General features: G+C 64.9%; 320 protein-coding genes, 5 tRNA genes and 3 pseudogenes. 154 read left to right on the forward strand and 174 right to left on the reverse strand.

The annotated features are described in order from the left end of the window. Positions 1–250: 250 nt before the first annotated feature. A complete protein-coding gene (locus tag KF886_03625; GenBank protein MBX3176427.1) occupies positions 251–1261 on the forward strand; it encodes an N-acetylglucosamine-6-phosphate deacetylase in 1011 nt (336 codons plus the stop codon). Positions 1262–1959: 698 nt separating this feature from the next. Then, positions 1960–4452 carry a DUF4838 domain-containing protein gene (locus tag KF886_03630; GenBank protein ID MBX3176428.1) on the forward strand — a complete coding sequence of 831 codons (2493 nt, stop codon included), beginning with the start codon at positions 1960–1962 and terminating at the stop codon, positions 4450–4452. A 52-nt stretch (positions 4453–4504) separates the two neighbouring features. Here KF886_03630 and KF886_03635 read toward each other — a convergent pair whose 3' ends face one another. Together KF886_03635 and KF886_03640 are read right to left on the reverse strand one after the other, a co-directional pair. Continuing rightward, positions 4505–4795: a hypothetical protein gene (locus tag KF886_03635; GenBank protein ID MBX3176429.1), complete on the reverse strand. Its 291-nt coding sequence runs from the start codon at positions 4793–4795 to the stop codon at positions 4505–4507. Between the two features lie 20 nt (positions 4796–4815). After that, the gene (locus KF886_03640; protein ID MBX3176430.1) at positions 4816–5481 is read right to left on the reverse strand and encodes a hypothetical protein; all 666 of its coding nucleotides are present in this window, start codon (positions 5479–5481) and stop codon (positions 4816–4818) included. Between the two features lie 1183 nt (positions 5482–6664). Here KF886_03640 and KF886_03645 point away from each other — a divergent pair. The 8 genes from KF886_03645 (at position 6665) to mnmE (ending at position 15038) form a co-directional block, all read left to right on the forward strand. Then, complete coding sequence (locus tag KF886_03645) at positions 6665–7927, forward strand: hypothetical protein (protein MBX3176431.1); 1263 nt, start codon at positions 6665–6667, stop codon at positions 7925–7927. A 26-nt stretch (positions 7928–7953) separates the two neighbouring features. Further along, the gene (locus tag KF886_03650) at positions 7954–9177 is read left to right on the forward strand and encodes a CHRD domain-containing protein (GenBank protein MBX3176432.1); all 1224 of its coding nucleotides are present in this window, start codon (positions 7954–7956) and stop codon (positions 9175–9177) included. Between the two features lie 251 nt (positions 9178–9428). Next, entirely contained in the window at positions 9429–9563 is a 135-nt protein-coding gene (gene rpmH / locus KF886_03655) for a 50S ribosomal protein L34 (GenBank protein ID MBX3176433.1), read from the forward strand. A 21-nt stretch (positions 9564–9584) separates the two neighbouring features. After that, complete coding sequence (gene rnpA, locus KF886_03660; protein MBX3176434.1) at positions 9585–10013, forward strand: ribonuclease P protein component; 429 nt, start codon at positions 9585–9587, stop codon at positions 10011–10013. Next, positions 10006–10248, forward strand: a complete 243-nt coding sequence (gene yidD, locus KF886_03665) for a membrane protein insertion efficiency factor YidD (protein ID MBX3176435.1) — start codon at positions 10006–10008, stop codon at positions 10246–10248. Before rnpA ends, yidD begins: the two co-directional genes overlap by 8 nt. Before the next feature lie 62 nt (positions 10249–10310). Then, a complete protein-coding gene (locus KF886_03670; protein ID MBX3176436.1) occupies positions 10311–12290 on the forward strand; it encodes a YidC/Oxa1 family insertase periplasmic-domain containing protein in 1980 nt (659 codons plus the stop codon). 74 nt (positions 12291–12364) lie between these two features. Next, on the forward strand, positions 12365–13669 hold the full coding sequence (locus tag KF886_03675; GenBank protein ID MBX3176437.1) for a Jag N-terminal domain-containing protein: 1305 nt from the start codon (positions 12365–12367) through the stop codon (positions 13667–13669). Continuing rightward, on the forward strand, positions 13662–15038 hold the full coding sequence (mnmE, locus tag KF886_03680; GenBank protein MBX3176438.1) for a tRNA uridine-5-carboxymethylaminomethyl(34) synthesis GTPase MnmE: 1377 nt from the start codon (positions 13662–13664) through the stop codon (positions 15036–15038). Before KF886_03675 ends, mnmE begins: the two co-directional genes overlap by 8 nt. A gap of 240 nt (positions 15039–15278) precedes the next feature. Here mnmE and KF886_03685 read toward each other — a convergent pair whose 3' ends face one another. The 3 genes from KF886_03685 to KF886_03695 form a co-directional block, all read right to left on the reverse strand. Then, on the reverse strand, positions 15279–18440 hold the full coding sequence (locus KF886_03685; protein MBX3176439.1) for an AAA family ATPase: 3162 nt from the start codon (positions 18438–18440) through the stop codon (positions 15279–15281). After that, entirely contained in the window at positions 18437–19594 is a 1158-nt protein-coding gene (locus tag KF886_03690; GenBank protein MBX3176440.1) for a metallophosphoesterase, read from the reverse strand. Before KF886_03690 ends, KF886_03685 begins: the two co-directional genes overlap by 4 nt. 352 nt (positions 19595–19946) lie before the next feature. After that, a complete protein-coding gene (locus KF886_03695; GenBank protein MBX3176441.1) occupies positions 19947–20912 on the reverse strand; it encodes a glycosyltransferase family 2 protein in 966 nt (321 codons plus the stop codon). A 185-nt stretch (positions 20913–21097) separates the two neighbouring features. On the opposite strand from KF886_03695, the gene KF886_03700 reads away from it, so the two are divergent. From KF886_03700 to KF886_03720, 5 genes are all read left to right on the forward strand, one after another. Next, on the forward strand, positions 21098–23449 hold the full coding sequence (locus KF886_03700; GenBank protein ID MBX3176442.1) for a YfhO family protein: 2352 nt from the start codon (positions 21098–21100) through the stop codon (positions 23447–23449). Continuing rightward, a complete protein-coding gene (locus KF886_03705) occupies positions 23446–24429 on the forward strand; it encodes a Gfo/Idh/MocA family oxidoreductase (GenBank protein MBX3176443.1) in 984 nt (327 codons plus the stop codon). The genes KF886_03700 and KF886_03705 overlap by 4 nt, the downstream gene beginning before the upstream one ends. Positions 24430–24670: 241 nt before the next feature. After that, the gene (locus KF886_03710; protein MBX3176444.1) at positions 24671–25834 is read left to right on the forward strand and encodes a sulfatase-like hydrolase/transferase; all 1164 of its coding nucleotides are present in this window, start codon (positions 24671–24673) and stop codon (positions 25832–25834) included. A 41-nt stretch (positions 25835–25875) separates the two neighbouring features. Then, positions 25876–27972: a transglycosylase SLT domain-containing protein gene (locus tag KF886_03715; protein MBX3176445.1), complete on the forward strand. Its 2097-nt coding sequence runs from the start codon at positions 25876–25878 to the stop codon at positions 27970–27972. A gap of 342 nt (positions 27973–28314) precedes the next feature. Further along, on the forward strand, positions 28315–29721 hold the full coding sequence (locus KF886_03720) for a Gfo/Idh/MocA family oxidoreductase (GenBank protein MBX3176446.1): 1407 nt from the start codon (positions 28315–28317) through the stop codon (positions 29719–29721). 7 nt (positions 29722–29728) lie between these two features. Here KF886_03720 and KF886_03725 read toward each other — a convergent pair. Both KF886_03725 and KF886_03730 read right to left on the reverse strand, forming a co-directional pair. Beyond that, positions 29729–30019, reverse strand: a pseudogene (locus KF886_03725) (hypothetical protein). A gap of 20 nt (positions 30020–30039) precedes the next feature. Then, positions 30040–30204 (reverse strand): annotated as a pseudogene (locus tag KF886_03730) (hypothetical protein). Between the two features lie 139 nt (positions 30205–30343). On the opposite strand from KF886_03730, the gene KF886_03735 reads away from it, so the two are divergent. Together KF886_03735 and KF886_03740 are read left to right on the forward strand one after the other, a co-directional pair. Further along, on the forward strand, positions 30344–31441 hold the full coding sequence (locus tag KF886_03735) for a nitronate monooxygenase (protein MBX3176447.1): 1098 nt from the start codon (positions 30344–30346) through the stop codon (positions 31439–31441). A 903-nt stretch (positions 31442–32344) separates the two neighbouring features. Continuing rightward, positions 32345–32620, forward strand: coding sequence for a hypothetical protein (locus KF886_03740; GenBank protein MBX3176448.1), 276 nt, complete (start codon positions 32345–32347; stop codon positions 32618–32620). A gap of 457 nt (positions 32621–33077) precedes the next feature. On the opposite strand, the gene KF886_03745 is transcribed toward KF886_03740, so the two are convergent. The 7 genes from KF886_03745 to KF886_03775 all read right to left on the reverse strand — a co-directional run bounded on the left by KF886_03745 (position 33078) and on the right by KF886_03775 (position 41988). Next, positions 33078–33290 (reverse strand): hypothetical protein, encoded by a 213-nt coding sequence (locus KF886_03745; protein MBX3176449.1) that lies wholly within the window; start codon positions 33288–33290, stop codon positions 33078–33080. A gap of 217 nt (positions 33291–33507) precedes the next feature. Further along, positions 33508–33870, reverse strand: a complete 363-nt coding sequence (locus KF886_03750; protein ID MBX3176450.1) for a hypothetical protein — start codon at positions 33868–33870, stop codon at positions 33508–33510. Positions 33871–33884: 14 nt separating this feature from the next. Further along, entirely contained in the window at positions 33885–35255 is a 1371-nt protein-coding gene (locus KF886_03755; GenBank protein MBX3176451.1) for a hypothetical protein, read from the reverse strand. Positions 35256–35350: 95 nt separating this feature from the next. Continuing rightward, positions 35351–36715: a hypothetical protein gene (locus KF886_03760; GenBank protein ID MBX3176452.1), complete on the reverse strand. Its 1365-nt coding sequence runs from the start codon at positions 36713–36715 to the stop codon at positions 35351–35353. Between the two features lie 381 nt (positions 36716–37096). Next, on the reverse strand, positions 37097–38302 hold the full coding sequence (locus KF886_03765) for an SEL1-like repeat protein (GenBank protein MBX3176453.1): 1206 nt from the start codon (positions 38300–38302) through the stop codon (positions 37097–37099). 479 nt (positions 38303–38781) lie between these two features. After that, complete coding sequence (locus tag KF886_03770) at positions 38782–39513, reverse strand: hypothetical protein (GenBank protein MBX3176454.1); 732 nt, start codon at positions 39511–39513, stop codon at positions 38782–38784. A gap of 234 nt (positions 39514–39747) precedes the next feature. After that, positions 39748–41988, reverse strand: coding sequence for a hypothetical protein (locus tag KF886_03775; GenBank protein MBX3176455.1), 2241 nt, complete (start codon positions 41986–41988; stop codon positions 39748–39750). 144 nt (positions 41989–42132) lie between these two features. Here KF886_03775 and mtnA point away from each other — a divergent pair, with 144 nt between their 5' ends. The 4 genes from mtnA (at position 42133) to recJ (ending at position 47766) form a co-directional block, all read left to right on the forward strand. Then, complete coding sequence (gene mtnA / locus KF886_03780) at positions 42133–43203, forward strand: S-methyl-5-thioribose-1-phosphate isomerase (GenBank protein MBX3176456.1); 1071 nt, start codon at positions 42133–42135, stop codon at positions 43201–43203. Positions 43204–43205: 2 nt separating this feature from the next. After that, a complete protein-coding gene (locus tag KF886_03785; GenBank protein ID MBX3176457.1) occupies positions 43206–45290 on the forward strand; it encodes a hypothetical protein in 2085 nt (694 codons plus the stop codon). Between the two features lie 104 nt (positions 45291–45394). After that, positions 45395–46069 (forward strand): (d)CMP kinase, encoded by a 675-nt coding sequence (cmk, locus tag KF886_03790; protein MBX3176458.1) that lies wholly within the window; start codon positions 45395–45397, stop codon positions 46067–46069. Next, positions 46066–47766 (forward strand): single-stranded-DNA-specific exonuclease RecJ, encoded by a 1701-nt coding sequence (gene recJ / locus KF886_03795; protein ID MBX3176459.1) that lies wholly within the window; start codon positions 46066–46068, stop codon positions 47764–47766. Before cmk ends, recJ begins: the two co-directional genes overlap by 4 nt. On the opposite strand, the gene KF886_03800 is transcribed toward recJ, so the two are convergent. Continuing rightward, the gene (locus KF886_03800) at positions 47727–48197 is read right to left on the reverse strand and encodes a hypothetical protein (GenBank protein ID MBX3176460.1); all 471 of its coding nucleotides are present in this window, start codon (positions 48195–48197) and stop codon (positions 47727–47729) included. The two genes, recJ and KF886_03800, sit on opposite strands and share 40 nt — an antisense overlap. A 218-nt stretch (positions 48198–48415) precedes the next feature. On the opposite strand from KF886_03800, the gene KF886_03805 reads away from it, so the two are divergent. From KF886_03805 to KF886_03820, 4 genes are read left to right on the forward strand one after another with little or no spacing between them, the layout of a single operon-like run. Further along, on the forward strand, positions 48416–49315 hold the full coding sequence (locus KF886_03805) for an ABC transporter ATP-binding protein (GenBank protein MBX3176461.1): 900 nt from the start codon (positions 48416–48418) through the stop codon (positions 49313–49315). A gap of 25 nt (positions 49316–49340) precedes the next feature. Then, on the forward strand, positions 49341–50141 hold the full coding sequence (locus KF886_03810) for an ABC transporter permease (protein ID MBX3176462.1): 801 nt from the start codon (positions 49341–49343) through the stop codon (positions 50139–50141). Beyond that, positions 50135–51628 (forward strand): VCBS repeat-containing protein, encoded by a 1494-nt coding sequence (locus KF886_03815; GenBank protein ID MBX3176463.1) that lies wholly within the window; start codon positions 50135–50137, stop codon positions 51626–51628. The genes KF886_03810 and KF886_03815 overlap by 7 nt, the downstream gene beginning before the upstream one ends. Next, positions 51625–53022: a VCBS repeat-containing protein gene (locus KF886_03820; GenBank protein MBX3176464.1), complete on the forward strand. Its 1398-nt coding sequence runs from the start codon at positions 51625–51627 to the stop codon at positions 53020–53022. The genes KF886_03815 and KF886_03820 overlap by 4 nt, the downstream gene beginning before the upstream one ends. 32 nt (positions 53023–53054) lie before the next feature. Here the strand turns inward: KF886_03820 and KF886_03825 are convergent, their stop codons facing one another. Then, positions 53055–53939: a hypothetical protein gene (locus tag KF886_03825; protein MBX3176465.1), complete on the reverse strand. Its 885-nt coding sequence runs from the start codon at positions 53937–53939 to the stop codon at positions 53055–53057. A gap of 24 nt (positions 53940–53963) precedes the next feature. After that, positions 53964–54893: a BON domain-containing protein gene (locus KF886_03830; GenBank protein MBX3176466.1), complete on the reverse strand. Its 930-nt coding sequence runs from the start codon at positions 54891–54893 to the stop codon at positions 53964–53966. 221 nt (positions 54894–55114) lie between these two features. On the opposite strand from KF886_03830, the gene KF886_03835 reads away from it, so the two are divergent. After that, on the forward strand, positions 55115–55870 hold the full coding sequence (locus tag KF886_03835) for a DUF1080 domain-containing protein (protein ID MBX3176467.1): 756 nt from the start codon (positions 55115–55117) through the stop codon (positions 55868–55870). Here KF886_03835 and KF886_03840 read toward each other — a convergent pair. Then, on the reverse strand, positions 55815–56687 hold the full coding sequence (locus KF886_03840; GenBank protein MBX3176468.1) for an ion transporter: 873 nt from the start codon (positions 56685–56687) through the stop codon (positions 55815–55817). The two genes, KF886_03835 and KF886_03840, sit on opposite strands and share 56 nt — an antisense overlap. 482 nt (positions 56688–57169) lie before the next feature. Here KF886_03840 and KF886_03845 point away from each other — a divergent pair, with 482 nt between their 5' ends. The 3 genes from KF886_03845 (at position 57170) to KF886_03855 (ending at position 62313) form a co-directional block, all read left to right on the forward strand. Further along, the gene (locus KF886_03845) at positions 57170–59464 is read left to right on the forward strand and encodes a DNA polymerase II (GenBank protein ID MBX3176469.1); all 2295 of its coding nucleotides are present in this window, start codon (positions 57170–57172) and stop codon (positions 59462–59464) included. 232 nt (positions 59465–59696) lie between these two features. Next, positions 59697–61490, forward strand: coding sequence for a response regulator (locus KF886_03850; GenBank protein ID MBX3176470.1), 1794 nt, complete (start codon positions 59697–59699; stop codon positions 61488–61490). Next, the gene (locus tag KF886_03855; GenBank protein MBX3176471.1) at positions 61483–62313 is read left to right on the forward strand and encodes a hypothetical protein; all 831 of its coding nucleotides are present in this window, start codon (positions 61483–61485) and stop codon (positions 62311–62313) included. Before KF886_03850 ends, KF886_03855 begins: the two co-directional genes overlap by 8 nt. A 1381-nt stretch (positions 62314–63694) precedes the next feature. On the opposite strand, the gene KF886_03860 is transcribed toward KF886_03855, so the two are convergent. The 5 genes from KF886_03860 to KF886_03880 all read right to left on the reverse strand — a co-directional run bounded on the left by KF886_03860 (position 63695) and on the right by KF886_03880 (position 67531). Continuing rightward, a complete protein-coding gene (locus KF886_03860; protein MBX3176472.1) occupies positions 63695–64465 on the reverse strand; it encodes a UDP-2,3-diacylglucosamine diphosphatase in 771 nt (256 codons plus the stop codon). Positions 64466–64536: 71 nt separating this feature from the next. After that, positions 64537–65202 (reverse strand): signal peptidase I, encoded by a 666-nt coding sequence (gene lepB, locus KF886_03865; protein MBX3176473.1) that lies wholly within the window; start codon positions 65200–65202, stop codon positions 64537–64539. Next, positions 65202–65831, reverse strand: coding sequence for a PHP domain-containing protein (locus tag KF886_03870; GenBank protein MBX3176474.1), 630 nt, complete (start codon positions 65829–65831; stop codon positions 65202–65204). Before KF886_03870 ends, lepB begins: the two co-directional genes overlap by 1 nt. Before the next feature lie 30 nt (positions 65832–65861). After that, positions 65862–66947, reverse strand: coding sequence for a hypothetical protein (locus tag KF886_03875; protein MBX3176475.1), 1086 nt, complete (start codon positions 66945–66947; stop codon positions 65862–65864). After that, positions 66947–67531: a hypothetical protein gene (locus KF886_03880; GenBank protein ID MBX3176476.1), complete on the reverse strand. Its 585-nt coding sequence runs from the start codon at positions 67529–67531 to the stop codon at positions 66947–66949. Before KF886_03880 ends, KF886_03875 begins: the two co-directional genes overlap by 1 nt. Positions 67532–67617: 86 nt before the next feature. Between KF886_03880 and KF886_03885 the strand changes: the two genes are divergently transcribed. From KF886_03885 to KF886_03895, 3 genes are read left to right on the forward strand one after another with little or no spacing between them, the layout of a single operon-like run. Beyond that, positions 67618–68001 carry an ATP-dependent Clp protease adaptor ClpS gene (locus KF886_03885; protein MBX3176477.1) on the forward strand — a complete coding sequence of 128 codons (384 nt, stop codon included), beginning with the start codon at positions 67618–67620 and terminating at the stop codon, positions 67999–68001. A gap of 39 nt (positions 68002–68040) precedes the next feature. After that, positions 68041–70293, forward strand: coding sequence for an ATP-dependent Clp protease ATP-binding subunit ClpA (gene clpA, locus KF886_03890; GenBank protein MBX3176478.1), 2253 nt, complete (start codon positions 68041–68043; stop codon positions 70291–70293). A gap of 43 nt (positions 70294–70336) precedes the next feature. Further along, positions 70337–70786 carry an NUDIX domain-containing protein gene (locus KF886_03895; protein MBX3176479.1) on the forward strand — a complete coding sequence of 150 codons (450 nt, stop codon included), beginning with the start codon at positions 70337–70339 and terminating at the stop codon, positions 70784–70786. A gap of 33 nt (positions 70787–70819) precedes the next feature. On the opposite strand, the gene KF886_03900 is transcribed toward KF886_03895, so the two are convergent. After that, the gene (locus tag KF886_03900; GenBank protein ID MBX3176480.1) at positions 70820–71848 is read right to left on the reverse strand and encodes a restriction endonuclease; all 1029 of its coding nucleotides are present in this window, start codon (positions 71846–71848) and stop codon (positions 70820–70822) included. A gap of 101 nt (positions 71849–71949) precedes the next feature. Further along, complete coding sequence (locus KF886_03905; protein ID MBX3176481.1) at positions 71950–73311, reverse strand: PQQ-binding-like beta-propeller repeat protein; 1362 nt, start codon at positions 73309–73311, stop codon at positions 71950–71952. Between the two features lie 176 nt (positions 73312–73487). Between KF886_03905 and queA the strand changes: the two genes are divergently transcribed. Continuing rightward, positions 73488–74510 (forward strand): tRNA preQ1(34) S-adenosylmethionine ribosyltransferase-isomerase QueA, encoded by a 1023-nt coding sequence (gene queA / locus KF886_03910; protein ID MBX3176482.1) that lies wholly within the window; start codon positions 73488–73490, stop codon positions 74508–74510. 404 nt (positions 74511–74914) lie between these two features. On the opposite strand, the gene KF886_03915 is transcribed toward queA, so the two are convergent. The 6 genes from KF886_03915 to KF886_03940 all read right to left on the reverse strand — a co-directional run bounded on the left by KF886_03915 (position 74915) and on the right by KF886_03940 (position 83696). Continuing rightward, complete coding sequence (locus tag KF886_03915; GenBank protein ID MBX3176483.1) at positions 74915–76189, reverse strand: Gfo/Idh/MocA family oxidoreductase; 1275 nt, start codon at positions 76187–76189, stop codon at positions 74915–74917. Positions 76190–76415: 226 nt separating this feature from the next. Further along, positions 76416–77345 (reverse strand): hypothetical protein, encoded by a 930-nt coding sequence (locus tag KF886_03920; protein MBX3176484.1) that lies wholly within the window; start codon positions 77343–77345, stop codon positions 76416–76418. Between the two features lie 34 nt (positions 77346–77379). Next, complete coding sequence (nadE, locus tag KF886_03925; protein ID MBX3176485.1) at positions 77380–79305, reverse strand: NAD(+) synthase; 1926 nt, start codon at positions 79303–79305, stop codon at positions 77380–77382. A gap of 26 nt (positions 79306–79331) precedes the next feature. After that, positions 79332–79868, reverse strand: coding sequence for a hypothetical protein (locus KF886_03930; protein MBX3176486.1), 537 nt, complete (start codon positions 79866–79868; stop codon positions 79332–79334). A gap of 2079 nt (positions 79869–81947) precedes the next feature. Next, complete coding sequence (locus tag KF886_03935; GenBank protein ID MBX3176487.1) at positions 81948–82070, reverse strand: SDR family NAD(P)-dependent oxidoreductase; 123 nt, start codon at positions 82068–82070, stop codon at positions 81948–81950. Positions 82071–82073: 3 nt separating this feature from the next. Continuing rightward, positions 82074–83696 (reverse strand): YihY family inner membrane protein, encoded by a 1623-nt coding sequence (locus tag KF886_03940; protein ID MBX3176488.1) that lies wholly within the window; start codon positions 83694–83696, stop codon positions 82074–82076. Between the two features lie 224 nt (positions 83697–83920). Between KF886_03940 and KF886_03945 the strand changes: the two genes are divergently transcribed. From KF886_03945 to KF886_03975, 7 genes are all read left to right on the forward strand, one after another. Then, complete coding sequence (locus KF886_03945) at positions 83921–86938, forward strand: c-type cytochrome (protein ID MBX3176489.1); 3018 nt, start codon at positions 83921–83923, stop codon at positions 86936–86938. A gap of 138 nt (positions 86939–87076) precedes the next feature. Then, entirely contained in the window at positions 87077–87427 is a 351-nt protein-coding gene (locus KF886_03950) for a type II toxin-antitoxin system RelE/ParE family toxin (GenBank protein ID MBX3176490.1), read from the forward strand. Between the two features lies 1 nt (position 87428). Beyond that, positions 87429–87761, forward strand: coding sequence for an XRE family transcriptional regulator (locus tag KF886_03955; GenBank protein ID MBX3176491.1), 333 nt, complete (start codon positions 87429–87431; stop codon positions 87759–87761). Positions 87762–87881: 120 nt separating this feature from the next. Then, on the forward strand, positions 87882–88838 hold the full coding sequence (locus tag KF886_03960; GenBank protein ID MBX3176492.1) for an amidohydrolase family protein: 957 nt from the start codon (positions 87882–87884) through the stop codon (positions 88836–88838). 430 nt (positions 88839–89268) lie between these two features. Next, entirely contained in the window at positions 89269–89649 is a 381-nt protein-coding gene (locus KF886_03965) for an HNH endonuclease (GenBank protein ID MBX3176493.1), read from the forward strand. 102 nt (positions 89650–89751) lie between these two features. Then, the gene (locus tag KF886_03970; protein ID MBX3176494.1) at positions 89752–90735 is read left to right on the forward strand and encodes an SPFH domain-containing protein; all 984 of its coding nucleotides are present in this window, start codon (positions 89752–89754) and stop codon (positions 90733–90735) included. Beyond that, the gene (locus tag KF886_03975; GenBank protein ID MBX3176495.1) at positions 90732–91673 is read left to right on the forward strand and encodes an SPFH/Band 7/PHB domain protein; all 942 of its coding nucleotides are present in this window, start codon (positions 90732–90734) and stop codon (positions 91671–91673) included. The genes KF886_03970 and KF886_03975 overlap by 4 nt, the downstream gene beginning before the upstream one ends. Before the next feature lie 384 nt (positions 91674–92057). Here the strand turns inward: KF886_03975 and KF886_03980 are convergent, their stop codons facing one another. Beyond that, positions 92058–93074 (reverse strand): D-alanine--D-alanine ligase, encoded by a 1017-nt coding sequence (locus KF886_03980; GenBank protein ID MBX3176496.1) that lies wholly within the window; start codon positions 93072–93074, stop codon positions 92058–92060. 181 nt (positions 93075–93255) lie between these two features. Here KF886_03980 and KF886_03985 point away from each other — a divergent pair, with 181 nt between their 5' ends. Then, positions 93256–94077: a tetratricopeptide repeat protein gene (locus tag KF886_03985; GenBank protein MBX3176497.1), complete on the forward strand. Its 822-nt coding sequence runs from the start codon at positions 93256–93258 to the stop codon at positions 94075–94077. Positions 94078–94083: 6 nt separating this feature from the next. Here the strand turns inward: KF886_03985 and KF886_03990 are convergent, their stop codons facing one another. The 3 genes from KF886_03990 to KF886_04000 form a co-directional block, all read right to left on the reverse strand. Continuing rightward, positions 94084–95073 carry a hypothetical protein gene (locus KF886_03990; protein ID MBX3176498.1) on the reverse strand — a complete coding sequence of 330 codons (990 nt, stop codon included), beginning with the start codon at positions 95071–95073 and terminating at the stop codon, positions 94084–94086. A 42-nt stretch (positions 95074–95115) separates the two neighbouring features. Further along, entirely contained in the window at positions 95116–95688 is a 573-nt protein-coding gene (locus tag KF886_03995) for an MgtC/SapB family protein (protein ID MBX3176499.1), read from the reverse strand. Between the two features lie 74 nt (positions 95689–95762). Beyond that, positions 95763–96215 (reverse strand): response regulator, encoded by a 453-nt coding sequence (locus tag KF886_04000; protein ID MBX3176500.1) that lies wholly within the window; start codon positions 96213–96215, stop codon positions 95763–95765. Between the two features lie 289 nt (positions 96216–96504). Here KF886_04000 and KF886_04005 point away from each other — a divergent pair, with 289 nt between their 5' ends. After that, the gene (locus KF886_04005) at positions 96505–97623 is read left to right on the forward strand and encodes an AAA family ATPase (protein ID MBX3176501.1); all 1119 of its coding nucleotides are present in this window, start codon (positions 96505–96507) and stop codon (positions 97621–97623) included. Positions 97624–98202: 579 nt separating this feature from the next. Here the strand turns inward: KF886_04005 and KF886_04010 are convergent. Together KF886_04010 and KF886_04015 are read right to left on the reverse strand one after the other, a co-directional pair. Further along, positions 98203–98907, reverse strand: a complete 705-nt coding sequence (locus tag KF886_04010; GenBank protein MBX3176502.1) for a response regulator transcription factor — start codon at positions 98905–98907, stop codon at positions 98203–98205. Positions 98908–98911: 4 nt separating this feature from the next. Continuing rightward, positions 98912–100066 carry a PAS domain-containing protein gene (locus KF886_04015; GenBank protein ID MBX3176503.1) on the reverse strand — a complete coding sequence of 385 codons (1155 nt, stop codon included), beginning with the start codon at positions 100064–100066 and terminating at the stop codon, positions 98912–98914. 152 nt (positions 100067–100218) lie between these two features. On the opposite strand from KF886_04015, the gene KF886_04020 reads away from it, so the two are divergent. The 4 genes from KF886_04020 to KF886_04035 all read left to right on the forward strand — a co-directional run bounded on the left by KF886_04020 (position 100219) and on the right by KF886_04035 (position 104089). Beyond that, positions 100219–100416 carry a hypothetical protein gene (locus KF886_04020; GenBank protein ID MBX3176504.1) on the forward strand — a complete coding sequence of 66 codons (198 nt, stop codon included), beginning with the start codon at positions 100219–100221 and terminating at the stop codon, positions 100414–100416. 105 nt (positions 100417–100521) lie between these two features. Continuing rightward, positions 100522–102453: a methyltransferase domain-containing protein gene (locus tag KF886_04025; protein ID MBX3176505.1), complete on the forward strand. Its 1932-nt coding sequence runs from the start codon at positions 100522–100524 to the stop codon at positions 102451–102453. A 135-nt stretch (positions 102454–102588) separates the two neighbouring features. Beyond that, positions 102589–103035 carry an adenosylmethionine decarboxylase gene (gene speD, locus KF886_04030; protein MBX3176506.1) on the forward strand — a complete coding sequence of 149 codons (447 nt, stop codon included), beginning with the start codon at positions 102589–102591 and terminating at the stop codon, positions 103033–103035. Then, positions 103028–104089, forward strand: a complete 1062-nt coding sequence (locus KF886_04035) for a deoxyhypusine synthase family protein (GenBank protein ID MBX3176507.1) — start codon at positions 103028–103030, stop codon at positions 104087–104089. The genes speD and KF886_04035 overlap by 8 nt, the downstream gene beginning before the upstream one ends. Positions 104090–104179: 90 nt before the next feature. Here the strand turns inward: KF886_04035 and KF886_04040 are convergent, their stop codons facing one another. The 7 genes from KF886_04040 to KF886_04070 form a co-directional block, all read right to left on the reverse strand. Next, on the reverse strand, positions 104180–104926 hold the full coding sequence (locus tag KF886_04040; protein ID MBX3176508.1) for an SDR family oxidoreductase: 747 nt from the start codon (positions 104924–104926) through the stop codon (positions 104180–104182). 42 nt (positions 104927–104968) lie between these two features. Next, entirely contained in the window at positions 104969–105568 is a 600-nt protein-coding gene (gene wrbA / locus KF886_04045; GenBank protein MBX3176509.1) for an NAD(P)H:quinone oxidoreductase, read from the reverse strand. A 398-nt stretch (positions 105569–105966) separates the two neighbouring features. Beyond that, positions 105967–108795 carry a sigma-70 family RNA polymerase sigma factor gene (locus KF886_04050; protein MBX3176510.1) on the reverse strand — a complete coding sequence of 943 codons (2829 nt, stop codon included), beginning with the start codon at positions 108793–108795 and terminating at the stop codon, positions 105967–105969. A gap of 358 nt (positions 108796–109153) precedes the next feature. Continuing rightward, positions 109154–109972 carry a flagellin FliC gene (locus KF886_04055; protein ID MBX3176511.1) on the reverse strand — a complete coding sequence of 273 codons (819 nt, stop codon included), beginning with the start codon at positions 109970–109972 and terminating at the stop codon, positions 109154–109156. 133 nt (positions 109973–110105) lie between these two features. Further along, entirely contained in the window at positions 110106–111233 is a 1128-nt protein-coding gene (locus KF886_04060) for a tetratricopeptide repeat protein (protein ID MBX3176512.1), read from the reverse strand. A 3-nt stretch (positions 111234–111236) separates the two neighbouring features. Beyond that, entirely contained in the window at positions 111237–111554 is a 318-nt protein-coding gene (locus tag KF886_04065) for a hypothetical protein (protein MBX3176513.1), read from the reverse strand. 56 nt (positions 111555–111610) lie between these two features. Beyond that, positions 111611–112492: a HEAT repeat domain-containing protein gene (locus tag KF886_04070; protein MBX3176514.1), complete on the reverse strand. Its 882-nt coding sequence runs from the start codon at positions 112490–112492 to the stop codon at positions 111611–111613. 352 nt (positions 112493–112844) lie between these two features. On the opposite strand from KF886_04070, the gene KF886_04075 reads away from it, so the two are divergent. Next, entirely contained in the window at positions 112845–113363 is a 519-nt protein-coding gene (locus KF886_04075; GenBank protein ID MBX3176515.1) for an ankyrin repeat domain-containing protein, read from the forward strand. Here the strand turns inward: KF886_04075 and mnmA are convergent. The 5 genes from mnmA to trxB form a co-directional block, all read right to left on the reverse strand. After that, on the reverse strand, positions 113335–114471 hold the full coding sequence (mnmA, locus tag KF886_04080; protein MBX3176516.1) for a tRNA 2-thiouridine(34) synthase MnmA: 1137 nt from the start codon (positions 114469–114471) through the stop codon (positions 113335–113337). The genes KF886_04075 and mnmA overlap by 29 nt on opposite strands. Before the next feature lie 74 nt (positions 114472–114545). Then, positions 114546–114959: a polymer-forming cytoskeletal protein gene (locus KF886_04085; GenBank protein ID MBX3176517.1), complete on the reverse strand. Its 414-nt coding sequence runs from the start codon at positions 114957–114959 to the stop codon at positions 114546–114548. A gap of 130 nt (positions 114960–115089) precedes the next feature. After that, on the reverse strand, positions 115090–116097 hold the full coding sequence (locus KF886_04090) for a M23 family metallopeptidase (GenBank protein MBX3176518.1): 1008 nt from the start codon (positions 116095–116097) through the stop codon (positions 115090–115092). A gap of 306 nt (positions 116098–116403) precedes the next feature. Continuing rightward, positions 116404–116952 (reverse strand): YkgJ family cysteine cluster protein, encoded by a 549-nt coding sequence (locus tag KF886_04095; protein MBX3176519.1) that lies wholly within the window; start codon positions 116950–116952, stop codon positions 116404–116406. 877 nt (positions 116953–117829) lie between these two features. Next, positions 117830–118777 (reverse strand): thioredoxin-disulfide reductase, encoded by a 948-nt coding sequence (gene trxB, locus KF886_04100; protein MBX3176520.1) that lies wholly within the window; start codon positions 118775–118777, stop codon positions 117830–117832. 250 nt (positions 118778–119027) lie between these two features. On the opposite strand from trxB, the gene KF886_04105 reads away from it, so the two are divergent. From KF886_04105 to KF886_04135, 7 genes are all read left to right on the forward strand, one after another. Next, positions 119028–119103: transfer RNA gene (locus KF886_04105), tRNA-Ala, on the forward strand. Between the two features lie 653 nt (positions 119104–119756). Beyond that, on the forward strand, positions 119757–120503 hold the full coding sequence (locus KF886_04110; protein MBX3176521.1) for a PEP-CTERM sorting domain-containing protein: 747 nt from the start codon (positions 119757–119759) through the stop codon (positions 120501–120503). A 237-nt stretch (positions 120504–120740) separates the two neighbouring features. Continuing rightward, a complete protein-coding gene (locus tag KF886_04115; GenBank protein MBX3176522.1) occupies positions 120741–124043 on the forward strand; it encodes a SpoIIE family protein phosphatase in 3303 nt (1100 codons plus the stop codon). A gap of 288 nt (positions 124044–124331) precedes the next feature. Then, the gene (locus KF886_04120; protein MBX3176523.1) at positions 124332–125168 is read left to right on the forward strand and encodes a PIG-L family deacetylase; all 837 of its coding nucleotides are present in this window, start codon (positions 124332–124334) and stop codon (positions 125166–125168) included. 68 nt (positions 125169–125236) lie between these two features. Next, the gene (locus KF886_04125) at positions 125237–128761 is read left to right on the forward strand and encodes a PKD domain-containing protein (protein MBX3176524.1); all 3525 of its coding nucleotides are present in this window, start codon (positions 125237–125239) and stop codon (positions 128759–128761) included. A 209-nt stretch (positions 128762–128970) separates the two neighbouring features. Then, positions 128971–129225, forward strand: a complete 255-nt coding sequence (locus KF886_04130; protein ID MBX3176525.1) for a hypothetical protein — start codon at positions 128971–128973, stop codon at positions 129223–129225. Between the two features lie 18 nt (positions 129226–129243). Further along, on the forward strand, positions 129244–129489 hold the full coding sequence (locus KF886_04135) for a type II toxin-antitoxin system RelE/ParE family toxin (protein MBX3176526.1): 246 nt from the start codon (positions 129244–129246) through the stop codon (positions 129487–129489). 110 nt (positions 129490–129599) lie between these two features. On the opposite strand, the gene KF886_04140 is transcribed toward KF886_04135, so the two are convergent. The 4 genes from KF886_04140 to KF886_04155 form a co-directional block, all read right to left on the reverse strand. Next, positions 129600–130403, reverse strand: coding sequence for a PIG-L family deacetylase (locus tag KF886_04140; protein ID MBX3176527.1), 804 nt, complete (start codon positions 130401–130403; stop codon positions 129600–129602). Further along, positions 130403–131236 (reverse strand): hypothetical protein, encoded by an 834-nt coding sequence (locus KF886_04145; protein MBX3176528.1) that lies wholly within the window; start codon positions 131234–131236, stop codon positions 130403–130405. The genes KF886_04140 and KF886_04145 overlap by 1 nt, the downstream gene beginning before the upstream one ends. Before the next feature lie 324 nt (positions 131237–131560). Next, on the reverse strand, positions 131561–131914 hold the full coding sequence (locus KF886_04150) for a hypothetical protein (protein ID MBX3176529.1): 354 nt from the start codon (positions 131912–131914) through the stop codon (positions 131561–131563). 1 nt (position 131915) lies between these two features. Continuing rightward, complete coding sequence (locus KF886_04155) at positions 131916–132287, reverse strand: glycine zipper 2TM domain-containing protein (protein ID MBX3176530.1); 372 nt, start codon at positions 132285–132287, stop codon at positions 131916–131918. A 177-nt stretch (positions 132288–132464) separates the two neighbouring features. Between KF886_04155 and amrB the strand changes: the two genes are divergently transcribed. The 9 genes from amrB (at position 132465) to KF886_04200 (ending at position 150651) form a co-directional block, all read left to right on the forward strand. Further along, positions 132465–133697 carry an AmmeMemoRadiSam system protein B gene (gene amrB / locus KF886_04160; protein MBX3176531.1) on the forward strand — a complete coding sequence of 411 codons (1233 nt, stop codon included), beginning with the start codon at positions 132465–132467 and terminating at the stop codon, positions 133695–133697. Between the two features lie 34 nt (positions 133698–133731). Further along, the gene (locus KF886_04165; protein ID MBX3176532.1) at positions 133732–134856 is read left to right on the forward strand and encodes an SGNH/GDSL hydrolase family protein; all 1125 of its coding nucleotides are present in this window, start codon (positions 133732–133734) and stop codon (positions 134854–134856) included. A gap of 197 nt (positions 134857–135053) precedes the next feature. Next, the gene (gene gyrB, locus KF886_04170) at positions 135054–137477 is read left to right on the forward strand and encodes a DNA topoisomerase (ATP-hydrolyzing) subunit B (GenBank protein MBX3176533.1); all 2424 of its coding nucleotides are present in this window, start codon (positions 135054–135056) and stop codon (positions 137475–137477) included. A 503-nt stretch (positions 137478–137980) separates the two neighbouring features. Continuing rightward, the gene (locus tag KF886_04175) at positions 137981–138223 is read left to right on the forward strand and encodes a hypothetical protein (protein MBX3176534.1); all 243 of its coding nucleotides are present in this window, start codon (positions 137981–137983) and stop codon (positions 138221–138223) included. Then, a complete protein-coding gene (locus KF886_04180) occupies positions 138220–138801 on the forward strand; it encodes a hypothetical protein (GenBank protein MBX3176535.1) in 582 nt (193 codons plus the stop codon). The genes KF886_04175 and KF886_04180 overlap by 4 nt, the downstream gene beginning before the upstream one ends. A gap of 31 nt (positions 138802–138832) precedes the next feature. Beyond that, positions 138833–141370, forward strand: a complete 2538-nt coding sequence (gyrA, locus tag KF886_04185) for a DNA gyrase subunit A (protein MBX3176536.1) — start codon at positions 138833–138835, stop codon at positions 141368–141370. 45 nt (positions 141371–141415) lie between these two features. Then, positions 141416–143785 carry a GH92 family glycosyl hydrolase gene (locus tag KF886_04190; GenBank protein MBX3176537.1) on the forward strand — a complete coding sequence of 790 codons (2370 nt, stop codon included), beginning with the start codon at positions 141416–141418 and terminating at the stop codon, positions 143783–143785. A gap of 1890 nt (positions 143786–145675) precedes the next feature. Further along, positions 145676–149173: a response regulator gene (locus KF886_04195; protein ID MBX3176538.1), complete on the forward strand. Its 3498-nt coding sequence runs from the start codon at positions 145676–145678 to the stop codon at positions 149171–149173. Further along, positions 149173–150651, forward strand: a complete 1479-nt coding sequence (locus KF886_04200) for a glycosyltransferase family 39 protein (protein MBX3176539.1) — start codon at positions 149173–149175, stop codon at positions 150649–150651. Before KF886_04195 ends, KF886_04200 begins: the two co-directional genes overlap by 1 nt. A 13-nt stretch (positions 150652–150664) precedes the next feature. Here KF886_04200 and KF886_04205 read toward each other — a convergent pair whose 3' ends face one another. Both KF886_04205 and KF886_04210 read right to left on the reverse strand, forming a co-directional pair. After that, complete coding sequence (locus KF886_04205) at positions 150665–152086, reverse strand: hypothetical protein (protein ID MBX3176540.1); 1422 nt, start codon at positions 152084–152086, stop codon at positions 150665–150667. After that, on the reverse strand, positions 152083–152754 hold the full coding sequence (locus KF886_04210; GenBank protein ID MBX3176541.1) for a hypothetical protein: 672 nt from the start codon (positions 152752–152754) through the stop codon (positions 152083–152085). Before KF886_04210 ends, KF886_04205 begins: the two co-directional genes overlap by 4 nt. Before the next feature lie 666 nt (positions 152755–153420). On the opposite strand from KF886_04210, the gene KF886_04215 reads away from it, so the two are divergent. After that, positions 153421–155484, forward strand: a complete 2064-nt coding sequence (locus tag KF886_04215; GenBank protein ID MBX3176542.1) for a trypsin-like peptidase domain-containing protein — start codon at positions 153421–153423, stop codon at positions 155482–155484. A gap of 309 nt (positions 155485–155793) precedes the next feature. Here KF886_04215 and KF886_04220 read toward each other — a convergent pair whose 3' ends face one another. Next, positions 155794–157131, reverse strand: a complete 1338-nt coding sequence (locus KF886_04220) for a Gfo/Idh/MocA family oxidoreductase (GenBank protein MBX3176543.1) — start codon at positions 157129–157131, stop codon at positions 155794–155796. A gap of 213 nt (positions 157132–157344) precedes the next feature. Beyond that, positions 157345–158220 (reverse strand): dTDP-4-dehydrorhamnose reductase, encoded by an 876-nt coding sequence (gene rfbD, locus KF886_04225; protein MBX3176544.1) that lies wholly within the window; start codon positions 158218–158220, stop codon positions 157345–157347. Between the two features lie 950 nt (positions 158221–159170). Here rfbD and KF886_04230 point away from each other — a divergent pair. Both KF886_04230 and KF886_04235 read left to right on the forward strand, forming a co-directional pair. Further along, positions 159171–160322, forward strand: coding sequence for a glycosyltransferase family 4 protein (locus KF886_04230; protein MBX3176545.1), 1152 nt, complete (start codon positions 159171–159173; stop codon positions 160320–160322). Further along, positions 160319–161839: an oligosaccharide flippase family protein gene (locus KF886_04235; GenBank protein ID MBX3176546.1), complete on the forward strand. Its 1521-nt coding sequence runs from the start codon at positions 160319–160321 to the stop codon at positions 161837–161839. Before KF886_04230 ends, KF886_04235 begins: the two co-directional genes overlap by 4 nt. 31 nt (positions 161840–161870) lie before the next feature. Here KF886_04235 and KF886_04240 read toward each other — a convergent pair whose 3' ends face one another. The 3 genes from KF886_04240 to KF886_04250 form a co-directional block, all read right to left on the reverse strand. Then, positions 161871–162965, reverse strand: coding sequence for a hypothetical protein (locus KF886_04240; protein ID MBX3176547.1), 1095 nt, complete (start codon positions 162963–162965; stop codon positions 161871–161873). Continuing rightward, positions 162962–164269 carry an iron-containing alcohol dehydrogenase gene (locus KF886_04245; protein ID MBX3176548.1) on the reverse strand — a complete coding sequence of 436 codons (1308 nt, stop codon included), beginning with the start codon at positions 164267–164269 and terminating at the stop codon, positions 162962–162964. The genes KF886_04240 and KF886_04245 overlap by 4 nt, the downstream gene beginning before the upstream one ends. A gap of 95 nt (positions 164270–164364) precedes the next feature. Further along, positions 164365–164877, reverse strand: coding sequence for a hypothetical protein (locus tag KF886_04250; protein ID MBX3176549.1), 513 nt, complete (start codon positions 164875–164877; stop codon positions 164365–164367). A 134-nt stretch (positions 164878–165011) separates the two neighbouring features. Between KF886_04250 and KF886_04255 the strand changes: the two genes are divergently transcribed. After that, positions 165012–165659, forward strand: a complete 648-nt coding sequence (locus tag KF886_04255; protein MBX3176550.1) for a hypothetical protein — start codon at positions 165012–165014, stop codon at positions 165657–165659. Here KF886_04255 and KF886_04260 read toward each other — a convergent pair. After that, complete coding sequence (locus tag KF886_04260; GenBank protein ID MBX3176551.1) at positions 165566–166570, reverse strand: hypothetical protein; 1005 nt, start codon at positions 166568–166570, stop codon at positions 165566–165568. The genes KF886_04255 and KF886_04260 overlap by 94 nt on opposite strands. A gap of 683 nt (positions 166571–167253) precedes the next feature. On the opposite strand from KF886_04260, the gene KF886_04265 reads away from it, so the two are divergent. Next, the gene (locus tag KF886_04265; protein ID MBX3176552.1) at positions 167254–174858 is read left to right on the forward strand and encodes an Ig-like domain-containing protein; all 7605 of its coding nucleotides are present in this window, start codon (positions 167254–167256) and stop codon (positions 174856–174858) included. Positions 174859–175359: 501 nt separating this feature from the next. Here KF886_04265 and KF886_04270 read toward each other — a convergent pair. The 9 genes from KF886_04270 to KF886_04310 all read right to left on the reverse strand — a co-directional run bounded on the left by KF886_04270 (position 175360) and on the right by KF886_04310 (position 187030). Continuing rightward, positions 175360–176541 (reverse strand): glycosyltransferase family 4 protein, encoded by a 1182-nt coding sequence (locus KF886_04270; protein MBX3176553.1) that lies wholly within the window; start codon positions 176539–176541, stop codon positions 175360–175362. A gap of 26 nt (positions 176542–176567) precedes the next feature. Further along, a complete protein-coding gene (locus tag KF886_04275) occupies positions 176568–177515 on the reverse strand; it encodes a glycosyltransferase family 8 protein (GenBank protein MBX3176554.1) in 948 nt (315 codons plus the stop codon). Continuing rightward, entirely contained in the window at positions 177499–178494 is a 996-nt protein-coding gene (locus KF886_04280) for a glycosyltransferase family 2 protein (GenBank protein ID MBX3176555.1), read from the reverse strand. The genes KF886_04275 and KF886_04280 overlap by 17 nt, the downstream gene beginning before the upstream one ends. Positions 178495–178520: 26 nt before the next feature. Then, positions 178521–179738, reverse strand: a complete 1218-nt coding sequence (locus tag KF886_04285; protein ID MBX3176556.1) for a polysaccharide pyruvyl transferase family protein — start codon at positions 179736–179738, stop codon at positions 178521–178523. Positions 179739–179814: 76 nt separating this feature from the next. Beyond that, complete coding sequence (locus KF886_04290) at positions 179815–180792, reverse strand: nitroreductase family protein (protein MBX3176557.1); 978 nt, start codon at positions 180790–180792, stop codon at positions 179815–179817. A 155-nt stretch (positions 180793–180947) separates the two neighbouring features. Continuing rightward, a complete protein-coding gene (locus KF886_04295) occupies positions 180948–182474 on the reverse strand; it encodes a hypothetical protein (protein MBX3176558.1) in 1527 nt (508 codons plus the stop codon). A gap of 37 nt (positions 182475–182511) precedes the next feature. Continuing rightward, entirely contained in the window at positions 182512–183885 is a 1374-nt protein-coding gene (locus tag KF886_04300) for an O-antigen ligase family protein (protein MBX3176559.1), read from the reverse strand. A gap of 65 nt (positions 183886–183950) precedes the next feature. Next, positions 183951–185369: a sigma-54-dependent Fis family transcriptional regulator gene (locus KF886_04305; GenBank protein ID MBX3176560.1), complete on the reverse strand. Its 1419-nt coding sequence runs from the start codon at positions 185367–185369 to the stop codon at positions 183951–183953. A gap of 8 nt (positions 185370–185377) precedes the next feature. Next, positions 185378–187030, reverse strand: coding sequence for a response regulator (locus tag KF886_04310; protein ID MBX3176561.1), 1653 nt, complete (start codon positions 187028–187030; stop codon positions 185378–185380). 238 nt (positions 187031–187268) lie between these two features. On the opposite strand from KF886_04310, the gene KF886_04315 reads away from it, so the two are divergent. Continuing rightward, a complete protein-coding gene (locus KF886_04315; protein MBX3176562.1) occupies positions 187269–190322 on the forward strand; it encodes a PSD1 domain-containing protein in 3054 nt (1017 codons plus the stop codon). Between the two features lie 125 nt (positions 190323–190447). Then, on the forward strand, positions 190448–191923 hold the full coding sequence (locus KF886_04320) for a DUF1501 domain-containing protein (GenBank protein ID MBX3176563.1): 1476 nt from the start codon (positions 190448–190450) through the stop codon (positions 191921–191923). A 41-nt stretch (positions 191924–191964) separates the two neighbouring features. On the opposite strand, the gene KF886_04325 is transcribed toward KF886_04320, so the two are convergent. The 6 genes from KF886_04325 to KF886_04350 form a co-directional block, all read right to left on the reverse strand. Next, complete coding sequence (locus KF886_04325; protein MBX3176564.1) at positions 191965–193359, reverse strand: nicotinate phosphoribosyltransferase; 1395 nt, start codon at positions 193357–193359, stop codon at positions 191965–191967. A 65-nt stretch (positions 193360–193424) separates the two neighbouring features. Next, on the reverse strand, positions 193425–193997 hold the full coding sequence (locus KF886_04330) for a nicotinamidase (GenBank protein MBX3176565.1): 573 nt from the start codon (positions 193995–193997) through the stop codon (positions 193425–193427). Then, positions 193984–194436: an NUDIX hydrolase gene (locus KF886_04335; GenBank protein ID MBX3176566.1), complete on the reverse strand. Its 453-nt coding sequence runs from the start codon at positions 194434–194436 to the stop codon at positions 193984–193986. The genes KF886_04330 and KF886_04335 overlap by 14 nt, the downstream gene beginning before the upstream one ends. Further along, the gene (locus KF886_04340) at positions 194433–195251 is read right to left on the reverse strand and encodes a dienelactone hydrolase family protein (protein MBX3176567.1); all 819 of its coding nucleotides are present in this window, start codon (positions 195249–195251) and stop codon (positions 194433–194435) included. The genes KF886_04335 and KF886_04340 overlap by 4 nt, the downstream gene beginning before the upstream one ends. Before the next feature lie 247 nt (positions 195252–195498). Further along, positions 195499–196164: a hypothetical protein gene (locus tag KF886_04345; GenBank protein MBX3176568.1), complete on the reverse strand. Its 666-nt coding sequence runs from the start codon at positions 196162–196164 to the stop codon at positions 195499–195501. Between the two features lie 1264 nt (positions 196165–197428). After that, positions 197429–198046, reverse strand: a complete 618-nt coding sequence (locus KF886_04350; protein MBX3176569.1) for a DUF1080 domain-containing protein — start codon at positions 198044–198046, stop codon at positions 197429–197431. A gap of 1255 nt (positions 198047–199301) precedes the next feature. Here KF886_04350 and KF886_04355 point away from each other — a divergent pair. From KF886_04355 to KF886_04375, 5 genes are all read left to right on the forward strand, one after another. After that, the gene (locus KF886_04355; protein MBX3176570.1) at positions 199302–200741 is read left to right on the forward strand and encodes a hypothetical protein; all 1440 of its coding nucleotides are present in this window, start codon (positions 199302–199304) and stop codon (positions 200739–200741) included. 147 nt (positions 200742–200888) lie between these two features. After that, entirely contained in the window at positions 200889–201890 is a 1002-nt protein-coding gene (locus KF886_04360; protein ID MBX3176571.1) for a MoxR family ATPase, read from the forward strand. Then, positions 201887–202828 carry a DUF58 domain-containing protein gene (locus KF886_04365; GenBank protein ID MBX3176572.1) on the forward strand — a complete coding sequence of 314 codons (942 nt, stop codon included), beginning with the start codon at positions 201887–201889 and terminating at the stop codon, positions 202826–202828. Before KF886_04360 ends, KF886_04365 begins: the two co-directional genes overlap by 4 nt. A 361-nt stretch (positions 202829–203189) precedes the next feature. After that, positions 203190–205052, forward strand: coding sequence for a VWA domain-containing protein (locus KF886_04370; GenBank protein ID MBX3176573.1), 1863 nt, complete (start codon positions 203190–203192; stop codon positions 205050–205052). 3 nt (positions 205053–205055) lie between these two features. Beyond that, positions 205056–207644, forward strand: a complete 2589-nt coding sequence (locus tag KF886_04375) for a VWA domain-containing protein (protein ID MBX3176574.1) — start codon at positions 205056–205058, stop codon at positions 207642–207644. A gap of 240 nt (positions 207645–207884) precedes the next feature. On the opposite strand, the gene KF886_04380 is transcribed toward KF886_04375, so the two are convergent. Next, on the reverse strand, positions 207885–208658 hold the full coding sequence (locus KF886_04380; protein ID MBX3176575.1) for a hypothetical protein: 774 nt from the start codon (positions 208656–208658) through the stop codon (positions 207885–207887). Between the two features lie 610 nt (positions 208659–209268). Here KF886_04380 and KF886_04385 point away from each other — a divergent pair. After that, positions 209269–209352 (forward strand) — tRNA-Ser (locus KF886_04385). A 126-nt stretch (positions 209353–209478) separates the two neighbouring features. Further along, positions 209479–210969 (forward strand): FkbM family methyltransferase, encoded by a 1491-nt coding sequence (locus KF886_04390; GenBank protein MBX3176576.1) that lies wholly within the window; start codon positions 209479–209481, stop codon positions 210967–210969. Between the two features lie 28 nt (positions 210970–210997). Here KF886_04390 and KF886_04395 read toward each other — a convergent pair whose 3' ends face one another. The 7 genes from KF886_04395 to KF886_04425 all read right to left on the reverse strand — a co-directional run bounded on the left by KF886_04395 (position 210998) and on the right by KF886_04425 (position 221316). Then, positions 210998–211786 (reverse strand): SDR family NAD(P)-dependent oxidoreductase, encoded by a 789-nt coding sequence (locus KF886_04395; GenBank protein ID MBX3176577.1) that lies wholly within the window; start codon positions 211784–211786, stop codon positions 210998–211000. Positions 211787–212360: 574 nt separating this feature from the next. Further along, positions 212361–213236, reverse strand: coding sequence for a hypothetical protein (locus KF886_04400; GenBank protein ID MBX3176578.1), 876 nt, complete (start codon positions 213234–213236; stop codon positions 212361–212363). Between the two features lie 27 nt (positions 213237–213263). Next, complete coding sequence (locus tag KF886_04405; GenBank protein ID MBX3176579.1) at positions 213264–213527, reverse strand: hypothetical protein; 264 nt, start codon at positions 213525–213527, stop codon at positions 213264–213266. Then, positions 213520–214179: a hypothetical protein gene (locus KF886_04410; GenBank protein ID MBX3176580.1), complete on the reverse strand. Its 660-nt coding sequence runs from the start codon at positions 214177–214179 to the stop codon at positions 213520–213522. The genes KF886_04405 and KF886_04410 overlap by 8 nt, the downstream gene beginning before the upstream one ends. Positions 214180–214272: 93 nt before the next feature. Continuing rightward, complete coding sequence (ileS, locus tag KF886_04415; GenBank protein MBX3176581.1) at positions 214273–217656, reverse strand: isoleucine--tRNA ligase; 3384 nt, start codon at positions 217654–217656, stop codon at positions 214273–214275. Between the two features lie 1651 nt (positions 217657–219307). Then, a complete protein-coding gene (locus tag KF886_04420; GenBank protein MBX3176582.1) occupies positions 219308–219883 on the reverse strand; it encodes a carbohydrate-binding protein in 576 nt (191 codons plus the stop codon). Between the two features lie 89 nt (positions 219884–219972). Continuing rightward, positions 219973–221316 carry a hypothetical protein gene (locus KF886_04425; protein MBX3176583.1) on the reverse strand — a complete coding sequence of 448 codons (1344 nt, stop codon included), beginning with the start codon at positions 221314–221316 and terminating at the stop codon, positions 219973–219975. Positions 221317–221610: 294 nt separating this feature from the next. Here KF886_04425 and KF886_04430 point away from each other — a divergent pair, with 294 nt between their 5' ends. Further along, positions 221611–225780 carry a DUF5011 domain-containing protein gene (locus KF886_04430; GenBank protein ID MBX3176584.1) on the forward strand — a complete coding sequence of 1390 codons (4170 nt, stop codon included), beginning with the start codon at positions 221611–221613 and terminating at the stop codon, positions 225778–225780. Positions 225781–225946: 166 nt separating this feature from the next. On the opposite strand, the gene rplL is transcribed toward KF886_04430, so the two are convergent. From rplL to KF886_04455, 5 genes are all read right to left on the reverse strand, one after another. Continuing rightward, entirely contained in the window at positions 225947–226342 is a 396-nt protein-coding gene (rplL, locus tag KF886_04435) for a 50S ribosomal protein L7/L12 (GenBank protein MBX3176585.1), read from the reverse strand. A 65-nt stretch (positions 226343–226407) separates the two neighbouring features. After that, complete coding sequence (gene rplJ, locus KF886_04440) at positions 226408–226944, reverse strand: 50S ribosomal protein L10 (protein ID MBX3176586.1); 537 nt, start codon at positions 226942–226944, stop codon at positions 226408–226410. A gap of 210 nt (positions 226945–227154) precedes the next feature. Beyond that, complete coding sequence (locus KF886_04445) at positions 227155–229212, reverse strand: beta-galactosidase (GenBank protein MBX3176587.1); 2058 nt, start codon at positions 229210–229212, stop codon at positions 227155–227157. Positions 229213–229225: 13 nt separating this feature from the next. Then, positions 229226–230437, reverse strand: coding sequence for a metallophosphoesterase family protein (locus KF886_04450; GenBank protein ID MBX3176588.1), 1212 nt, complete (start codon positions 230435–230437; stop codon positions 229226–229228). Positions 230438–230562: 125 nt separating this feature from the next. Further along, positions 230563–231537 carry an aldo/keto reductase gene (locus KF886_04455; protein MBX3176589.1) on the reverse strand — a complete coding sequence of 325 codons (975 nt, stop codon included), beginning with the start codon at positions 231535–231537 and terminating at the stop codon, positions 230563–230565. Positions 231538–232345: 808 nt separating this feature from the next. Between KF886_04455 and KF886_04460 the strand changes: the two genes are divergently transcribed. After that, positions 232346–233554, forward strand: coding sequence for an exo-alpha-sialidase (locus KF886_04460; protein ID MBX3176590.1), 1209 nt, complete (start codon positions 232346–232348; stop codon positions 233552–233554). Positions 233555–233582: 28 nt separating this feature from the next. Continuing rightward, positions 233583–234635, forward strand: a complete 1053-nt coding sequence (locus KF886_04465; protein ID MBX3176591.1) for an exo-alpha-sialidase — start codon at positions 233583–233585, stop codon at positions 234633–234635. A gap of 507 nt (positions 234636–235142) precedes the next feature. Here the strand turns inward: KF886_04465 and KF886_04470 are convergent. Together KF886_04470 and KF886_04475 are read right to left on the reverse strand one after the other, a co-directional pair. Next, positions 235143–235523 carry a hypothetical protein gene (locus KF886_04470; protein MBX3176592.1) on the reverse strand — a complete coding sequence of 127 codons (381 nt, stop codon included), beginning with the start codon at positions 235521–235523 and terminating at the stop codon, positions 235143–235145. A 29-nt stretch (positions 235524–235552) separates the two neighbouring features. Continuing rightward, the gene (locus KF886_04475; protein MBX3176593.1) at positions 235553–237319 is read right to left on the reverse strand and encodes a hypothetical protein; all 1767 of its coding nucleotides are present in this window, start codon (positions 237317–237319) and stop codon (positions 235553–235555) included. A gap of 730 nt (positions 237320–238049) precedes the next feature. Between KF886_04475 and KF886_04480 the strand changes: the two genes are divergently transcribed. From KF886_04480 to KF886_04495, 4 genes are read left to right on the forward strand one after another with little or no spacing between them, the layout of a single operon-like run. Further along, positions 238050–238688, forward strand: a complete 639-nt coding sequence (locus tag KF886_04480) for a CerR family C-terminal domain-containing protein (protein MBX3176594.1) — start codon at positions 238050–238052, stop codon at positions 238686–238688. 25 nt (positions 238689–238713) lie between these two features. Then, positions 238714–240132 (forward strand): TolC family protein, encoded by a 1419-nt coding sequence (locus tag KF886_04485; protein MBX3176595.1) that lies wholly within the window; start codon positions 238714–238716, stop codon positions 240130–240132. Continuing rightward, on the forward strand, positions 240129–241328 hold the full coding sequence (locus KF886_04490; protein MBX3176596.1) for an efflux RND transporter periplasmic adaptor subunit: 1200 nt from the start codon (positions 240129–240131) through the stop codon (positions 241326–241328). Before KF886_04485 ends, KF886_04490 begins: the two co-directional genes overlap by 4 nt. Further along, positions 241328–244402: an efflux RND transporter permease subunit gene (locus tag KF886_04495; GenBank protein ID MBX3176597.1), complete on the forward strand. Its 3075-nt coding sequence runs from the start codon at positions 241328–241330 to the stop codon at positions 244400–244402. Before KF886_04490 ends, KF886_04495 begins: the two co-directional genes overlap by 1 nt. Positions 244403–244430: 28 nt before the next feature. Here the strand turns inward: KF886_04495 and clcA are convergent, their stop codons facing one another. The 9 genes from clcA to KF886_04540 form a co-directional block, all read right to left on the reverse strand. Next, positions 244431–246020, reverse strand: coding sequence for a H(+)/Cl(-) exchange transporter ClcA (gene clcA, locus KF886_04500; GenBank protein ID MBX3176598.1), 1590 nt, complete (start codon positions 246018–246020; stop codon positions 244431–244433). 711 nt (positions 246021–246731) lie between these two features. Next, a complete protein-coding gene (locus KF886_04505; protein ID MBX3176599.1) occupies positions 246732–247499 on the reverse strand; it encodes a DUF1559 domain-containing protein in 768 nt (255 codons plus the stop codon). Then, positions 247496–247936 carry a hypothetical protein gene (locus tag KF886_04510; protein ID MBX3176600.1) on the reverse strand — a complete coding sequence of 147 codons (441 nt, stop codon included), beginning with the start codon at positions 247934–247936 and terminating at the stop codon, positions 247496–247498. The genes KF886_04505 and KF886_04510 overlap by 4 nt, the downstream gene beginning before the upstream one ends. Continuing rightward, positions 247933–248490 carry a type II secretion system protein gene (locus KF886_04515; GenBank protein ID MBX3176601.1) on the reverse strand — a complete coding sequence of 186 codons (558 nt, stop codon included), beginning with the start codon at positions 248488–248490 and terminating at the stop codon, positions 247933–247935. Before KF886_04515 ends, KF886_04510 begins: the two co-directional genes overlap by 4 nt. Beyond that, positions 248487–248891, reverse strand: a complete 405-nt coding sequence (locus tag KF886_04520) for a type II secretion system protein (GenBank protein ID MBX3176602.1) — start codon at positions 248889–248891, stop codon at positions 248487–248489. The genes KF886_04515 and KF886_04520 overlap by 4 nt, the downstream gene beginning before the upstream one ends. 10 nt (positions 248892–248901) lie before the next feature. Continuing rightward, a complete protein-coding gene (locus KF886_04525) occupies positions 248902–250398 on the reverse strand; it encodes a type II secretion system F family protein (protein ID MBX3176603.1) in 1497 nt (498 codons plus the stop codon). A gap of 2 nt (positions 250399–250400) precedes the next feature. Then, positions 250401–251618, reverse strand: a complete 1218-nt coding sequence (locus KF886_04530; protein ID MBX3176604.1) for a type II secretion system F family protein — start codon at positions 251616–251618, stop codon at positions 250401–250403. A gap of 191 nt (positions 251619–251809) precedes the next feature. Then, positions 251810–253063 carry a type II secretion system F family protein gene (locus tag KF886_04535; protein ID MBX3176605.1) on the reverse strand — a complete coding sequence of 418 codons (1254 nt, stop codon included), beginning with the start codon at positions 253061–253063 and terminating at the stop codon, positions 251810–251812. A 146-nt stretch (positions 253064–253209) separates the two neighbouring features. Beyond that, a complete protein-coding gene (locus KF886_04540; GenBank protein MBX3176606.1) occupies positions 253210–254430 on the reverse strand; it encodes a type II secretion system F family protein in 1221 nt (406 codons plus the stop codon). A 278-nt stretch (positions 254431–254708) separates the two neighbouring features. Here KF886_04540 and folD point away from each other — a divergent pair, with 278 nt between their 5' ends. Continuing rightward, entirely contained in the window at positions 254709–255602 is an 894-nt protein-coding gene (gene folD / locus KF886_04545) for a bifunctional methylenetetrahydrofolate dehydrogenase/methenyltetrahydrofolate cyclohydrolase FolD (protein MBX3176607.1), read from the forward strand. A 471-nt stretch (positions 255603–256073) separates the two neighbouring features. On the opposite strand, the gene KF886_04550 is transcribed toward folD, so the two are convergent. Both KF886_04550 and KF886_04555 read right to left on the reverse strand, forming a co-directional pair. Next, a complete protein-coding gene (locus tag KF886_04550; GenBank protein ID MBX3176608.1) occupies positions 256074–256643 on the reverse strand; it encodes a transposase in 570 nt (189 codons plus the stop codon). A 350-nt stretch (positions 256644–256993) separates the two neighbouring features. Next, on the reverse strand, positions 256994–258805 hold the full coding sequence (locus KF886_04555; GenBank protein ID MBX3176609.1) for a DUF4034 domain-containing protein: 1812 nt from the start codon (positions 258803–258805) through the stop codon (positions 256994–256996). Positions 258806–259213: 408 nt separating this feature from the next. On the opposite strand from KF886_04555, the gene KF886_04560 reads away from it, so the two are divergent. Further along, positions 259214–259801, forward strand: coding sequence for a transposase (locus KF886_04560; GenBank protein ID MBX3176610.1), 588 nt, complete (start codon positions 259214–259216; stop codon positions 259799–259801). 435 nt (positions 259802–260236) lie between these two features. Here KF886_04560 and KF886_04565 read toward each other — a convergent pair whose 3' ends face one another. After that, entirely contained in the window at positions 260237–263860 is a 3624-nt protein-coding gene (locus KF886_04565) for a homocysteine S-methyltransferase family protein (GenBank protein ID MBX3176611.1), read from the reverse strand. A gap of 243 nt (positions 263861–264103) precedes the next feature. On the opposite strand from KF886_04565, the gene metF reads away from it, so the two are divergent. Further along, on the forward strand, positions 264104–264973 hold the full coding sequence (gene metF, locus KF886_04570; protein ID MBX3176612.1) for a methylenetetrahydrofolate reductase [NAD(P)H]: 870 nt from the start codon (positions 264104–264106) through the stop codon (positions 264971–264973). A gap of 44 nt (positions 264974–265017) precedes the next feature. Here metF and KF886_04575 read toward each other — a convergent pair whose 3' ends face one another. Then, positions 265018–265488, reverse strand: a complete 471-nt coding sequence (locus KF886_04575; GenBank protein MBX3176613.1) for a hypothetical protein — start codon at positions 265486–265488, stop codon at positions 265018–265020. A gap of 292 nt (positions 265489–265780) precedes the next feature. Here KF886_04575 and KF886_04580 point away from each other — a divergent pair, with 292 nt between their 5' ends. The 4 genes from KF886_04580 to KF886_04595 all read left to right on the forward strand — a co-directional run bounded on the left by KF886_04580 (position 265781) and on the right by KF886_04595 (position 269018). Further along, positions 265781–266572, forward strand: a complete 792-nt coding sequence (locus tag KF886_04580; GenBank protein MBX3176614.1) for a thiazole synthase — start codon at positions 265781–265783, stop codon at positions 266570–266572. Between the two features lie 126 nt (positions 266573–266698). Continuing rightward, positions 266699–267481 (forward strand): phosphatidylinositol-specific phospholipase C/glycerophosphodiester phosphodiesterase family protein, encoded by a 783-nt coding sequence (locus KF886_04585; GenBank protein MBX3176615.1) that lies wholly within the window; start codon positions 266699–266701, stop codon positions 267479–267481. A gap of 8 nt (positions 267482–267489) precedes the next feature. Then, positions 267490–268209, forward strand: coding sequence for a 5'/3'-nucleotidase SurE (gene surE, locus KF886_04590; GenBank protein MBX3176616.1), 720 nt, complete (start codon positions 267490–267492; stop codon positions 268207–268209). Positions 268210–268301: 92 nt separating this feature from the next. After that, complete coding sequence (locus KF886_04595) at positions 268302–269018, forward strand: hypothetical protein (protein ID MBX3176617.1); 717 nt, start codon at positions 268302–268304, stop codon at positions 269016–269018. A gap of 12 nt (positions 269019–269030) precedes the next feature. On the opposite strand, the gene KF886_04600 is transcribed toward KF886_04595, so the two are convergent. From KF886_04600 to serA, 3 genes are all read right to left on the reverse strand, one after another. Beyond that, positions 269031–269762 carry a HAMP domain-containing histidine kinase gene (locus KF886_04600; GenBank protein MBX3176618.1) on the reverse strand — a complete coding sequence of 244 codons (732 nt, stop codon included), beginning with the start codon at positions 269760–269762 and terminating at the stop codon, positions 269031–269033. A 138-nt stretch (positions 269763–269900) separates the two neighbouring features. After that, complete coding sequence (gene icd / locus KF886_04605; protein MBX3176619.1) at positions 269901–271127, reverse strand: NADP-dependent isocitrate dehydrogenase; 1227 nt, start codon at positions 271125–271127, stop codon at positions 269901–269903. Between the two features lie 71 nt (positions 271128–271198). Then, positions 271199–272791 (reverse strand): phosphoglycerate dehydrogenase, encoded by a 1593-nt coding sequence (serA, locus tag KF886_04610; GenBank protein MBX3176620.1) that lies wholly within the window; start codon positions 272789–272791, stop codon positions 271199–271201. 538 nt (positions 272792–273329) lie between these two features. Here serA and rpsF point away from each other — a divergent pair. The 7 genes from rpsF (at position 273330) to dapA (ending at position 278729) form a co-directional block, all read left to right on the forward strand. Then, positions 273330–273752: a 30S ribosomal protein S6 gene (gene rpsF / locus KF886_04615; GenBank protein ID MBX3176621.1), complete on the forward strand. Its 423-nt coding sequence runs from the start codon at positions 273330–273332 to the stop codon at positions 273750–273752. Positions 273753–273778: 26 nt separating this feature from the next. Continuing rightward, positions 273779–274300 carry a single-stranded DNA-binding protein gene (locus KF886_04620; GenBank protein MBX3176622.1) on the forward strand — a complete coding sequence of 174 codons (522 nt, stop codon included), beginning with the start codon at positions 273779–273781 and terminating at the stop codon, positions 274298–274300. Positions 274301–274328: 28 nt separating this feature from the next. Beyond that, entirely contained in the window at positions 274329–274610 is a 282-nt protein-coding gene (rpsR, locus tag KF886_04625; protein ID MBX3176623.1) for a 30S ribosomal protein S18, read from the forward strand. A gap of 9 nt (positions 274611–274619) precedes the next feature. Beyond that, positions 274620–275594 carry a DUF2232 domain-containing protein gene (locus KF886_04630; protein ID MBX3176624.1) on the forward strand — a complete coding sequence of 325 codons (975 nt, stop codon included), beginning with the start codon at positions 274620–274622 and terminating at the stop codon, positions 275592–275594. Between the two features lie 147 nt (positions 275595–275741). Then, complete coding sequence (rplI, locus tag KF886_04635; GenBank protein ID MBX3176625.1) at positions 275742–276257, forward strand: 50S ribosomal protein L9; 516 nt, start codon at positions 275742–275744, stop codon at positions 276255–276257. Between the two features lie 4 nt (positions 276258–276261). Further along, on the forward strand, positions 276262–277704 hold the full coding sequence (gene dnaB / locus KF886_04640; protein MBX3176626.1) for a replicative DNA helicase: 1443 nt from the start codon (positions 276262–276264) through the stop codon (positions 277702–277704). Between the two features lie 155 nt (positions 277705–277859). Beyond that, the gene (gene dapA / locus KF886_04645) at positions 277860–278729 is read left to right on the forward strand and encodes a 4-hydroxy-tetrahydrodipicolinate synthase (GenBank protein ID MBX3176627.1); all 870 of its coding nucleotides are present in this window, start codon (positions 277860–277862) and stop codon (positions 278727–278729) included. 178 nt (positions 278730–278907) lie between these two features. Here dapA and KF886_04650 read toward each other — a convergent pair whose 3' ends face one another. Continuing rightward, positions 278908–279996, reverse strand: a complete 1089-nt coding sequence (locus KF886_04650; GenBank protein MBX3176628.1) for a type IV pilus twitching motility protein PilT — start codon at positions 279994–279996, stop codon at positions 278908–278910. A gap of 304 nt (positions 279997–280300) precedes the next feature. Between KF886_04650 and KF886_04655 the strand changes: the two genes are divergently transcribed. The 3 genes from KF886_04655 to KF886_04665 are packed head-to-tail and all read left to right on the forward strand — an operon-like array spanning position 280301 to position 283285. After that, entirely contained in the window at positions 280301–281668 is a 1368-nt protein-coding gene (locus tag KF886_04655; protein ID MBX3176629.1) for a sugar transferase, read from the forward strand. Beyond that, positions 281668–282363: a hypothetical protein gene (locus KF886_04660; protein ID MBX3176630.1), complete on the forward strand. Its 696-nt coding sequence runs from the start codon at positions 281668–281670 to the stop codon at positions 282361–282363. The genes KF886_04655 and KF886_04660 overlap by 1 nt, the downstream gene beginning before the upstream one ends. 31 nt (positions 282364–282394) lie before the next feature. After that, a complete protein-coding gene (locus KF886_04665) occupies positions 282395–283285 on the forward strand; it encodes a glycosyltransferase family 2 protein (GenBank protein ID MBX3176631.1) in 891 nt (296 codons plus the stop codon). A gap of 1026 nt (positions 283286–284311) precedes the next feature. Here the strand turns inward: KF886_04665 and KF886_04670 are convergent. Next, positions 284312–284590 carry a hypothetical protein gene (locus tag KF886_04670; GenBank protein MBX3176632.1) on the reverse strand — a complete coding sequence of 93 codons (279 nt, stop codon included), beginning with the start codon at positions 284588–284590 and terminating at the stop codon, positions 284312–284314. Between the two features lie 31 nt (positions 284591–284621). Here KF886_04670 and KF886_04675 point away from each other — a divergent pair, with 31 nt between their 5' ends. Beyond that, on the forward strand, positions 284622–285083 hold the full coding sequence (locus KF886_04675) for a hypothetical protein (GenBank protein ID MBX3176633.1): 462 nt from the start codon (positions 284622–284624) through the stop codon (positions 285081–285083). 693 nt (positions 285084–285776) lie between these two features. Here KF886_04675 and KF886_04680 read toward each other — a convergent pair. The 7 genes from KF886_04680 to KF886_04710 form a co-directional block, all read right to left on the reverse strand. After that, on the reverse strand, positions 285777–288029 hold the full coding sequence (locus tag KF886_04680) for a hypothetical protein (protein ID MBX3176634.1): 2253 nt from the start codon (positions 288027–288029) through the stop codon (positions 285777–285779). Between the two features lie 180 nt (positions 288030–288209). Continuing rightward, the gene (locus tag KF886_04685) at positions 288210–289733 is read right to left on the reverse strand and encodes a cellulase family glycosylhydrolase (protein ID MBX3176635.1); all 1524 of its coding nucleotides are present in this window, start codon (positions 289731–289733) and stop codon (positions 288210–288212) included. Between the two features lie 353 nt (positions 289734–290086). Next, positions 290087–291505, reverse strand: a complete 1419-nt coding sequence (locus tag KF886_04690) for a PepSY domain-containing protein (protein MBX3176636.1) — start codon at positions 291503–291505, stop codon at positions 290087–290089. Positions 291506–291667: 162 nt separating this feature from the next. After that, positions 291668–292645: a DUF1559 domain-containing protein gene (locus KF886_04695; GenBank protein ID MBX3176637.1), complete on the reverse strand. Its 978-nt coding sequence runs from the start codon at positions 292643–292645 to the stop codon at positions 291668–291670. Positions 292646–293725: 1080 nt separating this feature from the next. After that, complete coding sequence (locus KF886_04700) at positions 293726–297682, reverse strand: IPT/TIG domain-containing protein (GenBank protein ID MBX3176638.1); 3957 nt, start codon at positions 297680–297682, stop codon at positions 293726–293728. Between the two features lie 270 nt (positions 297683–297952). Then, positions 297953–298807: a prolipoprotein diacylglyceryl transferase gene (locus KF886_04705; GenBank protein ID MBX3176639.1), complete on the reverse strand. Its 855-nt coding sequence runs from the start codon at positions 298805–298807 to the stop codon at positions 297953–297955. A 57-nt stretch (positions 298808–298864) separates the two neighbouring features. Then, positions 298865–299977, reverse strand: coding sequence for a fibronectin type III domain-containing protein (locus tag KF886_04710; GenBank protein MBX3176640.1), 1113 nt, complete (start codon positions 299975–299977; stop codon positions 298865–298867). Between the two features lie 141 nt (positions 299978–300118). Between KF886_04710 and KF886_04715 the strand changes: the two genes are divergently transcribed. The 3 genes from KF886_04715 to KF886_04725 all read left to right on the forward strand — a co-directional run bounded on the left by KF886_04715 (position 300119) and on the right by KF886_04725 (position 303567). Then, on the forward strand, positions 300119–301753 hold the full coding sequence (locus KF886_04715; protein ID MBX3176641.1) for an SUMF1/EgtB/PvdO family nonheme iron enzyme: 1635 nt from the start codon (positions 300119–300121) through the stop codon (positions 301751–301753). A 153-nt stretch (positions 301754–301906) separates the two neighbouring features. Next, positions 301907–302590 carry an FKBP-type peptidyl-prolyl cis-trans isomerase gene (locus KF886_04720; GenBank protein MBX3176642.1) on the forward strand — a complete coding sequence of 228 codons (684 nt, stop codon included), beginning with the start codon at positions 301907–301909 and terminating at the stop codon, positions 302588–302590. 275 nt (positions 302591–302865) lie between these two features. Continuing rightward, complete coding sequence (locus KF886_04725; protein ID MBX3176643.1) at positions 302866–303567, forward strand: DUF1499 domain-containing protein; 702 nt, start codon at positions 302866–302868, stop codon at positions 303565–303567. Between the two features lie 79 nt (positions 303568–303646). Here KF886_04725 and KF886_04730 read toward each other — a convergent pair whose 3' ends face one another. Then, on the reverse strand, positions 303647–304858 hold the full coding sequence (locus KF886_04730; GenBank protein ID MBX3176644.1) for a PQQ-dependent sugar dehydrogenase: 1212 nt from the start codon (positions 304856–304858) through the stop codon (positions 303647–303649). A gap of 462 nt (positions 304859–305320) precedes the next feature. On the opposite strand from KF886_04730, the gene KF886_04735 reads away from it, so the two are divergent. After that, positions 305321–306571 carry a DUF1015 domain-containing protein gene (locus KF886_04735; protein ID MBX3176645.1) on the forward strand — a complete coding sequence of 417 codons (1251 nt, stop codon included), beginning with the start codon at positions 305321–305323 and terminating at the stop codon, positions 306569–306571. Positions 306572–306650: 79 nt separating this feature from the next. On the opposite strand, the gene KF886_04740 is transcribed toward KF886_04735, so the two are convergent. Beyond that, positions 306651–307553 (reverse strand): MipA/OmpV family protein, encoded by a 903-nt coding sequence (locus KF886_04740; GenBank protein ID MBX3176646.1) that lies wholly within the window; start codon positions 307551–307553, stop codon positions 306651–306653. Positions 307554–307763: 210 nt separating this feature from the next. On the opposite strand from KF886_04740, the gene KF886_04745 reads away from it, so the two are divergent. Then, positions 307764–309131: a sulfatase-like hydrolase/transferase gene (locus tag KF886_04745; GenBank protein ID MBX3176647.1), complete on the forward strand. Its 1368-nt coding sequence runs from the start codon at positions 307764–307766 to the stop codon at positions 309129–309131. A gap of 62 nt (positions 309132–309193) precedes the next feature. On the opposite strand, the gene KF886_04750 is transcribed toward KF886_04745, so the two are convergent. Both KF886_04750 and KF886_04755 read right to left on the reverse strand, forming a co-directional pair. Then, positions 309194–309271 (reverse strand) — tRNA-Glu (locus tag KF886_04750). Positions 309272–309397: 126 nt separating this feature from the next. Beyond that, entirely contained in the window at positions 309398–310603 is a 1206-nt protein-coding gene (locus KF886_04755; GenBank protein ID MBX3176648.1) for an SDR family oxidoreductase, read from the reverse strand. Positions 310604–311062: 459 nt separating this feature from the next. Between KF886_04755 and KF886_04760 the strand changes: the two genes are divergently transcribed. Together KF886_04760 and uvrB are read left to right on the forward strand one after the other, a co-directional pair. Beyond that, positions 311063–313138: a bifunctional (p)ppGpp synthetase/guanosine-3',5'-bis(diphosphate) 3'-pyrophosphohydrolase gene (locus tag KF886_04760; GenBank protein ID MBX3176649.1), complete on the forward strand. Its 2076-nt coding sequence runs from the start codon at positions 311063–311065 to the stop codon at positions 313136–313138. A gap of 1 nt (position 313139) precedes the next feature. Further along, positions 313140–315137 (forward strand): excinuclease ABC subunit UvrB, encoded by a 1998-nt coding sequence (gene uvrB / locus KF886_04765; protein ID MBX3176650.1) that lies wholly within the window; start codon positions 313140–313142, stop codon positions 315135–315137. A 153-nt stretch (positions 315138–315290) separates the two neighbouring features. On the opposite strand, the gene KF886_04770 is transcribed toward uvrB, so the two are convergent. The 3 genes and pseudogenes from KF886_04770 to KF886_04780 form a co-directional block, all read right to left on the reverse strand. Beyond that, positions 315291–316640, reverse strand: coding sequence for an HD domain-containing protein (locus tag KF886_04770; GenBank protein ID MBX3176651.1), 1350 nt, complete (start codon positions 316638–316640; stop codon positions 315291–315293). A gap of 15 nt (positions 316641–316655) precedes the next feature. Then, complete coding sequence (locus KF886_04775; GenBank protein MBX3176652.1) at positions 316656–317168, reverse strand: hypothetical protein; 513 nt, start codon at positions 317166–317168, stop codon at positions 316656–316658. Between the two features lie 103 nt (positions 317169–317271). Next, a pseudogene (locus KF886_04780) lies at positions 317272–317666 on the reverse strand (virulence RhuM family protein). A 472-nt stretch (positions 317667–318138) separates the two neighbouring features. On the opposite strand from KF886_04780, the gene KF886_04785 reads away from it, so the two are divergent. The 3 genes from KF886_04785 (at position 318139) to KF886_04795 (ending at position 323217) form a co-directional block, all read left to right on the forward strand. Then, positions 318139–319152, forward strand: coding sequence for a hypothetical protein (locus tag KF886_04785; protein MBX3176653.1), 1014 nt, complete (start codon positions 318139–318141; stop codon positions 319150–319152). 72 nt (positions 319153–319224) lie between these two features. Then, on the forward strand, positions 319225–321366 hold the full coding sequence (locus tag KF886_04790) for a hypothetical protein (protein MBX3176654.1): 2142 nt from the start codon (positions 319225–319227) through the stop codon (positions 321364–321366). A gap of 690 nt (positions 321367–322056) precedes the next feature. Beyond that, positions 322057–323217: a PilT/PilU family type 4a pilus ATPase gene (locus tag KF886_04795; protein ID MBX3176655.1), complete on the forward strand. Its 1161-nt coding sequence runs from the start codon at positions 322057–322059 to the stop codon at positions 323215–323217. A gap of 563 nt (positions 323218–323780) precedes the next feature. On the opposite strand, the gene KF886_04800 is transcribed toward KF886_04795, so the two are convergent. The 5 genes from KF886_04800 to KF886_04820 all read right to left on the reverse strand — a co-directional run bounded on the left by KF886_04800 (position 323781) and on the right by KF886_04820 (position 328584). Next, on the reverse strand, positions 323781–325223 hold the full coding sequence (locus KF886_04800; protein ID MBX3176656.1) for a cytochrome ubiquinol oxidase subunit I: 1443 nt from the start codon (positions 325221–325223) through the stop codon (positions 323781–323783). 27 nt (positions 325224–325250) lie between these two features. Continuing rightward, a complete protein-coding gene (locus KF886_04805) occupies positions 325251–326375 on the reverse strand; it encodes a cytochrome b N-terminal domain-containing protein (GenBank protein MBX3176657.1) in 1125 nt (374 codons plus the stop codon). Next, complete coding sequence (locus tag KF886_04810) at positions 326347–326838, reverse strand: Rieske 2Fe-2S domain-containing protein (protein ID MBX3176658.1); 492 nt, start codon at positions 326836–326838, stop codon at positions 326347–326349. The genes KF886_04805 and KF886_04810 overlap by 29 nt, the downstream gene beginning before the upstream one ends. Beyond that, the gene (locus KF886_04815; GenBank protein MBX3176659.1) at positions 326831–327937 is read right to left on the reverse strand and encodes a hypothetical protein; all 1107 of its coding nucleotides are present in this window, start codon (positions 327935–327937) and stop codon (positions 326831–326833) included. The genes KF886_04810 and KF886_04815 overlap by 8 nt, the downstream gene beginning before the upstream one ends. Before the next feature lie 404 nt (positions 327938–328341). Next, positions 328342–328584, reverse strand: a complete 243-nt coding sequence (locus tag KF886_04820) for a hypothetical protein (GenBank protein MBX3176660.1) — start codon at positions 328582–328584, stop codon at positions 328342–328344. 175 nt (positions 328585–328759) lie between these two features. On the opposite strand from KF886_04820, the gene KF886_04825 reads away from it, so the two are divergent. Continuing rightward, positions 328760–329911, forward strand: coding sequence for a beta-lactamase family protein (locus tag KF886_04825; protein MBX3176661.1), 1152 nt, complete (start codon positions 328760–328762; stop codon positions 329909–329911). A gap of 31 nt (positions 329912–329942) precedes the next feature. On the opposite strand, the gene KF886_04830 is transcribed toward KF886_04825, so the two are convergent. After that, positions 329943–331598, reverse strand: coding sequence for a metallophosphoesterase family protein (locus KF886_04830; protein MBX3176662.1), 1656 nt, complete (start codon positions 331596–331598; stop codon positions 329943–329945). Between the two features lie 218 nt (positions 331599–331816). On the opposite strand from KF886_04830, the gene KF886_04835 reads away from it, so the two are divergent. Both KF886_04835 and KF886_04840 read left to right on the forward strand, forming a co-directional pair. After that, complete coding sequence (locus tag KF886_04835; protein ID MBX3176663.1) at positions 331817–332020, forward strand: hypothetical protein; 204 nt, start codon at positions 331817–331819, stop codon at positions 332018–332020. 92 nt (positions 332021–332112) lie between these two features. Beyond that, the gene (locus KF886_04840) at positions 332113–334104 is read left to right on the forward strand and encodes an acetylxylan esterase (protein MBX3176664.1); all 1992 of its coding nucleotides are present in this window, start codon (positions 332113–332115) and stop codon (positions 334102–334104) included. 683 nt (positions 334105–334787) lie between these two features. On the opposite strand, the gene KF886_04845 is transcribed toward KF886_04840, so the two are convergent. After that, positions 334788–334864: transfer RNA gene (locus KF886_04845), tRNA-His, on the reverse strand. Between the two features lie 227 nt (positions 334865–335091). Here KF886_04845 and KF886_04850 point away from each other — a divergent pair. Further along, positions 335092–336024: a sugar phosphate isomerase/epimerase gene (locus KF886_04850; GenBank protein ID MBX3176665.1), complete on the forward strand. Its 933-nt coding sequence runs from the start codon at positions 335092–335094 to the stop codon at positions 336022–336024. A gap of 28 nt (positions 336025–336052) precedes the next feature. Beyond that, positions 336053–336667: a CDP-alcohol phosphatidyltransferase family protein gene (locus KF886_04855; GenBank protein MBX3176666.1), complete on the forward strand. Its 615-nt coding sequence runs from the start codon at positions 336053–336055 to the stop codon at positions 336665–336667. Positions 336668–336739: 72 nt separating this feature from the next. Here KF886_04855 and KF886_04860 read toward each other — a convergent pair whose 3' ends face one another. Beyond that, a complete protein-coding gene (locus tag KF886_04860; GenBank protein ID MBX3176667.1) occupies positions 336740–337192 on the reverse strand; it encodes an Hsp20/alpha crystallin family protein in 453 nt (150 codons plus the stop codon). A gap of 421 nt (positions 337193–337613) precedes the next feature. Here KF886_04860 and KF886_04865 point away from each other — a divergent pair, with 421 nt between their 5' ends. The 7 genes from KF886_04865 to KF886_04895 all read left to right on the forward strand — a co-directional run bounded on the left by KF886_04865 (position 337614) and on the right by KF886_04895 (position 343489). Beyond that, complete coding sequence (locus KF886_04865) at positions 337614–338000, forward strand: exosortase system-associated protein, TIGR04073 family (GenBank protein MBX3176668.1); 387 nt, start codon at positions 337614–337616, stop codon at positions 337998–338000. Between the two features lie 117 nt (positions 338001–338117). Next, the gene (locus tag KF886_04870) at positions 338118–338384 is read left to right on the forward strand and encodes a hypothetical protein (protein ID MBX3176669.1); all 267 of its coding nucleotides are present in this window, start codon (positions 338118–338120) and stop codon (positions 338382–338384) included. Further along, a complete protein-coding gene (locus KF886_04875) occupies positions 338384–339241 on the forward strand; it encodes an HDOD domain-containing protein (protein MBX3176670.1) in 858 nt (285 codons plus the stop codon). The genes KF886_04870 and KF886_04875 overlap by 1 nt, the downstream gene beginning before the upstream one ends. Positions 339242–339328: 87 nt before the next feature. Continuing rightward, a complete protein-coding gene (gene recF, locus KF886_04880) occupies positions 339329–340402 on the forward strand; it encodes a DNA replication/repair protein RecF (GenBank protein MBX3176671.1) in 1074 nt (357 codons plus the stop codon). After that, positions 340389–340763 (forward strand): DUF721 domain-containing protein, encoded by a 375-nt coding sequence (locus KF886_04885; GenBank protein ID MBX3176672.1) that lies wholly within the window; start codon positions 340389–340391, stop codon positions 340761–340763. Before recF ends, KF886_04885 begins: the two co-directional genes overlap by 14 nt. Before the next feature lie 536 nt (positions 340764–341299). Then, positions 341300–341902 carry a DUF3365 domain-containing protein gene (locus tag KF886_04890; protein MBX3176673.1) on the forward strand — a complete coding sequence of 201 codons (603 nt, stop codon included), beginning with the start codon at positions 341300–341302 and terminating at the stop codon, positions 341900–341902. 42 nt (positions 341903–341944) lie between these two features. Beyond that, positions 341945–343489: an acyl CoA:acetate/3-ketoacid CoA transferase gene (locus KF886_04895; GenBank protein ID MBX3176674.1), complete on the forward strand. Its 1545-nt coding sequence runs from the start codon at positions 341945–341947 to the stop codon at positions 343487–343489. A 120-nt stretch (positions 343490–343609) separates the two neighbouring features. Here KF886_04895 and KF886_04900 read toward each other — a convergent pair whose 3' ends face one another. From KF886_04900 to KF886_04910, 3 genes are all read right to left on the reverse strand, one after another. Then, positions 343610–344494: a PEP-CTERM sorting domain-containing protein gene (locus KF886_04900; protein MBX3176675.1), complete on the reverse strand. Its 885-nt coding sequence runs from the start codon at positions 344492–344494 to the stop codon at positions 343610–343612. Positions 344495–344978: 484 nt separating this feature from the next. Then, a complete protein-coding gene (locus tag KF886_04905) occupies positions 344979–346670 on the reverse strand; it encodes an FMN-binding protein (protein ID MBX3176676.1) in 1692 nt (563 codons plus the stop codon). A gap of 21 nt (positions 346671–346691) precedes the next feature. Beyond that, complete coding sequence (locus tag KF886_04910) at positions 346692–349076, reverse strand: FAD-dependent oxidoreductase (GenBank protein ID MBX3176677.1); 2385 nt, start codon at positions 349074–349076, stop codon at positions 346692–346694. Between the two features lie 558 nt (positions 349077–349634). On the opposite strand from KF886_04910, the gene KF886_04915 reads away from it, so the two are divergent. Together KF886_04915 and KF886_04920 are read left to right on the forward strand one after the other, a co-directional pair. Next, positions 349635–350369, forward strand: coding sequence for a hypothetical protein (locus KF886_04915; GenBank protein MBX3176678.1), 735 nt, complete (start codon positions 349635–349637; stop codon positions 350367–350369). Between the two features lie 51 nt (positions 350370–350420). Further along, positions 350421–351179: a hypothetical protein gene (locus tag KF886_04920; GenBank protein MBX3176679.1), complete on the forward strand. Its 759-nt coding sequence runs from the start codon at positions 350421–350423 to the stop codon at positions 351177–351179. Between the two features lie 163 nt (positions 351180–351342). Here KF886_04920 and KF886_04925 read toward each other — a convergent pair whose 3' ends face one another. From KF886_04925 to KF886_04965, 9 genes are all read right to left on the reverse strand, one after another. After that, entirely contained in the window at positions 351343–353355 is a 2013-nt protein-coding gene (locus tag KF886_04925; GenBank protein MBX3176680.1) for a protein kinase, read from the reverse strand. 116 nt (positions 353356–353471) lie between these two features. After that, the gene (locus KF886_04930; protein MBX3176681.1) at positions 353472–354812 is read right to left on the reverse strand and encodes a hypothetical protein; all 1341 of its coding nucleotides are present in this window, start codon (positions 354810–354812) and stop codon (positions 353472–353474) included. Positions 354813–355008: 196 nt separating this feature from the next. Beyond that, positions 355009–356022 (reverse strand): formylglycine-generating enzyme family protein, encoded by a 1014-nt coding sequence (locus tag KF886_04935; GenBank protein MBX3176682.1) that lies wholly within the window; start codon positions 356020–356022, stop codon positions 355009–355011. 326 nt (positions 356023–356348) lie between these two features. Next, complete coding sequence (locus KF886_04940) at positions 356349–357398, reverse strand: metallophosphoesterase (GenBank protein MBX3176683.1); 1050 nt, start codon at positions 357396–357398, stop codon at positions 356349–356351. Between the two features lie 350 nt (positions 357399–357748). Further along, complete coding sequence (locus tag KF886_04945) at positions 357749–357967, reverse strand: 2-oxoisovalerate dehydrogenase (GenBank protein ID MBX3176684.1); 219 nt, start codon at positions 357965–357967, stop codon at positions 357749–357751. Positions 357968–358058: 91 nt separating this feature from the next. Beyond that, positions 358059–358637, reverse strand: a complete 579-nt coding sequence (locus KF886_04950) for a hypothetical protein (GenBank protein MBX3176685.1) — start codon at positions 358635–358637, stop codon at positions 358059–358061. 19 nt (positions 358638–358656) lie between these two features. Further along, a complete protein-coding gene (locus tag KF886_04955; GenBank protein ID MBX3176686.1) occupies positions 358657–359025 on the reverse strand; it encodes a hypothetical protein in 369 nt (122 codons plus the stop codon). 11 nt (positions 359026–359036) lie between these two features. Next, complete coding sequence (locus tag KF886_04960; protein ID MBX3176687.1) at positions 359037–360272, reverse strand: DUF3592 domain-containing protein; 1236 nt, start codon at positions 360270–360272, stop codon at positions 359037–359039. Between the two features lie 80 nt (positions 360273–360352). Then, positions 360353–361573 carry a DUF3592 domain-containing protein gene (locus KF886_04965; protein MBX3176688.1) on the reverse strand — a complete coding sequence of 407 codons (1221 nt, stop codon included), beginning with the start codon at positions 361571–361573 and terminating at the stop codon, positions 360353–360355. Positions 361574–361996: 423 nt separating this feature from the next. Here KF886_04965 and KF886_04970 point away from each other — a divergent pair, with 423 nt between their 5' ends. From KF886_04970 to KF886_04980, 3 genes are all read left to right on the forward strand, one after another. Continuing rightward, complete coding sequence (locus KF886_04970) at positions 361997–362803, forward strand: DUF4349 domain-containing protein (GenBank protein MBX3176689.1); 807 nt, start codon at positions 361997–361999, stop codon at positions 362801–362803. 85 nt (positions 362804–362888) lie between these two features. Further along, positions 362889–363941 (forward strand): hypothetical protein, encoded by a 1053-nt coding sequence (locus tag KF886_04975; GenBank protein MBX3176690.1) that lies wholly within the window; start codon positions 362889–362891, stop codon positions 363939–363941. Positions 363942–363977: 36 nt separating this feature from the next. Continuing rightward, positions 363978–366377 (forward strand): FAD-dependent oxidoreductase, encoded by a 2400-nt coding sequence (locus KF886_04980; protein ID MBX3176691.1) that lies wholly within the window; start codon positions 363978–363980, stop codon positions 366375–366377. 378 nt (positions 366378–366755) lie between these two features. Here the strand turns inward: KF886_04980 and KF886_04985 are convergent, their stop codons facing one another. Further along, the gene (locus KF886_04985) at positions 366756–368210 is read right to left on the reverse strand and encodes a hypothetical protein (GenBank protein ID MBX3176692.1); all 1455 of its coding nucleotides are present in this window, start codon (positions 368208–368210) and stop codon (positions 366756–366758) included. Between the two features lie 95 nt (positions 368211–368305). On the opposite strand from KF886_04985, the gene KF886_04990 reads away from it, so the two are divergent. Further along, on the forward strand, positions 368306–369220 hold the full coding sequence (locus KF886_04990; GenBank protein MBX3176693.1) for an alpha/beta fold hydrolase: 915 nt from the start codon (positions 368306–368308) through the stop codon (positions 369218–369220). Here KF886_04990 and KF886_04995 read toward each other — a convergent pair. From KF886_04995 to KF886_05075, 17 genes are all read right to left on the reverse strand, one after another. Continuing rightward, on the reverse strand, positions 369217–369618 hold the full coding sequence (locus tag KF886_04995) for a hypothetical protein (GenBank protein ID MBX3176694.1): 402 nt from the start codon (positions 369616–369618) through the stop codon (positions 369217–369219). The genes KF886_04990 and KF886_04995 overlap by 4 nt on opposite strands. A gap of 60 nt (positions 369619–369678) precedes the next feature. Continuing rightward, positions 369679–370200 (reverse strand): hypothetical protein, encoded by a 522-nt coding sequence (locus KF886_05000; protein MBX3176695.1) that lies wholly within the window; start codon positions 370198–370200, stop codon positions 369679–369681. Between the two features lie 12 nt (positions 370201–370212). Continuing rightward, positions 370213–371952 (reverse strand): hypothetical protein, encoded by a 1740-nt coding sequence (locus KF886_05005; GenBank protein ID MBX3176696.1) that lies wholly within the window; start codon positions 371950–371952, stop codon positions 370213–370215. A 2-nt stretch (positions 371953–371954) separates the two neighbouring features. Then, positions 371955–372638, reverse strand: coding sequence for a phage tail family protein (locus tag KF886_05010; protein ID MBX3176697.1), 684 nt, complete (start codon positions 372636–372638; stop codon positions 371955–371957). 42 nt (positions 372639–372680) lie between these two features. Then, positions 372681–373094 (reverse strand): hypothetical protein, encoded by a 414-nt coding sequence (locus KF886_05015; protein MBX3176698.1) that lies wholly within the window; start codon positions 373092–373094, stop codon positions 372681–372683. Positions 373095–373456: 362 nt separating this feature from the next. Beyond that, positions 373457–374506 (reverse strand): hypothetical protein, encoded by a 1050-nt coding sequence (locus KF886_05020; GenBank protein ID MBX3176699.1) that lies wholly within the window; start codon positions 374504–374506, stop codon positions 373457–373459. Between the two features lie 231 nt (positions 374507–374737). Beyond that, complete coding sequence (locus tag KF886_05025; protein MBX3176700.1) at positions 374738–375118, reverse strand: hypothetical protein; 381 nt, start codon at positions 375116–375118, stop codon at positions 374738–374740. 143 nt (positions 375119–375261) lie between these two features. Further along, entirely contained in the window at positions 375262–375966 is a 705-nt protein-coding gene (locus KF886_05030; GenBank protein MBX3176701.1) for a hypothetical protein, read from the reverse strand. Positions 375967–375984: 18 nt separating this feature from the next. Continuing rightward, entirely contained in the window at positions 375985–376179 is a 195-nt protein-coding gene (locus tag KF886_05035) for a hypothetical protein (GenBank protein ID MBX3176702.1), read from the reverse strand. 54 nt (positions 376180–376233) lie between these two features. Continuing rightward, complete coding sequence (locus tag KF886_05040; protein MBX3176703.1) at positions 376234–376923, reverse strand: hypothetical protein; 690 nt, start codon at positions 376921–376923, stop codon at positions 376234–376236. A 189-nt stretch (positions 376924–377112) separates the two neighbouring features. Beyond that, positions 377113–378360, reverse strand: a complete 1248-nt coding sequence (locus KF886_05045) for a hypothetical protein (protein MBX3176704.1) — start codon at positions 378358–378360, stop codon at positions 377113–377115. A 158-nt stretch (positions 378361–378518) separates the two neighbouring features. Continuing rightward, on the reverse strand, positions 378519–379544 hold the full coding sequence (locus tag KF886_05050; GenBank protein MBX3176705.1) for a hypothetical protein: 1026 nt from the start codon (positions 379542–379544) through the stop codon (positions 378519–378521). After that, on the reverse strand, positions 379523–380734 hold the full coding sequence (locus tag KF886_05055; GenBank protein MBX3176706.1) for a PD40 domain-containing protein: 1212 nt from the start codon (positions 380732–380734) through the stop codon (positions 379523–379525). Before KF886_05055 ends, KF886_05050 begins: the two co-directional genes overlap by 22 nt. Positions 380735–380855: 121 nt before the next feature. Next, positions 380856–384689 carry a M4 family metallopeptidase gene (locus KF886_05060; GenBank protein MBX3176707.1) on the reverse strand — a complete coding sequence of 1278 codons (3834 nt, stop codon included), beginning with the start codon at positions 384687–384689 and terminating at the stop codon, positions 380856–380858. Positions 384690–385134: 445 nt separating this feature from the next. Beyond that, the gene (locus tag KF886_05065; GenBank protein MBX3176708.1) at positions 385135–385983 is read right to left on the reverse strand and encodes a transglutaminase family protein; all 849 of its coding nucleotides are present in this window, start codon (positions 385981–385983) and stop codon (positions 385135–385137) included. An 84-nt stretch (positions 385984–386067) separates the two neighbouring features. Then, positions 386068–386931, reverse strand: a complete 864-nt coding sequence (locus tag KF886_05070; protein MBX3176709.1) for a fructosamine kinase family protein — start codon at positions 386929–386931, stop codon at positions 386068–386070. A gap of 9 nt (positions 386932–386940) precedes the next feature. After that, entirely contained in the window at positions 386941–387420 is a 480-nt protein-coding gene (locus tag KF886_05075) for a low molecular weight phosphotyrosine protein phosphatase (protein ID MBX3176710.1), read from the reverse strand. Positions 387421–387584: 164 nt separating this feature from the next. Between KF886_05075 and KF886_05080 the strand changes: the two genes are divergently transcribed. The 15 genes from KF886_05080 (at position 387585) to KF886_05150 (ending at position 401824) form a co-directional block, all read left to right on the forward strand. Beyond that, on the forward strand, positions 387585–387818 hold the full coding sequence (locus tag KF886_05080; protein MBX3176711.1) for an AtpZ/AtpI family protein: 234 nt from the start codon (positions 387585–387587) through the stop codon (positions 387816–387818). Then, complete coding sequence (locus tag KF886_05085; protein ID MBX3176712.1) at positions 387806–388192, forward strand: ATP synthase subunit I; 387 nt, start codon at positions 387806–387808, stop codon at positions 388190–388192. Before KF886_05080 ends, KF886_05085 begins: the two co-directional genes overlap by 13 nt. Before the next feature lie 5 nt (positions 388193–388197). Then, the gene (locus KF886_05090) at positions 388198–388956 is read left to right on the forward strand and encodes a F0F1 ATP synthase subunit A (GenBank protein MBX3176713.1); all 759 of its coding nucleotides are present in this window, start codon (positions 388198–388200) and stop codon (positions 388954–388956) included. Positions 388957–389016: 60 nt separating this feature from the next. Continuing rightward, positions 389017–390000: an ATP synthase F0 subunit C gene (locus tag KF886_05095; protein MBX3176714.1), complete on the forward strand. Its 984-nt coding sequence runs from the start codon at positions 389017–389019 to the stop codon at positions 389998–390000. Between the two features lie 69 nt (positions 390001–390069). Then, a complete protein-coding gene (gene atpE / locus KF886_05100; GenBank protein ID MBX3176715.1) occupies positions 390070–390387 on the forward strand; it encodes an ATP synthase F0 subunit C in 318 nt (105 codons plus the stop codon). Between the two features lie 19 nt (positions 390388–390406). After that, positions 390407–390826, forward strand: coding sequence for an ATP synthase F0 subunit B (locus tag KF886_05105; GenBank protein ID MBX3176716.1), 420 nt, complete (start codon positions 390407–390409; stop codon positions 390824–390826). 3 nt (positions 390827–390829) lie between these two features. Further along, positions 390830–391597 carry a hypothetical protein gene (locus tag KF886_05110; GenBank protein MBX3176717.1) on the forward strand — a complete coding sequence of 256 codons (768 nt, stop codon included), beginning with the start codon at positions 390830–390832 and terminating at the stop codon, positions 391595–391597. Beyond that, a complete protein-coding gene (gene atpH, locus KF886_05115; GenBank protein MBX3176718.1) occupies positions 391594–392151 on the forward strand; it encodes an ATP synthase F1 subunit delta in 558 nt (185 codons plus the stop codon). The genes KF886_05110 and atpH overlap by 4 nt, the downstream gene beginning before the upstream one ends. Continuing rightward, the gene (atpA, locus tag KF886_05120) at positions 392148–393683 is read left to right on the forward strand and encodes a F0F1 ATP synthase subunit alpha (GenBank protein MBX3176719.1); all 1536 of its coding nucleotides are present in this window, start codon (positions 392148–392150) and stop codon (positions 393681–393683) included. Before atpH ends, atpA begins: the two co-directional genes overlap by 4 nt. A gap of 3 nt (positions 393684–393686) precedes the next feature. Then, a complete protein-coding gene (atpG, locus tag KF886_05125; protein ID MBX3176720.1) occupies positions 393687–394556 on the forward strand; it encodes an ATP synthase F1 subunit gamma in 870 nt (289 codons plus the stop codon). Between the two features lie 114 nt (positions 394557–394670). Further along, positions 394671–396071 carry a F0F1 ATP synthase subunit beta gene (gene atpD / locus KF886_05130; GenBank protein ID MBX3176721.1) on the forward strand — a complete coding sequence of 467 codons (1401 nt, stop codon included), beginning with the start codon at positions 394671–394673 and terminating at the stop codon, positions 396069–396071. 2 nt (positions 396072–396073) lie between these two features. Further along, entirely contained in the window at positions 396074–396493 is a 420-nt protein-coding gene (gene atpC / locus KF886_05135) for an ATP synthase F1 subunit epsilon (GenBank protein MBX3176722.1), read from the forward strand. Between the two features lie 50 nt (positions 396494–396543). Beyond that, a complete protein-coding gene (locus tag KF886_05140; GenBank protein ID MBX3176723.1) occupies positions 396544–397035 on the forward strand; it encodes an NUDIX hydrolase in 492 nt (163 codons plus the stop codon). Between the two features lie 307 nt (positions 397036–397342). After that, positions 397343–400258, forward strand: coding sequence for a penicillin acylase family protein (locus KF886_05145; GenBank protein ID MBX3176724.1), 2916 nt, complete (start codon positions 397343–397345; stop codon positions 400256–400258). Between the two features lie 1077 nt (positions 400259–401335). Next, positions 401336–401824 carry an AraC family transcriptional regulator gene (locus KF886_05150; GenBank protein ID MBX3176725.1) on the forward strand — a complete coding sequence of 163 codons (489 nt, stop codon included), beginning with the start codon at positions 401336–401338 and terminating at the stop codon, positions 401822–401824. A 22-nt stretch (positions 401825–401846) separates the two neighbouring features. Here the strand turns inward: KF886_05150 and KF886_05155 are convergent, their stop codons facing one another. Continuing rightward, positions 401847–402512: a rhomboid family intramembrane serine protease gene (locus KF886_05155; protein ID MBX3176726.1), complete on the reverse strand. Its 666-nt coding sequence runs from the start codon at positions 402510–402512 to the stop codon at positions 401847–401849. A 240-nt stretch (positions 402513–402752) separates the two neighbouring features. On the opposite strand from KF886_05155, the gene KF886_05160 reads away from it, so the two are divergent. The 4 genes from KF886_05160 (at position 402753) to KF886_05175 (ending at position 404814) form a co-directional block, all read left to right on the forward strand. Then, a complete protein-coding gene (locus KF886_05160; GenBank protein ID MBX3176727.1) occupies positions 402753–403313 on the forward strand; it encodes an SRPBCC family protein in 561 nt (186 codons plus the stop codon). A 141-nt stretch (positions 403314–403454) separates the two neighbouring features. Further along, complete coding sequence (locus KF886_05165; GenBank protein ID MBX3176728.1) at positions 403455–403880, forward strand: DoxX family protein; 426 nt, start codon at positions 403455–403457, stop codon at positions 403878–403880. After that, complete coding sequence (locus KF886_05170) at positions 403877–404389, forward strand: SRPBCC family protein (protein ID MBX3176729.1); 513 nt, start codon at positions 403877–403879, stop codon at positions 404387–404389. The genes KF886_05165 and KF886_05170 overlap by 4 nt, the downstream gene beginning before the upstream one ends. Further along, positions 404386–404814, forward strand: coding sequence for a VOC family protein (locus KF886_05175; protein MBX3176730.1), 429 nt, complete (start codon positions 404386–404388; stop codon positions 404812–404814). The genes KF886_05170 and KF886_05175 overlap by 4 nt, the downstream gene beginning before the upstream one ends. A gap of 87 nt (positions 404815–404901) precedes the next feature. On the opposite strand, the gene mnhG is transcribed toward KF886_05175, so the two are convergent. From mnhG to KF886_05215, 8 genes are all read right to left on the reverse strand, one after another. Continuing rightward, positions 404902–405261: a monovalent cation/H(+) antiporter subunit G gene (gene mnhG / locus KF886_05180; protein MBX3176731.1), complete on the reverse strand. Its 360-nt coding sequence runs from the start codon at positions 405259–405261 to the stop codon at positions 404902–404904. After that, positions 405258–405527: a pH regulation protein F gene (locus KF886_05185; GenBank protein ID MBX3176732.1), complete on the reverse strand. Its 270-nt coding sequence runs from the start codon at positions 405525–405527 to the stop codon at positions 405258–405260. Before KF886_05185 ends, mnhG begins: the two co-directional genes overlap by 4 nt. A 13-nt stretch (positions 405528–405540) precedes the next feature. Further along, positions 405541–406014: a Na+/H+ antiporter subunit E gene (locus KF886_05190; protein MBX3176733.1), complete on the reverse strand. Its 474-nt coding sequence runs from the start codon at positions 406012–406014 to the stop codon at positions 405541–405543. Further along, positions 406011–407465, reverse strand: a complete 1455-nt coding sequence (locus KF886_05195) for a Na+/H+ antiporter subunit D (protein ID MBX3176734.1) — start codon at positions 407463–407465, stop codon at positions 406011–406013. Before KF886_05195 ends, KF886_05190 begins: the two co-directional genes overlap by 4 nt. Before the next feature lie 56 nt (positions 407466–407521). Then, the gene (locus KF886_05200; GenBank protein MBX3176735.1) at positions 407522–407869 is read right to left on the reverse strand and encodes a Na+/H+ antiporter subunit C; all 348 of its coding nucleotides are present in this window, start codon (positions 407867–407869) and stop codon (positions 407522–407524) included. Next, positions 407859–408284 (reverse strand): Na+/H+ antiporter subunit B, encoded by a 426-nt coding sequence (locus tag KF886_05205; GenBank protein MBX3176736.1) that lies wholly within the window; start codon positions 408282–408284, stop codon positions 407859–407861. The genes KF886_05200 and KF886_05205 overlap by 11 nt, the downstream gene beginning before the upstream one ends. Continuing rightward, positions 408281–410596, reverse strand: coding sequence for a DUF4040 domain-containing protein (locus KF886_05210; protein ID MBX3176737.1), 2316 nt, complete (start codon positions 410594–410596; stop codon positions 408281–408283). Before KF886_05210 ends, KF886_05205 begins: the two co-directional genes overlap by 4 nt. A 262-nt stretch (positions 410597–410858) precedes the next feature. Next, a tRNA-Lys gene (locus tag KF886_05215) sits at positions 410859–410934 on the reverse strand. A 114-nt stretch (positions 410935–411048) separates the two neighbouring features. On the opposite strand from KF886_05215, the gene KF886_05220 reads away from it, so the two are divergent. From KF886_05220 to KF886_05240, 5 genes are all read left to right on the forward strand, one after another. Further along, positions 411049–413265 (forward strand): hypothetical protein, encoded by a 2217-nt coding sequence (locus tag KF886_05220; protein ID MBX3176738.1) that lies wholly within the window; start codon positions 411049–411051, stop codon positions 413263–413265. 110 nt (positions 413266–413375) lie between these two features. After that, positions 413376–414521 carry an SGNH/GDSL hydrolase family protein gene (locus KF886_05225; GenBank protein ID MBX3176739.1) on the forward strand — a complete coding sequence of 382 codons (1146 nt, stop codon included), beginning with the start codon at positions 413376–413378 and terminating at the stop codon, positions 414519–414521. After that, the gene (locus KF886_05230) at positions 414518–416029 is read left to right on the forward strand and encodes a PAS domain-containing protein (protein ID MBX3176740.1); all 1512 of its coding nucleotides are present in this window, start codon (positions 414518–414520) and stop codon (positions 416027–416029) included. The genes KF886_05225 and KF886_05230 overlap by 4 nt, the downstream gene beginning before the upstream one ends. A 176-nt stretch (positions 416030–416205) precedes the next feature. Continuing rightward, positions 416206–416919, forward strand: a complete 714-nt coding sequence (locus tag KF886_05235) for a response regulator transcription factor (GenBank protein MBX3176741.1) — start codon at positions 416206–416208, stop codon at positions 416917–416919. A gap of 72 nt (positions 416920–416991) precedes the next feature. Then, complete coding sequence (locus KF886_05240) at positions 416992–417411, forward strand: STAS domain-containing protein (protein MBX3176742.1); 420 nt, start codon at positions 416992–416994, stop codon at positions 417409–417411. Here the strand turns inward: KF886_05240 and KF886_05245 are convergent. The 4 genes from KF886_05245 to KF886_05260 all read right to left on the reverse strand — a co-directional run bounded on the left by KF886_05245 (position 417335) and on the right by KF886_05260 (position 425263). After that, a complete protein-coding gene (locus tag KF886_05245; protein MBX3176743.1) occupies positions 417335–418765 on the reverse strand; it encodes a DUF1501 domain-containing protein in 1431 nt (476 codons plus the stop codon). The genes KF886_05240 and KF886_05245 overlap by 77 nt on opposite strands. A 25-nt stretch (positions 418766–418790) precedes the next feature. Next, entirely contained in the window at positions 418791–421982 is a 3192-nt protein-coding gene (locus KF886_05250; protein ID MBX3176744.1) for a PSD1 domain-containing protein, read from the reverse strand. A gap of 107 nt (positions 421983–422089) precedes the next feature. Further along, positions 422090–423820 carry a c-type cytochrome gene (locus KF886_05255; protein MBX3176745.1) on the reverse strand — a complete coding sequence of 577 codons (1731 nt, stop codon included), beginning with the start codon at positions 423818–423820 and terminating at the stop codon, positions 422090–422092. Positions 423821–424012: 192 nt separating this feature from the next. After that, the gene (locus tag KF886_05260) at positions 424013–425263 is read right to left on the reverse strand and encodes a Gfo/Idh/MocA family oxidoreductase (protein MBX3176746.1); all 1251 of its coding nucleotides are present in this window, start codon (positions 425261–425263) and stop codon (positions 424013–424015) included. Between the last annotated feature and the right edge of the window lie 300 nt (positions 425264–425563).

Consider the following 425563-nt stretch of genomic DNA (forward strand, 5'->3'; position numbering starts at 1 on the left):
CTGCCGTCCCTGCCGTCCACCCCGTCCACTCTGTCCACTCTGTCCACTCTGTCCACTCTGTCCACTCTGTCCACTCTGTCCACTCTGTCCACTCTGTCCACCCCGTCCACTCCGTCCACCCCGTCCACCCGCACCCCACTGCTACGCGCACGGACCCACCACGCACGGGTGCATTCTCTGGAATCCTCGGGGCCCTATCCCGCACAATGAGCGGCGAATTGACCCGCACCAAACGGAACCCATCCAACCAATGACCAACGCCCAACTCCCCGCCACCTACACCGGACCCGGCCTCGTCGACCTCCAGGTCAACGGCTACGCCGGCATCGATTTCAACGCCGACGACGGCGTCTTCAACCCTGAAACCTTCCACATGATCCGCGAGAAGATGGCCGCGCGCGGCGTCCTCGTCTCCCTGCCCACCTTCATCACCGCCTCGCCCCAGCGCCTCGAAGCCAACTGCCGCGCCTACGCCAGACTCGTCGAAAACGGCGCCGAACTCGCCGCCGCCTTCCCGCTCCTCCACATAGAAGGCCCCTTCATCTCCGCGGAAGAAGGCCCGCGCGGCGCGCACCCCCTCGAACACGCCATCAACCCCGCCGACGCCCCCGATCTCATGCGGCGCCTCCGCGAAGCCTCCGGCAACCGCCTCGGCATCGTCACGCTCGCCCCGGAACTCCCCGGCGCGCTCGATCTCATCGCCTGGTGCCGCGAAAACAACATCGTCTCCGCCTGCGGCCACTGCAACGCCACCGCCGCGCAGATCCGCGACGCCGTCCAGGCCGGCCTCGTGATGTCCACCCACCTCGGCAACGGCTCGCACCAGACCCTCCCCCGCATGGACAACTACATCCAGGCACAGCTCGCAGAAGACGCCCTCTACGCCAGTTTCATCGCCGACGGCCACCACGTCCCCTTCTACACCCTGAAAAACTTTATCCGCGCCAAGCGCTTCGAGAAGACCGTCCTCGTCTCCGACGCTATCATGGCCGCCGACATGGGGCCGGGGACCTACAAACTCGGCGATTTCGAAGTCGTCGTCTCCGAGACCCTCCGCTGCACCAAGGCCGGCCACGCCGGACTCGCCGGCTCCGCCCTCACCATGGACCTCGGCGTCATCAACACCGCACTCCACACCGACGCTACCTTCGAAGAAGCCTGGACCATGGCCTCCACCCGTCCCGCCGCACTCGTCGGCCTGGACGCGCCGGCGGAGGTGACGGTGGCAGTGAGCGCGGATGGATTTGAGCGGGTAACGTAGGATAGGCGTCCCGCCTGTCCAGCTTTTAGGAATCTACTTTTTGCCGCGGTCCCCCGTGGTAACGGGATCTATGTCCGACCGCGTCATTCCCGCGCAGGGGGCTGTCGGTTTACTTAACGCACCCTACACTATGGAAGGAATGAGCAGATCCGTCATCCCCGCGAACGCGGGGATCCAGCGACGCGAACGAACATACCTCCGAATTCCAGTGGATTCCCGCGTTCGCGGGAATGACGCTGTAAGACAGTAGCACAAACTTGTAGGTTTTGAGCCATCCGCACCAGTTAAACCGACAGCCCCGCAGGCGGGAATCCAGTGGGATTCGGAGGTTTGTGTGATCGCGTTTCTGGATCTCCGCGTTCGCAGAGATGACGGTTTTCTACTCATTACCACGGTTCCCCGTGGTAATGCATACGGCGCCGCTCCCGCGGCACCGGCTATGGATCGTGTGCGTGGCCATTTCAAGGTCATCGAATATAAGTTCGGTTTGCCTTGAAGAACTACGCACGCAAAGCGTACGGGAATTGCGTTACCACGGGGGACCGTGGTAACGAGACCTAAACAAGGATTCCACCGCATCCGGTAGGGCGGCCGTCCCGATGGCCGACCTCCCGGCGCCCCAATTAACTCCGCACGCGCGCAGAAGCCAAAACGGCCACCGCGCGCGGCCTACCTTCACCCACGGAGCCCGTGACACAATGAAACCAGCAACCATCCTCCTCGCGATGCTGGCCGCAACACTCTACTCGACGCATGCCTCCCACGCCGCCGGCATACCCGCAGCCACGTTCAACACCGCGACTATCGCCGTCGCCGACGACGCCATCCCCAGCGAGATGTTCGCCGCCGAAGAGTTCCAGCGTCTCTGGGAAAGCTGTACCGGCCTGAAGCTCCCCATCGCCGCCAGCCCCGCGACCGGTCAGCCCGCCATCCTCATCGGCCCCGGCGCGGCCCCCGACATCGACACCGCCGCCCTCGGCGATGAAGGCCTCCACATCCGCGTGGAGCCGCAAACCATCGCCATCACCGGCGGCCGCCCCCGCGGAACGCTCTACGGCGTCTACGAGTTCTTCGAACGCTACCTCGGTGTCCGCTTCCTCACCGGCGACCACACCCACATCCCCGAAGACGCCGCGTCGCGCGCCCTCGAAACGGGCGATTTCACCTTCACGCCCCCGTTCTCCTTCCGCTGGAGCTACTACGGCGAAATCAACCAGAACCCCCCTTTCGCCGCCATCAAACGCGTCAACACCGTGCCAAAAGCCGAACGCCTCGGCGGCAAGACCCCACAGAACCTCATCAACCACACCTTCTACCGACTCTGCCCCGCCGAGAAATTCGGCCAGGACCACCCGGAGTACTTCGCCCTCGTCGATGGCGAGCGCAAACTCCAGATGCACGGCGGCGGCCCCGAACTCTGCCTCACCAACCCCGGCGTGCTCGATGTCGTGACCGAGGCCGTCCTCGCCGACCTGGAGGCCGCCCCGCACCTCCGCAACTACAGCGTCAGCCAGAACGACAACGACGCCTACTGCCGCTGCGACAACTGCGAAGCGATCAACCAGCGCGAGGGAACCCCCATGGGGACCTACCTCGCCTTCGTAAACGCCGTCGCCGAGCGCATCGAACCCCGCTTCCCCGACACCAAAATCGGCACCCTCGCCTACTGGCACACGCGCAAGCCCCCGAAGACCATCCGCCCCCGCCACAACGTCCAGATCCAGCTCTGCAGCATCGAGTGCTGCACGCTCCACCCGATCAACGACCCGAACTGCCCCAAGAACCGCGAGTTCTGCGATGACCTCGCCAACTGGAAGGCCATCTGCAACGACATCTGGATCTGGAACTACAACACCAACTTCGCAAGCTACGACCTCCCCTTCCCGAACCTCCGCGTTATCGGCCCCAACGTCGACTACTTCCTCAACAACAACGTCCACGGCCTCTTCATGCAGGCCGCCGGCAACTGCATGAGCGCCGAACTCAGCGACCTCCGGAACTACGTCATCACCCACACCATCTGGAATCCCGCCGAAGGCGGCTGGGCGCGCGTCGAAGAGTTCTGCAACCTCCACTACGGCCCCGCCGCGCGGCCCATCCTCGACTACCTGACCTACCTCCACGACAACGCCGAAGCGCGCGGCGTCCACCCCGAGTGCTTCCCCACCGGGCTCGAAGTCGGCCTCGACCAGGACGTCGCCCTGAAGGCCCTCGACTACTTTAAGCGGGCCATGGCCCTCGCCCCCGACGACGCCACCCGCGCCCGCGTCGAGAAGGCCAGCCTCAGCGCCTACAAGGCCCTGGTCGCCACCAGCGGATCCACCCGCTACGAGGACGGCATGTGCTACCTCGATATCCCCGCCGAATACGGGACCCTCATCGACGACTACATCGCCCTGGGCCGAAAGCACGGCCTCACCATGGCCCGCGAAACCGTCACTGCGGAAGACTTCTTCAACGAGATCAAGGGCATGACCCAGGGCTTCCCCGCGGTCCAGCTCGAAAACCCCGTCTGGCGCGTCACCGTCCTCCCCGGCGAAAACGGCAAGCTCGCCGCCATGTTGCATAAGCCCTCCGGGCGCGACGTCGCCTTCCCCCGCGGCCGCATGTTCAACCGCCACCGCGCCATGGAAGAGTGGGGTATCCTCGGCTTCACGGACAAAGACCTCTTCGAATTCCACGCCGAAAAAACCGGGAACGGCGTCACCATGACCGCCGGCATCGACGGGCGCATGGCCATCGAGCGCCGCATAGAGTTCGACCCCGCCAATCCCGATCGCGTCCTCTTTCGCACCCGCATCACCCACCAGGGCGCCGAACCAGCCGATTACCAGGTATGGGTCCACCCCGAATACGACAGCGACAGCACCTCGGACGACGAAAACGTGCTCGCCGCCTACATCAACAACGGCGGCTGGCGGCTCGTCAACACCGAATACAAGATCGACCGCGGATCAAACGACGCCCTGCTCCAGAATCCCGACGGCGGCTTCGCCTTCTACAACCACGAGAAGAACTTCGGCGTCATACAGACCTTCAACCCCGCCCAAATCCAGCGCGCCAAGCTCTTCTGGCATCCCAGCCGCTCCCAGGTAAACCTCGAGCTCTACACCACCGTCAAAAAACTCAATCAGGGCGAATCACTCGAATACGGCTACGAAATAGCCTGCCTCCAGGCCCCACCCCGCTAATCGCAAGGCCAAAGCCCCAACAACAAACCTGCCCTGGACTCCCGGGACGCCGTCAGTCGTCCCCGGTCCGTCGCGCCCAGGCGTCCCAGGCGTCCCTGCTGTCCCTGCTGTCCCTGCTGTCCCTGCTGTCCCTGCTGTCCCTGGCGTCCCTGGCGTCCCTGGCGTCCCTGCCGTCCCTGGCGTCCCGGCGCGCTGCCGTCCCTGCCGTCCCTGGCGTCCCTGCCGTCCCTGGCGTCCCGGCGCGCTGCCGTCCCTGCCGTCCCTGCCGTCCCTGCCGTCCCTGCTGTCCCTGCCGTCCCTGCTGTCCCTGCCGTCCCTGCTGTCCCTGCCGTCCCTGCCGCACCTTTGGCGAAAACCCGCGCCCTACCCCGGATACTGCTCCGCAACACCCTTCCCGTTCAATACACTTCGCCGCACCACATACCACCACACGCCCCGAAAGTGCCAAAACGGTATCGCCCGCACATGCGCCACCTGCCGCGCAATAGCCTCCACGATCTGCGCCGCCGTCGATTCCGCGCGATCAACAATCGTCAGATGAAACCGCTCATGCAGGTGAATAAGGCCCGACTCGTGCCGCTCAAAAATCGCGTCCAGATCGGCCCCGTGAAACGCCTGCACGTAGAAGCCCGGAGGTGAAGGCAAAAAAACCGAGTCCTTCGTGTTCGACGTCGTCAGCCCCGCGCCCTCCTGCAAGTTCGTCACGAACTCCCAGTACGTCACCTTCTCCGCCGTATACGCCACCAGAAACGTCTTCCGGTAGCGGCTCTTCCACACGCGAATCCGCACCGGATTCGGGCCGAGCGCCCCATGAAAATCCGCCGCGAGGTCCGGCTCAAAATCATTCGCCTCCGCCCAGGCCGCCGCCGTCGCCTCGTGCGCGTTGTACGGCAAGGTTTCATGCCCGCCCGGAATCATCTCCAGCAGTTCATCCGCCCGGCGCAATTTCAACACGCTGAGCACCATCGTGAGATTAATAAGCGCGCAGACCGCCAGCAGCGCCGCCAGCCCGTAAAGCACGATTGTCATGAGGAATCTCCCAATCCGATCCCGAACCCACATCCAGCCAACACAACCACCATGGTAATCCAACCCGCCCCCACACACAACACACCATGGGAACTCGCTCCCGCGACACCAACCACCCACGCCGCGAAAGCGCCCCACCCGCCCCAGGATCGCGGGCGCCTGCTCCGAGATTTCAAAGGGAGCCACGGGTGCCACGTTCAAGCTCCGCGGCACCGCCGCGAAGGCTTGAGCGTGCGAGACTCCAGGAGTGCGCCAACAGTCAGGGGCAGTATTTCATCCTTAATGGGTGACGCGAAGCGTCATGAAAGGCTACTCTGAAATTCCAAAAGGAGCCACGGGTGCCACGTTCAAGCTCCGCGGCTCCGCCGCGAAGGCTTGAGCGTGCGAGACTCCAGGAGTGCGCAATCAGTCAGGCGCCGTAATTCATCCTTAATGGGTGACGCGAAGCGTTATGAAAGGCTGTACCCCTATAGGGACTGCGGCGCCCCATTACCTCGGATACGAGCAGCCCGCGCGGGACCGAAAGCGCGCGCATCAAAACCGCTACACCGGCAACCGGCGCGGCTGTCCCGTCGCCCCCCAAAAAGCCCAGGGGGACTGGCTCCCGCGACACCAACCACCCACGCCGCGAAAGCGCCCCAGCCGCCCCAGGATCGCGGGTGCCTGTACCCCCAAAAGCCAAAAGCAAAAGATTAAGCGTTTTTCATGGACAGAAGACGGGATATACTGGATTCGTACCGCGCATGACAAATAGTGACAAAAATCCGTCGCGCCCGCCACCCGGATCCAAAACCGAAAAATTCTCCAAAACCGTTGTAAAATAAGCCGTTTCATGATAACGTATCCGTAAGCAGCGTGGATCGTGCAACCCAACCATGCAGGGAGAGTTATCATGAGATGGTATACCAGTGGTGTTCTATGTTTGCTCGGAGCGGCGGTGTTCATCTGGGGCGGCCAGGCGCAGGCCAACACGGCCTTCACCTACCAGGGGCAATTGCAGCAGATGGGGGAACCCTTCTCGGGCGCAGCGGACCTGACCTTCCGCCTCTTCGACGCCCTTGAAGAGGGCAACCAGGTCGGCGACGACGTCGTACTCGACGGCGTCGAAGTCGCCAGCGGCCTCTTCACCGTCTCGCTCGATTTCGGCGAAGGCGCCTTTAATGGTGACCCCCGCTGGCTCGAAATCGAGGTCGGCGACACCCTCCTGACGCCCCGCCAGGCCATCCAGCCCGCGCCCTACGCGCTCTTCGCGCTCGCGGGGGCCCCGGGCGTACAGGGCCCTCCTGGAGAGCAGGGACCGCAGGGTGAACAGGGCCCGACCGGAGAACAGGGCGCCACGGGCGAGCAAGGGCCGCCCGGAGAACAGGGCGCCACGGGTGAACAAGGGCCTCCTGGAGAACAGGGCGCCACGGGTGAACAAGGGCCTCCCGGAGAGCAAGGCGCCACGGGTGAACAAGGGCCTCCTGGAGAGCAAGGCGCCACGGGTGAACAAGGGCCTCCTGGAGAGCAGGGCGCCACGGGCGAACAGGGCCCGCCCGGGGAACCCTCCGAATTGGAAAACGTGATTCACGTCGCCACCAGCGGCGGGGATTTTACCTCCGTTGCGGCGGCCCTCGCCAGCATCACCGATTCCTCGTCGAGCAACCGCTACCTCGTCTACGTGGCGCCCGGCGTATACACCGAAACCGATCTCTGCGTCGTCGCCCCCTACGTACACCTCCTGGGCGCCGGGCAGAATGTAACCGTGATTACCTCGGCGCGCAGTGGCGCTTCCCCCAACAACGCCTCGGCAACCGTTGAATTGCAGAACAACGGGCGGATCAGCCACTGCACCATCGAGAATACGGGTTCTTCGTCCACCTTCGGCATCGGCGTCTGGACAGCCGATGCGACCCGCGCGGCGGAAATCTTCCAGACCACCATCCAGGTCAATGGCGCGGGCGGCGTGGGCCACTACGCCGTCTACCTGAACGACTCCGAGCCGACAATTAAGTGCTCCAGGCTCACCTCCACCGGCGCCGTCGGATTTGGGACGGCGGTCAATGCCGCGCTCGGCGGCGTAAATGTCGCCGGTGGCTTCCCGCAACCCCTCATCGTCGACAGCTATCTCCTCGGAGGGACCTCCGTGGCCGACAACACCGGCACCGGCTTCGGCATGCAGTTCAATAGCGTCGCCGCCGAAGTGCGAAATTCCGTCATCGAGGCCGGCCACCGGGCCATCGCTCAATACGTCAACGGCATCACCCGCGTTCGCAACAGCCAGGTGCAGGTCAGCTCCACGACCGACGCGTTCCTCCTGGAGACCAGCGGTAGCGGGCAGACCCTGTTCTACCACAGCGGTCTGTTCTATGTCGGCAACAAACTGGCCACCGGCTCGACCAATCAGCCCGCCTGCCTCTTCAGCTACAACGCGAGCAACGCCGCCGTCAACGCCACCTGCGACTAATCGCCGGTAAGAAAGGAACGAATCGTATGTTACGAACTACGATAGTCACGCTCCTGGCGGTCGCGGCGGCCCTCTACCCCCCCGGAAGCGCCGTGGCCCAGTCGGGAGGCGACTTCAGCCTCTCCTGGAGCCGCGCCGGAGCCGGCGCCACCGCGCCGAGCACCGGGGGCGATCTGGACCTCCGGTCCGCCATCGGCACCGCCGAAGCCGAAGGGGCCTCGGGCGGTGAGTTCACCTTCCTGCCCGGTTTCCTCGCCGTGACCGCCGCGGTCGAGGAGGGCGATGAAGTACTGTGCGAATTCGGGCTCGACGCTTCCCAGGAAGTCGCCGATCCCCCCGTCGTTTCCGAAGCCACGGGAACCGCCACCTTTACCCAGCTCCTGAGCGGAAACGTCCTCGTTACCGTGGTGCACACCGTCGCCAACCCCACCGCCGCACACATACACGTCGGCGCGGCGGGCGTCAATGGCGGTGTGATCATCAATCTCGGCGACGCCAACAGCCCTATCCTGGCCGAGTTGACGCCGGAAGAGTACGCCCAGGTGAGCGCCTCGCCGCACTATATCAACGTCCACAGCGTGGAATTCCCGGCCGGCGAGATTCGCGGCCAACTCACCTGTGTTGCGGGCGGCGAAGGTGAAGGTGAAGGTGAAGGCGAGGGTGAAGGTGAAGGCGAGGGTGAAGGCGAAGGCGAGGGCGAGGGCGAGGGCGAGGGTGAAGGCGAGGGCGAGGGCGAGGGCGAGGGCGAAGGCGAGGGTGAAGGCGAGGGTGAAGGTGAAGGCGAGGGCGAGGGCGAGGGCGAAGGCGAAGGCGAGGGTGAAGGCGAGGGTGAAGGCGAGGGTGAAGGCGAGGGTGAAGGCGAGGGTGAAGGCGAGGGTGAAGGCGAAGGCGAAGGTGAAGGCGAAGGTGAAGGCGAGGGCGAAGGTGAAGGTGAAGGCGATGACGAACTGGCGCAAGAACTGTTGGATCGCTTCAATGAAATCGATACCAATGGCGACGGCGTGATTAGCCGGGAGGAATTCCTGGCCGCATTTGCCGATTCCGAAGCCGCATTCGATCGAATAGACACAAACGGCGACGGCATGCTCTCGCGGTCCGAACTGGAAGCCGCGGCGGGCATCGTGCCGCCAGCGGGTTGCCAGTGCAACCAAAACACCGCCAAGGCGCTTCAGCGCTATCTTGGCGACGCGTTCCTGCTTGGCTTGGCGCTGCTGGCGCTGTGCGCCATGCCCCGCTTGCGGGAGCGCTGATACAATCACATAACGCGTAAACCGCGCGGCCGCGGGATGGCCCATCCCGCGGTCGCGCGTTGCTTTATATCCGCCGCCCGGAGCGCGTCGCGCAACGGAAACCCAATTTGACTTTAAACCCCGTAGTTTCGTAAAGTTACGTACTTAGCTCAGCCTGATTACCCCCGGGGCGAACGCTTGCCTTTTCTCTGGGCTGCTCCGGATCTGTATCTTTTCGCCGAATTTACCGTATTTTCTAAGGAGTTTATTCTGTGAAGCGCACGTTTCAGCCTTCAAACATACGCCGCAAACGCACCCACGGGTTTCGCGCGCGCATGGCGACCAAGAATGGCCGCCGTGTAATCAACAATCGCCGTAGAAAAGGCCGTAAAGTCCTTTCCGCCTAATTTGAATGTGACGATCCTGTAGTGCGGGAGCAGACGGAGCAGGGGAGAAACCCCGTCCCGGATCCCGCCGCCTCCTCTGCGGGCAGCGGCCCGCGCGCCGCCCGGCTCAATTTCCCGCCGGAAGCGCGCATCCGGAAGAAATCCGAATACGCGGCCGTTTTCAACAGCAGCCGCAAGGTGGCGGACCGCCATTTCGTCTGTTATCTGGCCACGCAGGAGCAGCAAGGGAAAAAACTGGGCCTGGCCGTCTCGCGCAAGTGCGGCAACGCCGTAACGCGCAACCGCATCAAGCGCCATATCCGCGAATTCTTTCGTACCCGTCAGCACCGCATCAAAGCGCCCTGCCGGATTGTGGTGGTCGCCCGCCCTCCCGCGGCCGGCCTCGGCGGCGCGGCGTGTGGCGCGGCGCTCGAAAGCCTGTTGCGGCGCGCGGAACTGCTCGATGGCTAGGCTGTGCATCGCATTGATTCGCCTGTACCAGCGCCTTATTTCGCCGCTGCTCGGGCAGAACTGCCGGTTCTATCCCTCCTGCTCCCAGTACGCCATTGAAGCGCTGCGAATACATGGCTTCCTCCGGGGAACATGCTACGCCGCGTGGCGCATCCTGCGCTGCAACCCCTACTGCCCGGGCGGGCACGACCCCGTGCCCGATAAGCGCCGCGGCCGGGGGGGGCCGTCCAACTGAACACCGGCTGCGAACGCCGGCGCGCCCCGATGCCGCCGGATACGCCCGGGGAGAACAGTATTTTGCTCGGTGACCAACAACGCGACCGGGATCTCGCGCGGAATCAGATGTTCGCGATTCTGCTCACCACGATCCTGCTCATGGGCTATCTCTATTTCTTCCTCCCCGCCCCGCCGCCCCCGGGGCAGGCCCCGCCGCCCGCGGGGCGGGAAGCCGCCCGCGAAGAGGGCGATCCCGCGCCGCAACCCGAAATAGCGACGCCCGCGCCGGAGGCCCCCGCGATGGATGCCCCCGACACCGAGGCCACCGCGCCCCCCGCGGACCCCGCCGCCGCGGAAAACGCCCTCGCCGCACTGCGCTTCGACCCCGATGGCGAGCCCGCGCGAGAATATCTACTCGAAAACGATCAGCTCCAACTCGTCTTTACCGATATCGGAGCCCGACTCAAACAGAGCACCGTCGTCACCGTGCACGGAGCCAACCAGCCCCTCGTGCCCTCCTGGGGCGACACCCCCGAAAACGAGGCCGTCTACCCGCTCGGGCTCGCCTTCGATCCCGAGGATATGGACGACCTCAATGTCCTGCGCTGGCGGGCCGAACCCGCGCGCGACAACCAGTCACTCACTTTTTCAATCGAACTCCCCGCCCCCTGGTCCGCGCGCGTCACCAAGACCTACCGCCTGTCGGAGGAACATCCCAATGTCCTCGACCTGGAGGTCACCTACACCAACACCGGAACCGATACCCGCCTCCTCGGCCTCGACGACCGCGAGCCCGCCTTCGTCCTCACCTGGGCCCCCAACGTGAACTCCGGCGACGCCGACAACCTCATGGTCTCCCAGGAAATCGTCTGGCGCGCCGAAAACGCCAACGCCCACCTCAGGACCTCGAAACTCCCCGGATTCGTCGCCGGAGAGCGCTTCCACAAAGCCGTCCTCGATCCGGAGTGGGTCGCCATCAAGAGCGCCTACTTCATCGTCGCCATGCGGCCCGAATTCAGCGGATCCCGCGGCTGGGCCCTCGGCGACCCGCGACACTTCCACCTCTCGCTCACCGCGCCACGCATGGAAATCCCGCCCGGATCCACAGAAACCCGCGCGTTCAGGGTCTACCTCGGCCCGCTCCAGGGCGACAGCCTCGCCGGGGCCTGGCCAAGCCTCAAGTCCTCGCTCGAATTCTTCACCATGTTCGGCTTCATGGACGCCTTCGCAAAGGGCATGCTCTTCGTCCTGAACTGGTTCTACAACAACGCCTACGCCAACTACGGCTTCGCCATCATCTTCCTCACCATTCTCGTCCGCACCGCCATGTTCCCATTGACCCTCAAGGGCATGAAGAGCATGAAGAAGATGCAGAAGCTCGCGCCCGAAATGGAAAAAATCAAGGGGGAAGTCGGAGACGACCAGCAGGCTATGCAGCGGCGCATGATGGAGCTCTATCGCGAGCGCGGCGTCAATCCCCTCGGCGGCTGCATGCCCCTGCTCCTCCAGATGCCCGTCTTCATCGCCCTCTACCGGGTCTACGCCACCGCCTACGAATTCCGCGGCGCCCCCTTCATCGGCTGGGTCACCGACCTCTCCGAGCCCGACGCCTTCCTCACCCTGCCGATCTCCATTCCCGTGCCCTTCACCAACGGGATCGATACGTTCAACCTGCTGCCCATCCTCATGGGCCTCTCCATGGTCGCGAGCACCAAACTCATGCCAACCTCCGGCCCCGTGCAGAACCCGCAGCAGAAGATGATCATGACACTCATGCCCATCTTCTTCAGCGCCATCTGCTACAACATGGCCGCCGGGCTCAACCTCTATATCCTCACCAGCACCCTCCTGGGTATCCTGCAGAACTACTTCGTTCACGTCAGTGACGAGGAGGTCCGCTCGAAACCCGGAAAAGAAAAACTGCAAAAACTGAAGCGGCGCAAAAAGCATTTCTACGCCGCCGCCCAGGAAAAAAAGCGGGAAATGGCGCGCGAAGTACGCCGCGAAAAGAAGAAAAAATCGCGCGGAAACAAAGAATCAGGCGGGAACAGGGAACAATAACAACACACTGTCCGGCGGTGGCGCGGCGCCAACGGATCAACGCGGGCCAAAGGCCCCGGAGGAGATAAACGCTTATGAAACAAGTGGAGGCAAGCGCGAAAACCCGCGAAGAAGCCATCCAGAGCGCCCTCAAGGAACTGGGCGTCGAAATGTACGAAGTCGATAAGATCGAAGTCCTCGACGAAGGAAGCAAGGGCCTCTTCGGCCTCGGAGCGCGCCCCGTGCGCGTACGCCTCATCGTCGAAAGCCTGCACGACGAGCCCCGGCGCGACGCCGAATCCGCCGATTCCCGGCCATCCCGGGGCGGACGGGGTAGGGGCGATCGCCCCGCCGGCGAACGCAAGGATCGCGGCGCACAGCGCGAAACACGCAACGGCAAAGGCCCCCGCGCCGAAAAGCCCGCCGAAACGCGCGATGATCGCCCACAGCGCGCTGATCGCGCTGATCGCGCCGATCGCCCGGAAAGGGCCGAACGCGGCGAACGCGGACCGAAAAGCGACCGAGGCGAACGCGGCGGGCGCGGGCGCGGGCGTGACCGCGATCGGGACCGCGACAGCCAGCCCCGGGCCGATCGCGAAGGAGGACGCCCGCGTCAGGAAAAATCCGCCGATCCCCAGGGACGCCGCGAGGATCGCGACGCGCAACGCGGCAACCGACCGGAAAGGCGGCGCGGCAACCGTCCGGATCGCGATGCCGCCCCGGTTGATGGTGCGGAGGTGGATATCCCCGCGTCCGCCGAGCCGGCCCCCGATGAACAGGCCCTGATCGACAACGCCGCCCCCATCACCGACGAGCAGGGGGCCGAGGCCGCCATCGCCCTGCAGGAAATCATCACCCGCATGGGCATCACCGCGACAACCGCCTTTGTACGCTCCGACGACGGCAGCGCCCGCGTCAACGTCTCCTCGGAAGACAGCGCCATCCTCATCGGGCGCAAGGGCCGCAACCTCAACGCCATGCAGTACCTCATAAACCGCATGATTTCCCGCGGCGACACCAGCGAAAACACCGAGCGTATCGTCGTCGATGTCGAGGGCTATGTCGACCGCCGCCGCGAGACCCTCCAGGAAATGGCCCTCGCCATGGCCGCCAAGGCGAAAAACACCCAGCGCAACATGCGCCTAAAGCCCCTCAGCCCCCAGGAACGCCGCATCATCCACCTCGCCCTCCAGGACGACGAGGATATCCGCACCTACAGCCTCGGAGACTCCCTTTTCCGCAGCGTGGTCATCAGCCCGAAAAACGCCGTGCGCCCCGAGCGGCCCCGCGGCGGGCGAAGCGGGCGCGGCGGACGGCGCCGCGGCGGGCGAGGCCGTTCCGGCGACTACAACAACCGCAACGGCGGCCAGGATATCGATGTAGGCGCCTTTGGTGACTAACCCCGAAGATACCATCGTCGCAATCTCCACTCCCCCCGGCGAGGGGGGAGTGGGGATTGTTCGTTTAAGCGGCAAGGACGCCATCCCCATCGCCGCCGCCGCATTCCGCTCCTCCCGCGGACGCCGCATAGAAGACGGGAATCGACAAGTCTACCACGGACACATCGTGGACGCCGCCGGCGCCCCGCTCGACGAAGTCCTCTGCCACGTCATGCGCGCCCCCAACAGCTACACCCGCGAGGATGTCGTCGAGATCAACGGCCACGGCGGCCCCGCCCCGCTCAACGCCATCCTCGAAATCCTGCTCGCACGCGGCGCGCGCCTCGCCGCCCCGGGAGAATTCACGCTCCGCGCCTTCCTGAACGGGCGCATCGATCTCGTCCAGGCCGAAGCCGTCATCGACCAGATCCGCGCACGCACCCGCGCCAACCTCCAGGCCGCCAACGCCGCCGCCAGCGGCGCGCTCTCCCGAAACCTCTACGCCATGAGCGACCGCCTGCGCATCCTGCTCGCACGCGTCGAGGCCGCCGTCGACTTCCCCGAGGACGACCTCGGCGATCTCCTCGATCAGGCCCTACTCGACGACGCCGCAACCATCCTGCGCGACATGGAGGCCCTCCTCGCCACCAGCCACGCCGGACGGCTCTACCGCGAAGGAGCCGCCGCCGCCATCGCCGGTGTGCCCAACGCCGGTAAATCAAGCCTCTTCAACCTGCTCCTGCGCGACGCCCGCGCCATCGTCTCCGAGCGCGCCGGCACCACCCGGGACCGCATCGAGGAATTCATCAACCTCGCCGGACTCCCCCTGAAACTCGTCGACACCGCCGGCGTGCGCCAAACCGAGGACGAAATCGAGCGGATCGGTGTTCAAATCGCCCGCGACGTACTCAAGAGCGCACAGATCGCCCTGCTCGTTGTCGATGGAGCCGCTGGAGCCGGCCCAGACGATTATGCGCTCATGCGGGAATTGAAGCCCCTCGAAATCCCCATCGTGCTCGTTGTCAACAAGTGCGATCTCGTCGACGCCCCGCGTTTCCCCGATTGGCGCGACGAAGCCGACCACTGCGTCGCCCTGTCCGCCCTCACCGGCGAGGGCCTCGAACAGCTCGAAAACACGCTCGCCGAAATTCTCCTGCGCGGTGTCAGCGCGGGAGCCGACGAAGCCCTCATCAACCGCCTCCACCAGCAGGACAGCCTCCGCCGCGCAACCGAGTGTCTCGCGCGCTTCCTTGCCGACACCACCGTCTCTCCGGAGTTCCTCGCCCTCGAACTACAGGAGGCCCTCCACGCCCTCGGAGAAATCACCGGTGAAACAACCCCGGACGATATCCTCGCCAACATCTTCGGCGCGTTCTGCATCGGGAAGTAGCGAAGATCCCCCCGAAAAGACACAAAAAAAGAGGCCTGACACGGGAACCGCACCAGACCTCCGCGGAAGGAGAAACGCCACTTGTGGCGCTGACCAACACAATTTTACCATAGGCCCGGCGATTGGGCAAGTTCTGATTGCAGCACAACACGGCGCCCACGTGACGCAACTTCAATAACCGCCAACAATCGCTTTTTCATTAACAAAGAGAACACAAACAAATAAAAAGCGATCTTCGGCCTACAGCCGAATTATCGGGATCGACAGCGATTCTGACACCGTCACGACGTCCTCCCGGCACGTAAAAAGCAGCACCTGCCCCTGATCTTCCAGCCGGCTCAACAGCGAAAGCGTCGACGAAAGACGCGCATCGTCATAATTCGCAAACGGATCATCCAGCAGCATCGGAACCGACTCTCCGTTTTCGCTGACGCACTGCACGAACGCGAGCCGCAGCGCCAGGTAGATCTGATCCACAGTTCCCTTGCTCAAGGTTTTCTCCGGCGCCTCCTCCAACCGATCCGTGGCGGAAACCCGAATCCGAACCCCCAGGTCCCGCGTCAGGTGTAATTCCGTATAGCGGCCGTCCGTAATCGTCGCCAGGCGATCGCTCGCAATCGCCGCCAGTCGGGGCGCAATCGCCGCATGCCGGCTGCTGGAAAGTTCCTCGATCAGCGCCATCGCATAACTGGCCGCCTCAATCTCGGCCTCCAGCTCCCGGATGCTCGATTCGTTCCGCGCCGCTTCCTCCTCGATCTCCGCAATGGACCGCGCGCGCGCGCCAAGCTGCGTCAGCTGCACGTGGATCGCGTGCTCCTCCTGCACCATCCGCTCGATCGCCTCGGTGGCCTGCGCAAGCTGCTCCTCCAGGCCCTCACGCGACGCCGACGGCCGCGAGCCATCCCCCTGTGTACGCGCCACCCGCTCGCGAAGCTCCACCGTGCTCTGATTCCCGAGAAGCGCCGCCAGGCGATCTTCCAGCGCCGCGCGCTGCGCATCGATGGCGCGGCGATCTCGCGCATCCGCCGCCGCCGCGTTCCACGCCTCCAGCGACTCCACCCCCTGCGCCGCCAGCAGGGAATCCAGGTGCGCCCGGGCCCCCTCAAGCTCGGCGTGGTCGCTCTCAAGCTGGCGTTCCAGCCCCGAAAGGTGCTCCGCAAGCTGGCTGCTGCGCCCCTGGCGCTCGCGCAATTCCCCGATCCACTGCCGGTACGCGCTGATCAATTCCTTGAGCGCGCCAAACTCGTCCGCGCGCGGGAAGCCGCATCGCCGGACAAACGCACGCGCCTCCGTCTCAAGCCCTTCCAGCGCCGTCTCCGCGCCCGCCGCCTCCGTCTCCAGGCGTTTCAGCTCCGCCTCATGCCGCTCCAGCACCGCCCGGTTCGACGTCACCCGCCGCTTCATCTCGCGGTACGCCTGGTAGCGCGCGATCGCGCGGCTCGCCGCCTCCTGCACATCCGCCTCCGTCCGCAAATCCTCACCCGCCTTCGAAAACGTGTCCCGCAACCGCTCGAGAAGCTGCGGGATACGTTCCTCCGCCTCCGAAGCCTTCTCCTGCTGGGCCGCCAGCGCCTCGCGCCGGATCCGCAGCTCCAGCCGCCGCGTCCGGTACGCGTCGTGCAGCGCCTCCAGCTCGCGCACCGTGTCCAGCCCCGATTCGCGCAGCAGGCGCGCGATCACTTCCAGGCCCGCCTCCGCCCGCGCCTTCTCCAGTTTCTTCAGCTCCTGTTCCGCCTGCGCAATGCTCGCCTCCAGCCGCGCAAGCCGGCCCCGCCGCTCCGAACGCATCCCCATGAACACCAGGCCCATCACAAAAGCCACCGCCGCCGGAAAACCCATCGCCGCGTTGTCCTGCGTGAGGTACATCGCGCCCAGCCCCGCCGCCACCAGAAGGCAAACAATACCGATCGGCAGGAAGGCCTGCGTCTCGCCCCGCGCCTCGACATAGGTCACCTGCAGCGAATGCAGTTCACTCGCCTGGCGCTTCTGCTGCTCCTCGTGAACCCGCGCCTGCACCTCGTACTCGCGCGCCAGCTCCGGAAACTCGTCGCAATTCGCAAAAAGGCCCTCGTACGGCGCGTTCGCGTCCTCCAGCGCCTCCACCTCGCCCCGGAGTTCCTCCCGTACCGCGCATTCCTCGTCCCGCGCCCGCAGCGCAAGCGAAAAACTATTCGAAAGCTGGCTCAGCCACTCCACCGGATCCGCCGCGAGCCGGCTGAAATCGGGCAGCTCCGCCAACCGCGCCTGAACTTCCTCCATCCGGCTCCGCGCCGACGCAAGCAGCGACACCGTCTCATCCATCCGCGACGCAACCTGGCTTCGCTTCGCCAGCGCGTCGCTGATCTCCTCCTCAAGCGCCGGCGGGAAATCGCCCGGAAGCGTCCCGCCCGTTTCCACCTCCACGGGTCCGGGGATGTGCTGGGATCGCGCCGACTCCAGCTGGGCGCGGAGCTTCTCCACCTGCTTCTCGCACGTCAGCACCGCCCGGTGCGCCGCCTGCACCTCGCCGTCCCGGTCCAGCGGAAACGCGCCCCCCGCGCCAAGCGCCTCCGCCCGCCGCGCCATCGCCGCGATCTGTGTCTGCAGTTCCTCCGCCTTCTCCAGCCGGTCCCGGTACGTGAAGTGATCCAGCGTCCGCAGCGCGCCCTCGATACCCCGCTTCTCCGCCTGCAAAGACGCCTTCTTGTCCAGCACCGCCCGGCGCGCCAGCGCAAGCGCGCGGACCGACGCCTGCTGCTCCCGCGCGGCCTTCAGTTCCTCCGCAAGCGCCGCGCGGCGCTGCCGGGCCAGGGGCAGCGGGCGGTTCCGCGCGTCCGGCCGCCCGATCGCGGCAATCCGCGCCGAAAGCTGGCTCAACGCGCCCTCCGCCGTGCCCGCGCTGCCGCCCGAATCCGCCAGCGCAAGCATGATCTCCCGGATCCGGTCCAGCGCCTCGCTGTCGCCCAGATCCGTCAGGCTGTCGTGCGAAAGCGTCGCCGTATGCAAAAACACCGGCTTATCCAGCCCCAGATGCCGCACCGCAAAATCCAGTTCCCGGTTCCGGTAGCGCGTGAACGTATCGGTGATGTCCTCATCCGCCGTCCGATCGAATACACGGACGGACTCCCGCTCCCGATCGAAACAGCGTTCCACCGCGATTACCCGGCCATCGTCAAGTTCGTATACCAGCGAACCGCCATAGTGCTCAACGCCCTCCCACGGAGCCCGCAGCGTGTTCGACTCCTCGTAAGTCCGCTCCGATGTGCTGCTCTTCTGCCCGTACAGCATGTCCGTGATGAAACCGCGGATCGTCGACTTGCCCTTCTCGTTCGGGCCAACAATCACCTGAAGCCCCGGCGCGAATTCCAAAGCCGTGTCCGCAAAGCGGCCGTAGCCCGCAATGTGTATCGACCGGATCTTCACAGCCCTTCTCCTCCCAACCCGCGAACCGGCAACGGGATCTCGCGAAAGGCGCACAACCCCAGATCCCGGCTTCGTATTCGCTGCCGCCGCAACGCCTGATCCGGCGCATCGCCGATCTCGGCCCCTATCCGCGCAACGAATGCGCCCAGGCTCGACGGTTCCCGCGCAATCGCGTCATACGCCGCCCCGGCCGCGCACCGCTCCCGCCACTGCAAATAAAGCGCCTCCTCCGAGAGCGTCTCGCGGATGCTGTCCAGTTCCTCAAAAACCGGTAGCGCCAGCGCCCCTTCCAGCGTCAGCCGCACCACCCGCTCCCGGCGGTCCGCCGGCATCGCCGCGCGGGCCGCGTCCAAAAGCGCCTGACCGGATTCAAACCCGCCGCAATCAAGCCGCACCGCCTCAAGCCGCCCCGCCGATGTCTCCACAAGCGCCGCCCTGCCCGGGCCGCCCTCCTCAAGCGAGACCTCCACGCAATAATGCGGCCCCCGCTCGTCAAAAGACCCGCCCTCCGGAGCCCCCGCATACCAGACCGGCGTGGATTCGCCTTCCGAAACGCATACGCTCGTGTGGTGCTCGCCCAGCCCGAGATACGCCAGACCCGAAGGCAGCGTGGGGCGGGGTTCCAATCGCAACGGCGACCCGGCCGCTCCAGATACAAGCTTTCCGGCCAGCCCGTAGCCAATCGCAACATGCGCGCGCCCGTCAAGGGGAATTTCCAGACCCGCGGGAAGCGCCGCTTCCCGGTCCCGGCGGTCCCAGCCGAATCCATGCACCGTCAGCGGAACATCCTCCAGCTGCACCGCACGCCACGCCGGCGTCGTAAAAAGATGGACGTTCGGCGGCCAGTGCTCCGTCAGGTACGGCGAGTCCGCCACCGCCGCATCCACGCGGCCCGCGCAGATAAACACCGGAAGCGGACGCGCCCCCGACAGCGAATCATGCAAAAAATCCACCGTATCCCGCGTTATCCGCTCCCCATCAAACAAATCTCCCGTGATCGCCAGCGCCGCAACCCCGTCCTCGCCCGCCCGCCGAAGGATCTGGCGAAAGACCGACCGCAAATGGTCGCGAAACGCGTTGCCCTGCTCCGGCGGGAGTCCCAATTCCGAAAAAGAGCGGTCCAGGTGAATATCGGCGGTGTGAATCAGTTTCATGAATGGGACGGAATTTCCGGTCAGCTTTAAAAACAGCGTCATGCGTCGCAGTAGTGTGTCAGATTCCACCGCCGGATCCAAGTGGACCGCCAATTCACCCCATGCCAGCGCCGAAGGAGTCCGGGCATCTTCCCCGGCGCAACGCCAGCCCGAGACCCCGCCACGCCGTCCCCCCATTCAACCGCCCAACGGCTGTGCCGCGCGCGATCATGCCGCCAAGGGACGTACCCGCGCACAAACGCCCAACCCGACACGCCCGCCTCCCGTCCAAACCGACACACACGCCCCAGACCCAAAGCCCAACACGCGGGGGTATGTCCCGGCCGGAGTCCATCCCAATCCCCCCAAACCCCTAACGAAACACCCCCTCCGCCACAGGCCCCCCCGCCTCCACCGGTTCCGGCGAACGCCGCGCGCGATCATGCCCCGCGTCGTCATACCCCCGGTTCCGATCATGCGCAAGAACCCGCCGATAAAGCGGCCCCGCAAACGGTAACGATTCCGCCCCCCGCCGGCGGATCGCCCGAATATACCGGGGAACAAGCACCCGCGCCGTCAACGTCTCCAGCCGCGAGTGGCGGACACGAAACCGTTGTAGAATCGCCCGCGAACCCATCAATCGCTCCAGATGATAGGAACTGTACCCGATGTGGTAATGCCGCTCGCGCTCCCGGTCCAGTTGCGCCGCCTGCCACGGGTACGATCGCGCATCCGGCACATACGTCGCGTCAATCCCTTCCCCGTGCAGCCGATACGCCAGTTCGACATGTTCGAGCATCCGATACCGCGGATCCTCCGATATCCCGCCCACCTGCTCCAGAATTCGCCGCGGGATACTCGCATTCGACGGCTGGGCCCCCAGGTACGGCCGCACCCCCTGATCCCGCGCCGGCTCCGGCCCTTCGTCCAGATCCAGCCGCGTCAGGGTCCCCGGGCGCAACTGCGGGTGCGGATGTATCGCGCCCGTAACCACCCCCCGCTCCTCGCGACGCTCCTGCGTCTCCACATGGATCTCGATAAGGCGCGGGCTCGCAAGTTCGTCGTCGGCAACAAACAGTACGATCCGCCCATCCGATTCCGACAGGGCCCGGTTGCATGCCGCCCCGCAATCCGGCCCCTCCAGGCGAATCAGGCGCGTGCGCACCGGCGATCCCGTCGCAAAGCGCGATATGATCGACGCTGTATCGTCCGTGCTCCCCGCGTCCGCCACAATCAGCTCGAATCGAGCCGCCGGGTACGTCTGCTGCTCCAGGTGGGTCAGACACTTCGGAAGCCACGCCGACCGGTTCCGCGTGGGTATGATAACCGATATATCCACGAACTCCTCCGCGCGAAGCATAACGCGGGGAGCGCCCCCCCTGCAACGCCCGCGCCTATGGACACCCCTTCAATGGGGATGCTACCATCGCACCGGCGCGCATGGCGTTCCGATCGCGGTACAGACGCCTGGCCTGCCGATCCGTACCCGCTCAGCAAACGTATTTCAGCACAGGACAGCACCCGTTGGAACTGACCCCACCCAGATTCTCGCCGCTGCCGATGCTCCTGCTGGCCGTCGCCTTTTCCCTGGCCGCGCCGCTGTTCTGGATTCACGTGGAAACCGCCGCGCCGCCCCCCGGCGCCCCCGCCATCGAAAACCCGGAGCTCTACGGGCGCGTCCTGCCATCTCTCCAGTATGGCTATCAACGCATGGCCGGGGGAGAATGGCCACTCTGGGCCCCCGGACAGTTCTGCGGAATGCCATTCTTCGCGAACCCGACCCTCGGCATGCTCGCCCCGCTCAACGCCGTCTTCTACGTCCTCCCGCCCCTTCCCGGGCTCGCCATGCACGCCTTCATCGGCCTGTTTCTCATGGCCCTGTTCGCCGCCCTCTTTCTGCGCGCACTCGGGGCCGGCTGGATTCCCGCCGCCCTCGGCGGGTGCGCCTACGCCTTCTGCGGAACCTCCGCCGCCGCCATGTCGCGCCCCGAGATGCTCGGCGTCCTCGCATTCGCGCCGCTCCTCCACTGGATCGCGTTCGCCTGGGCCGCCCGATCCCGCGGCCCCCTCCTGCCCGCCGGCGGCGCCGTTATCGCCATGATGATCCTCGCCGGCTCGCTCCCCCTCGCGCTTCTCTTCACCGCCAGCGCCTGCGCCTGCGGGACCGTCTCCATTCTCGCCCGCCCGGACACCGCCGGCGCACGCTATTTCCAGCGCCTGCGCGGGCTCGCCATCATGGGCGGGCTCGGGCTCGCCTACGCCGCCGCCGCCTGGATTCCCGCCGCCGCCTGGCTCGCCTCGCTCGAAAGCCCCTGGGCCGCCCTATGGCCCCAATCCTGGAGCGTGCAGTTGCCCGCCGCCGCCGCGGATGTTCCCGCCCATATTCTCGGCGCAACCGCCGGCCCCCGGCCCGGCGTCCTTTACGCCGGCGCCATCGCCCTGATCCTCGCGCCCGCCGCCCTCCTCAACCGGAACCGCCGTCTCGAAGTGCTCTGTTTGCTCGCCCTCGCCGCATTCTGCCTGGCAATCGCCGTACGCGGCGGGGGATCCGCGCAGCCCGCCTCGCCCTGGATGGCCTTCCTGTTTCCGGGCGCCCTCGCCATCGCGCTACTGGCCGGCCTCGGAGCCGACCGCATCCTCCTCACCGGACGCGATCCCCGCTCGCCACTCATCTGGGGGGCCGTGCTCATATGCCTCGCCGCCGCCGGCATCGTACTCGCCGCCGGCGCCCCCGCCGCCCGCGGAGCCGTGGCCCTGGCCCTGCTCGTGCTCCTGCCCTTCTTCATCCTGCGCGTCCGCTGGCTCGGAACCGTCTGCGGGCTGCTCCTCCTCTTCCTCCACTACGCCGACCTCCGCAACGCCGCCGCCAGCGCCTACCTGCATCCCTATGCCGGCAGCCCGAACTGGCTCCAGGACAGCCTCCCCGCCGTGAAGGAGGCGGAGGCCCAGGCCCTCGGCCAACGCGTGCTCGCGCTCCCCTCGGCACGGGAAAGCATCCTCCCGGCCAACATCGGGCTCATGCAGCCCCTCGCCAGCGCCGGTGGGGCCTGGTGGCCCCTTACCCCGGACCAGGCACGCTGGTGGGATCGTATTCGTCCCCATATGCAGCCCGCTGCGCGATTCGCGGCCCCGGGCGCCAGTGGCGCGGGCGACCCCGCCGACATGGCGCTGCTGAATTACATGGCCGTGCGCGTCGTGCTCGGCGAACGCAACCAGCCCTGGATGGATAACGCGGACGGCGGCGTCGACATAAAGCTCCGCTTCCTGCGCACCGTCGGGCGCCTCAGCCTCTGGAAAAACGAAAGCGCCCTCCCGCGCGCGCGCTGGGTCCCCCAGTGGCGGCCCGTGTCCGGGATTGAGGAGGCCATGAACACACTCCTCTCGCCCGACTTCGACGGCGCGTCCAGCGTCACCGTGGAGGCGTCCGGAAAGGCCTGGGAGGCCCTCCGCGACGCCCTGGCCCCCGCCGGCGCCCCCGCCGGTGAGGGCGATCCCGGAGCCAGCGTCCACCTCCGCCACGAATCCCACGAAACCGTCGAAGTCCGCGTCGAATCACCGCGCCCCGGCATCCTCGTGCTCGCCGACAGCTACGACCCCGGCTGGCAGGCCCGCGTCAACGGAAAGCGCGCGCCCATCCTGCGCGTAAACGGCCTCTTCCGCGGCCTGTACCTGCCCGAGGGCGCGCACACCGTCGTCTTCACATACACCCCCGCCAGCGTCACCATCGGGCTGCTCGTGACCGGAGCCAGCCTGCTCATCACGCTGGTATGGGGCGCATTCAGCCTCGCGCGGATCGTCATCGCGATGATCCGCGGAAATCGTGGACCCTCCAGCAAATCGGCGCCCGCAATGGGCGGCGGGGAGCGCATGGTATGAGCAAAAAAGTACGGCTCGGCTTCATCGGAGCCGGTGGCGTCGCCGCCGGCCATTTCAACCGCCTCATGGCCACGGGAAAGGCCGAAATCGCCGCCCTCGCCGACCCCGCGCCCGAAGCCCTGGCGCGATTTCAGAAGCGCTGCCCCGACAGCCGCGGCATCCCCTTTTTCCCGGACTACGAATCCATGATCGGCAGCGTGGACCTCGACGGCGTGCTCGTACTCAGCCCGCACGCATGCCACTTCGAACAGATCATGACCTGCCTGGGCCAGGGCCTCCACGTCCTTTCCGAGAAGCCCTTCGTATGCGGGAGCCGAAACGCCCGCAAAGCCATCGATCGCGCCAGGAAGTCCGGCAAAGTCCTCTCCCTCTCCTTCCAGCGGCACTACGAGCCCGTATTCCGCTACATGCGCGAGACCATTCGGCGCGGCGCCCTCGGCGAAATCCAGTTCGTGCAGGCCATGCAGGCCCAGGAATGGCTCCGCCTCACCGAAGGCACATGGCGCCAGTCCCTCGAAATCTCCGGCGGCGGACAGCTGAACGACTCCGGCAGCCACCTTATCGACATCGTGCTCTGGGTCACCGGCGTGCCCGTGGTCGAAGTCTTCGCCCAGTCCGAATACTTTGGCCGAGAAGTCGACATCAACTCCGCCATCACAATGAAATTCGCAAACGGCGCCCTCGCCAACCTCTCCGTCATCGGAAACGCCCCCGCCTGGCATGAAGACCATACCATCGTCGGCGCGAGCGGCGCCTTCTACCTCCGCCAGGACGGATCCCTGCTCCAGCAAGACGCAAAGGGCAGGACAAAAACCGTGCGCCTCCCCAAACACACCCAAAACCCCGACAGCAACTTCGTCCAATGCATTCTCGGCAGGGCCGTAACCGACACGCCCCCCGAATGTGGCCTCGAAACCCTCCGCGTCACCGAAGCCCTGTGGCAATCCGCCCGCCTCGGCCGCCCCGTCAAGCTGAAGTAAACGCCAAACCTTCAAGCCCAACAAGGGCACAGACACGCTCTGAGAAAAATGTAGGCTCAAAGTCCGCCGCAGGCGGAATAGGCGTCCCGCCTGTCCAGGGCCGAAGGCCCGCTTCATAGCAGCCTGGGCCGGAGGCCCAGGAAGACAAATTCGACAGAATATGAGGGCTGAAAGCCCGCTTCATAACTCCTGTCCAGAACAAACGTAGACAACACAAAACCCACCCCGAAGGCTTTACCCCATGGCCCGCCCCAACATCATCCTCGTCACCCTCGACGGCCTCCGCGCCGACGCCATCGGGTGCGCCGGAGAGTTCGGCGGGCGCACCCCAAACATCGACGCCCTCGCTGCCAGCGGCGTCCGCTTCGAAAACGCCATCACCCCCTTTCCAGAGGAAGATGGCGGGGGATGGGCCTGTCTCTCCGGAGAATCGCCCGAATTTCCACCGACCGAAGGCGCCCGCCCGGCAACCCCCAACGCCCCCTGGATCCTCCCCGATCACCTCCGCGAAACGGGCTACGACACCTGCGCCGCAGTCGCCACGCAACCCGATTCCCGCGCAACGGCCTTTGCCGCCGTGCGCGCGCCAACCGAGGAATCCCACGAGGCCGACCTCGCCGCCTGGATCGGCGATCAGGCGGTGCGCTTCTGCCAGGTGGCGCGCGCGCCCTTCTTCCTGTGGGCGGCGTTCCCCGCGCTGCGCCTTCCGTTCAACGCCGCCGGCTGCGGAAACCCGATCCCGCCCGCGAAAATCAAGATCCCCCCGGATCTCGCCCCGGACGCCGGCGCCCGTCCCCGCCGCGCCGCCCTCTACCGGCGGCGCGCCCTCCTCGCGGGCTACCACGCCGCCATCGCCCACGCCGACCGCCAGCTCGGACGCCTTCTGGCCACCCTCACGGCCCGCGGCCACACCAACAACGTAATTGTCATGACTTCCGGGCACGGCCTCGACCACGCATCGCTGGAACCGGAACACGATCCCCCGGCAACACGCCTTACGGACCCGCGCCTGCGCGCGCCGCTCATCATCGCCGGCCTCGCCGGGCAGCGCAGGAACGCCGTGGAGACCGCCCTCGTATCCGTGGCCGACATCGTCCCCGCGCTACTGGAAATCTCCGGGGTGGACGCAGCCGCCGCACCGCGATCGCGCCCCCTGTTGCCCCTGCTTGCCGGCAAAAAGCACGCGGGCCGTCCCTTCACGACTTTTCAAGGCGCCGGACGCGCTGCCGGTGTGCGTACGCCCCGCTACAAGTGGGTCGTCCTTCCCGGCGGGCTGGGCGAGATGCTGTATGACTTGCAGGTCGATCCCCGGGAAATGCACAATCTGTGGGATAGTCGGCGGGCAACCGCCATCCGGCGCATGCTGCTCGGCATCGTACAGAGAGAAGCTCGGATTCCGCCCTGATATGTTGTAACCGCCCCGTGCGGGCACAGGTCTAATGCCTTATGTGGATTACACCCATTCTTTGCACCCTTTCCGCGCTGACAAGTCTGCCTGCTTCCGACACCTACCTGCAGGGATACGAGGCCTTTCGCGCCAAACGCTATGACGTGGCCATACGCGCCTTCGAAACCGCCGCCCAGGCCGATCCCGATCTGAAGCCCTGGGCCCAGGTGCGTATCGGAATGGCGCTCGCCGCGCAGGGCAAGCCCGGAGACGCCCAGGCCGCCTGGCAGCGCGTCCTCGACGGCCCCGATGGGCCGTGGCGGGCCATGGCCCGCGCCAAGCGCGCACGCCTCGCCGCCGACCAGAAGGACGACGCCTCCGTCGTCGCGCACCTGTCCGGCTTCGACACGATTGCACCCACGCCCTGGTGGATGGACCGCTACCTCTGGCAGTTCAGCGAGTCGGCCATACGCCAGTCCGGCGACGCCTCACTCGCCGGATACGCCGTCCTCCGGAACACCGCCGAAACCACTTGGTTCATCCGCCCTCGCCTGGACGCATCGCGGGTGCTCGTGCGTTCGCCGTCGCCACTCGACCAGGCCACCGCACTCATCGGCATGCTCCGCTCCAGCGCCTACACCGACATCCAGGAGCACTTGCCCCGCGTCCCCGTCGCGCTACCAGATGACACCAACCAGACCCGCCTCGTCGCCGCCCTGGCCGGGCAATTGCTCGACGACGACCCCGCCAACGACGCCGCGGCGCTCGCCGTCCTGCGCCTCCACCGGGATCACCCCGCGGCCCGCTTCGTCCTGGCCTACGCCACGCGCATGCTTGCCACTAAAAGGGATTTCGCGCGCGCCGAAGCGCTGTGCAACGCCCTGATCGACCTCGACCCAACCTCCCGCGAGGCCGGCGAGACCATCTGGTGGCTCGGCGGAGCCCTCGAACGCGCGGAGCGCATCCCCGACGCCGAACGCGTCTACGAATTACTGCCCTCAAAATGCAGCGGCCACTTCCGCGCCGACGACGCCCTGTTCCGGCTCGGCGAGCTCTATCTCTCCCACGGAAACCACGAAAAAGGGCTCGGCTACCTCGCGCGCCTCGGCCGTGAATACCCCGACAGCCGCTTCCGCGCGCAAGCCTTCTACACCTGCGCCCTCCATCCCGCCGTGCGCCAGGATACCGACCTCAAGCGCGTCTACCTCGGCGCCGCCGCGGATGACGCCATCGGCTACTTCTGGGCGCACCGCGCGCTCGCACGCCTCCACGATCTGGAAAAGCCCGACGCCGCCCCGCCCGTGAATCTGCGGGTCGACGGCGTCAACCCCGTGCTCCTCCCCCACGACGGCTATCTCGAACCCCTCCCGCCCATACCGCCCATGATCGCGGAGAGCGCCGAATACCGGCGCCTCGTCTACTTCGCGCGCCACGGCATGGAAGAGAGCGAATGGGAAGTGCTTCGCCTCCTCCAGGGCATGGAGAAGATCGAGTTCAAGGAACCCTACTACCGCGCCTTCGCCGAGGCCGGCCTCGCCCACACCGCCCTCCAGTTCGCCGTCCACGAAGGTTGGGGCGTCGGCGCGGGCGGCAAACGCTCCCTCGCGCGCCTCCGCCTCGAATACCCCCTCGCCTACTGGAACGAAGTCAAGGCCATCGCCGCCGAGGCCGGCCTCGACCCCTACCTCATCCTCGCCGTCGCGAAGCAGGAAAGCACTTTCCGCCCGAACCTCACCTCCAGCGCGGGAGCCAGCGGCGTCATGCAGTTGATGCCTTCCACCGCCAAGTGGATGGCCGATGTCGATCCGAACATCAGCCGCGACCACGTCGCCAACCTCGAATCGCCCGTCAATTCCCTGCGGCTTGGCGCCTACTACCTCGTCCGTATGTTCGGGCGCTCGGACGGCAACCTCGTCGACACCCTCGCCTCCTACAACGGCGGGCCCGGAAACCGAGACAAGTGGCGCAAGCGCTTCCCCAACCACGACCTCGACCAGTTCATCGAGGCCATCCCCTTCTCCGAAACCAAAGACTACGTGCAGAAAGTGCTCGGGAACTACGCGGCCTACCGCTCCCTCTACGAGCCCTTCGACGCCCGCGACGTGCACGCAAGCAGCGAAGCCCAGACGCAAACTGGAGGAGAGGAGGCCGGTTGAGTCGGCAGGGCAATCGCATTTAGACTCGATCTCGGTATATGGGCGTAAACTTGAGTCGATTTGGAACCTTGAATCAACGATAGTGAGCGTTTTGGAGCGCCGGCATCTGTGCCGGCAAGGTCAGGGATTCGCCGCAGGCGAAATGCCAGCGCTCCAACACGCGCCCTTTTGAACATTGAAGGTGGTTGATGTGGCGCTCGGCTCGAGTTGGAAGTTTAAAGGCGATTGCCCTGGTTGATTTCGCCTTTCGCGCCAGGCCCCGCCGCGATCTATACTACGGTATGCTGTGTGCAATTCTGACCCCCGGGCCGTCACGCCCCGGATCCAACAAGGAGAGAACCCATGTCTGACAGCCAGCTGAGCCGGCGCGCATTCCTGGCCGCGACCACAACCACCGCCGCCACCCTCGCCGCCGCCGCACCCAACGACGCACGGGTCGTGCCCGGAAAGATTTCACCCAATCAAAAACTCAACGTCGCAGCCATCGGAGCCGGGGGCAAGGGCTCGTCGGACATCGGCAATTGCGCCAAGGCTGGCGAGAACGTCGTCGCACTCTGCGATGTCGACTGGAAACGCGCCGAGCGCACCTTCGCGGCCTTCCCCGACGTTCCGAAGTTCAAGGACTTCCGGAACATGCTCGAGACTATGCCCGAAATCGACGCCCTCACCATCTCCACGCCGGACCACACCCACGCCCCCGCCGCCTACATGGCCATGAAAATGGGCAAACACGTCTACGTCCAGAAACCCCTCACCCACACCGTCGCCGAAGCCCGCCTCCTCAAGAACACCGCCGCAGAGATGGGCGTCATGACGCAGATGGGCAACCAGGGCCACTGCGGCGACGGCGCCCGCGTGCTCTGCGAAATGATCTGGACCGGAGCCATCGGCAACGTAAAAGAAGCCCACGTCTGGACCCACCGCCCCGTCTGGGCAAACCAGGGTATGGACCAGCCGCTCCCGCCCCTCGTTACCCCCGAAACCCTCGACTGGGACCGCTGGATCGGCGGCGCGCCCTGGCGCCCCTACAACCCCGGCCTCGCCCCCCACGACTGGCGCGCCTGGCAGGACTTCGGCGGCGGCGCACTCGGCGACATGGCCTGCCACATCATGGACCCCATCTACATGTCCCTCAAGCTCGTCGAAGCCGAGAGCTTCACCGTCGAAGTGGTCGAGCAGAAGGGCGCCAACAGCGAAACCTTCCCGATCATGAGCACCATCAAGTACTCGTTCCCGGCACGCGGCGATATGCCGCCCGTGGATGTCTACTGGTACGACGGACACTGGCCGGACCCCGCCACCGGTGAGGAAATCTACAACCGCCCGAAATGGCCCGAAGGCGTCCCGAAAGACGAGCCCCTCGGCGACACCAACGCCAACGGCATCTCCAACGGCTCGTACCTCATCGGTGAAAAAGGCCTCATCACCACCGGCGAATACGGCGGACGCACCCGCCTGCTCCCCGCCTCGAAGATGGATCAGTACACCATGCCCGATCCCTTCATCGAACGCATTCCCGATGAGAACCCCTACACCAACTGGCTCAACGGCATCAAGAACGGCGTCCAGCCCGCGTCCAACTTCGACTACTCCGGACCCTTCACCGAAATGGTGAACTTCGGCAACCTCGTCGTCAAGTCCGGCACGAAACTCAAGTGGGACAACGTCAACGGCAAGGTGACCAACGTCCAGAACCCCGAAGAAATCGTAAGCAAGGAATACCGCAAAGGCTGGGAACTGCCCTGCTAGACGGCATTTAAGCGATTGGCCGGCCCCGGCGCGCACCCAGGCGCCGGGGCCACGCATTTTCCCCGAACGTTCCCCGGAGCCCCAGCCCCCGAGCCAGCCAATGGCAGTCCCAGGCAGTCGAGCAGTCTTTTGGTCCCTTGGGTCCCTGCTGTCCCTGCTGTCCCTGCTGTCCCTGCTGTCCCTGTAGTCCCTGCTGTCCCTGAAGTCCCTGAAGTCCCTGCTGTCCCTGTAGTCCCTGTAGTCCCTGCTGTCCCTGCTGTCCCTGTAGTCCCTGTAGTCCCTGTAGTCCCTGTAGTCCCTGTAGTCCCTAGTCCCTAGTCCCTGTAGTCCCTGTAGTCCCTGTAGTCCCTGTAGTCCCTGTAGTCCCTGTAGTCCCTGTAGTCCCTGTAGTCCCTGTAGTCCCTGCTGTCCCTGTAGTCCCTGTAGTCCCTGCTGTCCCTGTAGTCCCTGTAGTCCCTGCTGTCCCTGTAGTCCCTGCTGTCCCTGTAGTCCCTAGTCCCTGCTGTCCCTGTCGTCCCTGTAGTCCCTGTAGTCCCTGTAGTCCCTGTAGTCCCTGTAGTCCCTGCTGTCCCTGCTGTCCCTGTAGTCCCTAGTCCCGCGGCCAACCTCCGGAGAACCGCCCATGTGGAACCACACCCCCCTCACCCGCCTCCTCAACATCCGCTACCCCATCGTCCAGGGGCCCTTCGGCGGCGGCTCCTCCTCGCCCGAACTCGTCGCCGCCGTCTCCAACGCCGGCGGGCTCGGCTCCTTCGGCGCCATGAACCTCGCCCCACACGAAATCGGGCCCCTCTGCGACGATATCCGCGCCCGCACCGACAAACCCTTCGCCATCAACCTCTGGGTCAGCACCGAAGACCCGGACGCCCGCGACCCCAACCTCCAGGCTCAATTCGATCGCGCCCTGCAGCCGCTCCTCCCGCTCTACCGCGAACTCGGCGTCGAACCGCCCCGGCCCGAACCGTTCGCGCCCCACGACTTCACGGCCCAGGCGCAAGCCCTCCTCGACGCCGCGCCCCCCGTATTCAGTTTCATATACGGCGTGCCCGATCCCGACTTGCTCCGGCAATGCCGTGAACGCAACATCATCACGGTCGGCGGAGCCACTACGGTCGACGAGGCCGTGGCACTCGACCGCGCCGGCGTCGACGCCATCGTCGCATCCGGTTTTGAAGCCGGCGGGCACCGCATGTCCTTCCTGCGATCCGCCGAAGATTCCCTCATGGGGCTCTTCGCGCTTGTGCCCCAGGTCGCCGACGCCGTCCGCGTCCCCGTGATCGCCGCCGGCGGCATCGCCGACGGCCGCGGGATCGTCGCCGCGCTCGCGCTCGGAGCCGCCGGCGTACAAATCGGAACCGCCTTCCTCGCCTGCGAAGAGTCCAACGCCGCCGGGCGCCACCGCCACGCCCTGCGCAGCGAACGCGCCTGGCACACCATCCTCACACGCGCCTTCTCCGGACGCCTCGCCCGCGGCATCCCCAACCGCGTCACCGCCGCCTACCGCGAAAACCCGGAACCCACCTTGCCCTATCCCATCCAGGCCCAGCTCATTCGCCCCCTCCGCGAAATCGCCCAGGCCCACGGCAACGAAGACTGCACCGCCCTCTGGTCCGGCCAATCCGCCCGCCTCATCCGAGACCGCCACGCCGAAACCCTACTCCAACGGCTCGTCGCCGAAGTAGACCGCCATTACGCGGCGCTCCAACAAGAAAGCCAATAAAACAGCATCCTGTCCACAACACGTGACCACCATCTCCCGGCCCGCCCCATCCCCCCTCCGCCCACCATCACCCAGGTGTGCCACAGACAAGCCCCCAAGCCTCGCCCGTGCAATACCACCAGCCCAATCAAGGGACGTACCGCCGCACAAACGCCAAACCCAACCCACAACACCCAACGTCCAAACCACACACCCAACCCCACCCACAAACCCCACCAAGCGGGGGTACGTCCCGGCCAGAGTTATCCCCCGTCCGCCCACCATCACCCCAAGCGTGCCACGGACAAGCCCCCAAGCCTCGCCCGTGCAATACCCGACCCACACGTTCACGCCCACCACCGCAGTCCGGTATAAACTGTCAACTGTCAACTGTCAACTGTCAACTGGCAACTTTCAACTGTCAACTGTCAACTGTCAACTGTCAACTGGCAACGACCACCCCTCCCGTGCCACGCGATGGCGCCCCAGCGCCTTCGTGTGCCAGGAGCAACACCAACCCACCACCTCCATCAACACCCCACACGAGCGGCGCAAAGGAGGCTAAAAGTCCGCCGCAGGCGGGTTGGGCATCCTGCCCGACGCAACAATAGCCCCCGACACCACAACACCCCACCCTTCTCCAACCCTCTCAAACCCCCGTGCCTCGCGATTCCGCCGCAAGCGGACTCGTGTGCCAGGAGCAACACCAACCCAACACCGCCACAACCACCCCACACGGGCGGATCAACTCCCAGAAAGCCGGACATCCTGCATGACCCACCCTTTCACCACCCCTGTGCCAACTGTCAACTGTCAACTGTCAACTGCCAACTGTCACCCGTCTTCACCCTCCGCAGGCGGCCCACGGCCAGCGCGCGGAGGCGGCGGCCGAGTTGGGCTTCCAACCTGCTCGGGAAGCTGGCCGTGCCCAGGGGGCGGCCGGTATGCGTGTTCCGGCGGGAAGGCCTCGGCAAAATCGGGGTCGATTCCCTGCGCCAGCACGTCGCGCCAGCACGTCGCGCCAGCACGTCGCGCCAGCACATCGCGCCAGCGGGCCTCGACGCCGTGGGCGTCGCGCCGGCGGTCGAGGTCGTGCAGGCCGTCGTCCTTTCGCTCCCCCACATGCGCCGACGCGCTGTACCACGGATAGCGCCGCGCATCCGCACCATCTTCGCGCGGTCGGGGTTCTGCTCGACGTAGTGCATCGCCTAGCCGTAGTGCGGCTCGTCCAGCGCGCAGGAGTGGAACCGCCCCAGCCAGAGATGCCCGCTGCGCTTGTGGAATTGGTTGACATACTGGCTGTAGCGCTTGTGCCGTCGCCGAAGGTCCGCCGTAGGCGGATTCCTCATCAGGCAGTGGCCGTGGATACGGATCCGGTACCGCCTCACGGCCGAAGGTCCGCCGGAGGCGGATAGCTGCCACTCTGGGTGATGCGGTGGGGCTGCCCCGCCACCACGATGCGAGCAAGTCTTGGCATGGGGAAGAGTATAGCGCGGATCCGGAGATTCGTTAAGAATAGGTGGCTGTCCCTTATTTCCTAGCCATACTGGAGAACACCACCACGGGGGTAAAGCAGCGTAAGCCTAAGGAATAGAACCTGATACGCTTATGTAAGCGCCATTCGTAGCTGTCCCTATTTCTTCCTACAGTTTTATACCTAATTCTTTTTGCTTTCACACCTTTTCTTTTTGTCAACTCTATGGCTATTAAAATGCATAAAAAACTGATACGCCACTCCGTATAAAAAAGCACCAACGAATGCTGCTGCAACAAGGCCTATTGCGTCCTCATTCAGTTCACCCAACAGCCCACCCGCTAAGACATATCCAGCAAGAAAACTCGCGCATAGCAGCAAAACAGTGCGATTCATCTCGGCCTCCGTCGTGCAGTACGACACAACCACTTTCTTGCACATCAAGTCTGGTCTGATTCAGAATAGAAAAAGAGGACATAATGGGGACAGCCACCCATTTTCTCCGGATGCCCCTTTTCCCTGCCGGACCCCCCCCTTGCCGGACGCACGGCAGAGAGGGCGCGCTGGCGATAGAGCCACCGTCCCCGTAAGCCCGAACGTCTCCTCGCGCCGTTCATAGGTGCTGCCTTTCTCGCAATTTGCGCCGCTTTGCGTAAAACTGCCGCAGGTGCAACATAGCATATGCCGGCCCGCACGTCAAAAGCCCCTGGCCGGTGGCCAGCGCGCGGAGGCGGCGGCCGAGTTGAGCTTCCAACCTGCTCACGAAGCTCTCCGTGCCCAGGACCCGAAAGCCGCCGCCCGAGGATACGCCCACCTCCGCGCCCTCCAGGACCACCGCCAGCGGGGTCAACTTCGAGCCCGACCGGATCCAGATCGTCACCTCCTCCTTCTCCACAAAGCATTCCCGGTTCCGCCCCGCGTTCTTCCATGTATCTTCTCTTGCATTGTCCCTGGAGTCCACGCGTCGGACACGCATCCTTCATCTTTGTTTCAATGCACGCCAGACTCCGTCACATCCTGCAAACGCACACTGTCCATGGCAATGCCATTGGGCTTGAGACCCGTCAATCGCACGCAAATAAAGATTGCGGGTCTCTCCTCATCCAGCTTGATGTCTTTCTGCGGAACAGAGCTCCCGCCCGAGCCGGTTTCGCTGACCACCCACGCGCCCGCGTCGCCGGCGCTATGGTCGGCGCGCCACGTCCTGACGTGCGATGCGCTCGACGCCAGTTCGCTCCAGGCGTCCGCATCCCGGACCCGCGTCGCCTCGTCCAGCTCATAGGAGCGGTCCATTGAAATCGCGCCAACCATGATATCGAAGGACCACTCCCCCGCAAAATCCGCCGCTTCTTCCATCACCCGATAACGAATCGATGGCCGATAGATCTTTCCAGGCGTCTGGGCGATGAACGAGCGGTACAGGCCTCCCTGGCCACCGGTCCTGTCGCTAAGAACCAGCTGCGCGCTACGCCGAACGTTCGCCCTGCCGGAATCAAGCGGCGGCGCCAACCAGTCATCCGAGAACGGCCTTTCGTCAAACGTCACCCCCGCCGGCTCCAAAGACCAGCCGGTCCAGTTTGTCGTGATATTGTTTGTAAACGGGCCGAAGAAACTATCGAGCTGCTCGTGCTGATCGACCATGATATATGACGCATTCGTCGGCATCCCATTCTGAAAAGCGACCACGTAGTACGGTCTGCGAGGAAACTCATCACATTCCCTTTTGGAGGTTGTGTAAAAAGGAATACCATCGTTGATACCGCGAAACTTGGTCGCCGGCCCACCGCGCTGCTTCCCGAACCGGCGGACGTAGACCTCGTCGTAGTCGCTTTTCTCGTGCCACCGAAAACTGTACTCACGGGAGGCTCCATTGTATGCTGCGCTCACGCTACCCACCGGTGGGAGTATCCCCAAGCCCGTTTCCGTACCGCCAAGAACGATTTCGCCCTGATCCCCATAGAGTCTTATCGATCCTGCCGCCTTCCACCGCTCTCGGTAGAAATGACGGTCTATACTTCGAGAACGAGGTGCAGAAGGCATCAGCATGACGTGAATCGGGTTGAGCAGTTCGTCGGCAAGCATATGGCTCACTGCGCTCGACGACAATTCCGGATCAGTCTGAACTTGAACGCGAAGCCGCGCCTCCTCCTCGGTGTCGTTTGATAGATTGACGACGTGCAGTTCACCTCCCGATGCAGAGCTCAGAAAGGTCAGAACTGCGCTATTCTCCAGAATCGTATTGTTGTAGATCTCCGTAATTCGTGCGCTTCCAGTGCCACATAGCGGCATTAGGCAAAATACAAGTATCGCTTTAAACTGTTGACGCCGACCCAGTATAAATCCCACATCCAAACGCTTCATCACTGCTCCTCATCTGACGGTGTCGATCCGGCAGGGCAATTATCTCCCGCATGCTCTGGAGTCCACGCGTCGGACACGCATCCTTCATCTTTGTTTCAATGCACGCCAGACTCCGTCACATCCTGCAAACGCACACTGTCCATGGCAATGCCATTGGGCTTGAGACCCGTCAATCGCACGCAAATAAAGATTGCGGTTCTCTCCTCATCCAGCTTGATGTCTTTCTGCGGAACAGAGCTCCCGCCCGAGCCGGTTTCGCTGACCACCCACGCGCCCGCGTCGCCGGCGCTATGGTCGGCGCGCCACGTCCTGACGTGCGATGCGCTCGACGCCAGTTCGCTCCAGGCGTCCGCATCCCGGACCCGCGTCGCCTCGTCCAGCTCATAGGAGCGGCCCATTGAAATCGCGCCAACCATGATATCGAAGGACCACTCCCCCGCAAAATCCGCCGCTTCTTCCATCACCCGATAACGAATCGATGGCCGATAGATCTTTCCAGGCGTCTGGGCGATGAACGAGCGGTACAGGCCTCCCTGGCCACCGGTCCTGTCGCTAAGAACCAGCTGCGCGCTACGCCGAACGTTCGCCCTGCCGGAATCAAGCGGCGGCGCCAACCAGTCATCCGAGAACGGCTTCTCCAAGAAATTAACGGTATCGGCTTCCGTGGACCAGCCGGTCCAATTTGTCGTGATATTGTTGGTAAACGGACCAATGAAACCATCGACTTGCTCCCGCTGATCGACCACGATGTACGACGCGTTCGTCGGCAACCCATTCCGAAAGCCGACCACGTAGTACGGTCGCCGTCTGAATTCACTATACTCCTTCTCGGTGCTGGTGTGGAATGGAATAACATCGCCGAGGACGCGAGACTTGGCCGCCGGCCCGCCGCGCTGCTTCCCAAGGCGACGGACGTAAACGTGGGTATACTCACTTTTCTCATGCCAACGAAAGTTGTACTCGCGTCGCTGCTCATCATAGAAAGCACTGAGACTTCCCACGGGCGGCAATATGCCCAGGCCCGTCTCAGTACCTCCGATGACCACCTCCCCAGGTCGCCCATAAATTGCGACTGCACCTTCCGTCCGCCATAGTCTTCGCAGAGCTTCGAAATCGTAATCGGGAGGAAAAGCAATTGTTGGCATTAACTTTGAAGTCTCGGTGCCCAACAACTCGTCGGCGATTCTTCCGCCAATTGACTCAGGAGATTCCCCTTCCGACGTCGGAACAATAATTTCTTCAAACACATCGTCTGACAGGTTGACAACCGACAGCATGCCACCCTGTGCAGGTTCTTGGAGATCAAAAACCGCGCTTACATTCACGTCGATTCTGAAATAAGACCTCGTTGGAAATGCCAGAGCCGCGTCACAAGCGAAGAGACTGGTTATTGCAACCATCCAAACCGTAAACGCAAGAGGTCTCTGTAAGAGTCTGGTATTTCTTATTCGCTCGGGCATTTAAACTGCTCCTTACATACTAACAAACCGACGCCTGGATAACCCAATCCCTCGTCTGTTAACCTAGTAGTTATCGATAGATTCACCCTTTCTCGCTGATCCGCCGCTTGCCAAGAACTGCCATACCCGCAACGTAGCACAAGCGCGCCCGCCCGTCAATAGCCCCCCGGTGTACGCGCCCCGCCGATCGGGGCAAGGCATACTTCCCCATCAAAGAATGCCCGTGAACATGGATGCGCTGGACTCCCCCCCCCCTCCCGCTGCACGATAGGGTGCGGCGCCCCCGGCGCCACGATGCGTGCAAGCCTGGGGACGGCGAAAGTGTCGCGTGAAGGCGGGCAGATATAGAGGACATTGTGTGCCGGAATCTCATACTCAAAGCTACTGTGGCTTCACTTCTTCCCACTTCCTCGGCGTAAACTCCGATGCGCGGCGTTTGGCCTCTTCGATTTGGTCTGGGGCCATTTCCATTGCGAGAGAGTCTCGCTCTGACCCCGCGCGTGAAATCTTCGCGGTTGCCAGGTGGTACCACATGAACGCTTCAACAACATTTTTCTCAACGCCCTTCCCGACCCTCAACACGGAGGCAAGATTGAACTGCGCATACGCTTCACCCTGCTCCGCGGCAGCCCTAAACCATCTCGCAGCCTCCGTGGAATCCGTGGCAACACCTTCACCTACCGCGTGCATGTAACCGAGCTTTAGTTGCGCATCCGCGAGGCCGCGCACCGACGCTTCTCTAAACCATATAGCCGCCTCGGCGAGGCTCGGCTCAACACCCTCCCCATCACGCAACATGACGGCGAGAGAGTACTGCGCCTCCCGGACACCCTGCTCCGCCGCGGCTCTAAACCATCTGACCGCCTCGATGGAATCCTTGGCAACCCCCTCCCCATTCCTGTGCATGATGCCAAAATTGAACTGTGCGTTCGCGTTTCCCTTCTCCGCGGCGAGGCCAATCCACCTCGCCGCCTCAGCCGTATCCTTGGAAACACCTTCTCCATAGAAATACATTGAACCAAGAAAAAGTTGCGCCTCCGCAAGCCCCTGATCAGCGGCGGCCCTATACCATCGGACAGCCTGCGCGCTATCCTTCTCAACCCCCTCGCCCTTCGCGTAATAGACACCCACGTTATACTGCGCAGTGACCATACCCTGTTCTGCGGCGCATTTGTACCACTTGACAGCCTGCGCGTGATTCTTCTCGATGCCCTCTCCTGTCCCATATATAACACCCAGATTATACTGCGCACTAACCATACCCTGCTTAGCCGCATGCGTGTACCATTTGATAGCCTCTGCGACATTTTGCTCAACACCGTCCCCAGTGCGATATATGGAGCCGAGCTCAAACTGCGCGTTTTTGTGCCCTTGCTCAGCAGCCGCCCTGTACCATCGGACAGCCTCTGCGAAGTCTTCGGGAACGTCCCACCCATTCTTATAACTGAGGCCAAGTAGAAACTGTGCTTCCACATCGCCCCGCCCAGCAGCTTCAAGCGTTCCCTCAATTCCGCCAAGCTTCGTGCTTTGGCTGTTAGTGTTGGAAACGCAGCCGGTCGCGCACAGTCCCAGCGCAATCAGGCTCACAATCCATGACGACCACTGATACTTCGTGCCAGCACAATAATAGGGACATCCATGCCCTACAAGTTCCCACTTCGCACTTCCTGCCCCCAGGCATCGTCCGCCGCGCACCACAAAACCCGCGTCCCACCGCCACAGGCGTCGCCCTCGACCTTCCGAACGTCTCGTCGCGCCGTCCATGAGCCTCTCCTTTCTCGCCATTCCGCCGCATTCCCGAAAACTGCCATACCCGCAACCTAACACAAGCGCGCCGCCCGTCATTAGCCCGCCCCGGGCACGCGCCCCGCTGAACGCGACAAGGCTTTCATTGCGCCCAGGCGATACCCCTGGATACAGAGCCCCTGCGGTTCCGTCCCGGCCTCACGATAGGGCGCGGCGCTCCCGCCACGACGATACGAGCAACTCTGGTTATCGAGTTAGCCCAACTCAGAGGCAGGTAGTAGTTCGTAATAGATGGCTGTTCCTATTACTCCTCCTTTTGATTAATTGATGTCGAAAAAACCGCCTAACTCCAGTGCATTCAGATATATAGAAACACTAAGCTCTCGCCTGGGAAGCTCCCCTTCCTCGATCATCGCGTGATTTGCTGCCTGCAACTTCGCTAGCTCGTCCCGACTCAGGTTTCTAAGTCCTGGAATCGGAGTCGCGATCTGGCCAACCAGGGTAGGTTTAAGTGGATCGAAATGTTCGCCATTGACACTATCTAATTTGCCCAAAATTCTCTTGCAATAGTCAAAATACAAATCTACCTCCAATCGTAAGCCGGCCAATTCCCAGCTCAAGAGCAGCCCCACTATGTCATTAGGGTCCTTAGCGAGCCGATCGTCCGCTAACGCCGAAATTAAATCGAATTCCCCCCTATTCCACCTCTCGGTCAAATGATCAGATTGTGGCGTGGGCTCGGGGAAACCGCTCTCACTCAACTCGAATAGCCTTTGAAGAGATTCTGCTTTCTCCTCTACACTATAGTCATATTTGGCTAGTAATTTTGATAAATCTGGCGCATCAACAATCGCAATGTTTTGACCGGCCTGCGAATCACGAGGGCCAGAATCTGGTACTGACGTCTCGACTGCGTGGCCAGGCGCCGTTGAATCAGAGCTCGGTACGCGCACATCGGCTGTATCCGACCTGAAATACGGAATTGTTCCGAGCGCGATCAGCAACAAGAGGAACGCCAGCCCGATACCCAACTTCTTGTTTCTTCTATTCATTGTGGAAATTCCTCTGCCCAGTCTAGTAGTTCGCATCCGGGCCATGCTAATGCGATCAAGCGCATCCTACCAAACCATCTCCCGTACGTCATATAAAGAAATTCCGCCAATAACGACACAGAGCAGGGCAAACCCAGAGTCTAACAACAATGCGCGAGCGCCGAACTCTCTGGGCAAAATAGGTCCAGACAACGATTCCATCCTCCCCTTCCGAGCGCCCCCACACACGCCGCACTATTCCGCCCCAATCACCCAGGGCATCGGCGGGCCGTCGTAGGGGGGCGCGCCCTGGCCCGGCTGGATCGCGGGGGGCTCGAGGTGCGCGGGGTCGTCGGTGTCGGGCGGGAGGATCATCCCGTGGCAGCGGGCCATCCAGTAGGCGTCGAGCCAGCCGGAGGGATCGGCGACTTCGCGCCCGCCATGCCCCCCGCGCACGTCGAGCGAGGAGTCCGTCCATCGGATGGCCCCGCGGGAACGCGGCGAGTACGGCCGCCCGCGGCGCGCATAGGGGATGTAGCCGCGCGGCGGGAGGCGATCGGCGCGGTAGGAGTTGTCCCACGCATGGCTGACCAGGTCGAGGGGCCACTCGCGGAGATGCTTGACGGCCTGGGGGATCTCGCAGTCGTTGCCGGTGACGGCGCCGTAGATGAAGTTGAACCAGGGAATCTGCTCGATCCGCTCAATCTCGAAGCTGCGCTCCAGGCTGCGGCGGTAGTAGGATCGCAGGTAGGGGTCGGTCTCATACCGCAGCAGGGGGTAATACGTGAAAAAGGCCAGGCGGTCGTCGGAATCGAAGAGGTACGCCGGCGCCGTCAGCTTCTGGCGGATGACCTCGCGGTGGTAGCCGCGCCCGACCAGCTCCTCCAGCCCCGCCTCGAACTTCGGGTCGCCCGTCAGGTGGATGGCCGTGCGGAGGTAATTGAGCACCTCGAGCCCGTTCAGGCCCCGCGCGTGGCCGCCCCGCTCGCTCGCGAAGTATTCCGGGTCCCACCGCCCCCAGACCGTCGGCTCGCCGTCCAGATCCCGCAGGGACCACCCGCTGTCCATGATGTGCGACATGATCCGGTGGATGTGCTCGCGCACGAGCGCCTTCTCCCGATCATTCGCCACGCGATCGTGGAAGATACTCGCGTAGTAGAAATGCGCGTCGATCTCGTCGCTCGACGTGTCCCCCTTCCAGGCCCACTGGCCGTCCGGCGTCGGGTTCCACTCCGCGGGGAAACCCCCGGACCCGCCCTCGGCGCGGTGACCCGTTTCTCCCGCCGCCCAGAGCGATCGCGCGGGAAAGCCGGGAATCGGCGTGATCTCTTCCGACCACTTCAGCGCGTTGAACCCGGCCACCGCCTCGCGCCGCGCTTGCTCGTCGCCCGTCGCGGCGTATTTGAAGGCCTGCGCCGCCCAGTAATGCGTGCTCCAGCCCACGTCGTTGTCGCTGACTTCCCGGCGCCATTCCCCCGCCGCCTCGTTCCACTCCAGCTTGTGCACAAAGGCCATCCGCTTTTGGCCCCACGCCTCCAGGCGCCGCTCGTAGTAGGCGGCTTTCTTCCGCAGCGTCCACGGCTCATACCGCACGATGCCCAGGCCCTTGTTCGTGGCGATGTATACGGTGTCGTCCGACGCATGGATCGCGTTCACCCGGTCATCCGGCAGCCAGCGCGCCCCGGCGAAGTAGTGGAAGTCATCCTCCAGCACGCGCACCGCCCCGCGCGTCCCCGCCATCCAGAAGTCCCGCGCGAAGCCCGGCGCCAGCGCCACGCTCTCCTCGTAGGGCAGCCCGTCGGACCCGAGGATCTGCGTCGCCGCGCTCCCCCGCAGCACGCCCAGCCCCGCATGCGACGCCACGATCAACCGGCTCCCCACCGCGAGCACGTCCCGCAGGTCCTTCGAGGGAAACGCGCCGAAATCCACCACATCCCCGTGGCTATACGCGCGCCCGTCGAAGGTGAAGAGGCGGTCGTAGGCCAGGCAGTAAATCGTCTCCGCATAACTCGTGATCGCCTGGATCGGCCCCGGGCTTGCCTCCGCGCCCGGGATCGGCGCCAGGCCATCCCCCGCCACCCGGTACAGCGCCCCCGGCGACGCCACCACCAGTTCCCCCGCGTGCCGCACGATACCCACATAGCGCCCTTCCGCGATCCGGGTCCAGCGCGCGCCGTCAAAGCGGTGCAGCCCGGTCTTGGTCAACGTCCACAGCGCCCCGTCGATCACGCGCATCCGCTCGACATACTCCGCCGGCGCGCCCGGCGCCGGCTCGAAGCGATCGCCCGCGCCCACAATCCGAACGCCATCCCCGAAGCCGCCATAGACCGCGCCATCAAGTTCCGCCACCGCCCACACCGGCTTGTCCGACGGGATCTGCCGACCAACTTCCTGGAGGTACACCGAATCGCGCACCGGCGTCCAGTTCGGCGATTCCGCCGGTGCGACCACCGCGATGCAGACGATAAGAGCGCCGAATCCAATCCGTTTCCACATAATTCCCTCTTCTCAACCAGGGTAAGCCCGGCATGCGCAAGCCGTTAAACCTGAAAAGTGATAATTCTCGCAAACCGTCGCTTGTTTGTATTGGCGACCGCGTTAGGGTAGCATAGCCGTAATGCGAGGCAAAGGAGCAGCACCTTGCTTAGACCCGTTGTCTGGGAAAACAGAGCGCTTACCATCATCGAGCAGACCCGGCTGCCGGGCGAGCACCGCTTGGAGACGCTGCATTCGCTTGCCGCCGTGTGGAACGCGATCCAGACCCTCCAGGTGCGCGGTGCGCCCGCCATCGGCATATGCGCGGCGTTCGGCGTGCTCGTCGGCCTGATCGAGCGCGCCCCGGCATCCCTCGCGCCGGCCCGGGCCGCCGTGGAGGAAATCGCGGACTACCTCGCCTCTTCCCGCCCCACCGCGGTGAACCTGTTCTGGGCGCTCGACCGCATGCGCGCGGTAAGCCGCGCCGTGGATCCCGCCGCGACGCCCGCGGCGTTCTTTGATCGCCTGGAAACGGAGGCGGAAGCCATACTCGCCGAAGATCTGGAGACCGGCCGCCGCATCGGGGAAGCGGGCGCGAACCTGGTCCGCGAGGGCGCCGGAATCCTGACCCACTGCAACGCGGGCGCGCTAGCAACCGGCGGCGAGGGAACCGCGCTCGCCCCCCTGTACCACGCGAAAGAAGCGGGCCGTCAATTCCACGTGTACGCGGATGAAACACGCCCCCTCCTCCAGGGCGCGCGGCTGACCGCCTGGGAGCTCCAGCAGAACGGCATCGACGTGACGCTCATCTGCGACAGCATGGCCGCGGTGCTGATGCGGGAAGGCAAGATCGATCTGGTGATCGTGGGGGCCGACCGCGTGGCCATGAACGGCGACGCCGCGAACAAGATCGGGACCTACGGGCTCGCCGTAATCGCGCGCGCACACAACCTCCCCTTCTATGTGGCCATCCCCTCAAGCACGCTCGATCCCGCGCTGGCGGACGGTTCGGGAATCCCCATCGAGCAGCGGGCCCCGGAGGAGATCACGCACTGGCGCGGGGAGCGCCTGGCGCCCGAAGGCGTCGCGGTCTACAATCCCGCGTTTGATGTAACACCCGCCGGCATGATTTCTGGCATCATAACCGAGTACGGCCTGATCCAACCGCCCTACGAAATCAACCTGAAACGGTGTGTGCGGCTGGCGCAACCGGCGCCAGGAACCCCGGCGGCCTGACGATGTACGAACGCCTCGCAAACTATGTGATAGGACTGCCCCCCGATCAGATTGCGGCCCTTTATCTCGAAGATGTCGCCATCTGCGCGGCGTGGTACGAGTCGCATGAGGAAGATCAGGAGATTCAGGAGCGGTTCGCCGGCCTCCGGCAGGCCTTCGACGAATGGGTGAAGAACGTGGAGGCCCCGCGCACCGACACCATGGGCTACCGGCAGCAGCCCCTGGTGCGGAAGCTCATCAAGGAACTCTCCGAAGGCGATATCGCCCGCTTGCAGCGCGACGAGCTCGATCTCCTCTATTTCGCCGCCGGCCTCGCGCGCCGCTCCGGCAAGCTGCACATCTTCCGGCGCGTACTCTCCTGTCTTGCGCCCTTCATGCGCGAGATTGAGCAGGCCCGCCGGAAGAAAGCGCTTGAGCCGGGCTGCCCCGCCCTGGGCCGCCGCCTCGCCGTCATCACCGAAGACGATCTGCGCGCCGCCGAGGCGCGGGACGTCCGCACCTTCGGCGGACTCAGCGTGCCAATCCGCGGCCCGGTATACATGCGCGAAGGCGATATCCGCGTCATGACGGATGTGCCATCGGGATGCACCGTGGTCGTGGATCAGGGCAGTTGCCACGTGCGCGGCAGCGTCCTCGGAAATGTCGCCGCCACCGTGGGCTGTGAAATTCTGGACAACATCGGCGGCGTCGTCGTGGCCCGCCGCGGCAGCGTGTGCGCCAAAGACATCGTGAACCAGGCGATCGTCGTTTCGAAGGAAGCCAGCGTCCGCGCGAAATCCGCCCAGAGCCCGAAGATGATCTTCGCCAGCCGCGAAATCGAGATCGCGGGCGACGTCGTCCAGGGCCGATGCCTGGCCCGCAAGCTGCTCGTCGAAGGCAAGTACGAAGGGGGCGACATCTTCGCGACAGAGTGGGCCGAAGCCCGAAACTTCATCAACTCCGACAACCACCGGCTCCGCATCTGCCTCGTCCGCGGCCTGTCCTGTCAGGATTATGGCGAGGTGCTGTCCCTCGAAGCCGGCAAGCTGCACAACTCGGCCATGAAGCTGCGCCAGCGCCTCACGAGCCTGGAGGAATTGATCGAAATGACGGAGCGGGAGGCCGACGACTTCGCCGGCAACGTGCTCCTCTATATCCTCGGCGAGGGCGATGCGCAGGACCGGATCCAGGAAATCCAGCGCTTGCGGCGCCGCCAGTCGGTCCTCGAACGCCTGATCGCCGGCGGGCGCGCGATCATGGCCGCGGCCGAAGACCGGATCAATCTTATGAGCACCATGAAGCAGGAATTCGTGGACGCCGCCTCCTCCTCCAATGAAGAGCAGGCGACCCTCGACGATCTCCGCCGGGAACTCGCGATGCTCGCCACCGAGGGAAGCATCGACCCGGAACTCGAAAAGGACAAGGAAGAAATCCTCTATCTCGGGCGAAAACTCCAGCGCAAGGGCCTCGAACTTCAGGGGGTGGAACAGGTCCTCACCCGGCTGGTGGAGAAATGCGGCGAACTGGAGGAGAAAAACAAGGAACTTCGCGGCGTCATCAGCCGCGAGGAAGACGCCATCGAGAAGACCGTCGTCCGCGCCGCCCTGATCGAGCGCGCCAAGGCCGAGTGCTCCCGCGTGGAAATGCTCAAGCAACTGCTCGCCGCCGCGCGCAAGCGCCCGAACATGGACGTCTTCCGGCAGCGCTCCAACGATCGCTACGTCCGCCTGTTGCAGCGGGTCATGGAAAACCGCCTCTCCCGCATGGCCGGGTATCTCGTCGCGGCCAAGGAAGTCCAGTTGCGCATCGAGCAGTTGCGGGAAAAGCTCTGGAACGAATACACCGTCTCGCTCCCGGATCATGTCCTGCGCGGCTGGGCCGTGGGCGGCGCAAGAATTCGCGGCTGTTTCTCCCCCGGCGTGCTGATTTGCGCCTGGCGCCACCTCCTCGACGACGATGCCGGAACGCCCCGCGGGCGCATCCTCACCGACAGCGACGCCGAAAACATGCGCAAAACCTACGTGCGAACCGAGCAGAGCACCATCGAGCTCGCGGGACCGCCCGAACCGCACGAATCGCACGATTCCGGCGACGAAATCCGGGTATAGCCGCCGCGCGCCGTTGAGCCGCCCGGCGAACGCGTGATATCATGCGCCCGTTGCGGGGTCCTCCCGCACCGCCATTGTCCATCGGAAAGGGACCCAAGCACACGATGAGTGACGCAACGCAGATCGTGGCCATCGACGGGCCGGCCGGCGCGGGAAAAAGCACCACCGCCAAGGCCGTCGCGCGCATCCTGGGATTCGCCTTTCTGGACACCGGCGCCATGTACCGGGCCGCGACCTGGTGGGCCCTCGATCAAGGCGTCGACCTGGACGACCCCGCCGCGATCGCCGCGCACACCGCCCGCATGAACCTCGAAATGGCGGAGACCGACAACGGACAGATTGTGCGCGTAAATGGCGCGGACGTCAGCGACGCCATCCGCTCCCCCGAGATAACCCGCCTCATCTACAAGCTCGACCAGAACTCGGAAGTGCGGGCCCAGCTGGTGGCGCTGCAGCGGCGCTTCGGCGAACAGCAACCGACCGTCGCCGAGGGCCGCGATATCGGCACCGTCGTCTTTCCCCGGGCGCGCTGCAAGATCTTTCTCGACGCATCGCTCGACACCCGCACCGAACGCCGCGCGCGACAGCTGGAAGAAAAAGGCCTGGCGGCCGACCGGGAAAAACTGCGCGCGGAACTTAATGAGCGCGACGAACAAAGCCGGAATCGCGCTGACTCCCCGTTGCGCCAGGCGGACGACGCAATCCGCGTGGACACCACGTCAATGACCTTCGACGAGGCCGTGGACGCGATCGCGGCGCTCGCGAGAAAGGCCCTGTGAACCCGCTCGGCGTCAGGCGCGTCTGGAATATCGCGCCGCAGGACAACGCGCACGCGCAGGAACTCGCGCGGGCGCTCGAAATCCCGCCCATCGTCGCGCAACTGCTCGCGCAGCGCGGGCTGAGCATGCCCGATGACGCCCGCGGCTTCCTGAGCCCCGCGCTCTCCCAGCTCACCGATCCCATGCGCCTCACCGGCATGCGCGAGGCCGTCGAGCGCATTACGCAGGCCCGGGATCGGGACGAGCAGGTCCTGGTGTTTGGCGACTACGACGTGGACGGGATCAGCGGCGCCGCAATCCTCGTGAACGGCCTGCGCCGTTTCGGCCTGACCCGGGTGCGCTACGGCATGCCCAAGCGACTTACGGAAGGCTACGGCATCGACCTCGATCACGTGGACGAGGCGGCGGCCCAGGGCGTTTCACTGATTGTAACCGTCGACAACGGCATCAGCGCGCACGCCGCCGCGGACCACGCCCGGGCCCGCGGCATCGACCTCATTATCACCGATCACCACGCCATCGAAAACGGGCTGCCGGACGCCCTGGCGGTCATCAACCCGCAGCGCGAGCCGGAAGACTACCCCGGGCGGCACCTGTGCGGCGCGGGCGTCGCCTTCAAGCTCTCCACGGCCCTGAACGGAACGCCGAACGACCTGGACATCGCCGCCCTCGGCACCGTGGCCGATATCGTGCCGCTGGTGGGGGAGAACCGGACCATCGTCGCGCTTGGCCTCAGGCACATGGCCCGCCACCAGCGCAACGGCATCGCGAAGCTCGCCCAGGTCGCCGGCATCGATCTCGCCGGCATCAGCTCCGTGGACATCGGCTTCCAGATCGGGCCGCGGATTAACGCGGCGGGACGCCTCGACGACGGGCTCGCGGCGCTTGAACTCCTGCTCACCGAATGCCCCAACCAGGCCGCCGAAATCGCGCGCATGCTGAACGAGGCGAACGCCGAGCGGCGCTCCATTGAAAAGGACATCTACGACGAAGCCGTCGAAGAGCTGGAAGCCTGTTTCCAGCCGGCGCAACGCGGCATCGTGGTCGCGCGGGAAGGCTGGCACCCCGGCGTCATCGGTATCGTCGCCTCCAAACTCCAGGGCCGCTACCACCGGCCGGTCGTGGTCATTGCCGGAGGCGAAGACGGGACTGGTCGCGGGTCCGCGCGCGCGAATGGCGGCTTCGATATGGTGCGCGCGTTTCGCGGCTGCCAGGATCACCTGGTGAAATTCGGGGGCCACCAGTCGGCGGCCGGTTTCACCATTGCGCTGGAACGCGTCCAGGCCTTCGCGGAGGCCTTCGAGGCCGAAGCGCAGGCCCAGCTTGGAACCGGCGATATCCTGTCCCCCATGGACGTCGATCTCATCGCGGCCTTCAGTGAAATCGACGCGGCGCTCCTCCACGCCCTCGCGAAACTGGAGCCCCTCGGCCACGGCAACCCCGCCCCGGTCTTCTGCACCCTCGGCGTCGAAGCCGTCGCATCATCCGCCCGCATCCTCAAGGATCAGCATCTGAAAATCACGTTCCGGCAGGACGGGCGCAGCTTCCAGGCCATCGGCTTCAACATGGCCGAACGTTTCTACACCGAGGATCTCTCCGGGCCGGTCGACATCGCCTACACGCCGCAGTTCAATTCCTGGCGCGGCGAGACGGCTATTCAGTTGCTCCTGAAGGATATCAGGCCCGCCGCCGTTTGAACGGTGGAGGGGCCGGGCGGGGCAGACGCGGCGCCGGCGGATTCCCGCCCGGAATACAGCGGCCGCGCATCCACCTGCTGAAAGCGCCAGTCGTGCACGCCGCGGCCCAGCCGGACGGGGCCTTCGATCCGCTCTATGGTGTACCCCTCGGCTTCGATCTCGGCGCGCACCCAGTAATTCCCCGGGCGCGAGACAATGGCGGAGTACACCGCCCGGGGCGGCAAGGGTTGCGACAGACGGTTTTCGGCGGTCGCGAGATCGGCTTCCGAAGTGCCGATGGCGAGAAACGTCACAGGCTCCCGAGATTCATTTTCGAGGTGCAGCCGGGTAAAAGTCTGGGGATCCTGCGATGAAGAGCACCCGATAACCAGGGGAAAGACGCCCGACACCAAAAGCAATGCGACAGGACGCCGCAAAGGCTTCAACCACATTCCAAATTCCTCCATGCGCGCTGCCGTGTAAGAAGGTATTATAGCGAAGCCATCCCGAAAAGTATATAGCCAATTCGGCACAGATAGCGCCATAATGGAACCAAATGGCAACTATTGGGAGGCTTTGAACGGATGGACGCCGACACCCGCCGGCGCGAGCCCGCCGTGCTCGTATCGCGGCCTGCATCGCGTCGCGCATTCATGATAGACTTCGGCCCATGCCACCCTGTGTCGTGTTCAACAATGTCTCGAAGTTCTACGGCCCGCACTTCGCGGTCGGCGGCTTTTCGCTGGAAATTGCGCCCGGCGAGACCGTCGGTCTTCTGGGCCCGAACGGCGCGGGAAAAAGCACGATTCTCTATATGCTCACCGGCCTCGTACGGCCAACTTCGGGCACGATTTCTCTTTTCGGGAAGGATATCCGGAGGAACTTTGTCAGCGTGGCCCGCCGCATGGGCGCGCTGGTGGAGCGGCCCGCGTTCTACGAATACCTGACCGTCCGGCGCAACCTGAAGATTCACGCCAGCCTGTGCGGTCGGGAGGTGAACCTCGATCGGGCGCTGGATCTGGCCAACATGCTGGAATACGCGTCGGAAAAGGCCGGGACGCTCTCCCACGGCCTCCGGCAGCGCCTGGGGCTTGCCCTGGCGATGCTCTCCGAGCCGGAACTGCTGATTCTGGACGAGCCGACGTCGGGCCTCGATCCGGAAGCCACCCAGGACATCTTAACGCTGTTGCGCCGGCTGGGGGAGGAATCGCGGGTAACGATTCTCTTCTCGAGCCACCTCATGCACGAGGTGGAGACGCTTTGCAGCCGCGTCGCGATCATCAACAAGGGGCGTCTCGTATCGTGCGAAGAAACGGCGTCGCTCATCTCGTATGATCGCACGCAGGTGGAAGTCCTCGTGGAAGGGGCGGAAAACGCGGCGCGGCGCCTGCAGGATCAGCCATGGGTCGTCTCGGCGGCCTCCCGCCAGGGGCGGCTTCACGTGCACCTGCGGGATGAAAACGTACATCAACTGAACAGCTTTCTGCTCCACGCGGGCTACCAGGTGTCCGGGGTCATCCCCCGGCGGCGAACCCTGCAGGATTACTTCCTGAAGGTGCTCAACTCCTGATGGCGATACCTGGACGGGAGACGACGTGTCCATTGCAGGCCGCATAGCGCTACTGTACCGGCTGGAGATCATGAAAGCCTTCCGGCGCCGCCAGTCCTGGATTGGCCCCGGATTGCTGGTCGCGGTCATCCTGCTTGCGCCGCTGGTGCATCCCATCACGCGAGACGGGACGGGCGACTACAGCTTCATCGCCTATGTTACCCCGCTGAGCCTGAATCTACTCGGTTACCTGATGCTGCTGGCCTTCAGCGCGGCGCTGGTCGTTTCCGAGACCGAGCGGGGCGTGGCCCGGGGCGTCCTCGTGCGGCCGGTGCGCCGGAGCGAGTTCATCGTGGCGAAGCTCCTGACCGCCTTCAGTTACGCGGCCTTGCTGACGGCCCTCACCGGCGCGGCGAGTTGGGGCGTGGCGGCGCTCCGGGGCGACCTTCTCGGGGTGCACCTGGGAGGCGAGTTGGTTTATACCGGCGACGCGATGATCGCCGCCTATGCCGGGGGCGCGCTGCTGTCGCTCTTGCCGCAGTGGGCGGGGGCAAGCCTGGCCATCCTGTTTTCCACCGCCGCCCGGGGGACGGGAACGGCGGTCAGCCTGAGCCTGGGGACCTGGATCGCGATCGACCTCGTCAAGTATCCGCTGGGTATCGCGCCTTTTGTGTTTACGACCTACCTGGACGCCCCCTGGCAGGTCTTCGCGCACCGCGGCGACGCCCTGGAATACCCGTGGTTTCCCATGGCCTGGCAGTGCGCGCTGAGCTCGGCTCCGGTCATCGCGGCCTCCGCGGCCCTCTCTTTGTATATCTTCAACCGGCGGAACCTCGGCTCATGTTGATCGTGTACGCCCTCCTTGCCGCCGGGCCGATCACGTTTCACGATCAGCCGCTCCCGGGGATTCGCATCGGCCCGCCCACCCCGTTCACGGGCCGTCCCGCCACGAACTTCCTGCACGCGGATCTCGATGGCGACGGCGAGGTGGAGATCATTCTCCCGGGCGCCATCTGGTTTCAGGAGCGCGGGCGCTATCCCGAGGAACTCCGGCGCGCGTGGCCCGGCAGCGCGAGCGAGGGCGAAGCCGATGTGGCGGGCCGGGAAGTGTTCCTTCGCACGCCCAACCACCTGTTCGTTTACACGTGGGCGGACGAGGGCTGGCGCGAGTCCATCGACCAGCCCCTGGACTGGCCCGGCGTGCACCCGCCGGCCGCCGGTCCGCCGGGCCCATCCCGGCGGCTCTTCCGGCGCTTCGCGCACGACCTCGACGGGGATGGAATTCCGGAACTCGTGGACCTGGACAGCACGGGGGTGCATGTATTTCAGCGGCGCGGCGATCGCTACGAACCCGCCGGCCTGCTGCCCGTCTTGCCCGCCGCCACGCCCGCGCCCTCCGCCACGCAGGCCATTTGGCCCGAGACGGCGCGCCGCATTGTTTTGCCGGACGAGTCGCTCTCTTGCCGGCTGCTGATTGCCGGCTCCGTTATTGACGTGCTCTCCGCAACACCGGAACGGAGCGGCTACCGGCAGTATCGCCGCGAACGTATCCAGATCGAGCCGGGGCCGGAAGGCGGCTACACCGCCGGCCGGCGCACTTCCTCCACCTCGGGCACGCTGCCCCCGCACGTGCGCCCGTGCTATTTGAACCAGGACACGGTTCCGGATTATGCGGGGGGGCGCTGGGACGTTTCGGGCGGTTCCGCCGTGCCGATCCCCATATACGAGACGTGGGCAAGCACGGACGGCGGGGAAACCTTTCACATTGAGCGGGCCCCGGCGTTTCAACACGCGCGGCCGCTGTGCAGTTTTGTGGATTTCGATGGGGATGGCGCGATGGATCTTGTCACGGAGTCCACGCCCTTCTATGCGCGGGGGGCCCGCGAGACGTTCAACCGCTATCTGACCGAGTCGCGGCTGCAACACCTGGTCCATATTCGCCGCCAGGATGCGGGTTCCTTTTCCGGCGGCCCCGTGTTAACCCACGCGGTCACCATCGAACTTGGGGCCCCCCCGATATCGGGCGGAAAGATGCTCGATCGTTACCGCGCGGGCCAGATTGTGAATATCACCGGCGACTTCAACGGGGACGGCTGTCTCGATCTCGCCGCGCGCACCTCCGCCACGTCGCTGGAGGTGTTTCTGGCGCGGGGTTGGGAGGGCTTTCACACCAACGCGGCCGCCACGATCGCCATCCCGGAGCACGGCGACTTTTCGGTGGCGGATATCAACGGTAACGGGCGAGCCGACGTGCTCGTGTCCTGGGAACCCGATCCGGGATCGGGCGAGGCGCCGGAGGTGGTCGCGTACTTCACCGGGCCGGCGCCGCCATGACGGCCGCGCTGCTGATCTGGGCGGGCCTGGCGAGTTGCGGGCTCTTCGACGTCCAGGCGATCCCCTGGACCCCGGGGGCTTCGCTGTGCTTCCCGGCGGACACCAATCTCGACGGCACCGCCGAGGTGCTTGTGCTCGATGGCCACCGGCTTCGCGCATATCGGGCGGGCCTCGCCGAACCCCTCTTCGAGATCGATCTGCCGCCGGGCGCCGGCCCGATAGACGTGGCCGACATTGACCTGGACGGCGTGGCGGACCTGCTGGCCGTCCGCGGCGACGCCGTGCTGGCCATTGCGCTTGGGGCCGGCGGCGCGGATCCGCCGCGCGAATTGTTTCGCCTGGAGAACCAATACAGCCACTCCGCCGGCGCGCCTTTTCCCAGCGTGCTCGCGGTCGATCTCGAACATGCGCCGCGCATTGCCCTGCCGCGCTCCGGCACACTGGAAATCCGGAGCCCATCCGGGGTGCTGGAAGAGTCGTACCCGATCGATCTGGACCAGCCGCAGCGTTTCGGATTGGGGCGTCCCTTCAGTTACTGGTCCAGCCAGCATGCACAGGCCGGCCCGCCGGACGCACTGGAAATCCGGGTAAGCAGCGCGGTGGCCTTCCGGGCTCCAGAGCGCGGCGACGGGGCCATCCGGGAGTTTGATACGCCGGATATGCGGGTGGGAACGCCACGGCAGGTATCGGAAGCCGGCGCGCGGCCCCCGGAACAGTGGCCGTGGTTTTCCGTGGGAACAGCGGATTCGGGCGACGAGCACCGCGCGCTTTACAGCGGGTCGGGCGTCACCGGGGACACGTCCACCATTCGCATACGCACCGCAAACGCGGCGTCCGGGGAAGTGCGAGTCGGGCCGGCCCGGCGCTACCCGGGAACCCTCTTGATCCGCGAGGACAGCACGGTTGACATCGATGGCGATGGCTTCACGGATATCCTGCTCTGGAAGGCGAAGACACCGGGGATTTCGGCGGATTCCCTGGCGCGTGCCGCCAGCGAGCGCACCTGGCCCATCCGCGTCACGGCCCACCGCTACCTTCCGGAGAAACAGCGCTACTCCCCCACGCCCTCGGGACACATCACGATCGACGCGCCCATCGCCTGGTGGCTGGCGCCGTCGCGATTCGGGCCGCTGCGCGACGTGATCCTGCGCGATTTTGACGGCGACGGCGCCACGGATTTCGGGTGCCTTACGGCGAGCGACACGCTTTCGGTCTGGACGTCGGAAGACGGCGCCTTCCGGGGCGGCCCGCGGTTCAAACGCCGCTTTCCCGCGCCGGTGGAACGGATCCATTTCGAAATCGATCTGGAGGGTTCGGGCCGGAGCACGCTGGCGCTGGAGTGCGGCCGGACGTTGTACCTGTTGCGTCCCCGCGCCGCGCAGGCCGACTTCTGAAAACGATCCGCGGGGGCGCTCTCCCGGGCGCGTTACAGCGGCTCGACCCGGTTGAGACGCCGCTTCAAATCGTTGGTGAGGGCCTCGGCCTCGGCGCCGCGATCCTGCTTTCGGTACAGCGCGGTAAGCCGGAGCGCCGCCAGCCGCACCAGGGCCTCCGCGCTCTCGGCGTCCATATCGCCCGCCTGCCCGCGCACCGCCCCGAGGACATCGTTGAACGTTCGCTCGGCCGCGGCCAGATCCCCGGTGCGCTCCTGAACCTGGCCCAGCAACAGTTGCAGCTTGAGGGCCGCCGCGCCCATCGGTGGCTGGCTGTCCAGCAGATCGGCCAGCCGATCCCGGGCTTCCTCGTCGCGCCCGGCCTGCACGAGCACTTGCGCCGCCGTGACTTTGATCTCGGCGGCCAGGACGGGTTCCGGTGCGAGCGAGGCCGCCCGATCGAGGCTTTCCATTGCGCGCTCGTAGTCCGGTTCGGCGAGCTGCGCGTAGAGCTGCCCCTGCGCCTCGAGGAGTATCGCCTGCTGATCGGGCGTCGCGGGCTCGGCCAGCGCCTGCTCGATCATCGCGAGGCCGGCCTCGGCGGATAGGCTGTTGAGGGCCGCCCGGGCGGTCTCTCCCGCGGGCCCGCCGCGCACGGGGTCACCGTCCGGGCCCGACAGGGATTTCACGTCAAGCGGGCCGCCCGATTCCCGGTCCTCCGCGCGTTGCGCAATGCCACCCTCGGGATCGGCCGTGGTGGGGCGCTTGCTGCTGGTCAGCAGGATGGCGTTTTCGCGGGTCGTTCCGGGTTTCGCGGTGAATCGCTGGCCCTGGTCGAAATCCGTGAATCCGCTGTCCCGCAGATAGGCTACGATCAGGATGACGAGGATCGAGCCGACCAGAATGGAAACAACGATGAGGGTGTTCTTGGACGACATGGCGCTACCCGCCGGCCGGCCGAATCAGGGATCCGCGAGCGGCCGCTTTTCCACGCCAGGCGTGGACCCAGTCAGAAAATCATCCTCAAGCGGCTCCGAACCCACAATCGCGGGCTCCGGCGCGCCCCGGCCGACGGGATCGTCCCAATCGGTTTCCGGCTCCACCACTTCCCCGCCTTCGCGAACAATGATGTTGTTTCGGACTTCGACCACGCCGCGGATGCTGTCCGCAATCTGGCCCGCCAATTCCTTTTTTTCCTCGGAGTTGACACTGCCGTTGAGGAAGCAGATCCCGTCGTCCACCTCCACGCGCAACTCGCGAATGCTCAGATGGCGGTTCAGGCGTATCGTGGTGGCGACCCGGGATTCGATCCACTCGTCGGCGATGTTTCTTCCCGTGCCGCGCACGATATCGTAGGCTTCCTCTTTCTTGTGAACGGTCAGGTTGTTGACTACATCGGCCACGCCGCGTGTTTCCTCGGCAACACGGACCATCGCCTCGGCGTGCGCTTCGGTTGGCACGACGCCGGAGAGGGTAATCACACTGTTGATCGCGGTAATGCCGATCCGCAGGCCCTTGAACTCGCCCTCCAGCAGCATTCTCGATTTCACCGCGGCGGACAGGGCGCGATCGGCCGCCCGCTCGCGCCAGGTCCGCCGTTCCTTTTCGCCGATAACCGTGTTAATCACGACCAGCCGGTTGTCAACGAACACCACGCCGCGGACGCCGAGCGCCAGATCCTCGGCCAGCTGCTTCTGGATCTCGTCGTTCACGCTTCCGCTGAGCATCACGTGGCCGTTGTTCGTCGTGGTGATGATATTGAACGGGTTGAGATGCTCGTTCAGCAGGTACAGCCCGTTAATCTGGGTCGTGATCGCGCTGTCCGTAATGCCGGTTACAATCTGCTCGCCGGGGGCGCCCAGCAAAGACGCCAGAACTACCAGTACCGCCATGAAATTACCATCCTCGGGTTCACGTAGCCGCCGGCGACCGCTTTCCGCCGACGACCTACATTATAGGGCTCCGCGCGATTTCTTACAAGACGGCGTCCGCGAGGCCAAATTCCGCCCGATATTAAAGGCCGAATTCGCCAAGAAGGTTCCAACACACCGGGCTTCCGGGCTGTGCTATCCTTCCGGCTGACGATCTGGACGCGCAGCGGAGGGATATATTCATGAAGCATGACCGCCATCGCGGACGCTGGGCCGCCGCGGCCGCAATAACGGGTTTGGCGCTTGGCGCCCTTTTTCTCTGGCGGGTGCTCCCGTCCGGCGGGCCGGTCCCGGAGGGCGTTCCCACGGCGCCGCCGGCCGGGGAGGGCTGGCTCAATCTCCTGGACGCGGCGCACGCGGGCGGCTGGCGCAATATCACGGATGACGCGACCATTTTTGAGATCCAGGATGGAACGCTGCACATTTTCGGCAAGAGCTTCTACCCGTTGCGTTATGTCGCCTGGGAGACGGAACGCCTCGCCGATTTCGAACTTCACCTCGAATACAGGGTGGCCCGGCGCGCGAACAGCGGGGTGTTTCTGCGCGCGCAGCCCAACGATCCGGTGCATCGCGGTTTTGAGGTCCAGGTGCTGGATGATTTCGGGTCCGCGCCGCACAAACGCGGCGCGGGCGGGATCTACGACGTGGTTACGCCGATGTTCAACCTGGCGCGCCCGGCGGGCGAATGGAACAGCTTCGACATCCGGGTGGCGGGCCCTCATGTGACGGTGCGGCACAACGGGTGGCTTGTGGTGCAGGCCGATCTCTCGCAAATGACCGAGCCGCTGGGCAAATTCGAGATCCCGTTCGCGGAATTGCCGGGCGAGGGGCTTCTCATGCTGCAAGACCACGGCGGGGCCGTCTGGTACCGGAACATCTTTATCAGGAAGCTGCCGGGGGTGGCGTCTGGCTCAGTTTTTCCTCCAGCAGCAGATTAAGCTCCTTGCTCAACCGGGCGATCCGGGCGTCGAGGGATTCGGACTCGCCCTCGCCGCCGTGCCGCTTGAGTTCCTGGTTGTGCACTTCCTGATAGTTGTTCAGGACCGCGCCAACGACGAGGTTGATGAGCAGGAAGGTGCTGAGCATGATCCAGGAAACGTGGTATACGGTGACTATCCAGTAATTGCCGTGCGGAAGCCCGTCGTAGCGCAGGTCGGTCCAGTCTTCGCAGGTGAGCGAACGAAACAGGGAGAAAAATGCTTCGTGCAGGGTGCCGTACTCCATGGGCTGTCCCTTGCCGAAGAGCTCGACGCCGAGGACGGCGTAGAGGTAGAAGCAGATGGACATCAGCACGGCGATATAGAGCATGGAGGAGAGGGAACGGATCAACACCGATACGATGAGGCGCAGTTCCGCGAGGCCGTCCACGAGGCGGAGCACCCGAAATACGCGGAGCACGCGGAGCAGTGTGGCGAAGGTGGAAATATTGGGCAGGAAGGCCGAACCGACGACGATTATGTCGAAAATGTTCCATCCGCTGGTGAAGAATTCTCGCAGGCCCTTACGGGCGTAGAATTTGAGGGCCAGTTCGGCGACAAATATCCAGATACAAACCCATTCGATGGCCTTGAATACCGGCAGCCGGTGGTAGGTGGAGGCCCCGATCAACATCGCGTTCAGCAGGATAACGCCGAGGATGATCCGGCCGAACAGCGGGCTGTTTATGAACGCTTTCAGCCGCGATTGTCCGCCGCTATCCTGGCTGCCGTTGGAACAGGGGTACTCGTCGTTCTGGTTGAGATCGAGGGCGTTCATTCGATTTCTCCGGGGTAATAGGACGGCTATCGGGACTGCTGAACAGGTGGGCGGTATGGCTGCGTCGGGTGGCCTGCAACACCCGATCACGCGGCGCGCGATGCACGACGCGGTAGTGTATCAAAAGTGCTGGAAAACAAAAAAACGCGGCAAAGCCAGAGGCGCGTGGGGGCGAGGTAAGGGGGCGTGATCGTGAGGCGCGCGGTGTTGGGATTGCGCTTTTTTTCGGCCAATGTCCCGGTCGTGTTGGCGTATGGCGGGTGTTGGGTCAGGCAAGGATGCCCAACCTCCTTTGACGCCGCTCGTTTGAGGGGCTGTTGGAGGATTGGGCTTGTGCCGCCGCGGAGTGCCCGGGATCCTTGCGCGCCGTTGGCGCGGTGGACAGCCGGGACGGCTATCCTACATTTGCGCCTTTCGGCGCTGAATACAGCCTGGACACCCGCCGTGGCGGCGGGTGCGGGCGTTGGGGCACAATGTCGCGCATGAGTTCCCCCCCATGTACGGCCTTTATTCTGACGCGCGAGGAGATTGACGCGCCGCGCGGCATCATCTTGCGGTATTGGGCGACGAGCGCGGGCGGGCCGGTGCTGCTGGAGTTTACGGGGCAGGAAGCGGTTTTCTTTGCGCCGCGCGATGTGGAGGTCCCGGGGGGGCGCCGCAGCCCGCTGGCCCTTCGCACCTTGGATGGCCGCCCGGTGGACGGGCTGTATTTTCGGTCGATCCGGGCGTTGCGGCGCGCGCGGGAGGCCTTGCGGGACACGGGCCTGGCGTGCGAAAGTGACATTCGCCCGGCGGACCGGTTTCTCATGGAGCGCTTCATTACGGGGCCGGTTCGGATCACGGGCGAACCCATCGCGCGGACCGGATACCGGCTGTATGTCAATCCCGCGATAGAGGCGGCGCCCCAGGAAACTCCGGCATTCCGGGTGGCGTCGCTGGACATTGAAACCGAAGGTCTGGACGGGGCGCTGTATTCGATTGCGGTTCGCTGCGGGGACGAATCGGCGGTGTTCCTGGTGGGTTCGGGGCCGGATGCGGGCGCGCTCCGATTCCTGCCGGACGAGCGCGCCGCTATCCGGGCGTGGCTCGATTGGATGGCCTGGGCGGATCCGGATTTGATTGCGGGGTGGAATGTGGTGGCGTTCGACCTGCGCTTTCTGGCGGACCGTTGCAAGCGGATTGGATTGGCGTTCGCGCTGGGGCGCGATGGCGCACACGCGCGCGTGTATCCCGGGCAGCGGGCGCGGCAGCCGGCCCGTGCGGACATTCCGGGGCGGGTGGCGATCGACGGGATCCCGGCATTGCGGACCGCGGGCTACCATTTCGAGGACTTCAGCCTGGAGGCGGTTGGGCAGGCGCTGCTGGGCCGCGGCAAGCTCATCGGGCCGGAAACGGACCGGGCGGCGGAGATCACGCGGCTGTATGAATGCGATCCGGCGGCGCTGGCGGCCTACAACCTCGAGGATTGCGACCTGGTGCTTGATCTGTTCGCGCACACGGGGCTGATCCCGTTCCTGGCGACGCGGGCGGCGCTCACGGGGCTGGCGCTGGACCGGATGCCGGGATCGATCGCGGCGTTTGAATACCAGTACCTGCCGCGCCTGCACCGGCGGGGTTATGTGGCGCCGGATGTGCAGCCGCACCCGGAGGCGAATCCGAATCCGGGCGGCTACGTGCTGGATTCGACGCCGGGCCTTTTTGACAACGTGCTGGTGTTCGATTTCAAGAGCCTGTACCCGAGCATCATCCGGACCTTTCACATCGATCCGCTTGCGCTGCGGCAGCCGGGCCCGGATCCGCTTCCGGGCTTCCACGGGGGATCCTTTTCGCGCGAGGAGACGATCCTGGGCGGGCTAATCGAGACGCTCTGGTCGGCGCGGGAGGAGGCGAAGCGCCGGGGCGACCATTCGCTGAACCTGGCGACGAAGATCCTGATGAACGCGTTTTACGGTGTGCTGGGGACGCCGGCCTGCCGCTTCTACGATCCGAAGCTGGCGGCCTCGATTACGCGGCGGAGCCACGAGATTATGCTCCGGACGCGCGATCGCATTGAACAGGAGGGCCACCCGGTGATCTATGGGGATACGGACAGCCTGTTCGTGGCGCTTGGCGGCGGCTACAGCGAGGCGTCGGCACTGGCGCGGGGGCGCGAACTGGCGCCGGCGATTAACGCCTGGTGGCGGGAGATTATCGCGCGGGAGTTTCGGGTTCCGTCGTTCCTGGAGCTGGAATTCGAGACGTGCTACCTGAAATTCCTGATGCCGACGATCCGGGGATCGAGCGAGGGGACGAAGAAGCGGTACGCGGGGCTGCGGCGGGCTTCGGACGGGACGCTGGATGTGACGTTTCGCGGGCTGGAGAGCGTGCGGTCCGACTGGACGCCGCTGGCGCGGAACTTTCAGCGGGCGCTTTACCGGAAGGTGTTTCTCGGGGAGCCGTGGGAGGACTACGTTTACCGGACGGCGCGGGATTTGCTGGCGGGACGTCTGGACGGCGAGCTGGTGTACCGCAAGCGCCTGCGGAAGGGCCTTGAGGAATACACGCGAAACGTCCCGCCGCAGGTGCAGGCGGCGCGGAAGATCCCGGGGTTTTCGGGGAGCGTGGTGCACTATGTGATCACGGTGCACGGTCCGGAGCCTTCGCAATTGCGCGATAGCCCGATCGACTACGCGCACTATCTGGATCACCAGCTTGCTCCGGTGGCCGACGCGATCCTGGGATTTCTCGGGTCGAGCTTCACGCGGGTTGCGGATCCGCAGCTCTGGTTTCCGGAGTAGGGTTTTCGTCTTTCTTGAGGTCGCATCGCGAGTGTCTTACATGGCATACTTGGGCGGGCGATGGATGTATGGGGGGAACGCTCTATCCGCGCCATTCAGATCCGCACCGCCGTGACCACCAGTAATGACGCGCCGGTGGCCCTGTGTACCGTTCAGGGCCGAACCGCGCCCGAGGACCGTTCCGCACCATGCCGTATTTCGCCTCGCCCTCCCGCAGGTTGGGCCCGCCCCGATGAAGCCCCAAGAATCCACGCGCGCGGAGACGCCCGACCTGCCGTCGATCCGGCTTCGCGTACTTGAGCACATTATCTGGGCCTGGGGCGTGATGGGCGGGCTAATTGTGTTTGTTGTGTCGCTGGACGACGCCATGAACGGCCGCTACCGGGCGGCGATTTTTTATGCGGTTTCATACGTGTTTGTGCTGGTCTGCCTGGCTCCACGGTATCTTCCGTACCGATGGCGGTGCAGCGTTGCGCTGGCAATGATGTATGCGGTTGGCACGCACGAGGTTCTGTTTTACGGAATCGAGAGTACGGGCACGGTTTTTTACTATGCGCTCGTAGTGTTCACCGCGATTCTTCTGGGCGCGCGGGCCGCCGCGGGCGTTACGCTTTTCGCCATCGGGAGCCTGTGCGGGATATCGTATTACTATGAGGTCAGCCGCGCCGCGGGGGATGCGTGGCCCAGCTTTCTTACGCATGTCCACCGCGATTGTCTTCCGGATCTGGCCTGCCTGATATTTCTTTCGACCATCTCGATCACCTTCCTCGCGCAACTGCTCCGGAGCCTTGAGGAGAGCCTGGATTCGTCGCGCCATTACCTGGCGGAGATGGCGCGGGACCGAAATCACCTCATCCGCACGATCGAACAGCGGGATCAGGCGGAGCGGCAGCTTCGCCAGGCGCAGAAGATGGAGGCGGTGGGGCAGCTTGCGGGCGGTATCGCGCATAATTTCAACAACCTGCTTCAGGTGATCAGCGCGCATGCGGATCTGCTTCTGAAATCGCTCCCGCCCGATTCGGAGGAGCAGATGCAGGCGGGGGAAGTGCGGCGCGCTTCGGAGCGGGCGGCGATGCTGACGCGGCAGTTGCTGGCCTACAGCCGGCAGCAGGTGATGGCTCCGGAGTACCTCGATTTGAACGCGCTGGCGGGCGATTTTTTGCGGCTGCTTGTGCGGGTGATTCCCGAGAGTGTCCGGATCAAGTTTGAGCCGGGTCCGGAGGTCGGGACCGTCCACGCGGATCCGGGCCAGATCGAGCAGGTGCTGATGAACCTGTGTCTCAACGCGCGGGATGCGATGCCTTCGGGGGGCGACCTGACGATCGCGACGGAGTGTGTGGAGTTGAAGGCGGCGGAACTCGGGGAATACCGGGATCTGGCTCCGGGCCGTTATGTCGTGCTTCGGGTATCGGATACGGGCCGGGGTATTTCGGAGGCGGATCGGGAGCGGATATTTGAGCCGTTCTTCACGACCAAGGAGTTCGGGCAGGGCACGGGGCTGGGGCTGGCGATGGCGGACGGGATTGTCCGGCAGCACCATGGGGCGATCGGGATCGCGAGCGGTGAGGGCGCGGGCAGCACGTTCCGCGTATACCTTCCCCAGGTGGACCACGCGCCGCGCCCGCGCACGGTTGAGCCGCTCCGTTCCAGCGGGATCGGCCGTGAAACGATTCTGATTGCGGAGGACGACGACGCGGTTCGCGAGCTTATTGTGAACGTGGTGCGGGGCGCGGGCTATACGGTTTTTGCGGCGGCGAATGGCCGGGAAGCGGTGTCGCTGTTTGAGGCGCACCGGGAGGCGATTGACCTCCTGCTTTTTGATGTTGTGATGCCGGAGATGGGCGGCCGCGAGGCGTGCGCCGCGATCCGCGCGATGGATCCGGAGATGCGTGTGCTGTACATGAGCGGCTACGCGCCGGATGGCCTGGATGAGCGGCTGGACCTTCGCGGAGGCACGGGGTTTATCCAGAAGCCGTACCGCACGCAGCAATTGCTGGAGCGGATGCGGGAAATGCTCGATGCGTGATGCGCGGGCGGCGGTGCTGTTGCTTGCGGCGGTGATCGGGGGCGCGGCGCGGGCCGGGGAGCCGGTGGTGGCGGTGCATATGGTTGAGGGCCCGCACCAGCCGGGTCCCGTGGCGATCGAGGTGGTCGCGCCGGATGTGCTGGCGCCCGATGTGCGCTATCCGGTGTTGTACCTGCTTCCGGTGGAGCCGGGAACCGGGGAGAAGTATGGCAGCGGCATACGGGAAGCGGCGCGGGGCGATCTGGCGAACCGGCACGGGGTAATTTGCGTGGCTCCGGCGTTTGCGGCAACGCCGTGGTACGGGGATCACCCGAGCGATCCCGGATTGCGGCAGGAGAGCCACTTCATTGAGACGGTTTTGCCGTGGGTGGAAGCCCACTATCCGGCGGAGCCTTCGCGGGGCGGGCGCTATCTTCTGGGGTTCAGCAAATCGGGCAATGGGGCGTTCATGCTGCTGCTCCGACACCCGGATCTTTTTGAGCGGGCGCTGGCGTGGGATGCGCCGGTCGGGAAGATGCGGCCCGATCAGTTTGGGATGCTTGCGGTGTTCGGCACGGATGCGCATTTTGACGGGTATGCGATCCCGCGCCTTCTCGCGCCGCGCGCGGCGATGCTCCGCGAGGGCGGGCCCCGGTTTGTGTTGATGCCGGACCGGCAGGGCGATCATGGGATGGAAATGGTGCGGTATTTGATGGTGGCGCTGGGGATTCCGCACGGGTACGCGGAAACGGATGGCTGCCGGCATCATTGGGAGAGCGGTTGGGTGGCGCGGGCGGTGGAACTGTTGCTGGAAGGTGTGGGGGTGGCGCCGGGGCGGGAGTGATTTTTGGGTTTTTCTGCGGGTACAGTCTTTCATGACGCTGCGCGTCACCCTGAGGTGATGAATTACGGCGCCTGACTGTTGGCGCTCTACTGGAGTCTCGCACGCTCAAGCCTTCGCGGCGAAGCCGCGGAGCTTGAACGTGGCGCCCGTGGCTCCCTTTGAAATCTCGGGGGCGGGTACAGTCCCCCGCGAGTTGAGGGTGGTTTGGGGCGCTTTCGCGGCGTGGGTGGTTTTTGTCGCGGGCTCCAGTCCCCTTGGGGGCGACGGGACAGCCGCGCCGGTTGGCGGTGTTGTGGGTTGGTTGGGCTCGCTTTGGGTCGCGTGTGGGCTGTTGGTACCCGGGGTGATGGGGCGCCGCAGTCCCTGGGGCGGGTGCGCGTGGGACGTTTTTCTGCGGGTACAGGCACCCGCGATTCTGGGGTGGTTTGGGGCGCTTTCGCGGCTGGGGTGGTTTTGATAAAGGGCCAGTCCCCTGGCAGCGCCCACTTGATTTGAAGGAGTGGGGCGCTTTCGCGGCTGGGGTGGTTGGCGTCGCGGGAGCCAGTCCCCCTGGCGGCGCCCGCGATTTGGGGGGGGTGGGGCGCTTTCGCGGCTGGGGTGGTTTGCGTCGCGGGAGCCAGTCCCCCTGGCGGCGCCCGCGATTTGGGGGGGTGGGGCGCTTTCGCGGCTGGGGTGGATTGCGTTGCAATCCGTGGACAGCCGGGACGGCTATCCTACATTGCAGTTGTGGTTATAGAAGGTTGTCCGGCGCCGGACTTATGCGGGTGATTGGCGGTTTTAACCTTGGGTCAGACAATCGACGCGCGGGGGTGTCTGGCAGTATCGTGGTGCGGAATAGCCGGCATACGCCCAGTGGTAATCCGCCAGTACAGAGCCCGCGTCTGAACGTTGTAAGGGGACGAGGTGGCAAACGCGATCGAAGTTCCCCGTCAATCACCTATTAATTGGGATGGGGCGTTGCTGTTTTTTTAGGCTTTAGGCTTTAGGCTGGAGGCTATAGGGCACGGTCAAGCTACCGCGCGGCTGGGGCCGCGCCGCTTGGCCGTGGCACACCCGGAGGGGGGCGGGGGTATTTGACAGTTGACAGTTGACAGTTGACAGTTGACAGTTGACAGTTGACAGTTGACAGTTGACAGTTGACAGTTGACAGTTGACAGCAGGGACAGCAGGGACAGCAGGGACAGCAGGGACAGCAGGGACAGCAGGGACAGCAGGGACAGCAGGGACGGCTGGGACGGCTGGGACGGCTGGGACGGCTGGGCCGGCTGGGGAGGTTGGGAGGGCTGGGTGGCTGGGTGGCTGGGAGGGTTGGGGCGGTTGGTGTGGGCTGGGTGGGCTGGGTGGCTGGGACGGCTGGGAGGGTTCTGTGGTGTGGTTTTCGCTATTTGAGGCCGGTTACGTCTACGCCGGGGCCTTCGATGTATTGTTGGAAGTGTTGTCCGTCCCAGATGGTGTGGCTTCGGTGATCGAGCCAGTCTCCGGTATTGATATATAGGCCTTCGCCGGTGGGGGTGGCGATGGTTTCGAAGGCGGGGGCGTGGGCGTGCCCGCAGAAGACGACGTCGGCTTCGCCGCGCTGTAGGACGCCGGTGGCGTAGCGGCGGAGGGAGGTGGCTTCGGGTCCGGTGTAGGGGTTTTTCGTGCCGAGGTAGGTGCGGCTTCCGTGGCTTACGCCCCGGGCGATGGCCATGGCCCAGTCGGGGTGGATGCAGCGAAAGGCGCCGATGACGAATGGATTGCGGGCAATTCTTTTGTAGGCGCGGTAGCGCCAGTCTTCGGGGTTGATGCCATCGCCGTGGACGAGGCGGGCGCGCAATTCGCCGAATTGGTGTTCCATGGCGTCGGGATGGATGTTGAATCCGAGTTCATCGCGCAGAAAGCGCCCCCCCCAGAAGTCGTGGTTGCCGCAGACGAGGTGGAGGGCGACGCCGGCATCCCGGAGGCTGGCGAATGCGCGGAGCACGTCGAAGAAATCGGAGAAGATGACGTTTCGGTATTCGAACCAGAAGTCGAAGAGGTCGCCGAGGCAGATGACGCACTCGAATTCATCGGGGGAGAAGCGGTGGAGGAAGTCGACGAATTCCTGGTGTCGGGGCCGGTCTTCGGGGATGGCTTTGAGGTGTACGTCGCTGAAAATGAGTGTTTTTTTCACGCGGCGCACATCCTTTGACCTTCGTTGGCGAATTGCGGCGGAGCCAGGGCGAATCCGGGCGGCGGGCGGGTTTACAGCAAGCCGAAACTGCTGAGCGGCCAGATGCGGAGGACGGCGCGGCCGATGACCTGGCTGTCGTCGACGGCGCTGAAGGTGCGGCTGTCCTTGCTGACGCTGCGGTGATCGCCGAGGACATAGTATTCGCCGGCTCCGAGGACGACGGGATCGCGCACGTCGGTGGAGACTTTTTCCTCGTCGACCAGATAGGGTTCGTCGATGAGGCGATTGTTTATGTAGACGCGCCCGGCGTCGAATTCAACCTTGACGCCGCCCGCGGCGGGGTCCCCGCCGTGTTCGGTGGCGAGGACGGTGTTGGAGCCGCCCCGCACGGGAGGCCCCTGTGCGATGACGCGCTTAATGTAGCGCTTGTTGTTCTCGACGGTGCTTTCGAAGACGACGATGTCGCCGTCGTCCATGGGGGCAAATCCACCCACGATGGGGAGTCGGGAGATGATGGTGGGGAGCTTGAAGACGAGGATGCGCTCGCGGTCGGCGAGGGTGGGCACCATGGAGTCGCCTTGCACCTCGTAACCTTCTATCACTAAAGCCTTTAGGCCCCAGAACACCAGAAGAAACAATACGACCATTTTGACGACTTCGGCGGTTTCCCGCTTCATGTCGCCACGGGCCTCGGTGTCCGGCGCCGCCGCTGGGGCCTGGGTATCTTCTGTCATCATCAGACTGTCTTCCCGACGGAGTTATATGGTCGAAATGTACCATTTCGCAGCGATTTCTGCAAGTCGGCCATGGATTGGATGGGCCCGTCGAACTCGGTGGCGTAACGGCCGACATCCTCGAGGCGGTGCGCGTCGCTGGCGGTAGTGGCGGCGCGCCCGAGGTCGCGGGCTAGTTTTTCGGCGAGCCGCTGCTCGTGCGGAGCGAGGTTGACGCTCCTGATTTCCAGGGCGTCGAAGGGCATGTGGGCGATGCGTTCGTCGAAGGGGATGGCGGCGCGGGTAGGGTGCGCGGCGATACAGGCGGCGCCCATGCGCTGGGCCTTTTCGAGCATGGCCTCGGGCGGGCGCCCGGGCGGGAATTCCCGGACCTGGTGTGGCTCGAGGCCGTATATCAGGATATCGCCGCGCGCGGAACTGTATTCGAAGGCGGCGAGGAGCAGGAAGCCCGGATGCGCCGAGGCGGCCGCGAGTTCGTCGAGCTCTTCGCGCGACCACTGGTAGTGGTGCTCGGTGATGACGAGGCCGTCGAGGCCGGCCCTTACGGCACGGTCGATAAGCTGGCGTTCGTCGATGCGGCTGCACGCGGAATGGCGCCGCGTATGTAGATGCAGGTCGATGAGGAGCCCCATACTACCGGATTCCTCTGCGCGCGCGGTTGCTCAGGCTTCGTCCAATGCGAGTCCCAGCGCCTCGATGACGGGCGAATTGCTGGCATAGCGCGGCATGATAATTTCCAGGTCCTTATTGACAAACTGGCGCACGACGAACAGAACAGACGCGGGGTGTTCGTAGGCCAGCTCCTTAACGTATTGCCACCATTCGCCGTCGGGGATATCGCGCCCGAGCAGCAGCCGGGGTATGTCGGCGGGGTCTTCCTCCTGCTGGAGGGCCTTGATTTCCTCGGCGAGTCCGGCGGCCTGGCCGCGCTGGCTGGCCTCTTTCTGGAGGCGGGCGCCGATGGCGGCGACGAGGCGGCCGGCTTCCTTGTAGCGCTCCGCGAAGGCGTCCCATTCGGGATCGAGCTGGTTTACGAGCTCGACGAGGAACGCGAGGCGCACGTCCAGGGGGCGATCTTCGAGGCGTGCGGCGATCTGGGAGTTGAGTAGCAGGTAGCCCAGGGCGATGGCGACGTGGCGGTCCGGCGGTTGCAGGGCCACGGCATCTTCGGGGCGGCGGGGGTATTCCGCGTGGAGAATCTGGGCGCGGCTCTGGTAGTTCGGGGCGGCGGGCATGGGCTCTGGGAAGGCGGCGTAGTCGTAGTCGAGCCCGACGGCGACGCGGTAGCCCTGTACGGCCCGGGGGATGTCGTTGGCGTCGAGGGCGGCGTCGGCCTCTTCGAGGAAGGTCTGCTGCATGCGCGCCCGGATCCGGAGCAGCTCGTAGGCCTGCGCGGCGGCCTTGAATTTACCCAGCTGGACGGCGTTGTCCGCGAGACGCATCACGAGGCCGTACGGCAACTGGGGCGGGCCCTTTTTTTCGAGTTGTGCGCGCACATGGGCCTGTATTTCGGGGGTTTTCGCGAGGGCCAGGGCGTCCTCGAAACGCGGACCGCCATCGGAACCGGGGACGAGGTAGGCGTACTTGTCGGCGTTGATGTCTTCCGTCGACTCGGCCCGGAGGGGGGAGTAGGAGATGAAGAGGAAACGCAGGCTGACAATATCGCCTTCGGCGACCGCTTTGGCGAGGCAGCGGTCGATGGTTTCCTGGCTAACGGGTGCTTTCTGGATTTCCCTGGTGCGTGCCATCAGGCGGTACTTTCGTGGGTCAGGCTGGATTGTACGAGTGCGCGCCGTTCGTCCCAGTCGACCTGGGGTTCGGTGATTTCGTAGTAGGGCAGGCGCTCGTGGATTTCGTGGTAGCGCCTCTGGCGGTAGTGGCGAAGCACGCGGCTGGCGTGGCGCTCGTGGGCGCGGCTCCAGCGGCTGGCCTCGACGCACTCCTTGTCGCGCCCGGCCTCCAGGACGAGTTCCTCCATGTAGCGGGAGAGGAAGTGGCGCAGGGCGGCGTCGAAGCGCCGGCGGTGGCCATCGACGCTTTCGGGGGTATTGCGGGCGGCGTTCTGCCAGGCGTCTTCCAGGGCGATGACGTTGGCGCGATCGGCCTGGTACTTTTCGCGCAAGTCATTGTCGCGCAAGATGTAAAAAGCGGCGTTGAGCATGGCGATTTCGAGGAGGAAGGCGTCGCGCCGGCTGTCGGTGATCTGGGTGCGCGAGATCTCCATGAGGAGACTTTTCGTGAGGCGCTTGTAGCTGTTGCGCACGTCGCCGGATTTGCAGTCTTCATCCAGCTGGAGGACGTGGAAATAGTTGATGTAGCCGTCGTCGGTCATTGGGGGCGTACTCCGGTGAAACGTAGATTGTACCGCGCGGGCGGCGGGGGGCTCAACTGCGGCGGGGCGGCGAACTGTGCTATTCTATGTTCAGGCGCGGCGCGGGCGCGGGCCGCCGCGCCGAACGGTTCAGGCATAGAAGGAGTCGGGTATCCGTGGCAGAGATTATTGGGACGCCGGGCCAGGGCGCGGCCCTGAAGGACAGACAGAAGGCCGAGCGCCCGCGGCGCTTCAAGGTTCTGTTGCTGAATGACAATTACACCACGATGGAGTTCGTGGTGGCGATATTGATGGATGTGTTCCGGCGTTCGGAGTACGAGGCGGTGCAGATCATGCTGAGTGTGCATGAGAATGGGACGGGCGTGGCGGGGGTATATGTCAAGTCGATAGCCGAGTCGAAGGTCAAGACGGTCCACGAACGGGCGCGGGAGATGGAGTTTCCCCTGCGCTGCGCGCTGGAGCCGGAATAGGGTTCGCCCATCCGGGTCCGGGTGTAAGGAAAGATGCCCATGATCAGCAAAGAGTTTGAGGCGACCCTGGGGGAAGCCCTCCGGGAGGCCCGCGAGCGCCGCCACGAGTATCTGTGCAACGAGCACGTGCTCTTTGCGATGCTGCGCGATCGTCGGGGCGCGGAGATCCTGCGGGCGTGCGGGGGCAACCTGGCGCACCTGGAGCGGCAGCTGGAGGCCTTTTTCACGGCGGAGCTGGAGGTATTGCCGCCCGGGGAGGAGAACATCCCGCGGCAGACGCCGGCCTTCGAGCGGCTGCTGGAGCGGGCGTTTCTGCATGTCCAGTTTTCGGGAAAGGAGGCGGTGGACGCGGGGGATATTCTGGCGGCGATGATGGAGGAGGACGATTCGCACGCGGCGTGGATCCTGCAGGAGGAGGGGATTTCGCGGCTGGACGTGCTGAATTACATCTCGCACGGGATCACGGCGGGCGGGATTTCGTTTGGCGGCGACGACAGCACGTTCGACGAGGACGACGAGGACGAGGAGGGGGCTTCGCGGCGTAGCCCGCTGGAGTCGTACACGGCGAATTTGAACGAAAAGGCGGCGCGGGGCGAAATCGATCCGCTGATCGGTCGCGAGCCGGAACTGCGGCGGACGATCCGCGTGCTGGGGCGGCGTCGGAAGAACAACCCGATTTTCGTGGGGGAACCGGGGGTGGGCAAGACGGCGCTGGCGGAGGGTTTGGCGCTGGCGATTCACGAGGGGCGCGTTCCCGAAGCGCTGATGGACACGGAGATCGTGGCGCTGGACCTGGCGGGGATGCTGGCGGGCACGAAATTCCGCGGCGACTTCGAGCAGCGGCTGAAATCGGTGCTGAAGGAGCTGGACGGGCGGCCGAATGTGGTGCTGTACATCGACGAAATCCACACGCTGGTGGGAGCGGGCGCGACGTCGGAATCGACGATGGACGCGTCGACGATTTTGAAGCCGGCGCTGGCCTCCGGGGAGCTGCGCTGCATCGGGTCGACAACATATGAAGAGTACAAGAACCACTTTGAGAAGGACCGGGGGCTGAGCCGGCGCTTCCAGAAGATCGACATCAACGAGCCGAGCGTTCCGGAAACGATCCAGATCCTGCGGGGTCTGAAACCGCGTTACGAGGCGCACCACGGGATCAGCTATACGGACAGCGCGATCCGCGCGGCGGCGGAACTTTCGGCGAAGCACATCAACGATCGGTTCCTGCCGGACAAGGCGATAGACGTGCTGGACGAGGCGGGATCGGCGGTGCGCCTGGAGGGTTCGCCGGGCCGGAAGTCCATCCGCCCGCAGGACATCGAGGCGATTATCGCGGAGATCGCGCGGATCCCGGCGCGGAGCGTGTCCTCTTCCGACAAGGAAAAGCTGGGGATGCTCGACTACGAGTTGAAGCACGTGGTTTACGGGCAGGAAGACGCGATCACCCAGATCACGCGGGCGATCAAGCGGTCGCGCGCGGGCCTGGGCCGGGCGGACAAGCCGATCGGCTGCTTCCTGTTTACCGGGCCGACGGGGGTGGGCAAGACGGAGGTGGCGCGGCAGCTGGCGAACATCCTGGGGAATCATTTTGCGCGCTACGACATGAGTGAGTACATGGAGAAGCACGCGGTTTCGCGGCTGATCGGCGCGCCGCCCGGGTATGTGGGCTTTGACCAGGGCGGGTTGCTGGTGGACGAGATCCGGCGCAACCCGTACACGGTGCTGCTGCTGGACGAGCTGGAGAAGGCGCATCCGGACATTTACACGGTGCTGCTGCAGGTGATGGACAATGCGAGCCTGACGGACAACATGGGCAAGAAGGCGGATTTCCGGAACGTGATCCTGATTATGACGTCGAACGCGGGGGCGCGGGAGCTGGCGTCGAGCGCGATTGGCTTCCAGGCGGCGGCGAACGACAGCAAGCACAAGAGCATCAAGGCGATCGAGAAGGCGTTTACGCCGGAATTCCGGAACCGGCTCGACGCGATTGTGGCGTTTAACCCGCTGCCGGCCCCGGTCATCGTGCAGGTGGTGGACAAGTTCGTGGGACAGGTGCAGCGCCAGCTTGCGGACCGGAAGGTGACGCTGACCCTGACGGACGCGGCTCGGACGTGGCTCGCGGAGAAGGGGTACGACGAGAAGTACGGCGCGCGGCCGCTGGCGCGGCTGATCGGCGCGGAAATCGAGACGCCGCTGGCGGATGAACTGCTTTTCGGCCGGCTGGAGAAGGGTGGAAAGGTGACGGTGGACGTGGCGGATGATCAGGTGGTGTTCACGTATCCGGAGGCGTAGCGTTGGACTTCGGAATGCGGGCATGCGGAATTGAAGGGATGGCATGAAGACGAAGCATCATAAGACGGCCGGGGGCGTGGTGGTGAATGATCGCGGCGAGGTGCTGGTGATCGTCCGCGATATTGAGCGGGAGGGGGTGCTGGTGCACGAGGTTCGGCTGCCGAAGGGGCATATCGACGACGGGGAGTCGCCGGAGGCCGCGGCGATGCGGGAGGTGTGCGAGGAATCGGGGTATTGCCACGTGCGGATCACGGCGGACTTGGGGCTGGGGCATTCGTCGTTCACGTTTCGGGGGAAACACCACGAGCGGGACGAGCAATACTACCTGATGGAACTGACGAATCCCGAGCGGAGCGCGCCGCAGCCGACGGGTGCGGAGGAGGCGCTTTTCGAGCCGGCGTGGATTCCGCTGGAGCGCGCGGAGGCCGAGATGACCTACGAAAGCGAGCGGGATTTTGTGCGGCGGGCGCGGGCGCGGGTGCTGGGGGGATAGGGGGGGGCGAGATGGCCCTGCCTGGCTTCGATATCAGACGCCAATGCCTGAAATCTTGGTGACCTTCGCCAATGCATAGCCATCAATGAGTGCAATCGGGGACTTGCCATTTGCGCCTGCCTCAAGAATCGCAGCTTTCGAGAAATGACTCGTCGTAACCACAGCGCCCCGAGCATGTTGTTCCAGGCTGCCCCGCAGTTCAGCGACTTCCTTTCTACCGACCGTATGAAGCCATCGTTTGGCTTGCACCTGGACACGTAAACCACTCAGGGCCCAGACTTTGGGGCTTACGTTTGCGTTGATATCAACTCCTCCGTCCTGGGTGAATCGCGTAACACATACGTTCTCGTAGCCAGTGGCGACCATCAAGTCCTTCACGAAGTTTTCGAATGCCTCCGGAGCCTTGGAAAGTAGCTTCCGCCGGATCGACTCTAGTTCAATTGGGTCGAATTCCCCAGCGTTAGATTCTGGATTTCGAGAAGTTTCTTCGATCGACGCTTCGTCCTCGCCGTCTCGGTTTTCCAACCGAGATGTCGCGAGTGCGAGCCGTGAGCAATCAAAGTCGTGCTGTACCGCAACGATTTCAGGCTCATTGTGAATCCTGAATTCGAACAACCAGACCTTTCTAATGTTTCCGCGAGCATCTACCTGCGTATCGGGAAAGTGTCGTATGTACTCGAGCAATCCCAGGAACTTCCAGCGCCTTGGCCCCAGTTTGGGGTCGCGCCGGCTTCCAACAATCATGAATCCGTATATGGGGAAACCATCTGCGACCTGCTGTGGAAATCGCTTGTTTGCCCCCGCCAGCGATTGTTCGCCCTCCAGCCCTGACCCGGTATATACAAGACAATCGCCCTCAAGCCGGTCATGGTAGGGATTCTCCTTCGCCTGGCGTGCAGACGGCGCTGAGGTCATTACCACCACTCGCTTAACAAAGCCATTTGAGTTGACTGCTACCCGAACGCCTCCGGCATTTCCGACGGAGAGGGCTTCCTGAATCTCGATGCTGGAATATAATTGGCCAACTCGAAAAGCTTTGGGATGCTCGTCCATGATGTTCATTGAGTATTATCGCAGCATCTTATGTCAAGATTAGGCGGCAGGATCTGAAGATAAACGTGAATCACCGCGTGACCTCGCGAAAGTACAAAATCTTCTTTCTCCTACGACGCCGCGATGCAGTAGAGGAATTGCTGGCCGCGGAGGTAGAGTTCGTTGGCGATGGCGACGGGGGTGGCGTCGAAGCCGTCGTTGAGGGTGTTGACGGCCACGACATTGAATTCGCCGGTGTTCTTGAGGACGGCGGTTTTGCCTTCGCGGTCGGCGATGTAGATGTGCCCGCCGGCGCCGACGGGGGAGGCGTAGACGTTGGCGAGGCCTTCGAGGGTTTCCCGGTCGAAGAGGACATTGCCGGTGACGGCGTCGGCGCAGCTGAGGACGGGCTTGAGGGTGTCGACGAAGTAGAGGCGGTTGTCGTAGAGGAGGGGCGAGGCGACGTAGGGCGTGCCCTGGCCGATGGTCCAGGCGACGGCGTCGGTTCCGGTGAGGTCGCCGGTGTGGCCGAGTTTGATGGCGGCGAGGGCGTGGCCGCGGAAGCCGCTGGCGCAGTAGGCCATGCCATTGGCGAAGACGGGGGTGGGGATGACGTTCTGGGTCATGCCGCCGCATTCCCAGATGAGGGCGCCGCCGGCGAGGTCGTAGCTTCGGATGCGGTTGGTTCCGTTGACGACGATCTGGATGGCGCCGTTGACTTCAATGGCGGCGGGCGAGGTCCAGGTGGTTTGTTCGTCGCGCCGCGTTTCCCAGCGCATTTCTCCGGTGCTCTTGTCATACGCGGCGATGCGTGAGTCGCCTTCGTGGTCCTGCAGGATGATAATGGAGTCGTTCACGAGCAGGGGCGAGCTGCCTTCGCCGAAGCTGCGCTTCATTCGCATTTTCTCCAGGGGAACGCTCCACTGGTGGTTGCCGTTGACGCCGTAGCAGTGCAGGCCGCGCGAACCGAAGCTGGCCCAGACGAACTGGCCGTCGGTGACGGCGGAGTAGGGCGCGAAGCTGCCGGTGGGGTGGTGTCCCTCCTGGGGAACTTCGCGCGCGGCTTCCTGGCGCCAGGCGATGGAACCGTCGGCGCGGTTGAGGCAGACGACTTCAAAGGCCCACGCGCCGCCGCCTACATCGGAGGCCGTGAGGAGGAAGATCTTATCGCCCCAGATGATGGGAGTGGACTGGCCGGTCCCGGGGAGCGGGACCTTCCATTTGATGTTTTCGGTTTCGCTCCAGGTGGTGGGCGGCGAAGCGGCGGGATTGGAGCCGTTGCCTTCGGGGCCGCGCCAGTTGGGCCAGTGGGCGCCGTCCACCGTTCCAACGGCCGCCGTTTGGATTTCTCCGGGTGCGCCGGCCGATGCGGGAGCGACGGCGGGGGCCGTTTCCGCCGCCGCGGCGGGTTGCGCGCTGGAGGTGGTGGTTTCCTGGCCGCCGCAACTGGCCATAATGAGGAATGCGGGAAAGAGCAGGAGCCTGGAACGCATGTGAGCAATCTCCTCGGTAGTGGCATAGGGATAAATCGAAGCACGCCTTTGAGCATGGAAGCACAACCGCACCGCGGGGCGCAAGTTCGCGCGGCGGCGGCGCGGCCGCATTCTGGCTTCCCGCATCGCGGCTGTGCGATCATGTGAGCCCCCAAGAAACCTGTCCTGGACCCGCCATGATTATTGATGATCTTCATTACGACCTGCCGGAGCGCCTGATTGCGCAGGAACCTTGTCCGGAGCGCGACCAGTCGCGCATGCTGGTGATCGATCGGGCCACTGGAAGCATCCGCGAGGACGTCTTTTCCAACGTACCGGCGTACCTCGATCCGGGGGATTGCCTGGTCTTGAACGATACGCGGGTGATTCGCGCGCGGCTGCACGGCCAGAAGCCCACGGGGGGGCGGGTGGAGATCTTCTTGCTGCACGAGGAGGGGCCGGGCACATGGACGGCGCTGGTCCGGCCTTCGGCGAAGGTCCGCCCGGGGACGCCGGTGTCACTGGCCGGGGGTATTGTGGCGACGGCGGGCGCGGTGTTGCCGGAGGGGCGGCGTCGGGTGCATTTCGATCGCCCGGATGTATTGCGGACGCTGGAGGAGATCGGTGAATTGCCGCTTCCACCGTATATCCACCGTGAGGGGCACACGGACAGCGATCTGCGGCGGTACCAGACGGTGTATGCGGAGCGCCCGGGGGCGGTTGCGGCTCCCACGGCGGGGCTGCACTTCACGCCGGAGGTGTTTGCGGGGCTGGCGGCGCGGGGCGTCGAGAAGACGGCGATCACGCTGCACGTGGGGTATGGGACGTTCAAACCGATTACGGCGGAGCGTCTGGAGCACCACTACGTGGATCCGGAGGAGTTCCACATGGGCGAGGCGGCGGCGGCGAAGCTCAACGCGACGCGGGCGGCGGGCCGCCGGGTGGCGGCGGTGGGCACGACGGTGACGCGGACGCTGGAGACGCAGTTCCGGGAGGGAAGGTATCACGCGGGGGAAGGGGTGACGGACAAGTACATTTATCCGCCGTATGAATTCCAGGGGGTGGATGTGCTCCAGACGAACTTCCACCTTCCGAAGTCGAGCCTGCTGGCGCTGGTATTCGCGTTTGCGGGGCGGGAGTTGACCCTGGAGGCGTACCGGTATGCGATTGCGCGGGAGTTTCGGTTTTATTCGTATGGGGACGTAATGCTGATCCGGTAGGGGGCGGATGATTTGTGGGCGCGTGGGGATATGAACCGGGCGCAGTGCTTGGCGGGCTTTCCTTTGGGTTTGCGGTTCCCTTTGACCAGGGTGCAATTCTGATATTACCGATGAATTACGAGCGCTATAAAGCGGGCCTTCAGCCTCATCGCTTATTGGATCCCTTTGCCGGGGCCGATAGCCCAGGCTGCTTTGAAACAGGCCTTCGGCCTTGAAGATCGCTTCTTCAGCGCCGAAGGCGCCCGATCATATCATCCTGGGCCACAGGCCCCGGAAGAATGACGACGATTTCGGCCAAGGCTGAAAGCCCGTATCATCGTGGGTTTTCGGCGAAGTGCAAGGATCGAGACTGTTCTTACTTCCCCACTGTCTGGGCGCGGTAATATCAGAACCGCACCCTTTGTCTATGACGGCGTCACGATCTCTTTTTCCTTGTCCCAGGCCATCATTTTCTTCTGGAACCAGGAGAGGTTGGCCATGCGGACGGCGGTGACGCCGTAGAGGCCGAGTTCGGGGGGGCAGTTGAGATCGGCGCCTTCGCGGATGGCCTTGTGGTGGTTGCGGTGGTGGGGATCGACATCCTCGCCGCCGGTCTTTTTGTGGGTGGCAATAATGGCGTCATTGTCGGCCTTGACGTCGCTCTTGATCTCCCATCCCTTGCTGTTGAAGGTGAGGGTGGCGTCGGTCCCGCGGATGCAGTGGCTGTTTCCGTCGTCGTTGGCCATGGTGCCGAGGACGTGGACGGTCATGCCGTTGGTGACGCCTTCCCGCGCGGGGTATTCGGCGAGCATCTCGAAGCTGTCCGGAAGGTCGCGTCCGTCGTCCCAGGTGTAAATGCCGCCCATGCCGGCGACGCGATCGGGGTATTCGAGCCCGCAGGCCTTGATGAGGCGGGTGAGGCGGTGGATGAAGAGGTCGGTGGCGACGCCGCCGGAGTATTCGGAGTAGCAGCGCCATTCGTAGTAGCGGCGCGGGTCCCAGTCCACTTCGGGCGCGGGCTTCTGCCAGGCGATCCAGTCGAGGTCATCGGGCTTGGCGGCGTCTGGGTTGCCGCCGCGGCGCCAGGGGCCGTCGCCTTCGTAGTTGCGGACGTAGTCGATCTGGGCGTGGACGAGCTTGCCGAGCTTGCCCGCCTGGATGGCCTCCCAGGCGGAGGCGTAGCTGTCGTCCGCCATACCCTGGACGCCGACCTGGAGCTTGAGGCCGGTCTCTTTCGCCTTTGCGAGTACGGCCTGGCCTTCCTTGATGTCGTGGGTCATGGGCTTTTCGACGTAGACGTGTTTCCCGGCGTCGAGGGCGTCGAGGGTGATGTAGGCGTGGGAGTGCTCGGGGGTGGCGATGAGGACGTAGTCGATGTCGTCGCGGCCGAGGATTTCGCGATAGTCCTTGTGGAGGTCGGCGGAACCGCCGGCTTCCTTGATTTTGCCCTGGAAATTTTCGGCGCGGCGGGTGTAGACGTCGCAGACGGCGGCGAGATCGAGGTTTTCGTCTTCGCGGATTTTGAGGAGTTTTTCGAGGTGGTGGGTGGCGATGGTCCCGCAGCCGATGAAGGCCATGCGGAGTCGATTGTTGGCGCCGGGGGTCTGTGCGTACCCTTTCGCGGTCATGGCGAGGGCGCTGGCGGCGGTGGTGGTGGTGCGGATGAAGTCACGGCGGGTTACCGTGTGGCGTGTCGACATGAATGGGGTCCTTTATTCTTCGTATGCGGGGGATGGCGCCCCCGGGTTTTGAGGGCAGGATAGGGGAATTTGTTGCGGGTTACAAGTTTCGGGTTGGGGGTGGTGACGTTGGAATCTGGGGTTGAGACACAGACCGCATGAGTTCCTGGTAATCTTTGCTTACGTTGCCGCGGACAGGAATGTCCGCGATCCTTTGCGGCTTCGCCGCCGTGGACAGCCGGGACGGCTATCCTACATTTTTCGCGGACGGGAATGTCTGCGTCCCGGATGCGCCTTCGGGGCGGTAGTGACGGGTGATTTCGGCGGCCATGGTGGACTCAAAAGCGCCTGTCTTCTTGAGAAATACGGGGGTGTTGTGGCGTCCGGTGGGGAGCGGGTGCAGGGAAACCTCGGGGATATCCTTCAGGTACTGGGCCTGCTCGACATCGGGCCAGGCGGTCTCGCCGTAGAAGGCGGAAATGTGCGGGCGGTCGGGCCGCGCGCGATAGGCGCCGGCGAAATCGGGAATGGCGTTGAGTTGCGCACGGCGGAGGATGTGGCGGACGCCCCAGATGGCGGCGGAGGTGACGAGGAGCATTTCCCAGTAGGCTGCGGGCTCGGTGAAGAACTTTTTGAAGTCGAAGATGGAGGTCATGAGACGGCGGGGGCGGGTATAGACGTCGAGCTCGAAGGGGGCGCCAAAGCTGATGATGTGGTGAAAGTTGCAGCGGGTTCCGAATATGATGGCGGCGGTTCCGCCGATGGAGGAGCCGAGGGCGATGTTGTGGGCGGCGCCGAGGCGACCGAGTACGCGGTTGATGGCGTCTTCGTAGAAGGCGTGGCCGCCGGGCGATCCGTCGGGCGCGACGAAGAAGGCGGCGCGCTGGCAATCGCGGAGAAAGACGAGGTTGGCGTCGAAGTCGATGCGGCGGAGTACGCCCTGGAACTCGAATCGGGCGAGACCGGCGTAGAGCACGTCGAGCCCGGAGAAGACGACGATGGTCACGGGGGCCCCGCGGTCCTCGACGAGCATGTAGTTGGCTTCTTCGAGGGCATTTGCGGCGTCGTCCTCGACCTGAAACTGGCCTTCGGCGTCCATGCGCTGGGCGAGGTCGGGCATGAAGACGCGGAGAAAGACGCGGAGGGCGTTGAGGGCTATCTGGAGTATTTTTTTCATGTTGGATCGGGGGGTCTTCCGGCCGCGCGGCCGATCAGCGCAGGCGCGCGGCGGCCAGGTCGTCGAGTTCGTATTGTATGCTCTGGGTTACGGGGAAACGGAAGCCTGTTTTCGGGTCAAGATCGAGGTCCATCACCTTGAGTGCGACGGGGTGCTGGTCGCGTTTCCACTGGTTTGCGGCGAAGCGGCGGGCGAAGTCGCTGGTCCAGGCGCGCATTTGCTCGGGGTCGCGATCCGGGTGGCGCTTGCAGGCGACGCGCCAGCAGTCGGCCAGGGACATGCGGCGGCGGGCGTAGAGGTAAAGGAGGTCGTCCAGGACGGCGTAGGGCATGAGGTCCTCTTCGTCGGTCTGGTTGGCGGCGAGTTCGGCGCTGGGCGGAATGGCGAGGATGTCCTTGAGTGAACGGATGCCATCGCGATCGGCGATATAGGCGAGGAGCTCGGAGACGAGGGTTTTGGGCACGTTTGCGATCGGCGAGTAGCCGCCCTGGTTGTCACCGCCGGTGGTGCTGTATCCGACGGCCATCTCGCTGAGGTTGGAGGTGACGAGGACGAGCCCGGCCGCGCTGTTGGCCCAGTTGAGCATCATGGCTCCGCGGACCCGAGCCTGGAGGTTCTGTTTGGCCAGGGGGTGAATCGCGGAAGACGCGCCGAGGATCTCCTCCTGTTTTTCGAGGGCGATTTTCGATTCCGCGTCGATACTGGCGAGCTTGAAGGGGACGCCGAGTTCCTCGGCGAGGGCGCGCGCGGCCTTTTCCGTGGCCTGGGAGCTGTATTTCGCGTTGGGCAGGTAGATGGCGCTCACGCGCCGGGCGAAGTCCGAAGTGGCGTCGCCTTCCTTGAGCCATTTCGCGGCCTGGACGGCGATGAGTAGGCAGAGCGCGCTGTCGCGCCCGCCGGAAAGGGCGATTAGCATGCGCTCGAAGGCGCCCACCTTTTCGAAGTAGTCGCGAAGGCCGAGGGAGAGCGCATCGAAGAGCTGGTCGAGGGCGGGGTTGCGGGAACGCTCGCGCGGGGCGGGATCGGCGACGTAAAAGCTTCTCGGCAGGGCGTCCGCAAAATCTGCGACGGGGGCCTGGGAGAAGGGCAGGCCGGAGACCTGCACAATTTCGACGGCGCCGGTTTGTTTTCCGGCGGCGCCTTCGCGCCAGGTGGTGTTTTCGCCGCGGAGGCGCGCGAGGTTTTCGAGGTCGACGACGCCGGTGGTGAGGGTCCAGGATTGCTCCGAGAGGATGGGGCCGGCGGCGACGACGCCTTCGGGATCGGCGATGATCCCGCCGCCGTCGAAGACAAGCCGGCTGTTGTCGCAGCCGAGTAGATTGGCGTAGGCGTAGACGGATTTGAGGCTGCCGGCGCTCTGGGTGATGAGGCGCTTGCGCTCTTCGTTCTTGCCCGGCAGAAAGGGCGAGGCGCTGGGGTTGCAGATGATTTCGGCGCCGGCGCGGACGCGTTCGTGTGCGGGCGAAGACGGGGACCAGAGGTCCTCGCAGATTTCGGCGGAGACCATGCCGAAGGGGAGGTCGAATACGAGGTCGCCGGCGGGCACGCCGTTAATCCGGGTGACGCCTCCCTCCCACTTCGTGTAGTTGCGGCTTTCGTAGAAGATGCTGTACATGGGCAGGTGCTTCTTGAGCACGAGGCCCTGTACGCGCCCGGCGGCGATGAGCGCGGCGGCGTTGTAGGTCAGCGCGCCGATGCGGACGGGGAGGCCGGCGAATACGGCAATGTCCTTGCAGGATTCGGCGAGTTCGACGAGGTTCGCCCAGCTGTGTCGCGCGATGTCGGGCCAGCTGATTCGGTCTTCCAGGCTGTAGCCCGAGATGCCGAGCTCGGGGGTGACCAGGAGATGGACGCCCTGTTCGCGGGCGGCCTCAATGGCGGCGCGCAGCCGCCCGGTGTTCCAGGCGAAATCCCCCACTTTCACGGAGATGGCGGCGGCTCCGATCCGGACTAGTCGCATGTGCTGGCTTCCTTCTGGGTTGGGGGTCAGGCGTCGGGGCCCGGGTTCATGCACTGGTCAATGGCCTGCTTGAGGGCGTCGGGATGCCGGGTTCCGATGAGCAGGTGGCGCCCGTTTTCGTAGTCAATGCGGACGCCGAGATCGCCGGAGACGTTGTAGGCTTTGCCGTTTCGGGTCCAGCGTATCCCCCAGCCGCCGTATTCCATGGCGGGGCGGTATTGGACGGCGTTGACGGCGGTGACGCCGCCGAGGTCGATCTGGCGGGTGCGCCGGTGGATGGGGCGGAACCGGATGAAGAGGCCTTGCCGGGCGACTTCGGTCTGTAGTTTGAGCGAGGCGATGAAGGCGAGGAAGCCGAGGTTGAGGAGGATGATAGCGCCGCCGAGGGCGATCATCTGGGTGTTGGACATGGCGTCCTCGCCGAAGGGGTTGCCCTGGATGACCTGGCGGTTGATCATCCAGGCGATGGTTCCGATGCAAAACGAGGAGACGACGAGCAGGATGATCCAGAGCAGGGGCTGGCGGAATTGCTGGTCTTCTCGAAACAGAATATCGGAATGCATGGGTAGCGGCCTTCTTGTGCGGGGTTTGACGGGTAGTATAGCGTGGCCGGGGGGTGGATTTCTTGCGGGGCTTTGGCAGGCTTGGAGGTCGGGGTGCGGGTGGGCCGTCCTCCACGGCGCATCTTCGGCCCGTGCTCCCAACGGTCCGGGCTTTTCGTGCCGGGTCACGGTCCGTGTGAGTTGCGGGCCTGCTTTGCCGCAGACAGGATGTACGCGATCCTTCGATTCACGCATGTCTTGATCGAGACGCGCTTTCACACCGGTGGGAGCTTCATTCCGCGTAACAGTTCAGGCGTCTGAAGCAGATGAGGTTTTCAACCGCGAATTAACGCGAATGGACACGAATGAAGAGAAGAAAGGACCGTCTCGCTTTGGGAATTCGAGGCTGTGATCACGGCATAAATGGGCCGTTCGTAGGCGCCGCTCGCGCTGTCTCAGCCTGGAAGGCTAAGCCACGTTGGCGGGTGTTGATGGATTGCGGTGATTTTGGATCCACGGCGGCTTGGTCGGAATTGGCCAGGAATTGTTTTTGGGTAGCAAGGACGTTGATAGAGTGTGGTGCGGGTTCCTTAGAGCAGCCTATGGCCGCATCCGAGGAATTGATCACCACGAAGGGCACGAAGGGTACGAAGAGAGGAAGTTTTTGAAGGGGGGCATGCCAAGGGGTATGGAATTGAGCCGAGTCGGGATGCGGGGTCGATGCGCGGGGGGGATTGGATCGGGGCCACAAAGGGCACAGAGAACACAAAAGATTCGTTTGGACCGCGAGTGAACGCGAATGGACTCAGCGCGGCGTTTGGCCGCGATCTGGATTCTTGACCACGGATTACATAGGGCAGCCTCTGGCCGCAGCCAAAGAAGGGATCAGCACGAAGGGCACGAAGAAGAACAGAGAAGAGCTTTGACCGCAGAGAGCGCATAGGGTGTTATTGTGCGCGGACGGACCAGGACACTTGAACGAGGGCGGACTTTTAACCACGAATGGACACCAATGCACACGAATGCGCCGGGAGCGGCGGCTGGCCGCGATCAGGAGTTGTGACCACGGATTACACGGATGGCACGGATAGAGAACGAATTCGATATGTTCTAACCGGGATTGGGCACGAATGAAGGGAGTAGCGGAATGAAGCACCCACCGCCTTGGAGGCGATTCTCGGTCAAGACGGGCGTGAATAGCAGGATCGTGGAAATTCCGCCTCGGCGGACCGTAGGCGTGTCCGCTGCAACGGGTGCTCGGAAAATAACGTGCCGTAAGAGGTTTGGAATGGATTCCCGGCGTCCCCCGGAGCGGAAAGCATTTGGGACCCGCGCCTCTTTACGTAGACGTCGATCACGAGATGTCTCGCGCTCGCCCTGCCGCGGAATGTCCGCGATCCTTTGCGCGCCTCCGGCGCGTTGCGGGCGGGCCGCCCGCGCTCCCATTGTTCCGGGCTTCTGTTGTAGTGCTGGGTAATGTGGTTAGATTGTGGGCTGGCTGCGCGTCCTGAGCGTGCATTGCGTCGGGTGCTATGGCTGACCGCGTATGGCGCCTCCGGCGCCTGGACAGCCGGGACGGCTATCCTACAGTTGCGCCTTTGGGCGCTGAACACAGCCGGGACGCCCGCCTCCGGCGCGTCATGGAGTTGTGCCACTTTCCTTGCGCGGTGGTTTTGGCGGGGGAAGGAGAACTCTTTGAGGTGGGCTCACGTTGCCGCAGACAAGAATGTCCGCGATCTTTTGCGCGCCTCCGGCGCGTTGCGGGCGGGCCGCCCGCGCTCCCATTGGTCCGGGCTTCTGTTGTAGTGCTGGGCAATGTGGTTAGACTGTGGGCTGGCTGCGCGTCCTGAGCGTGCATTGCGTCGGGTGCTATGGCTGACCGCGTATGGCGCCTCCGGCGCCTGGACAGCCGGGACGGATATCCTACAGTTGCGCCTTTGGGCGCTGAACACAGCCGGGACGCCCGCCTCCGGCGCGTCATGGAGCTGTGCCACTTTCCTTGCGCGGTGGTTTTGGCGGGGGGAAGGAGAACTCTTTGAGGTGGGCTCACGTTGCCGCAGACACGAATGTCCGCGATCCTTTGCCGCGCTTCCTCATATATTAACGGTCCGTCCGTGCTGTTTCCGCGATGTTGCAACCCTGCTCCGCAAGGGCCAGCGCGATCGCCCGGCCGATTCCGCGCCCCGCGCCGGTGACAATCGCGTTCTTCCCCGCCAGCAGCACGCGTCAGGCCTCCCGGGCCGCAAGCCCGGCGATCGTCGCCGAACGTATATCCGTTCCGGGCGCGCCCAGCGCCGCATACACATCCTCGTAGGCGTCCTCGCTGCGCAGGGCCGACGGATCTTCGCCCGCCTCGCGCAGCGCGTTTAACACCTCCACCACCGCAATGGTGTCCGCCGCACGGCTGGGCAGATACGTCGCCGGCTCCGTCGCGCACACCGAAACAAGCCCGGCCTTCGACAAGGTCTCCAGCGCGTCGTGCACCAGCCGCGTGGGCACGTTCCACGACTCCGCCATGTCCGCCGCCGACAGGGCCGGTTGCCCGGCCGCATAGCGCCGCGCCATCGCGATCATGATGCGCACCGCCACCGCCTCGCGGTACGCGAAGCTCGCCTTCCCCGCCAGCCGCTCCAGCGCGAACGTCTTCTCGTTCTGATACGCAAACGTCACCAGCGCCCCGAAAAGCAGAATTGCCCAACTCACATAAATCCACGCGAGCAACATGGGCACCAGGGCAAACGCCGAAAAGAAAAACGTGTACTTCGCGAGGCCCACGTTGAACGTCACATACGCCCACGCCGTCGCCGTCCAGGCAATGCCCGCGAGCAAGCCGCCCGCCAGCGCGCAACGCGGCTGAACCGTGGTGTTCGGCACAAAATAATAGAGCAGGGCAAACGTCAACGAGATGATAAGCACCTGGCTGCCCCGCAACACGATGGAGAGCGAACCCAGCGATTCGTTCGTTGTCAGCGCCGCCGTGATGCCGAGCATCACCGCAGCGACCACGGGAAGCAGCAGCGTAATCATCACGTAATCGCTCAGGGTGCGCAGGAGTTTCCGGGTTTCCGATACCCCCCAGATCTGGTTGAACGCCCACTCCACGTTTCGCATCAGCCCGAGCACCGTAATCAATACGTACATCAGGCCCGTAAGCCCCAGCGTACGCACGTCCGTCGCCCGCTCCTCCACCATGCCCACGAGGAACCCAACCGGATCAAAGTATTCCCCTTCGTCCATGTCCACGGTCATCGTGGGGAACATCGTCTTCAAGATATCGTTCACCAGTTGCTGGTCATCCTCCGTCGGGATCGAGTCCCCGCCCTCCGGGGCGTCCACGGCGTCCCCGCCCTCCACGGCAATGGCGGCATTTGCGGCTTGCGCGGTGGCCGGATCGCCCTCCGATTCCGCGCGGGGAATGACGGGCTCGGGCGATTCATACAGATCGGCGGGGGCGGGCTCGCCGTCCTCTTCCCCGCCCTTTACCACCTGAACCACCTCCATCGCCTTTGTGATGTGGCCGTCGATCCAGTCCGATACCTGCCCGTAGATGTGATCCCCCAGGTTAAAGGTCTGGATAAATGAGAACATGAACACCAGAAACGGCACGAGAAACAGCAGCGTCGTAAACGTCAGCGCCGAAGCCCGCAGCAGCAAGGACTCCTCGAACATGCCCTTGAACAGCAGTATCCCGACCCGCAGCTGTTTTACCAGGAAGCCCTCGGGGATCGCCTCGCCCGGCTTGCCAATATGCCAGATGTCGTGGCTCACGTACTGGTGGCACCGCGCGTACGACGCCCGCGCGCGCTCGCAAGCCGCCCGCGCGCGCTCGATATACGGTTGAATGTCCATACGCCCCATGCTAGCCGCACCCATACCCCTCGCGCAACCCCAGCCCGCCCGCCGCGAAGGCCCGCACGCCGGCCTTCAGTTTGCATTCCGCCGCGCCCAATTCGGATACTACCCGACTGTAATGAGCCCCGTCCGGCGCGATTCCGCCGAACGCCCACCTCCACCGGCCCCCCGCACCGTTGCAAGCGCGCGCGGGCCGGTCGAAACATCGCATGGAGATCCCGATGCCGTATTCGAACTCAATTCGCGCGTTTGGCGGACGCCTCGCGCTGGCCGCCGCCGTATCCCTCTTCGGCGCCGCCGCCGCCCCCGCACAGGACGCCGCGGACGACAGCCTCGACCGCGACTACGCCGCGGAACTCCCCCGCATTGCCCCGCTTTCGCCGGAAGACGCGCTGAACACCTTCGAGGTCCACCCCGGCTTTCGGGTGGAGCTCGTCGCCGCGGAACCCCTCGTGGCCGACCCCATCGCCATCGCGTTCGACGAGCGGGGGCGCATGTTCGTCGTTGAAATGCGCGACTACTCCGAGGAATACGAGGAGCGCCGCGGCCTCATCGCCATGCTTGAAGACACCGACGAAGACGGGGTCTTCGACAAGCGATCCGTATACGTCAGCGATCTCGCCTGGCCCACCGCGGTCACCTGCTACGACGGCGGCGTCTTCGTTGGTGTGCCCCCGGATCTCCTGTACTGCAAGGACACCACCGGCGACGGCATCGCGGATGTCCGCGAAGTGGTCTATACCGGGTTCAGCCTCAAGAACGTCCAGGGCCTCGTCAACACCTTTAAGTGGGGGCTCGACAACCATATCTACGGCGCCACAAGCACCTCCGGCGCGGATCTGAAACCCGGCAACGACCCCGCCGCGCTCCCGATCGCCCTGCGCGGCCGCGACTTCAAGATTGAGCCCAAGTCCCGCGCCATCATCCCGATCAGCGGCGGGGGGCAGCACGGCATGAGCATGGATCCCTGGGGGCGGCGCTTCGTCAGCTCGAACAGCGACCACATCCAGCAGATCATGTTCGACGATCACTACCTCGCCCGCAACCCCTACCTCGCCGCCCCCGGCGCCCGGCGCAGCATCGCCGCCGACGGCCCCGCCGCCACCGTCTACCGCAGTAGCCCGGTGGAGCCCTGGCGCGTCGTCCGCACCCGGCTCCGGGCCAAGGGCATCGTCCCCGGCATTGTCGAAGGCGGCGGCCAGCCGGCGGGCTACTTCACCGGCGCCACCGGCGTCACCATCTACCGGGGCGACGCCTGGCCGGCCGAGTACTACGGCAACGCGTTCATCGGCGATGTCGGCAGCAACCTCATGCACCGCAAGGTCCTCGACGAAAGCAACATCGAACTTGTCGCCCGCCGCGCCGACGAGAACACGGAGTTCCTCCGCTCCAGCGACATCTGGTTCCGCCCCTCCCAGTTTGCCAATGCGCCCGACGGCGCGTTCTACGTGATGGACATGTACCGCGAGGTCATCGAGCACCCCGCCAGCCTGCCTCCGATTATCAAGCAGCACCTGGACCTCACCAGTGGGCGCGACAGGGGCCGCATCTACCGCGTCGTCCCCGAAAACTTCCAGCAGCGCCCGCTGCCCCGCCTCGACGAGGCCACCACCGAGGAACTCGTGCGGACGCTTGACCACGCCAACGGCTGGCATCGCGAAACGGCAGCCCGCCTCCTCTATGAACAGCAGGACCAGGCCGCCGTGCCGGCCCTGCGCGCGCTCGTCACCGGGGGCGCCCGCCCGGAAGGCCGCATCCGCGCGCTCTACGGGCTTGATGGTCTCGCCGCCCTCAACCGCGACGATGTCGCCGCCGCCCTCCAGGACGCCTCGCCCAAGGTTCGCGAGCACGCCATCCGTCTCTCGGAGGCCTTCCTGGAGAGCGACGCCGAATTGCTGGACGCCATCGTCGCGCAGGCGGGCGATAGCGTTCCCCAGATCCGCTACCAGGCCGCCTTCAGCCTGGGCGCCGCGGTCGGCGCCAAACGGAACGAGGCCCTCGCGAACGTCCTCCTGAATAATCTCGACAACGAATGGATCGTGCTCGCCGTCAATAGCTCGCTCTACACCGGGGCCGAGGATGCCCTCCGCCTCGTGCTCGCAAACGACGCCTTCCGCGCGCACGGCTCCGCGCCCGGCCTCGTGCAGGAGCTCGCGAAGTACGCCGGCGCCACCGGATCCCGGGAAACGCTCGCCTCCGCCGTCGCCAGCATTGACGGGCTTCCCGAATCCGAGGCCGCTCTGGCCCAGGCCGCCGTCCGCGGCATGATCAACGGCATGCAACTCGGCGGGCGCGGCGCCATCGCGCCCGAAGTGCTCGCGGGGTCCACCCAGGCCAAAGGCCTGCTCGACAGCATGATCGCCAGTGCGCGAACCGCCGCGGCGGACCCCGAAGTGAAGCCGGAGGATCGTATTGCCGCCATCGGCAACCTGGCCTTCGCGCCCGCCGGCGACACCCTCCCGCTCCTCGGCGAGATACTCGCGGGCCAGTCCACCAGCGACGTTCAGATCGCGGCCATCAAGACCGTGGGCGGCTACGACAATCCCCAGGGCGCCGCCATCATCATGGAGCAGTTCGCCGCGTTCAGCCCGGCGGTCCGCAACGAGGCCATCGAGACGCTCTTCTCCCGCAAGTCCTGGGTTGAAGCGCTCATCGCGGGCGTCGAATCCGGCGCCTTCTCCGCGCGCAGCCTCGACTCCAACCGGATCCACTTCCTCGTCAACCACCCCGACGAGGCCATCCGTACCCGCGCCGCCGCCGTGCTCGGCAGCGAACAGCCCACGGCGCGCGACGAGGTGGTGGCCGCGTATGAGCCCGCGCTGAAAATGCAGGGCGATGTTGATCGCGGCCGCGCCATCTACATGGAGCAGTGCAGCCAGTGCCACGTCATGGAAGGCCAGGGCTTCGCGGTCGGCCCGGACCTCGCCGCCATCGGAACGCGCGGTCCCGAAGCCATCCTGCTCAACATCCTCGACCCCAACCGGGAGATCAACCCCGCCTACGTCAATTTCACTGTCGAAACCACCGACTGGGAGACCTTCAGCGGACTCATCTCCTCTGAAACCGCCACCAGCATCACCCTCACCCGCGCCGGTGGCGCCTCCGACACCATCCTCCGCGTTAACATCGAGAAAATCGAAAGCGCCGATCTTTCCCTGATGCCCGAAGGCCTCGAAGCCGGCATCGACCAACAGCAAATGGCCGATTTGATCGCCTATCTCATGTCCATCAGTTCATAGGCCGACGGCCACAGCGTTCAGCGCGGAAATGGCGCGAACGAACACAATTCAAGACACGCAGAACACCGCCCTGGACCCCGTGTCCAGGGCGGTTCACGTTTTTCTTCAACCAGGCTTGTAAACGAAAAGGGGCGGGCCATGAAGGACGAACTCAAAGTTCTGGTTTGCGCGGGAGACACCAGGCAGATTATTCGAGCGCTTCCGGTGGAAATAAGACAGAAAATTGGCCGCGCCCTGATGCTCGTCCAGACAGGCGACACCCCAAAGAACACAAAATATCTTCAGGGATTCAGGGCGCCTGTCCAGGAAATCCGAATCTCCCACGACAAAGAGGCGTATAGGGCGGTCTACACGGTGGCGATTCATGATAAGGTATACTTACTGCACGTGTTTCACAAAAAATCGAAGAGCGGCATTGGAATTTCACCCAGGGACTTAGAATTGATTGGAAGGCGGCTGCGAGACGCTCTAGCAATGGAGAAGGAATAAAATGCCCGAAACGAATGTGCCTGAACCTACAAAGTTTGAGGTGGTCACGAACATTTTCGAGGCGCTTGATATCCCGAACGCCGAGCATGAAACCGCCAGGTGCGAACTGGTCGGCCGGATATTTCAAATTGGCCGGGATCGTAACCTCAGCGACCGCCAACTCGCCAAAATGGCGGGCTGCACCTATGAGCGCATGTCACAACTTCGTGCGGTTGACTTCGATGATGTCACGATTGACGAACTTTGCGGTTATCTCGTCGCGCTGGGGCATGGCATTCGGATCGTTGTGGAACCGGAACTGCGAACCGATGCCCATCTGACCGTGGAAAGTTGAATCCGGTATACGGAGCCGCTCGCAAAGCCGCCCCTCCACGACTATCGGGATGCGCCGCGCCCACCCCTTCCGCTACAGTACCCGCTACATGCCACGGGATACCGCAGGGAGGAAGTCCACATGAACACCAACACAACCATCACCCGACGCGCCTTCCACCGCGGCGCCCTCGCGGCCGGCGCCGCGTTGCTCGCCGCCGCCCGCCCTTCCCGCGGCGCGTCCGCGAGCACCTTCCCCCCGGGGAAATACGTCGACATTCACACCCACCTCGGTCAGGAGTGGGGCGTCAAGCAACCGCTCACCGCCGACCTCCTCCTCGCCTGGATGGACGAGCACGACATCGCCCAGGCGGTGGTCCTGCCGCTCATCAACCCCGAATCCTGGGACCACCCGCTCACCACGGACTATGTCCTCGATCAGACGAAACCCCACCGGGACCGGCTGATTCCCTTCTGCTCCGTCGATCCGCGCACCATCAACCTCAGCGCCCAGGGCAAACGCGACCTGCTCCGCAAATACCAGGACGCCGGCTGCCAGGGTTTCGGCGAGCACAAGCCCGGCGTCCCCATGGATGACCCGCGCAACCTCGATCTCTTCAACGCCTGCGCCGAAATCGGCTTCCCGGTCCTCTTCCACCTCGACAACAGCCGCAACACCGACGCGCCCGGCCTGCCCGGCGTCGAGGCGGTCCTCAAAGTGATCCCGGAAGGCGTCTTCATCGGCCACGCGACCGGCTGGTGGGCCTCCATCAGCGGCGGCCTCGAACAAGGCGAGCTGCAGGGCTACCCCAAGGGCGACGTCGCCCCTGGCGGGGCCGTCGGACGACTCTTCGACACCTACCCCAACATCTACGGCGACCTTTCCGCCGGCAGCGGGTCCAACGCGCTCGCCCGCGACCCGGAACACGGCAAGGCCTTCTGCCTCAAGTACGCCGATCGCCTCCTCTTCGGCACGGACTACCTCGAACCCGGCCAGGCCGTTCGCCAGTTCGAAATCCTCGACAGTTTTGAGCTTCCTGAGGATGTGCAGGCGAAAATCTACCGCGACAACGCCCGGAAGCTCCTCGGAATGCATTAGCCCGCGTGTAGCCACAAGGCAGCCTCTGGCCGCAACCAGGGAAACGATCACCACGAAGGGCACGAAGATCACGAAGGAAAGAGGTTGGAGAAGGATTGAAATTCATGCGAGGGCGCAAAGACGCAAAGGAGACGATCCAGGGCGCGACGCGCGGTTACGGCGGGCGGGGGATTGGATTTGCAGCCACAAAGGGCACAAAGAACACAGAGAAGAAATTGAGTTATGACGACTGATTTGAGGCGGCGTGTTTGGGCCGAAGCCCCCAAGCAGCTGAGCCCGGGCCAGCGCTTCGGGGAAGTCGGTTCGCTTTGGACACGCGCTAAAAGGGTCGAAGTTGCGCCGAGGACGGACAGGGCAGCTTGGTGTGATCGCGCGTGTGAAGTCCGAGTGCGGCGTCCTGGCTATCTTGCCGCTAAACATTTTCCCATCAATGACTTGTGATGTGTCATGTTTGGGATTCTTGCTAAGAATTGAAGGTCTAAGAAAGCAGGTTGCCGTCAACAAGTACGAACGTAGTTCTGTTGCCAGAGCGAGATGCATAAAGGAACACGGTCATTCCTGCAAAGTTTGCAATTTTAATTTCGAAGAAAAATACGGTGAGCTTGGCAAAGAATTCATCCACGTTCACCACATCACGCCATTACATACCATTGGTAAGAGCTACAAAATCGACTATGTAAAGGACTTAATACCTGTTTGTCCAAATTGCCATGCAATGCTTCACAAGAAAATCGACGGCAAGTTCTACACTGTGTCAGAACTCGCGGAACTCATCAGAGCGATTGCGATCGGGCAGGATGTCGATGGATAGAAGATTGTGAACGGGGAGCTACATCGCACAAAATGAGTCGCGCTTCGCGCGATCCAGCCTGAGAATATTTTCACACGTTCGCGCCAACGAAAGGGAGCCGATATGGAGATTGCAGCGGGACTGATGCTTGGGCTCATGGTTTGGTTCACAGCGCGATTTCTCATCCCGGGGCTCTATACCGTGGGGCCAAACGAGCGCGCCGTTAAGACCGTATTCGGACGTGCGCAGCGCCTCGGGAACAGGACCACCAACGACGACGCGGTTTCCGAATCGCTTCGTGAATCAGAACGGGATCGGTACTGCTATCCGCAGGTTCGGGTCATCGGGCCGGGGGGGCCGTATTTCAAGTGGCCCTGGGAGCGGATACACAAGGTTTCGATCGCCACCGAGACGGCGAGTATGGCCTACGATCCCGAATCACCCTCGGCGAACCGCGATGGGACCGTGTTGGAAGCGGTCACAAAGGATCAACTCAATACGGGACTGTCGGGGCAGATACGGTACCAGGTATCCGAACGGAACCTCTACGCGTACATCTTCGGCGTGCGCTATCCTATTGCCCATGTGATGGGTTATTTCGTGTCCGTATTGCGCGAAAGAATTGCAACGTTTACCGCCCCGGGCGCGGCGGCGGACGACGGGGCGGGGGAGGCCGCTCTCGTAGAGGGCATATCGATCAACGATCTGCGCAAGAACCTGCGGGACCTGAACGATCATATGGACGCGGAATGCAGGTGCTCGGAGGCCCGTTACGGCATTCTGCTCGACGCCTCCCTGATCACCGAAATCGACCCTCCGCCCGAAGTGGAGTCCGCGCTGGCCGCGATCAACACGGCCCACAATCAGGTCTCTTCGGACATCAGCCTCGCGACCGCCGCGGCGGACCAGCGCATCGTAGAGTCCAGGCGCGCGGTGGAGATTGAAACGCTGAACGCGGAGGCGGACGTCGAGCCGCTGCTTCGTCTGGCCGGTGAATTGGCGGAGCTCAAGAGAAGTGGCGGGGACGCCATGAGCGCCTATGTGCGCACCGTGAAGCTGCCCCTGTTCTCCGGCGCAAAGCGCATCATCACGGAGGTGAAGTCATGATCGGGTCTTTTCTGGTCGCCGTGGTGACGGTCTTCATCCTCCTCATCGCCGAGCCAATGCTGCTGGCGCTGGCGCGTATCCTGGGCGTCTATGCCATCGTGGAGGAGCGCCAGTGCCGGGTTTACGTTCTCTTTGGCAAGGTCATCGCCACGCTCGACGATCCCGGGCTCCATTTCCTGTGGCCGCGAATGGGGTGGAAAGCGCCCCTCGTGGGTTGGCTGGGGCGCTGCCACGTTACCGACATGCGCCTCGATCAGGCCTACCTGCGCAGCCAGCCGGTCAACTCCGAGGAAGGCGCGCCAATGGGCATCGGCATCTGGTACGAAATGTACATCAGCGATCCCGTGGCCTACCTGTTCAAGAACATAGACCCGCGCGGGTCGCTGGCGGCCAACGTGGGCAACTCCACGGTTCGCTGCCTGAGCAACCTCCCGCTGGAAAAGATGCTGGTCGACCGCCACACCATGAGCCGGACCGTCCGGGACGAGGTCACGCCCAAATCGGACGAGTGGGGCTATAAACTGGGGTCCATCTACATCCGCAAAGTCCACTTCCGCGATCCCGAGATGATACGCCAGATAGAGAGCAAGGTGGTGAATCGGCTGAGGCAGGTGACCTCCGCCATCAGGCAGGACGGGGCCAACCGGGTCAGCATTATCCGCAGCACCGCGGAGCGCCAGGCCGCCATCGAGTTCGGCAAGGCGGCCGCCGTGCGCCCGGCGATCATCGGCAGGGCAATGGCGGAGATATCCAAAGACGCGGACGTGGCACAGACGATGTTCGAGATCCTGGAAACACAGCGGATCGTCGATGGTAATGGCAGCGTCACCCTGATCCAGACACCCGCGCACAGCCTTCTGCCCTACCTGCTGGCATCCGAAGGAGCCCTCCCCCACGAGGGCATTTCGGCCGGGCCGCAGCCACCCCCGAAAACATGACCGCCTCTCACCGGGGCGGACACAGCGAGGAATGACATAAGGCCCCGTGCTACACTCCGCCCGCACAACCCCGCACCCTGCCGCGAAAAGACCAATGGACGCCACCCCGCAACCTACCGGGAAAAGAACAATGGACGCCCCCCCGAATCCGGCCGATGCCCCGGTTCAACCCACACCCACCCCGATGGAGCGCCGGCATCCCTGCCGGCCCACGCCGCCGAGCGGCGGGCGCCGCCTTCCCACGGAGACCGCACGACCGAGCGTGGCGGAGGGGGCCTGTCGTCAGCGGGTTGCGCCGTGGCCGAAGATTCCCATAGCGTCACGCCAACGTCAACCACGCCGAATACACCGCCGCGCGCATCGCCTTCCGCATTTCACCCCACCCTACACCGCAGCCTTCCGCACTTCCGCGCGGCGCAGCGCGTCTTCCACGAGCGCGGTGACGAGCTGGGTGTAGTCGATGCCGGTGGCCGCGGCGGCCTGGGGGAAGAGGGAGGTCTCGGTCATCCCGGGGATGGTGTTGACCTCGATCCAAACGGGGCCGTGGTCGTCGATGATGAAATCGCTCCGGCTCCAGCCGCTGCACCCGATGACCTCGTGGACGTGCGCGGCCATGTCCATGACGAGGTCGGTCTGTTCGGCGGGGATGCGCGCGGGGGTGATTTCCTCGGTGGCGCCGGGGGTGTACTTGGCCTCGTAGTCGAAGTAGCGCGCCGTTTTCGGGCGGATTTCCGTGAGCGGGAGGGGGCGGATGCGCCCGCTGGGGTCGGCGTCGAGCACGGAACACGTGACCTCCACGCCCTTCACGAACTGCTCGACGAAGATGTTGTCCTCCACCTCCATCACCGACTCCATGTCGCGGCGCAGCGTGAGGAGGCTGTCGCAGATGGCGACGCCCTTGCTCGAACCCTGGGACACCGCCTTGATGACGCAGGGGAAGCCGATGTCCTTCTCGATCGCCTCGACGACCTGCGCGGAGTCGATGGCCCACGTGGGGCGGTCGAGCGCCAGGTGGCCGGCGACGCGGATGCCCTGCGCGGCGACCACGGCCTTGCTGCGGACCTTGTCCATGGCCAGGGCGCTCGCGGCGCAGCCGGATCCGGTGTAGGGGAGGCCCGTCATGTCGAAGAGGCCCTGAATGCGCCCATCCTCGCCGTAGGGGCCGTGCAGCGCGATGAACGCGCAGTCCACCCCGCGGCCTTCGAGCTGGGCCAGGCCGATGGCCGCGCGGGCCGGCGCGCTGCCCTCCACGGACCACTGCCCGTCGCGGCCGATGAGGACGGGGGTGACCTTGAAGCCGGCGCCTTCGAGCGCCCGGGCGACGCCGCCGCCGGATTTAAGGGAGATTTCGTGTTCGGAACTGCGGCCGCCCATGAAGACGGCGACGTGGGTGCTGCTCATATGCGCTTTCTGGGGTCGGGGTTGTTGCTGGCTGCCGGGGCGCGGCGACCGGGCGTGGTGATCCGCTACGGAGTATGAATACAGGCGCCCGGCGGAAAGTTTCCCTATGATATAATCCCGCGAAACGGCGATTCCAGATCCCGCGCGCCGGCCGCGCGCCCCAACCACGCAAGGAGCCTCCGTGCCGAATCTCCGCCATCCCGCGATCCTGCTCTTCGCCGCCGCGCTGCTGTGGCTCGGCGGCTGCGCGAGCAACCGCCCCGCGGAGGAGGCCTTCGACCCCGAGTCCCTCGGCGTCACCGATCGCGTGCGCCACTACCAGGTGGAAATCCGCCGCAACCCCGAAGACCCCGATCTCCACTACCGCCTCGGCAACGCCCTGCTCGACATGGGGCGCTACCAGGACGCCTACCGCTCCTACCAGGGGGCCATCCAGCTCAAGCGGGACCATGCCGACGCCTACGCGAACCTGGGGCTCGCGCTCCGGCGCATGGGCCAGCTCAAGGCGGCCGCCGGGGCCTACGTGCAGGCGCTGGAACTCAACCCGGGCGACCGGACCACCCTGACCAACCTGCTCGTCGTCGCCGAGCTGATGGAAGACTGGGATCGCGTCGAGTGGTGCCTGGAGCGGCTCGCGATGGTCAGCCCCGACGATCCCGGGCTCATCGCCGCGCACGCCGACGTGCTCCACCGGCTCGGACGCCCCGCCGAGGCCGCCCCGCTCTACGAGGCCGCCGCGAAATCCGCCGACCCCGCGCGCAACCTTTACCGCGCCGGCCTGTGCTACGCCGACCTGCTCCAGTGGCCCCGCGCCGTGGCGTTGTGGGAGCTGGCGCGCGCGGCGGAGCCGGAAAACCCCAGCATCAACCGTGGCCTCGCCGTGGCGCACTGGGAAGCCGGCAACCTCGCGGCCGCCCGCGCCGCCATCGCGCGCTGCGAAGAACTCGACATCCCGCTCGACCCGGAATTCCTCCGCCAGGTCAACAGCGCCCCGGCAGAGTAAGCGGGCCTACCGCTTCACGCGCACCCCGACCGGCATGCACGCGCCCAAGCGGTCCCCATGCGCCAGGTGCTCCTCCAAAATGATCCGGCCCACCGCCACCGTGTGCGATCCCCCCGCCTCCCCGCCGTGCGCGTGGCAAATCACAATACGGTCGCCCGCCTCATCCGCCGCCGTGTCCGCGAAATCCAGTATCTCCACCCAATCCCCCGCCATCGATCCGTCCAGTCGGTACAGCCCGCGCACCGCCACCCGATCGCCCTCCCGAAGGTGGTCCGGCGTTCCCCGCGCGGCGAGGCGATCCCCCGGCATGAAAATGGAAGCCCCGGAAAAGTCCACCGGGTGTTCGCTCGCGTCCGCCGCCAGCACAAAGGCCAGCCGCGACCGATCGAGCGCCGTGATCCGGCCCGTGGCCCGCACTTCGGAGGTGTGTCCGCGAAGCGACAGCGCCAGCGCCGGATCGAACGCGTACCCGGCCCCCTCCAGCGGCATGACCGGCGCGCCGCCAAAATCGAGCACGAGCATGACCGGAGAATCCGGATGCGCAAAGAACGGCGAATCGATCGGAAACACGCCTCCCCCCGGAACCGCCAGCGGCACGGGATGGTCCGGATCCGCCGACGGTATCAACACCGCCGATCCCACCGTGATTGCCGCGCCGAGAAACTCGCCCTCTGGCGGCGTCACGCTCGCCGCAAGCTCTGAAGCCAGACCGTATTCCACGAGATCCAGCGTAAGCGGCTCGTCGCGCAGCACAAGATCCGGCGTGCCTGGCGCCCCGAAGAGGAGCACCCGGTCAATCGTCACCACCAGCCCCAGAATCTCCCCGGTAGCAAGTTCGATCCCCTTCGCGCCATCCAGGGGCGCCTCGCCGCGCGTCACCAGCAGCGACAGGCGCGCGGGCCCGCTCGGCGGCGGGCATCCCGGCGCGGCGGCGAACACGGCCAGGCAAACCAGGGCCAGCGCGGGGCGTAACATCCCGCTCAAGCGCGCCGTCATCGGCGGTGCTCCCCGCCCGAGCGCAATTTCGCCGGGCGCGGCCTATTCATGCTCCGCGGGCTTTCTCGCCGGGCGGCGCCGTTCGCCACCGGGCGGCAGCGTGTGCTCGACTTCCTCCGATTCCCGCATATGTGGATGCAGGACGCGGTGCGCCAGGCCGCCCAGCCCGCGCAGGGCCGTTTCCGTGTAGTTCAGGCCCACCAGGATAATCACGGAGAGCACGGCCAGCTTGATACCCAGCACGGGGGCGCTCGTGGCGATGATAATGCCGATCGCGGCGAGCATCCAGATACTGGCGGCGGAGGTAACGCCCACCACCGCCCCGTCCCGCGTCATCATCACCCCCGCGCCCAGGAATCCAATCCCGGTGATGATCTGGCCCACCACGCGCGTCGGGTCCGAGACCTCGTTGGTGATGCCCAGGCCCGCGGTGACCAGCGCGTAGGTGCCCAGGCAGATCAGGATGCTGGTGCGCGCGCCCATGGGCTTTCCCTGGATCTGCCGCTCGCACCCGATAATGGCCCCGGAAGCGATACAGGCGAAAATCGCGCTCCACGAGAGCGGCGCCACATTGAGCAGGCCACCCGCGGCGTCCAACAGGGAGGTGCTGTTCATCGAAGGGCGCTCCATACGGCGGTTATACCGTTGAGCATAGGCGACGCGCCGCGCCGAAAGCCAGCCCGGCCCCGTCAGACCCGGTTGGTCTCGAGCCAGAACTCGGCGATGGATTGGACGGCCTCGCCAAAGGCCTCGTATTCCACCGGCTTGGTAACGAACGCATTGGCCCCCAGTTCGTAGCTCCGGGCCACATCCTTGCGCTCGTTTGAGTCGGAGAATATGACCACCGGGGTATGCCGTGTCGCGCGGCTCGCCCGCAGCCGCTGCAGGAAGGGCAGGGAATTGTGCCCGTCCAGGTGGAAGTCGAGAATAATCAGGCGGAGCGCCCGCTCCCAGTCGCCGCCGGGCGACGCGTTCAGGCGCTCGAAGAAGCGCCGCGCATCCTCCTCGCGGGCAAATTCCGCGATATGCGACGGGCTGACATAGGTGTTCAATGCAAAAACGATCGACTTCCGATCTTCATTCTTATCCTCTACGACCACAATCTCCGTCGGCGGAGATTGCAGGGTATTGGCATCGATCATAAAAAAGTAGCCTCTGATTCCTTCTTTAATGGCGAACAGCGGCCGGCGCATCCGGCCCCGATGTAACTCTACGGGGGCGGAGACAACGCGGGGTAAACAGGCGGTAAAGTTACGGTAAAGTGCCATCGCTGATCGCGCAACCCTATGAAACCCGGGACTTTTGCCTGCGCCAAGTGCGCATCGTGGAATGCTCCGTCTAGTAACCAATCATCGTCGGCGGGGTCGGAAAAGTATTTGGCGGCGCGGCTCAACTGCGCTAGAATTAAGAATCGTCTCGAAAGGATGGCCAATGCTGAAACGGCTCTATATCGACAACTACCGGTGCTTTTCCAACTTCGAGTGGCGGCCCGGGGCGCGCGTGCTCCTGGCAGGCTCGAACGGATCCGGCAAAAGCACAATTTTCGACGTGTTGTCTCTCCTGAAGCAGTTTCTTACCCGACAAAGGGCCACCGGCGAAGTCTTCGCGGGCGACTCCATCACCAGGTGGGACAGCAGGAACAAGCAAACTTTTGAATTGACCGTAGAGTCTGAAGGCCAGGATTTTGATTACCGGCTTGTTGTCGAGCACGACCCGGATCGATCGCAGTCCCGGGTATTCCACGAACGCCTGACCGCCGGTGATACTTTGCTTTACGAGTATGAGGATTTTGCGGCCCATTTGTATCGGGACGACGGTTCTCGCGGTCCGTCTTTTCCAACGGATTGGTCGCGCTCGCTCATCGCAACGCTCGGCAATCGATCCGACAATCAAAACCTGGTTCGCTTTCGCGATCGAATGTGCCGGTTTTATCTGTTTGCGCCCGATCCGCTTCGAATGAACTTCAAGTCGGAACGGGAAGTGCGCGACCCGGATCCCGGGCTGGCGGAGATAGCGTCGTGGCTCCGGCACCTGCAGGCGGAGGACTCCGGATTCGCAAATCGGCTTACCGGCTCCTTAAGGCATTTGCTACCCGGTTTTAGTCACTACGGCCTCAAGAGCGGATCGGGCGACGAACGCAGTTTCTCCTTTCATTTCTCCATCCCGGGACGCGCGGGCGCTGCATACGAGTTGCCTTTTGACCGATTGTCCGACGGGCAGCGGGCCTTGACCGCGCTTTACATTGTTCTGAACGCCGTCGTAAAGCCCGATACCACGATCGGCTTCGACGAACCAGACAACTTCGTGTCGTTGCGAGAGATTCAGCCCTGGCTGCTGAGTCTTGAGGAGCGGCAGGAAGCCACGGGCTGCCAGGTATTCCTGGTGTCGCACCACCCCGAAATCATTGACCACCTTACGCACCTGGATGAGACGATGCTCCTGGAGCGCGACGCAAGTGGAATCGTTCGAATCGGGCCCTTTGTGTGGGAAGATTCCGATGGGGCGCCAGCGTCCGAACTCATGGCGCGTGGCTGGGCAAGCAATGCATAGCGTGGGGGGGGTGCGAGCTCATCGTTTGCGTCGAGGATAAGTTTCACGAACAATTTGTGCGCAAGGTGCTGATGAATCTGGGCTACAGTATTCGCCAATGCCGGATAAAGGTGGCCCCCCGAGGGAAAGGCGCCGCTGAAAAGTGGGTAAGAGCGATATACGCCCGGGAGGTCCGGTTGCATCGCAAGCGAAGCAAGACGATCCGCCCGAACAGCGGAGTTCTTACGATAGTTGACGCCGACGCGCTTACGGTTGCGCAGCGTAAAGTCCAGATGGGCAGCGAACTGCGCGCGCTTGGAGAGGGCCCGCGAGGAGCAAACGAACCCATAGCCATCTGGGTGCCAAGGCGCCACATAGAAACATGGCTCGTATACTTGTGCGGCGGGACGGCCACCGAAGAAGAGGATGTCAAGCGAGGCAGGTTCGAGGCCAGCGTGTCCCAGGCCGCCGGCAGGTTCGCGGAGCTTTTTCACGAACGAAAGCGGGGGCCCCTCGACACGCTACCTTCTATTGACGCTTCCCTCGAGGAAACGCTTCGGATTCGTCCGTAGGAATCTCGAAACGCGTCGCGGGATTCGCTCATTCCTCGCCGAATCGGTAGCCCACCCCGCGCACCGTGATGATGTACCGGGGACGCAGCGGATCTTCCTCGATCTTCTTGCGGATATGGCCAATATGCACGTCCACCACCTTGGGAACCCCATAATACGAGTGCTTCCACGCCATCTCGATCAGCTGGTCGCGAGAGAATACCCGGTTGGGGCGCTTCGCAAGCGTCAGCAGCAATTCAAACTCGATCGCGGTCAGCTCCACCGGCTGGTCGTCCCGCCACACGCGCCGGGACTCGGGGTCAATACGGAGGCCGGGAAAGCGCAGTTCACTCGCCGAGGGCGCCGTGCGCGTCATCCGCCGCAGAATAGCCCGAACCCGGGCCAGGAACTCCTGCGGGTCGAAGGGCTTCGTGAGGTAGTCGTCCGCCCCCAGGGTCAGCGCCATCACCTTCACGGCCCCCACCGACGTGGCGCTGAGCATGAGCACCGGCGTCTCGAAATCCTCCCGCACCCGCCGCAGCACCTCGATCCCGTCCAGCGGTTCCGCGCCGCCGTCGGAAGGCAGCGAAATATCCAGTATCACCAGGTCCGGCTCAAACTCCACCACCCGCCGGAGCGCGCCGGCCCCATCCTCGGTGCACGCGACCTCGTAGCCTTCCCGCGCCAGCTGCTTCCGCAGCCGATCAAGCATGGCGCGATCATCGTCAACCAGCAGTATCCGCTCCGCCGCCATGGGATCAGGATTCCCCGGGCGCCGGCGCGCCGGGCTCGATCGTGAAGTGAAAGCGCGCGCCCTCGCCGGGGTGGCTCTCCGCCCATACCGATCCGCCATGCCGGCTCACGACCCGCTTCACCACCGCCAGGCCGACCCCCGAACCCTCGTATTCGTCCGGCTGATGGAAACGCTGGAAAACGGTAAAAAGGCGCTCCGCCTCGTCCGCCTCGAAGCCCACGCCATTGTCCGCCACCGTATAGACGCCATGGCCCCCCTCCACGCGCCGTGAAATCTCGATGGCCGCCGGGTCCTTACCGCGCGTGAACTTCACCGCGTTTCCGATCAGGTTCGCGAAAACCTGCCGCACCAGCGTCGGGTCGCCCTCGGCGATGCCCAGATCGCCCACCCGGAAGTCCACGGCGCGGTCTTCGTCCTCTATCTCATACCGCGCTTCCGCGATGACCTGCTCAACCAGCCGGTTCAGGTCGACGGATTCGCGGTGGAGCACCTGCCCCGTAACCCGCGAAAACTGGAGCAAATCCTCCACAAGCTGGGCCATTTGACGCGTGCCCTCCCGGATCTGCTCCGCATACTGCAAGCCTTCGGACGAAAGCTCGTGCCCGTGCCGGTCCATCAACAGGTACGCGAATTTGTCGATGAAACGGAGGGGCGCCCGCAGGTCATGCGCCACCGAATACGAGAACCCCTCCAGCTCCTCGTTGAGCCGCTCCAGCGCACGGGCGCTGTCGGTCGCCGCGATGCGCTCCGCGTCGTTGGCCGCACGCTCCCGCGCCATCTCCGTCACGTCCTCCACCCGGATCGCCCGCAGGCGGCCCCGGTCCGGAAGTCCAAGCGGGATGGCCGTCAGCAATAGCGTGATCTCCTCGCCGGCCCCGTCCGCCAGGTAGAGGATTTCCCGGCCCGGATCACCCGCCCGCGCCAGCCGTTCCGCCCGCTCCACAAACGGGGCCAGGTGCGGGCGGTGTTCGAGTGCGCCCCCGAGCGCGCGCCCGAGCAAATCGGCGCGGTCGGCGCGGGCAAAGGTGCTGAACGCGCTATTGGCCTCCAGGATGCGCCCGCCGGGATCGAGCGCCACCACGGGATCGGAGAGGCCGTCCAGGTACGAGACGGCCAGGGCTTCATCGCGCCAGCCGGTCTGGGCGGTCGGTGAGTTCATGGCCGCGATTGTAACATCAGGTCTCTCCCAAGGCAACGGCCCGCGCAACCGCCGGCGGGCGGGCTTTGCCAAATCTTTACTTATGCTTTGCCCGCCGTTTTCCTGGACACGGTAGTGTATCGTCAGTGGCGTGTATTTAAGGAGAACCACCCATGCGTGCTGAAGGGCGCCGTAGCCCCGATGAATTGGCCCGGTTGAAGCGCGAAGCCCTCGAGGACTTCGACGGAAATGATGATGTGACCGGCGATGAATCTTCCCACAAGCGCCGCCGCGCCTGGAAAGAGGAGAGCCGCCGCCAGGACCGCCAGTCCAAAAAACAACGGCAGCGGAACCCCGAATGGAACGATTAGCTCAGCCTGATTGCGGAAGCTTGTGCCGGCTCGCCCGCTTGTCTATCCCCTCCCCGGCACGGGAGAAGATGCGGGGCCGCCAGCGCCCGCGAAAGGCCGTGTTTGATGAGTGGTAACAACCACCACACTGCGCTCAAAGAAAGCAAGACCTTCGGGCCCGTGCCCGATCTCGAACGCCACCTCCCCTCCGAATGGTGGCGCACCCTGTTCAATGCCGTCTACCTCAAGACCGACGGCGACGTCGTCGAGAATTCCGCCAGCACCGAGAGCGACGTCGATTTGCTCGTTGCCTCCGCCGATCTCCGCCCGGAAGACGCCATCCTCGATCTCTGCTGCGGCCAGGGGCGCCACGCCCTGGAACTCGCCCGGCGCGGCTTCCAGCACGTGACCGGCCTCGACCGCTCCCGCTACCTCGTACGCCTCGCGCGCAAGCGCAACAAGCGGCGCCGCCTTTCGGCCACCTTTCGCGAGGGCGACGCCCGCAAGCTCCGCCTGGCCCCCGAGTCCTTCGATTGCGTCTCCCTCATGGGCAACTCCTTCGGCTACTTCGAGCGCGCGGAAGACGATCTCGCGGTGCTCACCTCGGTCTGGCGCGTGCTGAAGCCGGGTGGGCGCGTCGTGCTCGATGTCGTCGACGGCGAGTGGATGCGCCAGAAATACGAGCCGCGCTCCTGGGAGTGGATCGACGAAAACCACTTCGTCTGCCGCGAGCGCGCCCTCGCCCAGGACGGGCAGCGCCTCATCTCCCGCGAAATCGTCACGCACGCCGAGCGCGGCGTCATCGCCGACCAGTTCTACGCCGAGCGCCTCTACACCTACCCGCAGCTCGTGGAACTGCTCGAGCGCGCCGGCTTCAAGGACGTCCGCCAGGGCGCCGACCCGACCACACACTCCAGCCGCCAGCAGGACCTCGGCATGCTCTCCCGCCGGATCTGCCTGGTGGCCTCCAAACCCGTCTACGTCGGACGCCGCCCGCGCCGTGGCCCGCTCTATCCCAATGTCACCGTGCTGCTCGGCGATCCCTCCCAGCCCGACGCCGTAAAGCGCGAGGGCGTGTTCTCCACCGAGGATATCGAAACCATCGAGCGCATGCGCGCGGCCCTGGGCGCCCTGAAGGACTACGAATTTCGCTACTGGACCGACCACCACGGACTCTTCCGGATGCTCCAGGAGGATCGGCCCGATTTCGTGCTCAACCTCTGCGACGAGGGATTTCACAATGACCCCTTCAAGGAGATGCACGTGGCCGCCGCCCTCGAGATGTTCGGCGTGCCCTACAGCGGCGCCGCGCCCCGCGCGCTTGGCCTATGCTATGACAAGGCCCTCGTCCGCGCCGTCGCCCATTCCCTGGATATTCCGGTTCCCCTCGAGTCCTTCTTTGCGGCCGACGATCAAATGGCCACCCTGCCCTCCGTCTTTCCCGCGCTTGTGAAGCCCAATCTCGGCGACAGCAGCCAGGGCATCACGCAGGATGCCGTCGTGCACAACAAGGAGCAGTTCATCGCCTACTGGGAGCGGCTGCGCTCGGAATTCCCGGATCGCCCCCTGCTCGTGCAGGAATTTCTCAGCGGAAATGAATATAGCGTGGGCGTCATCGGTAATCCCGGTAGCGACTTTCTCGTGTTGCCCGTGCTGGAGGTGGATTACTCGGGGCTCGACCCCGCGCTGCCGCGCATCCTCGGCTACGAGTCGAAGTGGCAGCCGGATTCGCCCTACTGGAACGACATACGCTACAAGGTGGCCTCCCTCGATGCGGCGGCGAAGCGACAGATCGTCGATAACTCGCTGGTGCTGTTCGAACGGCTGGGTTGCCGGGACTACGCCCGCTTCGATTTCCGGGCCGACGCCAACGGGGTCATTAAGCTGCTCGAGGCCAATCCGAACCCGGGTTGGTGTTGGGATGGTAAATTGAATATAATGGCGGGCTACGCAGACTATACATACGCGGATGTATTGCGTATAATAATCGAAACCGCGCAGCTCCGGTACGGAGCGGCGCCCGCCCTTGATGTCTCGCTCCCCGCGGGAGCCAACTGAATCACGTGCCCACATGGCGCCCCAAGTGCGCCTTTACCGTTTCTTTACCCTATGTTTGCCATGTGTAGAAAGCGTGGCGCTACCATCTGCGGTTCATCGCCCGAGCGGGCGGTGCCGGAAAGGAGGATTTATACGTTGGCTAAAGGAAGACACCTTCTCATCGATTGCACCGGGGTGCCCCCGGAGGTATGCGGCGACGACAAGCTCGTCCTGAAGGCTATGGCCACGGCGGCGGAACGCGCCGGCGCGACCGTGATCTCTCAGGTTCGCTACCATTTTGGGCACAACTCCGCTCCTGGTTTTACCGCCATGGTCCTGCTGGACGAGAGCCATTGCTCCGCGCACGCCTATTCGGACGAAGGCCTGCTCGCCCTGGATATTTTTACCTGCGGTAATACCGATCCCCGTGATGTACTGGCGTATATGCAGGAGATGCTCGACCTGGGTGATATCACCGTTCAGCACTGTGAACGGTTCCATACGCCCGGCGAGCGCTTCAGAGCGCCTGAGATTGCTGTCTCCCTCAAATCCTTCCGAACCGAAGCCCTCGAGCTCGCGGCCAACGGGAATGGGCATGACTGATCACCGATCGTTTCACGACGGTTGCCAGGACGGCCTCAAAGCACTGCACAGTCTCGACCTGGACCAGGTCCACACTTTTAAGGGCCTGGTCCAGGCGATGGGCCGCACCGCATTCGGCGGGCGGCGCCTCGGCGAGGCGCTGGAGGTTCTCACCGAAATGGCCCGCACCCCGGGCTGTTTCAAGGTGATGAGCATCTCCGGCGCCATGACCGTCGCCAAGCAGGGCAAGATCGTCTCCGACTTGATCGACCGCGGCGTGGTGGACGCGATTGTGGCCACCGGCGCCCTCGTGACCCACGGCCTCACCGAATCCTTTGGCAATGTCCACTACGCCGTCCCGCACGACGCCAACGACGAGGAACTCTTCGACAAGGGGTACAACCGTATCTACGATACCCTGGAAATGGAAGCCAACCTCAACGATCTCGCCGAAATTATCGCCGGGATCATGGACCGCCAGCAGCGATCCGAGCCCTGGTGCTCCAGCGCCATCTGCCGCGCCATCGGCGAAGAACTCGACCGGCGCGACGAAGGGCCCGGCATCCTGCGCAGCGCCTACAGGCGCGGCGTGCCCGTATACATCCCCGCCTTTACCGACAGCGAGATGGGGCTCGACCTCGCCACGTGGGCCATGGCCCGCAAGCGCGGAACCGATGGCGAAGCCGCCGACTGCTTCAACCACGTGCCCTCCTACAATCCCTTTCTCGACCTGCAGGACTACGCCCAGCGCGCCATCGCCGCCGATACCCTCGGTATCTTCACCATCGGCGGCGGCGTCCCACGCAACTGGGCGCAGCAAGTCGGCCCCTACGCCGACATCACCGCGCGGCGCCTCGGCATCTCCCTCCCGGAGATCAAATTCAAATACGCCGTGCGGATCTGTCCCGAGCCCGATCACTGGGGCGGCCTCTCCGGCTGCTCCTACAGCGAAGGCGTCAGCTGGGGCAAGTTCATTCCGCAGTCCGAAGGCGGGCGCCACTCCGAAGTACACGCCGACGCCACCACGGTGCTCCCGCTGCTGGCCAAGGCGCTCTTCGAGAACCTCGAAAGCTGATCCGCCGGGTCCCCATCCGGTCAAAGAAACGGTAACGCCGCGCGCTGCATCGGCAACGCGCGGCGTTTTTCATGTCTCGCCGCCGTGCGGCTACGCCGTAAAGCCCCCGTCGATATCCAGCACCGTCCCCGTCACAAAGGACGCCTCCGGACTGGCCAGAAACAACACCCCCGCCGCGATCTCCTCGGGACGCCCGTAACGGCCCAGCGCGCTCACCGAACGCTGCGCAACCGCGCTCGGGCCGTCCGCCGGATTCATCTCCGTGTCCACCGATCCCGGCTGCAGCACATTGATCGTGATCCCGCGGGACGCCAGATCACGCGCCGCCCCCTTCGTGAACCCGACCACCGCCGCCTTGGTCGCCGCGTAGTCCGCCAGGCCCGGAAACGCCGCCCGGCTCGCCAGCGCCGATCCGATCGTGATGATCCGGCCGCCCTCGCCCATGTGCAGCGCCGCCGCGCGGATCGCCGCCGTCACGCCGGTGTAGTTGATCGCCAACTGGCGGTCGAGCGCGTCCAGGTCAGTGCCCGGATCGCCCACCGCGCCCCCCAGGAACACGCCCGCATTGTTCACGAGAATGTCCAGCCGCCCGAAATGCGCCACGGCCGCCTCCACCAGCCCGACCGCCTGTTCGCGGTCCGCCAGGTCCGCCTGGAACGCCTTCGCGCGCACCCCGCCCGACGACAGCTCCGCCGCCAGCGCTTCCGCACGCTCCGCCGAACCGCCATAGCCCAGCGCCACATCCGCCCCGGCCCCCGCCAGCGCCCGCGCAATGGCCGCGCCAATCCCGCGCGACGCCCCGGTCACCAGCGCCACTTTTCCCGTCAGATTCGTCATGCGTACCTCCGCTCTACAGCCCGCCGGGCTGATACGTTTCGATTAACCGTTGAGCCGCGCGGCAATCTCCGCGACATGCCTGCCCTGGAAACGCGCCATGGCAAGCTCCTTCTCGCTCGGCTGCCGCGATCCGTCCCCGCCCGCGATCGTCGCCGCGCCCCACGGGCTGCCGCCCTTCACCTCGCTGATGTCCGCCAGCTCCGCGCACGCGTAGGGCAGGCCCACGTAAATCATCCCGTGGTGCATCAGCGTCGGTACAAACGTCATGATCGTCGACTCATTCCCGCCCCCCGTGCCTGTACTCGTGAACACACTGCCCACCTTGCCCACAAGCGCCCCCTTCGCCCAAAGCCCGCCCGTCTGATCCAGGAAATTGCGCATCTGCGCCGCCATATTCCCGAAACGTGTGGGCGTCCCGAAGATAACCGCGTCGTACTCCGCAAGTTCCGGCGGCGCCGCCACCGGAGCGGACTGGTCCAGTTTCCCACCGTGCTTCTTCAACGTCTCCTCCGGAATCGTCTCCGGAACCCGCTTCACCGTCACCTCAACCCCCTCCACCGAGCGCGCCCCTTCCGCAACCGCCCCCGCCATCGTCTCAATATGACCATACATCGAATAATAAAGCACCAATACCTTCGTCATTGCCAGATCTCCTCCTGGGTTGCCAATCTGCTGCCATCGCGACGCCGCGCCCTGCGGCGCCACCGCGACCCTCGATCTACATTCGCGCCACCGCGCACCGCGGTGTGCCATGAAATAAACTTACACGAAATTGATTTATATGTCAAGCAATAGCGCCCATCATACACAACCCGCCACGCAGGATTGCGGGCATTCCCGCGGCAACGGACGCCACCCGCCAACACAACCGCGACCTTGACCGGCAACCAGGCGCAGCGCCCAACCCCCGTGCCACGCGATCGCGCTCCAGCGCGTTCGTGTGCCTGGACCAACACGGCCCCCACTTCCCGGAGAGCCACTCAAAACGAGCGGCTTCACACACTCATCGGCACACAGCCCCAAACGACCACCTCCAAAACTCACCTTTGCACCGTCAGATCAATCGCCACGTCTCCCGCATCAGTAACCTCAACAACATGCAGGTCATACCCCACATGGTGAACGAAATCATTCCCCCGGTGCGCGGTCGCCAGCACCGTGTACGTGCCCGGCCGGTGCAGCGGAAGCACATACGCGCCGCCATCGTCCGACATCGCCGTGGACGCCACAACGGGTTCCGCCAGACGGCGCGGCGCGGCCGCCAGGGCCTCCTCCAGGGACAACACGCCGTGCATCGCCAGCACCAGCACCCGCTCATCAGGGCCCAGCCCACGCACGGCCCCGCGCACCGCGTGGGGCATCGTCGCATCCACCGTCACACTGCTCACCTCGCCGGCCCGCAGCGGAATATCGTCCACAAATGCCCGCCAGAAATCTCCGGCCGTGAAGGCCGCCAGCTGCGCCACCCCGGCGGGGACGGAATCGAATCGAAAGGTTCCATCCGGGCCGGTAGAGCGCTGTAGAATCTCCCGGCCCAGAGGCGTCTCCACATACAGGCAAACGAGGGCTTCCGGGGCGATCGCCCCATCGACCACCACCACGCCCTCCACCACACACGCGCTCTCGGGAATATCCACACGGAGTGACTTCGCCTCTCCGGGCTGTAAATACAAGGCCTCGTGCCATGATCGCCCACGCGTTATCTCGACCGCAACAGTGATATCCCCGGGCGTGATCTCATCCAACACGGCGCGCCCGTTCGCATCCGTTTGCGCGCGGGTGTCGTTTCCGGCATAGAGCGCCTCGTAACACGTCGCCCGAACCGTCACGCCTTCCATCGGGGCCCCGCCCGAGACCACTTCGACGTCCAGCCGGGCGGACGGCTTGAGCACGATCACGGTGTTGTCCGAGGCCTTCCCGCTGCCCGGCGCAAAGGCCGGATGCCACGCATGGACGAGAATTGTGGTTGGCGGCGGATCATTCACGCGGAAAACGCCGTCCGCGTCCGTCACCGTAACGTGCTTTCCATCGCGGCGGCTTACATGCCCCAGGGCGTCGAGGTAGATGCGCGCCCCGCCGATGGGCGATCCGTCCGCGGTGAGGACCTGGCCGGAAAACCCCCGGTTCCGCGCTTCCTCCAGCGCGATTTCCACATCGTCCAACACCATACCCGCCTCCACCGTGACGTGGTGCAGCACGGGCTCGTATCCCGCCGAGCGGACCGCGATCGTAGCGTCGCCCGCCGGGATGTTCTCCATGCGAAAGCGGCCTTCGCGGTCATTGAAGCCGCTGTTGTCCCGAAATACGGACTCCCGGTAGTTTACGAGGTACCCCGGCCTGCAAACGGCGTCGAAACGCGTGATCGGCGACCCTGTTTTCGCATCGATGACCCGGCCCGCGACCGCCCCGCGCGCTTCCAGCACGATGCGAACGTCCTGATCGCCCCCGCGCGCATTAACGCCACCTCGGGTATAGGCGTCGTGCGTCGCATAGACGAACACTTCGCCCTCTGGTAGATACCGGAGCGCGAATCGCCCCTCCCGATCGGTGATCGCCGAACGCATGACCTCATCTTCGGTCGTAAGCAGAACGCCCTCAATCGGCTTTCCCGCCGCGTCAACCACCACGCCCGAGACCGTCAGTGATCCCTCCTGGCCATAAACCAGGCGAAGCCCGGTCTTTTGCTCCCCGGGCGCCAGGGATACCGACGCGACCTCGTTGCGCGCGCTGAAGGCCATGGTTTCAGGCTCGGTCACGAGAATTCGGTAGTCGCCGGGCCCCAGACCGGACTGCGAGAAACGCCCCGCATCGTCCGCCACGCAAAGTTGCGCTCGACTCGGCCCTCTCCGTACATCGAATCCGCTCGGATGCACGATCCAGACGTGCGATCCGGCAAACGGGCGGCCATCGGGGAGCACAACAACACCGGACAGCGATGCGTGATCGTCCTGACTCGCCGCGAAGATGCCGGGTTCCGAATCCGGCGCAACCTCCGCTACCGCGGCGCGCGTGAGCCGTGGCGCTACCGCATCGCGGGACGGCGTTTCAGCGCCTGTAACCGGCGCTGCTTCCGCAATCGCCGCGGCGCGCGCCACCGACGCCGGCGCCACGTCCGAACCAGGTGCGCCCGCCCGCCAGGCTGCCCCGCCAATCACCACCGCCAGTACGGCTGCCGCAGCCACTTTCATACCCGCCCCACCCGCGTACGACGCCACGGTCGCCCAGACCGATGGGGTGGACGCAATCGCGATTCGTCCAATCTCCACCGCAAGCCCCGCGGGCTCGGCAACCGCGCTGTGGGATTGAATCAGCGTGGCGAGCGCCGCGCCCGCCGGCGCCACAACCCCCTTCTCGGACAGCCGACGCCGGACCATCGTCACGCCCTGGTTTATGCGGTGCGTCACCGTCTGACGCGAGACCCCGAGGGACGCGGCGATGCTCTCGTGCGTTTGCGCCTCAAAGAAATGGCGCACCAGGGGTTCGCGGCAACTTTCCGGAAGGCCCGCCACGGCCTCGTCCACCAGCTCCCGGATTTCGTCCCACCCAACCCCCGTCGACTCCGGGAGGGTCTCGGCGTACGCCCGCTCACGCGCGCCCCGCCGCTTGCGCGATCGCGCATAATTGAGCGCCGCGCGATAGACCGTCCGGTGGAGCCATGCGGCCACATTGCGGCGCGGCGGGCGCCGGGTGTGCGCCAGGGCCAGCAGGCACTCCTGGGACACATCCTCGGCGTCCTCGGAATTCCGCAGCACGCGCAGCGCCGTGCCATAAACCATCCGCGCATGGCGCGACGCCAACTCCCGGAACGCTTCCGCATTCCGGTGGCGGTGCCAATGGGCCAGCAAAGCCTGATCGTTCAAGTGCGTCATTTCGGTGTCCCCTGTCGTTGTTATACGTAAAGACACCGCCGCCCGCAAAATGGCCAATACCCACAAATGCCCCGCGCGCCAATTCAGGATCGCGGGCATTCCTGCCCGCGGCAACAAACGCCCAAATCAGCGTCAAAACGCACCATGCTCAATCATCCCCAATCCCCGTGCCACGCGATCGCGCCCCAGCGCGTTCGTGTGCCTGGAGCAACACGGCCCCGACTTCCCGGAAAGCCACCTCATACGAGCGGTTCCACAGTACCATCGCCATCCTGCCCACCACGCGCAAAACACAAAAAAACCCGGCGCTGGAGGAGCGCCGGGTGAAGTCCAGTCCGGGGGAGAGCGGTGTGTTCGATTAGCCGCCGAGCAGCTGGAGCGCCGTCTGCGGGACGATGTTCGCCTGGGCCAACACCGTCGTTCCGGCGCTGACGAGGATCTGGTTCCGCGTGAAGTCCTGCGTCTCCAGCGCGATGTCCGCGTCGCGGATGGCGCTTTCCGAGGCCGCCGCGTTCTCCTCCTGAATGTTCAGGGTCGCGATGGTGAATTCGAGCCGGTTCTGGAGCGCGCCGAGCTGCGCCCGAAGGTTGTTGATGCTCTGCAGCGCGATGTCCACAATGCTCAGCGTGCCCACGGCCGTGCCCACCGAGGAAATGTTAATCGCGGAAACGCCCAGATCGTTCGATCGCGCGCCCGCCACCGTAACGAGCAGGGTCTGGCCGGCTTGCGGGCCCGTCTGGAGCGTTATGGTCTGCGCGGAACTCAGCACGCCCACGCCGTTGAACTCGGTGTCCAGCGCGATGTCGTCGAGCTGGCCAAGCAGCTGCTGTACTTCCAAATCGAGCGACAGCCGGTTTTCGTCGCTGTTCGTGCCGTTCGCGGCCTGGATCGCAAGCTCGCGGATGCGCTGGAGTATGTTGGACGATTCCGTCAGCGCGCCTTCCGCCGTCTGCACGAGATTGATGCCGTCCTGCGCGTTGCGCGCGGCCACCCGCGTGCCCCGCACCTGCGACCGAAAGCCTTCGGCGATCGCGAGGCCGGCCGCGTCGTCCGCCGCGCGGTTAATGCGCAGGCCGCTGGACAGGCGTTCGAGGGATTTGTTGAGGGCGAGGGTGTTCTTGCGCAGGATGCGACTCGTATTGATCGCGGCAACATTGGTATTGATTCTAAGACCCATGACTTCTATCCTCCGTGACTGGGTTAACCTTTGCATCCTTGCATCGGTTAAAGCCGGCGGCGTTGCCGCACCCGGCTTCATGGAAGAATATCGGCACGGGGGGCCGCGGACTTTAGCAGTCCCGCCCGCCGGGCTACGCGTTCCCGCCCGGCGCCTCCAAAATCCGCGCGCGCAGCGCCAGGGCCTCGGCGTGACCGGGGTAGCGCTCAAGCACGTAATCCAGCTCCGCCAGCGCCGCCTCCCGCGCCCCCGTCGCGTTCAGGGCAATAGCGAGGTAGCGCCGTGTCTCCGGGTGCTCCGGCTCGCGCGCGGCCGCCGCCGCAAAGGCCTCGCGCGCGCCTGGCCAGTCTTCCTGTTGCGCCAGGGCGATGCCCAGGTTGCGCCAGACCTCCGCCGGCGCCGGGTCACGCGCGATCGAAAGCCGTAGCGCCTGGATCGCCTGGGGAACCCGCCCGCCCACGAGCAGCGCCGCCCCGAGATCGCGCAACCAGATGGGATTCTCCGGGTCGAGCCGCACCGCTTCCCGGTACGACGTCAAGGCCGCGGCGAGATCCCCCAGATCGAGGTACTGATCCCCGAGTTCCTTATGGCATTTCGGATTGCCGGGCGCCGCCGCGAGTTTCTTCAAGCCCAGTTCCAGGTAGCGCCGCTGTTTCGCCGCCTGCTCCTCCGCGCTCCGATCCCGCTCGGGATAATGCAGCACCGCGATGCCCGATTCGCGGACCGGTATGTTCAGGCGCCCCAGCGACGGCTCCACCAGCTCGTGCACTACCCCCTCAAAACAAACCCCTGGCTGGTTGGGAAAAAGCCGCACCTTGGCGCTCGGAAACCACCCGGGATACCCGCCGCTCGCGGGATCCCCCGGCCGCACCGGCACAAAGCCGCTCGCGGATGTCGACGACGTGTAGTTGCGCGTGGTGAACCGGTACGCGCAATCCGGCGGCCCCGAGGCCAGCCCCCCTAACGCCGCAAGATCCGCCGACCCGAAACGCTCGTCCGCGTCCAGGCTCAGGATCCACAGGCCCGAGCAGCGGTCCATGGCCGCGTTGCGCGCCGCGGCGAAATCGTCACCCCAGGGAATTTCATGCACAACAACCCCGCGCGCCCGCGCGATTGCGGCGGTGTCGTCGCTGGAACCCGTATCCGCCAGGACCAGCTCACAATCCAGGCCGTCCAGGGCCGAAAGGAATCCCGGCAGGCGCCGCGCCTCGTTCCGAACAATGACGGACACCGACAGGCGGGGCGGGCGGGAACCAGACACGGCCTACGCGTCTTCCAGCGGATCGGGCAGCGCCTCGATCGTAGCCGGCTCGGCCTCCGGCTCCCGGTGGCGCGGCGGAAGGACGCCCGACTCAATCAGCGCGTCGTAGGTCCGGCGGTCCACCCGGTCCCCGCTGGTCACCAGCTTCACCGTACCCTCGACCACGATGGCCACCTGGCGGATCGGACGGCCCCGCCGCGTCAGCTTGTTGCCCTTGAGCATGTTCTCATAGGCCACCACATAGAGCTCCGGCTCCAGGGCCGGATAGGCCGTGCCGCTTGCCGCCGCCACGGCGTTCGCGCGTCGCTTACCAAATATCACCTGTCTGCTCCTTCCCCGGTTGCTGCCCGGGACCTGTATGCCCAGTGTAGCCGGCGTCAGTTTTCCTCGGTTGCGGGGGATGCCCCGCCCGCGTTCAAGAGCGCAAGCGCGCCCCGCGCCCGCTCCCGGATCAAATCATCCATGTCCATTTCCACACACTGCTCTAGAACGGCGGCATGCTCCGCGCCCCCCAGCTCCCCGATCACCTCGATCGCCTTCAAACGGGCCGGCGGGGAGAGCCGTACGTCGTTCACAGCGTCCGCGTATATCGCCAGCTGACCCGCAACCAGATGCGGCGGCATGCCCAGCACCACCTGATCCCGGATTGCGTCGCTCGTTTGCGGATTTCGCCAGAACGCGTCAAGCCGGTCCACCACGAGATCCGGGTGAAAACTCAACAGCACGCCCATCGCCGCCTCCCGCACGGCCTGGTCCGGATCGTCCACCAAGGGCGCCATCGCTGCCCGCGCGCTCGCCGTATTCACCATGCCGAGCGCATGCGCCGCAAATTTCCGCGTCTCGCGGGGCTGGTCGGGCGCCACCCAACGGACCAACTCCGGCTCGTGCGCGCGCAACGCCTCCCGCTGGGTCGTCAGGCAAAGCAGCGCAAACACCTTGTCCTCCGGGCCCCGATCCACATCCGCCAGCACCGCCACCATGGGTCCCAATCCGCCCTCGGCTTCCGCAAGCACGCTCGCCAGCTCGGCCGCGCGTATCACATTCCGCTCGTGTGGCGGCGTATCCAGAATTGCGCGCCACTGCGGGAACGCGTCCTCGTCCACCACGGAGCGCGTATCCGGCGCTGCGTTCGGAAGCGGGGCCTCGCATCCCGCGCCCAGAAGAGCCAGGAGTATCAGCCAGCCGCAATGCGGCAACAACCGCGCGGCGTGTGCTATACGTATGCGGCCTGGAGGCAGCCGTAATTCCTCCCTGTTCATGGTAAAGTTACCCGAAATCCGGATTCCTGGGCTTCAAGTCGGGCCAAATGGGCGCATACTACTACATACGCCACCTGTAGAACGTTACACCTCAATATACGGTAGATTATCACATCACAGCGAAAAATGCCATATCCCGGCAGCCCTTCGGTTCCGTTGGCGAATTCGCCGGATATCCGTCAGAACGCCAGTCGCGATGCCGTACTTTGTCACGCGCCGAATTTCGACGAAATCGATCCGGAGTTGTAACATTATTTATTGCAATTGGTTATGACGCGATCTTGTTTTGTGACATCAGTTGGCACGGCGGATGCTACACTGTGATCAGGTCGCAACAATGGAGGTTACGCCTATGAAAGGAATCTGGCTACACGCCCTGGATGAAAGCGGTAAGACGCCCCTCGATCGGGCCTTCGGCAGCGGCCACATGGCCCTCGCCGAAATGATGCTGCGCCAGGTGCGCGAGGACGAGAAGGAACTCGAAAAGAAGGCCTCGCCCATGCACCGCGCGGCCTACCTCGGCCTGACCGACGCCGTGCAGTCGCTACTCCGCATTGGCGGCGACCCCACCCAGGTCGACAGCCTCAACGAGACCCCCCTTCACAAGGCCGTGCGCGAAGGGCACATTGCCACCGTCGCCGCACTCCTCGAATCCTGCAACGTCAACGCCGAGGGGAGCATGGGCATGACCCCGCTCCACTGGGCCTGCGTCACCGGCAACAAGGATATCGTCGAGCTGCTGCTGACCCGCGGCGCCGACCCGAACAAACGGGACGAATGCATCGACGGGCTGACGGCGGCGGAGATGGCGGAAAAGCTGGGCTATATCGAGATCGTCGATCTTATCCGCGCTGGAGCGTCGTACTTTTGAGGGCGCCCGCGCCGTTCTCGGCGAGGCGCTGTTGCGCGATCGCCGAACCCAGCACGAAGCCGTCCTCGTCGTAGAATACCGCCCACTGGCCGGGCGTCACGGAGGCCTCGGGCGCCTCAAACGCCACCGTGGCCCCGCGCAGATCCGGGTAGACCGTCGCCGGAACCGCGTCATGCCGGGAACGCAGCTGAACCAGACACGTAAACGGCGAATCCTGGCGCGCCAGGCCCCCCCAGCAAACCGGCCCCGTACGGAACCGTGACGTATACGTATCGTCCGCGTGGCCAATAACCAGCGCGTTGTTCGCCGGGTCGAGCCGGATAACGTAATAAGGCTCCGGACCGCTCACTCCCAGGCCGCGCCGCTGCCCCACCGTATAGTGCATCAGGCCCCGGTGCGTCCCAACCACCGCGCCCCGAGTCGTCACAATAGGCCCCGGCGGCATCGGCGCCGCCCGCCGCTCGATCCACCCCGCGTAATCCCGATCGGGTACGAAGCAGATCTCCTGGCTTTCCTTCTTCGTGGCCATGCCGAAATCCAGCCCCCACGCATGGTCCCGCACGTCCTTCTTCGTCATCCCGCCCAGCGGAAACCACGCCCGGCGCAGCTGCGGCTGGGTGAGCGGCGCGAGCACGTAGCTCTGATCCTTCGGGCGGTGCACCGCGCGCCGCAGCGAAAGCCGATCACCCCGGGCCTCCAGCCGCGCGTAATGGCCCATCGCGATGTAGTCCGCCCCGATCTTGTCGGCCCACTGATAAAGCGCCCCGAACTTGATCATCCGGTTGCACCGCGCGCAGGGGTTGGGCGTGCGGCCCTGCTGGTACTCCTCCACAAAATGCGAGATGATGTCCCGGTCAAAGCGATCCACCGCGTGCATCACCTGGTGGGGGATGCCCAGCTTGTCGCACACGCGCCGCGCGTCCTGCGCCGCCTCCAGACCGCAGCACGGCTCAAACACCGACTTCCCCTCGTGCTCCGGCACCAGCCGCATTGTCACGCCCACACAGTCGTACCCCGCCTTCGCAATCAGCGAAGCCGTCACGGCGCTGTCCACCCCGCCGCTCATGGCGACGAGGATGCGCGCGTTTTTCGGGGGAGCGGTAAACATGGGGGATGCCAGCTCTGGGCGCACGGGGGCGCGGTTAGATATGCCGCGATAGGAAACGCGCGGCGCGCGCCGGCTTATTCCTTCGCGGGGGCGGCCTGCTGCTGCTTGGCCTGCGCCGCTTTTTGCATTTCGCCGGGAGCCTTCATGGTGCAGCGGCCCTCAAACAGCACGCCCTCGGCAATGCTGACGCGCGGCGACATGATATCGCCAATGACCTTGCCGCCCGCGCAGATCTCCAGGCGTTCGTGGGCGAGCACGTTCCCGTGCACCTCGCCGCTGATGATGATCTGGCCCGCCACCAGATCGGCCTTCAGCTTCCCGCCTTCCTGCACCACGATCGTATCGCCGCTCTGCACCTGGCCCGATACCGTCCCCTCAATGCGGATCGTGCCCTGGGAACTGATATCGCCCTTTATGGTCGTGCCCTGGCCGATAATGCTTACAACTTTGTTCTCGTTGTAGGTCTTGGACTTGCGGGACTCAAGCATGACGGGGTTCCTGTTGAATGTGCGCGTTCAAGCCACCGCGCCGGTTGGGGCGCCGCCGGTGCAGCCCGGGTACCGCGCATTGTACAGGAGCGCGCCCCGGATTGCGAGTCGCCGCCCGCGGGGCGCCCGGCTACTCGCTGAGGTACTTCTCGCCATCCACCGGCTTGCCATTTACCCGCACCTCATAGTGCAGGTGCGGGCCCGTGCTACGGCCCGTGCTGCCGAGATGGCCGATCACCATGCCCCGGTCAACCCGGTCGCCCGGCTTCGCAATGACCTTCGAGAGGTGCGCGTACCACGTTTCGATCCCGTTTCCGTGATCCACCTTCACCAGGTTGCCGTAGTACTGATCGTACTCGGCAAACGTCACCTCGCCCCGGGCGGTCGAGATCACCTTCGTGCCCGTCGGAGCCGCCAGGTCCGTGCCGTCGTGGTGGCGAACCCGGCGGTGGAACGGATCGCGGCGGTAACCAAAACGCGATGTCAGCTTGCCCGCGCCGTTCCAGAGCGGCCAGATCGAGGGAATACGCGCCAGCTTGTCCTGCGCGGCCTCGCCGTCCCGCACCAGTTCATTCAGGCTCCGGTGGCGCAGGCGGATCTCCTGGAGGATCAGGTCCGCCGACGGGCGGTTCATGCCGTAGATCACATGCGGCGGGCGATACTGGTTGTTGACGCCCAGATAGGCCACCGGTGTGTAACCCGAGGGCGCCCCGCCCTGGCCGCCACCCGCCGGCGCCGCGCCATCCTCCGCCGGCTTCTCCCGCGGCGCAATGCCCGTGATGTCGCGGGCCTTCGCTTCCATGTCGTACAGTTCGCTCAGCTCCGCCGTGATCGTCGCGATGCTCGCCTCGTACTCCCGCCGGATACGCTCCAACTCCTCCTTCGTGACCGTATCCCCGGCTTCCACCGGCGCGGACGGCGCCGCCGGCAGCGAAAGCTCCCACTGGATCGCCCGGTACTGCTCGTGCAACTCGCGCGCCTGCGCCGAAACCACACGGTGGCGCTGGTAAAAGAAGGCCGACGCAAAGGTCAGGCCCGCAAGAAGGACGATCGCAATCCAGAAGTGATATGCCGCCAAAGAGAAAGTCTGCGTTCCACCCCGATCCTGCGGGATGAGCATGACGGTCCAACGTTTCATCTGCAAAGGGCTCCTCAGAACGCTCGGCGCATGGTGATTCGGGCGGCCAGTAGTGTGTCGGCTGCGTAAAATCTCTACCACGATGTAACGACCGCAACGTTACGGGGTAGTATGCCCGAGGGGGCCTTTTTAGTTTCCGCTAGTGAGGGGGGAACTATAGCACGGGACAACCGGGCCAGTCAATCACCTTTTGATAAACCATACTCAAGTAGAGCATTTTCTTGTCGAAACCGGGCCGCTTTTACGGGGTTTTCACACTTGAGCGTATACTATTCTTGACGTGGCCCGTTGCGCGCCAGTCACGATTCACGCGTATTGCACAAACATCTCGATAAAATCCTCCGGACGCTTCCCCGCATACTCCCGCCGGTTAAACACCGCCACCAGATCCTGGTAGTCCTGCTGGTGGCCGCTGTCGTCCAGGTACAGTTCATACAGCGGCTGGGTATCCACCAGCCCATCGCGATGGCGCGGGCACCCCACATCCTTGTGCAGCGAGAAGCCCTTGAAGGATCCGTCCCGGAATTCATCCAGCTTGAACGGGTACAGCCGGCAGAGTATCGGCCGTGATTCGTAGATCGAGCAATAGCGCGTCTTCTTGTTCAAAAAGAAGCACCCCTTCGCACCGCGTTTTAACGCCATCATGTACCGCGCCTTGCCCACCCGCAGCCACGTCGGATCGCCCTTCGTCACCCCCGTGATTTCATCCGGCCTCAGAAACTCCAGGAACTCGTGCGGGTTGGCGCCCTCCTCCCGCACAATCCGGATCACATCCCACGGCGTCGGCAGGCACACCACATCCGTGCAGCAATGCCCCGTGTGGTGGCACGAGAATTGTACCGTATCGCGTCCCATATTCGCTCCGTACGACGTTCTGTAAAGCTCTTTTATAAACGGCCCTGGCCCGTACCGAAGTTTCAAATGAAGCCACGGGCGCCACGTTCAAGCTCCGCGGCTCCGCCGCGAAGGCTTGAGCGTGCGAGACTCCAGAAGAGCGCCAACAGTCAAGATCAGTATTTCATCCTCAACGAGTGACGCAACACGTCATGAACGGCTGTACCAAAGCCGTGGCGGACGGGTATGCGCCACCGTCTCTCAACGTCCGCCTACGCGGCTCGCACTTCCAGGCGGGGACAGCGGAAGCGGCGCTTTCGAATATTCGATAAAACCACCGATCCGCCGCCTCGAAATCCCGCGGAGAACAATTCATCTCGTCATTCGCGTGAACTCGCATCCATTCGCGGTTCACAAAATTCCGATGGCGGGCCCGGTCGCGCCCCGATCCGGCCCCAACAATACCCCAAGCCGCCCCCGGGCCTCAATATTCCAGCGCCGCGCGCGGCGCGTGTTTTTACCGGGAATTGCTGCTATACTGTGCGCATGGAAGAACGGAGGGATCGGCCCATCGCGCGCCCGAAGGGGGGCGCGCGCCCTGGGGACAGCCGCCCGCCGGTGCTATCGAAGCGAAGCGATTTCCTTTTCTAAACTGGCCAAGGAGAAAGTCAATATGAATACGGCGCCGAAGCTCGCATCCAACATCGAAGTCCTCCTGGACGTTATTCTGCAGATTATCACTGTAATCCGCGAACTCTTTGAACTGATCGGGCTGCCGCTCCCGCTCTTCGGGAAGTAGCCCCCGCCCCGCGGGGCATCCCGCACCATAGAATCGAACCGCCCGGAAGGCGGACGGCCTTCCGGGCGGCTCCTCTTGTCTTCTTCGGGCCGGCCCGCGCTATCCCTCCCGGGATTCCAGCCAGCGCGTCGCGTCAATCGCCGCCATGCAGCCGCTGCCCGCCGCCGTCACCGCCTGCCGGTACACGTGATCCTGCACATCTCCGCAAGCGAACACGCCCTCCACGTTCGTGTAGCTCGTGCCGGGCTTCGTGGCGATATACCCGTTGTCGTGCAGATCGATGATGCCCTCGAAAATGTCCGTGTTCGGCTTGTGCCCGATGGCCGCGAAATAGCCGGTGCATTCGATCTCGCGCGTCTCGCCCGAATTCACGTCCTTCAGGCGCACCCCCGTAACCCCGTCCTTCTCGTCGCCCAGCACCTCGTCCACCACCGAATTCCACTCCACCTGCACCTTCTCGTGTGCGATCACCCGATCGCCCATGATCTTGCTCGCCCGGAACTTGTCCCGCCGGTGCACCACGTGCACCTTGCTCGCAAACTTCGTCAGAAAAAGCGCCTCCTCCATCGCCGTATCGCCCCCGCCCACAACCACCAGCGGCTTGTTGCGGAAACGGGGCAGCGCCCCGTCGCACGTCGCGCACGCGGAAACGCCCTTGTTCTCGTAACGCGCCTCCGACTCCAGCCCCAGATACTTAGCCGTCGCCCCCGTCGCGATGATCACCGTCTTCGCCTCCCACACCGTCTCGCCCGAATAGACCTTGAACGGGTGCGACGCAAAATCCACCTTCGTGACCGTCTTGTACTCAAAGCGCGCGCCAAATTTCCCCGCCTGCTTCTTGAAATCCTCCATCATCTGCGGGCCCGTCACCCCCTCGGGATAACCCGGATAATTCTCCACCTCCGTCGTCGTCATCAGCTGCCCGCCCGGCAGGATATCCTTGCTCAATTCCCCCTCCAGGACAAGGGGGTTCAAGTCGGCGCGCGCCGTATACAGGGCGGCCGTGTAGCCGGCGGGCCCGGAACCAATAATCAATACATTTTCCATGGTGTTTCCTTCATGAAGAGCCGCGGGAAAAGGGAGGCTGGAGCCCCGATCATACTAAATATGCCCGAAGCGGTGGAAATTGTGTCACGCGGCCCCGCCGTCCTGCCCCAATGGATACCCGCGGGAACGCGTTCACCGCCTGCTCCCGCGTCGAATCCCCATCGGAATCGCCGCCATCGGCTTGACACGCCCCGCCGGTTTTTTCTACAATACCTCTACGTCGTCCTGCGCTACGCGCTGGTCGGCTTTGGGGGGTATAGCTCAGTTGGTAGAGCGCATGACTGGCAGTCATGAGGCCTGCGGTTCGATCCCGCATACCTCCACCAATGGTATCAAGGACTTACGGCGATCCCGTAAGTCCTTTTTCCGTTTCCGGCGGGCAAATGTCACAAAAATGTTGCAGTCCATAAGAACGACCCGTGGCGCACCGGAACGGAAACCTGGCACAACCGCGCTTTTCTCCATCAGCGCCCCGAGTCCAGGGTTCGCGCCAAACCGGCCGTTTTTCTAATGCAATGCGGGACTCTTTCGGGCCGTTTACGCAGCGATTCACCCCATGCGCCAATCCAGAAGTTCAATAGTTGCTCAAAAGTGACAATGCAATTTTCCCAAAATCGATATTTATTATTCATCTTTGCGCAATTCTATGGGATTGCCCGCCCCGTGTTGACCGATTGCATGCGGCCTGACGCCGTGCGCCGGTGATCGCCGGGCGCCCTTCGCTTCCGTAAAGCCGGGAAATCCGCACGCTCCACCGCGGCGAATGGGGCATACAGCGCTTGATCACCTGCCGTCCCCGTGAAGGAAAAGGCGCGCCGTATCCAGGATGGCGTGATTGGCACGGTTCATGCTTCCCGTACCCGCAGGCGCGCATTCCTCCCGATTCCCGGGCCGGGCGCCGCAAAGAAACTCTGCCGTGCAGGCCCGCGAGGGGCGGCGCATGGGCGTCAAGAAACCAGGTGAAAGGATGATCATCCCAATGATGGCAAAACGTGTTGGATATATGCTCCTTGTGATGGCGGGTTCGATGTGGATGGCGCTGCCGGCTGCGGCAATCACCATCGACGACTTCATCAGCATTAACGATCCGGGGTCCGCGCTGTTGTTTGAATTCGTGGTGATCGATGCCGGTCCGCTGCCCAATTCCCCGGACGCCGATCTCATCGGGATCGACCTCGGCCTCGCCGTGTCCGTGCAGAGTGGGAAGATTCTCTTCGAGATCGCGAACGCCTCGACCGCCGCCTCCGCCATCGCCGCAATCTACTTCGACGACAGCACCTCCCGGGGCGGATCCCCGCTGATCGCAAACGGCGCGATTCACGCCACCGCGGGTTCGAACGTATCCTTCTTCGTTGGGCCCGGTTCGCCCTCGAATATGCCCGCCGCGAACAATCTGGATCCGGTCTTTGCAGCCAACACGGCCCTGAGCGCCCACGCCCACAACCCCACGCCCAGCCGCGGCCTGAACCCGGGCGAGAACCTGGTGCTCTCCTACGATTACCTCGTCGCCCCCGCCCTCGTGGGCGAGGCCCTGCTGGATGGCACGCTGCGCCTCGGCCTGCATGTGCGCAGCATCGGCGAAGCCGGTGAATCGGACGCCTTCGTTATCCATCCCTTCGGTACGCCGTCCACGCCCCAGGCGCCGATTCCCGAGCCCGCAAGCGTGCTCCTGCTCGGTATCGGCGGCGCGATGCTCGCCCTCCGCAAGCGCCGGTCGAATATCTAGCTCCGACATTAAGCCCGGTTTCGGCCCGGCGTGCACGGAAGTGCGCGCCGGGCTTTTCTGTTTCGACGGGGTGTGAGGTTCCGACATGCCAGTGGGGTCCGCGACAGTCGGTCGAAACCCAGTCCCGCGAGGCACTCTGCGCTCACCCCATCCAATTTCCGCCGTTGCGCGCGGTTTATCGCCCGCGTTATGCTGGCCCTTTGCTGGCGATAACCGCCGGACGGAAAAGGGAACGGGATGTCGCTGGGATTGGTCCTGCTGATAATCGAGGCCCTGGCCGTGTACGGCCTGGTCTTCGGGACCCACGCGGCGCGGGCCCGGCTCACGCTCGTGCCCTACTACGTCCTGCTCGGCGTCCTCGCCGCCACCCTGCGCTGGACCACCGACGCCGGCATCCAATACGAATACGGCCCCTTCACCTTTATCCTCGGCTCCGTCGTCTTTTTCACCGCAATCCTCTTCGGCGTCTTCCTGCTCTACCTCTTCGACGGGATCCAGGCGACGCAGATCGGCATCTACGTCGTCGTCGCGGTATCCGTCGTGTCTCCCGCCGCCGCCATGCTGTTCCAGTTCCAGCTTGCGGAATTGGATCCCGATACCGCCTCCCGCATTCTGCTCAGCCCCGTCCGCCTCTATGTCGCGTCCACGGCGGCGATGGTCCTCGATTTCCTCTTCCTTGTCATGTTCTGGGAGTTCCTCGCCAGCCACGCCAACCGGGTTCCATTGCTGTTACGGATTGCCGCCTGCCTCCTCTGCACCTACTGGCTCGATACCGTGCTCTTTTGCGCCGGAGCCTTCTGGGACGCGCCCGGCTTCCTGAGCATTCTCAAGGGCAACCTCATCAGCCGCGCCGCCCTCACCGTAATCGTATCGCCCATACTCGCGTTGTATGTCGCCTGGGAAAAGGAGCGAAACCGCGAGCAATTCACGCCCCGCAGCATTATGGCGATCCTCCACCGGAGCGCCCGGCGCGAGTTCGACCTCTTCGTCGCCCGGCGCGAGATCGCGGTGCGGCGCGAGGCCGAGGACGCCCTCCGCCAGCGGGATTCCATTCTGAAATCTCTCGCCTACGCCGCCGAGCGAATCCTGAACCGCAGCGGCGACGCCAGCAGCCTGGCGGATATTCTGCACTCGCTGGGCAGCGCGGCGGGCGTATCCCGGGTGCGGCTCGCCGAGAATATCCGCGGCCCGGCCGAGGAATGGCGTATTGCCGAGCGCTTCGCGTGGTCCGCGCCGGGCGGCGGGGGCGGAGGCGGCTCGCGGAACTGGCCCGCCGTGTCCTATGGCGAAGCCGGCCTCGCGCGCTGGGAAGCCACGCTCGCCCGGGGCGAGGCGATAGCCGGGGATACCCGAACCTTTCCCGCAAGCGAACAGGACTTCCTGAGCACCCTCGGCGTATCCAATATCCTCGTGTTGCCGCTCTTCGTGGCCGATACCTGGTGGGGATTCATCTGCTTCGAGGCGGACGACCCCGCCAGGCCCTGGCCGGCCTCTGAAATTGACGCGCTCCGCGCCGCGGCCGGCACCCTGGGAGCCGCAATACAGCGCGGGCGCATGGAACGGGTGCTCCGCGAGTCCGAAGAGCGCTTTCAACTCGCGCTGCTCGGCGGAGACCTCGGCCTCTGGGATTGGGACATCGAGCGGGACCACGTCATCTACAACGATCGTTGGGTCCGTATGCTCGGCTATGAACTGAGCGATATCGAGCCCAGTTCCCGTTACTGGGAGTACCTCATTCACCCCGATGACTACCCGCGTGTGGGATCCCAGATGCGGGCGCACCTCAAGGGGGAGACGCCCTTCTTCGAGGCCGAATTGCGCCTGCGCGCCCGCGATGGCTCCTGGCGATGGATACTGAGCAAGGGCAAAGTGGTCTCCCGCGACGCGGGGCGTCGCGCCATCCGCCTCACCGGAACCCACCTCGACATCCAGCGGCTCAAAGATGTCGAAGAGGCCCTGCGCTATTCCCAGGAAATGTTTCGCCTCATGTACGAGTCCTCGCCGGTCGGCCTCGTCCTCTGCACCATGGCGGGCGCCTGCGTTCAGGCCAACCGCGCCTTCCTCAACATCGTGGGCTACAGCGAGGCCGAGCTGCGCACGCGGACCCACGGCGACTTGATGGCCCCGGGCCTCGAGCTTGCACGCGCCGCACTCTACCAGAGCCTGCGCAATTCGGGACGCTACGGGCCCCGCGAGGCCGAGTACGTGCAGAAAAATGGCGCCCGCGTGCCCGTTCTGCTCAACGGCTTTCTCGTCACCGGAGCCGACGGCAAGCAATACATCTGGAGCATGGTCGAAGATATCAGCGACCGGAAAGCCGCCGAAGAGGCCATCGCCGAGGCCGAGCATTACCGACACCAGGTCGAGGCCCGCATCGAGGAGACCCTCCTGCGCGGGCGCCCCCCTACCGGCCTGCGCGGCGTCGAAATCGCCGTACTCAACGCACCCACCGAACACATGGACGGCGATTTCACCGATTTTGTGCGCATCAACGATCGCTGCTTCGACGTGATCGTCGGCGATGTCATGGGCAAGGGCATCCTCGCCGCACTCGTCAGCGCCGGAGCCAAAAGCCACTTCCTCCGCGCATTCTCCACCCTGCTGGCGGAGGCGCGCGGGCGCGCGAACCCGTCCCCGGCGGCGCTCGTCGGCGCGGTCCACAACGCCATCACCCGGCAGCTGATCGATCTTGACTGTTTCCTCACCCTCTGCTACGCGCGCTTCGACCTCGACGCCGGGACCGTTACCTTCGTCGACTGCGGCCACACCAAAACCGTCCGCTATCGGGGCGCCGAGGACGCCTGGACGCTGCTGGAGGGAGACAACGTGCCCGTCGGCTTCCTGGATAGGGAGTCCTACGAGGAGCGGGTGGTGGACCTGCGCCCCGGCGATACCTTCTTCTTCTATTCCGACGGCCTCACCGAGTCCCGCGACGCGACGGGTTCCCTGTTCGGCGTTGAACGCCTCGCCGAGGCCATCGGGCTCTACGGCGCCCTCGATTCGGAAGAGCTGGCCGTGCGCGTGCTCGAGACCGTGCGGGACTACGCCGGACAGAGCAGCAACGGGGACGACAAGACCTGTGTCGTGGTCAAGGTCGAAGAGCCCCCGGAAGAGCGGGTTCCGGCCGCGCGGCTCGCCATCGCCGGGGACATGGCCGAGTTGGACCGCGGACGGGCGTTCCTGCGCGCCTTTCTCGAGGCGAACGCGCAGCTCCTGGGCGGCGCCGAAGAGTACAGCCGGGTCATACTGGCCTACGTCGAGGCGGTATCAAACGTGATCCGGCACGCCTTTCCAGCGGGAACCACCGGCACGATCACGATTGAACTGCGCGCCGCCCGGAACCGCCTCCACATCAGCCTCTCCCACGACGGCGTCCCGTTCCGGCCCCGCGCCACGCCCCTCCCCGATCCCGGCGCGAAGAACGAGGGCGGCTACGGCCTCTACATCATGCACCGCTGTTTCGACCGCGTCGGCTACCGCACCTCCTCCAGCGGCCCGCGCGGGCTCGTGCTCGTAAAACACTTCGGCAACTCCAATTAAGCCCCCAGACACGCGGCGCGCAATAGCACAAGTCATTGTTCAAGAAACTGTTGCCGCCCCAAGGCTGCCCTGCGTCGTCCGTGGTCACGAATCCTGATCGCGCCAGTGGCTGCTTCCCGGTCTATTCGTGTCCATTCGCGTCAATTCGCGGTTCAACAAGACAGTTGCCGCCCGCATCCGCCCCGGCGGCTTGAAAACCCGCCCCACGGCGGATAGAGTAGTGCATCGCAACATGGCAATCTCTGGCGCATCGGGCGGTTCCGGGGCCTGGAGGCGGGAGTTTCTTGTATGTCCGAACCGGTAGCGCTGGCCCTCGCCGCGCATCCCGACGATATCGAATTCATGATGGCCGGCACCCTTGTCCTGCTCGGGCGCGCCGGCTACGAACTGCACATGGTCAACCTGGCGTCCGGCTGCTGCGGCTCCATGGAGGAAAACCGCCAGGCCACCGCATCGCGGCGACTCGGCGAGGCCCGCGAAGCGGCCAGGCTCCTCGGCGCCCGCCTCCACGACCCCATCGCGGACGATCTGGAGCTCTTCTACACGAAAGACCTCATCGCGCGCGTCGCCGCCATCGTGCGCGCCGCCCGCCCGACCGTTATCCTGCTGCCTTCTCCCGAGGACTACATGGAAGACCACATGATCGCATGCCGCCTCGGCGTGAGCGCCGCCTTTGTTCGCGGCATGCCCAATTTCATCTCGAATCCGTCGCTCGCCCCGATCTTCCACGACGTCACGCTCTACCACGCCCTGCCCTACGGCCTCCGCGACGGACTGCGGCGCGTGGTCATCCCCGGGCAGTACGTGAATATCACGCCGGTCCTGAAGGAAAAGCGCGCGGCACTCGCCTGCCACCGCAGCCAGAAAGAATGGCTTGACAAGACCCAGGGCCTCGATTCATACCTGGACACCATGGAGGCCATGTCCGCCGAAGTGGGGCGCTGGAGCGGCGTCTTTCCCCATGCCGAGGGCTGGCGGCGGCACTCGCATCTCGGCTTCTGCGCCGAAAACGCGGACCCGCTGAGTGACGCGCTCGGCGAGCATGTGTATACTTCGGTATCGTACGAAAAATCGCTGGCCGAGGGCGTTCCGGATTCCCCGCGCAAGTACGACCGCCGGAATTGATCGCGCGCCTGATCATGATGGCCGCGCGTTTCGCGGGGTCACAGCCTGCTGAGGCCGAAAGAGGACGGATGGCACGGACCTGGACATTACGGCTTGCCTGGTGCATGCTCGCGCCCTGCGCGCTCATGCTCGCCGGCTGCCCCTTGCTCGAAGGGCTCTTCGAAGGCCCCGAAGCCGCCTTTGAAGCCACGCCCGTCGCCGGCGAGGCCCCCCTCACCGTACTCTTCGTCGATGCCTCCATCGCGGGCTCGGCGAATATCACCCGCTGGCAGTGGGACTTCGGCGACGGAGCCACCTCCGATACCCGCAACCCAACCCACATCTACCAGACCCCCGGCGTATACAACGTCTCCCTGACCGTCACCACGGACGCCGGCGCGGACACCGAACTGAAGCGGGACTACATCCGGGTCATCGAATTGCCCGTGGCCGATTTCGAAGCCGCGCCGCAAGCGGGCAGCGCGCCGCTCACCGTCGCCTTTACCGACGCTTCCGCGCCCGGCTCCGCCCCGATCGATCGCTGGCGCTGGAACTTCGGCGACCGAAGCCCCACAAGCAGCGCGCGGAACCCGTCCCACACCTACGCCGCGCCGGGGCTCTACACCGTCACCCTCACCGTCACCACGGCGGACGGCCAGGACACCATCAGCAAGCCCGAATTCGTGAATGTCGCCGGGCGGCCCACCGCCGATTTCTCCACCGATTTCACGCCCGGCGTCGCCCCGCTCGCCGTCCAGTTCACCGACGAGTCCGAAGTCGGTACCGCCGCCATCACCAGCTGGACCTGGGACTTCGGCGATGGCGCCATGTCCATGGATCAGAACCCGCTCCACACCTACACCGAGCCCGGCGTCTACACCGTCTCGCTCGCCATCGAAACCGCCGCCGGAAACGACCGCATTGAACGACCAGACCTCATCGTCGTGGACGAGGGGCCCGTGGCCGAGTTCTCCGGAAATCCCGTCATGGGTTCAGCGCCGCTCACCGTGGCCTTCACCGATGCCTCCACCGCGGGCTCGCGCGAGATCACCCGCCGCCTCTGGAATTTCGGCGACGGCGGGCTCCTCAGCACCCTCCGGAACCCCACCCGGACCTACACCGAGCCCGGCAAGTACACCGTCTCGCTCCGCGTCACCACCGACGCCGGCGCCAATACCGCCGAAAAACCCGACTACATCACCGTCACGCCCGGCGTCGCCTTCAGCGCGAACCAGCGCGCCGGCCGCGGGGCGTTGACCGTCCAGTTCGTGGACGAATCCGCCACCGGCGCGCTCGCCGTCACCGCCCGCGCGTGGGACTTCGGCGATGGCGGGACCAGCACCGAGGCCAACCCGGAACATACCTACGCCGAACCCGGCGTCTACGATGTTTCCCTCGAAATCACCACGGATCTGGGGCCAAGCCAGGCCACCAGGCCCGCCTTCATCACCGTCGCGCCCGACACCGCCTTCAGCGCCGAGCCCGCCAGCGGACCGCCGCCCCTCGAAGTGACATTTGCCGACGAAACCGCCGCCGGCGCGCTCGAGGTCACCGCCTGGGCCTGGGATTTCGGCGACGGAGCCACCAGCGACGAGCAGAGCCCCGTCCACACCTACGAAACGCCGGGCCGCTACACCGTTTCGCTTGCCACGGAAACCGAGCTGGGTTCCGACACCGAGCGGCGCGCGGGCCTCATCGCGGTCAACCCCGTCGTCGACTTTACGGCCAGCGCGCAAACCGGCCAGGGAACCCTCACCGCCAATTTCACCGACGCCACCAACGCCGGCAACCTCAACATCCTCGGCTGGTTCTGGGATTTCGGCGACGGAACCACCAGCACCGCCCAGAACCCCTCGCATACCTTCGGCGCCATCGGCAGCTACGATGTCGCCCTCACCGTGACCACCGCCCTCGGCGATCACACGGAAACCCGCGAAGCCTTCATTCAGGTCGGCCCAATCGTCGATTTCAAGGCCGACGCCGTTCGCGGCGAGGGGACGCTGAACGTCACGTTTTCCGATCAGACCCAGGCCGGTTCGCTCGAAATCGAAGCCTGGGCCTGGGACTTCGGCGACGGCATGGTCAGCAACGAGCAGAACCCGGCCCACGAATACATGCCCGGGCTCTATTCCGTCGGCTTGACCGTCACCACCAGCCAGGGCGACACCACGACCGTCAAGGAAGACCTGATCCTCGTCGCCCCGCGCGTGACCCTCGACTTCGTGCAGCAATCCGGCCCCGCGCCCTTCGAAGCCTCGCTCCTCGACATCACCATGCCCGGCAACTTCGAAGTGCAGGGCTGGCTGTGGAACCTCGGCGACGGCAACACGAGCGAGGAAAGGAATCCGGTCCACGTATACGAAGAGCCCGGCACGTACACCGTCACCCTCACGATCATCACCAACGGCGGCGAATTCTCCAGAACCGAGCCCAACTTCATCACCGCCTTGCGCGGCCCCACCGCCGCATTCACCCACCAGGTCGCCCGCGGCGGAAACCCCGCAGACCCCGTCACCGTCACCTTCACCAACATGTCCCTCCCCGGCGACTCGCCCATCCTCAACCAGACCTGGGAATTCGGCGAATCCGCCATCGCCGACGACGAACTCGCGATGGAAGAAAACCCCGTCGTCGTCTACCCCGGAACCGCCTTCGACACCATCCCCCAAAACGTCTCGCTCACCGTCCGCACCTTCATCGCCGCCGACACCCTCCTCCGAGAGAACCTCTTCGGAGCACCCGCCGCGAAATCCACCCTCGCACCCGACCTGCTGGATGCCGCCGATCTGACACAGATCACGGCAGACGTGTCGGGCGACGTGTGGGTGGCCGGAAACATTGAAGCGGACAAGGAAATGCGCGCCATCCTCGCGCGCCTGAACCCGAACGCTGATCAACGCTGGGGCGTCGAATTCAACCTGGAGGGTACGCTCGAAATCGCGGGTCTTCACGCACCCGGCGATGGCACGGTGCTCGCCGCGGGTACGTGGATGTTGGACGGCGCAGCCGCCATCTACCTCGCACACTTCGACGCCTTTGGGGAGGCAATTTGGGAGACCGTCTACACCGGCGCGGAGCGCTACCGCGCCACGGGCCTCACAATGCTTGCGGACGGTACGGTCGTAGTGGCGGGCTACACGCCGGCGGACGACAATGGCGTGGCGCCACTTTTCCTGCTCACGTGCAATGCGAACGGCAGCGGGATGGCCCGTCAGGCGACGGAACTCACCGCGGCGACAGACCGAACGCCCATCGTAGCGGCAGACGCCAACAAGCTGTATGTGGCGTACGCTACGCCCGACGGTACCGTGCTTGCGCGACACGAAATCGGGAGCGCAGGTGTAGCGTCTACCTTGGGACGGGTTCCCGGTACGCCCCAAAACGTGGGATGGAACAGCGCAACAGCCACGGCCCTCGCCGCGACCAAACTCGACACGGCAATCCGCATCTACGCAGTAACCGGCGGCGGCATCCCCACGGAGCTTCTCGCCCTGCCACAAAACACCCCGGTGGCCTTGATTTCCGACGGCCCGGACGCCGGCATCGCCTGGCTCCATCGCGACGAAACAACCGGCCACTGGACCCAACAAAGACAAGCCATATCAGGAGGTTAGGCATCCCTGCCTGACCCAGCAAGCGCGATGGCGCTAACGAATCAACGTGGCCACTGGAACGACAACCGTGGCCGCTTCACCACCCAGACACCTGGGCGCCGCCGGCGGAAACCCGCGGGCCCGATCATTTGTCGAAACACGGGCAATCCGGCTACAATCTACGCAGGGGACAACACATTCGGAGCCCACCCGTGACCGAGCGCCAGCTAGTGAGCATGCACGACGACCTCAGCGATGCTATCGCCAACATTGCCGACGGCGAACCGGTGCTCTTGCGTCACGGAACCGAACCCGTGGGCGCCTTGGTCTCCATTGCGGATCTCCGACTACTCGAACAGTACTGGGAGGAGCGGGAGAATCGCATCGATCTGGATGCCATACGCGAAGTGAAGGCCGAGATCGCGCAAAAAGGCACGGTGCCCTGGGAGACCGTCAAAGACGCACTCCAGACCGAGGCCGAGTAAGTCCCCTACACCGTCAGTGTGGCGAAAAGCGCGCAACGCGCTTTGGCCCGACTTCCCAAGTCAATTCAGGCGCGGATCGTAGAGCGCATTGACGCCGTGGAAAACGAACCGCGCCCGCCCACTGCAACCAATGTTGTCGGTGCGCCCAACACCTACCGCATCCGCGTCGGCGACTACCGCATCGTATACGAAATCCAGGATGCGGTCCTCATTGTACTTGTTATCCGTGTGGGACACCGCCGGGAAGTATACCGCGACCGCTAATTGTGGCGACCATGACGCAATTACCGGTGAGCTGGCGGGAATGATTGTCATGGGCGCCGCCGGCGGAAACGTATTGGGACGATCGGAATTGAGTCGCGATACCCGGACCATCAGGGGAACAGGCCCCGCAATTCCTCAGCCCCCGGGCAGCGCCCGTACTCGCACAGTTCGAAAAGTTCCGCGTAGGTGACGTCGTCGCCCGCCGCGCCATAGGCCGCGCGCAGCGCCGCGCGGGCCGGTTCGCTCTGCGCCGGCTTCTGGAGGTAGGGCGCCCATTCCGCCTTCAACCACGCCAGGCGTCCCGCCGCGTCCGCCGGGGGCGCAGTCGCCGATCGCATGATCCACGGAAGCCACTCGTAGAACTGCGAGTCCATCGCGTCCAGCATGGCCCATTTCGCATCCATGACGTCGTCCACGCTGACCGCCACGTCGGGACGGAAGGGGATGGGGCGGGTAAATTCGTCCATCATGTAGAGGAACACCGGGTTCGTTTCGAGGGCCGGCGTGTCCGGGCAGAAGTGGGGGACCGTTACCATGTAGGCCGCGTCCTGCACCGCCATAGCCGCATACCGGTGATCGGGGTGGTAGTCGTAGGGCCGGTGCGTAATCACGATATCGGCCCGCCACTCGCGGATGATCCGCACCACCGTCCGGCGCAGCTCCATCGTCGGCATGAGCTCGCCATCGTGGATGTCGAGCACGCGCTCCTGGAAGCCGCCGATCACCGCCGATCGCTCCGCTTCGGTGCGCCGCCGGTTCGCCAGCGCGCCACCGCTCATTTCATGGTGCCCGATGTCGCCGTTCGTCATCGAAACCAGCAAGGCGCGATGGCCCGCCCGGCTCCACTTGATCAGCGTTCCCCCCGCGTACACCTCGCCGTCGTCCGGATGGGCCCCGAAACAAACAATATTCATCAGGATTCCGCGGGCGCCGGGGCGTCGGTTGCGGGCGCGTCGGCGGCCGGCTCGCCGGGCGCCGCCTCCCCGGTTTCCGTCGGGGCCGCTTCCGTTGCATCGTCCGAGGGCTCCGCGGGCGCGTCAGCGGCCTCCTCCGCCGGAGGCGCGGTCGGCGCTTCGCCGGGCTCGTAATTGATGCGGAGCGGATTGCTGCGCAAGACGCCCCGATCCTCGATCGACCCCTGGAAATTGGCCAGGTCCACCGTGGCGGGATCCGTGCCGCGCGGCACAAACGCAATGTCCATTTCCGCGTAGAGCAACATGGTTTCGGGCAGGGCGTCCAGGCCCTGGACCGCGTCCGCCTCGAAATGCTGCGGCGGGAATTCCCCCCCGGCCATCCGCTTGCGGACCGAAGCGTTCTCGTCGAAAACAGTGGCGAACGTCGCGATCACATCCTTGCGATCCGGCGCGATTTCGCGGATCAGGCGGCCCTGCGCCACCACAATGCGATTCGGGAACTCAAGCTGGGTCTTCAGATCGATGTCAAGCGGAAGCGCGGCCGGCTTCGCGCCTTCCACGGTAACCGTGACCAGATTGAGCCTCTGGAGCTGGCTGCGCATCTCATTCGCGCTGACCCCGGCCGGGGCCGCAGCCGGCACGTTCAACTCAAAATCAACCTTCGCTTCAAGGTCGCCCACCGTCAACTCGGGCGTTGACTCGGACGGGGGAATGTAGGGGATATCATCCATCGCGGATTCCCCGGGTTGCGGGGACGGCGTCGCCTGCCGGGATTCTCCACCGCATCCAACGAGAAACAATACGCCAGTCGCCAGGATGGCCAGGTACTTCATGTGCTGCATCTCCTGAAAAGCCGCCCGAACACGCGGATCGTTAAGGCAGCATAGAACCACAAAGCGCCCGCGCCGCGCAAGTTATGGCGGCCCGCCCGTCCCTGCGCCGCAGCCGCAACAGGATCGCGAACGTCCCTCATAAGGAGGTCAGGCATTCCCTGACCCGCAACCTCCCGCGCCCCGTCCGATTCCCCTCGCGCTTCGGCACGCTACCCGACGTACGCAACGCCCGTCCACGTATCGAACACTGCCCCAAGTCCTCCATCATTTCCTCATTCGCGTCAAATCGCGTCCATTCACGGTTTCCCCTCCCCGCTCCGCCCGTCAGGAGCCCGAGTCCCGGGAAGATCCATTCTCCTCGTCGTTGGAAGCGCCGCCGCCCGTCCCGTTGGGGTTCCTCCGCAACGCGCGCCGGAACTCCTCGCTGCCCAACGTCTCGTCGAAGAGCGCCTTCTCCTCCCGCAGGTACATCAGGCGAATGAAACGCATGTCGAGCAGCACCATGTAGAACGTCACGAGAAGTGACAGCGTGAAGACGCCCCAGTACACCGCCAGGCCTGGAAGCGGCAGACCGGTTACCCCCGGCTTCGTCCCATACCACGCCAGGACACAGCAAACCCCGAGCGCAACAAGCCCAACCGTGCGCCAGGTTCGCTGGGATATCGGCAGATCCCGCATCTTACTTATACGGCACCCACACGCGCTCTTCGTACGTCTCGCCGGACGGCGTGCGAACAATCCGCACATCGTAGTGGCCGTGCTGCGTGCGCGCCGGCGCGGCGGAAGGCTGTGGGTGCGAGTATTGGTTCTGCGGGTAGCTCCGTTGCCGGCGCTCATCCACCTGATCGCCCACAATCGCCCCCGTAATGGCGCCCACGCCCGCGCCAATCAGTGCGCCTTCGCCCTGGCGGCCGGACTGGTGCCCGATGATCGCCCCGGTGCCCGCGCCAAGCAGGCCGCCAAGCACCGCGCCATCCTGCGTCGGGGTCGTGTTGCATCCCGCCAGGATCAACGCCAATGGTGTGAAAGCTGCGATTAACCGTTTTTTCATGCGAAAACCTGCCTTTCGACCGGCGCAGCAACGCGCATGCGCCGGTTCCTTCACTAACCAGTGTACCATCGGGACGCCCATTTGTCATGGACGCCGCTGTACACAGGACGCGCGCGCCACCGCACTATTCAAACAATCGGCTTGCGCCCGCGACCGCCGCGGGCTATCATGGAACGCATGAGCGAGCCCTACGCACCCTTGCGCAATATCGACGCCGCCCCCCTGGAGCACGATGGCGACACCTTCATCGCCATGAGCGACCCCTCCGGCTACGTGGAAGATCAGTTGGTCCTGACGCCCGCCGCCTTCTTCATCGCCGCCATGCTCGACGGGCGAAACACCCGGCCCGACATCCAGCGGGCCTTCAAGGCGCAGTTCAACGCGAATGTCGGCCCCGATCAGGTCGACGAGGTCGTCGCCTACCTTGACGACCATGGTTTCCTCTACAACCGCCAGTTCGAAGCCATCCGCGCCCGGGTGGACCGGGATTTCGGCGCGTCGGATACCCGGCCCGCCTACTTCGCCGGGCGGGCCTACCCGTCCGCGCCGGAGGAGCTCCGTTCCTTCATCGATGGCTTCTTCACGGCCGAAAGCGGGCCCGGGGAAGTGCCCGCCGCGTCCAATGGCGGCGCCCACCTCCGCGGCCTGATCGTCCCGCATATCGATTTCCAACGGGGCCGCGCCGGTTACGCCCACGGATACGCCGCCCTCTTCCAGCAGGGACGGCCCGATGTCGTGTTCGTCTTCGGTGTGGCCCACGCGGGCGCTTCGACCCCCGTCGTGCTGACGCGAAAGCATTTCGCCACCCCCTTCGGCCCACTCGAAACCGACCAGGAAATCGTCGATCAACTCGCCGCCGCCTGCGATTTCGATCCCTTCGCCGACGAGACCGTCCACCGCACGGAGCATTCCGTCGAATTCCAGGCCGTCATGCTCGCCTACCACTACGGCCCCGCGGTAAAGATCGTCCCCGTCCTCTGCGCCGCGTTTCTCGACGATCCCGGAGCCGGCACGCCCGAGGGCAATGCTCCGCTGGAGAAGTTCCTCGACGCCTGCCGCGAAATCGCCGCCGCGCCCGGGCGCAATGTCGCCGTGATCGCTGGCGCCGACCTGGCCCATGTGGGGCGGCGCTTCGGCGACCCCTTCGATATCGACGACGGCGTCATCCAGGACGTTTCCTCGCGGGACCACGAGGATCTCGGGCACATCACCGGCGGCATCGATCCCGCCGGCTTCTACGCCTCCGTCATGAAGGACCGTAACCGCCGCAACGTCTGCGGGCTCAACTGCATCTACGCCACCCTCAAGGCGCTCGACGGCACGGTCTCCGGCGGCGCAATGCGCCACTACGGCTACGCCCCGGACCCCGCCGGCGGCATCGTCTCCTTCGCCAGCATCGCGCTCGAATAGGCGCGCCGCCCCCGCGTCACGGATCGGCCTCGATATGGGCAGTGAACAGCCAACACGACCCCGGATTCGCCTGATAGCATACGGGCTCATCGCATGCTTCTCGGCCGCGCTCATCGCGTCGCTCGAAATCGCGGGCTGGTGCTACCTCCGCGCCGAAGGCGTGGACACCGACCGGCTCTTCTGGGCGCGCGGCGGCATACAGGAGGCGGCGGGCCTCTTCGATACCCGCGACAGCTTCGCCTCCCTCGACCCACTCCTCAGCCACGCGCACAACCGCCAGAAACTCGAAGAACTCGGCCTGCGCCACCTTCCCGGATTCGTCATCTATGGCGAGGCCGACAATGAACACGCGCTGACCGTGGTCGCGCTGGGCGGCTCGACCACCGATCCCCTCGTGGAAGAAAACTGGCCCAGGATGCTCGCCAATCAGTTCGCCGCCGCGGGAATCCCCGCCCGCGTATACAACGGCGGCGTCGCGGGCTACTCGTCGAGCCAGGAACTCCTCAAGCTCCTCCGCGATGTGCTGCCCCTCGATCCCGACCTCGTGATCTCGCTCAACGGCGTCAACGATATCGGCTATCTCCACGCCGTGCCGGACCATCCCATGATCCACCCCTACCAGCGGCGCGTGCTCGCCAGTCTCGCCGGTGATCGCCCGCTCTCCATACCGCTGCTCCCCAACGCCGTGCGCGCGGCCCTGCGCCTCGCCGGCGGCAACGCGGCCCCCGGCATGAACTGGGGCACACCCGTGGATGCGCCGCCCCACGACCAGTGGCTGCGAAACGTCCGCGCCATGCACGCCGCCGCCGGGGAATTTGGCGTGCCCTACCTGTGCGTGCTCCAGCCCATTTTAGGCTTCGGGCACTACGAGGCGTCGCCCGAGGAAAGGGCGATGCTGGACGAAACCGCCGCCCAGCACGCCCCCCGCCGCGACTACATCGCCGACATGCAAGCCTTCTACCGCAACGCGTCGGAGGCGGCCGGCGCATATCCGTTCATCATGGATCTCACCGGCGTGTTCGCCGGCAAGTCCGGTATGTACCGCGATTCCCGCCACCAGACCCCCGCGGGAGTTCGCGTGCTCGCCGAGGCCATCTACGCCCACCTCGAAGCCCGCAATCTGACCGGCAATCGGCCCGCGACGCCCGGGAATCCGTAACACCCGGCGTGGGGGAGATGCGCCGACCGAACTAGGCGGTCCTGCGGGCCCCCGTTTTCCACAAGATACCGTGTTTCAACGGGTTAACTGGCGCTAAATATAGCGTAAGGGTTTGTATTCCCAGGTCCGATTTGCTATACTGGTACATCTTCCAACAACCCGCATTCCCGGGGGCAGTATGATTCGAGGTAAGTACAATGGCTGAAAAAGGTTACGGCGCGGATTCGATTCAGGTGCTGGAGGGTCTGGAGGCCGTCCGCAAGCGTCCCGGTATGTACATCGGCGACACCAACACCCGGGGCCTCCACCACCTGGTCTACGAGGTGGTCGACAACAGCATCGATGAAGCGCTGGCCGGCTATTGTTCCCAGATCAACGTCGCCATTCACATCGACAACAGCATCACCGTTATCGACAATGGCCGCGGCATTCCCGTCGACAGCCACAAGAAGTTCAAGAACAAAAGCGCGCTCGAAGTCGTGCTGACCGTGCTCCACGCGGGCGGAAAGTTCGACAAGGACTCCTACAAGGTCTCCGGCGGCCTCCACGGCGTCGGCGTAAGCTGCGTGAACGCCCTCTCCGCCTGGCTCGAAGCCGAAGTCAAGCGCGACGGACACGTCTGGTTCATGGCCTTCGAACGCGGCAAGCCCAAGGGGCCGCTCGAAAAGCGGGGCAACGCGAAGACGACCGGCACCAAAGTCACCTTCATGCCCGATTCCGAGATCTTCGAGGTCTCGGAATATAACGCCGAAATCCTGCGAAATCGCCTGCGGGAGCTCGCCTTCCTCAACAAGGGCATCAAGATCGTCTTCGAAGACGAGCGCACCACCGATGAGCCCGAGATCATGCAGTATAAGGGCGGCATCATCGAGTACGTCAACTACCTGAACCGGAACAAAGAGCCGCTCCACCGCAAGCCCATCTACCTGGAGGCCGCCCGCGACGATGTCGAGGTCGAGGTGGCCCTGCAATACACCACGGTCTACACCGAAACCCTCTCCACCTTCGCCAACAACATCAACACCCACGAGGGCGGCACGCACCTGAGCGGGTTCCGCGCGGCGCTCACCAAGAGCCTCAACGATTACGGAAAAAAGAACAACCTCCTCAAAAAGGCCAACGCCGCCGTCTCCGGCGAGGACGCCCGCGAGGGCCTCACCGCGATCATCTCGGTCCGCGTGAAGGAGCCGCAGTTCGAAGGCCAGACCAAAACAAAACTGGGCAACAGCGAAATCCAGGGCATCGTCAGTTCCCTCGTCTACGAAGGCCTCCAGACCTACTTCGAGGAAAACCCCACCACCGCAAACCGCATCATCAACAAGACCCTCGAAGCCGCCCGCGCCCGCGAGGCCGCCCGCAAGGCCCGCGACCTCACCCGGCGAAAGGGAGCCCTCGATTCCATCGGACAGGCCGCCAAACTCGCCGACTGCTCCGAGAAAGACCCCGCGCTCTGCGAGATATTCATCGTGGAGGGCGATTCGGCCGGCGGTTCCGCGAAACAGGGGCGCGACCGGCGCTTCCAGGCCATTCTCCCGCTGCGCGGCAAAGTGCTCAATGTGGAGAAGGCCCGCGTTGACAAGATGCTCAGCAACAACGAAATCCGATCCCTCATCACCGCGCTCGGCACCGGATTCGGCGACACCGATTTCGACATCAGCAGGCTCCGCTACCACAAAATCATCATCATGACCGACGCGGACGTCGACGGCGCCCACATTCGCACGCTGCTACTCACCTTCTTCTTCCGCCAGATGCCGGAGCTCATCCGGCGCGGGCACCTCTACATTGCCCAGCCGCCCCTCTTCCAGATCCGAAAGGGCAAGAAGTCCCAGTACGTCAACACCGAAGCCGAATTCGAGCAATTCATCTTCGATGGCGTCCTCGAAAACGTCAAGGTCACCAGCGCAACCTCCAACGGGCGCGGCGTGCAGGAAAAAACGCTGATGCGCGCCTTCCGCGCCGCGCAGGACCGCCGGAAAATGCTGGCCCGCCTGCTGCGCGTTTACGGCGTGCACGAGGAAGCCGTCGTCAAGTGCATGTCGCTGCCGCGCGAGATCCTGACCGACCCCGGCAAGCTCTCCGCGGCGGATCTCGCGGATATCTTCGGCACGGAAGTCGAAATCGTGAATCTTACGCCCGACCAGACAGAGCTCGATGGCCTCGACGGCGCTAACGGCAATGGCAACGGCAAGGCGAAAAAGTCACTCGAGCCCGGCCAGGTCGATCTCGCCTTCCTCAAGAGCCACGAATTCTCCGCCATGCTCACCCACATGGAGCCGCTCGAGGCCCTCGGCGCCGGGCCCTACTCGGTCGAGCCCCGGGGCGGCGACACCAGCGCCGAGCCCTTCACGACCAGTGATATCCTCGATCTCTACGACTACCTCCGGACCACCGGCGAAAAAGGGTTCCACATTCAGCGCTACAAGGGTCTCGGCGAAATGAATCCCGAGCAGCTCCTCGAAACCACCATGGACCCCGAAAACCGCACCCTGCTCAAAGTCATGGCCGACGACGAAATCGCCGCGAGCGAAATGTTCGTCACCCTCATGGGCGACCTCGTCGAGCCCCGAAAGGAATTCATCGAAAAACACGCCGCGGAAGTCCAGAACCTGGATATCTAGGCGCCCAACGCGGCGCGAACTCGGGTCAGTTGAATCAAATGCCAAACAGCCGTCTGAAGCAGCGCGCGGGAATAGCGCCACCCACTCCGGTACATCGCGAGGAAGCGCGGCAAATGTAGGATAGCCGTCCCGGCTGTCCAACGCGCCAAATGCGCAAAGGATCGCGGACATTCCTGTCCGCGGCAAAGCCGCCTTCGCTACCAGCGGACGCCCTGGAAATCGTCCGGTGTCCGCAAGAAAGTAGGATAGCCGTCCCGGCTGTCCACCGCGCCAAAAGCGCAAAGGATCGCGGACATTCCGCGGCAAAGCCACCTCGGTTGCCGGAAGGCGCCCTGGCAACCGCCCGGTGCTTTAGCCACGCAGTGGCGACATACCGTAGCCCAGCGGCGAGCGAAGCGAGTCCTGGGTTAGTGGTCCCCAACGATAGAGCCCCAGCGGGGCGGCATAGGAGAGAATCGTTACAGAACTTGCCCCCCGGGCCCGCTCGACGGTAGGAGATAGAAATGAGCTATATGCAAGACACTTCGCCGGATGCGGAGCGCGTCTACTACGATCTGCTCGCCCGAATGACACCGGAGCAGCGACTCCTTCGGGCCAGCCGTTTTTCAGGGCGCATGCGTTCGATTCTTCTCGAATCCATTCAAGCGCAACATCCCGAATACTCGGATCGCGAGGTGCGCATGGAGTACTTTCGGCGGATTATGACCGAGAGCGAATTCACATCATTCGCCGCGGGGTTTCCGTGAATGTTGAGGACGAAAAGGGCCTCACACGCATTACCATCGAAGCCCTCGAACAATTGCGGATTCCGTACATGGTTACGGGTTCCGTCGCGTCGTTCATCTACGGTGAGCCGCGCGTTACATACGACATAGACATTGTAATCAATCCGTCAAGCGAAGCGTTTCACGCATTGCTCGATGTACTGGAACCGCACGCGTATGTATCGCGTGAGGCCGCCATGGACGCCTTTCGTCGCCGGCAAATGTTTAATGCGATTGGCTTTGAAACGGCCGAAAAAGTGGATCTCATCCTCTTGAGGGACCGGCCCTACAGCACCGCCGCATTCGACCGGCGCCGGCGAATGGCGCTCAAGACAATGTCCTTTATGGTCTCCACGCCTGAGGATTCGGTCCTGAGCAAATTGTCGTGGGCAAGGCGCGGTGGCTCCGAGCGGCAGCTGCGCGATGTCTACGGGATTTTGAGGAACAAACTGGCGGAGCTCGATTGGGACTACCTCGAACGATGGGCGGCCGAGTTGGCCGTAAGTTCGTCGCTGGCTGAACTGCGGGCCCAGGCCGAGCAAGACAATAAAAGAGAATAAGCGCCGCGCAACGTGACCGCAAGGAAAACGAATGAATACCGAAAAAGACATCAGGCCCATGGCCATCGAGCAGGAGATGCAGAAGTCCTTCATGGAGTACTCCATGAGCGTCATCGTCAGCCGCGCGCTGCCGGACGTGCGCGACGGACTCAAGCCGGTGCACCGCCGCATCCTCTACGTCATGCAGGAGCTCAGCCTGACACACGGGCGCCCCTTCCGCAAGTGCGCGTCCATCGTCGGTGACGCCCTCGGCAAGTATCACCCCCACGGCGACTCGTCGGTCTACGACGCGCTGGTCCGCATGGCCCAGGAGTGGAACATGCGTTACCCGCTCGTGGACAGCCAGGGCAACTTCGGCTCCATCGACGGCGACAACGCGGCGGCCTACCGGTACACCGAGGCGCGCATGGAGTCGATCACGGCGGAGATGATGGGGGATCTGGACAAAGAAACCGTGGACATGCAGGACAACTTCGACCAGCGCCTGCAAGAGCCCACCGTGCTCCCGTCCGCCTTCCCCAACCTCCTCGTGAACGGTTCCTACGGCATTGCCGTCGGCATGGCCACCAGCTGCCCGCCCCACAACCTCACCGAGGTCTGCAACGCGATCATCCACTTCATCGAGCATCCGAAGTCCACCCCCGACCAGCTCATGAAGTTCATCTCCGGACCGGATTTCCCCACCGGCGGCGTGATCCTCGGGCGCAAGGGCATCAAAGAGGCCTACCGCACCGGGCGCGGGCGCCTCAAGGTGCGCGGCCGCGTCGCCGTCGAAACCAAGAAGGAAGGCGGCCAGGGCAAGCAGAGCATCATCATCCAGGAAATCCCCTACCAGGTAAACAAGACCCGCCTCATCGAGTCTATCGCCGACCTCGTTCGCAGCAAGACCGTCGAAGGCATCACCGACCTGCGCGACGAGTCCGACAAGGACGGCATGCGCATCGTCATCGAGCTGCGCCGCGGGGAAGAGCCCGAAGTCGTGCTCAACCAACTCTACAAGCACACCCAGCTTCAGGCCACCGCCAGCATCATCTTCCTGGCGCTCGTAAACAACACCCCGCGCGTCCTGAACCTGGCCGAACTTATCCACTACTACGTCGAGCACCGCGCCGAAATCGTCGAGCGCCGCAGCCGCTTCTTGCTCGCCAAGGCCGAGGACCGCGCCCACATCCTTGAAGGCCTGCTCAAAGCCATCGACAACATCGATGAGATCATCAAGATCATCCGCGCGTCAAGCGACCGCGACGATGCCCGCGAAAAGTTGATGGCCCGCTTCGAATTCTCCATCCCGCAGGCCAACGCCATCCTCGCCATGCGCCTCCGCCAGCTGACCGGCCTCGAGCGCGAGGAGTTGCAGAACGAATACGCCGAGCTCCTCAAGGAGATCGAGCGCCTGCAAAACATCCTGTCGAGCCACCGCAACATCCTCAACGTCGTGCGCGACGAAATAACCGCAGTCCGGGACAAACACGGCGACGAGCGCCGCACCGACATCATCGAGGACGAAGGCGAGTTCAATATCGAAGACCTCATTGCCGACGAAAACATGGTGGTGACCGTCTCCAACCAGGGCTACATCAAGCGGCTCCCCGTCAGCACCTACCGCAAGCAGAAACGCGGCGGAAAGGGCGTTTCCGGCGGCGACGTGAAAGAGGACGACTTCGTCAAGGACCTCTTCATCGCCTCCGCGCACCAGTACATGCTCTTCTTCACCAACCTCGGCCGCGTCTACTGGCGCAAGGTGCACGAGCTTCCCAAAATGAGCCGCACCGCCCGCGGCCGCGCCATGGTCAACCTCCTCAGCCTCGCGAACGATGAAATCGTTACCGCCTTCCTCGCCGTACGCGACCTCAACGAGGAGGACAAGTTCGTCTTCATGGTCACCAAGAAGGGCGTCGTCAAAAAGACCTCGCTCAAGGCCTACAGCAACCCCCGCACCACCGGGATTATCGCGCTCGGCCTCAACGACGGCGACGAACTCATGGACGTGCAGCTCACCTCCGGCGACGACAACGTCCTTATCGCAACCTACAAGGGCATGGCCATCCGCTTCCCCGAAAAGGACGCCCGCCCCATGGGCCGCACCGCCAGCGGCGTTATCGGCATCCGCCTCGCCGACGATGACTACGTCGTCGGCATGTCCCTCGCCCGCGACGAAAGCACCGTCCTCAGCGTCACCGAAAACGGCTACGGAAAGCGGACCCAGGTCGGCGAATACCGCCTCCAGCACCGCGGCGGACAGGGCATCATCAATATCAAGACCACCGACCGAAACGGCAACGTGGTCAGCATGATGACCGTCGACGACAGCGATGAACTCGTGCTCGTCGCGACCGACGGCATCGTCATTCGCACCTCCGTCAAGGACATCCGGACCATCGGCCGCAACACCCAGGGCGTCCGCATCATGAAGCCGCAGGAGGGGGCCGTCGTAAGCGCCGTCGCCAAGGCTGTCGCCGAGGAACAGGAAGACGAGGTCGCCGAAGCCGGCGCGCCGGATGTAGAAGATGTCACGGCGGAGGACGCCGGCGATACCGGCGCCGCGGAGACCGACGACAGCGAAGAATAGAAACCAGTCGGCGGGGCCCCGTGCGGGCCCCGCGGGAGATAGCCGGTGAAGTTCAGGCGTGTGCTGAAGTGGGTCCTGATCCCGGTGCTCGCGCTCCTCGCCATACCCGTGCTCGGCCTCGCCTTCGTCTGGGGAGCCTACCGCGTCACCGTCGCCGCGAAACCGGGCGGACTCGACACCGGCATCGCCCCCGGCGCGCTGGGCGCGGAGGTTGACCCCTTCATCGCCACCGGCGGCGTCTCCTGGATGTGCGGGCACAACTCGCCCGCCGCTACCGTGCCCTTCGGCATGGTGCGCCTCGCCCCAGACACCGCCTCGCTCTTCACCAACCAGCAGGGCCTCAACCGCTCGGGCTACTTCTACGGCGACAACAAAATCCTCGGATTCAGCCACACCCGGCTCCTCGGCGCGGACGCCCTGGAAGGCGGCGTCTTCCGCATCCTGCCCGCGACCGAACCCCTGGCGGGCGGCGCCCCGGAGGACGAACGCTTCGCGCGCTTCTCCCACCGCCAGGAAACCGCCTTCCCCGGCTACTACGCCGTGCGCCTGCCCCGCGACAACATTCTCGCCGAACTCACCGCCACGGCGCGCACCGGCGTGCACCGATACACCTTCCCGCCCGGCGCGACGCCGCACCTCATGCTCGACGCCACCAGCACGATCGCCGATCGCCGCAGCGAACGCGGGCGCATCACCATTCACCCCGACCGGCGGCGAGTGGAAGGCTCCGTACGGATCTTTGGTTCCTTTTCCGGTCGCTACGGCGGGCTCGATGTCTATTTCGTCGCGGAATTCAGCGCGCCATTCGAATCCTACGGCGTCTGGAGCGGCAACGTATTCCAGCCGGGCGAACGCGCCGCCGAGGGCGACAGCGCCGGCGCCGATCTGGGCTTCGCCGCATCGGACTCGGCACAGGCCGTCGAAGTGCGCCTCGCGTTATCGTATGTGAGCGTCGAGAACGCCCGCGAAAATCTCGACGCCGAAGCCCTGGGCAAGTCCTTTGAAAGCATCTACGCGGAAGCCCGCGACCGCTGGGAGGAACGCCTCGGGCGAATCCGGATCGAGGGCGGAACGGAAAGCCAGCGCCGCATCTTCTACACCGCCCTCTACCGGGCCTTCCAGATGCCCACCACCTTCAACGACGTGAACGGCGAGTACACCGGCTTCGACAAGGCCGTCCACACCGTCGAGGAGGGCGCGACCTACTACACCGATATGTCCCTATGGGACTCCTTCCGGACCGTCCACCCGCTCTATAACCTCATCGCGCGCGGGGATCAGCGCGACATGATGGCCTCTCTCGTCGCCATGGGAAAGGCCGGCGGATCCCTCCCGCGTTGGCCTTCCGGAGCCGGCTACACCAACTGCATGTTCGGCACGCCCGCCGACATTGCCGTCTCCGAGGCCTGGCTCAAGGGCGTGCGCGACTTCGACATCGAAGCGGCCTACGAAATGATGCGCCGGACCGCTACCACGGGCCCCCCGGAGGGGACGCGCTTCCGCGGGCGCGAGGGGCTCGCCGAGTATCGCGCGCACGGATACTGTCCCTCCGACGTGATGTCCGAATCCGTGTCCGCAACCCTGGAATACGCCTGGTGTGATCACGCGCTCTCGCTCCTGGCCGCCGATCTCGGCCGCGCCGAGGACGCCGCGCTCTTCGCGAAAGGCGCCCACGCCTACAGGAATCTCTGGGACCCCGATCGCCAATTCTTCGTGCCCCGGGATTCGACCGGTTCCTTCGCCGAAGTGTTCGACCCGCTCGTGCTCAGCTACACCGACTCCGGCCGGAAGTACACCAGGGACTTTGTCGAAGGCAGCCCCATGATGTGGCGCTGGGCCGTTCCCTTCGACGGCGAAGGCCTCGTCGCGCTCTTCCCAAACCCCGAGAAATTTGTCGCGGAACTGGAGGACTACCTCAAAAAGTCGAACCGCGGCGCCGGTAAGTGGCATCCCGGCGTGCACTACTGGCACGGCAACGAGCCCTACTTCCATGCCGCCTACCTCTTCAATGCCGCCGGACGCCCCGACCTGACCGGGAAGTGGGTGCGCCATATCCTCGAGACCAAGTACACCGACGATTACGTTGGCCTCGACGGCAACGACGACGGCGGGACCATGTCGGCCTGGTACGTCTTCAGCGCACTGGGGTTCTACCCGATCGCCGGAACGCCGCGCTACGAAATCGGCGCACCCCTGTTCCCCCGCGCCGCCATCGACCTCGGCAACGGCAGCGAGCTCGTGGTAATCGCCGAAAACGCCGGCCCCGAAAACCCCTTCGTCCAGTCCATTCACCTCAACGGCAAACACCTTCTCGAGACCCACCTGATGCACGACGCCATCGCCGACGGCGGCGAGCTCCGCTTCAAAATGGGACCCCGCCCAGGCGCCATCCCGAAATCGGACGCGCCACAATAGGCTACGCAATACACCATCACACGCCAAGGGACGTACCGCCGCGAAAAAGCCAAACGTCTCCAACACACCCCGCGTCCAACCCAAACACCCCGGTCCACATCCGCAAAACCCCCAACGCGGGGGTACGTCCCGGCCGGAGTCGCAGAAAGGGCGCACCCCGCACATAGCCCGCACCAACCCACCCCCAACCACAACCCCCCAACCGGCGCCGTGCATACCGCAGAGCGCCACGCATCCTCGCGCGATGCGGTACCATGCACCGCCGGTTTCCGTTTGGCCGTCGCAGAAGCCAGAATCCCACACGGAGTCCATCGCGTTGGCGCGGTATCCTCCCCCGTATCATATAACGCTCAGACTATCCATGGTGTTCTGAGCAAAATCACCCGGCGAATTTCGTAATCCGTCGCGGCTCCCAGAAAAACCTCACGTCTTCAAGGTGCGTCAACGTGGCTTAGCCTTTCAGGCTAAGGCGGCGTTTGCGACGGTTTCCAGCAGCCCATCAACGCCACAAAAGCAGACCCGAATTCCCAACGCAAGACACTCCTTCCTTCATTCGTGTCCATTCGCGTTGATTCGCGGTTCAACATTGATTGGTCGCGGCCAGCCGCTGCCCTGCCTTCTTTGTGATCTTTGTGCTCTCTGTGGCTCCCAATCCAATCCCCCGCCCGCATCAACCTCGCATCGCGCCCAGCATCCACCCCCTTGCTCCATGCGCCAATAACAATCTTTCCCCAACTTCTATTCTTCGTACTACGATACGTCAACTTCTTGTTTTTTCTGCAAGTTCTTTCGCTCATGATCCATATAACCAGTTGTTGTAAAAGCATTTACGAAGCTAGAAATCCAGGGAGAATTTCCGGGCCTTTCCGCAAGTTTCATGGTCGAAATTCTTTTCTTGCCCACGGATTACACCGATGACACGGATTGAAGCGACACCCGAACCAAACAAGAAGAAGCAGCCCGCCACCCGATCAACCCCGCTGCAATTCCGATGCTGAACAATCCGAACAGGCCACCTTGGAAACAGCACGCAGCCGCCTGCACACCCCAACGATCGAGACCATGTTCTATCCGTGTCATCCGTGTCATCCGTGGTCAAAAATCCTGATCGCGGCCAGCCGCTTCTCCCGGCGCATTCGTGTGCATTGGTGTCCATTCGTGGTCAAGGATGCGCTCTCGATCATCCACCCAATCCATCTGCGTACAAGAAATCACCCTATGCGCTCTCTGCGTACTCTGCGGTCAAAGCTTCGTCTCTCTTTCTCTTCGTGGTCTTCGTGCCCTTCGTGGTGATCAGTTCTTCGGTTGCGGCCAGAGGCTGCCCCGCGCGAATCCGCGTCCATTCGCGGTTGGAACTCGTCGAATTCCTTCTCTATCCGTGCAATCGATGTAATCCGTGGTCAAAATTCCAGATCGCGGTCAAAGGCCGCGCTGAGTCCATTCACCTCCATTCGCGATTCAATCAAATCTTTTGTGTTCTCTGTGGTCTTTGTGGCTCCCAATTCAATCCCCCCGCGCATCGACCCCGCACCCCGACTCAGATCGCCTCCTTACACACTGGCATGGAGAATTCCCCTTCAAAAAACCTCTTTCTTCGTGGTCTTCGTGCCCTTCGTGGTGATCATTTCTTCGGTCACGGCCAACAGCTGCCCCGCGTCCATTCGCGTCCATTCGCGGTTCAGCTTTCCTCCGCTCTGGTTCCCGCCAAAGGCTGCGTTGAGCTCATTCCGGCTCCATACCCGAACCGGACGCCGCCCCGGGCCCCGATGCGCAATTTGCGCGCCCCCCCCGGCTTCCGGTAACGTAAAGGCGGGTGGGATCACGGGAGCAGTGGTGTCAAAGTGGTTAGCAGTCGCTAGTGCCAACGGCAACGCGATCTGGAGTGTGTCCGTGCGCGCGCTGTACTACCGTACTTCCCAATTAACATCGCGCTCATCCGCGCGACTCGCGCCCGGCGCGCGCGGGGCCGCCGCCAGCCTTTCGCGAACGCTCCTCGTTCCGCTCGCCATCGCCTTTCTCCTCGCGGAGGAGGCCCTCGCCCAAACCACCTATCCCATTCGCCACTACACCCCGGAAAATGGACTTGCCGGCGCCGTCGTGCGCGCTATCGAGCGCACCCCCGACGGCGTGATGTGGTTCGGATGCTGGGGCCGCGGCGTCTCGTCCTACGATGGCCTGAACTGGGCCAGCTTCGGCCTCGAACAGGGCCTGCCCTCCCTTGATGTCCGCGCCCTATGCCTCGACCCCACCGGCCAGCTCTGGGCCGGGACCGCCGGCGGCATCGCCCGCTGGACCGGGGAAAACTGGGAAGCCGTCCAGACCGGCATTGAAGGCATTGACCCGGCGCCCGTGTTCACCGCGATAGCCCACACCGATGGAAGCGTTTGGTTCGGGCTGAAAGGCGGGCGGGTGCTGGTTCACGAGCCCCGGAGCGACGCCGATTCAGGTGGCCGCTGGTCCATACGGCTGGACGCCCGGCCCGAAGCCGAGCCAAGCGCCGTTCGGGCGATCTACCGGCGTTCCGGCGGCCAGATCCTGGTCGGAGGCGATTCCGTGCCGCTTTCGAGATGGCGTGATGGAGCTTGGAGCCAGGAGCCCGGCGACAATCTGCCAAAACGGATCAAGGCAATCGCCGAGACTACGGGCGGGGTGCTTTACGCGGGAAGCGACGATGGCCTGTGGCGTCGCGCGCCGGAAGAATCGGCCTGGACGCTCGTGACCGCGGGGCCCGTCGCGGCGCTCGCGCCGCTGCCGAACAACAGGCTCCTGGTCGGGCGCCGGGAGAAGGTCGTCATACGCGGCCCCGAGCGGGAGGACCCCATCGAGTTGATGAAGGACGGCACCGTTCTGCCCATCCAGGCGCTATGGAGTGGCGGAGTCCCGGAAGAGATCTGGATAGGCACGAAGCTCGGGGTCTTTCGCCTCAGTCCATTCGGCTGGACGCAATACGAAAGCTCCGGCGATGGCGCGCCCCTGGGCGGACCGGCGCTCTACGCCGATCCAGAGACGCCCGCAACAACCGTGGATGTATCGGGCAACATTCTGCGCTTCGAGGATGGCGGATGGCGCGCCGTGGGCAGGCTGCCCGAGGGCGCGTACAGCGCGATCTCTTCGGGCTCCGAACGCACCCTGTGGTTCGTAAAGGCGGGACTGGCCATTCAGTGGGATCCGGAAACGGCCACCGAAAGGCGGCGCATCGGCCTGCCGCCCGGTATCTCCCGCATTCTCCAATCCCGCGCCGGTCCGCTGTTTGCCCACGGGCCACGGAGCTTTCTACGCCACTCGGCGGATGCTTGGATCGAAACCCCGCTGAAGCCGCGCGAGCCCGTTGAGCAGCTGGCTACCGTGCTCGAGACCCGCTCCGGCCAGTTGCTCGTCTCCACCTTGATCGCGCTCGAACTGTGGGACATCGGTGCGGGCGGCGATCTCAACCGCGTCTTCCGGCACGAGTCCGAAGCCAATTTTCGCGGCTTCATCGAAGATCCCGATGGCAGCGTGCTGGTCGGAGCCAACGAGGACGGGATCTACCGCCTCCGCGACGGGGCCTTGGCCATGGAGATCCCGTTCCCCAAAGACCCCGGCGCCCGCGTCGCCACCATGCACCGCGCGCCGGACGGCAAGCTCTGGACGGGCGCCCTCGAGCTCGGGATATCCTGCTACTACAAGGGGCGCTGGCAGTGGTTCGGCCCGCGGTGGGGCTTGCCCAGCGGCGGAGTTCATGTGATCGCCTCCGATCCAGACGGCGTCGTATGGGCCGCCATGCACGATGGCCGCCTGCTCCGTTACATGCAGTCACCCGGAACGCCGCAGACGCGTATTCGCCAGGCGCCGGTTGAAATCCCCCACGACCAGCGCGCGGTCTTCCAGTTTGACGCGCGCGACCCCTGGGATGTAACCGCCCCCGAAGACCTGCTCTATTCCTGGCGCATACGCCCGGCGGACGCCGAAAACGGCGCGCCATGGGCTCCGCTTTCGAGGGAACGCAGCATAATCACCCCGCACCTGGCCAGCGGTTCCTACGTGCTCGAAGTGCGCGCGGCCGACACCGACTTCAACCTGGATCCGACGCCCGCCCAGGCCGCCTTCGCGGTCCTCCCGCCGCTCTGGGCCACTCCCGGTTTCCTCCTGCCCGTCGGGTTGCTCGCGGCGGCAAGCCTCTTCAGTGCGGCCCTGCTCTACCGGAAATACACCCAGTTACAGCTCTCGGAAGCCGACCTCCGCGAAGCAAAGGATCAGGCGGAAGCCGCCAGCCGCGCCAAGAGCCAGTTCCTCGCGCACATTTCCCATGAGATCCGGACACCGATGAACGCGATCCTTGGCCATGTGCAGGTCATGCAGGATACCGAAAACCGAACCCCCGAAGACGAAGCCAATCTCGGCATCATCGCCCGAAGCGGCGACCACCTCCTCGAACTGCTGGACAACGTGCTGGAAATGGCGCGCATCGAAGCCGGCCAGGTCGTCGTGAATCCGAGCGAGTTCGATATTCGTGAAACGGTCTCCGGGCTCATCCAGATGTTCCAGATTCCCTGCAAGTCGCGTAATCTCGTGCTGGCCAGCGAAATCGCCGATTCCGTTCCCCAATGCATCGTCGCCGACCAGGGAAAACTCCGGCAGATTCTGATCAACCTCATCGGAAACGCAATCAAGTTCACGGAAGACGGGTCGGTAACGCTCTCCGTGCGCGCGGAGGAGTCTCCCGGCGCTCCCGGCGCCCGGACGCTCGAACTCGTCGTCGTGGATACGGGCCACGGCATCGACCCCAACGCTATTGAGCGCATCTTTGAACCCTTCGAGCAGGCCGCGCCCGCGCGCAACCGTGGCGGAGCCGGGTTGGGCCTGCCCATCTGCCGGCGCCACGTGGAAGCCATGGGCGGAACTATCGAACTGACGTCGGACCCGGGACAGGGCGCCGTGGTCACCGTCCGCATTCCCGTGCGCGCCGGAACGGCGGAACATCCACAGCCGGGAGCCGCGCCCGCCCCCGAGGCCCGCCCGGCCGGCGGCCCGCCCGTCCGGGTCCTCGTGGTCGACGATATCGAAACCAACCTCAGCCTCATGGAAAAAATGCTCGCCCGGCGCGGATTTGACGTCGTGGCCGTTCCCGGCGGGGCCGAAGCGGTCGAAGAATTCACCCGGCGCCGCCCGGATCTTATCCTCATGGATCGCGCCATGCCCGGCATCGACGGCATCGAGGCGACTCGGCGCATCCGGGCGCTCGAAGGCGGCGGCGAAATTCCCATCATCTTCGTCACCGGGGGCGCACTGGACGAGGAGTGGCGCGAGATCATGGCCAGCGGCGCCACCGACGTCCTGCGCAAGCCGTTCCGCCAGGCGGAACTGTTCGCCCGGATCGCGAAGTACCTGGACACCCGGAGCGGCGTCTGATGCCGGCCGGCGTCGACGGGATGGCGGGCGAACAAGCCGGCGCACCGCGCGCCAGGGAGATTGCCGCGCTGATCGCCTGCCTGGCAGCGGGGATCGCCCTCAACCTCCGGGCCATCGGCGGCGAGGCCGCCTGGTGCGACGAAGCCCTCACCGCCGCATGCCACCCGGCGGACTCCCTCGCCGCCTACCTCGCCTGCGCCTTCGAACGCGACCCCACCATCCGCCTCGCTCCGCTATACCACCTCGTGCAGTACAACTGGTCAGCCCTCTTCGGCGGGAGCCTGCTATCGCTGCGCGCGCTGTCCGTAACGCTCTCCGCCCTGGCCATGCTCCAGCTCTATGCCTTCGCCCGCCAGATCGCGTCGCCCGCCGTCGCCCGCCTCGCCATCCTGATCGCGTCCGCATCCGTGTTCCAGGTCTATTTCGCGCAGGAAGTGCGCGTCTACGCCCTGCTGAACCTGGTCGCGCTCTGCGCCATGGCCGCGTTTCGCGCCGCGGCGCGTGGCGGCTCCGGACGCGCGCTCGCCTGGAACGCCCTCCTGAACGCCATGTTGCTGCTGACACACAGCTTCGCAGTTTTGCTCGTCGCCACCCAGGGAATCCTCATTGCCCTTGGGCTCGCCCCGCGGCGCCGCGCGCTCCGATGGCTCGGCGTCCATCTCCTGCTCGGCGCGGCCTACCCATTCTGGCTATGGGCCATTGGCTACGATTTCGGCGGCCAAACCCTCGCCTACAACGATCGCCCCGCCGGAATGCCGGAGCTCGGCGTCGCGGCGCTCCAGTTCGCCGGCGGGCGCTTCTCCAAGTGGAACCCGGCCCCCGGGCTGCCCGGCGGGATCAACCTGGAGTGGGTCCTGCTCGCCCTCGCGGGCGCCCTCGTGGCGTGGGGCCTATGGGCCAGGTCACGACGCCCCGACGCCTGGATCCTCCTCGCGTGGATGGTGTTGCCCGTGCTGCTCCTGTTCGCCGCCGCATACGTCTGGCGCCCCTGCTTCTTCCCTCGATACGTGCTCTTTTGCGCGGCGCCCCTCGCCCTCATGCTCGCCCTCGCGCTCTGCGCCATCCCCCGCGCCGCGCTGCGCCGAGTCGCCCTGGCCGCGCTCCTGGGCCTCATGCTCTGGCAGAACCTCGCCTTCCAAAGGCCCTTCCGGCCCGACTACACCGCGGCGGCCCGGATAGTCGAGGCCCAGACCAGCGATCACGCCGTCGTGCTCGCCATGAAACCCTTCAACTACATCGCGGCCGAGTACGCCTTCCGAAACGCCCCCGTGACCGTCGAGCGGCACTACGGCATGCGGGAGACCGTCGCCGCCGCCATTGCGCACGCGCGCGCCGGAACTGCCGTGTGGGCCGTGTTCCATCAGTGGGACGACCCCGGGGCCTTCGAAGATCCCGTCGCCGGGGCCGGTCTCATAGCGCGGCGCACAACGCTCGGCGGCGCGCCGCCCCTGGACCTCTACGAAATCCGGCGTCCGTAGCGCGGCGCCCCGGCTACTCCGTCACCCGAACCCGCGCGCCGCCCCCGCGCTTGTACAGCACCTGGTCCGCGCGCAACACCTCCGGCCGTTGCTCGAAAATCGCCTCGAAACCCGGGAAACGCTCCACCGGCTGGTTGCGCTCGTCATACTTGTTAATCAGGTGCATCGTGAGCAGCAGGCGCGCAATCTGGTGCTGGCGCCGATCGCCGTAAAAAATGCCGAAACCGTGCCGGCACGCGTGCGCAAGCACATCGCCGCACGCCTCCGGGCGCGCCGCGTCCGCCGCCGACCACGCAAACAGGTCCATGCCGTCGCTCTCTTCCACCTCTTCCTGGTGGTGCGCGTCATAATCCGCCGCGAACCGTTCGTACAGCGAAACCACCCGGTCAAACCACACGAAAATCGCGCGGTAGCCCTCTTCCTGAAGGTCCACTATGATGCGCGCGTCGTCGATCGAGCCGATCGACTGCGTCGCCATGTAGTGCTCCCGATCCTCGTTGGAATCCGGCACCATCCGCACCCGCATCTTCTCCTGCGGGTCCCCGCAGTTGAAGCTCTCCAGCACCGTCGATACCTCGATCTTCGCCTGCGCGATCAGGCTCGCGTCCACCAGCATTCGCCCCGTAAGCGCGTCCAGCCCCACCGCCCGCTCCAGCGCCGGATCCGGCGCAAACAGATCGATACGCCAGTCAAACCACATGTCGTGGAAGATCGACAACAACTGCGCGCCGCAACCGTCCACCCGCCCGCGCCAGCAGGCGCGCGTCAATTCCGAAAAACGCTTCTCGAAGTGGCCGCGCGTCCGCCGGAACACCTTGTGCGCAAGCACGTGGCGAACCACCAGCATCCGGTCGATCAGCGTCTGCGCGCTGGCCTCCGGACACCCCGCGCACTGCATATACTGCTTGGCCCAGAACCCCCGCCACTCCCGCAGCTGCCGCGCCATCACGCTCCGGGGCGGGCGGCGCAGCGCGTCCAGCGCGCCGCGGCTCACCGCCGCCTGGTTGAGCACCGGGGCCAGCTCCTCGCGGAACTCCTTCGGATTGTCCGCGTACAGCAGCAGCACATCCTCCCGCGGATCGTACAGGTACGACTGGTTCATGTCGCTGATGAGCACATACGGCAGGTTCAGGGCGCGCAGCCCGTTCACCAGCAGCCGTGTCATCCGGCAGAAATCCAGGCCGCGCTCCACCAGCACCGCCGGCGGCTCAAGCTTACCCGGGCGCACAAAAACCGCCGCCACCGTCGCGCCCGAGGCCGCGCGCAACAGAAACGGCACGGAACCGGTGGACTCCACCGTGTCCCCCGGAGAAAAGGGCAGGGGAAGCTCCCACCCAAGCACGCGCAGAAAGTGGCGCGCGCAGTCCTGGAGATCCAGCTCGGGCGATTGCCACGCTTCACACAAAGCCGCGAGTTCGGCGCCGGTGTCCCTCATGGTATTCCGTCTCCCTTCGTCACACTATAGCCACTTGCCTCTATACGCCGCCAGATCACATCGTCCCGGCGGCCCAACAGATCCACGCCATCCACTAGAAACGGCTGGAGCGCTGCATTCTTTTCACCCAACCACGCCACAAACGTGGCGCTCGCCACCACCTCCACCGTATACGGCGGCGCCTCCACCTGACCCGATTGGCCCGCCTTCAACACCACAAGCACACGCGACGCACCGGCGTTCAGAAACGCCAGACGGATCGCCGGATTCACCGCAAGCCGGCTCCGAAGCCGGTCAAAATCGCTCCCCGCCTTTAAGATAATATCGCGCAATTCCGGGTACAACGGAAAATCCATGTCCACCTGGTGGTACGTGCGATTCCCTTCCACATGCCGAAACAAGAACCCAATGCTCACCAGGCGCTCCAGTTCCCGTTGTACCGCGCGTATCGCCAGGCCCGTCGCCTGCTCCAGCTGACGCTGGTAATAGGCGCGCAACGGATCAATCAAAAAGATACGGAGGATCACCACCCGCGCATTCGACGCGAAGAGAGTCGATAGAGTCTTTTCAGTATCTAATTGACTACTAAATACAGTCATTTGCGCGAGATCAGCATTAGCATACACCAAAAACGTCGTAAGAAACTCCCATAACGTGAAGCTAATCATACATCAAGAACCACAAAAATACAAGATATTGTTTTGAATGATCATTTTAGTATCTTTTATGTATACATCTGGTAGTCAGAAGCAACCAAATCGGCTCCAACATTCGCCCAGGGGGACTGGCTCCCGCGAAAAAACCACCCCGGCCGCGAAAGCGCCACCAACCACCCCCAAAATCGCGGGTGCCTGTACCCGCCCCCGGCAGGGGGACTGGCTCCCGCGAAGTATCCACCCCAGCCGCGAAAGCGCCACCAACCACCCCAAAATCGCGGGTGCCTGTACCCGCCCCCAGCAGGGGGACTGGCTCCCGCGAAAAAAACACCCCAGCCGCGAAAGCGCGCCAACCACCCCCAAAATCGCGGGTGCCTGTACCCGCCCCAGCAGGGGGACTGGCTCCCGCGAAAAAACCACCCCAGCCGCGAAAGCGCTACCAACCACCCCCAGAAATCGCGGGTGCCTGTACCCGCCCCAGCAGGGGGACTGGCTCCCGCGAAAAATCCACCCCGGCCGCGAAAGCGCACCAACCACCCCAAAATCGCGGGTGCCTGTACCCGCTCCAAGGGACCCGCTCCCCACCACCTCCCCCCAAAAAACCACCCCCTTGACATTTTCGCGCCCCGCAACGCATCATTTTTTCAGCAGAAGCAGCGACAGCGGGGAATCCAGGCCATGTCACAGGACCCAAGGTTAATTGCCGAAGCGCGCGCCTTGCTCGCGTGCATCCAGGTCACCCGCGATCCCGTCGAACAGAACCGGCTCTGGAACCGCTACTACCGCCTCTCCGACAGCGTCTTCCCCGAGGCCGCGGCCCTGCGCAAGCGCTACCGGAGCCTCCAGGGCGACGCCCGGCGGCGATTCAAGACCGAATACATGGAACTCGTCCGCCGCCTCTGGCGCGCCATGGACCCTGCCGCCGCCTACGAAGGCCCCCTGACGGAGGAGGAAGTCGCCGCGTCCCTCCAGAACCCGCGCGCAAAGCGCCCGCCCGACTACACGCCGCGTACAGCCCGCCGCGGTTCAGCGCCCGCGCTTCGATGGGCCGCGCTGCTCATGCTCCTCGCCGCGCTCGCGGGCGGCGGAATCTGGGCCTGGCAACAGGCGCTCGACCGCGCCGCGCAACCGTCTCCGCCCGTTGCCGCGCAAATACGCCTGCCCGCCGCGCTGCTCGAAGTGCCCGAAGGCGACCCCGCGCCGCCCATCGCAACGCCCGAGGCGTCCCCCGCCCTCCCGGACGAAATCCCCGAGCCCCTCGACGAAATCCCCGAAGCCCGCATCGAAGCCGAGGTCAACGCCGACATCCAGCCCGTGTTCACGCCCATGCCCGATGCGCTGCGCGGCCGCGGCGACCGCCTTTCCAGCCCCGGCGGCGATTTTGAAGATGTATACATCATCGAAGGAAAATCGCAGTATTACGTTCGCCTCCCCGAAACCGGCGGCGTCTCTACGGTCCGGCACGAGGGCGCATCGCTCCAACTCAGTGACGACGCGGCGGCGCGCGACGAACTCCTGGCCCTGTGGAAGGAAAACCGCGAGGCCATCGCCCGCGCGGAGGCCCTCCGCGAAGAAGAAAAGCTCGCGCGGATGGCCGCCGCGCACAAGGCCCTCGAGCATCAGCGCGCGGCCCGCAAGCGGGATCAGGAAGCGGCCGCCTGGCGCGCCCGCGCGGCCGACTGGGCCGCGCTCGCGCCCGGGCAGCGACACACCGCCCGCGTCCGCGCGCACAGCGACTGGCGGGCGATTCAGGGGGACGCCGAGCGGCTGCGCGATCTTTACACCAACATCGCCCGCACCTACGAATACATTGGCGTGGCCGACGCCCGCATGGCCGAGTTAAACCAGGCCTACCGGCGGCTCGCGCGCGATTTCGGTCCGAATATGGACGTGGAGGGCGCGCTGCTCGTCTACGGTTGGGACCGCGAAGACATCCTCAAGCAGCTCGCCGAGTGGGAGCGCGAGTACTACCGCCTTGAGGCGCGGGTCAACGAGAAATATCCGGAATACGAAGCCCGCGTCAACGAAATCGCCCGGCTCGACGAGGCCCTTCCCGAAGACATTCGCGCCGCCGAAGAAGCCGGCTCCTGGGATGCCGGGCCCGCCGGGCCGGGAACCAGCGTCGGCACCGGGTTCATCGTCGCGAAAGGCCATATCCTCACCTGCGCCCATGTCGTCCGGGGCGGGGGGGCCATACGCGTAACCGACACCGGCGGCAACGTCCACGAAGCGCGCATTGTCGCCACCGACGCCGCCAACGACTGGTGCCTGCTGGAAGTCTCCAGCATCCAGGGCGATCCCATCCCCATGGCCCCCGGCACGCCCAATGTCGGCGCAACCATCTACTGCCTCGGCTATCCCCTCGGCGGCATCCGTGACAACAACGACCCCATCGTCGGCAGCGGCAACATCGCCGCAACCAGCCGCATCGACGGCGACCAGCGCTTTCTCCAGATCACCGCGCCCATCAACCCGGGCAACTCCGGCGGCCCCGTACTCGACCAGCAGGGGCGCTGGGTCGGCGTCGTATCGCAAAAACTCAACGACCTCCACAGCCTTCAGACCTCGCAGTCCGTCGCGCAAGGCCTCAACTACGCCCTGAAATCCTCCCACATCGACCCGCTGATTCGAACTCTCAGCCCCGTCAACCTCGCGCGCGGCGGCGGAGGCCACGGAACCATATCCCTCGAACAAATCACAAAAACCGCCTCCCCCTCGATCGTAAAAATCGAAGTGCAATAGCGGCAGGCGTTTCGCCACCCGGAAGCCAAACCAGCACAGGCCCGAACGGAAGCCCCGCCCCTCTAAGCCGACCCCAATCTGACGGCGAACGCCAACGTGGGATAAGCGTCCACGCTTGTCATGCAGCCAGCCCAATTCTCCACAGCACCGTACCCCCAACCGATCCCCTGAGACACCGCGCACACGGACTCAGGCATCCCGCCCGCAGCGCCTCAAGCCGAAACCACCCCAATCACCACCAACCACCCAAAACAAAAACCCCCGGCGCAAATCCCGCACCGGGGGCCTGTTATCGCTCTATCAACCGCCTCAGACGGTCCACGGCGCGCGGTAGTCGCGCGTGAGCCACGCCTTCTCGCCGCCGCGCCACGCGAAGCGCATCCGCTTCGGCTTCCACTTGATCGTCTCGCGGTTATAATACGCCTGGTTCATCAGGTGGCAGCAGATCGCCGTGCGCCCGCCCACAATCTCGTTCGTGATCGGCTTTGTCCGCGCCTGCACGCAGTCAATGAAGTCCTTGATGTGGTTCGTGCTGCGGTACAGCTTCACCTTCGGATCCGACAGGTATTCCTTGTCCACAAACACGATCGCCTGTTCGAGCGACCCGCCATCCTCCCGGCTCGTGAAGCCCGCAATCTTCTCGCCGCCGCGCCAGAACTCGAAGCGCCCGCGGTTGACCTTCACCTCGCCTTCGGACCCGTGGAAGTGCGCGCCGAACCCGCTCTCCACGTGCGTCACCTCGATCCCGTTGCGGTAGCGCATCACCGCGCCATACTGCGCATTCGGATCCTCCGGCGGCGTCACGCGCACCGGCCCGCTGTCGTCCATGTCCAGGCCCCACTGCGCGATGTCCAGGTGGTGCGCGCCCCAGTCGCACACCATGCCGCCGCCATACTCCTTATACAGCCGCCACATCGGGAAGTGGTCGTGCAGCCCGCGCGGGCTGAGCACGGAATTGTAAGGGCGCATCGGCCCCGGCCCGATCCAGCGGTCCCAGTCGAGCCCCGGCTCCATCGGCTCTTCCGGCAGGTCGCACGGGATCCCCGGCGTTCCGAAATTGCAATCCACGTGGCTGATCTTGCCGATCGCGCCATTGCGCACCAGCTCGCACGCCACCCGGAACTCTTCCATCGAACGCTGCATCGATCCCGTCTGCAACACCCGGCCGTATTTCTCCACCGCCTCGATGATCGCCACCGATTCGTGGACATTGTGCGTCAGCGGCTTCTCGCAATACACATCCTTGCCCGACTTCAGCGCCTCGATAACCTGGATCGCGTGCCAGTGATCCGGCGTCGCGATGCACACCGCGTCGATATCGTCGCGCGCGATGAGCTCCATGAAATCATTGTACGCCGCGCATTCCGGCGCGCCCGCTTCCGGGTTGCCCGTGTAATATTCGTTAACCCGCGCCTGCGCGGCCTCGCGGCGCGTCGTGTCCACGTCGCACACCGCCAACGTGCGGCACGCGGGATGGCGCAGGAAATTCTCCATGAGATGCTTGTTCTGCTTGCCCATCCCGATGAAGCCCAGGCCGATGCGCGCGTTTGGCTTTACCTCGGCGGCCCGAATACTGGAAGGGAGGATGAAGGGCGCCGCCGAAAGGGCGGTCGCGGCCTTCAAAAAGGTTCTGCGGCTGGTCTTCATGTGCGTTTCCTTGTTGGCGCGGGGAGCGCGCGGGCCCCGATCGGGGCATGCCGCCGGGATCGCTATCCGTGGCATATGCGGTGGATGGCCTTCCCGGTGATCGCGGCGCGATACGCCTCCCCAGTTGCGTGTCGTGTTGCATCGCCCCGCATTTAAGCAGACCCGTCCCGGCGAGTCAAACCGGCGCGAACGGGCCACCGGGACCGCGGATCGTCACTCCGCCGCGACCTCCGCCAGATAGGCCTTCAGTGCCTCGCGCCAAGGCGGCATGATGTCCAGCCCCTGCGCGCGGGCGTGCGCATTGTCCAGCACCGAATACGCCGGGCGGCGCACGGGCGACTGAAACTCGGCGGACGTCGTGGGAACCAGGTTCGTCTCCGTCCCCGTTTCCTCAAAGATGGCCCGTGCAAAATCAAACCAGGAGCACGATCCCTGGCACGTCGCGTGGTACGTTCCGGGCGCGCCCCGTTCCGCCAGCAGCCGCATCTGCCGAGCCAGCGCCAGCGTATAGGTCGGCGTCGTGATCTCGTCCGTGACCACCTTGACCTCCGGCCGCGTGGACGACAGGTGCAGCATCGTGCCGATGAAATTGCGGCCCCCCTTCGCCCGGCACGCCGACTTACCATAGATCGCCGCCGTCCGCACGACCAGGTGGTCGTCCAGCACCGACGCGATCAGGTGCTCGCCCGCAAGCTTGCTCGCCGCATACACGCTCAGCGGGCGCGGGCAGTCCTCCTCCACAAAGGGGCGCGCGCCGCCATCGCCAAAAACGTAATCCGTGCTCACATGCACCAGCCGCGCGCCCGCCGCCGCGCACGCAACCGCCACGTTGCGCGCGCCCGCCGCGTTCACCGCGAACGCCAGGCCCGGCTCCTGTTCGCACTGGGGAACATTGTGCGCCGCGGCGCAATTGAACACCACATCCGGCTTGACGGCCTCCACGATCAGCGCGCGCGTCGCCGCCGCGTCCGTAATGTCGAGGTGGTGGAAGTCCCCATCGAGATCCGCGCGGTGCAGCGTAACATCCGAAAAAACCCCGCACAGATCCTGGCCAAGCTGGCCTTCGGCGCCAAGTACAAGAACATTCACGCTACGCGTTTCCTTGCCCGTCGGGCGTCGGCGCCGGGAATACGGCGCGGATCAGGTAGTGGGGGGGAGCCTTCCAACTGCTGCCGCGAGTATGCCACAGCCTCTCAAGGACCGGCAACCACAACCCACGCAATCCCAGGGGAACCGTCCGAGCATCGGCATCAGAGGCGCACCGTTCCACCATGCGCCGAGCCACCCTCCACGAATACAGGCAAGATTCTTCTGCGTTCTATGCGCTCTTTGCGGTTCCACAATCACCCCAATCCTTCAACGACCGCCAACGTGGCTTAGCCTTCCAGGCTGAGACAGCGCAAGCGGCGCCATCGAAGGGCCCATCAACGCCACGAACGCACCCTCGGAATCCCACGACAAATCAATCATTCCTTCATTCGTGTCCATTCGCGACTGGAACCCATCGAATCCCGTCTCAATCCGTGCAATCAGTGTAATCCGTGGTCAAAATTCCAGATCTCGGACAAAGGCCGCGCGGAATTCATTCGTCGTTCAAACAAGTCTTTTGTGTTCTCTGTGCTCTTTGTGGCTCCCGATCCAATCCCCCCGCGCATCAACCCCGCACCCCGACTCGGATCAATTCCATATACCTTGGCATGGCCCCCCTTCAAAACCTTCTTCTCTTCGTGGCCTTCGTGCCCTTCGTGGTGATGATTTCTTTGGTCGCGGCCAGAGGCCGGTCTAAGAAAACCGTGCCACGCACCGTCAACGCCGCCAACGCACCCTCGGAATCCCACCACGAACCCATCCTTTCTTCATTCGTGTCCATTCGCGTTCATTCGCGGTTCAACAAATCTCTTATGTTCCCTCTGCTCCCAGTGGCCCCCGATCCGATCCCCCGCGCGCCGCGCGCGTTGACCCCACGCCCCGCCGTGCTATACTTCCGCCAGTTCCAACCCCATTACCCCCACAACCCATGAGCGGAAGGTCCCCGCGTCGTGTCCCTCTCCATTGCCGCGGATTTAAGCTGCCTCGCCTCGCGCCCCATGACCGGCGTCGGCTACTACACCCGCCATCTCTTCGAGTCTCTGCTGCGCGATCAGCCCGGCGTCGACCTGCGCGTCCTGGTCTCCGCCGCGAGGCCCCTCCCGCCGGACCTCGCCGCCTGGCGCCAACGCGCGGCCCGCTACCGCGCCCTGCGCTTCCCAACGCGCTGGAAAAACGCCCTCTGGACAGGACCCGAATGGCCCCCGATGTCCGCGTTGCTCGGCCATACCGATATCGTGCACGGCGCCTTCCACCTCCTGCCGCCGTCGCGTTCCGCCATGCGCGTAGTAACCGTCTTCGACCTGGCCGGGATGCGGCGCGAGAACGTGCACGAGGACGCCGCACTCGCCCTGCACCGCCGCCTCCTCGAACACGCCGCGCCCCGCGCCGGCGCGATCATCGCTATCTCCCACAGCGGCCGCGCGGACGTCATCGAACTGCTCGGCGCGGATCCCGATCGCGTTCACGTCGTTCCCGGCGGGGTCGATCTCGCCGAGTTCGACGCGCCGCTGGACGAGGCGATGCTGGCCGCCCTCAAGGCGCGCCTCGGCATCGATCGCCCCTACCTCATCCACCTGGGGACGCTGGAGCCCCGAAAGAACCTCCCCCGCCTGATCCAGGCCTATGCCCGCCTGCGCGAGCGCCATCCCGATATGCCGCAACTCGTGCTCGCCGGCGGCAAGGGTTGGATGTACGGCCCCATATTCGCCGCGATCGAAGCCAACAAACTCGCGGGCGCCGTAATTTGGACGGACTACCTCCCGCGCGCGGAAGCCGTCACGCTCCTCCGCGGCGCGCTCGGCTGCGCCTATCCATCGCTCTACGAGGGCTTCGGCCTGCCCGCCCTGGAAGCCATGGCCGCGCGCGTTCCCGTCCTCGCCTCGGACGTATCCTCGCTGCCCGAGGTGGTGGGGGAGACCGGCATCCTCGTGGACCCCGTCTCGGAGGAACGCCTCGTGGATGGGCTGGAGCGGCTCGTATTCGACGAAACCGGCCGCGCCGCCCGCATCGCCGCGGCGCGCGCCCGCGCGGAAACCATGACCTGGACCCACAGCGCGCAGGCCCTCCTGGCGGCCTACCGCGCCGTGCTGGATCGCCCATGAGCCGCACGGAGTCCAGCGAAGGACGCCTCGCCCGCGAAACCGCACGCGTCGGCGTCAATGTCGGCATCCTGTTCGCCGCCCGAATCATCGGCATGGCCATGGCCCTCGTCCAAAGCGGGATCGTCTTTCGCGCGCTCTCCCTCGAGGGGCAGGGAGAGTTCGGAGCCGCCCTCGGCTTCGCCTCCGCCTTCACCGTCCCCGCCACCTTCGGAATCCAGCGCCTGCTCGTCCGCGATATCGCGCGAAACCGCGCCATCGCCTGGGACTACGTCTGGACCGGCGTCGTGGCCACCGGCGGCCTGTCCGCCGCATGCCTCGCCGCGATCTGGCTCCTGCGGATGGGCTCCAGCCTCCAGTCCGCCGCCTTCTGGGCCGGCCTCTGGGTCGTGTTTTTCTGGGCCGTGCAGCAGCCCTTCGAATCGCTGCTCATGGCCTACGAGCGCCTCGGACGTATCGCCGCCATGAACGTCGTCGTGGGCGCGCTCAAACTCCTCGCCGTCTACCTCCTGCTCGACTTCCCCGATACCGCAACCGGCGGCGTCGGCGATCCCGTCCATACCGCCACCGCCGCCCGCGCCCATGCCGTCATCGCGCTCGCCCACGGCGCCGGGCTCCTGATCTGCATCGCCCTGGCCATCCAGACCGGCGGCTGGCAGCGCCCGCACCTCCGGCCCCGCGCCGCCCTGGCCCAGATCCGCGCTTCCATGCCATTCGCCGCTGCCATGCTCTTCAGCTGGGTCTACTTCAAGTCCGACATCGTCCTGCTCGAGTGGTTTCGCGGTGCGCGGGAAGCCGGCATCTACGCCCCGCCCCAGCGCCTCATGGAGCCCCTGCTTATGGTCGCGTCCCTCTGGGGAACCGCCGTATTCCCCGCGCTCTGCCGCCTGTCGCACACCGACGAGGCGCACTATGACCACCTCAAGGCCACCTCCCTCCGGCTCGCGCTGCTGCTGGCCTGCCCCATCGGAATGGGCGTGGCCGTCCTCGCCCATCCCATCATGCTCCTCCTGACGGGCGACGAGGCGAACGCCGCCGAATCCGCGCGGGTCCTGCAGCTACTTACCCTCGTCGTGCCGCTCTTCTACTTCAACGGCATCGGCCAGGAATTGCTCTACGCCGCCGGGCGAAACGCCTACACCGTCGCGAGCCTCGCTGCCGCCGCGGCCGTCAGCCTTGCCCTGAATCTCGTCGCCATCCCGCGCTACGGCCTCCTGGGGCTCGTCGCCGTCGCGATCGCCGCGAACTTCACCGTCAGCGCCTGCTACTGGTACGGCATGCGCCGCGACCTGGCCCGGGCGCGCCTCGCCGGCCTCATTCTTCGCTCGCTCTTCGCCTGCGCCATGATGGGGGCCGTGGCCTGGTGGCTCGCCGCCTGGAGCCTCCTGCTCGCGGTCACCGGTGGAGCCGCGGTCTACTTCGCCCTGCACGCCGTTCTCGGCACGCTCGACGCGGACGAACGCGCCATGTTCCGGCACGCCGTCGAGGCGCTCGCGCAGCGTTTCCAGCGCCGCCGGTAAGCACAGCCCGGACCGGACGAGTTCGGCGGCCTCAGTCGCGGTCAAGTCCCGGGCGCTGCGGCGGGGTGGGGCGTTTCGGTCGGTTTGGACCCTGGGGCCGCGCGGGCCGCTCCACGGAAGGGCGTTCCGGTCGTTCTATCCGCGGTCGTTCCACGCGACGCCGGATCTCCCCAATGGGATCGTCTACCTTGAGCGGTGGCAGTTCGGGCGGATCCCCCGGCGGCGGCCACGGTCCCGTCACGTCATCGGGCGCCGAGTCCACCAGATCCGCCAGATGCTGCCGCAATTGCTCGGGATTCTCCAGCAGCCGCGTAATAAACGGCCCATACTCCCGGGCCAGTTCACCGTCCCGCTGGATAAGCCGCTGCCAGTACCGGATCCACGGCGCGGCCTGTTCATTCTCCACAAGATTCAGGTTGCGCAGGTGCCAGAGCCAATACTGCGATGGCTGGCGGTACAGGCGGGCGTCCAGGTTGCTTTGCGCCCCGCCTCCCCCGTCCACCAGCTCCGCCAGTGCGCGCCACCACGGAAAAATGGCCTGGTGCACGCCCGGCGACTGCGCCAGCGCGTCGTAGGCCTCGAAAAGCGCGCGCGTCCAGTCCCGCTCCCGTACGAAAGTGTCATACGCGGGCGTCAGCGCCTCGGGCAGCGGGCGCAGGCCCCGCGGATCTTTCAGAAAGCGCAACGCGATATCCGGGTTCGCACGGAGGTATTGCAGCGCCGGCGCAAGTTCCGGTCGGTGGCGCGCCTGATCCATTTCCGTCCGGATCACGTGCTCCACGGCCTTCCGCAGGGCCGGCGCTTCCGACATGGCGCGGTAAAACGCGTCAAAGCGGAGTTGTGCGGTCGCGTTCCCCGCCAGCGCCTCATCGAAGCGCGCAGCGACCGCGCGCAGGGCCGGGGCGCGGCTCGCCTCCCACCACCCCGTCTCGCTTTCCGCCAGATCCGGCCGCCCCGCAAGCGATCGCAGGTAGCCCAGGTGCTGCGCGCGGAACTCGGGCTGCGCGCCAAGCAGACGCGTTAACGATTCGGGTATCGCCAGCGAGTCGGGGACGGGCGGGCGCGGCGCGGATCCATCGTCAAGCGGAGCCGCCAGCAGGATGCATAGCGCCCAGAACCCGCTCACCCCAGGCCGAGCTCCGCCGCCAGGTCCAGAATCGTGAAGCGATTGCGGAGGTACCGCGATCGCGCAAGCGCGTTGTCATATTCCACCCGCGAAATCGAGAGATCATCCGGCGTGACCGGCCCGCCGCACGCGCGGATGCACTCCGAAACGACGCCGGCGGGCTGCAACTCCCGCGCCGTTTCGTTTCGAAGCCGATCATGCATCGATTGAAACGCCGCAATCTCCCGCAGAAAGGCCTCGCGATCCAGGCGCTTCTCGCGCCACTGCTGCAACACCTCGCGTCCCACCTGGTCTCCCCAGTCCTCCAAAATGACCGCCTCGATATCCGTCTCGGCGGGCTGGGCCTCCCAGAGCGCCTCCGCGTCCAGCAGGCGGGGATCCAGCGCAAGCACGCGCTCCCAAAGGTCCAGCGTGTGTATCGTGGCCACGCCCACCTGCGCCCCGTGCAGGTCCTGGCCCGTATCGTAAAGCGCGTGTTTCATGTCGAGATAGTGCGAGATCAGGTGTTCGCCGCCCGATGCCGGCGCGGACGATCCCGCAATCACCATCCCGAAGCCGCTCAGCAGCAGCGCCTCCATCACCAGCTGAACCCCCTCCGGCTCCCCCTGGCCGATGGCCTCCACTTCGTCGAAAATACGCTCCTGGATCCCTTCATTGAACTCCCGGGGCCGATCGCAATAGTACCCGCCCCGGAGCAGGTGCGCCGCGCGCCAGTCCGCCGCCGAAGAGCACTTCGAAAGAAAATCCGCGACCCCCGCCGCCGTCATCCGCTGCGGCGCCGTCGCCACCACCTCCGGATCGGTAAACACGCCCAGCGCCGGGCGGCACGGCAGCGTGCGCTTCAGCCCGTGCACCTTCAGCGCCACAATCGCCGACGTGTAGCCGTTCATCGAGGCCGCCGTCGGGTAGAGGAGCACGGGCTTATCCTGCTTGCTGCCCGCGTCCTTCGCCAGATCCGAAAGCGATCCCGACCCCACGACCACGTAGAAATCCTGGTGCTGGCCGGACGCCGCCACGATATCCGCCTGCTCCTGCGTCGCCTCCAGCGGATCCGCCGGGTACGTCTTGTCCTTTACCCGCACACCCGCGTTGAAAAGCGCCGCGTGCACCTGTTCCCCCGCCGCGTCCAGCGTGTTCTCGTCCGCCACAAGCAGGCACGTATCCCCGCAACGCTCCCGGGCGAATTCCGCCAGCCGCCGCGCCGCGCCCGGGCCGACCGTGCAACGCTCGATGGGGAGCGCGTGGCGTTCCCCGCAGCGGCAGTCAAATGCGGTTCCGAGGCTGTGCCATCCGAGGGTTTCCATGTGGCGGGTGTTCTCCGGCGGGTTGGTGCGGGCGTAGTATAACAGAAAAAGGCGGGCATAGTTCCGGCCTGGAACAGCCCGCCCCGAAACCCGATTTACTCGAGCGGATCAATGCCGTTCGTCTTACGGAGCGTCTCGATCTTCTTGAGCTTGCGCCATAAGGTGTTCCGGCCTATCCCCAGCACCCGCGCCGCTTTCGCCTGGTTATTCTTGCACCGGCGCAACACCGCGAGAATATGCTGCGATTCCACCTCTTCCAGGCGCTGAAGCCCGGTTTCACGGGCGGCGGAGACCGGTCGCTCCCCCGCGATCGCGTTCAAGGCGCGCTGGACCATTATTCCGGCCTCGCCCGGTTGGAACGGGAGAAATATATAACCATAAACCCCCTCGCGCATCGCCGCCACCGCGCGGCCAATTTCCTCCGACGTGCTCAATACCAGCACAATCGTGTCCGGGCCAACACGCCCCGGAGCCCGTTCTATGTCGTCCGTGATCAGCAGCGAGGCCCCCGCATCCCCATCCACGGTGCGGTGTCCTTCAAGCTCCAGCATCGCCTTCAGGGTGAGACGGTTCGCCGGATCGCCAATGTGTAGTCCAATGAGCGCCATACCTTGAGGCTACACGGAAACGCGCAGAAAGTCCAGCCCCCTGCGGCCCGGTGTACAGAGAGATGAATTGGCCATGAATCGAGTAATATACTATCGGCGTAACCCCGCCCCCTGGATGCCTGGAGCCTCCCCTGATGAAGATCGATAACCCAAGTTCCATGTTGGACCACTTTCTGCGACAGACTCGCGTGCACCACGTCCAATTGAGCGCCATGGCCGACGTAAAGGCCAACATGATGCTCACCGTCGCCTCCGTCGTGCTCACCTTCTCCGTCGGATACCTGACCGACCCCGCATTCCAGTGGGCCGCCTTGATCCTCATCCTGTTCTGCATGGGCACGATTATCGCCGCCATATACACCACCATGCCGCGCGGCGTGACCCCGCCCAAGGGACCCAGGGGTGACATTGCCCGGGATCCGAAGGGGAATCCCCTCTTTTTCGGCACCTTTATCCACCTCTCCTACGAAGAATACTGCGAGTTCATCGAGCATGCCATCAACAACCCGGACGAGTCGGTCGAGCTGATGGTCCGCGAAATCTACACCCTCGGACACTTCCTGGCCTACCGGAAGTACCGCTACCTGCGCTGGGCCTACATGCTCTTCCTGGCCGGCCTGCTGATCAGCGGCTTCGTGCAGGCCCTCTGCGTCACCCTCCAGAATCTCGGCTACGAGATCTGGTTCATTCACCTCGCCCCCCCGCCCGATTCCGGCGCGGCCGGCGGCCTGGCCGAGGGGCCCGCATTGCCGGCCGCCGCCAGCGGAACCAGCACCAGGTAGAGCGGCCACGCAAACCGCCCGCTCATGAACGCCGCCACGGCGCTCCACCCAAACAGCGCGATCATCGGGACCGCGAGCGCCGTCAATACGTGGCGCGTGGCTGGCGGCAGTTCGCCCCGGCGGCGAATTCCCGGCCACGCAAGGATCAGGATGGGAACCAGGGTAAGCAGCACCGTGGCCCACGAGACCGGCCGCGCCAGGTTCGCCCCAAGCCGCTCCCAGCTGGGATACCAGACGTACGGGTGGAGATCCGAGAACCACCACCGCGCCCCGGCCGCCGCCGCAAGCGTCGCGATCGTAATGCCGGTCGCGGCGGGCCAGCATCGGAATTCCCGCCGCAACGCAAGATGGATCCACACCGCCGGAAGCGCGATCAGCGCCGTCTCCCGAACCCAGACCCCGCCCGCGACCACCACCCCCAGCAATAGATACCGCCGCGTCGCCAGTGCCAGCGCCGCCGCAGCCAGTACAAGTAACCCCGCCGAGTCCGTCAGCACCGCGCTGCCGTAATTGAACGTGGGGAAGGAGCACGCCATCACCAGCAGGCCCCGTTGCTGCTCCGCCCGGCCAAACCCCAGCGCGGCCAGATACCGCTGGATGCACACCATCGCCAGCAATAAACTCCCAAGGCTGCACAGCGCCAGCGCCGTATCCGGCGGCAATACCGGCATCCGCGACGCCAGCCACGGCAAGGCCCAGCGGAAAGCGAAAGGCGGCTGGAGCGCCTCCCGAGACACTTCGCCCCCGAAGTACTGCGCCAGCGCAACATAATGCGCGGAATCAGGCGTCGTATGCGCAAAACGCGGAAGCGCCAGCACCGCCGCCAGAACCAGCGGAGCCCATCCGGGCAGCGCCGGTAGCGACCCATTCAAGCCTCGAAAGAACGAAAAGCCGCCTTCCGCCGCAAACAATCCCCGCAACCATGAACGAACACGGATTCCCACAATTCAGATCTCGCCTTGGAACGCACGAAACAAACAAACAACGAACATAGTGTCCCATGCTTCGGGCGCCAGGGGAAAGCGCGGCGCATCCCATCGCGATAATCTCGCAACCAAAATCGTCCCTCCGCCGAAGGCGCAACAGTAGGATAGGTCCTCGACGCGCCGGAGGCGGGCGTCCCGCCTGTCTTCCGCGCCCATGGCGCAAAAGTAGGATAGGCGTCCCGCCTGTCCAGCGCCGAAGGCGCCACTCATATCAGCCCGCCCCAACGGCCCGGGCAATTCGAGAATCAGCGCTTCAAAAAACTCCACCCCAGACAACCAGGACCTCAGCCTTTTCTGCCGGAGCCCCCGCCAAAAAAACATCCAACGATCGGCAGATTCCTGCCGTTTGGCGTCATTCCGACAAATTGCTGCCGCCGATCAACGCCAACTCAGATGCCGGTATGCCTTGCCGCCCCGAAACTTTTGACAAGCTATCCGTTTTGCGAGAGAATAAACCAAGACGCGGCGCTTCTCCGCCTCAATCCGAGGGCGATTGCCGCGTTGACATCTGGTGGGTTCTCGCCAAGAAGAATCAACCGCGAGAACTGGGGAACCGTTCCTCAAGCGTGCGAAGGCGCCTGATCACCGGGCGTGTGGAGTATACCTTAATGCGCAGACTATCGAGCGCGATCGGCCTGGCCTTGCTGGGGTTCCTGTTGGCGGGCTGCCCGAGCGGCGGCACGCCGGGCATCCGCCTTACCATCAATCCGCTCTCCATTGAACTGAATATCGGGCAGACGACCACCTTTGCCGTCTCGTCCACCGACAGCACCGATTTCTTCACCTGGCGCACCAGCAACCCCGCCGTCGTCACGGTGGACAACCGCGGCCGCGTTACCGCGGTTGATTCGGGTACCGCGCGGATCACCGCCGTGAGCGGGAGAAGCAACGCCCAGATTTCCGCCAACGTGACCGTGCTCGCCCCGGCGGGGGAGGTCGCTCAGGTCGCCGTGTCTCCCGTCGCCGCCACCATCGCCGTCGGCGATACCTATACCCTGGAGGCGGCCTCGACCCGCGAGGACCCCGAATTTCTCTGGTTTTCCGAAAATGAAGCCGTGGCCACCGTAAGCGCCAACGGCGTCGTGACCGCAGTCGGGCCCGGCGTGGCCGTCGTCAACGCGCGCGGGGCCAGCCCCGCCGAGCGCGCCAGCGCCACAATCACCGTCGTCGAGCCCGCCGTGCATTTCGCCACCGTGCACCCCCTCGGCGCCAACATCCTCGCAGGCGAGACCCTCGCCCTCTCCGCAACCTCCTCCGATCCGCTCGACACCTTCGTCTGGTCGTCAGAAGCCGAATCAACCGCCACCGTCGACGCGAACGGCGTCGTGACCGGTGCGGGCCCCGGCGGCGTCGTCATCAATGCGCGCGGCACAAACAGCGGGGCCACGGCCAGCGCCGTCATCACCGTCACCCGGCCCGTAGCGCATCGCGTCAACGTGTCGCCCGCCACCGTTACCATCGATCAGGGCGACACCATACGCTTTGACGCCACCACAACCCGCCCGGGCGACAGCTTCGCCTGGTCCAGCAGCGATACAAACGTGGCCGTGGTGGACGGTGCGGGACGCGTCACCGGGCTGGCCATAGGCACAGCGAACATCGTCGCGCAGGGCGGCGATCCCGACGAGCGCGGGGCCGCCATGGTCCGTGTACGCGAAGGGCGTATTCGGATCGCCGCGGTGCGCCCGCTTGGGGCCCGCATTCCCGCCGGGGGGAGCGTACAGCTTTCCGCCTCGTCCGCCGACGCCTCCGAAACCTTCGCCTGGTCCTCCGCGAACGAGGAAATAGCTACCGTCAACGCAACCGGGCTTGTTTCCGGCGTGGCCCCGGGGGAAATCCGCATCACCGCCGTCGGAGCCCGGACGGGAGCCACCGGCCAATCGCTGATTACCGTCGCGGAACCTATAGCACACGAACTCACCGTATCCCCATCCGCCACCGCGATTCAGGTGGGGGACACCTTCTCCTTCGCCGCCGCAAGCAGCCTCCCCGGCGATCGCATTGTGTGGTCCTCGTCCAACACGGGAGCCGCCACGGTCGACAGCGCCGGCGCCGTGACCGGCGTCGGCGCCGGCAGCGCAACCATCCGCGCGGAAGGGCTCGATTCTGGCGCAGCCGGCCAGGCCTTGCTCACCGTCACCGTTCCCGCCGAAGAGGATGTTACGGTCCGGCCTCGCGCCGCCACCATCGCCGTCGGCGAAAATGTGACCTTGGACGCCGCCTCGACCGACGCGTCCGATACCTTCACGTGGGCGTCCGCGAATCCGCTGATCGCATCCGTCAGCCCCACCGGCGTCGTTACCGGTGTGAACGAGGGGGCCGTGTTGATCTCCGCCCTCGGCTCCAGCAGCGCCATCACCGGATCCGCAACCATCACCGTGACCGCGCCCCCGGCCTACACGGTCCGCGTTTTCCCCGACGCCGCCGCCCTCGCTATCGGAGATACGCTCCGCCTCGCCGCTTCCAGCACCCGAGCCGGAGATACCATCGCCTGGAACACGGCCGACTCCAACGTCGCCACCGTGGATTCCACCGGATTGGTCAGCGCCGCCGGCCCGGGAACGGTCCTGATTACCGCCACCGGGGCCCTATCCGGGGCCTCCGCCTCCGCCACGATTACCGTGGAAGAGCCCGTCGTGGAGGAGGCCTTCGTGCGTCCCGCCGAGGCCAGCATTCAAACCGGCGAAACCCTCGCGCTCACCGCGGAATCCTCCAACGCACTCGATGCCTTTACGTGGGCGTCGGACGCGGGCGGCGTGGCCTCGGTCGATGAATCCGGCCTCGTCACAGGGGCCGCCGCCGGCGTCGCCACGATCTCCGCCACGGGAACCATCACCGGCGCCGCGGGCGGCAGTATCGTAACCGTTATCGCGCGCGTCGAACACGAGGTCTCTGTCTCCCCCTCGGCCGCCGCGTTGATCACCGGCGACACCCTCCAGTTCAACGCAAGCACCACCCGCGAAGGCGACACCCTCACCTGGAGTTCCGACACGCCCTCCGTCGCGGCCGTGAGCCCGAACGGCCTCGTCACCGCCATCGGCCCCGGAAGCGCTTCCATCACCGCGCAGGGCGGCGCCGCCAACGAGCGCGCCGTCGCCCTCATCACCGTCGTGGATCCCGTCGCGCACCGCATCACACTCCAGCCCCTCGGAGCCAGCATTGAAGCGGGGGACACCGTGGCGCTCGCGGCGACCTCCACCGACCCGTCCGATACCTTCGCCTGGAGCTCCTCCAACGGCGCGATCGCCACCGTTACCAGCACCGGCGTCGTCACCGGCGTCCTGCCGGGTTCCGCCGAAGTGCGCGTCCGTGGAGCCAGCAGCGGCGTCACCGCGGCCGCCACAATTACCGTTACCGCGCCCGCGGTCCACACGGTGGCCGTGCGCCCGGCTTCGCCCTCGCTCGAAGTGGGGCAGACCGTATCCCTCGCCGCCACTTCCACCAATCCGGAGGATGCCTTCTCCTGGACCAGCGCGAACGTCGCGGTGGCCACCGTCGGCGCCACCGGAACCGTCACCGCCGTCGCGCCGGGCCAGTCCGAGATCGTCGCCACGGGTACCCGCAGCGGATCTTCGGCGGGCGTAACCCTGACCGTTGTTGAGCCCGTTACCCATACCATCGGGCTGGATCCCGCCGTCTCCGCCATCTTCGTCGGCGCTACCGTCGCCCTCGCCGCCGTTTCCACGGACGAGAGCGACACCTTCACCTGGCAGTCGGATAATACCGCCGTCGCCACCGTGAACGCGTCTGGGCTGGTCACCGGCGTGGGAGAGGGAGACGCTACAATTACCGTGCTCGGCGCGCGAAGCCGCGCGCGGGCGCAAGCCACCGTCACCGTCACCCGCCATTCGGTCTCCGTTGCCCCCGGATCCCTGGCCCTCCTCGCGGGAACGACCGCCTCCCTCTCGGCCGCATCCAGTGACTCGGGCGAGGCCTTTCAGTGGGCCAGTTCCAATACCGCAACCGCTACCGTCAGCGCCAGCGGCGTCGTAACCGGCGTCGCGGGCGGCCTCGCGGAAATTACCGCGACCGGCGTACGGAGCGGCGAATCCGCGAGCGCCGAGGTTTCCGTCCGCGACGGCGTCGTCGTCAACCCGCCCTCGGGCAGCCTCGTCGCCGGCGAAACGCTCCAGCTCGGAGCCCAGTCCACCGATTCCGCCGACACCTTCACCTGGTCTTCAAGCAGCAACGCCGTCGCCACGGTTAGCCCCTCCGGGCTTGTATCCGGCGTCGGCGGGGGAACCGTCGCCATCACCGCCACCGGAACACGCAGCGGAGCCGCCGGCTCCGCCACAATCAGCGTGGTGCCCTACCTGCCGGTTACCCCGTCCACGGCTACCGTGCGCATTGGCCGCATCGTGCCGCTGTTTGCCCCCGTTTCCTCGATCCATACCGAGCTGGCCTGGAGCAGCGCCGACCCCTCCATCGCGGCGGTGAACCAGAACGGCGTCGTGACCGGATTGCGCGTCGGGAAAGTCCGCATCACCGCCACCGCGCGCCCCGGCGGAGCCACCGGCTACGCCGAAGTCACCGTCCTTCCCCGGTTCCCCAACGCCCTCCTCTTCGACGGTGAAAACGAGTTCACCTCAACCAGCCGCTCCCGGCGCAACACCGAAGAACAGTTCCGCGGTATGGGCTGTCTCGAAGGTATCCCCGACCAGTACGCCGGCTTTGGTTTCACCCTGCGGGACGAGTACTACCGTAAGGATATTTCCCATTTTGACGAGATCTGGCTCGTCGTCAAGGCCATCGGTACCGGCGCAAACCCGAGAATGGAGTTCGCCAGCCACACGGGAGCCAGCGCCGCCGTCCGGCTATCCGAATTCATGCCGGACGGCCCGATCGACAACCAATACCGCCTCGTACGCGTCCCCATGAACCGGCTCGTGACCAGCACCTACACCATGCGCTTCAATGAACGTTGCAATTTCGGCCCCCGGCCCGTCGACGCCAATTTCCGCTTCTTCGTCGATGAAGTCTGGGCCGTAAGCCTCGACAGCGTAGACGCCGAGGGCGGGCCGCTTGTCGGGCCTATGCCCGCGATCGATTTCGGCCTCGTCAGCGTAACCGCGCCCGCCGCGCGAAGGGTCACCGTGCGCAACATCGGCGCATCCCCGCTCCGCGTGTCCGGCGTCGATGTCCGCGGCGGCGGATCCGCCGCCTTCAGCGTAACGCCGTCCGCCTTTGAGGTCCAGCCCGGCGCGGCCATGGATGTCACCGTCTCGTTCTCCCCGGCCTTCGCCGGCATTCAGGATGCCACCCTCGCATTCAAGCACAACGACACCGCCTTCGGCGCCGAAACACTCCTCCCCGTGCGCGGCGACGGCATGGCGCCCCAACTCGCCCTCTCCCGAAGCAACGTCGATTTTGGCGCGGTTCCGCTTGCCGCCGCCGTGCGCCAGTTTATAACCTTCGCCAACACCGGAAACGCGCCCCTCGTGATTTCGTCGGTCGCCCTCCCGAGCGCCAACTTCAGCGCCGGAACCAGCAATTTCGCAATAAACCCCGGCGACTCCGTCGAATTCGAAATCACCGCCTCGCCGCTTCTGGCCGGTCTGCTCGACAGCGCGCTAACCTTCCAGACCAACGCGCCCGATTCCCCGACCGTTTCAATCCCGCTTCATCTCCAGGGCATTGCCGCCGGCCAGTTGGGCCGCCTCTCCCAGGAGGCCGTCGAGGTCACCTCCTCATCCGCCACCCTGGCCTGGGGAGCCTGGCCCGCGGCGGACAACGTCCGGGTGCTCATCGGCCCCGAACCGCCCGCGGCCCCCGGCGGGCCGCTGCCCTTCGCCCACGAAGTCGCCAGCCTGCCCGGAACTGCTAGCGAATACACCCTGACCGGCCTCGCCGCCGGCGTGGACGCCTTCGTCCGCATCGAGGTCAGCGCACTCGGCGTCCCACTCGCCGCCGGCACGCTCGCAATCCAGACCCCCGGCGGCCCCGGCGCGGCCCTGGACAACAAGCTCCGGGAAGTGCACCTGGTGGCCCCCAATATCCTCCAGCTCGTCCTGACCGATTCGCGTGTTCATTCGTTCCGCGAAGACGCCAACAACTGGGACCGAGGCATCGAAGAAGTTATCGGCTACACCGGCTCACAGTGGGAAACGGGGACCTGGACCGTGCGCCGCTCCAGCGGCGACGAGATCCCCATAAACAATGTCTACCGCCACTCCGTACCGATCGGAGCCCCCTACTACGAGATCGGATTCGGAACATTGACCTTCGACCAGCTGCTCGACGTGGACCACATGATCTACCTCGAATTGGCCGAAAACATCGGGAGCCCCGAAGTACTCGAGGTAACCGGCCCATCCTTCGACTACGAAATCCTGAACGCGTCCCTCGCGCGCGAGCCGCGTTCCGCGTCCCTCGCGGCCCTCGTGCCCTTCAGCGACCGCTATATGACCACCCCCGCGATTCAGGTTAATCAGGTCGGCTACAGCCCCGCAGCCACAAAGCGCTACGCCTATGTCTCCGGATGGATCGGAACCGGCGGACCGCTCAACCTGAGCGCCTTCCCCGCGCAGGCGGAGGTCATCGCCACCCCCGCCGACCCGCTTGCCCCCCGCCAGCCCGTGCTATCCGGCTTGCCCATCAGCCTGCGCGCCGCCGCCGACGCCGCCGCGGGAACGGAAGTGCGCGAAATCAGTCTCGCCGCCCTCCCCGAATCCGACGACACCGTCTACCGCGTGCGCATTCCCGGCGTCGGCGTCTCCTGGCCCACGCGCGTCAGCGAGGAGGCCGTCTTCGAAGCCTACTACCATGTCGCCCGCGGCCTCTTTCACAACCGCTGGGCTGGCGATCTCGCGCCCGAATTCACCGACTGGACACGCCCCGCCGACCACGGGACCGTCTTCACATCCGAAGAAACCAACCCCTGGGCCTTCTTCCCCAGCACAACCCCGCTCACCGGAGAGCGGCCCCTCCTCGGCGGGCACCATGACGCCGGCGATTTCGATATCCGCATCTTCCACGGCATCGTCGCCCAGATGCTCATGCGCGCCTACGAACTCAATGAATCCGCCTTCACGGATGGCCAGCTGATCATCCCCGAGAGCGGCAACGGCATTCCCGACTTCCTCGACGAGGCCCTCTGGAGCGTCGCCGGTTGGGAATACCTCCAGGACGAGGACGGCGGCGTCCGCATCGGGGCCGAATCGCACCGCCACCCCTGGGGCATTTATCCCGCCCACGAAGACCAACTCTTCTACTGGACCTACTCCAAGGATCCCGTCTTCACCGCCCGGTGCGCCGGCCTCTTCGCCCAGGCCGCCTGGCTCGTACAGCCCTACGATTTCGTCCGATCCCACATGCTGGAGCAGCGCGCCATCGCCGCCTACGACTACGCCATCGCCAACGGCGTCGACGAGACCGCCGGCGGGCCCATGGCCTACGCCGCTGGCGAGTTGTATCGCCTCACCGGCGAAGACGTCTACCGCGACATGTTCATCCGCGTCTGGGACGCCTTCAAGAAACCCTGGCCACCCTTCGCCCCGGATGTCTTCGCCCGCGACAACCCCTGGACCTCCTCGTTCACCAGCGCATCCCAGCCCATCGTCTGGGACCACGTCTCCGCCTACGTGCTCAGCGGCGGAGCCGTCGCCTCCCACGTCTCCCTGTGGGAAGAACGCTCCAGAAATCAGATCGGCGGCCTGAGAAACGTCATGGAAGCCGCGCACGCCCACCGCAACGCGCGCCCCGCCGGATACGTGCTCGCCTACGGAAAGGGAACCGCCGTCGGCCAGTACCTCTTCGGCTCCTACGCCGGCATGCAGCTCGGGAATCCCAGCACGCAGCAATTCCAGGACGCCTTCGACCTGATAAGCCTCTCCGCCGACTTCATGCTCGGCTGCAACCCCGCCGGCATCTCCTGGATCACCGGGCTCGGATCCCGCTCCCCCCAGTACCCGCTCCACCTCGACTCCCTCTACTACATCCGCCAGGGCCTCGGACCCGTACCCGGAATCCCCATATACGGTCCCACCGACACCCTCCGCCCCAGCAGCTACTACACCTACGGCGCGCGGCTCGCCTACCCAAGCTACACCAACAGCCCCCCATTCCGCCGCTGGAGCGACGTGCACACCTTCGTAATAAGCAACGAATTCACCGTATGGGAGAACCAGGCCCCCGCAGCCCAGCTCTTCGGCCTGCTCGTCGCCCCCGATATGATGCCACCCGAACACCTCTGGCCCACCGCACTACGAGAATAACAAGGGGACTGGCTCCCGCGACATAAACCACCTCAGCCGCGAAAGCGTCGCAACCACCCATGGGGACTGGCTCCCGCGACATAAACCACCTCAGCCGCGAAAGCGTCGCAATCACCCCCGAATCGCGGGTGCCTGTACCCGCAAGAGGTGTGCCACGCACCCCAGGGACTGCGGCGCCCCGTCACCTCGAATACGAGCAGTGTGCGCGGGACCGAAAGCAAGCTCAACAAAGCGGCTACACCGACAACCGGCGCGGCTGTCCCGTCACGCGCACAAATCGCGGGCGCCTGTAGCCGCCCAAAAGGCGAGCCACGGGTGCCATCCTCCTGCGGCGGATCTCCGACGTTCAAGCTCCGCGGCTCCGCCGCGAAGGCTTGAGCGTGCGGATCGTCCATTGAGCCCCCACCCCCGATCCCAACCCCGAAAAGAACGTGGCACAGCCGTCCCGGCTGTGTTCGGTTCGGATTGCACAGCAATCCGCCTACCACACCCAATCCCACCCTACGCCCCCGCAATCGCCTCCAGAAGCTGCCGCCCCACCGCGTCCCGCGAATACCGCGCAACACACTTCGCCCGAAGCCGTTCCCCACGCGCACGCCGCGCATCCGGATCCGCAAGCAATCCCCGAACCGCCCCCGCAATACCCTCCGCCGTAACCTCCACAATCAACTCGTCCGCATCAAAATCCAGCCCCTCCGCACCCAGCGGCGTCGTCACCACGCACGTCCCATACGCCGCCGCCTCCAGCACGCGCGTCTTCGTCCCCGACCCCATCCGCAACGGCGCCAGGCACACCAGCGCCCCCGCAACCTCCGCACCGATATCCTCCGCCTCCCCCGCAAGTTCGATCCGGCCGCAACCGTGGCGCGCCACCAGATCCCGGTGAAAATCGCAAAGACCACGCCCGACCACCCGGATCCGGAGATCCTGCGCCTCCAGCGCATCGTGAAGTCGCGCGTAAATCTCCGCCACCAGAAACCGGAATGCATCCCGGTTCACCGCCGACCCCAGCATCCCGTAAAACAGCAGGTAGCCCCCCGGGCCCTCCTGGGCCGGCGGCAACGCACGCGCCGGAACATCCGGCATGACATTCGGCACAAGCGCGAAACGCGATCGCGCGCCCGCCCGCACAAAATGCTCCCGCACATACGCCAGCTCATCCGGATTCGACATCAGAAACAGGTGCGGCTCGTTGAATATCCACTGCTCATAACGGCGCACACGAAACGTCTCAAAAAGAAAAAAACGGTTGCCAGGGCGCCGGTCCTGCCGCCACGCCTGTTGCGCAATCCGGGACAGGATCATATCCGCGTCAATCACGATCCGCGCCGCCGGCAGCGCGCGCCGAACATGCGCCACCAGCCGCGTCGGGCCCAGGTAGCGAAAAAACGCAACCGGGTAGCGCTCCGCCTTCAGCTTCGCCAGCAGCGCCGGCAAGGCGGATGCCTCCGGCTCATAGATCGACGCGGGACGAAGCCCACGGCCAGGCGCCCCCGGAATCCCCAACGCCGGACCCGCCGCCTCGTGCGCCGGCATCGTGGCCGACAGTTCCGCCGGCCGCGCCACCAGGAGATTGTGCACCGCATACGCGGCCCGAAGCGCATCCAGCTGAAAACGCGCCCGTTCCTTGTCGCCCCCGTTCAACCCGATGTAGGGAGCCCCGATATTCAACAATTTTTCCATATGCGCCTCATTGTTTTCGCCGCCGCTTAGCGCTTCTTCCTCAATTTCCGCAGCGCGCCCTGAACACGCGCCACAAGCTTCCCGCGCCACGTCGCCTCCGGAACCCACTTCGGGCGCCAGCCCCGCCACGCCGTGTGATCCAGATACCGGTAGTAATACTTCCGGTTCCGGTTAACATAATCCGGATGCCACGGCTTCCGCCGCGACGAATAATGCACGATCAACGGCGAATTGCGCGTCCTGCGATAGGTTTCCTCGTCGAAGGGGCTCTCGCGCCACGACGGATACCCGAACAGCTGGCTCATCTGGTTCCAACGCGGGTCCAGCGCCTTCCACTGCCCCGCAAGCACCGCGTTGATCCCATCCTGATCGAAGCACTGCACCGCCTCGCGATGCTTCTCCAGATAGCGAAACACCTCCGCCGCAATCCCGCGTTCCCGCCACAGCGCAAGGTTCATAACCATCACCCCCGAGTTCAGATACTTCTCGTCCGGCGCGTGGCCCAGTTCCTCGTGCAGCAGCAGCCCCATCGGCGAAGAGACCGTCGGAGCCGCGCAGTCCTGCACCGCGAGCAGCGGAGACCCGTCAAACGGCATGTCCCACAATTCGCCAATATTCCCAAGCACGATCAGATCCGAATCCAGATAGATCGCCCGGTCAATCTCCGCCGGCAGCAACTCCGGGATCAGCAAACGCAGGTACGCCGCCGCCGACATATAACCCGAAACCATCACGTCCGGAAGAAGCCCCGACGCGTCACGCCAGTGCACCGTCGCCGGCTGGTCCGACCACGACGCGCGCAACCGCGCCTTGTTCTCTTCCGTGATGCCGCCGTCCACCACGTGAACATGCAGGTGGTAGCCCGGAGCCAGATTATCCAGAACCGACCGTACCATCGCCGCAAGCGGCATCGCATAGTTGTCATCCGACGCGGCCACCAGGTGCACCGCAACCGCATTAGACGCCTCCGGCATCCGGACCCTCCTTTTCCCGGCGCAACGAAAGCTGGAGTGATTCCCCGTGGTACGCCCCCCACAACCACGCATCCACATACGTCCGGACCCGCCGGACCTCGTCCCGAACCAGCCACGCAAACGCCGAAAGCAAACGGAACCGTACAATCGAAACCAGCCGCCGCACGCGCCAGCGATTCGGATGCGCCGCGTAATACGCCGGGTCCGGCAGCCCCCGCAAATGCACAAAGCCACGACCCAGCCGGATCATCCGGCCCTTCAGCACACCAAGGTCAAAATAGCAATCCAGCCCCAAATGCCCCACACACGCCGCCGGATAATAGAGCGAAGGAAAGCCCCGCTCCGCAAGCGCCAGCGCAAACACCCCCTCCTCGCCCATCGTAAGGTCGCCCGCGCCCAGGTCCGCCCGAAACGTGATCCCCGTATCCAGCACCGATCGCCGAAACCACCAGTTCCCACCGCTCGGATGCCGGTGCGCCGGATACGGAGCCGTCTCCGGCCCCTCGTCATGTTCGCCCCACACCGCACCCAGGAGAAAACCATTCTCCAGCGCCCACGCCGGCGGCAAAACACCCTCCGGCCAGCGGATCACGATCCGCCCGCCAAAAACGCTGTACTCCGGGTGCGAACGCAACGAAGCCGCCACCGCCTGCAACCAGTCCCGCTCCGGAAACACATCGTCATCCGTAAACACCACCACCTCCCCCAGCGGAACCGTCTCCAGCGCCAGGTTCAGCGCATTGCTCTTCCCCTGCACCGGCTGAAACAGATGCGTCAACGGCAGCCGCTCCGAAAAAGAATCAATCACCGGCGCCGTGTCATCCGAGCTGTTGTTATCCACCACCACATAAGTTACATCCAGCCCCGAACAATCCACCCCGCACATCGCCTCCAGCGTCTGCCGGAGCACCGCCGAACGGTTGAACGTCGCGACGATGACGGTAAGACTTAACTCGACTGGCTCGGCGCTCTCCGCCATAGTTGCGTTCTCCGGTCCAACCTGTGTCAATGGCTTGCCAAAAGCTCGCGGAGCGCCAACGCGTTCTTTTCCGCGCCCTGCCGCATCAGAGCCTGCTTGCTGGAAAGTCTCTCCCGGATCGCCTTCTCGTCAGAAAGAACCAACTCAAACTTCTCAGTCAGCGTATGGGCGGCGACCTTGTCCGTGTCCAGCAAGTAGTCTGTGTTCTCGAAAACATCGTTCCAGATGCCGCGCGCCTTCGCGCTGTACGCGATAGCGATCGTGGGTACACCGGTCGATATCGCCGCAATTGTCGCATGCGTCCGCGCCCCGAAAAAGATCCGGCATCGGCTTATCGCCCACTTCAGCTGCCGGGTGGGGATCCCATCCGGCAGAAGCAACACGCGATCCTCGCCGGCCGAGATCTGGCCGTGAATCTCCCGTAGAAACGCATGATCGTTCAGCGCCAGCGGCCCCCCCGGCTTCGACACGTGTGGGATTAGCGCCACCCGGTAGCCCTTCCCGAGCAGCATCTCGATAAACGCGGCGATCTCGCGCTGAAAAGCCCTGGCATCATTCGCGTACCACTTGAGAATCAGCCCGCTGACATTGATTCCGATGATATCGTCGCCCTCGAAAAACGCCGACTCGGGGCTCGCATACGGCTCTGGTTCCAGCGCGAAGGCCACGTCATGCACCTTCACCACGTTCTCGCGAACGCCGATCGAATCCAGATAGTCCACGGTCCCGCTTTCCCGCGCCGTAATAAGCGACACGCGCTTCAAGAACTCCGCGACCGACCGCTCGTACTCGGGCTCCCCGCTGAACGGGCCGACACTCGCACTCCAGATGGCCGTCGGAATGCCGTGCCGCAGAAAATACTCGCACTGGGAAACGAATTTCTTGGGGAGGCCATAGTCCAGCGAGAAATTATCGCCGCCCAGCGACAACACACAATCCGGGCAACCGAGCGCGCGTGAAACTGCTGTGCGAAGGCCACCCGGAGGGACGCGCTGAACGGCGGGAATAACGAAACGCCACGGTGAACGCGCCCCCCAGAGCCACCCGTTCTCCTGGTCCGCGCGCCACCGAACGTTTCCCATCTTGCTCTCGCGGGCGTCCGCTTCGCTGTCGCTCGACCACGCCGTGAAACGCGCACCGCTGAACTCCCGCGAAATGAGATCGGCTGTCGTACGGAAGATCGCCTCGCAACCGCGGTTGTAGAAGCCGCCGTTGCCTATAAACCAAATGTTAGAAGCTGTCATGCCATTGGGGCTCCTCAGTATCCCGCAGTGGACCGCCCTGCCGGGCGAGACCGATTTCAACCGTTGTATTCCCGCGTCAGTGCGCCGTCAGCACGTCTACGATCGCGCGACGCCGCGATTGGGCGACCTTGAACTCCTCCGGGAGGTGCCCAACCGCGAGAAACATCATCACCACTTCGTTCTCGGGAATGGCGCCAAGCGCGCGGAGCATCTCGTCGTTCCATGGCGGCACGGCCCAGTTCAGGCAGCATGTCCCAAGTCCGAGCGAGTGGAGCGCGTATATGAGCGACATCGAAAACATGCCGCCGTCAATCCACGACTGGTTTCGCTCATCATTCTTCACGAAGCAACGAAGGTCGCAGGTAATTATGATCAGCTTGTTGATCTGGTGGCGGAACCCCACATTCCCGTTCTGAAGCTCCAGAGCGCGCGTCATCTCCTCCCGATCAGAAAAAAGGTGCACGCGCCACGCCTGCCGGTTGCAAACCGATGGCGTCGACAGCGCCATGCCTACCGCTTGCTCAATGAGCTTTGGGTCAACGTCCTCGTCCGAAAAATCACGGATGCTGTGGCGAGAAGCAAAAAAGTCGGACAGGTCCCGCTTCGATTTGGCAAGCAACTCATCCCGCCCGAGAACATATGTGCCTCCCTGGGGCTCGGACCCGGCGGGCGTGGGCGCCGAGATCTGGTCCAGTTCCCCCGTCAGCCACGCCACGTCGACTCCGTGACCGCCATTGAACCGCGCATACTCCCGCAGAACGTTCAGTGCGATTTCCGTTATAACGTCACCGCCGTACTCCGCCAGGTACGTCTTGGTGTTGCGAAGTAGATCCTCCGCGGCCGGACGGCCAAAGCCCACCCGGCAATCGCGAAGCGAAAGCCCCTTCTCGAGGCGGTGATAGTCGATCGTGATCAGGGATCGGAGGCTTTCCTGCGTGGGATCCGGGCTGGATGCGGCGCTGAAACGGGAAAACCGTTTGAAATCGTAAATGTAGCACCGGTAAAGATCCCCGTTTCGCATTGCAAGCGGCAGGCAGCGGAACGCATGAAGCATGTCCCGGCTCCCTTGCGGCAACAGAACTTGAGCGATTTTCTTCAGCCGGCCCAGGCAGTTCCTCGCAACATTCGTTAACATGATTACGCCTTCCTAGATGGGTTTCGGAGGTGTCAACGCCTGGACTCCGGGCGCCGCCCGTGGGACCGGCGCCGTCATCCGGCTTCGCCGCGCGGGCGGAGCTTCGCCCGGTAGCGGCGCACGATGCGCCATAGGTCGTCGCGATCACTCGGGCGCAAGCATAGGCCCAGAACGGCGAGGTATGCAAACGAACCCGGGATAAACGACACTGCAATGGCCAGCCAGGTGTCGATGTCCACCGCGCTCCGGTATACCAATGACACCACCGCGCCGGCAAGTCCCGGTAACATGCCCGGCCAGAGCGTCTCCCCGATCCAGGACCCGTATCGAAGCCCGACAAGTTCCAGCCCCAGCGGCACCACGAATAGCGGGTAGAAAACTACCATGCAGACTATCGTCGACGCCGCCGCGCCCAGCGCGCCCCAGCCAAGCCAATAGACAACATAGATGGTTAGCGCCAGGTTGAAGACGTTCATTGCCGAGGAGATCAGCGCCCACTTCCGGATCTGGCCCTTCGCGTTCGCGATGCCCGACGTCATTATCGTCCCATACGATACCGGAAAAAGCAGCATGGACACCGCCAGAACAGCCCCCGCGTGCGGGAAATTCGGGCCGGCGTACAAATGCATGATCTCTCCGCTGTACACAGCCAGCAGAAACGTCGGAAACAGCGACGCCCAAAGCGCGATTCGTCCGCCGCGGAGATAGGCGTTTTGCATCCGCGCGGTATCGTTCGTCGCATGCATCGCCGTCAGCGCGGGCTGAGTCGGGGCCAGGGCCGAAAGGGAGAGGTTGTACACGTGCCGAGACGCCAGCGTGCCCACGTGAGATGTCGCAACCTCTAACGGGGTAGAGAGTTTGTTCAAAATAATCGCATCCGCGCTTGTCCGGACCGTGGTCGCAAGCGAAGCCACGAAGCTCCATCCGCCGAAGCCGGTAAGCTCCCGCGCGATCGGCCAATATACGAAGGCCCTGCGGAATCGCAACTGCGGCACGATCCGGACCGAGATCGCGAGGCTGATTATCAGATTCAAGAGTTCGCTCGTCACCGAGGCCACCACGATCCAGAGCACCCGGATTTCGATGCCGAACAGAAGCACGAAAAGCAGCGCAAGCCGGAACAGCTCGCACCCCACCTGTATCAGATTCTGTGTCACAAACCGCTGCCGGACGTAAAGCCCCACGGTAAACGCCGACATGGGCAGGCGCACCGCCAGGCTGAACATCAATAACCCCATCATCAGCCGGGCGTCCGGAAGGTAGCCCGGATCAATGGTCAAGACATAATCGATATACCACGAGAAAAGGCCGCCTCCCAGCAACATGATGACGCCCGCCCCGAGCAGGATGGGAAACATCGTGGAGACTATCTGGGTCACCCGCTCGTCGTCCTCCCGCGCATACGCCTCCACGACGTAGCGGCCAAGCCCGCCCGTCAGCACCATCGTCAACAGCGGCGCAAACATGATGACGTTATACAGGACCACAAGCAGGCTGTACTCTTCCGGAGACACCCGCTTCAGCAGATACTGCTGGAGCCACACCAGCACCGTTAGCCCCAGAAGCCGCGTCGCGATCGAACTCGCCGAGTTGATCAGCACCAGCCTCTTACTTATCTCAACGCGCTCGCCCAACGGGTCACGCCTTTCGCAGGTAATGGTAAAGCGACGCCGAAACCCCCAGCACGATGTGGCCCAGGAAAAACATCGACGTCTGGCGGAATTCCCATTCCGTCCAGCTCTGCATCAGCACCCCGCAAAGGCTCAGGAAAGTCCCCGTCCAGACCAGGTTCAGCAGTTGCTCCCGTTTGCGAATCACGCTGATCCCCGATATCCATAGCGCCTGCAGCAGAAACAGCAAGAACAGCACGAGGCCCGGAACGCCCACCTCCGTAAGCGTGATCAGAAAAAGATTGTGCGCAGGCGCCACCTGCCAACCGCCCCCCGGCCCGCCGTCCGTGCTCAAATAAGGGAGCATGCGAAAGCCGGCCATCGGGCCATACTGCCCCGATATCGCCCAACTCCAGTTGTTCAGGCCCACCCCCGTCAGCGGGCGGTCCGCAATCGCCGGGGACGCCATCCGGAAGTAGCTCCCGCGGTCCCCCTCGTCGGAAAGGTATTCCTGCTCCAGATCGAAGCCCCCAAGCCGCTCCATGATCGTGTCGTACGATTTCAGCACCATCAGCGATATCAACACCGCCCCAACCAGGCCAATCACCACATTGCGCGGTGTTATCCGAAGGCCCGTCGAAAGCGCGAAACCGGCCCCGGAAACCACGATCAGCGCTGCAAACCCCGTCCGGCTGACGCTCAGCAGCACACAGCCCGCCGCCGCCGTAAACGCGAGAATACACACCACGCGGAGCGCAATATGGGTATTGCGCGCAAACATGGCCCCGATGAAGATCGGCACGCATTGAAGGCAGTACATCGAAAGGGAATTCGGGTGTGCGAGCGTTCCCCGAACGCGATAGACCCCGTGCACGTAGCGGTCCCGCAAACAGATCAGGGCCTCGTAGAAGATCGTCCCCGCAAGCGCCCACACGAAAAGATGAATCTCCCGGGGGCTGCGGATATACGCGCACACCGCAACAACGAGCACAATCGCCCGCGCGATCTTCGTCAATTCAAACAGGCCGAAAATCTTCGGATCGTTGACCACCACCGTCAGCGCGCACCAGCCAAAATACGCCAGCAGCAAGCCCAGCGTGGGGGGCCAGAACAGCGGCTTGCCCTCGCGCTGGCGCGTCGCCAGGCTCCCCACAAGCAGGATCACCGCCAGCAAATCCAGGTACGATACCTCGATCCCCGTCGTCGTCCCACGATACCATTCCCGGCTCAAGAAGTTGATGTCCGTCGGAAAGCCAAACAGCCCCGCCGGCATGCTCGTCCCGAATACGAGAAAAACGAACACGAAGTCCAGCGCCCGCCGCGAACTCGCCGCCAGGAAGATCCCGATCGGCAATGTGATCGCGCTCCCGCCAAAGAAAATGATGTGCTTGGCCTCGAGCAATGGTCACGGTTCCTGGAAAGGTCGGGATTGCGGCGGCGCGCCGCCGCCGCGGCGAAGACCTGGACTCATCGCGGCTGATCCAGATTATGCTTCTCTATGCGGCGCCGCAGCACCTGGTAGCTGATCCCCAGCGCCTCGGCCGCACGCCGCCGGTTCCACTGGTGCTGTTCGAGCGCCTCCAGTATCTCGTCTGGCGTGACCTCGCGCGGCGGGGCCGGCCGAGATTCCGGCTTGGCCGCCGGTTCCGGCGCACTGCTCGATGCCGCCGCCGGCGATGGGCGCGCGGCGCGCCGCCCCGGCCCGTGCGAAGTCACGGTCTCCGTCTTGCCAAGTACAAGCCACCGCTTGATCGTGCTCTCAAGCTCGCGCACATTCCCGTGCCAGTCCCGCTCGGTAAGCTGCGTCAGGTCCTCGCCCGTCACTTCAAAAGGGCGGTCCCCCGCGAAATTGCTGTACTTCTTCGCGAAGTGCCGCACCAGCAGCGGGATGTCCTCCTTCCGGCTGTTCAGCGGCGGAGCCCAGATGCACACCTCGTTCAGGCGGAAGTACAGATCCTGCCGGAAGCTTCCGTTCTCCGTCTTCACTTCAATATCCGCATTCGTCGCCGCAATAATCTGAACGTCCACCTTCACCGAATGCCGCCCGCCCAGCTTCGTGAATTCCTTGTGCTCGATTACCTGAAGCAGCTTCGCCTGCAAGTTGGGGTGCATCTCGCAGATCTCGTCCAGGAAAATCACCCCCTTGTCCGCCAGGCTGAAGCGCCCCGGCTTCGCCGAAACCGCCCCCGTAAACGCGCCGCGCTCGTAGCCGAAAAGCTCGCTCTCCAGAAGCTGCTCCGGAAGCGCGCCGCAATTCACCTTCACCAGCGGCTTGTCGGCGCGCCGAGAAAGGCGGTGGATTTCCCGCGCGATCACATCCTTCCCCGCACCGCTCGGACCCCGGATAAGGCAATTGAGGTCCGTCTGCGCAACCTGCTTGATAACCGTGCGCAGCTCCTGCATCGGCGGGCTAACCCCCACCAGAAGCGATGCCGCAAGCTCGGGCGACTCCTCCACCTCCGCCGCCGCATCCGCCGAGGAGTTGCGCCGCGGCGTGGCCGCCTTCGATACCGCCGCCCGGATCTCAGGCAGGCTGAACGGCTTTACCAGAAAATCGCTCGCCCCACGCCGCATGCAATCGATCACCACATGCGGCGGCGCGTCGATCGAAACGCAGATCACGCTCGGCTGGTTCTTGCTCTCCAGGACCTGCGAAAGCGTCTCCGGCGTGAGCCCCGCTTCCGGCATAATCTCATAAAGAACGCAGTCAAAGTACTCCCGCTCCACGCGTTGCGCCGCCTGGCTCGCGCTGTTGGCCGACACAACCTGGTAGCCCGAAAGGCCGAGGCCCTTTTCGAGCGACCAGCAAACCCCGGGATCCGTGTCAACCACCAGAAGTCGCGGCGCGCCGGTGTCGGGAGTCTCGCTGGCGGGTACTGGTTTCACAATCACACTCACGCTGGTATTTCCGCGCTGCGCGGAGCCTGAAGCGGATTCCTCGGCAGGATGATGTGAAACGCCCGCCAGCGCCCGTCTTCGTGTTTCAGCAGTAGTTTGCCCCCGCAACTCTGGATCGCTCGCTGCGCCAGTATGAACTGCGGCTGGCTTTCGATCAACATCGGAAGCTCCTCCTGGCCCGAACGGTAGGGGAGCCCAAAGAGCTCCGCGGCCCGAGCCTCATACCGGATTTGCACCAGGATGTGGCTCGATTCCGATACCCACACGCCAAGCTGAAGCACGCCGCCCGCCTCAAGCGTCCGCGCCGCCGCCGCGATAAGGTCCAGCATCGTGCGCGCAAGGCTCACCCCATTCAACAGCACGCACTCGCAATCCCGCTCGTAGCAACGTTCCACCACGATCCCCCGGTTCTTCATCGAGCGCGAAAGAATATCCACCGCCTGGTCCAGATACTCCGAAAGCTGCACGGTCTCCACCGAGTCCTTCCGGGGCATCGAAAGGCTCCGGAAATCCTTGATCTGGCTGTGCAGACCCTCCACATTGTCCCGGATCAGCTTCAGCCCCTCTTGCGCCTCCGCGCATACCGGCGTCTCGCCGATGAAGTCCGCCGTCGTGCCGATCGCCGTCAGCCCCTGGATGAGCCCCTTCGAGATCTCCACCGCAATATTCCCCAGGCTCGCCCGCTGCGTCGCGTGCAGCGAAAGCCGCGCGTCCTGCCATTCAAAGCCCAGAAAGTGCGCGCACATCCCCAGAAACTGGTCGCAATCCAGATCAACCGTATAGCTCCGCGGGATAAAAAACGCCACCGAGCACACCTCCTTCCCCCAGAAGCTCTGCGGGTACACATACACCGCCGACGCCGGAAGATTCACGCTCGCGTATCGCTCCGTGAGCGCGCGCACCCGCTCTTCCGCTTCCTGCGGCAGCGCCGCCTCGCCTGCGTCCGTCTCCGGCGTCTCCACCGAAACCACATGCACCTCGTTGTCCGCGCCGCGCCACGCGCAAACGTACTCCCGGCCCGTCGCCGAAACAAGCGCCACGCTCTCAAGCGGCAGGTACTGCTCCAACTCCTCGATGATGCTCCGGAACACGAGCTCCTCGCTGTAAGAATCCGCCGCCACCTGCGTCAGGCGCACCAGCGAGTGAAGGCGCGCGCTCACCAGCTCGCAATGGTTCGCATACTGCCGCAGATCGCGGGTCGCATCCTCCACCCGAACCTTCAACTGCTCGCGTTCCTCCGACAACAGCCGCACCAGCTCATCCCGCTCCAGCAGCACCGCGTGGTACTCCAGCGCCCGCTTCACCGCCGCCTGAAGCGTCGCGGAGACAAACGGCTTGATCACAAAATCAAAAGCCCCCGCCCGCATCGTGTCGATGATCGTCTCCGCGCGCCCGTCCCCCGTCAGGATAACCGGCGCCAGCAGCGGATGGTGCTCCCGCATAAACGGCAGAAGATCCAGCCCGTTGCCGTCCGGAAGCCCAAGATCCACCAGCGCGCACGCAAAAGTGCGCTCGCCCAGCCGTTCCCGCGCCTCCGCAAGGCTCGATGCCGACACCGTCGAAAGCCCCGATACCTGCATCAGCTCCCGAAGCAGTCCCTGGATCTGTTGATTGTCGTCGACAATCAGTATGTGAATGTCATCGTTCATCCCAACCCGTTCGTGCCTGCCCCGGGGCCCGCGTGCCTGTCCCCCGGCGCGCTGGCGGGGCCACAGCCGCCAGTGACCCGCAAGGATACCGTATGTGCATGTGATATTCCAACTTATCTGTGCCGAATTCCGTACTATTCTCCCCATTACCCGCCCGCCACGGCGCTGGATTCCCGACCAATTCTGTGTTAAGGTAACTTGACGTGCCGCAGTGAGTTTTGAACGGAATTCCACCATCATGATTGCTCGTATCTGCACCGCAACCGCCGCCTTGGCCCTGCTCGCGGCAACCGCACCACCAAACCCGGCAAGCGCCAGCGAAACCTACGCCCGCGAAATCGCACCCATCTTCGCCCGCGCCTGTGTCTCCTGCCACGGGCCCGAGCAACAAAAAGCCGGCCTCCGGCTCGACAGCCCAGCCGCCCTCGCCATCGGTGGCGACAGCGGGCCACCCCTCAGAGCGGGCGACCCCGCCGGCAGCCTCCTCTACCAGGCCGTCGCAGGGCTCCACGAAAGCCTCGCCATGCCCCCCAAGGGCGACCCCCTCACCACGGAAGACCTCGCCGCCATCCAGCGATGGATCGAGGCCGGCGCCCAGCTGCCGGAAGAGGAGGGGGGGAGGCCCGCCGTACAGTCCGACCACTGGTCGTTCCAGCCCGTAACCCGCCCCGAAATACCCGAAACCACCGTCGGCTGGGGGGATAGCCCCATCGACGCCTTCATCCTCAAGCGCCTCGAAGCCGCCGGCGTCGCCCCAAGCCCCCAGGCTGATCCGAAAACCCTCGTCCGCCGCCTCTACCTCGATCTCGTCGGGCTCCCCCCCGATCCCCAGGTGGCCGACGCCTTCGCCGAAAACCCGGCCCCCGCAGCCTACGAAAAACTCGTCGACTCCCTCCTCGCCTCGCCCCATTTCGGCGAGCGATGGGGCCGCCACTGGCTCGATCTCGCACGCTACGCCGACAGCGACGGCTACGAAAAGGACAGCCCCCGCCCCTACGCCTGGCGCTACCGCGACTGGGTCATCAATGCCATCAACGAAGACCTCCCCTACGACCAGTTCGTCATTCACCAGCTCGCCGGCGATCTCCTCCCCGGAGCCACCCTAGCGCAACGCGCCGCCACCGGCTTCCACCGCAACACCCTCACCAACCGCGAAGGCGGCATCGACCCCGAAGAGGATCGCGTCAAGCAGGCCGTCGACCGAACCAACACCACCGGCGCGGTCTTCATGGGCCTCACCATGGCCTGCGCCCAATGCCACACCCACAAGTACGACCCCATCACCCAGCGCGAATACTTCGGCATGTACGCCTTCTTCGACGCCGCCATGGAGGAGAACATCCCCGCGCCGCTGCCGGGCGAGGAAGAGGCCCACGCCGCCGCCGTCGCGGATCATGAAGCCAAAGTCGCCGCAAAACAGGCCGAACTCGACGCCTACCGCCCCAGCCTCCTCGGCGGCCTCGCCGAATGGGAAGCCGCCATTGCCGTGCCAGAGGATGGCTGGAACATCCAGGACCCCGTCACCTTCAGCTCGATCGGCGGAGCCGCCCTCGAAGAACTAGACGACCGCTCCATTCTCGCTAGCGGAGAAAACGGCGTCACCGATACCTACACGGTCGTCCTTCGCTCCGGGGATATCGGCGTCCGCGGCCTCCGCCTCGAAGTCCTCACGCACAATTCCCTCACCTTCAATGGCCCGGGAAGAGCGCACAACGGCAACTTCGTGCTTTCGGAAATTACCGTCAACGCCGCGCCCGCCGGACGCCCCCACAGCACCGAAAACATCAAAATCGCGCGGGCAAAAGCCACCTTCGAACAGGAGGGTTACCCCATCGAAGCCGCCTTCGACGGCGATCCCGTCACCGGCTGGGCCATCCTCGACGGGCGCAACACCAACCAGAACCGCTCCGCCGAATTCACCTTCGAATCGCCCGCCGGATTCGACCGCGGAACCATCTTTACCATCACCCTCGACCAGCGCTACGGCGAGATGTACAACCTCGGCCGCTTCCGGATCGCCCTCACCACCAACGACCCCGAAAACATCCTCTACCCGGACGATGTCGTCGCCGCGCTCCAGACCCCCGCCGCCGACCGAAGCGCCGAACAGATCAAAACCCTCCTCGACTACCACGGCCAGAACGACGAAACCTACGTCAAACCCGCAGGCGAATTGCGCGACCTCCAGAACAATCCGCCCAAGCCGATCCCCTCCATCGTCATGGCCATCGCCCGGAATCCCAATCCGCCCGTCACCCGCGTCCACAACCGCGGCGACTTCCTCCAGCCCGGCGCCGTCGTCGGGCCGCACACCCCCGCCGTGCTCCACCCGCTTCAGCCCCGCGGGGAATCGCCAGACCGCCTCGACCTCGCACGCTGGATCGTGGACCCCGCCAACCCGCTCACCGCGCGCGTCGCCGTAAACCGCGTCTGGGAGCACCTCTTCGGCGACGGGCTCGCCCGCACCAGCGAAGACTTCGGCACACGCACCGAAGACCCCACCCACCCCGAACTGCTCGACTGGCTCGCCGCAAGCTTCATTGAGGATCACCACTGGAGCCGGAAATCCCTCATCAAGGCCATCGTCATGTCCGCAGCCTACCGGCAGTCCTCCCACATCCGCGAAGACCTCTTCGACCGCGATCCGGCCAACCGCCTCATCGCGCGCCAGAACCGGTTCCGCGTCGAAGCCGAAATCACCCGCGATCTCTTCCTCGCCGCCAGCGGCCTCCTGGTCGACGATATCGGCGGCCCCAGCGTCCGCCCGCCCCTTCCCGAGGGCGTCGCCAATCTCGGCTACGCCAACTCCGTCAAGTGGCCCGAAAGCGAAGGCCCCGACAAATACCGCCGCGGCCTCTACATATTCTTCCAGCGCACCGTTGCCTATCCCATGCTCGTGGCCTTCGACTGCCCCGACTCCAATGAAGCCAAGTTGAGCCGCAACCGCTCCAACACGCCCCTCCAGGCCCTCACGCTCCTCAACGACCCCGTCTTCGTCGAGGCGGCCCAGGCCCTCGGAACGCGCCTGCTCGAACTGCCCGCCGGAACCGGCCCCGAACGCGCCCGCGAGGCCTTCCGCCTCTGCATGGGCCGCGATCCCATCGACCGCGAGCTCGATCTGCTCGTCAAGCTCATCGCCGAACAGGAAGCCCTCTTCAAGCAGTACCCCGAAGAAGCCAAAACGCTGCTCGGCGACTATCTCCCCGAAAACATGCCGCCCGAAAAAGCCGCCGCACACATGATCCTCGCGCGCTCCATCATGAACCTCGACGAATTCCTCACAAGAGAATAAGTCCCATGCAAGCCAGTCTACCGCCCGCAACCCCGAAGTTTCCCGGAGCCCCCGAGTTCCCAGGCTTCCTGAAGTCCCTCAGGTCCCTGCCGTCCCCCCGTCCACCAAGGCCGAGGTAATCCGCCATGCACCCCATCCAAGAACAGCTCCTGCGCACCCGCCGCCAGTTCCTCACCACCGCCGCCGGCGGCATCGGAGGCCTCGCCCTCACCGCACTCCTCGGGCGCGAGGCCGGCGCGAAAATTCCCGGCGTCAACCCCCTCGCGCCACGCCCCAACCACATCACGCCCAAAGCAAAAGCCTGCATTTTCATCTTCATGGAAGGCGGCCCCAGCCAGATGGATCTCTTCGATCCAAAACCCATGCTCAACAAGCTCAACGGCCAGCCACTGCCCGAATCCCTCACAAAAGACATGCGCTTCGCCTTCATCCAGAAGGAAACCGCCACCGTCCTCGGCAGCAACCAGCAATTCAAAAAATTCGGCCAATCCGGCATGGATTTCTCCACCTGGCTCCCCAATATCGGCAGCTGCGCCGACGATATCTGCATGATCCGCTCCATGCACACCGAAGCCTTTAACCACCACCCCGGCCAGCTCATGATGAACTCCGGCGTCCCCACCTTCGGACGCCCCTCCATGGGCGCCTGGATTAACTACGGCCTCGGTACCGATGCCGACAACCTCCCCGGCTACGTCGTGCTCACCGCCGGACGCGGCACCTCCGGCGGCGTCTCCAACTGGACCAGCGGATTCCTCCCCTCCAACTACCAGGGCGTCCTCTTCCGCAACGAGGGCGAGCCCGTACTGCACCTCGCCAACCCCGCCGGCATGCCCCACGAATGCCAGCGCCTCGGCCTCGACACCGTCCGCGACCTCAACCAGATCCACTACGAGGAAACCCGCGACCCCGAGATCCTCGCCCGCATCTCCTCCTACGAACTCGCCTACCGCATGCAGGCCGCCGCGCCCGAACTCATCGACCTCTCCGGCGAGTCCCAGGCCACCCTCGATATGTACGGCGTCGACCGCTCCGAATCCGGCTACAAAGCCTCCCGCGCCGGCGGTCCCGGCACCTTCACCGCCTTCTCCCGAAACTGCCTCCTCGCCCGCAGGCTCGTCGAGCGCGGCGTGCGCTTCATCAATATCTACCACGCCAGCTGGGACCACCACAGCGACCTCGACAACGAGATGGAATACACCACCGCAATGTGCGACCAGCCCATCGCCGCCCTTATCAAAGACCTCAAACAGCGCGGCCTGCTCGACGAAACCCTCGTTATCTTCGGCTCCGAATTCGGCCGCACCCCCCTCGGAGAGAACCGCGCCGGTTTCCGCGAAGCCAACACCGGCCGCGACCATCACCCCATGGCCTTCACCATCTGGATGGCCGGCGGCGGGACCAAAGGCGGAACCATCATCGGCGAAACCGACGACATCGGCTGGAACATCGTCAAGGACCCCGTCCACATCAACGACCTCCACGCCACCATACTCCACCTCTTCGGCCTCAACCACCTCGACCTCACCTACCGCTACAGCGGACGCGACTTCCGCCTCACCGATGTCGCCGGAAAACTCGTCCCCCAAATCTACACCTGACCCCAGGGACTCGGGCATTCCTGGGAAACCCGGGGGAAGGGCTAGGCGAGTTCGGGGTTGCTGAGCATGCGATCTTTCATGGCGCCGAGGGTTTCGGAGAGGAGCGCCTGGTAGATGTGGGGGTTGCGCATGCGCTTGAGCTCTTCGGGGAGCGCGGCGATCTGGTTCAGGGCGTGATCGCGGATGGCGTGGATCGGCGGCGCGTCACCGGTGCGTTCCCCATCGCGGAAGACGGTTTTCAGGAGGTCTTCGGCGCGGGTTGCGGGGCCGAACCTGACCTTGCGGTTCGGCCACATGCGGTTTCGTCCGCGCACCAGGCCGGTTTCCGGCAATTCCTCGTCGTCGAGACACACGACGTCGCAAACGGGATGGCCGTCGGCGTCGAAGTAGCGCACGAGGCGCTTGCGGCCGGGGTCGGTGGCCTTTTCGATGTTGGAGGAGATTTTCATGCGGCTCTGCCAGGCGCCGTTCTCTTCGATGGCGACGAGCTTGTAGACGCCGCTGAGCGCGGGGGAATCGTAGGCGGTGACCATGTGGGTGCCGACGCCCCAGGCGTTGATCTTGGCGCCCTGGCGCTTGAGGTCGACGATGAGTTCCTCATCGAGATCGTTTGAGGCCACGATGAGCGGGTTCTCCAGACCCGCCTGGAGCATTTGCTGGTGGGCGATTTTGCTGAGGCGGGACAGGTCGCCGGAATCGAGGCGGATCGCGGGGCGCACGGGGATGCCGGCTTCGCGCATCTCCTGGAAGACGGTGATGGCGTTGGGCACGCCGCTTGTTTCGGTATCGTAGGTATCGACGAGCAGCACGCAGCGATCGGGATAATGCCGGGCGAAGGTGCGGAAGGCCTCCAACTCGGAGGGAAAGCTCATGACCCAGCTGTGCGCGTGGGTGCCGGCGACGGGGATGCCGTAGACCTTGCCTGCGAGGACGTTGGAGGTGCTGTTGCATCCGCCGATGTAGCAGGCGCGGGAGGCGCTTACGGCGCCATCGGGGCCGTGCGCGCGGCGAAGGCCGAATTCCATGACGGGATCGCCGCTGGCCGCGAGGCAGACGCGGGCGGCTTTGGTGGCGATGAGCGTCTGGTAATTGAGGATGTTGAGGAGGGCGGATTCGATGAGCAGGGATTCGAAGATCGTGCCCTCGATCTGGAGGATCGGCTCGTAGGGGTAGACGAGGGAGCCTTCCGGCAGGGCCTGCACCGTGCAGCGGGGCCGGAAGCCTTCGAGGTGTTCGAGAAAGCCATCGCCGAAGACCTTCAGGGAGCGGAGGTACTCGATGTCGTCGCGGGTGAAGCGGAGGTTCTGGAGGTAGTCCAGAAAGGGTCCGAGACCGGCGAACACGGCGAAGCCAGTGTGCGGCGGCAGATTGCGGAAGAAATAATTGAACGCGACGCGCTGGCCGGCGCGATCTTCCTTCCACTGGCCGGCCATCATCGTGATTTCATAGAAATCGGTGAGAAGCGCCAGGCCTTCGCGGCGGAACCAGGGGCTATCGGGACTCACGGGACGATATCCGCGCCGCGCGCGAACTGGACGCCGGCGGCGCGCATTTCCGCCAGGGCCGTTGCGGCGGTTTCATCGGCGACGCCGCGGCAGCCATCCTCCACGAGCACGGTCTCGAAACCGGCCTGCAGCGCATCGAGCGCGGTGGCCTTGACGCAGTAGTCCGTGGCGAGGCCGGCGACGAAGACGCGGCGCACGCCATCGGCCTGGAGGCGCTGGGCGAGATCCGTGCCTTCGAAGCCGCTGTAGGCCTCGCGCGTGGGATCGGCGCCCTTGCTGATGATTGTGGCGTCGGAGGGGACGTGCAGGTCGCCGTGGAACTCGGCCCCGGGGGAGTTCTGGACGCAATGAGGTGGCCAGCTCATATCGGTGAATTCAGGCGCCTCGCTGAAGCTGCAGTGGTCGTTGGGGTGCCAGTCGCGGGTGAAGTAGATTTTCCCGAACTTCATCTGGAGCGGGTTGATGACGCGGACGACCCCTTCCCCGCCGAGCACGGGCAGCGCGCCGCCGGGGCAGAAGTCGTTCTGCACGTCCACGACAATCAGGGCGTCGGAATCACTCACTTTCATCGAAGGCATCCTCCTCCGTGCGTATGTTCACGTGTTCGAGTATGTCCGCGTGGTCAAAGGCCATCTCCGGAAGCCGGTCCACGGCGAACCAGCGCGCGGCGGCCGCATCGTCGCCGGCGGTGACTTCCGCGTTGCCGGGGCAAGCCGCGACGTACACGATCGATATGGTGTGTCCGCGGGGATCGCGCCCGGGTGTGCCGACGGTGTACAGCTGGCTCAGGGGTAGTCCGGTCAGGCCGGTTTCCTCCTGGAGTTCACGGCGGGCGGCGTCCTCAAGATCTTCCTGCTCGTTGACGAAGCCGCCGGGCATGGCCCAGGCGCCCTGGAAGGGCTCGTTCTTTCGCTGGATCAGCAGGATCTCGGGCCCGTTCGGCCCCTGGCGAAGGACGGCGATGTCCACGGTCACCATGGGCCGGGGATGGTCGTAGGAATAGCTCATGACTTGCCTTGCGCAAGCAACCAGGAGATCACGTCGTGATCCCGGTAGGTCGCGTCCCAGGAATTGTGGCCAACCCCCTCATACTCGGTGTATCGGATGTTTCCGCCGGCGCCTTGAACAGCTTCCACCATGGCGCGGGAGCGGTCGGGCGGCACGACGGTGTCGGCGCCGCCGTGGAAGGCCCAGATCGGGACAGCTGCCAGGGCGCGTACGCGGGAGGCGTGGCTGCCGTAGGGATTCCCGCCGGTCGTGCCGAGCAGGCGCTGGATATCGGCGGGGTCGCCTCCGCCGCAGATGGGTACAAGGGCGGCGAAGGTATCGGTGTGGATGGCGCCCCAGAGCCAGGTTCCGTAGCCGCCCATGGAGAGCCCGGTGAGGTAAACGCGTTTGTCGTCGACCGCATACGCGGCGCGCACGGCGGCCATCTGGGCTTCGAGGACGTCGTGTTGCGTGTCCCAGTTGGCGTCCTTCGGGCATTGCGGCATGAGGACGAGCGCCGGAAAGCGATCGGGGTGTTTTTCGATGGCGGGGCCGAGGCCGACCTTCGAATGCACGAGGCCATCGTCGCCACGTTCGCCGGCCCCGTGCAGAAAGACGATGAGCGGCCACTCGGATTCGGGCGTGTAGGCCTCGGGCACAAAGAGCACGTAGCGGTGGGCTTTTCCGTGCACTTCGATGGTCTGCTGGAGGAATCCTGTTTGCATCGGGTCCTTACCCCCCGCTTCGGTGTCCGCGGCGGCGGGCGTGGTCCAGGCCAGCAGGGCCGCCAGGAGAGCGAAACGTGTGTAGCGGGCTGCGCGAACGACAACGGGCATATGCGAAAGCTCCCTTTTGCGTGGTGTTCATCGATTATGGACGATGCCGGTTGGCAATGCAATCCGTGCTTACTATCCGTCAACTTTTTTTTGGCAAGATATCCCGAATTGGCCTCGCAGAGCCGTCGTCACCCCACACGTTCAACGTCCGCCAACGTGGCTTAGCCTTCCAGGCTGAGACAGCGTGAGCGCCGACTTCGAACGGCCCATGGAAGTCAGGAATACAGCCTCGGAATCCCACGACGAATCAATCATTTCTTAATTCGTGTCCATTCGCGTTAATTCGCGGTTCAATCAGAACTTCTGTGTTCTCTTTGTCGTGATAGCGGTGCGCCAGGCCCAATTCCGGGCACGCCTTCTGCAGGCGGCGCAGGGTCCGGCACAGAACCCGGAAGCTGTCCCACAAGAGCGAGGAGTCCGTGGGGTAGTGAATGTTGGCCTCATACGCCGTCGTGTCCGTGCGCAATTTCTCGCCGCTGATCCACGCGCCGTCCCTCGCGTGCTGCGCGAGCGACTGGTTCACCGCGTGCCAGGTCTCCGCCGACAGCGCGGCGAAGGCCTTGCCCACGATGGAAAAATCCATCATCGGCTTGGCGAAGCCGAGCCCCACGAAACCGCGCAGGAAATCGCTGTTCTCGATGCGCACCACCAGGTTGCGGTAACTGTCCCCCTCCACGAACATCACCACCAGGCACCGCAGAATCTCCTCCGAGGTATACTCGCTGCGCCGGCCCTTTTCCGAAGTCGAGAGCCACCGGCAGAAATCCGCGTGAACAAGGTCGAGCACGGACGGATTCGCCAGCAGAAGCTCGTTGATGGCCCCGTATTTCTTCCGGTACGCCGCCACCACTTTCGTCGGACTTGACGGCAGCACAAAATCCAGGTACATTTGACTCACAGTTTTCGTTCTCATGGCCTGCTCCTTTCCGTGGTTGCCACCACGGTTCTTTTGTCCAAAGGGAGTAGGCCATTTGTTTTTCATTTTGTCACTACGGCTTTCCGACACCGAAACTAGATATTTTCATTCGCTGAAATTAACCAGTTCATGGAGCTACTCGCCATTGCCCTGACAATTGATGGGTCTGCCGTGGGTGACTTCTCGAATGTCGCGCTACACAGCTACCGTAGCATGGCTTGCGCTTCACTTGTCTAGGGTTAATTCTGACGCAATTTGACTTGTGGAAACTGGTGGCGCAGCGCGCCGCGGCGGTCGAGGTTGACGTTGGCGTGGCGCTATGGAATTGGTAGGACGCGGCGTAACCCGCTTTCGCGAGGCCCCCTCCCCCACTCGTTCCCACGGTCTCCGTGGGAATGCAGTCCCCGCCGCTCCGCGGCTCGAGCCGGCAGGGATGCCGGCGCTCCATCGGGGTGCGTCCTGATTGAACCGGGGCTTCGCCAAGGCGTGGGGTAGCGCCCATTGGTTTTGTTGGGGCTGGCGTGGGGTTGTGCGGGCGGCGTGGGGGTGGTCTGGCGCGGTGTGGGCCGGCAGGGATGCCGGCGCTCCATCGGGGTGCGTCCTGATTGAACCGGGGCTTCGCCAAGGCGTGGGGTAGCGCCCATTGGGTTTGTTGCGGCTGGCAGTTGTGCGGGCGGCGTGTGGGTGGTCTGGCGCGACGTGGCAGGCAGGGATGGCTCCATCGGGTGCGCTCCTGATTGAACCGGGGCTTCGCCAGGGCGTGGGGTAGCGCCCATTGGGTTTGTTGCGGCTGGCTTGGGGTTGTGCGGGCGGCGTGTAGGTGGTCTGGGCGGTGTGGGCCGGCAGGGATGCCGGCGCTCCATCGGGGTGCGTCCTGATTGAACCGGGGCTTCGCCAAGGCGTGGGGTAGCGCCCATTGGGTTTGTTGCGGCTGGCTTGGGGTAGTTCGGGCGGGGTGTGCGCCTTGCGGCGCGATGCGGGCGGGCCGTCCACCACGGCGCATCTTCGACCCGCGCTCCCAATGGTCCGCGCTTCTGTTGCTGGGTTCGGGGTTTCTGGGCTGGGTTGCGCGGGCGGCGTGTGGGTGGTCTGGCGCGACGTGGGCCGGCAGGGATGCCGGCGCTCCATCGGGGTGGGTGTGGGTTGAACCGGGGCTTCGCCCGGGGTCAGGGTGGCGTCCATTGGTCTTGTTGGGGCTGGCGCAGGGTTGTGCGGTCGGGGTGTGGGGGGGGGCGCGGGTCGCGTGGGGCGGCGCAGGCCGCTACTTGCTCATGTCCTTGATCCGGAAATTCCGGTACTCGTGAGCACCATCTTCGCCCTGGAGGCCGATATAGCCACGGGTCAGCGCGTCGGCGGCCTTGGAGCTGGCGACGAGTTCGCCGTTCAGGCGAACTTCAATGCTCGGCCCGACGATCTTGATGTCGTATTCATTCCACTCGCCGTCGGGCTTGAGCACCTTCTTCACCCGTTCGACGTCGAGTTCATGCTCCGCGCCGAAGATGGTCGCCATGCGGGCGCTGTTTTCCACCTGCACCTCGTACTTCTTGTCCGGCCGGCTTTCGCCTTCCATCGTGGCGCGGAGAAAGACGCCGCCGTCCTGCATGGGCTCGAGGAAGCGGAACTCCACCCGGAAGATGAAGTCCGAATATTGCTTGTCGCTCCGCAGCCAGCCGCGGCCCACATCGTGCTTGATGACGCCATCCTCCACAAAGAACTGCGCGCCGTTCATGAGGTGCCAGCCATCCAGGGACTTGCCGTCGAAGAGGCTCACGAATCCTTCTTCGGGATCCTCGGCGGCCAATGGGAAAGACAGCGCGCCCAGGAGGCACAACACGGCAGCGGCTACAGCAGCCTGGACAACTTTGCGCTTGCGGGCCATCGTATTCTCCTTAATCTCGGCTCGGTCTCGCGGTGAAGCACTTTGTTCAACGTTGTGGACCGACGAACCCAATTGAATAGCGTTTGATGGGGTCATGTCAAACGGAGAATTTGGTGTGGAGTCGTTCGAATGGCCGCCGGGCGCCACCGGCATCGACTACATCCAGCTTGTCGCCGGGATGGTGGAAGACGCCCTCCGCGGCGCGAACGTTCGGAAAGCGACGGCGTAACCCGCTGTCGGCAGCCCCTCTCCCCCACTCGTTCCCACGGTCTCCGTGGGAATGCAGTCCCCGCCGCTCCGCGGCGTGGGCCGGCAGGGATGCCGGCGCTCCATCGGGGTGGGTGTGGGTTGAACCGGGGCGTCGCCCGGATTCGGGGTGGCGTCCATTGGTTTTGTTGTGGCTGGCTTGGGGTTGTGCGGGCGGGGTGTGCGCCTTGCGGCGCGATGCGGGCGGGCCGTCCACCACGGCGCATCTTCGACCCGCGCTCCCAATGGTCCGCGTTTATGTTGCTGGGTTCGGGGTTTCTGGGCTGGGTTGTGCGGGCGGCGTGTGGGTGGTCTGGCGCGGTGTGGGCCGGCAGGGATGCCGGCGCTCCATCGGGGTGCGTCCTGATTGAACCGGGGCTTCGCCAGGGCGTGGGGTAGCGCCCATTGGGTTTGTTGCGGCTGGCTTGGGGTTGTGCGGGCGGCGTGTGCGCCTTGCGGCGCGATGCGGGCGGGCCGTCCGCGCTCCCAATGGTCCGCGCTTCTGTTGCTGGGTTCGGGGTTTCTGGGCTGGGTTGTGCGGGCGGCGTGGGGGTGGTCTGGCGCGGTGTGGGCCGGCAGGGATGCCGGCGCTCCGTCGGGGTGGATGTGGGTTGAACCGGGGCTTCGCCCGGATTCGGGGTGGCGTCCATTGGTCTTTTCGCGGGAGGGTGCGGGGTGGTGTCCTTTGGTTTTGTTGTGGCTGGCGTGGGGTTGTACGGGCGGGGTGTGCGCCTGGGCGCCTGGCGGCGCTGGGGACAGGCGGGACGCCTATCCTACTTTTTTTTGAGGTTGTTTTGGTGGAGGCGCGGGGGTTTGGGCGGGCTTGATCCGCATACACGCGAAAAAAGTCGGGATTTTCACTTGACAGAAGGGGGCGCGAGGTCTACACTGGGGTGCAAGTTGAGGTGCAGCGCAGGGGTATTTGATTATGAAGAGCGATTGGCAACGAACACTTGCCACTTTCCTTCGGCAGCTTCAATTCTGGCTGATTCTTGAGGCGTGGGGAGGCATGTTGTGCCGCATGGCGCTGGTGCTGCTTCCGTTCGGGGCGCTGGCAATCATGGCCGATCAACGGTGGTTGGGGGGCTACTACTCGCCTTCCATCGCGCTTATTACGCTCGTGCCGCTCGCCCTCGTGCCGGTTGGCTATGCGTTCCTGCATCAGGGGACCCGCCTGCACCAGGCCTTCGAGATGGACGAGCGCGGCGCGCTCAAGGACCGGATTTCGAGCGCCTGGGAGTTCCTCAGCCAGGAGTCGCTCACGCGCGAGCAGGAATTGCAGGTGCGCGACGCCATCCGGACGGCCTACGACACCGATCTGGCCTCGCTGGTCCGGCTGCAGAATCCGCGAATGCCCTATCTCGCGCTCGTAGTGCTGGGCGTGTTTATCGCGAGCTTTTTTGTCCCCGCAACGTATTCCGAGATCGCCCCCGCCCCCACACCGGACGCGGTTCGCGACGCGCAGCTCGCGGAAGTCGCGGAGGTGCGGGAGGAAATCGAGGCGCTGGCGCAAGAGGAAAGGGCCCTGGCGGATATCGCGGAGAAACTGCGGGAGATCGAACAGAATTTCGCCCGCAACGAATTGGACCCGCGCGATGTGATGATCGAGCTTGCCCGGCTCGACCTGGCGCTCCACGCGCGGATGGAAGCCGCGGGGCTGGACGAGGTCAGCAGCCAGCTCGACCAGGCCGTTCCCCATTTGATGGCCAGCGAATCCGCGCGGCCGGTGGCCGAGGCAATTCGCGAGAAGCGGCATGGGGAGGCCGCGCGCGCGATGGAAGCGCTTGCGCGGGAGTTGAACGAGGGCGGCGTTTCCAACGAGAACCGGGAACAGCTCGCCCAGCGGATGGCGAATGCGGCGGCGGCCATGCGGCAGGCGTCGGGCGACAAGGAATCGGGCGGGCTTATCGCCGATTTTGACGCGGCGTCCGAGTCCGTGGGCGCCGGCGATAAAGACGGCGTCTCCCGCTCTTTTCAGTCGATTCAGGGCAAGATGCAACAGTGCAACGGCTATCAGGCGATGAAGGACGCCGCGAACAGCCTGGCCCTGGGGAAGATGGGGCTGGGCGCGGCAGGCTCAATGATGGCCAAGCGCGGCGACGGCCAGAAGCCGGGCCAGGGCTTGGGGCAGGGCGAGGACAACCGCTTGAGCGATGACCCGTCCACGAGCGCGGGGCGGGGCGAGGCCGATCCCCTGGGGGATGCCCGACGCCTGAACGACAGCTACCGCGAAATGCTCCAGGTGCGGGGGACGGCGGGGGACGGCCCGGTGACGAGTGAGGTTGAAATGACCGGGGGCCAGATGGCGCCGAGCCAGCGAAGCGCGCGGGAGGTCTACAACGAGTATGCCGGCGTGGCGGAGCAGGCGCTGGACCGCGAGGACGTGCCCCTGAGCCACCGATTCCACGTCAAGCGCTACTTCCAGGCCATCCGGCCCGAGGAGGAGTAGCCGGCCGGGCGCGCGCGGCCGACCTATCGCGCCTTGACACCCGCCGCGCCCGGGGGTAGCATGGGGGCTCTTTCCGCTGTCGGGCGCCCTGTCGAGACATGGGTGAACCGCGGCCGAGGCGCGCAACATCAGGCAGGGAGCGATTCCATGGCGGTGAACAGCCAGTTCGAGCAGGAGGCGCGGCAGTTTGTGGACGCCTTCAACCGGGTTCGGGACGAGATCGCCCGGGTCGTGGTGGGCCAACGCGACATTGTCGAGGACATCCTCACGGGCCTTTTCGCGGGCGGCCACGTGCTCCTCGAAGGCGTCCCGGGCATCGGCAAGACCCTCATGGTCCATACGCTCGCGGACACCCTCTCCTGCGGCTTCTCCCGGATTCAGTTCACCCCGGACCTCATGCCCACCGATATCATCGGCACGCGGATCGTGATCGAGGACGAGTCCGGCCAGAAGCATTTCACCTTCCAGCCCGGCCCCGTTTTCACGCAGATCCTGCTGGCGGACGAAATCAACCGGGCCACGCCGAAGACGCAGTCCGCGCTGCTGGAAGCCATGCAGGAGCGATCGGTCACCACGGCGGGGGAAACCCGCCACCTGGAGCGCCCGTTCTTCGTGATCGCCACGCAGAACCCCCTGGAAATGGAAGGCACCTACCCCCTTCCCGAGGCGCAGCTGGACCGCTTCCTCTTCAAGCTCTACGTGCGCTTTCCCTCGGTCGATGACCTGGTCGAGGTGTCCCGGCGCACCACTGTGCGCGAAATGCCGCGCGCGGGCGTCGCGCTCAGCGATTCGGAAGTGGTCCAGCTCATGGGCACCGTGCGCGATATGCCCATCGCGGAACATGTCGAACGCTACGCCGCGCACATCCTCGTCGCGACGCATCCGTCCTCCGATCGGGCCACCCCGATGGTGAAGCAATACGGGAAGTACGGCGCGAGCCCGCGCGGGTTGCAGGCCATGATTCTCGGCGGCAAGGTGCGCGCGCTGCTGGATGGCCGCTTCAATGTCGCCGAGGACGACATCCGCGCTGTGGCGAAGCCGTCCCTGCGCCACCGGATCCTGTTGAATTTCGAGGGCGAGGCCGAGGAAATCAGCACGGACGCGATCGTGGAGGAAATCCTGGCGCAGGTGAAGGTGGCGGTGGCATGAGCGGCGGGCGGGGCGTCCGGGCGCCGGTGGAATCCCGGTCCGCGCCGGCAGGGGAGCCCCTCTTCGACGACAATTTTCTCGAAACGCTGGCCTACCTCAACATCATCGCCCGAAAAATACTCAGCGGGCAGCTGAAGGCCGAGCGCCGCAGCCGGAAGAAGGGCGTGAGCGTGGAGTTCGCCGACCACCGGCCCTACGCCCCGGGCGACGACTTTCGCTTCATCGACTGGAGCGTCTACTTCCGCACGGATCATCTCTTCCTCAAACTCTTCGAGGAGGAGGAAGATCTCCACATCTACCTCCTCCTCGATTGCTCCGCGAGCATGGGCTTCGGCGATCCCGACAAATTTCTCTACGCCCGGCGCCTCGCCGCGGCCATCGGCTACCTCGGCCTCGCGAGCCTCGATCGCGTGCACGTGATCCCGTTTGTGGACGATGTGCCCGGGGCGGCGGCGGATACGCTACGGATCCGGGGCAAGGCCAAGGTTTTTCAGCTGCTGCACTTCCTTGAGGGCCGGCGCAGCGGCGGCGTGACCGACATGGCGGCCGCCCTGCGGCGCTTCGGCGCCAGCCGCCGGAAGCGCGGCATGGTGATTCTGTTCACGGACCTCTACGATCGCGACGGCGTCATCCCCGGACTCAACGCGCTCCGCTACCAGAAGTTCGACCCCTACGTCATTCACATTGTCTCGCCCCAGGAGGCCGAACCGGCGCTGCTCGGCGATCTCCGCCTCATCGACGGCGAAACCGGGCGCGCGCGCGATGTCACCGTGACCGAGGGACTCCTGCGGCGCTACCGGCAGGCCTTCGCGGCGCACGGCGATCGCGTCGAGCGCTACTGCCGTTCGCACGGCATGGGCTACGCGCGCTGTGTCACCAGCACCCCCTTCCAGGAGACCGTCGTGCAGATGCTACGGCGCGGGAAGCTCTTGCAATGACGGGACGAAGCTACACGCGCGGCAACGAGGAGCGTAGCCGGCGGCAACCCGGTCGCCCGGTCGCCCGCGCCGCCTCGTGGAGCCACAAGACCGCGCCAGCCAATCAACCGCCCGCCTGCAAGGGGCAACAATGTTGCACGAATCCCAGCGCGGAAAGTGGGCGTCCTCGCAATAGCCCGACCCAACGACAGTGCGCGCGATGGAGCGCCGGCATCGCTGCCGGCACGGCGCAACGAAGTTGCGCGATGCAGGCGAGCCGTCCACCGCGGCGCATCTTCGACCTGCGCTCCCAATTATCACCGTCAAATAGATCGCGCGCAGGTCATTTCGCCGGGTGCGTAGTTCTCGCGGGGGCGCGTTCATGAGCTTCCTCTACCCCCTCGCATTTCTCGGGCTCCTGCTTTTCATCCCCGTGATCCTGCTCTATCTCCTCAAGCAGCGCCGGGCGCGGGTCACCGTCTCCACGCTGCTCTTCTGGGACGACATCCTCCGCGACGAGCACCGCGTCGCCTCCGTGACGCGGCTGCGCAAGCTGCTTTCGCTCCTCCTGCAACTCCTCGTCCTGCTCCTACTGATCCTCGCGCTCGCCCGGCCCATTCTCGCGAGCGATGCGCTCGGCGCAAGGCGCGTCGTCATCCTGGTCGACGTTTCCGCAAGCATGCACGCACGCGAAGGGGAGCGGACGCGTTTCGACATCGCGCGGGACCACGCTCACGACGTCATCGCCGGCCTGGCCTCCGGGGACGCCGCCATGCTCGTGGCCGTTGGCCCGCAGCCGGATATTGTCGTTCCCCTCACGGAAAGCCGCCGCGCGCTGCGCGAGGCCCTGGACGCCGTCCAACCCGAACACACCCCCGCCAACCTGTCCGCCGCGCTCCACCTGCTGCATCAGCTCCCGCCGGACCCGCGTGAAACGTGGGTGTATGTGGTCAGCGACGGATCCCTGGATCCCGTTCCCTTCGATCCGCCGCCGGACATGCGCTTCGCCTTTCTCGCGGCGGGATCCCGCCAGGACAATATCGGCATCGTCGCTTTTCAGGCGCGTCCGCTCCCCGCGTCCCCGCGCGATTTTGAAATCCTGTTCGAGGTGGTGAACGAATCGGACGAGCCGCGGACGCTGCCCTTTGCGCTCTTCGTCGGCGACAACCTCGTGGACGCCAACGAAGTGACCATTCCGGCGCGCGGCGCGGCCCACCGCTCCATACGGCAGTTCAGCCCCGAGGGCGGGCCGGTGCGCCTCGAACTGGAAACGGGCGACGCCTTCCCGCTGGACGACACGGCCCACGCCGTGCTCCCGGCGGTCGAGGATACCCGGGTCGTGCTGGTAACCGAGGGCAACCTCTTTCTCGAAAGCGCGCTCGCCACGGCCGACGGCATCGACCTCTCGGTGGCGCCGCCCGCCGCCTATGCTCCGGGCGCGGCGGAAGGCGGCCACGCCGTCTATGTCTTCGACGGATGGGCCCCGGAGAACCCGCCGGACGCGCACGCGATCTATATCGGCCGCTGGCCCGCGACGCTCGGCATCGCCGCCGAGGGCGAAATCGCGGATCCCATGATCACGGACTGGGAGCGGGACCACCCCATCAACCGGCGGCTCAGCTTGGCGAACATCACGATCGGAGGCGCGCCCCGCCTGGCCGCACCGGATAACTTTGCGACGCTGGTTTCCTCCTTCGGCCAGCCGCTGGTGCTGCTGGACGATACCGCCGAACACCGCGCGCTCGTGGTCGCCTTCAACACGGCCCAATCGGACCTGCCCCTGCGCGCCGCGTTTCCCATGCTCATCGCCAACGCGATCCAGTATCTCGCGGAAGTTCGCGCGGAGGATACCTGGCGCGGGCCGCCCCTCGGCGCGGTGCTCGGGCTGGACGAACTCGCGCCGTGGACGCAGGGTCTCGATATCGCGCGGGTGCTCGCGCCCGGCGAAAGCGCGCCGCCCGAGGCGCCGCCGGCCCCAATCCGCATAGCGGTCAACAAAACCGGCATCTATCAGGGCGTCACGGGCGAAGGGGACACCATTCCCCTCTTTGGCGCGAGTCTTTCCCACCGCCGCGAATCGAATCTCGACGTGTCTGAATCGATGCCCGTCGAGACCGCCGAGCCCCTGCCCGAAATCCCCGATGCCTTCCGCGCTGGCGCCGCGCCCTGGCGGATCCTCGCCTACGCGGCCCTGGCCCTGCTCGCAATCGAATGGTGGCTGTTCCACCGGCGCTGGGTGGAGTAGCCCATGGCGTTTGCGCTCGAAAGCCCGGGACTCCTCGCGTTGCTTGCCGCCCTGCCGCTCATCTTTGGCGTGCTGCGGTATTCGCTGGCCGGTAGCCCGCTCGCCCAGCGGATCCTGTCGGGCGTAGTTCGCGCCACGGTCATCGCGCTGATCGTGCTGGCGCTCGCGGGCACGCACTGGCTTCGCGCGAGCCGCGAACCGGCGGTGCTGGTCATCGCCGATCTCTCGGACTCCGCGCCCGAGGACGCTCCCGATCAGGCCCGCGCGATCCTGGCGGACATCGAGGCGGCCAGGCCCGCCGCCGCCCGGGCCGGCCTCGTTTTGATCGCGGCCACGCCGGAGATACTTGCCCCGGTGACGCGCAATCCCGAGTTCCCCGAGGCCATCGCGCCGCCGGAAGACCGCGGCGAGACGCGCCTGGCCGATGCGTTGCGGCTCGCGCGCGAGGCCATGCCGGCGGACACCGTCAATCGCGTGCTGCTCCTGAGCGACGGCAACGAAACCGCCGGCGATGCGCGGGAGATGGCGCGCCGGCTCGCGGAGCGGGGCGTACAGGTGTATACGCGCGCCTGGGAGCAAACGGATCGCCCGGAGGTCCTCCTGGAGGATCTCGCCGTGCCGTCCGAGGTAAAACGCGGGCAGTCCTTCCGGATCCAGGCGGTCGCCCACGCCTCCGCGCCTTCCACCGCCGCTTTCACGCTCTACCGGGACGGCTTCAAGGCCGGCGAACAGGAGATCGCGCTTGAAGCGGGCGCGAACACCATCACCTTTGACGAAACGAGCGCCCCGGACGGCCTCGTCAAGTACGAGCTGCACGTAGCCGCGCCGGAGGACCATTTCGCCGACAATAATGTGTCTTCCGGCGTGGTGTTTGTGGCCGGCGAGCCCAGAATACTCCTGCTCGAAGGGAAGGAGCGGGAAGGGCGCCACCTCGCCCGCGCGCTGGAGGCCGAAAACATCCGCGTGGACTACCGCGAGGGGCGCGGCATGCCCGCCGCGCTGGAGGAACTCGCCGCATTCGACGCCATCATCTTCTCGGACGTCCCCGCGACGGACGTCAGCGCCCGCCAGATGGAGTTGCTACGCTCCTACATCGAGGATCTCGGCGGCGGCTTCATCATGATCGGCGGCGAAGAGAGCTTCGGCCTCGGCGGCTACTACCGCACGAGCATCGAGCAGGCCCTGCCCGTCCGCATGCGCTCGGAACGGCAGAAGGACACGCCCAGCATCGCCATTATGCTTGTCATCGACAAGTCCGGCAGCATGGGCGGCGACAAAATCGAACTCGCCAAGGAGGCGGCGATAGCGGCCGTCGAATTGCTCGGCAGCCGGGACTACGCCGGCGTGGTCGCCTTCGACGGGGCCCCGCAGTGGATTGTCGAGTTGCAGGGCGCGGGCAACCAGACCGGCATCATCCAGCAGATCATGCAGCTCCAGGCCGGCGGCGGCACGCACATCGCCCCCGCGCTCGAAGAGGCGGCCAATGCGCTCGCCTCCGTCCCCGCCACGCTCAAGCACGCCATCCTGCTTACGGACGGCCAGTCGCAGCCCGGGGACTACGCCGGAATCGTCAACCGGATGGTCAACGGCCAGGTGACCGTGTCCACCGTCGCCGTCGGGGATGGCGCGGACACCGCGCTGCTCCAGGAGATCGCGCGGTGGGGCCGCGGCCGCTACTACTTCACCGCCGATCCCTTCGACATCCCGCAGATCTTCACGAAGGAGACCATGTCCGCGTCGAAATCCTCGCTGGTGGAGGAGCCGTTCCTTCCGATCGTCACGCGCAGCGCGCCGGTCATTCAATCCATCGACTGGGACAGCACGCCCTTCCTCCTGGGCTATGTCGTGTGCACCGCCAAGCCCACGGCGGAAGTGCCCCTCATTACCGAGCGCGGCGATCCCCTGCTCGCCTCGTGGCGCTTCGGCCTGGGCAAGAGCGTCGCCTTCATGTCGGACGCGAAAAGCCGCTGGGCCGCCGACTGGCTCGGCTGGCCGGGCTACAGCCGCTTCTGGGCCCAGGTCGTGCGCGATACCCTGCGCGACACGCGGCAGCGGGGGATCGAGACGCGCATCGAGCACCGCGGTGAATCGGGGCGCATTATCGTCGACGCGGCGACGGATGCCGGGGACTTCGTAAACGGCCTGCACGGCGCCGTGCAGATGGTGCGGCCATCCCGCGAGATCGAGACGGTTGCGCTCCGCCAGACCGCGCCGGGCCGCTATGAGGCGGACATGGACACCAGCGAAACCGGCAGCTACCTATTCAAAATTCGGCAGACCCAGGACGCGGCCGGCGAAGACGTGTACGCCGACTTCACCCGCGGGCTGACAATCTCCTACAAGCCCGAGTACCGCCATCTGGGAACCAACACGGAATTCCTGGAGGCGCTCGCGCGCGATACCGGCGGGTCGGTAAATCCCGCGATCGAGGATCTCTTCATCGTAAACGCCGATGAATCGGTGCGCATACGGCGCGACATCGGCCCCTGGCTGCTCGTGGCCGCGCTCCTGCTCTTCGTGGTTGACGTCGCGATGCGCCGCCTCGATCTGGCCGGTTACCGGCCCTTCTCGGAAGCCGGCGGGCGCCGGTGATCGGTAGAAGGCGTCATACTTCAGCCTTAAGTATAACTTAAGTCGTCTGAAGTAAGGCGTTCGCCGATACGAGGAACACAGCTCAATCTCAAATCACAACAGCGGAATCCAACCACGTGTGAGTGGGATCCGCGGGACGCCAGATCAACGCTCCCGGCACATCGCCGTATGGGCCATTCCGAACTGAGGATGCGCAAGCCTCCCCGTACGGAGCGCCGGGAGGCGACCCCACACGGAGATTCAGGCCCCCTCCAGCGCAGCCAGTTTCGTCAATACCCGCGCGAAGGCGCGCAGGTCCTTCATGCCGAACGGATTCAGCAAGGGGTTTTCGGCGAGGCGTAACATGCGATAGCGCCGCGCTATTCCCAGGAGGCATGGCCGGATGGCGTTTCGCGATATCGCTTCGTATTGACCGATCAGCGCGGCGTAGGAGACCTCGAATCGCATGCTTTCGGCGTGAATCAGGAACAGAATGAGATCGCGGAGCCGCATGTCCTCAAAATGTGCGCGATCAACATTCTCCTCGAAGTCGATCAAGTAAACGGACTCATCCTTATATGTGAAGTTCTTCAGTTGGGCGCCTCCGTGCGCAATCTCGTCACGGTGGAGGCGGGCCAAAACTCTCATGGCCTTCAGTGCGTAGTAGTCCGCATTCTCCTGATCTTTACCGATGACCTTGTGGAGGGGCTCACCCACATCACGGGTGACGAAATAGCGAGAGGCTCGAAATACGACCTCGGGCACGGGGAACTTCTTATTGCGCAGCCGCGCCAGCTTACTGACTTCGTAGGCCATGGAGGAGGCGATATCGGGGAATATGGTGGGCGCGATCAGCGGGTTGCGCGATGCGCGATAGAGCAGGGATTGCACCCGGTGGCCCATGTGGCATTTTCGCACCCTATCGGTCTTCACGAAGAAGCGCGCGCCATCTACCTTGATGCTGAAGACGCGTCGCCGCTGCGCATTCAATACGGCGTCGCTCAGGACAAAGGGGCTATCGGCTGAAGCTTGCATGATTTCGACCTCGTCCCGCCCCCCCATCCCCTCTTTCGGAAGATAGCATAACTCGGGAGTGATCGCAAGACCCGCCCGCCGTGCGCATGGACGCCCCCGGAGAGCACTGGGCAGCCTCTGGCGGCGATCAGAATTTGTGACCACGGATTGCAGGGCAGCCTTTGGCCGAAACCAAAGGAAGACTGGACGCCTTTCCCGCAATCGAGGGAAAGCATTGGGTAGTTCAGGCGCCGCATTCGCATATCCGCCTTCGCGGGCCTGAGGCTCCCGTAGAGGTTTCCCGCACAATTGAACTAGATTTCGCCCAAGGCTGAAAGCCGTATCATGGTGGGTTGCCGGTGAACTTCAGCAAACGGGATTTCCTGGCTTTCCCATACGCTGTATGCGGCAATATCAGAACTTCGCCCGTTTTTCCCATATGCGTATATGGGTTGCTGGTTCAAGAAATCTGCCGAAGAAGCAACCACACGACGGATTGTCGAATTGGTTTCCGCCAGCCCATCGTCTCAGGGGTCACCTTGGGTTTTGTTTGCGCAAGCCCGCTGCGCCGCCCGCGCGCCCATGGAAATCCCGGCCCGATTCGCGTAAAATACCGCAACAGCCTACTCGCGGAGGAGTAGCATAATTGGTAATGCAGCGGTCTTGAAAACCGCCGCCTTCGGGCTTGCAGGTTCGAGTCCTGTCTCCTCCGCCATATGTATTGTTCATCCCGCCGCGCGCCCCCGAAAGCGCCCGGCGGGATTTTTGATGTCCGGCGTCCCGCGCCGGGCGCGTGGTAAGATGGGGGCGCGCCGAGGGCGGCGCGAGGCCGAGGGAGAGCATGAACGAGCACGAACAAAGAAGCGGGCTGTCCGACGCCATCGTGTCGGCGCTCCATGCGCGGCCCGGTCTCCGCGCGGCGCTCTGGCGGCTGCTGCGCCGCGATGGGGGCCGCGCATTGCGCGAGGGGCTCCAATCCATTCCGTCCCGCGAATTGGAGGCCTTCCTCGACGAACTGCTTTCGGAAGACGGCGATCGCGCGTTTCAACGCTACGCCCTTTCTCGCGACGCCGCCCCCCTCCGTGCGCTGTTGCGGGCGGACGCCTACCGCGCCTTGCGGGAGGCCCTGACGCGCAACGGCGGCGAGGCCCTGAAGGCGGTCGTGCTGGATTTGGACCCCGCCTGGCTGGGGCGCCTCGCCCGCGCGCGCGGCGGCCGCGCGATCGCGCCGGTGCTCTTCGAAAACGGCGCCGAGCTGCTTCGGGCCACCTGCCGCCACCAGGGCGACGGCGCGCTCGCGCCGGTGCTGGCGGAGGACAGGCGCTACCTGAAAGGCCTCTCCGAGGCGGCGCGCAACGAAATCGCCGGCCAGCTCATTCGAGACGGGGCGCGCGTCCCCGCCGCCGATTTTGACGCGCAGCCCGCCGCACTGGAGCAGGCCCTCGCCGCGCCGCGCGCCGCCGCCATGGCCGCGCTGGCCGCGAAATGGGAAGCTTTGGCAGACATCGTGGCGCGCGATCGCCCGGATATCGGCGCGCGCTACCGGGCCGCGCTGCACGCCATCGAATCGCCGGAACACGTACGCGGGCGCGTGCTCGACGCCATTACCGACGGCGATGTGGTTCATCTGGCGCACGGCGCGCTGCGTTTCTCGGATCGCCACGCGCTCTGGACCCAGATCCACGAGATCCTCCTGAACGAGGACTACTACTTTACGTGCGATTCGGATGCCCCGGTGATTATCGACGCCGGCGCCCACATGGGCCTGGCGATTTACTACTTCAAGGCGCTTTACCCCCACGCGCGGATTACCGCGTTCGAGCCCGTGCCGGAATTGTGCGACCTGGCGCGCGAGAACGTCGCGCGCAATGGCTGGGAGGACGTGGAAATCCTGCCCTTCGCCCTGGCGTCGGCGGCGGGGAGGGCCACGTTCCACCGCTCCCGGAGTTGGAGCATGGCGGGGTCGCTATCAGCCCACCGGGCGGAAATGGGCGATGCCCTGGAACCCATCGAGGTTGAGTGCACTCGCCTGAGCGGCTACCTCCGGGGTCCCGTGGATTTCCTCAAGCTCGACATCGAGGGCGCCGAGGACGCGGTGCTCGAAGAGGCCGCGCCCATGTTGGGAAACGTGCAAAACCTCTTCTGCGAGTTTCACGAGGGCCCCGGATTCGCGCGCGGGCGGCTCGCGAAGATCCTGGGCATCCTCGACACGGCCGGATTCGACGTGCAGCTCGGAAAATCGCACAACTACCAGGAGACGTCGCGGGTGCGACCGCTGGCCCACGTTGGCGGCGCCGCGTCCATGGTGATCTGGGCGCGCCGGCGGGGCTGAACGCGTTGGACAGAAAGAGGGAGCGTGGTCAGTACGCCGCACAGGTGGCGTACAGGCGCTCCACGGCGCTTGCGTCCTCGATGAACCGGCACGCGCGCGGGCGCCCATGCTCATAATAGCGCCCGGTGGATTCCAGCCCCGCCGGATCCGTGGCCAGCCACACCGGGGTCGCCGCGCCCTCGTCCGGGGATTCGTGGCCGCCGAACCCGAGGTTGTTGCTCAGCGCCGAATTGACATCGCCCGGGTGGCAGGCGTTCACCACGATGTTGTGGGGCCGCAGCCGCGCCGCGTGCGCCGCCGTCAGCATCCGGTTCGCCTGCTTGGACTGCCGGTAGGCCGCGTCGTTGTCGTAGGGCCGCCGCCGGAATTCCAGGTCGTCCAGGTCCAGGCCGCCCGCCCAATAGCTCGCCACGTTCACCACCCGCGACGGCGCGCCCGCCGCCAGCGCCGCCGTGAACGCCTCGATCATCCAGAAATAACCGAGCACATTCGTCGCGAATTGAAGCTCAATGCCCTCCGGCGTTTCCTCCCGGCGCCGCGGGGTGGCGGCGGCGTTGTTCACCAGCACATGCAGCGGCCCCGTCCAGCGCGCCGCGAACGCCTCCACCGACGCCTTCCGCGAAACGTCCACCAACTCAAATCGCACCGCCTCGTTGCCGGTCGCCTCCTGAATCTCCGCCACCGCCCGCTCCGCCTTCCGCGAATCGCGCGCGGCCAGCACCACCTCGAAACCCGGCGTCGCCGCCAACTGGCGGGCGATCGCCTGGCCGATGGCGCCGGTAGCGCCCGTAACGATGGCGATTTGCTTATCCGTCATGGTTGCGCCCTTTCCCTTCGAGCGAACGGGACCGCTCATCCTTGATTCCTTCGGCACGCAGCCACCGTGGCTCCGTCCACCATCGAATCACGGCTTGGGGATATCTACCCTTTCGGCAAAAACCGACAATAACAATCGAGCGAACAAGGGGTGACCAATTGCATGGCATATAAGACTGAAGTCGGTAAAGTGTTTTATTATAACAACTTACAGTATTCTTAGAGCGTCAGCAGGAGCATTCGTCTCATCAAGTGACACAAAAGGGTGTCCACTGAGCTAAGCCCAATAGGGCACGTATCTCATGTGTTTCTTGCCAGCACTCTCGTCGTAGAGTTTCACCAGACCTTCCTCGATTGTCTGGCGTATGATTCGGGAAGCGGCCCCGCGATTCTTGGGTCCAATGCCCAGGCGCTTTCGCAGGCTGGGCCGCACGCCAGAGTGCTGGAGAGGAGAGTCAACCGATCCAATCTTAGAATGCAACTTGGCGCCGTTCATTGGGGCACCGGTGAGGTTCGGTTTCATGCGGAATTCCGCAGGTCGCGAAACAGCGGCATAGCGAGAATAAGTCGAATTATTACTGCTTCGTCGACTTCTTGAAAGCCGCGTCCGCCGCCAGCTTCCGGCACACCTCCTCCGCAACCTCTTCACCGCTCTTCCCTGACAACACCACGCGTCTCATGACTTCTCTGACACTACTCAGGATTTGTTCCTGCCTGGTAGGGATGTGAATATTGCGAATGTATTCGGCCAGCGCGGTTTTCTCGGTTGGGATTGTTTCACCAGTTTTTCGCGCCTGTTCGGCTGCCTTTAGCCGATCATGTTTTTCCCAGCCACAGGCACCCGTCAGTATGGTTTCGATTACTTCATCTGCGTCCTCCTCCGGCCAGTCTTGAGTTGCAACTCGACCATAAATACTTCCGACCAGCCACCCGAGTTTGGCTCGAAACTCTTCATTAAGCGCGAGGACGCGGGCCGCAACAATTCTATCATAGTACGGCTCGGTAGGAACCACCACCTGCCTGCGCAATAGGGCACAAAGCGGCTTCTCAAGGCTAAACTGATGTTCTTCGTGGAAATAGAAGTACTGGGGCTCATTGTTGTTTAGCAGCTTCTTGAGAAAACCGGCGTGCTTATCTTTGTGGTTTATTCCGCATATGCCAGCACGTTTGGAAACCTCAAGGGTCTGAGTTTTGGAGATTCTCTCTCCAATTATTTCACTCAACGAAATCGCTGGAACTAATGCTATATGATCTGCCTTTATACGCTGCTTGACCATGTCGCAACTCTGGGTCACAACAATAATATACTCTACATTGGGAGGGAGGGTGGAAAGTTCTGCAATGACGCCGGACTGCTCCAATTCTTTTCGCTCAATTAAATCTCCCTGCTGGAGATCTCCGTTAGGCGCAGCATACGTGAAGTGGATAGGATTTGGTCGATTAGCATCCATTGGTGCGCCACCCAGAACGAAAGCCCCTTAGAAATCTGTAGTAGTTTCGGTTTCTGGTACGCCCAAATTGTAGAGCCGATTCAGAATACGTATGCGTTCGTATTGAACATCGTATCGGACCTGCAAATCGATTGCTGCATCAGCCCGGATCACAATTTCTCTATCCGGCAAGTTATCTCCATTTCCCTTGCCAGACTTGGCGCGCACATCCGGGTGAACTTCATCGACCTCCTTGTAATCATCAACGTATACCTCGTTAGAGGTGCCATTTGCTGGGATCGTACTAGTCATCGTTGAAATCCTCCAAGTCCAGTTCAAAGTTGTAGACTTTCTTCAATAATTCGAGTCCTTTCTCGTATCGCGAGATTATCGATCCGGACAGCTTTTCCTTCAATTCGTCAGGGCGGTCATTTGCTGATATGGACCGGTGAAAGTTCATATCAATATCTACCTTGACGTCCTCGATCAAGGCCAGCGTGAGATTGAGAATTGTCTGGTCGTCAATTTTTATTTTTCGAAAAATTTTCCTGTCTAAAGTCTCGCAATCGAACTTACTATACTTCTCATAGTCGTCGGCATTGAAGAGGCTGTGATCAAAACCTCCACTCGAATCATCAAGGAAATGGAAATTGACCCCATAGCCTGTTACCGGTGTGTGGGGAAGTGTTTCGAGTGTCTTTAGAGCGACATCTTCGAGAATCTTTAAGTCCTCCTCGTTGCCGGCCGCGGGATGAAACACGATGCGATCTTGAGCGGGGACGAGAGTGAAGCGCTCCGTTATCATCCGAAGTCGAACAGGGAATCCCCTGCTGAATCCGACTTGGATCTTGATATCGCTTTCATCTTTTTCGATTAAATTCTTTGCAACCCACTCCGCACTGAAAATGTGAGGATTCCACTGGCCCGTTATGACTATCGACCACTGCTCGGTCATTGCCTTCATGGTAAGTACCCCAATCTAGCCGTTGCATTCCAACCTAACAATACGCTGGCGTCAGCTTTCATTTCAAAGTTCAGGGGGCTGTCGATTCACGTCTCACGCCACCACACCCAGCTTCACCGCGCTGCCCTCGATCTCCACCTCCTTCGCGCCATCACCCGCCGCGCCGCATGCCAGCGCGCTTGCCAGCACTTCCTGGGCGATGTAGTCCTGGTGCTTCGCGATAGCGGCGTTGAGCGCGTCGTCTGACGTTTCGATGGTCACCCGGATCCGCGCGTCGTACGCCAGGTTCTGATCCTTCCGGATGTCCTGCAGCGCGCGGACCACCTCGCGGACGAGGCCCTCCTGCTTGAGCTCCTCGGTGATCTCCGTGGCGATGACCACGACCAGTTGTTTGCCCTGGGCGGCGGCGAAGCCTTCCCGGGGCGTCAGGCGCACGTCCACCTCCTCGGCGGTGAGCACTTCGGGCCTGCCGTCGACTTCGATCGTGACGCCGCCCTCCTGCACCTGCGCGGCCAGGGCGGCGCCGTCGGCCTTCGCGAGGATCTGGCGCACCGCCTGCACGTTTTTTCCGAACCGCGGGCCGAGCGCCTTGAAGTTCGGGCGCACCTCGTAGGAGACGTAGTCCTCCGGGCTGTCCGTAAAGGCCACTTCCTTGATATTGAGCTCCTCGCGGATGAGGTCGAGGTGGCTTTCGAGCGCCTGCCGGTGCTCCGGATTCGCCACCACCAGCTCGCAAAGGCCCAGCGGCTGGCGCACCTTGATGTTCTCCGCGCGGCGCGCGCTCAGGCCGAGCGTAACCGCTTCGCGCGTGAGGGCCATTTCCTCGAGCAGGCCGTGATCAATGTTCATCGCGCTGGCCTCGGGGTAGGCCGCCAGGTGCACGCTGTCCGCGGCGTCCGGAACCGGCCGCACCAGGTTGCGCCACGTCACCTCCGCGAAGAACGGCGTGAACGGCGCGGCCAGGCGCGCGAGCTTCACCAGGCACTCGTAGAGCGTCCAGTAGGCGTCGGCCTTGTCCGCGCTCCAGCCGCTCGCCCAGAAGCGCGCCCGGCTCCGGCGCACGTACCAGTTGGACAGGCTGTCCACAAACCCCGAGATCTCGCGGGCCGCCGGGTAGGTCTCGTAGCGGTCCATGGCCGCGCGCACCTCGACAATGACGCGGTCCAGTTCGCTGAGGATCCAGCGGTCGAGCTCGGCGCGCTCCGCCGGCGCGCGGTAGGCCGATTCGCCGCCGGAGCCGCCCTTCGGCGCCTTCACCGGGTCGGCGTAGATCTCGCGGAGCACCGCGTGGGGCGCGCCCGACGGGTCGAAGCCGTCCAGGTTCGCGTAGATCACGAAAAAGCTGTACACGTTGTACCAGCGGAGGAGCAGTTCCCGCTGGGACTCTTCCACGATGCGCTCGGAAAGGCGGCTGCTGTTCGTGGGCGGATTCTTCGCGATGAAACTCCAGCGCAACGCGTCCGCGCTGAATTTCTCGAAGAGGATCCCCGGCTCGCTGTAATTCTTAAGTCGCTTGGACAGCTTCAGCCCGTCTTCACCCAGGATATGGCCCAGGCAGATGCAGTTCTTGAAGGGATGCGGCCAGCCGCCCTTTTCCTCGCCGTGGACCACCGTGCTGATCGCCAGCAGCGCGTAGAACCAGCCACGGGTCTGGTCGATCGCCTCGCTGATGAAGTCCGCCGGGAAGCGATCGTTGAATTTGGCGTCGGAACCCGGCAGGTGCGGGTAGCCCCACTGCGCGAAGGGCATGCAGCCCGCGTCAAACCACACGTCGATCACTTCCGTCACGCGGCGCATCCGGCCGGCGGGGTCCTTCGGGCTCTGGTAATGGACCGCGTCGATGTAGGGCTTGTGCACCTTGAGGTGCTCGCTGAGCTCGGGGCTATCCGCCTTCGCCTTCTCCCACACCTCCGTGCCCCGCACGTCCGGCTTCGCCAGCAGCTCGGCGTACGACGAGACGCACTCCATGTGGCCCGTCGTGTCGCAGATCCACACCGGCAGCGGCGTGCCCCAGTAGCGCTCGCGCGAGAGCGCCCAGTCCACGTTGTTCTCCAGGAAGTTGCCAAAGCGCCCGTCGCGGATGTGCGCCGGTTGCCACGTGATTTCCTGGTTGTTCGCCAGGAAATCCCGCTTGAACTGCGAGGTCTTGATGAACCAGCTCTTCCGCGCGTACTGGATGAGCGGGTCGTTCTCCGCGCGCGGGCAGAAGGGATACGCGTGCCGGTATTGATCGTGCTTGAACAGCTGCCCGCGCTCCTTCAGCAGGCGGATGATCGCCTTGTCCGCCGCCTTGCAGAACTGCCCCGCGATCGCCGACCCATCGTAGGGGTCCACGTCCTTCACGCGCTCGTCGAAGGTTCCATCGGGCTTCACGTAGCACAGGAAGCCGATTCCCTTCTCCTTGCACACGCGGTAGTCGTCCTCGCCGAAGGCCGGCGCCATGTGCACGATGCCGGTGCCGGTCTCCAGATCGACGAAATCGCCCGCGATCACCATCCAATGCTTCCCGGAGGGCTGATCGGGGTTCTCCATGGAAACCGGCGCGCCATAGTCGAACAGTGGCTCGTAGGCCACGCCCAGCAGGTCGCTCCCCTTGAAGGTCTCCACGATCTCCGCGTCTTCGCCGAAGTACTTGCTCACCAGCGCCTGCGCCAGGATCAGCACCTCTGCGCCCCCCTCCGCCGCGTGCTTCACGGCGGCGTAGTCCGTCTCCGGGCCCACGCACGCCGCGCAGTTGCTCGAAAGCGTCCAGGGTGTCGTCGTCCAGATCAGCAGGCTCGCATTCTCGCCCTCCAGGTTCAGCGCCTGCTTGCCCGCGTCCGTCAGCGCCAGCCGCACCGTGATCGCCGGATCGTCCGTGTCCCGGTAGCCCTCGCCCACCTCGCCCGCGGAAAGCGCCGTGCCGCCCTGCGCCCACCACCACACCACCTTGTGGCCCTGGTAGAGCAGGCCCCGGTCAAAAAGCTGTTTCAACGCCCACCACACGCTCTCCACGTAGCTCTGGTGAAACGTCACATAGGCCTCGTCCAGATCCACCCAGAACCCGATACGATCCGTCAGCTGTTCCCACTCCTGCTTGTAGCGGAAGACCGACTCGATGCACGTGCGGTTGAACTTCTCCACGCCGTACTGCTCGATGGCCTCCTTGCCGCCGTCGATGATGCCCAGCTCCTTGCAGACCTCGATCTCCACCGGCAGCCCGTGCGTGTCCCAGCCCGCCTTCCGCTCGCAGAAATAGCCCGCCATCGTCTTGTAACGCGGGAAAATATCCTTGATCGTCCGCGTCAGGCAATGCCCCGGGTGCGGCATCCCATTCGCCGTCGGCGGCCCCTCGTAAAACACAAAACGCGGCGCGTCCTGACGCTGCGCCAGGCTCTTGTGGTAGGTCTGGTGTTCCTTCCAGAACGCGATCATCTCCTTCTCCGCCTGGGAGAAGTTAAACGGCGACGGCACGGGCTCAAAGGCTTCTTTACGCATGAGAAATGCTTTCCTGGCTGAAATCTTGTGGTATCGCCGCGCGGCGGCAACCGAAAGGCCACCGGTGGAAATCCACTGGCGCCTGGCGTTCGCGCGGATGGTGGCGGGGCCGCAACACGCTCCCCGCCATCACTCCGCCCGAAGTCCCGCGGGCGGCGGCCATTATTGCTAAATCAAATCGGCATGCACACTTCCAGACGATTTAAGAAGGATTTCGCGGCACGCGAAAGGAAATAGCATGGAAAAACACGCCGGGCTGAATATGATCGCCTTTTGGTGCGGGGGGGTGCAAGTTTTGGGCGGCGGACGGTCAGCGCAAGCGCCACGAATTCAAGGCGCAACCGATAGGGGACGGGAGGATGTGAAGCAGGAATTGGCACAGGGCGGCCCTCGCCGCAACCAAAGAAATGATCACCACGAAGGGCACGAAGACCACGAAGGAAGGAAGTCTCTTGAGGGGGAATTCTCCGTGCCAAAGTGTAAGGCGGCGATCCGGGTCGGGGTGCGAGATCGATGCGCGTGGCGGATCGGATTGGGAGCCACAAAGAGCACAAAGAACACAAAGAACCCAGCGCAACCTTGGGCCGCAACCGAAGAAATGATCACCACGAAGGGCACGAAGATCACGAAGGAAAGAAGTTGGAGAAGGAGTAACACTTTAGCGGAATGAAGCACCCACCGCCTTGGAGACGAATCTGGGTCATGACGGGCGTGAGTAGCAGGATCGTGGACATTCTTGTCCGCGGCAGGATGGGCGCACGACATCTCGTGATCGATGTATACGTAAAGAGGCGCGGGTCCCCAATGCTCTCGGTCCTGGGGACGCCGGGATTCTATTCCAGACCACTCACGTCGCTTTATTTCCCGATCTCCCGTTGCCGCGGACAAGAATGTCCACGATCCTTGCCTGCGGCGCTTGGACAGGCGGGACGCCTATCCTACATTTGCGCCTTTGGGCGCTGAACACAGCCGGGACGCCCGCCTCCGGCGCGTCATGGAGCTGTGCCACTTTCCCTTCGGGGTGGTTTTGGCGGGGGTGAGGGGAACTTTTTGGGGATGGCTCCCGTTGCCGCGGACAGGAATGTCCGCGATCCTTTGCGCCTCTCGGCGCATTGGACAGGCGGGACGCCTATCCTACAATTTGCGCCTGGCGGCGCTGAACACAGCCAGGACGCCCGCCTCCGGCGCGTCATGGAGCTGTGCCACTTTCCCTTCGGGGTGGTTTTGGCGGGGGTGAGGGGAACTTTTTGGGGGTGGCTCCCGTTGCCGCGGACAGGAATGTCCGCGATCCTTTGCCGCGCTTCCTCGTATGTTAACGCGAATGGACACGAATGAAGAAGGGAGCGTTTTGCTTTGGAAACCCGAGGCTGTGTTCACGGCATCAATGGGCTGTTCGAACCCGCCGCTCACCCTGCCTCGGCCCGGCAGGCCAGGCCACGTTGGCGGGTGATGAACGTGTGGGGCATTTGTGTATTCACGACGGGCGTCGAGATGGGACGGGAAGCCCACCCTCACCGCACAAGCGGATGACGGAGTTCGAGAGGGCGGATTACAGGGCGGTGGCCCATTGCGGGTGGAACAGCGCGCGTGTGATGCGGATGCCCAATCCGGTCGAAAGCGATTGCCTCGGGCTGGGGGGCGTGGCGGCGGACTACTCGGCGGGCTCAGCCTTCTTGAAGCGCACCAGGTCAATGTCTCCGATGCCGCCGGACTCGCCGTCCTTGTCCATCATGAGTTTCATGCGCTGGACGCCGGCCTTCAGGGTGACGCCCTCCACTTTCAAGGTTTCCAGCTTGTCCCAGCCGCCGGTATCCGGAATGGTGATGGGCCCGGTGACGTCGACGCCGTCGAACTGGATATGGAAGGTTCCGCCGGGCTTGTTGGAGGCGACGGGAATCTCCAGCACGTACTCGCCGGCCTCTTTCACCTCGACGGTGTAGATCAGCCATTCGGTTTCGCGAATCCAGCCGATGCCGTGTTTGTTGGAGGCGTCGGGCCGGGCCTCGATGTCCACGCCGGTGGGTTCGCGGTAATCCGCGCCATGGTTCACGTCGTCCACATCGAAGTAGGCGACGCCCGCCGGGCCCTCGTCGAAGTGCTCCGCCTCCACCACCCCGGGGATGACCTGCATCTTGCCCTTGTACGGCTTCGGCTCGGGCTTTTCCGCCCATGCCGGGGCAATCAGCGGGGAAACGGCGGCCAGGGTGAGGATGGCGAATCGATGCATGAGGGTGAGGTCCTTTATCTGTGGGCTGCGGTGCGGGGGCGCGCGCGACGGCCCGCCAGCGCGCGGGAGCCATTGGACTTTTTCGGCGATCAGCCCTGCGGGGCGCCGCCGCCGGAAAGGTTGATGAGCACAAAGACAAGCACGGCGGCCAACGCGGCGATGACTACGTAGAGCAGCACGGAGCGGTTTCCGGCGGCTTCCGCCTTGAACAGCGCCCCGATATCCGGGTACTCCAGCGCGAGGGTCTCTTCCACTTTCCGCCATTCGCCGACCCGATCCCGCTTGCACAGGGCGGTTTTGGGAACGGTTCCGGTCTTGATGGCGCGGACGATTTCGTGAATCTCGCTCGCCTCGAAGATGACGTCGCCGTAGCTGTCCGCGAATTCCCACATGTGGCCGAGCTTGTGCCGGGTGCGGAATTCAATGATCCGCTGCGCGAGGGCGTTCTTGGCCTCAAATTCGCGGGTGCTGCTATACAGGCGCTCCAGGAAGCGCAGACCGTGCTGGGCCTCGCCATTGGCCGCCATCGCCTGCGCCAGGGTATCGACCACCACGGGGTCGTCGGCGCCGCCCAGTTCGTAGGCGCGGCGGATATGATCCAGCGCGCGCTTCGGATCCTGGATGCCCTCGCCCCCCTCCAGATAGATTCGCGCCATGAGCCGGTGGGCCGGGCAGCTGTCCGGCTGTTCGGCGAGCACCTGCGCCAGCTTGTCCTTGACGCCGGCGTAGTCGCCCTGGCGGAGCTTGCGCTCGAGCTCCAGCAGCTTGCCCTCGGATTGGGAGGCGGTGGATGGCGCGTCGGCGTTCATACCGACGACCATCGTCTCCGCGTAGGACTCTTCCTGAGTGATACAGGTCGCCATGCTTCCGGGGACCACGTGGTGCGGCTCGACCTGGATCAGCATGATGGCCTTCTGGCCGGCGCGGACCATCTTCAAGGGGGTCTCGGCCGTGCCAATGCGAACGATCGGCGCGACGAGCGGCATGCCGCTCTCGGTGACCAGGGTAAGGGAATCGCCCGTTCGGAAGGCGCCGGACTTGACATGGCCGGTGATAGTGGTTTCATCCGTGGACTTGGGAAAGGCCGATTCGATGACCAGCACATTTCCCGTCAGGTCGGCGGAACTGTCGGCCGGCGGGGCCTCCGGGAAATCGTAGCCGGAATCGGAATGCGGGGGCTGTTCCTTCAGAAGGCGCTTCAGTTCGAGGTCCTTGTCGCGTTCCAACTTGCCGTCAATCCGGGCGAAGTGCTCGCGGGCCTCGTCCTTCCGGTCCAAATGCGCCAGGCAAACGCAACGGTGGTAGGTCACGTGGCGGCTGTTCGGGCGTTCGGCGTCCAGGTGTTCAAACTTGTCCAGGGCATCCGCGTACGCCTGGGCCTCAAAGAGTTTCACGGCGTCGATATACAGCGCTTTGGCTTCTTCGTTCGTCATGCCCGACTCCCAACGCGTCAAGGTAATCTCTTTACAAAAGAAATTCTATCACACAATGTAATCCAACCTGTACAGCCCATGCAAATCGTCTCACGAAGCGCACATGGGCGGCCTCGGCCTCTCCTCCCGGGCATCTTGATCCTATCGGTCCGGCAACAGATCACGTGGTACAATGTAGCGGGTGGCGCCTTACATGGATGCCGCATATCCGATACTGAATTGTTATAATCGCCTGTCATTCGCCTGGGACCGCCCGGTCGAGCGCGGGCCCCATCCCCTCACGGAGTGTATTACATGTACCGTTATTGCGTGCTCGCGGTCTCTCTGTTTATGGCATTCAGCGCGGCGCAAGCCCAGGTTGTCTTCAACGAAATATACGCCGACGTGACGTCCGATGGCGAATGCGGCGCGTTTGGCGAGCCTTCGGGGGCCGTGTTCTGCGGCGACGCAAACCGGGACTATGTCGTGAGCGCGTCGAACGATGAATTTGTGGAACTGGTCAACACGTCGCCTTCGGACGCCATCGATCTCTCGGGCTGGACGCTGAGCGACAACACGTCGGTGCGCCACACCTTTCCCGAGGGCACGGTACTCGCCCCGCTGACGGCGATCGTGGTGTTTGGCGGCGGCAACCCCGGAAGCAGTTTCAGCGGGCAGCCCGCGACGTCGGTTTTTGGCGGCGCGCTCGTTCAAGTCGCCAGCAGCGGGGCGCTGCACCTGACGGAATCCGGGGATACGATTACGCTCCGCGACGACGCTTCCTCCGTGATGGCGTCATATACACTCCTTGCGGGAACGGCCGACGGGGGCGAATCCCTGGTGCGTTCGCCGGATATTACCGGCAGCGACACGCTCGTCAAGCACTTCACCGAGACCGTGGACGCAGTCGCGGTGGCGTCGCCCGGGACACAGACCGGCGGCGCGCCGTTTCCGGGCGTATGCCTGACTTCGATTGCCGTATTGGATCAGTCGCAGACGCTGACGAACAGCACGTCGGCCAGCTCGGTGAACCACTGGCAGAGTTTCACGGCGGGGCGGACGGGGGTTCTCCATCAGGTGGACACGCGCTTCGGCCTCACGGGTTCGTGGACCCTGAACATCTACAGCGGCACGGGGAATGGCGGCACAAAACTGAACTCGGGCCAGGCGGTTGTCCTGTCCGGGGGCGAGGACCGGCTGATACTGGACGAGACGGTGAACGTCGTCTCGGGCAATATCTACACGTTTGAACTGGCCGACAACGCCATGATCGGCGGGGCGATCCCGTTCCGCACGGCGGATCTCTACGCGGCGGGGACCTACGGCAACAGTGGCGGGGCCGTGGTGGCGGCGGACATCTATTTCCGGACCTATGTCTCGGATGGCGTGGTTCCGGATCAGGTGCAGGAGGTGGGCAACGGGACGGCGGGCGCCAGCGTATTGCACTGGCAATCGTTTACGGCTGGATTGACGGGCGACCTTTACCAGATCGATACCGCCCTCGGCGCCACCGGCAACTGGACACTGAACATCTACGAAGGCACGGGAAACGGTGGCGTGCAATTGAACGCGGGCCAGTCCGAAGTCCTGGCGTCCAGCGGGAATTCACATATCCTGACGGCCCCCATTGCGGTGACCAAGGGGAACGTGTATACGTGGGAGCTGGTGCGCGACAACATGGTGGCCCAGGGCGTGGACTTCTTCTCGGGCAACATCTACGGCCAGGGGACGTACGGCAACAGCGGCGGCCCGGTGGCCAATGGGGACTTGATATTCCGCACCCACATCCAGCTCGCGGACAGCGCGCCCGCCCAGCCGGGCGCCATAACCGGCGCCGCCTCGGTTCCGGACAGCACGTCCGGCGAGGTGTACAGCATCGCCCCGGTCCCGGGCGCGATCGCGTACACGTGGAGCGTACCCGCGGACGCCACGATTGTATCGGGCCAGGGGACGCAGAGCATCGAGGTCGACTTCCTGGCCAATTCCGGAAACGTATCGGTGACGGCAAGCAATGGCTGCGGGACCAGCGCCGCCACCAGTGTGGCGGTCACGGTAAACGCGGTCCCGCCGACGACCGATACCATCACGCCCGCCACCACCGGGCCGACCAACGCGGATTCCGTGGATTTTACGGTTGTTTTCAGCGAATCGATCCTTAATTTTGACGGTGCGGCGGATGTGGTCATCAACCACACGGGCGGATCGTCGCATTCCGGCGTGTCCTTCAGCGGAAGCGGCGATACGTATACGGTCACGGTTTCCGGCCTGGCGGGCGACGGCTCCTTTACGCTCGCGGCGAGCCTGATATCGGACATTCAGGATCTCGCGGGCAACGCCCTGGACTCCAGCGTGACCAGCGCCGCGGTCACCCTGGACAACACGCCACCCGGCGTCTCCATCGGCGCGCCATCCGTTTCGGCGACCGCCGGCGGGCCCGCCAGCTATCTGGTCACGTTCACGGGCGCGGACAGCATCAACCTGACCGGCAGCGATATAATGCTTAACGCCACCGGCAGCGCCTCGGCGGACGTGTCGGTTTCCAACGGGACCACCGCGACTCCGACGGTGACCCTGAACAACATCACCGGCGACGGGACACTCGGCATCAGCGTCGATGCGGACGCCGCCTCCGACAACGCGGGTAACAGTTCGCCCGCGGCCGGGCCGAGCGCGACCTTCACGGTGGACAACACGGCTCCCGGCGTTGCGATTGGCGCGCCGTCCGCTTCGGCGACCGCCGCCGGGCCGGTGAGCTACGCCGTTACTTACACCGGGGCCAGCAGCGTCAATCTGGCCGAGGGCGACATCACGCTCAACGCCACGGGCAATGCGAACGCGGCGGTCGCGGTTTCCAACGGCACTACCGCCACGCCGACGGTGACCCTGAGCAACATCACCGGCGACGGGACGCTCGGCATCAGCATCGGCGCGGGTACGGCGGCCGACGGCGCGGGCAACAGCGCATCCGCCGCCGGGCCAAGCGCGACCTTCACGGTGGACAACACGGCGCCCGGCATTGCAATTGGCGCGCCCTCGGTTACGTTGACCAACAGCGGGCCGGTGGTGTTCGCGATCACTATCGCGGACGCCAGCGCCATCGATCTTCGCGCGGAGGATGTGCTACTCGACACCTCGGGAACCGTGGGGGCCACTGTATCCGTCCAAGACGGCGCGACGGCCAGCCCCACCGTGGTGTTGAGCGACATCACCGGCGACGGCACACTGGGGATCGGCATCGCGGCCGGCGTCGCCAGTGACGCGATTGGCAATCCCACCGCCGCGGCGGGCCCGAGCGCCCTGGTGACGGTGGACAACACGGCCCCGTCCATCACCCTGACAGATCCCGAGACGACCACGGTGGAAGCCGGCGGATCCTGGGCCGAGCCCGGCGCAACGGCGGAAGACGCGGTGGACGGCGCGGTTGAGGTGACCGTTGGCGGGGACACGGTGGATCCCGCGGCGGCCCCGGGCACGGTGTTCACGGTGGACTATGAAGCCACGGACTCCGCCGGCAACGTCGCAACGGCCACGCGATCGGTGACGGTCGTGGACACGCAGGCCCCGGTAATCACCGTGCTCAATGACCTGCCGGAGTTTAACGTGGTCAGCTGCGGGAGCGGCGGCTATGTGGATCCCGGCGCGTCGGCGGTGGATGCGATTGACGGCGCCGTTGCGGTCCAGGCGGCCGGAGTGGTCGACACCCTGAATCCCGGCGTATATGGGATCACCTATTCCGCCTTGGACAACGCGGGCAACGAGGCCATGGCGACGCGTACCGTCACCGTGCTCGACGACTGCGCGGCGGAAGGTGAAGGCGAGGGCGAAGGCGAAGGCGAAGGCGAGGGTGAGGGTGAGGGTGAGGGTGAGGGTGAGGGTGAGGGTGAGGGTGAGGGTGAGGGTGAGGGTGAGGGTGAGGGTGAAGGCGAAGGCGAGGGTGAAGGCGAAGGCGAGGGCGAGGGCGAAGGCGAGGGCGAGGGCGAGGGCGAGGGTGAAGGTGAAGGCGAAGGCGAGGGCGAGGGCGAGGGCGAGGGTGAAGGTGAGGGTGAGGGTGAGGGTGAAGGTGAAGGTGAAGGTGAAGGCGAGGGTGAGGGCGAGGGTGAGGGCGAGGGCGAAGGCGAGGGCGAGGGTGAAGGCGAGGGTGAAGGCGAGGGTGAAGGCGAGGGCGAGTTGGATCTTAAAGCCATCGCACTGCTGCTATTGAATAATTTCGCGAGCGCCGACGCCAACGAGGACGACCTGTTGACCCTGGCCGAAGCGCGAACCGTCTATCCGCCGTTGACCGAGTTCCAGTTCAACACGCTGGACGCGAACAACGACGGCTTCCTGTCGCGCGCCGAGCTTGAGGCGGCGATATTGCCGGTCACGCCGGGCTGCTGCAACACCGGCGAGACGGGCGCGAAAGTGCGCCAGATTGTCGGCGACATGTTTCTGGTTGGCCTGGCGCTGCTGGTCCTGGCGGGCTGGCCGGCACGCCGGCGCCCGTGACGGCGGCGGCTGACTAACCGCAAACGTTGATGCGGCCCGGAAACGCGATGGTATCGCGTATCCGGGCCGCTTGTGTTTTCAGGGAAACGCGGCGGCGCACAAAAGAAACGCGCGGCCCGCCGTGGAGACGGACCGCGCGTGAAAACGCAATCGCGGATGGCGCGAATTAGACGCCTTTGAGTTCGACCACCGCGCCGGAGCCTTCGAGCTGCTCCTTGATCTTGTTCGCCTCGTCCGCGGAGACCTTCTCCTTGATGGTCTTCGGGCAGCCGTCGACGATTTCCTTGGCTTCCTTGAGTCCCAGGCCGCCGATTTCCTTCACCAGCTTGATCACCGCGATCTTCTGGGAGCCGTGCTCCTTCAGGATCACGTCGAAGGCCGTCGGGCCCGCCGCAGCGGCGCCGTCGTCGCCAGCGGCAGCCGCCATGGGCATGGCGCCCATCATCATCGGGGCGGCCGCTTCGACGCCGAACTTCTCTTCCAGCGCCTTGACCAGCTCGCTCAGTTCAAGCACGGAAAGCTCCGCAATGCTGTCAATAATCGAATCCAACTTCTCAGACATGGTCTGTAATCTCCATACGGGTTAGAAATGGTGTTTGTAACATGGGTACGAGGGCAGGCGCACGATTACGCCGCCTCTTCCTCGGCTGCCTTCTTCTTCTGGATCTGGTCGATAACGCTGACCAGGTTACGCGGCACGGCGTTGAGCGTTCCGACCAGGTTGCGCAGGGGCGCGGCGATGGTGCCGACGACCTGGGCCAGGAGCTGATCGCGCGACGGCAGGCTTGCCAGCGCGTTGAGCTGGTCCGCCGTGACGGGCTTTCCGCCCAGCACACCGCCCATCATGCCAACCTGCTTGGACTTCTTCGAGAACTCCTTGAGGATTTTCGCCGGGGCCACGGGGTCCGCGGAGAAGGCCCACGCGGTGGGGCCTTCCATGCAATCGGCGGCCGATTCCAGATCGAGTTCCTTCAGTGCGCGCCGGGTCAGGGTATTCTTGTAGACCTTGTATTCCACGCCCGCTTCGCGAAGCCGCCGCCGGAGCTCGGTCACCTGCTCGACGTTGATGCCCACGTACTTGGTGGCGATGGCGATCTCGTACTTCTCAAGGCGTTCCTTGATTTCCGATACCGACGCTATCTTTTCCGGTTTTGCCAAAAAAATCACCTCCTCTCAAGAGATTTTCAATCGCGTTCGCAATAAAAAACCCGTGTTGTCATGAAGACAGACAACACGGGTGGAAAATCCAGAATGAATTCATCCGTCCCACGGTCTCGGCAGGATATTTAAGGCCCGGAGGCCACCGGCTGTCTGCAACACGTAGTCGATGCGAATTTGAACGAGGGCAGAGTATACCAAACGCCGGGGCCGCGATCAATCTTCAGGCGCGGGCGATTGCGCCGCCTGGCGGACGGTGTACATGCGCCGGTGCAGATCCGCCGCCGATTCCACAAGCTTCGCGTAGGGCCGATCAGTCACGTCGACGAGGCCGATGTTGTAATTCTCGCCATCGTAGCTGCGGCCCGTCACGGGCTCGTCCACATATTGGAACCAGTGCGCGCCCACGACCGCGGGGTGGCGCAGCAGCGACTCGACATAACGAACGTAGGCGGCGCCGCGATCTTCCTGGCTGGCGACCGGCACGAGCCCGGGGTGAAACATGCCGCGGTCGGTGGCGCCGAAGTGGAATTCGCCGATGATTACCGGTTTTCCGAGCGACGCGTAGTGGGCGGCGCGATCGCCACTCAGTTCGGGGGCGTACAGGTTGAAGCTGACAGCGTCGGCGTGATCCGCGCAGGCGCGCACGGCGGGCGCGGGCGCGCTGGCGAACCGCGCGCCCAGGTAAAGCTGGTTGGGCGCGTGCCGGGCGATGGCCTCCTTGACTGTCTGGAAATAGCGCGCGGCAAAGGCGTGCAAGAAGGCGTCCAGGTCCTCCCGGGCCGCCTGGCTTGCCCCGGCCTCCCGAATTTCCGCCCACTCCGTGTGGCTGGTCCCCCACGCCGCGTTGAGCGCGCCGATATCGCCGTGGCGCGCCGCGAGGAAGTCCTCAAAGGCCTGGCGCGCGGGCTGATCCGGTCCGCTCGCGAGCACGCCGCCGAGGATCCCCTCCCAGGCCAGCTCGTTGTCCACGAAGTAACCGATGCAGCGGTTGTTGTCGCGCCAGGCTTCGACGCCGCGCTGAACCGCCGCGTCCACGGCCGGCGCGAAGCCGGGATCGTAGACATCCATCATCCGCGCCCAGTAGCCGCTGGCCGCTTCAATCGGGCGCACGCCGGCTATCGACAGACTTGCGACGAAGGGTAGATCGCCGTCCCGCATAACGTCATGCTGGCTCCAGTTGCCGAGGGTATTGAAGCCCCATCCGCGCAGCCGCGCGATTGCGGTCTCGCGCCATTTCGGAGCCCAGTCCGGCCCGAAGGCGCGGATCAGGTTGGCCGTGTAGAAGCCGAAGGTCCGCCCCTCCCCGCCGATGGTCTCGGCCATGCTGTGGGCGCCCCGCGCGTAGCCGAACGCGGCCTTGAAGCGACCGTCGTCCGCTTCCGGCAGCCACTCGAACCACGCGTCCCGCTGCTCGATGAAGGTGCGCTCCCAGGTCCCCACGCAGTTTACGCCGGCGGAAAAGAACCGGTGGCCCTCGGGGGTGATCAGCCACCAGCGCCCGTCAATCTGTTCGGTGCGAAACCAGCCCGTGGCCTCGCGGGCGGGCGCGCCGGTCCAGCCGCCATAGGCGTCTCTATCCGGGATGAGATCCTCGCGCCGATCGGCATCGTAGACGCGCCGCAGATCCCCGTCGGTGCGCACCTTGCCGGGCCAGTCCATGTACCGGTACTGGCCGTAGCGATCAATGAAGGGAAAGGGGACTTTCTCGGCCAGGTCCCCGCCTTGGCCGAAGAGTTCCGCCGAAGTAATCAGGATGGACGACGGGCTTTCCGGCTGGCTGAGAAAGAGCTGCCAGCCGGTGATGGCGGCGAGATTCAGCGGGGCGCCGGTACCCATGGGACCGCGCACGGGGATGCCGCGCATGCCCCAGAAGCGCTTCCGGTCCGCCGTGTTGAAATAGAGGACGATTTCCGCCGCCGATCCCGCCTCAATGCGCTGCTGCACCGTGTTGCAGTGGTCGATCCCGTTGGCGCCGGCGTTGTCCACGCGGAGATTGAGGGCCACGGACTCGTTTCCCGGATTGAACAGCCCCACGCGGATTCCGGCGTGCGCGGACCAGTCCCAGGGCGCGTCGCCGGCGTCGAATGCGATATTCGGCCAGGAGGCATCGTGGCCGAAGTCGACGCGAATGGCGCGCGCGTTCCGATGGTCGACCAGAACGGTCGCGGCGTCATTCAGGCGGGCGAAATCGGGCAGTACGCCGCTCGCCACGTCGGGCAGGCCGGGCGTCGCGGACGCCGCGATGGCGATCAGGAAAATCAGGGGGTACATGGCAAGCCCGGACTCAGGGCAGGGTGAATTCGTCCAGCACGGCGCCTTCCGGATCGATGGCCTTGAACGAGAGCTTGTCGTCGGCCACGTCGATCACCCAGAAGTGCTGGGCGGCGGCCTCCACCTGGTTGTACCAGCGGGGTTCCGGATCCACTGTGCGGGCGCCGCGGCCGAAGGTGCCGTCGCCAATGTAGATGGTCCCCTGCTCGACCACCTGGCCACCCTTGAGCGGCTTGGTGCGTTTAAGGACGTGGTCGTGGTGCTCGAGGCCCACCGTCAGGCCGAACTGATCGAAGAGGGGGCCCCAATGCACGCGGCCCTGCGCCGAACCCTCGCCCTCGTAGGGACGATGCGCGGGGTAGAGCGGGACGTGGTATGCCGCAAACTTGTACTTCACATCCTTGTATTTCTCCATCTCCGCGGCGAGCCAATCGGTCTGCGCGCCGGCGTGCGGGCGGAGATGGCCGCTGTCAAGCACGAACAGGATCAGGTTGTCGCCGAACTTGCGGGAATAGTAGAGATCGCCCGCCTGGCGTCCGAACAAGCTCATGTACCACGGGGCCCGCAGCGCGATGTCCTCGGTGTTGTAGCGGTTCGTCTCGTGGTTGCCGATGGCGCAGACAAGCGGGATCATCCGGCCGTCGGACGTCACCATCAGCTCGCTCCAGTTCTTGAGCCACAGGTCCCAGGTGGCGAAACCGCCCAGCAGCCCGTTCACGTAGGCGATATCCCCGCCGATCACCGCGAAATCCGGGTCCTGCTTGCCGGCCAGCGTCAAAAGCGGGATCGCGTTGCCATCCACCGCCATGTCGCCGCCATTCACGATGCGAAGCGGCGCGTTCCCGCCCGGGAGCGTCCGGAAGGAACGGGGCGCGGACGGGCCCGTGTCCTCGTCGGTGGTCATGAAGTGGTAGACGGTCCCCGGGGCCAGGTCCTTGAGCGCGGCGACGTACATGGTGCGGCGATCGCTCAGCTCCATCGGGGTCTGCACGTACTGGGGGCGCACGCGGTTGGCGTACTCGCCGGGCTCCGCATGCGGCGCGGTGTCGAAATGAAGCTCCAGGGTGTCGCTCGCCCGCGGCATGACGATGTTCACGTCGATCGACGTTTCCGGGGCGTCCGAATAGGTCAGGTAAATGTGGAGCGGTTCCGCCGCCACGGCAAGGCCGAATACGAGAAACAGCGCAACGAGTAATACGCGGGAGCAGCGAAACAGTTGATTCATGGTACGGCAGCCTTCATTGCACGGTAAAGAATACTCGCCCCGGATGGGACGCCCAAGATTGTACAGTGTCCGGTCATCGTAGCAATAAACGCGGCGGCATTCAACCGCGCGTAAACCCGCGGCGATCAGGGCACGGGTTTGCCGCGCGCGGCGGTGAACAGGGTGTACCACGCTTCGCGGCTCAGGGCGACGCGATCCGCCTCGCAGGCGGCCGCGATCCGCTCCAGCTTCGTCGTGCCGATAACCGGGAGAATGCCCGCCGGATGGCGCATGAGCCAGGCCAGCGCGATGGCCTCGCGCGAGACGCCAGATTCGCGCGCCCGATCGGCGATGGCGTCCGCCAGCGCGATGGCCGCCTCCGGGGCGTCCTCGGGCGGATCGAGTATGCGCCCGCGCGCCAGGGGCGTCCAGGCCTGCACCTGGATGCCGTGCATGCGGCAGTAGTCGAGCGTGCCCCGCCCGCCGGTGTAGGTGTAGCCGGTCTGGTTCACGCCGACGCACTCGTCGATGAGGTGCGGGTGGCCCAGGCTGATCTCGAGCTGGTTCGCCACGATGGGATGGTCGAGGCTCGCCTGCAGGAGCGCGATCTGGCCGGCGCTGAAATTGCTCACGCCGAAAAAGCGCACTTTTCCGGCACGGTGCACCGCGTCGAAGGCGCGCGCGACCTCGTCCGGCTCCATGAGCGGGTCGGGGCGGTGCAGGAGCAGCACATCGATCTGTTCGATGCCGAGGCGCTGGAGCGATCCGTCCACGGACGCCACAATATGGTCGAAGCTGAAGTCGTAGCGGCCCGGCAGGCCCGGTTCGGGTATATCCGGGAAGCGAATGCCGCATTTCGTCTGGATTATGATGCGATCGCGCAGGCCCGGAAGCGCGCGGAGCACCTCGCCGAATACCTGCTCCGACTTCCCGCGGGCGTAGATATCGGCGTGATCGAAGAAGTTGATGCCGTGTTCAAGCGCGGTCGCGACCAGGGCGGTGGCGTGCTTCACTTCGGCGGGCGTGTAGGGGGATGCGTCCCAGCGATCGCTGAGCCCCATGCAGCCGTATAGAATTCGCGATACCTGGATGCCGGTATCGGCGAGCGGGCAGGTTTTCATGGGCGGAACCCTCCGGATGGTGTGTCGATTCAGGCGCACAGTATCCCGCGCGGCGCGAGAATTGCAATCGCGCGGCGTCAGGGCAATCGCATTGGGATTGGATCGAAGCAGATGGGTGTTCGCTCTTGGCGAATTGGGACCTCGAATCAAAGCGCGTGGGTGTATCTGGGTGACGGCATCTCGGCCGGCAGGGATGCCGGCGCTTCAACACGCGCCAATTACCCGATTCCCGGTAGTTCAAATGGCGAGTGGCTCGTTCACGAAGTTTATACACGACTGCCGCTCGCGGCGCGTGGAACTTCGGGCGCGCCCCCGTTACAATGGGCGTAGTACTTCAGGCGTCTGAAGTAAGGCGTTCGCCGATACGATAAGCCTCACTTACACGGGATGTATTCGTCATTCCCGCGAAGGGGGCTGTCGATTTAACGTGTGCGGTGAGCGCATTTCCTACAATTTTGTGCTAACGCCCTATGGCGTCATTCCCGCGAAAGCGGGAATCCAGTGGAATTCGGAGGTTTGTGCGATCGCGTCGCTGGATCCCCGCGTTCGCGGGGATGACGGATCTGCTCATTCGTTCTATAGTGTAGGGTGAGTTAAGTAAACCAACAGCCCCGAAGGCGGGAATCCAGAGGGGTTGCGAGGTTAACGTTGCATGGTCTCTGGATCCCCACATTCGTGGGGATGACGGTGTTCGATCATCGAGAGTAGCCACCGTTCGGTGCGACGGCGGTGACTGCTTCAGACGGCTAAAGAATTACCAATGGGCCCAGGCCTTAACCGCGCCCGCGCGCGCCGAGGAGAGTGTTCCATGCGTATCCCGCTCCTGCCCCTCTTTCTGATTGCCTTCGTGTCCGCAACGTACGCCGCGCCGTTCTACGAGGAGACGCACATTTTCGCGTACGACACGCCCAACCATGTGCACGCGTCCAGCCTCGTGGAGACGACTTCGGGTGAATTGATCGCGGTCTGGTACGAGAATGGCGTGGATATCGATGATCCGCGCTACTACTACGAGCGCCGGGACAAGAGCTCCGACGTGCGCATCGGCGGCGCGCGCAAGCCCGCTGGCGGATCGTGGAGCAAGCCGTTCGTCATGGCGGACACCTTCGGGGTCTCCGACAACAACCCCACGCTCGCCATCGACCAGCAGCAACGGCTCTGGCTGGTCTACCCCACGCTGCTCGGGGTGCCGGACTGGACCTGGGGCAGCGCGGTGGTGCGCTACCGCATCGCGACCGATCTCTCCGGGGAGGGCCCGCCCGCGTGGGCGAAGAGCGATATCCTCGTGCCGCATCCCACCGGCCTGGAGGCGGTGATCGACGCGACGGCGGAAGCCTGGCGCGACCGCGGCGGCGAGGGCAACGAGCGGGTGCTCGGCTACATTGAGCGCATGAAAGAGCGGCTCCAGGAACCGCTCGTGCAGCGGCTGGGCTGGATGCCGCGCGCCCATCCGCTGATCCGGCGCGACGGCGCCGTCGTTCTTCCCTTGAGCAACGAGAACGTCAATATTGCGATGATGGCGATCACGAAGGACGGCGGCGAGACCTGGACCTACTCCAACCCGGTTCCCGAAGCCGGCCTCACCCAGCCCACGCTGGTCGAATACGAGGATGGCCACATCAGCGCCTTCTTCCGCAACAGCGGCCCGGAGCGGCGCATCAAGCGGAGCGACTCGGCCGACGGCGGGATGACCTGGGGCCCGGTTACGGTGACGGATCTCGTGCACCCCGGGGCGGGCATCGAGGCGCTCGCGTTGAAGAACGGGAACCTCCTCATGATCTACAACGACGTGGAGGAAAGCCCGCGCGACAAACTGGCGGTTTCGATCTCGGATGACCGGGGGAAGACGTGGAAATGGACCCGGCACATCGAGGACACCGACGGCGCCCGCTACGACTACCCGAGCATCATCCAGGCGGCCGACGGGACGCTCCACGCGACCTACAGCTACAACCTGGAAACCATCAAGCACGTGCATTTTAACGAGGAATGGGTGCGGGCCGGCGATCCGCGCTGATTTGGCCCGCCGCCGCCTGGAGTCGTTCATGAATGGCCTTGCCGTTTTTTGCGCCGCGCTGATCGGCGCGTTTGCCACCGCCGCCGCGGAGGAGGCCCGCGCGCCCATCGCGGCGACCTTTACCGCCGTGTCCGGGGCCACGGTGTGGCCCAACCTGACCCGGCTTCCCGACGGGACCCTCCTGCTTGCGGGGTTTAACAAACCGAGCCACGGGCAGGTCGAGGGCGATGTCGCCTGCTGGGCCAGCACGGACGAGGGCCGCACCTGGACGCACCGGGGCACGCTGACCGAGCACGCGCCGAACACGGTGCGCATGAACCAGGCGGTGGGTCTCGACGCGGACGGCAACCTGATCGCGCTGGTCGGCGGGTGGACGGACGAACAGCAGCCCGGCGCGCCAAAGCGCAATGTCTTCCGGGACGCCATCCTCCGCCCGTGGGTGTGCCAGTCGGACGGCGGCGGCAGGACCTGGCGGGTGCACAAAAACTTCCCGGCCGATCCGCTGGGCCGCGAAATGGTCGCCTTCGGCGATATCGTCGTCTCCGACGGGGGCCGGCTGAACGCCTCCGCCTACGGGACCACGTACTGGGACAAGCCCGGCCCGTGGATGCCCTACTTTCTGACGAGCGAGGACAACGGCGCCTCGTGGCAGGTCCGCTCCAAGATTGCGGATGGCCTGAATGAAACCGCCCTGCTCTACCTCGGCGGCGGGGAATGGCTCGCGGCCATCCGCGGTACGGCCACCTTCCTGTTTCGTTCCACGGATGACGGCCTGACCTGGGTGGACGAGGGCGCGGTCACCGACGACCGCCAGTACCCCGCGCACCTGCTGCGGCTGGAGGACGGGCGCATCGTCCTCACCGCGGGCGACCGCCGCGCCGGCCAGCTCGGGGTCCGCGCGCGCATCAGCGCGGACAAAGGCAAGACCTGGGGGGAAACCCTCGATATCGCGGCCATGCCGGAATCCGACGGCGGCTACCCCGCCAGCATCGAGCGGAACGACGGCACGATCCTCACCCTGTTCTACGCGAAAGACGGCGACACGTATTCGGTCCAGGCCGCGATTTGGGCTGTGCCGTGATCGCTGGCGACCATGGCAACGCGGCCCATGCAGGAGGCGCGCTCAGGCCCCGGCCCGTTGGAGGCGGGGAAGCCGGCGAGCTGAGCTGGGCGTAAGCCCTCTATTGCAATGCATTCATAATATAGGTGGCTGTCCCTATTTCCCAGGAGGCAGGGCATCCTGCCTGCATCCACCCTTTCGCCACCCCTGTGCCAACTGCCAACTGCCAACTGCCAACTGCCAACTGCCAACTGCCAACTGCCAACTGCCAACTGTCAACTGCCCCCGGGTGTGCCACGGTCAAGCCCGCAAGGGCTTGCCCGTGCGAAGCCCCAACCACAGTCATGCCTCCCGCCGCTACCCCGACCGGGACAGGCGCGCGCACCGGCGGTGTTTGCGTAGGGCGGCGGTCTCATGCGCGGAACGCCGGTCTCCGTGCGCGGGTTCGAGGTTTCCAGCGCGCACCCGTCCCTTGGCGGCGCCAAGGGACGTACCCGCGCACAGGCGCCAGACGTTGCGGCGCAAGCATTATCTTGACTTTTTCCAGTCCTTCCACAGGACGGGACCAGCCAAGAGCGCCAGAAGCGCAAAAGCCACGAGTTTATCCCGCGCATACAGCGCGAGCAGGATGACCATACTGACCAGGGCAGACTTTTTTATCGCCGCGTCCAGATCAAAGTCCGATGAGGGCTTGCCGACGCGTTCGGCGGCGTCCTTCCACATCTCGTGAATCCGCGATATCCCTTCGAAGAAAAAGTGTCCCGCGGTATAGAACACAAAGAACCACATCCCGCGCCAAATCGCATCGCCCAGCGGGCGTTCCCGGTACACGTACTCCAGTGCAAACGCCGCCACCACGGTCCCGATCGCGCTTGGCACAAGAAAGTTTCTAACATCTTGCCGGTTCATCCTGGCGCATCTCCCCTGTTTTTCCCGATTTAGAACTCGCGGCCAGCACGCCTCACGGGATAGGGGCGCTCAACGACGGTCTGCTCGTGGTGAACATGAGGAGCGGATGGATTGCGGCGCACGGTGTAGGTTAGATCGTCAAAGTAGATCTCAATAGAGTTCCCCCCCCTGCGGACGCACGCAAGACCGAAACGGTCGAAACGCGCTCCGGCCTCGCGTTGTTCCGCGCTCAGGTCGAACCCTCCTTCATTTCCTCCGATGGTATACGTTACGCGGCCCACTCCGCCGTTGGCGTCCGGATCGTAGTCGAAGCTGAAGGGGACCGGTTTCCGGTCGGGGAGGAACCGATGACGCCTATCCTCTGACTCGGTCCGACCCGACGCGTCGCGCAAGAGAACACCGAAGTAGTAGCCCACAGCGGTCAGATCGTTGAGTTCGATACCCATCATCGAGGGTGTGTTGCTGAAATTCCAATCCTTGTCAGGCGCGCGCATGTAGCCGTCCTTATTGAAGTAGCCGAAAAACATCGAGGCATCGGTCATTCCGTCCACGAAGCAGATCTGCCCATCAAACTGAATTGGGTCGTCCAAGGTCAGCGTGCCCACCTCGTCCGCGTAGTAACCAAAGCCGGGGTCCTCGGGTTGGACGCGCCAGAGCAAGCCGCCGAGCTCACCTGGAGCCTGACCCGCCCAGTTGGACTGGGTCCAGCCGAAATCGTTCATCGAGTGGAAGTCGGGCTCTATCCAGGAGGCGCGGTTGTTGGCGCCAATCCAGTGAGGGTTCTGTGTGAGGTCTATGCTCTCACCGTTGATGATCAGATCGGCGAAGTAGACCGTCTGGCCCGTTCCATAGCGGCAGATGTTAAACAGGCCGAATCGGTCCAGCTCCACAGGTGAGTTCCTGATTTCCTCGTCAAACCAAATGGCGTACGGTGTCTCTCCGTTGAATTCGAGCGTGACCCGACCGTGAAGCCTTTCCGGGTTGGGCATTTTCCACCACCGATGTTGGCCGCGGCGATGGAAATACACGACGAGCCCGCGGTCCCGCGCGTCAATCAGGCGGCGGAGGAGGTCTTCGCGGGTAAGGCCCGGCTCGTCTTGGGAGGCGCGCTCGAAAATGAACTCCTCGCCCTGCAACTCGATGGGCCTCATGTTTCCGGTCTCTTCCGTAATGTGTTTCTCCAACAGGGTATCGGGCCATATAGGGTCTGGGCGCGCGTCGGGCTCGTACACGAAGCTGAACGTGTGAACGCTACCGTCCGGTGGAATAAGGATATCTGTCTCTGAGAAACGTCCGCGCCAGTCGCTCGACATCCAGTCGAACATGACTTGGGCTACATCCCGCTCTTCCCACAGACGAATTGCCATTGAGGAGTAAACCCGCCATGTGTGGCGCCGGCTATTGAAAAAGCCGAAGTAGGAGACCCCACGCGTTCCGACTTCCGTCAGCGCCAGCCGGCCGGAAACCGAAATCCTGTCATCAAACGTGAGCGGGCGCCCCAAGGGCATCGCGTAACTGGCGGGAACACGCGAGTTGGAAATGTTTCCGCCGATCTCACCGGGCGCGTTTGGCGGGGCTGCGTGCGAGGTGGAACGCCATCCAAAGTCCTGGATGCTTTCGGGCATGTTCGTGCCCACCACCCGGTTCTGGTAGTTGTCCCACCCGGGGTCTGTACTGAAATCCTGGTAGGTCAGTGCCAGGGCGGGCTCGCTCCATGCGCTTGGCTGAGGGAGCGTCCCAAGTGCGAGCATACCCAATAAACAGAACGGGCTCAGCGAGATTCCGAGACTATGCATCGTCCATTTCCTCTTACATCGGTCCGCAAAAAGCATACAGTCAGTCCTGAGGCCACGCCGCGGGCAATTCCGTCCCGATTCAGAACATGGCTGTAAGCCACAGGGGCCCTCAATTCCGTTTGGTCAAGAGCTATCCGCTTTCCCACCTTCGCTTTTCATTGTCAACAGCCCTTGCGCATCCGGGCGGGGCGTGTGCCGTCGCCGCGCGCACGCCAATGCTCTCTCCGGGCCGATACCGCTGGCGTTGGTCACAAAGATCTTGGTCTGCTGTCCGGCCGCGTTAATCCGACCCTACACCAGATAGCGCGGGGTGTCAATAAAAGATTCGGGTGGTCCGTGCGAACGGTTTCCGGTCGGCTCCGCGCCGGTTTTTCTGTATTTTCCTGCGTAATATGGGTGGTTTGTCCCATAATGGCGATGCGAGCGACGGGACAGACCCGCCGGTTGGGCGTTGTGCGCCCGAATTGGGGTCAAAACGGGCTGCGCCGCATGATCCAGCCTCTGACCGCGACCCCCGTCGGGACAGGCGCGCACGCTGGCGCTAACTGGGAATGCGCCCGCTCCTTTGGCTGGGCGCCCGGTGGCTTCGCGGGGGGGCTCTGGAGCGGGCACCCGTCCCTTGTCGGCGGCTTTCGAATTCAATCAATCGATTGACATAATCGTCGCCGCGCGGTATAGTGCCTGTAGACGTGTCCGGCGCTTCCGCCGGGCCCGGGGGAACTACAACGCCATGACTCAGGACCCGCCCGACACGCGCGCCGCGCTGCTCCAGGCCGCGGGGGAGCTGTTCGCCGAGTTCGGCTATGACGGGGCCAGCACGCGCGCCATTGCCCGGCGGGCGAACACCAACATGGCGTCGATCGCGTACCACTTCGGCGGCAAGGAGCCGCTCTACCTGGAAGCACTCCAGCGGGTGCTGGAATCCCAGTGCACGTGGGGCCAGATGCTGGAGGCCGCGCGCGCGCTGACCGAATCGGGGACGCCGGTGGCGGATGCGCTCGAAAGCACCCTCCGGCAGCGCCTGGAGGAAATTCTCAGCGGGAGACACCCGGTCTGGGAGACGCAATTGCTCCTGCGCGCCCTGCTCGAGCCTTCGCCCGCCGCGCGCGCTTTGCTTCGCGATGTTTTTGAGCCGCAGATGGGGCAGATCATCGCGGTGGCGCGCGCGTGGAATCCGGCCCTGACGGAAGACGAGGCGAAACGCTGGGGCAACGCGCTGTTCGGGCAGGAAGTGGTGTATGCGCTCGCCCGCAACGTAATTCTCGATGTCGAACGCTGGGATGCGTACCCCGCGACGTACCTGGACGATGTGGCCCGTTACAGCGCCCGCCTGATGGCCGGCGCCCTGTGGCCGGAGCGCTTCGACTAGTTTCATACCCTGAAGGAGATCGGCCATGGCCCGTGCGACTGCAAACTCGCGAGGCCGGTCCCTTTTCCTTTCAGTCTTCGCGGCCATCGCGCTGATCCCCTGGGCGGGTTGCGCCACGCTCGCACCGCGCGCGCGGGAAGCGCAGGCCGCGGAACTCCTGACCGATCTCGAGGCGCGCACGGCCGCGGCCCTTCCCGATGAAAGGCCGCTGGCGCTCCACGACTGCATCGGCATCGCGCTCGAACACAACCTGGCGATCCGGGCGGCCGCCATCGACGCGGCCCTGGCGCGGCTGGACGTCAACGTCGCGTTCGCCGATTTTCTCCCGCGCGTGGCCGCGAGCGCGAACCTGACGGCGTGGAGCGAGCAGCCGTCGAGCAACATCGGCGGGTTCATCCAGGCGCCGATGCACGATCGCACGCTGCGGCAATACAGCGTCGACGCGCAGCTCCCGGTGTTTGTCCCCGCGACGTGGTTCGCCTACGCGATGCGGCGCCAGGGGGCGGCGGCGGGCCTGCTGGCGGAGGAACTGGCGCGCCAGGCGGTAGTGCTGGACGTGACCTCGCGCTATTTCGAAGCGCTCACCCGCGAAGCCGAGGCCGAGGCGCTCCACAGCCAGGTGGCGGCGGCCCGCGCGTTCGCATCGGAGATCGGCGCGATGCATGCGGAAGGCCTGGTGCTGGACTGGGAACGCGACGGCGCGCTGGCGAATGTGCGGGCGTTGGAAACGCGGCTGCTGGAACGCCAGGGGCTGGCGGGACTGGCCCGCGCGGCCCTGCTGGAGGCGATGGGGCTGGATCCGGCCGCGCCCGTCACGCTGGCGTCCGCGCCGGCGCCAGATTCCGTATTGGCGCCCGTGGAGGAACTCATGTACCGGGCGCTTCTGGCCCACCCCGCGCTGCACCTTGCCGATCGTCAGGCCGCGATGGCGGAAGCGCGGGTCAAGCAGGCTATTGCGGCCTTCCTGCCCGCGGTGTCGGCGTTCGCGTCGCTTTCCGGCACCTCCAACAGCACGAGCCTGCCCGGGCGCACGCTCTACGGCGGCGTCGGGGGTGTGCTGAGCCTGTTCGACGGTTTCGCCAATGTGCAGGAGTACCGGATGGCGCGAATGCGGTCTGAAAAAGCCTATGTCGAGCGCGAAGCGCAATCGCTGGCGATCCTGCTGCGCGTGCTCGGAAGCCACCTGAATGTGCAACTCGCCCGCGCGTGGCACGAGGTTGCCGCGGACGCGCTGGCGGTCGAGGAAGCGCGCCTGGAGGCGGTGCGCGCGCGGGCGGCGGAGGGGCTCGTCCTGCCTTCGGAACAACTCGGCGCCCTGGCGGATCGCGACGCGGCCCGCCTCGACGTTACCCGTACGCTGTACCGGCGTCTCTTGAGCGAGGCGATGCTCCGCCACGCGACCGGGGCGCCGTGGACCCCTGAACCAGGAGGCGATGGCGCATGAAAAGAAAGTCGCTGGGACTATTCGCGATGCTGCTGGCCGCACTGGCCACCCTGTTGTTCGCGCGCTACCTGCCCGGGGCGGGCCCGGGTGAGAACGGGGCATCCTCCGCCGGCGCGGAGGCGCGCGTACACGCCGTGCGGACCATGCCGACGGCGCGGCGCGTTTTTGAGACGTCGGTCGCCACGCAGGGAAACATCACGGCGAAAACCTTCGCGGATGTGCCCGCGCGGGTTTTCGGCCCGCTGGACGCGGTGTTTGTGGACGAGGGCGATCCCGTGGAAGCGGGTAAGACGGTGCTGTTCCAGGTGGATCGGGAGAACCTGGCGCGCGCCGCGCGCATCGCCGAGCAGGACCTGGCGGTCGCCCGGCATGCCGAGACGGAGGCGGCCGCGAACCTGGAGCGAGTTCAGGCGGACCTGGACAAAGCGACGCTCGATTTCGAGCGCTTTCAGCGCCTGGTCGCCAGCCAGGCGGCGACACGCGAGACCCTGGAGCAGATGGAGTCCCGCTATCGCCAGAGCGAAGCGATGCGGAAGCACGCCGAGGCCGTGGTGGCGCTGTCGCGCGAGCGAAGCGTGCAGGCGGAAATCGCGCTGGAAATCGCGCGGAAGAACCTGAACGACTCCGCGGTCACGGCCCCCATCGGCGGTGTGGTTACGCAGCGCATGTCGGAGCCGGGCGAGATCGCGGAACCGGGAAAGCCGGTGGTGCGGATTGAAGATACCGGCGCGCTCGAGGTGTCGGCGTTTCTGCCGGCGGCGCACTATGCCGCCATCGTCCCCGGGACGTCAACCTTGCGGGTGGCCGTGGGCGTGATCGACGCGGGCGAACATCCGGTTTCGTACAAGAGCCCGACGATCGATCCCGCCCTGCGCACCTTTGAGGTGCGTTGCGTGCTTTCGCCGCCGCCCGAAGGGGTCGCGCCGGGCGCGATGGCGCAGGTGTCCGCGCCGCTGGCGCGCGAGGAGGCGATCGGTGTCCCGCGCGATGCGATACAGACGCGCGACGGCCAGCCCGTGGTTTTTGTTGTGGACGGCGATCTTGCGCGCCAGGTGGCGGTCACCCCCGGAACGACCAGCGATGGCTGGATCGCGGTCTCGGGCGGCGCGCTCGCCGAGGGGGCGCCGGTCGTTGTCGCCGGGCAGGACATGCTCGATGACGGCAATGCGGTGAGCGTGGCGGAAGGGGGCGGCTGATGTTTCTCTCGAACGCCGCCGTCCGCCGCCCCGTGGCGATGGGATGCCTCTTCATCGGCCTGGCGCTGCTGGGGATCAACGCCTATCGAAAGATGGGCCTGGAGATGCTGCCCAAGGTCGATATTCCGTATGTGACCATCATCACGGTGTATCCGGGCGCGACGCCGGAGGAGATCGAGACCGAGATCGCGCGCCGGATTGAAGACGAGGTGGTCTCCATTTCCGGGCTGAAGCATGTGAACTCCACGGCGATGGAGGACATGTGCCAGAACCTGCTCGAATTCGACCTGGATGTCGATGTCGACATTGCGGCGATGGACGTCCGCGAGAAGCTGGACCTGATCCGCGCCGATCTTCCCGAGGGGGCGGAAGATCCCAAGGTGCTGAAGTTCGATATCAACGCCACGCCGATATTGACGCTCGCGCTGGCGGGATCGGTCCCGCTGGACGAGCTCTACGACTACGCGGACAACGAATTGAAGGACCGCCTGACCGTGACGCCGGGCGTGGCGAATGTGGATCTGATCGGGGGGAGCAAGCGCGAGGTGCACATCGCCATCGACCGCGACCGGCTGGCCGCGCGCGGTCTGACCTCGCTCGATGTGGTGCGCGCAATTCAGAACGGGGTCCGCACGATACCCTCGGGCCGAATCCGCGCGGGCGGGACCGAGTACGCCGTAAAGTTTGACGCGGACTTCAGCGAAATCGCGCCGATTGGCGATATCGAAGTCGCGGGGCGGGACGGGCGGCGCTGCTACGTCCGGGATGTGGCGGAGGTCCGGATGGCGTCGGCCGAAGTGCGGCAGGCGGCCTTCATTGATGGGAGCCCGGCGGTCGCGATCAAGGTGGTGAAGAAGGCCGAAGCGAATGCGGTGAAGGTCGTGGACGAACTTTCCAGGACCATCGAATCGATCCGCGCGGACCTGCCGGGCGGCATGGATCTCGTCTGGGTCACGGATGATCGCGCGTTTACCGCGGCCATGGTGCGCAGCGCGTGGACCGACGTGGGGCAGGGCATCCTGCTGACCGCGCTGATTCTCTTTCTCTTTCTCCACGATTTCCGGACCACGGTCGTGGTCTCGATCACGATGCCGCTTACGATTTTGATCGGGCTGTTCTTCATGCACCTGGCCGGCCTGACCCTGAATGCCCCCACCCTGCTCTCGATCGGCATGTCGGTGGGGATTCTGGTGACCAACGCCATCGTCGTGCTGGAGGCCATCGCCTCCCACCTGGAGCGGGGCAGCCCCCCCAACGAAGCCGCGCGGCGCGGGGCCGCCGACGCCTTTACCGCGGTGCTCGCGAGCGCGGGCACCAATGTGGTCGTCCTGCTTCCCATCGCGGCGCTGCCCGGACTTTTCGGGCTGTTCATAAGGTCCTTCGCGGTGACCATGATCATCGTCACGCTGGTCTCGCTGTTCATGTGCTTCACGCTCACGCCATTGCTTTGCGCCATCCTGCTGAAGCCGCGCGCCGCCGATCGCCGGGGCCCGATCGCGGCGTTCGAACGGGGTTGGGATCGCGCGCTCGGCGGCATTACCGGGGCGTATCGCCGCATGCTGAACTTCCTGGAGCGGCATCGGGCGGCCGCCTTGGGGCTGATCGCCGCGATCGCGTTGCTCTTCGCACACAGCCTCTACACGGCGGGCCAGCTCGGATCGTCGATGATGGCCACCGTCGACCGGGGGGAAGTTTCGGTCCGCGTCGAGTTTCCGACGCGCTACGACCTGCCGCGCACCGTGGCGGAGCTTCGCGCTCTTGAAACGCGCCTGGACGGCCTGCCGAACCTGCGGCACATCCTGACGACCGCCGGGAAGGTGGAAGGCGTGGTCGGCCAGACCTCGGAGGGCGTGTACCTCGCCCAGATGCTGCTCCGGTTCAATGAGCGGACGGAACGCGCCGAGAGCATCCACGATCTGGCCAGCATGGCCCGCGAAAGCCTGAAGGGCGTACCCGGCGCGATTATCACGGTGAGCGTCCCGGCGAGCGGCGGCCAGGGCGCGGATCTGGAATTCGAGATTGCGGGGCCGGACCTCGAGACGCTCAACCGGCTCGCGCTGGCGGCCCGGGATACGGCGCGCGGCATTCCGGGCATCCTCGATCCGGACACGACGGTCCGCGCGGGGAAGCCCGAGCTGCGCGTGCGCCCGGACCGCGCGGTGCTTGCGGATCTGGGCTTTGCCCCGGCGAACCTTGGTGCGGCGCTGCGCGCGAATATTGAGGGGCTCACCGCCGGCGTGTTCAAGCAACGCGGGCGCAGTTACGACCTGGTCGTCAAGATGGATCCCCGGGAAGGGCGCGACCAGGTGCGCGATTTCCTGTTTCCGGGGGCGCCCGGGATGCCGGTTACGCTCGAGGGGCTGGGCCGGATCGAAGAGCGCGAGACACCGGTGCAGATCCCCCGCACCGACAAGCAGCGCGTGGCCCGCGTTTATGTCAATCTGGCCCGCGAGCTTCCGCTGGGCACGGCGGCGGCCGAACTGCTGAAGCGGTTCGAGGAACGCGCGCCGCTGCCGCCCGGATACAGCACCCGGTTCCCGGGCAACTACGAGATCATGGCGGAGGCGATGGCGGCGTTGGCGGAAGCCGGTATTATCGCCCTCGTACTCGTTGCCCTGGCGCTCGCCGCCATCCTGGAATCGTTCCGGCAGCCCGTACTCATCCTGGTTACCTTGCCGCTCGCCCTGATCGGGGTTGTCTACGGGCTCTACCTGGGCGGGTACAGCATGGGGATTTTCGTGATGATGAGCGCCGTGATGCTGATAGGCATTGTGGTGAACAACGCGATCCTGATCATGGACCAGCTCAACGTGCTTGTCGCGCGCGGGGAGCGTCGGCACCAGGCCATGGCCGCCGCCGCGAGCGACCGCTTCCGCGCGATCGCCATGATCACGCTGGCGGCGGTGCTGGGCATGCTGCCCCTGGCGCTCGGGCGCGGGATCGGCGCCGAGATGCGCAACGACGTGGGGCTGGCGTCGGCCGGCGGCATTCTGGTGTCCGGCATTTTGACGCTGCTCGTGATTCCCGTGCTCTACAACCTGATGACGCGGCGCGGGCCGGCGGGCGGTTCGTAGCGGCGGTTGCGGCGGTGTGTGCGGGCGTTCAGGCCTTGCTGAGGGGCAGGAGCCGGGCCACCGCCTCGCCCGCGCCGGCGCCGCTGAGCACGGCGGTGATGTGGTCGCCCCGGTGGAGCACGGTGTCGCCGTTGGGCAGGAGATCGTTGCCCTGGCGGGTAATGGTGACGAAGAGGCAGCGCGCGGGGAGCGGGAGCTCCTTGATCGCGTGGCCGTCCATCGCGGAGCCCTCCTGGACGACGAATTCGAGGAGCACCGGCTCGCGGTGCGCGGGGACGTCCGGCTGGCGCCGGTTGGTGTCGGCCTCCAGCAGGGCATCGTAGATCGGGGGCACGCGGAGCCGCTCCGCGACCATCATCGCGAAGAGCGACGCGGTGATGAGCGGCAGCAGCTGGTGGAAATCACCGGTCATTTCGAGGACGAGCACGATGCCGGTGATGGGCGCGCGCACGACGGCGGCGAAAAAGGCCGCCATGCCGATGGCGACGAAGCTCTCGGGGATGGGCGCGAGATCGGGTAGAAAGCCGGTCACGGCGATGCCGGTGATCATGCCGAGGCTGGCGCCCATCACGAGCATGGGCGCGAAGATGCCCCCCGGGACGCCGGCCGCGTAGCAGAGCACAGTCAGCAGGAACTTGCCGGCGAAGAGTACCGCGAGAAAGCCCATGAACTCGACGCCGGAAGCGCCGCCGTGCAGCAGGAGCTTGGTGACTTCGTGGCCGCCGCCGGCGATCTCGGGAAGCCACCACGCGGCGAGGCCCACGAGCAGGCCCACGGCGCCGGCGCGCTTCCAGGCGGGGATGGATCCGGGGCCGCTGGTGTATCGCTGGAGCAGCAGCAGCGAGCGCGAAAAGCCGCTCCCGAAGAAGCCCGCCAGCACGCCAATGGCCACGCAGATGGGCAGCGAGGCCAGCGGCGCGGCGGGGAACCCGGAGGCGTCGAACACGTTGCCGCTGCCCCAGAAGTGCGCGCCCACGATATTCGCCACCACGGCGGCGATGAGCGCCATGACGTAGGTCAGTGTGGAGAACTCGCGCTGGAGCTCCTCGATCGTGAAGATGAAGCCGGCCAGGGGCGCGTGGAAGGCCGCCGCAAGCCCGGCCCCCGCGCCGCACGCCATCAGGCGGGGGGCCGCTTTCGCGGGGACGCGCAACGTATCGGCGAGGAGCTTGCCGACGGCCGCGCCCATCTGCACGGTGGGGCCCTCGCGCCCCATCGAGAAGCCCGATCCGATCGCGAGCACGCCGCCCAGAAACTTCACCGGCAGGACCCGCCACCATCGCATCTCGCCTGCGTGCGCCAGGGCGCCCTTGACGTGGGGAATGCCGCTGCCGGCCGCCTCCGGCGCGAAGCGGGAGGTCATCCAGCCGGCGAGGGCGCCCAGCAAGCCGCCGGCGAGCATGGGTACGACCCAGCCGATGCCGGGATGCGTGGCGTGCAGCGTCTCCACGGTAAGCATGCGCGCGGTCTCAGCGACCACGAGGGCCTGTTGAAACAACAGCGCGACCGCGCCGGCGAGCAGGCCGACCAGCGCCGCGCGAAAATACTGGTTGCGCCGGCGGTCGCGCATGACGTGCCAGCTCTGCAAGTTCTTCGATTGTTCCAACGCCTGGCTCACCGTGTTTGTATTCAATGGGGTTCGGGAGCAAAAGATTTGGCCGGGAAACGTCCGGGAGTTGGGAGTGTACGCTATTTGGGGCGCTGGATGACAGTTTGGGCGGTTGGGGCCAGTGCAATCTCATTTAAACTTCCAACTCGAGCCGAGCGCCATTTGAATCATCTTCAATGTTATAAAGGGCGCTTGTTGGAGCGCTGGCATTTCGCCCGCGGCGAATCCCTGACCTTGCCGGCAGAGATGCCGGCGCTCCAACACGCGCACTTTCGTTGATTCAAGGCTCTATATCGAGTCAATTTTACGCCCATATACCGAGATCGAGAATAAACGCGATTGCCCTGGCGTTGCGCCGGAGGCGTAGCCGCGCGCGGGAGGTGGTTCCGGTGACGATGGGTAGCGTTGCTCCAGGCACACGAACGCGCTAGGGCGCGATCGCGTGGCACGGGATGTGGGCTGGTCTGGCGGGGAGCACGGTGTCGTGGGGTCGGGAGACGTTGCCGGATCAGGCAGGATGCCCAACCTCCTGTTGAGCCGCTCGTGCGGGGTGTTGTTGGCGGAATTGGGTGTGCGTTGCTCCAGGCACACGAACGCGCTGGGGCGCGATCGCGGGGCACGGGGTGTGGGCTGTTCTGGCGGGGAGCACGGTGTCGTGGGGTCGGGAGACGTTGCCGGATCAGGCAGGATGCCTAACCTCCTGTTGAGCGGCGCTTCGGTTCACCGCCCCAGGCCGAATTCGGCCATTCCTCCCTCCTGCGCTTCCGCCGCTTCGTCGCGCAGTATGTCCATGGGGCGGTCGTGGGGGATATCCGGCAGGGCGATGGGGAAGTTGTTGTCGTGCCAATCCGGGATGAGCAGGAACTCTACCGTGCCGTCCATGAAGAGCACGTTGCCTCCGCTGGGCACGTGGTTCGTGGAGGAGACGAGGTAGGTGTTGCCGGTATCCTCGGCGTGCTGAATGGTGATGTCCCAGAGGATCGGAATCCGCGGGATCGGGCGGCTTGGGTGGGGATAGGCCAGGGGGGCTTTTGTGTAGGCGCCGAGATAGTCGTAGCTCGCGCGGACGCTCGGGCTTTCCGGGCCGGCGGCGCCGGAACTCCTGGATCCGCCGTCCTTCCGGCCGCCGTCCAGTATCGCGGTCCAGACGATCGGTTCACCGGAATCCGATTCCAGCTGCGGCGGTTGCGTGTCCGACGGGCAGAAGAAAATCCCGTCCTCGGCCACGTACTCGCCACGGAGATCCAGCAGCGCGTCCGCGTTGCCGCCGCCCCCGCTCCAGGGAAGCTGGTAGTCGTGCTCTTCGGCGTACATCCGCAACGCGAGCCCGAGCTGGACCAGGTTGTTCATGCAGCTCGCGCGCCGGGCCGCCTCCCGCGCGCGGGCCAGGGCGGGCAGCAGGATGGCCGCGAGGATGCCGATCACGCCGATGACCACCAGCAACTCGATCAGGGTGAAGCCCCTGGACGTGCGATTGTTGCGGTTCATGGCTGCGCTCCCTCGGCGGGTTCCAGGGCATAGGTAACGAGTCGCCCGCCCGTGACTGCAACGCGCGCGCGCAGCGTGACCTGCCCACTCTTCGGATCACCCGCGTCGAGCTGCGCCCCGGACGTCACCCGGAACGCGCCCGGGGTGTCGCCCGGTGTAATCTGGACTGTATACACGCCCGCGCCGAGCGGAACGCGATCCAGGACCGTCTCCGCCGCGCCACCGTCCCGCAGGAGCGCCAGGGCGTGGTCGATGCCCGCTTCCGCGATCTGGTGCGCCTGTTCCTGGCGCCAGGCGCGGTGTTCGCCCGCGAGATTGATGTGAATCTGCCGCCACAGCACGGCCGTGCCGAGGCTGAGCACGAATAGCACAACCAGCGCGAAGATCATGGCGCTGCCGCGCTGTGATCGCGTATTTCCTTTACCTTGCCGTCTCATGGCGTCGTCCCCCGCGGCGTCGCCGCTGTCCGGTGCATCCGGAAGCCGCGATCGCGCTCTCCGGACTCCGGTTTTACCTGTATTTCCATATGCACCACCGGGCGCGCGCCGCTCTCGTCCACCTCAAACCGGAGATGGGCCAGCGGCTGCGCGCGGAACTGCAGGAAATCGCTCTCCAGCCCGGAATCGCCGTTGCGCAGGCGCAACACCCCGAAATGATCGCCGCCGTCCTCGCCCAGCTTGCCCAGCACGGCATAGTCGTAGCCCCAGCTCGGCGGCATGGCCAGGACGAGGGTGTCCTCGCCGGTCGTGTAGCTTCCGGCCGACACCGCGACGCCCGACGCCCGCCGGGTATAGGTGGTGAAGGCCTCCTGCACATCGCGCACCCCGGCGAGGCGGTCGAGGCTCAACGCCGCCGTGGCGGAGAGGCGCGCGCCGGTCATCAGCAGGCTGGCGAGGATGTTGATGGTCAACCCGAAGATGGCGACGTAGACCAGCATTTCCAGCAGGGTGAAGCCGCCGTTGGGCCGGCGCGATCGAAGGGCGGTGTTCATGGCGCGCCTCCCGCGCCGCGAGCCGCGATGCGCGTCGTTAGCGACCGCGTAATCCAGCGACCGTGGCGGCTCTGCCAGCGGAGGCTCACGGTGACATCCTTCAGGCCCGCGACCGGACCCGGCGCCACGGCGACCGAGGCTTCGGGCGCGTGCAGCACTTCTTCCGGGACCGGCGCCGTGAACGCCATGCCGTCCGAGATCGCCTCAAAAGGCTGCGCGCGCAGGGTTTCCATTTCGCTGCGCAACACGGCCGACGCGGCGTCGTATTCGCGCATCACCATGATCTGTCCGATGCCCACACTGTAGAGCTGGATCGCGCCAAAGCCCGCCACCGTGATGACGAACAGCGCGCAGGTCAGCTCCAGGAGCGTGAAGCCGCTTTCTCGATTTCGGCGTCGCATGGGTATCCTTTCACACGATCAGGCTGTCAAAAATGCTCGCCAGGGCTCCGAACGCGATCGTTTGCGCGCAGAGGGTGACGTAGCCCAGCAGGAACACGCCCAGGGGCAGCACCAGCGCCGCCAGCACCCGGATCTGGCGCTCGACCTGCCCGCGGTACAACAGGCCGACCTGTTCCAGGATTTCGGGCAGCTGGCCGGTGCGCTCGCCCGCCTCCATCAGTCCCGCGAAGGAATCTGGAATCAGGCGCCGCGAGCGCGTGCGCGCCAGGGCCTCCGCGGCGGAATCCCCCTGCTGGATGCGCGCCCGAAACTTCTGGAGCCAGGCGCGGTAGGCCGGCAGCAATTCGCTTTCCATCACCTGGCTTAGCGCGCCATCCAGCGGCACGCCCGCCCGCAGCAGGCCGTGCAGCATGGACGCGATCAGGCCGAGGTTGTGGCGCACGACCATCGCGCGCACCCAGGGGATATAGAGCACGATGGTCGAAAGGCCACGGCTGGCCCAGCTCCGGCGCCCGCGAAAGCGTGCGAGTACCCGCCAGCAGACGTAGAGCGCCAGAAACGCGAGCAGCGGGCGCGACCAGGACGCGGCGGCCTCGGTCAGGGACGCCAGCGTGTCGAAACTCGGCAGAATGATGTTCAGAAAGCCCATTGCCCCGAAACTCGGGCGATAAACGGGGCCTTCCGGATGCAATTCGGTGAGGATTTCGATCCAGACGGGCAGGACTTTCACGAGGAGGAAGCCCACAACGAGCGCCTGGGCCAGCAGGACAATCTTGATATAGAGCATGGTGAGCTTGAGTTGGCGGTGCAGCCCGAGCGAGGCGATCATGGCTTCGCTGAACTGCCCGAAAGCCCGATCCATGTTCCCCGTCGCCTCGCCCGCCTCGACCAGGTCCGCGAGGTGCTTCGGGAAGAAGCGCGGCAGCGAAGCGACGGCGTCGGAGAGGGACATGCCGCCCGAGAGCCGGTGCTCCAGCGCAAGAAACACCGCCAGGCGGCTGCTCCGGTTGAGCGCGAAGCGCCAGATCGCCCAGCCGCCCAGCAGCACGAGCATCACCGCCATGGCGATCGCGCGGCCGCTCCCCAGTCCTTCGGGCTCCAGCGCGATGCTGATCCCGAAGGCAAACATCAGCCCGGCCAGCAGCGCGTTTCGGACGACGGCGGTTGTCCGCTGCGGCGACCAGGCGGTCCGGATGCGCTGCTCCTCTTCCGCGGCCGCGGCGAGTCCGGCGGCCAGGGGCGCATTGCACCGTATGAGGCTTTGCATCTGCTCCACCACCAGCACGACGTCCCGCCGCCAGGTGCGTGCGTTCCAGTAGACCGGGCCGCGCCAGGCCGGTCGCGCGGCCATCCGGCGATAGGAGGCCGGAATAGGCAGCGGGCTCCGCACGGCCCGGGCGAACGGGCGGGACAGGCGCGCCCACCAGTACACCGGCGGATCATCGGCCCGCGCGCCGCCGCCAAACAGGCGGCCCAGATCGAAATTGGCGAGTTCTTTCCAGCGCATCGCTATAACCCGATCGAATCGCCCAGCGTGAAGATGGGCAGGTAGAGGGCGATGGCGACGAATGCGATTACCACGCCCATGGCCGCGGCAAAGGCCGGGGCCGCGAGCGCGCCGAAATAGCGATCATGCGCGGCGGCCTGGTGTTCGAAGCGTTCCGCCAGCGTTCCGAACGCCTCCTCGATGGAGCCCCGATCCTCGCTCGTGGACAGGAGCCAGCAGGCGTCGTGGCCGAAGAAGCGCGTGGCCGCGAGCGCGTCCGACAGGCGATCGCCCCCCGCCACCGCCAGCACGGCGTCTTCCAGCGCGCGCTCCAGCACCGGGCTCCCGGACGCGGCCCCGGCCAGCTCGAGCGCGTCCAGCACGGGCACGCGCGAGTCCAGCAGGAGGGTCATGATCCGGCAGAACCGCGCCTGGACCGACAGGCGCCAGAGCGGCCCGGCCCAGGGGAAATAGAGCCGGATGAGGTCCAGCCGGCAGCGGCCGGCGGGGCTCGCCCGCATCCACATGATCGCGCCCACCAGCAAGACCAGCCCCCCACAGAGCGCGGCCAGCAGGTTGCCCCACGAATGTTCAAACACCGCGCTCAGCCCCAGAAGAAACTGGGTTGGCCACGGCAATTGCCCGCCAAACTCCTTGAAAATGTCCCCGAACACGGGGACGACCTTGAGCATGATGAAGCTGATGACCGCGAAGGATATCACCCCGAGGATTGCGGGGTAGATCATCGCGATCTGGATCCGCTGCCGGACGTCGATCATCCGCGCCGCGTGCCGCGCGATCAGCGCCAGCACCCCCGGCAGGTTTCCGGACGCCTCGCCCGCGCGGACCAGCGCCGGAAACACCCGCGGAAAGCGGTCGTGCTGCCGATCGATCGCCTCGTCCAGCGCCGCGCCGCGATCCAGGTCGGCGTGGAGCTGCTCCAGCACCGGGCGCAGCCGCGGATTGCGCAGCTCCGACGCCAGCGCCTTGAGCGAGGCCGAGAGCGGCAACCCGCCCCGCACGACGGAGGCCAGCTGCTCCGTCAAGAGGTGCAGATCGTCCCACGTTAGCGCGCGCGACTCCCGCAACAGCCGCCGGTCCGGGTACGCCTCCTCCACCCCGTTCACGGTCAGGCCCCGCTCCTGAAGCTTCCGCGTGACCGCGTGCGCCGATACGGCTTCCATATTCCCCTCGACGGGGGCCCCTTCCGGGTCCAGCGCCCGGTATCTGTACATCGTCATGGATTGTTCCCTCGCGCCCGTTGCGGGCTGTAAGGGTAATGGCGGATTGGAGGAGGAACGATCACTGTGGGCCTCGACAGATTCCGGAATCCACGCGATTCCGTACGCGCCAACCCCGGTTAGCTCCCGCATTCTACTTACCCGAATCGGGGATCCTACCTCAGCGATGGACAGGCGACATGAGGCGCCGATCATGGCATTACCGCGTCCGCAGCTGCGGTTAACATCTGGAACATGGAGGCCGCCATGCTTAGTGTGATGTATCCCATAATGAAGACGCCCAGCGGAAGGACGCAGCTCACCAGTAGCTTGCGCCGGCGCTCCACCTGCCCGCGATAATTCTCCGCTATATACGCCAGGGCGCTCTCCAGCCGGCCGTGCGCCTCCCCCATGGCAAGGAGGGAGGTGAATGATCGGGGCACCGGCGTCGCGAGCCGTATTCCGGAGCAGGCATCTTTGAGTGAATCGCCGTTCAAAACCCGCTTCCGCACGCGGGCAAACCAATGGCGGTAAACCCGGTGCAAGTCCGCGTTGGCCACGGCGTCCAGCGCGCGCTCCAGCGGCACACCCGCCTGCAGCATCTGTTGCAGCATGAAAGCCGCAGTTCCCAGATTCTGCCGCGCGACCATCCCACGTATACCCGGAACCGCCAGCAACGGGGTCGCCAACTTGCGGCTCGCCCAACTCCGCCGCTGAAATTTGGGGCGAATCCAGAGCCACAGGGAAACCGACCATCCCAGAATGAAGATCAGGAAGGGGCCCTTGTATGCCAGAAAATCCGCGATAGCGACGAGTAGATTGGTCGACGGTATCGGGAACATGTGGGGTGCGGGCGATTCGGCCGTCGCGTGAACGCCGAGTTCCGCGAACAATTCATAAAACACCGGCACCACTTTCACCATAAAGAACAAAATAATGCTGATCTGGACTACAATCCCGATTCCAAAGTACCAGAGAACGCGCCTGAGCTCGCGCCCGCCCGTGTACATTGCGATGGTGTCGCTGGAGAATCTGTCTAATACGTCGTCGAGCGTACCCGTGCGCTCGCCCATTTCGGCCAAGGCGATGAGATTGCGGGGGAAAAATCGTGGCAGCCGGTTCATGGCCTCCGAGAGCGTATGGCCGGACTCCACGTGCGACTGGAGCGCGGTAAAAACCGCCGCTGGTTTGTGGCGCTGCCGGATGACGTTGATCATTAGCCAGGCGGCAATGACAACGCCAGGAATCAGCTCCGGCAGGGCCTCAGCACCTTCCTGGCAGATCGAGTCCAACGCACCGAGCATCGCCAACAACATCAGAATACCCAGACCGGCCAACTTACATATCCGCGCTATGCGTTGGGGGGAGAAGCCGGTGTCGGCTACGAGGTAATCTTGCGCGGCGGCGGCAAAAGCCGGACTGAGAGGCACATTGGCTTTCACGCTCACACGTATTTGTTCGAGCACCAGAAGTAAGTCCTGGCGCCAGTGCCGTGCCGTCAGGTATTTTGGCCCCTTCCAGTTCGGCCTGTTCGCCCGGCGGCGCACGTAACGGGGATATGGGCGGTCGGTTGGCCGCCCGTAAACCGGAGATCGCCGGAGGGGTGGCGCCATTAGTTGCCCCCGATCTGATCGCCCAGGTCGAAAATTGGAAGGTACATGGCCAACACAATGAATCCTACAGCCGCGCCGGCTAACACAGTAATCGCGGGGGTGACCAACGAGCCGAGCATGTCCTCCCGAGCGCGCAAGCTACGCTCGGCATTTTCGGCCAGATTCCCCAGCGCGTCTTCCACCTGATCGCGTTCTTCGGCGGTACCCAGGAGCCAGTAGAAGCTTGGGCTGAAAAAGGCGGTTTGGCGCAGCGCGTCCACCAGCCGGCCGCCTTCCGATATCGCACTTGCGGCCCGCTCGATGCCCCGCTCCAGCACAGCGCTACCTGATGCCGCGCCAGCCAGGGTCAGGGCGTCGATCATGGGGATCCGCGCCGATAAGAGCAGGGCTAATGTACGGCAGAATCGGGCCTGTACCAGATTCTGGTACGCCATCCCAGCGCCCGGAATGTAAAGCAGGCACGTATCGAACATATGGCGCCACTCCCTCGTTCGGCGCAACGCCAGGTACAAAACGACAGCGCCCAGAGCCAGCACCGGCGCCGCGATTGTTAGAATCGGCCAGTAATTCACCAAGACTTTGGATACATAAAGCAAAAACCGGGTGGGCGCGGGCAATACGCCTCCAACCTCCGAGAAGATCTCGGCAAAAACCGGCACGACATACAGAAGTTGATAGAGAACCACACTCGCGGCACTCACAAGAAGCACCAATGGATATGCGAGGGTCGATTTGATGCGGTGCTTCATCGCCGCCATCCGGGTGGCGTGCTGCGTCATCATTTCCAGGACGCCCGCCAGATTTCCCGTCGCTTCGCCGGCTCGCATGAGCGCACCGAAAATCGGCGGGAAGCGATGCTCCTGCATGCGAAATGCTTCGTCGAGGGAACGGCCGCTCTTGAGGTCCGACTGCAATTGTTCGGTCGCCTGACGAAGGGCCGGATGGTGTATATCCGCCGCCAGCGCCGCCAGCGCCGGAACGAGGGGGTAGCCGCTGCGAAATATCGCTTCAAGCTGCTCGCTGAACAGCCGCAATTCCTCCCAGCGAAGCGCCTGGAATCCCGGTAAGTGCAATCGATTCCGCCCGACAGGCTCGACCGCTGTCACGGTGAAGCCTTCGGCCTGGAGCGACTCTATCAGTTCGAAGGGCGATGACGCTTCCGTCTCGTCGTCAACATGATGCCCCGCCGCGTTGTGAGCGCGGTAGCGATAGCGCGTCATGGAGTCTCCTGGCGGCCACTTTGGGCTATTTACTCTGCCGCACGTTGCCCATGCCTCATTCAATCCCGGATGCACGCATAATAAGACGATACTGCGGGCGAGTCAAACAAGAGCAAACGGGTTGGGTCGTATCCAGGCGCAATGTCCAAAGACTGCGGCGTTGCACCGTGCTCCGCCGCCGATTAAAATGGGGGCTTCACGATGAGGCTTGGCTCCTGGGTTATCCTACTCCCGCGAGAGCCGGTTTATTCACGCCCGAGGGAGGAAAGGCAATCACCATGGCCAGCACGCGCAAACCGAAGATTATCTCCGGCAAGGAGCTCTCCGAAGAGATCCGGGCGGAACTGAAGGTGGATGTTGAGGCCATCGCCCGCGCCGGGGTGCGGCCGGGGCTTGCGGTGGTCCTGGTGGGCGAGGATCCGGCGAGCCAGGTGTATGTCGGGAGCAAGCGCCGGACCTGCGAGGAGTTGGGGATCAACTCCTACTCCCACGACCTGCCGGCGAATTGCACCGAGAAGCGGCTGCTCGGGCTGATCGAGAAGCTGAACGCCGATCCGGACGTCCACGGCATCCTGGTGCAGATGCCCCTCCCGAAGCATATCGACGAGAAGAAGGTCATCAACGCCATCAACCCCGACAAGGACGTGGACGGCTTCCACCCGGTCAATGTCGGCAAGCTCCTCATCGGCGAGCCGGCCTTCGTCTCGTGCACGCCGGCGGGCTGCATCGAGATGCTCCTGCGCAGCGGCTACGACCCGGCCGGCAAGCATGTGGTCGTGCTGGGCCGCTCCAACATCGTGGGCAAGCCCGTCGCGGCGCTCCTCATGCAGAAGGCGGCGGGGGGCAACGCCACCGTGACCGTGTGCCACTCGCGCACGAAAAATCTGGCATCGATCACAAAGCAGGCGGACATTCTCATCGCGGCGATCGGCATTCCCCAGTTCGTGAAGGCGCGGATGGTGAAGGACGGCGTTATCGTGATCGACGTCGGCATCAACCGCATCCCCGACAAGACCAAAAAATCGGGGACCCGCCTCGTCGGCGACGTGGACTTCAAGGGGGTCAGTAAGAAGGCCCGCGCGATCACCCCGGTGCCCGGCGGCGTCGGCCTGATGACGGTCACGATGCTGATGAAGAACACCGTCGAGGCCGCGCGGCGCGTTGCGCGGTGACGGCGCGGGTTGCGCAATTTTATGGAGCGCCAGCGACCCGCTGGCCCGGTGTCGAAGACACCGGAATTCTCGCGCATGTTACTTAAGTACCGGCCAGTCTCTGAGAGGGCCGGCGATACGAAGCAATTCAATTGCGCCGGTGGCGCAAGGCCGGCGGGCCGCCGGCGCTCCATGGGACTTTCTTGCGCTGTTGGCGCAATATTATGGAGCGCCAGCGGCCCGCTGGCCCGGTGTCGAAGACACCGGAATTCTCGCGCATGTTACTTAAGTACCGGCCAGTCTCTGAGGAGGGCCGGCGATACGAAGCAATTCAATTGCGCCGGTGGCGCAAAGCCGGCGGGCCGCCGGCGCTCCATACGTATGGGGCACCCACCACGGTGCGCCTTCGAGCGGCGCTTCATACGTATGGCCGCCCACCACGGCGCGCCTTCGCCCGGCGCTCCAGAGTTTCGCGCTTCAGAATGGCTACTCTCAGCCTTCGACTCGAAATCGGTTACTGCTGTAAGGCCAATCCACGGCGAACTCTCCGAGCCCCGCGTTCACCGGGTTGTCCTCTACATAACAAATCGTATATTCCAAGTGCTCCGGACTCCGCATGTACCGGTCGAAAACTTCGCGCTGCCACACACTTCCTCGCCTGCCGATAATCTTGTTTATTCGGTGCGCGGTATAGGACTTCCACGTATGCGTTACCTCCTCAAGTGAAGGCGACTCGAACATCTCGGCGATTGCGTGAACGTGGTTGGGCATGACACACCAGGCCAGGAGTCGGTAGCGTTCGCCATCGAAGTGGCGCAGGTTGTCTTCCACCAGGGTCGCGACTTCCGGGCGACGCAGCCAGCAGGCGCCGTGCCCTTTGTCCAGGTAGTGCTCAATTCGCCGATAGCGCTCAAGCTCGTCAATCTCACCTAGCCGCTTTGCCTCTTCGATTGCATCGAGTACCGTCTTGGGCATCGAGTCGACGAGTCGGTAGGTAAGGAACTGGATCGTACCCGGTGCATCGAAGTGTGGAAGGTAGCCCCTGGAATACCAGCCGCGCATATTGATTCCCCTTTTCGTATGGCGTCGAATCAGGAACGTAGTATAGCAGACGCAAAGCGCAATTCTATGAAGCGCCGGCGGGCCGTTGGCCGGATGTCGGAGACACCGGATTTCCCGCGCATGAAGGAAATCGCGGGACTTTCAAGTGTAGACGCCGGGTGAAGCGGGTGTCCCGTTTGCGCCGATGGCGCAAGGCCGGCGGGCCGCCGGCGCTCCATAAATCAGGTATACCTTGCCTCGGGGTGGAAGCTGCATACCGCGCCGGTGGTTCCGGTGGGGCTGAATTCGCTGGCGCCGGTGAGCTTCACCCCGATCAACGCAACACGCCCACATGTATACACGCCACCCGCCTACCGGGTTATTGCGTTCTTTGCCTCGCGCAGGGCCAGTTGCGCGGACAGGGTGTCGGTCCATTCCTTCTTGTATTCCTCCGACCCCGGCGCGGGGAGGGCCGCCGCGGTGGCGCGCGCCTCTTCCAGCAGCGCCAGGGCTTCCGCCGCCTTGCCCTGCCCGTGGACGGCCATGGCGTGGAAGGCCTGGGCCAGGCTGCGAATGTAGAGGCTCTTGTCGTCGACGGCCCTGGCCAGCCAGGCGGCCGCCTCGCCGTGATTACCCAGGCGGTATTCCGCCATGCCGTGGGAAAGGTGGAACCACGGCAGGAGATCGGCCTCGCCCGCCTTCGCCGCGGCCTCCACCGCGTAGCGCGTCCGCCGGGCGGCTTCGGCCAGCAGCGCCGGATCGTGCGGCCCGGCAAACAGCAGGTAGCCCTTCACCGACCGCTCCGCGTCCGTGGCGAGGTCCGCGTCCTGGTAGCGTTCGATCAGCCAGCGGCAGTGGGCCTCCAGGCTGGCGGCGTCCCCCGCCGCCGCATGGACCACGGCGATCTTGTGGCCGTGGATGGCTTCGATGGCGTCGGGGTGGTTGGCCTTGACCGATTCGAAGGCCGAGATGGATTTGGGATAGCGCTGATCGCCCGCCAGGCGAAGGGCGTCGGCCAAATGCGATTGCGCGAACGCCTCTGTGCGCTTCCGATCGAACTCCACGATATCGCTGAACGCACTCCCCTCCGGGTAGACATTCCCCAACTTCTCGAACCAATGCGCGGCCTTGTCTGAACGGCCCGCAAGTGCCGCATATCCGGCCGCATCCCCTATGAGGTGAACATCGTCCGGCGACTGCTCGAGAAGCGCCTCGGTAGCGGCCAGATGGCTCTCATGATAACTGGGATAGTCCTTGTCCGCCTCTTCGGAACGCTGCCGCTTGGAATAGAATTCCAGCGTAGCCAGCAGCTGAAAGGCGTCGCCTTTGGCTGCGGTTTTTGCGGCCCGATCATCGGCGAGCCTCCACGAACCACCGTAGAAGGTCGGTTGTCCATAGTGTATCCAGGCCATGTGGGCGTCGTAATGATAGGGGGCAATCGCGACCGCATTTGCGAAGGAAGTATCGATTTTCTGTTGGTCCTCCCGCAGGGACGCCCAGACGCTGATCAGGCGAGCATGCGGCTCCGGGTCCTCTGGGCTCATCCTCGCCGCCGCAAGCAGGTCCGCATTGGCCTGGCGTAACTGCTCACGCGGGTCGACCCAGCCCGCACCGGCAGATACCGCTGTCAGCGGGTAGCCGTGAAACTCCCAGTAATACTTGTAACTGAAACCGCCACGGATCAGGCGGGCATGGTGTGAATCCGGGCGCGTTTCGACCCAGGCGTCCAACACTCTGAGCATGTCGATGGGATGTTCCGCCGGGGAGAGTCCACACAAACGCTCAACATGCTGGCTGTAGCGTTGAGATTCGAGCGGGGTTTCACACGCCCCGAGTTGAGCGACGAGGCGCGCCTCCACAGCGTCGAAATCCTGCTCGATGTAGAGCTTGGATCGCGTATCATCGTGGAGCGGTACGGTCTGATAGAGGTTATCCAGCTTCCGCGCCGCAATAGCCGCGTCCAATTCCCGCTGTTGCTCCTGGTAGCGCGCCTGATAACCCGCCCAGAGATCAGCGACTTCCGGTCCGTCCCTACGATCATGGACACGAAAGAATCGACCATCTACGAATAGAGATTGAATGAGGTAAGGCCCGCCAAGCACCGCCGCGAACGCAAGTATTCCAAGCACAGCAGCCGCGCCCGCCAGCCCCGCGATCAGGAACTTAACCTGGGAATCCTTCATGATTGCTTCGCCTCCACTCGCAACGGATTCTTCGATATTTATGTTTCAATACAGTCGAATACCACATCCTACACAAATCCGGGGATGTCCCGCGAGCCGCACGGTGTTAATATGTCCGAGAGCGTGTCCAGCGCCATTTCCGCATTAAACTGCGCAACCCCAGCCGCTTGTCACCTGCTTCAGCGTTCAGGCGCACCCCACCGCTCAGCAGGCGGGGACGCCCGCGCTCTCTGCCTTGCGCGGTTACTATTGAATGATCGCGGCGGCTGGGTCGGCGTCCGGCGCCGATCAAAAAGCCTCGCAGATCCGGCCCGCGCTTCCAGCCCCGCACCGTTTCTGGCCTTGACACGGCGTAATCCGGTTGCTAACCTGTGCTACTGGCTATCCGCACAAAGCTGTTGCACCACTATGGAGGACACGTGTATGCGCGGCTGGTATTCCCGGGGCTATCTACCCCATCTCGACGAACCCGAGCGAATCCAGTTCATCACGTACCGTCTGGCGGACTCCATGCCACAGTCCTATTTGGATGCCGTGGATGAGGCGTTGCGGCGCGGCGAGATCACGGAGGCCGGTCGCCGAAAGCGAATTGAACATTACCTCGACCAGGGCTATGGCGCGTGCTGGCTGAAGGACGCCGCCATTGCCCGGATGGTGGAAAACAGCCTGAGGCACTATGACGGCGAGCGCTATCGATTGCTCGCGTGGTGCGTCATGCCGAATCACGTCCATGCGTTGGCGGAAATGGTGGAAGGGTATCCGCTGGAAGATGTGGTCCAGAACTGGAAGTCCTACACGGCGCACGAAATGAACCGCCTGCTTGAACGGCGCGGACGCGTCTGGCAACCGGAAGGTTTCGACCGATACATCCGTGACGAGGTTCACTTTCATCGCGTTGTCGGCTACATCGAAGACAATCCCGTAAACGCGGGCCTCGTGGCCGACGCTGGAGGATGGCTCTGGAGCAGCGCGCGGTTCCGCGGGGACGAGCCGTGAAGTGGGCGCAAAGGCTCCGCCCAACCGCTTCCGCGCGAACTGACAATGGATAGAGCGCAAGGCTGGGAGCGCAGGTCAAGGACGCGGCGGAGGCGGGCTGCCCGGACTGCAAAGCGCCGAAGGCGCTGTACATCCGCGAAGGGAGCGCACACTTCACCACATATAGCCAAAGTCCCAGGCCAACCGCTAACGCCCAAACTAAACCCATGAAGAGCGCAAGGCTGGGAGCGCAGGCGTCCCCGCCTGCATCATGCGCCAACGGCGCATGAATTGAGTTCGCTTGCGCTGGGTCTTGTGCTGAATGCGATTAATCGCAACGTGTAAATGAACGCACCTCCGGTGCGTTGCAGGCGGGGACGCCTGCGCTCCCAGCCTTGCGCGGTTATTATTGCAGGATCGGGATGACCGGGTCGGGAAACGCGTCTTGCCGCCCCCTCAGGTATACCTTGCCTCGGGGTGGAAGCTGCACACCGCCCCCGTCGTCCCGGTTGGGCTGAATTCGCTGGCGTCGGTGAGTTTTACGCCGATGAGCTCTTCGCCGCCGAGCAGGCTGTGGATGGTGGCGTTGAGGTGGATGTTGCGGAGGCCGGGGTAGCCGGGGCTCCAGCGCTGGCCCTGGTTTGGGGCGGCGCCGAGGAGCTCGCGCATGAGCCCGTGGAGGTGCTCGGCCATGTCTTCGGCGACGCGGTCGGACAGGCCCTGGAGGAGGAGCGTGGATTCGGAATCGCCGGAGGCTTTCATCTCGTCGATGAACGCGTCCACCTGCGGGCCGCTGGTGGTGAGCTGGATGCCGATGGCGCTCATCTGGCCGCTTCCGGCGGGGTGGAAGTACTGCGAGCCCGCGACGGTGTCCTTCTTTTCGCCGCCGAGTACGACGGTGAAGTCGAAGCGGGCGATTTCGCGGGTGTGGTCCTCGGGGTCGTATACGATGACGGTGTCGCCGTCGGCCTGGCAGGGGTAGATCCCCATGACGCCCTGGGGGACGATCCAGGCGTTGGCGGTGGCTTTTTCGACCCACTCTTCCAGCAACGCGTCGAGCTTCTCCTGGGTGTGGCCCTGCTTTTCGCGGGCGGCCTTGCCGCCGTAGCGCCAGTTCAGGGAGTAAAGCGTTTTCCTGTCGAGGTGCGCGGCGAATTCCCGCAGCGTGTAGGTTACTTTGCGGCGGGCGAAGCGCGGGGCTTCGGGCAGCTCGAAGCCGTCGAACGAGATGGCCCGGCGCGGGAGCGTCTCCAGGAGTTCCTTGTCCGCCGCGGCGCGTTTTTCGGCGCGCTCCAGGCGGCGCATGAGTTTCTCCTTGTTCTGCTGGTAGAACGCGCTGAGGTCGCCCGCCGAGCGCAGCTTGTTCATCACGTTCACGCCGTCCATCGCGGTGCGGCAGTAGAACACGTTCTCGCGCATGGTTTCCGGCTCGGTCCGGTTGGCCATGGCGACGTAGGCCGCGTGGCGATCGCTCACGGGCGCTCCGCCGATCAGGATGGGGATGTGCAGGCCCTGCTCCTCCATCATCGAGGCGACGGTAATCATGTGGTTCGAGGTCTGCACGAGCAGCGCGGACATGCCGATGGCGTGGGCGTTGTGCTCTTTCGCGGCGTCGATGTAGCCCTGGAGCGGGGTCATCGTGCCCAGGTCGATCACACGGTAGCCGTAGTTCTCCAGCAGGGTCCGGGCGAGGTCCTTGCCGATCGAGTGCACGTCCTGGTAGACGGTGCCGATCACGACGACGCCCTTGTACTCGATCTTGCTGTGGATATCGACGCCGGCCTGGTTCCGCATGTACTGCTCCAGGAAGCCCATCGCCTGGCGCATGACGTCGGCGGATTTCAGCAGGTGCGGCAGGGACACCTCGCCGCGCCCGAAGCCGTCGCCCAGCTCCTGCATCGCGCCCATGAGGTGCTCGTTGATGAACTCCAGCGGCTCGTGCTTGTCCATGGCCTGGGCCACCTGGAGCACGATCTTGTCGGCGTATTCGTAGGTGTGGCCGCGGTATTCCAGGGATCCCTTGGACCGCTCTTTGAAGCCATCCTTGATTTTCTCGCAGATGGCGCGCTCCAGCGGCAGGTCGTCGTAACTCGTGCGCCGCACCACCACCGCGCCGGTCTTCCGCTCGGCGATATCCTCCAGTTCGGCGAAGGCGTCCATATCGCGATCGAGAATGGCGCGCCGCCCGAGTTCGTAGTCGTTCGGGTCGATATCCTCGACGAACACGTAGTGGTTCGGATTGATAATGGCGGAGTCCAGGCCCATTTTCCGGGCTTCGTCGATGAAGATGGAGGTCAGGACCTTGCGCATGTAGGGCTTTTTCGCGAGGCCATTGGTCAGGTTGCCGACACCGAGCGTGGTGTTGACGGTCGGGTACTTTTCCTTGACCAGCCGGATGCCCTCCAGCGTCTCCACGACAAAATTGAGCCCCTCCACGGATTCGGAGCCGAGGGGGAAGCAGTTCACGTCGATAAAGAGGCGGTCCGGCGTGACGCCGTAGCGATCGCGGGCGCGGTCGAGGATCTGGCTGGCGAGATCGAGCTTCTCGTCGCGCGTGGCGCCGGGTCCCTTCGGTCCGGTGCACAGCCCCACGTAGCAGGGGTTGTGCGCGTTCACGGCGTCGAGCACCGCGTCAATCTTGAGCAGGCCGGGCGAGGCCTCCTCCATCGAGATGGAGTTGATGAGCGGGCGGCCGGGATAGCGCTTGATCGCCTCCTCCAGCGCGTCCACCTGGAAGGAGTCGATGCACATCGCGCCGGGGAAGTCGGTGGTTTGCACGTGCACCACCTCGGAGAGCGCGGCAGCGGTGTCGATCTGGTTCGAGTCCATGCACACATCGATCACGGTGCAGCCCAGTTCGCGCACCTGCTCGTGGACCACCTCCTCCAGCGCATCGTGATCGATGCCGGTGTCGTTCTCCACCGCCTCGCGCACCTTGAGCGAGCCGCGCACATTCAGGCGCTCGCCGATCTGGATCAGCGTCTTCGATCCATCCAGCAGCACGGCCTGCTGCGGCCCGGAGAGATACAGGCCTTTTTCCGGCTTCCGCGCCTTCGGCTTGAGCCCGCGCACCTGGTCCGCCACACACTTGATGTGCGCGGCGGTCGTGCCGCAGCAACCGCCCACGAGGTTCACGCCGTATTGCTCGGCGAACTTGCGCTGGTAGCGGCCGAACTCCTCCGGGGGGAACTTGAACACGGTCTTGCCGTCCACCGACTGCGGGAGGCCCGCGTTGGGCACCACGGACACGGGAATATGGCTGTAGCGGCAGAGCTTTTCGACCGTTTTCTCCATGAGATCCGGGCCGATGCTGCAGTTGATGCCGAACACGTCGATCCCGATGCCCTGCATGGTGACCAGGGCGGCCTGGATGTCGGTGTTGAAGATCTGCATCTTGGAGAACTGGTCCACGGTCACCTGGCAGATGATCGGGAGCTTCACGCCCGCCTCCCTCATTGCCTGCTGCCCGCCCATCACGGCGGCCTTCAGCTCCAGGATGTCCTGCTGCGTTTCGTAGAGCAGCACGTCGGCCCCGCCGTCGATCATCCCGCGCACCTGGTGGTGGAAGTTCTCCATGATCGCTTCGTAGGTGGACTCGGTCAGGTCCGCCTTCGTGCTGGAGAGCACGCGGTTGGACGGCCCGATGGACCCGAACACGAACAGGGGCCGCCCGTCGTAGTCCGGCTCCTGCTTGTACGCCTCCCGCGCCTCGCACGCGATCTCGCAGCCGCGGCGGCTCATGAAATACGCCAGCGCGTCGTAGTCGTTGCCCCGGAAATCCATCTCGGCGTAGGGGATGGGCGCGAAGTGTGTCAGGTCGATGCCCGAGAAATCGTACTCCGAAAGGCGCATCGGCGACGCGCCGAAGGTATTGGTCTCCACCGCGTGCGCGCCCGCCCGATAATAGTTCAAATGGATGTTCTTCATGTCCTCCGGCCGCGAAAACGACAGCAGATCCGAGAGCATCTTGAAATCGCTGCCGCCGAAGGACTCATCGCCAAGATACAGGTCTTGAATCGCGGTGCCCGTGGCGCCGTCCAGCACCACGATCTGTTCTTTCAAGACATCGAGAAAATTCATGCATGTGCTCCGGGTCGTGCGGGGGAATTGGGCCGGTGAATGCCGGAATCCGGGTATCGAATTCGCGGGAAACGGGTCGTTCATTGTACCATTGCGCGGGAAGACGGGTAAATCGGGCCGGTTTACCGCGTTCCCTCGCAGATAGTGCGCATCCCGATAGTCCCGTTAGCGGCGGCGCGGGATACCGGAGCGCCGCCCGTATCGCCTCGGGGCGCCCGCCGCCCACAACCGGAAGAGTGAGTCTTGAAACTACGCGACTGCTACACGCGAGACGCCCTCGCGGTTTCGTTTGAATTGTTCCCGCCCAAGACGGACAAGGGGCTGGAAAACCTCTACGAGAACCTGGATGAACTGGTCACCTGCGGGCCGGCGTTTATTACCTGCACCTATGGGGCCGGGGGATCCACGCGCGCGCGCACGCTGGAGGTGCTGGAGGGCGTCCGGGACCGCTACCCGGGGATGCCCGTCGCCACGCACCTCACGTGCGTGGGGTCCACGGTGGATGATCTCCGGGCGTACCTGGAGGAGGCCCGAAAGCGCGGCGTCAGCTATATCGTGGCGCTGCGCGGCGACCCCCCGAAGGGCGAGACCACCTTTGTGCAGGCCGAGGGCGGCCTGGCCTACGCCAACGAGTTGGTCGCCCTGATTCGCGCGGAGTACCCGGAGTTCGGCGTGCTTGTCGCGGGGTATCCGGAGGTACACATCGAGGCCCCCGACGCCGACACCGACCTGGCGAACTTGAAGCGCAAGGTGGACGCGGGCGCGGATGTCATCGTGACGCAGCTTTTTTACGACAACGCCGATTTTTATCGCTTCCGGGACCGCGTCGCCGCGGCGGGGATCGATGTTCCCCTCGTTCCCGGCATCCTCCCCGTGACCAATCTCGCGCAGATCCGGCGCCTCACGAGCATGTGCGGGTCCAAGCTCCCGAAGAAACTGCTCCGCCGGCTCTCGGCGCACGAGAACGACGACGAGGGGCAGTTTTCCGTGGGGGTGTACCACGCGGCGCGGCAGGTGGAGGATCTGATGGAGAACGGCGTGCCGGGCGTGCACTTCTACGTGCTGAACAAGTCACGGGCGACGGCGCTTATTTGCCGGGCGCTGGTGCTGTGAAGGAATCCAGGTCGTTGGAAAGACTCCGGCGCGAAGCGAGTACGTCAATCCGCTGATTTGTCTCTTCCTGCGCGACTTTCCAGCACCTCTACATCAACGAGGTCCTTTGGGCGGCCTGTCGCCTTCTTGTTGGCAATAAGATCGTCGATACAAGGCACCAGAACGTCAAAGCCCGCGTAATCGGTTCGGATAGCGGCTTTATACGCGCTGGCGAATTCAAGTCCGGTTACCGAGGTGATGATGTCGATCCGATAAGGGGGGACGCCAATCTGGTAGATGGTTCCCTCGGTTTCAAAATCCCGAGGGGTGATTTGCTCTACCGGAGCACCGTATTTGATCAAAGCCCGATAAACAGCAGCGGCATTTTCCGGGGTGGGCGCAACCCAGAAGTCCATATCGCCCGTCGCCCTCGGTATACCATGCGCCGCCACTGCGTGCGCCCCGATGAGAAGGTATTCAACCTTCTCGTCGGACAAGGCGCGCAACATGTCGCTGTAGTCTTCGCTCAAAATCATGGGGGTGGCTCAATGGGAGTATCTGACAGGTAAGCGGCCACACCATCGCGAGCCGCTCCGACGGCGTGCCCTCCACGAAGCCGCTGTCGTCGCTTTCGGTGATCCGGAGCAATCGTGCTTTTGTTCGATCCACTTTGAGTTCCATAATTGAATTCTACCATCGCTGCGCCGCGCCATCAACAAATGCCCGGGCCGGAACGTGCCAAGGCGCCTCCCCGTCTGCCATAATAGGAGGCCCTTTGTTCCTGTTCTATGTACGCATATCGTTTTACCAACTGATACCTTGAGTCCCATGTCCCAAAACTCCAGCACAGCCCCCCTCGTCATCGCCAGCCGCAGCTTCAACTCGCGCCTCATGATAGGCACGGGCAAGTTCCCGTCCGCGCAGGCGCTGCGCGACGCCATTGCCGCTTCCGGCTCCGAGATCATTACCGTGGCCCTGCGCCGGGTCGACCTTTCGAAGCCGGACGACGAGGGCATTCTCTCCGCCATCGATCCGAAGAAGCAGCTCATCCTGCCGAATACCAGCGGCGCGCGCACCGCGGAAGAGGCGGTGCGCCTGGCGAGGCTGGCGCGCGCGTCCGGGCTGGAGCCCTGGGTGAAGCTGGAGCTGACGCCGGAGCCGCGCTACTTGCTTCCCGATCCGGTGGAGACGCTGCGCGCGGCCGAAATGCTCGTGAAGGACGGGTTTGTCGTCCTGCCGTACATCCAGGCCGACCCGATTCTCGCGAAGCGGCTCGAAGAAATCGGGACCGCCACGGTCATGCCGCTGGGCGCGCCGATCGGCAGCAACCGCGGCATCAAGACCCGCGACATGATCCGCATCATCATCGAGCAGAGCAATGTGCCCGTGGTGGTGGACGCGGGCCTGGGCGCGCCGTCGCACGCGGCCGAGGCCATGGAAATGGGCGCGGACGCGGTGCTCGTGAACACGGCGCTGGCCGACGCCCGGGATCACGGCCCCATGGCGCGGGCTTTTGCGCTGGCCACCGAGGCCGGGCGCATGGGCTACCTGGCCGGGCTCGGGCCGGAGCGCGCCACGGCCGAGGCCTCCTCGCCGCTCACGGGCTTCCTGAACCCCTGATTTTCCCAGCCGGGCCCCAACATAACGAGGCAAACCATGCTACCGGAAGATAAGCAACAGCAGATCCGGCGTTTCCTTCGGATGACGTTCCCCTATCTGGTCTTTGTCACCGTTTTCATCCTGGGCATGCTGGTCATCATGATCTGGGCGGGCAGCGCGGAACCGGCGCCCGCGCCGCTGTTGCGCGCGCATGCCCACAACGATTATGAACACGAGCGTCCGCTGCTGGACGCGCTCGCGCTGGGCTTTTGCAGCGTCGAGGCCGATATTCACCTCGTGGACGGTGAGCTCCTCGTCGCGCACGACCGCGAGGACGTGGACCCCGCCCGCACGCTGGATGCCCTCTATTTGAAGCCGCTGTGGGAGCGGTTTGAGGCCAACAACGGCCACATTTACCCGGATCCCGCGCCATTTACGCTCCTAATCGACATCAAGGGCAATGGCGCGGCCGCCTTCGAAGTGCTGGACCGGCAGCTGGCGGAATACGCGCCAATGCTGACCCACTTCACCAGCACGTCCACCGCGCCGGGCGCCGTCACCGCGATCATCTCGGGGGATCGCCCCGTGGACGCGATTCTGGCCTCGAATCCGCGCCGGGCCGCCATCGACGGGCGATTGCGCGACCTGGAGGGGCCGTTGAACCCGCACGAGACGCCCCTGGTCAGCGACAACTGGTTCGCCCATTTCCGGTGGCTCGGCAGCGGCGATATGCGCCCGGAAGACGCCGAGAAACTCACCGCGACCGTGGCGAAGGCCCGCGAAAAGGGCGTCCGGCTGCGCTTCTGGGCGATTCCGCAGACGCGCGAGACCTGGAGCCGCCTGTATGACGCCGGCGTCGACCTGCTCAACGCCGACAAGCTGGCCGAACTCCACGCGGTTCTTATGGAAAAGGGAAGCGTGCCGCGATGAACGAACATCTGCCCATTGTAATAACCAATGACGACGGCATCGACGCGGCCGGCTTGCGCGCGCTGGCCGGCGCGGTGGAAGCGGCCTGTGGCGCGGAAGTGTACATCGTCGCGCCGGACCGGGGCTACTCGGGGTGCAGCCAGCAGGTCACGATGCACGCGCCCATCCCGGTTACAGAGCGCGGGCCGCGGGAATTCGCCATCGGCGGCACGCCCGCCGACTGCGCGCGGCTCGCCATCACGACACTCGCGCCCAACTGCCGCCTGATCCTCTCGGGCATCAATCACGGCGGGAACATGGGCCACGACATCCTGCTATCCGGGACGGTCGGCGCCGCGCGGGAGGCCGCGTGCCTGGGCGTCAGCGCGGTGGCGTTTTCGCAGTATCTGCGCGGCGGGCGCGAGGTGGACTGGCCGCGGACGGCGCGCTGGGCGGTGGCGGTGCTTGGAACCCTCCCCCTGGATAACAGCGGGCCCGCACAACTCTGGAACGTGAACTTCCCGTTTCGCGATGGCGCGGACGGCGCGCTTCCTCCCGTCGCGCGTTGCGAGCCGTGCCCCCGCCCGTTGCCCGTGGCGTATGCGTTTTCGGAGGGCGCCTGCACCTACGACGGCAGCCGCTACCACGAACGCGCGCAGGAGGAAGGCACGGACGTGAGCGCGTGCTTCGGCGGGTCCATCGCGGTTTCCAGGCTCCCCGTGGCCGTGTTCCGGGAAAGTGGAAGGTAGCGGGAAATTCCGGGCCGCAGCCAGTACAATAGGTCCGATCGTTTTCGCCCCGCATGCGCGGGCGCAGCCACCCAAGTGGAGCACCTGAAACCATGAAACGCTGTTTACCCATGCCTGATTGCGCGCGGGCGCTGGCCCTGATCGCCGCGGCGCTGGTTGCCGCAACCCTTTCGCCAGGCCCGGCGGCCACCGCCCAGGAACCGGAGCACGCGCTCACCACGTCCCGCGGCGTGGGGACCGTCTACGCGCGCCCGGCGGCTGTCACATTCCGGATACAGAAGACCGAAGCCGGGGATTCCGTGGAAGCGGCCATGGCGGGCGCGCTGGCCCTTGAAAGGGATGTGCGCGAGGCGCTGGCCAAAAGCGAGTTGCGGCCCGCGCTGATCGAGGTGACGGCGCCGGCGCTGCTTTCCATCGACGCGCCCGCCGTTCAATCGGTAGTCACCCTGGAGTTCCCCATGGCGCCGTATGCGGGCGCGGAAGCGGGCCCCGCCAAATTCGCGGGCTTGTGCGACCGCATGAAGGAACTTGCCGCCGGCGCTGGTGGCCAGCTTCTCGGTCCAGAGCTCCGTGTCGCTGACGAGGCCGCGGTAATACAAGAGGCGGTGCGGGAATCGGCGCGAAACGCCTATATCGCGGCGGCGGGGGCGGCGGGGGCAATGGGCGCGTCCGTCAGCGCCGTTGAACTCCTTGAAGTCGAATCGATCACGTGGAATGCGCCCCCGGATTCTCCGGCGGCGTATCCGTCCGTGGATACGGTTGCCTGCACGGTGGTCACGCGGGTCACGTACCTGCTCGACTACCGTTAGCCTTGCGGGCCGTCACACCAGGTCATTCATATCGTGTCGTCGCTTGATACTCAGGCAGAACCCGCGATCGGCGTCAAACTGCAACTGGCCGCCGTGCATTTCGGCCACCTGGCGCGCCATGTAGAGCCCCATTCCAAGGTGATCCCCCTCGCCCCAGAAGGACGTGAGGGGTTCAAAGGCGCTATCGGCGATTTCCGGGTCCAGTCCGCCGCCTGAATCCCATACTTCAATGCAGACGCCATCCGCCGTGTTTCCTATGGAGACGCGGACAATACGGCCTTCCTTGCCGCGCACGGCCTGTTGCGCGTTCAGCAGCAGATAGAGCAGCGCAATCTTGAGGCGCGGCAGATCCACGGGGAGCGGTTCAAGCCCGGAGGCGACGCGCCGCTCGAAGGTAATCTGGGCCATCTTGAACTCGTAATCGAGCAACAAGAGCACCTCGTCCAGTAACTTTTCGAGGGACACCAGGTTGATATCGGCGCGGTCGCGCCGCGCGATCGAGGTGAGCGACTTCACGAGTTCGCTGCATTTCGTGGCGCCCTCCACAATCTGCCCCAGCATGCGCGCGGTTTCCGGGGAGACGGCGGGATCGAAGGAGGCCAGTTCCGCGTAGGCCATGGCGGCCCCGAGCAGATTGTTAATGTCGTGTGTGACCCCGTTTACACAGCGGCCGACCTGGGCGTAGCGATGCACCTGAAGCAACCGCGCCACATCCGATTCGGATTCCAGCCTGATACCTTCCACAATCCGCTGACCTTTCCTCGCCACCGTTCCCCCTGAAGGAGCGGGCAGAGAGACTTGTCCCCGCAATCTACGCCACATGGCGCCCCCGTATCAAAAAAGGTGGGCGCGGCCGGCTCCCGGCCGCGCCCGCCAGACGGTTCAGGCGGCGCGGCCGGACTTCATGTTGTCCGCCACGGCGCGCGCAAACTCGCTGCACTTGAGCAGCGTGGCGCCTTCCATCAGGCGCGCGAAATCATAGGTTACGGTCTTTTCCTGGAACGTGCGGGTCATGCCGGCGATCAGCGTGTCCGCCGCCTCGGTCCAGCCCATGTGCTCCAGCATCATCACGCCCGAAAGCACCACACTGCTCGGATTGACCTTGTCCTGGTTGGCGTATTTCGGGGCGGTGCCGTGCGTGGCCTCGAACACGGCCACGCCGGTCTCGTAGTTGATATTGGCGCCCGGCGCGATGCCGATGCCGCCCACCTGCGCGGCCAGCGCGTCGCTGATGTAGTCGCCGTTCAGGTTCATCGTCGCCACGACGTCAAATTCCTTCGGGCGCGTGAGGATCTGCTGGAGAAAGATATCCGCGATGGCGTCCTTGACCAGGAGCTTGTCGCCGGAGTCGCCCTTGCAGTCGTCCCAGGAGACGGCCACATCGGAGAACTCCTCCTTCACCAGGTCGTAGCCCCAGCGGCGGAACGCGCCCTCGGTGTACTTCATGATATTGCCCTTGTGCACCAGGGTCACGGATTTCCGCTTGTTCTTAATGGCGTAATTGATGGCGGCGCGCACGAGGCGCTTCGAGCCCACTTCGCTGACCGGCTTCAGGCCGAGGCCGGACCCCGGGCGGATGTTCCAGCCGAACTCGGCCTTGCAAAACGCCGCGAGCTTCTCGGCTTCCGGGGAACCGCTTTTCAATTCGAGACCCGAGTACACATCTTCCGTATTCTCGCGGAAAATCGTGATGTCCACGTCCTGGGGGGCCAGCACCGGGCTCGGGACGCCGGGGAAATGGCGCACCGGGCGGACGCACGCGAAGAGGTCCAGCGTCTGGCGCAGGCTCACGTTGAGGCTGCGGAATCCGCCGCCAACGGGCGTGGTGAGCGGGCCCTTGATCGCGATTTCAAACTCGCGAATGGCGTCCAGGGTCTCTTCCGGGAAGTACGACCCGGTTACGGTGTTGGCCTTCTCACCCGCGAAGATTTCCATCCACGCGATGGAGCGGCGTCCGCCGTAGCAGTAATGGACGGCCTCGTCAAAAAGGAAGCGGGAGGCCTTCCAGATGTCCGGGCCGATGCCGTCGCCCTCGATGAAGCCCACAATGGGGCGATCGGGCGTTTGCAGCTGGCCGTCCCGGATCTGAATTTTTTCGCCCTCCGGCACCACGATATGCTTGTACGTTGCCATGTCGTCTCCTAATTCCGTCGTTGTTTCACCCGCACGGCGGCAAGCCGTCAGCGGGACGCGCCCGGCAGCGTGACCACGCGCGCTTCAATCACGTGCGGGATCGCCCGGACCGACTCCAGCACCGCCTCCGTCACCGCCTCGTCCACATTTAATACGGTCAGCGCCCGGCCCCCGCGCGCCTCGCGGCCAAGCGACAGGTTGGCGATATTGATGCCGTTCTCGCCGAGCGTCAGGCAGACGCGCCCGATTACCTGGGGCACGTCATCGTTCACGCAGACGACCATGCAGCCCTCGGGCTTCGCGTCAACGCGCATGCCGTCGATGCTGCAAATCCGGGGATCCGAGCCGTCGAAAAGGGTGCCCTTGATCGTGCGCGGCCCCTCGGCGGTAACGATGGTCACGCCGATTTCGAAGGCGTAGTCGGAATCGAGGCCCGAGCGCTTCTCGGCGCACGCGATCCCGCGTTCCTTGAGGCGGTGCGGGGCGCTGATGGCGTTGACGTCCTCGATGAGCGGGCTGAGAAATCCCGCCAGGATCGACGCGGTCACCGGGTACAGATCGGCCACGCCGATCTCGCCGCTGTATTCGATTTCGATCGCATCGGGGCGCCCCTGGGCGCAGGCCGCCTGGAACTGCCCCAGGCGCTCCCCGAGTTCCAGGAGCGGCAGCATCGCCCGGCGCGTTTCGCTGTCCAGGCTCGGCACGTTCACCGCGTTCACGATCGCGCCGGAGGTCAGGAAATCCGCCATCTGCTCCGCCACCTCCACCGCGACCGTCAGCTGCGCCTCATCGGTCGAGGCCGCGAGATGCGGCGTCATTACGATGTTGTCCAGCCCGATAAAGGGGTTGTTCTCGAAGGGCTCGGACGTGTACACATCGAGCGCGGCGCCGGCAATGGCACCGGCTTTCAGGGCCTCGGCGAGGTCGGCCTCGTTGACGATCCCGCCGCGGGCGCAATTCACGATGCGGCAGCCCGGTTTCATCCGCTTGAATTGTTCGGCGCGGATCAGGTTGTCGGTCTTGTCCGTTTTCGGGGCGTGGATCGTGATGAAATCCGAACGCGCGACGAGATCGTCCACGCTCACGAGTTCGACGCCGATCCCGTCGGCCTTGAGCTGCGTCATGATCGGGTCGAAGGCGATGACCTTCATTTCGAAGGCCTGCGCGCGCCGCGCGACCGCCCCGCCGATGCGGCCGAGGCCCACAATGCCGAGGGTCTTCCCGCAGAGCTCCGCGCCCATGAATTTCTTGCGATCCCAGCGCCCGGCCTGCATGGAGCCGTGTGCGGCCGGCACGTTGCGGCACAGCGCCAGCAGCAGCGCGAAGGTATGTTCGCAGGTGGAGATGGTGTTCCCGCCCGGCGTGTTCATGACCACCACGCCCTTGCGCGTGGCCGCGTCCTTGTCGATATTGTCGGTGCCGACGCCCGCGCGGCCTATAACCTTGAGGCGACCGGCGTTTTCCAGCGCCGCCGCGGTCACCTTGGTGGCGCTGCGGACGACGAGGCCGTCGTAGTCGCCCAGTATGGCGGCAAGCTCGCCCTCGGACTGGGGCGGCTTCACATCGACGTCGATCCCGCGCTCGCGGAACACCTCAACGCCTTGCTCGCTGAGACCATCAAGAACCAATACACGGGCCATTCGCTTCTCCTAAAGTGGCTGAGCCGCCGCCGGAACGCTCCGTGGCGCGGGGCGCGGGCAAGCACTCTCCGGGCGCGCCAAGTTCGCGGCCCGGGACGGGACGGGCGCCGCCGGAAGCGGCCTGCGACAATCCGCCGCGGGCGGCCCCCTTGGCCGGTCAGCCGGCCTGGCCGACACCGTTGCGCCGTTGCGCGCAATTCGGTCGCTTACTTGCCCACGGAAGGTCGTACGGAGAGGGGAGGATAGCAACGGAGCGTCCGAATTGTCAAATATTTCGCGATTCCCCGGGCCGGCTCCCCGGCCCGCGGCGGGCGCGTTCCGGGGCGATAACCCGTTGTTTGATAGCGGGTTGCAGGCCTGGAATCGGGGCCGCGCCTTCCCGCCCCGGGCGCGCCCGGGCGCTTCCGGCCCGCGGGAATCGAATCCGCGCGAGAGCTTGCCTCGCGGCGCCCCTGTTTGCTATGATTGCTCGCTATGCTGGACCGGGACTGCCCGGCCTGGCCCCCCGTTAAACCCTTACTATAGGAGGTGAATTGTCTTGAGAACTTACGAAGCGCTGTACATCGCTTCTCCGGAAATGGAGGAGGGTGACATCCAGACGTTGTCCCAGGAGGTGGAAAGCCTCGTGACCACCAATGGCGGGACGATCGTGCGCTCGGAGATCTGGGGCAAGAGGAAACTGGCCTACCTGGTCAAGAAGTACTCTGAAGGAAACTACATTCTGTTGCGTTTCCAGGCCAAACCGGATTTCATCCAGAAGCTTGAGCTTTGGTTCAAGCTGAACGATGGGGTCATCCGTTATCTGGTCACCCATTTTGACGAGCACACGCTCCGCGTCGAAGCGGAACAGGCCCGCCGCAAGGAAGAGGATCTGAAGCGAAGCGCCGCGGGCCGCGACGACGACGACGATGACGACGACGCCGTACCCTCGCGCGCCGCGAATCACCGGGACTACGACTGAACCAGACAACGGAAAGGTGAGGAAGGATGAGCGATCTCCGGTTACCCGATCTCAACAAGGTGTTTATCGCGGGCAGGCTGACGAACGACCCCGATCTGAAGTACATCAGTTCGGGCCGGGCCGTCTGCCGGATCCGCATTGCCAACTCCCGCTATTACCGCAGCAAGGAAGGCGAGCGGAAGGAGGAATCCACCTTCGTCGACGTCTCCATGTGGGATAAGCAAGCGGAGTTCGTTGGCGAGAAGTTGAAAAAAGGCCGTCCGGTACTCGTGGAAGGCCGCCTCAAGAGCGACATGTGGGATGATAAGACCACAGGCCAGAAGCGGTCAAAAATCGAGATTTCGGCCATCCGGGTAACACCGCTCGACTGGGATGAAGACGGGCGTGGCGGCGGCGGCGGAGGTGGCTATGGCGGAGGCGCTGGCGCTGCCGGTGGCGGCGGAAACTATGGCGGCGGCGGGTACGGCGGCGACAGCGGCCGTTCCAGCCAGGCGCCCGCGCCACGGGAGATCGAAGAGCCGCTCCCGGAAGACGACATCCCCTTCTAAACGCAACTACGATAAGGAATTCTGAATCATGGCAAAAATTTCCGCCAAGGCAAAGGCCAAGGTCCGCGCCAAGAAGGCGAAACGGAAGAAGAAGAAGAAGGTCCAGCGCCCGAAGATCTGCCGCTTGACCGTGGATCGCGTCGTCCATATCGATTATAAGGACGTCGCCATGCTGAAGCACTACATCACCGAGCGCGGAAAGATCATCCCCCGCCGGATCACGGGCGCTTCGGCCAAGCACCAGCGCATGCTGACGCAGGCGATCAAACTCGCCCGCCAGATTGCGCTGCTGCCGTACTCGGCGGACTAGCGGCCCGGCGTGCCCGCTGACGTCGCCCGCCCGCCGCGGCCCGGAGTGCAGCAGCTTGCGCTGTTGCTCCCGCTGGCGTTTTTGTTCCTGCTGGCCGGCGCGCTGCCGCTTTCGGCCTTGTGTTGCGTCCTGATTACGGCGCAATACGGGCTTGCGGGCGAGCCGCGCAAGGCGGCGGGCGTCGCGGCGCTCTCCGGCGCGGCCGTGGCGCTTCTGCTGGGCTCGCTTCCGCTGGGCATCGTGCACGCGGCGCTGGCCTCCGGAGGCATACTGGTGGCGGCGCTCATGCGGCGCGGCTGGTCCTACGGAGCGCGGCTGGCCCTGGTGACGGGGCTGCTGTTTGTGACGTCGGCGCTGTTTACGCTCGCCAACTGGGATACCTGGCGCCACGGGTTGACCGTGTTTATCAACGCGAGAATTGCGGAGATGAACGCCAGCGAGGTCTCCAATGACCAGGCGGTGGAGTTCGCGAAGTGGTGGGACGTAAACAGCCCGAATCTGGCCTTCGGTTCGCTCTTCGGAACGATCCTGTACCTGAGCGCGTTTACGCTCAGCGTGCTTGATCGCGGGCAGCAGCCCCCCGATGCGCGCCAGAAGCGCCGCCCGACCGGCTTCCAGCGGATGCGCGTGCCGGACTGGGTGGTGTGGGCCGCCATAGCCGCGGCGGCGCTGTGGTTCGCGGACCAGCGCTGGCCCAATGATGTGCTCCGCGCGGTCGCCTGGAACCTGGCGATCGGCTTGTCGTTCTTGTATTGGCTGAATGGGTTTTCCATTCTGCTCTACGCATTGAGCATCTTCAAGGCTTCGGCCCTGGCGGTGCTCCTGGTGTTCGCGGGCTTCGTGCTGTTCAGCAGCTTGTTGCCCGCCTTGACCGTGATGGGTTTTTTCGATACCTGGTACGAGTTCCGCATGCGCTTCCGGCGCGCCGCCCTGTTGCGGCGCATCAGCCAGCGGTCCGCCGATCAGGACGATCAGGCCCCGTAAACAGACTATGAGACCGCGCGGCGCGCCGCGCTTGAGTTTCCAGATCGGACAGGGCCCGGCGGCGTCGCCGGGTCTTGGCTGTACACCCAGAACCGCATGCGGCCCGCCCGCGTGCCCACGTAAAGCCTAACGAAGGGAGTTAGCAGCATGAAGGTCATCTTGTGTGATGATGTCGATAACCTGGGCGAAATGGGCCAGACCGTGAAGGTCGCCGATGGCTTCGCCCGGAATTACCTGATCCCGCGGAAGCTCGCCGTGCAGGCCGACAGCGCCAGCGCGAAGCAGATCGAGCACGAACTTGCGATCATCAAGCGCCGCGAAGAAAAGCGCCGCGCCGAGCAGTCGAAATTCGCCCGCGAGCTTGAAAAGCTGACCGTCGAGATCCAGGTCCGCGCGGGCGAGGGCGACAAGATCTTCGGATCGGTGACCGCGGGCCACATTGCCGAGAAGCTCGCGGAAATGGGCCACGAAGTCAACCGCAAGACCATCGTGCTCGAAGAGCCGATCAAGTCCCTCGGCATCTTCAAGGTCGCGGTGAAGTTCCCGGGCGGGATCGAGGCCCATATCAAGGTCTGGGTAACGGGTATCGAAGAGCCCAAGAAGGCCGAAGAAGTGGCCGAGGAAGCCGAGGAAACCGCTGGCGTAGCGGACGACGACGAATAAGCGCATGGCAGCATTGACAATGCCCAAACCCGTGTTTGATCGCACCCCGCCACAGAATCAGGATGCGGAGCGGTCTGTCCTGGGCGCGATGCTGCTCAATCCCGATGCAGTTGGTACGGCGGTGGAAGTCCTGCGGGACGACCCCGCCGATACCTTTTACGTCGAGGCCCACCAGCATATCTTCGAGGCCATTCTCTCGCTCGCGCGGGACAACCGCCCGGTGGACATGCTCACCCTCACCGATGCGCTGGCCCGCAACGGGGCCCTCGAAAAGGCGGGCGGCGCGGCGTATATCGCCGAACTCACGGACGCCGTGCCCACCTCGGCCAACGTCGAGTACTACGCGAAGATCGTGCTCGACGCCGCGCTGCGGCGCAAGCTCATTTCGATCTGCACGCGCTGCGCGGGCGAGGCCTACAAAAACCAGGGCGAAATCGACGATCTCCTCGACCAGACCGAGACCGATATCTTCGGCATCGCGCAGCAGCGCCAGCTGAACCCGATCCACCGGGTCTCCGAACTCCTCGAAGAGGGTATCAAGCGCATCGAAATGCAGATGAAGACCGATGGCGGCATCACGGGCGTCCCCACCGGCTTCACCAAGCTCGACGAGATGCTTTCGGGCATGCAGCCGTCGGACATGATCATCCTGGCGGCGCGGCCGTCGGTGGGCAAAACGGCCTTCTGTCTCAATGTCGCCGCCAACGCCTCCACCAACCACGGCAAGGGTGTGCTGGTGTTCAGCCTGGAAATGGCGAAGGAGCAGCTGGTGTCCCGCCTGCTGTGCATGGTCGGCCAGGTGGACAGCACGCGCCTGCGATCGGGCTTTCTGGCGCGAGCGGAGTTTCCGAAGCTGCAGCACGCGGCGGCCAAGCTCCAGGAAGCGAAAATCTACATCGACGACACCCCCAACATCAGCGTGCTCGAGCTCCGCTCCAAGGCCCGAAAGCACGCCTCGCAGAACAAGGTCGACCTGCTGATTATCGACTACCTCCAGCTCATGCAGGGGTCCTCGCGCGCCGAAAACCGGCAGGTGGAGATTTCCGAGATCTCGCGCGCGATCAAGGGCCTCGCCCGCGAGCTGCGCTGCCCGGTGATCGCCCTTTCGCAGCTCAGCCGCGAGGCCGAGAAAGACGACGGCGGCGTCCCGAAACTCTCGCACCTCCGGGAATCCGGCGCGATCGAGCAGGACGCCGACGTGGTGATGATGTTGTCCCGCCTCCCCGCCAATGAGCGCGAGGGCCGCGAGAACGTCATCCGCCTGACCGTCGCCAAGCAGCGAAACGGCCCCACCGGCCCGCTGGAACTGCTCTTCGAGCCCAATATTCAGCGCTTCCGGAACCTCGACGGCTTCCACGCGGACGAGGACGCGCCCCCCTACCAGCCCTTTGAGGATGATCAGGCGCCGGTGGAAGATTATTACGACGAAGACGACGCTCCGTTCTAACGGCCCCCCGAATATGGTATGATGCGCGCCGCGGCGGCGAATTCGCGGCCGCGTGCGCATGATGCCGGGGGCATAGAGCGCCGTCCCAACCAACACAACCCGCGCGGGGGTTCCGCCCCGCGCACCGCCCGCACCCCGGGCAGGAGCCAAACCACATGTTTCAGGGTTCATTCCCAGCACTGGTCACCCCCTTCCAGGAGAACTACGAAATCGACTTCGATGCCTACGGGCGCCTCATCGATTTCCACCTCGAAAACGGCACGGACGGCATTGTGCCGTGTGGCTGCACCGGCGAAGCCGCCACCCTCTCGCACGAGGAGCAGAAGGCGATCATCCGCTTCGCCGTGGAGCGTGTCGCCGGCCGCGTCCCCGTGATTGCGGGCACGGGATCGAACAACACGAAGGAGGCCATCGGCCTTACGAAGTTCGCCAAAGAGGCCGGCGCCGACGCGGCCCTGCTCATCACGCCCTACTACAACAAGCCCACGCCCGCGGGCCAGGTCGCGCATTACAAGCTGGTGGCCGAAGAGGCTCAAATCCCGATCATGCTCTACAACGTGCCGGGGCGCACGGGCACCAAGATCTCCCCGGAAACCATCGCGGAGCTGCGGCGCGTTCCCTTTATCGAGTCCGTCAAGGAGGCCTGCGGCAGCGTCGACCAGGTGTCGCAGATCCTGCACCTTTGCGACATCAACGTCATGTCCGGCGACGACAGCCTCACCCTCCCGATGATGGCCGTGGGCGCGACCGGTGTGGTCTCCGTCGCGGCGAACGTGGCCCCGCGCCTCGTTTCCGACCTCTGCCGGGCCGCCAACGCCGGAGACTTCGCGAAGGCGCGCGAACTGCACTACAAGCTGCTCCCGCTGGCCACCGTCCTCTTCGTGGAAACCAACCCGCTCCCCGTCAAGGCGGCCCTCGCCAAGATGGGCATGATCAAGAACATCCTGCGCCTGCCCCTGGTTTCGATGACGGACCAGTCCGCCGCGCGGCTGGACCCGGTGCTCAAGGAATTGGGCCTGATCTAACGCGACCAGGCGACAACATAGGCCCGCCCAGGCGGCGCGGTCCTTCGGGATCGCGCCGCCGTTCGTATGTCCGCCCCAGGCGGATGCGGGCCAATCCCGGTTGGCGCGAGTATATAAAGACCGCCAATTCAGGGCTATCTGAATTGGCGGGGTGGCGGCGTAATCGCTCTTGGCGGGCTCAGTCGGCCGGGGGCTTGAAACTGATTCCGTGGCCGTCGAGGGCCTTCAGGAAGCCCTCCTTGTCGACGGACTTCGAATAGGCCTCGCCGGGTTCCACAAGCTCTTCCTTCACGAAGCGCGCGAGCTCCTCGTTCAGCAGGGTCATGCCCTCTTTCTTGGCCGTTTGCATGATGCTCATCACCTGCGCGGTCTTGCCTTCGCGGATGAGCATGCTCACGGCCGCGTTCACCACCAGCACCTCCAGGGCCGCCACACGCCCGCCGCCCTTTTTCTTGATGAGGTTCTGCGCCACCACGCCCTTCAGCGCGGCGGAGAGCATGGTCCGGATCTGGGATTGCTGGCCCGAGGGGAACTGGTCGATCAGGCGGTCCACGGTGGAGATCGCCGTGGTCGTGTGGAGCGTTCCGAAGACGAGGTGGCCGGTTTCGGCGGTCTCGATCGCGATGTGCGTCGTTTCCAGATCGCGCATTTCGCCCACCAGCACGATGTCCGGATCCTCGCGGAGCGCGGCGCGCAGCGCGTTCTTGAAGCCCATGGTGTGGGAATGCACCTCGCGCTGGTTGATCAGGCAGCGCTGGTTCTCGTGCACGAATTCGATCGGGTCCTCGATGGTGATGATGTGATCGGACCGGTTCTTGTTGATGTAGTCGATCATCGCCGCCAGCGTGGTCGACTTGCCGCTGCCCGTGGGCCCGGTGACGAGCACGAGGCCCTTGTGCAACTGGCAGAACTTCTTGAGCGCCTGCGGAAGCTTCAGCTGCTCGAAGGTCAGTATCTCGGAGGGGATCAGGCGGAACACGCCCCCGACCCCCTTGTGATCCCGGAAGATATTGGCGCGGAAACGCCCGTAGCCCTCCAGTTCATAGGCGAAGTCGGTGTCGTGGGTGGTCTGGAATTCCTTGAGGTTCTTCTCCGGTGTGATTTCGAAGAGCACACGCTCCGCACGCTCCGGGGTAATCTCCTCGTCCGCCTTGAGCGGCATGATCGACCCATCCTTGCGAAACATCGGCTTACACCCCGTGCAGAAGTGCAAATCCGAGGTGCCATGCTCCACCATCAGCTTGAAATACTTGTCGATTTCGGCCATGCAGGGGTCTCCTCGTTTTGCGGTCGCACACCGCTCCACACTACCGGGATCAAGGGTACCACGGGCCGGTCGGGAAAACAAGTCTATTGACGGTCGCGCAGAATTATTAGCTTGGGATTGAAACGTTCCGCCGCGCGCACGGTAGCCTTTACAGCGGGCGCCCCGCGAAACTGTCCCCGGCGGGCCCGTTTTTGGTATAGTTACTTGACAGGCCGCGTTCCGGGGTTGGGCGCGGCCCACGCCCGCGCGTCTGGCGCGCCGGGTCTTCGCGCCCGCAGCAAGGAAGTCTGGCAGTTCATTGGCGATGAAAGCACCCTCCGTTTATAAACAGGAAGAGCGCGGGCTGGCCTTGCTGTGCCTGGCCACGGACCTGCTGTGCTTCTGGATCGGGCTGAATCTGGCCTCGCTCTTCCGCCTGGTCACGCTGATCCGCGTGGACTACGGGGATCTCCAGCGGGACCGCATCGCGTGCCTGGTGCTGTTCGCGGTTTGCATGGTCGCCGCCGGCGCCTACCGGAGCAGCCGCCTTTCGGACCGCTTTGACTCGATTTACTTCTCCGGATTGGGCGTTGCGAGCACGCTGGTGGGGCTGTTCCTCGTGGTGGCGCTGCTGCCGCGCGATCTGCTCGTGATATCCCGCCGGGAGCTGGTCCTGGGCCCAATGATCGGATTCGTACTGATCGTGTTGTGGCGCGAGCTGGCGGTGCGGGTGTTCAAGCGCTTTCCCTCCTTCCAGCGCGTATTCGTCGTGTTTGGCGACCCGGTCGAGGGGCGGCGGCTCGCCGCGGAATTGACGCGGGCGGAGGGAAGCTATCTCACGGCGCACTATGCCGGGCGCGACGCGGCCGATGCGGAGGCGAATGACCTCGATTCGATCGAGGCCAGCGCGGGCGCGGGCCACGCGGAGGCGATTATCTGCGGGGACAACATGGATCTGGAACCACTGACGGCCCTGACCGATTTCTGCGAGCCGCGCTACCGGCGGACCTACCTCTACCCGAGCCTGCAGGACACGCTTTTGTTCCAGCACAGCGAGATCGCGTCCGTGGCGGGCGTTCCCCTTATCGAAGTGACGCAGCGGCTGTATACCGGCGGCTATGCGCGGCTCAAGCGCGTCATCGACGTGGCGACGGCGCTGGCGGCGCTGGTGCTGTTGAGCCCGGTGGCGGCGGCCGCCGCGCTGGCGGTCAAGTTGAGCTCGCCCGGCGGGGTGCTCTACCGGCAGGAGCGGATCGGCCTGCTCGGCGCGCCGTTTTACATCTACAAGTTTCGCACGATGTACGCGGACGTGGAGCGGGAGAGCGGCCCGAAGTGGGCCGAGGAAAACGACCCGCGCATTACGCCCGTGGGGCGCGTGCTGCGGCGCCACCGGATAGACGAGATCCCGCAGCTCTGGAACGTGCTGCGGGGCGATATGAGCCTCGTGGGCCCGCGCCCCGAGCGCCCGCACTTCGTGGACGAGTTCTCGAAGCGGCTGCCGCTCTTCAAGCGCCGCCTGGTCGTCAAGCCGGGCCTGACCAGCCTCTCGCACGTGAAGGGGTCGTACAGTTCGGAGCCGGCCGACCGGTTGCGCTACGACCTGGTGTACATCGGCAACCTGTCGCTCCTGACCGATCTCCGGATCCTGTTCTCCACGGTGCGCATCGTGTTGAGCGCGAAAGGGGCGCGCTGATGAAGCCGCGCTACTCCCCCGAAGAGGCCCGCCGCGTGATGGGCCGGTGGGCCACTTTCCTGGCCGCCTGTTTCGTGCTTACCGTCGTTCTGAATCTGTCCTTCTCGCGGTATCTTGTCGCCCAGCGCGAGGGCGACCCCGACACCCACCTGAACCGCGCCGAATCGCGGATGGCCGCGCTTGACCTCAAGGGCGCGCTGGTCTCGGTGGAAAATGCAATGGACCGCGCCCCGCTCTACCCGCGCGCGCACAAGGTTCACGGCGACATCCTCTTCAAGCAGGAAGACTGGAAGAACGCGGAGATCGCGTACCGGAAGTGTCTGAATCTCGGCGGCGGGTACGAGGGCGTCCAGAACAACATCCTCTGGTCGCTCATCATGCAGGAAGCCTACGACGAAGCGGTCGGGCTCGGGCGGGAGTTCCTGGCGGGCAGGGAGCCATCGCGGCTCGTTCCCCGCTACGTGGCCGAGGCCTGCCTGCGCGCGGGGCGCTGGAGCGACGCCGCCGATTACCTGCGGCAGGCGCTTGAACCGAACCCGCGCGAGCCCTACCTGCTCAACCGGCTGCGCCAGGCCTACAACAAGCTCGGCATGAAGACGGAAGAGGACCGGGTGCTCGCCCTGCTGAACGAGGTGGAGATGGCGCAGGAGAAGGAACAGGTGCTGACGCAATTGCCCGTGGACGCGAGGGAGTAACGTGGCGCCGAGTGTTTCAATTCTCCTGCTCATGAAAAATGAGCTCGCCAACATGGAGCGCAGCTTCCCGCGCCTGCTCTCGCAGGATTTCGACGGGGAAGTGGAATACGTCTATATCGATTCCGGCTCGACCGACGGCACCGTGGAATACATGGCGTCGCACGGCGTGGACGCGCACGCCATCGCCCCCACCGACTTCCACCACGGGCGCACGCGCAACCTGGCCGCCTCCATGGCGAAAAACGATATCCTCGTGTTTCTCAGCGGCGACGCCATCCCGACGGACATGGGGTGGCTGCGTTCGCTCGTGGCCCCCTTCGAGGACGGGGCGGTGGCCGCGACCTACGGGCGCCAGATCGCCCCGGAAGGCGCCAGCGCGCTCCGCACCTACGCCATGGAATACGAGTATCCCGCCCGCCGCCAGGAGCGCTTTCTCGTGCCCGGGAAAAAGCCGTCGATGGGCATGTTCCGCATGTCCAACGCCAACGCGGCGGTGCGGCGGTGCGTCTGGGAACGCTTCAAGTTCGACGAGACCGTGGTGATGTCCGAGGACGTCGGCATGTGCTACAACGTGCTCATGAACGGCATGAAGGTCGTCTACGTGCCCGAGGCCGCCGTGCTCCATTGCCACGACCGATCGCTGTGGTACGAATTCCAGAAGGCCTTCGATTCCGCCATATCCCTGAAACGCATGGGCGTCCTGGGCAACCCGGCGATCGGCGGCGAACTGCGCTATGGCCTGCACCGGATGTGGAGCGAAGCCCTCCACTGGCTCAAGCGCCGCCGCCCCGACCTCGTCGTGTGGAGCGCCGTGACCAGCGTAACCAAATGGATCGGCGTGCAATTCGGGAAGCGCGGCGACTCCCTCCCGCGCTGGCTTACCTCGCGCATCTCCGCCGGCGTGGAGAAAATGTACGACTGAGCCCGGAGGGGACTGCCTCCGGCTGGCACGGATGCGATCCCCTCGAACAACCACCGTATACCAGCCGGTGGCTGTACCCGTGGAAACCAGTATCTCAAACAAAGAAGCGGCAAAGGCTGGGAGCGCAGGCGTCCCCGCCTGCCAGGCGGCGAAGCCGCCGTCTTTTTTTTTCATCCGTAACGGGTGACGCAACGCGTCATGATTGCCTGTACCCGTGGAAAACACTTTTCGCGGGTACAGGCACCGGCTGGATTACCGCATCCGTTTCCGGCTTCGGGCATCCTTGCCAGCCGGAGGCGGTCCCCGGGGACTGGCTCCCGAGCCCCAGTGCGCGAAGTCGCGAAAGCGTGAAACGATCACCGTGAAGCGAGGGCGCCTGTACCCGTGGAGAACACTTTTCGCGGGTACAGCCACCGGCTGGATTACCGCATCCGTTTCCGGCTTCGGGCATCCCTACCAGCCGGAGGCGGTCCCCGGGGACTGGCTCCCGAGCCCCAGTGCGCGAGGTCGCGAAAGCGTGAAACGATCACCGTGAAGCGAGGGTGCCTGTACCCGTGGAGAGCACTTTTCGCGGGTACAGCCACCGGCTGGATTGCCGCATCCGTTTCCGGCTTCGGGCATCCCTGCCAGCCGGAGGCGGTCCCCGGGGACTGGCTCCCGAGCCCCAGTGCGCGAAGTCGCGAAAGCGTGAAACGATCACCGTGAAGCGAGGGTGCCTGTACCCGTGGAGAACACTTTTCGCGGGTACAGCCACCGGCTGGATTACCGCATCCGTTTCCGACTTCGGGCATCCCTGCCAGCCGGAGGCGGTCCCCGGGGACTTATTCCATTGCTGGCGAATCATCGGTTGACAACAATGTAAACGGATGCTAGAGTGTAACTAAGTTACAAGAAGTTGGTCTTGACGAAGCATGTGCGCGGTTTGTATCGTAGGCGCGGGCGCGGCGCCGGGGCGGCGCCACCCACACCGAAGGGCGCGTTCAACCGATGCACTGGCTTCAGTATGTTTCCGACGCGAGAGAACTGTTAGGCAAATGTATCGATCTGGAGCAGGTCCGATACAGCGTTCATTTCAACATTCTGCTCGGCCAGCAAAAGTTGTCGCATTTGCGTGTGCTGAGGCAGTTGAGGCGGAGCCGGCGCGCAGAACAACACGATTACGTCAAGGGGAAAGACGAGATCCCCTGCTTCGGGTTTGTGGCGAGCAAGACGACCGACAATCCCGCGCTGACATTTCTCGTTTCCTTTGAGCGGGAACCCGACGGAACGGTATATCTTTGGATTCAGGAATTTCACGCCTGACACGGTGCGCGTGAAGTTCCCCGGAAAGGCAACGATGTCCGGCTATAAGACCAGAATACAAAGCAGATTCGCGTACCATGGCGCGGGCTATGAGGTCATCCTCCATCACGTCCCGATGATCAAGATAGGCAATGAATGGGTCCTGAATGTCAACCCCGGCATTATCGACCGGCTGGTGTTCGAGGCGATTCCCCGCCAGCCATCCCGGCTGACCGGGAACCAGGTGCGCTTTGTCCGCGACTACACCGAAATGACCTTGAAGGCCTTCGCGGACCGATTTGGCGTGTCCCACGCGGCGGTCAAGAAGTGGGAGAATGCCGGGGACGGCCCGACCAATATGTCGTGGTCCACGGAAAAGGACATCCGGCTCTTTGTCCTGATGCACGACGGCGCCGATCCCATTGCGTTTCAATCGTGCTACGAGTCCCTCATCGCCGAGCCCACCGCCAGACCTTCGGCAATTCACATTGATGTGGAGTCCATGGCCGTGGCGTAGTGGGCGGGATTTCGCGCGGCGCGGGGACTGGCTCCCGAGCCCCTTTGCGCGAAGTCGCGAAAGCGTGAAACGATCACCGTGAAGCGAGGGTGCCTGTACCCGTGGAAAACACTTTTCGCGGGTACAGCCACCGGCTGGATTACCGCATCCGTTTCCGGCTTCGGGCATCCTTACCAGCCGGAGGCGGTCCCCGGGGACTGGCTCACGAGCCCCAGTGCGCCCGGCCGCGAAAGCGTGAAACGATCACCGTGAAGCGAGGGCGCCGGTACCCGTGGAATACACTTTTCGCGGGTACAGCCACCGGCCGGTTTACCGCACCCGTTTCCAGCTTCGGGCATCCTTGCCAGCCGGAGGCGGTCCCCGGGGACTGGCTCCCGAGCCCCAGTGCGCCCGGCCGCGAAAGCGTGAAACGATCATCGTGAAGCGAGGGCGCCTGTACCCGTGGAAAACACTTTTCGCGGGTACAGCCACCGGCTGGATTACCGCATCCGTTTCCGGCTTCGGGCATCCTTGCCAGCCGGAGGCGATCCCCGGGGACTGGCTCACGAGCCCCAGTGCGCGAAGTCGCGAAAGCGTGGAACGATCACCGTGAAGCGAGGGCGCCGGTACCCGTGGAAAACACTTTTCGCGGGTACAGCCACCGGCTGGATTACCGCATCCGTTTCCGGCTTCGGGCATCCTTGCCAGCCGGAGTCAGTCCCCGCTAAACCGCCCGTTCTCCACCGCGCGTGTGATCGCCGCGTGGCTGCCGGCGCGGTCGCAAAGCGCGCGGAACTCCTCGCGGGTCCAGGGGGCGCTGGAGCCGGTGGCCTCGGCGAATTCCTCCACGGGGAGGTAGAATTCGCTTTCGCCGAAGGCCATGCCGTAAAAGCCAGGGTTGGCGTCCTCGGGAAGCAACTCACCATCGATCCGCAGGCGTGGGGGACGGGCGTATTCGGCCTTCACCTTGAGGAGGCGGATGCCCGTCGTCATCCAGTAGCGCACTTCGGTGGTGTCCGCATTCGCCATCACGGGGACGATATACCGGACGTCGGCGGCGAAGACCTCTTCCGCGCCGCGGTTATCCAGCCAGTCCCGAGCCTGGGCGCGGGCCGCCGCGACTTCGCCCGGCGTAAGTTCCCCGGCCAGGAGTTCGGGCGCCATACCGATATCCTCGCAAACCTGGAAATAGAGCCCGTAGAGGAGTTGGGCGACCGGCGGCAGGGCCTCGGCGAGGCGTTCGCCGCCCGCCAGCGTGATGGACGCATACCCCGGCTCGCCGAGGATCGCGGTGACCGCCGTTTCGAGAAAACGCAGTGCGCGTGCGGAGCGAAGATAGTGCGTGGCGGTGGGTTCGAGGGCGAGTTCGGGCGAAATTTCCATCGCCCGGAAGGTCCCCCCCTGCCGAACCCGGTGCAGGTGCCCGACGTGAAGTTCTCGCTGCTTGGTAAGGATGGTCCGGAACGCTTCGATCAGGCGCTCCTTGAAGGCCTTTGACAACAGCAGCTTCTCGCCTTCCGGCCCGCGCTCCGGCACGAGCAGCGTCTCCAGCGCGTGAACCTGATAGTCGTACCACCCGCTGTGTTCGTCCGGGGCCAGGTCCACTTCGCCGTTGCGTATGGCCACGATCAGCCGGTTCATGATGCTCTCGTTCGGAAGCCCATCGTAGATTCGCTGGAAAAGCGCGTTTTCCACCGAACCGGAAGGCGGAAACAGCGCGAGGTGGAAGTGCGCACCGACTGTTCCGGGTGTATAGCCCTTCAGGCTCGCGAATCCCGCGCCCGGCGGATTGGTCGTGCGGGACTGAAGCGCCAGGATGGCGTCGTAGGCGTTGGCGAGCGCCGCATCGTCCTCCAGGACGCGCGCAATGCCGGACGCGATCTGTTCGGCCGTAGTCGGGTCAAACTCTTCCACAAGATTGTATTGGCAAAAGCGGTTCTGCTGGAATACGCGCGCAAGTTCCTCGCGCTCCGCGTAGTATCCGACCGGCTTGCTCTCGTATTCGTCCGCGCGGAAGCGCTCCAGCATTTCCGCGGCGATCTCCGCCACCTCGGGCGGCAGCGCCGGCTCCTGACCCGACAGGATAAGCGCCGCCGCGACATACGCCGCCGCCTGCGCCGCCTCGTTTTCAAGGAGCGCCTCCAGCAACCCTTCGAGAAAGACCTGACGCCCGCCCCCGAGCGCCTCCGCATCGCGCTGCGTAAACAGGTCGATGGCGGCGTAGGCCGCGTCGGAGAAGGCCTTCACCCGCTGATCCACCATCTGCACCGAGGGAATCCACGGCAATCCGCGCTGTTCCAGGTGGTCGATGGCGTCGCGGTAGCTGGCGAAGCGCTTCTCCTGGACGGCCGCCTCGGCGTCCTCCACGGCAGCGAAGTCCAGCCCGATGACGGCGGCGCTCTTGTTAATCTCCAGAAGGTCGACGCCGCCGGGCAACGTGTTTTCGCCCATAGGCACGGCCTCCCAGTGGTCGGGCGTGTCGGCGAAGGGGGGATTCTTATCCGCCAGCGCGTCTCCGGCGACGTCGATGGGCGGCTCTTCGAGCTCCCGGAAGGAAGCCTGGAATCCGGCCAGCATCAGCAACACGCCGCCAACCGCCGGCGCCAGGAGGTGGAGGACGGCGCGGAGCGGCCACCGCGCCTCGAAGCGCTCGGACACCGCCGCGCCAATCACCAGCAGCGGCATCAGGAACGCGCACCAGAGGAAGATTAAGGTGACAACCAACGCGGAGGATGGAAACCTGAGGAGAAGCGCCAGGGTTATGGCCAGGCCCAGCACCAGGAATTCTTTGACGAACGGTGTGCGACGGGGCCGAAACAAGTCGAGGAGCCGCATGCTGGCCAGCAGGTTGATCAAGGCGCCCGGGGGGACGAACAGGTGCTGGGTCGAAACCACGGCGAATAACATGAGGAGCGAGCCGACCAACATCGCCCCGATCCAGAAGATTGCGAAATTGCGCCGAGTCATGGTGGGTCCCCCGCGAGCGGATTGCCTGTATCAGTGTAGCGCTCAATCGGCGGGATGGCAAGCGGTTTTCCGGGCGGGCCAGGTTGCCGTAGGCAGAATACAGGCCGCCGCCCGTCAGGGGTTCGCTTCGCGCCAACGCACAGCCCCATCTCGCCTCCCGTCCCGCTTTCTCCGCCCGCCTCAATAACGCTGGAGTAACGACAGCATGGCCCGGTCCAGCTTATGTCCGCGCCAATCCTCGTACTCAACGTCGGCGCGGCCGCTGTCGATCACGCCAAAACTCCCCCGGAAGTTCCACAGCGCCCAGCCCCAGCCGGCTTCTTTCCAGTTTCGCAGACAGTCTTCCATCCACCGAAGCGCCACATCGTGCGGGGTCTGATTGAATACGCCAAACTCGCCCACCATTACGCCACAGCCCTGGGCTTCCAGTTCCCGCCAGGGGAGAATGCCACTTTCCCAAAGGGCCGTCCGGTCAAGTTTTTTCTCGGAAGTGAACGACCACGCATTCCCCTGGCGAGCCAGATGAATGGTCGGATTCGGTTCACCCCAGGCGAGCATGAGCCCCAGGACCGTCTCTTCGCCCGACGGCGCGCCGGGTGGGCGCGCGCCCAGCTCGGTGATCGTCATCCAGTCACCGGCGGTATTGCGCAAAGCAATGCGCGCGGCGCCCGGCGGAATATCAACCTCATAATCGCGGTCGTAACGGTTCTGGTAGACCTGCCACGCTTCCTTCCAGATCGCCTCCCGCCATTCGCCGTCGCCCGGCCCGCAGACGAATTCGCGGTCCCAGAGCGGAGTTTCGTCCGCCGTCACGAGCAGATGGCTCCGGTCCGACACCGTGCCCACGCGCAGCCGGAGCGTCAAGCCGTTCGGAAAGGGTCCCTCCAGCACCAGAGGCGCCTGCAAGTCACGTTTGGCCGGACCAAACAGGAGCTGGTTGGTTAAAGGCAGTGGCCAGACCGGCTCCACCATGCCCTGGGTGTTTACCCAGGTGGCCCCGTAGTGCGTAATGTTCATGGGCTCATACCCGCGCGTCGCCTGGGCCACGCCGAGCGGCAGGAGCTCGGGACAGGGTTTCCGCCCCCAGAGCGCGCCATCCGCGATAATGAGCCGGTCCGGATCCTCCGCGCGGATGGCTTCCACCATCTTTCCGGCAACGCGCGCATACACGTCGCCCGGGATGTCGCCGGGCTCGTTAAACAGGTTAAAGCTCAATCGCTCGCTGGGGATATCCTTGTAGCGCCGCGCGAAGTACGCCCAGTGTAGCGCACAGACCTCCTGCGCCTCCGGGTCGCTCCACAGGTCGCGCGTTTCCTTCGGCTCCGCCACCGTGTGCCCGGGCGCGCGGTGAAAATTGATGCTTACATGGATCCCGTATTGCCCGCCCCACGCCACCGCCTCGTCAATCTCGCGGATCACCGCTTCATCCATTGCGCGCCAGTCGCCGTCCACAATCCACAGCCGGTAATCCATGGGCAACCGCACAAAGTTGAAGCCCAGTTCGTGGATAAGCTGGAAGTCCTCCTCCCGAAACGGCCCTTTCGGCCAGTCCAGCGAAAACTTTTCGAGCAGGTTGAACCCGCGCCAGATCGGCAGTTTTTGCGGGGTGGCCTCCGGCAGCGGCGGAGCCGCCACGGCCCCGAACAGCGGAGTGGCCATCGAGGCCGTAACGAGCAATGTGGTGAGGATGGAACGCGGGTGCATAGCGCCTCCTTTTGCACTCCTGAGACCCGCGCCGTCCGTCCAGGGTTTTGCCGCAGGGCAATCGCATTTAAACTTCCAATTCGAGCCGAGCGCCACATGAATCACCTTCAACGTTAAAAAGGGCGCGTGTTGGAGCGCTGGCATTTCGCCTGCGGCGAATCCCGGACCTTGCCGGCAAAGATGCCGGCGCTCCAAGACGCTCACTATCGTTGATTCAAGGTTCCAAATCGACTCAAGTTTACGCCCATATACCGAGATCGAGTTTAAATGCGATTGCTCTGGGTTTTGCCGCGCAAGAACTCGACGAGACGCGACTTCCCACCAGGGGATGAAGCGTTCCTCTAGCGGCGCGATCAGGCGAAGAGGCGGCGCGTGACGGCGATGCCCGGCACGAAGAGGAGGAGCATGGCGAGGGCGTCCCAGAAGCCGGCCCCGAGGATGCCGATGGCCATCGCGGCGAGGGTGAGCCCCGAGATGCCCCAGGGGCCGAGCCGGGCGGGTGCGGGGACCGTTCGCGGGGTTGCCGTCGCGGGTTCGGGCGCGCCGGCCGCCGGGGTGGCCGCCGCGCGCGCGCGCTTGAGGCGGCGGTGTCGACGCCATTTGGCGATGTACATGAAATAGCCGGATAGGGAGAGGAAACCGGAGGCCAGGCTGAAGAGCAGGTAGGCCGCGAGCATGGGCTTGCCGCCATAGGAACCGGTGTGCATCGGCGCGCCGATAAGAATGGCTTCCATCCACCAGTGCAGGGGATATTCCCGGGCGACCGGCGTGGCTTCCGCCGATATGATCCCGATTTCGGGGAGGAGGCCGGGATCGGCGGGATCGCGCACCGCGAAGAAGGTGAAGACCTTCTCGCCCTGGATGGTCTCCGGACCGGGGAAGTCGATCACCGTGATAGTGTGCTCGGGAAATACGGTTTGCGCGGCCGCGCGGGCGGCGTCGGCCGAGGGCGGCGGGTCCACGGGCACAATTTCGCCGGCCAGCGACTCAATCGTCATGAGGTCCTGGCGCACCTGCATCTGAATGGCGAAGAGGCCGAGGGTAAGCCCGATGCCGGTGACCGCCATGACCAGGTTGAAGGCGAGCGCGCCGATGCCGACGAGTTTGTGCATGTCGGCGGCGCGCATGTGGGCGGCCTTGCCCTGGCGGATCATGCCGAAGACGAGGGCCTTCATGAAGGGGCCATAGATGATCCAGCCGGTGATCGTGGAGATCAGGAAGACGACGCCGAGCACGCCCGTGATGAAAAGGCCCGGAATCCCGAGGGCCAGGCTGGAGTGAAGTTCGAACATGAACGCGTCGATGCGGGCGTAGAGGGGGAGCGGGACTTCTCCGGGGACGGCGGCGGACGCGCCCTCGGCGTCCGCGGGCGCCTGTTCGGCGTACGGCGGGATATCGGCGGGAACGGTTCCGCGGCTGAGCTGGAGCGCGCCCGTGTAGGGGTCCGCGCGGTAGCGGAGGTGGGCGTGCCGCTCCCCTCCGACATCGATCCGGATCTCGTGCCGTTCGCCTTCCGCCGTGGCGAAGGCCACGCTGTCGGCCCGGAAGCCGTGGTCCGCGTAGTGAGCGGCGAGCTTGTCCAACATGGGCTGCACGGGTAACAGGCGCGCGGTGTCCAGGGGAGTGCGGGACACCTCCTCCCCGGGCAGCGCGAGATCCACGGCGAGCAGGAAGACGGCCGTTATGCTGAAGAGGAAGACGTTGAAGCCGATGAGGAGGCCGGTCCACTTGTGGACGGCATAGAGCAATCGGGTTCGGCGGTGATGGTTCATTGGCGCGTGCTCATTCTGCCTGTACTGGGATCAATAGTAAAGGCTGGCGGGACGGTTGGGGTCGGGTCCCGCCAGCCAGCCCGATTGGGAGAATTCGGGCGAGGGAACGCGGCCCGATGCCCGGTTGGGGGGTTCGGGAGAGCGGGTATCGGGCCGTTGGGGTCAGAACTTGGTGTAAACGCCGACCAGCGTGGCGAAGGGCTCGTTCAATGGCTGCTTGCCACCGGCGTTGTACTTGATGAACTCGACGTGGCCGTCCATGTAGAGCACGCTTGAACCGCCCGGTACGTGGTTGTAGGCGCGCGGGTGGATCGAGAGGCTGTCAAACATGATGTAGACCTCGCTCTGGGCCTTGGCGCTGGCGCCGGGGTTGTTGATGTCGGTGATCATGAAGCGCTCGACGCCCTCGCGGAGGCGGAAAATGGTGTTGCCGCCGCCATTGCCGTTTCCGGGCGCGGTCGAGGATACATTGATGTCCTCCAGCACCTGGGGCATGGGCTGGTTGTTGGCCTGAGCGGTCGGGTTGAAGAACAACTGGATAAAGCCCTCGAAGTATTTGTTCATCATCCAGCCAAACTGCGCGGGCACCTCCGAAGCCGGATCGGCGCCGTAGGCCGCGGCCGCGAAGTTCACATTCGGGAGCGCCGAAATGGTCGTGATGGGATCGGTCACGTCGTTGCGATCGAGCACCCAGCCAAAGTACTGGTAGCTGCTGTCCACGCCGCGCCCGCACTCGCGGAAGCCCGTGCCGCCGTAGCTAATGCACCAATTGCCATCCGCGTCGCGCATGCCTTGCCGGGCGATCTCCAGGTCCGCGGTGGAGGGGCACAGGAGCGTGGCCGGGTCGTTCAGGTAATCGGGGTAGATGAGGCTCGGAAAGGGGCCCGCGTCCAGCACGGCGCCGAGGGAGCCGTCTTTCTTGGCCAGGCGTCCCAGGGAGACCGGGGGATACTGCTCGCCCTCGGACTCGCCAGCGTACATCTTGAAGACGAGGCCCATCTGTTTGAGGTTGTTCTGGCAGCTGGCGCGCCGGGCGGCCTCGCGGGCCCGGGCCAGGGCGGGCAGAAGGATGGCGGCGAGTATGCCGATGATGGCGATAACCACCAGCAGTTCGATGAGGGTAAAACCTTTGTGGCGCATGGTTGGCAGGGTCCTTTTTCGGAAGTTAAGCTAGGTGAGCGGAAGTGATTATACAATATAGAAAGAATAGATTGCAAAACAAAACAATATGCCATCATATAAATGCTGCACCGTGTTTGCGAATGAGAATCGACAGAACGTATTGCATAGTGAGCTTTTCGCCTCGCCCGGGATGCCTGGCGTCGAGTCGGGCGCGATGGCCAGACAAGAAAACGGCGGCGATCCTGCTGGATCGCCGCCCTGAAGTCTGGCCTTTTTCTCGAGGGCGCGCACCTTCGGTTTTCACTTGCGGGCCACTTCTTTTCGCTATTTCGGTACGTAGAGCACGGCGGCGGCGAGAGCGGGGGGCATTTCTCCGGTTTCCCACAGATTTGCGTAGAACGCCACAGATATGAGGTAGAGACCGGCAGCCGGTACCGGCACACCGGCGAGGGGATAGTATTCGAAGTAGGAGCTCTCCTGGCCTAAGGAGATGGAGTATTTCTGATCGCTACACTTTAGCCATATGAAGTGGCGCCAGCCCATTCTTGTCATGCCGCGATACTACGACGAGAGCGCGCAAGGCTGGGATCGCACTTCCGTTGCGGCGCGGGTTTGTGCCGTCGAGAAATCAAGTCCACTTTATTCCGCTAAAGTGTTACTTCTGATCTATCTGTGCGGATCTGCGCGAGTCTACAGGAAAATTGCTTCGTTGCGGCGAAAGGTTTGATCTATCCTCTCCGCGCCCAATCAGGTTTCTTGTTGCCTGGGCGCCTGGCTGCGGGCCTGGGAAAAGGCCGGCTTTATGAAACGAATATCGGTTTCTTATTTGTGTCCATTCGTGTCCATTCGTGGTTAAACTGCCACTCAGGTTCAGATAGCTAACGTGTTATGAAACCACGAAATGGGTGCGTTGGCATACTGCATGTTACGCCGGACCGCCGGAGTCCGCGGAACGCTCAGCGGCTGAGCCGTTGGATTGGCCTGGACGCACTCTTAAACCGCCTGGGATCCCGGCGCATCGGCCTGGGGCGGACATAACAACGGCGGCGCGATCCCGAAGGACCGCGCCGCCTGATTATCCGGATTGAATGTCCGCGATCAGCGGGCGAACCAGCGCTTGCAGCGCCGTATGCCGAGGACGCCCAGCGAGAGCGCCAACAGCGCGAAGAGGGCCGGCGACGCCAGCGCCAGGTTGCCGAGGAAGACCACCGGCACCAGCGCGACGCGAACCGCCGCAGCCAGGGCCGGGCTCTTCGCCACCACGTCCGCGATAGCGGGGCTCACGTGGTAGTACGCATCCACCAGCGCGGTGCCGAGGGCCGACTCCAGCAGGTACGAATCGCGCACTTCGCGCAGGACGTTGATCTCCGCCGCCATCGGCGAGTTGTAGGCCGCCGTGGCGATGAAGCACGGGCCGCCGCTGCTGTCGCCCGCGCCGCCGGCGGAGATGCCGAGGAGCGCCAGCAACAGGCCAAGCAGCACCAGAAGCGGGAAGTCCTGCCCGCCCTGGGCGGTGTATTCGAAGAAGTTCGGCAGCGTCACCGCAGCCACATCGGGCGTGGCGGACAGGAAGATGGTCACGTCGCGAATGCCCGAACTGGACGAGGCCGGGGTCCGGAAGGTGAACGTGTTCTCATTTGTGCCCGGCGCGGTCACGAAACCGCCCGGCCCGACGTTAAGCGCCTGGCCCGCGCCACCGGGCGCCGCGAGCGCGACGCGGCTGATCCACGCCAGACCGCCCTCCGGCGATATGATGGTCACTTCCGTACCGCCATCGCGCGTGCCGCTGAAGGAGATTTCCGCATTGGCCTCGAGAATCGACTCCACGAGCGCGTCGGGCAGCCCGGCGCCGCGGCGCAGCGAGAAGCCGTTCAGGCTGTACAGCCGCGCTTCGTTCACGGCGTCAATGGGCACGTTGCCCGGCGTGGAGGCGGCCAGGGCCGGGTCAACCTCGGCGCCCAGCAGGTTCGACTGGTACGCCACCACGGCGGTATCCGGAACGACGAGATCGCCGGTGGCATAATCGAAGCTGCTCTCGATACCGTACCACGCCAGTCCGGCCCGGACCGCGGAGGCGTTGAATTCCGGGGCGTCCGACACAAACGACACGCGAACCGGTTCGATCTCAATGGGCTCGTTCGTGACCGGATCGATTACCGGCTCGCCGTTCTCGCCGACCAGGTAGCGCGAGCGCGCGCCGGCACGGAACGCGCCGCCCGTGGCCGGTCCGCTCGTCGGCATGCCCATTGTGGGCGTATTCTGCTTCACCGCAGTGAAGTCAACCGGCTCGTAGAAGTACATCGCGAAATCGTGGATGTTCCCACCCAGCGCCGCGCCGCCGCTGACGCCCTGGCCATTCAGGACGCCGCTGATGGCGCTGGTGCCCAGCGCGCCGCCGGCCTGGTTCGAAGCCGCCGTGCTGGTCCGGATGATGCCATAGACCCGGCCGCCGTCCGGCGCGACCGGAATATCCACCGTCGCGAAGGCATTCGCGCTCAGGGCGACGTTCAGCCCGTCGAGCCCCTGGGCGCCGTCAAACGCGTAGGCGGTCGTATTAACGCCGTTCGCCTGCACATAGCGGTTGTAGCGGAACGAATTGAACAGGGACGCCTGCGCCTGGCCGCCATTGCGAACCGAGACCGTCACGTCGACGAAATCGTTGTTCGAAACGTCCGTGCTCTCTGGAACAATCACATCAATGGTACGGTTGTCGGCGGAGGCGCGGAAGCCCTCGACGGTCACGTTGCCAAAGCGAATTACGGTGCCTTCGCTGAGATTCTGGCCGCTAATCTGCGCGACCACCCCACCGAAGATCCAGGCCTCGCTCGGCGAAATTCCGGTAATCACCGCCTCGCCCACCGTCTGGAAGGCCTGGAGTTCCGCCCGGGAAAGGAAGCCGTCGTTGTTGGTGTCCAGGCGCCCGAAACGCTCCGCGTTCATATTCGGCACCACGGTCTGCGCCTCGGCCAGCGTCAACCGGCCATCGCCATTGGCGTCCGCGCTCGCAAAGGCCGCCAGCAGCGCCAGCGCGGCCTCTTCGTCCACGTACTCGTCTTCGCCCTCGCCTTCGCCTTCTCCCTCGCCTTCTCCTTCACCCTCGCCCTCGCCTTCTCCCTCGCCCTCGCCTTCTCCCTCGCCTTCGCCTTCTCCCTCGCCCTCGCCTTCACCCTCGCCTTCGCCCGCCGGCTGGGCGAAAGTCACCCGAAGCACCTGGCTCTCGGCGATGGTGAAGTTCAGCGTATTATTGGCCACTTCGCCCGTCGCGTCCGCATCGTTCAGGATAACCTGCGACACCTCGAACCCGGCCGCCGGCGCAAAGGTCGCCTGGATCGGCGCGTTTCTCAGATAGAGCCCGCCGCTGGTCCCGCCTTCCAGCGAAGCCGGACTTAGCGTCACGGAACCCGACCCCGATATTTCGACGGTAAGCTCGACCGCCGACTTAAGCAAGGCGGCATTCGGGAGTGTCACCGTGTTTTCCGGGTTTGCATTGTCGGTAATGACGAGCGTCACCGGGGTATCCTGCGCCTCGCCGCCAATCATGGTCTGCGGCAGTGCGGGCGTAACAATGTAGATTTCGGTGGAGGTCGCCGCGATGCCGCCCACTTCGCGGTAGGCCGCCTCCTGTCCGTTCAGCGTGATGGTAAACGCATCCGCCGCCTCGGCCGCCGTCAGCCCCGCGCCCTCAATCGGGAAACGCCCGGTAACCACCGCGTTAAACTCGCGCATTCCGGGCAGTTCATCCGGCGTAATCCCCGTCAGCTGCAGGGCCGCGGGGAACGGCGCAAACAAGGAGAGCCGGGAGAGGTTCACATTGATATCGCCGCCGGGTGAAACGACGGATTCCGGCAGCAGCGTCCAGCTTCCATCCGCCGCCGCGTCGACGGTAACGGCCGTCCCGGCGGATCCGATCGTGGTGTCATAGGAGTAGAGCTGCACCCGGTCCAGGTCCGCGGCCGGGAAGCCATCGCCGGCGATGAACAGGTTCACCGAAAGCGCGCCGAGGTCGCCGATATCGGCCATATCCGAAACCGACGTGCCGGCGATAATGCTGATTTCGACGTACGGCGCGCCCGAAAGCAGGCTGGTGGGCTGGCCTGCTTCGACCGCCGCCGCCCATTCTTCGATCGTGCCGCCCGAAAGGTTCACGTCCGCCGCACCCACAAGCTCGTCGGAAATGCCGACGACGATATAGGCCGAGTCGCCGCTGTCAATCAGCCCCGCGTTGACCAGATCCGCCTTTGTCGGCGAGGTCACCATCACGTTGCCGAAGGCGACCACGACGCCGGAATCGGTCTGCTTTGTTACAACCGGTTCGTCCAGATTCGCGAGCAGGGCGGTGCGGCCGGCGCCATTGACCAGCACGTTCGCCACGGACGTCTCGCCCGGCGCGACAAAGGTAAACGGATCATCCGGGAAGCCGTTGCCGTCCGGGTCGATATCCACCGAACGGATGGTAAGCGCAATCGCCTCTTCCATCATGTTCGTGGTTTCGTAGGTGAACGCGGCGGTCTGCTTGGACTGCGCCACGGCGTTCACGAGGCCGTAGATCAGGATCGCGTTCGACTGGCCCTCGATCGCCGGAACGAAGCTGGTGAGGGTCAGCGCGCTGCTGAAATCCGAGAAGACGCCGTCGGGCGAGAAAACGCCGTCCGCGCCGAGCGTATAGACGCCCTCCACCGTCCGCCACGGCGCTTCCGCCTGCGTTTCGTCGTTGGCGAGATTGGCGACATATGTGACCGTTGTGTCGTTGCCCGCGCCGGGGACCGCCGCGCTCAGCAGCACTTCCACATCGCCGGTGCTCGTCGTCGGAACGAGGATGGTGTCGCCGCTGGAAAACGGCGTGGACTCCAGGGTAACGCCAACGCCCTTGTCAATGAGGGCGCCGCCCTGGTTGAGCAGGATCATGTCGAGGAACTGGCCAAAATCGATCCGGCCGTCGTTGCTCGCCGCATTGGTGCGCGCCGAATCGAAAGACGGAACGAGCCCGATTCCGAAGGCGAGTACCACCATCATGCTTACGAGCGACGCAAGCATCAGTTTCTTGCTGGTCCCCATTCTGGCTTCTCCTCTTAGACCGTTGGTATTGCTCAGCATCAGGCCGCGCGGGCCCGCCGGAATTCCCGGCGCCGGGCCATGCGGACCGAACATCCTCAACTAATTGAAAGGTAATTACTTAGATCGTCCGCACCTGACCGAAGCATCGCGCTCCCATTCCACGTATGGCCGGCTCGGGTGCAGGCGTAATTAGACTGGATTAGTATAGAGAACCCTCAAAACCTTGTCAACACTTTATCGGCTTTTTCACGACATTTCCCGCACCCGGCGCTATTTTTCTCCGTTTTCGCGGTTATCGCCGGAAATGGCCGGCCGCCAGCGTGTCTGGTACATCACCACATAGAAGACCGCCGCGCCAAGAAACAACCCCAGGCCGACCATCTGGCTGACGGTCATGCCGAGGATCGGGCGCGCGCTGTCGCCCCGGAACGATTCGGTCGTGAAGCGAAGCATGCCATACAGCAGCGGGTACAGCATCATGATGGAGCCCGTGTGCTGGCGGCGCTTGTAGGCGAAGCGCATGACGAGGAAGATGACGAACAAACCCGCCGCCTCGTACAGCTGGGTCGCATGCACCGGCAGCGGCTGCGACGCCATGGAGGAAATCAGGCCGTCACCCGCCTGCTGGCGCGCCACGAGACCCCGCGCCGGAAACACCACCCCGAGCGGCCCGTCCGTTACGGTTCCCCAGCAGCATCCGTTCAGGAAGCAACCCACACGCGCGATGGAATGCCCCAGGGGCAGGAAGGGCATGCCAATATCGGCCATGGGGACAATCGGCACGCGCATCCAGCGCACATACGCCACGCCGCCGAGAAACCCGCCGATCAGGCCGCCGAAGTACACCATGCCGCCTTCCCAGATGAAGAAGACCCGGTACCAGGCGTAGGGCGTACCGTCGTCGTAGGCAAAGGTCAGGCCATATTGCAGATACCAGTAGACCTTTGCCCCAACGAGCGCGCCGAAAAAGATCCAGACGCCGCCCGCCGGCGTCACGGGATAGGGGTTGGGCAGCTTGTAGTTCTCGCGCACCGCGCCGAGCACACCCACCAGAAACGCAATCGCGAGCGTGACGGTGTAGGCGTGAAAATCGAAGGGGCCGATGGACAGCAGGGTGGGATGCATCTACGGACGCCCCGAAACAGGTTGCGGTCCGCGCGCCAGGCAGGGTTTGGTCATGGTTTACCGGGTCTCCCGCGCAACGGAACGCCGCCGCCCGGCGGCGACCGCGACGGCCACCAACAGCGCCAGGGGCAGCACGCCCGCGGCAACCTGCTTCGCGGACTGGATCCGGTGGCCCTGGGCCGGGCTGGCGCTGAAGGGGCTTTCGCAACCCTCCTGGCTGCGCGCCTTGACCCAGTAGAAGTAGCGCACTTCATTGACTGTATCCGGCATCGCGCAATCGGCGGGGACGACTTCCGGCACGCGCGCGGTGATGTCGTTGAAGGTCGTGCCGGTCTGCCAGGCCTCGCCGAGGGGCTGGGCCGACACCGCGGAATCGCTGGTGAAGCGGAATACGCGGTACTCGATGTTGGCGCCCGCCACCGCATTCCACGAGACCACGACGGCGTCGTTCCGGTTTGTCGTGGCGGTCACGCCGGTCGGGGCGGCCGGAGGCGCGCAGCCCACGAGAACCGCCGTGTTTTCAAACCCGAACGAAAGCAGCTCGACCTCGGTCTCCGAATCCGGCACGGTGCGGGAGAACGAGGATTCCAGCCGGACCACGCCGCCCTGACCATCCGGCACATGCACCTCCGATTCGGGATCGACGCCCAGAATATCGGTCATCGAACCATCCTCCACGGTCTCCAGGATTCGAAACGCCACCGTAAACAGGGGGCCCGCGGGAATCGGATTCTGGTTCAGGCCGTGCACCAGCACGCCGATGGCGCCGGGATTGGGGTAGATCTCGAACGTCGCGTTCTTCCCCGCCGCGCTCACGGCGGATTCAAGGCGCACGAGGCTGAGCGCCGCGACGGTGTTGCCTTGCCGGTCCAGGATGGGTTCGCCCGTGAACTCGTTGCGCGCCACGATTTCATAGGCCTGTGGCAGCGGGACCAGCGCCGCGGGGTCGTAGGCCAGGAAGAGCGCGAAGGTCTCGGGAAGGACATCGCCGGCCACCAGTTCCACGCTGACTTCGACGGTGTCGCCGGGATTGCCGGTTGTCGCGCTAAGCCGAAGTGTTATATCATTTGGCTCTTGCGCGGCGGCAGAAAACGCCCAGAGCGCGAGGGCCAGTGCGCAGCCGTTGCGCAGGAGGCCCGCGCCCGGCGCGGCCAGCGGATTTGCGTGCATGGATGAACTCCTTGAAAAGCGATGGAAACTGCCTAGCCTAATGATCGAGCAACCGTACAGTCAAGTAATGCCGGCCGCCGCGCGGGCCATCGCGTTGTCCGCATGATACCGGTAACCTGCGCGCATTGCAGCCTTCGCATTATGGTGCCCCCTACGGTACAGGGGAAGCAGGGGGTTTGTTTCAACTGCGGCCAGCCGCTGCGCATTCCCAGCGCGGGCGATGTCAGCCGCCACCTGAACCTCCAGTTCGAACTGGGCGATAAAATCGCCGATCGCTACGTGATTGAGGAATACATCGGCCGCGGCGGCATGGGTGTGGTCTATCGCTCGCACGACACGCTCGTGGACGAGACGGTGGCGCTTAAATTCATGAATCCCAAGCTCTTGAAGACCTCCAAGGGCAAGCGCCTGTTCATCCAGGAGGCCCAGATCGCGCGGCGCCTGCGCCACGAGAACATCGTCGCCGTGCATGACGTGAGCTGGACCAACGAGGGCATTCTCTACCTTTCCATGGAGTTTGCGGAGGGGCAATCCCTGCGATCTTACCTTCGTAAGCACCGCCAGGAACGCCGCTTTGTGGATGTTCGCCTCAGCGTCACCTACCTGACCCAGATCCTCCGCGCGCTGGAAAACGCGCACCGCACCGTCATCCACCGCGACATCAAGCCGGAGAACCTCATCCTCATGCCCGGCGAGCGTATCAAGGTGCTCGATTTCGGCCTGGCCAAGGCCGTTCAGGAGGAATTCCTCAAGAGCGATACGGAAGAGCAGCAGGCGACCAACGTCATCGGCACCCTGGCCTACACCGCCCCCGAGCAGCGCCGCGGATTCCAGGTGGACCCCCGGACCGACATCTACGCGGTCGGCCTTGTCTTCCACGAGTTGCTCACCCTCCGCACGCCGATGGACGAGCCCGTCACCGTCGAGCAGGTGCGCCAGGACGTCTCCCCGTCGCTCCTGCAGGTGCTCAAGCGCGCCCTCCACCCGGAGAAGGAACACCGCTGGCAGAATGCCCGGGAATTCCGCCGCGCCCTGGAGCAGGCCTTCAATGAATCCTACCGCCGCCTCACCGAGCAGATCGAAGTGGTCGCGACCGACCGCGGCGACGTCTCCACCGAAAACATGGTGTACATGGAGGGCGGCAACTTCCTCATGGGGAACGACGCCATCCGCGAGTCCGCGCCCGAGGCCGAGGTCCACGTGGCGCCCTTCTGGATCGACGCCTACCCGGTGACGGTGAAGGAATACCAGGCCTACCGCGAGGCCACCGGGGCGCCGGAACCCAAGCTCTGGCGCGACCCGAACTTCAACGGCCCGGACCAGCCGGTGGTCGGCGTGTCCTGGCAAGACGCCCAGAAATACGCCGATTGGGCCGGGAAGCGCCTCCCCACCGAGGCGCAATGGGAGTTCGCCGCGCGGGGCAAGGACAACCGGAAGTATCCGTGGGGGAACCTGCCGCCGGACACGACCCGGTGCAATTTCGGCGATTACCTCGGCATGCCGTCTATTGTGACCATGCACGAGGACGGGCGCACGCCGGACAATGTCTACGACATGGCGGGCAACGTCATGGAGTGGATGCTCGACCCCTTCATCCCCTATAAGCAGATCCGCCAGGAGCCGGATATCATTCTCGACGCGCCCCGGCGCGTGGTGCGCGGGGGGTGCTTCAATTCGCCCGTCGACGAGCTCATCAACTACGTCCGGCGCGGGCTCTTCCCCGAGTCCCAATTGCCCACCGTCGGTTTCCGGTGCGTCCTGCCCGCCAAAGACTGACGCGGGGCGATTTGCTTTTCAGCCGGTTCCGGCGATACGCTATCGGCTGGCGCACAGGCCGGGCCATCCGCCCCGGCCGAAGAGATGTACCCCCCCACATTACAACCACACAAGGATGATGATCCCATGAATTCCCCCTTCCGCCGGACCTCTATGCTTCTCGTCGCAACCGCCCTTCTCCTTCCCCTCGCGGCCGCGGCCCAGGAAGAGAAGGCGCCCGCCGTCAATCTTGATTCCGAACTGGCCAAAGAGTGCTACTCCGCGGGCATGATCATTGGCAAGAGCATTTCCGAGCCGGGCATCGAGCTGGACGTGGAAGCGTTCGTCGCCGGCTTCTCCGCCGCCCTCAAGGGCGAGGAAAGCGCTATGGATGACGAAGCCATGCGCGAGGCCTTCCGCGCGCTGCAGAACAAGCTCCGCGCCGCCGCGCAGGAAAAGGCCCAGGCGATGGCCGTCTCCTCCAAAGCCGAGGGCGACGCATTCCTGGCCGAGAATGCCCAAAAGGAAGGCGTCAAGACCACCGACAGCGGCCTGCAATACCGCGTAATCAAGGATGGCGACGGCCCCATGCCCCAGAGCACGGACCGGGTGTCCGTATACTACAAGGGAACCTTCATTAACGGCGAGGAGTTCGACAGCTCCCTGGAGGAGCCGGTGACCTTCGGCGTGACCCAGGTTATCCGGGGCTGGACCGAGGCGCTCATGATGATGAAGGTCGGCTCGAAGTGGGAACTCGCCATCCCCAGCGATTTGGCCTACGGACCGCAAGGCAACCCGAGCATCCCGCCGAACTCCGTGCTCCTTTTTGAAGTCGAGCTGCTGGGTATCGCCGAGTAACTTCGCCCATTGATCAAACTGCCTGGCAGCCGCTCCGAGTATTGGGCGGCTGCCATTTTTTTAACATTTCAGCGGTCTGAAGTGCGGAACAGTATGTGTTTTTGATAATGGAGCCGGTGTGCATGGTGCGCCGTCGGCGCAATCTGCCGGCGGGCCGCCGGCGCTCCATAGTTGCACGTAGCCTTAAATTCAACAAGTTGCTCTAGTTTGGCCACGGTATTTCGTTCGGCCAAAGTGATACCCATTTTTTACCCGCGTCCCGAGGAGCCCGCATCGTGACAACCAAACTGGTCCTTTTGCTCGCGTTCGCCGCGCTCGCCACCTTGATTGGCGGTCCGCTCGGCGCCTGGTTCGGCCTCCTGCCGCCGCTCGCGGGCGCCGGAATCTTCCTGGTCAGCGGCCTACTCGGCGTTGCGGCCATGATCGCCGGCGCCGCCGTGGCCGTGCAGCATCAGGCCTATTTTGCCGCCATGATCGGCATGCTCGGCTGTCTCCCCGCCGTCGCGGTGGCGGCGGCTGTCCTCGGGGGCCTGCGCCATCCCGCGATTAACGACATCGCCACCGACCTGGACGATCCGCCCGCTCTTTCCGCCGCCGCGGCGTTGCCGGAAAACGCGGGTCGCGACCTGGCCTTCCCTCCGGAAAATGCGCCCATCATCCGCGAGCACTACCCCGAACTCGCGCCGCTCCGCGTCAATCAGCCCCCCGAAACCGTCTACCGCCGCGCGCGAAGCCTCGCCACGGCGCGGGGATTCTCGTGGGAAATCACGGACGAAAGTCTGGAGGGCCTGCGCTTTGAAGCCACCGCAAGCACCCGCCTGTTCCGCTGGAAGGACGATATCGCACTGCGCATCCGGCCCAACGGCGAAGGCGGCGCGATCATCGACATGCGATCCAAGTCCCGCGAAGGCAAGGGCGACCTGGGCGCAAACGAGCGCCGTATCCGGAAGTTCCTCGAAGCCCTCGCCAACCCCTGACGCCACAAGACAACACCCGCGATCCCGCTCAAACACACCCCTTAAATATAACAACACCTATACTGTCAACTGTCAACTGTCAACTGTCAACTGTCAACTGATAGACCGCGCCCGCGCCGTAGTCCACGAGCAGCAATTCCCCCTCCGAATCCTCCCCGAACGAAGCCAGCCGGGTGATGGTAATCGCGCCGCTGTTCAGCGCCGCCGTCTCGTTGGCCACCGCCACCGAATCCCCGTCGCGCACCAGGCTGAACACCTCGCCGCTGATGAAGTCCGCGAAGAAATACGTACCGGCCAGGCCCGGGATGCCCGCGCCACGATACACGTAGCCCCCCGTGATGGACTGGCTTCCCTCCCGCGAGTATTCATAGATGGGATCGACGGCCCCGGGCAGCGCGCATTGCGTCTCACCGGGCCGGCAAATGCTCCCCTCCCGATTCCGCCAGCCATAGTTTTCCCCGCCCGCACTTTCTGCCGGCTGAAAATTGATCTCCTCCAGCGCGTTCTGCCCCACATCCGCGATCCACAGGTCGCCCGTCTCCCGGTCGAAACTCATGCGCCACGGATTGCGCAGGCCGTAGGCCCAGATCTCCGGCAGGGCGCCCGCAACGCCCACAAAGGGGTTGTCGGGCGGAACGGCGTACGGCGCGGCGCCATCCACATCGATCCGCAGGATCTTGCCCAGCAGTGTACCGAGGGACTGGCCGTTGTTCTGCGGGTCGTTGCCGCTGCCGCCGTCCCCGGACGCGACGTACAGGTAACCATCCGGCCCGAAGGCCAGCATGCCGCCGTTGTGGTTGTTGAACGGCTGCGGAATCGTCAACAACACCGACGCGGTCGCGGGATCCGCCCGGTATTCGTCGTCCGCGAAGCGGCAATAGAGCGCCAGCACCGCCGCGCCCTCGGTGTTGGTGTAGTAGACGTAGAAGCGCCCGTTCGCCTCATAGGCGGGGTGGAAGGCCAGCCCCAGCAGGCCGCGCTCGCCGAGCGTGCTTCCGAGCAGCGGGGCGATATCCAGGAAGTGTTCCGCGCGTACGCCGCCGCCCTCGGCGATCCGGATCCGCCCGCCCTGCTCGACGATATAGACGCGGTCCGGCTGGCCCGGGGCCGCCGCCGCGAACAGGGGCCGGTCCAGGCCCTGAGCGACAAGCGCCAGGCGCAGCGCCGGCCCGGCGTCGGATTCGGGATTGCCCGTGTTGGGCAGCCCGCTCCCCGGGATCTCCGGGGCGGGGCATCCAGCAAGGAAAATGGCCTGTATGATCAGAATTGGAACAAGCGCCAGCGATTTCATGTACGTATCCACCAAATGTGTCACTATCCGCCCGGGTGAATGTCTGACTGTACCGCGTCCAGACTATGGCGAAGTCAGGAAAGTCTCGATTATTGCAGTTCGCCGAAAACCCACTATGATACGGGCTTTCAGCCCTGGCGGAAATCCTTGCCATTTTACCTGGGCCTGCAGCCCAGGCTGATATGATCCGCACCTTCGGCGCCGAAGAAAACGCAGTCAGGGCCGAAGGCCTGTTTTATTCCAGCCTGGGCCATCGGCCCAGGAAAACCGATCCGATAGTGTGGAAGGGCTGAAGGCCCGCTCCATAGCGCTTGTAACGCATCGGTACTATCCAAACTACACCCATCCGCCCGGCTCACTTTGCAACCAACACGGCCAGCTTATAGAATAACCCTTCTGTTCAATGCGCCGCACCACGGCTGGCGCCCCCCCACCCTAAGCGATCGAAAGGACACTGTCAATATGCTCGAAGTCAAGGGATTCCGCGGGCTCCGCTACCAGCAGGCCGCCGTGCCCAATCTGGATGACGCCATCACGCCGCCCTACGACGTAATCACGCCGGAAGAACGCGCTGGGCTGGCCGATCGCAGCCCATACAGCCTGGTTCACCTTATTCTCCCGGAAGCGCGAGATGGCCGCGAAAAGTATGAGGACGCCGCCGCGACGCTGGAGGCGTGGATCGCCCAGGGCGTCCTGAAACAGGACGATGCCCCCGGCGTCTACCTGCTCCGGCAGCACTTCACCGATCTCGACGGCGCCCCGCAGGTGCGCAAGGCCTTCTTCGCCATCATCCGCCTGCCGGAAGCCGATGAGAACTACGTGCTCGGGCACGAGCGCACCTTCGCCAAGCCGGTGGAGGATCGCCTGCGCCTCACCGAAGCGACCGAAGCGAATCTCGGGGCCGTTTTCGGGCTCTACGCCGACCCGGCGGGCGTCTTGGCGCCCCTTTTGAACCAGATGGAGAAGCAGCCGCCCGAAGCGGTCGCCCACACCATCGACGGAGTCAAGCAGGAGTTCTGGCGCGCCGATGACGATACGCTCGTGCGCGATTTCTTCAAGGAGCAAACCATCTACATCGCCGATGGGCACCACCGCTTCCAGACCGCCTGCGCCTACCGCGACGCGCTGCGCGAGAAGGGCGCGCTGCCGCCCGATCACCCGGCGAACTTCGCGCTGATGGGCTTTGTCGCGTTCGACGACCCCGGGCTCAAGATCTATCCGCCCCACCGCGTGGTGGCGCCGCCGGAAGGCTTCGACGCGGACGCCTTCCTGCGCGATCTGGGCGCCTGGTTCCGGATCACGCCGGTGGCGAGCGAGCTGCCCGCCGCCGTGAAGGCCGCCGCCGACCTCGGGACACTGGGCGTGGCGATCCCGGGCAAGGGCGATTATCTGCTGGAATTCACCGGTGACCGCGTCGAATTCCTGGGGGATGACCGCGGGCCGTCCTGGCGCGACCTGGACGTGGCGCTGCTGCACCGCGGCATTATCGAACGCGTGCTCGGCATTCCCGAAGGCACGGTGTTCACCTACGAGAAAAGCGCGGCGGGCGCCATGAAGGCGGCGCACGAGGGCGGAAACCTCTCGTTCATCCTCCAGCCCACGCCGGCGGAACAGATCTGCGCCTGCGCCGACGCGAAGGAGCCCATGCCGCAAAAATCGACCTATTTCTTCCCCAAGCTGTGCAGCGGCGCGGTCATCCACCGCCTGAAGTAATCGATAAGAACGGGGCCAGAAGGCGATCGTCCCCCTTCTGGCCCCGAATGTATTTTGCGCGCGGACAGACGCCGTCCGGTCAGTCCCCGAAGCGCCACGAATACGTGATTCCGAACAGCGCGGTGAATTGGTCTTCGGATCCGCCGGGCCCCTCCACGATCGGGCTGTCCGCCGCGTCGCCGATGAGCCGCGCGTATCGAAGCGCCGCCAGCAAGGCCACCCGGTCGGTGAACTCGTGGTCGAAGCGGATACCGATGCCCGCGTCCTTGAATCCGGCGTCCGCGTCGTAGCGGCTGTATATGCTGCGGAACGCCTGGCGCCGGTCGATGCTGAAGAACGCGTCCATGTACGTGTCGTTCGCCCACGTGGTGGACGCTTCGATGCCCAGGCGCGTTCGCTCGGAAAACGGGATGCGGGTGCCCAGGCCCAATTGCGCCGTGAAGCCGTCGTGCCCGCCCGCGATCTCCTGGCGCAGCGAAAGCCGCGTCTGTACCGGCCCGGTGCGCAGGTAGGTATCCACGCCGGCGTCCAGCCCGGTATTCACATCGCCCAGCCCGCGCAGATAGCGGCTGTCCCCGCGCGTGAAGAAGAGGAAGTCGTTGTCCTCCTCCCGCGACGCCGAGGGGTTCAGCGCCGGCTCGATACGCAACTGGACTTTCTTGAACTCACTTTCCGCGCCGTTCTCCCAGCGATAGAGCCGGTACGAAAGCCCCCGCAGCGACAGATTGAACCCGTGAAAGTTCCGGACTTCAATGATCGGCACGGGAAACACGCTGTGATCCTTCGCGCCCTCAAAATCCGGAAGCACCAGCCCCCCCGCGCCCAGGGACACCGTGGTCACCGAATCCTCGTCCACCGGCGTCGCCAGCACATCCTCGGCGGTCGACGGTTTCGTGGTAGTGACCGCCAAAAACACGATCGCCAACCGGGCCAGACCCCGAAAGAACACATTGCCGAAAGCGGTGACAGGACGGTACTGCATGAACACGGAGGCTCCCTTTTTCGCTGTTGCGTTGCTGGAAGGCCAGTATACGGACCCCGCCGCCACCGATCCACCTGCATCCCGTGGTCGTTCGACGCGCCCTCCGCTCGGGTTTGCGGCCCGGGGCCGCCCTGTGCTATCGAAGACGCAGGCAGCAACCCGGGCGCGGCGATTTCCGCCGCCCCGGGCGGGCCACACGGAGGAGAACGCATGTACAAACATCTGAACCTGGGCGCCATCGCGCTCGTTGCCCTGATCGCCCTGATCTCGCATCGCGCCGCCGCCCGGGATGCGCCGCCAAACGTCATCATCATCTACACCGACGACCAGGGAACGGTGGACGCGGGAGCCTATGGCGCGGTCGACCTGAAAACCCCGGGCATCGACCGCATCGCGCGGGAGGGCGTCCGCTTCACCCAGTTCTACGCGCCCGCGCCCGTGTGTTCGCCGTCGCGCGCGGGCCTGCTCACCGGCCGCTACCCCGTCCGCGCGGGCGTGCCGGGGAATGTGCCCTCCCGTCGCGGCCACGAAGGCGGCATGCCCCCCGAGCAGTACACGCTCGCGGAGCTCTTCCGGGACGCGGGCTACCGCACGGCGCACATCGGCAAATGGCACCTGGGCCACACGCCGGAGACCATGCCGAACGAGCAGGGCTTCGACTACTCCTACGGCCACATGGGCGGCTGTATCGACAACTACTCCCACTTCTTCTACTGGGCGGGCCCGAACCAGCATGACCTGTACCGGAACGGCGAGGAAATCTTCGAGAACGGCCAGTTCTTCCCGGACCGCATGGTGGAGGAGGCCGCGGGCTTCATGCGGGACCACCGCGACGCGCCGTTCTTTATCTACTTCGCGATGAACGCGCCGCACTACCCCTACCAGGGCGAGCCGGAATGGCTGGAACACTACCGCGGCGCGGGAACACCCTACCCCCGCGATCTCTACGCGGCGTTCCTGAGCACCCTGGATGAACGCGTCGGAAGCCTCCTGGACGCCCTCGATGCGCTGGGGCTGGCGGAAGACACCATCGTCGTGTTTCAGTCGGACCACGGGCATTCGGTGGAGGAGCGCGCACACTTCGGCGGCGGAAGCGCCGGCCCCTACCGCGGCGCCAAGTTCAGCCTCTTCGAGGGCGGCATCCGCGTGCCCGCGATCATCCGGTGGCCGGGCAAACTGGAAGCGGGCGGCGTCCGCGACCAGATGGCGCATGGCTGCGACTGGTTTCCCACGCTGGCGGCACTCTGCGGCATCTCCACCGCCGATCGCGACCTGGATGGAAAGAGCCTGGCGGCGCTGCTGAATGATCCGGCGGCCCCCTCCCCGCACGAGGCCCTGCACTGGTACGTGGGCGGGGCGGAGCAGCCGCAGTGGGCCGTGCGCCAGGGCGACTGGAAGCTCATCGGCCAGCCGCGCGACCCCACCTTGCCCGCGGGCGAATCGCTCCCGCCCCATGTCCTCGTTAACCTGCGCGAAGACCCCGGCGAGCGGGAAAATCGGGTTGAGTCCGATCCGGACGTCTTCCAGCGCCTGCTCGCGCTGCACGAGGCCTGGGCCGCCGGCGCGACCGCGGAGTAGCTGCCCCGGAAAAGCAAAAAAACCGCCCGGCGCGGTGTGCGCGCCGGGCGGGAGCCAAAAAATGGCAGGCCCAACGGGATTTGAACCCGTGTCGCCGCCGTGAAAGGGCGGTGTCCTAGACCTGGCTAGACGATGGGCCCGTTGTGGAAACGGTGGTTGCTGGATGGAGGCGGGGATTGCTCAACGTGTCCAAGCCAGCGAAGGATGCAGACTATAGCACGCGCGGAAGGGGCAAGTCAAACCACGCGCGCCGAAAAGCAGTCCGATCAGGCCGGCTGGCCCGCGACCGCCAGGTCCTCGGCCAGATCCTTCTGGAGCCGGTCCACCGCGATCTGGGATCCGCGGGGATCTTCGTCCAGCAGCAGGCCGCGAAGCTTGCAGCCGAACGCGCCCACCCACTCCTGCTGCCGGGCGTAGGCCAGCAGCATGTCGAAGAAGTCGCCATCCAGATGCGGGCAGGGGAGCGATCCGGCGAGCGCGCGATCCGTGTTGGCGCGATCAAAGACCGGTTCGTCCTGAAGGTAGTAGCGGTAGAGCGAAAGCGACGCGTTCGCCACCTGCTCCGCGCGCGTGATTTCGCCGTCCAGGCGCGGCTGGAAGCCCATCTGGCAGCCCGAGGGATTCAGCGTCCGCGTGGCCCAGTCGTTGAGTTCGCGCAGTTTGCACGGGTTGGGGTTCGTCAGATGGTAGGTCTGTCCCGAGGCCCCTTCCCGCTCGACGATCCGCCACAGCGCATCGGCGACCCAATCCACGGGAATCAGATTCAGCGTCGATTCGGGGTTGCCCTGAAGCCGCAAACTCTCGCCCACGGGAAGCTGGCCGCGCTCGACCACATCCACCATGCGCAGGATGCTGTAAAAATTGTGGAACTGGCTGATGAGGCCGCCGTCAAGCGCTCCGACGATAACCGAGGGGCGGAAGATCGCGCCGCGAACGCGGCCGCTGGCGAGCGCCTCGCCAAACAGGCACTCCGCCTCGCGCTTCGTCCGCTCGTAGGTGTTTTTGCACACCGTGTCCAGCAATTCGTTCTCGAGCGCCCGGCCCGTGTGCATCCCGGCCACATACGCCGTGCTCACGTGATAGAGCGGCACGTCCGTGCCGTCGAGGAGGTTGATCATATGGCGCAGCCCGTCCACATTCGCGGCCTGCAACTCAAAGTCCTTCTTCGGGTTAAAACTGATGCTGGCGGCGCAGTGGATGACCATGTCCAACTCGCCGCGAAGCGCTTCGCGCTGCGCATCGCTGAGCCCCAGATCCGGCGCACAGGTATCGCCCAGCAGGATTCGGACTTCGTCCAGACGCCCGGCATAGCCCGGCAACGCCAACACCGCCTCCAGCCGCTGGCGCGCCTGCTCCAGGGTGGCATCACGCATCAATACTACCGGGGCAAATCCACGCTCGAGCGCGCGGCCGAGAACCCAGCTACCCAGGATTCCGGTTCCGCCGGTTATCAATATTGATCGCTTATCCATACAACTCCTTTCGATACCTCTAGATTACGTGCGCCCGTGGCGCGAATACTGTCACGCCCGAGGACCGGGCGCCGTATGTTCGGGACTCCCACCCATAGATACCGCCGAGGCAAAGGTTCCGTTACAGAAGACCAGGAAATACGGCAAGAGGAGAGGACTTCGAACCTTCCATCGCGGGTCACCGCCGCCGGTTGCAATCGCCGAACGTACGGTGCATTAGGGTAGAGTGTAGCAGAAAAGGCTGTCAAAATCTATCTTTTCCACGCCGGCTTGCCGCCGAAAAACTGTCACTCGCGCCGCCGGGATCCACGCCGCAATTCGGTGCAAACGGCGTCGCGCGGAACGAAACACGCCCGGATCGGCCAAACCTGCGTGGAAATCCACGCTTTGGAGGGGTCGCGCGGGGTCCCGGCGTACTGGCGCCGGGCCGGACCCGGTGGTAGAATGAGGCAGATATAGATGCCGCAAGCCCCCCACGGAGCCGCCATGCGCAGCCAGTTCATCAAACTGAAGAAGCAACTCCGGAAAAACTTCTCCGAAGCGAACCTGGAGGTGGTGCGCCACGCCTACCGCATCGCGGACGAGGCCCACGTCGGCCAGAAACGGCTCTCCGGCGAGCCCTACATCATGCATACCCTGTCCGTGGCCCAGAATCTGGCGGCCATCGGGCTTGATCCGGTCGTCTGCGCCGCCGGCCTGCTGCACGACGTCATCGAGGACACCGCCCTCACCCGCGAGGACCTCCACCGGGAGTTCGGCGAGGAGATCGCCACCCTCGTGGATGGCGTCACCAAGATCAGCAGCCTCCATTTCCTGGACCGGGCGGCCACCCACGAAATCAAGCAGGCCCAGAACATCCGCAAGATGATGGTGGCGACCGCGAAGGACGTGCGGGTCATTCTCATCAAGCTGGCGGACCGCCTGCACAATATCCGCACCCTCGAGCACCTGCCCGCGGAGAAGCGTTGGCGCATCGCCCGGGAAACGCTCGATATTTACGCCCCCATGGCGCACCGGCTGGGTATTTCGCAGTGGAAGTGGGAGCTCGAAGACCACGCGTTCCACCACCTCATGCCGGACGAGTACCGGGCCATCGCGCAGCAGGTGGCCATGAAGCGGCGGCAGCGCGAATCCGAATTGATCGAAGTCATTAAGATCCTGGAAGCCCGTCTCAAGGAGGCCGAGGTCGTGGCCCACGTCATCGGCCGCCCGAAGCACCTGTACAGCATCTACCAGAAGATGGTGCAGCAGGGGAAGGACTTCCACGAGGTGATGGATATCCAGGCCGTGCGCATCATCACGCAGACCGAGGCCGGGTGCTACAACGCGCTCGGCGTCGTCCACAGCCTCTGGACCCCCATCCCCGGCCGTATGAAGGACTATATCGCCATGCCCAAGCTCAATATGTATCAGGCGATACATACGACGGTCATGAGCGACAGCGCCCGGCCCCTGGAGGTCCAGATCCGGTCCGAGGACATGGACAAGATGGCGCGCGAGGGCATCGCCGCGCACTGGATCTACAAGGAAGGCGAAAAACACCGCGACAGCAAGCTCGACCACCAGCTCACGTGGCTCCGGCAGATGTACTCGTGGCTCAAGGATGCGCATGCCCCCGAAGAGCTCATGGACAGCATGCGCCGCGACTTCGGGCCCAGCCACACCTACGTTTTCACCCCCAAGGGCGAGGTGAAGGAATTGCCGCCGGGCGCCACCCCCCTCGACTACGCCTATATGATCCACTCCGACGTGGGCCACCAGTGCATCGGCGCGCGGGTGAACGGGCGCATGGTGCCGCTGCGCTACCACCTGCAAACCGGCGATGTCGTGGAAGTGTTGACCTCGAAAAGCCAGACTCCCCACCTCGACTGGGTGGATATTGTCGTCACGGGCCGCGCGCGCACGCGCATCCGCCAGCGCCTCCGCGAGCTCGGCATGCTCGCGCCCATGGACGACCCCATGCACCACCCGCACGCGAACGATCAGCCCGCGACCGCGCCCCCGCCGCGGCCCCGGCCGAAACCCGCCGCCGTGCGCGAGGTGGACGACGAAACGCGGCAGAACCTGGTCCGCATCGAGGGGGACAAGGGCCTCACGGTCCAGTTCGCCAAGTGCTGCAACCCCATGCCGGGCCACGCCCTGATCGGCTACATTACGAAGAACACGGGCATTACCGTCCACCGGGCCGATTGCAAGAGCTTCGCGAAATCGAGCCGCGACGCGACGCGCATTGTGGAGGCCTCGTGGGAAGGCGAAGGCCTCTACGAAACGACCATCCGCGTGTCCGTGGGCCAGCGCCCCAACGTGCTCTCGGACCTGATGAACGCCCTGCGCCCCCTGAATATTGATATCGAGCGGGCGGACTACCATGTGGAGGAGGGCGGCGCAGGCGATTTCCGCTTTACCGTGCACACCTCCGGAAAGAGCACCATCAACCGGATCGTGCGCGCGCTGAACACCGTTAACGGGGTGCAGGAGGTCACCGTCGAACCGGAGGGCGAGGGCGCCCAACCCCGGATCGCGCTGGCGGGCTGATATGGATCGTTTCACGCTCGCGACGGAGTTCGCCCCCGCCGGCGACCAGCCCGCCGCCATCGACGCGCTCGTCCGCGGGCTGGAAGAGGGCCTCGCGCACCAGGTCCTGCTTGGCGTCACCGGCTCCGGGAAAACCTTCACGGTCGCCAACGTCATCGAGCGGACCCAGCGGCCCGCGCTTGTCCTGGCGCACAACAAGATCCTCGCGGCCCAGCTCTACGGCGAGTTCAAGGCGCTCTTCCCCGACAACGCGGTGGAGTATTTCGTCAGCTACTACGACTATTACCAGCCCGAGGCCTACGTTCCCGCGAGCGACACCTTCATCGAGAAGGACGCGTCGATCAACGACGAGATCGACAAGATGCGCCACGCCGCCACGCGCGCCCTGCTGACCCGGCGCGACTGCATCATCGTGGCGAGCGTCTCGTGCATCTACGGCATCGGCTCCCCGGAGGTCTACGGCGCGCTGCGCGTGGAGCTCGAACCCGGCCAAATGAAGGATCGCGACGAGCTCCTCGCCGGCCTCGTCGAAATGCAGTATTCGCGCAATGACGTGGACTTCCACCGCGGCACGTTCCGCGTCCGCGGCGATACCGTGGATATCTTCCCGGCCTACGAGGCCGATCGCGCGGTCCGGGTCGAGTTTTTCGGGGACGAAATCGAGAACCTCGTCGAGATCGATCCGCTGCGCGGCACGGTGCTCCGCAAGCTCCGGCGCACGGCCATCTACCCTTCCACGCACTACGCCACCACGCGCAGCGCCCTGGAGAGCGCCATCGAGAGCATCGAGGTGGAGCTCGAGGAGCGCCTGGGCGAACTGAACGCCGCCAACGAAATCCTCTACGCGCAGCGGCTCGAACAGCGCACCCGCTACGACCTGGAAATGCTCCGCGAGATCGGCTTCTGCTCCGGAATCGAGAACTACTCGCGCCACCTGGACGGGCGCCTGCCGGGCGAGCCGCCCTACACCCTCATGAACTACTTCCCCGATGACTACCTGCTCATCATCGACGAGAGCCACATCTCCGTCCCGCAGGTGGGGGCCATGTTCAAGGGGGACCGCTCCCGTAAGGACAAGCTCATCGAGTACGGCTTCCGCCTGCCCTGCGCGCGCGACAACCGCCCGCTCACCTTCGAGGAATTCGAGGACCGCATGGGCCAGACCATCTTCGTCAGCGCGACGCCGGCGAAATACGAGCTGGAACAGGCGGGCGGCGTGATCGTGGAGCAGGTTGTGCGGCCGACCGGCCTCGTGGACCCCGCTGTCGAGGTGCGCCCCGCCGCGGGCCAGGTGGACGATCTCCTGGAGGAGGTGCGCGCGCGCGCCGAGCGCGGCGAACGCGTCCTCGTCACCACCCTCACCAAGCGCATGGCCGAGGACCTCACCACCTACTTCTCCGAGCTCAACGTGCGCGTGCGCTACATGCACAGCGACGTGGAGACCCTGGAGCGCATCGAGCTCGTCCGCGAACTCCGCCAGGGCGGCTACGACGTACTCGTCGGCATCAACCTCCTCCGCGAAGGCCTCGATATCCCCGAAGTCTCGCTCGTCGCCGTCCTCGACGCCGACAAGGAGGGCTTCCTCCGCTCCGATACCAGCCTCATCCAGACCTGCGGCCGCGCCGCGCGCAACCTGGGCGGCAAGGTCATCATGTACGCCGACCAGATCACCGGGTCCATGAGGCGCGCCATGGACGAGATGGACCGCCGCCGCGCGAAGCAGCAGGCCCACAACAAGAAACACGGCATCACCCCCGAATCCATCCGCAAGGCCATCCCCGACATCGTCGGCGCCCTCTACCAGCGCGAAACGCGCGACCTGCCGCGCGCCGCCGAAGAGCCCGACCTCTACGTGGCCACCGAGGACATCAACAAGACCATCAAGAAGCTCGAAAAGGCCATGAAGGAAGCCGCCTCCAAGATGGACTTCGAAAAGGCCGCCGAATACCGCGACCGCATGCTCGCCCTGGAGCGCCGCCAGATCGAGGAGGGGCTGTAGCGCCCACGCGGGCGGTCCGCGTCATAGCGGCGGCAGGCCAAGCTCCTTCAGGAAGCTGTTGTGGGTCTTCGCGCGCGCCTCGTCAAAGCGCGGTTCAATCGCACACAGGTCCTTGCCCGTTTGATTTTGATTGGCGCCGTTCGTAATCCAGTTTCACGTGGATGAATGATTGGCGGACTCGTTCAAGCGTTTGCTCAATTTGACAGCATCCTCGCGGATTTCTTTGGGGACGTAATAGAAGATGCGATCCTCGGGTGGGTTGATAACCGCGCCAAGCCGGGGGAGATGTTTACCGATAGCCACTGGCTCGCCGTCAACAATCAGTCGGATGGTATTGACCGCCGACTGGTCTTTCACCTCTTTTTCCTCCCGATAAGGCTGGCGATACTTGCCCGTCACGCGGTCCGCCAGACAGTACATCGCCGGTTCTTCAAAACCTTTCCCAAGCAGGAGTTTGTGCAATTCGGGTTCCCAGTCACCAAAATCATCGACCTTAAGCTTATTCGGTGGCGGGGGCGGTTTAACCATCGCGAAGCCGTCACGGTCAAGAAAGCGCCGCGCACAATCGGCCAGGGACTTATCGGAGTGCCCTTTCCATCGCTGAATCTGCTCCAGTACCGTGAACTCCTCTATGCCGAGGTAATCGTCAATGGCGAGCGTACCCGGCTCGGGTTTCTCAGTTTTCCAGAAGCGCTCAAGCGGTGGATTTGCGTCGATGTTGGTCCCGTCGAGCCGGAGTTGGTTGGCCCGATTCCACATTGCCTGCAACAACTGCTCAATGCCGCGGGTCGTCTTGTGCAGATAGACATTCTGATACATATAGTAGCGGGCGAAAATATACTCTTCAATCGCCAGTGCCGCTTTCTCTGGCCAGATCAAATCGGTTTCATCGTCGTGAAATTGCACGGTGTTCAGCAGCCGGTGCCAGTCGAAATGTCCGTATCCCGCGCCTGTAAACAGGCTGTCCCGGCGCAAGTAATCCATTCGATCGACGTCGAGCTGACTCGACATCAAGGCGCGCTGCCACGCGGGATGCCTCGTATCTTTGGAATCAATCAGTGCGGCGACATGGTCTGGAAGGTGCGGATCTTCGCGTCTTAAGACCTGGTTGACCTTGGAATTTCCGTCGAGGATGATGGCGATGGACCACTGCTCATGGTTAACGCCAAGACAGGGCTCGAAGAGATGAGAGAACGGGCCGTGGCCGACATCGTGCAACAGGGCGGTGGCGAGCAGGGCCTGGCGCGCCCTTTGGATTTTCTCCGCGGCGCTTTCACGCGCCAGGCGTTTATGCACCAATTGCATCAAATGGGTGACGCCCAGGCTGTGGGCGAACCGCGTGTGATCCGCGCCCGGATAGGTGAAGTTGCTTACCCCCAGTTGATGAACGCGCCTGAGCCGCTGGACTTCGGGGCAGTTGATGAGATCGATTAACCAACCGTCCGTCTTTCGATCAATCGCGATGTAGTTATACAGCGGGTCGCGAAAAAGCTTGTCCGCCATGCTGCCCCTCCATCGCTAGTTCCCCGTGTATTCCAGCACCCGCCGGGCCAGCGCCAGCGCTTTTTGACTACGGTCGTCACTGGCGGACACTTTCTTGAAAGCGCACGCTTCTTCGAGAGCGCGCTCCCAATCCCCTGTCTGTCCGTAGAAAAAGTGGATAGTTGAGCCGAGCTCTAACTGCCAGAGATCTTGTGAGATCAAGGTGGTGGCGAGTGTCCTATAGGGGTCCATGGACTGATCGGCGGCCCGATCAAGTAACGCCTGGGTCCCGGGGGCGAGTTTATAGCTATACTGTATGCCCCAATCCTGAGAACTGGTGGTTTCATCGATCAGGCGGGCGGCAACCATCTCGTCACAGGCATCCGCGACATCGCGTGAATAGGGCCCAAAGTGATGGAGCGTGTAGGCGCAATTGAGGTTGCAACCCGCCTGCTGCAGGAAATAGATCACTTTCTGCAAGCGCTTGCGCCCCTGCACCCCGGACTCACCCGCCCAGGATAATATAGTCGCCAGTTGCAATCGATTCATGGTTACCCCGTCCTAACGTATTCATGATTACCAGCCTACCACCATTTGTCAACCGAAATCTACGCCCGGCACAATTATTAGTATTCGCAACAACAATACTCAGGCGGCCATCCGGTATTTCAGGCGTTCGACGTCCATCGCGAAGCCTTTGAGAAGGTACGCCGTGAGCACCGTGCTGGCCCGGCGCCGGAACTGCGCCCCGCGCGGCGAGCGCACGCGATAGCCCACCGCCAGCATGGCGTCGAGGTTGCAGAGGGTGAGCGGCCGCCGTACCTGCCGCGCGCCTTCGGTTTGAACTTCCGAGGATTCCTCGGTAGTTGCCTCCCGGCTTAATTCGCCATCCGCGTAGATGTTCTTGAGGTGTAGGCCGATGTTGTCCGTACTGACGTTGAACAGTTCGGCCATCGCCCGTTGGGTGAGCCACACCGTCTGCCTGTCGGCGCGTAGCTGGATCCGGCTCTGGCCATCTTCGGACGTGTAGAGGATAATCTCGCTCATATTTCCGCCGCCTCCAGGCTGGTTATGAGCGGCATCAGGCCGACGTTGGAATCACACATGACCGTATCGACCGAATCACCGAGAAATAGGCTTCGAATTACCGATATCTTCCCGTTCCCGGGAGCCGCCCGCCGCACCCTCCGCCGGGATCACGGCAGACCGGTGATCCAGGCTCAAGCCTGGGAGTATACACGACTCAATCAGCGATAGTCCTTTTCGGCGTTCACGGTCACCCCCTCCCCACGCCGGTATTTTCGCACCCCCTTGACAAAAACATCATATACCGGCTACCCTGCTGTCAGGCCAACATTATTATCATACGTGAGGGTGATAATCATGCATCTACAGCATTCGCCATCTTCCCAGGCAAACCGGCAGGCCGTGCTTCCGCGTGTCACCGCGCCGCCATCCGCCTCGTGCGACCCGTCTCACCTTTTTGCCATCTGAATACGCATCCATGGAGACCCGGGGCATGTTGACTGCTTTTTCACTGCTGATTGCGTCCGCCGTGTCAACGACCGGCGCCAAACCGCTCGGTTCGGCCTCCCCCTTCGACGCGCTCACCACTCGGCAGGCGGATACGCGGGCGGTGTACGACCGCCTCAGCTACCGCGCCGCCATCGAGACCCTCGCTCATGAGCCCGAACTCCAGGAACCATTGATGCGGAAGGTGGAAATCCAGATTTCGGTGCGCGGCGACACGCGCCTTATTACCGTGACCGCTTCAGATCGGGTCGAAGCGCAGGAGCGGCGAGAAAACGGCGTCGCGCTTCCCCCCGGAATATCGGTCCGCAATGTCCCCCAGATCCGGCGCTTCCTGCTGGCGCCGGACCACACCGTCGCCTGGCTCGACGCCTCGGCGCCGGTGGCGCACTGGTATCGCGCCGAAAACTGGCGGAACCCCGAGCAGGACTATATGCGGAGGCTGGCCATGTATTGGTCCGACGCTGATCTGAGAACACGCTGCTTCGGAACCTCGGTTCCGATTGGCGAGTTGATTGGCCTGGCCCCGGAATACTCGACCTGGCGTGCGGAAATCCAGGACGACGGCCTCCTGCGCGCCACGCGGACACCAAAGGACGAAGAGGACTCCAGTCCGGACATGATTATGCTGCTGGATCCGGAAACCGGCCTGATGCGGGAAACCTCCCTGAATTCCGGCCCGGGCAACCGCGCCGAGTACCGCGTAACGTACACCCCGCTGGAGCATCGCGCCGGCGCCATTCCCGTACCCGCCACGTATGAACAGATCGCGTACACCCGGGAGAATCGCACGCCGACGGCTACAACCCGCATCACCTTCTCCAACTTCCGGGACGAATCCGATCAGCCCGAGCACACCATCGCCGACCTGGGGATGCCGGAGGGCTGTGAGCTGCAGCAGATGCGGCAATCGGGCGGCCCCCTGTTCTGGGAGTGGAACGATGGCGACCTGCGTAAACTCCAGGAATCGAAAATATTGAAGGGGCAGCGTAGGGCCAATTGACCTGAAACAACCGCGCCGGTGGGATCGAAGCTTCCCGAATCGATACGCGGAGTAATCAAGGGGTGTCCTTTCGTGCGTTCGCGCAACAAGAATCTGGTCCTGTTCGTGGGGCTGTTGGCGGCAATCGCCGCGATCCTGGCGCTCTCGCTCCAGTTTCCGACTTCCGAACCCGCGCCCGGCGATACGGACATCCCCCCAACCGCCTCCGCCACGCCGGAGATGACCCCCGACGCCACGCCGGATGGCGCGCCCAGCGAGGAAGCGCCACCGGTTCCCCCGGATCCGGATATGACGCCCCCGTACCTGCTCCGCGTCCGCGCGTTGATGCCGGATGGCGGGCCCGCGGAGGGCGCCGCGATCCATGTGCTGCGCGCGTTGGCGGACAGCGCGGACTCCGGAGCGGACGCCGTCCCCGTGCTGGAAGCGGATATGAATGGCGAGGCCGTCCATCGCTTTGCCGATCCGGGGCCCTTTATCGCCTGGTGCGTCCTCGACAGCCACGCCGCCGAGGCCCGATTCGATTTCCGGCGCAACGCCGCCGTCCACCTCGACCTGGTGCTTGGCCTCGCCGCGCGCGTCGCGGGCCGGACGGTGGACGCCGCGGGTCGCGGGCTGCCGGATGTCCGGGTGGACGGGCTGCTCCGGGGAGAAACCGCCGAGAGCGCGGTATCGGATGGCTCGGGGCGATTCGCGTTTTCGCGGGCCGTACCGCTGCCGGTCCGGCTGCGCGGCGAGGCCGAGGGCTATCCGCCCGTGGTGATCGAGCATACGGAACCCGGCGCGGAGGCCGTATTGCGCTTTACCCGGGGCGGCCAGCTTCTGGCGACGGTGCTGGATCGCGATTCCGGCGCGCCCGCCGGCGCCTTCCCCCTCGGTTTGCGCCCCGCAGTAAATTCCGGCCTGCCCGCCTACGCCGGTGTGGCGGACCGGGCGGGCGTCGTGCGGATCGACACGATCGCCGCCGGAACCTACACGCTCCACGCGAACGATCCCGCGCGGGCGCTCTCGAATCCCGGTGCAAGCGTCGCCATTGTGGACGGCGAAACGGCGCGCATCGAAATCCTGGTGGAGCCGGGCGGTCGAATCGGCGGGCGCGTGTTCGACGAACAGACCGGGGCCGGGATTTCCGGGGTTCAGGTCCTGGTGACCTACCTTGGCGACACCGGCCGCACCGTTGCCGCGCCGGTGACCGGGTCCGGTGGAGATTTCGAGGCGGCCAGCCTGCCCGCCGGCCCGTACACGGTCGGTATCAAGAATGTGCCCCCGCGCTATGGCGGCCAGACCCACGAGCACGCCATCGTGGAAACGCGCGAACTCGCGCTGGAGCCGGGCGAACAGAAGGGCGGCATATTCTTTCCCCTGCGGGCGCGCACCCCGCTCGAGGGCCGGGTCGAGTTTACCGGCGGACTCCCCGCGCCGGGGGCGACCGTCTCCGCGTCGGTCCCGGCGGGCGTTGGCGCGCCGCCTGGCGCCGTCTCCTGGGCTGTCGAAACGGTCTCCGGTCCGGATGGCCGCTTCGCGTTGTACGACGTCCCGGAAAAACCGCTCACCCTGCGCGCGCAGTGGCGCGGCTTTGCGAGCGATGTGCTCGGCCCGTTGTCGCCCGCGGCGCGTCAGCAATCGGAAATCGTGTTGACCCTGGAAGAACAGCCCACCGGCACGCTTGCGGGACAGGTGCTGGACGCGGACGGGCAGCCGGTTCGCGCGCACGTACGCGCCGCCATTACCGGCGGTCAAACCGGCAGCGGCGCCCGCCTCGCGGCCACGACGGGCGCGGATGGGCGTTTCCTCTTCACCGAAGCCCCGGCCGGCGAGTACGAATTCCTGTATGGCGCGCGACGAAGCGGCCTCGTGGATTACAGCCATTCGGACGGCCCCTACGCGTTGAACCCCGGGCAGACGCTGACCGGGATTACGCTCCACCTCACCCGCGATGGCCTCGCGCTGACGGGCGTCGTTCGCAACAGCCAGGGGGAATTGCTCCCGAACTACATGATTGACGTGGAAGGCTGGGTGGAGGAAGAAGGGTTCCGGCCGTTCAGCACCGCCATCACCGACGATGCCGGTCGCTTCATCGTCGAGAACCTCGCCGAAGGCGAATACCAGCTCCGCCCCTACGGCTCGAATCCGGGAAACTGGCGCATGCGGGTCATGGCGGGCGAAGAGATAGAGATTGTGCTGCCCGACGCCGCCGCGCAAGACCCGCCACCCTGATCGACCAGGGCCAGAAACCGGCCTTTGCCCTGCTCACCCGCCCCCCGCGAATCATCGCTGAGCAGCCGATCATGACGCGTTGCCTAACCAAAATGGACGGCGGCTTCGCCGCCTGGCAGGCGGGGACGCCCACCACGGCGCGTCTTCGACCTGCGCTCCCAGCCTTTGACGCTTCCTGGTTTGGGTATGCCGTAATCTGGTTTGTGTGAGGCCATTGTGGTGATGCTGTGTTGTAAATTGTCGGAGCAGGTACGCCGAGAGCACCGTGCAGGCCCGGCGCCGAAACTGCGCCCCGCGCGGCGAGCGGACCCGGTAGCCCCGCCAGAATGACGTCGAGGTTGTACAGGGTGAGCGGCCGCCGCACCTGCCGCGCGCCTTCGGTTTGAACTACCGAGGATTCCTCGGTAGTTGCCTCCCGGCTCAATGCGCCATCCGCGTAGCCGGATCCGGCTCTGGCCACTTTCGGAAGTGTAGAGGATAATCTCGCTCATATTTCCGCCGCCTCCGGCGCGTCATGCGCGCCCGGGGGGAGCGCCTCGGCGCCGTGGTCCCGCAAAACCTTCGAAAAATATTCGCCGCTTTTCCGCGCCCGTGGTACAATACAGCCAGAGAATGTGACTGGACGGCCCTCGCCCAGCCCGCCATTCGAGACGAATTCCCCGTCACGGAATAACCCAGGAGGGCCCCGCCATGAACTCGACCCTGCAAGCGCCCGGCGCCGAACTCGCCCTGCGGAAGATCGTGGGCTACGCCCTGAAGAACCGGGCTTCCGACATCCACCTGAAGGTGGGCCGCCCGCCGGCGGTGCGCATCGACAGCGTGCTCCGGTTTGTGGAGGCGGATGCCGTTGACGAGGCGACCTTCCTGGGCTTTCTTCGCGAAATCATGGACGAGGAGCGTCTGAAGGATTACCTGGCGGAGGGGGACGCGGACTTTGCGGTGGCCTTTCCGGGGCAGGGACGTTTCCGGGCGAACGTGTACCGGCAGCGCGGCGCGATGGCCATGATCCTGCGGCATGTGCGCACGGATATTCCTGACTTCAAGTCGCTGAACCTCCCCGAAAAGGCGATGGAGAAGATCGCGCAGCTCCCGCGCGGGCTGGTGCTGGTCACGGGGACGACGAGCAGCGGCAAATCGACCACCCTGGCGGCGATTATCGGGCGCATCAACCACACGCGGCACGGCCACATCGTGACGCTGGAAGATCCGATTGAATACGTGCACCAGGACGCGCAGTGCAGCGTGAGCCAGCGCGAAGTGGGCATCGACACGAAAGACTTCCGGACCGGGTTGCGCGCGATCATGCGCGAGGACCCGAACGTGATCCTGATCGGCGAGATGCGCGATGTGGAGACGTTCTACACGTGCCTGGGCGCGGCGGAGACGGGGCACCTGGTGTTCAGCACGCTGCACACGACCAACGTCATGATGACGATCGACCGAATCCTCGACCTGTTTCCCGCGAGCCAGCACGCGCAGATCCGGTCGCAGCTCGCCCTGCAGTTGAAGGCGGTGGTTTCGCAGCGGCTGCTGCCCAACGCCAGCGGCACGGGCCGCTTGCCCGCGGTGGAGATCATGTTTGCGAACCCGGGCATCGTATCGCTGATCCGCGACGACGAGATCGGGCGCATCCCGCAGGTCATCGCGGACGGCGCCGAGGAGGGCATGCAGACCTTCAATATGCACCTCATCCAGATGGTCAAGGCCGGGACCATCACGATGGACGCCGCGGAGTTCGCCTCCGACAACGCCGACGCGCTCCGCGCGAATATCCAGGGCATCTTCGGCATGCGCGATCGCGGCGGCATCACGAAGGTGCGGCCGCACCACTACGAGACGCATCACCACTGAGGTGGGTGACGCACCCGCGCCAGCCGGAGGCAGTACCAACGTCTTCTCGTCGGACCTTACCGCGGCACGTAGCGCCGCGGAAGCGGCACGCAATGCATTACCACGGAGGACCGTGGTAACGAGGGGCCACAGCGTCATTCCCGCGAACGCGGGAATCCAGTGGAATTCGGAGGTTTGTGCGATCGCGTTGCTGGATCCCCGCGTTCGCGGGGATGACGGATCTACTCATTCCTTCCATAGTGTAGGGTGAGCTAAGCAAATCGACATCCCCGAAGGCGGGAATCCAGTGGAATTCGGAGGTTTGCGCGATCGCGTTGCTGGATCCCCGCGTTCGCGGGGATGACGGATCTACTCATTCCTTCCATAGTGTAGGGTGAGCTAAGCAAATCGACATCCCGCGAAAGCGGGAATCCAGTGGAATCCGAAGGTTTGCGCGATCGCGTTGCTGGATCCCCGCGTTCGCGGGGATGACGGATCTGCTCACTCCTTCCATAGTGCAGGGTGAGTCCAGTAAATCGGCAGCCTCACAGGCAGGAGTCGAGTGTGTCGGGAAGCAGCCAGGACTATTCCTGCGCGGCGACTTTGGTGGCCTCTTCCTCCTTCTGGCCGTGGGCCAGGACCGTGAGGTACTCGGCGAGCGCGGCGATTTCCTCGTCCGTGCCGACGAGCGGGGGCATGTAGGCGCGGTAGGGGGAATCCTCCTCGCTGCGGTGGAGCATTTCGAGGATGTTCTCGATGGCGGCGCGGTCGCGGATCTCCAGAAACTTCGCCATGCTCCGGTAACCGGTGGCGGTGTGGCACGCCAGGCACTGGCCCTGAAACATGAGCTTACCGCGCTCCAGCACATCGCCGGCCGGGGCGGTGTCGGCGGCGGGACGCACCGCCGGATCGGACGACCAGCGCGCGCGCTCTTCGGGCGTTATCCAGATGGATTTCGCCAGGTAGCCGTTCTGGTTGAAGCCCTCCACCTCCGAGCGCCGGATGCCATTGGAGTACATGTGGTCGACGACCACGTAGGGCTTCCGGATCATTTCGCGCGCCTGTTCGGTTGAGGCCGTGGCCGCGAGCGCGAGCAGCAATACGGCGATGGCGTGGCCGAAGGTGAAGTCCTTCGGGTTGCGCCACGCCAGGAAGTACACGACGACGGCGATGGTGGCGGAGGTCATCACGGTGACCAGCGCCGCGCGGGTGACCTGGGTGAAGGCGCCGGAGCCGATGGTGTTGATGCCGATCCGGAGGAGTTCCATGCGGCCGTCCGGAAGCGTGAAGAGCAGCCAGGCGAAGCACACGGGCAGCAGCAGGAAGGACGGCAGGAGCCACTTCACCGACCAGCGGATGATTTCCTCCTTGAGCGCGGGCTGCGTTTCGGCGTCGATCCGGCTGGCGGTCACCAGCGCCCACACGCCCGCAAGCGAAATGCAGATCAGCGTCCGCAGCGCCAGGCTGGGCCAGTAGGTCGGGTTGAAGAAGGCCTGCCAGAACACGGACGACTCGGCGCCCGTGCCCGCGACGCCGAGCCACGCATTGCCCGGGGTGAGCATGAAGGTCAGAATACCGTTGATGACGAACAGGCTCATCCAGGCGGTCCCCGCGTAGACCCAGCCCACGCGGAGATGGATTTTGTCGCTCACGCGGCCCCACGTGTAGTAATAAACCATTGCGGCGGTTATCTCGACGATGAAGAAGGTCCACTCGATCGCCCAGCCGAACACGAAGTTGTGGATCAGCGTGCTCGTGCCCTCGGGGTTGGCCAGGCCGATGGCGAACCAGATCCCGACGCCGCTGACCGCGCCGAATACGGCGGTGAGCACGAGGAAGAACTTCGCGTGGCGGTGTATGGCCTCCATCCAGTCGTCCCGCCCCTCGCGGAGGGCCTTGCGCTCGGCCATGGGCAGGTAGAAGCCGCCGCCGATCGCGAAGTGCGAGATCAGCACGTGGAAGATGGCGATGCCGCCGATCACCCACCCGCTGCCAATCACGGGGACATCCCATACCGGGTAATTCATGGGGAATACTCCTTTTCGGCGCGCGGCCTAATGTGAACCCGCGCCCCAGACTTCGGCGTAGCCGAGGATTGTCAGGGCAATGAGCGCAAACAACAGAATCAGCCCGAACCACGTTGCGGCGCGGGCGCGCTGTCCCGAGGCCGTGCGCGTGTCGAAGAGGGGCACGGCGGCCCAGAGGAGACCGGCCCCGCCGAAGAGCGCGAAGCCCAGGTATTCGCCGGCGACGCCGGGGAACCACTGGCCGAGCACCTTCAGCAACTGGAACTGGCTCATGAAATACCATTCGGGATGGATGCCGACCGGCGCGGCGGCGAGCGGGTCGGCGGGCGGCCCGAGGGACCAGGGGAACATGCTCGCCAGGATGGCGACCACGTTCAGCGCGATCAGCCACAAGGCAAAATCCTTCATCAGGAAGTTCGGGAAGAACGGAATGCTCTTCCGCTCGGCGGGCGGCAGGGCCTCTACGGACGGGGGCGCGGCGTTGCCATGTTTCTGGACGAGCCAGAGGTGGAAGGCGAGCACCGCAATAAAGACCAGCGGCAGGATTACCGCGTGCATCGCGAAGAAGCGCTGGATCGTGACGCTGGTCACTTCCGTGCCGCCCTGCACCAGGGTGACGATGACCGGCCCCACGCCGGGGATGGCCTGCGGGATTTCGAGGCCGACTTTCGTCGCGAAGTAGGCGAGCTCATCCATCGGCAGGAGGTAGCCGCTGAAGCCGAAGAGGAGCGTGATGCCCAGGAGCGCCAGGCCGCTCCACCAGCCGAATTCGCGGGGCTTGCGGTAGGCCTTCATGAAGTACACGGAGAACATGTGCACCACGACGGCGACCACCATCAGGTTTGCCGACCACGAGTGCGCCGAGCGGATGAGCCAGCCGAAATCGATTTCGTAGGTGATCTGGCGAACGGAATCGTAGGCTTCCGGCCCGGGCTTGTAATACACCAGCAGGAGGATGCCGGTGAGCAGCTGGATCAGGAAAAAGAAGAGCGAGAGGCCGCCCCAGTAATACCAGAACGAGTGCTTGTGCTCCGGCACCTGCTTCTTCTTCGCGAAGGCCAGGATTTCGTCCAGATCCAGGCGTTCGTTCACCCAGCCGTACAGGCGGGCGGCGGCGGCGGGCTCAGGCCCGGCGGATGACGACGGTTTCATCGCTCACCTCCACTACGTAGGGGGCCAGGGGCTTCGGGGGCGGGCCGGCCACGTTGGCCCCCGTATGCATGTCGTATTCGCCCCCGTGGCACGCGCAGTAGATCCGGCCTTCCTCGGGCTGGAACTGTACCGTGCAGGCCAGGTGCGTGCAGATCGCGTCAAAGCACACCAGCGACCCGTCGGCGTGGTGGATCAGCATGGCTGGCTTCGTGCCGAAGCGAAACATCAGGGCCGCGCCGGCTTCGGGCAGGTCGGCTTTCGCCAGCGCCACTTCGGACACCGCGGCCAGCTCCGCCGACGCGCGCGCGGGCGTGGCCAGGTAGCGGTACACGGGATAGCCGATCGCGGCGAGGTAGCACGCGCCGACCCCGCCCACGGCGGCCTGCGTGAAGGCGCGCCGCCCCACCGAACCGGGGTCGCCCGACGGATCCGGGATTTCCATGGATTCAGAAAACTCAGCCATAGGTCGCCGTTTCTCCTTTCGCCTGAAAGACCACGCGGCCCAGCCAGGCCATGGCCACGATTACCCCGACAAAAAGCAGCAGGAACAGGCCCACGGTTCCCCAGTTTGTGCTTACCGCGCGCTCCCACACGTCGTAGCCGTTCTGCAGGAGCGCGATATCGCGAATGCCATCGCGGAATCCGGTCATCGCGAGAATGTTGACGAAACCCAGCCCGCCCGCGGCCGCGGCCAGGGGCCAGGCCGGCGCGCGCCGCGCCGCCGCCGCGCCCACCGCAATGAGCGCCAGCGCCGTCAGCAGCCACAGGGCGGTCAGCGCCAGGTAGTAGCCGGATTCCAGCAGGGCCCCGCGAACGCCTGCCGGTTGACCGCGAAACACGGCGACTCCGAGTAGAATCTGCACGGCGGTGAAGGCGGAGATCAGGCGCCCGCCCTGCCGGGCCAGAAACGCGCGGGTCTCCTCGGCGATTTTCGGGTAGATTCCCATCAGCAGGAGCCCGACGCCCGAAAAGCCGAGCGAGCCAATCATCATGTAGGCCCAGCGCGGCATGGCGGCCGGCCCCGAGGCCATGCTCATGCCCAGCGGATCGTTCCGGTAGAGCGCGGTCCACGATTCCGGCGCGAGCATCAGGGTCATGTTCGCGCTGTAGATGTAGCCGACCTTCAACACGGCCACGATCGCGAGCAGGCCCATCCAGCCGAAGGCGCGGCTGGTTTCCGCGCGCTTCGCCATGCGGTACATGAGAAAGTAGGCGAACATCACCAGGAAGACCACGGACAGCCAATACACGCCGATCAGCACGCTGGACGTGTACAGCGCGCGGCCGTAGAGCACCTGCGCAAAGAGCAGCGGCGGAATGCCCAGGTTGATCACATAGGCCATAACCACCGGCAGGCGGTGGATTGTTGCGTTGGACGCGTCAATCTGGATCGCGTCCTGGCGGCGGTGACCGGCGAAGGACCAGATCGTGGCGAGGATGAGTCCGCCGGCCATGAGCTGCACCGCGCCGAAGTGAAGCGCGAGCGTGACCACATGCAGCAGCTTGAACAGCCAGACCGGCGCGGGGAGGGGTATGGGATCCAGGTCGGGCATCAGGTCCATGGGCGGTTCCTTTCACGGTGCGGGTCGTTGGACGCGGGGCGGGCAGACAGATCGTCATTTTCCGATAGTACGATATATGCGCCAAAAAAAGAGAGCGCCGGAATTCGGGCGCTCTCGGGGTGATCGTGATGGCAGCAAACGGCGGGACGGGCGGCGCGCGGTAGGGCGTCGCGGTGGGGCATGGGTACTGGATAAGCCGCGTGCATCATGGTTCAACGTGTGCCGGGCCTCGTGGCCCAGGGTAATCCCCTGGTGGGCGGTACTTGAGGTGCGCCGATTCAGGGGGCATGCCTTCCAACGTGGGAACGGGGGCGGGCCGGGGCGAATTCCCGGCGCGCCAGTACCGGGATCTTATATGGGAAACTTACGACATGTCAATTTTCGATCCCCCCGTCCACAACGCCTCACGGATTGAGGCACGCGCAATTGTCGGCCGGAAGGTTGCAACGCTGGCAGATGGAGACAAAACGCTCCACGGGTTTGAAGCCCTTGCGCTCGCGCAGCACAAAGCGGAGCAACTGTTCCTCGACGCCCGCGATGCCCAGCGTCTCGCGATCTTTCCAGAGCTGGTCGAGATCGGCTTCGCTCAGGGATTCGAAATACGCCCGGTCGCGCCGGCCGCCGGAAGGAGGGGGTGGAGTGGTCATGGTGATTCCTCGCGGGTGGTTGAGCTTTCTTTCTGGTTGCGCGGCGCGCCCCACACGCCCGGTGGAGGCTGCGGGCAAATGTGGCATACTGGGCGCCCCGCCGAGAAGTCCGGGAAGTGCGCCGCAATCTGGCGGCCCCGATGTCCTTATGATGCCATAAACGAGGTCGAGAAGCATGCAAAACGTTGACCCGCAAGCCATGAAGCAGATCGAAGACGCCTTGAAGTGGCTCGTCCGGCGGCGTCCCATTGTTCAGGCGGTCATTGCGGTCGAGCGGGGCGACCGATCATTTTGCTGGACCGGCGCGCATGGCGTGGCTGAATCCGGCGCGCCCGCCTCGCCGGATACGCCCTTCTTCATCGCCAGCATCGACAAATTGCTGAACGCGACGATTGCTCTGATGCTTCACGAGGCGGGCCGGCTGGATCTGGACGCGCCAATCCAGATCTGGCTCCCCGGGGAGCTGGTTCGGGGCATACACCGGCGGGGAGACCGGGATTATAGCGACCAGATCTCGGTCCGGCATCTGCTTACCCACACCTCCGGGCTGCCGGATTGGCTGGAGGAACGCCCGCGGTCTGGCGCAAGCGTGATCGAGTCCATTCTGGAGGCGGGCGACAGGCCCTTCAGCCTGGCGGAAATCGCGGATCGCGTCCGCATGCTCACGCCGCACTTTCCACCGGCCGGCGCGTCCGACGATGCAGTCCGCGCCCGCTATTCCGACACGAATTACGTGTTGCTTGCGGCGATTATTGAGGCGGTTGCCGGAGCGCCGCTTCACGAAGTCCACGAGGAGATGTTGTACCGTCCGCTGGGCATGCGGCACACCTGGTTTCCCGGGCACAGCGCGCCGCTGGAACCCGCGCCGGCGGCGCTGACCCTGCGCGCCGACGGCGTCCCCTTGCATGTTCCGCGGCTTATCGCGTCCTTCAACGGAATCTACAGCACGGCGGCGGACCTGCTGGCCTTTCTCCGCGCACTCGTGGGGGGCGAAATCTACCGGCACGCGGAAACACTTGCCCTGCAGCAGGGCGGCTGGCTTCGATTCGGGTTTCCGCGCGATCGCGCCGCGCTCCGCGCGCCCGGCTGGCCCATTCAGTACGGGATGGGCATGATGCGCTTCCAGTTGCCCCGGGTTTTCACACCGCTCGCCTCGATTCCAGCGGTGGTGGGCCACACGGGGTCAACGGGCTGCTGGCTGTTTTACTGCCCTGATCGGGATCTGTTTCTAGCGGGGGCCGTGGATGAAGTGTCCGCGGGCGCGGCGCCATTCCGGTTCGTTCCACGGGTCCTGCACCTGCTTCGCGGCATGGATCACACCCGGTAGGCGCGCTGGGTTCCGTGTGTCCGGGGCCGGTTCATGGCGCAATCCAGGCGCGGTTGCCCTCGCGATCCACCTTCAGTCGGACGGCGTCGCTGTATTCGCGCCGCTCGAATCCGGTCACGTTGCCGGCAGCGTCGTTGACCGGGAACGTGTGCACGGCGGTCATGGTGACGTCCCACGCCTCGCCCTCGCGCACCAGATCGACCTCCACGTGGCCGTAGTGCCGCCCGCCCTGGAGGAGCTGCCGGCCTTTCCAGAGCTCCGGGTCGTCCGCGTGCGCGATCCACGCCTGCCAGGGATTGTGGTGGCGCGGATCCTTCTCGTCGTCCGGCGCGCCGAGGCCGTCGCCCGCGACGCCCGCGTCGTAGAAGATGACATCGCCGACCCGGGAGCGCTCAAAGGTCTCGTTGTGCCCGCAGAAGACGGCGACCACGCCGTATTCCTGGAAGGCGGGCGTGTAGATGCGCATGGGCGTGCCCGCCTGGCCGCTGCTGCCCTCCATGGACACCGGCAGGATGTGGCCGCCGCTGGAATAGGGAACGTGGTGAAATTGAACGAAGATCACCTGGCCCTTCGCCCGGGCGTCCTTCAGTTGCGCCATGACCCAGTTCCACTGGTCCGAACCGATGTTGATGTCGGGCTGGTCATCGCCGGGGTACGTCGCCGCGTCGATGTTGATGTTGGTGTCGGAGTCCGTGTCGTCCGGCAGGCCGTTCGTGGAGTCCAGCGTCAGCACGGTCACCGGGCCGTAGTCGGTGCGGTAGTACGCATCCTCGTATTTCGGATTGTTGTTGGGCGCGCCGTCGATATGGGCGAGGGACTTCCGGCGGCTTCTGTGGATGGCCTCGGGTTCGTATTCGCCGTTGCGCGCGCCGAAGGTTTCCCAGTTGCCCAGCGCAAGCAGCATCGGCGTGTGCGTCATGAGTTTCCCGAACTTGCCGGCAGTGTGGAAAAAGAATTCGTCCCACGCGCGCTGGTAGCCGCCGCCCTGCACGATATCACCCGCGAGCAGCACAAGGTCCGGTTCGCGCGACGCGATGACCTTCAGGTTTTCGATAAACCCGGTCGTCTCGGTCACGAGGTACGTCGTCACCTCCGCCGGGCGTCCGGTGCTCTCGCGATGCTGGTGGGCCGGCTCCCAGTTGCGATAGATTCCGCGGCCCTCGGGATCGGTTTCGGAGTCCGCGAAGGCGATCAGGCGCATCCGGCTGGCCGTACCCGCCGCCGACGCCGTTCGGAAGGTCGCGGCGTAGGCGCTGTCACCCTGCGTCACGGTGTAGGCATACAGCGTGCCCGGGGTCAGGCCGTCCAGCAGGATGGAATGCTTGAAACTCGCGTTCGGAAACATGTCGGGAAACGCCGCGCGCTCCGATTCCTCCAGTTCGGAGTAAAGGGCCTCCGGAACCGCGACCGGATCGCTCTGCACGGCCTGTTCCGGGCCGCCGGAAGCCGGAGCGAACCGCAGTTCGCCGGGGATGGGGTCGGTCGTGAACCAGTTGATGCGCATGCGGGACTCCCCGGGCTCCTGAAGATAGGGGAGGATACGGAAGCCCGCCAGGGCCGGGTCGCCCTGGGGGTAGGCGGGTTCGGCGCCCGCGCCCAGCGCGAGGACTGCCGCGGCGAGACCGAGCACCAGTTGCGAGGCGCGGAGGGTGGGGCGGAAGCGCGAGAATTCAAGGTTGGCAGGCATGAATCGGTCCAATCTGAAGATTTGTAGTCTCGTGAATGGGGTGTGTGGGTCGTTTCGCCATTGTCTTCCTTTCGGGCGTGGCCGGGCAAGCTTAGGCCGTGGAAGGAAGGGGGCGCAGGTCAAAGTAGCGCGGCGGCGGCGCTGTCGTTCCGGAAAGTGAAACGATGGGCTGGTATACTCGACATAAACGCGGGATGATGCAACCGAAGGAGGCGCGTATGGGACGCAAGTATGGGTTCAGCTTCAGCTGGAAACGCGCGGTGGGGATATCGGCGGCGAAGGGCCGGATCAGCCGGAAAATCGGGATTCCCCTGACGCGATCGGGGCGGCAGCGGAAGATGGGGCGCGCGGCGGGGTGCTGTGTGCCGCTGGCTCTCGCCGCGGGCGCGATGGCGGCGGCCGCGGGGCTGGCCGCGTTCTAGGGAGCGCTTGCAATGGCGCGCCCGGCTGCCCGAAGATAGCCTCCGCGCGGCGCGCCCCGGCGCCAACCCACCCCGCGCGTCCGGGAGGATGCATGAAGAAGCTGGCATTGCTGTTGACCGCCGCCGTCCTGGCGCCCGCGATGGCGCAGGGCGCCGACACGCCCTACCTTGAAGCCGTTCGCGCGCGCGCGGCGGATCTCCGCGCGGGGGATGCCCCGCCCGCGGCGCTGGAGGACTGGACCCGGCAGCGCGAGGCGCTTCGGGCCGCGCTCGAAGCGGCGTGGGGCGGTTTCCCGGCGGATCACGCCCCGCTGTCGGCACGGGTGCTGGAGGCGCTCCCGCGCGACGGCTACCGCGTGGAGAAAATCGTTTTCCAGACGCTCCCGGAGGTCTGGATGACGGCGAACGCCTATGTGCCCGAGGCGCCCGGGCCGCATCCGGCGGTGCTTTCGGTGCATGGCCACTGGCCCGGCGCGAAGCAGGATCCGCACGTGCAGGCGCGTTGCATCGGGCTGGCGAAGCTTGGCTACTTCGTGCTCGCGGTTGATGCGCTCGGCGCGGGCGAACGCGGCATCGGCACGGCCCTGGGCGAGTACCACGGGGACATGACGGCCGGCACGCTCTGGCCCGTTGGCCGTCCGCTCAGCGGGCTCCAGGTGTATGAGAACGGGCGCGCGGTGGACTACCTGCTCACGCGCCCGGAGGTGGACGGCGCGCGCATCGGGATCACCGGCGCCAGCGGCGGCGGCAACCAGAGCATGTACGCGGGCGCGTGGGACGATCGCTTCAAGGCGGTCGTGCCCGTGTGTTCCGTGGGCAATTACCAGTCCTATCTCGGCGCCGCCTGTTGCATGTGCGAGGTGGTCCCGGGCATTCTGCGCCATGCCGAGGAGTGGGGCGTGCTCGCGCTGGCGGCGCCCCGCGCCCTGCTGGTCATCAACGCGACCATGGACGCGCGGCAATTCTCCGTGGAGGAGGCGCGAAAGTCCCTGGCGCTCGCGGCGCCGGTGTTCACGCTGCAAGGCGCGCCCGGAAACCTGCGCCACGACACCTTTGAATCGGGACACGACTACAACCAGCCCATGCGCGAGGCGATGTACGGTTGGATGGCGCTCCACCTGAAGGGCGAGGGCGACGGTTCGCCCGTGCCCGAGCCCGCGATGGAACTGGAAGACCCCGAGACACTACGTTGCTTTCCCGGGGAGACCCGGCCGGCGGATTGGATGACGATTCCCCGGATCGCCGCGCGCGAGGGGCGCATGCTGGTCGATCGCCTGCGCGCGCCGGAGACGGCGGCGGCCTGGCAGTCCATGGCGGACGGCATGCGCGAACGCCTCGACCGCGATGTGCTGGGCGGGACGGACCCCGAGGCGCCGCGCGGCATCGACCCCGGCTCGCCGGTGCTGCCGGAGGGCGCTGTGGCCGGCGCGGGGAGCGCGCTGTTGCTGCAGCTCGACGAGACCCCCGGTCCGGCGGAGTCGGTCGTTGTCGCGGCGCTGGAAAGCGCGGGCCGCGCGGTCATTCCGATTCACCTTCGCGCGGCGGGCGTCCACGCCCAGCCCAACGACGCCATCGGGCGTGCCCCGGATCACAACACCGCCGAATGGGCGCTGTGGCTCGGCGAGCCCCTGCTCGGGCAATGGGTGCGGGACGTGCGGACCGCAATCGACACGCTCGAAGCCGCCGGCGCGCCGCTGGACACGATGGCCCTCGTGGGCGCCGGGCCCGCCGGGGTGGTCGCGCTGTGCGCCGCCGCGCTGGACGCGCGCATCGCGAAGGTCGCGGCCGTCGGGTCGCTCGCCAGCTACATCACCGAGGCGCCCTACGAAGGCCAGCGTCTCGGCATCCTGGCGCCCGGCATCCTCCGCGACGCCGGCGACATCGCGCATATCGCCGCACTCATCGCGCCCCGCCGCCTCGTTATGGCCGGGCCGGTGACCGGCAGCGGAGAGCCGCTCGCGGCCGATACGATCGGGACCGTGTTCGCGTTTACCCGCGATGTGTATGGGCTGGCAGGCGCGGAGGACGCGTTTCGGCTGGCGGTAGATATGACTGGCGAGGAGATTCTGCGGGGGCTGGAGTAGGGTGCTATTGCGCGGGTACGTCCCTTGAGAGCAAGGGACGGACTCGCGCTGGTGAGCTTGGGCTTGTGTCGCCGGATCCGCGTCGATCAAGCGCCCCGCCCGTCATCCGCGTGAGCTCCAGGGCGCGTGCCCGTCCCGGTGGGGGTAGTCCGCGATGCCTCGATCATGCGGCGCGGTCCGGCGCGACCCCGGTCGGGGTAGTCCGCGACGCCTCGATCATGCGGCACGGTCCCGCGTGACCCCGGCCGGGACATACCCCCGCCTTGGGGGGGCTGTCGCTTGGGAAACGGGTGTCTCGTTTACGCGGGGGCGTGCGTTCCAGTTTCGGGCGTATGTGCGCGGGTACGTCCCTTGAGAGCAAGGGACGGACTCGCGCTGGTGAGCTTGGGTTTGTGTCGGCGGATCCGCGTCGATCAAGCGCCCCGCCCGTCATCCGCGTGAGCCCCAGGGCGCGTGCCCGTCCCGGTCGGGGTAGTCCGCGATGCCTTGATGCCGCGGACCGCCCGCTGCCGCGTTTTGCCCGATGGCGGATCGGGCGGGGGTGTACGTAGGCCGGCCATTGTCCGAACGTTGCGGTAGTTTTCAGGCACAAAAAAGGACATCGCCGGACTTACCCTGGACTTACGGCTCGCCAGACATAAAAAAGGCGACTGTGAAATCTCACAATCGCCATTATTATCCAATGGTACCTGGGGGCGGGGTCGAACCGCCGACCTCTGGATCCACAATCCAGCGCTCTAACCGACTGAGCTACCCAGGCATGGGGGATGGATTCACGGCGCGGGCGGGTTGGCCGCTTTCGCGCGTGATTCGAGCGAGAAGTATACGAACTGACCGGCGTGAAATGCAAGTTTAGATCGGGCTTCGGCGCCCCTTCCCGGCCGCGCGTACCCCTTCGCCGGGTTTCGGTATGGCTTTGCGCGGTTGCGTTGGTCCCGGCTACAATGCGCGGATGTTTGAACCGTATGGAAAGGAATGGTCATGTCCATGAAGCAATTTGATGCGTCGCGCCGGGGCTTTTTACAGGCGGCGGCCCTGGGGGCGGGGTTCTCCGCGCTGGCGCCGCTGGAGGGCGCGGTGGCCGCGGCGCCGCCGGTTCGGAATGGCGCGAGCCACATGAAATTGAGCCTGGCGGCGTATTCGTTCCGGGATTTCATGGCGAAGCGGGGCACGGCGGCGGAAGTTGCGGCGGCGGAGATGCGCCTGGAGAATTTCGTGGATCTTTGCGCGGGGCTGGGGCTGGACGGCACGGAACTCACGAGCTATTACTTCCCGAAGGACGTGACGCGGGACTATTTGCTCTCGCTGAAACAGCAGGCCTTCCGGCTGGGGCTGTCCATTTCGGGCACGGCGATCGGGAATGATTTCTGCCACCCGCCCGGCGCGGAGCGCGACGCGGAGCTGGCCATGACGCGGGAGTGGATCGATCATGCGGCGGTGATGGGCGCGCCGGTGATCCGGATCTTCGCGGGTTCGGCGAACAAGGGCGAGCCGGAGGAAACGGCCATCCAGCGGTGCGTGGACGGTATCAACGAGTCGCTGGCCTACGCGGCGGAGAAGGGGGTGTTCCTGGCGCTGGAGAACCACGGCGGCATCACGGCGACGCCGGCGCAGATGCTGCGCATTATCGAGGGGGTGGACGATTCGCCCTGGTTCGGCGTGAATTTCGACAGCGGCAATTTCAATACGGACGATCCCTACCGGGACCTGGCCGTTATCGCGCCGTATGCCGTGAATGCGCAGATCAAGGTGAAAATCCGGCGGAATGACGTGCGGGAGGAGACCGATTTCCCGCGGGTGATTGGGATCCTCAAGGATGCGGGCTACCGGGGCTACATCGTCCTCGAACACGAGGAGGAGAACCCGAAGGAGGCCGTGCCGCGCTATATCGATATCCTGCGCGAGTTGCTGGTGCGCTAAACGGCGGGAGCGCGCCGGGGAAAAGGCCGTGTCGCCGGAGATCACCGATCGCAAAGCCGATGTCTACGCCGCCGGAGAGCGCGCCTGGATGGAGCGTACGCAACGCGTGCGCGCGCGGCTTTTCGGGCCATTGCTGCGCGCGATGGCGGCGCTGGGCCTGAAGCCGGATCACCTCACGGCGCTTTCCCTGGTGGCGGGGCTGCTCTTCAGCCCGCTCTATTTCTCGTATCCCGCGTGGGCCTTCGCCGCGCTGGCGCTGCATGTGCTGATCGACGGGCTCGACGGCCCGCTTGCGCGCCATCTCGGCGTGGCCTCGCCGAAGGGTTCTTTCACCGACAGCATGGCCGACCAGCTGGTGATCGTCACGTCCACCGTCACCCTGATGACAGCCGGCGTTGTCGGGCTGGCCCCCGGCGTGTTCTATGTGGTTGCCTACACCGTGGTGGTGCTGTTTGCGATGGCGCGCAACGCCCTCCGCGATCCGTATTCGTGGCTCTTCCGGCCGCGCTTCTATGTCTACCTCTGGATTCCGGTGGAGACGTGGCGGCTGCCGGGAACCATCGATTACCTGATCTGGATCTGCGCCGCGGTTCTCTCGGTCAAGGTGCTGACCGGTTTTCGGGGTATCCGCAGAAACATGTAGGCCCCGCCTTGGCGCGCGGCCTCACCCGTACACGCCGGGGAGGCCGCGCGGGATGCGCTTACTAACAGGCGACTAGCTGACCTTCACGTCGATCTGTTTCGGGACGGCGGCTTCGGGCTTGGGCAGGGTCACGGTGAGGACGCCCTGCTCGAAGCTCGCTTCCACGCGGGCGACGTCGATGCCGCCGTTGATCCGGAAGCTCCGCTCGAATTCGCCCTCGGCGCGCTCGTAGCGGCGATAGCCCTTTTCCTCGTGCTTCTCTTCGCGCTTGCGCGCGCCGCTGATGGTGATGCGGTCGTCCAGCACGGAGACGTGAATGTCCTCCAGCTTCATGCCGGGCAAATCCGCCTCCAGGATGAAGGCGGCGTCCGTCTCGTGGATGTCGACCGCGGGCAGCCACGCGCCGGAGGCGGTCTGCCCGGCGACCGGCTCAATGCCGAAGAGGCGGTCGAACTGCTGTTCCAATTCACTGAAGCCCGCCCACGGGAAGGCGGTGCTGCGCTTTACGGGTACCAGGATGCTCATGGTGATTCTCCTTGCGGCTCGTTCCCGGGCCGGTGTTGAAGGTTTCATCTGCCTGGACAGGAGCGAAAGGCGTGCCGGGATGGGGCGCTGGACCGAGAAAGGGGCTAAGAAGTTTTGTTTCATAGGTTTAGGCGATAATCTGCGGGGCGGTCGTGTCGGACCGGAAGGTTGGCGGTGTCGCCTAATGAAGCGGATTGCTCTATTTCGAAGCGAGTTGCATGGATAACGCGCGCCCCGGCGGGCCGAGGGAGGCGGTTCTCCGGGGTTCCAGGGGGTGGAAATCAGGCCGGATACGTTCCGAAAATTGGTCGAGGTAGTTAATTGACAAGCCCCCCGGGCTGTGCTACACTCGACCCAGTAAACCATTTGGGAACGAGTTTGCACCTTACAATGAACAAACAACTGTGAACGTGGAGGGAGCATGTTGGCTACCAATCACCCGTTGATGCGCGTTGGCGTGGCGGTCCTGCTGGTCGGGGCGCTGCTGGTTCAGGTCGCGCCGGTTTCGGCGCAGCTCTACAACCCGGAGCTGGACCTGCCGAAGCCGACTGGTCTGGAGAAATCCCTGACCAAACTGGGCCGCGGCCTGTCGAACGTTCTGTTTGGCTGGGCGGAAATTCCGGTGACCTTTGACGAGAAGTACAAGCAGGGCAAGCCGCTGGCCTACCTGCTTGGCGTTGTTCCGGTGCTGGGCGGCGCGCGCGCCGTCATGCGCACGAGCACGGGCGTGTTCGAAATGGCGACCTTCCCCTTCACGGACAAGGCCGTCAACTACGACGCGGTTCTGGAACCCGAATATATTTTCTAATCGATGGTCAGGGCCCCACATGACGCCGCGTTACGCGACGTGTGGGGCTTTTTGATGATACCCGGCCGGTCTGTGGGACGTGCCGCTTGATCGGCATCGTGAAGGGTGGTTCCAGTCGTGATCACGTGGAAGAAGCAGGGCGAGGCGCTTGTGGGCAGCTTGACGCTACGCAACGCCAGCAAGGGCAGCGTGGTGCTCGTGGGGCCGGCAAGCAATCCCCGGGGCGCGACGCTGGTGATCCCCGGCGAGGATCCGAAGAAGCCGCAAATGGCGCTGCTTCCCGCGGGGTGCGACCAGATTACGCCGGGGCAGTATCTTGAAATCCTGTGCATGCAGGAGCGTGAACACGGCGAGCGGGGATTCCCCGCAACCGAGGTGGCCTAGTGGCGGCGGACGGCTTATTTGATATCGATACCCTGCTCGACGAGGTCGTGACCCTGCCGAGCCTGCCGGATTCCGTCGCCAAGCTCAACGAGATGCTGAACGATCCCGACGTCGAGTTGAAGGCGGTCGCCCATGTGATATCGTCGGACCCGGCCATCGCGCTCAAGACGCTCCGCCTGGTGAATTCCGCCTACTATGGCCTGGGCCAGGAAGTGACCAACGTCGAGCATGCGTCGGTGCTGCTGGGCGCGAAGGTCCTGAAGAACCTGGTTATGACCGCCACGGCCTTCGACTGCATGAAGTCCAGCGCCACGTCGTTCCTGCGGCATTCGGTCGCGTGCGGCATGGCGATGAAGGCTATCGCGCGGACGGGCGGCATTTCGGGGTTTCACGGGACCGAGGACGAGGCCTTCACCTTCGGCCTGATCCACGATATCGGCAAGGTGATCCTGGAAGAGTACCTCCCCGACGAGTACCAGGACGTGCGCGACGCGGTGCAGGAGGATGGCATTCCCTGGTACCGCGCGGAGCGCCGGGTCATCGGTGTGGATCACGCGGAGCTCGGCAGCCGCCTGGCGCAAAACTGGAAGCTGACGCCCCCGGTGGTGAACGCGATCCGCAGCCACCACGACCTGGCCGATTGCCCCGCGGAGTTTCAGGGCCTCGCGGCCTCGCTCTCGATCGCGAACCAGATTTGCAATCTCAGCGGGTACCGCGCGCACCCGGAGAATTACACCGAGGCCGTGGACGACATGTTTCCCGTGGCGGCCATCGACAGCGGGCGATTGCCGGCCATCACCGAGGAATACTTCAATTCGCGCGGCGCGATCGAGGAGCTGCTGGCGCTGGCGGATTAGCGGTTCCCGCGCGGGCGGAACGCCTGGTTAATCCCGCGATGCCCCGAGAGTGCCCCGCTCCACCGCAACCCCCGGTACCCCCAATTCATGTGGCTTACCCGCCTGACATGCCGCCGTTTCCGCTGCCTCGGCGATCTGGCGTTCCAACCGGAACCCGGCCTCAACATCATTCACGGCGACAACGCCCAGGGCAAGACGTCGCTGCTGGAAGCGCTGCTCTACACCTGCACCGCGCGGAGCCACCGCACCACGAACGAGGCCGAGCTCGCGCGCCACGGGGAGGACGGCTTCTCGGTCACCGCCGAAGCCCGCCGTTCCGACCGCGATGTCGCCATTGAGGCGTATTACTGGCAGAAAGCCAAGCGCTTCAAGGTCAATGGGGTCCCGCAGACGCGTATCAGCGATATTCTGGGCCGCATACACACGGTGTTCTTCTCGCCCGAGGATGTCGAGCTCGTGAAGGGGGGCGCGTCCGCGCGGCGGCGCTTTCTGGACATGGAGCTGGCCCAGATCAATCCCGGCTACCTCGCCGCGCTCCAGCAATACCGGCAAGCGCTCAAGCAGCGCAACAGCCTGCTAAAGCAGTTCAAGCCGGACCCCGCGTTGATTGAGGTATGGGATGCGCAGCTGGTCCCTCCCGGGGAGGTGCTGATGCGCGAGCGCGAGCGCTTTGTCCGCGAGCTCTCCAGCCGCGCGGCCGAGGCCTACCACCGGATTGCCGCGCGCGAGCCGCTGGCGCTTTCCTACGCGCCGGACCTCGATGGGCGGGAAAGCTTTGAGTCCATCCTGGCGCGCACGCGCGACAACGACATCCGCCGGAAGATCACGACGCGCGGCCCGCACCGCGACGATGTTGAGATTGCCGTTGATGGGCAGCCGGCGCGGGTTTTCGGTTCCCAGGGGCAGCAGAAGTCCGCCGCGCTCGCGTTGAAGCTGGCGGAGATCGGGCTCATCCGGGAACAGACCGGCGAGACGCCGATACTGCTGCTGGACGAGGTGCTTGCGGAGCTGGACGCGCACCGGGCGCAGCGTCTTTTTGAGGCGCTCGGGGATACGGTACAATGCCTGGTTACCACCACGGAGCGGGAGCTCACCGAGAAGATCGGCGGACGTCCCTACCGCCGTTACCAGATGACGCGAGGCCAACTTGAAGCGCAATAATCCCCAGGGCAGCCCCAAACGCGCCAAACCCCAGGGCGGCGCCAGGCGCAATAAGCTCGAAGGCGTCGGCGATATCCTCGCCGCGATGAAGCAGACCACGAACCTTGGCAAACACCTGGAGCACGCCGAGATCTGGGAGCACTGGCCCGAGATCGTGGGCGAGGCCACCGCCCAGCACGCCCGCCCGCGGGGCATCAAGGAATTGCAGCTGCGTATTGAGTGCGACAGCGCGGTGTGGATGCACAAGATCAACTACCGGAAGTGGCAGATCCTCAAGAAAATCAACCGACTCGCGGGGAAAGAGTTGGTCTCGGATATCTACGTAATGCTTCTGGGGGACGGGGAGGCGATGGAGGAGTGAAGGGGGAAGAGTGAAGGGGAAAGAGCCCGCTGCCGGCACACAGGTGAAGGGTTCGTATTCGAAATAGGAGATCTCCTGGCTTAAGGAGATGGAGATTTCTGATCTATCTGTGCGGATCTGCGCGAATCTTCAGGAAAACTGCTTCGTTGCGGCGAAAGGTTTGATCTATGTTCTCCGCGGCCGATCAGGTTTCTTGTTGCCTGGATGCCTGGCCGCGGATCTGGGAAAAGGCCGGCTTCATGATCTGTAACACTTTAGCCGTATGAAGTAGCGCCAGCCCATTCTTGTCATGCCGCGATACTACGACGAGCGTGCGCGAGGCCGGGAGCGCACTTTCATGGAAGGGCGGAATCGTGCCGTGGAGGAATCAACCCGACTGCATTCCGATCGAGTCTTACCCGCGCTTCAAATTCGCCGGCCCCCTCCGGCGCGCCATGTTCCCGTTGTCTCCCCGCACGCCCCCGGCGTATACTGATGGCGGTTCAATCGCTGCCCGCGCGCCGTTCGTGGCGCGCCTTGATCGGGGAGAAGTTATCATGCGCGTGAATCCCGTCCTATGTCTGATGTTCCTTTCGCTGTTTCTCCCGGCGCTCGCCCTGCCCGGATGTTCGGCCGATTTTGAGATCACGCGCTGGACCCCGGTTGCGCAGCCGGACCTTTCCGACGCCGAGAAGGTCCAGTTTGAGGCGGCGAACGCGGCGCGCGAGGCGATGTTCGGCGCGCTGATGGCCCGGCTTCAGGCGGCGATGCGGGAGGGCGGCGCGCCGGTGGCCATCGACGTCTGCCGCGCTGAGGCGCCCGCGATCGCCGCCGAGACCGGCGATGCGCGGGGCGTGCAAATCGGCCGGACCTCCTTCAAGCTGCGCAATCCCGAGAACGCGCCGCCCGCCTGGGCCGAGGCCCATGTTGAGGCGCGCCGCGCCGAACCGCTCGTCCTGCGGGGCGACAACGGCGCGCTGGCCGCCCTGTTCCCGATTATGCTCAAGCCCGAATGCGTGCAATGCCACGGCCCGGAAGACGCCATCGCGCCGGACGTGCTCGCGGCGATCAAAAAAGCCTACCCCGCGGATCAGGCGACCGGCTTTGCGGAGGGCGACCTCCGGGGCTGGTTCCACGTGACGGTTCCGCCGGCGTCCTGACCGCATTCCCGTTCCACCTCAGCTCCCGGAAAGTTTCCCACCATGCCCCAGATCGTATCTGCCGACGAAGCGGTGCGGCGCGTGCCCGAAGGCGCGACCGTGGCCGTGGTCCCTATGCCCAGCGAGGCCATCTACCCGGCGTTTCAGCGCGTTTTCGACGCCACCGGCTCGCCGAAGGATCTGACCGTCGTCTGGACCGCCGGCATCGGCCCCTTCAGCATGGAGCCGAAGGGGATGAACCACTTCGCGCGGGAAGGCATGCTCAGGCGGATCGTCGCCGGGCACATCGGCCTCAACCACGCCATCTCCGACCTCGTCGCGCGCGAGCGGATCGAGGCCTACAACCTCCCGCAGGGCGTGCTGGCGCAATTGTTCCGCGAGATTGCCGCGAAGCGCCCCGGCCTCTTCACCGAAATCGGGCTGGGAACGTTTGTGGACCCGCGAATCGAGGGCGGCAAGATGAATGCGCGCACCCGCGATTGCGAGGATCTCGTCGTCCGCGTGGATGTCCTCGGCCAGGAAAAGCTCCTCTACAGGACCTTTCCAATACACGCCGCGATCATCCGGGGAACGGCGGCGGATCCCAACGGCTCCATCTCCTCCGAAGATGAAGCCCTCGACATGGAGTGCCTGGAAGCGGCCATGGCCGCGCGCAATTGCGGCGGCATCGTCATCGCGCAGGTGGAGCGCCTCACGGATATACCGCACCGCCCCCACGACGTCTATGTGCCTGGCCTGTTCGTCGACTACATCGTCGTCGCCGGGTCGCGCCAGGAACATCCGCACACGATGTTCGTGGAGCACGACCCCAGCTACTCCGGCCAGGCGCGCGCGGACCTGACCAACGCCGTACAGCCGATGCCCCTGGGCGCCGAGAAGATCATCTGCCGCCGCGCCGTGCTGGAAATGCGCGCCGGGATGGTGATGAACCTCGGCATCGGCATCCCCATGGGGGTGGCCCGCGTGGCCCATGAGGAAGGCCTGCTCGAAAAGGTTACGCTGAACACCGAGGTCGGTATCATCGGCGGCCTGCCGGAAGGGGGCAAGAACTTCGGCCCCGCGAAGAACCCCGTCGCCTTTCTCACGCAGCCGGCCATGTTCGACTTCTACGACGGCGGCGGGCTCGACCTGGCCTGCCTCGGCATGGCGCAGACCGACGCCGACGGCAATGTGAATGTGAGCAAGCTCGGCCCGCGCCTCATCGGCTGCGGCGGATTCATCAACATCACGCAGTCCGCCCGGAAATGCGTCTTCTGCGGGGAGTTTGCCGCGGGCGGCTTCGACGCGGCGGTGGAGAACGGCGCGCTCGCGATCCGGCAGGACGGCAAGATTGCGAAGTTCGTGGCGGCGGTGGAGCAAATCACCTTCAGCGGCATCCAGGGCCGAAAGAAAGGCCACGACGTGCTCTACGTCACGGAACGCTGCGTGTTCCAGCTCGCGCCCGAGGGCCTGCTCCTCAAGGAGATCGCCCCCGGCGTCGACCTCCAGCGCGACATCCTCGACCGCATGCAATTCCGCCCCACCGTGCCCGACGCCGTGCCCCTCATGGACGCGAGAATCTTCCAGGAAGGCCCGATGGGGCTGTAGCAACGCCCGCGTCCTGGCGGCGCGGCGACCCAAGAGGGACAGCGGCACGGATGCCGATCCCGATCAGACGGGATCAGCATCCGTGCGGTGGGCGATCGCCGCGTGCGCGCGGACGCACGCCTACCGGCGCATTGAGCGCTTTCTAATGACCAGTCCCGCCAGGCCCAGAGCGATGATGCCCAGGCTGGCCGGCTCGGGGATGGGCGGCCTGCCGTTGACGTCCAGGGAGACCAACCCCATCACCTCAACCGGGAGAAGATCCCCATACGGATCAATGATTCCCACTCCGGAGCCCGTTTCGAAACCCGGGCCCTCGGCCCACACGAACAGCGAATAGCTCAATGTAAACGAATCGCCGCTCGCAAAGGGTCCCAGGGCAATCTGATCCACAATCGGATCAACGTGGGCATACATCCAGCTTGGCAGATACGGACCTCCCGGGTATTGTATGGGCTCGGTGAGCGTATATGCCGCGGATACGCCTTCCTGGAGTACGGAGATTCCGCCGTATTTGCCGCCAATAAACTCGGATCGGCTCCGCCAGATCTCCGCCCCATTAAGCAGGACCTCCACTTCATATCCCGCCGCCATCACGGGGCCGGACGCATAGTCCACGATCAGCATGTCCACTCCGAGGACTTCGATCGCGAATAGGCCTTCCATGTAGCCGCCGGACATATTCGAATAGGTCTCGCTCCACGACGCCAGAGCTTCGAGGCGAATGTGCGGCTCACCGCCGGCGCCCCCATAGGCCGCATAGGCCGACAGCAGGCCCGTTTCCGACGAGGCCGCCGCCGATTCGCCATTGGACGCCACAGCCTGCGATTCCACGACGCCGCCCGATCCGGACTGGGGATCTTCCACCAGTAGGGTAAGCCCCATACCATCCCGCAAATCCTCAAATCCCCGGGCGTCCGTCTCAAGCGTCAGGGCCTCCGACCACCCGCACATGAGAATCATGCCAAACACGATTGCCGTCGTCATGATTACGTTCTTCGCTGACATCGTCACATCCTTTCCAAATCCAGTCAATGGATCTCCCCGGGTGCGATGTCCTGGGCCCGCTCAGGGCATTGCCCCAGCGCAATGCACTTCACAGTGGTTGGGGCTGCATTAATCGTGCCCGAATCGCGCGGGATGTTCCCGGCAACAGCCCGTCTCCTTCACGCCGGAGACGGATGGGTTCGGACGCGGCGACCCGTGACGGCTCAATGCCTTGACAACAAAGCGCTTAGAAGATATGGTCGAAATGGACAGGGACAAGCGCTTATTTGAACAACTAGATAGGAGTCATATTATCACCATCGGATAGGTCGCGCGATTGGACGCCAATGAGCTGGCCAGCGACAAGAAATCGTGTGCGCGCGTGAACAACTTTTTATCGCCACTTACCGGTCGACAACATGGTCCTGCCCCATGAACAAATGCGACCTCCCGCTTCACACAAGTGTAACAATTGCGCGATCCTGTCATTGTGCCCCTTCGAGATTCAGGACCAATACCCCAACCCAATCGCCAGCACCAGCAGCGCCGCTGCGAGCGCGTCGCGGCGATTGAGACGGGTCTCGTGGGGACGGCGGCGCGCGTACTCCAGCACGAGCCCCGTGGGGCAGCCGTACTTGCAGTAGGCCTGCGGGATGACCGCCGAGGCCGCCAGCCCGACGAGGGCGATGGTGATGGTCGCGGCGCCGCCGATGCCGAAGATCCACGCGTCGAAGGGTTCGAGCGCGGACAGGCTCACGGGCAGGGCCGCCGCCGCGATCGCCACGCCGCCGAGCAACACCAGGAATGGCGCGACGCCAAGCGCGCGGCGCCAGCGGTGCGGCAGCTGCACACGCCCGGGCGTCCATCGGAATAGCAGGGCCTGCGCCGCGCCGTGGGGACAGAGGTGCTGGCAGTAGACCGGCTTGCCGGTGGCCCAGGGGATAATCAGGGCCGCGGCGACGAGCGCGACGAGACCGGGCGCGCGCTGCAGCGGTACGGCGCCGCCGGCCCATCCGCCCAGCACCGCGAGCGAGACCATGTCCCCCGCCCAGAGCCCGAGCGCGGCGATGAGGTAGAGCTGGAGCGCCACGCGCGTGGCGGGCCGGGCGCGCAGCCGCGTAAACGAGACGATACAGCCGAAAACCAGCGCCCCAATCGTGATCGCGTCGCGCAGTCCCGGCTGGAATCCGGCGGTGACGATCACGGCTGGTTCCGGCGGATTCACGTATATGCCCGCGCGGTGGATGGCGGCCTGCATGGTGGCCGCGCTGGTGATCGTGGCGCCGGAGACCCCGTCCGTCCAGACGGCTTCGGGGTCCAGGGCGGCAAAGTCCTCAAGGGACATACCCCGGTGTTTCTCGCGGAAATATCGGTCGTTGCGAACGTAGTCGGCGTAGCGCTGGTTGTCCCAACTGCGCCCGAGCGTCACGCCGGAAACGGCGCCCTCCGAATCGAGGCCAATCAGCGCGTCGGAGGGGCCCTGATAGCCGGGGATGGCGTCGCCATGGGGCGCGCTCCGCAGCAGCGCGCCGATTGCGGTTCCCACGCCATCGTGAACCACCATCGCGCCGGTCTCGGGGTCGGGCGTATCCACGCGCGCCGCCTCGGGAAAAATCCGCTGGACATCCGCCAGGGCCACCGCCTCCGGGAACTTCAGCGAGGGCGGTTTCCCGCCCAGGCGCACCGCGACGGACTCCACAATGGCCAGGCTGGTGAGCGTCGCCCCGGAAACGGCGTCCACGGCCGCCGTGTTGTTCTCTCCGCCCGGGCGCCAGCCGCGGAATGCCTCGAAAAAGCCCGGGGCGTTGCGGACCGCGGCGGCGTGCTCGGGCGTGTCCCCGCTCCAGAGCAGGCGCGCGCCCGTAACGGCGCCGTCCGTGTCCAGCGCGAGCAGCACATCGGAGGGGCCGGCGTAGCCCACGGCCCGCGCGCTTTGGGGCAGCGTTTTCACGGCAAAGCCCAGCACGGCGTCGTCCTCGCCGAGCACCGTCGTCAGGTCATCTCCGGGGCGCAGGGCGGCGGCGTCGGGATAGAGCGCTCGCGCCTGATCGAGCGAAGGCGCCGTCTCGCCGCCCGTTCCCGCCCCGCCGTGCAGCCGGAGGACGAGCAACACGCCGCCGATCATCGCGGCGCGAAAAAGGCGCACGCCCCAGTGCCGGAGGCGTGCGCCGCGGGTTGTCTTGGTCGGCGTATCCAAAGCCCGGACTACCGCGCGCCGCTAATCTCGAACGCGCACAAGCTGGATCGCGTCCGTGTGCACCGCGCCGCCGCCGCCCGCCGCGTGCACCGTCACCACCGGCTGGTCGCCCGCCGCGAAGCGAAACACGCCGAGCGGCTCGAAGCCCTGCTCGCCGGAAGCCGGGACCTTCATGTTCACCAGCACTTGCGTGTCGCCATCCGCGCCGTGCACCACGATACGCGCGCGGTCCGCGCGGTTCTCGTGCGGCTGGTGGGCGTGGCGCACCTCATAGCGGCCCGCGTTCTCGATGGTCGCGTGGTAGGTCGCGGTCGCGCCGCCGCTCGCGTACACATATCCGTAGGCCACAAAGCCCTTGAGACCGGTGCTCGTGCTCCAATCGCCGTCCTTTTCCGCCGCCATATCGTCCACCACGATGCCGGAAAGCGCCGTCGGGTCGATGCCCAGATACGGCCCCAGCGCGGGCGCCCGGTCGAGCGCGTCGGCGGGGATGATGATCTCGTCGCGCACCGTCGCGCGGCGCGCCTTGCCGGGCAGCTCCAGCATGTCCAGCAGTTGCGGGAGGTGATCCTCGTAGACCCCGCGCGGGGTGGTTCCGCGTTCAATGCAGATCGACGCCGCCTTCCCCACCACCTCGCCCACCATGCCGAGCGTCTGCATGACGCGCACGGTGCCGAGGGCCTCGTGGGTCACGCTGATGTTCCGGCCGGCCATGAACAGGTTCTCGATATTCCGCGAGTAGAAGCTGCGGTAGGGCACGGGATACCCGTAGAGCCGGTCCACGCGGTGGTCAAAGGCCGCGTAGGAAATGAACGGGTTTTCGGGGTATTTCTTCATGAACTGCTCTTTGGGGTAGTGCAGATCGATGGACCACGTGCTCGGAACGCACCCGTCCGGAAATTCCCGCTTCGTGATGATGTCCTCCTCCGTCAGCACCACGTCTCCCATGAGCCGCCGCGACTCGCGCGGGCCGCCGATATACGCGATCCACTCCAGGTACGCGTTCTGGTGCTCCGCGGCGCCGCCCCGGTTCTTCATCGCGTTGAACGCGCCATACGCGGCGCGCAGGTTCCAGTCGCGGATGCCCTCCGCGTCGTTCAGCGGGTCCTTGTCGAAGCCGCTCTCCCAGAACCACTCCGCGTGATACTCCCGCGGATAGGGGAAATCCTCCATCTCCAGGTCCAGCGCCCAGGGCGTCTCCGGAAAGGGCACGGGCGCCTCGGCCTCGGCCCACCGCCACATATTGCTCATCCCCATGCGGCCCACCGGCGTCATCTCCCAGTCCGCCCCGGCCACCGCGCCGATCACCCCGTGGCCCGTCGCATCGACAAATAGGGGCGCGCGGAAAAGCTTGCGCTCGGAGGTCCGCGTGTCGAACGCGAGCACCCCCGCAATGCGGTTCACTTCCTTTTCCACGTCGTAGGCGTGGTGGTTCAGGAAGAGATCGATATTCTTTTCCGCGCGGACCACCGCCTCCTTATGCTCGTCCTCGAATTCCTCCGCGCGCCCCGGCGATTTCGTCGCGCTGTCGGCAATTTCGGAGATAATCTCGCCAATGCGGGGGTACTTGCCGCGCCGGATCAGGCCCTGCGCCCACACGCGCACCTCGGAGGATCCGTTGCCGCCCAGCACCGGGCGGTTCTGCACCAGCGCCACGCGCAGGCCCATGCGCGCCGCCGAGATTGCGCTGCCCATGCCCGCGTAGCCGCCGCCCACCACCACCAGGTCGTAGTCCGGAAGTTCCACCGGCTCGGGCGGCAGGCCCAGCCGCTCCAGGCGCCATGGCCCGAGAATATCCTCCGTCTCGGGCGGCGCGTCGTTCTCGTCCGTGGTGAAATAGATCGCGTCCGCGCGCCCGTCAAAGCCCGTCAGGTCCCGCAGCGCCACCGTCGCCGACGTCCCCGGAATGTCCACCGTGCCGCCGTATTCCCAGTGCCACTCCGCGCCCGTGTCCCCGAAGACCTCCGGCAGCGCCTCCCCGTTCACGAGCAGTTGGAAGCGGCCCGGATCCCCCTCCGCGCCCCAGCGCTCGACCCAGTCCTTCGTCCGCACGTAGACGTGGTAGGTTCCGGCGGCTGGAAACGACACCTCCCCCGACGCGTCCTCCACCGGGCGGCCCAGGCCGTGCGCCAGCAGATACGGCGAGCCCATCTCATGGATGAACTGCGTATCCAGCTTCCACCCGCCATGCGCCGAGAGCCCCTCCGCCTCCACCAGCACCCCGTTTGCCCCCGCCACCGGCGCGGACAGCAGCGCCGCAAGAACCAATACAACCACGAAAAGCCCGAACCCGGGCCACGATTTCTTCATAAGGCCTCCTTCAAGGAACGTAATTCTCTGGCCGTCTGAAGTAGTCACCCTCGTCGCACCCAACGGTGGCGGCTCTCGGTGATCGAACACCGTCATCCCCACGAAAGTGGGGATCCAGAGACCATGCAACGTTAACCTCGCAAAGCCTCTGGATTCCCGCCTTCGCGGGAATGACGAATACATCCAGTGTAAGTAAGGCATCTCGTATCGGAGATACGCCTCACTTCGGACGGCTAAAGTATTACCACGGAACAAACACGAGCGCGGAGAAAAGCGCCGCGACAAAGGCCCAGTGTAAGCAAAGCACCCCCCGCGATGCGAACCCACAGAAGAGAAGGGCCACCCATACTCGTTCCCTCGGTCCGCCGTGGGAATGCATGCCGTTCCGCTCTGCGGAACAAACGCCGCTGTTCAAGCTCGAACCAGCAGAACGCTGGGGGGGCAGCGTTTCACTGGTCCGATGGTATACTGATCACGAGGACCTGTGATTGCGCTCGCCTACCGGACTCGGCGACCGAACACACAAGGCGGCCATGGCGTCAGGCTCCTGCTCCGGTGGCGGTCATAAGACATATGCAACGCGCTCGCACCGGTGGTGACGGTGTCGGGCGCGGAATAGGGAACTGTGGGGCGCGCCAGGAGATTACGGTAAACATGATACAGTTGATTCGAAACGCAAGCACGCTCGCACTGGTCGCTTCCGCGCCGTTCTCGAATGCGGAAGAAATGGTGCAGATCCTGAACACGGGCCTGTGGCACGGCAACGAAGTCACGGTAGACGCGGGCGCGGATTGGTGGGGGATCTTTCCGGAGGGTGACGGCTTCACGCTGCAAGCCGCGCCCGTAACGATAACGGTGGAGCACGATGCCATCGTCGATGCCGAAGGCGAGGCCACGGGCAAGCGTGTGAGCGTGCCCCAGGAGGCGGAACCGGTATTGCTGGTGCGGGGGATTGCGGGGCTCAAAGAAGGACGGCTCGCCCCTCTCTACCACCAGCCGCACTATGCCTACCTCTTTCCAAGTCAAACGCTGTGGCTCCGCATCAAGGACGGGGAACACAAATTGGCGCGAACTGTGGCCGCGCTTGGGACCACGGAAGAGAACGGTATTACGCCCGAGCCCTTTGTCCACAACTACACACTGAAACTCTACGCTGGAAGTCATCCTGTGACGTCGAGTCAGGTGCTCTACACCGCCGAAAGGGTTTACGAAGAAGCGCGGCCTTCCATCGTATGGGCGGGCGATATTGATCGCGATGGCCAGGTCGACCTGCTGCTCAATACCACCTATCATTACAACGTGACGCGGCTCGTTCTCTACCTCTCCAGCGCCGCGAAAGAGGGCGAGCTTGTGGGCAAAGTGGCTGAATGGCGGACGACCGGATGTTGAGCGGCAACGGCGTCGAAGAAATCGAGCACAAGAACCAACAGGGGCATCGGCATGCACTTCCGCACGTTTAATATCGCGTTTCTAGTCCTCCTGATGGCCCTGATGAATGTTGGAGCCGAAGAAACTTACCAGATTCTTCTGCCGGGAGCGTGGCAAGGTCAAGGTATAGTTGCGGAGTCGGGCCCTGATTGGTGGGGCATTTTCCCAGACGGCGATGGATTCACTTTACAGCATGCTCCGGTGACCATAACGCCCGTTCATAACGCCATGATGGATCGCGAGGGAGAGATGACCGGGAAGAGAGTCGCCATCCCTCAGGAAACGGCGCCCGTGCTGCTGATCCAGGGCCTGAGGGATCCCGTAGAGGGGCCGGTATTGCCCGCCACCCTGCAACCATTGGATTGGCCGTCGGAGCAAGCGACACCCCTCCGGCAGAACGCCTTTCTCTTTCCCGGCCAGTCCCATCGTCTCACCCTGCCAACGGACAAGATCCGGCTGACGGCTGTGGGTACCGCGGAAGAGAACCCCGAATTCCACCATGCGGACCTGGTGAACTATCAGATAAAGATGTATCGCGGAACAGATGAAAAAGCGGTCTCGCAGGTTCTTACGACCATTCCACGGATGGGCGATCTCGGTGAACCCTATCTGGTCTGGGCGGGCGATATCGATCGTGACGGAAAAATCGACCTGATCTATGATTTGTCCGACCACTACATCAAGACACACCTCGCGCTCTTCTTGTCCAGCGCGGCAAAGGCGGGGGAACTGGTGGGGCTGGTTGCGGAGTGGAAGCGGCACTCCTGCTGAGATAATGAGGTGGCAGGTCTAATTGCCGGGCGGCAGTGGCCGTTGCGAACTCGTTCCCACGGTCCGCCGTGGGAATGCGTACCGTTCCCCTCCGCGATATCAACGCCGCTGTGCTTCGCTGGCCCTTCGGGCCGAAGACCGCGCCGCTGCGCATCGCCCTCCCTCAACCCGCGAGGTCTTCGTGGAGATCGCGTTCGGGGACGAGGACGAGGATCCAGAGCTGTTGTTCGGTTCCGAGGCGGAATGTGCGGCGGGCGGCCCACCAGAAGCCGGCCCCGGTGTCGATGTGGCGGATGGTGTCCGGGCGGCCATCGCCGAAGGCGTCGAGTGCGCGGGCGGCGGTATCGAGGCCGGCATTGGCCGGGGTCTTGAGAAAGGCCCGCTTCCAGGCGTCGGGATCGGGCAGGCTTGGGGCGCGCGGCAGGCCGACGAGCTCGCCGCCGGGGGTGAGCACGAGCACGATCCCGTTGTCGGTCGGCGCCTTGCGGGTGGTGTAGGCGGTGATGTCCTCGAGGAGCACGTCGAAGGCCACCACATGATCGAAGCCATCGCCGGGATCGAAGGTGGTGCTGGCCGTTATGCCGAGGTCCTTCGTGGTGAAGAAGACGTAGGGCGCGGTCCAGTGCGCGTCCGCGCCGCCTTCGTCCCGCCGGGCAATGGCGCCCTGGTACCAGGGGCGCGCCCGGGGATCGTAATCGGGCATGGACACTTCCTCGCTCCGGGCCAACGGGTCCGCGCCGGTCCATTCCACCCAGCGCACCCGATCGGGGGATTGATCGCGCTGCGTAATCCGGTTGCGCCACGTGCGTTCCCCGCCGCCGTGCGGCTCGATCGAGAGCAGCATGTGCTCGCGCCCGCGGCTGTCGGCGATGAGCAGCGAGGAGATCTGCGGGTAGTGCGCGATGAGCGGGGCGAGCAGCCGGTTGAGGGCGTCGGGATCGTCCTTGTTGAGGAGGCCGGCGGCCCCCCACGCCCGCGCGACCGCGAGCTGCTGCTCGACGGGCTCGAAGAAAAGGCGGAGCCACTCCTCGGTTTCGTCCAGCGTCTTTTCCAGGACCAGGGCGGAAAGCACGCCCACCATGCGCTGCTGGTCCTGGGCGCGCTGGTGCTCCGCCCGCGCGCGGTTCCAGAGGGTGACGCCGGTGACGAGGCCGCCGAGGAGCGCGAGGAACAGCGCGGCGCCGAGGGTCGCCGGGACGGGGTTGCGCCGGTACCATCGCCAGGCCCGGTCCAGCCGCCCGATGGGCCGCGCGAGGATGGGGAGACCGTTTTGCACCCGCGCGAATTCCGCCGCAAGCTCTTCCGCCGAGGCATAGCGGCGGGCGGGATCCTTCTCCAGACACTTGAGGCAGATCGTCTCCAGATCGCGCGGAATGGCCGGGTTCAGTTGGCGCGGCGGCACGGGTTCGTCGTGGATCACCTGCTGCATCGTCTCGAAGCCGGTCGCCGCCTGGAACGGGGGTCGGCCGGCAAGCAGGCGGTACAGCATCGCCCCGAGCGCGTAGATATCCGACGGCGGCCCGACCTCCTCGGTTTTGCCGGCGGCCTGTTCGGGCGCCATGTAGTAAACCGATCCGAGGATGGTGCCGGTGCGGGTCAACTCGCCGTCGTCCTTCATGCGCTTGGCGAGCCCGAAATCGGCGATGCGCGGCGTGATCCCCCCCTCCAGCAGGATGTTGCTGGGTTTCAGATCGCGGTGGATTACGCCCTGGCCGTGGGCGTAGGCGACCGCCTCGGCTATCGCGCGCATGAGGGGGATGGCGTCCTCCGGGCTCAGGGGGCGATCGGCCACGCGATCGGCCAGGCTCGGGCCGTCGACGTAGGCCATGGAGAAGTAGTGGAGCCCCTCGTGCTCGCCGAATTCGTACACCGGGACAATGCCGGGATGGCTCAGGTTGGCCGAGGCCTCGGCCTCAATGAGGAACCGGCGGATCTCTTCGCCGGACGCGAGCTGCCCGCTGAGAATGACCTTCACCGCGACAATGCGCTTGAGCGTGCTCTGCCGGGCCTTGTAAACGACGCCCATGCCGCCGCGGGCGATTTCCTCGAGGAGTTCATAGGCCCCGAAATAGCGGATCTTGCCGATCTCGATTGAAGCGGCCGCGCGCTCGGTATCCGGCGGGCCGATGCGGGTTTCCGCGTAGGGATCGCAGGATCCCGAAGACTTCTCGGCCATGCGTTTTCGCGCCCCTCGTGCTCGTTCACCTCACCAGGCGCGCCGCCCGGCACACCGCCGGAGCGCGCCCCGGTAGTGTACCCCATGCCGGCGCAATTTGCACGGCCCGGGCCGCGTCAGTTGTGGCCCTCCGCATAGGCGATGAGCCAGCGGTCGCCGTATTGCTTGAAGCCGACGCGCAATGTGATCACGCTTTCGCCTTCCAGGTCGGATCGGATGAGCACGGGCGTCGCGTAGATCCATTCGTCCTGCCGGGTGACGCGCGTGCGCTTCCAGTCGAACCAGGCGTGCTTCATGCGCCCGGCCGTGTGGTAGGCCTGGACGATGACGCGGAGCGCGCGCCGCCCGTTGCCCTCGTCGTCCCGGAAATCGCGCGCGATGGCCGTCATGAACATATCCACGTCGCCGCGGACGCAGGCCTGCGTGGCGACATCGAGAATCGCGTCCACGATGGCGGCGTCTTCGAGGGAGGCGTTGACTTCGATGCCGGCGCCGGCCTCCGGGGCCCAGAAGCCCAGGAACGCGCGCATGAAATAGACCAGGCCGGCCGCGAACGCGACCCCGCACATGACCGCGGCGCGCTTGAGGTACTTCTTGATCGGGAGGCGGCGCTGGCCCGGCGGCGTGAAGAAATTGTCCACGATCGCGCCGGACTTGCCGCGCTGAAGCAGGTCCTTCGCGCGCGCGAGTTCGCCGCACACGGTGTTCAGGTTGCCGTCCACCGCCTGCCAGTCCCGCCCCAGGCGCCCGCGCCCGCGGATTCCGCCGGCCAGGGCCTCCAGGCTCGTGCCGTCGGACAGGATGCGCCCGAGCCCGCTGGAGAGTTCGTCGCGCCCGCCAAACCAGCGCGGGAGCGTCGGGTAGTCGCAGGAAAGCTTGCTCCGGAGCTGGATCAGTTCCGACTCCAGCGCGCGGCGGTCCGCGCCCGGGCGGAGGCTCTCCTGCACCAGCTCGTACATCCGCCGCCAGTCCGCGCGGAAGGCGTTGAACTGTTTCGTGTAGCGGTCGATGTCCTGGTGCGAGGCGTGGGGCTTGAAGAACGTCTCCGGCAGGCGGATGGGCTTACCCGGCTTCGCGCGGTCGCGGGCTTCCTGCAGGAGCTGGCGGATGTAGCCCAGCGCCTCGTTCACGAGCTCCCACTCGTCAATCGTGCGCCCCGCGCCATTGCGCGCGCCCTCAGCGAGGGATTTGAGTGTCGCGCCGTGGTCGAAAAAGGCCCCGATCTCCCCGTAGAGCCCGTGGCCCTCCCCGCGCCAGCGCGCAAGAATCGGGTAATCACACGAGATCCGGCCCTTCAAGTCCAGGTAGGCCACCTCCAGTTCGCGCTTGTCGAACTTCTCCTGCTGGTAGCCTTCCAGAAGCTTGAAAAGATAATGCCAGTCCTTGTGCAGCGCCTTGAGCTGCTTATCGAGTTGTTCCCATTCACCCGGGGACACGGTCTGACCACGTTTACCCATGCCACCACCCGCGCCACCTCTCCCAAGCCTACCCCCTTACGGTATCCCGTGGCGGGATTTTTTTCAAGCGCGAAGTTGCGCGCGGGGGGCGGCGGAGAATACGCTCTCGTTCCCACGGTCCTCCGTGGGAACGCAGCCCCCGCCGCTCCAGCGGGCGCAACCACCGACAACGGCCCCACGCATCACCCCGAATCCATTATCGCCGCGCAACCGTCTCTATCGGAGCCGTTCCGGCCACCCGAAATCCATCGTACACCCGCGCCAGCTCCGGCGACCGGGCGTTTCGGAACGCGCTCCGGCAATACCATGGTGTGTCGCTCCAGGATCCGCCGCGCTGCACGCGAACTGTTCCCGAACTCGGACCTTGTGGATCCCGCGCGGGGCTGCGCGCGTAGTAACCCTCGTCAAACCAGTCGGCGCACCATTCCCAGGCATTGCCGTGCATGTCGTAGAGCCCCCAGGCGTTTGGCCTGAACTGTCCCACGGCGGACGTAACGCTAATTCCATCCTCCCAGGGAAAAGGGGTCCAGTCGAAGCCCAGTACGCCAGCGACGGATGGGTTCATCACATTGGCAAATCCGCGCAGGGACGCCGGCGTGTCACCCTCCGCATAAAGTTCGCTACTCCCGGCCCGGCAGGCATACTCCCATTCGGCTTCCGAGGGCAAACGGAACGCGAAACCGGTCTCCGAGGAGAGCCAGTCACAAAAGGCCCGGGCATCTTCCCACGATACGTTCACAACCGGCTGGGCGTCGCCATCCAGGGAAAAGCCCCGGTACGCGCCGCTGTTGTGACCGGGCCGAAAACGCCGGAACTGCGCATTGGTGACTTCGTGGCGTCCCATCCAGAATCCCCGGCTAATCTCCACTTCATGCCGGGGAGTCTCGCTTTTGTGGGATCGCACTTCGGGGCCGAATTCGCTGCGATCCAGAGAATCCGAACTGCCCATCATGAAAGCGCCCGGCGTGATCCAGACCAACTCGAGTTGCACCCCCCCGCCGAGATCCACGGTGCGGACCTCGCCGGGATCCGGAACCCCGGCTCCGTTCCACGCTATGCCCGGAGCCACCGCCATCCGGAACACATAGAACGCAAAGCCAAGCAGCATGAGGACCAGCGCGGCAAGCAGCAGAACCATCGTTCCCACGAGTGCGCGCCGCGCCCAGGGGTCCGGCGATTCCAGCGCAACCGCCCCACGCCCCCGCCCCATGACGGTTTCCAACTCATCGGCAAGGGGGGATTTCGTGTCCCGAGACTCTACGCCTTGCATCCGATTGCCCCCCGCACCGTTTTCGCATTATGAATACTGCAACGCGGCAGCTGAACGGTCTCGCAGCAACAACAGCGCAGGCGCCCCGGTCTACCCACACAAGAATAGCTCCACATCGGACAAGCCCTCCTTTTTTTCCCAGCATACCACGCCGAGGACGGCTGTTCGAGAGTTAATTCTTCTCGTTCCCACGGCCATCCGTGGGAATGCGGTTCACTCCGTCTCGGTTGCGACGATGCGGCGGGCAATCTGGATCTTCCTCCCTCTCACGCCCAGGGCAGCGCCTCGACGGTGTCGATCTTCTTCCCCGGCTCGCTGGTCCAGGTGCTGCCGTCGGGCAGGACGCTCTCGGCCACATACTTGCCCGTTTCCGCGTTGGCGGTGATGATCTTGCCGCCCTTGGGCACCTTGTCGCCGCCGTAGCCCGCATGGCCCGTCGCGCGCCCGTAGTGCAGCGTGACCCCGCCCCAGACGCCCGCGTAGTCGTTCACGTGGTCGTGGCCGCAGAAGTAGGCGCGGACGGTCCCGAGCGCGTCGATCAGCGGCAGGCTCGTGCCGTCCTCCGCCCACGAGCACACCTCCTCCAGGAACACGCCGCCGGTCTCCGGCTTCGCCCACACATCCGTGTATTGCTTCACGGGGATGTGGACGACGGCGAACGCATTCTTCGCGCGCAGGCGGTGGTCCTGTTCCGGCAGCGCCTTGAGCCAGGCCTGCTGCGGGGCGAGCAGGCCGTCGTTCATGGAGTTCAGGCAGAGGAGGTCCCAGCAGGGCGCGCCGTCTCTGCCGGTCAGCGTCACAACATAGTTGCCGCCGCTGGCGCCGCCCCGGTAGAGCGACCCCTTTGCACCGTGCAGCGCGTCGTGCCCCTTCGCGTAGTCGTCGAGCTGGTCGTGGTTGCCCCACGTAAAGAGCCACGGCACGCCCCACCCGGAAACCTTCTCGATCGCATAGGCCTGGAATTCCGCGCCCCGCCCGTCCGGGTTGTCGTGCCAGAGGTCGCCCGAAATGAGCAGCAGGTCCGGGCGCGTCTTGTCGATCAGCCGCGGGATATCCTCCAGCGTCTTCTCGTCCCGCGCGGGGCCGTGCTTGTCCCGCCCGTTGAAAAAGTGGATGTCCGTAAGTTGCAGCATGCGGATGCGCGACGGATCCGCCACCGCGAGCGAGGCGTGCTGCCCGGGATAGGTCGGCGAAGGCGCCAGGCCCACGCGCGCGGGGTCGATTTCCGCGCCAGCTGCGGATGGCAGGACGGCGGCGGCCGAAAGCGCGGCGGCGCTCCCGAGGAACTGGCGGCGGTTGACGTGAAATGGGGACATGGGGGTACTCCTGAAGGATGAAATCTAAAGGATTAATGACTTAGGCTTCTGGCCGATTTAAGTTTGCCAAGTTGCAGTAGCATCAGAACGCAAATTCGGTGAATTTCGCCGGTCCACAATTCACCTCTGGAACCCGGCGTCCCAACACGAAAGAAGACAGCGCCTGCCGATCCATTGCTACTCCGCCGGTTTTGCCCCGGAGGGGCGCCGGAACTTAGCCCAAGGTGGAGCGAGGAACGAGCGGAACCCTGGGTAACCGCCCCCCCATAAGCATGAACCCGCGAAGCGGGTGGCGGAAGGTGCTGGGGGCATCACCGGCTACTTCCGCCGCGAGATCGCGGGGCAGCCGATTAGACGGCAAAACTGATGACCTCGTCCCGCACAAAATGCAACTGGATCGCGGGCGGGATATCGTTCTCATTCTCGAAGTGGCATTGCAGCGCGTCGCGGATCATCGTCTTGAGTTCATCAATCGTGTCGGCCTGCGTGGTGATATTCTCGCCCAACGCGCGCGCCACCCAGCCGCCGCCTACTTCGTCTTCCTCCACCTGAAATACGATTTCCGTCATGGCATGCTCCTGTGTCTTAATCAGTATGCCACCACCGGTCTTGAACGGGCAACTCCCCGTCTCCGCACGCAAACGCCTGTCTGATCCGCCCTTATCCCCCATCCCGCGCGCAGAAATCGTACAGCGCAAAGAAGACCTCGCGGATGTTCCCGCCGTTCCGCGCGAATTCCTCCCGCGCCCGCGGCCACAGCCGCTCGCAATCCGCCGGCGCGAGTTGCTGGAGGAGTTCCCGGAGCAGGGCCTCGCCGGTGCGCGCGGTATACAGCGCCGGGAGGCGGCCCGGGCGGTGCACGGTGATCACGAAGCCGCGAAACCGCCGCGCGCGCCAGCGGATGCGCCGCCACGCGATCGGGCCGAGCTGTTCGGCCCCGTCGAGAAACAGCACACAATCGGAGGGTGCCGCATGGATCGCCGCCCGCGCCGCCGCAAACTTCCGGGGCATCTCCTCGTTGAGGAAGACGTACACCACCGGGATCCCCCGCGCCTCAAGCCGCGCCTCCGCTTCGAGCAGCAGCGTGGTCTTGCCGGATCCGTGCGGCCCCACAATCGCCCCGCGAACGCCCGGCGCCGCGATCCGGCCAATAAACGCCTCCCAATCAAGGTCCGGCGCGCGGTATGGCAGCGCCTCGATCCGCGCCACCCGAAACGGGTTCTGGTCCGCGCTTACCATCGACAACGCCGCCGGGCGATCATTCCACTTTCTTCAGGGTCACCTGCTCCACCCACGGCGACACGATCAGGGGAAGCCGCTCCACCCGCTTCCCGTTGTTCAGGATCAGTTCGATCGCCCACCGCAGGGAGATGAGCTGCCCCTGGAAGCTGTAGGGCGCGGCGGGCAGCGAAAAGCGAAAGGTCCCCTGGATCTCCGGGAGGTGGGTTGGGAGGACCAGTTCCTCCACCACTTCCACATCCATGGAGCCCTTGCCTTCCGTATACCAGAACAGGCGCAGCACGGCGGATTTGGGCGGGTCATCCAGCCGCCAGCCGAGGGCGCCCTCAAGCACCTGGCCGGGGACGAGCGTATTGGGGTCCTGGTGAAGCTGTAGAGAAAGGCTCATGCGGCGGGCTCCTATTCCGGCAGACGGAACTCAGGCGCCAGCCGGATCGGGCTGGCGATGGGTAAAGGCGATACCACGAAGTCGAATTCTTCACGCACATCCGGCCAGCGGGCGATCTCCCCGCGGACCCTTAACTGCCATTGGATCTTGTTGTTCGCGCCCGCCAATGTGGGCGCGGCGAACTCTGGAACGGCAAGCGCCACCTCACCCTCGCGGATTTCGCGTGGTTCCGTCGCCTCCAGGAGCGCTATCGACACAAATGTGCTTCTTTCGGTGGCCGTTGTTGTGCCGCGCCGGTACGTAGCCACTTCCAGCCCGAGCAGGGTGATCGAAAGCTTCCGGATGCGCCCGGCATTGCCGCGAAAGGACCATCCGAGCAGCGTGGAACCGCCGAGCGCCACGTGGCCCGGACGGAGCGTGAGATCGGGACGCGGGTTGAAGAGCTTGAACAGAAAGTATCCGGCGCCGCCGATAAGCGCGAGCCCAACAAAAACGAACGGGATGAGGAAGAGCAGTGACACCAGTTGGATGCTGCCATCCTCCTCAATGTTTATGTTCTGGAACATGGCGGCCAAGATCACGCCGTTCCAGACGAGCGCGGCGGCGAGTAAGACCGCAGGGCCGAGGATACTGTTCTTGCCCCCCGATAGCAGGATGGCGCCGGTATCCGACGCCAGCTCGGGCTGCTCCCGCCCGCGGGGTATCGCGGCCGCCCGGGGCGCTGGCGCGGCGGCCCCGCCCCGGCCCTGCTGCCGGATATCGCGGGCACAATAGAAAAAGAGAAACAGGCCGAAAAGGACGAAAATCAGTCCGAAGCAGCCGATGAGGTAAACGTTGCTGAATGAGCGGTCCAGCACGGCTTCGCCGGGGTTGTTCGGGTTAACGTAGCATTCGCGGGTTTCGCCGGCGGGGAACCGCGCTACACGGGCCTCCCCGGCCTCAAGCCCCCCGGAGGCGATGTCGAAGAAGTTGTATAGGCCGCTCTCGTAGCGCGTCTCGTTCCAGGTATACGCATAGCGGATTTCCGTACTGTAGCGGATCCCATCATCGCCGGTATGCGTGAGCACCTGGCTTTCGAGGATGGTGCAGGGCGCGGCGGGCCAATCCTGCGCCGCGCGCCATTCGAGCAGTGGCAGGGCGCTGAAGGCGGTGAAGAAGCCGCCGCCCACAAGCACGAAGACGCCCCCCGCGAAACGCAGTATGCGCGCGGAAGACCTCTCGGCCCGCTCTCGGGTTAACGGTCTCAAATCCTGTCTCCTGCCCATCCGCCTAAGCGGCCCTGCCGCCGGGCGAAGCCCCGCGCAATAAGCGCCGGCCCTGGCGCAGTCTAAACCTGGCGGAATTCGGCGGGCACGGGCCGCAGCGCGGGGTCCGCCGGCAGCGGCGACACCACCAGTTCGAACTCTTCGTTTACATCGGGCCAGCGCCGAATATCGCCGTGCACCTTCACCTGCCACTGGATCTTGTTGTTCGGCGCGTTGAAGGTGGGCGCCGTGAACTCGGGTACGGTCACGGCGACTTCGCCCTGCCGGATCTCGGCGGCAACCTCGGTTTCCACGATCACGATCTTCTCGAAAATGCTGCGATCCGTTGTGCTGGAGGTGCCCCGGCGATATGTGGCCGCCTCCTGCCCCTGAAGCGTGATGGTGAGCTTGCAGATCCGGCTGGCGTTGCCCCGGAAGGCCCAGCCAATCGTCGCGGTCCCGCCGAGCGGCAGATAGCCGGGCGAGAGCGTCAGGTCGGGCCGGGGATTAAAGAGCGTCAGGAGGAAGTAGAGCACGCCGCCCAGCAGCGCCAGCCCGATGAGGACGAACGGGATGAGGAAGAGCGTGGCCACCATGTCGAAGCCGCCGTCGCCCTGGCCCAGGGTATTCCACAACGCGATGTACGTAATCCCGTTCCAGATGACCGCGAAAATCAATAGAAAAACGAATCCAATGAGGCTGTTGTTTCCGCCCTTGAGGGTGATCCGACCGGCGTCCAGCGCGGGCGCCGGGATCGCCTCCGAAACCGTGCCGGCCGAGCGCATGCCCGACGAAGAAATGCCCCGCTCCCGGGGGCTCCCGAGCCTGCCGAAAAGCATGAACGCGCCCACCAGCACAAAGATCAGGCCGAAACTGCCAATGAGATACGTGAAACTGAAGCCGCGCGCCAGCACGGCCTCGCCAGGATTCTCGGGATTGACGAAGCACTCGCGCATTGCACCGGCGGGGTACGCGTCCACCACGGCCTGCTTGCTGTTGTAGCCGGACGACGAACCCCCGAAGAAGTTGTACTGGTCGCTCTCGTACTGCCGCCCCTCCCACGTGTACGCGTAGTGGATGGCGATGCTGTACGTGGTCCCGTCGGACGAACTGTGGGTCCGCACCTCGCTGCTGACCACCGTGCACGGAACCGCCGGCCAGTCCTGCGCCCCGTACCAGTTGTAGAGCGGCAGGCCGCTGAGGCCAATGGCCACGCCGCTCCCGATCAGCATGAACACCAGGCCCATGACCCGCACGACGCAGCCATGCCCGGCGCCCGTACCGCGCCTCGATATCGATTTCATCCCGAACCTCCTGCCGGATACGATACTGCGAAGCCCGGCGCGATGCAACCGGCGCGATCTACGCCATGCCTGCGATCCGGCGCCAGGCGCTGAGCATGCGGGGGGGAAACTTTTTTTCACTGGACGAAGCCCGGAAATCGTTATAGTATGAAGTGTACGAGCAAAGACGCGGGGCGCACGGCTCACGAAGGCGGTGCGGCAGCAATGAATCAACCAGAGAGGGATTCAAGCATGTTGGCGCAAACCAGTCATCGGTGTTATTCGGCATTTGTACTCGCTGCGGGGCTCGTCGGTACGGCGGCCCTCACAACGGGCTGCTCTCAAGCGGCGCGGTACGTTGAGCAGGACAAAAGCGCCGCCCCCGCAGAGGTGGCTCCACTGTCCAGGCGCTATGTAAGCCCCGAACATGCGCTGCCGCAGAATATGGGTTTCAACGATTCCTTGAAGCACGTGGCCAGGGCGGAGCCAGCCGCTTCCGCCTCCGTCCTGCCCGTTCCCGCGCTTCCCGCCGCCGCTGCGGCATCCATACTCCAGGGGGCGACGCCGGTGCAGCCGCATCTGGTTAAGACGGTGGATATTCACCTCCAGGCGGACGATGTCCGCGCGCAGAGCGCGGCGCTGCAATCGCTGACCACCGAAATGGGCGGCTACCTTTCCGCGCTAGACGAAGATTCGAACTCGGTGGAACGGACCGTTATCAGACTGACCTTGCGCATCCCCGCGCAGCAACTCGACGAGGCCATGAAGCGCATCGAGGCGCTCGGCAAGGTATTTCAACGCAGCATGACGACCCAGGATGTAACCCTGCAATTTGTGGACATGCAGTCGCGCCTGCGCAACCTGGAAAAGACCGAAGCCCGGCTGTTGGCCCACTTGGAGCAATCGGGTCCGATGGAAGCCATACTGACCGTGGAAAAGGAGATCGATCGCGTCCGCGGCGAGGTTGAGACGCTCCAGGGCCGCATCAACGATCTGGGCAACCAGATCGGCTATGCCACCGTCCGCGTGACGCTGTCCGCAACCCCCACCGCCGGCCCCATCACGCCCGCCGCCGCTTTCAGCACCAGCGCGACCTTTACCGACGCGCTACGCAACCTGGTCGGCTTCGCCCAGGGCGTGTGGTTCATCGCGATCTGGGTTCTCGTCTGGATCCCGGTGTGGGTCCCGCTCGCGTTCCTCACGCGCTACATATATCGGCGTAGCCTGGAGGCAAATTCAAGCGCGTCTTGAGTAGTGCGGGTGCTTGCATTCGCGCCGCACGGCGCCGATACTGGCTGCAGTGCAGCCAACATGCATCCATCGGACACCCACCACCATGCAAACCGCGCGAATCGTGCAGATCGGGCTCCTGGCGCTCGTCGCCAGTGGCGCGCTGTCTGGTTGCGGCCCCGAGGCGCGGACGGGGTCCAGCGCGAGCCCCCAGGGGGAGGGCGAACCGGCGTACCGCCAGGCGACGGATCAACGCGCGTCCCATTCGGCTCCGGCGCACGACGCGGCATCCGCGTCCGCCATACACGAGGGCGCAGGGGCAGCTGGCGCTTCGATCCCTCCCTCCCGCCTGACACCCGAACTCCACGCACAGTTCGTCCGCGGTCTCTCCCTGGCCGAGGCGCGAGCATTGACCGCTATCGCGCCCGTGCGCATCGGCGGCGATGGCGAGGCGACCGAGATCTATCGGTGGACCGATGGGGAAGGAAACCATTTCACGGCCCGCTTCGATTCCGGCGTGCTCAGGACCAAGAGTGGCCTGGGCGGGCAGTACGTGTCACGAAACAACGCGCCGCCCCGGACTCCCGTCGCTCCACCCGACACCGGCGGCGAAGCCGTCGCGGAGATCGCGCCGGGGGTCTTCATCCCCCTGGAGCGCGCGGTCGCCGCGTCCACGGGCCAGCCGCGCGGCATCGACAACACACCCCGCCCCGGCGTGCCCGAATCCGCCGCTCCACCCGCGCAGCCGCCCGCCACGACCAGCGGCCCCGCGCCTGGACCGCAAATCGCTATCGCGGGCGATGCGCGCGCCGCGTCGAGCAGCTACCAGCCGCGCGCGAATCTGCCCCCCTTCACGCGCTCGCTGCGTGACGGACGGCACGAGGTGCGGCTTCTCAACCCAGGCAACGCCACGATCCAGGCCGGGCTCCGCCAGGACAAGCTCGGCCGGGACATCACCATTCCGCCGGGCGGCCAGGCGTCTTTCCAGGTCGAGCGCGGGGTCTATCGGCTCTACTATATTCGCGAAAGCGAGCCCTATACCCTCCACGAGACCGATCCGCTGACCCTCGACGGCTTCCTCGCCCCGAATGTCGAGGTCCGCCTGGATCCGGCGAACGTGGAAATGCGCCTGATTGATTACAGCACGCCGGAACAATAGCCCAACCGCCGCGCGCGCCACCCGAAAGGACCCCGAATGTTCTGGAAACGACGCCAATTCTTTCAATACCTCGGCGCCGCGCTCGGCGGAAGCCTCCTGCCGTGGAACCAGGCCCGCGCCGAGGCCGCGCCCCGGACGGATGCCCCGGAGGCGCCAGTCACGCCTTCCGGTGGCCATGCGCCCGCGCCCTTCGACCCGCGCCTCATGGGCGATGGCGTCATCCAGGAGCAATTCGACATCGTCGTGGCCGGCGGCGGTATCGCCGGCTTCTGCGCCGCCGTTGCCGCCGCCCGAAACGGGGCCCGTGTCGCCCTGGTCCACGAGCGATCCATGCTCGGCGGCAATTCCTCCAGCGAAGTCCGCCTCTACCCGGAAAACGCCACGGCGCACCAGGTCTGGATCAAGGAATGCGGCATTTTCGACGAGATCCATGTCGAGGAGCGCGTCCGCAACCACATCCCCTACCGCGAGGGGCTCATGAACTGCCACTGGGACCTCGTGCTGTACGAGTGGGTCCTGCGCGAACCCAATATCACGCTCTTCCTGAACACGCACATGCACCGTGCGGTCATGAAGAACGGCGCCATCGAGTCCATCTACTGCATCCAGCTCGGCTCGGAGCGGGAGTACCTCCTGGGCGCCCGGATCTTCATCGACACCACGGGAGACGGCGTCCTCGCCCACCGCGCGGGCGCGGAATACCGCTGGGGACGCGAGGCCCGCGACGCCCACAACGAGCCCCTGGCGCCCGATCAGCCGGACGAGCAGATCATGGGCAGCACGCTCTTCTTCCGCGCCGTGGACACAGGCGCGCCCGTGCCCTTCAAGCGCCCGGACTGGGCCGTGCAATTCGGCGGGGAGGAGGAATTCCGGGGGCGCAACCACAGCCACATCGAGGGCGGGTACTGGTGGCTGGAGGTCGGCCCGCCCTACCACCCGATCAAGGACAACAACGCGATTATCCACGAGGCCATGCGCCACCTCCTCGGTGTCTGGGACCACATCAAGAACGGCGGGGATCACGGCGCGGAAAACTATGGCCTCGAATTCGTGGCCACCTGGCCCTACAAGCGCGAGTGCCGCCGCATCCTCGGCGACTTCATTCTCACCCAGCAGCACACGCAGGATCCGCCCCTCCTCGACGACAACGTGGCCTTCGGCGTCTGGTTTATCGACATCCACACCCACGGCATTCTCGACCGCTCCGACACGCCTTACAAGAGCCACTACGCGGACGAAAACTGGGACGCCAAGAGCACGCGCTGCTACGGCATCCCGCTGCGCGCGCTCTACTCCCGCAACATCCCGAACCTCATGATGGCGGGCCGCCCCATCAGCTGCTCCTACGTCGCTTTCTCCTCCTCCCGGGTCCTGTGCACCGGCGCGGTCGCGGGCCAGGCCGCCGGAACCGCCGCCGCGCTGTGCGTTCAGCACGGCAAGACGCCCCGGGAAATCGCGCGCGACCACGCACGCGAGTGCCAGCAGCGCATCCTGCGCCAGGATGGCTACATCCCCGGCGTGGCGAACGAGGACCCCGCCGATCTCGCGCGCCAGGCCACGGTCTCGGCCACCAGCGAGGCCGCGCTCGAATTCCCCGCGCCCACTTCGGAGCTGGAGATGGCGCTGCCGAAAGCGCAGATCTTCCCGGTATCGGCCAATCGCGTCGATCGCGTTTCACTCCTCCTGCGCTCTGCCCTGCTTGATCCCGCCGAAATGACGGTCGCCCTGCGGCGCGCCGACCACGTATGGGATTTCCGGGGCGTGGACGACCTGACGGCGGCGACCGCCAGTATTCCCCCGGACCACGAAGGGTGGGTGCATTTCGATTTGAACGTGGACGTCGATCCCGGGCGCCTTTACTACCTCCACACCACCGCACACCCGGGCGTCTTCTGGAAAATGTTCCAGGAAAACGACGCCAACCTGCGCGACCGCTGTCCGGTGGGCGTGGCCCCCGCCGAACTGCCCGGAGAGGTCTACTGGCGCCCCTTCCGCGAAGGCAAGAGCTTCTGCATGCGGGTTGCCCCGGAGATCCACCCCTTCGCGGGCCAGAACGCCGTCCGGGGAAGCAACCGGCCCGACCAATGGACCAACCTGTGGCGCTCCAGCCCGGATCGGTCGCTGCCGCAATCGCTGGAACTCGCCTGGGATCGCGAGATCCGCTTCAATCGCGCCGAAATAACCTTCGACACCAACATGAACCGCCGAAACCGCGCGCCCTTCTTCCGCTACCCCGAGTGCGTGCGCGATTACCGTATCGAAGCGCGCATCGCGGGCGTCTGGACGGCCCTGCACGAGGAGCGCGACAACTATCAGCGCCGGCGGGTGCACGATCTGCCGCGCACCGCCGCCGACCGGCTCCGCCTCACCGTCCTCGCAACCAATGGCGTCCCGGAGGCGCGGGTCTACGAAGTCCGCGTCTACGACGAAGCATAATGCATCCTTGGTATGCTGTACAACTGTGTACGCGTATTGGTATAAAGATCGGAATAGAAGAGAAAGCGCGACAAAGGATCGCGGACATTTCCGCCGCGGCGGACCTTCGGCCTGCCCGCGGCAAAGTGAGCCCACCTCTAAAAGTTCCCCTGCCCCCACCAAAAACCACCTCGAAAGGAAAGTGGCACAGGCGTCTCGCCTGTGTTCAGCGCCGAAAGGCGCAAATGTAGGATAGCCGTCCCGGCTGTCCACGGCGGCGAAGCCGCCCATGCCGGCAGAGATGCCGGCGCTCCAGCAAGGCGCGGCGCCCCGGGACGCAGACATCCCTGGCCGCGCAAGAAACGTTCTGCTGTAAACGAACGCCCGAGACCGCCCGACTCAAAAGCCCAGTACCCCAATGCCCATCCCGGCGGGGAGCGTCTCTTCGAGCGAGTCCTGGTAGCAGCGCAACACGGCGCACCGGTCCGCGTCGATGATGTGATCGTTGCCTTTTTCGTACACGATCTGGCCCAGCGACCCGACGGCGTAGGTGTGCGAGGCGTACTGGGACTCCCGGTCGGGCAGGGGCGGGAAGCGGATCGTCCCCTCGTGAATCCGGCGCTGCAGGAGTTCCGTCATGAATTCCTTCACGCGCCGCCGCGCGAGGCGTCCGTCGGGAAGCGGCTGGATATCCAGGCTCCCGCCAAATTCGTAGGCGCGGACCTTTTCGCACCAGCGCTCCCCGAGGCTCATCAGCTGGTGGGCGACCGCGCGCCCGCTGTTCCCGGCGTCGATGCCGATGCCCCGGAAGCCGCAGGCCGCGTCGAGTTCCTCGATGACCTGCTGCTGCCGCGCGTAGTTTACCCCCTCCAGCCGCACGCGCATCACGTTGATAAGGTGCGGCGGCGCGTTACGGTACACGACGAATTCCGAGGGGTCACGCGCGTAGCCCAAATCGCAACCCAGGTAATAGTCGCCGGGCGGCATCGCGCGCGGCGCTTCGAAACGATCGCCCGCCCGCAGCACGATTTCGTCGAACACGATCCCCGCATCCACGCACGACAAGAACTCATCCAACGAGAACACCGCGTGCGACGGCGCGCCGTGTTGGCCCAGCACCCGGTGAATATAGCCGGGCGTCTCCCGACCGCCGTAAAGCTGGGCCAGTTCCTCGTCCTTCGCCGAATCGAACGACGGATTGAGGCTGCTCGGCCAGTTGTACTGCTCCGCGTCGGGCATCTGGGTCATGCGGTAGAAGGTGTTCCGCAGCCCGTTGGGCACGCCGTAGACCCAGCGCCGCCCGCCCCCGTTCAGCGCCTGGTACAGCTCGCTCCACGACGTGTCCGTCATCTCCTGCGCTTCGTCCACGATCTGCCAGTCCACGTGCATGCCCTGGAAGTTGGTCCCGCGCGGCCCCGCGATGCGCCCCCACAAAACGAAGCCGTTGCGGAACCGGAAGTGCCAGGAGGGCGTCCGCCGCATTTCCACGAGGGAGGGCGCAAACTCGGGCGTACTCTCGAAGCGCCGCGCAATCCGGCTCATCAGCGGAAACAGCTGGTTCTCCGTCTGCGTCGCGATAAGCATCTCCGTTTCGGGGCACGCCACCATCGCCCAGCAGGCGATCGCCTCGATCTCCGTCGTCTTGCCCACGTCGCGCCCGTCACAGTGCACTTTCCGCGGCGCGCGCGAATTCAGCGACCCCCGCTGGTACTCCCGAACCCGCCAGGGCCGTCCGCCGCGCTCCCGAAACAAATGCTCCACGAACAGCGCGCGATCCTGCAGGTTCAGCCAGCACCGTGCCTCATCCGCCGCGATGCCATGGCGCACCAGCGCCTCCAGCGTAGGCAGATCCACGATGTAGCCCCCTCCCTTCGCAATTTCCCATGCCCCGGTTTTGGCCCGGGCGATCCCCGTGGCGTATACTGGAATCCAGTGAAGGAGTCCCGTTCATGCGTTATGCAAAATATGCCGCCGTCGTAATAGCCGCCGCCCTGACCCTCTCCCTGTGCGGCTGCCCGCCCCTCTCGCCCGGCGTGTCGCGCGTGCAAAACCTGGTCTACGGTACGGGGTATGTCGCCGCGAGCAGCACCGGCGCCTTCCAGCAGAAGGATCTTCTTTACGATCTCATCGAGATGGACAGTACGGCGGACAGCCGCCCCGCCGTGCTTATGATCCACGGGGGGCGCTTCGAACGGGGCTCGAAGGAAGAGGAAGAGCTCGTAAGACTCGCCGACGCCCTGGCCCTCGCCGGGTACGCGTGCTTCCTGACCGACTACCGGCTCAAGGGCGACAATCCGCCCGCCCCGGATGATTGGTCGCCCGATGCCGACTCCCCCATCTTCGCGGCGCTCGACCTGCGCGAGGCCCTGCACGCCGCCTTCGTGGACGCCAAAACCGCCATGCGCTACATCCGCGCCAACGCCCGATCGCTGCGCGTGGATCCGGGTCGAATCGCAATTCTCGGCACTTCCGCCGGCGCCTTTGCCGCCCTGGCCGCCGGCCTCACCGGAGACAACCTCTTCTCCAGTGATGGGCCGGGCTTTCCCGTGCCCGAGGAGAACAACCCCGGCGTAAGCACGCGGCCCGCCGCCATTATCGACCTCTGGGGCAGCGCCGCGCCCGTGATCAACGCCTTCGACTCCAGCGACCCGCCGATCATGATTGTCCACGGCAGCCTCGATTTCACGGTCGGCCTCTCGCTCGGCCCGGCAATCGAGATCCGCGACAAATGCATCGAGAACAACATCCCGTACGCCTACTATCCCATCGCGGGGGCCGAACACGGCGCCTGGGACGCCGAAGTGGACGGAAAGAAACTGGCCGAACTCACCATCGACTTCCTGAACACCCACCTCGGCGGCTAATCCAAAGCTCCGCGGCGGCGTTCGCCCCGCCGCCGCTTGCGCCGCGCAACGATCCGCGCGATCCAGAGATCCACGTACTCCGACCCGATCGTCCGCAGAAGATCGATTCCGGCGTCCTTCGCCGCGGCTGCCCCGCGGGCCCGCGCCATCGAACGCGCCCGGGCCTTCTCGGATTCCGTGAGGCGCCCGTCCGCGCGCGACGCCTTAATCGCTTTCACGTAGGTCTGGTACGTCTGCTCCACGCCGCGCTCCAGCGCAAGCAGCGCCCCGCCGAACCGGCGCCGGCGCAGCCGTGCATACGCATCCGCCGATCGAAATCCGGTCCAGATCGCGCCGAGCACCGCACCCGCAACCACCGCGCCGCTGTCGCTCCCCAACTCGCAAAAAATACCGTGCATGCCATCGCCCTCCCTTCGTCCGCTGCCTTCGTCTTCGCGCCTTTGCGCGCCTCCAGGACGCTACAGAAAATCCCGCGCGTCCACGATATAGCCGTTGACGCTGTCGTCCGCGTTCGTAATCGACCCCATGCCCGGGCGCAACACCAGCGCCGCAAGCGCGATGGAACCGCTGTCGGGCACCGGGGCCTCGGGCGTGGCCGACTCCGCGCCGGCCTTCACCGTTACGCCCCAGGTCGCCAGATCCGCCTGCACCAGGTCGATGCGCTCCTCCGAAACCGGCGGCGCGATTGCCGCTGTCTCAATTCCCGCCGCGAGCCGGTACGGATACCCGTCCACGAAAGCGTAGCCCGGCCCCACGGCCACCCGCAGGCTCGCGGGCGCCGTGGCCGTGACGGCGAGTTCCCCCGCGGGCGCGCCCCGGAGCACGCCGCTGCCGCCGCCCCACGCCAGGTTTAAGAGGTGGAACGCGACTTCGAGCGCGCCCTCGATGCGATCATCCCACTGATTCAACTTCGCGCTGGAGACCGGGCGCTCCTCGAACGCCCAGCTCGTCTTGTTGTAGGCCTGTCCCTGAATCGCCATAATTCGCTCCCTTCAGTCCAGATGAAATCCCGTGTCCAGCCCGATCGATCCGTCGTCCAGCCGGAACTGGAAGAACGCCGCCAGACTGTCCTGGCTCCGCGTGATGAACGACAGCGGGCTGCTGACCGACCGGTACGGCGAGGTGAGATCAAGCCGGCTGGTCATCCGTTCCCCCGCGAGCCGGTGCGCCACCCGGCGCACCCGCCCCACCAGCCGCTCCTGGAGCGTTTCGCCCCAGCGGCCCGCCAGATCGGCGTCCAGTTCCGCAATCGCCTCGCCCCGAAACTCCAGCAGCATCCCCGGTGTGATGTCCGTCACGCCCCGGTGGAAGATGGCGCGCCCCAAGACCCGCGGCCACGCCAGATCCTGTAGCAGCCCCGACGAGAGTTGCGCCGCGTCCGAAGCCTGGCTCAGTGCGTAGTACGGAAAGTCCCGATACGCCGTCCCAAAGCGATCGATGCTGTCGCCCTCGGCGAAGTAGCCGTCGACCCCCCCGAACAGCGGATCGCCCTGGATCCGCAGCAGGTTCACCAGCCCACGTTTGTCCCGCCCGAGCTCCACGGCGGTCTCCACCGGATCGAAGACAACCACGCGATCCACGGCGTCCCCGCGCCGGAAATGCACCGCCAGATCCTGGTCCACGTGGAATACATAGCCGCCACCCAGCGCGGCCAGCGCCGTGAGCACTTCCAGCACGCCGCCGCGCGCCTCGAACGCGCCCACCACCACGTCGCACGGCGCAACCGAATCCGTATTCGGGCCGGTGTACGAAAAAAAGTCCTTCAGCGCCATCTCCGGCACGTGGTAGCGTCCCTCGTCGTACAGGTAGACGTCCGCGTGCCCCTCCTCGACCAGCCCCGCGTTAAAACATTCGCCGCCGCCATACACCAGCCCCAGGTAGCGCCCGAACACGTCCACCCGATCGTCGAAGGCCCCGCTGGGGTCACGGTGCGGGTTCAGTTCGATAAAAGCGATGCCGTTGGTATCGAGGTACTGCTGCAATCGGACTTTGGCCGCGTCCGCGCGGCGCTTGTAGGGGCTCGCGTTGTATTGCGCCTCGCTCCAGCCCGCGATCTCCGGGTGGCGCTTGATCGCGTGGCTGTTCAGGCTCGTCTCTTCGCAGTCGATCAGCATCAGCCGCAAGTCCGGCCACGCTTCGCCGTCCACGGCGAGCCCCGCAATCGTGTCGCCGTCCTTCGCGTAGGCGCCCGACATGTCGATACGCGCGGCGTCAACCCACTGCCCGCTGTCAATGCCGCCCACCGCAAGAGCGTCGGTTTCCGCCTGCCGTACGAGGAACTTTGCGTACTCCCGCTCCGCGCCGTCCGGGTAGGCCGTGTGGCCCACCGTGTAATGCACATTTCCGAGCGCGCTGTTGATCGCCGCGCGAACCATCGCGTCGGCGCGCTCGTTCTGGAAGCTCCGCGACACCCGCCGGTTCCCCGCGCCCGCGTCATGCTCCGCCTCGAAAGCCAGCAACTCGTGAAAGTTCACATAGCGATCCAGGATCAGCCGCCGCGCTTCGCCCCACGCGGGCCGGGATCGGGTCACCGTGCCCGTGGCGGCGAGCGCGCCCTCCAGGCGAACCCGAACCGTATAGCCCACGCCGAAGCGCCCCGCGTTCACGGGCAACAGGCCCACAATGCGATCCCGCCCGTCCGGCCCTTCGCGCACGATATCCAGCAGGGGAACTTCCCCGAGGCGCGCGGTCCGGACCCCGGCCCGGTCAAACACCTCAACCTCGTAGTTCATGGCTACCACCACCGCGGCCGCCACGCCACGCTTCCCGTGGCCTGGTGGCTGCTCATAATATCGTCGGTGAACACCAGCTCCGTTTCGCCGGGCGCGAGCCGCGGGAATTCGCCGGAGGTATACCCCGTAACCTCCACCCCGTCCAGGCGAACCTCGCGCTTGACCGCATCGATAACAAGCGTCGATCCGCCCGCCACTTCTCCTTCATACACGATCATCCGCGTCCCATCGCCCACGCCGGGCGTGATCAGAAAGTCGTCGGCCGCCAGCGTGATGACCGGATCCGTTGGCGCGTTGCCGGTGTTGGAGACTCCCAACACTTCGCCCGATTGCCCGATAACCCACGGGAGCGTTTCAATCGCCTCGGATTCCTCCCACGCGCTCTCCGCCCGCAAATCAACGACGAATTGGCCGGTGAGCGCACGCCCGTTGATCTCCCGGACAAGGCCCTCCCGCCGCGCCGCGATCTGGCGCCCCGGGCGCAGCGAAACCAGGACCGGCGCATCCATCGACACCGCTTCCGTGACCGCGTCCAGCGCGGCGATCAGCGACGCTTCGTCCGCCGCGCCGCGCAACAGGCCCGTAATGCGGATCGCCCGTGTCTGCTTGCCGCCCACCACTTCATACTGCTCCCGCACCACGGTCGTCCGCGGGTTGAACACGTAGCCGCCCACGCTGATGGACACCGCACCCTCCTTTCGTTAAGGTCTCGCCCGAGTCCGCCGCCCTCAGCGGCCCAGCACCGGCGTCGTCCGCGTCAGCAGCACCGGGCTGGCCGCGACCGCCCGCCGGACGAATGGACCGAGCAACAAGTCCGCTTCCCGTTCAAAGCGCCGCGCAATGCTCATCAACGATGCGAATTTCTGCCCGATATCCACGCGCTGCCCGCCGATCTGCACCGTGACCTGCTCCACAGCCTCCCGCGAAGCCAGCGCGCGAAGCAGCACCGCCGATGCGATCAGCGTCTCCCCCTGAATCAGCGCGCCGGGCGGGCTCTCCTCGTCCACATCCGCGCGCAGCGCCGCCAGCACCCGCTCGTGCGCCTCCGCGATGCAGGCAGCAATCAACGCCCCGCTCGCCACCGACTCGTCATCCGCCTGCACATGCAGCCGAACCCCCGCTTCCGTCGCAAATTCCGCCATCCGCCCGCCCTCCTTTCAAAAGTCCGCCAGTCCTGCCCATTGCTCGCGAAACTACCGCGGGGAGGCGCAACACCTCCCCGCGGTTTCCCCCTTCACCCACCGAACTCGTTCCCACGGTCCTCCGTGGGAATGCGTACCGTTCCGCTCAGCGGAACAACCCGTCACTCTTCACTCTTTCCGTCTGCGGCGGACGTGCCGCACCTTCACCCTTTCCGCCTGCGGCGGACGTGCCGCACCTTCACCCTTTCCGCCTGCGGCGGACGTGCCGCACCTTCACCCTTCACCCTTCACCCTTCACCCTTCACCCTTCACCATTCACCATTCACCATTCACCATTCACCCTTCACCCTTCACCCCTCGGCTCAGCTCCAGGCGCTCGTCATCACAACGCGCGCCTTCTCGTACGTGATCGCGAAATCCGTCACCACCGTGAGGTAGGTGCGATCCCACTGCTGGCTGATCAGCTTGTCCGACTCCACCAGCAGCTCCTGCTCGGTCAACTTCTGCACCGCAAACCCCGCGTCAAGCAGCGTAAGCGTGTCCTCCGGCTGATCCGCCATCGGAACAAGTTGCACCCCCAGCGGCGTCGGCAGTTTGCCCGTCTTCGCGAAGTCAAACAGGTTGCTGTCCGAAATCTCCGGCAGATTCAGGATGGACTGCGCCGTCGCGCTGTCGGCCAGCATGTGGGTCGGCGTGAAGTAGTGCTCCTGGCTCAGCTTCATGAACGCCGTGACCAGGTCCGCATAGGTCCACGTACCTGCCGCCGCCGTGTTCAGCCCCACCGGCGCCGTCGCGCCCCCCGAGTTGTCGCCATACGCAAGCACCGAGGCCACGCGCGCGTCCAGGCTACGGCCCAGCCGCTCGCCGATCCGCCGCAGGTGCGCCCGGAGCATGTCCACGCTCATGCGGCGCACCGCCTCGTAGGACGCCAGCACCCCGCGCCCCTTCTTGTCGAGGCGCACGATACGATCGCCGTAGTTGATCTCCGACTCCGGAATCGCCGCGCCCTCGGCGACGCTCCGCAGCTCCTCGTCCTCCTCGTTCTCGAGCACGTAAGGCACGTCGTAGGCCGTCCCCTCCACCCGCTCGTCGTGCATGATCAGCTCGGGGTACACCGGCTTCCGCTGCATCCCCGAGACGACCGCCTCCCGGACAATATCCGGAAACAGCCACTTCGCGTTCGGATCCGACTGAAAAAACCGGTCCACCGTGATCCGGTTCACGTCGATCCCGAACTCCTGCGCGCAGTAATCCTGCATGGTCGTGTCCAGCGCACGGAAATAGTGCTGGTGCGTCAGCCCCAGATTGTTCAACGTCTCATACAGCCCCTGGCCCCGCGTCTCCCGCAAGGCCTCCGGATCCTGCGCCAGAAACCGGACCTGCTCCTTCATCTGCGTGTCCTGATACGCCATCGTTGTGTCCTTATAGTCGGTCAAGCCGCGCCGGTATGGCCGCGGCACGATATTCCCCTGTAACTTCGAAACGGATTTGGATCGGGCGGATCGAATCTGGATCAGACTTCACGCGCCACCCCCGCACAAGAGGTGAGGATCCCCGCGGATTCTACCCCCACGGGCATGGCGGCGCGCCGGGGGCGGCCCGCCCCATATAGCCTTCCGCCCCCGGACGCGCGCGCCCGCTCCCTACAACAGCACGTGAACCGCCGACGCCGCCGCGTCCACCTTCACGTTGACCCCCCGGCCATTGCCCGACGCCGGCGCCTTCACCGCGCCATCCGTCGCCGACGCCACGATCCCCTGCGCGCCATCCACCGACGGCGCCGTCCCCGTGTACGTGAAGACGCCGATGCCCCGGACCTTCACCGGGATCGCCGCGTCATTCGCGTCCGCCGCCGCAAGCGCCTGGCCAAACACCGCATCCTCCGCATCCGTCGCGTTCGTTACCGTGTACGCGCCCGTCAGTTTCACCGCGTCCCCCTTCGCAATCGCAACCGCGCCCTCCGCCGGCGTGCGGCACGTGATAATCAACTCCGTCACCGCACCGCCAATATCCCCAAAAGCCATCGCTATACCCTCCTGTTACATACGCCCCGAAGCCCCACGCCCCAAAGCAATCTCCTCAACCACCCTTCACCCTTCACCCTTCACCCTTCACCCTTCACCCTTCACCCTTCACTCTTCACTCTTCACTCTTCACTCTTCACTCTTCACCCTTCACCCTTCAAAATCCCCATCGCACGCCCCACATCGCCCCGCGCCTCCCAATCGCCCAGCGGCGCCGGAATCGACACCGCACGCGGCGGATACTTCCGGTCAAAACGCACCTCCAGCGTATGCAGGTACTGCTGGATCACCCCGAGCGGCTCCCCGGCAAGCGTACGGCGCCACAGCGCGGCGTCAAACGCGTCCCCGTCCAGTTCACGGCCCAGGCCACAGAATCGCGCGATGGCCCGCGCCCGCGCCGTCGCGCCGTCCCGCGCGAGCGCCGGAATTTCCCCCAGCGAGGCCCCCAGCGCCTCCGCCGCAGCCCGAATGCCCGCGATCACCCCCGCGGACAGACCCCCGACCGGCTCCACCCGCACCCGCACGGTCTCGCGCGCTCCGCAAAGGACCAGCACCCCGGTGGACGGATCCCCGCGCTCCCAGAAATACGTTCCCCCGTCCTCCCGGACCGCCTCGCCATCCTGGTCCAGCCAGTGCAGCGGGTGCGGCGCCTTCGCCGTGGCCCACGACTCCGGACCCAGCGTCGCGCCCTCGATGCGATACCCCATCAGGTAGCCGTCCTGCTCGAGCCGCAGATCAAGATGGGCCCCATCGCCGTCCCGGTGCCGGTGGAGGACAAAGCGCCGCCCGTCCCCATCAAAGCGCAGCGGGTTGTCCGCCAGCGTTTCCGCCGTCAATCGATACAGCATTCCGCTTCCTTTCCCTCGTTACTGCGCCATAAGCTGCTGGGCGAGCGTGATCGACACCGCGATCAGGTTCGCCACCAGCAGCATCACCCCGCGCGCCAGCGTACCTTCAAGCCGCGCCACGCGCTCGCGCACATCGCGCAGATCCTCCCGAACGTTCGACATGTGCAATGCGTGCACGGGCTCGTACGGGCACCCGCAAATCGACTTTTCCATGAAACACTCCCCTTGCGCCGCGCCGGATCCGGCCGGCCGGTGGCGGCCAATACCCTACTCCCGCGCCCAGAGGCCGGCCCCGCCCTTCTCAAACGCCGCCCCCGCACCTTCGAAACCGCGTGATCGCGCCAGACCGGCGCCGTCCCCGCGCACGAACCCCGTCCCCTGGGAACCCGCCGAAACCACCGACCCCTCCGCCACTTCAATCACGCCCCGCATGATGAAATGGCAAGTCTCCCCGCCATACGCTCGCCCGGGAACGTGCTCGCACGTGCGCAGGTCCTTCCCGCACACCGAACACGCCGGCAGCCGGAACGAGAACCCGATCGACGTCTCCCGGTAGACCCCGCCCTCGATGTTCAGAATAAAGTCCGCGTTCTCCGCCGTGCGCAGCACGTACACCTCCGGCCGCACCGACACCACGTCGCCTTCGCGGTGCAGCGAGGAACGAAAGAAGCGACCGCGCGGAAGGCTGCCGCGAAGGTCGTGCCGCTCCATCAGCGGACGCCCCGGAACCAGCTCGTTGATCCGCGCGAGTTCCTCCTCCGGAAAACGGCTGAAATGCCGGTCCACCTGGTTATTGCAGAGATCCAGCGTAAACACCGCGTACTCCGACGGATCCAGCTCCCGCAACGCGTAGCGGTTCACCGCGTCCGCGCGATCCGCCGCCACATCCTCCCCCAACGCCGACCGCATCGCCACCAGACGCCCCGCCTGCCGAAACACAAAAGGTTCCAATTCCAAACCAGCCTCCTTTCCAAGCCGCAACCGCCCCAATCCGATCAGGAACCAGCCCCCCACGAACCACGCCCCCAACAAACCAGATCCCAACCGTTCGCCGCTCCTTAAATACCCATAACTACTGTGGCGCACAATGTCAACTGTCAACTGTCAACTGTCAACTGTCAACTGTCAACTGTCAACTGTCAACTGTCAACTACCCAACGCCGCCTTCACCCCCGCATCGTCGATCACCCCCGCCTCACGTAGCCGGAGCACGTTCCCGATCTCCTTCTCCCGCGCCTGCGCTTCCCGGTACACATCCACGGTGCGGTTGCCCCGCATCCGGACCTTCGCCTCGGCCTCGCCCCACATCAGCGCCAGCTCGAAGTTATACACACGCTCCAGCAGGCAGCGCACGCTCCGGTTCACGCCCTCAACCTGGCGGTTGATGATTTCGAACTGCGCCGTGCCGTAGGTCTCCGTCGTGCCGTAGTTGCGCCCCAGCAGGATCGGCATCAGGTGCATCCCCGTGATGACCTGCTCCTCGACCGCCTTGTGGTTGTCGTAGAACACCTGCGCCTGCTGGTCGCCCCGGAGCAGCGCGATCTTCACGTTGTCATACGTCACCACGTTCTGGTCCGCCTCCAGCCCGGCCAGCTGGTCGCGCAGCGCCGACAGGTTGGCGTGCATGCGCTCCTGGTAGGCGTCCGCGTTTTCGCCCCGGGCCCTCTCTTCCCCCGCATACTGCACGTGGAGCTTGCTCCATCCCGCGTTGTGCGTCGCCTTCGCCATATCCTCAAGCAGCCGCTGCTGGATCTTCACGACAAACGGGATCGATCGCAGCATCGACCGCCCATACGGATTCGTGCCCTCCCGGTCCATCCCCACGTACACAAACCGCTCCATCGGAAGTGGGATCGCCTCGCCGCCCAACACCTGGTATGCCTGGAGCGCCCCGCCCTCCCGCTTGAATCGCACGGTCCACACGTCCACCGGCACGACATCCCAGATCGATTCCCGGTTCTGCGACAGCACGATCTCCACCGCCGCCGCGCCATACGTGAACAGCGAGGTGTAGAAGATATCCAGCAGCCCGTCCATCCCCCTATCCCCGGAATTCACCCGCCGGTTCAGCGCCGCGATCAGCCGCTCGGCCCGCGCCCGCGCAACCTCGGAGCTCGTCTCCTTGAATTCGACGTCGTAGCCCGTGTCGCACAGGCGCTTCCACGTCCACACCGCGTCGGAAATATCCGGGATTGCGTCGCGGAGGAAACGGTACACGCGGAGCATCTCGAAGGGCGTCTCGTTGGGCAGCCCCACAAAGTCCCCGAGAATGCCGGCCCCGCCGCCGAGATCCGCCGTCCGGCTCGCCGTCTTAAAGGTCCCCGCCGGCGGCTTCGGAGCCGGACGCACACCCCGCCTGCCTTTCTTGCCGAACCAATCCGTCCATCGCGCCATCCCTGCCCTCTCCGTGTGTCGTATTCCCCGGTGCGGCCCACATGTGCCGCTGTCTATAGGGATACGGTCTTTCCCGCGATTCCGGGTAAAGCACGGATTTACAGGTATTTACATCCAGCCAGCCGGGGCGCGCGAATCGTGAACAGCCACAAACGGGATCAGGGCGCTTCGGCGGGGGGAGGAGTTGGTGAAGCGGGGGAGGGTTGCTGAAGCCGGATAGAGACCGGGCCCACGTCCAGGAGAATGACCGCCCCCCGGGGAATGACCGCCGGTGGAACGATACGCGTGCGGCCCCAGGGCGCCGTGTCCCCGGTTTCCGGCGGAACCGACATCGCCACCAGGTAGTCCAGTGGGTCATCGTTGAAAAGCGCCAGCTGGGCGCGAACATCCCAGTCGATCCCATAGCGCGTCACGATGCCGGTGCTCCAGCGGCTCGCGCGAAGGGCGCGCCGCGCACGGTGCGCGGGGCCTATCCAGCGGCTCGAACGCGCCTGCTGCGCGGCGAACCCCGGCCCCAGCACGAGATAGCCATCCTCCCCGAACGTGACGCCATACACCGGCGCGCCCAGCGATTCCGGCCAGGATCCCGATCGCAGATCCGAAATGTCCGGGCAGAGATACACCGGGATCGATGCGCCTTCCAGCGCCGGCCGGATCGCGGCGTAGTCCACCGGCGCGCCCTCGCGGGAAAAAGGCCCGACAGCGAACACGAGGGAAGCCGCCGATATTCGGGCCGCTACCCCCTCCGCGATCGATGCGCCTTCGGGGCCAGGTTCCAGGAGCGCGGTACCCCGCACAATCGCCAGGGTGTACGACACCGGAGCCTCGGGCAAAACGTAAACCACGTTGCGGTGAAGTTCCGCACCGGACGCTGAATCGACAAGCACATCATACGCGCCCGGCGGGAGCGATTCCGGCAGCGTGGCCCGGCCCTCCAGGCCCGCGGGTGACGGATCAAGCGCGAGCGCCAGCGAATACGGCTCCCCGCCGCGCGACAGGCCGATCGCGCCTTCCTCGCGAAGCGCAATGTGGATCGTGCCGCCGGGCGACGCAACCGCGGGACGCCCCGCCACCGGCCAGAGCAGCACGCTGGAGGCGGCGGCTGTCCCGGCGACCGCCAACAGGATCGTGCCGATCACCGCGCCCCATACCCCTCTTCCCGCTAACGAGTTCTGGGCCGCCACGCGGGCGCCTCCTTTCCGCCGCCGGCGGCCGTCAGCGCGCGGCGGTCTGCATCTTCGATTTCGGCGGCGTGCAGTTCGGCCGCGCCCGATTCATCCGAAACATAGACCAGATATCGGCCATCCGGGGACCAGGCCGGTGACCAGCAAGCGAATTCCCGACCGCCCGCCACGTGGCGAACGTAGGCGGTGTCCGTGAACACCGTGTAGACGCCCCGGTTTCCGCCCCGAAACGATTCAAAGGCAAGCAGCTTCCCCTCGGGCGACCAGACCGGATTCCAATCGGCCGCGCGATGATTGGTGACATTCACAATGCCGCGCCGCCCCATCACAAAGACCTCACGGTCGCCCCCTTCGTCCGATTCAAACGCAAAGCTTTCCGTGTCGCCCGGGTCCTCAAAACGGTAGGCCCCAAAGCCGCCGCCCGGTGTCGCCACGATTTCCGCGTCCGTCCAATCCGGGGTCACCCCCCAGACCGCGGCGCCGATCTCCGCCCGCGCGGGGTCCGCCAGCGGCATAATCGGAAGCACCTCACTGTGCGTAACGAGCACGATCCGCGTGCCAAGCCAGGGCCCGCGCCCCGGCATGCCCGGCAGGGCCTGAACCGCGATCAGGGCTTCGGGCAGCGTCTGCGCGCCGAGCTCCTCCCGCGTCATACGGGCTTCGGTCAGAAGCCGCCCCATATTCACACCCGGCGCATCGAGAACCTGGTCCGGAACGAGGTGCAGTAAAAGCTTCGTATGGGGAAGCCAGCGCGGCGCCAGCAAGCCCGGCTGCGATCCGCCCCATATAGTCTCCGCGCCGCTCTCCAGGTCCGCCACCACCAGTGTGCTTGCCGCGCCACGAGCAGCCGCGCGGCAGAACACAATTCGCCGGCCATCCGTGGACCAGGCCGGCGCCGTGTCCCAGACCCCATCGCCGCCATGAAGCCGCCCGCCACGGCCATCGTGGCGAACCAGCCACGTGCCGCGCCCTCCGTCCCGGCCCGCGGTTTCAAACAGCAGCCACGCGCCATCGGGCGACCAACGCGGCGCGCCATCCTCCCGCCCCGGACCCACCTGCAGCGTCTCTCCGCGTTCCAGGTCCAGCACGAAAACCGCGCCGCCATCGCCCGCACCCGTGTCCACGTAGGCGATCTGGCCCGCCACGGATAACAGTCCGCTCATCGCGGCTATAAGGCACAGAAATCCCATGCGCTTTCTCGTTCTTCCTTCCGCGGGAGCCCGGCGCCCGCGGGCCCGCCGTCTAAAAACAACCGCCGCGTGAACGGGGCCACACGGCGGCTGTAACGTTTATAGTGTACGGGCTGGCGGTCTAGCGGTGCAACGCGCGGTTAACCACCAGCTGGATATCCGACGAATTCACCTGGCCGTCCCGGTTCGCGTCGGGATTGATATCGGCCGTCTTCGCCTGCAACTGCAACACGGCGTTCACCACGATCTGCACATCAAGCGCGTTGATCTTGCCATCGTTGTTGACGTCCGTTACCTGAATCCCCGCGCCTTCGCCCAGGTAGGTGTAGGCGTTCTGGAGAATTCCCGCGCCATTGACCGTGGTCACCACGACATTCACCAAACCCGGCGCGTGCATGGGCGTGCGCACTTCCAGTTCGCCGGCGCTGATCGACCGGATGCTGGTGGCCTTCACGCCGCCAAACGTCACCGAAATCGGCGCGGAGAGCCGCGATCCCGTAATGCGCACCAGATCGCCGCCCAACACGCCGCCCAGGGCCGGCGTAACAGCGACGATCTCCGGAATGCCGTTAACCGTGACCCGCGGCGAGAACGCAATCGGGCCCGATATCCCGCCCACCGAAACCGGCACCACGCCGAAGTACCAGATGTCGCCGCTGCGCGTCGCCTGCGGAGATACCTGGAAGCGGTTGGTCAGGCTGGTCACAATCTGGTTGTTGCGGTACCAGTACAGGATTGAATTCCCCTCGTCAAAGAAGGACAGTCCGGACCCCGTGTCATCCGGATGCAAATAGGTGTACTGCGCGCGCAGCGAACTCTCATCGCGCACCGCACGATCCTGGCGCGGATCTTCGCCCAGCTCGCCGGCCGAAAGCGCCAGGTCAACCGCCTGTGGCAGCACCAGCGTGAAGCCGACCTGCACCAGAACATCCTGGTACGCCACCTGGCCCTCGGACTGCGCCGTCACGCGAACGCGATACGTCCCGGTGTCGCCCGCGCCCGTCGCCCAGAAGAACGTCCCCGTGCCGTCGCGGTTATCCGCAAAGGGCACGCCGCCTGGCCCGTCCCATGTCGCCGAGAGCAGCGCGGGAGCCGCCGCGCCCGCCGGCCCCGCCGACTCCACCGTGAAGCGGGCCGTCTCGCCCGAAGCAACGACCGGTGGCGTTACCGGGTTGATCCGCAACAGCGAATTGGTGGGCGGAAGCTCCGAAAGGTCGGAAAGGCCGCCCGCGCTCACCACGCCCGGGAAAAGCGTCGCCGGATCCACCGGAACACCCCGCCCATCCGAAAGCCCGATGACCGCGCTCGTCGCGACAGCGTCAAGATACGTGATCCGGATCTGGCCGCCATACCAGATTTCCACCTGCACCGTGCTGGTGGAGCCCACCGTGGACGGAGACAGCGCGTTGAACTGCGGCACGTTCTCATGGGTGACGACCAGCCGGTCGTCCAGCGCCCGGAACCACATCGCGCCGCCGGCGCTCGCCGCCAGGCGATCCCCCAGAATCCCCGATCCCGCAAACAGGTACGAAATGCGCGGTATCGCGAAATGCGACTCCAGGCTCGGATAGTTCAACACGTCGTCCACGGGTATGGGCTGGAACGCGATGTACCCGTTCGACGCCACAAACAGTTGAGAGAACGCCTCGCCAAAGAACGACACCCGGCGGTTCCCCAGCGAGATCACGATTCCGGAATCCTGCGGCGTCGATATGTCGATCGCGCGGCCGTTCGCGTCTTCGCGCGCCACCGGGAGCGCGAAGGCGTCGGGGATGAACGTCGCTTCATAGTTGTTGAAGCTGCCCACGCCATCCGAGGGGCGCCCGACCGGCGTGAATACCAGCTGGCTGAACGCGAGATCGACGGCATTGCGGCCCGTCCGGTTATTCGCGCCAAACACCTCCGTCAGCGCCTCGCTCGCCGTTTCGCCCGCCGTGGCAAGCGCCGAGGCCACCTGCGGCAGGCCCGTCGTCAGGTCCGCGATCACGCTGTAGAAGTACGTCTCCCCGGCAACCACGTCCCGGTCCAGATACTGCTCAAGCGTGCCCCGCGCCAACACTTCGCCCTCGTCCAGGCTCTGCGGGAAGCGCGTCGGGCTCCGAAGAAGCACCACTTCCGTGTACAGCGAGGATTCGGGATTGGTCCAGCTCAACGCCACCACCGGATTGGCGGAGAAGTCCTCCGTCGCCGTGGCCCGAAAATCGCGCAGGCCGGTCTCAAAAATGAAGGCCGGAACAATCTCCACCGCGCGCCCCGCGTTCACGATGTTCAGGCGCGTGTCGAAGTCCAGCCCCAGCGTCACCGCTGAAGCGCCGAGCGCCAGGAACAGATCGTTGTAGTCCGCGCCCGGCGTCAGGAGAAACTGCGTGCCGAAGAAAAGATCGGCCGCCACCTCGTAACCGAGGCCCTCAATCGTGTAACCGTTGAACGTGTCGCCATCCGTCAGCAAATACGCCAGCTTGTTGCCGATGCCGCTGTTGATGTGCACGCCCCCGTTGTCTATAAACGAATTCGTGTTGAACAGCAGCGGGCTCCCCAGGCGGTCCGGGTGGCCGAATTCCGTCGGGTCCTTCATGCTGCGGATGCCCGGCGCCGACGCCCCAAGCCCGATGCGCGCGAGAATCGCCGGCGAAAGCTCTTCGCCAATATACCAGCGCGTGGACTCGTTGTCGTTCTCGCTACCGTTCGTCTGGTCCACCCACTCGCCCCACATGTCGGAAAATGACTCGTTGATCGCCCCCGAGAAACCGAAGTAAATCAGGTCGGAGGTTGACTGCGTAACGCCGTGCGTCAGCTCGTGCGCCACGATGTCATCGGTCACCCAGCCGGAGCCGTAGGACATCTCGTTGATCTCGCCGACGCCCTCGCCCGTCTGCCCCGGTTCGAAGGAACAGCCCCAGCACGCATTGTCGAACGGCAGGTTTACCGTCGCGATCAGCGGGCTGCCCGCGCCATCGAAGCTGTCCCAGTCGTGCTGGTTGAGAAAGAAATTATAGGTATCGCCCAGAAATTCGTACGCCGCGTCGACATCCGCGACGCCAGTCGCGCCGCCGCCCTCCACGCGCGCCGGTGTGGCCGGTTTCGTGAACAGGCCATCCGCGTTGAATATCTGCCGGTCAAGCGCGTGTTCCAGCCGCGAATAGTAAAACGCCACCTCGCCGCTGTGCGCGTCAACAAGCACCTCGTAGTCCGCCGCCTCCGCGCCGCGCGCCACCAACCGCAACCGCCACACAAGCTGCGTCTGGCCTTGAAGGCCAACCACCCCCGGCCGGTACACCATCAACTCCGCGCTGCCGATCTGCTGGAAGTCGCGGGCGGAATGAGCCCCGGAAGACAGGGCGAAAAAGCGTGCCGCGCCCTCCGCGGCCTGCCGGCCCGTCAGCGCCGGCGTCAGCGATATGTTGCCGGCGTCCAGCACGCGCGTGTCGCGCATTACGTCGCTCATTACCGAGCGAATCCCGAGATCGGAACCCACCTGGACCACTACCGTCGCACCATAAACCGGCACCGAACCGTACTGCTGTTGCAGGCGCACAAAGCTCGATCCCCGGTGCTCCAGCACCGTGCCAACCGAAAGCGCCGTCGAAGAACTCAACAGGCCAAACGCCGCGCCGTGATCCTCGATAAACACCTCCGCAACCGCGCCCGGGCCGCCCGACTTCGCGCCGTCGTCACGCGCCACAAAGCGCCCTCCGGGAGGCGCGCCCAGGAAGCGGATAAACCCTTCCTCCGTCTGGTGGATAACCGGAGGCTCCGTCGCGCCCGGCGCTTCCAGCACCTGCAGCACGGCGCCCAACGCGCCCTCCTCCACCTCAAACGACTGGGCGTATGCGGGCCCCGCCGACACAAGCACAATCAACCCGAAGGCAATGCAACCGGCAACAACGGCGTGAAGCGCGCGCCAGCCCGGCACCAGGCCCGATCCCGTTATTGCTCCAGCCCGACATCCTCGCATAGCTACAATCTCCTTTGAAAAGCTTCCAATTCGCAGGGGCGGCCCTGTTTGCCTGGTGCACCCGGCTGCTGGTTGCATCCGGGAGCCGATCGCCACCTCGTGACATGCACCGGCTCGCCTGACCTGGCCAGAAGCTATGGCTCCCCACTGTATCTTAGTTGCGGCGCTTACATTCCCAATCGCGCTGACAAGAATTACCGGCCATTGCGGATTCCCGCCATCGTACTATTTTTTATCTTAACCCTTCTACACCAATACGATACGATAAGTCAAGGAAAACCTGCGACACGCGAAGCGCATACTGCGAATAATGCACTTTCTGTCCCGCCCGCTCCACAAGGCGTCCCAACCGCCACTATACGGCCTGGACCAGGCCCCTTGTCAATGCCGCGAACCAGGCGGCCCAATCAACAACCGCACCGGGGCGCGGCGCCGGCCCCGGCCCTCACCGCCGCGCGCCAAAATGCCGCTCCGTCTCCCGAAGCAAGTCGAGCATGAGACGAGAATTCGCCTCATGCGACACCTGCTGGTAGGCCCGAACAAGATTGCCAAGCACCCGGCTCACAATCTGTTCCACCGAGGCCGCCTCGTCCAGAACGGCTTCCGCCGCCTCCCGGGAAGGGCCCTGCATTTTCAGAAACGACTCCCGATCCAGCATCCGGCCCCCATTAAAGCAATCCACCAGCACGATCTTCCTGCGAAGCACAATGCGCGCGAAGAAATGATGCGGCCAGTTGCAGCCGCCGATATTCAGCCCCAGCCGCCGCCCCACAAGCATATACACGCACGCCAGGCTGATGGGAAGGCCGCGCCGCGATTCAATCACGTACACCAGGTTGCTGTTCTGCGGATGGTAATAATTGGACCGGTCCCCCTCCAGGCCCTTCTCCTTGAAAAGGAACCGCGCCAGCGTCTCCTCGTCCACCGTGCCCCCCCGGCGCCGGAACTCGGCCTCCAATCCGTCCAGGAGCCCCCCCAGCGACTGCGCGTGGCCCGGCCCGTTCTGAAAATCCGCGATCAGGGTGAACGCCGCCTCCAGGCGTTCCAGGGGCGCCATCGCTATTGATCCCAGCCAGGCCTCCCACGACGTGCGCAACAAGCGCCGCGCCTCTTCCCCCACCAGCTGCTGGATCCGCGCCAGCGCGGCGTCGTCCAACGCCGGGGTTACCCCGGCAAGGCGCGCGTGCAATCCGGCCCCAAACCCCAGGAATTCACGGCCCAGCGCCTCCTGGACGACCGGCGAGTCATCATCCAGCAGCCGGATTAAGAAGCCTATTTTGTCATCCTCGGACATGTTCCGCGTTCCCGGCAGGTTAGTCCCAGATCAAGCGGGAGTCACTCATATTGTACACGCGTTGCGACCTCGAATCCCAAGGCGTCAGGAAATATATCCAAGCCGGGAAAGCGTGCGCTCTACCCCGCCGAGGTATCCCGCGCCAAAAAGCCGCGTGTGCACCAGCAGGGGGTACAGGTTGTAGATGTCGCGCCGCACCTCGAAGAAACCGGCCTGGATTCCTCGCAACCCGTCGTACGCCTCGAAAAAAGCGCTTCCAAACGTGTTGAACAGCGTGATGAACGCAAGTTCGATCTCGGGGTGCCCGTAATACACCGCGGGATCCAGGAACCCCGTGATCCGCCCGTCCGACGCAAGCACATTCGTCGTCCAAACATCCCCGTGCAGCAGCGCGGGATACTCGGGTTCCTCCAGGTACCGATCCAGATCGGCCGCGAACCGCTGAATACAACCCAACGTCCGCGCCGGCATGATTCCAGCCGAATGCGCCTCCCGCGCCATATACAGAAGCCGGTGCTCCCGGAAAAAAGCGATCCACGAACCCGTTTCCGGATTCGGCTGGCGTAAACCGCCGATCAGCGTCGCCCGTTCCAATCCATGGCGCGCCCCCCTAATCCCGTGCAACCCGGAAAGCAGCTCCGCCGCATGAACCTCGCTGCGCGCATTGAACTGGCTGTCGCCCGGCACAAACTCCATCACAAGCAGCCCGGGAGAACCATGGAGAACCGCCGGCACGGGCAGTTCACTGTGCTCCCGCAGGTACCGGAGCATGTACGCCTCAACATCGAGCCGGGGCGACGTCCCCCCGTCCACCTTGGCGACCGCCGCGCCGCCGCCCTCAAGCGAAACCGCATACACCTCGCCAATGCACCCGCCGCCCAGGGGCCGGGCGGAAGCCACCGGCCGCCCCAGCGCGCCGCCAATGGCCGATCGGACCCGATCATCCATGCCCCGGCCTCATCCCGCGGCCCGCTCGCGCTCGATCGTCTCAAGCAGGCGGGCCGCGCTTGTCGCAACGATGCTGAACACCGTCGCGAACCCGTCGCCTTGCCCGTAATACGGATCCGGAACCTCCTGAACACCCAGTTCCGGCGCAAACGCCGTCAGCCGGTGCAACCGGTCCCGGAGATGCTCGGGACAGCGCTTCCGGAGCTCGCGCAGGTTCGCGTGATCCATCGCGACGATGTAGTCGAAACGCTCAAAATCCTCCGCCGTCACCGCGCGGGAACGCTGCCCGCTCATGTCGATTCCGTGACGCCGGGCCTCCTCCTGGCTCCTCGGATCCGGCGGCTCCCCCGCGTGCCAGCCGCTCGTGCCCGCCGAATCAATCTCATAGTTCGCCGCAAGCCCGCGATCCGCCACGAGCTTCCGGAACACCCCCTCCGCCGTGGGCGATCGGCAGATATTCCCCAGACACACAAAAAGAACGCGTCTCATAGCCAAAGAAAAACTCCTGTTCGGGCGCGCCCCCGGCGCCGCGCCGGAAGCCACAGCCGGCTATTGTACCGGCCCCCCGGGCCGCGCGTCGAACCCGCCGCGCCGCCTTGCGGATCGGCGCCCGCCGGTGCTACCGTAGGGGCCGTCCGCCGAGGGACGATCCAATGAAATCCCCAAAACGCCCCGAAACCACCGCGGGCGCCTTCCAATTGCTGGGACAGCTCGGCCTGACCATGGTGGCCTGCTGTCTGGGCGGCCTCTGGGCGGGCCACAAACTCGACCGCTGGCTCGCCGCGGGCGGCCTGCTTACCGCCCTGGGGGTGATCGGGGGCGTCGCGGCGGGCGCGCTCGCCACCGGCCTCCTTCTCTACCGGAACATACCACCGTGGAAACCTTAGTTCGATTCCGACAGGCCACCGTCAAATACACACTCCTTCTCACGGTCATCGGCGCCGCCGCACTCTGGCCTCTGAATATTCCCGCCGCCAAAGGCCTCCTCATGGGAGGGATCGCCGGCGTGCTCGGATTCTGGATCAACGCGTTCGCCGTCCAGAAACTTGCATCCTCGGACCCCGATAAGATAACCTTCACCGCAGTCAAGTGGACATTCGTCCGCCTGTTCTTCTATGCGCTGGCGATCTACCGGTCCTATACCCTGGACACGGAACGCTACTACGGCATGATCGCGGCCGTGCTGGGTGTTTTCTTGGTCAAGTTCGTCATGATCACGGTTGCATTCGCGAACCTCGACAAGAACCGACGGAGAGACTGATCGCCATGGAATCCATCGGAGAACGGTTGATCTGGAATTTTATCCCCTTCACCGATATCCCCATTCCCCTCGGCGGAATCAATGTCCTCACCGTCATCAATACCGCCGTCGTCATGGCCCTTATTTTCGGCCTCTCCTGGCTCGCCATCCGCCGCCGGGAACTCGTGCCCGGCCAGGCCCAGATGAGCCTCGAACTCTTCACCGGCATCTTTGACGGCCTCGTCACCAGTTCCCTCGAACTCGAAACCCGCGAGAAGAACCGGCGTTTCTTCCCCCTCATTGGCGCCCTCTTCCTATTCCTCATTCTCAGCAACTTCATCGGCTTCGTCCCCACCCACTATTTCGAAGAGCCGACCGCCGACATCAATTGCACCCTCGGCCTCGGAATCCTCGGCATGGTCATCGCCACCTGGTGCGCCATCCGGACCAAGGGCGCCTACGGCTACTTCGAGGAGTTGCTCGGGCCTATGTGGCATCAGCCCGATGCCGCGCCCGGCGCGAAAATCGCCGGAAAGCTCTCCGCCCTCTTCTTCCTCCCGCTCAATATCATCGGCGAACTCGCCAAGGTCGTCTCGATATCGTTCCGTTTGTTCGGCAACATTATCGGCGGCAGCATTATCATCATCGTCGTTTCCAATCTCGTCTACAATTTCAGCATCCTCGCCATCGGGCTGGACCTCTTCTTCATTTTCTTCGTGGGCGCGGTGCAGGCCTTTGTGTTCACCATGCTCACCCTGACGTATATCGCAGTCGCCATCAAATAAAACGGTGGCCGCGCCCCGCCGCCAAACCAGATCGCGCCTGCGTCCAGGCAAGGGTTACCAGTGGAACTTGAACCGCATACATGGATGTTGCTCGGCAACTACGCCGGAGCCGGGCTCGCCCTCGGACTCGGGGGAGTCGGAGCCGCCATAGGCATGGGCAACGCCGCCGCGCAGGCCAATTTCGCCATGATGCGCCAGCCCCGTGTGCAGGGCGAAATGCTCCGCACCATGCTCATCGGCCAGGCCGTCGGCGGCAGCCCCTCCATCTTCGCCCTCGTCGTCGGCATGCTTATCCTCTTCGTGCCGCCCGCCGCGCCTGAAGTCGTCGGCGGCAACTACTTCGCCGCCATGATCGGCGCCGGCCTCGCCGTAGGTCTCGGGGCCTTCGGCAGCGGCCTCGGATGTGGATGGCCCGCCGCCAGCGCCTGCGACGGCGTCGCGCGCAATCCCCGCCGCGCAAGCAACGCCACCCAATCCATGATCATCGGCCAGGCCGTCGCGCAATCCCCCAGCATCTTCGCGCTCGTCGTCGCCCTGATACTCGTCCTCGCCGCCCGCGAAGGCACCGATCTCCCCACCATGGGCATATGCATCGGGGCCGGGCTCGCCATGGGAGCCAGCGCGCTCGGATCGGGCATCGGCTCGGGACGCGCCGCCGGCGGCGCCGTCGACGGCATCGGCCGCTGGCCCCTCGCCTACGGGGTAACCCTGCGCACCATGCTCATCGGCCAGGCCGTCTGCGAAACCCCCGCGATTTTCGGCATGCTCGTCGCATTCATCATGCTCTTCGCCATGGGCGACCTCGACCCGGGCCTTATCGGCTTCGCCAAGACCTTCGGCGCCGCCGTAGCCGTCGGATTCGGCGGCATCGGCCCGGGCATCGGCTCGGGCCTCACCGCCGCCAGCGGATGCGCCGCCACCGCCGCCAGGCCCTCCAAGGACACCCTGATCCTGCGCACCATGCTCATCGGCCAGGCCGTTTCACAATCCACCGCCATCTACGCGCTTATTATCGCGCTGGCGCTCCTCTACGTTGTTGCTTGATCCCGCGTATCGCGGGTTGGACTTTGTAAGAAAACACGGCCCCCCGGGCCCTGATAAAGGAACATGACCATGATCGACCCGACCACCATCGTGACGATTCTGAACACCGTCGCGGCACAGGCCCCCCAGGCCGCCACCGGCATCGACGGCGCCGACATCATGAAAGCCGGCGCGCTTATCGGAGCCGGCATCTGCATGGGCTTCGGAGCCATCGGGCCCGGCATCGGCGAAGGTTTCGCCGCCGGCAAGGCCTGCGAAGCCATCGGGCGCTCCCCCCAGGACGCCGGCCTCCTCACCCGAACCATGCTCATCGGCCAGGCCGTTTCCGAATCCACCGGCATCTACTCGCTCGTTATCGCCCTGCTCATGCTCTTCGTGATTACCTGATCCGGGATTTCGCAGCACCATGGTTACCATCAACCTCACCCTCTTCGTACTCCTGGCCATGTTTCTGGCCTTCCTGTGGGCAATGCACCGGTTCATCTTTCGGCCCGTGCTTGCCCTCATGGACCAGCGAGAGCAGAAGATGGCCGAGGACCGGGCCGTGGCGCGCGAAGCAAGCGCCGACGCCGAACGGATCGAGGACGAGTACAAGCGCCGGCTCGCGGCAATACACCGGGAGGCCAATGTGCATATCACCCGCGCCCGGCGCGCCGCCCAGGAGCAACACCAGGCCCAGGTCGACGCCTTCAAGAAACGCGCGGACGAGGATCTGCAGGCGCTGCGCAAGGAAATCCGAAGCGACGTAAACAGCCAGCGCGATCAGTTCGGCCCCCTGGCCCACGAAATCGCAAACGCCATGGCCAAGAAACTGGAACTGGAGTAGCCCGTGAGCCCCGATACCAAGAAATTCCTGCTCCGCCTGGGCCTCTGCGCCATAGCCGGCTGGATTGCGGGCAATTGGCTCCTCGGCCCGCCGGGGCTCTCCGACGCCTACATGGAGGCGAACCGGCACGAGCACGAGCACTACATCGAGATCATAAAGAGCCACGAGTACAAGCTCTACGCGCAGCGCCCCCACCTGGCCGACCTCGCCGCGGACCCCCATCTCGCCGATCGCGTGGCCTTTGTCGAGGCCTACACCGCCTCGGAAGACTTCCAGGCCGAACAACACCGGAGAGAGCTGTACAGCCTGTTCTTCGAGTTCTTCAATTCCGGCCTCGTCATCGTTCTCGCCGTGCGCCTCGGCCGCGCGCCGCTCCGCGCTTTCCTGGACGAACAAATCGAAGGAATTCGCGAGAAGCTGAGCCAGTCGGCCCGATCCCGGAAGACCGCCGTCGCGCGCAAGGCCGCCGCCGAAGTCTCCATTGATCGCCTCCCCGAAACCGAAATGCGCGTGCATGGCGAAACCGAACGCCGGCTTGAAAAGGACCTGCACGAACTCGCCGAGGCAAACCACTACAGCCTCGGGCTCCAGGAGCGCGAACTCGTCGAGCGAAAAAAGGCCGCCGTGCACAATGCGGAGCTCGCGGTCAAGAGACGCCTCGTCAACGCCGCAATTGAAGAATTGACCGCCCGCGTCCAACAAGCCCGCCATGACCAGAGCGCCGACCCCCTCCTCGACGATTTCCTGGAAGAGCTGGAGGCGAAACGGTGAAAAACTATCTCATCGCAAATCGCTACGCGCGCGGGCTCGACCGCGCACTTCCCGAGGAGGCCAACCGCGACGAAGCCGCGGCCAGCCTCCGTGATCTCGGCAAGCTCTATGCCGCGCAACACGGCCTCCGCAGCGTACTGTCAAATCCCGCCATTCCGGCCGATCAGCGGGCCGCCGTCTTGGAGTCCGTCCTCGAAAGGGAAGGGGCGCCGCGGCACGTCCGCGAACTCCTTCACACCATGCTGCGCCGCGGCCGCATCTCCATACTCCCGGATGTCGCCGAGCTCTACTCGGCCATGGCGGACGCCCACCTCGGCCGGGCGGGCGCAGCCGTAACCACCGCATCGGAACTCTCCCCGGACCAGGCCGAGCAATTGCGGCTCGCCCTCGAACGCTTCACCGGGAAGAGCGTGCGCGCCGATTTCTCGGTCAACCCCAGGCTGCTCGGCGGCGTGGTTACGCGAATTGAAGGCAAAATCATCGACGGAAGCCTCCGCGCCCGGATCCGGCGTCTCAAACAATCCCTGCTGCCAGAGGAGAATCTAGGCGGATGAAAATCCACGCTACTGAAATCACGGAAATCATCAAACAACAGATCGCCGGCTTCGACTCCAAGGTGGACGTCGCCGAAGTGGGCACGGTCATCCAGGCGGGCGACGGTATCGCCCGTATCTTCGGCCTCGAAAACGTCATGGCCGGCGAAACCCTCGAATTCCCCCACGGCGTTAAGGGCATGGCCCTCAACCTCGAAGAGGACAATGTCGGCGTCGTGCTCTTCGGCGAGTACGAAAAAGTCGCCGAAGGCGACACCGTTAAGCGCACCGGAGCCATCACTTCGGTGCCCGTCGGCGACGCCCTCATCGGGCGCGTCGTTAACGCCCTGGGCGACCCCATCGACGGGCGCGGGCCCATCGAAACCACCGAATTCAATCCCGTCGAGCGCCTCGCCCCGGGCATCGTCGATCGCCAGCCCGTTTGCGAGCCCCTCCAGACCGGCATCAAGGCCGTCGACGCCATGACCCCCATCGGACGAGGCCAGCGAGAGCTGATCATCGGCGACCGCCAGACCGGTAAGACCGCCATTGCGATTGACACCATCATCAACCAGCGAAACGAGGATGTGATCTGCATCTACGTCGCCATCGGGCAGAAGCGCTCCACGGTCGCCCGCGTCGTCAGCGAGCTCACCAGCCACGGCGCGATGAACTACACCATCGTCGTGGCGGCTTCCGCTTCCGTGCCCGCGCCCCTCCAGTACATCGCGCCCTATGCCGGTTCCGCCATGGGCGAATACTTCCGCGACCGCGGCAAGCACGTCCTGATAATCTTTGACGACCTCTCGAAACACGCCGTGGCCTACCGCCAGCTCTCGCTCCTCCTGCGCCGCCCCCCGGGCCGCGAAGCCTATCCGGGCGACGTCTTCTACCTCCACTCCCGCCTGCTCGAGCGCGCAGCCAAAATGAGCGGCGAGCGCGGCGGCGGAAGCCTCACCGCCCTGCCCATTATTGAAACCCAGGCCGGCGACGTCTCCGCATACATCCCGACCAACGTCATCTCCATCACCGACGGCCAGATCTTCCTGGAAAGCGATCTCTTCTACTCCGGTGTGCGCCCCGCCATCAACGCCGGTATCTCCGTCTCCCGCGTCGGCGGCAACGCCCAGATCAAGGCCATGAAAAAAGTCTCCGGCACCCTCCGCCTCGACCTGGCGCAGTTCCGGGAACTCGAAGCCTTCGCCCAGTTCGGCAGCGACCTCGACCGCGCCACCCAGTTGCAGCTCAACCTCGGCCGGCGCCTCGTGGAAATCCTCAAGCAGCCGCAATACCGGCCCCTCGCCGTCGAAAAGCAGGTCCTCATCATCTACGCCGCCACCTCCGGCTACCTGAACAACGTACCCGTCGCCGCCGTGCACCGCTACGAGGACGAACTCTATCATTACTTCGAAACCGACGCCCGCGATCTCATGGAAGACCTCCGCGCGAACCGCGAAATCACCAAGGATCTCAAGCCAAAGCTCGACGCCGCCCTGAAGGAATTCACGCAGCAGTTCGAAGTTCGCCACCGTGGAACCGTGGAAATCAACTAGGCCATGGCAAACCTTCGCGACATAAAACGCCGCATCGGCAGCGTAAAGAGCACGCAGAAGATCACCAAAGCCATGAAAATGGTCGCGGCGTCAAAGCTGCGCCGCGCCCAGGCCGCAATCACCCAGGCCCGCCCCTACGCCGCCCGCATGCGCGCCCTCGTGGACAGCCTCACGCGCCGCTCCGAGTTTGAAGGGCATCCACTCCTCCGCGGCGGCGACCCCGACACGGTGGCGCTGATCGTCGTCACCTCCGACAAAGGGCTCTGCGGCGGATTCAATACGAATATTGTCAACCGCGCGCTTGCCGTCGCCGAGAACAAATTCAAGGGGCGCCAGGTCGAACTGATCGTGGCCGGCAGGAAGGGCCTGGAAGCGCTGAAGCGCCGCCCGGTCACCATACGCCATAATTACACCGGCATGGCCGATCAGCCCGCCACGCTGGCACAGACCATCGTCCAGGATATCTCCCGGGAATTCGCGCTCGGTAAGATCGGCGAAGTCTTCGTCGTCTACAACGAGTTCAAGTCCGCCGTCCAGCAGGCCGTGACGCTGGATCGCCTGCTTCCCTTCGAGCCCGAAGCCCCCGCGGGCGGCGGCGGCGGCGAGCAAGCGAAACCGCTCGACTACCTCTACGAGCCGTCGGACGAAGCCATCTTCGAGGCCCTGCTGGTGCAAAACCTCGAGATACAGGTACACCGCATCCTCCTGGAATCCTCCGCCAGCGAACTCGGCGCGCGCATGACCGCCATGGACGCCGCCACCCGAAACGCCGGCGAAGTTATCGGGAAACTGACCCTGCAGTACAACCGCGCGCGGCAGAACGCGATCACCACCGAGCTCATCGAAGTGATCAGCGGAGCCGAGGCGCTCTAAATAGCGGGCGAACGCCCCGCTTGGCGATCGAATAAAGAAACAGACCCGGAAACAGGCGCGCACACGAATGCGACGCCCGCGCTCCGGCACACGAAAGAGTATGTGGAGAAACAAATGAACACAGGCCGCATTTCCCAGGTCATCGGTCCCGTCGTGGACGTGCGCTTCGAACCCGGAAGCCTGCCCCCCATCTACCAGGCCCTGTCCATCGCGCGGCAGGACGGCAGCACCCTGATCTGCGAAGTCGCCCAGCACCTCGGCGAGAACACCGTCCGCGCCGTCGCCATGGACAGCACCGACGGCCTCGTCCGCGGCATGGAGGCGGCCGACACCGGATCCTTCATCACCACCCCCGTCGGCAAGGACATCCTCGGCCGCATTCTCAACGTCATCGGCGAGCCCGTCGACGCGCTCGGGCCCGTGAATGCCGAAACCCGCTGGCCCATACACCGCCCCGCCCCCAGCTTCGAGGACCTCGACACCTCCACCGAAATGTTCGAGACCGGCATCAAGGTCATCGACCTGCTCGCGCCCTACTGCAAGGGCGGGAAGACCGGCCTCTTCGGCGGCGCGGGCGTGGGCAAAACCGTGCTCATTATGGAGCTCATCAACAACGTCGCCAAACAGCACGGCGGCTACTCCGTCTTTGCCGGCGTGGGCGAGCGTACCCGCGAAGGCAACGACCTCTGGCTCGAAATGAAGGAGTCCGGCGTTATCGACAAGGCCGCCCTCATCTACGGCCAGATGACCGAGCCCCCCGGAGCCCGCGCACGCGTCGCGCTCACCGGCCTCACCGCCGCCGAGTACTTCCGCGACGAGGAAGGCCAGGACGTGCTCCTCTTCATCGACAACATCTTCCGATTCACCCAGGCCGGCTCCGAAGTGTCCGCCCTCCTCGGCCGCATGCCGAGCGCCGTGGGATACCAGCCCACACTCGCGTCCGAAATGGGCGAGCTCCAGGAACGCATCACCACCACCAAGAAGGGCTCCATCACCTCCGTCCAGGCCGTATACGTGCCCGCGGACGATCTGACCGACCCCGCGCCCGCAACCACCTTCGCGCACCTCGACGCCACCACCGTGCTCTCCCGCCAGATCGCCGAGCTCGGCATCTACCCCGCCGTGGACCCGCTCGACTCCACCAGCCGCATTCTTGACCCCCGCATCCTCGGCGATGAGCACTACCAGGTAGCCCGTGGCGTCCAGGAGCTGCTCCAGCGCTACAAGGACCTCCAGGACATCATCGCCATTCTCGGCATGGACGAACTCTCCGAGGACGACAAGAAGACCGTCGCGCGCGCGCGCCGCATTCAGCGTTTCCTGTCGCAGCCCTTCTTCGTCGCCGAACAATTCACCGGCATGGCCGGAAAATTCGTCTCCGTCGCCGATACCGTGCGCAGCGCAAAGGCCATCCTCGAAGGCGAACACGACGATCTCCCCGAAAGCGCGTTCCTCTACTGCGGCGCCATTGAGGAAGTGCTTGAAAAAGCGGGTAAACTGGACAAGAGCGCGTGACGATGGAAAACACGACCCTCAAATTCGAGCTGTGCTCGCCCGGCCGCGAACTGGTCGAATACGAGATTCGCGAGGCGGTCATTCCCGGCGAATCGGGGGTCTTCACGGTCTATCCAGGCCATACCCCAACGCTGAGCACACTCATCCCCGGTGTGCTAACTATCCGAGACGCCAGCGACGCCGAACACTTCTTCGCGGTGCACGGCGGCTTCGTCGAAGTCCGCGAGGACGCCATCCGCATCCTGGCCGACACCTTTGAGGCCCAGGAGGACATCGACAAGGAACGCGCCGAGGCCGATCTGGAGCAGGCCCGCGAGCTGCTCCGGCGCCCGGCCGACTCCATCGAGTTCGCCCGCGCCGAAGTCGCCCTGGCCCGCGCAACCGCCCGCCTCCGGGCAAGCGCGCGCCACTCGTACCACTGAACCGCCCTGCGGAAAGCGCCCGCCCGGAGAACGCCACCGTGCCCGAACGCATCGACGAGTCCTGGTACACGCGCCCCGGAGCGCTACCGGAGCGTGTATCCGCCGGCGGCGTGATCATTCGCATTGAGCGCGGAGCCCTCCTCGTCGCCCTGGTCCACGAGAAGGGATGTAGCGGCTACGTGCTCCCCAAAGGCGGCGTCGATGCCGGCGAATCCCTCGAAGAAGGCGCGCGCCGAGAAATCCAGGAGGAATCGGGACTCAACGATCTCGCCCTCATCGGCGATTTGGCCGTTCTCGAGCGCCTCAGTGAAGAAAAGGATAAGTGGTCCATCAACCACTACCTCCTCTTCCTTACCAGCCAGATCGAAGGAACCATCCTCGACACCGAGCACCACGACGAGCTCATTTGGGCCCCGCTGGACGCCCTACCCGCCATGTTCTGGCCCGACGAGCGCAAACTCCTCGAATCCAACCGCAAGACCATCTACGACCGCATCATCGCCCACCAGAACCCCCGAAAGCGAAAACGCGGCTTCGTCTGACGCCCCCCGCAGCTTCCCCATCCCCCCACTCCACAAAAGCCGCCCCTCATTTCCCGTGCCACGCGATTCGGCAACGCCGATTCGTGTGCCCGTCCCCAGGACACCCCAAACCAGCACGACCCCCGAACCCCAGCGGTTACTTCCTCATCACGCAATCAACGCATTTCCCACGCACAGTTCACAACGCACAATTCACAACTTGCCCAAGTCCCCCAAATCCCTTATCATGAGCGGTCGGGCGCTGAGGCCCCGCCACAAGCGTGGCGCTTAACTCCAGCCCGATACGGAAGATCCACGGGAGAACGCCATGAAGCACCACCACCCGGCCGCCCCCGCCCGGCTCCGCGCCGCCATCTGGGCCACCGCGCTCGCCCTGGCCTTCTCGGCCGCCGCCCAGCCACCCAACGATCCGGCCGCCATGTGGAATGAAACCACTTTATATCGCGACAGCTACGGCGTCCCGCACATCCAATCCGCGTCGGCCCGCGGCATGGCCTTCGCCTTCGGATACGCACAGGCCCAGGACCACCTCGAACCCATGCTCATGGCCTACCGGGTCGCCCTGGGACGCGCCGCGGAAGTCGGCGGCGAACCCTTCGCCGAAAGTGACGCCTTCGCGGTCAAGATCGCCAACGCCGAAGTCGCCGCCGCCGCCTTCGCCACCGCCGATCCCCTGACCCGCGATCTCTGCGAAGGCTTCGCGCTCGGCGTCAATGCCTGGCTGCTGGAAAACCAGCACCTCGCCCCCGCCTGGGCCGAGGGGGTGCAACCCAAGGATGTACTCGCCTGGTGGCACTACCTCATGGTCGCCTCCGCTCCCTTCGACCTCCCCGGCGTATACGGGCCGCCGCCGCCCCTCGAACGCGCCAACGCCTGGGCGCTCGCCCCCGAACGAACCCAGGAAGGCGCGGCCATCCTCGCCATGGCCCCCTTCCAGCACCACACCGGGCCCTACCGCTGGTACGAAGCGCATCTTATGGTCGGCGGCGTCAACTGGGCCGGCGCCACCCTCTACGGCGTGCCCGCGCTCATGATGGGCCACAATGAACACCTGGGTTGGGCCCTCACCCCAAACCGCGCCGACACCGCGGACTTCTTCCAGGAGGACCTGAGCGGCCCGGCCCGGAATCCCGCAAGCATCTCCATTCCATCGGCCATCCAGGACGTTGCGCCCCTCCTCACCTTTATGGCCGCCGCAAAGCCCTACTACGTGCGCACCGCCTCCGGGCTCGTCGAGCGCGCCGTTCCCTCCCACATTGGCGCGCGCGGCCCCATCTTTGAGGGCGCCGACGGACGCCTCTACTCCTGGCGAAACGGCAACTTCCAGCAATTCGGCGGGCTCCGCCAGCTCATGATGATGGGCCAGGCCACCAACCTCGACTCCTTCCGCGCCGCCGCCGCCATGCAGCAGCTCGGCAATTTCCAGATCCTCTACGCGGACAAGGCCGGCGAGCTCTTCTACGCCTACAACGCGCGCACGGGCAACAAGAACGCCGCCCTGGCCGATAACGAACCCCGCCCCGTGAACTGGGCCGTCCCCCAGGCCGCCGCCCGCGATCTCTGGGCCTGGCAGGCCATCATACCCTTCCAGCAACTGCCCCAGATCACCAGCCCGGAAAGCGGCTTCCTCCAGGCCTGCGGGACGCCCCCGTCGCTCGCCACGTCCAATAGCAAGCTCGATCCCGCCGCCTGGCCCAGCTGGCTCGCGCCCGAGTTGCCAAGTTACCGCGTCTTCCGCGTCAACCAACTCCTCGCCGCCGGGCGCTACTCCTTCGCCGACATGCGCGCCATGCACTTCGACACCCTCGTCCCCGCCGCCGTCGACATGGTCCCGCTGCTCCTGCGCATGGCCGAGGCCCGCGCCAATGTCGTCAAGCGCTCCCACCCCGACCTCGCCGCCGCCCTCGCCCTGCTGCGCGGCTGGGACCTTCAGGCCAACCCGGACAGCCAAGCCACGGCCTTCTACACGATCTGGTGGAACTTGATGCTCAAGCGCCACGCCGCCCAGTTTCAGAACGAGGCCGGCCTCTACCAGGCCCTGCTCGCCAATTCCGAACAGGCACAGGGCTACGCCCTGGACGCCGCCGCCGAAGCCGCCCGCGTCATGCGCAATGACTTCAACGCCGTAGCCGTGCCCTGGGGACAGGTGCACCGCATCCACCGCGGCAACCGCAACGAGGCCATGCCGGGCGCAAGCGCCGGCGACTCGCTTTTTTACGCCGGAAACGCCGCTTTCGCAAACCGCCAGTGGCATGCCAACTTCAGCTACGGCTTCGCCATGACCGTTCAGTTCACGCCGGAAACCCGCGCCGCCAGCATCGTACCTTTCGGCGCCAGCGAAAACCCCGCTTCCCCGAATTTCGCCGACCAAATGGGCCTCTTCCTCGACCGGCGCATGAAAAGGACCCATTTTCAGCACAGCGACGTCATTCGAAACGCCGCCGTGGGCTTCGGGAGCCAGGTCGCTCTCGGCGCGCCCGGCGTGTTGGGTTTCTGCGCGCTCTCCATGGACCGGCCCGGCGCCGTGAAGATGGAGGCCATCCCGGAACCGCCACGGCCCTACCCCGGCGGGCGCGTGCCCTTCGGACCGGCAATCCGACCGATCTTTGACGGCCCCGCGCCCAATCACGCCTGGAGCGTCGAGCTCTACGTGCCCGAGGATATCTGTGAAGCACGCCATCAGAACCAGCTGCGCCTCTACACCTACAGCCAGGAGAGCGGATGGCTGCCCATCGCCGGGCAACGCTACAATCCCGACAACGGCGCCTTCACCGGCGGCGGCGCGGGGCGCTACCTCATCGCCATACTCGGCCCGAACGAATACAAGCTCGAGCCCGCCCCAGAACCAGAAGACGTCCTGGTGCTACCCGCCACCATTGCGGACGCCACGCCTTCTCCCGACTTCCTCCGCGCCCCCCCCATTCAGGAGCAACCGGTCCCCGCCCAATCCCGTGATACGATTCCAGACCCGCGGCGAAACACCAGGGGGAACGCGGCCCCGGACGGCCCGCCGGAGGGTGTCGCCGGCGCTTCCGTGGAGTTCACACCGCCAGCGCCCCCCGCGGACGCGTTCTACGATGTCGAGTACCTCGACGGCGGGCGAGGGCCGGAGCACCCCCCCGAACTGGCCGGACAGCCCGAAAAAAAGCGCGGTGTCCTCGCGCCATTTCGAAAACTGCTCCGCGGAAAGAACCAGGACGAGCCCCAACCACAGCCCGAATAACACCCGGATAATTCCCGCGGCCACGGCAAATCCACAATCCCTCAACGTCCGCCAACGTGGCCTGGCCTTCCAAGCCGAGGCAACGCGAGCGGTGCCTTCGAACAGCCCATCAACGCCACCAACGCACCCTCGGAATCCGGACGCGAATCTATACTACCTTCATTCGTGACCAATCGCGGTTGGAACCCATCGAATTCCTTCTCTATCCGTGCGATCCGTGTAATCCGTGGTCAATATTCCAGATCGCCGCCAATCGCCGCGCTGACTCCATTCCCGGGTCAAACAAAACTTTTGTGTTCTCTGTGTTCTTTGTGGCCCCCGATCCAATCCCCCCCGCGCATCAACCCCCCATCCCGACTCGGCTCAATTCCATGTAACATTTTAGCCGCCTGAAGCAGCAACACGCGGAAACAGCACGAACGGACCGATAATATCCGAGGAAGCGCGGCAAAGGATCGCGGACATTCGTGTCCGCGGCAACGTGAGCCCACCTCCAAAAAGTTCCCCTCACCCCAGCATAACCACCTCGCAAGGAAAGTGGCACAGCCGTCCCGGCTGTGTTCAGCGCCGAAGGCGCAAATGTAGGATGGCCGTCCCGGCTGTCCACCGCGCCGTAAGGCGCAAAGGATCGCGGACATTTTTGTCCGCGGCAGGACGAGCGCATGACATCTCGTGATCGATGTCTACTTGAAGAGGCACGGGTCCCCAGTACTTTCCGCTACTGGGGGCACCGGGTTTCTATTCCAGACCTATCGCGTCTCATTTTGTCCCGAGCTCTCTTTGCCGCGGACGGAATGTCCACGATCCTGCTATTCACGCCGGTCTTGACCGAGAATCGCTTCCACGGCGGTGGGTGCTTCATTCCGCTAACGTGTTACGAGTCTTCGAACCCGCTCAATAATCTCTCTTATTCGTGTGAATTTGTGTTCATTCGTGGTTGACAATCTTCTTTGCTTCAGACGGCTAAACTGTTACAATTCCATATACCTTGGCATGGCCCCCTGTCCTCCTACGCCCCCCTCCAATCGTCGTACTACAAAGGAACCAAGACCCAGACCCCATGGAGGACAGCCAACCATGAGCAACATCACTATTCCACAGCCACGCTTCACCGACTCGCCAGGCATGCGGATCGCCGGCGTCGCGGCGCGCTACGGCTGCAACGACACGGCCGGCATACCGTCGCAGTGGGCCCTCTTCGCCACATTCGTCGGGCAAATTCCAAACGTCATTGACGGTCCGGCCTGGGGCGTGTGCGCGTGCGCCGAAGACGCCGCGCCGGGCGAGTTCGACTACTACGCGGGCGTCGAAGTCCGGGGCGAGCCCAACCTGCCGGACGGCCTCTCGTCTATCGTGCTGCCCGCGCACCGCTACGCGGCCTTCCACACCGGCGAGCACATTTCAACCATTCAGCCGCTATTCACGGCAATCTGGCAGGAATGGCTGCCGGCTTCGGGCTACCGCGTATGCGGCGACACACTCGAACGCTACGGCGAGGAATTCGACCCCCATTCCGGCGACGGCGGCTTCGAACTCTGGCTTCCCGTGGAGCCCGCGGACGCGTAGGCCCGCCCTCCGCCGCAATGCGCTACGGCAGATACCGCCCGCCCGAGACCACCTGAAGCAGGGAGCATTCCGTGGCGGTCATCCGGACCCAGCGATGCCGCAGGCTGTGAATCGCGATCGCAAAGCCCGCCGCAAAGCCGCCCAGGTGCGCCCAATACGCCACGTTGCCGCCGCCGCTCCAGGCCCCCCAGATGTCGAACGCGAGCCAGAACAGAATCATCCAGACGCTGGAGATGCTGAACGTCCCGCTTCGCAGAACAATGGTCCAGAAACATCGAACATCGTTCCGCGGAAAGTAAACCAGGAACATCCCGACCACCCCGTTAATCGCGCCGCTCGCCCCAATGGCGACGCCGCCCGTGAAAAGGTTGTGAAAAATTCCCGCGATCCCCGCCATAGCGAAAAAAAGCCCCGCGAATCGCGCATTGCCCACCTTCGCGCACACCGCGTTCCCGAAAGTCCATAGAAAGAGCATGTTCCCCAGCAGGTGAAACAGGTCCGCGTGCAGAAACACATGGCCAAACAGGCCGATCGGATTCCAACCGTCAAGCGGGAGCAGGGCCAGCGGCGAATCGGTGGTCGCCCCGAATCCCGAGAGGGAAGTGAAGACGATCAGGCCGATCAGGGCAAAATTCGCCACAGGCCAGCGGTACATCGTCACATCCACCGCATAGGGCATCAAAATCATTGGCATTCTCCCAACCGCCGCCGCGGCAAGCCGCGCGGCCCGGCCATTGTACACCAGAAGCCGCCGCCGGCTTGTCCTTTCCGGGCCGCCCCGTTCGTTGATTAGGTGAAAACACGCGCTTGAAAACCGTGCCAAAAGCGTGCATGGTGGATCCGGGTAGCAATCGGGCAGTTATCGCAAGGCGCCAGGCGTGGATCTCCTGGTCCACCGCCACAAGCAGCACAACGAGGAATCACACGTATGGGAAGGAAACTGGGTATTGCGTTCTCCATCCTGGCGGCGCTCGTCGCCGTCTTCTGCGTGGTCGTCGCGTTACAGCCCGCCGACTTCCGCATCGAGCGAAGCGCGTCCATCGACGCCCCGCCGGAGAACGTCTTCGCGCTGGTGAACAACTTCCGCCACTGGGATCGCTGGTCGCCCTGGGCCAGGCGCGACCCCGAAATGACCGCCGCCTACGAGGGGCCGGAGGCGGGAGCCGGCGCCGTGTACGCATGGGCCGGCAACAACGAAGTCGGTGAAGGGCGCATGACCATCACCGAAAGCATTCCCCACGCACGCATCGAAATTCAGCTCGATTTCTTCCGCCCCTTCGCCGCCACCAATACGGCCGTCTTCACCTTTGCGGAGTCGGGCGGAGCCACGTCGGTCACCTGGAGCATGGAAGGCCGGAACAATTTCCTCGCCAAGGCCTTCAATCTGCTCATGGACATGGACGCGATGGTCGGAGGCGATTTCGAAAAGGGCCTCGCGGCCATGAAATCCGCCGCGGAAACTTCCAACACCGGAGAAAGCGCCCCATGACGGAAATGCGGGACAGGTGCGCCCGGGGAAGGAACGAATCCATTGACAACCCGACCGCAAGTCTCGCGCCGCGATAAGCGGCCGCCGCAAGCTCGCGGCCATCTTCAGGTAACCACACATACAACGTAAAGGATATCGCCAATGAACCAGGAACCTTCCCCAGCCGCCGTGTCCCCCGCCGCGCGGTGGGCCAGCTACGTCATGAGTGCGCTGCCGGTCCTCCTGTTGCTCTTCAGCGCCGTCATGAAACTCATCCGGCACGCCTCCGTCGTCGAGGGCATGCCGCAAATGGGCTACCCCGTCTGGCTCGCGGCCCCCATTGGCGCGGTAGAGCTCCTGTGCACCGTCCTGTACCTCATCCCGCGAACCGCCGTGCTCGGGGCCATCCTGCTGACCGGTTATCTCGGCGGAGCCACGGCCACACACGTGCGCATGGAGGATCCCAATTTCCACATGGCCGTGATCATTGGCGTGATGCTCTGGGGCGGCCTCTACCTGCGCGACCCGAGAATCCGCGACCTGATCCCCCTGCGGCGGCAGGGAGCGGCGAAGGAGGACAGCCGGTGAGAGGGACGAACGGATCCGAGGATCGTGAAATCAAACTCGCCCGCGTTTTCAATGCCCCGAGGGAAGCCGTCTTCCGTGCATGGACCGATCCCGACCAGGTTGCGCAATGGTGGGGACCCGATGGATTCTCGACCGTCACCGAATCCATGGACGTGCGCCCCGGTGGCGTATGGCGATTCGTGATGCACGGCCCCGACGGCGTCGAATACAGCAACGTCGTCGTCTTTCAGGATATTGCGCCCCCCGATCGCCTCGCGTATATCCACGGAGGCGCCCCGGATGACCCGCACGCCTTTGAAGTAAACGTTGCCTTCAAGCCCGCCGGCGCGGGGACCCGGGTCACGATGGTGATGCGCTTCCCGACCCGGGAATGCCGCGATCTCGTCATAAAGGAGCACGGCGCGCTCGAAGGGGGCAACCAGACGCTCGCTCGGCTGGCGACCTGCCTCGAGAAAGGGGCCTGCCGGGACCCGAAACAACAACGAACCACCGAAAAGGAGGAACCATGAAAGTAGAGCCCTACCTGTTCCTGGATGGACGATGCGAGGAAGCCCTCGATTTCTACCGGGAGACCCTCGGCGCAAAGATCGGCATGATGATGCGCTTCAAGGAAATGCCGGAACCCCACGAGCCCGGTATGATTCCGCCCGGAGCCGAAGAGAAAATCATGCACGCGGACTTCCACATCGGCGACTCCCTGATCATGGTCTCCGACGGCCGGTGCGACGGAGGCACGCGCCAGGATGGATTCTCGCTCGCAATTACCGTCCCGACGGTTGAGGAGGCCGACCGCCTCTTCAATGCGCTCGCCGCCAGCGGCACCGTGCAGATGCCCATCGCCGAGACCTTCTTCTCGCCGCGTTTCGGCATGGTGCGGGACAAGTTTGGCGTATCCTGGATGATACTGGCGGATGGCCCCGCACCGTCCCGTTAAGACCAGCTTTCCGCCTGGCCCGGGGCGCGGGCATGCCTTCGGGGCATGTTCGCGCCCGCCGGGCCACGCCCCTGCGCGTCAGGCGCGTTAGTCGGGCATGTCGTCCGGGAACTGCTTCGGCTGTACGCGCTCCGCTTTCCACTCGTTGAACGTCGTGCGCGGCGACATCGGCACGCGTGCAATCAGCGCCGCGCGCGAAAGCACGTGCGCCACGATCGGCGCGGTGACGCACAGGAACAGCGCGATCAGCACCGCGCGCACGCGGATCGCCGGATCGTCGAAATAGAGCGCAATCGCCACCAGGCTCGATATAACCCCGACTGTCCCCGCCTTTGTCGCAGCGTGCATGCGCAGGAACACATCGTCAAACCGCAGCAGGCCAATCGCCGCGATCAGGGTAAAAAGCCCCGCAATCCATAGAAGGGCCGCTACCAGCACATCGATCATTCCCGGGTTCCCTTCTGAATGTAGAGCGCGAAGGCCACGCTCCCCACGAAGCCCACCAGGGCGGCCACAATAGCCACGCTGAGAAAATAGGACTCGCCCGACTTGATCGCGTCCACCACGATCATCCCGATCATGCACGTCGCGATAAAATCCAGCGCAACCACACGATCCGAAAGCGATGGCCCGCGAATCAGCCGGATGAGCGCGATCAGCAGCGCGATCCCGTACATGAACGCTACGGCGTCTGTCGTCGATTGAATGATCATGCTACGCCCCCCCTCATTCGAACAGCCGGATCAGGCGCGCTTCGAGCCCGCGCTTGATCGCGCGCCGAACGGCCTCCGGGTCTTTGGCGTCGATTACATGCACATAAAGCGTCTTTCCGTCCGCCGTGAGATCAATACTCATCGTTCCGGGCGTCAGCGTCACCGCGTTCGCCAGGATCGTCCGCTCCGCCGCCGATCGCGTGTCAAGCGGGACCGCAACCACCCCCGGGCGAACCCGCCGGAAGGGCCAGACTGTCGCCAGCGCCACGTCAATCGCCCCCACGATCACCTCCCAGCCGAAATACGCCACAAACGACACAAAGTGGTACACCTTCTTCCGGTAGTTTTGGTTGCGCGTGATCTCCGGGTGTACGCTCAGCACCGCATACCCCACCAAAAACCCGACGACGAGATTGGTCACGTTCACCGCGCCCGATGCGGCGCACCACGTAAGCGCAAGCACAATATTGAGCAGCAGCGACTTCAAGATTCCCCTCCCAACACCGCCGAAATATATACGGCGGGATCCAGCAACTGCTCCGCGATCGCCAGGCAGAGCGAGAACGATGCTTCCGCGGCGACCGCAAGAACGATGCTGAACAGGGCCAGCACGCCGCCCGGCAGCGCTACGCCCCAGGCACGCCAGGCCGAAATGCGGCGTTCGGGACCCGGCGCCGGAGCCGGCTTCCAGAAGGCCTCGTTCCAGATCTTCGTCATCGAATACAGCGTAAGAATGCTCACGCCCAGCGATACCGCCACCGTGAAGTAGGCCCCACCCGCCAGCCCGGCCTGAACCAGCGCCAACTTACCCAGAAACCCCGAGAAGGGCGGCAGGCCCGCCAGGGACATCGCGGGCAACGCAAACAGCACCGCCAGCGCGGGCCGCGACTCCAGCAACCCGCCAAGTTGCTTCAGATCCGAAGTCCCCCGGAGATAGTGCGCCAGCGCCCCCGCCACAAACAAGGCCGCCTTCGCCGCCATCACGTGAACCAGAAAGAAGATCGTGGCGGCCAGCCCGCCCGCGCTGAACAGCGCCAGCCCGAACACCAGGTAACCGATCTGGCTGACAATGTGAAACGAAAGCAGGCGCCGCAAATCATACTGGACCACCGCCCCCAGTACCCCCGTCACCATCGTAAGCCCCGCGACCACGAGAAGAATGGGCTGAAAATACGCCTGGTCCAGCGGGAAGATAAGGGTCATCGTCCGGATCAGCGCATACACCCCCACCTTCGTGAGCAGCGCCGAGAACAGCGCCGTCACCACGTGCGGCGGCGTGTGATAGGAAGCGGGAAGCCACGAGAACAAGGGAAACACCCCCGCCTTGATGCCAAAAGCCACCAGCAGCATTCCGCCCGCCGCCTGCCGCAGGGATGCATTCTCGTAAAACGGAAGGCGCTGCGCGAGATCCGCCAGGTTCAGCGTCCCCGTCTTCCCGTAGAGAATCCCCGCCGCGGACAGGAAAATGACCGAACCCAGCAGGTTCATCGTGACATACTTCACGGCCCCGTCAATCTGCGCCCCCCGCCCGCCGAGGACAATCAGCACGAACGACGCGATGAGCAGGACCTCAAACCACACATACAGATTAAACAGATCCCCGGTCAGGAACGCCCCGTTGACCCCCGCTAGCAACACGAAGTACAGAAAAAAATACCCGTCCTTCAGCCGCCGCGGTGAAATGCTCGAAACCGAAAACAGCGACATCAGCAGGGCCATGATTCCGCTCATTAACACCATCAGCGCCGAAAGGCCATCCGCCACCAGCGTAATGCCATAGGGAGCCTCCCACCCCCCCGCCGCCAGCACCTCGATCCGCCCCGGCAACACCCGCGCCGCCAGCACCGACGACGCCGCGAGAAGGAGCGCCGATCCCAACACGCCAAGCCACCGCTGCGGCGCCGGGCGGCCCGTGCAGCAGGCGCACGCGGCCGCCATCGCCAGCGGGATGGCTATCGGTAGTATCAGTAATACGTCGGACACTTGGTTCCCTATCAAATCTCGGTATGGCGGAGTTCGTCGATATCGTCCGTACCCACAACATCGTACGCCCGCCGGAACAGGACCAGCGCAAACGCCGTAACCCCGAAGCTGATGACAATGGCCGTCAGCACAAGCGCCTGCGGCACCGGATCCGCCCCGCTCGCCTCCGCCGCCTGCATCCCCTCCGGCACCAGGGGGGCCGGGCTCCGCACAATGCCCGCGGACGTAAACACGAGCATGTTCGCCGCGTGGCTCAGCAGCATGATGCCGAGGATCACCTTCAGATAGCTGCGGCGCATGATCAGGTAAAAGCCGCAGCCAAACAACACCGCTATCAGAAGCGCAAGGCTAATCTGCATGATCGCACTCCAGCATCGCGAACGCGATCTTAAGCACAACGCCCGCCACAACCAGGTACACGCCCACGTCAAACAACAACGGCGTCCCCAGCGTCACCGGGCCCAGCAGCGGAGCCTCGATTGTCCGCCACACCCCCGTCAGGAACGGGCGGCCGTCCAACACCCCCGCCACCCCGCTCGCCAACGCGACGCCCAGCCCCCCCGCGATCAGCGACTCCGGAGACACCGGAACCGCGCGCCGGGCCGCCGATACGTTTTGCGCGAGCGCGTGAAGAATAAACGCCGTCGCCACCACGAGACCCCCGACAAATCCGCCCCCGGGCTCGTTGTGCCCCCGAAGCAGCAGCAACAGCGAAAGCAACAGCATAATCGCCTTCAGCACGTTCGCCCAGTAATACAGGAGAATCGAGTTCATGCGCGGTGTCTCCGAAGGTTACGCAACCGAAGCAGCGCGTGCGCCCCGAAAGCCGCCACCGCCAGCACCGTTATCTCCCCCAGCGTGTCCAGTGCGCGAAAATCCACCAGGATCACATTCACCACGTTGCGCCCGTGCGCCAGGGGATAGCTGTTCTCCCGGTAGAACTGCGCCACCGGTTGAGCCTGCGTCACCGCCAGCGTGCTGTACACCAACACCCCCATCAACCCGCCCGCAAGCGCGGCAATCATCGCATCCCGACGCCGGACCCTCGGCGCCGAAAGCACCCGGAATCCCGGCATCGCCGCCGCAAGCAGGGCAAAGAAAACCACCGTCAGCGATTCCACCACAATCTGGGTCTTCGCCAGGTCCGGCGCGCCGTAAAACACATAGAGCAGTGCGATGCCATAGCCCACCACACCCAGGCAGGCCAGCGCCCCGAAGCGCGAATCCACGCGCGTCGTGCCCAGGGCCGCCACCGCCACCAGCACCACCGTGATGATCTCGTGGAACCGAATGCCCACCAACTCGAATGCCAGCGGGCGGATCTCGAGTTGTGACGCCCCGGCCACCGCCGCAATTACGCACACGAGCACCGCGAGGAGATAGTAGCGAAGGTAGCCGTGCTGGAGAAAGGCCGTCTGCGCGCGCGCGGTGGCAAGCATCCCCTCCAGCGCGCCCCGGTAGGCCGCTTCCGGGCCCGCCCGATCAAGCCACCCGAACAAACCGGCAAAGCGCCGCCAGCGAGCGCGCGCCAGGATCGCGGCCAGGCCGATGCCAAGCGTGAGCATGCTCAGCAGGAACGCCGAGTTCACCCCATGCCACAGCTTCAGCTTGAACTCCAGCCCCTCGCCAAGCACCGCGCCGCCCCCCGGCGCGAGGAGAACCTTGCCAAATATAAAGGGGTAGAGCCCAGCCGCCAGGCCCAGGCCGCCCAACACCACCGGGCCGATCCACATGCCCATCGGCGCCTCGTGCACCGCCCCGGAAACCGCCGCGCTCCGCCGCCGCCAAAACGGCAGTACGCCCGCCGCCGCCGCAACATACACATTCGCCACGTTCGCGAATACCGCCACCCCCACAAAAACCTGAACCGCCAGCGGCGCATACAACACCGCCTCGTAAACCGACTCCTTACCCACAAAACCAAGCAGCGGCGGGAGACCCGCCATCGAAAGCGCCGCCAGCAAGCCCCCGATCGCCGTCGCCGGCATCAGGCGCCCCAACCCGCCCAGACGCTCAAAATCCGTCTCGTGCGTCTCGTGAATAATCGAGCCCGCAACCATAAAAAGCGCCGCCTTATAAAAAGCGTGGACAAACAAAAACACCTTGAACGCCGTGATGGACAGCGGCGTGCCCAGGCCGATACAAAGCACCAGCGTACCCAGCGCAACCACCGTCGAATAAGCCAGCATCGGCTTCAACGCCGTCTGCCGAAGCGCCAGCCAGCCCGCCGCCAGCATCGTCGCCCCGCCCAGACCCGCCAGCGACCAGAACCAGAGCTCCGTCCCCCCAAGCGCCGGGCTCAGCCGCGCCAGCAAATAAACACCCCCCTTCACCATCGTCGAGCTGTGCAGATACGCGCTCGCCGGCGTCGGGGCCGCCATCGCGTTCGGAAGCCAGTAATGAAACGGAAACTGCGCCGACTTCGTCGCCGCACCCGCAAGTATCAACAGAAGTATCGCCAGATAATGCGGGTGCTCGGCCAGGCCCGGCGTCGCAATGATAACCGTCAAATCATAGGACCCCGCCGCGTTCCCCAGCAGGACCAGGCCCGCCAGCATCGCCAGACCGCCCGCCCCCGTCGTCAACAGCGCCTGCAACGCCGCGCTCCGCGACTTCTCCTGGTCGTGCTCAAACCCGATCAGCAGATACGACGCAATGCTCGTCAGCTCCCAGAACACAAACAGAACAAACACATTGTCCGCAAGCACCACCCCCAGCATCGCGCCCATGAAAAACAGGAGATACGCCATGAAGCGCCCACGCCGCGGATCCCCCCGAAAATACGCCGACGCGTACAGGCAGATCAGCACCCCGATCCCCGAAATCAAAAGCCCAAACGCGATCCCCAGCCCGTCCAGGCGAAACGTAAGATCAAGCCCCAGAGACGGCGCCCACGGAATAATCCCCAGGCGCGCGGGCGAATGGCCCCCAAGCGCATGGAGATCCAGCAAGGTCCGAAAAAGGTAGGCGAACACCACCGCCGGCGCAAACGCGCACACCAGCCCCAACGCCCGGCCAAGAGACCGGGCGACAAACGGAACCAACAGCGCGCCGGCAAACGGCGCAAGAATCACGATCCAGGACATGTCGCTACTGCAAGACCGGGGAAATGCGGGCCGCCGCGCGATAAAGGTGCGGCCACCACTCTCGCGCCGGATTCACGAGCTTGGGGACCACGTCGGGGATCCGGGCAAAAAAAGACCGGATGGGCTGCCCACGACTAATAAATACATCTGGGGCCAGTTTCGAATTCACCCGGCCGCCAGGACAACGGCCCAGCCCGCAACACGAAAAACGCAAACCCGCAAGCGCGATCACAACAAGGCGCTTGCGGGAACGATAACTAGATGGTGAACGGGGTGGGGATCGAACCCACGACCACCGGATTAAAAGTCCGATGCTCTACCGACTGAGCTACCCGTTCGCCTGGGAGTCCTGCACGGACACAAGCCGTCCCTCACCGGTGAACGAACGGTCATTCTAGTAAACACAGGCCGCCGCGCGCAAGTTTCACGGGACCTGCGATGCGGCGGGCGCGGTGGCGATCGCGCCGGGCGCGGCGGCGCAGCCCGATCGCGCGGGCGGCCTGTGCTATAGTGCGCGGCGCATGGATAGCGCAAAAAGAGAGACCGCCGCATCGCCGGAAAAGGCCGCATCAGGCATACAACCGCTTGCGGCCGCGCGGCGCGTCTGGCGCGCCTCCCGGACCGATGTCCGGGCCACCGCGCTGCTTTTCCTCGCGGCCTTCCTCAGTGGCGCCATCTACACCGCCACCTGGGGCGGCAAGCCGGAATTCTGGCAGCAGGTCTTCGCCCCGTCCGTGATGGCGGCCTGCGGACACGGTTTCAACAACCCCGATCTCCGCGAGCTCCCCGCGCTGGAGGATTTCCTCTACCTCCGCGCGCCCGACTTTGACTGCGCCGGCATCCCCAACGGCGTGACAATCCTCCCCCGCGATACCAGCGGCATGACCTACGGCGAGATCCAGGCCTTTCATCCCCACCCACACTTCCCCGGCTGGACTTACTGGCAACAGTTTCACCGCTACCTGCTCCTCAGCGTCGCCCTGTGTTTCTGGCTCTTCGGAGTCGCCTGGCAATCCCTCCTGCCGCTCTACGGACTGCTGTATGGCGCGGCCAACGCCCTCGCCTACGGCATCTTCCGCCTCGCCATGGGGCGCGGCCTCGCCTGCGCTTTCGCCGTCATGCTGATGGCCTCCCCCCTGCACCTACAGCAACTCCCCCAGTTGCGCGACTACGCCAAAGCCCCCTTCTTCTTTCTTCTCATCCTCGCGGTGGGCTGGCTCTTGAAGCGCCCGCGCCCGCTGAAATTGGCGCTGCCCACCGCCGCCGTCGCCGGCCTCGCCGGCGGACTGGGACTGGGCTTCCGCCAGGACGTCTCCATCGCCGCGGCCGTCTTCTGCGCGCTCATGCTGGCCTTCTGGCCCGCCCCCCTCATGGCCTCGTGGTCTCGGCGCCTCGCGGTGGTTATTGTGTTCTGCGCCGCCTTCATCCTGACCGGTGCGCCTATCCTCAACGTGCTGTCGCGCGTGAACAACTCCACACACGACACGATCATCGGATTCACGCAATACTGCGACCAGCGGCTCGGCGTCGGGGCGCCGCTCTATGATTTCGGGGACCCCTTCAAGGACGAGTACGTCCGCGCCATGATCATGCGCCACGCCCAACAGGCCGGACAGCCCCCCACACTGTTCCGCCACTACTCGCCCGAATACGATGCCGCCGGCCGCGCCTGGTTTCGCGATATGGTTCGCCTCTTCCCCGCCGACCTTCTGATCCGCGGCTACGCGTCCGTCCTGCGAACCGTTGATGAACTCCAGATCAGCCGCGCCGCAAGCGCGCCGCGCGGTGTGACGAACCAATTCCTCGTCCGCCTCTTCCAATGGCGGCAGGCCGCGCTCGATGCCCTCCCCGGCGGCGGGCGATACCACGTCGCCGCCATGCTGCTGCTGATTGCCGCGGCAAGTCTCCGGCTCGGATTCGCGGCCCTCTTCGGCATGCTCGTGCTCGCCGGTTACCCCGCGCTGCGTTTCAGCGAGCGCCACGCGTTCCACATGGAGTTCATCGCCCTCCTCGCCGCAGGCTTCCTCCTCTACATCGCCTGGCGCGCCGCCCGACGCGCATGGGCCGAACGCCAAAACGCCTCTTTCGCGGCCCTCGCCCGCAAATCGAAACCATACGTGGCCCGCGCGGCCGTGTTTGCGCTGATCGCCGCCGCCCTGCTCCTGGCCCCGCTATACGCCGCGCGCGCCTGGCAGTCGGGCCAGGTGCGCGACCTCCTTCACGCCTATGCCGCCGCGGATCGCGTACCGCTGGAGACTGTTATCACGCCCGCCGATGACGGCGCCGCTCTAATTGCATTCCCGGGCCTGGATCTGGAAATCCCGCCGGACCAGCACGTCCTCGTGAAGGTGCTCGTCCTGGCGTTCCGCCCCGGCGACACACCCATTCCGCTGAATTTCCGCTTCCACGCCAATCACCCGAACTTCCAGTTTGATCGCTGGATGTCCGTCCCCGATCAACCAGACGACACCGGCCTCACGCACGTCTACTACCCGCTCTACCGCGTTGAAGAATGCGCCTTCACCGGAATCGCCCTGCCACAGTCTGCGCTCGATCGTCTCGAGGCCGTCTATACGCTAACGGATACGCCCGACGCGCCCATCCTGCTGAACGCCGTGCTGCCCCCGGATTGGGAAGCCGCATCGCGGTATCAGACACTGACTCGCTGAGACAAAATTGGCGCCCGCGCGGAATTGCGCTATGCTGTACGCGGATGCCGCGCCGTGGCGTTCAATTCCCCAGGCGCTTCGGCGAATACGCAAGAGAAAGCCCCCGTACCATGTCATACCCCCACCGGTTTGCCGGACTGGCCATACTTCTGGCTGCCTCAAGTTTCAACGCCTGGAGTGACGAAAACGTGATAGATAAGTGGCGTCTTGAACCGTTCTGGACCGGCAATGTGATTCACGGCGAAAGCCTCTTCTTCCTCGAACCCATCCCCGGATCCCCCGCCGTCGCCCCGCTACTCTTCACCCCGGAAGCCGTGCTGTCCCTTCGCCATCCCGCCACGGGCGCCAGCTACGAGGAAGGCCCGGACTACGTCATTGATCGCGAAGCCCGGCGCATCCAGCGCACACCGGATTCGCGCATCCCATTTACAACGCGACAGGACTTCGAACCGCCGCTCGGAGCCTCCGGCCAGCAATACCGCGACGGCGCGCGCGACATCTTCTTCGGCGAAGGTCGCAAGTTTCACGACCTGCAGGTGGAAATCACCTACCGCCATTCGGGCAGCGAATGGTCCGAAATGAACGGTCCCATCCCGGAGTCCGCCGCGAATGCGCTCCCCGGCGTCATGCGCAAGCTGCGCGCGGTCGAGCCGGTCACCATTACCCTCCTCGGCGACAGCATCTCCTTCGGCCTGAACGCGAGCGGCGTAGTGGACGCCCCGCCCCACCAGCCGGCCTACGGCGATCTTTTCGCGCAGGCGCTCGGGGCCCGCTTCGGCGGCCCGATCACCTTCCACAACCCCTCGGTCAGCGGCATGTCGGCCGCCTGGGGCATCGAACAGGCAGCAAGCGTCGCCGCCCCCAGGCCCGACCTCGTGCTCATCGCCTTCGGCATGAACGACGCCTCCGGGCGCCTCGCGCCGGATCAATACGCCGCACAGATCGCGCAAATCATGGCGGCCATCCGGGCGGCCCACCCCGCCGCCGAGTTCATCCTCGTCGCCACCATGCTCGGCAATGCGGACTGGATTCACGCCGCGCCCGCGCTCTACCCGCAATACCGAGACGCCTTGAAGACGCTCGCGGGCCCGGGCATCGCCATCGCGGATCTGACCTCGGTATGGGAAACCCTCCTCTCCCGCAAGACCTACGCCGACCTGACCGGAAATGGCGTAAACCACCCCAACGACTTCGGGCACCGCGTCTACGCGCAGGTGCTGCTGTCAATGATTCCGCGGGCGGAGCCGCCACAATGACCTCGCACGCCGTGCCCGAGATCGCCCGCCTCGCCCCCCGTATCCTCGATCAGCTCAGCCTGGGCGTGGTAATCACGAGCAACGGCGCCGCCGTCTACTGCAATAGCGCCTTCGAGTCGATGTCCGGCCTGTCGCGGCAAGCTATAGAAGGCGCCGCCCATCCCTACCTTCGCCCGGGACATGTGGTAAACGGCGAAGCGGAGTTGCGCGCGCAGCTGGAGCCCGGCGCGCCGTTCAATCCCGTCCGCGTCCGCTACGAACGGGACGACGGTTTCCCCGCATGGAACGAGATCCAAATCGTCCACGAAGGCGAATACGCAATCTGGATTCACCGCGATCTCACGCAACAGATGGCCACCCACGAGCTCTGGCAGCGCTACGCCTTCCTCGTCGATTCATCCCGCCAGTTCATGGCCCTCGTCGACCGCGACTACAACTACGAACTGGTCAACCAGGCCTTCGCGCGCCTCTTCCACCGCGCCCCCGACGAGATCAACGGCGCTTCCGGCGCATCGGTCTGGGGCGAGGCGCTCTTCAAAAACCTCGTGGTTCCCTGTCTCGACCGCTGCTTCCAGGGAGAGGAAGTCCAGAAGCAGCAGTGGGTCGTCTTGCCCGGAGGCAACCACCGTTATCTCAACATGGTCTACACCCCCTACCGCGGCACGGGCGAAGACGTCCGCCACGCCGTTTTCGTCGCGTGGGACAACACCGAAGAGAAACGCGCGACCGATACCGTCAGCGAAATGAACCGTGTGCTCGAACAGCGCGTCGAAGAGCGCACCGCCGAGCTCCAGGACAAAATGCGCGAGCTCGAAGCATTCAACTACACCATCGCACACGACCTGCGCTCGCCCCTGCGCTTCCTCAAGTCCTTCGCCGAAATGCTGGAGGAGGAATCCGGAGCCTGCCTCGGCGAATCAGGCCAGTATTACTGCAACATGATCACCCAGGGCGTCGCCGAGATGCAGCACCTGCTCGATCGCCTCCTCGACTTTGCGCAACTGAGCAGAAAACCGATTTCCCTCGCCCCCTGCGACCTGAATGCCGTCGTCGCCGCCGCTCGAGACACGGTGCTGCTCGATAGGAGCGCGGCCATCCGCATCGACCCCCTCCCCACCTGCCTGGGAGAGTCTCCACTGCTCAAACAGGTTTTCGTCAACCTCCTGAGCAACGCCGTGAAATTCACGCACGGCGCCGCCAATCCGCGGATCGAAGTGTTTTCACAAAGCGCGCCGCCCGGCCAGGTGCATATCTGCGTGCGCGATAACGGCATCGGCTTCCACATGAACCACGCCGAAGCCATGTTTGCCCCCTTCAAGCAGGTCCACGAAACGAACGGCGCGGGCGGGAGCGGCCTCGGCCTCGCCATCGTCCGCCGGATCGTCGAGCGCCACGGCGGCCGCGTCTGGGCCGAGGGCCGCGAGGGGCGGGGCGCGACAATTCACGTCCTGCTGGCCGCACCGGAGAACAGCGCGGCGACCACCCCGATTCCGGCAAGTACGGACTAGATAGTTTGGCGTATTTTCGCTACAATGCAGGAAGTTCTTCGGGAGATGCGCCGGATCGCAACCCCGAATGCAGCCGGTCGAAATCGTGCTCGGCCGGCCGTCAGGCAGTCTCGCTCGCACCGGTGTGTACGCCGGATTCTTCAATCCGGATAGCAGGGTATCAGGGCTACCGACCTATGCAGAACGAACGGATCCTGGTGGTGGAAGACGAAGCCGACGCGCTTCAAAAAACCTGTCAGGTGCTCGAAAACGAAGGCTACGCCGTCTCAACCGCCACCAATGGCCGCGACGCCCTGGCCGCAATTGCCGAAAACGACCCCGATCTCGTCATTCTCGATATCAACCTCGACTCAGGCGATCCCAACGCGCCCGCCATGGACGGCATCGAAGTCCTCCGCCAGATGCGAAAGGACTCCGACGCCTGCGTCCTCATGCTCACCACCACCTCCATCAGCTACGTGAAGGTCGCCGCATTGACCATGGGCGCGGACGACTACCTCACCAAGCCCTTCGACCCAAAGGAACTCGCGGCGCGGGTCAAAGCCATCCTGCGCCGGGCCCGGGGAGCCGCACGCGCCGGCGGAACGCTCGATTTCAAGGAAATCTCCATCGATCCGGCCGCACGAATCGTCTGGAAGGACGGAAAAGAGGTCAAACTCACGCCCATCGAATTCGACCTGCTCCACGCCCTCGCCCGAAGGCGCGGCCAGGTGATCGGGCGCACCCAGCTCATCAACCAGGCCTGGGATTTCAAATACGCCGGCGACGAGCGCCTGGTGGATGTGCATATGGGCCGGCTCCGCAAGAAACTGGAGGACGACCCGGCAAAACCAAAGCTGATTCAAACGGTATGGGGCAAGGGCTACCGCTTCGAGGGAGAACCCGCATAGCCGCCGCGCGGCGGCGCGACCCAAACCCAATCGCCGCATGACGGCGCTGCACGGAAAAGGATCTTCACCGGCATGATCACGAGCCCCCTGCTGGAAAACGGCATCGCCGTCGTCGGTTTCACCCGCGACAGCCTCGACGCTAGTAACACGAAAATCTTCCGGGAACTCATGGCCCCGATCCTTGCGGAAAATAACCGCATTCTGCTCGATCTGGGAGACCTCCAGTTCGTGGACAGCTCCGGGCTCGGCGCGATGCTCTCCTGCCTGCGCGCCATGCACAACAAGGGCGGGCAACTCGCCCTGTGCGGTATGAGCAAGCCGGTGCGCACGCTCTTCGAGCTGGTCCGCATGTACCGCATCTTCGAGATCTACGCCAACCGCGGCGAGGCCCTCGCCGCCCTGGCCCACGGCGGCGCTACAGCAGGACCGGATGCACCACGTGGCCCGCAACATCCGTCAGGCGGAAATCCCGGCCCTGGAAGCGAAACGTAAGCTTCGTGTGCTCGATCCCCAGCAGGTGCAACAGCGTCGCGTGAAAATCGTGCACATGCACCACATCCTGCACCGCGTAATACCCGAAATCGTCCGTCGCGCCGTGGGATATGCCGCCGCGGACCCCGCCGCCCGCCATCCAAAGCGAAAAGCCGCGAATATGGTGGTCGCGCCCGGATCCCTGCGCCATCGGCGTGCGCCCGAACTCGCCCCCCCAGATGACCAGCGTGTCCTCCAGCATGCCGCGCTGCGCCAGGTCCTTCACCAGCGCCGCCGAGGCCTGATCCACCAGCTTCGCCGTCGTCGCGATTCCATCCTTGATTCCGCCGTGGTGATCCCAGCCCCGATGGTAAAGCTGGATGAAACGCACCCCGCGCTCCGCCATCCGCCGCGCGAGCAGGCAGTTCGACGCGAAACTCCCGTCCGCGCCTTCCGTGCCGTACATCTCCTTGATGTACTGCGGCTCCGTCGAAAAATCCACCAGCTCCGGCACGCTGGTCTGCATCTTGAACGCCATCTCGTACTGGCTCACGCGCGTCTGGATCTCCGGATCATCCGTCACCGCGTCGTACTGCTGGTTCAACTCCTGCACCGTGTCCACCACGTCCCGCTGCCGCTTCATGTTCACCCCGCCCGGGTTGCTCAGGTACAGCACCGGATCCCCCTGCGCGTGAAACTGCACCCCCTGATACTTGCTCGGCAGAAAGCCGCTGTGCCACTGCCGCGCCGCGATCGGCTGCGCCTGGCCGCCGCCCACCGACGTCAGCACCACGAAACCCGGCAGGTTGTCCGCCTCGTTGCCCAGCCCATAGGTGATCCAGCTCCCCATACTCGGCCGGCCCGATATCGACGTGCCCGTATTCATGAAGGTGTGCGCGGGATCGTGGTTGATCTGCTCGGTCTGCATCGACCGGATGATGCAGATATCGTCCGCGATACCGCCGATATGCGGCAGCACCGTGGAGATCTCCTGCTGCGACTTGCCATACCGCGCAAACGGATACTGGGGCGCCAGGCAACGCAGTTCCTGGCCCTGCAATTGCGCGATCGGCTGGCCCTGGGTCACCGATTCCGGCATAGGCTGCCCATCCAGCTCGCCCAGCCGTGGCTTGTAGTCCAGCGTTTCCAGGTGCGACGGGCCGCCCGCCATATACAGGTAGATCACCCGCTTCGCGCGGGGGACCAGGTGGCGGGGCGAGGCAATCCCATACCGGGCGTCGCCGCCCGCCGCCGGAACGCTCGCGGAGGCCGCGCGGCCCAGCAGCCCGGCCAGCGCCATCGTACCGATCCCGCGGGCGGCCTTGCCCAGGAACTGGCGGCGCGTCTCGCGAAGCAGCAAATCGTGATAGGTCATGGGTCTCACCTGTTTCCGGAGAGGTTCAGCTCCGGGTGATCGTTTCGTGCAGATTGAGAATAACGCGCGCGACGGAAGTCCACGCCGCCAGGTCCACCGTATTGATGGCGTCCGGCAGCGGCGCGATTCCGCTATTCACCAGCGCTTCGGCGGCGGCCGGATCTTCCGTGTATTCCATCAGGTGCGCGTGGTAGAGGTTTCGAAGCGCCTCCAGCTCCCCGTCGCGGGGCGCGCGGGAAAGCGCCAACTGAAACGCCGCCGCTATGCGATCGTCGCTCCGCTCGCCCCCCTGCGCCATGATACGCTGCGCAAAGGCCCGCGCCGCCTCCACGTACGTCGGGTCGTTCAACAGCACCAGCGCCTGCTGCGGCGTATTCGACACCGTCCGCTCCGCCGTGCATTCCTCGCGCGTGGGCGCATCAAACGCGAGCAGGCTCGGGTGCAGAAACGATCGCTTCCAGAACGTGTACATCCCGCGGCGGTACTGGTTCTCGTCCTGCTCGATGGGGTACGACAGATCGCCGCCAAACGTATTGCAGTTCGCGTAGTAGCCCTCCGGCTGGTACGGGTACACCGACCGGCCGCCCAGGTCACGCGCCAGGAGCCCGCTCACCGCGAGCGCCCCGTCCCGGACCAGTTCAGCCTCCACCCGGTAGCGGGATTGCCGCGCGTACAGCCGGTTGAAGGGGTCCCGCGCAATCAGGTCGCGCCCGGCCTGGCTGTCGCGCTGGTAGGCCTCCGACGTCACCATCAACCGCACCATGTGCTTCATGTCCCAGCCGCTCCGAACGAACTCCAGCGCGAGCCAGTCGAGTAAATCCGGGTGCGTGGGCCATTCACCCTGCGCGCCAAAATCGTCCAGAACCTTGGAGATGCCGGTGCCATAAAGGCGCTTCCACAACCGGTTCATCGTCACGCGCGCCGTAAGCGGATTCTCGGGATCCACCAGCCAGTTCGCCAGATCAAGCCGGGTGGCCCGGCGCCCGTCGACACCGAGCGGTGGAAGCGCCGACAGCGTGTCCGGCTCGACGACCGGGCCGCTCTCGTCCAGCCAGTTCCCGCGCGGGAGCACGCGCGTCACCCGGGGCTCCTCAAGCGCCACCGTGATCAATGTGGTGGCCATCTCCCCGCGAAGCGCGTCCAGCGCGCCGCGGCGCGCCGACAGCTCCGCACGCGTCCCGTCGAGCAGAGGCGTATGCGCCAGGAAATGCGCCGACAGCGCCACCTCTTCCTCGGTCGTCGGGCGAACCGGCTCGGGTTCCGGGGCCTCCGCCTTCGGCTGGGCCGCTGCTTCTTCGACCGCCCCAATCTCTTCCACGGGCGTCGCCTCCGGCGCACCGGCAACCGCCGCATCGGCAACCGGCTTCGGCGCAAGCGCGTCCTTCAGGGCGCGCGGCACTGCCTGCCACGAAAGCCGCGCCGCGCCATCGTCCCCGGAAAAACCAATCCGGAAGCTGTCAAGCTGGTGCGCCGCGTAACCCGATTCATACGAAAGCACGACCTCAATCGCGCTGCCCGGAGCCGGTTGCAACGGCTCGGCAAGCCGGAATATAGCCGCGCTGTTGCGGGCCTCCACATGCGCGCCCGTGGCCCAACCCGTGTGCCGCTTGCCGTCCAGCGCGTGTGAAACCGGAAACTTATCCTGCTCGAAATCGGCCAGCGCGCCCGCTACCGCCAGCGTCCGCGCTTCGGCGTCCGGGGCGTGATACCGCGCCTCAAATTCCGTCAGCACAAAGTTCCCGCCGCCCCGCGACACCCCGCCGAGTTCCTCATCAAGGATGGACTCCAGCACAATCGCCGCGACAGGATCCTCCCCAACCGGAAAGCGCACCGTGAACACATCACGGTCGGGCTCCGGGCCGCTCGCGACGATCCGGCCATCTTCCAAAACCGCCAGCGTTGTCTCGCCGTGCTTCGCGGTCGCTCGCTCCGCCGCGGGATAGCGCCAGGCAGACGCCTCGCCGTTGCGCTGCGCCTCCAGGGCCCCCCGCCATGCCGCGCGCGCCGCCTCCAGTTCGGGGGTAAAGGTTTTCGAGGCCCCTTCGAGCGAAGTGATCGCAGCCTGCAGCGCCCGCTCCTCCGCCTCCTGTTTCGGCGTCGGAAGGTACATCCGGGGCGCCCAGATATCCCCCGATCGGTACACCGGCGTCTCCTCCACATCCGCGAAAAAGGCCGCGAAACTGTAGAAGTCCTTCATCGGGATCGGGTCAAACTTGTGGTCGTGGCACTCCGCGCAACCCATGGTCTGCCCGAGCCACACCGTGCCCGTCGCGCGCACCCGATCCGCCGCGTACTTCGCGATATACTCCTTCGGCTGCGCGCCGCCCTCCGCCGTGATCTGGTTCATCCGGTTGTAGCCCGACGCCACCAGCTGCGCGCGCGTTGGGTTCGGCAGCAAATCGCCCGCAAGCTGCTCGCGCGTGAACTGGTCAAAGGGCATGTTCTCGTTGAACGCCGCGATCACGTAGTCGCGATAAGGATAAACGCTCCGGAACTCATCGCTGTGATAGCCGTTCGTGTCCGCATAGCGCACCGCGTCCAGCCAGTCCATCGCCATGCGCTCGCCATAGTGCGGCGAAGCAAGCAGTGAATCGACCAGCGCCGCGTACGCGCCCGGATCGTCGCTCGCGAGAAAGCCCGCAACCACCTCCGGCGTCGGCGGAATGCCAATGAGATCCCAGTGCAGACGCCGCACCAGCGTGACCTTATCCGCGCGGCCCGCCGGCGTCACGCCCTCGCGCGCCAGCCGCCGATCGATAAACGCATCGATCGGGTTGGCGTAGCCCTCGAATTCCGCCGGGCGCGTGACCGCGTCGTCGCGCGGCGGGATATACGCCCAGTGTGGCTCCCACTCCGCCCCCTGCGCGATCCACGCCCGGATCAACGCCTTATCCGATTCGCTGAGCTGCTTCTTCTGCGACGGCGGCGGCATCTGCTCGTCCGGATCCGCCGACATGATCCGTGCGATCAGTTCGCTCGCCTCCGGATCGCCCGGAACAATGGCGCCGCCAGCGTCCCCGCCCGATTCGAGCGGAACATCCAGCCGCAGCCCCGCCTTCCGCGAACCCGCATCCGGACCGTGGCAGGCAAAGCACTTATCCGACAGGATCGGGCGGATGTGCCGGTTAAAACTGATCGCTTCCGGCGCAACCTCGGCGGAATTCGCGCCCGCCGCCAGGATCGCGGCCGCACCCATCAGAACACTACGCAGTCGCATATCGATTCTACCTCCGGCGCCCGCGCCGGGCGCCAAAACAAAAACGCGGGTGCTGTCGCGGTATGCCATTGTCAGGCATGGGCAACAGCACCCGCGGATCGCGCAGGTTACGCCGCGTTCGGATTACACTTCGTGCAAACCTGGTTCGCCGCCAGCGCTTCAACGCAGCACGGGTGGTCGCAGGCGTTTCCCGCGGCCTGCGCCGTTGCGCAGCAGCTGCCCTCGTCGAAGCTCAGCTTCACAGGCTCGCCTTCCGCCTCGGACGCCGCCGCGCCCTTCGGATTACACTTCGCGCAAACCGTCTTGTTCGCCCACGCTTCCTTGCAGCAGTCGTGGTCGCACAGTTTCCCGCCCGCGTACGCCTTCGCGCAGCAACCGTCGGCGTCAAATTTCGCCACGATCGCCAGCAGCGCTTCCGCGCCCGCGTTGCACTTCGTGCAGACCGTGCCCGCCTGGCGCGCTTCGTCGCAGCAGGGGTGCTCGCACACCTTGTTCTCGGCGGCCACCTTCGCACAGCAGCTGTCCGGCGTGAACATCTCCGCCGGGATAATCTTCGTCATCTCCGTCGCCGGGATCGCGTCGGGATCGATCCCCAGGTCAATCGCCAGCTGCGGCAGCGCCGCCTGCAGCCCGGCCGCCCCATCCTTCGTCACACCGGTCTGCCACAGAAACAGCTTCTTCAGCCGCGGCAGCCCCTTCAGGTGCTCGAGGCCCGCATCCGTGACCTGCGTACCGTACAGGTTCAGGTATTCCAGGTGTTTCAGGCCCGCGATATGCGTCAGGCCCGCGTCTGTAATTCCGGTCCGCTCCAGGTGAAGCCGCGTCAGCTTCGAAAGCCCCGCGACCGGAGCCAGGCCCGAATCCGTGATCTTCGTCCCGGCCAGGTTCAGCCAGGTCAGTTGCGCCGCGAGCGGCGGCAGCGTCGCAAGCTGCTCGTCCGTAATCTTGTCGCCCACCAGGTGGTAATCCACCCGAACGAGCGGCGTCTTCATATCCAGCGGCATCGCCAGGCCGCCCAGGGCCGCCACCGCCTCGAGCAGCGCAGCCTCCGCCGGCGCCGTGTCCTTCGCCAGCTCTTCCAGAATATTCGGCTCGGTCTCTTTCGCCACCACCGTGCCGCCGGACCAGCCGCCGAAGTCCGCGCCACCGGCGATCCAGTCCGATATCGCCTGGATCTGCTCCGGGGTCAGCGTGTCGCCCTTCGCCGGCATGATATCCGGATCGTCCGCCGGAAGGGTAATCAACTTGCGGATCGGGCTCTCGTCCGGCTTGCCGGCCACGATCGCGGGACCGTAGTGTTCGCCGCCCTTCAGGATGGCCTCGGGAGAATCCAGCCGGAGATCGCCCTTCTGCGACTCCGCGCCGTGGCAGGATACGCAACGCTCCTGAAAGATCGGCCAGATCGTGCTCTCGAACACCCCCGCCTCGGCCGCCGGAGCCGGAGCCGCATCGTCAAACGTGGCGCCGGCCAGAATCCACGCCTTCAGGATTTCCGTCTGCTCGGAAGTCAGCGGATCGCCCTTCGCCGGCATGATATCCGGGTGATCGGCTTCCAGCACCGTCCGCTTGTACAGCGGGCTTTCCTCCGGTTTGCCCGCCACCACCGACGCCCCCTCCATCTCGCCGCCCTTCAGGATGGCTTCCGCGGAGTCGAGCCGCAACTCGCCCTTCTGCCGCTCGGCCCCATGGCATTCATAACACGTGGCCTCGAGGATCGGGCGCACCTGCGCGCCAAAGGATATCTCCTCGGCGGGCGCGGGCGCGAGTACGGCCGCGGCGCCCGCCGCAAGCCCCAACGCAAGCCCGCGGACACCACTTGAAATTCGCGTGCAATTCATAAGTCCTGCTCCAGTTGTGATCGATAAATTCTAACGTCGGCGCCCGCCCGTTCCACCAGGCGGTTCCGGACGCCGCGCGCCTCGCCAATGTGGCGCGCCGCCTCAAAACGCCCGAACCGGGTCCGGGCTAGTAGAGGATACTAGCTTGGCCGCGAAATGTATTGCAAATACGTCATTTCCGACAAAAAGGCCTCAAGCCCACCGCTTCAGCGGGTGGTCCCGTTGCTCCAGCGGAAACGTGACGCGGCGGCCCTGCACATACGCCTCGAACACCGCCTGAATCATCTCCTGCGCCTTTAGGCTGTCCCGAATGGACGCCACAGGCGCGCGATCGGCCTCGATCGCGTCAACCAGATCCGCAACAATAAGCGCGTGCCGCTCGCGGGAAGGATCGCTCACCGCAATCGGCGGAGCCTCCGGCAAGGGCCGCCACGCGCTCAGCGGCGCGCCGTCGGGACCGATGCGCGCCATCCAGCTTGAATCGTCCAGCCAGAGCGCCTCCGGAATAATCGCATTCCGCACCGTCTCCGGCGTCGGCTTCACCGGCGGCTTCCGGCTGAACGGATCGAGTTTGATCGAGATCACCCCATTTGTGCCATACACATCAAGCCCCCAGCGGCCGCCGTTCAATTCCCGCGTACGCATCGAACTGAAATGGCCCGCGCGCCCCTCGTCAAAACCAAATGTCGCGTGGATACGGTTGCCCAGCATCGGCCCGAGCGGTTCGGATGCCTCGCGGACGTGCTCGGGAAGCGCCGTTTTCCCGTTGTGCGTGATGTCGGCCTGGCACCAGAGCGGATCCCCCATCAGATAGCGCATCATGTCGAAGAGGTGCGTCCCCAGCACCACCAGATCCTCGGATCCCGCCCGGGGATCCTCCTTCCCGCGCGCGCGCATCTCCACCACCGTCCCGATCAGCTTGTCGTCGTGAATCGCCTTCTTCACGTACTCCAGTGTCGGCGTTACCCGAAAATTGTAGGCCACCGCCCACTTCAGATTCTTCGCCTCCACCGCGGCCACCATCGCGTCGCCTTCCGCAAGATCCACGCAAAGCGGCTTTTCCAGGAACCCGTGGGCCCCCGCCGCCGCGCACGCCTCCACGTATTCCTTGTGGTGGATCGTCCAGCGCGGGCCGACCGCCACGATATCGGGCTTCTCCTTCTCCAGCATCTCGCGGTAATCCGCGTACGTCGTCGTCACGCCCGCCTCCTCCGCGTGCTTCGCGCGGCCCGCTTCATCCGGATCCGCGAGCGCGACCACGTCAATCCTATCGTGCAGATCAAAGGCCAAATGGAAATCGTGGCCATAGCCGCCCTGATTCGTGTCGCCGATGATGCAGGCGCGGTAGGTCTTGCCCCCGCCCGCCTCCTGCGCCCGAGCGGAAAGCGCCAGGCCCGCCGTCGCCGCCGCACCGGCCATAAAAGTCCTGCGATTGATGCTCATGCGAGCCTCCTTCTCGTTCTTTAGGGGTCCGTCACGCCCGGCCTGCCCCGGCGCGCTGAAATCTGCTACAGTAAGGGGCGTCTGGCGCGGCGCAGGCACGGCCGCCGCACGTTTTCCCATGAGTATTCAACAATCACCGCCGCTTTTCAAGGAGTGGGTGAAGTTTTCGTATTGCCGATGCGTTACAAGCGCTATGAAGCAGATTCTTGGCCCTGAATACGATTCCTTGTATCACTTCAGCCGAACGAAGTACGGTGGCCAATCCAAAGCGACTTGCAACTATGGAGCGCCGGCGGCCCG

It is taken from the genome of Candidatus Hydrogenedentota bacterium (assembly GCA_019637335.1).
In the GTDB taxonomy this organism is placed as follows: domain Bacteria; phylum Hydrogenedentota; class Hydrogenedentia; order Hydrogenedentales; family JAEUWI01; genus JAEUWI01.

Bases quoted from the DNA above. Each gene is read 5' to 3' on its own strand.
- KF886_05160 (MBX3176727.1), top strand. From the start codon at position 402,753: ATGGGAAGGAAACTGGGTATTGCGTTCTCCATCCTGGCGGCGCTCGTC.
- KF886_03675 (MBX3176437.1), top strand. From the start codon at position 12,365: ATGAAACAAGTGGAGGCAAGCGCGAAAACCCGCGAAGAAGCCATCCAG.
- KF886_04090 (MBX3176518.1), bottom strand. From the start codon at position 116,097: ATGAAACGTTGGACCGTCATGCTCATCCCGCAGGATCGGGGTGGAACG.
- KF886_03755 (MBX3176451.1), bottom strand. From the start codon at position 35,255: ATGAAGCGTTTGGATGTGGGATTTATACTGGGTCGGCGTCAACAGTTT.
- KF886_03965 (MBX3176493.1), top strand. From the start codon at position 89,269: ATGACTTGTGATGTGTCATGTTTGGGATTCTTGCTAAGAATTGAAGGT.
- KF886_03830 (MBX3176466.1), bottom strand. From the start codon at position 54,893: ATGGCGGTACTGGTAGTTCTGGCGTCTTTGCTGGGCGCCCCCGGCGAG.
- KF886_04405 (MBX3176579.1), bottom strand. From the start codon at position 213,527: ATGACTAGTACGATCCCAGCAAATGGCACCTCTAACGAGGTATACGTT.
- KF886_04525 (MBX3176603.1), bottom strand. From the start codon at position 250,398: ATGCGCTGGAAAGAACTCGCCAATTTCGATCTGGGCCGCCTGTTTGGC.
- KF886_04275 (MBX3176554.1), bottom strand. From the start codon at position 177,515: ATGCCGGAGGCGTCTAATGCGGTTGCGGTGCACCTGGTGGCCGCGTCG.
- KF886_04740 (MBX3176646.1), bottom strand. From the start codon at position 307,553: ATGCAGTACCGTCCTGTCACCGCTTTCGGCAATGTGTTCTTTCGGGGT.
- KF886_04770 (MBX3176651.1), bottom strand. From the start codon at position 316,640: ATGGCGGACAAGCTTTTTCGCGACCCGCTGTATAACTACATCGCGATT.
- KF886_04280 (MBX3176555.1), bottom strand. From the start codon at position 178,494: ATGGCGGAGAGCGCCGAGCCAGTCGAGTTAAGTCTTACCGTCATCGTC.
- queA (MBX3176482.1), top strand. From the start codon at position 73,488: ATGATTATTGATGATCTTCATTACGACCTGCCGGAGCGCCTGATTGCG.
- KF886_04150 (MBX3176529.1), bottom strand. From the start codon at position 131,914: ATGCGGGATCTGCCGATATCCCAGCGAACCTGGCGCACGGTTGGGCTT.
- KF886_03715 (MBX3176445.1), top strand. From the start codon at position 25,876: ATGTGGATTACACCCATTCTTTGCACCCTTTCCGCGCTGACAAGTCTG.
- KF886_04995 (MBX3176694.1), bottom strand. From the start codon at position 369,618: ATGCACGGTATTTTTTGCGAGTTGGGGAGCGACAGCGGCGCGGTGGTT.
- KF886_05055 (MBX3176706.1), bottom strand. From the start codon at position 380,734: ATGGGATTTCTGTGCCTTATAGCCGCGATGAGCGGACTGTTATCCGTG.
- KF886_03880 (MBX3176476.1), bottom strand. From the start codon at position 67,531: ATGACCGACGACGGCTACATCAACTATTTCCACGTCCTCCAGCTGGAT.
- dapA (MBX3176627.1), top strand. From the start codon at position 277,860: ATGTTTCAGGGTTCATTCCCAGCACTGGTCACCCCCTTCCAGGAGAAC.
- KF886_05075 (MBX3176710.1), bottom strand. From the start codon at position 387,420: ATGAGACGCGTTCTTTTTGTGTGTCTGGGGAATATCTGCCGATCGCCC.
- KF886_03800 (MBX3176460.1), bottom strand. From the start codon at position 48,197: ATGTGGTTGAAGCCTTTGCGGCGTCCTGTCGCATTGCTTTTGGTGTCG.
- KF886_03710 (MBX3176444.1), top strand. From the start codon at position 24,671: ATGGCCCGCCCCAACATCATCCTCGTCACCCTCGACGGCCTCCGCGCC.
- KF886_05105 (MBX3176716.1), top strand. From the start codon at position 390,407: ATGGTTACCATCAACCTCACCCTCTTCGTACTCCTGGCCATGTTTCTG.
- KF886_04820 (MBX3176660.1), bottom strand. From the start codon at position 328,584: ATGACCACTCCACCCCCTCCTTCCGGCGGCCGGCGCGACCGGGCGTAT.
- KF886_03945 (MBX3176489.1), top strand. From the start codon at position 83,921: ATGCCGTATTCGAACTCAATTCGCGCGTTTGGCGGACGCCTCGCGCTG.
- atpE (MBX3176715.1), top strand. From the start codon at position 390,070: ATGATCGACCCGACCACCATCGTGACGATTCTGAACACCGTCGCGGCA.
- KF886_04085 (MBX3176517.1), bottom strand. From the start codon at position 114,959: ATGCTTGAGTCCCGCAAGTCCAAGACCTACAACGAGAACAAAGTTGTA.
- KF886_03885 (MBX3176477.1), top strand. From the start codon at position 67,618: ATGTTCAGGCGCGGCGCGGGCGCGGGCCGCCGCGCCGAACGGTTCAGG.
- KF886_04700 (MBX3176638.1), bottom strand. From the start codon at position 297,682: ATGGGGACCAGCAAGAAACTGATGCTTGCGTCGCTCGTAAGCATGATG.
- KF886_04315 (MBX3176562.1), top strand. From the start codon at position 187,269: ATGATTGCTCGTATCTGCACCGCAACCGCCGCCTTGGCCCTGCTCGCG.
- KF886_04345 (MBX3176568.1), bottom strand. From the start codon at position 196,164: ATGAGAACGAAAACTGTGAGTCAAATGTACCTGGATTTTGTGCTGCCG.
- rplL (MBX3176585.1), bottom strand. From the start codon at position 226,342: ATGTCTGAGAAGTTGGATTCGATTATTGACAGCATTGCGGAGCTTTCC.
- KF886_03770 (MBX3176454.1), bottom strand. From the start codon at position 39,513: ATGAATAGAAGAAACAAGAAGTTGGGTATCGGGCTGGCGTTCCTCTTG.
- KF886_04270 (MBX3176553.1), bottom strand. From the start codon at position 176,541: ATGGAAAAATTGTTGAATATCGGGGCTCCCTACATCGGGTTGAACGGG.
- KF886_04465 (MBX3176591.1), top strand. From the start codon at position 233,583: ATGAATGGCCTTGCCGTTTTTTGCGCCGCGCTGATCGGCGCGTTTGCC.
- KF886_05230 (MBX3176740.1), top strand. From the start codon at position 414,518: ATGACCTCGCACGCCGTGCCCGAGATCGCCCGCCTCGCCCCCCGTATC.
- folD (MBX3176607.1), top strand. From the start codon at position 254,709: ATGGCCAGCACGCGCAAACCGAAGATTATCTCCGGCAAGGAGCTCTCC.
- KF886_03690 (MBX3176440.1), bottom strand. From the start codon at position 19,594: ATGAAACTGATTCACACCGCCGATATTCACCTGGACCGCTCTTTTTCG.
- atpD (MBX3176721.1), top strand. From the start codon at position 394,671: ATGAACACAGGCCGCATTTCCCAGGTCATCGGTCCCGTCGTGGACGTG.
- KF886_03840 (MBX3176468.1), bottom strand. From the start codon at position 56,687: ATGAACGCCCTCGATCTCAACCAGAACGACGAGTACCCCTGTTCCAAC.
- KF886_05165 (MBX3176728.1), top strand. From the start codon at position 403,455: ATGAACCAGGAACCTTCCCCAGCCGCCGTGTCCCCCGCCGCGCGGTGG.
- KF886_04370 (MBX3176573.1), top strand. From the start codon at position 203,190: ATGAGCTTCCTCTACCCCCTCGCATTTCTCGGGCTCCTGCTTTTCATC.
- KF886_05200 (MBX3176735.1), bottom strand. From the start codon at position 407,869: ATGCAGATTAGCCTTGCGCTTCTGATAGCGGTGTTGTTTGGCTGCGGC.
- KF886_04290 (MBX3176557.1), bottom strand. From the start codon at position 180,792: ATGCTTCATGCGTTCCGCTGCCTGCCGCTTGCAATGCGAAACGGGGAT.
- gyrA (MBX3176536.1), top strand. From the start codon at position 138,833: ATGAATACCGAAAAAGACATCAGGCCCATGGCCATCGAGCAGGAGATG.
- KF886_03995 (MBX3176499.1), bottom strand. From the start codon at position 95,688: ATGAACAGCACCTCCCTGTTGGACGCCGCGGGTGGCCTGCTCAATGTG.
- KF886_05225 (MBX3176739.1), top strand. From the start codon at position 413,376: ATGTCATACCCCCACCGGTTTGCCGGACTGGCCATACTTCTGGCTGCC.
- KF886_04095 (MBX3176519.1), bottom strand. From the start codon at position 116,952: ATGGGACGCGATACGGTACAATTCTCGTGCCACCACACGGGGCATTGC.
- atpA (MBX3176719.1), top strand. From the start codon at position 392,148: ATGAAAATCCACGCTACTGAAATCACGGAAATCATCAAACAACAGATC.
- KF886_04795 (MBX3176655.1), top strand. From the start codon at position 322,057: ATGAACTCGACCCTGCAAGCGCCCGGCGCCGAACTCGCCCTGCGGAAG.
- KF886_04800 (MBX3176656.1), bottom strand. From the start codon at position 325,223: ATGAATTACCCGGTATGGGATGTCCCCGTGATTGGCAGCGGGTGGGTG.
- KF886_03955 (MBX3176491.1), top strand. From the start codon at position 87,429: ATGCCCGAAACGAATGTGCCTGAACCTACAAAGTTTGAGGTGGTCACG.
- KF886_04350 (MBX3176569.1), bottom strand. From the start codon at position 198,046: ATGGCCCGCAAGCGCAAAGTTGTCCAGGCTGCTGTAGCCGCTGCCGTG.
- KF886_04495 (MBX3176597.1), top strand. From the start codon at position 241,328: ATGTTTCTCTCGAACGCCGCCGTCCGCCGCCCCGTGGCGATGGGATGC.
- KF886_04455 (MBX3176589.1), bottom strand. From the start codon at position 231,537: ATGAAAACCTGCCCGCTCGCCGATACCGGCATCCAGGTATCGCGAATT.
- KF886_03970 (MBX3176494.1), top strand. From the start codon at position 89,752: ATGGAGATTGCAGCGGGACTGATGCTTGGGCTCATGGTTTGGTTCACA.
- KF886_03805 (MBX3176461.1), top strand. From the start codon at position 48,416: ATGCCACCCTGTGTCGTGTTCAACAATGTCTCGAAGTTCTACGGCCCG.
- KF886_04530 (MBX3176604.1), bottom strand. From the start codon at position 251,618: ATGACGATGTACAGATACCGGGCGCTGGACCCGGAAGGGGCCCCCGTC.
- KF886_04505 (MBX3176599.1), bottom strand. From the start codon at position 247,499: ATGAACCGCAACAATCGCACGTCCAGGGGCTTCACCCTGATCGAGTTG.
- KF886_03745 (MBX3176449.1), bottom strand. From the start codon at position 33,290: ATGAATCGCACTGTTTTGCTGCTATGCGCGAGTTTTCTTGCTGGATAT.
- KF886_05070 (MBX3176709.1), bottom strand. From the start codon at position 386,931: ATGGATGATCGGGTCCGATCGGCCATTGGCGGCGCGCTGGGGCGGCCG.
- KF886_04140 (MBX3176527.1), bottom strand. From the start codon at position 130,403: ATGAATATTGTTTGTTTCGGGGCCCATCCGGACGACGGCGAGGTGTAC.
- KF886_05015 (MBX3176698.1), bottom strand. From the start codon at position 373,094: ATGGCGGAATTTGCGACGGAAGCGGGGGTTCGGCTGCATGTGCAGGCG.
- KF886_03825 (MBX3176465.1), bottom strand. From the start codon at position 53,939: ATGTCGTCCAAGAACACCCTCATCGTTGTTTCCATTCTGGTCGGCTCG.
- KF886_04390 (MBX3176576.1), top strand. From the start codon at position 209,479: ATGAACGAGCACGAACAAAGAAGCGGGCTGTCCGACGCCATCGTGTCG.
- KF886_04235 (MBX3176546.1), top strand. From the start codon at position 160,319: ATGAGCCGCACGGAGTCCAGCGAAGGACGCCTCGCCCGCGAAACCGCA.
- KF886_04565 (MBX3176611.1), bottom strand. From the start codon at position 263,860: ATGAATTTTCTCGATGTCTTGAAAGAACAGATCGTGGTGCTGGACGGC.
- KF886_04805 (MBX3176657.1), bottom strand. From the start codon at position 326,375: ATGAAACCGTCGTCATCCGCCGGGCCTGAGCCCGCCGCCGCCGCCCGC.
- KF886_04945 (MBX3176684.1), bottom strand. From the start codon at position 357,967: ATGACGGAAATCGTATTTCAGGTGGAGGAAGACGAAGTAGGCGGCGGC.
- KF886_04690 (MBX3176636.1), bottom strand. From the start codon at position 291,505: ATGAACCATCACCGCCGAACCCGATTGCTCTATGCCGTCCACAAGTGG.
- KF886_04250 (MBX3176549.1), bottom strand. From the start codon at position 164,877: ATGGCGCTCATTGGACTACACATTGGCGATCCGGCGAACCGTCTCACC.
- KF886_04450 (MBX3176588.1), bottom strand. From the start codon at position 230,437: ATGAATCAACTGTTTCGCTGCTCCCGCGTATTACTCGTTGCGCTGTTT.
- KF886_05020 (MBX3176699.1), bottom strand. From the start codon at position 374,506: ATGGCGTATCAGGACACGCAGATGAAGGAGCAGGTCCGGTTTCTGGCG.
- KF886_04620 (MBX3176622.1), top strand. From the start codon at position 273,779: ATGAGCGATCTCCGGTTACCCGATCTCAACAAGGTGTTTATCGCGGGC.
- KF886_04940 (MBX3176683.1), bottom strand. From the start codon at position 357,398: ATGTCCCCATTTCACGTCAACCGCCGCCAGTTCCTCGGGAGCGCCGCC.
- KF886_05005 (MBX3176696.1), bottom strand. From the start codon at position 371,952: ATGAACTACGAGGTTGAGGTGTTTGACCGGGCCGGGGTCCGGACCGCG.
- KF886_04340 (MBX3176567.1), bottom strand. From the start codon at position 195,251: ATGCCCGTTGTCGTTCGCGCAGCCCGCTACACACGTTTCGCTCTCCTG.
- KF886_04865 (MBX3176668.1), top strand. From the start codon at position 337,614: ATGTTGGCTACCAATCACCCGTTGATGCGCGTTGGCGTGGCGGTCCTG.
- KF886_03870 (MBX3176474.1), bottom strand. From the start codon at position 65,831: ATGGGGCTCCTCATCGACCTGCATCTACATACGCGGCGCCATTCCGCG.
- KF886_04680 (MBX3176634.1), bottom strand. From the start codon at position 288,029: ATGACTCGGCGCAATTTCGCAATCTTCTGGATCGGGGCGATGTTGGTC.
- KF886_04050 (MBX3176510.1), bottom strand. From the start codon at position 108,795: ATGACGCACTTGAACGATCAGGCTTTGCTGGCCCATTGGCACCGCCAC.
- KF886_03835 (MBX3176467.1), top strand. From the start codon at position 55,115: ATGAAGCATGACCGCCATCGCGGACGCTGGGCCGCCGCGGCCGCAATA.
- KF886_04115 (MBX3176522.1), top strand. From the start codon at position 120,741: ATGTCGCTGGGATTGGTCCTGCTGATAATCGAGGCCCTGGCCGTGTAC.
- KF886_04815 (MBX3176659.1), bottom strand. From the start codon at position 327,937: ATGGACCTGATGCCCGACCTGGATCCCATACCCCTCCCCGCGCCGGTC.
- mnhG (MBX3176731.1), bottom strand. From the start codon at position 405,261: ATGATCGATGTGCTGGTAGCGGCCCTTCTATGGATTGCGGGGCTTTTT.
- KF886_04550 (MBX3176608.1), bottom strand. From the start codon at position 256,643: ATGCGCGGCTGGTATTCCAGGGGCTACCTTCCACACTTCGATGCACCG.
- KF886_04775 (MBX3176652.1), bottom strand. From the start codon at position 317,168: ATGAATCGATTGCAACTGGCGACTATATTATCCTGGGCGGGTGAGTCC.
- KF886_05045 (MBX3176704.1), bottom strand. From the start codon at position 378,360: ATGGCGCGATGGACGGATTGGTTCGGCAAGAAAGGCAGGCGGGGTGTG.
- KF886_03760 (MBX3176452.1), bottom strand. From the start codon at position 36,715: ATGCCCGAGCGAATAAGAAATACCAGACTCTTACAGAGACCTCTTGCG.
- KF886_03905 (MBX3176481.1), bottom strand. From the start codon at position 73,311: ATGCGTTCCAGGCTCCTGCTCTTTCCCGCATTCCTCATTATGGCCAGT.
- KF886_04810 (MBX3176658.1), bottom strand. From the start codon at position 326,838: ATGGCTGAGTTTTCTGAATCCATGGAAATCCCGGATCCGTCGGGCGAC.
- KF886_04470 (MBX3176592.1), bottom strand. From the start codon at position 235,523: ATGAACCGGCAAGATGTTAGAAACTTTCTTGTGCCAAGCGCGATCGGG.
- KF886_05250 (MBX3176744.1), bottom strand. From the start codon at position 421,982: ATGCGACTGCGTAGTGTTCTGATGGGTGCGGCCGCGATCCTGGCGGCG.
- KF886_04310 (MBX3176561.1), bottom strand. From the start codon at position 187,030: ATGAACGATGACATTCACATACTGATTGTCGACGACAATCAACAGATC.
- KF886_03900 (MBX3176480.1), bottom strand. From the start codon at position 71,848: ATGAACATCATGGACGAGCATCCCAAAGCTTTTCGAGTTGGCCAATTA.
- KF886_04125 (MBX3176524.1), top strand. From the start codon at position 125,237: ATGGCACGGACCTGGACATTACGGCTTGCCTGGTGCATGCTCGCGCCC.
- KF886_05210 (MBX3176737.1), bottom strand. From the start codon at position 410,596: ATGTCCTGGATCGTGATTCTTGCGCCGTTTGCCGGCGCGCTGTTGGTT.
- KF886_04950 (MBX3176685.1), bottom strand. From the start codon at position 358,637: ATGGTAAGCGCGGACCAGAACCCGTTTCGGGTGGCGCGGATCGAGGCG.
- KF886_04575 (MBX3176613.1), bottom strand. From the start codon at position 265,488: ATGATTTTGAGCGAAGACTACAGCGACATGTTGCGCGCCTTGTCCGAC.
- KF886_04930 (MBX3176681.1), bottom strand. From the start codon at position 354,812: ATGGGTAAACGTGGTCAGACCGTGTCCCCGGGTGAATGGGAACAACTC.
- KF886_04035 (MBX3176507.1), top strand. From the start codon at position 103,028: ATGACTGATCACCGATCGTTTCACGACGGTTGCCAGGACGGCCTCAAA.
- KF886_04580 (MBX3176614.1), top strand. From the start codon at position 265,781: ATGTCCCAAAACTCCAGCACAGCCCCCCTCGTCATCGCCAGCCGCAGC.
- KF886_04925 (MBX3176680.1), bottom strand. From the start codon at position 353,355: ATGGCCGAGAAGTCTTCGGGATCCTGCGATCCCTACGCGGAAACCCGC.
- KF886_04745 (MBX3176647.1), top strand. From the start codon at position 307,764: ATGTACAAACATCTGAACCTGGGCGCCATCGCGCTCGTTGCCCTGATC.
- KF886_05185 (MBX3176732.1), bottom strand. From the start codon at position 405,527: ATGATCATTCAATCGACGACAGACGCCGTAGCGTTCATGTACGGGATC.
- KF886_04445 (MBX3176587.1), bottom strand. From the start codon at position 229,212: ATGTACCCCCTGATTTTCCTGATCGCCATCGCGGCGTCCGCGACGCCC.
- KF886_04560 (MBX3176610.1), top strand. From the start codon at position 259,214: ATGGAGGACACGTGTATGCGCGGCTGGTATTCCCGGGGCTATCTACCC.
- cmk (MBX3176458.1), top strand. From the start codon at position 45,395: ATGAGTGACGCAACGCAGATCGTGGCCATCGACGGGCCGGCCGGCGCG.
- KF886_03875 (MBX3176475.1), bottom strand. From the start codon at position 66,947: ATGGCACGCACCAGGGAAATCCAGAAAGCACCCGTTAGCCAGGAAACC.
- KF886_03855 (MBX3176471.1), top strand. From the start codon at position 61,483: ATGCGTGATGCGCGGGCGGCGGTGCTGTTGCTTGCGGCGGTGATCGGG.
- KF886_03950 (MBX3176490.1), top strand. From the start codon at position 87,077: ATGAAGGACGAACTCAAAGTTCTGGTTTGCGCGGGAGACACCAGGCAG.
- KF886_04665 (MBX3176631.1), top strand. From the start codon at position 282,395: ATGAAAAATGAGCTCGCCAACATGGAGCGCAGCTTCCCGCGCCTGCTC.
- clpA (MBX3176478.1), top strand. From the start codon at position 68,041: ATGATCAGCAAAGAGTTTGAGGCGACCCTGGGGGAAGCCCTCCGGGAG.
- KF886_04210 (MBX3176541.1), bottom strand. From the start codon at position 152,754: ATGATTAGCTTCACGTTATGGGAGTTTCTTACGACGTTTTTGGTGTAT.
- KF886_04755 (MBX3176648.1), bottom strand. From the start codon at position 310,603: ATGGATAAGCGATCAATATTGATAACCGGCGGAACCGGAATCCTGGGT.
- KF886_04330 (MBX3176565.1), bottom strand. From the start codon at position 193,997: ATGAAAGTGAGTGATTCCGACGCCCTGATTGTCGTGGACGTGCAGAAC.
- KF886_05060 (MBX3176707.1), bottom strand. From the start codon at position 384,689: ATGCGAGGATGTCGGGCTGGAGCAATAACGGGATCGGGCCTGGTGCCG.
- rpsR (MBX3176623.1), top strand. From the start codon at position 274,329: ATGGCAAAAATTTCCGCCAAGGCAAAGGCCAAGGTCCGCGCCAAGAAG.
- KF886_04915 (MBX3176678.1), top strand. From the start codon at position 349,635: ATGATACAGTTGATTCGAAACGCAAGCACGCTCGCACTGGTCGCTTCC.
- KF886_04935 (MBX3176682.1), bottom strand. From the start codon at position 356,022: ATGGGGCGGGGGCGTGGGGCGGTTGCGCTGGAATCGCCGGACCCCTGG.
- amrB (MBX3176531.1), top strand. From the start codon at position 132,465: ATGAGCGAGCCCTACGCACCCTTGCGCAATATCGACGCCGCCCCCCTG.
- KF886_03915 (MBX3176483.1), bottom strand. From the start codon at position 76,189: ATGTCGACACGCCACACGGTAACCCGCCGTGACTTCATCCGCACCACC.
- KF886_04200 (MBX3176539.1), top strand. From the start codon at position 149,173: ATGCCGGCCGGCGTCGACGGGATGGCGGGCGAACAAGCCGGCGCACCG.
- atpG (MBX3176720.1), top strand. From the start codon at position 393,687: ATGGCAAACCTTCGCGACATAAAACGCCGCATCGGCAGCGTAAAGAGC.
- KF886_04515 (MBX3176601.1), bottom strand. From the start codon at position 248,490: ATGAACACCGCCCTTCGATCGCGCCGGCCCAACGGCGGCTTCACCCTG.
- KF886_04965 (MBX3176688.1), bottom strand. From the start codon at position 361,573: ATGAAATCGATATCGAGGCGCGGTACGGGCGCCGGGCATGGCTGCGTC.
- KF886_04365 (MBX3176572.1), top strand. From the start codon at position 201,887: ATGAGCGGCGGGCGGGGCGTCCGGGCGCCGGTGGAATCCCGGTCCGCG.
- KF886_04025 (MBX3176505.1), top strand. From the start codon at position 100,522: ATGAGTGGTAACAACCACCACACTGCGCTCAAAGAAAGCAAGACCTTC.
- KF886_03940 (MBX3176488.1), bottom strand. From the start codon at position 83,696: ATGGACATTCAACCGTATATCGAGCGCGCGCGGGCGGCTTGCGAGCGC.
- KF886_03650 (MBX3176432.1), top strand. From the start codon at position 7,954: ATGTTACGAACTACGATAGTCACGCTCCTGGCGGTCGCGGCGGCCCTC.
- KF886_04015 (MBX3176503.1), bottom strand. From the start codon at position 100,066: ATGAACTCACCGACCGCCCAGACCGGCTGGCGCGATGAAGCCCTGGCC.
- KF886_04245 (MBX3176548.1), bottom strand. From the start codon at position 164,269: ATGGAAACCCTCGGATGGCACAGCCTCGGAACCGCATTTGACTGCCGC.
- KF886_04730 (MBX3176644.1), bottom strand. From the start codon at position 304,858: ATGAAATCGCTGGCGCTTGTTCCAATTCTGATCATACAGGCCATTTTC.
- KF886_04205 (MBX3176540.1), bottom strand. From the start codon at position 152,086: ATGAGGGACACCGGCGCCGAACTCGCGGCTTTGTGTGAAGCGTGGCAA.
- KF886_03850 (MBX3176470.1), top strand. From the start codon at position 59,697: ATGAAGCCCCAAGAATCCACGCGCGCGGAGACGCCCGACCTGCCGTCG.
- KF886_04480 (MBX3176594.1), top strand. From the start codon at position 238,050: ATGACTCAGGACCCGCCCGACACGCGCGCCGCGCTGCTCCAGGCCGCG.
- atpC (MBX3176722.1), top strand. From the start codon at position 396,074: ATGGAAAACACGACCCTCAAATTCGAGCTGTGCTCGCCCGGCCGCGAA.
- KF886_03980 (MBX3176496.1), bottom strand. From the start codon at position 93,074: ATGAGCAGCACCCACGTCGCCGTCTTCATGGGCGGCCGCAGTTCCGAA.
- KF886_05195 (MBX3176734.1), bottom strand. From the start codon at position 407,465: ATGGCGGCCGCGTGCGCCTGCTGCACGGGCCGCCCGGCGCCGCAGCGG.
- KF886_03775 (MBX3176455.1), bottom strand. From the start codon at position 41,988: ATGTGGAAACGGATTGGATTCGGCGCTCTTATCGTCTGCATCGCGGTG.
- KF886_03735 (MBX3176447.1), top strand. From the start codon at position 30,344: ATGTGGAACCACACCCCCCTCACCCGCCTCCTCAACATCCGCTACCCC.
- KF886_04400 (MBX3176578.1), bottom strand. From the start codon at position 213,236: ATGGATGCTAATCGACCAAATCCTATCCACTTCACGTATGCTGCGCCT.
- KF886_05150 (MBX3176725.1), top strand. From the start codon at position 401,336: ATGAGCAACATCACTATTCCACAGCCACGCTTCACCGACTCGCCAGGC.
- KF886_04165 (MBX3176532.1), top strand. From the start codon at position 133,732: ATGGGCAGTGAACAGCCAACACGACCCCGGATTCGCCTGATAGCATAC.
- KF886_04220 (MBX3176543.1), bottom strand. From the start codon at position 157,131: ATGAAGACCAGCCGCAGAACCTTTTTGAAGGCCGCGACCGCCCTTTCG.
- KF886_04055 (MBX3176511.1), bottom strand. From the start codon at position 109,972: ATGGGTCTTAGAATCAATACCAATGTTGCCGCGATCAATACGAGTCGC.
- KF886_04360 (MBX3176571.1), top strand. From the start codon at position 200,889: ATGGCGGTGAACAGCCAGTTCGAGCAGGAGGCGCGGCAGTTTGTGGAC.
- KF886_04900 (MBX3176675.1), bottom strand. From the start codon at position 344,494: ATGTCAGCGAAGAACGTAATCATGACGACGGCAATCGTGTTTGGCATG.
- KF886_04000 (MBX3176500.1), bottom strand. From the start codon at position 96,215: ATGATCGATGCCAATACCCTGCAATCTCCGCCGACGGAGATTGTGGTC.
- KF886_04955 (MBX3176686.1), bottom strand. From the start codon at position 359,025: ATGAGCCTTTCTCTACAGCTTCACCAGGACCCCAATACGCTCGTCCCC.
- KF886_03990 (MBX3176498.1), bottom strand. From the start codon at position 95,073: ATGACGGCGCGCTTGAGCGGGATGTTACGCCCCGCGCTGGCCCTGGTT.
- KF886_04425 (MBX3176583.1), bottom strand. From the start codon at position 221,316: ATGACGAACGAAGAAGCCAAAGCGCTGTATATCGACGCCGTGAAACTC.
- KF886_04040 (MBX3176508.1), bottom strand. From the start codon at position 104,926: ATGACGAATCTGACGGGAAAAGTGGCGCTGGTGACCGGGGCGTCGCGC.
- KF886_03820 (MBX3176464.1), top strand. From the start codon at position 51,625: ATGACGGCCGCGCTGCTGATCTGGGCGGGCCTGGCGAGTTGCGGGCTC.
- KF886_04335 (MBX3176566.1), bottom strand. From the start codon at position 194,436: ATGAGCTATTCCTACGACCATCCCCGGCCCATGGTGACCGTGGACATC.
- KF886_04265 (MBX3176552.1), top strand. From the start codon at position 167,254: ATGCGCAGACTATCGAGCGCGATCGGCCTGGCCTTGCTGGGGTTCCTG.
- KF886_04660 (MBX3176630.1), top strand. From the start codon at position 281,668: ATGAAGCCGCGCTACTCCCCCGAAGAGGCCCGCCGCGTGATGGGCCGG.
- KF886_05205 (MBX3176736.1), bottom strand. From the start codon at position 408,284: ATGAACTCGATTCTCCTGTATTACTGGGCGAACGTGCTGAAGGCGATT.
- KF886_04715 (MBX3176641.1), top strand. From the start codon at position 300,119: ATGGTGCCCCCTACGGTACAGGGGAAGCAGGGGGTTTGTTTCAACTGC.
- KF886_04355 (MBX3176570.1), top strand. From the start codon at position 199,302: ATGTTGTGCCGCATGGCGCTGGTGCTGCTTCCGTTCGGGGCGCTGGCA.
- KF886_04850 (MBX3176665.1), top strand. From the start codon at position 335,092: ATGAAGCAATTTGATGCGTCGCGCCGGGGCTTTTTACAGGCGGCGGCC.
- KF886_04070 (MBX3176514.1), bottom strand. From the start codon at position 112,492: ATGAACAGGGAGGAATTACGGCTGCCTCCAGGCCGCATACGTATAGCA.
- KF886_04710 (MBX3176640.1), bottom strand. From the start codon at position 299,977: ATGCACGCAAATCCGCTGGCCGCGCCGGGCGCGGGCCTCCTGCGCAAC.
- KF886_04675 (MBX3176633.1), top strand. From the start codon at position 284,622: ATGTCCGGCTATAAGACCAGAATACAAAGCAGATTCGCGTACCATGGC.
- KF886_04110 (MBX3176521.1), top strand. From the start codon at position 119,757: ATGATGGCAAAACGTGTTGGATATATGCTCCTTGTGATGGCGGGTTCG.
- KF886_04785 (MBX3176653.1), top strand. From the start codon at position 318,139: ATGTTGACTGCTTTTTCACTGCTGATTGCGTCCGCCGTGTCAACGACC.
- KF886_04010 (MBX3176502.1), bottom strand. From the start codon at position 98,907: ATGGCGGCGGAGCGGATACTGCTGGTTGACGATGATCGCGCCATGCTT.
- KF886_04175 (MBX3176534.1), top strand. From the start codon at position 137,981: ATGAGCTATATGCAAGACACTTCGCCGGATGCGGAGCGCGTCTACTAC.
- KF886_03785 (MBX3176457.1), top strand. From the start codon at position 43,206: ATGTACGAACGCCTCGCAAACTATGTGATAGGACTGCCCCCCGATCAG.
- KF886_04155 (MBX3176530.1), bottom strand. From the start codon at position 132,287: ATGAAAAAACGGTTAATCGCAGCTTTCACACCATTGGCGTTGATCCTG.
- KF886_03625 (MBX3176427.1), top strand. From the start codon at position 251: ATGACCAACGCCCAACTCCCCGCCACCTACACCGGACCCGGCCTCGTC.
- KF886_03930 (MBX3176486.1), bottom strand. From the start codon at position 79,868: ATGCATTCCGATATTCTGTTTCGAGAAGACCAGCAATTCCGCCAGCCC.
- KF886_04075 (MBX3176515.1), top strand. From the start codon at position 112,845: ATGAAAGGAATCTGGCTACACGCCCTGGATGAAAGCGGTAAGACGCCC.
- KF886_03815 (MBX3176463.1), top strand. From the start codon at position 50,135: ATGTTGATCGTGTACGCCCTCCTTGCCGCCGGGCCGATCACGTTTCAC.
- KF886_03750 (MBX3176450.1), bottom strand. From the start codon at position 33,870: ATGCGTGTCCGACGCGTGGACTCCAGGGACAATGCAAGAGAAGATACA.
- KF886_05245 (MBX3176743.1), bottom strand. From the start codon at position 418,765: ATGACCTATCACGATTTGCTGCTTCGCGAGACGCGCCGCCAGTTCCTG.
- KF886_04720 (MBX3176642.1), top strand. From the start codon at position 301,907: ATGCTTCTCGTCGCAACCGCCCTTCTCCTTCCCCTCGCGGCCGCGGCC.
- KF886_05255 (MBX3176745.1), bottom strand. From the start codon at position 423,820: ATGAATTGCACGCGAATTTCAAGTGGTGTCCGCGGGCTTGCGTTGGGG.
- KF886_04285 (MBX3176556.1), bottom strand. From the start codon at position 179,738: ATGACAGCTTCTAACATTTGGTTTATAGGCAACGGCGGCTTCTACAAC.
- recF (MBX3176671.1), top strand. From the start codon at position 339,329: ATGTGGCTTACCCGCCTGACATGCCGCCGTTTCCGCTGCCTCGGCGAT.
- KF886_04695 (MBX3176637.1), bottom strand. From the start codon at position 292,645: ATGCGCCACAAAGGTTTTACCCTCATCGAACTGCTGGTGGTTATCGCC.
- KF886_04705 (MBX3176639.1), bottom strand. From the start codon at position 298,807: ATGCATCCCACCCTGCTGTCCATCGGCCCCTTCGATTTTCACGCCTAC.
- KF886_04830 (MBX3176662.1), bottom strand. From the start codon at position 331,598: ATGCCTGCCAACCTTGAATTCTCGCGCTTCCGCCCCACCCTCCGCGCC.
- KF886_04395 (MBX3176577.1), bottom strand. From the start codon at position 211,786: ATGACGGATAAGCAAATCGCCATCGTTACGGGCGCTACCGGCGCCATC.
- serA (MBX3176620.1), bottom strand. From the start codon at position 272,791: ATGGCCCGTGTATTGGTTCTTGATGGTCTCAGCGAGCAAGGCGTTGAG.
- KF886_05260 (MBX3176746.1), bottom strand. From the start codon at position 425,263: ATGAGCATCAATCGCAGGACTTTTATGGCCGGTGCGGCGGCGACGGCG.
- mnmA (MBX3176516.1), bottom strand. From the start codon at position 114,471: ATGTTTACCGCTCCCCCGAAAAACGCGCGCATCCTCGTCGCCATGAGC.
- KF886_04555 (MBX3176609.1), bottom strand. From the start codon at position 258,805: ATGAAGGATTCCCAGGTTAAGTTCCTGATCGCGGGGCTGGCGGGCGCG.
- KF886_05155 (MBX3176726.1), bottom strand. From the start codon at position 402,512: ATGATTTTGATGCCCTATGCGGTGGATGTGACGATGTACCGCTGGCCT.
- lepB (MBX3176473.1), bottom strand. From the start codon at position 65,202: ATGATGACAGAAGATACCCAGGCCCCAGCGGCGGCGCCGGACACCGAG.
- KF886_04990 (MBX3176693.1), top strand. From the start codon at position 368,306: ATGCGTTATGCAAAATATGCCGCCGTCGTAATAGCCGCCGCCCTGACC.
- KF886_04420 (MBX3176582.1), bottom strand. From the start codon at position 219,883: ATGCATCGATTCGCCATCCTCACCCTGGCCGCCGTTTCCCCGCTGATT.
- KF886_03705 (MBX3176443.1), top strand. From the start codon at position 23,446: ATGAGCAAAAAAGTACGGCTCGGCTTCATCGGAGCCGGTGGCGTCGCC.
- KF886_03845 (MBX3176469.1), top strand. From the start codon at position 57,170: ATGAGTTCCCCCCCATGTACGGCCTTTATTCTGACGCGCGAGGAGATT.
- KF886_05035 (MBX3176702.1), bottom strand. From the start codon at position 376,179: ATGGAAAAGTCGATTTGCGGGTGCCCGTACGAGCCCGTGCACGCATTG.
- KF886_04860 (MBX3176667.1), bottom strand. From the start codon at position 337,192: ATGAGCATCCTGGTACCCGTAAAGCGCAGCACCGCCTTCCCGTGGGCG.
- KF886_04685 (MBX3176635.1), bottom strand. From the start codon at position 289,733: ATGCACCCGCGTTCCATCCTCACCACATTGCTCGTTACGGCCTCGATG.
- KF886_04380 (MBX3176575.1), bottom strand. From the start codon at position 208,658: ATGCAAGCTTCAGCCGATAGCCCCTTTGTCCTGAGCGACGCCGTATTG.
- KF886_03640 (MBX3176430.1), bottom strand. From the start codon at position 5,481: ATGACAATCGTGCTTTACGGGCTGGCGGCGCTGCTGGCGGTCTGCGCG.
- KF886_04320 (MBX3176563.1), top strand. From the start codon at position 190,448: ATGCACCCCATCCAAGAACAGCTCCTGCGCACCCGCCGCCAGTTCCTC.
- trxB (MBX3176520.1), bottom strand. From the start codon at position 118,777: ATGGAAAATGTATTGATTATTGGTTCCGGGCCCGCCGGCTACACGGCC.
- KF886_05025 (MBX3176700.1), bottom strand. From the start codon at position 375,118: ATGGCTTTTGGGGATATTGGCGGTGCGGTGACGGAGTTGATTATCACG.
- KF886_03960 (MBX3176492.1), top strand. From the start codon at position 87,882: ATGAACACCAACACAACCATCACCCGACGCGCCTTCCACCGCGGCGCC.
- KF886_05175 (MBX3176730.1), top strand. From the start codon at position 404,386: ATGAAAGTAGAGCCCTACCTGTTCCTGGATGGACGATGCGAGGAAGCC.
- KF886_04840 (MBX3176664.1), top strand. From the start codon at position 332,113: ATGAAGAAGCTGGCATTGCTGTTGACCGCCGCCGTCCTGGCGCCCGCG.
- yidD (MBX3176435.1), top strand. From the start codon at position 10,006: ATGGCTAGGCTGTGCATCGCATTGATTCGCCTGTACCAGCGCCTTATT.
- KF886_04520 (MBX3176602.1), bottom strand. From the start codon at position 248,891: ATGCGACGCCGAAATCGAGAAAGCGGCTTCACGCTCCTGGAGCTGACC.
- KF886_03975 (MBX3176495.1), top strand. From the start codon at position 90,732: ATGATCGGGTCTTTTCTGGTCGCCGTGGTGACGGTCTTCATCCTCCTC.
- KF886_04255 (MBX3176550.1), top strand. From the start codon at position 165,012: ATGAAGATCGATAACCCAAGTTCCATGTTGGACCACTTTCTGCGACAG.
- nadE (MBX3176485.1), bottom strand. From the start codon at position 79,305: ATGCGACTAGTCCGGATCGGAGCCGCCGCCATCTCCGTGAAAGTGGGG.
- KF886_05000 (MBX3176695.1), bottom strand. From the start codon at position 370,200: ATGGCGATTCAGGGACAGGCCTACAACAAGACGAGCTGGGCGTTCGAG.
- KF886_04585 (MBX3176615.1), top strand. From the start codon at position 266,699: ATGCTGGTCATCATGATCTGGGCGGGCAGCGCGGAACCGGCGCCCGCG.
- KF886_04595 (MBX3176617.1), top strand. From the start codon at position 268,302: ATGAAACGCTGTTTACCCATGCCTGATTGCGCGCGGGCGCTGGCCCTG.
- KF886_04460 (MBX3176590.1), top strand. From the start codon at position 232,346: ATGCGTATCCCGCTCCTGCCCCTCTTTCTGATTGCCTTCGTGTCCGCA.
- KF886_04215 (MBX3176542.1), top strand. From the start codon at position 153,421: ATGTCACAGGACCCAAGGTTAATTGCCGAAGCGCGCGCCTTGCTCGCG.
- KF886_04540 (MBX3176606.1), bottom strand. From the start codon at position 254,430: ATGACGCGCTATCGCTACCGCGCTCACAACGCGGCGGGGCATCATGTT.
- gyrB (MBX3176533.1), top strand. From the start codon at position 135,054: ATGGCTGAAAAAGGTTACGGCGCGGATTCGATTCAGGTGCTGGAGGGT.
- KF886_04895 (MBX3176674.1), top strand. From the start codon at position 341,945: ATGCCCCAGATCGTATCTGCCGACGAAGCGGTGCGGCGCGTGCCCGAA.
- KF886_04005 (MBX3176501.1), top strand. From the start codon at position 96,505: ATGCTGAAACGGCTCTATATCGACAACTACCGGTGCTTTTCCAACTTC.
- wrbA (MBX3176509.1), bottom strand. From the start codon at position 105,568: ATGACGAAGGTATTGGTGCTTTATTATTCGATGTATGGTCATATTGAG.
- KF886_04910 (MBX3176677.1), bottom strand. From the start codon at position 349,076: ATGACGGTGTTCGATCACCGAGAGCCGCCACCGTTGGGTGCGACGAGG.
- KF886_05030 (MBX3176701.1), bottom strand. From the start codon at position 375,966: ATGCTGTATCGATTGACGGCGGAAACGCTGGCGGACAACCCGCTGCGC.
- KF886_04760 (MBX3176649.1), top strand. From the start codon at position 311,063: ATGCCGCAAGCCCCCCACGGAGCCGCCATGCGCAGCCAGTTCATCAAA.
- KF886_04920 (MBX3176679.1), top strand. From the start codon at position 350,421: ATGCACTTCCGCACGTTTAATATCGCGTTTCTAGTCCTCCTGATGGCC.
- KF886_04655 (MBX3176629.1), top strand. From the start codon at position 280,301: ATGAAAGCACCCTCCGTTTATAAACAGGAAGAGCGCGGGCTGGCCTTG.
- KF886_03720 (MBX3176446.1), top strand. From the start codon at position 28,315: ATGTCTGACAGCCAGCTGAGCCGGCGCGCATTCCTGGCCGCGACCACA.
- KF886_04410 (MBX3176580.1), bottom strand. From the start codon at position 214,179: ATGAAGGCAATGACCGAGCAGTGGTCGATAGTCATAACGGGCCAGTGG.
- KF886_05145 (MBX3176724.1), top strand. From the start codon at position 397,343: ATGAAGCACCACCACCCGGCCGCCCCCGCCCGGCTCCGCGCCGCCATC.
- KF886_04825 (MBX3176661.1), top strand. From the start codon at position 328,760: ATGCAAAACGTTGACCCGCAAGCCATGAAGCAGATCGAAGACGCCTTG.
- KF886_04485 (MBX3176595.1), top strand. From the start codon at position 238,714: ATGGCCCGTGCGACTGCAAACTCGCGAGGCCGGTCCCTTTTCCTTTCA.
- KF886_03630 (MBX3176428.1), top strand. From the start codon at position 1,960: ATGAAACCAGCAACCATCCTCCTCGCGATGCTGGCCGCAACACTCTAC.
- KF886_03920 (MBX3176484.1), bottom strand. From the start codon at position 77,345: ATGAAAAAAATACTCCAGATAGCCCTCAACGCCCTCCGCGTCTTTCTC.
- KF886_03895 (MBX3176479.1), top strand. From the start codon at position 70,337: ATGAAGACGAAGCATCATAAGACGGCCGGGGGCGTGGTGGTGAATGAT.
- KF886_04120 (MBX3176523.1), top strand. From the start codon at position 124,332: ATGTCCGAACCGGTAGCGCTGGCCCTCGCCGCGCATCCCGACGATATC.
- ileS (MBX3176581.1), bottom strand. From the start codon at position 217,656: ATGCGTAAAGAAGCCTTTGAGCCCGTGCCGTCGCCGTTTAACTTCTCC.
- KF886_05090 (MBX3176713.1), top strand. From the start codon at position 388,198: ATGGAATCCATCGGAGAACGGTTGATCTGGAATTTTATCCCCTTCACC.
- uvrB (MBX3176650.1), top strand. From the start codon at position 313,140: ATGGATCGTTTCACGCTCGCGACGGAGTTCGCCCCCGCCGGCGACCAG.
- KF886_04325 (MBX3176564.1), bottom strand. From the start codon at position 193,359: ATGATGGCCGGCCAGTGGAAGGAAGATCGCGCCGGCCAGCGCGTCGCG.
- KF886_05235 (MBX3176741.1), top strand. From the start codon at position 416,206: ATGCAGAACGAACGGATCCTGGTGGTGGAAGACGAAGCCGACGCGCTT.
- KF886_04970 (MBX3176689.1), top strand. From the start codon at position 361,997: ATGGGTTTCAACGATTCCTTGAAGCACGTGGCCAGGGCGGAGCCAGCC.
- KF886_04510 (MBX3176600.1), bottom strand. From the start codon at position 247,936: ATGAGACGGCAAGGTAAAGGAAATACGCGATCACAGCGCGGCAGCGCC.
- KF886_04650 (MBX3176628.1), bottom strand. From the start codon at position 279,996: ATGGCCGAAATCGACAAGTATTTCAAGCTGATGGTGGAGCATGGCACC.
- KF886_05065 (MBX3176708.1), bottom strand. From the start codon at position 385,983: ATGTCCGAGGATGACAAAATAGGCTTCTTAATCCGGCTGCTGGATGAT.
- KF886_04430 (MBX3176584.1), top strand. From the start codon at position 221,611: ATGTACCGTTATTGCGTGCTCGCGGTCTCTCTGTTTATGGCATTCAGC.
- KF886_04890 (MBX3176673.1), top strand. From the start codon at position 341,300: ATGCGCGTGAATCCCGTCCTATGTCTGATGTTCCTTTCGCTGTTTCTC.
- KF886_04020 (MBX3176504.1), top strand. From the start codon at position 100,219: ATGCGTGCTGAAGGGCGCCGTAGCCCCGATGAATTGGCCCGGTTGAAG.
- KF886_04375 (MBX3176574.1), top strand. From the start codon at position 205,056: ATGGCGTTTGCGCTCGAAAGCCCGGGACTCCTCGCGTTGCTTGCCGCC.
- KF886_04735 (MBX3176645.1), top strand. From the start codon at position 305,321: ATGCTCGAAGTCAAGGGATTCCGCGGGCTCCGCTACCAGCAGGCCGCC.
- KF886_05240 (MBX3176742.1), top strand. From the start codon at position 416,992: ATGATCACGAGCCCCCTGCTGGAAAACGGCATCGCCGTCGTCGGTTTC.
- KF886_04145 (MBX3176528.1), bottom strand. From the start codon at position 131,236: ATGAAGTACCTGGCCATCCTGGCGACTGGCGTATTGTTTCTCGTTGGA.
- KF886_04475 (MBX3176593.1), bottom strand. From the start codon at position 237,319: ATGCATAGTCTCGGAATCTCGCTGAGCCCGTTCTGTTTATTGGGTATG.
- KF886_04975 (MBX3176690.1), top strand. From the start codon at position 362,889: ATGCAAACCGCGCGAATCGTGCAGATCGGGCTCCTGGCGCTCGTCGCC.
- dnaB (MBX3176626.1), top strand. From the start codon at position 276,262: ATGGCAGCATTGACAATGCCCAAACCCGTGTTTGATCGCACCCCGCCA.
- KF886_04490 (MBX3176596.1), top strand. From the start codon at position 240,129: ATGAAAAGAAAGTCGCTGGGACTATTCGCGATGCTGCTGGCCGCACTG.
- KF886_05080 (MBX3176711.1), top strand. From the start codon at position 387,585: ATGAAATCCCCAAAACGCCCCGAAACCACCGCGGGCGCCTTCCAATTG.
- rplI (MBX3176625.1), top strand. From the start codon at position 275,742: ATGAAGGTCATCTTGTGTGATGATGTCGATAACCTGGGCGAAATGGGC.
- KF886_04835 (MBX3176663.1), top strand. From the start codon at position 331,817: ATGGGACGCAAGTATGGGTTCAGCTTCAGCTGGAAACGCGCGGTGGGG.
- KF886_04980 (MBX3176691.1), top strand. From the start codon at position 363,978: ATGTTCTGGAAACGACGCCAATTCTTTCAATACCTCGGCGCCGCGCTC.